This is a genomic window from Glycocaulis alkaliphilus (genome assembly GCF_004000605.1).
Classification (GTDB): Bacteria; Pseudomonadota; Alphaproteobacteria; order Caulobacterales; family Maricaulaceae; genus Glycocaulis; species Glycocaulis alkaliphilus.
Map to the genome: position 1 here is coordinate 2,554,375 of NZ_CP018911.1, position 450,321 is coordinate 3,004,695.

Sequence of the window (450,321 nt, forward strand, 5' to 3'; positions counted from 1 at the left end):
CGCGGCGGGTGATCTCTCCATCAAGGGCATTCCCACCTCGCGCGAGACCGAACAGATCGCGCTTGAGGCGGGTGTGCCCCTCATCCCCATCGAGCAGGCCGACCGCATTGATGTGGCGGTGGACGGAGCTGACGAGGTTGATGGCGGCTTCCGCCTCATCAAGGGCGGGGGCGGATGCCTCCTGCGCGAGAAGATCATCGCCGATGCCGCCGATCTGATGGTGGTGCTGGTGGACGAGACCAAGCTCGTCGAGACGCTCGGCGCCTTCCCGCTGCCAGTCGAGGTCGATCCGTTCGGCTGGACCATCACGGCCAAGAAAGTCTTCGACGCGCTGCGCCGCGCCGGCGTGGAGCGGCCTCTGGTCGATATCCGCCGCCAGGGCGACCGCAGCGAACCCTTCATCACCGATGGCGGCCATTACATTCTCGATTGCGCCTGCGGAGCGATCGAAGACGCTTACAGCGTGGACGCCGAATTGCTCGCCATTCCCGGCGTGGTCGATCACGGCCTCTTCATCGATCAGGCCCGCGTCGTGATCGTCGGCGAGGATGACGATGTGAAGGTGATGGAGCTTTAGGGCCCACCTGCTGACACCGATTGTAAGCCTCGCGGGTCTATCGCCCGCGCGAACGCTCTACTAGGCTATGTCCGGTTCAATGATTGCCGGAAAGGCCCTGCCCATGCGCGCGCTGCTTACCTCGCTTATCATCGTTATCGCCCTGCCGTTTGCAGGCCTCGCCGACGACCGCTCCGAACGGATTGATGCGGCGCGCGACTTCATCCATGCCAGCGGCATGTGGCAGTCGATCCTCTACAATATGCCAGATGTTGGCGCGGCTGTGGTGGAGAGCATACGCGAGATGCGGCCAGAACTTCGCGACGATCAGGCCCGCGATATCGCCTCGCTGCTCAATGCCCGCTATGAGACAGAGCAACCGGCCTTTCTTGATACGGTGTCAGGCGTGCTTGCCAACCACCTTTCCACCGCCGACCTGCGCGAGCTGGCCGCCTATTACCGCTCTGAGGCCGGACAGGTTCAGGCCCGCGCCATTGCCCGCGGCAGCGAAATGACCGACGCGGACATGGCCGCGCTGATCTTGGCGCTCCCGCCCGAAGCGCAGGCCGAGGTAGCGCGTTTCGGCAGTAGCCAGGCGGCACGCAACTGGCTCACCGCCCAGCCGCGCTTCATCGGCGACATTGAACGCGCGTCCGAAAGCTTTGGTGAAAACCTGGTCTCCAGCTCGGTGGCGGAGATACAGGCCATTCTGGCGCGCTGACCCCCACACAGTGAACCCCCGGAACCGCAAAGCGGTATCCGGGGCCTCTCTCAGGATTATCCTGCATAAGGTCCCGGATGGCCCTCAAGGGCCTCCGGAAGTTCAGGAGGCCAGATCAGGCCGCGTCACGATAATCGCGCCGCGGTCCGTCGCCACGACCGTATGCTCAAACTGCACGGTCGGTGCGTGGGGTTCGCTATAGAGCGTCCAGCCATCATCGCCGTCAGCGGCCCAAATTCCGCCTCTGGAGAGGAATGGCTCGACCGTCATCACCATGCCCCTCTCGATCCGGCGCCGGTCGCTGCGTGTGGGCCAGGTGGCGATCTCTTCGGGATATTCATGCAAGGCCCGGCCCGTGCCATGGCTGGCGAGATTGCGGATCAGCGTATAGCCGCGCTTGTCTGCAAACTGGCCGATGGCATTGCCGATCCCGGCCAGCGGCTTGCCTGTGCCCACCTGTGCGATGCCGATATTCATGGCGCGCTTGCCGTCACGGCGCAGGGTTTCGAGTGAGGCAGGCAACGGACCAACCGTAAACGTCGCGCCGGTATCGGCGAAGAAGCCGTTCTTGGAGGCCGACACGTCGATATTCACCATGTCGCCGAGTGCGATCACCCGGTCGCCGGGAATGCCGTGAGCGATCTCCTCGTTGACGCTGATGCAGGTTGCGCCGGGAAAGCCATAGGTGGATTGCGGCGCAGACACCGCGCCGTCGCGCTCGAGCAGCGCAGCGCCTATCGCGTCCAGCTCGCGCGTGGTCATGCCCGGCTCCATAGCCCTTGCCATGGCGTGCATGGTGTTGGCGACGATACGGCCGATCTCCTTTAGCCCGTCCAGCTCGTCTTCGTTGGAAACCGTCATTGGGCTTTCCTCTTTTACGCGCTAGTCCCGCAATAGCGCGTTGATGCCGGTCTTGGAGCGGGTCTGCGCGTCCACGCGCTTGACGATCACCGCGCAGGCGAGCGAGGGCCCGCCCTTCGGGTCCGGCAGCGTGCCCGGCACCACCACGGCATAGGACGGGATTTCCCCGCGCGTGATCTCGCCGGTCGCCCGGTCGACGATCTTGGTGGAGGCGCCAAGGAACACGCCCATGGAGATGACCGCGCCCTCGCGCACGATCACGCCTTCAGCGACTTCAGAGCGCGCGCCGATGAACACATTGTCCTCGATGATGACGGGCGCAGCCTGCAGCGGCTCCAGAACGCCGCCAATGCCCACCCCGCCGGAGATGTGTACATTCGCCCCGATCTGCGCACAGGAGCCGATTGTGGCCCATGTATCGACCATCGTGCCTTCACCCACATAAGCGCCGATATTGACAAAGGACGGCATCAGCACCGCGCCTTTGGCGACAAAGCTGCCCCGGCGCACGACACTGCCCGGCACGGCGCGGAAACCCGCAGCCTCGAACTGGCTGGCTGACCAGCCCTCCCATTTGACCGCGACCTTGTCCCACCACGGCCCCGGCACCGGCGCGCCGGGCAGGCCCAGGCGGCGATTGGGTTCAAGGCGGAAGGAGAGCAGCACGGCTTTCTTCAGCCATTCATGGACCTGCCAGTCACCATTACCGTCTTTGGAAGCCACGCGCAGACGGCCCGCATCCAGTTCGCTGAGCGCGGTGTTCACCGCATCGCGCAGTTCGCCTTGAGTCGCGGTGGAAACGCCATCGCGTGCCTCCCAGCCCGATTCAATGACAGATTTCAGGGCAGCGGTGTCGCTCATGCGGGTGTCTCCTTGAAGCCCTCGACAACTTCGCCAAGGAAGGTGTCGAGGCAGTCTACGGCATAGTCTACAAATTCGGGGTGCTCGCCCGGCCCGGCCGTGTGGCCATTGCCGATATTCTCACGGGCGCGCACCAGCACGGTCGCAAAGCCGATCCCTGCAGCGGTTTCGAGGTTGCGCGCACTGTCTTCAAACATCACCGCGCGCGCCGGATTGACCGCATGACGCTTGATGAAGCGGTCAAAGCTCTCGCGCTGGGGCTTGGGCGTGAAATCTGCGGCGGCAATATCGAATATGCCCTCGAACAGATGGTCCAGCCCAAGGCGCGCGAGCACGTTCTCTGCATGGCGCACCGACCCGTTTGTATAGATGATGCGCGCGCCGTCCAGCGCCGCGATATGGTCCGCCAGCACCGGGTTGGGTTCCAGCACCGAATGGTCGATGTCGTGGACGAATTCGAGAAAGTCTTCCGCCTTGATCTTGTGATTGACCATCAGCCCGTTCAGCGTCGTCCCGTAATCGTGCCAGAGGCCGTGCTGGATCTTGAACGCCTCCTCGCGCTCCAACTCCATCAGCTGCATGACGAACTCCGTCATGCGCGCCTCGACCTGGCTCATCACCGCCGTGTGTGCCGGGTAAAGCGTGTTGTCGAGATCAAAGACCCATACATCGCGCTGGAGAAGGCGTTTCACTGGACGAGATCCTCAAAGTCAGCCTCTTCCAGCGTCACGCGCGCGATACCCTCCACAGGCACCGGGCTGGGGCGGAACAGGACCTGGGTGTAGCCGCGCTCTGCGCAGTTGGCGCGGCCTTCGGAGGTGAACCGTCCCGGCGCAACACAAAACGCCTCTACGCCGCGCCGCAAGGGCTCGGAATTGCCGCCATTAATGGTCTGCGCGAACACAAACACCTCTCCGGGCTGCAGCCGCTCGTCAATAACGCGCATGCAAGACCCGGACTCGATGCGCCACCAGCCCCGGCTCTGCCAGCGTTCATTGCGTTGACGGGCAATCGCGATGCCGACCGGGACCGATGCCTGATTGCAGACATTCAGGCCCACTTCCCGGTTGCGCTCCAGCGCGACCGCGTGCAGCCGCTCAATCAGCCGCTCGTAATTGCTGCCAAACGATGCGCCAGCATCGCGCTCGAAGGCGGCGATCTGGTTGCGCGAGCGGCGGCCCGCAAACCCGTCCACCACCCGCACCTCATAGCCCAGCGTCTGCAACAGGCGCTGCACGCCTGCTTCCAGCGCCCGGCTGCCAAAATCATCGGGCTCGACCAGTACGGCGCGCGCACGTTCGGACGGGGCGAGCTGGCGGAAGTCACGCTGCTCCAGCCCCATCGCCTCGCAGTCTTGCGCGCCCTCGATCTGGAAGTTGGCGCGGTCCACGCAGACCGGCGTGCGGCCCAGCCATTCACGCGCCCCGCCGAGATAGGCCTCGCTGGTGCGCGCATAGAGAAATTGCGGCGCGCCGGAGGGTATGCCTGAAAAGCGCACGCAGGAACCCGGCGCAATGCGCTGCCAGCCTTGCGCGGAGATACCGTTCTCCCCGCCCCAGGCCTTGGCCGCATCCACATAATAGCTGGTCTCGTTGCACACCTCGCCAGCGCGCGCCTGCGGAGCGAAAATCCCCGCCAGGACCAGCACCGCCAGCACCATCACAGCCCGCATCATTTCTCCTGCTCCGGTATTGCGAGATCCGCAATATCGGCGCGCAATGCGTCAAGGCCAAGGCGCTTGGAGGAGGATGTTGCAGCAATGACCGGATAGGCCGCGACCTTCTTGGCCACGGCGGCCTGCGTGGTGGCGATCATCGCCTCGCGCTCGGCCGGTTTCAGCTTGTCGAGCTTGGTCAAAGTCACCTGATAGCCGACCGCCGCCTCGGTCAGCACTTTCATGATCGCCTCGTCCGCCGGCTTGATGCCGTGACGGCCATCGATGAGCAGGATGACGCGTTTCAGATTGACCCGGCCGCGCAAATAGTCGCGCGTCAGCGCCATCCAGCGTGCGGCGACATCTTTCGGCGCCTTGGCAAAGCCATAGCCCGGCAAATCGACAATGCGGATGCGCCCGGCCAGATCAAAGAAATTGAGCTCGCGCGTGCGCCCCGGCTCGCCAGAGGCGCGTGCCAGATCCTTGCGATTGGTCAGCGCATTGATGAGCGAGGACTTGCCCACATTCGACCGGCCGGCAAAGGCAATCTCCGGCATGTCGGCAGGCGGCAGCCCGTCCATGCCGACCGCGCCCTTGATGAAGGTCACATTCTGGGCGAACAGGCGCTTGCCTGCGGCCAGCCGGGCCGCCTCTTCCTCGCTAAGCTCGTCGGGCGCGCTCAGTCCTCTCCCTCCGGCTTGGCCGGCGGGGTGCGCCGGGTACCAGGGCGTTTGGCCGCCGGCTTCTTCGCCGGGGCTTTACGCGCGCCCTTGGGCTTTTTCGCTGCCGGGTTGGACGCAGTACGCCGCCCCGGCGTGGCGGGTTTCGGCGCGGGCGCATCGGCCTCGGGAACGCTGCTCTCCACCTGCTCGGTCACATCGACGGGGGGCGGTGACGCTTTTGCGTCCTTCGCCGTGCCCTTGGCCGGTTTGACGTCATTGGCAGGCTTGGCCGCCGCTGGCGTCAGGCCCGGCGCGGCGCCCGGCAGGGCAAATTCCGGCACCGGCTTTCCTGTGACGCGCGAATGCAGCCGCGCCGCGATCTTGTCCACCTCGGTATAGGTGCCGTGGCGGCGCATGATGACGTATTGCTGCAGGATCGTCAGGAAGTTGTTCCACGTCCAGTAGATCACCAGCGCAGCCGCGAACGGCGACAGGATGAAGGTGAACACGATCGGCAGGAAGGCGAAGATGCGCCGCTGCATGGGATCGGGCGGCGGGGGGTTGAGCGATTGCTGCGCCCACATGGTCAGGCCCATCAGGATTGGCCAGACGCCCAGCTGGTAATCGCCCAGCAGCCACCAGCCATCGACCGAATAGGGCAGAAGGCCGAACAGATTCCACAAGGAGGTGGGATCGGGCGCCGACAGGTCCTGGATCCAGCCGAAGAAGGGCGCATGACGCGCCTCCAGCGAGATGAACACCGTCTTGTAGAGCGCAAAGAAGATGGGGATTTGCGGCAGGATGGGCAGACACCCGGCGAGCGGATTGATCTTCTCGCGCTTGTAGAGCTCCATCATCTCCTGGCTCTGGCGCTGCTTGTCAGCGGCAAAGCGCTCGCGGATCTCGGTCATTTTCGGACCGACCGCGCGCATCTTGGCCATGGAGGCAAAGGCGCGGTTATTGAGCGGGAAGAGCGGGATCTTGATGAGCACGGTCAGTAGCAGGATCGCCACGCCGAAATTGCCCGTCCACTGGTAGAACGTGTTCAGGAGCCAGAAGAAGGGCCGGGTGAAGAACCAGAAATTGCCCCAGTCCACCGCCATGTCGAGGCGCGGAATGCCCTGCTCGTCCTGATAGCGCTGCAGGATCGGCACCGATTTGGACCCCGCATAGACATGCGACACGCTGGTGACCGAGCTGCCCGGCGCGATCGTGTCGGCGGTGCGCACATAGCTCGATTCAAAGATGGTGCGGCCACCCGACTGGCGCGCCTCGAAGCGCGCGCGGATCTCGCCATCATCGCTGGGCGCCACTGCCGTCAGCCAGTATTTGGAGGTAATCCCCATCCAGCCGCCCGCGCCGGTGCGCTCCATGGAGCCGTCGCGCTCGATCCGGTTATATTTGCGGTCCATGAGCGACCCGCCGGCAACGCCGATCGGGCCTTCGTGCAGGATGAAGAAATTGGTGATGTCCTCGGGGATGCCTTCCTGGCGCACCACACCAAAGCGCGACAGCGATACTGCGTCTGCGCCATTATTGGTCACCGTATCGGTGACGGTGAACAGATAGTCCTCATCCACCGTGATCACCCGGCGGAAGGTAAGATCGCCCGCCACATGCTCCAGCGTGACCGGGCTGGCTGGCGTCAGCGTGGTATTGCCTACAGCCTGCCAGGGCGTCGAGGGACCGGGCAGGCCCGGCGGCGCACCGGCAGCGCCCGTCCAGCCATCGACCGCATAATGCCCGCCGCGCGTGCCTTGCGGAGAGAGCAGCGTCACCGGCTCATCCGACCCGACAGCCACATCATAGCGCAAAAGGCGCAGATCATCGAAGCGCGCGCCGGTCAGCGCGATGGAACCTTCCAGCGCGGGCGTGCGGATCGTAATGCGCTCGGAGCGGCCAAGCGCATCCTCCCGGCTGGTGAACCCGCCAAGCGCCGCAGGCGCCTCTTCGCCGCCAAACGCGCTGGGCGTGTCGGTGGCCGCCTCGCCTTCTTCAGCTTCCACCGCCGCTTCCTGCGCGGCACGCTGCTCGGCCATCATCGGTTCGACGATGAAGAGCTGGTAGGGAATGAAGATCGCCAGAACGATCGCCACCACGAGGAGAATATTGCGGGTGTCACCCATGACCGGGTTTGTCCTTCACGCTTTGTCGGTGCCGGGACGGCGCGGCGAGGCTTAGCAATGCGCTTTTCATATCGTCAAGCAAAGCCTCCCATTCACGCGCAGCCGTTCCGGCACGCGCGATGAACACATAGTCGGTGCCGGAGAGGCCATGGAGGGGGAGAATTTGGCGCGCGGCCTCTTTCAGGCGGCGCCGCGCCCGGTTGCGCTGGACGGCATTGCCCACCTTCTTCGAGGCGGTAAAGCCAGCCCTGGCGGGGCCCTCTGCCGGATCACGCGCCACCATCTGCACGACAAGGCCGGGACGGGCGGCAGAGCGGCCATCACGCGCACGCAAAAAATCGCGCCGTACGCGGATGCGCGCGGCGCGATTTGGATATTGCAGCGCTTTCAAAGTGTGGCGATTAGGCCGACAGGCGCTTGCGGCCACGCGCACGGCGGCGGGCGACAATCTGACGGCCAGCCTTGGTGGCCATACGGGCGCGGAAACCGTGACGCCGGGCGCGGACGATTTTGGACGGCTGGAAGGTACGTTTCACGGCACTGGCTCCTGAAAAGGCAAACGCGCCGGTCTCATCACGTCCGCGCTCTACGCGCGAGGGACGGGGCAAAGCCCGGCGAAAATCGAGCCGCGGTAACTACCGGCGCGGGGGGCAGGTGTCAAGCGGGGGCGGGTAATTCGGGCAGCTCAATTCGCAAGGCGACTTTCAGCTGCGCAAGCCTATATTGGCAAGCTGATAGCACCCCCCACCCGCCCAAGGACATCCCATGACCGCTCCCACGCCCCCTGATGCGCCTGCAAAGGCGAAACCGCTCTGGCTGCGGCTATTGCCGGTGCTCATTCTGGCGGCGGCGTTGATCGCGGTGCTGGCAAGCGGGGTGTGGCGGGATCTCAATCTTGAGACATTGCAGGCAAACCAGGCCGCGCTGGAGGCTTATGTCGCGGCGAACCTGATCCTGGCGGTGCTGATCTACACACTGATTTATGCGCTGGCGGTCTCGATCTCGGTGCCGGGCGCGATCTGGTTCACCATCGGGGCGGGCTTTGTGTTCGGGCCGATTGTCGGCACCGGCGTTGCCGTTACCGGCTCCACCATCGGGGCAACGATCATCTTCATCGCCGTGCGCTATGCCTTTGCCGACTGGGCGCGGGCGAAGTTCGGCAACTGGGTGAAACGCCTGCAGGACGGGTTTTCCTCCGATGCCTTCAGCTATGTGCTGATATTGCGCCTGATTCCGGTCCTGCCCTTTTTCGGCATCAATATCGCGACCGCATTGCTGAACGTGCCGCTTCGCGCCTATGTGCTCGGCACGTTTATCGGCGTCATGCCGCTGGCCTATGTCTATGCCACGGTCGGCTCCACCATTGGCCGGGCCGCAGGCGGCGTGCCGAGCCTTCTCGATCTTCTGACCCCCGAACTCATCGCGGCCATCTGTGTATTCGCGCTCGTTGGCTTCCTGCCCTTCATCTACAAGCGCCTGACCGGCAAGAAGCCGCCAGCTTCCAATGGGGGCGAGGCATGAGCCGGGACACCATCAGGGCCGATCTATGCATTATCGGCGCGGGCGCAGCAGGCCTTGTCACATCTGCGGGCGCCGCCATGTTGAACCGCAAGGTGGTGCTGTTTGAAGCGCGCGAGATGGGCGGCGATTGCCTCAATTTCGGCTGCGTGCCGTCCAAAGCGATCCTCTCCGCCGCCCACGCGGCCCACACCGTGCGCGCGGCGGCGAAGCTGGGCGTCAACGCGGGCGAGCCAAAAATCGACTTTGCCGCCGTGATGGACCATGTCCGCAAGGCCATCGCCGATATCGAGCCCAATGACAGCCAGGACCGTTTTGAGGGGCTGGGTGTGCGCGTGATCCGCGAATGGGCGCACTTTACCGCTCCTGACACGGTGGAAAGCGACAGTGTCACCGTAAAGGCGAAACGCTTCGTCATCGCGTCGGGCACCCGCGCGCGCATCCCCTCGATACCGGGTCTCGATACCCTGCCCTACCTCACCAATGAGACGATCTGGCAGCTCGATGCCCTGCCCCGCCATCTGTTCATTCTGGGCGCGGGACCGATTGGCTGCGAGCTGGGACAGGCCTTTGCCCGTCTTGGCTCAGACGTGACCCTCGTGGAGGCCGGCACCGCCCTTGGCGCGTTCGAGCCGGACCATGTGGCGGTCTTGCGTGAGGCGCTGGCCGCCGATGGTGTGCGCCTGATCGAAGGCACCGGCGTTGAACGCTTTTCCGGCGAGGCGGGCGCCATCACCGCGCATCTGGCAGGCGGCGAGACCATTAATGCCAGCCATGTGCTGGTGGCCGCAGGGCGCGAACCCGTCACCGATACTCTGGGGCTGGAGGCGGCGGGCATTGAGGCCGATGCGCGCGGGATTGTCTGCGATGACCGCCTTCGTACCGCCAACAGGCGCGTTTATGCGGCAGGCGACATCGCGGGCAAGGGGGCGCTGACCCATCTGGCTGGCTGGCATGGGTCGGTCATCCTGAGAAACCTCTATTTCGGCGTGCCAACCAGACAATCCTCCAACCCGATACCGGCCTGCGTCTATACCAGCCCGGGCCTTGCCCAGATCGGCCTGACTGAAGCGAAAGCACGCGAACAATACGGCGGCAAGGTATCCGTCACCTCCTGGCCGTTCCACGATAATGACCGCGCGATTGCCGAGGGCGATACCGCAGGCGGGGTGAAGCTGGTGCTTGGCAAGGGCGGCAAGCTGCTGGGCGTGCATGTGGCAGGCGCACGCAGCGATGACATCGCCGCGCTGGCCGCCATCACCATGGCCAAGGGCGGTACGGTACGCGACCTCACCGGCCCCGTCCTTGCCTATCCGACGCGCGGCGAGGCTATAAAACGGGCAGCGGGCAAACATTTCGAGCCTGTGGTATTTGGACCCTTCGCGAAAGCGTGGGCCGGGTTATTGTCCGCGCTGCACTGATTTGCGTTCGCAATCATGGGGGCAGCTTGGCCAGAGGGGCAATCAGGGAAGGACTGGCGCGCACCGGGCGGATCCTGCGCTCCGGCACCGGCTCGCTGGGCGGACGCCTGCTGGCGCTGACCATCGCCTTTGTGCTGACCGCTTCGGTGCTGATCTTCTTCCCGTCGGCGGCCAATTTCCGCAATAGCTGGCTGGGCGAGCGGGCCAATGCCGCCCATCTGGCCGCCATTGCCGCCGAGTTGGCCGAAGACAATCTCTCCGAAGAGGCCGTGCGCGAACTGCTGGACGGGGCCGACGCCATCGCGGTGGCGCGCATAGCAGGCGGCGCGACCGAGCTGGTGCTGGGAGCAGATACGGGCAATGCGCCCCTGCTGGACGAGGACCAGACCCGGCGGCGGCCCTTGCGCGAGATGGCTGCCGTCATCACCACTTTCACCGGCCCGGCTGACCGGCTGATCGTGCTGACCGCCATTCCCCAGACCCGGCCCGATGAGCGCATTCTGGTCATCCTGCCCGAAGCGCCCTTGCGCGAGGCATTGATCGGGTTTTCCGCGCGCCTGTTCTGGTTTGCGCTGTTTGCTTCGCTGGCCACCGGCGCACTGATATATCTGGCGCTGCTGGTCCTGTTTGTCGGGCCGATGCGGCGGCTATCCCTATCCATGACGCGGTTTCAGGAAAACCCGTCCGATGCGCGCCGCGTGCTCTCGCCCGGCAAGCGCCATGACGAGATAGGCGAGGCGGAACGCGCGCTGGCCGCCATGCAGGCCGATATTCTGGCCGCCATCCGCCAGCGTGAGCGGCTGGCAAGCCTCGGCCTCGCCGTCGCGCGCATCAATCACGATCTGCGGAACGTGTTTGCCTCCGCCCAGCTGGTTTCTGACCGGCTGGCCATGAGCGAGGATGCGCGCACCGCCGCCATGGGCCAGCGCCTGGTGCGGGCCATCGGGCGCGGCATCCGCCTGTGCTCCGATGTTCTGGAATATGGACGCAGCGGCGAGGCGCACCCCGAACTGCAACCCGTCATCCTTGCCCCCCTTGTCGAGGAGATCGCCGGTGAGCTGCTCGCCCGCAGTGATGGCGTGATCTGGGAGAATGCCATTGCGCCGGACATTACCGTGATGGCTGACCGCGACATGCTGCACCGCCTGTTCGGCAATCTCATCCGCAATGCGGCCACCGCGATGAAGGATCAGGACGGCGCCCGTCTGACGGCCAGCGCCCATGCCAGCGGCGATGAGGTCCACATCACGCTCGCCGATACCGGGCCGGGCATTCCTGGCCGCGTGCAGGCTCGCCTGTTCGAGCCCTTCTCGTCCGGCGGCGGCGAGGGCAGCACGGGGCTCGGCCTCTCCATCGCGCGCGAGCTTGCAGGACTTATGGCCGGCGCCATCACCCTGCAATCGACCGGGCCGGAGGGGACGGTGTTTGTGGTCAGCCTGAAGGGTGCGGACTGACGCCCTAGTCTCTCAACTACCCGTGATGAAACCCCGGGCGAGTGAAGCGAGGCCCGGGGCCTCTCTCCGCTTCATCCTGCCAGGTCCCGGCTCTGCTGCGCAGGCCGGGATTTCAGGCGATCTCTCAGGCCAGGAAGGCCGGGCGCTCCACGGTGTCAAACCGGTTGCGATGGACAAAGCGCGCGACCGAGCAGTGCGCGAACTCCGCCAGCGTCTCGCCTTCGGGTAAGGTGGGCAGCCCTTCAAACCGCAGGCGCAGGGCCGCGCAGTGATCACCCGGCGCGCCGGCATGACTTTGCCATTGCGACAGCGCCGCCGCGACCGCCGCGCCCTCATCCGCACGCAGATGGCGCACGCACGCATTCACGCTCATATCGCTGACCTGGCGCAGATCGGCGGCGATCTGGATTTTCAGCACATCGCCAAGGCTCCACAGCCGCATCCGCCCGCCATGCGGGCGCACGCCGTGCAGCGGCTTTACAAAGCCCAGCCTCTGCAGCGGACGCAGGAGACTGTCCGCATCGCCTTCCACCGCCGGTTCATACCGCCCCTCACCGAGCAGCTCGGCATCGGTGAGTATCTGGCGCGCACGCCAGTCATAGGAAAGCAGCGCCGACAGAGCCGACGGATCACGAAGCGCAAATTCGGCGCGTGACGATGACAGCATTTTGAAAACCCCCGCCCGGAAGTGGACTCAACTCACGCACTAGCTATTCACTTACTTGAGTAACTGAATGCGTTTAGTGAACTTATATTCTCTGGCGGGTGTTTAAATCAGGTTAACGCGATCTTTCGCACCCGGATGGTGGAGCCTGACCGCCTGTCCGCGCGTTACTGGCGCACTATGTTCTGTCGGAATGACACCGGAGTTTGCCCCATGATCCGTCCAGCCTTGCTCGCTTTTGCCGCCCTTGCACTCGCCGCCTGCCAGCCGCCATCGGGGCGCGAGAGCGATGCCCCGCCCTTGCAGACGGTGGAGAATGTGGAGATCGAGCGCTATCTCGGCCGCTGGTTCGAGATTGCCCGCTATGACCATCGCTTCGAGCGTGGCTGCGCAGGCGTGACGGCCGACTATGCCCTGCGCGATGACGGCCTCATCGATGTCACCAATACCTGCTACCAGGGCGGGCTGGACGGCGTGGCGGAAACCGCCAATGGCCGCGCCCGCATCGCCGACGAGGCAACGAACGCGCAGCTGGAAGTCTCCTTCTTCGGCCCGTTCTGGGGCGATTACTGGATCATTGATCTGGCCGAGGATTATAGCTGGGCCATCGTGTCAGAGCCGGGCGGGCGCTACTTGTGGATCCTCTCACGGACTCCGCAAATGGACGAGGACACCCTCGCCAGGCGCCTGGACTGGCTGGAGGCGCAAGGCTTTGACACCTCCAGGCTGATCCGGGTGGAGCAGTGGGAGAGCGCCGGGGCCGCGCCGGACGCCGGCCAGGCACGCTAGGCACACTAGGCACACGCCTTCCACCAGACCGCTCAGGACATCACAAATACGGCGCCACCCAGGTGCCGGGTCATGCCTGTTTTTCAAACAGAAGCAAAAACGCTAACATGGATCAGTGCAAAGGAAGCACTTTAAGCTCTAAATTCATGCTACTATCTCAATGAAGCAATAGCAATACATGGCAAATGGCCATTGCGCTTCATCTATAAGGAATTTCATCATGACTGATAATCAGAAAACTACTCAAAAAGACCATTCCAAAGACAAGCCCGCCGGGCAGAATCCGGGCAACCAGCCCGGCAACAAGCCCGCGCAGAATCCGGCGAAAGCCGACTCGCAGCGCAAATAGCGCCGGGCAGACGGATGCGGGGGTAACCCCGCATCTGTTCTTTTTGATCCTTCGGGGGAGTACATGCCATGACCATCCGCTTTCAGCATTACAACCTGCTGATCGACAGTGCCTTCCGGCTCGATTCCAGCCGCCGGGCACTTGACCCCGGCCTGTATCGCGTCGAGACCGAAACCGAGCTGATGGAGGGCGCTTCCTTCCAGGCCGAGCGCTGGCTGTTCGCCACCATCCGCCCGATCGATGCGCAGGGGCGCACCCGGCGCGGCGAAATCTACGAGGTCACGCGCGCCGAGCTGACACAGATCCTCACCTGCCATGCCAGCACGCTGCAACCGCCCAACATGGCGCGCGCTACCATTCACAAACCAGCCCTCCTTTCCCGCACCGATGCGCTCGCCATCGAGCGCGCCTGCAATGAAGGCATGGTGCAGACCGGGTGAGGCCTGGGGCGGCCACCCTCGCGTTTCACCAGGACAAGCCGGTGCCCAGAAACGGCGCATGGCGCCGAAAAGCGCGACCGCGCGCCCGAGCCTATGCGAGGAGCGAAGCCCGGATGGGCTGAGCATCAGGAAAAAGAGACTGGATCCCGGCGTTCGCCGGGAAAACGCCAGAGAGAGAGGGATCACCCCTCAATCGGCAATTCGATCTCACCCATGATCCGGTGGGTTTCAAAGAGCACCTTGATGATGCGCTGATAGTGCTGGATGTCAGCAAAGGACAGCGCGCGGCCCTTGCGGTCTTTCAGCCATTTCTGCGCGGGCTGGTAGCCGCCGATATAAAAGTTCCACGCAATCTCCGGCACGCCCTCAAAGCGCTGGGCCTTGTTGATCCAGACAGAGCCCGCATCGAAGCTGGGCTTGTCCACCACGCCGTCGCCCTCGCCCATGAAGGGATAGGGCGTCTCGCCGATGGCGGCAGGCTCCATCAGGTGCAGGCGGCGAAGCTCTCCGCCCTTCTCACTTACATGCCAGAAGATATCGGGCGAAGCCGGATACGGGATGCGCGGAAAATCGATCTTCAGGAACTCGGCAAAAGTCTCGCGGTAATCCGGGCTGTGCAGCACGCCATAGATGTAATCGAAAATGGCGATCTCGTCCGGCTCGCCATGCGCGTCGTCCCTGGCCAGTTCGCGCAGCTTGCGCCAGATTTTCGGATCGAAATTCACCCGGCGCGTCTGATCGAGGGAGCCTTCCTCCGGGTAGAGATAGAGGGGGTTGAAGACATTCACTTCCTTGATGCTCAGGGAGTGGTGCGTAATGGGCTGGTCGAACACCAACACGTCAGCAAAATCACGACCGCCTTCGATGGTTCGCGTGAAGCTGAGCCCAAGATTTTGCTTAAATGCGTGCCGCATCACCTCATCACGCGGACGGCAGATGAAGCCGCGCGATGTGCCGGTGTAATAGGTCCAGCGCGTATCGAAGGGGCGGTAGGCAATCGGCACGACGCGATCTTCGGAGAAATTCTGCTTCACATCGCCCTGCGCCCAGCCGACCTGCCAGTCCTGCACGTCCTTGCCGAGCTGGTATTTGGTGCGCGCCTCTTCCACCGGCAGGGCGGCAAAATCCTGCACCCGCCGCCAGAGTTCGCCTTTGTCCATATCGATGGTCAGCGCATCGCGCGCGGTGACGATGCCCACCGAATTGACCGGCATCAATTCCTGCACGCCAAAGCCTTCCAGATAGGCTTCTTCCAGCGCGTAATCGCGCCGCGTCATCACATATTGCGGGGCCTGAAGGGAAAGCGGCTCGAAATGCGTCGCCTTCACCCCCGCCTCGCGCAGCGAGTCATACTTGCCGCTGCGCGTGCCCCACAGATCACCGTGGAGGACTTTTGCGAGCGGCTTGTCCTTGCCCGCTGCGGCCTTTTTCTTCACCGCAATGATGATCGCCACGCCCTGCTGGATATCGAACACGTTCTTGTCGGGCGAGCCGTCGGGCGAGACTTCCTTCTTCTTGGCATTGCCGTGCAAATCCAGCACGTAGATGGCGTCGAACGTGTTCAGAAGGTGCCAGCGCATACCCCGGAAGGTGGGTTATCCAGATAGCCGTGATTGGTGATGAAGCCGAGAATGCCTTCGCCATTCTTTTCAATCATGTGCTCGCCGAAGCGGATGAATTTCACATAGTCATCATTGATCCATTTCGGATTGCGCTCTTTCAGCTTCTCCTTGCCGCCCGGCTCTTTCTTGTAAGCCTCCATCAGGCCCATGATCCAATCGCCTTTATTGGCGCTTTCGCCCGAATAGGGCGGGTTGCCGATCACGCACATGATGGGCATGTCGCGCTTGATCTTGCTGGCCTCGCGCGCCTCTTCGGCCAGCCAGCGGGCGAACAAGACCTGCTCCACCCGCTCACCCTCTTCCAGCGAGTTGGTGAGATAGACAGAGAGGCGCGGCGGCTCGCCGGAGGGCGTGTAACCCATCTCGGTCAGGATCATGTCCAGCTTCATGTGGCACATGGCGTAGCTGGCCATGAGAAGCTCGAACCCGTGAATGCGCGGGATCAGTTCGGTTTCCACATAGGAAGACCAGTGGCCGGGGGCGGACGCCTTCACCCGGTTGCCGATCTGCTTGATCACTTCGGCCAGGAACGTGCCGGTGCCGGTGGCGGGATCGAGAATCTGGACGCGGTGTACATCGCGCTTCTCGGTTATCGCCTTGCCCTTCTTGTCGGTCTGGCCGGTATCGAAATCGATCCTGATCTTCGAGGTGTCGGCAAGGCCGTCCGCCAGACCGAACTCGCTCTTCAATACCTCATCGACCGCACGCACGATGAAATTGACGACGGGCTCTGGCGTGTACCATACGCCGCGCGCCTTCCTCTTGGCCGGGTTATAGGCGGCCAGGAAGGTTTCGTAGAAATGCAGGAAGGGGTCATTCTGGCCGGTCAGCCTGCCGAAATCGGCCATGATTTCATTGAGATTGCAGGCGAGGAAAATCTTGGTCAGGTCATCGATGATCCACGCCATGCGGTCATCGAGATCCGGCCCCGCGATATAGCCGAACAGGCGGCGCAGGAAGGGATTGGATTTCGGTAAGAGCTCCAGCGCTTCCTGACGGCTGAACGTATCGAGCGTCTGGTCATGCAGACGCGCAGCGAAGAGGCCATAGGCAATCGTCTCGGCATAGATGTCGGCAAAGTCAGCCGCCGTGATGTCGTGGATCAGATGTTCCTGAAAGGCGCGGTATTGCGCCGTCAGGTCTGTATCGCCATTGCGCTCCAGATCGGCGACCAGCGCCCGGCCCATCACATCCTTGATCAGTACGGCTTTCGCCGCCATCAGCTCGGCAAGGCGTTTTGAGGAGGTGATGGTGCGCGGCGTCTGCGCCACGAAATCCTTCAGCTGGGCTTCCAGCTCCGCGAAGGCTTCCGGCTTTGGCTGCAATCCCATCAGCACATCGCCAATGGAGATGGAGCGGATCAGCTCAGCCTCGCGGTAGAACTCGAAATCGAGCCCGTTCGTGTAGAGAAGGTTGGGGAAGCCCTTCAGATAGCGCTGCTTCTGCTCGACGCTGTAACCCTTGAGGGCCTTTAGCTCGACGCCGACATCCTTCGCCTCGCAATGGCCCACCGGCACATCGCCGCGCATGAAGATGAAGTCCGGCGCGCCGATGGCGACGCGCTTTGGCTCATTGGTGACGCTGATCCGCTCATCCAGCGCGCTGAACAGCTCATAAAGCGCCGGGCGATAGCTGTGCTCGGTCGCCTGCCCGCCTTTGAAGGTGGCGGCGATCTTCTCGAAATATCCGGCAATCACACTCATGGCCCGCGCGCGTCTCCCCTGTTGCCACACGCTAGCCGTGTTGGGGCGGGAGGGGCAATCAGGAAGGATCATTTAAACCCCGGAAGCCCGGAGGGCTATCCGGGGCCTCGGGCCGGTTCTGAGGGAGGTCCCGGCTCTGCGCTTCGCTTGGCCGGGATTTAAAGGGAATAACACCCCCTACCCGAAATCGACCTCGTCTTCGGGGCTCATGTTTTCCTTGTCCGTCGCGCGGCGGAACGGCCCGGGATAGCGCGGATCAGTGCGGCGGCGGCGGTCCGGGCCGAAATAGTTGCCCGACTTGATGAAGCGGCGCGGCCGCTCGATCAGCGCCACCATGCGGTTATACAGATCGACCGGGCGCACGGGCTTGGCCAGATACTCGTTCACGCCCGCATTGATGGCTTCCATGATGCGGGTGCGGTCGGTATGGCCGGTGACCATGATGATGGGCAGGTATTTGTTGGGGCTGTCAGAGGCGGTGCGCACCAGCCGGGTGAACTCCAGCCCGTCCACATCGCCCAGCGCATAATCGACCAGCGCCACATCGGGGTTGGACGTGCGCATGGATTCAAACGCATCGGCCGCGTCACGCACCTCCACCACGGTGCGCACGCCAAAACCCTGCAGCACCTTGCGCAATATGGTGGACATATGCGCGTTGTCCTCAACGATAAGGACCCGCACGCGTTCAAAGCTGCCTGACATGCCTCGCCCGATGGATTCGCGACTAATGCCATCATTGTGCATGGCCCGCGTTAACCAAAACTTGCGGGCCCGGTGCAGCGGCGCTCTCGCTTTCAGGGCGGCCGTGTTGCATATATGTTCTCATGGCCAAGCTGACCCGCGACGATACCGCCTATGCCCCGCCCGAAGAGGCCATAAGCCCAGGCGGCGTGTCCGATTTGGGCCAGGCCGGGTTTGTGCGCGATGTAGTCCCCGCCGGCATCCACGATGCGCTGTCTTTGCCTGCCAACTGGACGCCGCACCGCCCGGACCGGCCCGACAAGTCCGAGGGCGGGCGCACCTTCCAGATGGTCAGCGATTTCGAGCCCTCCGGCGACCAGCCCGCGGCCATCGCCGAGCTGGTGGAGGGCTTGAGCCAGCATGAGCGCGATCAGGTGCTGCTGGGCGTGACGGGGTCGGGCAAGACCTTCACCATGGCCAAGGTCATCGAGGCGACGCAGCGCCCGGCTTTGATCCTGGCGCCGAACAAGACGCTCGCCGCGCAGCTTTACGGGGAGTTCAAGAGCTTCTTCCCCCACAATGCGGTGGAGTATTTCGTCTCCTATTATGACTACTACCAGCCGGAAGCCTATGTGCCGCGCACCGACACCTATATCGAGAAGGAATCCTCGATAAACGAGGCCATCGACCGGATGCGCCACGCCGCGACGCGGGCAATCCTGGAGCGCGATGACGTGATCATCGTGGCGTCGGTCTCCTGCATTTACGGCATCGGCTCGGTGGAGACCTACACCGCCATGGTGTTCGACCTCAAAGTGGGCGATGTGAGCGATCCGCGCGAGATCATGCGCCAGCTGACCGCCCTGCAATACACCCGCAACGACGCCGCCTTCACGCGCGGCACCTTCCGGGTGCGCGGCGATGTGCTGGAGATCTTCCCCGCCCACTATGACGCGCGCGCCTGGCGGATCAGCTTCTTTGGCGACGAGATCGAGAGCATTTCCGAGTTCGACACCCTCACCGGCAAGGCGGTGGCGGCGCTGGAGACAGTGCGCGTCTACGCCAACTCCCACTATGTCACCCCGCGCCCGACGCTCAATCAGGCTATTCAACATATCAAGGCGGAGCTGGCCGAGCGGCTGGAATGGATGGAGGCCAATAACAAGCTCTTGGAAGCCCAGCGCCTCGCCCAGCGCGTGCAGTTCGATATCGAGATGCTCGAAGCCACCGGCAGCTGCAACGGCATCGAGAACTATTCGCGTTATCTGACGGGCCGCAAGCCCGGCGAGCCGCCGCCAACCCTCTTTGAATACATTCCCGAAAACGCCCTCGTCTTCACCGATGAGAGCCATGTGACGATCCCGCAGCTCGGCGCCATGTACAAGGGCGACTTCTCGCGCAAGCGCACGCTCGCCGAGCACGGCTTCCGCCTGCCCTCCTGCATGGATAACCGCCCCCTCAAATTCGAGGAATGGGAGGCGATGCGCCCGCAGACCATCCACGTCTCGGCGACGCCCGGCAGCTGGGAGCTGGACAGGACCGGCGGCGTCTTCACCGAGCAGGTGATCCGCCCCACCGGGCTTATCGATCCGCCGGTGGAGGTGCGCCCGGTCGCCAAAGAGGGCTTCAGCCAGGTCGATGACATTATCGAGGAGGCGCGCGCCACGGCCGCTGCCGGGTATCGCACCCTCATCACCACGCTCACCAAGCGCATGGCCGAAGACCTCACCGAATACATGCACGAGCAGGGCCTGAAAGTGCGCTACATGCATTCCGACGTCGATACGGTGGAGCGCATCGAGCTGATCCGGGACTTACGCCTTGGCGTCTATGACGTGCTGGTCGGCATCAATCTGTTGCGCGAGGGGCTCGATATCCCCGAATGCGGCCTCGTGGGCATTCTCGACGCCGACAAGGAAGGCTTTTTGCGCTCCGAGACGAGCCTCGTCCAGACCATTGGCCGCGCGGCGCGTAACGCCGATGCCAAGGTCATCCTCTATGCAGACAGCATTACCGGCTCGATGGCCCGCGCCATGGACGAGACCGCGCGCCGCCGCGCCAAGCAGATCGCCCATAACGAGGCGCACGGCATCACGCCGACCACCATCGTGCGCGGCATTTCCGATGTGCTCGAAGGTGTGATGGAAAAAACCGCGGCCGGCCGCGGCGCCCGCGCCCGCCAGCGCGGCCAGGAGCGCCGGGGTACCGCCGAGGATCAGGCCCGCTTTGAACCCAATAATCTCAAAGCCACCATCGCCGACCTTGAAAAACGCATGCGCGAGGCGGCTGCCAATCTCGAATTCGAGGAAGCGGCACGGCTAAGGGACGAGATCAAGGCACTGGGGGCGTAGGGCTTAATCGTAATCCGCCAATCCAGAAGCCCGCAAAAAATCTTTAAATAGGGACCGTTCGCCACCTGTCCCGGGGAGGTAGTTTCGCGAGTTTATCGCATCTCCATCAATATCTATGTTTTTAATGATTTCATAGAAAGAAGACATTTTCACGAAGTCGCCTTCATGCGACTTCAAAGCATTGTACATAGGTCTCATCAAAGACATTAAGGCGCGAAAACCATTGCTTCGCACAAGAATTTCTCCCGGTTGTGGATCATCCCATTGCCGCTGCCAATGTCTACGTACAGCCTCGAAATAATGCATGATCTGATCAGCGATCAAACCATCCTTTTCTTCAAAAAACCACCGTCTGAAAATCAACAAATCAGGGTCATATGGTCCCGCCGCGCTCCAGTGTCCCGTCGTTTTGCCAATTTCCCTATCTCGAATAATATCCTTCGTTAATAAGGGAAGGAGAGCTTGTACAACAGTAGCTTGAGTTAAAACTTCACCAAAACGCCCATCGGTAGCAACTCCAAGCCTCTTTATACGTTTATAGAACGGACTTTTCTCCGTAGAATCAAGCAGCACTGTTACTGTATGACAACTTTTCTCCGGACTTCTGCTTTTGCTATAAGAAAGCAGGTCGTAAACAAGGCTTTTGTTTACTTTGGTCTGAGCCAAATTAACGGTCGCAAATATTCCAGCCTGATCTGCAATGTCGGCATCAACAAAAATACAAACGTTAACGTCAAATTCCTCTTTGTTTATATCGGACTCCTGAAGCCCCCGAATGCGGTGCTGGCCATCCAAAACTCGGGCAATCCCGCGAAAAAGAACTGTGTTCGCATCCAGATGATCTCCTGGAACGTTCGTTAACGTCATCTTGTAGAACGACCCAGGGGAGTCCGACTTGCAAATCTCGTCGAGAGCAACCGTTCTTCCTTCTACAGCAAGCACTACTGCCGTCGGAAACGTAGCGTCCGGAAGTCGTACATATCGTGCAATTTCTTCCACGCGCTTGGTGTTCACCGTTCGCTGAATACCTAAGTATTCGTCGAGATCGTCATTCCCAATTTTCTTTCGAACGTCGAACCAAGAAATATCAATCAGCTCTTTCGCGCTCATTTTTCCGATGAAAAAGTCGCCAATTGGCTGACTGACCTTCATCACATCGAACGAAACGGATCGCGGACTCTCATTAATCATAACCAACACCCACGACCGCAGCTTCGGCATTCACCTGATCGCGATTAACTTGATCGGGACTCGGAGGTGGCTGCTCTGAAAGAACTTTAACTCTATAATATATAAAAAAGGCACCGATAAATAGCAAAACACTAACTACGCTATGTAAAATAGTAAATGACGTCTCCAAATTCGGTATCAAAGCAATAAATGGCTTTTGTGCTATATACATGGCTAGCATAGCTATGCATGTCAGAACGAACACAAGCGACCATGCCCGCACCCAAGTGAGATTATTATGAGATTTCAGCTGTATTGTAATAAAAACAGATGCAGAAACTGAAGTTGCATAAAAATACAAATCTCCAGATAGAAATACTTCTATAATTAAATATCGCCAACTCTCTAGAATAAGAGATGCCATATAACCTAAGATCAGCGGAACCAACGAAAAAACGGCCAGAATGATAACTTCACGTCGTGCATCTTTTTTGCCAGACCTAGAGGCATGTTCAATTGAAAAACTATCAAACACTGCATCTACCTTTTTTCACGAGCGAGCTCCGATTGAGAACTCGAATTATACGTATAGGTACGCCAGTCCGGAGCGTAAGCGCCATCCGCTTGATTGCCCCAATTGTGCCAGCCTAGGCGAGTCCCTCGCGAAAACAATTCCAATCTCGGCCCCGGTGAGCATGCTTCGATAATGTCGTATTGCTCAACGGGCTTCCGCGAGTGCTCCATTTTTCGCGTCGAGATGATATTCACTTGGCTCCGTGCAGGAGCAAGTGTTCGCGGGTTCGGGCCGCGCACGCCAAATAGAAGCAACTCAGTAACGTTGCGGAAGTAGAAACCTACGCCGCGTCCATCTGGGCCGCCGTCCTTTCGGATCTTCTGCCAGACAAGGTTGCTCTTATATGTGAAGCCCCACGCCTGCATGAGCGTCAGGCCATCTGGAAGAAGAGCATTCGGAACCCAGAGATATAGGTGGGCTGTGTCGGCGGCGTAGTCAGTGACAGGCATTGCGCAGAGTTCTTCCAACGACATCGTTGGATACCGTGTAAGTTTACGATTTTCCGGAGCTATTTTCCCCGTGCGGTTTTTAAAGCGCCAAGGGGGGTCAGCGAGAATGGTTCCAAATCGCTTGTCGGCAAAATCCAGCATCTGAAACGCTCCCGGTGACTTGCACCGAACCGAATCCGTTTCGGTTGCTGGACCGTTAAGATCCCACCCTGCGATAAATCCCGTCAATGCGCACGTCGCCGTCCAGGATTTCCAGATAGGTTCGTATGACCTGTTCGAGCTGGTCAAGCGTTTCTATCGAGCAGAAGCCTTCCGGGTCGCGAATGATGCCGGCGGCGGCGAGCTGTTCGGCCGTCAGGATATGGCAATCGGGCTGGTGATAGGTGGTCATGTCCGCATAGACGAAGAGCACGCCATAGGTGATGGCGTCCTGGCGGGGGACTTGCGCGATATAGATATCGCCCGACAGGCGGCGCAGCCTGGCATTCTGGTGCGGGAAGTTCGGCGCATCCGAGCTATAGCGGCGCGAGAAGAAGCCGTAATCGATACGACCCTGCCACGTGACCCCGCCCCATTCCACGCCCTCTGTATCAAACGGCGTATGGGTGTATTCGCCCGGCGGCATGGCGCGCCTGGCATCGCGCGCGCCGATCAGCTCCTCCTCGCTGGTAAAGCACCCGGCGAGCAGGAGCGCGGGCGCGAGCAGGAGGAGCTGGGCGAGCCTCCTCATACCGGCGCGCAGGCCGCTTTCAGCCAGGCCGCCACGTCAGCCTCCTCCGCCACCAATGGCCCGATCTTGTCCAGCACCGCCGCATGATAGGTATTGAGCCAGTCACGCTCCTCTGCGCTCATCAGGCTCACATCCACCAGGGCGGTATGGATGGGCGCGAAGGTGAGGGTTTCAAAGCCCATCATTGGCCGCTCGCCGCCGGGCAGATCCTCCGGCGGGGTGACGACCTGCAGCGTCTCGATGCGGATGCCCCACTTGCCCGTATTATAAAAGCCCGGCTCGTTACTGAAGATCATCCCCGGTTTGAGCGCGATCGTGTTGGGCGCCTTGGCGATGCGGCCCGGCCCTTCGTGTACGGAGAGATAGCTGCCGACCCCGTGGCCGGTGCCATGGTCATAATCCATGCCCGCCATCCATAAGGGCTGGCGCGCCAGCGCATCGAGCTGGGATCCGGTGGTGCCTTCAGGGAAGCGGATGCGCGCCAGCGCGATATGGCCTTTGAGCACCAGGGTGAAGGCGCGGCGCATGTGGGTGTCCGCCTCGCCGATGGGCACGGTGCGGGTGATGTCGGTGGTACCGTCCGGGTACTGACCACCGGAGTCCACCAGATAAAGCGTGCCGCGTTCAAGCTTTCTGACCGTCTCGGTCGAAACCCGGTAGTGCGGCAGCGCGCCGTTCGGCCCCGCGCCGGAAATCGTCTCAAAGCTGATATCGCGAAATTCAGGCAGCGCCCGGCGGAAACTTTCCAGCTTCACCGCCGCGCTGATCTCGTCTTCATTCCCGGACTGGGCGTCTGTATCCAGCCAGTGGAGGAAGCGCACCATGGCCGCGCCATCGCGGATATGGGCTGCGCGCGCGCCCTCCACCTCGACCGCATTCTTGATCGCGCGCGGCAGGGCCACCGGATCGGCGCCGCGCTTCACAATCGCGCCGGCTTTTTCAAGCTGGTTGAAGACATGGGCGCTGGTGATGGCCGGGTCCACCAGAACGGTTTTTCCGGTGAGCGCGGCGAGCGCGGAATCGAAGCTGTCTTCAGATTCGATGGATATCTTGTTGCCGTCTACAGGATAGAGGTCAGAAACCCCTTTTTCGGGGTCGAAATACCCAGAAATCGACCCGTCCGATAGTATAATTGCCCGTCCCAGACCTATAGGGGCGCAGGCGACGTCTCCGCCGCGCAAATTGAGGATCCAGGCCACCGAAATCGGGTCTGACAGCACGGCCGCATCGGCTCCCGCCTCTTTAAGTGCCTGAGAAACCTCATCAAGTTTCGCCTCCACGCTGCGCCCGGCAAGCGTGACGGGGTGGGGATAGATCTTCGCTTTCGGGGCCGCGGGGCGATTTTCCCAGATTCTATCCACCGGGTTCTCGTCAACTATCCGCATGTGGATACCGGCGCGTGAGGCCGCTGCCTCTATCCGCGCAATGGCATCGGGGCTGTGCAGGCGGGCATCATAGCCGATTATCTCGCCTTTACGGGCGTTTGCGGCGATCCAGCCCGCGATTCCGGGCTCCGGAAAGCCCTCGAATGCGAAGAGTTGTCCATCAACCTGGTCGCGCACCTGCAGGGTATAGCGCCCGTCGGTAAAGATGGCGGCCCTATCCCGCATCACAATCGCCGCCCCGGCACTGCCCGTGAAGCCACTTACCCATGCCAGACGGTCCGCGCTGGCGGGGACATATTCGTTATTATACTCGTCCTCATGGGGCACGAGGAAGCCGTCAAGGCCGAGGCGCTCCAGCTCTTTCCTGAGCAGCGGCAAGGCTTTACGGCCATTGGCGGGGCCGCCCTTGGGGGTGAAGGTCTGGATGGTCTCGAGGGGGATAATTTGGGTCATGGGGGCAAGCTAATCCCCCTGCTGGCGGCGATCAATCGGGGCGTGCTGCGGGCCATCTATCCGGCGGGGCGGGGCCGGACTATCCGGAGGACAGGGCGGGCGATCCGGCAAAAAACTGTCACACACAACAAGGGCTAAACGCTATATAGGGCGGGGATAGTTGACCCGGAGTCCGCCATGATCCGCTTCGCTGTAGCGCTGCTAGCCGCATTTTTCCTCAATATTTCAATAACTTATGCTGATCCGGGCGCGCGCTTTGCTGACGGCCATACCCGCGCCCCCGATACTAGTCCCCATGCGGCGCTGGAGGCACAAGTCTCTGATATACTTGACAGATTCGCCGCCGAACTGGGTCCGGACGCGCTGGTCGCCCTCACGCCCGAAACCGCCCTCGCCTTCCTGACCGGGGAAGAAAGGTCTTATCTTTCAACGGCTTTCGTTCATTTCTCCATTGATCGCCCGGCCCGCATCTATGTCGCCTATGACGGCATGTATGGCGAGCGGCCTTTCTGGCTTGACGATCTCGGCTTTGAACGCCGCGAAGATATTGATTTTATTGTTGATTCTGAAGACCCCTACGAGGTCTGGCAGCGCGAGTACGAGGCTGGAGAGATCCGCCTTGGCATCCCTTCCTTCTCCGGCGAGCTTAAACCCTATGTCGTGTTGGCGGCGCCTCTGGATGGCGGTGAAGCCATTGAAATTACACCGCTTGTTGACGGCACGGATGTGCAGATTGCCGCTGAGGGCGGCGAGCCCTTCATCGACGATAATGACTATTTCAACGCCCTGCCGGCAGAACTCGACGGCCTTCCCGTACTAAGGTCTTATGAAAGCTGGGAGTTTGTCTCCCGCATGGTCGGCTTCTTCCGCACCACGGATTACCCGTCCTCAAGCCAGCCCGATCACATCATCCAGACCTGGCAGGGCGATCCGCGCGAGGAGATCACGATCCAGTGGCGCACAAGCGCGGACGCGGCCAGCGATCCGGTGCTCTGGTATGCCCCTGAGAATGAAACGGAATCCGTCTCTTACGTACGCGCCGGGACGGTGACGTTGCGCAGCCGGCAGATCGTCAATGACCCGGCTGTGGACTTCCACCGCGTGCGCCTGACCGGGCTGGCGCCGGGTACACGATACGCGTTCGGCGTCAGCGCCGATGGGGGCGAAAACTGGAGCGAAGTGAGGCACTTCCACACCGCAGGTGAAACAGGGGCAGAGACCTGGCAGTTCGCCTATCTGGGCGATCCGCAGAACGGGCTGGATGAATGGGGCGATCTCATCCGTCAGGGCTATGAAAGATTTCCCGAAATCCGCTTCTGGATGATTGCCGGAGACCTGATCGACAAGGGCACCGAGCGCGATAACTGGGACCAGTTCTTCGCCGAAGGCTCCACCGTTTTCGACCGTTCAGCCGTGGTCCCGGCCATCGGCAATCATGACAGCCATGGCGGCCACCCCACCCTTTATCTTCAACAGTTTGCCCTGCCCGATAATGGCTCTGAGCACCTTGATCCGGGCCGCACCTATCACCTTACCTATCAGGACATGCTGATCGTGGTGATGGACTCCAATTACGACCTGATCGAGCCGGAAACGCAGACCGAATGGCTGGACCGCGTGCTGGGGACAAGCGATGCCCGCTGGAAAGTGGTGATCTACCACCATCCTTTCTACGCCTCGCGCCCTGGCCGCGATAACGAGCCCTTGCGCGATGCCTGGGGTCCGATCTTCGACCGGCACAATGTCGATATAGCCTTCCAGGGCCACGACCACGCCTATATGCGCACCGTGCCCATGAGGGATCACCGCCCGGCAGAGCCGGGTGAGCACGGCACCATCTATCTGGTCGCGGTTTCCGGCACCAAGATGTACGAGCAGGAATTGCGCGATTTCGTCGCCTTCGGCACCACGAATGAGCGCACCTATCAGATCATCGATATGGACTCAGCCGCCGGCACCCTCTCCTACCGCGCCATCAATGCGGACGGTGTGGAGATCGATGCCTTCGCGCTGGAAAAGGAATAATTCTCAGCCGCGTCCCGTACTCGCGCCCGAGCAGGTTTGGTCCTAGAAAGGCGTTCTTACCGGAATGCCTTTCGGGTCATCTGAGGAATAATCCATGTCCACACTCTGGCGCCTGCTTGCCATCGGTCCGGCCGCGCCCCTGAAGGCCGCAGATGCTGCCCTGAATGGGTGGGAAGACGGCCCGATGCTCTCCTGGTCCTTCTTCGAGGACGGCAGCGAAGAGGTCTGGCGGCTGGACGTGCTTTTCGGTCAACAGATCGATGTGGAAGGGTTCCTCGACGCCATCGGGCTGACGGGCGCGAACATTGATGTGCAGTTCGCCCCACTTCCCGAAGAGGACTGGGTGCGCCTCTCGCTGGCAGGCCTGCCGGCGGTGAAGGCGGGCCGGTTCGTCATCTATGGGGAACATGCCCGCCGCCCGCTGGAGCCCGGCGAGCTTGGCATCGAGATCGAGGCGGGCCCCGCCTTCGGAACCGGCCATCACGGCACCACGATGGGCTGCCTCATCGCTTGCGACAGGCTGGAGCGTGAGGGGCTGAAAGTCGCCCGCGTGCTGGATCTGGGTTGCGGTACGGGGGCGCTTGCCATCGCCGCGGCGCTGGTCTGGCCCAATGCCGATGTGCTGGCGACCGATATCGACCCTGAAGCCGTCACCGAGACCGAGATCAATAATGCCAAGAACGCTGTGGCTGACAGAATTCAGGCCATTACCGCAGACGGGTTTGACCATCCCGCTTTCGAGGGTGCGGTGTTTGACCTGATCTTCGCCAACATCCTCGCCGGACCGCTGCAGGAGCTGGCGCGCGCACTGGCCGAGCGTCTGGCCCCGGACGGCCGCGCCGTGCTCTCAGGCCTGCTGGAAGAGCAGATCGAGGCGGTGGAGGCGGCTTACAGGGACGCCGGACTGGTCACGGCCCATGCCGACATTATCGAAGGATGGGCGATCCTGACGCTGAAAGGCGCTTAGCGGTCCATATCGGATATGCGCCAGCGGGCGGCGGTAACGGCCGCTTCAAGGCTCAGCCGTCCGACGATCTGCTCCAGCGTCTTGTCGGCGCGGGTATCCGAGGTGAGTTCGGCGCTAACCTCCACCCGCTCGCTCTCCTCGATATTCTCGCTGTCGAGAGCTTGCAGATGCAGCCCGCCGGAAGCCACGCCCTGCAGCAGGAGCGCGCGGATATGGGCTTCTTCCTCGCCCCGGCAGACAATGGTGACGGCATAGCCTGCGGGCAGTTCGGCGCTGTCCATGGGCTGACGGTTTATCTTCGCGGCCAGCGGGCGCAGCAGAAGGTTCACCAGCACCACCAGCACTGCGACGATCAGTGCGTAGACCAGCGCACCAGCCCCGGCGAGCACCCCCACCGCGGCAGCGCACCAGAGCGTGGCGGCGGTGTTGAGGCCGCGCACATTGAAGCCTTCACGGAAAATGATCCCGGCCCCGATAAAGCCGACCCCGGAGACGACCTGCGCGGCCACGCGCGTGGGGCTCACCTCATCCCCGCCGAACAGGGTGGAGAATACGACAAAACTGGCTGAGCCCAGCGCCACGAGCGTGTTGGTGCGCAGGCCCGCAAGGCGCTGGCGCCATTGCCGCTCAAACCCGATCAGCGCGCCCAGCAGGACAGCGGCGATCAGATTGATGGTGGACGGGATGATCAGCGGATCAAGCATGACGGGGCACCATACGGGAAAAAGGGCAGGCCAAGCGATAGCACGCCCGGCCTGCCCTTCAACCCTTAAGCCTAGAACTCGACGGCAAAACCCACGGTGAGCCAGTTGGCCCGCTCACCATCGAGATTGCGTCCATAGACGATATCGAGAGCAACATTGCCGTCGAACAGGAAGGGGCGGATGCCCGCCTGCCAGCCGGGGCGATTGCCTTCAGAGCCGAAGACTTCGCCAATCAACTCCAGCCGGTCATGGGCCATCACTTGCGCAGCCATGCCCCATACACCGGCGGTCTCGTTCTCGGTAAGGTCGCGCTCCACGCCTGCATTGAAATGCAGGTTGAGGCGCTCATTGACCGGCAGCGACAGCGGCACCACGGCGTAGATCGTGTCGGCATTGCGGATCACCCCGGCATGACCGCTGCCCACCGACAGGGCGAGGCCAACCCCGTGCTCCTCAATATCGCGAAAGGCGATCTTGGCGGCAGGGGCGAAGGTGGTCGCCCATTCGCCATCAGTCCGGCGGCGCTCCAGCGTCAGCTCGAACTCGACAAACGGGAGGGCCTCGAACACATAGCCCGGCGAGACCAGGTAGAGCACCTGATCGCCATTGCTGGCCCAGCTCGTCCAGCTTTCCAGCTTGAACTTGCCCGGCGTGGCAACCCCTGCATCATCGACAGCATAAGGGCCACCATTTGCAAGTGCAGCAGAAGACATGCTGATGCCGGAAGCCGCAGCAATTAAAGTAAACAGAAAGCTTCTCATCGAGCTCACTCCTGTTGATTGGGGCTGTTTATGCCGCAGCAGATGATACATCTAGCAGAGCAGTTGCTATGGTGAAGTAAATCATCACGCCCGCCGCATCGGCGATGGAAGTAATGAGCGGGGCGGATGCCGCTGCCGGGTCGAGCTTCATCCGCGACAGGATGAAGGGCAGGCTCATCCCGATGATAGAGCCGACCAGCACAATCACCACCATGGAAAGCGACACCACGAGGGCGACTTCCGGCCCGCCACGGAAAATGCCGATGGCAGATACCGCAATGGCCATGGTGATGCCGAGCAGAAGCGCGACAAAGCTCTCACGCCCGATCATCTTGCCCCAGTCAGAGAGCTTCACATCGCCAACTGCCAGACCGCGCACCATCAGCGTGGCAGCCTGTGAGCCGGCATTGCCGCCGGAGTCGATCAGCAAGGGCAGGAAGAAGACCAGCGCCACATAGGCCATGATCGTGTCTTCGAAATAGGCGATGCCTGCGCCGGAGAAGATGTTGCCGAAGACCAGCAGCACCAGCCAGACGATACGCATGCGGTAGAGCACGAAGGTGGAGGCGGTGCGCACATTGGTGATGCGCTTCATGCCGGGCACATAGCCCTTCTGGTCGCTGCCCACGTCCTGAACACCACCGGCGCGGTAAAAGTCCTCGGTGGCTTCGGCCGCCTGCACGTCCATCGCGTCGTCAGCCGTGATGATGCCGACCAGCGCATCGCCGCCATTGATGACGGGAATGGCCAGCAGGTCGTACTGGGCGATCTTGCGGGCGGCCTCCTCCTGGGACTCATTGGCCCGTACGAAGATCACCTCGCGTACCATGATGTCACCGACGAGGGCCTCGTCCGGCTCGGTCAGCAGGTCACGCAAGGAAACCACCCCAATCAGGCGGCGGTCCTCATCGACCACGTAGGAATCGTAGATCGTCTCCTTGTTGGGGGCCTCGCGGCGCAGCCTGGCGATGGCCTCCACGGTGGTGAGGTCTGCTTTCAGCGTGGCGTAGTCCGAGGTCATGATCGCCCCGGCCGTGCCTTCGGCATAGGCCGAGAGCTTGCGGATGTCCTCGCGGTCTGCGCGCGCCAGCACGGGCAGAAGCCGGTCCTGCAACTCTTTGGGCAGGGCGTTGAAAAGGTCGGCCCGCTCATCGGGTGACATCGCGGTAATGAGGGCTGCCAGCGCATCGCGCTCCATGGCGAGCGCCGTTTCCGCCTGCATGGCGGCCGGCAGATAGCCGAAGACTTCACCCGCCCGCTCTACACTGAGTGCGGTCAGCACACGGGCCACTTCTTCCGGGCTCAGCGTACCAATGGCATTGGCAATGTCCGCCGGGTGCAGGCTCGCCAGAGCTGTCTTGATGGATGCTGTATCGTTATTGTTCAGAAAGTCGCGGATCGCAGCCGCGATGTGATTACTCGTCATGTCAGAACCTCCTGACAGGGCGTTGCAACAGGCCCGTCAGAAGACTGTCAGAGGCGCACCGGCCTCCTCGACATGAGAAGGTCAGCGCGCGCCGGACATCCCGCCACGAGCGCAAATCTCGGATTGGTCGCGCAGGCCGCCACGTCCTGTGGAACGCATCACGGCCCGCCTACTCGACGGATCGTCCATGATCGGCCTCCCTGCCTGCCGGCAAGCCCGCATCAGGGGCATGCGCGACGCGCGTGCTGCGGGCCTTTTGCGGCCCGGCACACAGATGATAACGAAGCGAGACGAGATTGGTTCTCACACCCGCGCGAATGTCTGACCCTCAGGCCATCAAACGCGGGTGGATCAGACGGAAACGCGGGTCCTGTAAGGACGAGCCGCTGCCGGATCACCCGGCGTCTAAAGGCCGGAGGGCGTTGTGTTGTGTTCAGCCCGCGTCAGACGCGGGCTACTGGAACTGCCGTCCATCAAAGTGTCCTTGATTGTCGCCTGCCGTCAGCAGGCGCGCAGGGAGTTACCCCGCGCCACTTGGCACGTCAACCGGACGTGTTTTGCACAGTGGGAGTTTAGTGACCGGAATTCAGGATCAGTTCCAGACAGGCATCGATATGCGCCTCGATCTGGCGGGTCTCGATCGAGTTCCTGCCGGTGAGAATCTCATATTCCGGAGCCAGCACGATCGGCAGGGAGAACGCGCCCGACAGCACGAACATGAGATGCGTCGGATCACCCGCCGCGATCAGCCCCTCGCTCTGCGCCGATACAATCAGCGCAATGATCTTGTCGTTCAGCGGCTTCTGGTGCCGGGCAATCAGCCATTCCAGGCGCGGCGTGCGCTCGGCGCCCTCCTGCAGCAGGAGGCGCATGTGTTCAGGATGGGCTGCCAGCGTCGTGATATGGGCGCGGATGGCCGCCTTGTAGAAGGGCAGGCCGGTCAGGCCATCCGTGCTTTCCAGCTCTTCAGCCAGCTGCGCGTTGACGCGCGCATAGAGGCGCTCCACCGCCGCTTCCCACACGCCCTGTTTGGACTTGAAATGATACATGATGAGCGGCACCGGCGCGCCGCAGGCGCGCGCCACATCGCTAACCGACGCGCCGGCAAACCCGCGCTGGGCAAACAGGGTGATGGCCGCGTCCAGGATGCGGCTCTGCGTCGCCTCTCTCTGGGCCTCGCGCTCATTGGTGCGGGCAGGCCGGGATCGTGTTTTCGTATTCATAATCGGAGGATTAAAGCCTTTGGGGCGGCAGGTCGATAGGGCGCACTGGCAGCAATCACTTTGCCCCTCGCCCTTCGAGGCGCCCCTACAGGGGCTCCTCAGGGTGAGGGGGCCGCAGATTTTCCCTCATCCCTCGGCCACGTGGTGCTCGAAGGACAAGGGAAAATCGTTTGCGAGCTGGTCCTCACGCCTTCTCGACAAAGCTCGAAACGACCTTCTTCTCGCCGGCCTTGTCGAAGGCTACCGTCAGCTTGGCGCCATCAGCAACTAGAATCCGGCCATAGCCGAATTTCTGATGGAAGACCCGGTCACCGCGGGCAAACCCGCCAGCGCCAGTGTCCCCACTCTCGATCAGCTTCGCCTTGCCTTCGATCACCCCCGGATCGCGCCGTGCGCCGCTTTCCTGCGCCGCCTTGAAGCGCTTCCACCCCGGACTGTCATAGGCGGAGCGGAAGGGATCGGCAGGCTCTGAAACGCCCGCAAAACCCGGCCCCGCATCATAATAGCCGGTCTCGGATTTCGCCTCGGCATGCTCAGGCGGCAGCTCGTCGATAAAGCGCGAGGGCAGAACAGACTGCCAGCGCCCGAAAATCATCCGGTTGGCGGTAAACGAAATGATCGCCCGCGCTCTTGCCCGCGTGATGCCGACATAGGCCAGGCGGCGTTCTTCCTCCAGGCTCGCCGTACCGCCTTCATCCAGCGAGCGCTGGGAAGGAAACACCGTCTCCTCCCAGCCGGGCAGGAAGACCAGCGGAAACTCCAGCCCCTTGGCGGCGTGAAGCGTCATCAGGGACACTTCATCGCCGGTTCCGCCCTGATCGAGATCGGCCACCAGCGAGACGTGTTCGAGGTAGGCTTCCAGCGTATCGAACTGGCCCATGGAGCGGACGAGTTCTTTCAAATTGTCGAGGCGGCCCGCAGCCTGCGGGCTCTTGTCCTCGCGCCACATCGCCGTATAGCCGCTTTCATCAAGGATGATCTCGGCCAGCTCGTCATGGCGCATCGTGTCGGCCTGCAGCCGCCAGCGCTCGACATCGCGCAAAAAGACCTGAAGCGCGGTGCGCGCCTTGCCGCGTATCTCGTCGGTCTGGACCATCAGGCCCGCCATCTCGCTCATCGAGACACCGGCAGAGCGGGCAGCCGAGGCGATCTTCTGCACGCTGGTCTCACCGATCCCGCGCTTGGGCACGTTCACGATCCGCTCGAACGCCAGATCGTCCTCCGGCGAGCGCACCAGGCGCATATAGGCGTGGGCGTCGCGTATCTCGGCGCGTTCAAAGAAGCGCGGCCCGCCAATAACCTTGTAGGGCAGGCCCAGCATGATGAAGCGGTCTTCAAACGCGCGCATCTGCCAGGAGGCACGCACCAGAATCGCAATATCATTGTGCTGGTTGCCTACGCGGACAAACGCCTCGATCTCGTCGGCAACAAAGCGCGCTTCGGCCTCGCCATCCCACAGCCCGCGCACCTGCACCTTCTCGCCGGGATCATCGTCGGTCCAGAGCGTCTTTCCGAGGCGCGCGCGATTAGTCTTGATGAGCCCGGAGGCGGCACCCAGAATATGGCCCGTAGAGCGGTAATTGCGCTCCAGACGGATCACGGTGGCGCCGGGAAAATCGGTCTCGAAGCGCAGAATATTGTCCACTTCCGCGCCGCGCCAGCCATAGATGGACTGGTCGTCATCACCCACGCAGCACACATTGCCCGACCCGCGCGCCAGCAGGCGCAGCCAGAGATACTGGCAGACATTCGTGTCCTGATACTCGTCCACCAGAAGATAGCGGAAGCGCCTGTGATAGAGCGCCAGCACATCGGCATGCTCGGTGAAGATCGTCAGATTGTGCAGCAGCAGATCGCCAAAATCACAGGCATTGAGGACTTTCAGCCGCTCCTGATAGAGCCGGTAGAGCAGATCGGCCTTGCCGTCAGCGAAGGTCCAGCGATCTTCCTCTCCCAGCTTTTCCGGGCGGATGCCGCGGTTCTTCCAGCCATCGATGAGGCTGGCCAGATGGCGCGGCGTCCAGCGTTTATCGTCAATGCCTTCAGCCTGCAGGATCTGCTTGATCAGGCGCAGCTGGTCATCGGTATCAAGGATGGTGAAGGAGGATTTCAGCCCCACCAGCTCGGCATGACGGCGCAGTATCTGCGCGGCGATGGAGTGGAAGGTCCCAAGCCAGGGCAGACCCTCCACCGCCTCACCGATGATCGCGCCGACGCGCTCCTTCATCTCGCGCGCAGCCTTGTTGGTGAAGGTGACGGAGAGGATTTCCCACGGGTTTGCCCGGCCCGTGGCGAGGATATGCGCCAGCCTGGTGGTCAGCACACGCGTCTTGCCCGTGCCTGCCCCGGCCAGCACCAGAACCGGGCCGTCGGTCGCCTCCACCGCGGCGCGCTGCTCGGCGTTCAAGCCTTTGAGGTAGGCGGGCAGGCCCGGCTCTCCGCCGGACGGCGGACGGGCGGAAGCCTGCTGGGAAAGGGGTATGGAGCTCATGGGCGCGCGGACAAGTCTGATCTCGATTCGGGGCTGGGCACGGAAAGGTAGCACGCGCGCCGCCCATCTGCAGGGCTGAGATCAGATTATCTCAGCGCACCGTTCGGGGCACAGCATTGCCGCTTGCAGTTTTACCCGTTTTTGCACAATGCTGTGTTAAACACGGTTATTGCGGGCAAGCAGCCGATGCGTGACGAAGCTTTCGTGTCGGTGGTGGATGACGGGCTGTTGCGCGGCGTCTGGTACGTGGCTTCCCCCGCCTCCAGGCTGAGACGCCACAAGCCGTTGAACGCCCGAATTTGCGGCAACGCCCTCACGTTTCACCGCCACGCTGCTGACGGAACGGCCAGCGCCGTTGATGAGGCCGGCCATCCTGTCACCGTGTGTGAGCAGGACGGGCTCCTCTGGGCATTCATGGGTGACGCGATTACGCCTGAACCGGCAGGCCCTCCACCGGCCTTTGACGGCCCTGGCAGGGGCCGTGTCCGTTTCGTCGAAGAGGCGTTGCTGCCCTGCCATATCGATGATGCCGCCTATGGGCTGCTGGACCCGGCGCACGGGCCTTATGTGCATGCAAGCCCGATCTGGCGCAGCTCCAAGACGCTGAAAGACAAGGCGAAGGATTATGTGCCGAGCGAGCTGGGCTTCACCATGGTTCCGCACGCGCCCGTCAATTCCAGGCTCTACAACATCATTGGCGGATCAATCCGCGTCACAATCGCCTTCCGCCTGCCGGGCCTGCGCGTTGAGCGCATATGGAACGAGAAGCACACCGTATTGGGCGTCACCGCCCTTACCCCGATTGATGCGGGCCAGACGATCATTCGCCAGATATTCTACTGGGACACCCCCATACTGTCGGCGATCCGCCCCTTCGCCCGGCTCGTTACCCGGCCTTTCCTGCAACAGGACGTCCACATCATGGCGCTACGCCAGAAGGGGCTGGCATTCGGGGCAAAAGGCATGCTGATCCGCGACGCTGACCAGCTCTTCATCTGGTACCAGCGCATCAAGAAGGAAATCGGCGAGGCACGTGCTGAGCGCCGCGATTTCGTGAATCCGGTCAAGCCCGCCACCCTGCGCTGGCGGACGTGACAGGCCAATGCTAAACAATCATAGAATGTAATCAGCTTGCGCCGAAGTGCCGGGAAGAGCGACGATGAACAAATCCTCGACCGAGATTATGCCCAGCGCTCCTCCTTCAGATAAGCCAGCCGCTGCCAACCCCACACCCAATCCACTCTTCCAGCAGATGGAAGAGTGCGAGCTACCCACAGAGGTGCAGTGGGGGTATCCTGCGGGCGATGAGGAGTGGCAACCTACCCCCTGAAGCCTAGCGCCACGAGATAGGTCTCCGAGCTGTCAGACCGGCTGGCCGCCGGCTTGGCGTGCTTCACCTTGTCAAAGCGCGGCTTCAGCCGGGCGAGTATCTCGCTCTCGGTGCCGCCCTGAAACGCTTTGGCGATGAAGGCGCCGCCCGGCTTCAACGTCTCCAGCGCGAAGTCTGCCGCCGCCTCGACCAGGCTGACAATGCGCAGATGGTCGGTGCTCTTGTGGCCGGTGGTCCAGGGAGCAAGGTCAGACATGACAAGGTCGGCAGGTCCGCCGAGCGCCTCTTTCACAGCCTCCGGCGCGCCGGGATCAGTGAAATCCATCGTCATCAGGACCGCCCCCGCAATGTGGTCCATTTCCAGAAGGTCAATGCCGACAACATGGCTGGCCCCGCGCTTGAGCGCCACCTGCACCCAGCCGCCCGGCGCCGCGCCCAGATCGGCAATGCGCATGCCGGGCTTCAAAAGCCCGAATTTCTCATCCAGCTCGATCAGCTTGTAGGCCGCGCGCGAGCGATAGCCTTCGGCCTTGGCCCGCTGCACATAAGGGTCGTTGAGCTGCCGCTCCAGCCAGCGCTGGGAGGACACTTTGCGCTTCTTGGCGGTCTTGACGCGCTCATGAAACTGCTTGTCGGCGCGCTTGCTGCCCCCGGCCGTTACAGGGCCGGAGCGTCTGCGGCGTTTTTCCTCAGGCGGATCATCGTCTTTACCCGAACTCATGCTTCAACTCCTGATGGTCCGGACTTGCGCACCCGTCCCTTGCGGCCACGCCGGCCCCGCTTGCGCCTGGGATAGATGAGGTTGAGCAGCAGGCCTTCGCGAAGCCCCCTGTCACCCACGCGCAGGCGCGGCACCGGCCAGCCATCCATCACCGTTTCCAGGATGGCGCAACCGGCCACCACCAGATCAGCCCGTTCGGTGCCGATACACCCCTCGCCCGCGCGCCCTGCCGCGTCCTTGCTGGACAGCCGGTCACAGGCAGCGCGCGCTTCGTGCGCCTCCATCCATGATCCGTCCACCCGGTTGCGGTCATAGCGCACGAGATTGAGATGAACCCCGGCCACGGATGTTACCGTGCCCGATGTGCCGACCATATGGGCCCTGCCCTGCTCGAACAGGGAGCGCAGGCGGCGCGCACCCTTGGGAATGCGCGTTTCCTTGCGCACTTCCGCCTTCATGGCCTCATACCAGGCCAGGCGCTCTTCAGGTGTGGCATTTTCCGGTTCAGGGCAGCGCTCCGACAGGGTGACAACGCCCAGCGGTATGGTCGTCCAGCCGCGAATGCCCGGACGGCCCGCATCGGGATAGCCGCCACGCTCGCGCCACTCGGCCAGATCCAGCCAGCAAAGCTCGGTCGAGCCGCCGCCAATATCCACCACCACGGCCGCGTCAAAGCTGTCATCAAGCAGGTCCAGACTGCCCTGCACGGCCAGCCGGGCCTCTTCTTCAGGCGAAATGAGATCAAGCTTCAGGCCGGTTTCCCGCTCCACGCGGTCGAGAAATTCCTGACCGTTCGAGGCCATGCGGCAAGCCTGCGTGGCCACCGCGCGCAGCTTTGTGACCTTGCGGCGTTCCAGCTTCTGCGCGCACACAGCCAGCGCCTCGACAGCGCGGTCCATGGCCTCGTCGGACAGGACGCCGCTGGCACCCAGCCCCTCACCCAGCTTCACAATGCGTGAAAAGCTCTCCACCACGCGAAAGCTGCGCCCGGCTCGGCGCGCCATCAGCATGCGGCAATTATTCGTGCCAAGGTCTATCGCGCCGTAAATGACATCGTGCCGGTGCCGGCCTTTGGATGTATTGCGCGAATCGGCCCCCGGCCGTTCGCCGGGGTCATGCGTATCCATGAACTGTCTGGTCCTGCTTCCGGCCTGGCTGGCAAGGCGCGCAACCTTTCGGCGCGCAGCCCGTTGCCGGACAAAGCCGGTCTGGTTCGTGTGTTGAAGACTATGATAACACGATTGTGACAGGATGACAGATGTTTGGTTCGCCAGCGTGTCATGCAACATAGGGCTGGACTTGCTGAAACGACGCCATACCTTAGAGTTAAGGCTCTGTACAAAAAAGAGGTTTTCCGTGCGCAGCGCACAATTTGCGATTGGCGATGTGGTCCGCCACCGGCTCTTCCCGTTCCGGGGCGTCGTCTTCGATGTCGACCCGCAATTTGCCAATACCGAGGAATGGTACCAGTCCATCCCCGAGCGCGTCCGCCCGCACAAGGATCAGCCCTTCTACCATGTGCTGGCAGAGAATGAGCAGAACTACTACACGGCCTATGTATCCGAGCAGAACCTCCTGCCCGACGCGCATAACGGCCCGGTGGGTCACCCTGAAGCGGCCGCCGTATTCGAAGGCTTTGACGGCGCCCGCTACAAGGTAAAGCCGGAGATCGCCTCGAAAGCGAACTAGGGCCGGGCGGGGTGCCCGCACCTTCGTTTGACATGTTCAAGGATGCCCGACCAGGTGGGACGTCCCATTTCAGAAGCCAGCTTCCGCATTCTGGATTTCTGGGTATCGGTTCAGGACCGTTTCGGCGCGTGCAACCAACTCACTGCGCAAGCCTGCTCCGTTCAAGGCATAGTCCAAGCATTCGAGCTGAGCTTTTAGAGTTGCGCTTGCCGCCATTGGGACAGACCCGCGACGATAGTGCTGCGGTTGTTTCTGGAAGCGCCGGTTGAACAGCCTGTCATGGTGGGCACAAATGTTCCGGAGATCGACAAAGCCCGGCACCCAAGAATCAAACACCGGAAGCGCTGCGACTCCGAAATGGGAGGCAATGTTAGCTCGCAGCGAGTTCCCAAGGGTCGTATAAAGCCGAGTTGCTGTCCCGAAGGTCAGAAATTCCTTCAGCATCCAGATCGGAGGCAGCGGGGGGTCAGTATAGGTTGTCCGATAGTGTTTGGCGCGTTCGTCTTTCGACTGAGCGAAAACTGCAAGAATTTTAAGAAGGGCCTCGTTGTGCTCCTTTGCCCCTTTGAATACATCATCCACAAAATAGGGGTGGCTGCCGTATTTGGAGCTGAGCACCTCCGACAGTCTGTTTCGAAATGCCAACTCGAAGCGCCCCACTCCCATGAAGCAAATGTCCCGTAGTTTGGTGTCGCACTCGTACAACCGCAATATATGATTATAGGTCGTCCCCGGGCGAAAAGGCTTGTCGGGCTGCGTGTGGTCGCGTCGGCTTAGAAAGTAGATACGAAGGCGCTCATAGCCAATTTCCTCCACCTTGCGAGCAGCGACGTTTGGACGTTTGACTTGCAGGCCACGCCGTCGGAGGTGAGCAATGCGCTGTGCGGCGGTAGCGTGCTGCTTAGTGTAAGGATTATTTGTCATTCAAAATAAGAAGGGCCACCCTTTTGCACCTCTTTCGAGAGTGTGGCGGCCCATGACGAAGTTCTTATACTAAATTTCCGACCAATTTTCAACGTCAAATATCAATTTGCCGATACGGGGCAGTTAGCAAGCTTAGGCTAGCGCGCATAGCGCACCACGTCCTGCTCGATGGCACCGAAGATCGACTTGCCGGATTTGTCCCGCATGTCGATGCGGATCGTGTCGCCCGGCGTCATGAAGGGCGTTTTCGGCTTGCCGTCATTGATCGTCTCGATCATGCGGATTTCCGCGATGCACGAATAGCCCTTGCCACCTTCGCTGACCGGCTTGCCGGGGCCGCCATCCTGCTTGTTGGAGACGGTGCCCGAACCGACAATCGTGCCTGCCGTCACGGGCCGCGTCTTGGCCAGATGGGCGATCAGCTCAGGGAAACCGAACGTCATGTCGACACCGGCGTCCGGCTCGCCGAAAAGCTGGCCGTTATATTGCGAGCGCAGCGGCAGTGAGAGGCGCGCGCCGTCCCAGGCTTCGCCCAGCTCGTCCGGCGTCACGGCGACAGGTGAGAAGGCCGTCGGCGGCTTGGACTGGAAGAAGCCGAAGCCCTTGGCCAGCTCGCCGGGGATGAGGCCGCGCAGCGACACATCATTGCAGATCATCACAAGGCGGATCGCCTTGGCCGCCTCGTCAGCCGTGCAGCCCATCGGCGCATCGCCGGTAATGACAGCCACTTCACCCTCGAAATCGAGCCCCCAGCTGTCATCGCCGAGCGGAATGGAGTCGCGCGGGGCCAGGAAGGCGTCAGAGCCGCCCTGATACATCAGCGGATCGGTCCAGAAGCTTTCCGGCATCTCGGCGCCGCGTGCTTTGCGCACCAGCTCCACATGGTTCACATAGGCCGAGCCATCGGCCCACTGATAGGCGCGCGGCAGGGGCGAGAGCGCTTCATGCTCATGAAAGCGCGTCCGCGGGATGGTCTCGCGGTGCAGCTCGTCTGAGAGGGTTTCCAGCTTCGGGGCAGCCACGTCCCAGTCATCAAGCGCGGCCTGCAAAGTCGGCGCAATGTGAGATGCGTCGGCGCACCAGGCGAGATCCTTCGAGACCACGACCAGACGGCCATCGCGGCGGCCATTCTTCAGGCTGGCAAGTTTCATCGCTAAAGGCTCCTTTGCGCGTCAGGCGCGTTCAGAATGAGGGGGAAGGGCGGGCGCCACAGCTTCAAACTGGCCATCAGCCATCAGCCATTCAAGCTCACCGTCTGCAATGCCAAAGCGCGCACCATGAAGGACCAGTGTTCCGGCCTGCACCCCTTCAGCGATGAAGGGGAAGGACATCAGGCGCTCACGCGAGCGGCGCACCGAGCGCAGCTCCATATCATCACACAGATCATCGACAGGTGCGTCTGCGCCGAGCTCCCGGCAGGCTTCCGCGTGGACCGGCGTCAGCGGTTCAAGCCATTTGCGCACGAACTGGGTGTCTTCCGCCGCACCCGTGGCGGCCGCAGCCACGCCGCCACACTGGCGATGGCCCAGCACCACGATGTTCTTAACTTTCAGCACCTTCACCGCATATTCCAGCGCGGCCGAAACGCCGTGATGCGCGGAGTCCGGCTCATAAGGCGGGACCAGATTGGCGACATTGCGGATGATGAAAAGCTCGCCCGGCCCGGCATCGAAAATGGCGGCCGGATCGACGCGGCTGTCAGCGCAGCCAATGACGAGCGTTTCAGGGCTCTGCCCCTTGGCGAGGGTCTGCCAGATGCGTTGCTTGCGCTCGAAGCGCTCGGCACGGAAGCGGGCAAAGCCCTCATGCAGTCGGGTGGGTATCATGTCTGGCGGTCTAGCCTTCGATTGGGCGCGCGGCAAGCGCGGCTATGTCAGAAGCGCTCGGCGCGCACCACCTGCACATCGGACACCATCACAATGCCGATCTGGCGCTCCAGCAGCGCATAGACGCGCTCCAGAACCGTGTCGAGAACCGCAGGGTCAATGATCACCAGAACCATCACCATGCGCCCGGCGCTGGTGATCTGGCCCTCGCGTGACCAGCTGCCATTGGCACCGCGCCCGGACTTGGCGGGCAGCACCGTCCATCCCTTCACGCCCGCCTTTTCCAGCACGCCCTCAAGGCGCGGCACGGCGGGCATCTCGATAATGATCTCAAGGCGCTTTTTCAGACTGGTCTGCATCGGTCTAGCCTCCAGTGCCGGTTACAAGCCGGGCGAGCCAGAAATAGAGCGGAATACCCGCCACCAGATTGAACGGGAAAGTAATCCCCAGCGCCAGGGTGAGCGAGATGGCAGGCCGCGCTTCGGGCAGGGCAAGGCGCAAGGCCGCTGGCACGGCGATATAGCTGGCGGATGCGGCGAGCGTCATGAGAAGGCCGAGGCTGCCGCCGTCGAGCCCCACAGCCAGCCCCGTTCCCATGCCTGCCAGCGCCCCGATAAGCGGCATGTAGAGGCCAAAGCCGATAACGCCGGGCTTGAGCACGCGCCAGTTGCGCAATAGCCCCCTGCCCGCCACCAGCCCCATATCGAGCAGGAAGAGGCAGAGCACGCCGCGGAAAATGTCGTTGAAGAAGGGGGAGACGGCCATCATGCCGCGCGGGCCGGTCATCCAGCCGATGAAGAACGCCCCGATCAGAAGCACGATGGAGCCGTTGGCGGCAATCTCTTTCAGGACCGTGAGGCGGCTTTCCGAATGCCCCTCCCCGCCATTGGAAGCGCGCGCCGCAGAGCCCGCCAGTATCAGTGCGGTGACGATGGCCGGGGCTTCCATGGCGGCTGCGACCGCCACCATGAAGCCCTCGCCGGGCGTTTCCAGAAAACGCGCTGCATCACTCGCGGCGATAAACGTGACGATGGAGATGGAGCCGTAATGAGCGGCAATGGCGGCCGCATCAATGCGCCCGACCTTCGTGGTCAGCATGAGAAGGCCAAAGCCCAGAACGGGCAGCAGCGCGGAGAGCACGATACCCGCCAGAATGGCCCCGCCGACAGACCAGTTCAGGTCGCCTGCGGCCATTTCCGCGCCGCCCTTGAAGCCGATCGCCATCACCAGATAGAGCGACAGCGCCTTGGCGATGGCCTCGGGGATGGAAAGGTCTGAGCGGACGAAGGCCGCGATCAACCCCAGCACGAAGAACAGGATGGGCGGGGAGATCAGATTGGCTTCCGCCAGCGTGAGAATGTCCATGCCCCGCCCCGGTCAGATGATCGCTACTCGGCCGCCTGTTTCGGCTTCCATGAGTGAACGTAATCGAGATTCTCGACGCTGGCAGCGCCCTCGCCCACATCCAGCGGATCGCGGGTGTCGATCATCACGGCATATTCGTCCGTGGCGGGCTTTTTCTGCGTGAACATATTGGCGAGCGCCTTGGGGTGCGGGCCGTGGGTGAAGCCTGCCGGGTGGAAGGTCATCATGCCCGCATCAATGCCGTCGCGGCTGAAGAAATCACCCGCGTGGTAGAACAGCACCTCGTCGTAATCGTTATTATTGTGGAAGAACGGCACTTTGAGCGCGCCCGGATCGGTCTCGAAGGGGCGCGGCGCAAACGTGCAGATCACGAAGCGGTCCGACAGGAAGGTCGTGTGGGCGCTCGGCGGCACGTGATAGCGATGGCTCATCAGCGGGCGAATATCACGTACATTCAGGCGCACCGGATAAAGCTCGCCATGCCAGCCCGCGGCATCGAGCGGATTATAGGGGTAGGTGATGCGGCTGACTTGCCCACGCTTCTTCACATGGACCACCCATTCATGGTCCTCATCGGCCTGCTGGGCGAAATACGCCTCATCCATGGCAGGCACATCCAGCACGGCCGGATCAAAGATCGCATGCGGGCCGAGCAGGCCCCGGTCAGGCAGGGTGTAGTGGGTGTTAGTGGCCTCCACGAGCAGCACGGACGTCGCTTCGGTCGGCACCAGCCGCCACATCGTCGCGCGCGGCAGGATGATGTAATCGCCCGCCTCGTAAGGCAGATGGCCGAAATCGCAGAACAGCGAGCCCTTGCCGGTATGGATGAACAGGAGCTGGTCGCCATCGCCATTGCGGGCAAGGCCGCTCATGGGCTTGTCCAGCTTCCACAGGCGTATGTCGCAGCTATTGTTGAAGAGGACGGAGGGGCTCGACCACGGCACGTCGTCCGGGCGGTTCAGCTTGGTCAGATCAAAGGCGCGCGGCTGCAGCGGGCCCTCAAACTTCACCCAGCCGGTCGGCGGGCGCTTGTGATGCAGGAAGGCGGCGGGGCCGAAAAACCCCTCCTTGCTCATCTCGCGCTCATAGGGCGCATGCTCGGGCAGATCGGCATGGGCCTGCCGGGACGCCTCGCCCTCGCTGCGGGAGGTGTAGATCCATTTGCGCGCCATCGTTCAGTCCTCCATTCGGGCCGGAACACCAATTTAGTTACATTTGAAACTAAATGGAAGGGGGTTCCGGCAAAGGGGCTTGTCCGCGCAATCTGCCTGAACGCTGGCAGGCTGGCAAAGGAGACCAGACGCCCTATTGCGCCGTACAGGCCCGGAAAGCCGCTGCCGTATCCTGGCGCTCTTCCAGCGCCTCATAGACGGTCCAGTGCAGGTCGGAAGCGATCATGGCCACGCCCGCATCGGCAAATCCGGCATAGATGGACGTATCGCCGCTCTCCAGCACTGCGCTGTCAATGTGCCACAGCGTGCCGGCAACGGGAGGAATGCCAGCCTCCAGCAAATGAGCCCAGACAGACGGGTCGAGCTCGCGCTGTACGCCAGCCCAGCCGATGAGGCGGGCCGGATCGACACCGGCGGCGGTCAGCGCCCCCAGACGTTCGGGATCGGTCAGCTGGATGGAAATGACCACATCGTCGCTCACGGCTGCGGCGCGCAGCGCGTCCTCCGCCTCATAGGTAATCACCATGGCGTAGGAGAGGGCGTCATTGGCGAGGATCGCCTCCACCAGCTCCTCCACCGGCACGGTGCGCTTCAGGTCCAGCTGGACGAAGGCGCGGCCGCGCGCCCAGCTGAGCACTTCTGACAGGCTGGGGATACGATAAGGGGTCAGCTCACCCTCATTATCGACCAGCTGGAATGCCGACAGCTCGGCGAAGGTCAGTTCGGATATATTCCCGGTTCCGTTCGTGGTCCGGTCCAGGCTCTCATCGTGCATCATGACCAGCACGCCATCGGCAGTACGCCGGACATCCATCTCCAGCAGCATGGGCCCGCCCGAAAGCGTGTTGGCGAAGGTTTCGATCGCGTGTTCCGGATAGCCCGGCTCCACGCCGCCCCGGTGGGCGCTGACCAGCGTCACCTCACGTTCCATCAGGCAACGCAGCACGTCGGGGATGAACTGTCCTTCGGGCGCGACCGCCGCCACCAGGGGTTCGGGCAGGGTCGCCGGCGCAGATTCGGTTTTAGCCAGGCGCCGCTCGGCCTCCGATACCACACCGCTCGGCTCGGGTATCTCGATCTCGCCCACCGGCTCCGGGCAGGCAGCGAGCATGAGGGCAAATACCGGTGAAAGAAGTGCGGTGCGGTAGCGGTGCAGCATGGAAAATCCTCAGGCGCCGTGGAGATGAAATTTGTGCAAGCGTTCTAGACCGGTTGTGTGACAGGCGTCAGTACGCGGCATGATGTGGTGTCATTCCGCAAGGTGATGTCCTCCCCCGTTTACGGGGGAGGTGTCAGCGCAGCTGACGGAGGGGGGAACTTTCTTGCAATCCCCCCTCGGCTCTTCGAGCCACTCCCCCCGTGAACGGGGGGAGACACCCCGCCTGCACTGTATGAAGAGAGGCAACCCTACTCATCACCATAGATGGCGACATAAGGCTCGCGGCGTTCGCCCCAGCTGGCGCGGTACATGCCCGGCGTATTCATCGCCCAGACCGGCTGGCCGACAAACAGCATGACGATGCCGCCATCCCCGCCATCGGCTTCGAGGCGCTCCATCATGCGGTCAGCGGCCATCTGCGCGGCGGCTTCAAACCCGTGTTCGATCATCAGCCGGTCGGCCTCGTGGCAGATCGTGGCGGCGACGTTGAAGCGGATGAAGTATTCACCCGTACCGGTCGCAGAGAGCCCGCAGCGTTCGTCGGCCCAGGTGCCCGCGCCGATGATCGGCGTATCGCCCACCCGCCCCCATCTCTTGGCGGTCGTGCCGCCCGTCGACGTGCCAGCGACGGTGACGCCATGAGTGTCCATCACCACCACGTCGACCGTACCGAAGCGATGCTCGCGCTCCATCAGATCAAGCGCGCCTTCGCGGATCGGTTCCGGGTCCGGCGCGCCTTCAGGACGCGGCGGAACGGGAAGCCCCAGACCCTCCAGCTGACGCTCCAGCCCCTGCCAGCGCCGCTCGGTGAAGAAGAAGGACTGCTCTGCTGTCTCCAGCCCGCGCTCGGCGGCAAAGGCTTCAGCCCCATCCCCGATCAGCATGACGTGCGGGCTGTGCTCCATCACGGCGCGGGCCAGCGAAATGGGATGGCGTACCCCGGTGACGCCAGCGACCGCCCCGGCAGCGCGCGAATTACCCGCCATGATGGAGGCATCCAGCTCCACACGGCCCTCGGCGGTGAACACCGCACCGCGCCCGGCATTGAAGAGCGGATCGTCTTCGAGCGTCCGGATCACCGCCTCGACCACATCCACCCCGTCCGCGCCGCCGGACAGCATGGCGCCGCCCAGTTCCAGCGCGGCCTGCAGCGCGGCCCGGTAGGCGGCCTCGGTTTGAGCGTCCATGGCGCCGCGTTCGATCACGCCCGCCCCGCCATGAATGATGATGGACCATTCCAGCTCGCCCGCGCTTGCGTTCCGCGCCTGCGCGGCAGGGGCGGCAAGGGCAAGGACAAAAAGGGCGATCAGGGCGCGGATCATCGTCAACTCCATGACTGGCTGGCAGGGGTCAGAATAGCCTGAAATCAGAAGGTGAGGATAACTTTCCCTTTCACCCGGCGTTCCATGATGTCGGCAAAGGCCTTGGCAAATTCGTCCAGCGGATAGGCGGCCGAAATGTGCGGCACGATCTTCCCGGCCTCGTAGAGATCAAACAGCTCTTTCATGTTCTGCGCGTTTTCGCGCGGATTGCGGCCCGCCCACGCGCCCCAGAACACGCCCAGAATGTCGCGGCTGTTCAGCAGGGCCAGATTGAGCGGCACTTTGGGGATCGGCCCGGCGGCAAAGCCAATGACTAGATAGCGCCCGCCCCAGCCCGTAGCCCGCAAGGCGGCTTCGGAATAATCCCCGCCCACAGGGTCATAGACAACGTCCACGCCCTTGTTTGCGGTGATCTCGCGCACGCGGGCTTTAAGGTCTTCGCTGGTATAATTGATCAGCTCGTCGGCCCCGCCTTCGCGCGCAATCTCCAGCTTCTCTGCCGAGCTCGCCGCTGCGATCACCTTCGCGCCCATTGCCTTGGCCAGCTGCACGGTGGCAAGGCCAACCCCGCCCGCAGCGCCCAGCACCAGCACGGTCTCGCCGGGTTTCAGCTTCGCGCGCTGTTTCAGCGCATGATAGGACGTGCCGTAAATCGTGGTGAAGGCAGCCGCGTGCTCAAAGCTCATCACATCAGGGATCGGAATTACCTGGGCTGCGGGGGCGACAGCCTGCTCGGCAAATCCGCCCAGCATGGTCGCCACGATCACCCGGTCGCCCGGCTTGAAGCCTGACGCACCCTTGCCAAGCTCGGAGACCACGCCGGCGCACTCCGTGCCCGGAATGAAGGGGAAGGGCGGCTGGGCCTGATACTTGCCCTCGACCAGAAGGATGTCGGGAAAGTTGACGCCTGCTGCCTTCACATCGACCTGCACAAAGCCCTCATTGAGCGGCGGAGCGTCCACTTCCGCCACTTCCAGATTCTCGTAGGGGCCAAATTCCTTGCAGATCAGAGCGCGCATGCGGATTGTCCTTTTCGTACTGGGTCAGGTCAGTTGCGCCAGACCTTAAAGGCTGGTGCCCGCCAAGGGCAATGCGCGAAGCCTGCACCTCCCGGACAAAAATGGCCCTGCGGCGGGCAAGAACCGCAGGGCCACTCGATCCGGCTTGCCGGATATTACTGACAGTCCGGACTAGAAGTAGAAGCGCACGCCCGCTTCCAGAATGTTGGAACGGTTCTCAATATCCAGCGTGGCCGGGAACAGGTTGACACTGAGATCCACATCCTGCGTCGCGCGGTAGCGATACCCGCCAAAGATCTGGACGCGGTCCGACACATCAAAGCTCGCGCCGGCCATCAGCTGGTAGGCGAACACCGTCTCGCGGCTATTGATGATATCGACATCGGACGGGTTAAAGCGGACCTTCACACTCGACGCGCCAATGCCCGCGCCGGCATAAAGCCCCAGCGGGCCTTCAAGATCGAAATCGTAATAGGCGTTGATCATGAAGCTGGTATTGCGGATCACGCCCCGCCCGTCAGCCACCAGATCAGCCACGGTCACGCCCAGCGCGGGCGAGCCGGTAATCAGGACAGCCGCATCAGCCGCCCCGATCGGGTTGCCGCCGACCGTCACATCGGTGTGGGTGTCGACATCGCTGGATGAATAGCCGATCTCGGCCTCAAAGCGCAGCCCACTCGCCAGGCGCCAGCCATAGGCTGCACTGACAAATCCGCCCGTATCGAACTCGGTGTTCCAGCCCAGCGGGGTGCCTGAGGCCAGCACGGTACCAGCCGGCACGGCAACGCCTTCACCGGTTGTGAAATCGCTGGTGAAGCTGCCGGAATTGGAGCTGTCGCTCTGGAAATTGAACCCGGCAGACGCCGAGACATATTGCTGTGCGGATGCACCCGCGGCCAGCGCCATGGCGAGCGCCGATGCGGCAAGACCCGTACGCAGGGCCGAAAGGCGGTTTGAGTAGCTCATCTCTGTCTCCTTCTTGGATGGCCGAAAGGGATATGCAATATCGGATATGCAATAGTAGATAAGAAGGACAAGGGCCCGGCGTGCTTTTGCGCAGACATGCGCCCGGCCGGGCAAGGCGCTGCAATCACAGAGGCGTCCGGCAGATGGCGAACGCCTCACGTGCAATGACAGGAGAAGTGTCGTAATGGACGAAGCAGCACCGGACCGATTCCCTGCGCCCGGAAACGACAACCAGACGGCAGACACGCCGCACGCCCTTCGCCCGGAGACGGCCATGACCGCGTCGCCCGCCCTGCACTCCGACCGTCAGCGCGAATTGCTGGACATGCTCTCCGTCGCGGCCGTCGCTGACCGTTCAGGGCCGGTTTCCTTGCGCCAGTTCGCCATAAGGGCGGGTGTGTCGGAGCCGACGCTGCGCCATTTCTTCAAGGACCGCCAGGGCGTCGTCATCGCCATTTTGCACCATTTCGCGCGGCAGGCCGGCGCATGGCTTGCCCTGTCTGCCTCCCCCGCAGACACGCTGGAAACCGCGGTGAAGGGCTATCTCGATCTGGCCCTGCAGGGCTTTGACAATTCGCTCTTCGTGCAGGCTCACGCGTTTGCACTGGTGGAATCCATTCATGACCCGGTTGTCGGGCGGGCCTATCTCGACATCGTCGTTGAGCCGTCGCTGCAAGCCATTGAGGCACGCCTTGGCCCAAGTCTTGACCCGGAGGGCCACAACCCTGACCGGGTGCGCCATGGCGCACTGGCGCTCTACTCCACCATGCTGTTTGCGATACTGCACCAGCGCCTGCTCCATGGCGACGAGGCGAGGCCTCTGGCCATGAACGCCTTTTTTTCCGATCTCGTGACCCTGTTCGGCGGCGGGCTGGCACCAAAGGCTTGATAATGCGCCGCCAGCCTCCGATAACCGGACCGTCTGTGATGACCGGGAGCCGACTTTTCCATGTTTCTGCGTAATATCTGGTATTATGCCTGCCCGGCCTCGGACCTGAAGCCCGGCAAGATGCTGCACAAGGTTCTCCTGGGCGAGCCGGTCGTGTTTGCGCGCGGCAGTGACGGCGCGGTGTTCGCCTTGCGCGATCTGTGTCCGCATCGCGGCGTACCGCTCTCGGCCGGGCGCCTGTGCGCGGCAGGCAGCACGGTGGATGGAAAGACGCTGGGCGAGCCCCAGATCGAGTGCCCCTATCATGGCTGGCGGTTCGGCCCCGACGGCGCATGCAAGGCCATACCCGCTCTGGTCACCGGCCAGGAAATGGATATTGGCCGGATCCGGGTGCGGCGCTATCCGGTGCGCGAGCTGCAGGGCAATATCTGGATATGGATGCCCATGGCCAGTGACGGTCCGGTGCTGGACGACACGCCAGAGCCTGATCACGAACCCCCGGTCATGCCGGAAGTGGGCGAGCGTTCGCCCACCCTGATCGAACGCATGGTCTTCGACTGCCATGTCGATCACGCCGTTATCGGCCTGATGGATCCCGCGCACGGGCCTTATGTCCACCGCTCGGTCTTCTGGCGCTCGGAAAAATCCATGCACGAGAAGGAAAAAGCGTTCGGGCCAAGCGAGCTGGGCTTCACCATGCTGCCGCACACGCCGTCGAAAAACTCGCGCTTTTACAAAATCCTCGGCGGCAATCTGACCACCGCGATCAGCTTCCGCCTGCCGGGCGTCCGGGTGGAGCACATCACCGCAGGCACGCGCGGCCACGTTGTCGGGCTGACATCAGTGACCCCGCTCACCGAAACATCCACCGAGGTGACACAGAGCTTCTACTGGACACTGCCCGTTCTGGGTGCGCTGAAGCCCGTGCTGCGGCCCTTCGTGCGCTCCTTCCTGAAACAGGATGGCGACATGGTGAACATCCAGAAGGAAGGCCTGAAGTTTGATCCCCGCCTGATGCTCATCAATGACAGCGATGTGCAGGCAAAATGGTATTTCCGGCTGAAGGACGCCTGGGAGAAGGGCGGCGGCGCGCGCACCGGCTTCGAGAACCCGGTACAACCTGCGAGCCTGCGCTGGCGTAGCTGAGGCACGCGCAGGACTGGACCCGGCCAGCCGCGCCGGGCATGGTAGGCGCTTCCCCCCCCCAGCAGTTGACGAGTTTGCCCGGTGACAGAGACGAGCCCTGCAACACGCGCCGAGAAGCGCGGCGCCATGACCCGCTTTCTTGATGGTGTGGAATGGCTGGGCAATCTCCTGCCTCATCCTGTCACCCTTTTTGCGATCCTGGCCGGCCTGATGATCCTGGCCTCTGGCCTGTTTGGCGGCGTGATGGAAGTGGCTGTGGAAGACCCGCGCCCCGAAGGCGCGAGCGGACGCGCAGCCGATGGCATGATCCGCGCCGTCAGCCTGATGAATGAAGATGGCTTCCGGCGCATCTTCACCAGCCTCACCACCAATTTCACCAGCTTTGCGCCGCTAGGCGTCGTGCTGGTGGCGATGCTGGGCGTCGGCGTGGCGGAGAAATCAGGGCTTCTGTCTGCCGCCGTGCGTTCCATCGTGCTCGGCGCGAACCGGCATACCGTCACCGTAGCCGTGGTGTTTGCAGGCGTGCTCTCCAACACCGCATCGGAGATGGGTTATGTGGTTCTGGTGCCGCTGGCGGGCGCGGTGTTCTACGCGCTGGGACGCCATCCGCTCGCCGGCATGGCCGCCGCCTTTGCGGGCACATCGGGCGGCTATAGCGCGAACCTGCTGATCGGCACGATCGACCCCCTGCTGGCGGGCATCACGACCGAGGCCGCGCAGCTGATTGATCCGGGCTATGTCGTCTCGGCGCCCGCCAACTGGTATTTCATGGTGATCTCGACCTTCATGATCACGGTCGTCGGTTCGCTCGTCACCATTTTCATCGTCGAGCCGAAGCTGGGCAAATACGATTCCAGCCGCGCCGACCCGGCCGTCCTCGACAAGAACATGATGCAGCCGGTATCCGGCGCAGAGAAGAAGGGCCTGGTCTGGGCGGGTATCGCCACTTTGGCTGTCTTTGCCGCCATGGCCTGGACGCTGATGGGCGACGAACTCTCGCTAAGCCTCCCCTTTATCGGCTCGCTGTTCTCGTTTGGGGTGCCTGACTGGCTGCCCGGCTGGGGCGCGCTGCGCAATCCCGATACCGGCTCCATCTTCCAGCAGGCGCCCTTCTTCACCGGCTTCGTGACCTGGATATTCCTCTTCTTCCTCATCGTCGGCTTTGCCTATGGCCGCGCCGCCGGGACGATGAAGAATGACCGGGATGTGATTGACGGCATGGCGTCTGCCATCTCCACGCTCGGCCTCTACATCGTGCTGGTCTTCTTCGCCGCCCAGTTCGTTGCTTTCTTTGGCTGGTCGAACCTCGGCGCGATTACCGCCGTCACCGGCGCACAATTCCTCACAGACACCGGCATGACCGGCCCGGCCATTTTCATCGGCTTCATCCTGATGTGCTGCTTTGTGAACCTGATGCTGGGCTCGGCCAGCGCGCAATGGGCGGTGACCGCGCCCATCTTCGTGCCCATGCTGATGCTGGTGGGCTATTCGCCCGAAGTGATCCAGGCCGCCTACCGGATCGGGGATTCATCGACCAATATCATCACGCCCATGATGAGCTATTTCGGCCTGATCCTCGCCTGGATGACGCGCTATGACAAAAACTTGGGTATCGGCACCGTCATCGCGATGATGCTGCCCTACTCGGTTGCCTTCCTGGTCATCTGGGTCGCGCTGTTCTTCCTGTGGACCTTCGGCCTTGGCCTGCCGGTCGGTCCGGGATCGCCGACCTTCTACGAGATGCCCGCGGGGTAGTTACTGTTGGCGCGCGCCGGTGCCTTCAATGGCGCCGGCGGCCGCTGCGGCAGGCGCCAGGATGATCTCGGTTGCCTGGCGGACCACATTGACCGAAAGGCTCAAAGGACCGCGCACGCCGCCCGCCTGGGCCGCTGGCTCCACCCCGAAATCGCGCGTTCCGGCGAACAGGGCAATCAGCTGCGGCGACATGGACACTGTGGAATGGCGCATCGGGTCTGCCGTATCGAAGCTGGACACATCGACCACGGTGAGGCGCAGATCGGCCACTTCCTCGACCGAACGCAGGGAACCCAGCCGGTCGGTCTGGCCGCGCAGCACCGCCGAGGCGCGCAAGGCCCGGTCACGGGTGGAGGTGAAGACAATGAAGTCAATATCGGAGGCTTCACCGATGACGGTGAGCTGACTGCGGAACACGTCCACGCTCAGATCCGGTGACATCAGGGCCACCTGCCCTATCCGGTTCAGGACCTCGGCATCGTTGGCATCAGACAGGTCACGCAAGGTTTCCAGCGTCAGCATCGACCCCATGGAATGGGCAATGATCATGATCCGGTCTGCCTGCGCGCGCGAGGCAAGGCGCAGCGTGTCGGCAAGCCCGTCCCGGCTGATGAACACGCTGTCGAGATCGTAGGCGTAATAGCGCGGATCCCCCGCGCTCGGCCAGGCAAAGTAGAGCGGCACGCCGGGTATCTCGAAATCGTGCATCATCTGGGCGAAGCGGAACAGGCCGCTGCCAAACGTCTCGTTATACCCGTGTACGAAAATGACAAGGATGCGCTCCTCCTCGTCGAGCTGGGAGAGCTTTCGGTTCAGCGTGTCGAGGAAGACATCCTGCCCGCTGAGCGTTTCAGCGAATGCCAGAGTGAAATGGCGCATCGGATCGGGCGTGCCGCGCGGGTAGCGGATGCGGCCCGGCTCGCGGTCTGGCGGAATGGAAACCGTATGCACGCCGTAGCTGAGCGTCTCCGAGCGCTCGCGCCCGAACAGAGTCGCGTCATCGGTTGGTGCGCGGCCCGAAACCGTCAATACCGGCTGACGGGCGACGTCCCGCGGCAACTCCTCGAACTGGGCGACGCTAAGAGTGGGCGCACAGGCGCTGACACATAGCAGGGCCAGCATGGCCGAGACGGCATTGCGCAACGCGGTTACCCCTGACGGGATCGCATTTGCCGCAGCGCAAAAGTTTCCGCCGACATCCATCGGAAAAAGTCACCATTCTCGAGGAAAACCGAGGCGATATTCGCGTCACCCGGCTCGAAGTGGAAGACTTCGCGCAAAGTACGTGAGAACGCAAGTGCAGGCGCTATCCGGACCGAGTGCCCGCGGAACGCATCGCGGATGCGCAAGGCGTGATCATCGCTGAACACCTGATTGGGCACCAGCATGATGCGCGGCTTCACCCCTGACGCCTCCGCCATGCGGCTGGCGGCCTCCTCCAGCTCCGGCAGGTAGGCCTTGGTGGCCATGATATCGGCATCGGACACAGCGACGGGCACGAAAATGGCATCTGGCTGGATCGCCGGAACCATGGTGCTGGCAGGAAAGCCCGCCGGCGTATCCACAAACAGGACATCGCTGGAGGCACGCCGGTTATCCAGCGCAGACCGGACGGCATCGGGCGCAACCCTGTGCCCCTCGCCGTGTTCGTCAGCGAGGTAAAAGGACTGCACGCCCGAGCCGGAGAACCGGCGGACAGCATTGTATGTCGTGCGCAGACGATCGAAATCGATCACGCACACCCGCAGATCGTATGTCGCGGCAAAATGGATGGCGCTGAGAAAGGCAAGCGTGCTCTTTCCCGCACCACCCTTGGCGTTTGCGAACATAACGGTGGTGCAGCTCATGGCCCTGCCGTCCTGGCTTCCTCAACTGACACGGTCAGCGTGCAGATCAGGATTCGCTATCGTCGGAATCTGAGGCCGGCGAGGTATCGGCGGGCTTGGGCGCCGAGCCTGTATCACGTGCCGATTGCGAGATTGCCGAGCGCAGATTGCTGAGCGATGACGTCCCTTCCGTGCGGGTCGCGCGGCCTTGCGTATTGATCTGGCCGACCAGCTGGGCGCCCTCATGGGCTTCCAGCGAACCGTAGGTGATCTGGCCTTCAATGCGCCCGGCTTCGCGGATGGTCAGCTTGCCCGACAGGACCAGCGTGTCTTCCACGCTGCCCATGATGTCGGCCGTCTCGCTGGAGATGTCGCCCGCGACATGCCCCTTCTCGCCAACGATCAGGTGAACAGCGCGCAGCTTGCCGCTGAACTGGCCGTCGATACGCGCGGCACCGTCAACATCGAGGACAGCCCCTTCCACGGAGCATTTTTCGCCCATGAAGAAGGCGAGATCCTCGCCATTGTCGGGAATGCCGTTCTTGGTGGGCTTGGAGGCAGAAGAGGAATTGCTCATGAGGGGACCCCAGCTCTTTTGTGATTTATTGCAGTGCTAGCCGAAAGGCGGGCACTTATCCAGCACCGGACTGAGCGCAAGAGCAAGCCCTTGATACCATTATTCACAAGTGTATGGGCCTTGCCGCTGGCTGCACGCTGCAAACAGTACCCGGACAGGCATGCCGGCGCGCGCGGACGCCCTGAAGAAGAGTGGTGACGGCAGGGTGATTCCCCGCGCGCTAGTTCACGCCGCGCAGGAACTGATTGCCGCTATTGGGAATGCACGCCTGGCCGTTAAAGGCGGAGTTGAAGGTTCCATACACAACGCCATAGCTGCCCGGACGGGTCGTGGAACTATAGCCACGGCCATTATTGGCCCAGGACGGGCACGGATAGCTGGCCGCTCCGTAGACAGGCACAGGGGCATAGCCATATCCCTGATTGCCCTGATTGCCCTGATTGCTGTAGCGGCGGATCGAAGCGCGCTGGCGCTCAAGGCAGGCATTGCTGAAACCGGCGCGGCTGCCATCCGGGCGGTAGACCGTGCAGCGTTCATAATCGCCGCTGGAGAGCGCCTGGGCAAAGGTGGGAGCGGGGACGGCAACAAGCGAAGCAAGGGCCAGAACGGCGATACCAGCACGCGGCATGTGATTCCTCCTACACGGCTAAAACCTCGACCCGCAAGGGCAAGGCAGGCTGTGTGCGCCAGCATGAACGCGCCATGAACGCGCTTGCCGGCAACAACAGGGCTCCAGCATGCGCGCGCCAGCGCGTCTGTGCATCTGAAATTTAAGGAAAGGAAATGGTGCCCAGGGCCGGAATCGAACCAGCGACACGCGGATTTTCAATCCGCTGCTCTACCAACTGAGCTACCTGGGCACACTCCGAAATCGGAGAGCGCGGTTTATAGGGCCGGTTTTTGCCCCTGTCCATGGGGGTTGGCGCATCTGGCGCCCATGCTTTGCACATGAACGCCGCGTGCTATGTAAACGCCTGTCACGCCTTGCCCGGCCTGGTGTGCGCTGCTAACCGGCTCCACCCGACCCGCTTCCTGCCTGATGAGACATCATCCCATGAACGCCATCCTTCGCGGCCTTCTGGCCAGCACGGCCCTGTGCGCCCTCACCCAGACCGCCCTGGCGCACGACACAGACGCGCCGCGCGAAATCATCACCATCACGGGCGGCCGCGCACCGGGCGCGCTGGAAGCAGACCGGCCCGTCTCCGTGATCAGCCGTGATGAGATCGACGCGGCTGGCTTCGCCCGTATCGGCGAGGCGCTGGTCTTCCAGACCTTCGTGACAGGGTCGGAGTTCAACGAGGATCCCGGCACGCAGAACGACACCTCAGGCACGTCCAACGTAAACCTGCGCGGGCTGGGCCTTGGCGCGACGCTGGTACTGGTCAATGGCCAGCGCCAGACAATGGCGAGTGTTGCCGCCGACGATGGCTCCAGCTTTGTCGATTTTAACGCCCTGATGCCCTCGCTGGCTGTAGAGCGGGTGGAAATCCTGCGCGACGGCGCTTCGCCGGTGTACGGCGCAGACGCGGTGGCCGGTGTCATCAATGTCATCACGCGCGACCGGTTTGACGGCGTTGAAACCTTCGCGGAATGGCGCGGGCCGACAGAATTTTCCGGCTCCGGTGCGGGCTATACGGTTGGCGCCATTGCGGGGCGAGCGTTTGATAACTGGCATGTCACCGGCGCTGTCGAGTGGTTTGACCGGCAGGGGCTTGAAGGATTTGAAACCCCGTTCGCGCCCGGCACGGGCCTCTCCTCGCTCGGCCAGCCGGGCTCCTTCTACATCCTCGCGCCCGGCGGCGGATTTGAAGTGACCAATGCCAGCGGCGGCCCGGCTCCCGTGCTTGATCCTGATTGCGTGGCAGCGGGCGGACGGCCCATAGCCACCGGCGCGCAGACAGCCTTCGGCCAGATCGGCTCGTGCGGGCTGGATTTCGGCCAGTTCTTCTCGGTGTTGACCGATGAGGAGCGGCTCTCCGGCTTTGCCGCGATTTCGGGCGATTTCGGCGATACACGTATCGCGCTGCGCTTCGCAGGCGCGGGGCAGAATGTGGAGCGCGGCAACTCGCCCTCGCTGGCAAACTTGCGCTTCCCCACCATCTCCGCCAGCCAACCCGCCAACCCGTTCGGGCGCGATGTGATCTGGCTTGGCCGCCCTCTGGGTGAGCGCGCGGGCGCAGCGCGGCGGGAGTTTGAGCATCGCACCTGGCGCGCCGAGGCGAGCCTTGAGCACGATATTCAGGCCCTGAACCGCGACTGGAGCCTGAGCGCCGATCTGACTTACTCGCGCAATACGCTGCGGGCGACCATCACCGATACGCTGGCCGATAATTTCGATGCCGCGATCCTAGGCTTTGGCGGGGCGGACTGCCCGGTGCGCGCACCGGGGCAAGGCGTGGCGGCGGGCGACCAGTCGCAGGGCTGCTTCTTCTTCAACCCGTTCGGCTCTGGCGGGCTGGTCACCGACCCGTCCGACCCGCGCTATAATGACCCCGCCGTCATCGATTACATGATCGGCGAGAATGTCCGCAACTCGCATGCAGACCTCGTGACGGGCGAATTTACAGCGGCGACCGACGCACTGTTCACCCTGCCTGCAGGCCCGGTCTCGGCCGCCTTTGGTGTCCATCTGCGCCGGGAGAGCTACCGCGTTGACCATGGCGATGATTTCAACGCGGACAATTTCCTCTTTATCGTCGGCGGGCCGGACTATGCGGGCGCACGCAGCGCACAGGCCGTCTTCGCCGACGCGATCCTGCCGCTGACTCACGCCTTGCGCCTGCAGCTTGCTGCCCGCCATGAGCGTCAGGGCGATTTTTCGTCCACCGACCCGCGCGTGGCGGCAGCCTTTGATGTGAACGATGCCCTCACCTTACGCGCCTCCTGGTCGCGCTCCTACCGCGCGCCGTCCTTGCATCAGGAAGTCTCAGCGACGACCACGCTGCAATCGCTGACCATCGGTACGCAGGCCTTGTTCCGCCCGGTGCGCACGGTCGGCAATCCCGATCTTGATCCCGAGCGCGCGCAGACCTTCTCGGCTGGCGTCTCTGCAAGGGTTTCAGGCATCAACGCCACCGTGGATGCGTGGCGGGTACGCTATGAAGACCTGATCGTCCGTGAAAGCGCCAATGCGATCATCGCCGCGGATCTGGCGGATAATGGCCAGTTTGACGATCCGCGTATCGAGCTCTCCCCGGCGGGCGATGTGGTGCTGGTGCGCGCCGCCTTCGTCAATGCGCCGCGCGTCGATGCGTCGGGCATTGATCTGGCTCTGCGTGGTGATCCGGTCGATCTGGCGCGCGGATCATTGGGGTGGGGCGTGGACGCCAGCTGGATTGGCGAGTTCACGATTGTGGACCCTGTGCTGAACCGCGAGATCGACGCGCTCGGAAGCCGCAACTTCACCAATTTCGCCCGCTCTGTACCCGACTGGCGCGCCAGCGCGTATCTGGACTGGACCAGCGGCGCGTTCGGGGTTCGCGCGGGCGTGCGCCATATTTCCGGATACCGCAATGATGAGGGCGCGGGCAGCGATGTGGAAAGCTGGACCGTGCTGGACCTGCAGGGCCGCTATACGCTTGATCTGGCGGGCACTGCCCTGACCCTCACCGCCGGGGCACTGAACATCACTGACGAGGCCGCGCCTTTCGTGCCGACGCCTCTGGGCTATGATACCAAGGTGCATGACCCGCGCGGGCGGGTGGCCTATGTGCGGGTTGGGGCGAGGTTTTAATTGATGCTCAGCCCATCCGGGCTTCGCTCCTCGCATTAGCTCGGGCCCGCGTTCGCGCTTGCGGCGCTGCGCGCCGTCTGGGTTCCGGGTCTGCGCTCCGCTCCGCCCGGAATGACGATTTGTGGTGTCTCCCCCCGCTTGCGGGGGGAGTGGTCCGAAGGACCGAGGGGGGGGGACTCGAAAAAACTCCCCCCTCCGCCTTCTTCGAAGGCACCTCCCCCGTGAACGGGGGAGGAAAACAGCTATCAAGCCGGAATATGGATCGGGTGGCCCAGAGCCGCCAGCGCAGCCTCGGCAAAGCACTCGGTCAGCGTCGGGTGGACATGGATCGTGCCGGCAATGTCCTCAAGGCGGGCGCCCATCTCGATAGCCAGCGCAAACTCGCCTGAGAGCTCGCTGACATGCTTGCCGACGGCGTGGATGCCAAGGATCACATGATCGCTCTCGCGCGCGGTGATGCGGACGAAACCGCCATCAGCCCCGCCCTCCATGGAGAGCGCCCGGCCTGAGGCGGCCAGCGGGAACTTGCCGGTGATGACGTTCTCGCCCTTCTTCTTCGCTTCGTCCGGCGTCACGCCGACGCCGACAATCTCCGGCTCGGTGAAGCACACGGCGGCGATTGAATTGGGATCGAACCGGCGGCGATGCCCGGCGATGACCTCTGCCACGAGTTCGCCCTGAGCGGTCGCCTTGTGGGCCAGCAGCGGCTCGCCCACCAGATCACCAATAGCATAGACGCCGCGCATGGGCGTGCGGCACTGATCATCGATCTTCAGGAACGGCCCGTCCATGTCGAGACCCATATTCTCAAGGCCCCAGCCTTCGGTGACGGGCTTGCGCCCCACCGCCACCAGAATGCGGTCGGCTTCCAGCTTCTCTGCCTTGCCGGAGGAATCCTCGAAGACGAGGAAACTCTTGCCGTCCTTCTCCTCAACACCCTTGGCGCGGGCTTTGAGATGGACATTGATCTTGTGGCGTTTGAGCCATTGCGTGATCGGGCGCGTCATCTCGCTATCGTAAAGCGGCAGGATGGCGTCAGCGGCTTCAACGAAGCTGACCTCGCTGCCCATCTTGGCGAACGCGATGCCCAGCTCCAGCCCGATATAGCCTGCGCCGACGACCACCAGCTTTTTGGGCAGTTCGGTCAGTTCCAGCGCGGCCGTGGAGCCGATCACCTTGTCACCAAAGGGCAGGAAGGGCAGCTCGGTTTCTTTTGAGCCGGTGGCCAGGATCACGTTCTCGGCCTGAATGGTCAGCGTCTTGCCGTCTTCCAGCTCGACCGTGCAGGTCTTCGCATCGGAGAATACCGCCCAGCCGGAAACCGCTTCGACCTTGGCGCTTTTGAGGAGCTGGCCGACGCCCTTGGTCAGCTTGCCAACGATCGTGTCCTTCCAGGCGGTGACGCCTGCCATGTCCAGCACGGGCGCGGCTTTGAGCGATATGCCAAGCGATCCCTCGCCCACATGCCCGGCCATTTCCTCATACTTGGAGGCCGCATGGATGAAGGCCTTGGAGGGGATGCAGCCCCGGTTGAGGCACGTGCCGCCAAGGCCATGCTTGTCCACGATCACCGTATCAAGGCCGAGCTGGCCTGCGCGGATGGCCGCCGGATAACCGCCCGGTCCGCCGCCGACAACGAGAACCTGACATTTGCGAATATCGGCCATGGGGCTTCCTCCGTCTGGATGTTTGGCGGGTGTTTAGCGTGGCAAGGCGCATGCGGGAAGGGCGCGGGTGTGGTGGGGGTGTCCTCCCCCGTTTACGGGGGAGGTGTCTGGCTTGCCAGACGGAGGGGGAGCTTGTTTCGATAATCCCCCCCCCTCGCCGCTTCGCGGCACTCCCCCCGTAAACGGGGGGAGACAACGCATGGCCATGACAGCTTTGAGAGACTACTCCCCCTCCTCCGGGGGCAGGGCCTCGGGCGATACCGGCTCGCCCGGAACCGCGTAGGAATTCGACAGCCATTTTTGCAGATCGAGATCGCTGCAGCGTTTCGAGCAGAAGGGCCGGAACTCATGCACCACCGGCTTGCCGCACATCGGGCATTTGGCCTTGGCGCTCATCATACCCTCCCGGCGGAAAAGCCACGCGGCGGGAGGCGGTCAGAAAGTTTCAGGGTGAAGCGGGCACCCAGACGCGAGGCCATCGCCTTGTTCCAGCCAACAGGATCACGGGTCAGCCAGTCATGCACGTCCGGGCCAGCTTCCAGCACAAGCTGGCTGGCGCGGTTGGCTTTGCCTTCAGCCTCCAGCGCGCGCAAGGCGGCGAGGGAAGCGGTCTCAAGGCTCTCCACGCCGAAGCGCTCCCACATCTGCTCGTGCAGGGCGCGGCCGAGGCGCTGGCGGGCCAGCTCGACAATGGCAAAGCGCGATGAGGGCGCGATGTCCACCTTGGCCGGATCATTCTTGAAGGCCGATTTCAGCGTGGCTTCCAGCGCCGTCTGGTCACCCTTTTTCTTCAGCGGCAGGAAGTCGATGGCCACAACACCGCCAATGCCGCGCAGGCGAATCTGGCGGGCCGCCTCGCGCGCAGCGGTACGGTTCAGATCAAAGGCGAAATTGCCCTTCCCGCCGGTGCGGCCCGCGGCATCCACATCGATGGCGGTCAGCGCCGTCACCGGCTCGATGATGAGGCGTCCTCCGCCATTGAGCGGCACATCGGCGTCCAGCGCGGCCTCGAACTCGGCGTCGAGATCAATGCCGGCCTTGGCGGCCTGTATGATGGGCGCGTCATTCAGCCCGGACAGGCGCTCTGCCAGCGGCGGCGCGGTAAGGAGGGCTTCTGGCGCGTCGCCCGGCTCCACCTCATGGAGGACAAGGGTCGGGCCTTTTTCCTGAAACGCCTCGCGCGCGATCTGCACGCCAATGCCAGCGCCTTCATGGAAGCCGGCAGGGCGGCCAGCTGCGCCGAAGGGCAGAAATCCGTCCGGGCCGCGCCCTATATCCAGAAACGCACCATTGAGCTGCGGCTCGATACGGCGCACGCGGGCACGGTAAATTTCGCCGCGTATGGCGCGGCTCTTGCGCTCGCTCCAGCGCTCCAGATGCAGCTCCACCGCGCGGTCGCCCCCAAAGATCGCGGCGCGGGTCTCGCCGACATGCTCAGCGACGATAATGCGCATCAGGACGCGCTCCCCGGACGGTAGCCAAGGCCAATGAGCAATTGGCGGGTCTCATAGACGGGCAGGCCCATCACGCCGGTATAGCTGCCGGTGATCTGGATGATGTGCGCGCCGAACCGGCCCTGAATGCCATAGCCGCCCGCCTTGCCCTGCCATTCACCGCTGGCGATGTATTCATCGATCTCCTGCGCGCTCAGGCGTTTGACCGCTACGCGCGTCATGGAGAGGCGGCTGGATACCCGGCCATCGGGCGCGCGCACCGCCACGCCGGTAAAGACGCGGTGATTGCGCCCGGAAATCAGCGCCAGGCAGGCGCGCGCTTCCTCTTCAGTTTCGGTCTTGGGCAATATGCGCCGGCCCACGCCGACCACGGTGTCGCTGGCCAGCACGAAATCGCCCGCATGGCCGGCAGCACCGAGCTTTTCCAGCGTCAGGCGCAGGGCCAGATCGCGCGGCAGCTCTCCTGCGCGCTCGGTTTCGTCAATATCGGTGGGGGCTACCAGATCAGGCGCAAAGCCGATCTGCGCAAGAAGATCGCGCCTGCGCGGCGAGGCACTCGCCAGAACAAGGCGCGCATCTGCAGGCATGGCTACTGCCCTACTTGAAGCGGTAGGTGATACGGCCCTTGGTCAGGTCGTAGGGCGTCATCTCGACCAGCACCTTGTCACCGGCCAGCACGCGGATGCGGTTCTTGCGCATCTTGCCGGCGGTGTGGGCAATGATCTCGTGGTCGTTTTCCAGCTTCACCCGGAAAGTGGCATTCGGCAGGAGTTCGGTGACCTCACCGGGAAACTCCAGCAATTCTTCCTTCGCCATGCAGCTCCTCTTGTCTGGCATCAGGCAGGCTGTTCCCTCATCGTGATGGAATCAGCCTTCACCCCGCGCGGCGCGTGGCGGGCTATATAGTCCCTATAGTGGGCTGACGTCGAGCCTTGCGGCAGTATTGGCTCACACGGCCATGGTATCGATGCGTGATTTCAACGCATCGCGGATGGCGCGGTAGGCCTCCAGGCGTGCCTCGCGGCTGCCTTCAATCTCTGCCGGGTCGGCAAAATGCCAGTGCTCGATGCGGGCCTTCGCACGCTGCGCCAGCGCTCTGGCCGCCTCATCGGCTTCCGGCGCGAGGCACACTACCAGCGTGCCGGGTCCGGCGCTGACATCCTCCAGCCCTTGCGGTTCAAAGCTGGAAAGATCAGCACCCTCTTCACGCATCACGGCGATCATGAACCCGTCGGCGCAACTGGCCGGTTCGATACCGCACGATTGCACACGCGCTTCGTCGCCAAAGCGGGCGCGCCACAGCGCCTCGGCCATGGGCGAGCGCACAGAATTGCGGCCGCACACGAATACCAGATCGGGGGCGCTCACGCAGATCTCCGGTGCAGGGCACAGATCAGGGTGAAGAGGCGCCTTGCCGTGTCGAAATCGACATCGATCTTGCCCTCCAGCCGCTCTTTGAGAAGCGTGGAGCCTTCATTGTGGACGCCCCGGCGGCCCATATCCACCGCCTCGATCTGCGCGAGCGAGGCATCGCGCACCGCCTCGTAATAGCTTTCGCAGATGAGGAAATAGTCCTTCAGTATGCGGCGTAGCGGCCCCAGCGAGAACACGAACATGCGCACAGGCGTGCCGTCCTCTGCGCTGACATCAAAGACGAGGCGCTGCTCCTCGATGGCAAGGCGCAGCCGGTAGGGGCCGCCCGGCCCGTCTTCCGGGCGGAAGCGATTGGCTTCAAGCAGGTCGGCAATCGCCACGCGGCGCTCATGCTCGACGTTTTCCTCCGCCTTGCCGATGCTGGCGGCATCCAGCTCGATCGCGATCAGCCGGTCTTCAGGGGCGTGTTCGCTCATGGCGCGCCTTCGCTTTCATGGTCGGGACGTGCCGACGCTTTCCAGGGCGCGGACACATCGGCGAGTACCAGATCAACGCACTCAACCTCGACTTTGAGCGCGCCGCCACCGGCAAAGGTGAAGACCAGCGTGCCGGACGGGTCTTCCGCCCCGCCCGCAGGCTCAAAGGTCAGCGAGAGCAGGGAGACAAAGGCATCCGGCGCGCCCTTGCGCAAGCGCTGGGCCTTTACAGATGTGACCGAACCGATCTGCAGGCCGGAGCGTATGCGCTCCCCCTTGCCAGCCGGCTTTTCCCAGCGGTAACGCGTGAAGACGGCCGTGAAGCGCCGGGCGCGCGCCTCGAATTTGAGGTCAGCAATGCGCGCAATCGCATCCTGCAGCGCAGCCGATACCGGCGCGACATCACCCTCGTCCTGACCGATGAGGCGTAATGGCTTGCTGCTCATGCCTCTTCCTTCTCCCGGCGTATATCGGCCCCGCAGGCCGACAGCTTTTCCTCAAGCCGTTCAAAGCCGCGGTCAAGGTGATAAACGCGCGAGACGATGGTTTCTCCCTCCGCCGCCAGCCCGGCGATGACCAGCGACACCGAAGCGCGCAAGTCCGTGGCCATGACCGGCGCGCCTTTCAGGGGCGCAGGCCCGCGCACAACCGCCTCATTACCGCGCACATCAATGCGCGCGCCCAGCCGGGTCAGCTCTGGCGCGTGCATGAAGCGGTTTTCAAATATCGTCTCACGGATGACAGACGCTCCCTCGGCCAGGCACATCAGCGCCATGAACTGGGCCTGCAGATCGGTCGGGAAGCCCGGATAGGGCGCGGTCTGCATGTCGACGGCCTTTAGCGGCCCGTCGCGCACGATACGTACCGAGGTGTCACCCTCCTCCACCATCACGCCGGCCTCGCGAAGGTCCGCCCACAGCGCCTGATTATGCGCCGGCACCATGCCGGTCAGGGTGACATCCCCGCCCGCCGCCGCCGCCGCCATGGCATAGGTGCCGGTCTCGATCCTGTCGGCCACTACGGGCCATACGGTGGCATTGAGCACCGGGACGCCCTCAATCGTGATCGTGCCGGTTCCAGCCCCGGAGACTTTCGCGCCCATGGCATTGAGGCAGTTGGCGAGATCCTCGATCTCCGGCTCGCGCGCGCAGTTTTCCAGCTTCGATGTGCCCTTCGCCAGCACAGCGGCCAGCATGGCGTGCTCGGTCGCGCCTACGGAAACAAACGGAAAGACGATATGCCCGCCTTTGAGGCCGCCTGCAGGCGCGTCCGCCAGCACATAGCCTTCTTCCAGCGTGATTTTCGCGCCCAACGCCTCCATGGCTTTCAGGTGCAGATCGACAGGGCGCGCGCCGATGGCACAGCCGCCGGGCAGGGAGACCTTCGCCTTGCCCTCGCGCGCCAGCAGCGGACCCAGCACGTTGAAGGTCGCGCGCATCTTGCGCACCAGATCATAAGGGGCGGTGGTGCCGGTAAGATTCGCGGCCGTCAGGCTCAGCCGGTTGCCCGACTGCTCCTCAGCCTTCACGCCCAGATGGGCCAGCAGATGGGCCATGAAGCGCGTATCGGCCAGGCGCGGCATGTTTTCCAGCAGGAGCTCGCCTTCGGTCAGAAGGCTTGCCGCCATCAGCTTCAGGGCCGAATTTTTCGCGCCGGAAACCGGAATGGTGCCGGAAAGCGGCTGTTTCCCGCGAATGACAATGCGATCCATGAAAACGGTCCTGAAAACGGGTGGGGCGAGGCGGCAATACGCCTGCCATGTAGGATGGGGCTTGTCCCTATCCTAGCCCTGACCGGCGGGCTTTGTGCCAGTCGTTTTTTCAGCGCCGCCTTTCGCCGGTCTGGCGGCTGCCTTGCGCCGGCGCAGATTGGCGCGCAAAGCCTCGGCCAGACGCGCCTCGCGGCTGTCTGATCCGGCTGGCTGCTGTGAGCCCTTGTCGGACTTTTTGGTCATGGGTCTGGTGTGACGCCAAGCGGGTGGGCGGTCAAGCGGGGGGATTGGGTTTCGCGAATGTCCGGCTCGTTTCTCCGGTTTCTATCTTGGAACCTCTCAACCGGGTTCCCGGGCTTGACCCGGGATCCATGCTTACAGCCATCGACCGCTCCCATGGATCCCGGCTCGGGGGCCGGGAACCCGGCGGAAACGGCAATGCCCTCTGGGCCAGAGAGCCGCTCCGGCGCGCAGCGCCGCAAGGCCGAACGGCCGCCCGCGCTCGTGCGCGGAACAACGCAGCCCGGCCTGCCCCTGCGGAGACGGGGGATGGGCTGCGGAACTAGAACGCTCCCCCTGCAACAACCGCAAGCGCGCCCTTGGCGCGGCTGCAAACTTGGGCTATACGCCCCGCTCCGGTAGGGCAGGCCTCGCGCCGCCCGGCACCGAAGGCCGCTATAGCTCAGGGGTAGAGCGTTCCCTTGGTAAGGGAGAGGTCGAGTGTTCAATTCACTCTAGCGGCACCATTTTTCCTCAGTTTGGCTGTCTACCGACCTTAAAAATGGCGGTTATCGCAAGCGCCCTCAGCCAGCTTGCGCTTCGGCGATCTTTGATAAATGCTCAGAAATATCTGGACTTGCACCAGAGCCTCAGGTGAAAGCCGTTACCGATGAATGCTGCGTCTGACGCCATAGCTGTTCATAATGAACGCACCAAACTGTTTGCGTGATTTGTAAATGCCATTGCAATCGGTCTTATAGGATTTGCGGTTCTAAGACCTCTGACTGATGATCCCGTTAGCGTTACATGGCTGTCGGTTTGGTGGGGTGCTACCGGGCTGGCATTACACGGGCTTTCGCACTATATTCTGCGGTATCTGATCTCGTCCGCAGAGACGGAAAAGCGCCATGACGCTGTTTGAATTTCTCATTCCTCTTATCGCTTTCGCCGTTGTCGGCGCGGGCATCTGGATGCTGCGCCGCGAAGCGCGCGGGCTTGAGAAGCACCTGGGCCGCTTTCCCGCCGAATAAGCCCCTTCCGGCAGCGCAATCAGAGAAACCGTTCCAGAAGGCGGATTCATCCCCCTTCCGCATTGGGCTTTCGCCATTTCCGGGTTAGATTTGCTGTCAGGTCACCAGCTGACGGAACCCCTCCATGTCCGTGTTGCGATTATCCTCTGCGAAACTCCTGCTGACGCCTGTGCGGCTATTGTGCGCGGGCCTCATCGCGCTCGGCGCAGTGATGCTGGCCGCAGGCGCGCTGGCGCGGCAGGCTGAAAGCGCCAACGGCACCGTCCATCTGGTCAGCCTGCAGGGCGCTATCGGTCCGGCGCGGGCAGGCCATGTGGTGCGTGCGATCGAGCGCGCAGCCAGCGAGGCGGACGCTGTCATCATCGAGATGGATACGCCAGGCGGCCTGGTTGATGCGATGCGCGACATCAATAATGCCATTCTCGCCTCGCCTGTGCCGGTAATCGTCCATGTTGCGCCCACCGGCGCGCGCGCCACCAGCGCCGGAGCCTATATCCTCTATGCGGCCCACGTGGCCGCGATGGCGCCGGGCAGTACGGTCGGCGCAGCAACGCCTGTGACCATGGGCGGCGCGCCGGGAAGCCCGCCGCAAACGCCCGATGAGGGCGAAGAGGAGAGCAATGAGCCCGGCAGTGCGCTGGAAGAGGCCGCGCGCCAGCGCTCCGAACCTGCCACCCGCCAGGCGCCGGGCAATGACGAAGCCATGCGCAACAAGATGGTCAACGATTCGGTGGCCTATATCCGCGCGCTGGCAGAGCTGCGCGGGCGCAATGGCGACTGGGCCGAGCGCGCCGTGCGTGAAGGCGTGAGCCTGACCTATAGCGAGGCGGTGAACGAGAACGTTGCGGACTTCGTTGCCGGATCGACGAGCGAACTTCTGACCCTCGCCAGCGGCCGCACGGTGATGCTGGGCGATGGCAGCGAGATCACGCTGGCGCTCGAAGGCGCGGCGGTGGAGCGGGCCGAGATGAGCCTCCCCACGCAGATTCTCACCGTCATCACCGATCCGAACATCGCCTTTCTGGTGCTCAATCTCGGCTTTATCGGGCTTCTTGTGAGCTTCTATAACGGGCTGGAGCCGATCACCTTCGTGGCGGGCCTCATCTGCATCATAGTCGGGCTTTATGCGCTCAATACCCTGCCCCTGAACTATGCAGGCGCGGCGCTGATCGTACTGGGGCTGGGCCTGCTCATCGCGGAAGTATTCGTTGCCTCTTACGGATTGCTGGCGCTCGGCGGTGTGATCGCCTTTGCCATCGGCGCGCTGATGCTGGTCGATACCGATGTGGAAGGCCTGCGCATTGACTGGCCCATGGTGCTGGTGATGAGCGCGATCATGGGCGTGTCGGTACTGCTGGCTGGCAGTTACGGCCTCGCCGCGCAGGCGCGCAAGGTGGTGACAGGCCGCGAAGGCCTGACGGGCGCTACCGGCACCGTGCTAAGCTGGCTCAATGGCGCTGGCCATGTTCAGGTCGAGGGCGAGCGCTGGCAGGCTGTGTCCTCTGAAGATCTGCAACCCGGAGACACGGTAAAAGTCGTGTCGGTGGACGGGCTGACAGTAAAAGTGAAATCATCTGGCCGGGGCTGACGCACCGGAAAACCAGTCGCAAGGGAGAACGCTGTGGCGGAACTGGGCATGAATATCGGCTTTCTGTTGGGTCTGGCGGCTGTGGTGTTCGCCCTCCTGTCGTCGGCGATCAAGATTTTGCGCGAGTATGAGCGCGGCGTGGTGTTCACGCTCGGACGCTATTCGGGAACCTCAGGTCCGGGCCTGATCATCCTCATTCCCATCCTGCAGCAGATGGTGAAGGTGGATCTGCGCATCGTCGCCGAGGACGTGCCCAGCCAGGATGTCATCAGCCAGGACAATGTCTCGGTGCGCGTCAACGCCGTGCTCTATTACCGCATTGTCGACCCGCAGCGCGCCATCAATCAGGTCAGCGATTTCCGCGAGGCGACCAGCCAGCTCGCCCAGACCACGCTGCGCTCGGTACTCGGCAAGCATGATCTCGATGAAATGCTCTCCCAGCGCGACAAGCTGAACGAGGACATCCAGTCCATTCTGGACTCCCAGACCGAGGCCTGGGGCATCAAGGTCTCCAATGTCGAGATCAAGCATGTCGATCTGGATACATCCATGATCCGCGCCATCGCCCGCCAGGCCGAGGCCGAGCGCGAACGGCGCGCGAAAGTCATCATCGCCGAGGGCGAACAGCAGGCGGCCGCCAAGCTGGCCGAGGCCGCAGAAGTGCTCGCCGGTCAGGATGGCGCGATGCAACTGCGCTATCTCGGCACCTTGCAGGAGATTGGCGGCAAGGGCTCGAATACGATCGTCTTCCCGATGGCCGGCGATCTCATCGCGAACCTCACCGCGCCGCGTGGCGGAGGCCAGAGCTGACCGTCATAACTGCCGGTATGCATAGCGCGCTTTTCCCGGACATTGCGGCCCGTGAGGCCGGGCTCCTGCCTGTGTCTGACGGGCATTCCCTCTATTGGGAACGATCCGGGCTGGAAGGCGGACGCGCGCTTCTTTTCCTGCATGGCGGGCCGGGATCGGGCGCGAGCGCGCGTCACCGCCGCTATGCCGATCCGGCCATCTGGGAGACCATCCAGTTTGACCAGCGCGGGTGCGGGCGCTCCGCCCCGCTATTTGAGCTATACGCCAACACAACCGCGCACCTGATCGAGGATGTTGAGGCCCTGCGCGAGCATCTGGGTCTTGAGCGCTTTGATTGCGTGATGGGGGCAAGCTGGGGCACCACGCTGGCTCTGGCCTATGCGCAGGCACACCCCGAACGCGTGGAAAACGTGCTGGTCGAAGGCGTCTTTCTGGCGACCCGCCGGGAGCTGGACTGGTGGCATGGCAAAAGCGGGGCGGGCGCGGTTTATCCCGATGCCCATGGCTGGCTCATGCACGGCGTGCCGGAGGCGCTGCACGATGATCCGCCCGGCTTTGCCCGCTGGGCGCTGGCCGCCATGCAGACAGAGCTGGCCGCAGGTGCGCCCCTGCTGGCAAAGCTGGACGATCCGGATGCCGAAGCCGCGTTGAAAGACAGCGTGATATTCCGCTGGATCGCCTATGAGGAATTGCTCTCCCATCTGGAGGCAACGCCGCAAAGCGCGCTGGTGAATTTGCGCGCCAAGGGCCGCGACAAGCTGATCTCCACCGCCCTGATCGAGGCGCATTACTTTTCACAGGGCTGCTTCCTTGAGGAGGGCCAGTTGCTGACCGAGGCATACCGCCTCACCATGCCGGTCCATATCGTCCACAGCCGCTATGACATGGTGTGTCCGCTGCAATCGGCCTTCGATCTGAAAGACGCGGCGCCGGACGCCACCCTGACCATCGTGCCGGCCCATGGCCACGCCATGAGCGAACCGGTGTTCAAGGTGGTCAGGAATGTGATTGCCGGGCTTTAGCGCCCACCTCAAAGCTCAACGTGGAAGAACTGGTTGAACGCGGTTTGCGGGTAGTCCGCGAACGCATCACCCGGCAGGAAGCCGCGCCGGGCATAGAGCCTCACCGCCGCCTCGAATGCCGGGCCCCTGCCCGTCTCCAGACTTAGCCGCGTGAGGCCACGATCACGCGCCGTGCCGATGATGTGGTCGAGTATGGCCGCGCCCGCGCCCTGCCCGGCAAAATCGGGATGGACGCGCATTGATTTGATCTCGCCGTGAGTGGTGTTGAGTGCTTTCAGCGCGCCGACACACGCTATTTTGCTCTGCCGCCACGCCGTCCAGACAGTTATCTGCGGCCTTTGCAGGCCAGACAGGTCCAGCGCAAACACTGTCCCCGGCGGAGAGCGGGCATGCATGCCCGCCAGATGCAGCGCCAGAAGGGCGCGCGTGTCCGCACCCGATAGATCATCTTCGCGGATGTCGTACATGCCCGCCCCCTGCTGTGCTCGCCGCGGCGCTAGCGCAAATACCCCTGCCCCCTCAAGGCTGGCTGGCCGTGGATTTCGGCGCTTGCCGCCATTTGCCCACACCGGCAGCACGCCAGCCTGATCGGCGTACAAGACCCGCTTTCCTCGTCCTCTGGATTCTCGCTTGCATACATACCGACTGGTTGGTATGTATGCTGCATGAAGAATGACAACCACCCCGCAGCCGCCTCTCCTGCCCGCATCCCGCGCGGGGAAGCCCGCACACGTCTCCTCGACACGGCGCTGAGACTGATCCGCGAGCAGGGCTTCGCCGCGACCAGCGTGGATGCGTTGTGCAAGGAGGCCGGCGTCACCAAGGGCGCGTTCTTCCATCATTTTGACAGCAAGGAAGCGCTGGGCGCGGCAGCGGCCGATTACTGGTCGGAGACCACTTCGGCCCTGTTTGCGGGCGCGCCCTATCATGCGCCAGCTGACCCGCTGGATCGCGTATTTGCCTATCTCGATTTCCGCGCCGCGCTGATCGATGGCGAGATCGCTGAATTCACCTGTCTCGTCGGCACGATGGTGCAGGAGACCTACGGCTCCAGCGACGCGATACGCGACGCCTGCAACCGCTCGATCACCGGCCATGCCGCGACGCTGGAGGCGGATATTCAGGCGGCGCTGGACGCGCGCGGGATCGGCGAGCCCTACACAGCCTCCAGCCTCGCGCTTCTCACCCAGACGGTCATCCAGGGCGGCTTCATCACCGCCAAGGCGGCGGGACACAAGGGCCCGGTGCTCGACGCCATCGCCCATCTGAAACGCTATTTCGCCTTCATTTTTGATGGCTCGGCCGCTCGGGCGGACACAAGGAGCGCCGCATGAGAACCGTCAGGATCATCGAGCATATATCGCTGGACGGGGTCATTCAGGCGCCCGGAGGCCCGGAAGAGGACACAAACGGCCGCTTCGAACACGGCGGGTGGGCTTTTCCGCATCACGATGAAGCGGTCGGCGAGGCGATAGGCGCCGCACATCCGGGCGGATTTGATCTGCTGCTGGGGCGGCGCACTTACGACATTTTCGCCAGCCACTGGCCACATCAGGAAGGACCGATGGCTGAAGGCCTGAACGGCGCGCGCAAATATGTCGCCACGCACAGACCGGAAAGCCTTGGCTGGGGACCGGCGGAAGGTCTTGGGGCGGACATTGCCGCAAGCCTGCGCAAGATAAAGGCGGGCGAAGGCCCCGATCTGGTCGTATGGGGCAGCTCGACGATCACGCCTGCGCTGATCGAACACGGACTGGCCGACGAGGTCGTTCTGCTGGTCTTTCCCGTCATGCTGGGGCGGGGCAAGCGGATTTTCTCGGACACGGCGGCTGCCACCGAGCTGTCCCTGATTAGCAGCAAGGCGGCTGGCTCCGGCGTCATCATCAACATCTACAAACCCGCCGGGCCTGCGCGAACCGGCAGCTTCGCCGAGTCTGCCGAATGAAGCGGGCCCGTCTGCAAGGAGGAGAGAATCCATGACGGAACTGACGACATCCAGCACCAATCCCGAGACCACGAAAGGGGTGATCCCCTATCTGGATATGGCGGGCCGGTCGCTGGAAGCAGCGAAATTCTACGAGAAGGCGTTCGGCGCGACGATCATCGGGCATGTACCCGGCCAGAGCGCGGGGCGTGTCGCGCACTGCCAGATCGAGATCAATGGCGGCACGCTGATGATGACCGATCACCGCGACACGGCTGTAGAGCGCGAGGGATTTCACCTGCAGATCGTCGCTGAAGACGCGCAGGCGCGCTGGGACCGCGCGGTCGAGGCGGGCTGCGAGATCGTCATGCCGTTTGAAATGCAGTTCTGGGGCGACCGATGGGGGCTGGTTCGCGATCCATTCGGGATCCAGTGGGCGTTCAACGAGGCCGAAGGCTGCGGCGCATAATCACAACACAAGCCATCAGGAAGGACAGGACCAATGAGCTATTACGTACAGGGCTTTGTGCTGGCGGTGCCCACCGCCAACAAGGACGCCTTCATCAAGCACGCCAGGGAAGCCGCCGAGGTGTTCAAGGAATATGGCGTCATCAAATGCGTGGAGTGCTGGGGCGATGACGTGCCCGATGGCGTCCACACCTCCTTCCCGATGGCGGTGAAGGCCGAAGCCGACGAGACGGTGGTGTTCTCCTGGTATATCTGGCCGTCAAAGGAGGCACTGGACGCTGCCATGCCGAAAGTCATGGAAGATCCGCGCCTGGAGCCGGCCAATAATCCCATGCCGTTCGACGGCAAGCGCCTGATCTATGGCGGGTTCGTGCCGGTCGTCGACATATAGCCAAGCGCCGTTGAATCTCTCGGCCCTGAAAGCGGCGTATAAGGGGTGAACGCGCACGGGACTGATTGCCTCACGTATTCATTTTTGATTATATTGAATACGTACAGCAACGGGACCGGAGGTAGCCATGTCCCGCACGACGACGATGACGGTGCGCCTGAGCGGAGTATTGAGCGAGTTCGTTGCCGCCAATGTCGGCGATGACGGTGCCTATGAGAATGTCAGCGAATATGTCCGCGACCTGATCCGCCGGGACAAGGAACGCGCTGAGCAGGCAGCTTTTGATCGGCTGAAGGCGGAGCTGACCCATGCCTTCGCGGCCCCGGACTCCAGTTACAAGCCCCTGACCGCCGCCGATGTAATCCGCCGCAATCAGGGCTGAGCGGATGACCCGAATCCGCATTCAGGAGGCGGCCTCAAGGCGGCTGGACGAAATATTTCTCTACGCCCGCAAGCACTGGGGCGAGGAACAGGCGGAGCGCTACATCACCGGCCTGTTCGACGCGTTCGGGACGATCGCCACGCACGGCGTGCTGTCACGGCCCATCCCTGCCGAGCTGGGCGTCGACGGCTTCGTGTTCCGGTACGAACGCCATTTCGTCTACTGGCGGCATCTCGACAATGGCGATATCGGCATCGTCACCGTACTGCACGAACGCATGCACAGGATCGGACAGCTGCGTGACGCGCTGGATGGCGAGCCGGACGGCTAACCCCTACTCCGCGAGCCCCGCCACCGCGTGAACATAGTCGCTGCGCGCCTTGTTGGCATCGATCTGGGCGGCGATGCGCTCGTCCTCATCCTGCAGGGTCTGCGGATCAAGCTCGGCATAGTGCAGTACGCCCATATCCTCATACGCCTTGCGGATGCGCGGCCCCCACAGGCCTATATCCTTCACGATCGGCACGATGCGCTGGAAGAGCAGCGTCCGGTAGAGCTTCACGATCTCGGAGTTCTCGACGAATTCCTTGCATTCCTTCGCCGGCAGATCGAGCACCTCGTAAAGCTCGTGGCTCTGGGTCATGCGGTCACGCATGAGATAGCAGGCCTCCACGAGGAATTCCTCGCGCTCATCACGCTCTTTCTGGGTCAGCTGGGGATAGTAATCGCGAAGGGACAGGCGGCCGAAAGCGACGTGGCGCGCTTCGTCCTCCATCACATAGGCATTGACCATGCGCGCCAGCGGGTTCTGCGCCAGATCGCGGATCGTGCCGAAGGCGGCGAGCGCCAGCCCCTCGATCACCACCTGCATGGCCAGATATGTGACGTCCCAGCGGGAATCCCTCAGCGCATCATTGACCAGCTCCTGCAGCGGATCGGTCATCGGATAGGCCACGCCGAACTTGCCCTGCAGCAGGCGATAGGCCTCCACATGGCGCGCCTCGTCCATCACCTGCGTGGCGGCGTAGAACTTCGCATCGAGATCAGGCACGGACGACACGATCTTGGAGGCAGAAAGCAACGCCGCCTGCTCTCCTTGCAGGAACTGGCTGATATTCCAGGCCTGCGTATGGCGGCGCAGATTTATGCGCTCTTTCTTGGTCATCCTGTTCCAGACATCCGAGCCATAGATGGCGACGGCCTCGTCGGGCATCTGCATCGGGTTTTCCGGATCGAGCTCCTGCGTCCAGTCGATGCGATTGAGCGCATCCCACTGCATGTCCTTGCCCTTCTGGTAGAGGTGCATGAGCGTGGTGCGGCCCTCGTCAAAGCGCCAGTCAAACACCGCGTCGAACTGCTGGGGGACATGCCAGTGATCGTCAATCCCGGGCATCGGATACAAGTCGCGCAAGGCCGTCATCGCTTCAGCTCTCCTCCGTAGCGGGAAGCCGGTGCAGCGCGTGCAAACCCTGCCGGGCGCTGCCCGGTCCTCGTCTATAGGGGTGAACGGCGTTCACCCGATGGACAGAGCATGACTCCGACTATACCCGCCTGTCTACCCCTGACTGATCAGTCAGTGAAAATTCATGAACACGATTTCACTGGTGCGGGCAGCGGCGCAGAGGCAAACGTGCCTGACCTTCGCACTTATCGGAGTGCCCATGCTGCGCTGTCTGCTTGCTGTACTTGCCTGCGCCCTCACCCTCTCACCTGCTCTTGCCCTGCAGGACGCGCCCGCGCCGGAAGCGGTAGAGACCGAGATCATCACGGTGCGCGCAGAGCGCTCCGGCCCGCAGCTCTGGCGCATCTCTCATCCCGAACAGGCTGGCGAGGTCTATGTCTTCATCACAATCCCCTGGCTGCCCGCGAGCCTTGAATGGAATGAGCGCCCCGTGGCGAGCGTTCTGGAGGAAGCAGGCGAGGTTCTGACCGAGTTGGAGGTCAATGCTGGCGCGGTCAGCACCACCCGCATGGCCGCCATGATGCTGCGCACCGTCACCTTCAACCGCAGCCGCCTGATGATGCCGCGCGGGACCACGCTGGCCGACCGTGTGGGCGATGATCTGGCGGCAGGGTTTTACGAGGCCTCGGCGATCGCCGAGGAGCGCAATGAGCGCCGCCGCGCGCTGCGCCGCGCCGCCCGGCGCGGCGGCGAGGACATGCCGTCAGACGCCGTGCTGGACGAACCGGAGGAGGAAGCGCTGGCAGCGCGCCTTGCCAGTCTGGAACCGGGCAGGATGCACCCCTTCTTTCAGGCCATGAACCTGATCGGCAAGGCCGCAGAAAGCGTGGATCTGCAAGGCTCCTCTGCCATTGAAACCCGCGTGACGCGCCTCGCGCGCCGCAACCGCGTGCCGGTCCGCGCCGTGCAGAGCTATGATCTGGCCGTATCAGATATTTCCGCCCTCATGCGCTCGGTGCAGGATTTCTCGCGCGAGACCAACGAGACCTGTATTTCCGAGGCCGTGACATTCGCCCGCTCCGAACTGCCCACGGCGTGGATGGCGGCGCAGGCCTGGGCACGCGGTGATGTCGACACGCTGCGCGGATTTTCAGGCCGCCGCACCGGGCTCGACTGCCAGCGCGCCATGGAAGGCGAAATGGGCGGGCTTCGCACATTCGGCGGCGCCACCACCGCTGACATCGACTATCCGGGCATATGGGCGCAGGCTATTGGCAGCTCCATAGCCGGTGGCGGGGTCACCCTTGCCATTGTCGGCGCAGCAGGCTGGCTGGCCGAAGACGGCATTCAGGCGCGGCTCGCCGCTGCCGGCTATGTGGTGGAAGGGCCGTAAGGCCTTATTCAGCGGGCGTGGCGGCGGTCTGGGCGGGTGATGCAGCGCGCGCATCGTCTGGAGCGGCTTCACCGCGCTTTGCCGCCTGTTGCTCTTCCCAGCGCGCCTTGATGATTTTCGAGCTTTCCCGGCTGCCATCGGGCGACCAGCCCGGCGGTCCGAGCCAGTAGCCCAGCGCATCGCGGAAGGACTTTGCCGAGGACACATCCTTCACGATGCCCACCCATTCATGCAGGCAGATACGGATCGGGTTGTAAGTGCCAAGGTTCTTCACAATGCCATAGCGGCACTTCTCCTCGTCCAGCTCCGCCTGGAAGGTGCCGAACATCCGGTCCCAGATGATGAACACGCCCGCATAATTACGGTCCAGATAGAGCGGGTTCGTGGCGTGATGGACCCGGTGGTGGGAGGGCGTGTTGAACAGCCACTCAATCGGCGCGGGCAGGCGCTTGACGGCTTCGGTATGGATCCAGAACTGGTAGACGAGGTTCAGCGCGCCCACAAAGGCCACCATCGCGATGGGAAAGCCCAGCAGCACCAGCCATGAGCCGAAGAAGATGAATTTGAAGGTCAGCGGGCTGAGCCAGGGCTGACGCAGGGCGGTAGAGAGATTGTAGTGCTGGGAGGAGTGGTGGATCACATGGTCGGCCCACCACCAGCGCACGGTGTGCGCGAAACGGTGCGCCCAGTAATAGAGAAAATCGTCCAGCACGAAGCAGATCACGAAGGCCCACCACGCCCAGCCAATATCAAACAGGGCGAAGCGCTCGATATACATGAACCAGGTCAGCGCGATGAAACCCAGAACAATGCCCGACACCGTATTGCCAAGCCCCATGGCGAGGCTGGCAGCGGTGTCCTTGGGCTCGAACTCGGCCTTGCCGGTCATGCGCGCATAGATCATCTCGGCAACGATCAGCGCGACGAAGAAGGGAATGGCAATCAGGATTGGATCAGGAAGTTCGGGCATGACCCTCTCCTTGCATCTGCGTATCGCTCTGGCGCACAAACCGGCGCATCCGCTCGCCCCACCCTTGCGCTGAGGCATCATCAAGGTCGATGGTCACGCGCGGCAGGGTGAAATCGTTGAAATGGATGTGAAAACGCGCGCCGTCTGCCTCCAGCCGTGCAATCTCGCCGGGCCGCACCACGCGGGTCACACAGCGGCTTGACCGGGCCAGCACCAGTCCGAGGCGCGCCTCGCCCTCTTCCATCACCAGCGCGGCAAGACCATCCGCCGCTATCACGCCCTCGCCTGCGCGAAACCCGACGACATCCTCTTCCAGCCTCTGGGAGGGCAGACTGGCATCCTCAAAGCGAACATCCTGCCAGCCGCCAATGAGGCGGTTGAACACGATCAGGGCGCCCACCGCGAGGGCGGACACAGCCAGTATGGCGAGAATGGCAAGAGGGCTGTCATCCATGGGCTAATACTTGCTGCCTTTGGCCCCAAAGCGCAAGCCGCTGAGCGCCCACTCAGTCAGTTGCGTCGGCAAAGGCGTAATACTCCCGCGTCCACAGCGCGTACATCACACGCGGCCCAATGCCATAGGTCGCCTGCAGATAGCGCGACTGGCTTTCATGGATACGCCAGGCCCGCTGCTTGTCGCGCGCTGGCGAAGGCACGGCAAAATCCGGCTCAGGCTGTATATCGGCAATGAGCTGGCCGCGTTCGCCGCCAAACCGGCGAAGGCCCGGGCGCGGGGCGAGCACATAGACAAGGCGCGGCGCATCCTCACCCATGGCCAGAACCGCCTGGCGCGCCGCTTCCCCAATGGCCATATGATCGGGGTGCAGCGAGATCGCGCTTTCAGGATGGAAGCTGATGACGGCCGAGGGCCGGGTGCGCTCGATTTCCGCCGCCACACGCTCCACCAGCTGATCGAAGGGGCGTGCGCGCAGCTGGCCATCACCCAGATCGAGCACCGTGTGGGAGGCAACGCCCAGCGCAAAGCCGTGCTTTCGCGCTTCCGCCTCTCGCACTATGCCCAGATGCGGCTGGTCCACTACCGGCGGAAACTGCGTGCCCGCCTCGCCGCGCGTGGCGGTGAAGAGATGTACGGGAACACCTTCAGCCACACCCCGCGCCATCAGCGCATTGGCCGTGATCTCGTCATCAGGATGGGCGAACACGAAGAGCAGCCCCGCCTCGCCCAGCTCCCCGCGCAGATCGGCAAGGCGCGCCACACCGGGTTCGGCAAACAGCGAACGCGCGATCATCAGACCGGCCAGCGCCGCCACCAGAACAATGCCGGCCACAACGCCCGCCGCGATGAGGATGATACGCGCCATAAGCCTTCGTCCTTGTCCCGCTATTGCCCGTCACCTGGCTGACGCGCCTTCATGGCATATCCTAACCCCGTATCGGGGTGGGGAGGATAGATGATGCGCGGCATCGCGGTTCAGGTCTGGACCATCAATGCTCCCGGCGAGATGGATACCTTCATCGCGCGCGGCGTTGACGGCATCATCACCGATCGCGTGGATGTGATGGCAGGCGCGCAGGGGGAGTGAATTTTCTCCCGATACCTGAAACCCCGGGCGAGCGTTAGTGAGACCCGGGGCCTCTATCAGAATTATCCTGCACCCGGTCCCGGATGGCACTGAAGGGCCTCCGGGAGTTCAAAGCTTGAGGCTTGCGGACGGCGAAACGCCGTCCGAAGAGCGCGAACGCGCGCCCGCAGCGATAGCGAGCTTTAGCGAGCGGCAAGCGAGGACCGACCCCACGGATGTGGGGGAGGACAAAGAAGAAGGGCCGGGAGGTTTCCCTCCCGGCCCCTGCCCGATCCCCCGAAGGAGACAGGTTCTAGAAGCGTGCCCGCAGCGTCAGGCCGTAGGTACGCGGATTGCTGGGATAGGAGTTCGTGCTCGGACCGATCGTCCCGACCGAGAAGAACGTACCCCGGTAGTAGGTCTCGTCCGTGAGGTTGCGGCCCCACAGTTGCAGCGACCAGCCGCCATCCTCGGCACCGATACCGATCGAGCCGTTGACCAGCGTGACGGCGTCCTGCTCGAAGCTCGGCATGGCCGCCAGCGCACCGCTCAGATTCTGGCTGGAGGTATAGGACGTCTCGCCGCGCAGACGCAGCTCAAGCCCGTTACCCAGCGGCTGGGTGTACATGGCGCTCAGGAAGCCGGAGAATTCCGGGTTGGCGCGATCAACGCCCGAGAGGTCGTTGAAGCGACCCGAGAAGCCATTCTGGTTGACCCGCGTTGCCAGGCAGTCGGCAAACAGCGGATTACCGGCCATGCCCGGCTCGGTCAGCGACGAGGTGCGCGGGCAAGGCCCGAACTCGTAGCTTTCATAGCGGTTCTGGAACAGCCAGGTGAAGCCGCCCGCAATGACCAGGTTCTGAGTCGGGGCAAGGGTTGCCTCGACCTCGAGGCCGCGCACCGAAATCTCGCCCGCATTGTCGAGATAGAAGCCGCCGCCCACGAAGACTTCCGTCTGGAAATCCTTGTTGGTCTGATCAAACAGCGCCACCGCATAGACAAGGCGGTTCTCGAATGCCGTGCCCTTCACGCCCACCTCGATATTGAGCGTGGTTTCTTCCTCGAACTGGAAGAGACCGGTCGCCGCCGAGTTGGAGTTCAGCGAGAAGCCACCCGGCTTGTAGCCGGTGCCAACGCTCAGATAGGTGTTGAGCGTCGGGCTCCAGTCATACCCGAAAATGATCGAGCCGGAGACGTTCTCGTCAGTGCGCGAGCCCGGTGCGAACGGCGCGTTGACGACGTTGAACTGAAGGCCCGAACCCTCGATCAGGGGCAGCAGGAAGTTGATGGCCGGGTTGGCCGCCTGCTCCGCGGTAAGCGGAACCGCCGGATTAAACGGTGCGCCTTGCGCGGCGAGGATCGCCGGCACGAAGAAGGCGCAAGAATCACCCACCGGGAATGCGGCGCATGTCCCCGCGGTCGGCAGGCGCAGATCCTGACCAAGCTGGACGGCATTCAGCGCCGAGAACGGATCGTTGATCGTGACGTTCGGCGTGTAGTCCTTGGTCTCACGTGAATAGCGCAGACCCGCCGTGATCGTGAAGCGGTCGGTTACACGCCAGTCAACCTGACCGAAGGCAGACCAGGCTTCGGTGTCGTAATTGTAGGTCTCGTTGACGAGGCCCTGACCCGCACCAAGATAGCCATTGGCCGGCACAGTCGGCAGAGCGCCAGCACCCGACGGCAGCGGGAACAGCGTGCCCACCCCGGTCGCGTTATTACCGCCAATGATCGTGTTCATGATCGCCGGGATACCCGAACCGGCCGGAAGGCCGAGACCTGCTGCAAGCGCCTGAACAGACGGGTCAAGCGAGGAAGCCAGGTTGGCGAACGCAGCCAGCTGCGAGCCGTAAGGCGTCTCGTTCTGGAAGGTCAGCTCGTTATTGTAATAGAACAGGCCGGCCATCCAGTCGAAATTCTCGCCGCCATTGGAGGCAATGCGGAATTCCTGCGTGAAGGCGTTATAATCCTGGAACTGCTGGCGCGCACCGGCGGCATCCAGCGTGGTGAAGTCAGCGTCGATGACCTGATCTTCTTCATAGCTCTGATAGGCCGTGATCGAGGTCAGCGTGAAGCCGCCAAAGTCATGGTTGATCTCAGCTGACAGCCCCCAGGTGTCGACCTGCGTGCGCAGCGGGCCGTCAATGGCCGTAGTGCCGTCAAACGGATCGCCCGACGGCAACACTGCACCGAGCTGGGCCAGTGAAAACGCTTCTGACGGCGACACGTAGGAGAACGGCGCAGCACAGCAATTCTCGTCGATATTGCTGATGCTGGCGATGAAGCGGGCGGTCGTGGCGCCACCGCTATCCCAGAGCAGCTGGCCGCGCGCGCTCCAGCGGTCGCGATTGTTGAACTCGCGCCCGTCCTGGTTGGTGATGAAGCCATCGCGCTGGTTGATCGAACCATCGAGGCGGAAGGCCAGCTGATCGGCGACCAGCGGTCCGGTGACGGAAACGGCTGCCACGCGAGCATTGTAATTGCCGACCGTCACTTCGCCTTCGGCGCCGAACTCGAATTCGGGCTGGCGGGTGTGGAAGCTGACAACACCGGCAGGGGTGTTGCGGCCGAACAGGGTCGATTGCGGGCCACGAATGACTTCGACGCGCTCCAGCGACAGGAAGTCATTGATCGAAGCGCCCTGACGCGGCACGTAAACACCGTCGATGAACACGCCAACCGAAGGCTCGACGCCCGGGTTGAACGAGGAAGAACCCAGCGAGCGGATATTGAAGGTCTGGTTGGTGGACGCCGCAAACTCACCCACGCTCAGCGAGGGAACAAGGGTCTGCAGATCGGACGCGTCGCGGATCTGCGCCTCGGCAATCATTTCGCCGGTGACGGCGGTAACGGCGACCGGCGCTTCGAGCAGGGTCTGCTCACGCTTCTGGGCTGTAACGGTGATGATTTCGACTTGTGCCTGCGCGGCAGTGCCGACAAGGCCAGCGGCCAACGCGGTCGCACCGAGCACGGCGGCTCTTGAAAAACGCTTCATTGGGTTCCTCCCCCTTTGGATGTGTTCAGCCTGCAGATTCATACGTCCACATGGCTTCGCCTTTCACTGTAGGCGCGATTTCACAGGTTTGTCATCGGGTCTTTAGTGGTCTGTCAGCCAAGTGAGGCATTCCCGTCACACTGGACAAGCAATTAACCCTGACGGCTGGTCATCCATGCGTAGAACACGCCCGCCAGCGCGCCGCACACCGCTTGTGATATTTCGCCAGCAAGGCTGCGCGCGCCAGCAATCACCGGAACGCCGAAGAACACCTCGCGCATCAGCATCAGCATGACGAACATGCACACCGCCCCGGCCACCGCGTAGACGGCTGTGCGCGGCACCGGCGTGAAACGGACCACCAGCGCCCCGGCAAGAAAGGCGATGAGAAAGCCGATCAGGATGAAAACGAGATAGAGCGGACCCAGGCCCGCCATGTCCGCGAGCGTCATCGATAGCCGGTCTGCGGCGGAAATCTGCGCACCGGCACCCGCCAGCGCCGACAGCACGAACTGCGTCTGCACAATCACGCCGGCCAGCGCCATGAAGATGCTCGCCAGCACCAGACCCAGCGGATACCTGAACCAGCCCATATCGGCACTCCCCCTTTTGGACCCGGCGGATCCGTCCGCCCCTTGCCCGCCCCACGAACCATCTTGGTCGATGAATGATTTGCGGCCATGATGCCCCGCAAACCACCGCCTGGCCAATCTCTGTTTTCGCCGTGGCACGCATTTTTCAAGGTTGGAGATTACGTTCATGACGGTATCAGCACTTCATCACCGCGCACTTCTGGCCTGCGCGCTTGGCCTCATCGCTGCGGCCTGCGCAGACAATCGCGAAGCGGTTGAACTGCCTGAACCGGCCAGTGGCCATTCTGTCTCGGTGGAAACGGTCGTGGACGGGCTGGAGCATCCCTGGGGGCTGGCCTTCCTGCCCGGCGGAGACATGCTGGTGACCGAGCGGACCGGCCAGCTTCGCCTGATCCGCGATGGCGCGCTTGTTGATGCGCCGGTCAGCGGCGTGCCGGAGGTACTGGCACTCTCCCAAGGCGGGCTGTTCGATGTCGTGCTCGCGCCGGACTTCACCGCCTCCTCGCTGGTCTATCTCTCCTTTGCGAGCGGCACCGCCCAGTCCAACAACACCGCCCTCTATCGCGCGCGCTATGAAGATGGCGCGCTGCTTGATGGTGAGGTGATCTGGACCTCGCAGATGGACAAGACCGGCGGCGCGCATTTTGGCGGACGCATCGCCTTCATGGGCGATGGCACGTTGTTGCTCACCCTGGGGGATGGATTTGAATTCCGCGAGGAAGCGCAGAACCTCGCCAACCATTTCGGCACTATCGTGCGCCTCAATCCCGATGGTGCGCCGGCAAGCGGCAATCCGCTGGCAGAGGAAGACGGGGCGCTGGCCGACATCTGGACCTACGGCCATCGCAATGTGCAAGGCATCGCCATCGACCCTCAGACCGGCATTGTCTGGGCGCATGAGCACGGGCCGCGCGGCGGGGACGAGCTGAACATTATCGAAGGCGGCCAGAATTATGGCTGGCCCATCGTCACTTCGGGACTTGATTACTCCGGTGCGCGCATCTCGCCTTTCACCGCACATGGAGATGATTACACTGGCCCGCTGCGTGAATGGCTGCCCAACTCCATCGCGCCGTCAGGTCTGGCCATCTATCGCGGTGAGGCCTTCCCCAACTGGAGCGGCGATCTGCTGATCGGTGCGCTGGCCGGACAGGCCCTGCACCGGGTCCGCATCGAAAACGGTCAGGCGATAGCCGAGGAAGTCCTGCTGGCAGATGAGGGCGCACGCATCCGCGATGTGCGCGTGGGCCCGGACGGGCTGGTCTATGTCATGACGGACCATGCCAATGGCGCGCTGCTGCGCCTTTCGCCAGCGGACTGACACATCGCTCAGCGAAGGGGCTGGCGTTCGAAGCGTGAAAGGTGTTCACTTCTGCCCAAACACAAGGGCCGGGGCGGATTCGTGCGTGACCGGCCACATAATCTGGGGAGGCGCGCATGAAGCGTATTCTGATCGGCCTGGTGGCCGTAATCGTTGTCGCTGGACTGGCATTTGCAGGCTGGTATTACCGGCCCTGGTCGCCCTATTCGCCCGCGAGCATTACCGCGCTCGACAATCCGGACGACTATGTGACCACCTTCCAGCGCATGGACGAGATCCTGCCCAGCGCCACGATTTCGGCAACGGCGCCGCAACCCCTGCCGCGCAATCTCCAGCCGCTTGATGTGAGCTATGAGTGGGACGGTGAGACGCGCACGCTCGACCAATATCTGGAAAGCGGCCAGGTGACCGGCCTGACCGTGCTGCGCGATGGCGAAATGATCCATCAGCGCTTCTTCCATGGCGCCGACGAGACCACCCGCTTCACCTCATGGTCGGTCGGCAAGAGCTATGTCGCGAGCCTGATCGCGATGGCGCTGGATGAAGGCCTGATCGAAAGCCTTGATGATCCGGCAGAGCGTTATGCGCCCGAATATGCCGGGACGTATTATGGCACGGTGTCCTTGCGTCATCTGCTGATGATGTCGGCGGGGATCAATTTCAACGAGGAGTACTCGCCCGACCGCCCCTCTGATGTACGTCCCTTCTTCTTCAACGCCTTCATCATGGGCCGCAGCCCGGACGCGCTGGCCAGCGCCTTTGGCGCCAATGACCAGGTGCCCGGCGAACACCTCCACTACGCCTCCACCAACACGCAGGTTCTCTCCGCTGTCGCGCGCCATGTGTTTGGCGGATCGCTGGCGCAAGTGGTGGAAGAGCGCATCTGGACCCCGCTCGGCATGACATCTGACGCCACATGGCTGCAGCAGGTTCCGGGCAATCGCGGCGTTGCGGTCGGCTATTGCTGCCTGCAGGCGACCAGCGAGGACTATGCCCGCTTCGGCCAGTTCTATCTGCAGGACGGCGTGTGGAACGGCACCCGCCTGCTGCCAGAGGGCTGGGTGCAGGAAGCCACCCGCCCGGTCTCGCCGGCCCATGAGGCGGGCGCGACACCGGCCTATGGCCCGCGCGGCTATGGCCTGCATTTCTGGATCCCCGAAGGCCATGATGGCGAGTATTTCTTCGCTGGCGTCTACGGCCAGTATATCTGGGTCGATGAGCGGCGCGGCGTGGTGATCGCCCAGAATGCCGGTGACCCGGCCTGGGGGCGTCTCGGCGCGGAGGTGTTCACCGTCATGCGCGCGATTGCCGAAACGGTGTCGCCGCTTGAGGTGGAGCCGGAGCCGGTTGAAGACACCGGGGAACCCGCCCTCGATGCCCCGCTGGGTGTCGAAGAAGAGCCGCTCGACGAGGCATCAGAAGAGGACAGCGAATAATGTCCGCCGCGTCCGAGTACGATTATGTGATCGCGGGCGCGGGCAGCGCCGGATCGGTGCTGGCAGCCCGTCTGTCTGAAGACCCGTCTGTCACGGTCTGCGTGATCGAGGCAGGCGGCTCCGACAAGAAGGCGATCATCCAGACGCCCATGCTCCTGCAGTTCGCGATCACCGATCCGTCGATCAACTGGGATTACTGGACAGAGCCGCAGAAAAACCTTCAGGACCGCAAGCTCTACTGGCCGCGCGGCAAGACGCTCGGAGGTTCCTCCTCCATCAACGCCATGCACTATATGCGTGGCGCGTGGGAGAATTACGACGAGTGGGAGAAGGTTTACGGCGCGACAGGCTGGGGCCGCGAGGCGGCGCTGGAAGCCTTCAAGCGGGTCGAAAACAACGAAAACCATGGCGAGCCCTGGCACGGCAAGGGCGGGCCGCTGAATGTCAAATCCATCTCGCCGCTCAATCCACTGACCGAGCTCTATTACGAGGCCTGCCGCCACCGGCAATTGCCGTGGAATGATGATTTCAACGGCGAGAAACAGGAAGGCTTTGGCGTCTATCAGGTGACGCAGAAAGACGGCAAGCGCTGCTCGGCGGCTGACGCCTTCCTGAAACCCGCCATGACGCGGCCAAACCTGACAATCATCACCGGCGCGCTCGCCCGCAAAGTCATCATTGAGGAAGGCCGGGCGACCGGCATCGAGATCCAGACCGAAAGCGAGACCTGTGTGGTTAGCGCCCTTAGGGAAGTGATCCTGTCAGGCGGGGCGATCAACACGCCGCACCTTCTCATGCTGTCGGGCATCGGGCCCGCGGACCATCTCCGCGAGCATGGCATATCCGTCGAAGCCGATCTGCCTGGCGTCGGCGCGAACATGCAGGACCATCTCGACATCATGGCCCGCGCCTCCACCCGATCGGCCAGATCCATCGGCTATTCGCTGAAGAAATTCCCCGCGACCGCGCGTGACGTGCTGCAATGGGCGACGACCGGCACGGGCAATTTCACGGTCAATCCGGTGCAGGGCTGCGGGTTTGTGAAATCCAGCCGCGCGAAGGATTTGCCGGACATCCAGCTTGTCTTCATCCCGGCGCGCGGATCACCCCATGGCCGCGAGACCATGACCGGGCATGGCATGATGATCCATGCCTGCCATCTCTATCCGCAAAGCCGGGGGAGCTTACGCCTGAAAAGCGCCGACCCGCGCGATCCCATCCTCATTGACCCCAATTACATGGCCCATGAGGAGGATGCCGAGGTGATGACCGATTGCCTGGAGGTCGCGCGCGACATTCTCTTGAGCGACGCCTTTGATGGCGAGTTCAGGGAGCTGGAACTGCCCGCGAAAGCCAATGGCACGCGCGCGGAGCTTCTCGATCATGTCCGCGCCAATGCCGAGACGCTCTACCATCCCACCTCCACCTGCGCGATGGGTTCGGGCGAGCTTGCCGTTACCGACCCGCAATGCCGGGTGCGCGGGGTGAAGTCCCTCCGCGTCGTCGATGCCTCGGTGATGCCGCGTGTCGTCGGCGGCAACACCAACGCCCCGACCATGATGATCGCCACCCGCGCCGCCGACATGATTATCGCTGGCGCCTGAAACCCGTTCGAGACCGAAGCCGAGGAGAGACCCGATGAGTGACGCCGCAGCCCGCCAGATCGAGCGCATGAAATCGGTCTTCGACGCGCAGAAATCCGCCTTCAAGGCCAGCAAGATACGCCCCTATGGCGAACGCAAGGCGGACCTTGAGAAGCTCGAAGCCATGGTCAAGGAGAAGGCCGATGCCTTCGCCGCCGCCGTGTCCGCAGACTATGGCCGCCGCTCCGCCGCCGAGACCCAGATCGCCGAGATCGGCTTTACCCTCGCCACCGCCAAGCACACCCGCAAGAAGCTCAAAAGCTGGATGGCGGACCGCTCGGTGCCGGTGCCGATGACGCTGGCGCCGGGCAAAGCCTATATAAGGCGCGAGCCGAAGGGCGTTGTCGGCATTGTCGCGCCGTGGAACTACCCGATCCAGCTGGCGCTGGCCCCGCTGGTTCCGGCCCTTGCTGCCGGGTGCCGGGTGATGATCAAGCCGTCCGAATACACGCCGCGCGTCGCCGACATGCTGAAAGAGACGCTTGGCAGCCTCTATTCGGAGGACCATGTCGCCGTCATCACCGGCGGGCCGGAAGTGGGGCAAGCCTTCTGCGATCTGGCCTTCGACCATCTCTTCTACACTGGCTCCACCCATGTCGGGCGGCTGGTGGCGCAGGCGGCCGCGAAGAACCTCACCCCCGTCACGCTGGAGCTGGGTGGCAAATCGCCCACCGTCATCGCGCCCGATTTCGACATCGAGGAAGCGGCCAAGACCATCGCCTGGGGCAAGTATTTCAATGCCGGCCAGACCTGCGTCGCGCCGGACTATGTGCTGACCCCCAAGGGCTCTGAGCAATCCCTAGCCGATGCGATTGTCGCCAATGCGACGAAGTTCTGGCCCGGCCCGGACAGCAATGACGACTATACCGGCATCGTTTCGGAGCGGCACTACAAGCGCATCTCAGAGATGGTCGAGGAAGCGCGCAAGGGCGGCGCGACCGTGCTGCAGGTGCCCACCGAAAGCGGCACGGGCGGCAATCACCATGCCTTCCCGCCGACGGTGGTGCTGAATGCGCCTGCGGACTCAAAACTGATGACGGAAGAGATTTTCGGCCCCGTATTGCCGGTGCTCGGCCATGACGGTCTTGATGATGCCGCACGCATCATCAATGACCGGGACCGGCCGCTGGCGCTTTATGTCTACACAAAGTCCAAAGCTACCGCGCAGGTCTTTCTCGACAAGACCATGTCGGGCGGGGTGGGCGTGAACGTGCCGATGCTGCACCTGTCGGTCGAGGATTTGCCCTTTGGCGGCACGGGCGCATCGGGCTATGGCGCCTATCACGGTGAAGAGGGTTTCCGTACCTTCTGCCATGAGCGCAGCGTGTTTCATGCGCCGGTCTGGCACCCGATCCGCCTGATGGCGCCGCCTTACGGAAAGCTGTTTGAATTTTTCAAGAAACTGCAGGCCGGGTAAGCGCTCACCGCTTCCCTCGCGCCTTCAGCTTGATAAGCTCGCGCCGCTCACGGGCACGGGGCCTGAGTCGAGGGGGCTATCATGGTGAAATGGATTGTGCGCAGCGTTATCGGCGTTGTGGCCTTGGTGCTGGTTCTTGTTCTGGCCGTAACCGGCTGGGCGGGCTGGCGGTTTGTGGGGTCCCAGCCTCGTCTTGAAGGCGAGGTCCGCCTTGAGGGCGTGACAGCGCCAGTCAATGTGGTGCGCGATCAATATGGCGTGGCGCACATTTTCGGCGAGACCGATGCCGACGTCTATTTCGCCCTTGGCTACACCCACGCCGCCGAACGCTTTTTCCAGATGGACCTCTACCGGCGCACCGCGCAGGGACGTCTGTCGGAGCTGTTCGGCGAGCGCGCCCTGCGCGCCGATATTCGCGCGCGCACTTTTGGATTTCCAGAAGCCACCCGCCACGCGCTGGCAAACCTGTCGGACGAGGCCCGCCTCGCCATCGAGGCCTATGTCAGCGGCGTGAATGCCCGCCTCGAACAAGGCAATCCGGCTCCGGAATACCTGCTCCTGCGCACACGGCCCGAACCCTGGACGCTGGCTGATTCCGCCTCCGTGATGATCGTGCTGGCCGATGATCTGGCCGCTGGTGAGGGCGAGGACCGCGAGCGCGCCCGCGCATCGCAGGTGCTCGAGGGTTCGATGCTGGAACAATTCCTCGCCGCCTTCCCGGACTGGGGCCCAACCACGCTGAAAGACGAAGACATCAACGCCGCCTTCGGTGATATTCGCCGCCAGACGCTTCCCCCGCCTGCCGGCACCCAGCCCGATAACGAGCCCGGCTCCAATGCCTGGGTCGTCTCGGGGGACCGCACCGAGACCGGCGCGCCCCTGTTGGCCAATGATCCGCATCTGGGCCTGTCCGCGCCCTCCATCTGGTATTTCACCCGGCTGAACCTCTCCTTCGGACCGGTACTGGGCGCGTCCCTGCCCGGCACACCCTTCATCACGCTGGGGCGCAACGCCCACGGCGCGTGGGGCTTCACCAATACCGGCTTTAAGGTGATCGACCTTGTCGAACGCGACAGCGACACCACGCAGACCAATACGCGCATCGAGACCATCAACGTACTCGGCCAGCGCGATCCGTTCGAACTCACCATCACCGAGACGAGCGAAGGCCCGGTACTGGACGCCCAATGGTTTGATCTGACCGGCTTTGATTCCGATGCTCTGGTCGTGCGCCGCTCCACCGTGTCTGACCCTGGCAACCGGGTGGCCGATGCAACCCTTGCCATCATGCGCTCTACCGGCTGGGACGATTTCGTGGAGGCCGGACGCGGCTGGACCGCACCGATGCAGAACATGCACTATGCGGGCGTCGACGGTACAATCGGCTACACCACGGCGGGCCTTCTCCCCATGCGCGATGAGGATGGCGAGTGGACAGGCTTTGTCCCGTTCGAGGAACTGCCCCGCATCGCCAACCCGGCTGGCGGCTCGATTGCGTCGGGCAATAATCTGCCAGCAGGCGCGGCCTATCCCTACCCGCTGCCCGGCCGCTATGGGGTGCATCGCGCCGTGCGTATCGAGACCATGCTGGCCGAGCGCCGCCGTCACTCGCTGGAAGGCTTCATCACCATGCAGATGGATGTCACCTCTGCACTGGCTGAAGCCATCCTGCCCGCCCTGCTGGCCGCGCAGCCCGAAAGCGAGCTGGGCCTTGAAGCGCTCGCCCGCCTCGAAGGCTGGAACGCATCACTGGATGCTGATGGCCCGGAAGGGCTTGTTCTGTCAGCCTGGCTGCGGGTGATGACCGAGGCGATCTGGGCCGATGAGCTGGGCCCCATGGCGCGCTATTTCCGCGGGCCGCGCCCTGTCTTCGTGCAGGACGTGCTGACGGGCGATGCATCATCCTGGTGCAACAACGTGACGACCACGCAGGTGGAAACCTGCCCCGTCATTGCCGGGCTGGCACTGGACACCGCCATGGCAGAGCTGGCGCGTACCAATGGCAGCGACATGTCCCGCTGGCGCTGGGGCGACCATGCGCAGGGCTATTTTGCCCACCCCATGGATGGCCTGCCCGTGCTGGGGGATATGTTTAGCGTGCGCGCGCCGGTCGGCGGCGATGGCACCACCGTCAATGTCGCCAGTTTCAGCTATGCCGGTGAAGGGTTTGATATCGTCCACGCCGCCTCGCTGCGTGTGGTCTACGACCTCGCTGACCTCAACAATTCGCGCTTCATCCACGGCCCGGGCCAGTCCGGCCACCCGCTCTCGCCACACTACCGCGATCTGGTCGAGCTGTGGTCGCGCGGCGAGTATTTCCAGATCCGCGATGACTGGACGCCAGACAGCACACCGCAAGGATCGCGCGTTCTGACGTTGAGACCGCGCTAGGAGTGTCATGCAGACCCGTACAATCGAGCTGGACGGCCACGACGTCACCTATCAGGTGCGCCATACCGGGCGGCGAACGATCGGGCTGCGCATCGATGCCGATGGCCTGACCATCACCCTGCCCCGGCGCACACCCGCGATCGAAGCGGACCGGGTGGCGCGCGACCGGGCGGGATGGATACTGCCCCGGCTTGAAAAATGGAGTGCGCGCGCCCGGCCGGACTTTACCGGCATGGGCGGCCAGACAATCGGCTATCTGGGCCGCGAGCTGGAAGTCGTGGTCGAGCCGCACGGGCGCGCACGCACCCTCATCAGCGTTCATGACGATCACCTGCTGGTGAAAACCGATGAACGCCTCGATCCATCCTTGCGCGATGCCACCGTGCTGCGGGCGGTCAAGCGCTGGCGGGCCGATACTGCCCTTGCCGACTATACGCCGCGCATCGCGCACTATGCCGGAGCGCTCGGCCTGCCTGCCCCGCAAGTGAAGGTACGAGCGCAGGAATCACGCTGGGGCAGCTGTTCATCAGACGGCGTGATCCGCATGAATACGCGCCTGATCGCCTTCCCCGAGGACGAGATCGCCTATGTCTGCGCCCACGAGGCCTGCCACCTCATCGAGATGAACCATTCGCCGCGCTTTTATGCCCTGCTGGACCGGATCATGCCCGACCACAAGGCGCGCCGCCGGTCAATGCGCGAGCGTACCCCGCCCGGCCATACATTCTGACAATCACAACGCAAAACGCCGCGCCGGAATATCCGGCGCGGCGTAATGTTTGTGCAGTCCCGTAAAGGGAAGCTGGCCTAGCGGCGGGCCGTTGCCGTACGCGGCAGCAGGCCTTCGCGCTGGGCGCGCTTGCGGGCCAGCTTGCGGGCGCGGCGGATCGCCTCCGCCTTCTGGCGAGCGCGCTTTTCAGACGGCTTTTCGTAATGGTTGCGGCGCTTCATCTCGCGGAAAGTGCCTTCCCGCTGCATTTTCTTTTTCAATGCCTTGAGCGCTTGCTCGACATTGTTATCGCGCACGACGATCTGAACGATGACTTACTCTCCCAGGTCCTGCAACGGGTCCGGTCTGGCCGGTCACCCAGAATTCTAACACGAAAAGGCGTAACAGAGCGGTTCTGGATCGCCTGTTCCGCCGGAAACTTTGCGATGAGGCGCGGGTGTTACCAGAGCAAAGCCCTGCTGTCCATACACATCGCGGCATGCTGACGCGATGACGCGCACACAAATTCACAGTAGATTACCCGCCATGAGCACATCAAACGCCTCTGACCGCCCCAATCGTTCCCACGCGGATGCAGCCCGCGCCCGGCTGCTGGACGCTGCCCTGCCCCATATACCCTTCGAGGGCTGGTCAGGATCGCTCTTGCGCATCGCCGCGCGTGATGCCGGGATGAGCGATGACGAGGTGGCGCTCTATTGCCCGGACGGCGTCATCAGCCTGATCGTGTTCTGGTGGCGGGAAATGGATGACGCCGCACAGGAAGCCATAACGGCGGGAGAATCACCGGCAAAGATCCGCGAGCGCATCCGCCGGGCGGTCGTGCTGCGTCTGGAAGCGGGCAAGGGCCATGAGGATGCGCTGTCGCGCGCCCGGGCCCGCCTGCTGCTGCCCGACGGTATCGCCACCGGCGCGCAGCTCGCCTGGAACACGTCCGACATGATCTGGCGGGCGATTGGCGATACCTCGACCGATGCCAACTGGTATTCCAAGCGGGCGATCCTGACCGGCGTATGGACGTCCAGCCTCGCCATCTGGCTGTCAGAGAGTGACCCGGCAAAGCCCGACACACTCGCCTTCCTCGACCGGCGCATCGCCAATGTGATGGAGTTCGAGAAGGTGAAGGCGAAGGTCAACAAGCAGCTTGCCAGCCTGCCGGACTTTGCCGCCATGGCGGCGAAAATGCGCTACGGGACGCGGTAGGGGTAAAGCCCTCGTCCGGCTTGTCATCCCCCGCTTTATGCGGGGGACCCATGCCTCTTTTAGTTCCGCAACGCATCCGCGTTGCGATGTTCCGCGAAAAGTCGCGGGCGCGCAGTCGCGCTTTTCAGGCCGCTTCGCGGCCTGCTCCCCCCTAGCCCCCAACTCTCAGGCATGGGTGGCCCGGATAAACCGGGCCATGACAACTCTGGCTATTTCTTCTTGCCCCCATCGGGCGTGTATTTATTGACCTTCTCGCGCACTACCACGGCGCCTGCTATGACGATCACCGCCTCGCCGAGCGGCGGTTCGGAATAGCGCGCGGCCAGTTCGATGAGCGTGCCGCGATGGACGCGCTCGAACGCCTTGGTCAGCTCAAACGCCACCGCGCCCTGCCGCTCGCCCAAGACAGCGGCGGCGTCAGCAAGCGTCTCGGAGAGGCGCTGCGCGCTTTCCATGATGATGAGGGTCGCCGGATCGGCCTTGAACGGCTCCAGCCAGCGCTGGCGCTTACCGCTCTTGCGCGGGGCGAACCCCAGAAAAGTGAAGCGGTCGGTCGGCAAGCCCGACACCGCCAGCGCGGTGAGCACCGAGGATGGTCCCGGAACCGCACTGACCTCGAACCCGGCCTCGATGACCGCGCGCACCACCCGGTAGCCGGGATCGGAGATGGCAGGCATACCCGCATCACTGACCAGCGCCACGCTCTCGCCCTGCTCCAGCAATTTGACGATACCGCCTGCGCTGCTCTGCTCGTTATGGTCATGGCAGGCGATCAGGCGCGGCGGGGTGATACCGGCCAGATCCAGCAGGCGGCGCGTCGTGCGGGTATCCTCGCACGCAATGACGCTGACCTCTGACAGGATGCGCGCCGCGCGGGGGGCTAAGTCTTCCAGATTGCCAATAGGCGTACCCACCAGCCAGAGCCGGGGGCCGTCATAGGGCGTTTCAAGATTGGCGCTCGCGCTCATGACGGAGCGTTTTAGACCATCACGCGTTTCTGGCCAGAGCACACTTTCAGGCATGCGCGTTCACCGGTAATCTTTTCTTCGAAGTGGGCTTGGGTATTCGCAGTCACGAGAGGACAGGGCTGATGACGAAGATTTCCAGATTCTTGCTCGCGGGCGCGGGCTGTCTTGCGCTGGCTGGGCTGGCGGCGTGCGAGGATAATGCCGGGACCGCCGGCTGGGTCGATGTCGACGAGGCGGTGACGACACCGGCCGCCGAACCTGATCAGGATGCCGGGGAACGGGTGTCGACCCGCGAGCAGCATTTCGATGCCTTTGGCTATTATCTGCCCTTTGAACCGCTGCAGTTCGGCAATTGGCGGCTGGACAATGTCTTCATCGCCCCCAGTAGCGATTTCGAGGCATGGGAAGCGGGCGGCAGGCGCGACGAGATGCCGTTCGGCCCGGTGTTTGTGGATTTTTCTGATGTGAACAGCCCGACCGGCACAAACGAGCTCGGCGGTGAGTATCACACCGTCACGACGCGCGTGCAGGCCGACTATTACTATCTGGCCGATGGTGCCTTCACCTTTGAAGGCATCGATCCGGAGCTGGGAACCGTCATCATTGACGGCGCGCTGCACGGCGATGTCGTCCGCGCCGGTGACAGCCAGCGCCCTGCCTTTACCGGCGGTGTGGAAGTGGGCGGAGAGCGTATCCGCAATATCTCGCTGCGCTGGTATGGCGGGGACTAGAGCGCAATCCGAAAAGTGGGAACCGGTTTTCGGAAAAAATTGCGCGTTAAAATAAAAATTTGGAGCGCCGGTCAGGACGGGGCAGGCATCCGCACCCGGACACGGGTGCGGGCGCTGCGCCCGTCCGCATCGACCACCGTAAGCTCGTAAAAGCCCGGCCCTTGCGGCTGCCAGAGTGACTGTCCGCCTGCATCAAGCGCCACCGGTACGCCGCGCTGATACCAGCGCAGCGGCCCGATGCCGCGCGCCGACAGGGCAAATCCGCGCCCCGGCTCATCGGCCCACACTTCTGCGCCATCGGGCGGGAAAACGATGTCAGGGCCGGACACACCCCGGTCAAAGCGCGCCAGCGGCCCTGTGGCGTTCCTGGCTACAAGACTGTCTGTGCGCGACGCAACACCAGACGGATCACGCCGCGCGATGACATCAAAAATGTCGAACAGGGCAGGCAGGGCGGCCTGCCGTCCGGTCTCGCCGGGGCGCGGCGCGCCATCGGCCCGGCCTACCCAGACCACAACCGCGTAATTGCCCGAAACGCCCGCCGCCCAGGCATCGCGAAACCCGTAGGACGTCCCGGTCTTGTAGGCGATGGCGGGCGCGCCGCTGGTCAGGCGAGCGGGCATAAGGCCCGGCGGGGCGGGCGAGCGCTGCAGCACATCGACAAGCGTGGCAGCGGCAGAGCGGTCCAGCAGGCGGAAGCCCCGGCTTTCCCTGTTGGCCGCCGCCGCCTCCGGCGTCCAGGCAAGCGGCAATGCCTCGCCGCCTGCGCCGAGCGCCGCAAACATGACCGCGATCTCCTCTGCCGTAATGCCAAGCCCGCCGAGCGCGATGGCCAGCCCGGCATCGCCTTCGGTCGAGCGCGGCACAATGGCCCGCCCGCCGGCAAAGCTCATGGCGGCGAGAAAGCGGTTGGCCCCCACCGCGTCGAGCACCTGCACGGCCGGCACGTTGAGCGAATGCTGCAGCGCCTCGGCAATCGTCACATCGCCCCGGAAGCTGCGGTCGAAGTTTTCGGGGTTATAGTCGGCAAAGCGGCGCGGCAGATCGGCAATGCGCGTGCCGGGTCCTGCCAGCCCGTCCTCGAACGCCAGCCCGTAGATGAAGGGCTTCAAGACCGAGCCAGGCGAGCGCGCGCGCCGCGTCAGATCAATCCAGCCGCCCGGCCTGCCGCGCCCCGCAGACCCCACCGCCGCGCGCACTTCGCGCCCGTCCAGCGAGACGATCAGGGCGGAAGCCTGCACATCGGGTCCGGCCTCGTTTGCCAGCGTCTCCAGACGCGTCTCCAACGCGCTCTGAAGGCGGATGTCGATTGTGGAGAGCACCTCCCCGCCTGCACGGGCCAGATGCTGCGAGGCATGCCAGGCGCGCGCCGGGAAGGCGCGGCGGGAGGGTGCCGGTTCTTCTGCCGCATCCGCCGCCCAGTCCGCACTGATCAGGCCAGCGCGCTCCATGCGCGCCAGCAGCCGCGCACGCGAGGCCATCGCAGCATCGGGGCGCAGATCGGGACGGCGCGCTTCGGGTGCCTGCGGCAGGGCAATCAGGAGCGCGATCTCATCAGGGGTGAGCACGTCCGGCTCATGGCCGAACCACGCCCAGCTGGCCGCGCGCACGCCTTCCAGATTGCCACCATAGGGCGCGAGCGTCAGATAGGCTTGCAGGATTTCATGCTTGGAATAGCGCCGCTCCAGCTGGATAGCGCGCACCATCTCGATCAGTTTGGCTATAATCGTCCGGCGCGGGCGCGGCTCCAGCAGGCGGGCCGTCTGCATGGTGATCGTTGACCCGCCCGACACAATCCGGCCAGAGCTGATGAGGGAGCCAACAGCGCGCGCCATCGCCAGCGGGTCAACGCCGTGATGGGTATAGAAGCGCTGGTCCTCGATCTCGATCAGGGCGGCCAGAAACGCCGGATCGACGGCTTCAGGATCAACCGGCAGACGCCAGCGTCCATCCTCCACCGGGAAGGCGCGCAAGGCCCGCCCCTCCCGGTCTGTGACCAGCGCGGAGACCTCCGGCATGGGCGGGGGCGGCAGGGCGTGATCGAGCCCTGCCAGCAATACGCCAGCAGCGAGGAGCGAGGCGAGCGGCACGCTCGCCCGCCTCAGCCCTATCGTCAGCCAGCCAGCCATTACGGGCGGATCGTGACCTGCCCGGCCTCAGAGCGGGCAAACACGTCCGGCCGGTACATGTCTTCCACCACCGTGCCGGGCTGGACAAACTGCCCCGGCGTGACGGCGCGGACCATATAGGCCACCCGCACCGCATCGCGCCCGCGCGTATTGATGGCCGCGATGAAGCGGTCATCGCGCGCCTCGGCCACTTGCGTGGAAGCCAAGTCACCGAGGAAGGCGTAGGGCCCGGTATTGCCCGCATCGCTCTGGCGCAGAATGCCCTCGATCTCGAAGCCCGCAGGCAGGAGATCGGCGACGATCAGCGGCATGGCGCGGGTCTGCTCCGGCGTGATGGTCAGGCTGACAATGATCTGGTCACCGCGCCTGATGGCTGCTGTGTCGATAGCATTGCCGCGCCGGTCAGTAAGGGAGCGCTCGACACTCACGCCTTCGGACGCCGCATCAGGCGCTTCCACCGGCACCCCGCGCGCAAATGCCGTCACCCAGACCGGCTGCTGGCCCCGATTGGTCAGCTCCCGGCCCTCGCTCAGCTCATCGGCATCAAGGGTGACAGACTGACCTTCCAGCGGCGCACCGCCCCATTCCAGAGACAGGTTTTGCGCATCACCGGCAAAGGCACGCGCGGCCATCAGGACATGGGCCTGTTCCTGCGTGGTCATGCGCGAGGCTTCGGGCAAGTCACGCGCCAGCCGGGCCAGCAGACCCTCGACGCGATCTTCAATGCCTGCCTCGGCCACCAGAGCGGTCACACCGGCCAGATCACGCACCGGGGTCTGATACCAGTCGCCGGCATTATTGTAGCCGAGCACGGAGATGGCGCTGTCAAACGCGCTCACCGCGCGGGCGCGATCACCAATGGCGGCCAGCCCGGCCCCGATATGGGCGCGCGCCAGCGGGCTTTCGATACGGCCAAGCATTTCATCGTGCAGATAGCGAAGCCGCGCCCGGTCTCCCCGGCCCGCACGGGCCAGAAGGTAGGCGGCATAGGCGCTGCTGCGATGATTGATCCGGTCTTGCGTATCGCGGCTCCAGCGCGGATCGGGTGCGCTGGTGTCATAGCCATAGGCCTGCCACAGATCACCGCGCGCCACCGGCACCAGCGCATCAAGCGCGCGGGTCAGCGCCGCACGCGGCACGCTGTAGCCAGCCTCTGCAGCCCGCATCAGGAAATCGGTGGAATACGCACCCAGCCAGGGCGATGCCTGTCCGTCGCCAATGCGCCAGAGGCCGATAGCGCCATCCTCGCTCTGGCGGGCCAGCACCGATTCCACCGCCCGGCGCACGATGTCGTCTGCATCGGCGGGCGCATCCGCCCCCGACAGCCCGGCCATCTGCCCGGCATAGAGCAAGGGCAGGGCCCGGCTCACGGCCTGTTCGGTGCAACCATAGGGATAGCCCGACAGCGCCTCGTAGATCGCGGCCACATCGATGGGCGTTGCGGCGACGGAGAGGCGCAAAGCCCCGCTACCCGGTGCGAATACGCTAAGCGCATCGGCTGGCGGCTGCCAGGTTTCGCCCGGTCGCAGGGTGCGCCGCGTGATGGACGTCATCGGCAGGAAGGCTGAACGCACCTCAATCGGATACTCATGCACCACCGTCTCGCCATCCGGCCCGGTGACAGAGAGCGAGAGCTCTGCAATCCCCGGCGAAGACGCGGCAGAGAGGGCGACGGCGCGGTCGGTGCGCTGACCCGCAGGCAGGCTTTGCGTGAAGGCAGCGTCGGCAAAGCTGACAGGACCGTCCGCTTCCAGAGCCACCGCATAATCACCCGGCGCGCCATCAATATTGTCCAGGGTCAGCGTGGCCGAGGCCGTATCACCCGGTGCCAGGAAGCGCGGCAGGATCAGCTCTGAGGGCACATCATCGCGCACGGTCAGGGGCTGGCTCGCCGAGCCGATACCCCGATCAGACCACGCCACCGCCATCAGGCGCAGCTCACCATTGAAGTCCGGAATATCGAAGCTCACTTGCGCGCGGCCCTGCCCGTCAAAGCGCACCGGGCCGGAGAACAGCGCCACCGTGCGGGTCGGCACTACGGACAGACCCGCAGCCCCGATCTCGTCACCGCCAGAGCGCACCGGCGCTGCCGGTCCCTGATTGGGGTCGAGCAGGCGGCCATAATCATCGAGCAGGTCAACGCCGAGGCGCGCCTTGCCGAAGAACCAGCTTTCCGGGTCCGGCGAGGCAAAGCCGGTCAGCAGCAATATGCCCTCATCGACGGCAGCCACCGTCACATAAGCCTGTTCGCGGGCCGGGCCGTCGCTGGCAGTAATCGTGAAATCAAAACGCTCGCGCGGATTGATCCGCTCGGGCGCATCCAGTGTCAGCTCGAATGTACGGTCCTCGACATTGACCGGCACGTGCAGCACGCCCACCGCGCGGCGCGGGGTGGGGCGTGTCACGGCATCTCGCGGGGTGAAGACAGACACCATCACATAGGCGCCAGCGCCCCAGTCAGCGGTGACGGGCAGCTCCACTTCGGTAGCGCCTTCACCCACTTCCAGCGTGCGCGAGAGAATGACCCGGTCAGTCGCCACCACCAGCTCGGCCTGCCCGGCATAGGGGGCAAAGATGGACACTTGCGCGGTTTCACCGGTTTGCGGCGCCGCAGACGGGCCGGACAGGCGCACACGGTCAGGGGCCGCCTCGCCATCTGCAGGGCGTCCGCCATAGCCGGACCAGAAGCCGAAGCTCGCCAGATCCGCGCCATCAGCCGACACGATGAGGGTGTAATCACCCCAGTCGAGCGAAGGCGTTTCGACGATGGCCGGGTTCTCGCCATCGAGGCGCACTAGGCCGGACTCAATCGGCACGACGCGCTGCGAACGCCGCCAGCGCCAGTCGCCATTATCAGTGCGGTACCAGTCATACTGCCAGTCGGTACGGATCAGGCGCCAGTCCGCTTCCATCGCCAGCGCCGCGCCGTCCGCCCCGACACCGATCACGGACAGGCGCGTGGACTGGCCACGGCGCACGGTATCGTCATCGCCTGCCATGCGGATACCGACATAGCGGTCGCGCGGGCGGTAAGGGATGCGCACATCATCGCTGACAGCGCGCCCGCCGGGTTCTTCCACGGTGATGATCGCGCGCGCCCGCAAGGGCAGCGAGGAATCGCGCCCTGCCCGGCCCGGCGCGACCGGCATGGCCGCATTGCCCTGCCCGTCCGTCATGGTATCGGGCAGATCGATCACCTCCTCGGCGAAGCGCTCGTCATGCCTGCCAAAGCGGAAGCCGGAAAACTCAGGGAAAGGGTTGGGATCAGGCTGGATGCGGGCCGTACCGCGAAGCTGCAGCCCCGCCCCCGGCGCGCCATAAAGGAAGCGCGTGAAGGTTTCCACCATGCGCGTCTGACCGGCGCGGATCGGTGTGTCCGTGTCGGCGGTCAGCGTCAGCGCGACGCGTTGCGGTACAAAATCCTCGACAGACAGGCTATGACTGGCCACTTCGCCCACACCGTCCACGTTGACGCTGAGGCGCCAGCGGCCACGGGCCGCTTCGCGCGGCAGCTCAAAGTCATGGAATATCGCACCGGCCTGCGCGGCGCGCTCAAAACGCACCTCCTCATGGGCGAGGCCATTGGGCGCAAACAGCGTGATCGTGCCGGGGCGGTCAGATAGAGCCCGGCCCTCGCTGTCGCGGATCATGGCCGAGGCGTGAATTGTCTCACCCGGACGGTAAATGCCCCGGTCCAGCCAGATGAACCCGTCCGCGCCCTCGGCGCGGTTACGTCCGCCAACCGGCTGGGCGGAGAGATCAACCGGCGCGCGGGCAAGATCCAGCACCGCAAAATCACCATCAGGGCCGTAGGCCATCAGGAGGCGCGGCGCATCGCCTTCCCGGCCCGACACCAGCGCCTCGCCAAAGCGCACACGTCCGCGCTCATCGCTGCGGGCGGTCGCCAGCACTTCGTTGGAGCGGGCAATCAGCTGCACCTCGACGCCGGCCTGCGGCCGGGCGCTCTGCAGGGAGCGGACAATCGCATCAATCCCGTCACGCCCGCGATAGGCGGTAAAGGCAAGGTCGGTAACGATCAGCCAGCGCGCAGCGCGGGCGTAATCGCCATAGCGGGCCGTATCGATCTCGGCGAGATTTTCCGCGCGCAGGAAGTACGCGCCGGGGCGCAGATTGCCGATGGTTTCGGCCAGCGGAAATACGGTCGTGGTCATGGCGTTGGCATTGCCGGGCGTATCCATCTCGCCCTGCCAGACCGGCGATCCGGCCTCGCCCGGCTGTTCTTCGGAACCCAGCCAGTACCAGTCGCCGGACGCGGCGTTAAAGCCGGAAATGATCTGGCGGAAGGCGAGCGCACGGTCGGTCACGCGCGTCACCGTCACACGTACGGCATCGACATTGACGGTCTCGATGGCCACGCCGTCAGCGTCCACACGCGGCAGAATCACGCCCGTACCGGCAAAGCCGACATAGGCCGGGCGCGAGGCAAAGCTCAGCGTATCTCTCTCTTCGGTTTCAAGGCGGCGCCCATCGGCAGACGGCAGACCTTCGCGCAAGATGAGGGTGCGCGTCTGGCCAAAGCTAAGCCCGCCAATGCACAGGCGCTGGCCATCGACATTGAGAGCAACCGGCTCGTCCACTTCGACATAGGCGCTGTAATCGGTATCAGGATCGAGGGGAGCGGAGAAGGTCAGGCACAGGCGCGGCGCATCACCATCAATATCGGCCGCATAGCGCAGATACTCAAAACGGTCAGAGACGTCCGGCGTGGCGCGCGGCGCGTCGGCAGAGCGTGATTGCAGGGCAGGGCCTTCATCGCGCGAAGCCGGGGAAGGATCATCGCCGCAACCGGCCAGGGCGAGTGCGCCGGCGAGGCCCGCAAGGACCGCCACCCGCCGCAAGGACGCCGCACCGATCCGGCAAATATTTCCCGTACTCATCCCCATGGCCTGTCCTCCCTGCCTGCCCGCTAAGGGCGCCGCACTCTTGCATGGCGGCGGCGGGAATTCACCCCTCAATGGCAAATTTCCAAAGGATGAAAAACTACCTGCTCCAGCCGGTCAGACCGAAAAGCTATCTGCCGGTAGCGGCAGCACATAGCCTTTCAGCCTCTGTGTCTCGATCAGATCTTCGCCGACAACCGCGCGGATCGAACGGCGAAGGCGCGCCACCGCCACATCAATGACATTGATCTGGGGCGGCAGATTGGGAAAATCAGTCCAGACTTCCGCCCAAAGCGTGTCACGGCTGACAGGCTGGCCGGGATTGTCCGCCAGCAGCTTCAATATGTTGAATTCCTGTGGCGAAAGCGGGATGTGAACCCCGTTCCAGTGCGCCGTGCGCGCCTTTGCCCTGACCTCCAGCCCGCCCAGCACAATGACTTCAGGATTGGCCGCAAAGCCTGCCCGCCGCGCCAGCGATTTCAGCCGCGCCCGCAGCTCGGCAGCATCAAACGGCTTGGCAAGATAATCGTCCGCACCGGCCTCCAGCCCTTCAACGCGCTGATGGGTCTGGCCCAGACTGGACAAGACCAGCGCCGGTGCCACCACGCCCATATCCCGCAAACGGGAAAGCAGTTGGAGGCCGTCCGTGCCATCGGTCTCGATCATCCGGTCGATGACCAGCACATCGACGGCGCTGGACGCCGCGCGCGCAAGTGCCTCCCTGCCGGTTGCCACGCGTTCCAGCGTCCAGTCCGGCTCGGCGCTCACCGCCTGCGTGGCCTTGTCAGCCCACACATCTTCATCCTCGACCATCAGGATCTGCATCTGGATTCTCCCCGGATCTGCCTGATCAGCAGGCTGGTTGTCAGAACGGCCCGCCAGACGCATCGGCGAACGCCGCATGGTCAGGCGCATGCGCTGTCGCCCCCTCGTCCAGCGCCAGCGCAATATAGCGGGGCACATCGTCACCGCCACGCAATACCCGCAAGGCGACCTGGCGGCGGGCAAGCATGAGGCGGACCTGAGCCTCACCAGCATCGGTTATGTCCGTCGCGCCAATCGCCAGAACGGCGTCACCCTCGCGAAGGCCCGCCTGCGCGGCCGGGCTGCCGGGCACGACCGAGGCCACCTGCACACCAGCTCCTTCGCTGGCGGCAAAGCTGATCCCGTAGCCACGGCGGCTGACAGGCTCAAAACCCAGATCGCGGCTCGCCGCCAGATCCTGATTATCCGGCCTTCTGTCCAGCCAGACCTCCACCCGGTAGCGCGCCTGACCGTCATGCAGGCTTAGCGCCGCACGTTCGCCCGGACGCGCCAGCAAAAGCGCGCGCGCAAGATCACGCGGCGTCGACAGATCGATCCCGTTGACCGCCAGCAGCGTCTGCCCGGCACGGATACCGGCTCCGGCAGCGGCCGAGTCAGGATCAACAGCCTCTATCAGCACGCCTTCCCCGCTCTGACGTCCCATCGCGCTGGCCAGCGGGCCATGCAGGGCGCGCACCGTCAGGCCCAGATAACCACGTTCCAGCTGTCCGCGCTCCATCAGCGTCTCGGCAACCTCCCGGGCAATGCCTGACGGAATGGCCAGCGATATGCCGACATTGAAAAACGCTTCCTGCGGAATGGCTGTATTGACCCCGACCACGCGTCCGTGACGGTCGAGCAGCGGCCCGCCGGAATTGCCGGGATTGAGCGCGGCATCGTGCTGGATATAGCCAACCGGATCGGCCCCGTCATAAGCGCGCGCAAAACCGCCCACGACGCCGGAACTCACCGACAGGTGAAAGTCCAGGGGCGAACCCACGGCCAGAACCGGCGCACCAAGACGCAACGCGACATCATCGCCCCACTCCAGCGCTGGCAAGTCTGCCTGCACCCGCAACAGGGCCAGATCGGTCAGCGGATCGGCGCCAATCAGTTCAGCGCCCACCCGCCGCCCATTGGCAAGGCGTGCCTCGATCCGGCGCGCGCCGGACACGACATGGAAATTGGTCAGCACATAGCCGCCCTCGGCAACCGCAAATCCGGAGCCGGAACGCCAGGACCAGCCGGTCTGGTCTTCTGCGCTATTGCGCGCGCCCTCTTCCCCGGCCTCGTTCATCACCATGACGGGCTGGCTGACCGAACGCTCGGCATACACGGTGACCACGGAGCGGATGACGGCTTCGCCGCCTTCAAACGGCGCAGAACCCGGTACTTGCGTCTCCGCTGCGGGCGCTGCTGCCTGGCCGGGCCGCCAGCCTGCGTTCAGCTGGGCAACCGCCAGCAGGGCCGCAAGGAGCGCGGAGGCGATCAGGGCGCGCGTGGTGGAATAAGGCATGAGAGGCTCCGGCATGTCTCAGCGCAAATCTTGGCGGCACGGCGCGCACGCAGCTACTTACAAGCCCTGTCAGAAAGCAAAGACGCGGGCAAGCGGCATTCCTGACAAAGACGGACATACTTTTTTTGGCGCTTTTCCAGCCCTGAACAGCGGGCTAGGACTGATCAAGGCAGCAGGAAAAGCGTCCCGGACCGGGCACTGTCGAACACTGAATACCTGTTGGCGAATGCGGATAAAATGTCATTACAGGAGTAAACCAAATGAAACTGTCGTCTTTGCTTGCTGCAACTGCAGCGATCGCCCTGACCGGCTCTGTCATCGCCCAGGATGCTGACGAGACCGGCACCAACTTTGCCGAGGACCAGCGCAGCGAGGAAACCACCGGCGTCGAACTGCTGGCCCTGTCGCAGGAGCTTTATGCCTACGGTGTGGATGCCCGTGACCCGCTCGCCGTCATCGTGGCAGCGCGCATCCGCCAGGGTGTGGATGTCGAGGAGCGTGAATACGAGATCGCCGAGCAGGGCGGTGAGCCTGAAGAGGCCGAGATCGAGTTCGCGTCTGCGGCCGACATGCTCGATGAAGCGCGCGTTCTGGCCCGCGGCGACGAAGCGCTTGCCGGCCTGATTGCCGAAGTGGAAGCCGATGCTGCCCGTGGCCGCGTCGGCGGACCGGGCCGCGCTTCAGGCTGGGTCGGCGCACGCAGCACCACCAGCTACAACATCACCTTCCGCGGGGGCGAACGCGCCGCCGTCTGGGCCAACGGCCCCGGCCGCACGGATCTCGACATGTATGTGTATGACAGCAACGGCAATCTGATCTGCCGCCATATCGACTATTCCGACCGCATGTCCTGCTTCTGGACGCCGCGCTGGACCGGCACCTTCACCGTCCAGGTCCGCAATCTGGGCAATGTCGGCGTCAGCTACAACATGGTGACCAACTAGCGTCCCGGGACCTGTCCGGCCTTCCGGACGCTCCCGCCGGAAGCTGGCAGTACGGACGGCGCGGCGGCCACTTGGCCGCTCGCCGTCCGCTCGCCGTTTTGGGCATTGCGGCTGGCACATGGCTGTCGGCCTTTGTCAGAAAACACATGCTCGCGGCCAGTGCCTGCGCCGCGCTAGGGTCACGGGAACAATGCAGCAGGGGATGCAAGGCTGATGCTTGGCACGGCAATACGCTTCATCACGGTTCTGGCAGGTCTGACGGCCCTTGGAGCGGCAGCTCTGGCTGACACCCCCCAGCGCCACGCCCTGCTGATCGGGGCTTCGGGCTATGACGAGGACCGGATCGGGCCGGGCGTCGAATTGCTGGGGCCGCGCAATGATGTGGCGCTGATGATCCGTGCGCTGCGCGCCTATGACGTACCCGATGCCAACATGCTGGTACTCGCCGACGGGCTGGAGCAGACGGGCATTGATTTTACCGCCCAGGGCGATCCCAACCGCAATGAGATTCTGGCGGCGTTCGAGGCCATGCTGGAGCGCGCCCGGCCCGGCGATGAAGTTCTGGTGTATTTTTCCGGCCATGGTTCGCGCCAGCCCCAGCCAGAAGGCGCAGCTGTGCCGGAGGCCAACGGCTTTGACGAGATATTCCTGCCGCTGGATATCGGTTCCTGGGAGGGCGCTCAGGGCGACCGGCAGGCTGGCGTGCGAAATGCGTTGATCGATGATGAAATCGGCGAATTTCTCGATGCCTTGAGAGCGCGCAATATCTTCGTCTGGCTGGTGGTGGACACCTGCCATTCGGGCGGCGCGAACCGGGGCGCGGGGCCAGGCGGCGAGTTCCGCACCCGCGCCGTCACCGAGGACATGCTGGGCATTCCGCTGGAGGCCCGCACCGCCGCCGAACAGCGCGCGCAGACGACACGCTCCGGCGCAGCCTCGCCGCGCCCTGATGCCTCGATTGCACTGGGAGAAGGCGGTTTCGTGGCCTTCTACGCCGCCCATTCCGGCCAGCTCGCCCTTGAAGGGCTGATGCCCAAGGTTGGCGCAGCAGAAGCGCGTAATAATTTCGGCGTGATGACCTTCCACATCGCCAACGGCCTGCTGGCAGGCAGCGTCGCGAGCTATCGCGACCTCGCCTACCGGGTTCTCTCCGGATACAATGACTGGGGTAGCCGGGCGCCAGCGCCCCTGTTCGAGGGCGACCTCGACCGCGCGCTTCTGGGCCAGGGAGGCACGATGCGCTCGCCGCAATGGCATGCCCGGTTTCTGGCCCGCGACACTGCCGAGATCGAGGCCGGCTTTCTGGAAGGCGTTGGCGAAGGCGCCGTGTTCGAGATCATCGTGCGCGACCCTGACACGCAAGGCCCCCACCCCTCCTTCCCCGGCCTCTATTTCGTCGAGGCAGTGGAGGTGGGACAGACCGCAACCCGCGCCGTCCTGACCGCCTTCGAGAACAACGAGGCGGCCCGCGCCCTGCCCGGACGTACCGCCTATATGACGGCCCGGCTGGCCGACCCCGGCGTGCGCCTGTCGCTTTCCATATCGGTGGAAGAGGTAAGCGGAGATGTGAATGCGCGCGAGCAGACAGCCCTTGAGGCACTCGCCCGGCTGGCACAGGCCAACCCGGAAACGCTGATCGCGCCGATAGATTTCCGTGATCCCGGCGAGCCTGCCGACGTGCGTATCCGCGTGCAGGATGACGCCATCTGGCTATTGCGCGGCGAGCCCGACATCATCGCGACTGGCCGCGAGCGCTCCGCGCATATCGCTATTGACGACACATCAACCGCCGATGCGCTGATGAGCCAGATTGAGGGTGAACTGCGGAAGCTGGCCCGGGTGCGCAACATCCTCAATGCCGCCAGCGCGCTGCAGGGAGCTAACGGGCTGGAAAACCTGCGCCATGAGGCCTTCGTCTGGCGGGCCACCCCGCCGCGCCTGACCGCCAGTGCCCGTGCGGCCGATGACTGGGCCTGCTCCCTGCCCGACCCGTCCGCCATTCCAGCCAGTGCCGTTTCATTTGAAGAGCTCGGCACCAGCGATCTCAACGCGCTGGATCTTGGCCATTGCGACATCATCTATATCCGCCTGACCAATACGGGCAGCCGGGCAATCGACGTCACCCCGCTCTATATCGACAGCCAGGCGGGCATTCACCGCCTGCCCTTTCTCGGCGCCAGCACGTCCACCCGCATCGAGCCGGGAGAGCAGCCGCGCATCGTCTGGGCCGGGCTTCGCACGTTCGACTGGACGAGCGGCTATCCGGCAAGTGCGGGCCTGGAACGGCTTGTCCTGCTGGCGGTGGAGCGCGAGCCGGACGCGGCGATCCCGATGGATTTCAGCTTCCTGACACAAGCCAGCCTCAGCCGGTCCGCCGATGCCGCCATGAACGATGCACAGCGTTCCCCGCTCGGCCAGCTGATGAGCATGGCCGCCTTTGGCGGCGCTGCTACCCGCAGCGCGCGCGCACGCCCGGCTCTCGATGCGCAGGCCGGTACCATACTGTTCCAGTGGCGGCTGATCCCGCCGGGCGGGGGGGAGTAGGGTGATGTGGAGCGTTTTCGTGCTGGCAACAGCTCTCGGCTCACAGACGCCCGACCCGTACGCGGCTCTGGACGGGGACGCTGCTGCCATTTGCGCGAATGCCGAGCGCGCGATGGAGGCGGGCCGTCACAACGAGGCCGCCGCCGGGTTCCAGATGTGTGAACAGGCCACGCGTCGCGGGCTCGATCTGGAGCGCGGCGAACTGTGGGCCTTGCAGGCACATATCAGCCGCCGTCTTGCTGCGGCCCGTCAGGCTGATGGCGATGCAACCGGTGCAGCCAACGCAACCTATATGGCCGACCGGTACGAACAGCTGATGGGCCAGCTGGCCGATCTGACCCGGCAGTCGCAGGCGCGTACCCTGTTCCAGGAAGGCCGTTATGCCGAGGCCGAAGCCATCTCCCTCGTCCTTCTGGCCGAAGCAGAAGCCGGCGAACATCGGGTAGGGGCGGTCCACGACCGGCTTTACTCGCTGGCGAGCGCCCTCCTGCCCCAGGGGCGCGCGGAAGAGGCGATACCGCTGCTTGAACGCGCCGTTGACGAGGCCAGGCGCAGCGGGGAAGGCGGCGAGCCGGAAGTCTATCTGAACATGCTGGCAGAAGCCTATTTCGACACCGCACGTTTTTCGGAAAGCGCGGCCATCCTGCGCGATCTCTATGACAGGTCAGGCGGGGCTGCGCGGTCCACCTATGGCAATAATCTCGCCCGGGCGCTGGATGGGGCGGGCCTGCATGCAGAGGCCGAAGCCCTGCTGCGCAGCGCGGTATCCGATGCCCGTGCCGACGATGGCGGCGTGGCCTCCAACCCGCACAGGCTGGCGCGCGTGCTCTTCAATCTTGCCCGCAATCTCGCCGCTCAAGGCCGGCATGAGGATGCCGCCAGCCTGTTTGCCGAGTCCGCCGCGCTGACCGTGCAGCGCCGCCCGGCGGGTCATACCGACATCATCGCCGCCCATACCTGGCTGGTGGGCCACACACTCGCCAACACGCACGATGCGCAGACCGCCCTGAGCGGCGCACGCATACTCAGCGCCAATCTCGACCGGTATCTCGCCTCAGGCGGGGAGGACGCAGACCGCCAGCGCGCCATCCAGAACGCCGGTGAGCCGCAAGCGCTCTTTACGCTCCACACAGAAGCGGCCTGGGCCGCTGCCCATAATGAAGGGTAACACCATGCACACCCGCAATATTGCGTGCCTTGCGCGCACCCTGCTGGTCTCCACCTGCCTTGCTGGCGCGGCCTTCACGGGCAGCAGCTTCGCGCAAGGCTCGCAAGCCTGCCCGGAAGGCTCGATGGAGTACGCCTGCCTGCGCGCGGAAGGATATTGGGCGGCGCAATGGGCGATCCAGACCTCTGCCGCCCGCGCCCTGTCACAGGTCGGGGCCCGCTTTGCCTCCGGTGACGACGCGCTGGGTCTGCTTGTCGCCGAGCGCCGCCGTATGGCGGACCAGCGCAACGCCGCCGAACGTGCCCTCTATGAAGCCCTTGCCATTACCGACCCGGCTTCGCGTGAGGAGGCCACGGCCACGGCGCGCAGCGCGCTGGATACCGCCTCTGCCCGCCTTGGCGAAATCGACGCCACATTGTCGCGCGACTTTCCCGAGTACGCCCAGCTCACCAGCCCCCAGCCGCTATCGGTCGAGGCGACGCAGGCCCTGCTGCGCGCTGACGAGGCCCTCATCCTGATCCTCGCCGGTGACCGCTCCACCTTCGTCTTTGCGATTGACCGGGACGGCATTGACTGGGCGCGCGTAGAGGTGACGGCGGCCGAGCTTGGCGAGGCGGTGGACCTGTTGCGTCAGGGCGTCGATCTCGATCACGGGCGCGGCCCCTGGAACGCGGTCGCAGTACAGTCCAGCAGCGCGACCGCAGGCCTGCCCGTGTTCGACCGGCAGGCCGCCTTCCAGCTCTACCAGCAGCTTCTGGCGCCAATCGAAGCGCGCCTTGAGGGCAAGGCGCATGTCTATGCCATCCCCTCCGGCGCGCTTTCCAGCCTGCCGCTCGCCTTGCTGGTCACAGAGCCGCCATCAGGCGCAGACAGCGACGTGGACGCGCTGCGCCAGACCGCCTGGCTGGGACGGCGCTATGCCATGACAGTACTGCCCTCACCGGCTTCCCTGCGCTCGCTGACACGGTTTGGCGCAAGCCGCGCCTCTGCGCCCTTCCTTGGCGTCGGTGATCCCTGCATTGGCGCGCGCGCCGGTGCTGGCTGCGAGCGCGCACCGGCAAGTTCCGGCCCGCAGCAGCGCGGCGGCGGCACACGCGGCGTGTTCAATGCCAGCGCGTCCACAGACGGCGTATTTCTGGCTGATGTCGAGGCGGTGCGTGCCTTGAGCGCCCTGCCCAATACACGCCCCGAACTCATCGCGCTGGCAGAAGCCTTTGGCGCGCAACCGAGCCAGGATCTGCTGGTCGGCGATGGAGCAACCGAAGCCAATCTGCGCAGCACGGTCGACCTGTCGAACCGGCAGGTCATCGCCTTTGCCACGCACGGCCTGATCGCTGATGAGCTGCCGGGCCTGACCGAGCCGGCTCTGGTTCTCACCCCGCCTGCACAGGCCAGCGAGGGCGATGACGGTCTGCTGACGGCTTCCGAAATCGCGCGTGACCTGACGCTGGATGCCGACTGGGTGATCCTCTCGGCCTGCAACACGGCAGCACCGGGCGGCGCAGGCGCGGATAGCCTGTCAGGCCTTGCCAGCGCCTTCTTCTATGCCGGCGCGCGGGCCCTGCTGGTCTCGCACTGGGTTGTCGATGACGCCGCCGCGCGGCGCATCACCACCGGCACACTCTCGGCGATGAACGCCGATCCGTCGGCAGGGCGCGCAGAGGCGCTGCGTCAGTCCATGCTATCCATGATGGATGACCCGCAATTTGCCCATCCGGCGATGTGGGCGCCCTTCGTGCTGGTCGGGCAGAACCGCCCCGCGGAGTGATGGGGACCTGGAAAGCGCCTGCTTGTTGTCTCCCCCCGTTTACTGGCGGGGTGAGAAGCGAAGCTTCGAACGCCCGAAGGGCCGAGGGGGGGATTTTGAAAAGAAAAGTTTCCCCCCTCCGTCAGCTGCGCTGCCGTTCGTCGCTCCGCGCCTCACCCCGCCGTGAACGGGGGAGGACATCCCGCCACCAAACCCCTGCCGTCAGCCTCCCGTCAGCCGGGCGATCAGCTGGCGGACATCATCCAGCCGGCCGGCAATCGCCGTTCCTGACAGGGCCGCAGCACTCTGCAGCAACTCCATCGGTTCGCCATCACCGCCGCGGCGCAGGGCGGTGATGGAGTATTTGAACACGTCCGGCTCGCAATGGCCCCCGGTTTGCGGGGCCACCGCGTAGAACTGTCCCAGCTCACCTGTATTGGTGTGCAGGATGCAGCGCTCTTCCGGGCTCAAGGACAGCCATATCAGCGCCCGGAAATCGTCCATGGCAGGGCCGGCATAGTCCGAATGGCCAAGCCCGCGCCCGCCTGCCGCTGTGGTGTCCACCGTGCTGAGGCCCGCAACCACAACCGGGTAGGGCGGGCTGGAATCGCCAGCGCGCGCATTGCCGCCATTGATCCGGCGCGACAGCAGCAGGGCGCGGTCACGGCTGGAGGCATACAGCGTCATGCCGCTGGCCAGATGATCGATGCGCGGCAGCAGGTCCATGAACTCCTCAGCATCCACGTCCGGCGAGGCCCATACGACCTGATCAAAGAGCGGTTCGGGCGGGTTGGGATAGGTCTCGGCCAGCTGATCAAGGGCGCGCGCCAGAAAGCGGTTGCCCATCGAATGCGCGACGATATGGATGCGGTCCGCATTCGCGCCATTCATGAGCAGGTAGAGATAGTCCACAAGATCGCGGATATTGGCGTCATTCACCTCGCGCCCGTCGGCAAGATAGCCCAGCAATGACGCCCGCGACGGCCAGGAATAGAGCGCTGGCACCCCGTCAATCTCCAGATCGACTGCGAGCTGCGCCGCACGCTCCGCCGCGCCGCGAAAGTCTGAATTGAAGCCATGAATGAAGACGAGCAGCTCGCGCCGCTCTGATGCATCCATCGCCGTGCCGAGCGCGCGGGTGAAGGCATAATCGTCAGCAAAGGGCTCCACGCGTTCAAGGATGAAATAGTCTGCCCGGTACTGGTCCAGATCACCGGGATAATCACGCCGGCGCGGGATCGAGCCGACCTCGCGATTGCGCGGCACCGAGACGGTGACCACGCCCAGATCCAGCGGCGCTGCCGTCACACCGTAGAAGGCGTTGGGGTCCTCAGACCCCGTACGCACCCGGTTGGTCCCGTAGAACACCGGCACGATTACATGGTCTGCATCGGCGCCCGCGCCGGGATCGCGCGTCAATGCCTCCTCGTCCTCGCGGGCAATGCGCGCGCGCAGGACGGCGAGTTCAGCCTGCGCGCCTTCAAGGCTGTGCGCTGTGCCCGCCCCGGACGCCGCCGTCTCGACAGACAAGGCTGTCTCCATCAGGTAGAGAAAATCGCGCGCCCGCACGGCGCCGGCCTCCTCCAGCACCGCATAGGCTTCATCGAGAATTTCGCGCGCCCGGTCGAACCGGCCCTGCGCCATCTCCAGCCTTGCCTCGTTGATCAGCCCATGCGCCCACGCGCCTTCAACCCTGTCGGCAGAGGCAATCAGCGTACGCGCCGTTTCGTAGGCACTGCGTGCGCGCGCGGTATCCCCGCACTCCGCCTGCCAGTCCGCAAGGTCAAAATAAAGCGCGACCTGCTCTGAAAGCTCCAGCTCCAGCGCCGCCAGATCGAGCGCCTCGACACGCTCCGGATCGACCTCACAGCCCTGCCCGAGCGCGGCGCCATGCCATGTCAGCATGGCCGCACCGGCACACATCACCGCCAGTATTCTCATCTGCACCGATTACCCCGTTTTCAGAGCAAGCCTTGCCCGTGAGAAAGTCTTAGGCAGGAAATACGGGCTGTCGAGCAACATGCATAAAGCCTGTCTGTCTTTGTCAGGCTGGAGGCAAGGCAAGTATTTGCCAGCTGGCGCGTGCCACGCAATCATGGGCAGGCTGCGGGTGCGCTAGGGGGAGGTACCGGCTTATGGCATGTCATCATTTCATGATCTGGGCACTGGGACTTGTCCTGCTGGCCGCACCCGGCCTTCAGGCACAGGAGACGCCGCCACCGCTTGCCCCATCGATTGTCCAGGCTGATGCGCGCGCCCTGATTGAGGCCGCGGAAGCCATCGACATGGAGGAGGATCCTGCCGGGGCCCGCGCCGCATGGCAAAGCGCCTACGACACGGTTCTCACGCTTGAAGGCGTGGCGCAGACCGACCGTGCCGCCATCCTCAACCAGCTTGGCTCAGCGATCTTCTATGCTGGCGGGCGCGAGGAAGCGCTTGGCCTCTTCCGCGAGGCCGCCAGCGTTTTCGAGGCCGCCGGCCCGGACTATCTCGAGCCTCTGGAGCAGGCGCTTGGCAATGTCGCCTCCATCCTTGGCACGCTGGGCCGGCTGGACGAAGCTGAAGCGGCCACCCGCGACGTGCTCGCCATCCGCCAGCAGCTCTACCCGGAAGATCATGTCCAGATCGCCCGCTCCTATTTTGAACTGGGCTCGATACTGAATGCGCGTGGCGAGCTGAACGATGCCATCGCGCTGGTCGAGCGTTCGCTGCGCATCCGCGAGACAGTGCTGGAGGAGGGCCATCCCCATATTGCGATGACGCAGGTGAGTCTGGCGGCGATCCTGATACGCGCCTACCGCTTTGCCGACGCCGCCGAGCTGTCACGCCGCGCCGCAGAACAGCTCGAGGCCAGCCTGCCGCCCGGCCACCCCTTTATCGGGTTCGCCCGCTCCAGCTATGCCGGCGCGCTCAATGCGTGGGGCCGCTACGAGGCGGCTGAGCCCTTGCTGCGCCGTATTCTGGAAGACCGGCGCGCCAGCCTTGGCGACGCACACCCGCAAGTCGCCGACACGCTCAATAATCTCGGCGTGGCGCTGTTCGGACAGGGCCGTTCGGCGGAAGCCCGGCCATTATTCCTGACGGCGCGCGACATTTACCGCAATGCGGCAGGTGCTGAGTCCGTCGAGGCGGCCCGCATGCAAATGAATGCCGCCGATACGGCGTTTGCGCTGGGCCAGTATGATGATGCCCGCACGGAATGGCTGGACGTGCTGGGCGTGTTCGATGCCACAGGGACGGCAGGCCCGGACCGGATCAGGGTACTGGCCGAGCTGGCGGCCCTTGAGGCGCTGGACGGCAATCCGGCGCAGGGCCGGGACTATATCGCCAATGCGCGGATGCTGGCCGCCGCCTATCTGCCCGAAGGCCATGATCGCCGCCATGAGCTGGCGATCGACGAGGCATGGATTTCGGCCATGGATGGCGGCACCTTGCAGGTTGTGCCACAGGAAGTGCATGCCGCCATGACGGCCCTCTCCGGCAACCTGGATCTGGCAGATGTCGACAGCGCGCGGGACATGGCCCGCACCCGCCAGCGCGCCTTCCGCCGCGCCCTCGACATCGCCTTCGCCGCTGGCGATACTCAAACTGCCTTGCGCTACATGCAGATGGTACACGCCACAGGGCTCGCTCTCGCCGCAGAGGCAACAGCCCTGAGGGTCAGCAGCGGCGGCGCGCAAACAGCAGACCTTGTCCGCGCCCGGCAGGACAGCTGGCGCGCCCTGCGTCTGGCCGAGGAAAACTATGTCCGCGTCCGCTCTGCCAGCGCATCACCCGACCCGCAGACACTCGCCGCCGCCCGCGACGCCTACGAGATGGCGCGGACAGCCATGAGCGGACTGTCACCGGACGGCAATCGCGCCCAAGGGCTGGAGACGCTCACCCTCGAAACCGTGCAACAAATGCTCGGTGCGGGAGAACACATCATCGCCTTCGCCTTCACACCCGCTGGCGGGGTCAGCCTGCGTATCGGGCAATCGGACCTGGTAATGGACCGGCTGGCGATTGACCGCGATGCAGCACAATCAGCACTGGCCATTTTGCGCCCGGCACTGGAGGCTGGCGCCGCAGCCGGGGTGGCCCGGCCATTCCCGGCGGACGAGGCTCACCGTCTCTATGCGGGCGTTTTCACCCCCCGTCTGACACACGGGCTGGAAGAGGAGGCCGCGCTGTTCGTTCTGGCTGATGGCCCCTACCGTTCCATCCCCTTCCCGGTATTGCTGACCGGAGAGCCGTCCCGGCCGTTGGACAGCGAGGCGGCCTATGCCGGCGCGCCCTGGCTGATCGCGCGCCATGCGGTGACCACGCTGGCCACCCTTTCTGTGCTGCGCCAGCGCAATGACGGGCCGGGCAGCGCCGAGCCCTATCTGATCGGCTTCGGGGCTCCGGTCTTCTCCGGTGACACCGGGGCAGAGCCTGTCACGCTGGCGGCGCTGACGCGCAGCGCAAGCGAAGAAAGCGGCCGGGCTCTGTCCTCCCTTGCACCGCTCCCCGGCGCGCGTGCGGAGCTGGAAGAACTCGCCCGGCTCTTTGGCGAAGACCGGGCAGACATAAGGCTGGGCGTCTGGGCCACGGAGACGGCCGTCAAATCCGCCGACCTTAACCGCGCCAGCGTTCTGGTGTTCGCCACTCACGGCCTGTTGCCCGGTGAGCTGGAGACGGTGCTGGAGCCTGCCCTCGCCTTCACGCCGCCCGCACAGCCCGACGCGCTTGATGACGGCCTGCTCACCGCGTCTGAAATTGCCGGCCTGCGGCTGGATGCGGACTGGGTCGTGCTGTCGGCCTGTAACACCTTCACCGCTGACGGCACCGCCACGGCCCCGGACCGGCTCGCGCAAGCCTTCCTCTATGCCGGCGCGCGCAGCCTGCTGGTGTCCCACTGGACGGTGCGCGACGACGCGGCAGCCTACCTTACTGCCCAGACCACCAGGCGGGCACTGGCAGGTGAGGCAAGGCCGCAAGCCTTTCGCGGCGCCATGCTGGAACTGATGCGCAACGAGGCGATACCCGGCAGCGCCCATCCAGGCGTCTGGGGCCCCTTCGCCCTGATAGGCCGGTAACCGGCGATGTCAGTTGGTGATCAGGTAATAGGGGATTTGCGCGCCCGTGAGGTTGACCACCTCAATGGTGAACGGCTCCGACCATACCGGCACCCACTGGCAACTGACCGGAGCGGTGGTGGCAAGCGCCTCGCAGACAGGTTCGCCATCATGACGCCGGATCGACAGGCGCAGCGTGCCGCTTCCACGTGCCTGCAGCGAAACGCGTGCAGCGCGGCCAGAATGAAAACTGTCGCGCAACAGGGCCGTCTCCCCGGCTCCCACAATGCCATTGCGATAGGCAGGGCCGGCAATGCGCCCGCGCGAAGGCGGCACAGTTTCGCCGAGCTCGGCGGCTCTGGCCTGCCAGCGTGCGGCCAGGTCAGCTTCGCCTTCAGCGGGACGCGCGCCGCTGGCCTCCAGCAGGCTCGCCGCCGCCAGCAATGCTGCGCCATCACCTGCCGCTTCGGCGCGCAAGCCAATGTCGAGCGCAGCGAATATCTGGCCATCAGGCTCGGCAACGGCAGGCAGGGCCGATACAGCCTGCTGCGACGCACAGCCCGTCATGACCACCGGAAAAACAACGGCCATCGCAAGGGCACAAAGGCGCTGGTGCATCGGGGAGCCCCTCTTCCATGATCCCGGACCCAACCTTAGACCAATCCCGCGCGGGGCGGAAAGGTTCGCGCTTGCGCATTCTGCGTTCCAGCTTCGCGCGCCTGGCCGCCATGATTGCGGCCCTCGTCAGCTTCGCCGCGACAGCCGTCTTCCTGATTGCCTACTTCGCCTTCGCTTTTGTATCCGACCAGACCCTGCGCCAGCTGGTCGATACCGACGCGGCAGGCCTGGTGGACATATATTCCATCGAGGGCGAGGCCGGTCTGCAGCGCTCCTTGCAGGACCGGCTGGCCTTCCGGCCGCTGGAAGGCGAAGGCCCGGTCTATCTGCTGGCGGACCCGCAAGGCAGTCCGCTCGTGGGCAATCTGACCCACTGGCCGGACGCGTTTTCCCTTGATGCCAGCTGGGTGAACGGCACCTTCACGGTGGACGGCGAGGCCTTGCCGCTGATCGGGCGCGCCTTCCTGATGCCGCAGGACTACCGGCTGTTCGTCGGGCGATCCACCACCAGCCAGGCCGAGGCGCTCGCCCGCCTGCGCACGATCTTTACCGCCGGCTTCTTCATCACCATGACCCTTGGCATTGCCGCTGGCCTGGTCGCGGCCGGCTGGATCATGCAGAGAGTGGAGCAGCTGAACCGCACCTGCCATGCGGTGCGTGACGGGGCCATCGACCAGCGTGCGCCTGGAGCCGAAGGCGCCGATGAGTTCGGCGTGCTTTCGCGCAATATCAACGCCATGCTGGACCGGATTGAGCGCCTTATCAGCGCACAGCGTGACGTGTCTGACCTGACCGCACACGAACTGCGCACCCCTCTGGTGCGCATCGACCGCACACTGGCAGACGCCGCAAGCGATCCTGAGCGTATCGAGCAGGCGCGCGAACAGCTCGCCGAGCTGGGCGAGCTCATCAACTCGCTCATGGATATTTCTGCGATCAGCGCCGAGATCGGCGACACGCGCGGTCTGGAAACGCTCGACCTTGCCGCCCTCGCCCGTTCGGTCACCCCGCTATACAATGACGTTGCCAGCGAAAAGGGCGCCAGCGTGAAGGTGGAAGCCGGCGCGCCTGTGATGATGCGCGGCAGCCCCGCCCAGCTGGGCCGCCTGATCGCCAACCTCGTCGATAATGCGGTGAAATTCCTGCCCGAAGGCGGGGAGGTGAAAGTGATTGTCCGCGCCGGGCCTGTACTGATCGTGGAGGATAACGGCCCCGGCGTGCCGCCAGACTGGCGTGAGCGCGTATTCATGCGTTTCGCCCGTATCAGCCATGGCGGCCCGCGCGGTCATGGTCTAGGCCTGTCCTTCGTCCATGCCGTGGCCCGCCGCCACGGCCTCACCGTCGATGTGGAGGATGCCAGGCCGGGATCGGCCCGGCCCGGCGCCCGCTTCATCGTCCGCAGGGCCGGGGCCACACCTTGATGCAATCCCCATCGCTTGCCAGCCTCGCGCGCGACTTCACCCGTATCGGGTTTTTGAGCTTTGGCGGACCCGCCCCGCAGATTGCCATGCTGCACGATCTCGTCGTGGAGCAGCGCGGCTGGGTGAGCGATGGCGATTTCCTGCGCGCGCTCAATGTCTGCCACCTCCTGCCCGGCCCGGAAGCGATGCAGCTCGCCACCTGGATCGGCTGGAAGCTTGGCGGGATACGCGGGGGGCTGATCACCGGCGGGCTGTTCGTGCTGCCGGGCGCGCTGATCATGCTGGCCCTCTCCATTCTCTACGTGCTCGCCGCTGACCTGACCCTTGTTGAGGGCGCATTCTTCGGGGTGAAAGCCGCCGTGCTGGTAATCCTCCTGAGCGCGGTGATCCGGCTGGGCTCCAAGACGCTCAAAAGCCCCGCCACGCTGGCCATTGCCGCAGCCGCCTTCATCGCGCTGAGCCTTGCCATACCCTTCCCGCTGGTCGTCGCAGGCGCAGGCCTTGCCGGATGGCTGGCCTCACGCTGGATGGCCGCCGGCCATCACGGGGCAGAAGCGCACGAAACACCGACAGGCGAGGGCGCGTCGGTGTCCGCGACCGCTGCATCCCTCCTCATCTGGACTGCCGTCTGGCTCGCGCCGCTGGCGCTGGCTGCGCTCCTGCTTTCGCCCTCCCATAGGCTGGTGGAGGTCGCGGGCTTCTTCTCCTGGCTGGCTCTGGTCAGCTTTGGCGGCGCCTATGCCGTGCTCGCCTGGATGGCGCAGGCAGGGGTTGAGCAATATGGCTGGCTGAGCGCCGGAGAGATGGCGGACGGGCTCGGGCTTGCCGAGTCCACGCCCGGTCCGCTCATTCTGGTGACTCAGTTTACCGGCTTCATCGCGGGCTATCGTCTGCCCGAACCCTTCGGCGCGATGCTGGGCGGGATACTGGGCGCAGCGCTGACCCTATGGGCAGTGTTCCTGCCTTCCTTCATGGCGATCTTCACGCTCGCCCCTTGGATGGAAAAGCTGAACAGCATCAAGGCCCTGCAAAGTGCGCTCGCTGGCATTTCCGCCGCTGTAGTCGGCGTCATCGCCAGCCTTGGTGTGTGGTTTGCCGTGCAGATCCTCTTTGCCGATACCGGCTCTATGAGCCTTGGCCCCTTCCGGATCGTCACCGCCGACCTCACGACCATCGACCCGTGGGTGATCGCCATTGCGGCCCTGTGCGCCATCATCGCCTTCGGGCTCAAGCGGGGCGTGATGACGCTTGTCGCGACAGGGCTGGCCGCTGGCCTCGCCCTGTCGCTTGCAGGCGTTATTTAGGGTCTGTACTCATAACAGACCCTAGGCCACGACCTCGTCTTTCAGCGTCCGCGCGGCGAGGAAGAAGGCGATGGAAGCAATGCCGCCCATGCCGCCAAACACCACCATCGACCAGCGAATGCCTTCAGCTGCACCCATGGTCTGGGCAAAGATGTCGCTGAACGTGCCGACCAGAAGCGGGCCCAGCCCCAGGCCAACCAGATTGATGATGAAGAGCAATACCGCCGCCGCCGTCGCCCGCGTCTGCGGATGGACAAGGCTCTGCGCGCTGGCAAAGATCGGCCCGTACCAGATCGCGCCGGCAAAGACCGGAATGGCAAGGAACAGGAAGGACAGCGCCACATTGTCCACCAGCATGGCCGCAATGAAGGGGATGACCGTGACGAGGCCCGCGATCGCCGGCACGGTCGCGTAGCCCGATACATTCTTGCGCGCCGCCCGGTCAGCCAGCACGCCGCCGAGGAAGGTGCCGGCCGCCCCGCATATCCCGATAATGAGGCCAAGCGCGGTGCCGACAAAGCCTATCGGGCCGAAGCTGACACCGATCATTTCGTTCACGCTCGCGGCCATCGCAGTGAGGCCCTCGCCGTGATTGCGCAGATAGAAGGAGCCATAGAAAGCGATATGGCCGTAGCCGACCATGGCGCTCAACGCCGCGCCGATGGAAATCCACCAGAAGGATTTTTTGGATTTCAGCTCCCTGAGCGCATCGGCAAAGCTCGGCCCCTTGACCGGCACGACCTTCTTCTCAAGGCCCCGGCGCGGTTCCGGCAGGGTGAGGAAGGCCATGATGGACAGAATGATGCCCGGCGCACCGGCAACAAAAAAGGCGACCCGCCAGCCGAACGCGTCAGCAATCAGCCCGCCGAGCGCCATGCCCGCCAGCGATCCCAGCGGGATGCCCATCGAATAGATGGCCAGCGCCGAGGCACGTTCTTCCTTGGGCGTATAGTCCGTGATGAGCGAGTGAGCGGGCGGCGAACACCCGGCCTCGCCCACGCCGACCCCGATACGCGCCAGCAATAGCTGGGTGAAATTGGCCGCCAGTCCGCAGGCAATGGTGAAGAGGCTCCACACCCCGACGGCTACCGAGATGATCTTCACCCGGTCAGCCTTCTCCGCGTAGCGCGCAATCGGAATGCCCAGCACGGTATAGAAAGCGGCGAAGGCAAGGCCGGTCAGCATGCCAAGCTGCCAGTCGGCCAACCCCAGCTCGATCTTGATCGGCTCAGCCAGGATGTTGACGATCTGCCGGTCGAGGAAATTGAAAATGTAGATGACAAGCAGCATGCCGATGGCATAGCGGCGCGCGCTGGGCGCAAGCGGCTGGGTCACCGGGATACCCGGTGGCGGGCTGGCAGTGGCCAAGGCAGTTCCTCCCCTGTGAAAACGCGGGCTTTGCCCGTCATGTGTCAGGAGAGGTTAAAGCGCGTTTCGCCGCTGTGAAGCGTTTTCGCTTCAAAAATCAGCCGCGCGGGCAGATCAGTACATTGGAATCAAACACCGCGCCCACCACGAACTGGTAGCCGAAGGGGGCCGCGACGCTGGATCCGCTCAATTCCTCGCCATGGGTGTAGAGCACGGTCGCCACCTGGCCGGTCTCCGGATCGACCCGGATCACGTGCGACGGGGCAAGCGCATTTTCGTCTTCGGCATGAGCCAGAAAATCGAACACGCGCGGATGCGCCCCGATCCAAAGATCTCCGCTTTCATCAATCTCGATATTGTCTGCCCCGGTGCGTACCGGAATGGACCGGCGGTGGGTCAGCGCGCCGGTTTCAGGATTGCGCTCGAACACATTTACCCGGCGGCCCAGAAACTCGGCTACATAAAGCGTCCTGCCATCAGCTGATACATTGATGCCGTTGGCATAGATCATCCCGCCAGCGGCAGTGCGCCCGGTCTCCCCGTCATAATAGCTCACCCCGGCAAGCGGCAGGCCGAAATAGGCTTCCAGCTGCTGCATGATGCCTGACTGGTAGCGGGAATCGTTGGTGGCGTAGAACTGGTTGGGGCCTACAGCGACCAGATCATTGGGCGATGAAAGCTCGGGATAGGCAATCGTCTCCGCGTGAAAGAGGCGCCAGTCCTGATCGACCTCGAACACTTCAACCGTGTGACCGCCCGCCAGCGGATGGTTGATGACGAAGAGGCGCTGGCGTCCATCGTCCCCGATCCACAGGCTGATTCCGTGCGGCTGGAAATCGTCCGGCCCGTCGACACTCGCATAGCGCAGGGTCTGGAAGGGGTCCGCAATATCGAACGTCCAGATGCCGCCCGCGTCGGGATTTTCCGAGCGGCGGTCTGCCGCCGACACAAAGACGATGCCCGACCCAGGGTGGATGGTTACATCTTCGGTGCCGGGCGCAACCTCAAGGCTCTCACAGCGCTCGGCCAGCCGCGGCTCATGCGGAGTGAGCATGCCCGATGCCGGAACGATCATGTAGGCGATGCGCGCCAGCGCGATCAGAACCACAAGCCCAATGGCGATGAGAATAACGCGGATCATGTGGAGCCCTCCCCGGTCGTGTAGACGGTAAAGTTAACGCAAGGCAGGGGAGCTGTCTTGCGGGGAAATGGGGAACGCCCCCGTGCTTCGATCTCTCCAGTTGTCATCACCCGCTTTATGCGGGTGAACCAGGCCGGTCGAGCGTTTTCCTCCCCCGTTTACGGGGGGTAAGGCGCAGAGCGCCGAACGCCTGAAAGGCCGGAGGGGGGGAACTCTTTTCAGTATACCCCCCCTCGCCGCTTCGCGGCACTCCCCCCGTGAACGGGGGGAGAAAGAGAGAACCGGGCCATGACAATGGAGGGGAAGGCGTGAGTAACTTCTACCCCCGCTCCCCCGGCCGATAAGCCTCCACCGCGCTGTCGCGCACCTCGTCCACCGTCATCGGCACGCGGCGCATCACCTCGTCGGCAAAGTCCTGCATCTGGCTGGTATAGTGGGGGTCACCCGGCCGGTTGGACGAGCCGAAATGGTGAACCGCCCACAGAGAAAACTCCCCCTCCGAATCCCATTCGGCGAGCATGACGAGGCCGTCGCCCGCCACCATGGAGAGCGTGCCATCGCCATTGCGCTGGCCATAGACTGCGCGCAGCGTGTCCGGCCCGCCCTGCAGCGGTACCGCCACATCACCGCGCCGGATGAAGTTGACCTCGCGCCATGGCGGATCGAGCCGCCCATGATGCTCGGCCAGATACACCACCGCGTCGCGGAACGCCTCGTCCAGCGGTGGGCCTGCCCGTCCGGCTGCGCGGGCGGTGCCCACCGGCTGATAGGTCAGCAACGAGAGAGCCGCGTGGGGATTGTCGAAATTGGCCAGCCCGTCCCATGCCTCGATAATGGCCAGCGCATCGGCCATTAGCGGCTCTTCCGACCAGTCCATCGCCAGAAGCTCGGCACGCAATTGCATGGCCTGGCTGTCCGGGTGGAAGGAATGGTCCCACTTGATCGCCAGAAGCTCGTCCCGGCTGATCGTTTCCAGCGCGGCCAGCGCCGTGGTGGCGACGAGGCCGCGATTGGTCATGTGCGTCTCGATGCCGAAAGTGCGCGGGAAGTCTCCCTCCTGCGGGTCTTCATCGCCAAGCGTCACGCGGAAGGGCGTGTGGTTGGCGTCCACCACATAGCCCGCCGCCGGATCAACCATGTGCGGCAGGGCGGAGAAGGACGCGAACTCGCTCCAGACCAGATCGGAGCGGTCACCGGGGAGAATGCCGCGCCAGTCCAGCCCCGGCTCGTCGAGCCGCAGCGGCATGCGAGCATTGTAATAGCGGGCAATGCGCCCGGCGGAATCGCCCACCACCCGGTTGGTATTGCCCATGGCGAGCATCTCCATGGCGGTTTCATATTCGCCAAGAGTACGGGCATGCATCAGGCGGTAGGTTTGCTCCACGCCGCGCAGATCGCCTTGTGTGGCGTGACGGATGGCAAACACGCCGCGCTCGGTACGCAGCACCGTGCCGTGAACAGAGCGCTCAATGGGGCGCGTCACCTGAAAGGCAAACGGCCCCCAGAGATGGACCAGCATGCGCGCGGTAGAGCGTTCAAACGGTACATATTCACCGTCGAGCAGATAGGAGCGGTCATCCAGCCCGACGGTCAGCGCATAGACGTCGATCAGGTCCGGCCGGTTGATGGTCGCGGCATGGGCCATGCCCGGATTGGCACCCAGATGCAGCACGGGTACGCCCGGAAACGTGCCGCCGGCAAAGTTCAGCCCCTCGCCCGACATCATGTGGGTTTCATACCAGGCAACGGGGCCTTCCACCGGCTGGTGGGAGTTGATGACCACGCGCGTTGCGCCATCGTCCGAGCGAGACGGCGCAACCGCAATCGCATTGGAGCCGAGCTCGTATTGCTCGCCCGGCGCGATGAAATGGACCTGAAGCTCCTGCCCGCGCGCGCCGTCGCGCTCCACATCGGGGGCAAAGAGATCGGTGAGCACATCGCTCATCCCGTAGAAGAGCGGGAAGTAGAAGGCCGCGAGCGCCGCCACATCGCGCCCCGTGACCGGGAAGAGATCACGTACGCGCTCATCCGGGTGAAGGGCGGCATAATAGTTCAGCCCCGCCGCATAGCCGCTGAGCAGAGCGCGCGTGTCGAGTGTGAGCTGCGTCTCGTACTCGGCTGCCACCAGCGCGGTGACGCCCAGCGCCTGCACCAGATAGGCGCCTCTGGCCTCGCTCTCGTCGGCGGCCAGCATTTCCGGGCCCAGCGCGGCGCGCAGGGCGTACTGGATGGTGGGAAAATCATCTTCCGCATGGGCGAAAGCCAGCGCGAAGGCCGCGTCGGGGTCGGTGGTGCCCAGTACACGCGGCACACCCCATTCATCGCGGAAAATCTCCGCATCATAGGCCCGCGCTTCGGCCAGCGCAGCATCCGCGTCAAAACTGCGCATTTCCACCGGTACAAGGCGCAAGCCAGCAGCAAACGCGCCCGCGACCGCCAGCGCCAGAACCACCGGCACCGCGATGAGAATGATCCGTCCGACGCGCATGAACGCCCCTCCCCGTTTCGTTTATTGGTGTGTCAGTGTGCACGCCCGCGCGGCGGGCGCAATCGCCCGCTTGCGCCGCCCCTCGCGCCGTCGCACCATCGCGCCATGAGCCATATTGACCCTACCCGCGACGCCTTCACCCTGTTCAAGGGCCTCGACCGGACCCAGCCGGTGGAGATGCTGAACCTTTTGCGCTTCCGCGAGATCGCCGCCTATCCTGATGACCGCAAGATCAGCGGAGAGGACGCCTACAAGGCTTATGGCCGCGAAAGCGCACCTGTCTTCCAGCGCGTCGGCGGCAAAATCATCTGGCGCGGTGAGCCGCAACTGACCCTGATCGGTCCGTTGGAGGAGCGCTGGGACATGGCCTTCATCGCGGCCTATCCCAGCGCGAATGCGTTTCTGGAGATGGTCACAGACCCGCACTACCAGACACATGCCGTGCCGCACCGTCAGGCGGCGGTGGCCGACAGCCGGCTTGTGCGCCATGCTGCCCTGCCGGTTGGGGATATGTTCGGTTAGGGCGGGCGAACTAGACCCCCAACAGCCCCGCAAGCTCGTCCACGCTATTGGCAAAGGCCGGGGCCCTGGCGGCAACCGGCTCACGCCGCACCACGCCGCCAAAGCCGATAAAGGCATCGGCTGCGCCCTCGGCGAAGGCCTCGTAATCGGTCATGCCATCGCCCACCATGACGGCGGTGGAGGCATTGGCGAGGGTTTTCAACGCCCTGACGGCCACCGCCTTGCCGCCCGAGCGCGAGAGCGGGTTTTCCCGGTCAAAGCCGCTGACCAGCCCCGCCTCATCGTATTCAAAGCGGTTGCAGCGCACATCGCCCGGCATGAAGCCGAGCGTGGAGAGCGCCGGGCCCAGCAACTCGATAAATCCGCCAGACACCGCAAACACGCCATGCCCCTTGTCGCGCAAAGCGCGGCTCAGCTCGAACATGCCCGGGGTCAGCATCTCGGCCAGCTGGACCGAGATCATCATGATTTCTTGCTGGCTCAGCGGCGCCATCGCGATGCGCTGTTCCAGCGACTGGCGGAAATCCAGCGCGCCGGCCATCCCGCGGCTGGTAATCTCGGCCAGCTCCGCCGCTTGCGCCTTGCCGCCCGGCTTGCGGCTCAGGGATTGCTCGACCGCGAAATCAAGGCTTTCCACGGCCAGCAGGGTGGAATCCACGTCAAAGATGATGATGCGTGTCATGCGTCCCCGCCCCGTTCAAACACTCAGGCCTGACCCGGCGCGCTGATGCCGATACCGATGGGGCAGGTCACGCCAGTCCCGCCAATCCCGCAATAGCCTTGCGGATTCTTGGCGAGATATTGCTGGTGATAATCCTCGGCATAGTAGAACGGCCCGGCCTCGCGGATCTCGGTCGTGACCGCGCCCTTGCCCGCCTCTTTCAGTGCCGCCTCATAGGCTTTCGCTGATGCCTCGGCAGCCTTCTTCTGGTCCTTGCTGGTCCAGTAGATGGCCGAGCGGTACTGCGTGCCGACATCATTACCCTGACGCATGCCTTGCGTCGGATCGTGGTTCTCCCAGAACACTTTCAGGAGCGTCTCGAAACTGATGCGTTTTGGATCGAAGACCACACGCACCACTTCGGTATGGCCCGTGCGGCCAGAGCACACTTCCTCATAGGTGGGGTTGGGCGTGATCCCGCCCGCATAGCCCGCAGCCGTGTTTACCACGCCCGGCAGCTGCCAGAACACCCGCTCCACGCCCCAGAAACAGCCCATGGCGAAAATCGCCTCTTCATGACCCTCCGGCACGGCAGCCTTCAAGGTCCCGCCCTTGACGAAATGGGTGGCCGCCGTCGGCACGGACTGGATACGGCCCGGCAGGGCTTCACCCGCCGGTACCAGCTCGGTTTTCCAGCGCGCATTTGTATTGAGCACCATGGTCAGCCATCTCCGGATCATTACCTGTCAGCATATAGGCACTCACCGGCACAATGCCATCGCGCATGCGCTCGCCTACGCGCCAGATTGCAGACGCTTATCGCGCTTGACTGGCAGGCGTTCTCAGATAGTTTGCGCCGCCTCGCGGTGAGGTGGCCGAGTGGTCGAAGGCGCACGCCTGGAACGCGTGTAGGCGGGAAACCGTCTCGTGGGTTCGAATCCCACCCTCACCGCCACTGATCAGCCATGCCGCCCTCGCGCAGCATGGCCTTGGTCTCCCAGTATATTGTCCTCAACATTTGTGTAGGTCAGCAGCGCCATTGAGCGCACGGCGCTGCTTATGCTCGCGCGCTTACATTGCATCCTGTTTAGGATTAAGTTTTCTGATCAGGATTGCTTTTTCTGTTTTGGGGTGGTTCCTTTATCGCCATGTCCGGGATTTGCTGGCGGGAGCCCCCCATGAACCGACTGTTTCTGATTGCCGTTTCGGCACTTGCGTTGTGGGTATACACACCTGCCAGCGTTATCGCGCAGGCCGAAGCCCGGCAGACCGCCAGTTCCACCGCTATCAGCGAGCTGGAGACGGCCGTCGACGCCTTTGCCCGCAATGTGCTGGACGAAGCTCAGGCGCCCGGCCTTTCGATCGGCATTGCCCGTGGCGGCGAGACGCTTCTGGTGCGCGGCTATGGCCTTGCCAATCTGGAGCATCAGGTGGAGGTGACCGGCGACACCGTGTTCCGCATCGGCTCTGTCACCAAGCAGTTCACGGCGGCCGCCATTCTTCTGCTGGCAGAAGACGGCCGGCTGAGCCTTGATGATACGCTGGACCAGTATTTCCCCGATTTTCCGCGCAGCGATGAAGTGACGGTGCGCCAGCTTCTCCAGCACACATCCGGCATCCGCAATTACACATCGCTTGATGGCTTCATGGACACCACCGCGCCGCTGGACCATGACGAGGCGCGCATGGTCGCCTATATCGCAAGCGCTGATCCGCTCTACGATTTCGAGCCCGGCACGGGCTGGAGCTACTCCAATTCGGGCTACATGCTGCTGGACTATATCGCCGAACAGGCAGCAGGAGAGCCGCTGGCCGATTTCCTCAAAACGCGCATCTTTGATCCGCTGGGCATGGACAATACCCGCATGGACGATGCAGCAGAGATCGTGCCCCACCGCGCGCAGGGCTATGACGCCGCGCCGGATACGGAAGCCGGTTTTACCAACGCCCCGCACCTCTCCCTTTCGGTCGCAGCCGGTGCCGGTGCCATCCGCTCCACGCCGCATGACATGATCGTGTGGATGCAAGCCCTGCTGAACCGCCAGGTGGTGTCGTCGGATAGCCTTGCCCTGATGCTGGAACCGGCGCGCCTGAATGATGGCAGCCTTGCCAGCGCCTCCCTGTCCTCACCGCCTGCCGCGCTGGCCAACATGGACTACGGTTTTGGCATCATGACCGGCGAGCGCCACGGGCACCGCTTTATCGGCCATGGCGGCTCCATTCCCGGCTTCAATGCATCCCTGATCCATTATCCCGATCAGGACATCACCATCGTACTGCTGGTCAACACGATCGGCCCGGCGGCGCGCGGCGCGCCGGTTCTGGCTGAAGCCGTGTTCGAGGCGCTGGCAGACTGATCACATCAAAAACTACAAGGGGAGATATTCATGACCACAATCCGCACTCTGCTGATGGCCACATCGGCCGCCATTCTCGTCATCACACCGGCGGCGATGGCCCCGGCCATGGCCCAGCCAGCCGGGGCTGCGGCCAGCTTCAACGAGGAAGCGCTGGACACCCTGCCCGCCTTCATCGATGGCGTCATGGCCCAGCAGATTGCCTCTCGCGAGGTATCGGGCGCGCTCGTCACAGTGGTCCATCAGGGCGAAGTGTTGATGAGCCGCGGTTACGGGTTCGTTGATGTCGAGAACCGCATTCCGGTCGATGGCGAGAGCACGCTCTTCCGGCCCGGCTCCATCTCCAAAATGTTCACCTGGATCGCGCTGGCGCAGATGATCGAGCAGGGCCATGTCTCGCTGGACGACGATGTCAACGCGCATATCGATTTCGAGATCGAACCGTTTGACGGCCAGCCGATTACCGTGCGCGACCTGTTCCAGCACACGCCGGGCATGAGCGATGTCAGCGGGTTTACCACCACCAACCTGGAAGACCTGGTCGATCACGCGGAATGGACCCGCAACAATGTCCCGCAGCGTGTCGCCGCGCCGGGTGTTGAGGTGGCCTATTCAAACTGGGGCACGTCGCTGGCGGGCTATATCGTGGAGCAGGTGTCAGGCGAGCATTTCGCCGACTATGTCGAGAACCACATCTTCGCTCCGCTCGGCATGACCTCCTCGACTTTCCGCGAGCCTTTGCCTGATGCTCTGGCAGATCGCATCGCGCTTGGCCACGATCTTGAGAACGGCCGTTATACCGCCCGGTCATTTGATTATTATTCCATGGTGATGCCGGCCGGGTCGGCCACCGTCAGCGGGCCGGACATGGCGCGCTTCATGATCGCCATGCTGAATGATGGCGCGCTGGAGGGGACACGTATCCTCTCTGAAGAGCTGGTGGCATTGCTGGAAACCAATTCGATTGCCAACGCTCCACGCCTGCCGGGCATGGCGCATGGCTATCTGGTCTATCGCGAGGAGGGGCCGCGCCTGATCGGCCATGCCGGCGCAATGCGTGATTTCCGCTCCAACATGATCCTGTCGCCTGAAACCGGCACCGGCGTTTTCCTGTCCATCGTGGCGGCCCCTGCCGGACGCCCGGCGCAAGGTGAGTTGAGCGCTGCAATCACCGGACGGCTCTTCCCGCAAGCGCCTGCGCCGCGCTGGAGCGAGGCGGCAGAGGCGGAACAGTTTGAAGGGCGCTACCTCATCAACCGGCGCGACCATTCGGCCGAGCCGCATCCGCTGATGCATGCGGTGGTGCAAGCCGTTGGCCCCAACGCCATCACGATCACCTCGCTGGGCCAGACCCAGTATTTTGAACAGATTGAATCCGGCCTGTTCGAGCAGGTGACAGGCCTGCGCGAGGGCGGCCCGTTTGACCGGGTGGAATTTTATGGTGAGCCCGGCGCATGGCGGCTTTCTTTCGGCAGCCAGCCCTTCATGAACTGGCACTATGTCGGTGAGCTGGAAGATGACGGCGCCGAAGACGCGGACGGCTAGGCTTGGCGGCCATCGGAACCCGGAAACAAGGGCAGGGCGCAGACGCACCCTGCCCTTGTTCTGTTATGATTGCCGGTCTGCGCCGCTCGCCCCGGCAACGGCCTGCGCATCGAAATCATCGGTCAGCAACACCTCGCGGATCAGCGCGTTGGCGGCCTCGATCTCGCGGTATTCCGCCTTGGTCAGAACACCCTTGGACACCGCCTCATCCAGCTCTGTCTTTGCCTCTTTCAGCTTCTTCAGCAGCGCATCGCGCCGGATGATGGCAGCAAAGGCCCGCTCCAGCACGGCAAGCGGATCATCGCCCTCGCCAATATAGACGCCGCGTGCCAGCCGTTCACGGGGGCCGCCCGGCTCCAGGACACATTGCGCCGCCGCGTTCATCAGACGGTGCGAAGGCGGCTTTCTGTGCTGGCCCAGCGGACACAGGAACAGCCTCAGCAGGATGCGCCAGTGCAGGCCCGGAAATTCCCGGATCACGTCGCGCAGGCGCTGCTGGACACGATAGAGACCGTCTTCAAAGCAAAGGTCCAGCAAGGGCTTGTCAGCCGCCTGGCGTCCTTCTGCCTCGAACCGTTTCAGCACAGCCGACAGAAGGTAGACTTCCGAGAGTATGTCGCCGAGGCGGCCAGACAGCGCCTCCTTGCGTTTCAATGCGCCGCCCAGAACACCCAGAGCCATCTCGGAGATCACGGCAAGGCGCACCGAGGCATGAGTGAGCTGACGGTAATAGGGCGCAAGTTCGCCTGCGCCTTCGGGGGCATGCGCAAACCGGCCAAATGTCAGGCCGTGCGCGAAGGAGCGGGTGAAATTCCTGATGTCGTGCCAGATATGGGCAAACACCGCATGATCGAAGGCTTTCAGGCCCTCTTCCCTGTCAGGGTTACGCACCGCCTCCATCTCGGCGAGCAGATAGGGATGGCAGCGTATCGCGCCCTGCCCGAATATGATCAGGCTGCGCGTGAGGATATTGGCGCCTTCCACGGTAATCGCCACGGGGATGGCGTTATACGCCGTCGCCAGATAATTGCGCGGCCCCTCCATGACCAGCTTGCCGCCATGAACATCCATCGCGTCATTGACCGCCTGACGCAGGCGCTCGGTCGCATGATATTTCATGATCGCTGAGACGACGGCCGGCTTCTCACCCTTGTCAATTCCGGCAGCCGTCAGCTTGCGCGCAGCGTCGATCAGATAGGCAGAGGCGGCTATGCGCGCGAGCGGTTCACGCACGCCCTCGAAATTGCCGATTGAGAGACCGAACTGCTCGCGCACCCGGGCATAGGCGCCGCACGCCTGCGCAGACAGGGCGGCGGCAGCGCAGCTCATCGAGGGCAGGGAAATGCCCCGCCCGGCAGCCAGCGCGCCGGTCAGCATTCTCCAGCCTTTGCCGATATGATCGCGTCCGCCCAGCACCTGGTCCATCGGCACGAATACGTCCTTCCCGCGCACCGGCCCGTTCTGGAAGGCCAGTCCGGACGGGATGTGACGCCGCCCTGTGTCGAGTCCCGGCGTATCGGTCGGCACGAGCGCGACCGTAATGCCAAGCTCCTCCTCGCCGCCCAGCAAACCGTCCGGATCGCGCAGGCGGAAGGCAAGGCCCGCAATCGTCGCGACCGGAGCCAGCGTGATGTAGCGCTTGTCGCATGTGATCTCGATGCCAAGTACGCGTTTCCCGTCGATTTCGCGTTCAACCACCACGCCGGTATCGGTCATGGCACCGGCATCCGACCCGGCCTCGATGCCGGTCAGGGCAAAGCAGGGAATATCCTCTCCGCTGGCAAGGCGTGGCAGATAATGGGCCTTCTGCTCATCCGTCCCGTAGAGCATCAGCAATTCGCCCGGCCCCAGAGAGTTGGGCACCATCACCGTGACAGCCGCCGTGATGGAGCGCGTGGCAATGGTGCGCACCACCTCTGAATGGGCCAGCGCCGAGAAACCCTTGCCGCCATATTCGGTGGGAATGATCATCGCCAGGAAGCCCTCGCGGATCATCATGTCCCAGACAGGGCGGGGCAGGTCGTGCAGCTCGCTCTCGATCTGCCAGTCATCCAGCAGGGCGCATAATCGCTGAACGGGGCCGTCAATGAAGGCCTGCTCGGCCTCGGTGAGCTGTCCGGTCTCCAGCGTGCGCAAATAAGACCAGTCCGGCCTGCCGGACATGATCTGCGCGTCCCACCATACCGTACCGGCCTCGATAGCCTCTGCCTCGGTGGCCGACATTTCGGGCATGACGCCCTCATACCAGCGCATGAGAGGCTTGCTGATCAGGTTCCGGCGCCATTGGGACATGCGCAAACTCCATTTTTCGGGGCGTCTCAGGATTGTCTCATGCGCCTTCACGCCCGTCACCGGAGCGGTGCGCGCAAGGTGACGCCTTATCCTTGCAACGCGTTGAGGTCTCACGCGTTCCCAAGGGATGACGGTCAACCTGCCTCATCCCTCACTGCGGGCTATTGCCTGGATCGCCCTGGCGGCGCTGGCGCTGGCGCTGCCCTTTATCGTGCTGCTGACAGGCGAACGCGCCAGCGGCACCAGCTTCCTGTGGGATTTCTCCATGGGGCTGGGTTTTGGCGCACTGGCTGCGACAGGCCTGCAATTTGTGCTCACCGCCCGCTTCCAGCCAATCACCCGGCCCTATGGCATCGACATCGTCTATCTGTTCCACCGCTATTTCGCGATTGGCGCAGTGGCGCTGATGCTCGGCCATTTCGCCATACTCTATATCTGGTTTGAGGATGCGCTGGGTGATCTGAACCCGCTCACCGCCGAGTGGGAGCTGACCATGGGACGCATCGCGCTGGGCGCGTTCGTGCTGCTGGTCATTACCTCGGAATTCCGCAAGACGCTGCGCATCCCTTACGAGCTCTGGCGCTATGGCCATATCGCGCTGGCGATCATCGCGTTTGGCGCCGCCGTGACCCACATTATCGGCGTTGGCCATTTCACGGCGGAAGCCGACAAGCGCATCCTCTGGCTGGGTGTGGCGGTCAGCTGGACCGGCCTGATGGTGTGGACGCGGGCGATCCGCCCTTTGCGCCTGTTGCGCAATCCGTGGCGCATCGTGGAGAATATTCCGCGCGAGGGCGGGGTGCATTCCCTCGTGCTGGAGCCCATGGGCCGGGGCCTGAAGAACTGGAAGCCGGGCCAGTTTGTCTGGCTGACGCTCGGCGCATCTCCCTTCGCCCTGAAGGAGCACCCTTTCACCATCTCCACGCCGCCAGAGCACGGCCCGAAGGTTACACTCTCCATCAAGCCGCTCGGCGATTTCAGTGAATGGGCAGTTCATACGAAACCCGGAGCCAAAGCCTATCTCGACGGCCCCTATGGTGCGTTTTCTGTCGATAACGATCCCCACGCCAAAGGCTTCGTCATGATTGCCGGCGGGGTCGGCATCACGCCCATGATGAGCAATATCCACGCCCTGCAGGAGCGAGGTGATCCGCGCCCGGTCATCCTCATCTATGGCAACAAGGACTGGGAGAGCGCCCATTTCCGCCATGAGCTGGCGGAGCTGGAGGAGAAGCTGAACCTCAAAGTGGTCCACGTGCTGGAGAACCCGCCAGAGGGCTGGGAGGGTGAAACCGGCTTTATTGACCGCAAGGTGCTGGCAGATCATCTGCCCGAAGAGACGCGCCACTGGCCGCACTTCCTGTGCGGTCCCGGCCCGTTGACCGATGCGGCCAGGTCAGACCTCGTGGCGATGGGTGTGCCGCTGACGGCCATCGATTCTGAAATTTTCGATCTGGTTTAGGAGGCGTGCCATGAGACCCGTACTCGCCCTCACAATCGCCATCGCGCTGATTGCCTTCACACTGGCGCTGGCGGCCGGTTTTGCCTGGCTGGTGAACAGCTAGACGCACGTCTCCAGAACCAGCACTGGCGCGCCCGTCCACAGCGTGGAGATTACGGCCGCTATCGTCACGATCGCCGCCACCCGGCGCATGGTATCAGCAGACGCGCCCTCCCAGCGCCGGGCGATCCGGTTCAGCGGAAACCACAGCATGGCGCCCAGCGCGACATGGCCAAGATAGGCGACAAGCAGGAGGATGCGGTTCGCCGACAGCCCGGCGACTCCTGTCTCCTCCCACCCGGCCCGGCAGCCGGCCGCATGCAGCCCGTAGAGCACCGAAAAGCCTGCGGCCCACACGGTGAAGCCCGCGACCAGCCAGATGAGGTCCGGCCCGCGTACGCGGCGTAGCGCTCCGCTCATCCCATACCTCCCGGCGCCAGAATGATGAGAGCCAGCGCGCCGAGCCCCGTAATGGCGGTATAGAGCTGCCAGATGGCGGCGCCGCGCATATCGGCTGAGCGCATGGCCGAGACGAAGCCGAACCGGCATCGCGCCAGCGCATAGGCCGCGAACAATATCCCCAAAAGCGCGTGCAGCATGACGTAGCCGATGACCGCCATGGTCACCGCCGCATAGGCATGGCTCTCCGGTGCGGGAGCCTCGAAAACCGCCAGCGCGCTGAGGGCTACAAGCGCGACAAGGCTCGCGATGAGCGACCCGGCCAGATGGATCAGACGCGCACCCGCCCTGCCCGCCTGATTGGCCCGTCTGGCAGTGAAAGCAAACCCCGAGGCGGCTGTGAGCCCGATAGCGATGGCGGCTACCAGTGCCGGGCTTGCGCCCAGAAATTCCGGCGGCGGCCAGTCCGGCGCGGTCGTCCACAAGAAGAGATAGCCAAACACCAGCGAGCCGAAGAAGGCGCCATTGGCGGCAAGGAAATATTTCAGGCCCAGCAGGGTCGGCACCGAGCTGACGACATAATGCACGGGCAGGCTGAGGCCATGCCCGGCATCGATGGGTTCAGGATCAGACTTCGCGCCCAGCGACCACAGCCAGCGCCATCCAAACACGGCGGCAAGCACCACACCCACCAGCGAGAACCAGTAGGCGCTGAACAGGAAAGACACGAAGAACACGGCCAGACCTGAAGCCATGAAGAAGGGCGTGTAGTCATTTTTTGGCAGGACGAGCACATGCTCCGGTTCACCGGTCGCCATATCGACGCACAGCGTCTCCATCTCGCCTCGGGGTGCGCCGGGCAGATAGCCTTTCCCGGCGGCAATATCGGCGCCCAATCGCGCATTGTCTTCCAGCGGGTCACGGCCCGTCACCAGCGGCAGGGAGGCGAAATTATAGCTTGGCGCAGGCGTGGGCATCGCCCAGTCCAGCCCCGTCCCGCCCCACGGGTTGCGGCGGAAACGCCGCCCGAAGCGGGTCTGCAGCACGATGTCGACCACAAAGAGCGCAAAGCCCGCCGTCATCACGAACCCGCCAATGGAGGAGATGAGATTGGGCAGATCCCAGCCCAGCCCCCCTTCATAGGTGAAGACGCGGCGCGGCATGCCCATCAGCCCGGTAAAGTGCATGATGAGGAAGGTGCCGTGGAAGCCGAGGAAGATCAGCCAGAAGGCGGCTTTCGACACCTGGAAGACAGGCAGACGCCCGGTCATCAGCGGCAGCCAGTAATAGGCGGCCGCCAGCATCGGGAACACGAACCCGCCAATCAAAACGTAATGCAGATGGGCAACCACGAAATGCGTGTCATGGGCCTGCCAGTTGAACGGTACGAGAGCCAGCATCACGCCGGTCAGCCCGCCGAGGATGAAGACCGAAAAGAACCCCATCAGATAGAGCATGGGCAGGGTCATTTGCGGGCGGCCGCGCATCAGGGTCGCGATCCACGCAAAGACCTGCACCGCCGTCGGCACCGCCACCAGCATGGAGGCTGCCGAGAAGAAGGCGAGTGCCAGATGGGGTATCCCCACGGTGAACATGTGGTGGACCCATAGCCCGAAGCTTAAGAATGCCAGCGCGATGATGGCCGCCACGATCCACGCATAGCCGACGATTTTCGTACGCGCGAAAACGGGAATGAGGGTGGAGACTGCCCCGGCGGCCGGCAGGAAGATGATATAGACCTCAGGGTGACCGAACAGCCAGAAAAGGTGCTGCCACAGAAGGGGCGCGCCGCCCCGCTCTGCATCGAAGAAGGGCCAGTTGAAGGCGCGCTCTATCTCCAGAAGCACGCTGCCGAGGATGAGCGGCGGGAAGGCGATGAGCATCATCGCCGCCGTCACCAGCAGATACCAGGCCATGAGCGGCATGCGCGAGAGCGCCATGCCTGCGGTACGTACCTTCAGGATCGTGACCACGATTTCCACCGCCGCGCAGATCGCCGAAATCTCGACGAAGGTCACGCCCAATAGCCAGACATCGGCATTGATACCCGGCGTGTAGGTAGCAGAGGCCAGCGGGGTGTACATGAACCAGCCGCTATCAGGCGCAACGCCCATGACCATGGCGACAAGAATGATCGTTCCGCCAAACAGATAGCACCAGTATCCGAAGGCCGAGAGGCGTGGATAGGCGAGATCGCGCGCGCCAAGGATTTTCGGCAGGAGATAGAGCGCCACCCCCTCGATGAGGGGAATGGCGAACAGGAACATCATCACCGTGCCGTGCATGGTGAAAATCTGGTTGTAGGCATCAGCCCCCAGGAAGGGGTTTTCGGGCCGGGCGAGCTGGGCGCGGATCAGCATGGCCAGAAGCCCGCCAATAGCGAAATAGATGAAGGCCGTGATGATGAAGCGACGGCCTACGACGGTGTGATTGACCGCCGACAGCGCGGCGATCCCCTTCGGTGCGCGCCATATGGCATCAAGGGCCCGGTGCAGGCCGACAGGTGTGTTTGCGCTCATGGCTGGCCCTGCCCCGCGAGTTCTGCCGTCAGTGCTGCCTCAAACTCGTCAGCCGCATGCGCGACGATCTGGAAGCGCATGGTGGCATGCTCCAGCCCGCAGAACTCCGCGCACATGCCCTCATAGACACCCGGCTCGGAGGCGAGAATCCGCAGTGTATTGGTCGTGCCGGGTATCGCGTCGATCTTGCCGGCAAGGCGCGGCACCCAGAAGGCGTGAATGACATCGAGCGAGGTGATGGCGACATCGACCGGCTCACCGGCCGGTATGTGCAGCACTTCTGCCGTCATACCCTCCCGGTCCGGGTAGCGGAAATTCCAGCCCCACTGGAAGGCTTCGGCCTCCACCGTGTAGACTTGCGCCCCGCGCCCTGCCAGCATGGACTGGCCGGCAGGCAGTCCCCAGGCCAGAAGCGCAGCCAGCACCACCAGCGGAAAACCGAGCCCCCCGGCCCACAGCCACAGCTTTTCGGGAACCTCGCGCGGCTGATGCCGTTTGAAGAAGGGCCACAGTATCAGGCCCATCATAAGGGCAAGGATCAGCAATGATCCTGCCATCATCACCCACCACACGCCTGCAATGGACTGCGCGGCGGGCCCGGCGGGATCGAGCGTAGACAGAGCGCCTTCGCACCCGATGAGCGCAGGGGCCAGCAAGAGGGGAAATACGCCATGGCGAGCACGGACACACGCAAGGACGAGGTGTTTCACAATCCCTCTGCCGCCGATCCGGCCTATCACGACCTCGACAGCCGTATCGCGCTGGCCGGCCATCCCATCCACGCCATGCTGGTCGCCTTCCCTATTGCCGGCAGTTTCGCGCTCGCCTTCTGCGATGTCGCATTCTGGTGGACAGGTGATCTGTTCTGGGCGCGTGCCGCCCTCTGGGCCAGCGGGGGCGGCTTTGCCATGGGCTGCCTCGCCGCGCTGGCCGGAGCCGCCGAGCTGCTGCTGGTGCCGGGCGTGCGCCGACGCGCCGCGGCCTGGAGCCATGCCGTTGCCGCCATGGTGCTGCTGGGCGTGATGGCCGCCAGCTGGTCGCTGCGCCTGCAACAGGGCGCAGACGCCATCCTGCCCTGGGGGCTGATGCTCAGCTGGCTGGCTCTGGGTCTGGTCGCGATTGCCGGATGGCATGGCGGCAAGCTGGTGTTTGAGCATCAGGTCGGTGTCTCCCTGCCAGAGGAAGAGGATCCGGCGCTGGGTCCCTCGGACACGAGCGGTAACTCCTCGCCCTGACCCTCCAGCAGCCAGCCGGGCATCCAGCTTTCAGGGATGGAGGGACGGCCGAGCACCAGCGTCAGTACCGCCAGAATGGTCACGACCGCGCCGGCCACAAGCGCAGCGCGCTTCCAGCGCGTAGGGCGGGCATCGGGCGATTCCAGCTGGTCGAGCACGCGGCCGATCAGCATGTGGACACCGACCATGCCGGCGACGGCAACCAGTTTGAGAAACAGCCAGTCATCAGCGACAACGAAAAAGATCAGACCCGTTCCCGTCGCAATGGCCAGAACCGCCGCTGGCGACACCAGCGCATCATAGGCAAAGCGGGAGAAATGATGCAGGCGCACGACCGCAGCCCGGCTGGCCATCTCGTCATCGCGGCGCAGAAGCGCTGGCAGCGCCACCAGTCCGCCAGCCCATATGGCGATGGCGATGATGTGGACGGACTTGAGCGCTATCAGCATCACCGCGCCGCCGTCTCCCCGCTACGCGAGAGCGCCGCCGCCACCGCCAGCCCCAGCGCGATCAGATAGGGCAATACGCCCGGCACCCACATGATGAGGCCGGCCAGTTGCTGGTCTTCGAGCGCAGTGATGCCCCACGCCGCCGTTGTCACGGCGTGCGGCGCGTAAAGCGGATCAGGAGCAAAGGCGATCAGCGCGCCGAGCAGCCCCATCTGGGCGGCAAACCCGGCCAGCGTACCGGCTGTCGCGACAATATCGTTCCAGCGCGCCATGAGTGCGCTCCAGAACCAGACGGCGCTGCCCAGCAGGCTCAGCTGCATCAGCCAGTATATGCCGTCATGGCCAAGCGCCGCCGCATAGGGCGCAGGCGCGTGCCAGAACCAGAAGAGCACTGCGTGTACGATGGCGGCGGGGCCGAGCCATCCCGAAAACCGCCGGGCACCCAGGCCATAAGCCAGCAGCGGCGCCAGCACCGCAACCAGAATGAGATGGTTCACCGCCCGCATGGAAAACAACGCCACGCTCATCGCGCAGAGCGGGGTCACGAACAGGGCGAAGGCTATGAGCCACGCGCCAGGAAGCGCCGGATTGCGCTTTCCGGCCTGTGCCCCGCGCCGCACGGCCAGCGCGCCGCCTGCGACAGCCAGGACAATCAGGGCCGCAATCAACCACGGATCAGTATTCCATGCCGACCAGAGGCCGTCCGGCCGGGCGGGCGGACCGCAATAGGCTGCTGACTGACCGCTCACCATGAGGGTCATACTGGCGTCTTTACTGAACGTGGGGATAGGAGCATCCCGCCCTCCTGCCCGGTTTGCGTACACTCAGATCAACCCGCGCCGCGCCCGATGGTTCCGCCAGGCATACGTGTTTCACGGAACGAATACCGTCCAGACCTGTTTTCCCGGTATTCGCCCAGTTCTGACGCACGCTGACAGGAGGGATGACCCATGCCCGCAAAATCCAAGGCTCAGCAGAAAGCCGCTGGCGCCGCTCTGGCTGCCCGGCGCGGTGAGACGAGCAAGAGCAAGCTGAAAGGCGCCTCAAAGGAAATGGCCGAGACGATGAGCGAGGAGGCGCTGGAAGAACTGGCCTCAACGCCGCGCAAGGGCAAGCCTGAAAAGGTGGAGCAATCCTGACGGGATCGCGCCCCCGCTTTGATCGTACCGGCATGCCTGACAAGGCGACGGAGTTAAAATGTCCATTTTTATCAAGATACTCGGCGTTCTGGCTGTTATTGTTGGCCTCGCCCTGTCCTGGTCGCCAATCCCGCTGGGCATTTTCCTTATCCCCATCGGGCTGGCGATGATCGTGGCCACATCGCAGACCGCGCGCGACTGGCTGCAGCGCCGCCGGGAAAACAACCCAAAATTTGATCGCTGGATGAAGAAGATGGAGGACAAGGTGCCTGAACGCTTTTCCAAACCCCTCCGTCGTACGGATGCAGATAGTGACACCGGCAATGACAAGGGCTGAGCGCTTTACCTCCCGCACTCTACCGCGCATAAGGTCGGGCAGGATTTTGCGGGAGACCTGCCCTCACCATGAAGCGCGTTCTCATCACCGGTACAGCGGGCTTTATCGGCTTTCATCTAGCGCGCCTGCTGCTGGACGAAGGCCATCAGGTTCACGGCTATGACGCTCTGACCGATTATTACGATGTCACCCTGAAACAGGCCCGCCACCGTATTCTGGAAGGCATGCCGGGCTTCAGCAAAACCGAAGCCCTGCTGGAGGATGCCGAAACACTGTTTCAGGCCGCGCGCGGCTTTGCCCCGGACGTGATCGTCCACCTCGCCGCGCAGGCGGGCGTTCGCTACAGCCTTGAAAATCCGCGTGCCTATATCGAGGCCAATATTGTCGGCACGTTCAACGTGATGGAGATCGCGCGCGAGCTGAAAGTCTCCCACCTTCTCATGGCCTCCACCTCCTCGGCCTATGGCGCGAACGAGGCAATGCCATTCAAGGAAACCGACAAGGCCGACACGCCGCTGACCATGTATGCGGCAACGAAAAAGGCCAATGAGGTGATGGGCCATTCCTACGCCCATCTGTGGGATCTGCCGACCACCATGTTCCGCTTCTTCACGGTCTATGGCCCGTGGATGCGTCCTGACCTGGCCCCGTTCAAGTTTGCCGATGCCATCCTCGCGGGCCGGCCAATCGACATCTATAATCATGGCGAGATGTACCGGGATTTCACCTATGTGGAGGATCTGGTGCGCGGCATACGCCTGCTTATGGACGCGGTGCCGGTGCGCCCGGCCAGCAGTGCAGACATCGCACCGGGCGACTCTCTAAGCCCCGCCGCACCTTTCCGCATCGTCAATATCGGCAACTCCACCAAGGTGAAGCTGGCGGACTTTGTTGATATTATCGAGGCAGAGCTCGGGGTGAAGGCGATCCGCAATTACATGGATATGCAGCCCGGCGATGTACCGGCCACCTGGGCTGATGCCAGCCTGTTGCAGAGCCTGACCGGCTATCGCCCGCAGACCGAGTTCCGCGACGGCATAGCCAAATTCGTCAGCTGGTTCCGCGAGTACTACCAGCGTTAGAGCGCAATCCGAAAAGTGGGAACCGGTTTTCTGAAAAATTGCGCGTAAAAACAAAATTTGGAGTGTCTATCTGATCCGCTCAGTTCGAATAGCCTGCCAGAGCGAACAAATCCTCTTCCACCGCCCAGAGCCGGTCCTGACCCCAATGGGCGGGAAGATTGTTCACGCGGAAGCTGGGCACGCCCCACAGGCCCGCCTCCAGCATGGCGGCGCGATTGGCTTCAGCCTTCTCCCGCCAGCTTTCATCGGCAAGAGCTGCATGCATGGCCGCAGCCGGGATGCCTGCGCGCCGGGAAAGCATTTCAAGCCCCTGATCGCTGCCGGCATCAATGCCTTCTGCAAACACGCCGCGCAGGAAGGAATAGAGGAAGTCTGCCCCCTTGCCCTGATCCATGGCGGCAAACAGCACGGCAAGCCCGCGCTCGACCGGCGCACCCACCGGGTCTGACACCTTGCCGAAAGGCAGGCCGAGGCGCTCCGCCTCCCGCTTGGTATCGCGCATGATGTAGAGACGCTTTGCCAGTGGCACGGGCAGACCGCGCATCACCATGGGCAGGACCGGGCGCAGGCGCAGCTCTGCGCCGCTCGCCTCGCTCAGCGCTCTCAGGCGCGGTATCGCAATATAGGTGTAGGGACTGCGCAGGGACACGAACGCCTCGATCACCGTCCCGGCAGGCGCTTTTCGGGCCTCCAGATCCACCTCGCGCCGCTCGGAGAAACGCACCCCGCCGGGACGGATGCGCACAAGCCGGTCTTCGAGATAGGCCAAGCGGTCGAGCCCCCAATACCACTCACCCTCAAACTGGAACATGCCGCCGAGATAATGCCCGCGCCGCGCCCTTGCCCCGCGCGCCAATGCCGCGCGCGCATCGCTATCAGACAGTGGAATGGCGGACGCCTTTCCCGTTTTGAAGGCACGCTCAATGGCGCTGGAAATGGCGGAGAATACGGTCGCGTCACGGATCCCCGCCAGCGCCGCCTGCGCGCGCGTCATCAGCTCTGGCGATGGCGCCGAGGTGAAACTTGTCTCCATCCCCAGCCCGTCTGCAAGGGTCGCCGCATCGCGCAGCGACCAGAGCCTCAGACGTTGCGCATCGGGCGCAGCAGCCGCGTCTGGCGGCGGCACGATATAGGGGATCACTCTTGCGCCCCAGACGGCCTCCAGATGTGGCAGGGCGCGCGCGGCCAGCGCCGAGTAGGGATCGTCCACCTGATGGAAATAACGCACGACAGGCCGCGAGAGATTGAGCCGCCGCCGCACCGCGGCCAGGCCGCGCCGGGCTGAGCGCAGTGTGGAGCTGGTCACGATCTGCGGGACGAGTGTCTTCACGGGCGCACCAGCTCCTGCCCGGCCTTTTGCAGCTTGGAGAGGTCTGGCAAAGGCGGGATGGAAAGGCCTTTCAGAACCGCCGGGCGCTGTTCCAGCCGCGCCTTCCAGTCCAGCAGATGGTCAAACCCGTCCAGTGGCACACCGGCCCAGAAATGCCCAAACACCCAAGGGAAGCAGGCAATGTCGGCGATGGAGTATTCATCGCCCGCCAGATAGGGCGCCTCACCAAGGCGCGTATTCATCACCTCGTAATGGCGGCGCGTCTCGCCCTGATAGCGTTCAATGGCGAGCGGAATTTTCTCCGGCAGATAGCGGAAGAAGACATTGGCCTGACCCTGCATCGGCCCCAGCCCGCCCACCTGCCAGAACAGCCACTGGATGGCACGCGAGCGGCCTTCGGCGTCCTGAGGCAGGAGTTTGCCGGTCTTTTCGGCCAGATGCATCAGGATCGCCCCGGACTCGAATATCGCCCGCCCGCCCTCGTCGTGGTCGACCAGCGCAGGGATGCGGCCATTGGGATTGATCTTGAGGTACTCCGGCGCTTTCTGCTCGCCCTTTAGAAGCTGGAGGACATGCAGCTGATAGGGCAGGCCCAGCTCCTCCAGCGCTATGGATATCTTCCAGCCATTGGGCGTCGGCGCGGTGAAGAGCTCCAGCATGGCCTAATCCTCATACGCGGCCAGAAGGCCATGATCGCCCAGCAGTTCACGCACGTGTCCGCGATCCGTTTCGGGAAGGGCATCAATCGCGGCTTTGGTGGCAAGGCGGGTGTCTTCCACGGGTTTGCGGGTCATCATCCGCACCTCCTGCCCGCTGGAGATCGTGAAGTACGAGGACTTCTCACCGGCCTTCAGCGCCGCCCGGTTAGCGATCATGTAGGGCACGAAACCGCCCGCCATCAGCGTGAAGAGACCGGACATGCCATCTGGCAGCGCATCACCGGCCAGCCAGTCCTCCCCCTCATCACGCCGCTCCCAAGCACGGTCTGTCCAGTCCAGCATGGCAGGAGCCGCGTTAGCCACGAAATTGCGCGCGTAATCATCAGCGGCAAAGTGCGCCTTCATCGCGCCCAGCAGGCCCAGATCAGCCATGGAGAGGCGCTGGCCAAACAGGCCGCCATCCTTGCCAAGAAGCCCTGCACATTGCTGCAGGAAGCTCGCAAACTCGGCGCGCAGATCCTCCTGATATTCCGGCCCTGCCCCCATGACCGTCATCGCCTTGCGCCCCCAGGGCTGGATGAAGGCGGCGGTCGCGGCGACCTGCTCTTCCTCCTGCGCCGTCAGCGGGCGCTCATGCGTGCCGCCGCCCATATCCATGGCGATCTTGCGCGCGCAGATGGCGCCATCCTCATCATCGATCCAGCGCAAATGCAGCGCGGCACGCGTGAACCATTCATCGATCCAGTCATCCATCAGGCGGCAGGCGATATGCTGCACCGGGCTTGCCGGGATGACCGGATGGGCGGGAAAGCGCGCCTGCAGCAGCTCGATAATGTAGGTGGAATCGTGGATCACCCACCCTTCAGGCGTTTCCACCACCGGGATCAGATGCGTGCCTGAACGCGCTTCCAGCCGGGCACTCACATCCGGCGATTTCGGCCGCGCTGCATGCGGGATGCGCATATAGCGCAGCGCCGCTTCCACCTTGCGGGTGAAGTAGGACGGGTCGGCTCCGTAGACGATATACTCACCCGGCATCATGGCATGTCTCTCCCTGAATATTTTTATGCGCGGCGCAGCGCGCCGTGTTTGAGTACGGCAATCAGCGTGTCCGCATAGCGCTCTGCCGTGTCCGGATCCGACAATTCCATGCCTGCCAGCGCGCGGGCATTCGCGCTCTGCGCAAACGGGCCAATGGCCGCATTGGTCGACAGCATGAAGAGGAAATGCGGATCAAAGGCGTGCGCGCGTCCTGCCTCCCTCAGCTGGAAGAACGGCTCCAGCGTGAAGGCATAAGCCGGGCGCAAATGCTGCTCCACCAGCCTCTCATAGCGCTCCCCGCCCGCCAGACCCGCCTGCATGACAAACGCCGCCAGCCAGGGGATACGCGAGGCCGTCAGCACGGTGGCGCGCACCTGTGCCTCCATGCGGGCGCGGGGATTATTCATGTCGACCTTCCCCAGCGCCTGCAGCATGGCATCATTCATCTGGCCAAACAGGTCTGCCGCCGCCGCATCCCACAAATCATCCTTGCTGCCGAACACGTGGCGGATCACGGCGTGGGCGAGCCCGGCATCGGCGGCAATGTCGCGCAAGGACGCGCCCTCGAACCCGTGGCGGGCAAAGCGGGCCGCTGCCGCATCGAGAATCCGGCGGCGCTGCTCGTCCGGCGCGATCTTGGCCGGACGGCCGGGACGCGCAGGGGTTGCGGACGGATTTGCAGGCAGGTCAGGCATCGCGTTTCAGATTCCGTTGGACAGGAGCGGCTAATATTTTTACAAGTGTATATTAATGAGCTTGCCGCCTGAGGCAAGCCGGTAAAAACGGGGAGGCGGCACCGGTGTTCAACAGCACTCCTGGCCGGGTCATACTGGCCGCAGGCGCGGCGCTTGTCATACTGGCTGCGGCAGGCTTCTGGGCGTTTGACCGCTATTTCATCTATCTGCCAGGTCTGGTGCAGGACATCCGCAACCCGATAGGCCCAAATCGGGCAGTGGACTGGCAGCGCGGACCGGATACGGCTCCTGAGGGGGAGCGCCCGCCCAATATCATCCTCATCGTCGCCGATGATCTGGGATGGAATGACATCACCCTGCATGGCGGGGTAGCGGGCGGGAGCGTACCCACACCCAATATCGACCGCATAGCCCGTGAAGGCGTACAACTGACCAATGCCTATGCCGCCAGCGGCACATGCGCGCCGTCACGCGCAGCGCTGATGACCGGACGCTATCCCGCCCGCACCGGCTTTGAGTTCACCCCCACCCCGCCCGGCATGACGCAAGTGATCCGCCATGTTGAGCGCGGCCAGACAGAGCGCCGCCCCTTCCTTATCCGTGAGACGGATGGTGACGTCCCGGACTTTGCCGATATGGGCCTGCCCACTGACGAGATAACGCTGGCCGAGATGCTGTCCGGCGCGGGCTATCACACCATGCATATCGGCAAATGGCATCTGGGCAATACCCACGGGTCAGACCCGCTGGGTCAGGGCTTTGATGAAAGCCTGGAGCTGGCCGGCCTGCTCTACGCGCCAGCCGGAGCGCCGGACGTTGTCGAGGCCCGGCAGGATTTCGATCCCATAGATCAGGTTTACTGGGCGATCGGCCGGGCCGCCGTGACGCACAACAATTCGGCGCGCTTCACGCCCGACGGCTATCTGACCGACTATTTCACCCGGGAGGCGGTGGAAGCCATCGAGGCCAACCGCAACCGGCCCTTCTTCCTCTATCTGGCGCACTGGGCGCCCCATTCGCCCCTGCAGGCCACGCGTGAGGATTATGACGCCCTCGCCCATATCGAGGACCACCCGCTTCGTGTCTACGCGGCGATGATCCGCGCGCTGGACCGGGGCATTGGCGAGGTGATGGACGCGCTGGAAGCCAATGGTATCGCCGATAACACCATCATCGCCTTCACCTCCGATAATGGCGGCGCGCACTATATCGGCCTTGAGGACATCAACGCGCCCTATAGGGGCTGGAAGGCGACCTTCTTCGGTGGCGGTATCCGCGTGCCCACCTTCGTCAGCTGGCCGGGCAGGATCGAACCGGGCACCGAAATGCCGGGCCTTGCCCAGCATATCGATTTTGCGCCGACGCTGGCCGCCATCGCCGGAGCATCACTGCCCGCAGACCGCCTGATCGACGGGGTGGACCTGACGCCCTTCCTGACCGGCGAGGCAGAAGGCGAGCCGCGCGAGACGCTGTTCTGGCGCAGCGGGCACTATGAGGCGGTGATCCACCAGGGCTGGAAGCTGCAACGCACACAGCGCCCTGACCGCGTCTGGCTGTTTGACCTTTCCAGTGATCCGGAAGAGCGCAACGACCTCTCCGCCGCCGAGCCGCAGCGCGTGGCCGCGCTGGCCGCGTTGCTGGATGAGCACGCACAAGGCCTCGCCGAGCCGTTATGGCCTTCGATTGCAGAAATGCCTGTCAGTATCGACCAGCCTCTGGGCTGGCCGGAAAGCGAGGATGACGAGTATGTTTACTGGCCCAATTAAACGCGTCCTTACTGCGCTTTGCCTGGCGGGCGCACTGGCTGCTCCGGCATCTGGCGAAGAGCGGCCCAACATATTGCTCGTCATTCTCGATGATATCGGGTTCACCGATCTGGGTGCCTATGGCAGCGAGATATCAACGCCCCACATGGACGCGCTGGCGGCGCGCGGCGCGCAGTTCACCAATTTTCACGTCGCGCCCACCTGTGCGCCGACGCGTGCCATGCTGTTGACCGGCGCAGACAGTCACCGTACCGGCATCCCCACCCTCGAACACATGGTCATCCCCGAATATCAGGGCCAGTTCGGCCATGAGGGCGAGCTCAATACCGCTGTGGCCACCATTGCCGAGCATTTGCAGGCGGCGGGCTATCAGGCCTTCATCACCGGCAAATGGCATCTGGGACGTTCACCCACCGCCCTGCCCGCCGCACGTGGCTTTGACCGCAGCTTCATTCTGGACTCGTCTGGCGCCGATAACTGGGAGCACCGCACCTATCTGCCTCACTACACTCACGCCGAATGGTGGGAGGATTTCGAACCCGTCCACGAACTGCCCGACAATTTCTATTCGTCCGAGTTTCTGACCGACCGGCTGATCGCCTATATTGATGACCGGGACGTGAACCGCCCCTTCCTGGCCGTGCTGTCGCTACAGGCCAACCACATCCCCCTGCAGGCCCCACGCGAATTCACCGAGCGCTATGCGGGCCGCTATGACGAGGGCTGGGACGTGCTGCGCGAGGAACGCCGCAGCGCCGCCATCGCGCGCGGGCTGGTGCCTGAAAGTACGCAGCTGGCAGAGCAGCCGCCGGGATTACGCGACTGGGAGGGGCTGTCCCGGCGCGAGCGCGAGTTTGCCATTGCCAGCCGCGAAGTGGCCGCCGGCATGCTGGAAGCGGCAGACCATCATGTCGGACGGCTTCTGGACTGGCTGGAGGCGCAAGGCCAGCTGGAGAACACGCTGGTCATCGTGCTGTCTGACAATGGCCCGGAATATAACCACCCCACCGATAACCGCGCCTTTGCCATGTGGCTCGCCGTGCAGGGCTATTCACGCAATCCGGAAAATCTCGGCGAACAGGGCACCTACGCCTTTATCGGCCCGGAATGGGCAACCGCCTCCGCCTCGCCGCTCTCTTTGTTCAAGTTCCATGCAGGCGAAGGCGGCGTACGCGTGCCCCTTATCGTCGCAGGGCCGGGGGTTGAGACCCTTGGCCTTGTCTCCGGCTTCAGCTTTGTCACCGACATCGCCCCGACCCTGCTGGACATGGCAGGCGCCCGTCCGCTTGTCGGGCGTGAACCCATAACGGGCCGCTCGCTCATGCCGGTGCTGAGCGGGCAGTCGGACACGGTCTATGGTCCGGACGACGCGGTGGGCCTTGAAATGTCGGGCATGTCGGCCCTCTGGCGCGGCGACTGGAAGCTGGCACGCAGCATGCCGCCTTTCGGCGATGAGCAATGGCGGCTCTTCAACCTGGCCACTGATCCGGGTGAGGCTCACGATCTTGCAGGCTCGGAGCCTGAAATCCTGGCGTCGATGATGGAGGCCTATGCCGCCTATGAGGCGCGTGTGGGCGTGATCCCGGTGCCAGAGGGCTTCAATGCCGCCGAACGCATTGCGGCGCTGGGCTGGAAAGCCTTCCTTGACCAGCACGGGCTGATGCTCGCCGGTATCGGCCTTCTTTTCGTGATGCTGCTGGGGGGCGGCCTCATTCTGCTGACCCGCCAGCGCTGAACGGGAAAATGGCCCCGGATACGCATTTCATGCGTTCCGGGGTTTCACCCTTAAAATACATCTGCCTTGAACTCCCGGCCTGCGCAGCAGAGCCGGGACCTGGCGCAAAGAATCTAGTCCGGCGCTGGTCCGCGCCAGATCGTGCGGAAGCCCAGATGCTCGGTGGAAAAGCGCTCATCGCCCGGCTGGCGCGCCGCCGGGCGGTAGCGGTGGCAATAGCTGTCCGAGCACAGGAATGACCCGCCCTTGATGACGCGGAAGCCCGGCTGCTCCCATTCGTCCTGCGTCCATTCCCAGACATTGCCCGCCATGTCGTAGAGCCCGTACCCGTTGGGCGCATAGCAGCCGACCGGCGCAAGCCCGGCATGACCGTCCGCGCCGCTATCCTGCACCGGAAACGCGCCCTGCCAGTGATTGGCCATATAGGCCCCGTCCGGGCGCATCTCGTCGCCCCAGACATAAAGCGCACCATCAATGCCGCCGCGCGCGGCATGTTCCCATTCAGCCTCGCGGGGCAGATCGTGGCCGCGCCAGCGCGCATAGGCCAGCGCATCCTCATAGGCGATCTGTACGACCGGCCAGCTATCCCGGCCCTCAATCGTGCTGGAGCGCCCTTGCGGATGACGCCAGCTCGCGCGCGGATCAAACCGCCACCAGGTGCGTATGTCCGACCAGTCGCGCACCTGCACGCCGGGGCCGAACACCCCGCCCCCGCCCGCATCCGGGCCTTCGCGCTCAGCCAGCGTCACATAGCCCGTCGCCTCCACGAAGGCGGCGAACTCGCCATTGGTGACCTCGTGAATGCCGATCCAGAACCCATCCACGTCGGCGCTACGCACCGGGCGCTCCTCGGGGAAAAAATCCTCCGATCCCAGCTGGACGGTGCCAGCCGGCACCCAGATCATGCCCGATGCCGGCGCGGCGGGGTCTGGAAGCGTCACAGGCAGGCAGGCCTCGATAGCCGGTTCGTCGCTGCAAGCGGCAAGGCCCGCCATCCCGGACAGCAGCGCTGCCAGTGCCAACCGATTGTTTGCCATCATGAAATCCCCTCAACGCCCGTCAGTGCGAATTGCGAGCCAATCGCAATCTATAAAGAAATTCTCTACTTCGCGCGTGCAGCATAAACCCGGACTATACCGCCAATCAGGATAATCGATTTAATTTCGCACGCCCCGCTTGATAGAGATAGCCTACCGGGCGCTGGGCACGCCCTCATGCACGTTGCGCGTCTGCCCCTCAAGACACGCCACCACGATGGGAGATTCACATGGACGGAAATGATGCGAAGATGACGGGCAAATGCCCGGTCATGCATGGCGGCAATACCAGCTTCAACACGCACCCTACCCGCTGGTGGCCGAACGCGCTCAATCTCGACATCCTGCACCAGCACGGTGCGCGCGCGAACCCGATGGACGTCGATTATGATCACCGCAAGGCGGTCAAATCGCTCGACTTCAAGGGCGTCTGGAATGATGTCGATGCGCTCCTGACCGATAGCCAGGAATGGTGGCCGGCTGACTGGGGCCATTATGGTGGCCTCTTCATCCGCTTGTCCTGGCACGCCGCCGGTTCCTACCGTCTGGGCGATGGCCGCGGCGGCGCAGGCAGCGGCAATATCCGCTTTGAACCGCTCAATTCCTGGCCGGACAATGCCAGCCTTGAAAAGGCACGCCGCCTGCTCTGGCCGGTGAAGAAGAAGTACGGCAACGCCTTGTCCTGGGCCGACCTTCTGGCGCTCGCCGGTACGGTCGCCTACGCGAATATGGGCCTGAAAGTCTTCGGCTTCGCCTTTGGCCGCGAGGACATCTGGGGTCCGGAGATCGACATCAACTGGGGCAGCGACAGCGAAATCCTGGCGCCGTCCGACGAGCGCGTAACGGCCATTGACGACCCCAACACGATGTATAATCCGCTGGCCGCCTCCCACATGGGTCTCATCTACGTGAACCCGGAAGGGGTGAACGGCAATCCGGACCCGGCCAAGACGGCCAAGTTCGTACGCTCTACCTTTGCCCGCATGGCGATGGACGATGAGGAAACCGCCGCCCTGACCGTGGGTGGCCACACCGTCGGCAAATGCCATGGCGGCACGATGGCCGACCGCGTCGGTGCCGATCCGGCCTCCAGCGACCTGCAGTTTGCTGGTTTCGGCTGGGACAATCCCGGCTTTGACGGCAAGGCGAACACTGCCCACACTTCGGGCCTTGAAGGCGCATGGACGTCCAACCCCACCAAATGGGACATGGGCTATCTCGACCTGCTGTTCAAATACGAGTGGGCGGTAACGAAATCGCGCGCCGGTGCCTGGCAGTGGGAGCCGGTGAACATTGCCGAGGAAGACAAGGTGCCAGACGCGTCCGATCCTTCCATCAAGCACAACCCGATCATGACGGATGCGGACATGGCGATGAAGGTCGATCCGACCTACCGCGCCATCTGCGAGCGCTTCCACAAGGATCCCGAATACTTCGCCGACACGTTTGCCCGCGCCTGGTTCAAGCTGACCCACCGCGATATGGGCCCGAAAGCGAATTATTACGGCCCGTTCGTGCCGGACGAGGAGCTGATCTGGCAGGATCCCATCCCGGCCGGCCCGACCGGCTATGATGTCGAGAAGGTCAAGGCGAAGATCGCCGCCAGCGGCCTCAGCGTCACCGACATGGTCAACACCGCCTGGGACAGCGCGCGCACCTATCGCGGCTCTGACAAGCGTGGCGGTGCCAATGGCGCGCGCATCCGCCTTGCCCCCCAGAAGGACTGGGAAGGCAATGAGCCGGCCCGCCTCGCCAAGGTGCTTTCGGTTCTCGAACCGATTGCCAAAGAAGCCGGTGCCAGCCTTGCCGACGTGATCGTACTGGCCGGCAATGTCGGTATCGAGAAAGCGGCCAAGGCCGGTGGATACGATGTGAAAGTGCCGTTTGCGCCGGGCCGCGGCGATGCGACCGCCGAGCAGACCGATGGCGACAGCTTTGAATCGCTCGAACCCTTCGCGGACGGTTTCCGCAACTGGATCCGCAGCGATTACGATACAAAGCCGGAAGAGGTTCTGCTCGACCGCGCCCAGCTCATGGGCCTGACCGGACCGGAAATGACCGTGCTGCTGGGTGGCCTGCGGGTCATCGGCGCCAATCATGGCGGCTCCAAGCACGGCGTCTTCACCGACAAGGAAGGCGCCCTGTCGACCGACTTCTTCGTGAACCTGACCGACATGGCCTACAAGTGGGAACCGAAAGGCAAGAATCTGTACGAGATCATCGACCGCAAGACCGGCAAGACCCGCTGGACCGCAACGCGCGCCGATCTCGTCTTCGGTTCTAACGCGATCCTGCGCGCCTATGCGGAAGTCTACGCCCAGGACGACAACAAGGCAAAGTTCGTCAAGGACTTCGTGGCCGCCTGGACCAAGGTCATGAACGCCGACAGGTTTGATCTGGCCGCTTAAGAGAGCCAGGTCTGACCAAATGCCAGCGCCCGGATGCTCACCCGCATCCGGGCGTTTCTTTTTACGGTCGAAGGCTTGATCCATGCCAAGGCTCCGATAGCGTCACGGCAAGGGCGCGGTTTAAAAAGCGCCCATCCATCAGGGAGCCGGTATCCATGACATTTCCGAAAAAGGGCCGCGCCGCAGACGCGCTTCTGGCCGAGCTGGAAGCGCGCAAGGCCAATGATGTGCGCTGGCAGGAGGGGCGCGTCTTTGCCTATATCTACGATGCCGGCGCCGAGGCCATGGATGTCGTGAAGAAAGCCTATTCGGCCTTCCTGACCGAGAACGGTATCGACCCCACCTCCTTCCCCTCCGCGCTGGAGCTGGAACGCGATGTCATCGCCATGGCGCTGGACCTGCAGAACGCGCCGCCCGGCGCCAAGGGCAGCTTCACCACGGGCGGCACTGAAAGCATATTGCTGTCGGTAAAAACCGCGCGCGATCATGCCCGCGCCACGAAACCCCACATCACCGCGCCAGAGCTTGTCCTGCCGGAAACCGCCCACCCCGCCTTCTTCAAGGCGTGTGCCTATTTCGACGTGAAGCCGGTCATCACCCCGGTCGATCCGGAGAGCTTCACCGCCCTGCCGGGTGCCATGGCGAAGGCGATAACAGACCAGACAATAATGCTGGTCGGATCAGCCCCCTCCTATGCGCACGGTGTTATCGATCCGATTGCCGCCATCGGCCAAATGGCGCTGAAAGCGGGCGTGCTCTTCCATGTCGATTGCTGTGTCGGCGGCATGTATCTGCCCTTCATCCGCAAGCTGGGCGCGGATGTAGAGGCCTTCGATCTCTCCACGCCCGGGGTCACCCAGATGTCGCTGGACTTCCATAAATGGGGCTATGCCGCCAAGGGCGCATCCAGCGTGCTCTATGCAAATGGCGAGCTTCGCAAATACCAGATTTTCGCCTGGTCGGGCTGGACCGGATATACAATCGTCAACCCCACCATCCAGTCAGGCCGCTCTGCCGGACCCATTGCGGGTGCTTGGGCCGCGCTCAACTTCATCGGCGAGGATGGCTATCTGCGTCTTGCCAGGATCACGCAGGACGCCTCGGCAAAAATGTGCGCGGCCATCCGGGAGATCGAGGGTCTGAAACTGCTGGGTAATCCACCGGGTAATCTTCTGGCGTTTGCGGCTGAAGGCTTTGACATATTTGCGCTGGCCGACGCGATGAAGGCCAAGGGCTGGTTCCTGCAGGCCCAGTTCGCGCATGGCCCCTCCCCGGCCAATCTGCACGTCTCCGTCGGCCCCGCCAACGCGCCCCATATCGATGCCATGCTGGACGATCTGCGCGCCGAGACCGCACGGCTGCGTGCCGATCCGCAATATCGCGTCGCCACGCCTTCTGAAGACGAGATCGCCGCCATCACGGCGATGGAACCTGCTGACCTTCTGGACGCCATGGAGAGCATGTTCACCGGCGGCACGGGCGGCATGCCGGACGAGATGCGGCCCATCAACACGCTGATGGATGCCATGCCGTTCGAGGCGCGCGACCGGATATTGAAGGAGTATATCAACCGGCTTTACGCCAAGCCTGCCGGCGCCGCAGCGGACACATGACGCAGCGCAGCATCTCCGCTAGCCTGCCTTCCTGATCACCGCAGCAGAAGACGCCCCCATGACCAGCAGCCCGGACTACCCTGACATGCGCCTGCCCGGCACACCCGGCGCGCTTGCCGCCTACTGCCTAGACGCGCTCAAAGGCGGCTGGGGTGAGGACTGGGATACACCTCTGAAGAACGCGGTGGGCGACCTCGCCAACGAGATATTCTCCGGCCTGCATCGCGGCGCGGTGTCGGTCGAAGGGCTGGGCGCGCTCGTCCGCGAACTGGCAGACCAGGGCCTGACAGGCCGTGCAGACGCCTTGCGGGCACTGCATGCTGACGGGCTTTCCGGCGCGGCGCTGGAAGCACTCAAGGCGCGTCTGGACACGCTGGCAGCCCAGGGCTTTGATGCCTTTGCGGACGCCGTGACCCGGCGTAAGGCCGGTATCGTATTTACCGCCCACCCGACCTTTGCGCTGTCAAAAGCCATGCGGCTGGCCCTCGCCAACGCGGCGGTTGATGGCGCGCCGGCCAATGGAGAGCGGCTGGAGCACGGTCCGGACAGTGACATCTCGCTTGTCAGCGAACATGGCGAGGTGAAAGAGGCAATCTCCCGCGCACGCGGCGCGCTGGCGCAGCTCGATGCGCTGATCCTGGGCACCGCCCGCCGCCACTTCCCTGATCGCTGGCACACGCTAAAGCCCGGCCTCATCTCGCTGGCGAGCTGGGTCGGCTATGATCTTGATGGCCGCACCGATATTCACTGGGGCCGCTCGATCGCCTTCCGGCTGGAGGAGAAGGCCATCCAGCTGGAGCGTTACGCCGCCCTGGCCGCCGAGGCCGGTGCGGGTGACATGGCCACACGTCTGGAGCGGGCTGGCGCGCTGACGCGCGAGCATGCGGCGCTTTTCGAGGGCAATCTGGATAATCCCGCCACAGTCGTCCACGCAGCCAACGCGCTGACAGCGCCGCATACCGGCAGGCTGGTATCACTCACTGCGCTGATTGCAGAGCTTGGCGAGGCCATTGAAGGCGCATCAGACGAGAACAAGCCAGCCCTCGCGGCCCTGCGCGCCGAAATGGCATCAGCCGGGCTTGGCGCTGCTCATATCCATCTGCGCATCAATGCAGCCCAGCTGAAAAGCGCGGTAAGGGCCGATCTGGGCCTTGAGCAGGACGAGGAGGATTTCGGCCGCCTCGCCCTCGCCCGCGCCGCCGAGCGCGCCCAGAGCGCGGAGTTGCACGCGGTCAGCTTTGCCTCCGTATTCCTTGAGCAGATGACCGCACGCCGCCAGTTCATGATGTGCGCGCAATTCCTCAAGCATATCGACGCCGACACGCCGATCCGCTTCCTGCTGGCCGAATGCGAGACACCCGCCACCGTTATGGGCGCGGTCTATCTGGCGCGGCTCTACGGCGTCGCAGACAAGGTGGACATCTCACCCCTGTTCGAGACACCCGACGCGCTGGAGCGCGGCGGACGCCTGATGGACCGGCTTATCAGCGAGCCGGCCTATCGTGACTATGTTCAGACGCGCGGGCGGCTATCCATACAGCTCGGCTTTTCCGATGCAGGCCGGTTCATGGGACAGGCGGGCGCAGAGCTGGCCATTGAACGCCTGCACATACTCGTCGCGCGCGCACTGGCGCGCCACGGCGTGAAGAATATCGAGATCGTCGTCTTCAACACGCACGGCGAGTCCATGGGACGCGGCGCCCATCCGGGCAGCCTGATCCAGCGGCTGGACCATTTGCTGACGCCATGGGCCCGCTCACGCTTCAAAGCCGCAGGCGTGCCGCTGGTCCATGAGACCAGCTATCAGGGCGGGGACGGGTTTCTCCATTTCGCCCGGCAGGAACTGGCAGACTCGGTTGTCCTGCAGACGGCCCTCCACGCGCTGGATATTCCCGACGGCAACAAGGCCGACCCGTTCTATGCCGAGATCGACTACACTTGGGACATCTACCGGGCGCTGAAAAGCTGGCAGGAAGACCTGTTCGCCAATACCGATTACCGCAATGCGATCACGGCGTTTGCACCGAACATGCTGGTCAAGTCCGGCTCGCGAAAGGCCAAGCGGCCCGGCGCGCCTGGGCAGGCGCTCGACCTCTCCATGCTGCGCGCCATTCCCCACAATGCCGCCCTGCAGCAGCTCGCCATCCCTGTGAATGTGTCTGGCGGGATCGGGGCATCCACCCAGTCCGAACCCGAACGCATGGCTGATCTCATCACGCGCTCACCGCGCATGGCCAACCTGATCGCCATGGTGATGCGCGCGCGCACCCTGACCAGCCTCAGCGCGCTGCGCGGCTATGCGCGCCTGTTTGATGCCAGCGAATGGACCGGGCGCGCCGCCTGGGCGCGCTCGCCCGCCATGCAACGTGCGTTTCTGGATCTTGCCGGCAGGCTCTCGGACCAGTCCCGTCATACCGCTCTGGTGCGGCTGGCCAATCATCTCTCTGCCGATCTGATGAAGTTTGACCAGCTGATCGCCGGACATGACTGGCGCGAGGATCCCGACCGTTATGCGGTCGAGGCGCTGCACGCCGTGCGGCAGGCGCTGATCATGCAGGCTTTTCTCATCATATCGCGCCTTCCGGGCTTCTCGCCGCGCCACGACCTCACGCGCGCAGACCTGATCGATCTGGTGCTGGCCTTGCGCATTCCCGAAGCCGTGGCCGCACTGGACGAGATATTCCCCGAGGCCAGCGAGGCACTCAGCGCGCTCGACGCCATTGAGGAGCCGAGCACGACTGATTCACCGGCTTTGCGGGGCTATCCCGAGATTCAGGCGCGTATCATTCGTCCGCTGGAGCAGCTCTACCCCCTGATGACGCAAGTGAGCGTGGCCATCAGCCATTATCACCGCGCCATCGGGTAGAGCGGCTGGAACTCCTACCGCCCCTCGGTTTCGATACGCAGGGTCTCGTCGCCGATATTGATTTCCATCGTGTTGGTCCGGCTATCGCGCCACATCGCATAGCCGACCGCGCCGATGACAATCAGCAAAACCGCTACGCCTGCATAAACCAGCTTCTGGTTGGAACGCATGAGCTTACTCCTTTTCATACCCCGCCTTGGGGAGTGTGAAAGGAGAAACGCTCCGAGAGACAGCCGGTTCCAGGGGCTGCAGACAAGCGAAGGGCCGGAGTGGTGGCTCCGGCCCTTCCCTCCTCAACGCAAGACCGGAAGCCCTACCAGCCCCAGCTCACGCCCGCCCGGCCAGAAACCTGGCCTGTGCGGAAGCCGGTCCCGACACCGACATTGAGGAAGACATTCTCCCGGTAGCGGCCGATCGCGCCGAAGCCGACAGCGCCCGAGCTGCTGTAGTGACCGTAATTGGCCGAGAAGGCGAAGGTCTGGCCCGGCTGTAATACGGTCGCGCCGCTGAGCGCCATCGCCATGGCGATACCGTCAGAATGCTGACGCAGCTGATCACTTTGCGCCATGACGCTGCTCTCCAGCCCGTCGACCCGGTCGAACCAGGGCTGGAAGTCCATCGTCGCCAGATTACCGGCCGCATCCGAGGTGACCATATAGGTCTGGCCCGACTGCGCGGCGCGGCTGGCCGCCGAGTTGATGCCGGCAAAGGTATAGGTGTTGCTGGACGTCCCGATCACCACCTGATTGTCGCGTGTGGTCTCCGCGCCCGATCCGATGGCAATGGCATTCGCATTCGTTGCCTGCGCATTGACGCCGATGGCAATCGAGCCTGAGCCGGTCTGTGCCGGGCTCATATCCCCCGCAGATGCCAGCCCCGCGCCGCCCGCATCCTGGGAGCCAGCCTGCGCGCCCGAACCGATGGCAATATCATTGCCGGAACTCGTCTGGCCGCCCTGCACGCCGCCGGTCTGCAGCTCGGCAAGCTGCGTCGAGGCTTGCTGAAGCGCCTCCATCTGCGCCTGCATCTGGGCCTGAAGGGCCTCGATCTGGGCCTGCAGTGCTGCCACTTGAGCCGACGTGTCGCCCGATGGCGGTGCAGCGTCCTTGATCGCCTGTATCTCGGTCGCGTTCTCCGTGACCTTGCCGTCCAGCGCCGCGAACGCGCTGCCGACATCACCAAAACTGGTGCCCTGAATAATATAGGTTGGGTGAGTGAACGCACCGGCAGCATAGGCCGCCCCGCCCCCGAAGAAGCTGGCGATATCGCTTCCGAAGACCGACATGTCAAAGCCCGCTCCACCAGTTGCAGCGTTGAGCTGGGCCACGGTCACGGCGTCGGTGTCAGCAATGCCGTCGGCAACGTTCACCAGACGGCGCTCATTGGTGATGGAGCCGAACGAGACGGTGTACTCTTCATCCGCTTCGGAAAAGGCACCGATGGCAACGGCATTGTCCGCCGTCGCCGATGCGCTCCGGCCAAAGGCGATTGAATTGAAGTTGTGCGCGTCCGCACCCTGCCCGAACGCCAGGCCGTAAAGCCCACTTGCAGAAGCGGACGCACCAATGGCAACCGCTTCGCTCCCGCTCGCAACGGCGCTGCGGCCCAGCGCCAGCGTGTTGAGCGCACTCGCATTGGCCTGGAAGCCGAGCGCGACACCAGACGTGCCACTCGCCTGCGCAAGGGCACCAAAGGCCATCGCGCCCGTCGCCGAGGCATTGGAGGATGCGCCCAGCGCAATAGTGTTGAAGCCGGAGGACGTGGCACCCTGACCGAAGGCCATCGAAAACAGGCCGCTGGCGGTGGATTCATGGCCCAATGCGATAGCGTCATTGGCCGAGGCGTCAGCCTCATGCCCCACCGCGATAGCGCGCTCGCCAGTTGCATCGGCGCCCGACCCCAGAGCGGTGGATCCAATGGCTTCTGCCACCGCGCCAGAACCGACAGCCGTCGAGAAATCGGCCTCCGCGTCACTGTCAGCACCGATTGATGTCGCGCCCTGCCCCGTGGCGTGCGCGAACATGCCGAAGGCGGATGCACCGAATCCGTTGGCAACCGCAACGGCGCCAAAACTGCTGGCCCCGTCACCGATGGCCTGTGCCTGGGTGCCGACAACCGTGCCACCTTCATTCTGGGAGAAGGCCGAATGGCCGATGGCGATGCCGCCCTCTTCCTGCACCTGCGACAGACGGCCAACCGCGATTGAGCGAAAGCCCAGCGCGTAGGATTCCGGCCCGACCGCCAGAGCATCTTCTTCCATCGCCCAGGCACCATGACCGAGGGCATGGGCATGGTTAGCCTGCGCGCGCGCCTCCGCACCAAACGCGATGGTGTTGGCGTGGGACGCTATGGATGCACCGCCAAGAGCGATACTGCTCAGTCCGCTGGCATTGGCGGCAGTGCCGATAGCAGTAGAAGACACGCCCGTTGCGCTAGCACTTGACCCCAGAGCGATTGCGGCATCGGCGTCGGCCACGGCGCCAAGGCCCTGGGCAATGGACCCATCCCCATTCGCCTGGCTCATTGCGCCGAGAGCCAGAGAGCCCGCGCCTTGCGCCGATGACATCGCTCCGAGAGCTGTCGAACTTTCGCCAGACGCCGAGGCCATATTGCCTACGGCAACAGCACTCTCCGCGCTGGCATCGGCTTGAGCGCCCACAGATACCGCGCCTTCACCGCTTACCTGAGCTTCATATCCCAGCGCTACACCTCTGTCAGCCATGGCGAGACTTAGGGCGCCGATCGCCAAAGCGCCCTCATTCTGCGACACGGCAAACGCACCGACGGCCAAGCCACCTAACGCTTCCGCACGAGCGGAATTGCCAATGGCGGTAGAGCCAATGCCGAACGCCCGCGCGTTCATGCCAATGGCGGAGCTCTGCATTTCACTGGCGACGGCCGCATAGCCGAAGGCCACCGCACCTTCGCCACTGGCTTCCGATGAGGCACCGCACGCTGTTGCGTAGTCGCCCGTTGCGCTCGCACCGGCATCGGTACCTGTATTCACGTCGATGCATATCACACTCTGAACCTGGGCAGACGCCGCAGACGTGCCCGCCAGCGTCACCGCCGACGCGCTCGCCGCAATCAGGGCGAGGGCGGAGACGCCCGCGAACGCGCGTGTCCCGCGCACACGGGTATCAATCCCTGCCAGAGGGTTTGTTGAAATTGTCATGATGATCTCCCCACCAAGAGCCTGTTGGCCCGCACCGCCTTGAACGGCGTAATTTCTGATAGAAAGAAATTAACCGTGACCTCGCCCCGCCGTTAGGACAGGCGTCTCAAAATTGCGGCAATCACTTGACCATGCGTCTCAAATCGCACCGCGTGCGAGCACGGCTCAGCCTTGGCCCGGCTGGGGCGTTTTCGGCTTGAAACGGCAATAATCCGCAATCGCGCAGCGCCAGCATTCAGGCTTTCGCGCCTTGCAGACATAGCGCCCGTGCAGGATCAGCCAGTGATGCGCGCCCTTGAGGTATTCGCTCGGCGTGATGCGCTCCAGCCCGGCCTCCACCGCGTCAGGCGTCTTGCCGGGTGCCAGTTTCGTGCGGTTGGAGACCCGGAAGATATGCGTATCGACGGCAATCGTATGCTGACCGAACGCCTCGTTGAGCACCACATTGGCCGTCTTGCGGCCGACGCCCGGAAGACGGACCAGCTCCTCGCGGGTCTGCGGCACCTCGCCGCCAAACTCCTCGATAATCATGCGCGAAAGCGCGATGACATTCTTCGCCTTGTTGCGGAACAGCCCGATCGTCTTGATGTGCTCGCGTACTGCGTCCTCGCCGAGCGCCAGCATTTTTTCCGGCGTATCTGCTACCGCAAACAGGCGGCGGGTCGCCTTGTTCACCCCGACATCGGTTGCCTGCGCGGACAGGGCGACGGCGACGACCAGCGTGAACGGATTAGTGTATTCCAGCTCCGTCTTCGGTTCGGGCATGATGCGCGACAGCGTCTCGAAGATCGCCGCCGCCTCGGCGCGCGGGATCGCACGCGGGACGGGCTTCTTGCGGGGGCGGGGTTTTACCGGCGTTGTCATGGAAGGGGAGCTAGCCGGAGGCGGCGGTTAGGGCAAGGGCGGGGTGGGGTTGGTTGCGGCAAGGTGATGTCCTCCCCCGTTTACGGGGGAGGTGGTCCGAAGGACCGGAGGGGGAGTTTGTTTCGATTATCCCCCCCTCGCCCCTTTCAGGGGCACTCCCCCCGTAAACGGGGGAGACATCAGGGTGTACAGCCTTACCTGCTTAAACCCGCTCCCGCTCCGGGAGGTAGATCTCGCGTTTTCCCGAATGGTCGGCAGGGCCGATCATGCCCTCATCTTCCATGCGCTCGATGAGCGAGGCGGCGCGGTTATAGCCGATCTGCAGGCGGCGCTGGATATAGCTGGTCGAGGCCTTGCGGTCGCGCGCCACCACTGCGACAGCCTGGTCGAAGAGATCATCGCCCGAGCCGCTCTCCCCGCCATCGAGACCGGGAATACCGCCCTCTTCATCGAGATCCTCGGTGACGGCATCGAGATATTCCGGCGCGCGCTGCTTTTTGAGGAAGCTGGCGACCTCTTCCACCTCGCGGTCGGAGACAAACGGCCCGTGCAGGCGGCGTATCCGCCCGCCGCCAGCCATCAGCAGCAGATCGCCCTGACCGAGGAGCTGTTCGGCCCCCTGCTCGCCCAGAATGGTGCGTGAATCGATCTTGGAAGTGACCTGATAGCTGATCCGGGTCGGGAAGTTGGCCTTGATCGTGCCGGTGATGACGTCGACCGACGGGCGCTGGGTGGCCATGATGACATGGATACCGGCCGCACGCGCCATCTGTGCCAGACGCTGCACCGCGCCCTCGATCTCCTTGCCCGCGACCATCATCAGATCGGCCATCTCGTCGATCACCACGACGATATAGGGCATGTGATCGGGCTCGATGGTCTCGGTCTCGTAGACCGGCTCGCCGGTCTCGCGGTCAAAACCCGTCTGCACGGTGCGGCTGAGCATCTCGCCAGCTTCGCGCGCTTCGGCGGCTTTCTCGTTGAAGCCGGCCATATTGCGCACGCCGACCTTGGACATGCGCAGATAGCGGCTTTCCATCTCGCGCACGGTCCATTTCAGCGCGGCGACGGCCTTTTTCGGATCAGTCACGACCGGAGAGAGCAGGTGCGGGATGCCGTCATAGACAGACAATTCCAGCATTTTGGGATCGATCATGATCATACGGCACTCTTCCGGCGGCAGCCGGTAGAGCAGCGACAGGATCATGGCATTGATACCCACCGATTTACCTGAACCGGTGGTACCCGCGATCAGCAGGTGCGGCATGCGCGACAGGTCAGCGGTGAACGGCTCCCCGCCAATGGTCTCGCCCAGCGCCAGCGGCAGTTCGGCCCGGTTCTTCTCAAAGCCGGAGGAGGAGAGCAGCGTGCGCAGGAAGACGGTTTCCCGGCTGGTATTGGGCAGTTCGATACCGATGGCATTGCGTCCCGGCACCACCGCCACGCGGCAGGCGACAGCCGCCATGGATCGGGCAATGTCATCGGCGAGATTGATGACGCGGCTGGTTTTCACGCCCGGAGCCGGTTCCAGCTCATAGAGCGTCACCACCGGGCCGGGACGGACCTCGACAATCTCGCCCTTGACTCCGAAATCGCCCAGCACGGCAGCCAGCAATTCGGCGTTCTGGCGCAGCCCGTCGGCGTCCACCTCGTCCTTGCGCGGCGTTGCCTTCGCCAGAAGATCAAGGCGCGGCATTTCAAAGTCAGAGCCGGAATTGAACGGCAAAGCGGCCTGTGCCTCGCGCGCTTCGCGGTCAGAGGGCTTCGGCTTGCCTTTCGGCGCAATCTTCACATCCGGCGCGGTGCGCGCATCCGGTTGCCCTGCACGGCGCGGCGTGGCCATCCCGGCCGCCGGCGCACGTCCGCCACGCAAAATGGCCGGCGCGTTCTCGGCGCGTGCCTCACCGGATATCTCCAGCGGACGGTCATCGGCGCTGCGCCAGCTGGCCGGCAATTCATCCATCAGACGCCGCGTCCAGCCACGCACCGTCTCCCATACCCGCACGGCAGCCGCACTGGCTGCAGCCAGATCATGTGTGTTCAGGCCGAAGCAGAAAAACGTGCCAAGAATGGCCGCCAGAAGGCCGAGCACGGCGGCGATTGCATTGGCCCCGGCAATCTCGGCCTGCACCGCAAGCCCGGATACGCCCGATAACAGACTGTCCCCGAGAAGACCGCCCAGACCCGATGCGAACGGCCAGCTCAATGGCACCGGCAGGGCCGACACCGCTGCGGCAAAGCCGCAAAGCGCAAACGCGCCGCACACGAAACGGAACAGCACAACCGGCAAGGGGCGACGGATGGGCCCCTGCAGCGTGAGAATAAGGCCCCAGCCCAGCACCATCAACGCCAGGCATGCCCCGGCCCAGCCCATTGTCTGCAGGAGCAGATCGGCGGCGACGGCGCCAGAGGGTCCAGCCAGATTGCTGACATTCTGGCCGGTGGCGGCATTGAGGCTCGGATCAAACGGATTGTAGCTGAACAGGGCGATGAGGGTCAGTGCGCCCAGAAAACTCATCGCGCCGCCGATCAGCACGGCACGCATGCGCGCAAACAGCCCGGCACGGGCTGGCAAGGGCGCATCGCTGCTGGCGGCGCGGGAAGAGCTTGGTCGTCTGGCCATGTCGCGGGCCAGTGTGAGGGGCAAATCTTCCCGGCTGGTAAATGCCGGTTAATCAAAAGCCGGAATTTCAGGGCACCGGCATGTGCAGGACAACCGGATCGCGCCGCTCACGCTGCGGCTGCGAGCCATCTTCGGGAAACAGCTCCCACTGCGCATTCGCCAGAACGAATAGCCGGCCATCGGACACACGCGCGGTAGTAGGCTCGTCAAAATCCCTGTGGCCGGTCAGGACCGGACGCACGCGCGCGCCGCCGCCCCATGGCTCCAGCGCGATATGAAAGACGCCGTGCGGCTGCACGCCGTTGCGCACCCCGTAAAGCTCGCCATAGCTGTCGGTCGTCAGCCCGTCAAAGCCGATCAGGCTGCCTTCGAGCACCTCCACACGGCTGGCTTCCCGGCTGACCGGATCGATGCGCCAGAGCCCCGTGGCATAGTCGACCACCCACAGCGCGCCTTGCGCCAGAGCCAGCCCCTGCAGGGAGGCGAACCGGCTATCTTCAGCATAGATTTCAAGCGTGTTGCGCGGCGCGGTCAGCGTGTAGATCCGCCCCTCCACACTGTCACTGGCATAGACGATCCCGTCCTGTACCACGACATCGGAGAAACGCCCGGCACCCGGCATTGTATGGCGCGCAGAAATCTCGCCTGTGAAGAGGTCAAAGGCGATAAGAGCCGTCTCACGCTCGCCCGGCAGGCCTTCTGGTGTCAGCGCGGTACGCGCGGTGGCGGCATAGAGAAGGCGGTTGCGGCCATCGAGCGCCATGCCGAACACCGAGCCCATGCCGTCTTCCGGCCCAGCCAGGCGCTCAGGGTTACGCGGGTCATCCAGACGCACCGCATAGATGGACGCATCAGCGACCGTGCCGAGGTAAAGCCGCTCTGCATCAACATCGACAGCGAAGGTTTCGACCAGCGCATCGGGCAGAGGCACCGACAGATAGCGCTCCGCCCGGCCGACAGGCTGAAGGTTCTGCGCCATCCGTTCACGCAAGGCCGCGAGCCGGGAGGGTGCATGTTCTTCCAGCGCCGCTTCCAGCCCGCGCGCGGCTGCCAGATCAAGGCTGAACCCCGCCTGGATGAGCGCCTCGAGCGCATCCAGCGCCCCGTCCAGATCGCCGCCATTGGCCGCCAGCGCCACGGCATTTGTCAAAAGTCCGAAATGGCCCGGCTGCAGCGCCAGCGCCCCGGCATTGGCCTCAGCCGCGCCCGCCCAGTCGCCTTCAGCAGCGAGCAGGCGCGTTTCAGCCCGCAGGGCCTGTGACTGATCGAGAAGCGAGCCACTGCCAGCGGCGGGCACGTCAGACAGGGCGAGCGAGGCCGCAAGGGCAAGAGCAAGTGTGATCATGCGCGGAACGTTTGCCGCCATAGCCCGTCAAGGCAAGCATGAATGGCGGCTGGGGCGGGCGGTGGCCAGACTTCACCAGCCCCTTGCGAAAAACATGATGTTGGTAATCCCTCGTCCTTCGAGACGGCCTTCGGCCTCCTCAGGATGAGGGATTACCGCACTGCCCCTCACCCTGAGGGTGAGCGCAGCGAACGTCTCGAAGGGCGAGGGGCACCCTAATCATTCTCCCCCAGTACGCGCTTGCGCCGGGCCATCAGCTTCAGGCGCAGGGCGTTCAGGCGGATAAAGCCTTCCGCGTCCTTCTGGTCGTAAACCATGTCTTCCTCGAAGGTGACGTGGGCCAGCGAGTAGAGCGTGGCGGGCGAGGACCGGCCCACCACCGTAACGCTGCCCTTGTAGAGTTTCAGCCGCACCTCGCCGGTCACATGGCGCTGGGAGTGGTCGATTGCCGCCTGCAGCATTTCGCGCTCAGGGGAGAACCAGAAGCCCTCATAGAGCAGCTTGGCATAGCGGGGCATCAGCTCGTCTTTCAGGTGCATCGCGCCGCGATCCAGCGTGATCTGTTCGATACCCCGGTGGGCCATCATCAGGATCGTGCCGCCCGGCGTCTCGTAAATGCCGCGTGATTTCATGCCGACAAAGCGGTTCTCAACCAGATCCAGCCTGCCAATGCCATGGATGCGGCCATATTCGTTGAGCTTCGTCAGCACGGTCGCCGGTGAGAGGGGCTTGCCGTTGATCGAGACAGCGTCGCCGCGCTCAAACCCGATGGTGATATATTCGGGCGTATCGGGCGCGTCCTCGGGCGCATTGGTGCGCTGATAGACAATGTCGGAGGCTTCTTCCGCCGGGTCTTCGAGAATCTTGCCCTCAGAGGAGGTGTGCCAGAGATTGGCATCGACGGAGAACGGCGCTTCCCCGCGCTTGTCCTTGGCCACTTCAATACCGTTCGCTTCGGCATATTCGATCAGCTTGGTACGCGAGTTGAGATCCCATTCGCGCCAGGGCGCGATGCATTTGAGGTCCGGATCGAGGGCGGCCACGCCCAGCTCGAAGCGCACCTGATCATTGCCCTTGCCGGTCGCGCCGTGCGCCACGGCGTCCGCGCCGGTCTCGTGGGCGATTTCGACAAGGCGCTTGGCGATAAGGGGGCGCGCGATCGACGTGCCGAGCAGGTACTGGCCCTCATAGACGGCATTGGCCCGCACCATGGGGAAGCAGTAATCGCGCACGAACTCCTCGCGCAGATCGTCGATATAAATCTCTTTCACGCCGGCCTTCTCGGCCTTGCGGCGGGCCGGTGCCAGCTCTTCGCCCTGCCCCAGATCGGCAGTGAAGGTGACCACTTCGGCGTCGTAATGGTCCTGCAGCCATTTCAGGATCACCGAGGTATCGAGACCACCCGAATAGGCCAGCACGATTTTCTTGACGGATTTGGACATGGGGCGGTGATCCTTGGCGCGAGAGGGCATGTTGCAGCGCGGCAACCTAGCGCCGCACACGCCGCTCATAAAGCCCTCTTGCCACTGGCGCGCAAGCCCTGCCGCGCCTTACTGCGGATCGTCGCCTCCGGACCGCGGCGCGTTATAGGTTTCCCGGTCAGGATCGCCACGCCAGACAAAGTAAGAGAGAACCGCCGGAACAAGGGCGGCGCCCAGCGTCGCCGCCAGCAGGACGATGAAGCCTGCCGTCAGCGGCAGAACCAGCATGGCGCCGATACTCACCATGCCCGCCAGCACGAACAGCCGCCCGCCCCATCTATGGGCCACATCCCATGAACGGTCCGAAGACAGCGTCCACGGTGTACGGATACCGACAAACCAGTTGGGCCGTGCCTTGCCGAGCACATTGCCAATGCCGACAAACAGCACACCCACCGCCACGCCCACAAGACGCGGTATCCAGCTCGCATCGGCCAGTATGCCAGTCACCGTCAGGGTGATGACACCCTGAACCAGCGCCAGAAGCCATAGCGCTCCAGCCCAGCTGACCAGCACAACAGGGCGTGACCGGCGCAGATTGCCGCCGCGCGGATCGAGCACCGGCAGCAGCGCAAAGAGCGCGCACAGGCCAAGTGCCATGAGCGGCATCACACCGAACGCCTCCAGCCGGGAGCCATAGCGGTTTACACTGCCATCAACAGCAAAATGCACAGGCACCTGCGCGCCCTCCGGCGTCGCCACCCAGCCCCACACGGCCAGCGCCAGCATGATCAGAAAGGGCGGCAGGCTCAGCATCAGTCCCCGGAGAATCATTCTTCTGCACTCCCTTTCCTGTTGCGCGGCCCCAGAAGCCCCATGACCAGCGCCACCGCTTCGTCAGCAACGCTGGTGTTCAGCCTGTAGCGAATGGTCTGGCCGGTCTTCTCCGCCTGGATGAGGCCTGCCTCCTTCAGTGTCGCGAAATGGCGCGACATGGTCGGCTTGGATACGTCAAAATGACCGGCCAGATCGCCAGCGCTCATCGGCCCGCCGCGCAGGAGGCGGAGCACGTCCCGGCGGACGGGGTGAGCAAGAGCATCAAATACATCCATGACAGGCTTTTAATTAGCCTATGCGCTAATTAGCTGCAATGCTAATTATAGGATCATACAGGGAGGAACACACATGGTGCGGACAATTCTGGCGGTGCTGGCCGTCATCGCCATCACGGCCGGCGCGCAAGCGCGTGATGAGCGCTTTTCAGGCGTGTGGAATGGGGTGCTTGATGTAGGCGCGGCGCAGCTGCGCCTGGAGCTGCGCATCGAGGAAAACGAGGACGGTTATAGCGCCGTCATGGTCTCGGTCGATCAGGGTGGCGCGGCCATCCCGGTCTCGAACTTGGACGTTGAGTATCCGCAAATCGATCTTCAGATGGCGGCGATGGGCGCGCGCTATACCGCCACCCTGACTGAGGGGCGGCTTGCCGGCACATTCTCGCAGGGCGGCGCAGAATTCCCGCTGGAAATGGCGCGCGGCGGCGTGGAAGCCACCGGGCCGGAACTGGCTCCGGGAGAAAGCGAAGTCTTCGTCGATGCCGGAGTACGCCTTGCCGGTACGCTGCGCCTGCCGGAGGGCGATGGCCCGCACCCGGCCGTGCTGATGCTGAACGGGTCGGGCAGCCAGGACCGCGATGTCACCATCGGCAATCACCGGATTTTTGCCGTGCTCTCCGAGGCATTGGCTGAGGCCGGAATTGCCAGCCTGCGCCTTGATGACCGGGGCATGGGCGGCTCGGACAACACCCCGGCCACAGGCCCGCACGAACTGGGCTCGGACGCAGGCGCGGCACTGGCCTTCCTGCGCGCGGCAGACGGCGTGGACGTGCGCTGCACCGGCATTCTGGGCCATTCTGAGGGCGGCATTATCGCCTTCCTGCTGCCAGATGCCAGCCAGCCCGATTTCATCATCGCGCTGGCCCCGCAGGCCGGAACGCTGGAGGAGACCCTGCTGGAGCAGGGCGAAGCGATGAACCGCGTAATGGGCGCCAGCGAGGAGGTTATCGAGGCAACGCGCGCCCGCCAGCTGGCCATGCTGGAAGCGTTGCGCGCCTCCCCGCCGGGTGAAGCTGAAGCCGCCGTCGAGGCCGCTTTCCTCGCCCATGGCATCCCGGCAGAGGCCGCGCCCCAGCAGGCCGCCTTCTGGGGCCAGCAATACGTACAGGAAGCCGCTGCGCTTGATCCTGCCGCCGCCCTCGGCGGCTATGACGGGCCAGTGCTCGGCATGTTCGCCGGAAATGACCTTCAGGTTCTGGCCGAGGTGAATGCGCAGCGCATGCGCGAGGCGCGCGCCGGACTGCCCACCACCCTCGCCACCGTGCCGGGCGTGAACCATCTCTTTCAGGCCAGCGAAACCGGCTCTCCGGCTGAGTATGTCAGCGCACCGCACGCCATGTCGCCCGATGCATTGGCCCTCATCGCCGAAGGGGCGGGAGAGATCATTGCCGAGGCCTGCAGTGCAGGCCGCTAACACCTGATCTGGACAAGGCGGCCGGGCATCGCCACTTTCCGCGCAATGCGGACAGTACAAGGAGCGATGCCATGGCCCGCCGTCTGGTGGTTGTAACTGGAGCCTCGTCAGGAATCGGGGCGGCCTTCGCGCGGCAGTTTGCCAGCAAGGGCTGGGATCTGGCCCTTGTCGCCCGCCGCGAGGACCGGCTGAAAGAGCTCGCCGAGGAGATGAAGGCCCGCTTTGGCGTGGACAGCCTCATCATACCGGCAGACCTCTCCAAGGCAAACGCGCCCAAGGAGATCGTCAAGGCGGTTGAGGACGCAGGCCGCCAGATTGATGGCCTGGTCAATAATGCGGGCGCCGGTCAGCCGGGCCATTTCACAGAGACGAAATGGACCGACCAGGCCCGCTTCCTGCAGCTCATGGTCACCAACTATCTTGCGCTCGCCCATCTGGTGGCGCCGGGCATGGCGGAGCGCGGCTTTGGCCGGATCATCAACGTGTCGTCGGTCTCGGCCCTTCTGCCGAGCGCGAACGCGCATACCCGCTTTTCCGGCACGCTCTATCCGGGCGCCAAGAGCCTGCTGATCAAATTCTCCGAAGCGCTCCATCTGGAGCTGGCGGGCAAGAACGTGCATGTGAGCGCGGTCGCGCCGGGCTACACCTGGTCTGAGTTTCACGATGTGAACGGCGCGCGGGCGACCGTCTCGCAAATGCCGAAATTCTGGATGCTGACCGCCGAGGAAGTGGCCACCGCAGGGTATGACGCGGTGGAGCGCGGCATCGTGCTGCGCGTGCCGGGTGCTTGGTACAAATTCCTCACTGCGATGTCGAAAGTGCTGCCTGACCCGTTGGGCCGGGCGGTCATGCGCGCGCAGGAAAGGCGGATGACCGCGCGTGCCGGAGCGAACTCGTGAGCGCCGATGCCCGTCTGATCACCGCGCTGGACCTGCCAACGATTGAAGAGGCGAAGAACCTCGTCGCCGCGATTGGCGATGCGGGCTGCTTCTACAAGATCGGCCTGCAGCTTTTCCCGCTCGGGGGGATGGAGCTGTGCCGGGAGCTTAAAAGTGCCGGGCACGGCGTCTTCCTTGATTTCAAGCTGCACGACATCTCCGCCACGGTGGAAAAGGCCACGCGCTCCATCGCGCCCTCAGGGGCCGATTATCTCACCATCCATGCCGAACCGCCGGTGATGCGCGCCGCGCACAAGGGCCGCGAGGGCACAGGGCTAAAGCTCCTCGCCGTCACCGTGATGACCTCCTATGACGACGCCATGCTCAAAGAGATGGGCTTTGCCTATGGCGCGCGCGATCTGGTGCTGATGCGCACCGAGCAGGCGCTGGAAGCGGGCTGCGATGGCGTCATCGCCTCCGCCCACGAGGCCGAAGAACTGCGCGCCCGCTTCGGGCCGGGCTTTGATATCGTCACCCCCGGCATCCGCCCGGCAGGCAGCGCCGCAGACGATCAGGCGCGTATCGCGACGCCGGCAGAGGCCATCTCCATGGGTGCCACCCGCATCGTGGTGGGCCGGCCTGTCAATGCCGCCCCCGACCCGCGCAAAGCCGCGCTGGCGATCAATGCGGAGATGGCGGGGGTTTAAAAGAGTCCCTGACTGTCATAGCCCACGCGATGTCTCCCCCCGCTTGCGGGGGGAGTGGTCCGAAGGACCGAGGGGGGGGGGAGAATTGCTGATACAAGTGCCCCCCTCCGTCAGCTACGCTGACACCTCCCCCGTAAACGGGGGAGGACACCACATTCATCGAATAACCAAACAAAAACCCCGGACGTCACCGTCCGGGGTTTTTCAAATCGCAGATAAGCGAGAGCGCTAGATCGTCGCGTTGATCCATTCCTCGATCTTGCCTTTGGCCATGGCGCCCACCTTGGTGGATACCAGCTCGCCATTATTGAAGATCATCAGGGTCGGGATACCGCGCACGCCATACTTGCCCGGCGTCATCGGATTCTCGTCGATATTCACCTTGGCGACCGTGATCTTGCCGGAGTGCTCGGAAGCGATCTGGTCGAGTGCAGGCGAGATCTGCTTGCACGGCCCGCACCACTCGGCCCAGAAATCCACAAGCACGGGGCCACCCGCCTTGAGAACATCGGCTTCGAAAGAATCGTCAGACACCGCTTTGGTCGACATGGGCTTTCTCCCTTGGAAGGTTATCAGCCAGCGCCCGGACATCGGCACGCTGGCCAGCCTTGATGCCCGTACACCTAGGAAGCCGCTCCCCCACGGTCAAGCGCGCCGGGCTGCGCGGCCAGCTCCAGCGCCGCGTCCATGGCTGCATCGGGCAGCTCCATAAGCCGGCCTGCGTCCGTCCAGACCAGCGCGCAGCGCACGGCCCGGCCCGGGTAGAGCACGCGCAACAATGCCCGGTAGGCTGCCATCTGCGCCAGATACGCCGATGCCACATCGTCTACCTTGTCGGGCGGCGGGCGGTTGGTCTTGAAATCGACGACAAGGACACGGTCCGGCGTGACCAGCAGCCGGTCCACCTGGCCGTTGACGCGCACACCCGGCGGCAGGCCCGGCGCAGTGCCACTCAGCGACACCTCGGCGCGCGAGCCAGGACCGAACAGGGGGGCAAACTGGGGGTCCGCCAGAACCGCCAGCGCTTCGCGTGCAATCGCGGCGCGCTCCGCCTCATCCAGCTCCTGATGACGTGCCAGCAGGCGGGCCGCTGCATCGGCGCGCCCGGCGGGTGGCAGATCAGGCAAGGTCTGCAAAAGCTTGTGAATGAGTGTGCCGCGCACGAAGCGGTCCCGTCCGCCTGCTGCAAGTGGAGAAAGGCCAGCAGGCTCTCCCCCGGCCTCCAGCCCGGCCAGAAGGCGTGAGGGGGCAATGGCGCGCGCGGCAATGGTTTCCGGCGCGGCTGGCGTGCGCAGCCAGATGGGATCGGCGACACGCCTGTCCTTCTCGTCCGCCTTCTTCAGGGCCGGGTGGACGTCCACGCCATAGCGCCGGGCCTGCTCGGGATTTTCCCATTCATAATGGGCCGCAATGGCGTCAATCGCCGTCTCTGCGCTGCGCCAGCCTTCGCCCTGCCAGGCGGCGGCGAGACGGCCGTACCAGCTCTCCGGCTTTGGCTCTTTGGCGTTTCCATGGGCATGGCCACAGACGATCAGACGGTCACGCGCGCGCGTCATCGCCACATAGAGCAGGCGGGCGGATTCGTTCTCCTGATCCTTCTTCCAGGCCTCGCGTAGCGCGGTGATGATGTCAGGCGCAAAGCTGTCATTCTCAGACCAGAGCAAACCGCTTTCCTCGTGATCCTCGATCAGCGGATGACGGCCAAAAGCCGGGCTGGTCGTATCGGGCAGGAAGACGATGGGCGCTTCCAGCCCCTTGGCGGCATGCACGGTCATCACGCGCACCTCGTTACGTCCGCCTTCGGGGTCACGCTTCAGCTCGCTATCGGAGCGGGTAATGGCATCGATGAAGAGGGCAAGCGAAGGCGCGCCTTCGCGCTCATGGGCAAGCGCGCGGGAGAGGAACTCCTCCAGCGGATCGCGCGCCTCCTCGCGCAGGCGGGCATAAACGCGCGCTGCGCGGCTTTCGCCGGTATCGCAGGCCTCGCTCAGGAAGCGCGCGAAGAAGGCATAAGGGGTCAGCGTATCGACGCGCCCGCGCACAGCCTTTAACGCCGTTTTCGCGTCACTGAGCGCAGGGTCATCGCTGCGCTGGAGCGCCTCCCAGAGCGAGCCTTTTCGCTTATGGGCGAGGCGGAACAGCACATCGTCGTCAATCGGCGGCGCCTCTGCGCCTACCGGATGGAAGGCCGGGCCTTTGAGCACTTCGGCCAGCGCCAGGTCATCGCCCGGCTGCAGGGCGAAGCGGGCCAGTGAGAGCATGTCCTGCACGACGAGCTGATCGGGCAGGACCATACGGTCCGCGCCCGCCACCGCCACATTCCGGATTTTCAGCTGACGGATGATCTCCATGAACAGCCCGCCGCGCTTGCGCACCAGTATGACGATATCGCCCGGCGTTGCCGCCCGCTGGTGCCAGTCCGGCTTCTCCTCCCACACCGCATCACCACGCTCGATAATGCTGGCGATCTCCTGCGCCACGGCTTCAGCGAGCTGGTTGCGCGGGGAGTTGTAACGGGCCTTGTCGACCGGGCCGTCCGGTTCGTCGTCCAGGCTGTCATCCTCGCCCTTGGGCAGTCTGGGCGTGACCGGCCATATCTCCACGCAGCCCGGCGTGCCGCGCCGTGCCGCCTCGTGCCCGCGATAAGCCATGAAAGGGTGGTTGCCGGCAGCTGGCGCGGCCTCCACCGTCTGTTCGCGGTCATCCTGCAGCTTGGTTTCCGGCGCGCCGGACAGGAATTTGGTTTCCAGACCTTCGCGAATATCGGCAAAGGCCATATCGACCGCTTCCAGCACTTCCGGCGCGGAGCGGAAGGAGGTTTTCAGTTCCGGCTTCACAAACGCCAGCTGCGCGCCTTCGGCTAGACCGGCAAGCTTGGTGCCTTGCGCGATGAAGCGGGCCGGATCAGCGTTCTGGAAGGAATAGATGGACTGCTTCTCATCGCCCACGCAGAACACGGTGCGGGCCAGCGCACCCGTCCGTTCCCGGCCCTCTCCGGCAAAAAACTCCGCCGACAGAGCATCGATGACATCCCATTGTTCCGGCGCGGTGTCCTGCGCCTCGTCCACAAGGATATGCTCCAGCCCGCCATCGAGCTTGTAGCGTACCCAGGCCGCCATCTCGGCGGTGCCAAGCAGCCGCGAGGCCCGCACCACCAGATCGGCAAAATCCACCGCGCGTTCGCGCGTCAGCAAGCGCTGATACTCAGCTATAAAGGCCCGCGCGAGGGTGAGGCTTGCCGATGTCAGAGCGTGCAGGCGTGCAGCCGTCAGTTGGCGCAGCACCGTCTCCATGCGCGCCCGTTCGCTGCCCTCCGGACCGAAAAGACCAATCAGCTCCGGGCAGGCCTCGCCCGCACTCTTCACAAAGAGCGAGGCGCGCAACGTGCCGGTTCCCGTCAGCATGAAACCGCAATAGGCATCGAAGGCGCGGTCCACCTCCCCCGCCCGCGCAAGACGCAAGGGCGCGTAGAGTTTGTCCGCGTCCGCTTCGGCATGTTTGGCCGTGGATGCCGCTATCGCATCAGCGCATCTTTGCACGGCATCCAGATCCAGCCCTCCAATGAAACCGGCCTTGAGGCGCACTTCATCCGCATCCGGATCAATGCCCAGCATGCGTGCAGCCTCGGCGATCAGCGGGCCTTCGCCCTGCGCCCGTTCAAACAGCTCCGACAGGCGATGGCGCTGGTGTGCGGCCTTTTTGAATATCTCCTCAAAGCCAGTGGGTCCGGCGCGCACGGTGATGGCCTCGATGGCCATGGCAAGCGCGCCTCCCCGGTCGCGCCGGGCGGTCTCATAGACGCGCAGTTCTGCTTCGCGGCGCACCCGCGCGCTCTGGGCGTCTTCCTGTGTGGCAAAGCCCGGCGGCAGCCCGGCCTCCAGCGGAAACTGGCGCAGCAGCGAGTCGCAGAACGCATGCAAGGTCTGCACTTTCAGACCGCCCGGCGTTTCCAACGCGCGCGCAAACAGCTTTCTCGCCTCGGCAAGACGCCCCGCGTCCGGCTCAGCCTCCTCGCCGGTCAGCTTTTGCAGTTCGGCGCGAAGCTTTTCGTCGGCCATGACAGACCAATCGCCCAGCTTGAGGAAGAGCCGGGTCTGCATCTCGCCCGCCGCCGCCTTGGTGAAGGTCACGCACAAGATGCGGTCCGGCGGCACGCCTTCCAGCAGCAGGCGCGCCACCCGGTCGACCAGCACGCGCGTCTTGCCAGAGCCCGCATTGGCTTCCACGAACACGCTGGCGCGCGGATCGGCCGCCGCACGCTGCGCGGTGGTGGCGGAAGCCGCGACGGCAGGATCAAAGCCGGGCGCACTCATGACCTATCCTCCGCATCCGGATTGTCGGCATCCGGGGCGGTCGACCATTCAGCCCGCCGGGCGAGATGATCGTAATCGCCATAGCGATTGACCCATTTGCTTCGGGGCTGGCTTTCATAAGGGTGCCCGGAGTCAGCGAACTTCGCCGCATAGCGCTGCAGGCGTTCCAGCGCCTGATCGGCCAGCGCATCGGCGTCGAGCCCCTCCTTCGACTGGATGCGCCGTTCCTCGCCGGGCTTTTTCGTGCCCTTCACATTGAGATAGACAAACCCGCCCAGCGCCTTGGGCGGCACATCCTTGAAGCCGCCTGCGCGCACAATCGCGCCCAGCAAGGGCATTTGCGGCGCAAAGCCGGCCAGCACTTCATCCACGCCGGGCATGCTGCCCGTCTTGTAGTCAATCACCTCGTACTGCCCGGCCTTCAGATCGATACGGTCCGGCTTTCCAGACAGGACAAAATCGCGTCCGCCTGCAGGAAAGCTAAGTGTGCCGCGCTCCTCGATAGTGGCTGCCACAGGCAAGCTGCCTTCGCTTCGGCGGCGGGACTCCGCCTCCACCATCCAGCGGGCGCCATGGGCAAAGCGAGCCAGCTCCACGGCCATTTCGCTTTCGGTAAAGCCTGCCTCCAGCAAGGCCGTTTCGCCCAGCGAGACAAGCCGTTCAAGCGCGTCATCAGGCAGTTTGGGGCGGTCACCGAGTTCCTTTACCCAGTGCTCCAGCGCGCTGTGCCAGGCCGTGCCGCGCTCGGCATGGCCGGGTTCACGGTCCAGCGGATCGAGCACATCCAGTTCCAGTATGCGCTGGGCATAGATGTAATACGGATCACGCACCCATTTCTCGATCGCCGTGACGGACAGGGAGGCGGGCCGGGCGGCGACGGGCGGGCGGGGCATTGGCTCGGCGATCTGTGTCGGCGCGTCCGGCTGGTCCAGACGCGCGCCAAGCGCCAGATAATCATATGCCGGTTTGAGGGCGGCTTCCGCCTCCTCCTTCCCCATCGCGCCGCGCGTAAGCGTCTGCAGCCGCCACAGCCAGCGCGAGGCGACCGTGGGAGCGCCATCTGCGCTGGTTGAGCGGGTCAGGATGACATCCGGCAGGCAGGCAAGCTCGGCAAAATCGTGCGCAGCAAGGCCGAGGCGCCGTTCGGGCGGCGGCAGGCCTGCCGACTTCCTCATCGGCCGGGAGAGGAACGGATCGCTGCCAAGCTTTTGTGGCCAGACGCCTTCATTGAGGCCCGCCAGGATCACGCGGTCAGCATGCAGAAGGCGCGCTTCCAGCGGCCCCAGAAGGGCGAGGCGCGGATGCGCGCCGGAACGCGGCCGCACCCGCCGCCCGCGCGCGGTTTCCAGAAACACGCGCGTAAAGGCCCGCAAGGACAGCGGCGGCAGCGCCTCTGCCTTATCGAGAAATTCGCGCATCAGCCCGGCTGCGCTGTCGCCTGCCTCGCCTGCCCATAGCCGGTCTGCGCCGAGGGTATCGCTAGCGGCAAGGTTCTCTGCGGCTTGCGCCAGTGCCTGCGCGAACGAGCGGGCAGGCTGGTCTCCCTCCAGTGCCAGCAAGGGTGCCAGCGCCCCTTCGATACGGGCAATGATCTCCAGCCAGCGTGGCGTCTTGCCTGTCTCCACGCGCGCCATGACATCGGCAAAGCTTTTGCCGGGCCTGCGTCCCCGCAAGGTCTGGCGTTCCATGTCCGCAATATCGGCCATCAGGGCGGGGCGTTTCTCGCCCAGCGCGAAGAGCGGCGAAGCCCACAGAGCCGCCAGCGCCAATGCAGAGCCGGGATCGCCCGCGCACTCCAGAACCCGCATCAGGAAGGCCCCCGGCGCGGTATCGCTCAAGGCTTCGCCCGCGCTGTCGTCCAGCTCCACGCCGAAGCGGCTCATTTCCGTGGTGATGCGCCGGGCGAGCGCCCGGTCGGGCGTCACCACCATGGCCGTCCTGCCCGGCGTCTCCAGCGTCTCTCTCAAGGCCAATGCGATAGCGCGCGCCTCGCTGGCCGGATCGCGCGCTTCAATGGTTGAAAGGCCATGTATGCCCAGCCCGACGACATCACCGCCCCAGGCCTCGCTCAGCACGCCGATGCGCTTGAGCCAGTCGGCTGTCTCGTCTGCAGGGCGCAGCGCCTCCGTAATCAGTCGCGCACGCGCCTGCGCGCGTGCCTCATGCCTGTCCGGGCTGGAGGTTTCCTGTGCCACCCTTACCGGCGCCAGAGGCCATTCCTTCACATCGTTGCGGCCAATCGCGATACTCCCGATCAGCGCCTTCATGGCCCGCTGCGGGTGGCCTTCATCAATCGCCTTCCAGCTCGCCTCATCCATGAAACCGGCAAAGCCGGGCAGCACGACCGCGCCGCGGTGCAGGCCGGCTACGACGCGCAAGAGATGCGCCGATGCGGGGATGGAGCCTGTGGAGCCAGCTGCGATGACCGGCCCCGGCGGCGGGCTTTCCTGCCACCGGTCCGCCAGCGCATTCAGCAGCGTCGAACGCCGCGCAGCCGGGTCCGTCAGGCCGAGTGCCTTGAGGTGCAGCGGCCATTGCTCCAGCACGATGTCCAGAAACAGCGCCGCCTCCTGCCGGTCGGCGGGCAAGGCTGCACGCACCGCCGGATCCTCCAGCGCGCCAAGGCCGGTAATTTCTTCTGATGCCAGCTCGTCCAGCAGGCCCGCCAGCGCATCAGCCAGCACCAGCGCGCCATCGGGCGTCATCTCCCGGCGCGCCGCTTCCTCGCGGGCAAGGATCAGGCTGGCCAGCTCGAAGCGGCGGCGCGCAGCACTGATTGCCGGCAGGGCCAGATGCTCAAGCTCGCCCGGTTCAAACGGCGGCTCATCCGCATCGACATCGCCCAGCGGGCGGATCAGCGGCAATATGGCGGCGCTGATGCCATTTTCGGCCTGTATGGCGCTGAACGCCTCGCCAAGCGCCCGGCCCGCCCGTCGCGTCGGCAATAATACGGTGACACCCGCCAGCGCTTCGGGGTCAGGGAATTCGGCCACCAGCGTGCGCGCGAGGCTTTTCAGGAAATCCGCCGCGGGCGCCAGCGTGAAGACACGCGGGGAAGGTGTATCGAATATGCCGGGCGGCTCGCTCATGCCTGCGAGCGTAACCGATTCTCGACCTCGCGGTGCGTTTGCGGATCGCCGACATGCATCCAGAACGCGTCCATGACCTGCCCGGTCACACGCCCCTGCGCCAGCGCCACGTCCCAAATCCGGTTGGTGGAGAACGGCTCGCACGGCCAGCCCTCCAGCACGCGCGGATGCATCACCTGCACGCCTGCATAAAAGAGCGGTTCGGCGCCGGCGGGCGCATCGCGGAAACGTTGCAGGCGGCCTTGCGCGTCCATGGCGAAATCGCCTGGTCCCTCGAGCCCGAGAAGATTGCCCTTGCGTGCCAGCAGCAGGCGGAAATCCATCGTGCCTGCGTCAAAACCGTCTGCCAGCCGGGCCAGCTCTGCGCCCTTCTCATCGACCCAGAAGGCATCGATATTGGCGACAAACACCGGATCACCACCCAGCAGCGGCGCAGCCTTCACCAGCCCGCCTCCGGTTTCGAGCAACTGGTCTGTCTCATCCGAAACGTGAATACGTGGCGCGCCTTCGCGGGCGGCCAGATGGGCGCGCATGCGCTCGGCGAAATGGTGGATATTGACCACGGCATCGGACACACCCGCCCGCGCCAGCGCATCGAGCGTCCAGTCCAGCAGGGCGCGGCCATTGACCTCCACCAGCGCCTTGGGCCGGTCATCGGTCAGGGGCCGCATGCGCGTGCCCAGCCCTGCCGCCATGACCATGGCGCGCGACGGCCTCACCGCGCACCCTCCGGCATGGCCTTGCGAACCAGCGCGGCCACATCGCGCAAGGCAGGGTGAGCGAGATCACGGTCGAAATGGGCTTTCACGCGGGGGATGAGATCGAGATAGCGCGCCTTGCCGTCGCGCTCTGCCAGACGCACGAAAATGCCCAGGATTTTCGCGTTGCGCTGCGCGCCGAGCACCGCATAGGCCGCGTCAAAGCTCGCGCGGTCATTAAGCTTTGCCGCCTTGAAGAAGCGGTCCTTCAAAGGCTCTGCCAGATCGGGGGATACGTCGCGGCGCGCATCTTCGATCAACGAAACCAGATCATAGGCCGGGTGGGCAAAGAGCGCGTCCTGAAAGTCCAGCAATCCGGTACGCCCCTCCACCTCACGATCGGGCAGCCAGAGCAGGTTCTCGGCATGATAGTCACGCAGTGCCAGCCCCGGCGCATGCGCCTCCAGGCTGGCAAAAGCCGCCTGCCAGACGCCCTCCCATTCGGCGCGCAAATCATCGGAAGGCCGGACCGCAAAGCGGGGCAGATACCAGTCGAGATAAAGCCCGGTCTCGGCGAGCAGTGCCGTCTGGTCATAATCATGCACACGCCATGACTGGCCTTGTGCCTCGAAAACCGGCGCAAAGCTGGAGCGGTAGATTGCCGCCAGCGTATCGACCGCGCTGGCATAAAGCTTTCCCTCATGAGCGCCTGCCGGAATGGCGCGCGCATAGAGCCCCTCGCCCAGATCCTCGATCAGCAGAAGGCCTTGCTCCATGTTGGCGGCGAGAATACGCGGCGCGGAAAACCCGCGCTCGATAAGCGCCTGCGCAATACCGGCAAAGGCCGCGACATTATTGCCCGCCAGCCGGGCGACAGCGTTATAGCCGAGCGCATGGCGCTCTTGCGGGCTGGCATTATCCGGTGCCAGAGGTGTTTCGGCAGCAGCGGGTGCGTCCATCAATATGGCGCGCTCACTGCCCTTGCTGGCACGGAAATACCGCCGCGTGGACGCATCACCCGGAAACGCGGTGACAGCCGCATCGCCCCAGCCTGCTCCTTGCAGAAACGCGGCGCGCTCACCGGCGCGGACATCCTCAGACACTGATACGGGCAAGGCGCTCCCCCCAGCTGCCATGCGCGGCGAGGCGCGCTATCCGCCTGTGCTCTTGCCCGGCAACGCCGTCAAAATCCAGTGTGATTTCCAGCCGGTTCTCGCTCAATGCGTCATCCAGCCGGTCCGGCCATTCGATGATGACAACACCGTTTGCAGCAGCATCCTCAAGGCCCAGCTCGATCAGCTCTGACGGGTCCTCCACCCGGTAGAGATCGGCATGGAGCACATCAAACCCGGCGCGCGACACATAAGCCTGCACCAGCGTGTAGGTCGGGCTTGGTACCTCCTCCACGCCTGCAATATCACCCACAAAAGCACGCGCCAGCGTGGTCTTGCCCGCGCCTAGCCCGCCGGTCAGCAGGATGACATCGCCCGGCACGGCCAGCCCGGCCAGCACCGCGCCAAGAGCAGTGGTCGCCTCGATACTGTCCAGATGAATCGTCTTTTCTTTCATGACGCGCAGTAAGGCGCGCATTCACGCCCGCAGCAAGAGCCGCCGCATCCATACAGGCAGCCACCTCCCCTTGCAGGCCAGCCGCAAACCGGCCAAGAAAGCAGGCATGAGCACGAATGCTGGAACGGTAATTATCGGAGCGGGTCAGGCGGGCCTGTCCTGCGCGGCAGAACTGCGCCGGCGCAAGTATGACGGCCCGGTCACCCTGATCGGTGCCGAGCCGCACCTGCCGTATCAGCGCCCGCCTCTATCCAAAGCCTATCTGTCAGGCGAGATGCCGGTGGAGCGGCTGTGGCTGAAGCCTGAGGCCTTTTATCCGGCATCGGACATAGCCTGCCTGACCAATATCCGCGTCACAGCAATTGACCGCGAGACACGCGAAGCCGTGCTGGCTGATGGCCAGCGCATCGGGTTTGAGCATTGCGTCATCGCCACCGGCGGCGAGGCACGTATCCCGCCCATTCCCGGCGCGAACCTGCCCGGCGTTGAAGTGCTGCGCAATCTGGGCGAGGCCGACCATCTTTCCGCAGCGCTGAAAAGCGCACAATCGCTCGCCGTCATCGGCGCTGGCTATATCGGGCTGGAAGTGGCGGCATCGGCGCGCAAGCGCGGCCTGGCCGTGACCGTGCTGGAAGCGGCTGAACGGCCCATGGCCCGCACGGCAAGCCCCATTCTGGGCGGCTGGTTCGGCGCGATCCATCGCGGCTACGGCGTCGATCTGCGCGTCAGCACGCCGGTGTCGTCCATAATCGAGAAGGACGGCAGGGCTGCCGGGGTGTTGCTGGCCAATGGCGAAACGGTCCAAGCGGACTGCATCCTCCTTGCCGCAGGGCTCGCTATCAATACGGGTCTTGCCGAGGCGGCGGGGCTGGAGTGCGGCGACGGCATTCTGGTCGATGCGGCCTGCCGCACCAGTGATCCGTCGATTTTCGCCTGCGGCGATGTCGCCCGTTTCCACTCTGCGCTCTATGGCCGTTCGATCCGGCTGGAGTCGGTCCAGAACGCTATCGAGCAGGGCAAGGCCGTAGCCGCTGCCATTACTGGCGCGGAGGTGAACTATGATCCCGTGCCGTGGTTCTGGTCAGACCAGTACGCGCTCAAACTGCAGATTGCGGGCCTGATCGAAGGCGCAGACTCAATCGTCCGGCGGGGCGATCCTGAAATGGGCAGTTTTGCCGTCTTCCACATCAAGGAGGGCCGCATCATTGCGTGCGAGGCCGTCAATTCGGCACCCGAGTACATGGCAGCGCAAAAGCTGATTGGCAGTGGCAAGACGGTAGACCCGGAAGCGTTGCGCAATCTCGATGTGGCGATGCGCGATCTTCTCGCCTAAATACCACGCAAACATTCAGTTACCGATCAGGGCATCTTATGACGAAAATCACCTTCATCGAGCATGACGGCACCGAGCATACTGTCGAAGCCGTCAACGGGCTGACCGTGATGGAAACCGCCATCCGCAACATGGTGCCCGGCATCGATGCCGATTGCGGCGGCGCGTGCGCGTGCGCGACCTGCCATGTCTATGTCGATCCGGCCTGGGAAGACAAAACCGGCGAGCGCTCCTCCATGGAGCAATCCATGCTGGACTTCGCCTCCGACGTGGAAGCGACCTCACGCCTCTCCTGCCAGATCAAGGTGAGCGACGCGCTGGACGGCCTCGTCGTGCGCCTGCCTGAACAGCAGGGTTAAACCCGCTCAACCTCACGCCTCACAATAGCCTGCACCAGCCCTGCTGGCGCCAGCTTGGTGAGCACATATACCGCGCGCATTTTCGCGCCCGACACCACAAAGCGCTTGCGCCCGTCCAGCCCGCGTATCACGTCGCGCGCCACCTCGTCTGCGGTGGTGGAGGTGAAGCTGTCAAAGGTGCGAAGCCCATCCATGCCGGCGGCGCCCTTGAAGGGTGTGTCCTTCACCGCCGCCGGGCAGACCGTCATCACCCGGACACGGGAACCCGCCTCTTTCAGCTCGCGGTCCAGCGCCAGCGAATAATGGCGCACGAAGGCCTTCGTCGCGGCATAGACCGCCATGAAGGGCACGGGCTGGAACGCCGAGTTGGAGGCGATATTGGCAATCGTCCCGCCCTTCTTCTCCATCAGCGGGATGAAGGCGCGCGTCATGGCGTGCAGGGCGGAGATGTTGAGCGCAATCATGGCCTGTTCGCGCGCCGGGTCCAGCTGCGCCGATGCGCCAAAGAAGCCGATCCCGGCATTATTGACCAGAATGTCCGGCGCTTCAGTCTTCTTCACCCATTGGATGATCCGGCCGATCGCATCGGCTTCGGTCAGGTCCGCGCACAGCGCATCAATCTCCGCTTCAGGAAACTCGACTTTTAGCGCGCCCTGAGCGGCATTGATCTCTGCCGGGTCAAGACTGATCCACGATACCTGCCAGCCGCGCGCCAGCGCGCGCCGGGTAAGCGCCAGCCCGATCCCGCTCGATCCGCCGGTGATGAGGATGCGCGTCATTCGGCATGTGTCCCGTCAAGGCGCGGCGGCACCGGAAAGGCGTCAACCGTGGGCCGGTCAAGGCCGCCCGTCCAGATCTGACCCTGCCAGGGCACCACGGTGGTCGCGCCCAGCTCGCCCTCTCGCGTCGGCCCGTAGAGCACACGCACCGGCTCTCCGAGGCGATTGACCGCCAGCCCCATGACCGGACGCGCGGGCAGTTCCGGCTCGCCAAACACATCGGCAAAGCGGCGCATGAGACGCTTGAGCAGCGGGCGCGGATGGAAAAACTCCATCAGCTCGCTATGCCGCGACGGCATGGCGATCCACAGAAGATTCTCCTCCGGATCCCAGTGAATATTGTCGGGATAACCCGGCAGGCCATCGATCAGGATGCGCAGATTGCCGGTGACCGGATCAAGCACATGGACCTGACGTGCCCATGTTTCATTGATGAAGACATCGCCCGATTCCGGATCATGGGCGACACCATTGGCAAAGGCGAGATCATCGGCAAGCACGCGCCGCGTGCCGTCCGGCGTATAGGCGAGTATCCGCGCAGTCTGTTCGCCTTCCCAGAAGCTTTCCATGTACTCGCCATAGCCATAGCGCCCCGACGCATCGGTGAGGATGATGGTACCGTCTTCGAGAATGGTCAGGTCATCGGTGAAGACGAGTGCCGGGAACTCGCCCGGTTCATCGATCACCGTCCATTCGCCGTCATCCAGCCGGATCAGGCCGGCCAGCGCATCGGCCACGTGCAGCACGCCATCAGGTGAGAAGGCCAGGCCCAGCGGGCGCCCGCCCGTATGCGCCACTTCTTCCCAGCCCCCTTCGGGCGCGCGCGCCATGATGCGGCCATCGGCAAGCCCGGTATAGAGCCGCCCGTCCGGACCCGGTTCGAGGTCTTCGGCCCCCTGCAAGCCCTCTTCCGTCAGGACAGGCTCGACCGGATCGGCAAACAGCGCCTCCAGAGCCGGATCGGGCGGAGCCGGGTTGAAATAGCGCGCGTCAAGCGAGCCCGGCCCGAACAGCAGCAATATGGCGACGCCAAACAGCCCGAACAGAACCGCCACAAGCCGGATAATCCACGCCATCATTGCCCCCTTAAGCGTCCTGAACCGTCCTGCCAGCTTCCCTTGAAAGGCACGGGCTTGGCAAGGGCTGAGCCATGCCGGTCCGCCTCACGTCACCGCGTTGCGCTTGCCAAAGCGCGGCTCGGAGAAGCGCCCTGACTGGATGATCTCCACCATGATCTGCCCCGCGTTGAATACCTGCGCGTGGGTCAGATAGAGCGGCGCGAAGCCGAAGCGCATCACGTCCGGCTCCCGGAAATCGCCGATCACGCCTTCGGCAATCATCGCCTGCACAACCGCATAGCCGTCCTCATGGACGAGGCTGACATGGCCAGCGCGCTGCGCTGAAGGCGGCGAGATCGTCTCAAGACCGAGCGGCGCGATGGCCGCCAGGAAGGTGTCGCCGAGCGCGCGGGCCTTGGCCTCCACCTGCGCCATATCCAGGCCCTCAAAGGCGCTCAGCGCCCCGTGGAGCGCGCTCATGGAGAGGATGGCAGGTGTGCCCGCAGCAAAGCGGGAAACGCCTGTAGCGGGCTTGTAGCCATCCTTGAAGGCAAAGGGCGTGGCATGGCCCATCCAGCCCGATAGCGGCTGGGCGAAGCTCTCCACTACATCGCGGTGGCAGTAGACGAAGGCAGGCGCGCCCGGCCCCCCATTGAGATATTTGTAGCCGCAACCCACGGCGTATTTCGCGCCATCGCGCTCCAGCTGCAGGCCCACAAGACCCGCCGCATGCGACAGATCCCAGATGATCGTCCTGCCGAGCCGGGCGGCCTCGCGCTCTTCTGCCGCGATGTCGACCTTGGCGGCTGTCTTGTAATGCACAGCGCTCCTGACCAGCACGTCATGTCCGTCGGGCAAGCCCGCCACGCCCGCACCCGGCTCGATCAGGGTGAAGGGTGTGCCCGACAGGCGTGCCAGCCCCTCCATCACATAGCCATCGGTCGGGAAGTCCCCGCGCTCCACCGCCACGCCCTTCGCCCCGCCCATGACGAGACCGGCGGCCAGCTTGAAGAGATTGACCGAGACGGAATCGCCCGCGATCACGCTTGTCTCGTCGACGCCGATCAAGCGGGCAATGCGCGCGCCGGTGCGCAGCGGCAGCCCCATCCAGTCAGCGCTGTTCCACGAGGCGATGAGGTCATGGCCCCACTCTGCTTGCGCCGCTTTTGTCAGCGCGTCGAGCGCCGGACGCGGGGGCGGGCCCAGCGAATTGCCATCGAGATAGATCACGCCCTGCGGCAGATCGAACAGCCTGGCCGTATCGGCAAACGGGTCATTCCGGTCCAGCGCGCGCGCATCATCGAGTTGCATCAGCTCAATTCCCTCAAGACCGCCCTCACCGGCGCAGCATCCAGCCCGGCGAGCTTCAGCGGCAGGGCTATCAGCTCGTAGCGTCCCTCGGCCACATCATCCAGCACCAGCCCTTCAAGAATGCGCATGTCATGCGCGGCCACGCGCTTGTGCGCATCCATGGTCTTGGAGGTTTCGGGATCGACCGAGGGTGTATCCACCCCGATGAGCACCACGCCGACAGAGGCAAGATAATCGATGGCGTCAGGAGAGATGGCCGTGAACTCGCTCTCCCATGTCTCTTGCGGGGCCTGCCGCCAGGTGCGGATCAGCACGCGCTCCGGCACCGCCTCCCCGCAGACCCGGCTGAGCTGCAGCTCGACGGCAAAGCGCGTCACGACCGGCCATTCGCCCAGACAGTGGATCACCGCGCATTCACCCAGATACGGCTGCAGCGCGACACCGGCCATGTCCGTCCCGTCCGCCTGATAGTGCAGCGGGGCATCGGCATGTGCGCCGGTGTGAGTGGAGATGGTCAGCTTCGAGACATTGACCGGCGAGCCCTGCCCCATGTCCCAGGTCCGCTCGAACTGAACCGGCGTATCACCCGGCCAGACCGGCAGGCCGGGACGGATGGCAGGGGAGATGTCGATGATGCGGGTCATGAAAGCTCACCATATGTGAACTCCCGGCCGAACGTCAGTGAGAGCCGGGACCTCGGGCAGGAGAAGCGGGACCAGACCCCGGATAGCCCTCCGGGCTTCCGGGGTTTCAGCGTAACACGCCCCTATAACGGCCCCCGCGCCATGATGCCGCCATCGATGACAAGGCACTGGCCGGTCATGTAGCTGGAGGCGTCGCTGGCGAGGAAATGGATGGCGGCGGCCATGTCTTCGGGCTGACCGACACGCTGGAGCGAGAAATTGCGCTTCATCATGTCATCAAGGCCGGGATTGGAGGTCAGCGCGCTGGCAAGCTTGGTCTCGGTCAGGCCCGGGCAGAGCGCGTTGACGCGCACCTTGTGGCCGCCTGCTTCCTGCGCCAGCACCTGCGTCATCGAGATCACCGACGCCTTGGTGATGGAATACACGCCCTGAAAGAAGCCGGGGCGCAGACCATTGACCGAGGCGACATTGACGATGGAGCCGCCGCCTGTCTCCTTCATCATGTGGATCGCGCCGGTCGAGAGGAAGAACGGCCCCTTCACATTGACGTCGAACGTCTTGTCGAACGCGTCTTCGGGCGTGTCTTCGACGGGTCCGAAATAAGGGCTGGTCGCGCCGTTATTGACCAGAATATCGAGCCGGCCCTCTTCCTTGCGGATGGCTTCCAGCGCCGCGTCACGGTCCTGCGCGCTGCCCAGATGCAGGGTCATGGCGCGCGCCTTGCCACCCGCTTCACGGATTTCAGAGGCCACGCGCTCGCAGTCTTCAATCTTGCGGCTGGCCGCGATCACAATGGCGCCATTGCGCGCCAGACGCTTGGCCGCTGCCTCGCCAATACCCCGGCTGGCACCCGCAATCAGCGCCACCTTGCCGTCCACGCGCAAATCCGTCTCGGTCATGTTCCGGTCCCCTTATGATTTTGAAAATGCCTGCCACCGCCCGTTCGGAGACGCGCGGCGGCAGGAAATATTGGCGGCTCTGGCTAGTCAGCACCCAGAAGCGCGTCGTAGTCGAGCTCCGAAGACGGGATTTCCCCGCCCGGCCCTTGCAGATAGTGGCGCATCCAGCCCATCAGGCGGTGGGCATAGTCAAACTGCGCCGCCGCATTGCGCAGGCCATGGCCCTCGCCCGGATAGGTGACAAGGCGCACCGGCGCCTCACCGGCCAGCTTGAGATAACGGTAGAGGATATAGCCCTGCGACGGGGCCACGCGCGTATCCACCTCGCCATGCATGACCAGGGTCGGCGTGGTCGAGCCGTGCGCATGCATGATCGGGGAATGCTCGAAATACCACTCCCAGTTCTCCCACGGATAATGGATGAAGTGGACATCGACCATTTCGACCGGGATGTCGGTATTGCCCATGAAGGAAACGAGATCGGTCAGCGCCACGAACGGCACGGAAGCGGCGAAATGCTCGCTGGCGACGGTTGCGCCCCAGGCGGACGCAAACCCGCCATAGGAGCCACCGGTAATCCCGACGCGCGCAGGATCGATCACGCCCTGATTGGCGAGATAGCCGACGCCATCAACAATATCCTCGAACTCCTCGCCGGGAGGGTTGAGGTGATCAAGCTCGATAAAGGCAAAGCCGCGCCCGGTGGAGCCACGATAATTGGGATAGAAGACGGCAAAGCCTTCGCCCGCCCCGATCTGGCCGGGCCGTGAATAGCCGGTCAGCCAGCCATTATGGTCGTGCGCTTCCGGCCCGCCATGAACGACCGCGATCATCGGCCAGCCATTTTCAGGGGCCTCGCCTTGCGGGGTGATGAGCACGCCTTCCACCTCGACGCCGTCACGCGCCGTCCAGCGCACCACGCGCTGCTCGCCGAGTGTGCGGTTTGCCAGCCAGGGATTGAGGTCGGCCCAGCGCGCCGGGGCTTCACCCGGGCGGGCCACATACACGTCACGCGGATGGGAGGGGCTATCGGCCACGAAGGCGATTTGTCCGCTATCACCATCAAGGCTCAGCGAGTGGGCGACATAGCCGCCATGGGCTTCGCGTGACACTTCCTCACCTTCGGGCGTGTACACAACCCAGGCACTGTCCTGACGTACATGGGCCAGGGCGAGGATCTGCCCGTCATGCCATTCAAAGGTGCGGATATGCTGTTCGGCGTCAGGGGCGATCTGGATGTATTCGCCGCTCTGCACGTCCGCGACATGGATGGTGCCGGCCGTTGAGTCAGAGCGGTTGATCGCCGCCAGGAAGGCAAACTGCGATCCGTCCGGCGAGAAACGGCCGGTATCGATCTTGCCCGGTGTTTCGACCGTGCTGATCACATCGCCGCTTTGCGTGTCCACGAATGACCAGCGCTGTTCCATCATGGAATCGTCAACTGATGGCGTCGGGGCGAGCGTCACCGCAAGGGTTGATCCGTCCGCGCTCAGCTGAATGGCCGAAGCATGGCCGGCCAGAGCCAGCGGCTCGGCCGCGCGCTCATTATCGCCCAGCCCTGCCCGCCAGACATAGGAGACCGGCTGGTTTTCCTCGTAGACATTCGCCCGGAAGCCGCGCTCGCGCAGCGCGCTGGTGTCCGGCAGGTTCGGGTCGCGGCCAATGAAATAGATCGAGCTTGCGTCCGCCGACAGAAGATAGCCCTGCACGCCCGTATCCGGGTGATAGAGCCGTTCCGGTTCACCACCTGACAACGCGACCCGGTAGAGCGCAGGGCGCTCATCGCCCTCACGGCGGGCCATGAAGGTGACGCTCTCGCCATCGGGATGCAGCGCAACAGCGCTGATCGTATTGTCTCCGGCGACCAGCGCGCGCAGTGCGCCGGGTGCATCGGCGGCATAAAGATGCAGGGACGGGGCGCCATCACTGTCGCCGGCGCGAATATCGCGCGGCACCGACACGGTGAAGGCAAGCTGTCCGGTGGCGGGGGCGATCAGCACCTGCCCCGCCTGACGCAGCTCGAACAGATCGTTGATGGAAACGCTTCTGGCCTCGGCCTGTTCCTGCGCCAGCGCTGGCGTCATGGCGGCCGGTACGGCGATAAACGCGCTGGCGATCATGGCCGCCGCCAGCCGGTGTCTGAGACGCAAAGTCATCGGGTTAGCCTCCCTGCAATCTTGTCGTTGCTGGAAAGCTAAAGCGGCAAAGCGCCCGCGTCGAGCTTCAGGCCGCAGAAGGCATCAGGCGATAATGTCGGGATTGAGCTGATCTTCGAGCGCAAAGATCATGTCCTTGAGCATCAGCTTGCGGCGCTTCAGCCGGACCAGCTTGAGCTGGTCCACCACGCCGCATTCCTGTGCAGCACGCACTTCAGCGTCCAGCGCGCGGTGTTCACGGCGCAGCTCGGCCAGCTTGGCAACCAGCGCATCTTCGTCCAGATCACCGAACATTCTCAGCCAGACACCTGTCATTGGTTGCAACCGGCCAGCCCGGCCGGGCTGGCTGTGATTGCCAATACTTGGACATGACCCACGCCCCTCCGGCATGGCCACCGGGACACGGGGCGCGGACATTACCCTTTTTCGCGCGCGGAGAAAATGGCTTCTTTGAAGCGCGTGACCGGCGCGTCCGGCGCATAGCGCGCGCGATACCCGTCCAGCGCAGCCGCCGCCACATCCGGCCAGTCCGCAGCGCCGGAAAGGGCGGGCGTATCAACCGCCTGCAGCATGGTCTGGGCGATATGTTCTGCGGCCAGCTCGGCGCCGAGAACCGATTGACGCAAAGCCTGCGCAGCCTCTGCCGGGACCGGCGGACGCGGCGCCTTGAGCCCATCACGTACGCGGCGCAAGGGCCCGACCGCCAGCGCGTGCCAGTCACCGGCAATACGCACGGCCTTCTCAAGTGCGGGCAGCGGATCACGCCCCTGCCCGGTGCTCCAGACAATCCAGAAAGCGATATTCACGTCCAGCCCGGCATCCTGCAGCGCCAACGCGGAGCGCTTCACAGGCTCGTGCGCGTAGAGCGCTACGGAGAAATCCCACAGGCTTTGCCCATGCGTGCCGTGCATCAGTTCTTGCCCTTGCGGGCTGCGCCGGGCCGCTTGCCCTCCTTGAGGTCCTCGCCCCAGCGCCGGGTCGGTGTCCAGTCGAGCCCGAACAGGTCCAGCGCCCGGCCCACTGACTGGTCCACCATGTCGTCCAGCGTCTCAGGTTTTGCGTAGAAGGCCGGCAAGGGTGGCATGATGATCGCGCCCATTTCGGTCAGCTGCGTCATGGTGCGCAGATGGCCCAGATGAAAAGGCGTCTCACGCACCATCAGCACCAGGCGGCGGCGCTCTTTCAGGACCACATCAGCGGCACGCGTCAGCAGGCTGGACGTCACGCCGGTGGCGATCTCGCTCATCGTCCTGACAGAACAGGGCGCGATCAGCATGCCAAGCGTCTGGAACGAGCCTGAAGCGATCGGTGCGCCAATATCGGGAAACGCGTAGGTGTGGTCTGCCCGCGCTTTGATGTCGGCAGCCTTCAGGCCCATCTCATAGCCCAGCGTCATCTCGGCGGCCTTGCTGGCCACGACGTGGGATTCCACGCCCAGATCACGCAGCGCTTCGAGCGCGCGCATGCCGTAGATAACACCCGACGCACCCGACAGTCCGACAATCATCCGCTGCGGCAAGGACTTGGGTTCAGACATGGGAAACCCTTCCGCAACACGGACAGTTTTCACCATTGCTAGAGGGGGGTGTTTGATGTTTCACTTGTCATCCTTGATCCAGCGAAGGAGGCTAAACATGCCAGCTGAAGCGCGTATCCGTGAGCTTGACCAACGTCACACGCAACTGGAAAATCGCATTGAGCAGGAGCTCAAACATGCTTCCGCAGATACGCTGCAACTCGCAGACCTCAAGAAACAGAAATTGCGCCTGAAAGAGGAAATTGAAAGCCTCCGGCGCCGACATTGACGCATTTTGCGGCAATTCACCACATGACCGAAGGGCGGACCATGCATGGTCCGCCCTTTTTCGTGATGCTGGCAGAAGCGTATCGGCTGACGGCACATCCCTGCCCGCGCGCATGGACCCGGCCAGCCTGCCATGCGTATCATGCAAGGCACAGACACAGAATTTGCCCGGATGCACCGCCATGCTGAACCTATGCCGCGCATTTTGCCTGACCGCCCTTATGGCTCTGGCCGGCCACGCCCATGGCCAGCCCGCGCCTGCCGGCCAGCAAGGCTCCAACCCCTGCCCTGACGCCAACGAGGCGATGGCCTCCGGCGATGCTGAAGCCGCTGTCGCGGCGCTGCGCGCATGCCTGTCAGCCCGGCTTCATCCCTGGCAGACCGAGGCCGAGCTGCGTGTGCGTCTGGGAGCAAGCCAGCTGGCGCTTGGCGAGAGTGAGGCTGCGCTCTTCACCTATAATCAGGTGATCGCGCTTCTGCGCGACAATGGCGGCAATACCGATATTCCCATCGTACGGCGCAATCGCGCCGTCGCCCTGCTGCAGCTCGACCGCGCGCAGGAGGCATTGGAAGACCTGCTGATCGCGGAGCGCGGCATGCCGCAGGACGATTTCGTCCACATCCTCCTGGGTGGCACCTATATGGAGCTGGACCGCGGCACCGAAGCGATAGCCGCCTATGACAATGCGATACGGCTGGCGCCAGACGCGCCAGGTGGCTGGATTGGCCGCTCTGCCGCCTTTATCGAGCTGGAGCTCATGGACCGGGCGGTGGAAGACGGACGCGAAGCGGTAGCGATTGCGCCCGATGAAGGGTCGGCCCTCAATGCGCTGTGCTGGGCGCTGGTAAAGGCCGAACGGGCAAGCGAAGGCATGGATATATGCTATGCCGCCGTCGAGGCTGAACCGGACTCTGGTGCCATCATCCACTCCCTCGCCGCAGCCCTTGAGCAGATCGGTGAGGATGAGGAGGCCTATCCCCTGTTTGCCCGCGCCTACGAGCTGGAGCCGGACAACACCACGATTGCCGGCGATTATGCCCGCGTGAGCGCCGCGCGCGGCGAGTAGCACACCTCACCTATCCTGATACGGGGAGTACACCGCATGGCCGGTTCGGAACGCGTTGCCATCATTACCGGGGGAGCCACCGGCATTGGCGCTGCCTGCGCACGCCGGCTGGCCGACGAAGGCGTAAGGGTGGTTATCGCCGACACCGACAAGGCCTCGGGCGAGGCGCTCGCCAATGATCTTGCCGCTGCCAAGGGCCGCGCCCTGTTTGTGAGCTGTGACGTTTCCGACAAGCTGTCCGTCGCCAACCTGATGGCCGAGACCCTGTCGGCCTTCGGCCAGCTGGACATCCTCGTCAACAATGCCGCCATACTCGCCAGAGGAGACATACTCTCGCTGGAGCTGGCCGATTTCGACAAGGTGCTGGGTGTCAATCTGCGCGGCGCCTTCCTGGTGGCGCGCTCTGCTGCACGCCAGATGACCCGGCAGATCGAGGAGGAGGACACGCGCGCCGAGGATGCCCGGCGCCGCTATGCGATCGTGAATATGAGTTCGATCAACGCCGTCGTCTCGATTGCCGACCAGCTTGCCTATTCCACCTCGAAAGGCGCGCTCAGCCAGATGACCAAGGCGATGGCGCTGTCGCTGGCTCCCTACGGCATCCGCGTGAACGCCATCGGCCCCGGCTCGGTGAACACCGATATGCTCCGAGGCGTCAATGAGGACAAGGCTGCCATGGACGCGATGCTGTCGCGCACCCCTCTTGCCCGGATCGCGGACCCGGACGAGATCGCCGCCATTGCCTGGTTCCTGGCGTCAAAGGAATCCAGCTATATCACAGGCACCTGCATCTATGCCGACGGCGGCCGCCTCGCGCTCAACTATGTGATGAAGCGCGAGGACTACGAGGACTAGCGGACGAGGAGCCAGCCCATGGACCCCCTCCTGATAGCAGCACTCGCCACCCTTCATCTCGCGGGGCAGCCCCTGGGTGTGCAACCCCTCGACGACGAAGCATGCCTTGCAACCGCCCCGCAGGGAGAGACCGTGGCGAGCCATCCCGACCTGTCCCGCCGGGGTAATGTCGTCATCTTTCGCGCCTCAGCGCCGTCCAGCGGCGACGAGGAGCCAGTGCTGGTCATCAACGGCGCCGGATCTTTTCCTGGCCTTCACACCGCGCAGGGACATATCGCGTGCATCGTCCTTCCTGATTTTGACCGTGCCACCTTCGAGTACACCTTTGCACCGCGCTCCGCTCCGCTTGACGGGGAATATGTCGGCCCGGACCGCTATGACGACATTCGGCTGTACACATCCCGCACCGCCCCTCACCGGTATGAGGAGCATGTGCTGGACAGCATGAACCTGAATGCTGAGCGTCGGGTATTCGTCTATATACCGACTGACGGGCAATGCGCTGCGAGAGGCGGCTGCCCGGTGGTGTTTACGGGCGATGCAATGGCCGCCGACAGGTATGGCGCCACTATCGACGCGCTGGTCAGCCGCGGCATCATTGAGCCTGTAATCATGGCTTCGACCATGCTTGATCCAATGCATCGCCGTACGGAATATGCGCGGTTGAACGAAAGAAGCCCGGCCAATCAGGTACGTTTTGACGCCCACGCCCGGTTTTTCGCCGAGGAATTCATTCCATGGGTGGAAGACAATTTCCAGGTGTCGGACGATCCAGCACATCGTGTATTGTTTGGCTTCTCAGCCTCAGCCGACTTCGCGCTGGCCATGGCAGAAGCTATGCCAGAAAGCTTCGGCAGCGTGCTGGCGGCGTCTCCGCCCATGAACATGCCGGTAAACGTCCGGCCGGATGATCAGGGCGCATGCCCAGACGTCATTATCCGATACGGCTCCTGGGAGGGCGGAATAGCCACCGGCATACGCGCTCACGCCGACGCGTCAAACGCATGCATCCACTTGGAAGAGACGCCGGCGGGCCACGCCCGCCAGCTCGCTACAGAGATGCTTGTCCGCTTTCTGACCGCGCGATACGGCGTACAAGATTACGAGGACTAGTAACTAGTCCTCGTCGCCGTCCTGCGGGGCGCTCTTGCCGAACAGCTCGTCGAGCGTGGTCGGGCCGCTGGAAGCGGGCGCCGTCTCTTCGGCGGGCCGGAGCACGTCTTCCTCAACCTTCACCGTACCGGCTTCTTCCATTTCCTTGCGGCGCTTGGACGCCTTGCGCACCTGCTCGTCGAGATCGATCTGGCTGCAAAGGCCCAGCGAAACCGGGTCGGTCGGCTTGATATTGGCCGAGTTCCAGTGCGTGCGCTCGCGCACGGCCTCGATCGTCGTCTTGGTCGTGCCGACCAGCTTGGAGATCTGGCCATCGGTCAGTTCCGGGTGATTGCGCACCAGCCAGGCGATGGCGTCAGGGCGGTTCTGACGGCGGGAGAGCGGCGTATAGCGCGGACCCTTCTTGCGCGCGGTCTCCTGAAGCTCGGCGTATTTCGGACGCGTCGCCTGCATGCGGTAGGCGGGGTCGCTTTCAGCCTTGGCAATCTCTTCCGAGGTCAGCTGGCCACCCGCAATCGGGTCCGAACCGCGCACACCAGCGGCCACGTCACCATCGGCGATACCCTTCACCTCCAGACGGTGCAGGCCACAGAAATCAGCAATCTGCTCAAAGGACAGGCTGGTATTGTCGACGAGCCAGACGGCGGTCGCCTTGGGCATGAGAATGTCGGACATGGCAATAGGCTCCTTGTCGAGGGGGATGCGCCGGAGACAAAAGAAAACCCGGCGCGGTCCGCCGGGTTTCGGTCGATCCGACCCGCCAAGGCTGGTGTCGGTGACACCTGATATCAATGACGGGATTTGACCCGCTTATAACGCGTGTGCGCCCGCCTTGAAAGAGGGTTTTCCTGACAGCTGCGCGCCTTATGGCACGAGCAGTATCTTGCCCGCATGCGCCATGGAATCCATGCGTTCATGAGCCTTCACCGCGTCGGCCAGCGCAAAAGTGGAATCGATCAGCGGGCGTACCTTGCCCGCCTCCACCCACGGCCAGACATGGGCGCGTACAGCCTGTGCCAGTGCAGCCTTCTCGTCATCGGAGCGCGCCCGCAGCGTCGACCCGGTAAGGGTCTGGCGTTTCAGCATCAGCCCCATCAGATCCACCTCCACCCGTGAACCTTTCAGGAAGGCGATCTGCACCAGCCGGCCAAAGCGGTTCAGCACGGCCAGATTCTTCGCCACATAATCCCCGCCCACCATGTCCAGGATCACGTCCGCGCCACCGGACGCCTTCACGCCCTCCACCCAGTCGTCTTCGCGGTAGTTGAAGACATGGTCCGCGCCGAGCCTGCGGCAGGCCGCGCACTTGTCCGGCGTTCCCGCCGTCGCCATGACGACAGCACCATGGGCCTTGGCCATCTGGATCGCCGTGGTGCCGATACCGCTCGAGCCGCCATGCACCAGAAAGCGCTCGCCGGGTTTGAGTGCGCCAGCCTCGAACACATTGGTCCACACGGTGAAGACGGTTTCCGGCAGGCCCGCAGCGGTGATGAGATCAACACCCTCAGGCACCGGTAGCACCGAACCTGCGGGCGCACGCGCAATGTCGGCATAGCCGCCGCCCGCCACCAGCGCACATACGCTCTGGCCGGTATCAAACCCGCTCACCCCTTCGCCAATCGCCAGCACCGTGCCGGACACCTCCAGCCCCAGCCCTTTCGGTGCGCCCGGCGGTGGCGGGTAGAACCCCATCCGCTCGATCACGTCGGGCCGGTTCACGCCCGCAGCCGCCACACGGATCAGGATTTCACCGCGTGCCGGCGGGGCCAGCGTGATCTCCTCCACCCTCAAGGCCTCCGGCCCTCCGGGCTGCGGCGCGGTAACGATGCGGGTCGTGAAAGCTTCATTCATGGCCGATTATCCGTATCCGCACACAATCGGGGGCGCATGCTGTCCCGGTTTGCGCTATTGTGCTGTCCATAGTGACGGTAAGACGCTGCGTTGTGCAGCCCCGGACGACAGGGAGGTGATCGCCCATGTTTGACGAAGAACTGCCACGTGCCAAGCGCCCGGCCATTACACCCGGCGAAGATATTTCAGCCCTCTCGGTTGCCGACCTGCACGCGCGCATCGAGACGCTGAAAAGCGAGATCACCCGCGCTGAAGCCATGATTGGCCACAAGCAGGACAAGCTGGGGGCCGCCGAAGCCTTCTTCAAAAAGGCCTGATTATTTCGGCAACTGGCCCCGGCCTTGCTAGTATCGGGGACAAACAGGCATGCTGCGTCCCGATATGGGCAAGGCATAAGCTGCACAGATTAACGCCGCGCCGGGTATGGGCGGGGCATTTGCGTGAGGGACAATGGGCGTGATGGACATGGACACCGGCAAGTCCGGCTCGAACGGCGCGGCCAGCGAAGCGGCCATCCGGGTCGCCGATTTCGCGGCCTCCGAGCATTTCAGCCGCCTGTTCCGCGAGGGCATGGACCTTGTCGAGGAAACCGCCAGCTATCTGGACGGGCCGGGCCGGGATGACGCCAAGCGGCTGGGCCGCGCCGGCGCGCTGGCCTATGCGGCTGAATCCATGACGCTGACGACCCAGCTCATGCAGTCGGCTTCCTGGCTTCTCACCCAGCGCGCGGTGAGCGAAGGGGAGATGACGCCCTTTGAAGCTGCTGGCGAGAAATACCGCCTCGGCGGCAAGACCCATACGCGCGAAGGCATGTGGCCGGCGGGCGATGATCCTTGCCCGCCCCGCCTTGGCGATCTCGTCGCCCGCTCGCAGAGCCTGCACGAGCGTTTGAAGCGCCTTGATGACAATCTCTTCCGCGAAGCACCCGGCGGAGCGCCGGGCCGTAACCCGCTCGCCGGACAATGGTCGGCGCTGGAAAGCGCGTTTGCAGGACGGGGTTAAGCAGGGCGGTATTTTCTTAAGCCTCAAGCGCCGGCGGCGGCATCCGCCGCCTTGGCTATCCTCGCTTCGCTGCGGGCGCGCGGTCGCGCTTGCGGCGCTACGCGCCGGGGTGACAACAAGCCCCAAATCCTCCCCCTTCGTCATTCCAGAAAGCCCGTCAGGGCTTATCTGGAACCCAGTCATTCATAAAAATCTGGGTTCCGGGTGTCGCTGCGCTCCCCCGGAATGACGAAATTGGGAGATATTTTTTCACATCGTCATTCCGGCGCAAGCCAGTGCTCAGTCTTCTATTTGTGCTCCGCACATCCGTGCGTCGCTGCGGGTAAAAGTGCCCGGCGCGCAGGCGGGGTTCGCGGAACATCGCAACGTGGCCTGCCCCCGGCTACGACCGGGGGATGCGTTGCGGAACCAAAAAAGGAAACGCCCGCAGCTGAGGGGAGCTACGGGCGTTCTTCTAAAGGCCCCGGCCGTGTCGAGGGGACACGCGCCCTGGTGAGGGGGGTGGGCGGTTAGACACCGAAGCCTTTGAACTTGTCCTTGAAGCGCGAAACGCGGCCCGCACGGTCAACAAGCGTCTGCGTGCCACCGGTCCAGGCCGGGTGCGTGCGCGGATCGATATCCAGCGAGATCTGGTCGCCTTCCTTGCCGTAGGTCGACCGCGTCTTGAATTTGCTGCCGTCCGTCATCACCACTTCGATGAAGTGATAGTCGGGGTGGATATCCTGTTTCATCTGACGGCTCCCGCCTTCAACGTCCGCTGCTCCCAGACCGGCCTTGGCCTGCGGTTTAGCGGAACAAGTCTGCTAGAAATGAGCCGCGGTGTATATACGTGCAAAGCCTGCGGCGCAAGACCATGCAGGCCGCCAAGAGTCAGTGCGTTTTTCCACAAGGACTTAGCGCAGGCTGACTGAACCAGAATCCTGTGGATATCGTCATGGTAGCGTGACGTTAGCTACCTCATCCGCCCTCGTCCTTCGAGACGCTCACTTGCGTTCGCCCTCAGGATGAGGGCGATTGCACTTTTCCCTCATGCTGAGGAGCGCAAAGCGCGTCTCGAAGCATGCCTGCTAACGCGCTTCCAGCTTCAGCTCGATGCGCCGGTTGCGGGCATGGTCGGCCTCGGTGCGCCCGCGCGATATGGGATAGTGTTCGCCCAGCCCCGCCGCCATCAGCCGATTGGCCGGCACGCCTTCGGCCACCAGCCAGTTGATGACCGATAGAGAGCGCGCGGTGGAGAGCTCCCAGTTGGAGGAGAACTGCGCGGAGGGTCCGAGCGGGCGCACATCGGTGTGCCCGTCCACCCGGATCACCCATTCAATATCGTCCGGGATTTCGCGGGTGAGCTGCTGGATGGCGGCGGCGATAGGGCGCAAACCCTCCTGCCCTTCGGGCGATAGCTCGGCAGAGGCGCTATCGAACAGCACATCGGTCTCGAAGACAAAGCGGTCGCCCACCACGCGCACGCCGGAGCGATTGCCGAGTATCTCCACCAGACGCCCGAAGAATTCCGAACGATACTGCGACAGGCGCGCGACCTCGCTGGCCAGCGCCGCATTGAGCCGCGTGCCGAGATTGATGACTTGCGTCTCCAGCTCGGCTTCGCGCGCTTCGGAGGCGTCCAGCGCGGCGTTCAGGCGCGCCAGTTCCATGCGCAATATCTCCATCTGTTCAGACAGCATGGCGATGGTGAGCTGCGCCTCCTCGGACAGCTCTTCGGCCTCGTCGAGTTGTTCGCCAAGCGCGGATATGCGCGCGGTTGTCGCCTCCAGCTGTTCGGTTAGGCTTTCATTCTCCGCCGTCAGCGTGCTGACCCGCAAGGTGAGCGCCGCGTTCTCGGCCTCGGCCATGTTCAGCTCGTTGGCGATCTGGGCGAGGCGCGCATTGAGATCGGCCAGCTGTTCATCACGGCCCGTCAGCGCCGTGGAAAGCGCGTACTGCCCGGTCACGAACACGGCGAGCAGGAAGACGATGACCAGCAGCAGGGTTGCCAGCGCATCGACAAAGCCCGGCCAGTAATCGCCGCTATCGGTCTCGCGTAATTGCTGCAGGCGGGAAAGCGCCATGGCCTATGGGTCCCGGCGGTTGAGCCGGGCCTGCGCTTCCAGCGCACGCACCAGCACCTTGATCTCGTCACGCAGGAGGCGCGCGGCCTCCCGGTTGGCCTCTGCCGCGTCATCGGCAAAGCGCGAGAGCGTCACTTCCAGCTGGCGCGAATGGCGCTCCATGGTGGAGGCAAGCCGGTCCACCGTGTCTGCGGTCTGTTCCAGCAATGCGCCGACATAGGCGCTGGAGCTGTCGCCCTCGCCTGCGCCCACCGGGCCGGCGGCAGACAGGCGCGAGATGGAGGACAGCCATTCCTCGATCTCGTTATAGAAACGGTTCTGCGCCCGGCTCGCCTGCAATTCCAGAAAGCCGATGATGAGAGAACCCGCCAGACCGAAGAGCGAGGAGGCAAAGGCTGTGCCCATGCCCTGTATCGGGTCTTCAATGGCCGCCATCAGGCGCGCCGCTTCCACCTCGCCCGCACCGGATGAGGTGGCAGACACAGCCCGCACCGCCTCGCCCACATCGGAGACGACAAGCAGCAGGCCGTAGAACGTGCCAAGCAGGCCCAGAAAGATCAGAAGCCGGCCGAAATAGCGGGTAAACGCGCCGCTTTCGGCCATGCGCGCGGCCACCGAATCCAGCACCACGCGGGCCGAGGCTGCCGACAGGCGCGCACGCCCGTCCGCCGCATCAGTGATGAGGGCGGCCATGGGCGCAATGAGGGCGGGCGGATTACCGAGCTGGTCGGGGTGGGCGCTGTCGCGCAATTTCACCAGCCAGCGTGCGCTGGGACCAATCGCGAGCGCCTGCTGGAAGGTGTAGAGAATGCCGATCAGCAAAACGCCAAGGATCACGCCATTAATGGCGGCATTGGCCTGGAAGGCGGTGATCAGCGGTTCGTGCAGGACGACTGCCAGCGCCGCCACCACGGCGAGGAACACCATCATCCAGACGATGTACTGGCCGGGGCCGGTAAAGCGCACCTTGCGCGGCTGCGGGGTTTCGGGCGGCAAAGGCAGATCGCGTGAAGGCATGTATGAGCTGTCCCTCTGTTCCGGCAGGGGTCAAGGCATGACCCGTTTGACCATCAGAGACAAGCTTCTTGGCTGTTTTTGGGCGAACGCCGCCTATTTGCCGACTTGGGCCAGCCGCTTTTTCAGCTCGCCGAAGACGAACTCGTTACCGGCCACGATATGCCCGGTCTCCAGCACATCGCCAGAGCCGTCCAGCGAGCCGGCATAGCCGCCCGCCTCGCGCACCAGCACGATGCCGGCTGCAATGTCCCAGGCTTTCAGGCCGCGCTCGAAGAAACCATCAAACCGGCCCGCCGCCACCCACGCCAGATCGAGCGAAGCCGCGCCATAGCGCCGGATTCCAGCCGTATGGGGCATGATGGCGTGCAGCTCGGTGAGGAATTTGGCATGGCCGGACTTGCCAGCGAACGGCATGCCGGTGGCGATCACGCACTCATCGAAATGTTCGCGGCCAGACACGCGCAGGCGGCGGTCATTCATATAGGCGCCGCGGCCCTTTTCGGCGTGGAAGAAATCGTCGGTGGCGGGATTGTAGACAATGCCCGCAATCAGCTCGCCCTCGCGCTCCAGCGCCACCGAGACCGCAAAATGCGGCTGGCCGTGCAGGAAATTGGTGGTGCCGTCCAGCGGATCGACGATCCAGCGGTGGGACTTGTCAGTCCCCTCCACCAGCCCGCGCTCTTCCATCAGGAAGCTGTAGCCGGGCCGGGCTTTTGAGAGCTCCTCAAAGAGGATTTCCTCGGCCTTTGCGTCCGCCGTGGACACAAAATCGGCCGGGCCCTTCTTGGAGACCTGCAGATGCTCCACCTCGCCGAAATCGCGCGCGAGCTTGCGGCCCGCCTTGCGCACGGCGCCGGTCATCACCTGCATGAGGGCAGAAACTTGAGCCAAATCAGAAGCTTCCCATTTCGGCGCGGCGCACGTAAGAGCCGTCCTCAGTGGCGACGATTACGCGCTCTCCCACGCCCACGAAGGGCGGCACGGCAGAGCGGATATTCCCGCTGAGAATGGCCGGCTTGTAGGAATTGGCCGCCGTCTGGCCCTTGACCACCGGCTCGGTGTCTATCACCTCCAGCTCGACATGCTGGGGCAGCTCAACGCCGATCGGCTTGTCTTCATAGAGCTCGACCACCACCATCATGCCATCGGTCAGATAGGCTGCGCGCTCCTCACCGACGAAATCGATGTGCAGCGAGATCTGCTCATAGCTTTCGGTATTCATGAACACCAGCATCTCGCCCTCGGCGTAGAGATACTGATAATCGCGCTGGTCGAGGCGCACGCGCTCCACCTTGTCTGCAGAGCGGAAGCGCTCGTTGAGCTTGCGGCCATCAAGGATGTTTTTCAGCTCGACCTGGGCGAACGCGCCGCCCTTGCCGGGCTTCACATGGTCGGCTTTCACAGCCGTCCACAGTGTCTCCTGGTGCTTGATCACCATGCCCGGCTTGATTTCGTTACCGTTGATTTTCATCGCAAAGCGCCCTGCTGACCCCTCAAATGCGCGCGCCTGCGCGCCAAGGGGCGTGACCTCATCAAATCGGGCGCGGGTGTATCAGCGCCAGCGTCATGCGGCAAGGCTGGTGGGGAGTGGGGTCAGGGTGGCAATCTAGCCTTCCAAGAGCTCCAAGCGGGGACGGTACCCGCCACTACCCGCAAAAGAACACGAAACACGCGTCCAACTCTGCCGGCCTGAGTTCTCAAAACCAACGTAGGCTTCAATATAATTCTCTCTCTCCAGACTAAACCGGAGGAGGCTATCCCGATAATGTGAACTCGTGGCGAAACGATCCCTTACCGCGTTTCGGCAAGCCGTTCGCTGACGACTGGACCGCTCAACGCCCTCAAGAACATTTCGTGTGTTCGCCACAGCATCGCCGTCTCGGAAACCATGCTCGATTATCCAAGCGTTTTCCAGCGCGCGCGTCGATCCAGACCCTCGCAGTCGCCCACGCACAGTTACGCGCGTACCATACCAGACCGGCAGAGTGTGGCGATCAAGGGCCGGCAGACCGCCGGTTGCAAGGCGGTGGTCTGAAAACCTCACCTGCAGACCATTTCGCCTCCCGTAGTCCGATAGCGTTCCGACTTCATCCTGAGAGGTTATTTCAGCCCGCGCGGGGTATCTGTTGTCCCAGATGATATAGTGGTTTGAATTTGCAATTACGATGGTGCCGGTGACGTGAACAAACTTGCCGCCACACCTTTCCCTGCACGAAAAGTAATCAGATGAATCGACGCTTCTGACGTGTATCGTTCCGTCATCATCGATCTTTGTAACATGCTGGGGGCTTCCGCAGGCCGTCACCGTGAGAGCGCAAACGGCCACTTTGACGAAGTTGCACAGAACTCGCTTTTGCACCGCATTTATCCATAAAATCATAATGTTGACGTGTAGCTATACGACACAGAAAGCGTCCCCATCAAGCGACGTGACCAGCCAAGGCCGAAGGTGCGGAAATGGGCCAGACTGGCGTAGAGCACCATGCGCCGGGCGGCGATCTCGGTGACAAGGGCTGCGGGCCGGGCTGATGCCACGGCGGCAATCGTCACCGGGCCGATCCGGCCATCTGACGCAACGCCCACCGCCTCCTGCAGCAGGCGCACAGCCCGGCCGACCCCGTGATTGACGGCCGCATCAAACACGATGAAGGCCACCGGCCCCGGCAGCTCATCGCACCGGCAGCTATCCCAGTAGCGCGCCTTGTAGATCTCGCCCGCCTCACCCTTCGTCAGCGCGCGCACATCGGCCTTCGTCACGCTGCGCCCGCGCCAGCTTTGCAGCGTGGCCAGCGTGATGCCAAAATTGGTCGCGCCGCCGGGGTCTTCGGGATGGTCGACATAGCCGCCCTCATGGAGCAGCACATGGGCGAGGGCTTGGGCGAAAGCGTCAGACATGGGGAGAGCTCCGGCGGGACAGGATCATCAGGCCCGCCAGTATGCGCCCCTTTAATCCCCAGCCGGATTGAGCCGGTATCTGTCCGCCATTCCGGAGATCGCCTCGGCTTCCAGCCGGGTCAGCGTGTCATGGGTAAAGAGCTCTTCCAGCTGGGCTTCCAGACGGTCGCGCTGGGGGTCGTCTTCCAGCGAGTTATCCCGCGGATAGCCCGCCCGCCTGACCCACACATAGGCCTGTTCCATATTGCGCAGCACGCCCCGGCCCGTGGCCAGCGCGCCCGCATAGAGGAACTGGGCCTGCGCATCGCCCGCTTCGGCGCCGCGCCGCGCCCAGGCGGCGGCATTCTGATAGTCCCCGTTCGTGCTTTCAGCGTCCTGCATCAGAATGAGGGCATAATCGCCCATCGCGGCTGGCAGGCCCATCTCGGCAGCATGGCGCAGCAGGGTGCGGCCTGCCGCATCGTCGGCTGGCCCGCCCTCGCCGGTAATCAGCATCACGCCGGCAATGGCCGCAGACGGCGCATCACCGGCCTCGGCGGCGCGCACATACCATATCCGGGCCAGCGCAGGGTCATTCGGCCCGTGTACCCAGTCATCAAGCGCCGCCGCATAGGCGGCCATGGCGCGCGGCAGGCCTGCCTCTGCCGCCAGCCTGAGCCAGTCCATGGCCAGCGCCGCCTGTCCCGGATCGCCGGTTTCACGCAGGAAGCTGCCAAATTCATAAGCCGCGCGCGCATCACCGGTTTCAGCTGCCTGGCTGAGGAATTCGCGCGCCTGAAACGGCTCCAGCCCGCCCCGGCGTTCAGCCGCGAGCGACGCCAGAATGATGAGCGCGTCAATATCGTCCTGCTCGCCCGCCCGGCGCAGCCAGCGCACAGCGCCCCTTTCATCGGCCGTGCCCGAAAGCCCGTGCAGAAGGATATGACCGGCCAGCGTGGCGCCGCGCGGCTCGCCGGCGGCGGCAGCACGCTCGGCATGCACGCGCGCGCTCAGATAATCGCCGGTGATATAGGCCGCCGATGCCCGCGCCATGGCCTGATCGGACGGGCTGCGCTCTTCAATCGCTTCACCAGAGCGGTCGCGCTCGGCCTCTTCAGCCAGCCCCGGCGGCAAGGCCGGTTCCTGGCCCACGGCCAGCGGGGCGCTCACGCACAGCAGTGCTAGCGCGCCGAGAGCAGCGCTCCAAAGGCCCGCACCGCCTCCACCGGACCGGCCGGATGGTTCCACACCCCGCCTGATACCGCGATGAAATCCGCACCCGCCTCGATCACCGGACTGGCATTCTCCGGCGTTATCCCGCCAATCGCTACGCATGGCACCTCAAAGACTTCACTCCACCACTCGATGAGCTCCACAGAAGCCGACGCCTTGGGCGATTTCGTGGCAGTGGGGAACATCGCGCCGAACGCGACATAGTCTGCGCCTTTTTCCGCCGCTGTCATCGCCAGATGGCGGCTGTCATGGCAGGTCACGCCGACAATGCCGGTCTTGCCCAGCGCAGCGCGCGCCTCAGCATACGGCGCGTCCTCCTGACCGATATGCACCCCGTCCATGGCGTAATGGACAGCGAGGTCCGGCCGGTCATTCATCAGAACCGATACGCCATGACGCTTTGCAGCCTTCACCAGCGGCGGGATCAGGCCCGGCAACTGGTTTTCGGGCTGATCCTTGAGGCGTATCTGCAGGACGCTTGCCACGCCCTCGGCCAGAACACTGTCCAGCAGCTCGGCGAAACCGGCATCGATGCGCGGCGGGGTGAGAAGATAAAGCTGGCAGTTCGACATAAGATTGCCCGATACACGGTTTGCGGGAAAACGAAAATCTAACAGGCATTTAGAAAATTGCGCCCGTTCATAATTTTCTTTTTCCCTGCCACAAAAATGCCTGCTACCACACTGAGCATCCTGTTTGCCAGTCGTGGCGGCTGGATATCGGGGGGGATGAATCCCCATTACCTTTTGGAGACTTTCATGATTGCCAGAACTGTTGCTTGCGCTGCCTTTGCCGCGCTGGCCATGGGCGCTGCTGCGTCCGCCCAGAACTACTCGCTGAACCCCAATTTCGGCACGTTTTCGCTCAATGCAGGCTTCCTGCCTGATCCCTACACCGTCAACGTCGTCGCTGGCGGCAGTATCAACGCCAACCGCCTGGGCTCGGACTGCGTTGGCTCGATCTCTGACGCGCCGGACGTTCGCCTGAACTTCAATGGCGGCCGCATCTCCATCGGTGCTGAATCGAACTCCGACACCACCATCGTCGTCAACGGCCCGGATGGCCGCTGGTACTGCAATGACGATTTCGACGGTCTGAACCCGCGCGTCACCCTGTCCGGCTCCGGCCAGTACGATATCTGGGTCGGCACCTATTCGGGCGGCACGGCCAATGCGGTGGTCTACTTCACCGAGTACTAGGTTCGGGTTTTACCCAAACCTGAAACGCGAAAGGCCCGGCATTGCCGGGCCTTTTTAGTCTGCCTCTGTCTTTTTCATGATGCCGATGGTTCTTACGTAAATAAGAAAAGCAACTAAAGCTGAAATAAAAGCGCCTAACAGCGTAAAACCCAAATTTTCCAACCTTCTTTCTAAGGCCGCTCTTTCATTCTCTAGCCTAAATATTTCTATCACAATTTGGGCATCCGATTCAGATAATGACGCAATTCTTTGCAGTCTTTCATTTTCTGCTGTAATTCTTTCCAGCTCAAGCTGTTCACGCGTTAACTGAGAGCGGGTCTGCCGTACCGCTTCTTGGAGGCTGTTTAAACCTTCGACAATATATGAAAATTCATCGTCAACCGACCGAGGTGCATTTCGTTCTGATATCTGCTCAGACGCTATTCTCTGCTCGAGAATCTGTTGCTCCCTAGCAGACAGGATCAGGTTGACTGTTGAAACAGTTAGCCAAGTGGCGATGCTACAAGCAATGAGCAGAGCACCCACCTGCATCTCAGTGGTGACAGCGAAGTATCGAACCGTTCCGTCAGATTTGTGGTAAATCTGACGATCAGGGAAGCGCTCTTTTACTATTCTGCCGATACCGAACATGCATTCTCCACTCAGGGGATGCCGTGTCTTGACCTCTACCCTCAAGCCCCTCATCCCATTCACCGAGCGCGGCAAGGCCGTTCATCTTGGCGCGGTGATTGAAGGCTTTTTGCCCGGCGGCTTCATCCTTGCCGCCCCAGGCGGCCAGCGGCGCGGCCTGCAGCGCGCGGCCATAGGAGAAGGTCAGCGGCCAGGGCAGGTCAAAGCCCGCATTCATGATGTTGAGGTGGGCAGTCGCATCCACATCGGACTGCCCGCCCGACAGGAAGGCGATGCCCGGCACGGAGGCCGGCACGCAGTTGGTCAGGCACTGCACGGTCATCTCGGCGACTTCCTCGCGGCTCGCCTGCGTGGCGCAATTCGTGCCAGAGATCACCATGTTGGGTTTCAGGATCGTGCCTTCCAGCACCACGCCCTGCTCGAACAGCTCGGCATAGAGGCGCTTCAGGCCAAATTCAGTCACCTCGTAGCAGCGATCAATATCATGATCGCCATCCATGATGACTTCCGGCTCGACGATGGGAACGATACCCGCTTCCTGGCACAGCATCGCATAGCGCGCGAGCGCGTGCATATTCGTGTTGATGCAGTACTGGGACGGCACGCTCTCATCGCCGCCCGCACCGATATTGATGACGGCGCGCCATTTGGCAAAGCGCGCGCCCAGCGCGTGATACTCGGCCAGGCGCTCGCGCAGGCCATCAAGGCCTTCGGTGATCATCTCGCCCGGCGCACCGGCCAGCGGTTTCGCGCCCGTATCCACCTTGATGCCCGGCACCGCGCCGGTATTCGCGATCAGCTCGGCCAGCGGCGTGCCGTCCTTGGCTTTCTGGCGCAGCGTCTCGTCATAGAGGATGACGCCGGAGATATGCTCGCTCATCGCCGGTTCGGTGCGGAACAGCATTTCGCGCCAGTCGCGGCGGCTGTCTGCAGTCGATTCCAGCTTGATCGTGTCGAAGCGCTTTTTAATCGTGCCGGTGGATTCGTCGGCCGCCAGAATGCCCTTGCCCGGCGCGACCATGCGCATCGCGGTTTCGTAGAGCGCATCAATATCCATGTTTCAAACTCCCCCGTATTGCCTGCTGATCGCTTGAGTATGCGGCACTATTGCTAGGACGCAGCGTCCATATCCGTTTGTGGCATTTGCCGCAAAACCTCGATGCCCGGAAGCGGTTTGCCTTCCAGCCATTCCAGGAATGCGCCGCCAGCGGTCGAGACGAAGGTGAAATCGCCTGCAACGCCGGCATGGTTCAGTGCAGACACCGTATCACCGCCGCCGGCAACCGCCACCAGCTTGCGCTCGCGCACGCGCTGGGCGGCAAAGCGGGCCGCCTCTACCGTGCCAGTATCAAACGGCGCCATCTCGAACGCGCCCAGCGGCCCGTTCCAGACCAGCGTCTTCGCGCTCTCGATGGAATCGGCCAGCGCGTCGATTGTGGCCGGGCCGCAATCAAGGATCATCTCGTCGCGGGCGATCTCATCAAGACCCGCCACACGCCGCGCCGCCTTGGCTTTCAGCTCGCGCGCCACCACCACGTCTTCAGGCAGGAGGAGCTGGCAGCCGGACTTTTCCGCTGCCGCGATGATCTCGCGCGCAGTGCCCAGCAGGTCCGGCTCGTAAAGGCTCTTGCCTACATCGGCGCCCTTCGCGGCAAGGAAGGTATTGGCCATGGCCCCGCCGACGAACAGCCGGTTCACCTTGGTCACCAGATTCATCAGAAGATCGATCTTGGTCGACACTTTCGCGCCGCCGACAATCGCCAGCAGCGGACGCTCAGGATTTTCCAGCGCCGCCGTCACATGATCCAGCTCACGCTGCAGGGCGAGACCAGCATAGGCGGGTAAAAGGCGCGCTACACCTTCGGTGGAGGCATGGGCGCGGTGGGCCGCCGAAAAGGCGTCATTCACATAGATTTCGCCAAGCGCGGCCAGCTGCGCGGCAAACTCCGCATCATTGGCCTCCTCGCCCGCGTGAAAGCGCGTGTTTTCCAGCAGGAGTACGTCGCCATCCTTCAGTTCGCCCACCGCCTTCTCGGCCTGCTTGCCAATGCAGTCGCCGGCAAACCGGACCGGCGCGCCAAGCCGTTCAGACAGCGGCGCCATGACGGGTTTGAGGCTCTGGCTGGCATCGACCTTGCCCTTGGGGCGGCCGAAATGGGCGAGCAGGATGATGCGTGCGCCCTTGTCTTTAAGCCATTCAATCGTCGGCAGGGCCGATTGCAGGCGCGTATCATCGCTGACCTTGCCATCCGCCATGGGGACGTTGAAATCCACGCGCACCAGCACGCGTTTGCCGGAAACCTGCGCGTCTTCCAGACGGGCAATCTTGCCTTCGCTCATGGGTCTGTTCAGTTCCTAGATCAGCCGGCCCATCGCCACCGCCGTATCGATCATACGGCAGGCAAAGCCCCATTCATTATCATACCAGGTCATCACGCGGGCCAGCTTGCCACCAATCACATTGGTCTTGTCGATGGCGACGATGGACGAGCGCGGATCGTGATTATAGTCGATGGAGACGAGCGGCAGGCTGTCATAGCCCAGCACGCCCTTCATCGGGCCGTCTGCGGCCTCGCGGATCGCCGCGTTGATTTCCTCGATGCTGGTCTCGCGCCCCGGCGTGAACACCAGATCGATGACCGAAACATTCGGCGTCGGCACGCGGATGGCCGAACCATCAAGACGGCCTTTCAGCTCAGGCAGAACCTCGCCCACAGCTTTCGCCGCGCCGGTCGTCGTCGGCACCATCGACATGGCGGCCGCACGCGCGCGGTGCAGATCCTTGTGATTGCGGTCCAGCGTCGGCTGGTCGCCGGTATAGGCGTGGATCGTGGTCATGTGGCCCTGCTCGATGCCGATGGCATCGTTGAGCACCTTGGCCACCGGCGCGAGACCGTTCGTGGTGCAGGACGCGTTGGAGACAATCACGTCGTCTGCGGTGAGGCTGGCATGATTGACGCCGTAGACGATGGTCTTGTCGGCATTCTTGGCCGGCGCCGAGCAGAGCACGCGTTTCGCGCCAGAGGAGAGGTGCGCGGAGGCCGTCGCCTTGTCATTGAACTTGCCGGTGCATTCCAGCACGAGGTCAATGCCGAGATCCTTCCAGGGCAGCTGGGACGGGTCGCGATTGGAGACCTTGGTGATCTTGCCAAAGCCGGCATCAAACCCGTCTTCATAAAGCTTGATCTCGCGCGGATAACGGCCATGCACGCTGTCATAGGTCAGCAGGTGCGCGTTCACCTCCGGCGTGGCGCTGTCATTGATCGCAACGACCTCCACCTCATGCCAGCGCTGATGTTCCAGCACCGCCCGCAGGGCCAGACGCCCGATACGGCCAAACCCGTTGATCGCCACCCGAAGAGCCATGACGCGCTCCTTCAAAAATCCGCTAGAAACTTTTGGGAACCCTGCAGCGGCAGCTCCGCGCCGGGCAATTGCGCACGGGGTTTAGACGCTTCCCCGCGCCGCGTCCATACACGAGCGGCGATGCTTTGCGGCTGGGGCGGGAACAGTGTAGAATTGCCGCGCATTTGAGGATGATCAATGAGCACACAATTGCTGGACCGGATCACGACAGACCCGCAGGTCATGGGCGGCCAGCCTTGTCTGCGCGGCTTACGCATGAGGGTGGGGGACATACTCGACCTCCTCGCCTCGGGCATGAGCAATGATCAGATACTCGCAGATTACCCGTATCTGGAACATGATGACATTCTGGCCGCGCTGGCCTATGCGGCGCGTCTCGCCAATCATCGCGTTATAGCGGCAGAGTGACCACGCTATCCTTTCTGGTGGATGTTCAGCTGCCGAAGACACTGGCCCGCTGGATCACGGAACAAGGGGCTGAGGCGGTACACGTCCATGATGTTGGCCTCGGACGGGCAACCGATCGCGAAATTTGCGAACTGGCACAGTCTCAAGGCCGCATCATCGTAACGAAGGACGCTGATTTCCTTGATCTGTCGTTGCGCTTTGATCCGGCCATCCGGCTGGTTTGGGTGCGCATGGGCAATGTGTCTACCAACGCCTTGCTGGACCGCTTTTCCACGGCATGGCTGCAGATCAAAGCCGCTTTGCTTACAGGTGAAACAGTGGTGGAGCTCCTTTAGGCGCGCAGGCGCTGCTCCAGCTTTTTCAGGAAGACCATGCAGGCTTCCAGCTGGCTGATCTCGACGAACTCGTCGGGCTGGTGGGCCTGATCGATATGGCCGGGCCCGCAGATCACGGCCGACATGCCGCCATCCTGAAACTGCCCGCCCTCGGTGCCGTAGGAGACGACGCGCGGCGCATTATCGCCGGTCAGGGCGCGGGCAATGCCCTCGGCCTCGCCGTCGGTTTCAGGGCGCAAGGGCGGGACGTTGGAAACCTCGGTAATGCGGATGGAGGCGGCAGGCGCGGTGCGGCGCATATCGGCTTCCACCTGCGCTGCCAGCTCACGCAGGCGCCGGCCAACGCCGGGGCCATCATCCCAGGGCGCCGGGCGCATCAGGGCTTCAAACCAGGCGTCTTTCGCGAGGATATTCATCGCCGACCCGCCGCCCATCCGGCCAATGGTCAGCGTGCCAAAAGGCGGATCAAACGGGCTGTCGTCTGGAGCTGCCGCACGCAGGGCCTCGCCCTCGCGGCGCAGGAAATCCATCAGGATCACAGCGTTCGTCACCGCGCAGGCACCAGCATTGACCAGGCTGGAATGGGCTTCGTGGCCCGTGATCTCCACGCGCACCGAATAAAGTCCCTTATGCCCCGTCACCACCTTCATGCCGGTGGGTTCGCCCACCAGCACGGCGGAAGGTTTGGGATGCCCGGCGGCAATCGCTTCGATCATGGAGGGCGCGCCCTGACAGCCCACCTCCTCATCATAGGAGAAAGCAAAATGGACCGGGCGCTTGAGGGACGCCGCCGCCAGATCAGGCGCGGCGGCCAGCGCGCAGGCGACAAAGCCCTTCATGTCGCACGTGCCGCGCCCGTAGAGCTTGCCATCTTTCTCGGTCAGCGCGAACGGATCGGTCGACCAGTTCTGGCCATCCACGGGGACCACATCGGTATGACCGGAGAGCACGACCCCGCCATCCACCTCCGGCCCGATATAGGCGTGCAGATTGGATTTCAGCCCGTCCGGGCTCGGCACGCGCTCGCAGCGCGCACCCAGCCCGGTCAGATAGTCCTCCATCCAGTCAATGAGGGCGAGATTGGAATTGCGCGAAGTGGTGTCGAACGCGATCAGGCGTTCAAGCAGCGCAATGGCTTGCGGGCTCCGGCTCATTCGCGGTCCGGCAGGCCAAGCAGTTCCAGCTGGAAGACCAGCGCCGCGTTCGGCGGAATGGGTCCGCCCGGTGTGCCGCGCAAGCCATAGCCCAACTCCGGGCCGATATAGAGCGTCCACTTCTCGCCGACGCGCATCAGCGGCAGGGCCTCGACCCAGCCTGCGATCAGCCGGTCGGAGGGAAACTCTGCCGGTTCGCCGCGCGCATAGGAGCTGTCGAACTCGCTGCCATCCAGCAGCTGGCCGGCATAATGCACGCGCACATATTCGCCGCGCACCGGGGAAGGATTATCCGGCCCGGCCGCCCGCTCGATGCGGTATTGCAGCCCGCTGCGCGTGTTGAAGACGCAAGGCTGTTCGACATTGCGGTGAAGGAACTCGGCAGCCATCGCGCCATTGTAATAGGCGCTGGATTCGTCCTCGCCCCGCTCGCGCGGCGTGAAATCGTGCAGCGGCGCATCGCCCGGCTCACAGCCACGCGCCATGCGCAGTTCGCGCTGGAACACGGCCGCCGCCTGATCCTCTTCGCTCATCCCTTCGACGCGGGCGCGGAAGGTTTCCGCGTCTTCTTCCGGCTCCAGAGGAGAAAGCGTGATGGCATCGTCCTGGCTTGGCTGCGAGGCAGGCCCGGCCACCCCTTCTTGCACGGCAGGGCTTTCATCGGCCGGTGCGCGCTCATCCGGTGCAGGGCTCTCCCCGCACGCGGCGAGCAGCAAGGTGGCGAGGGAGGCGGTCAGGGCAAGGCGGGTGTGCATGGCAGGTCATCCCAGATCCGGTGAATTTTACCGCACCATAGAAAACCGCCCGGCAAGCGTCGAGCCTGCCGGGCGGAGATAGCTGCACCTTGGGTAAACCCGGTCAGTCCAGCCCCAGAACATCCCTCAGGAACAGGGTCTCGGCCTCGCGCTGGAAATCCCGGTTGGACTGCCGGGCAAAGCCGTGGCCTTCATCCATGGCCACCAGATACCAGGGATCACCGCCCGCTTCGCGCACGGCGGCAAGGATCTGCTCGGCCTCCGACAGCGGCACGCGCGGGTCATTGGCGCCCTGAATGATGAAGAGCGGCGCGGTGATGCGGTGGGCGTGATTGGCAGGCGAGATGCTCTCCAGAAACTCGCGCACTTCCGGATCACGCTCATCGCCATATTCGGCGCGGCGCAGATCCTGCCGGTAGCCGGCCGTGTTTTCCAGGAAGGTCACGAAATTGGAGATGCCGACAATATTGATGCCGCCGGCCAGCCGGTCCGAATAATGCACCAGCGAGGCCAGCACCATATACCCGCCATAGGAGCCGCCATAGACGACAACGCGGTTCTCATCGAGATCGGGTTGTGTAGCGATCCAGTCGAGCAGCGCGCCGATGTCGCGCACCGAGTTCTCGCGCAGGAACACATTGTCCAGATTGACATATTCATTCCCGTACCCGGCCGAGCCACGCACATTGGGCACGACAACCGCCGCGCCCAGCTCGTGCTGCCAGTACTGGAAATTGGCGTTGAAGCCCGGGCGGGACTGGCTTTCCGGCCCGCCATGGATAGAGACGATCACCGGATAGGGACCATCACCGGACGGGCGATGCACGAAGGCGGGGACTTCCAGCCCGTCAAAGCTCTCATAGCTGATAAGTTCAGGGGTCTGGAAACGGCTGGTGTCGAGCCCGCCCACTTCAGACTGGGTCCACCGGACCAGCTCCTGCCAGGACAGATCATAGACCCACGCATCGCCCGGCGAGGCGGCCGAGCTGTGGGTGAAGCCGATCCGGTTGCCGTCCGGGCTGAAGGTTATGCCGCCGATCAGGCCGACCGGCAGGTCTGGCCCCGGCAGGCGTTCGCCGCTGGCCGCGTTGATGATGTAAATCTCCGAAATGCCGCCTTCATTCGTCGTATAGGCGATGGTCGACCCGTCCGGTGACAGGGCCATGGCCTGCACGTCCCAGTCATGCTCGGCGACGATACGCTTGTCTCCGCCTTCGAGGGGAATTTCCATGATGCGGCGGAACTCGGCGCCTTCATCAGTGACCACAAAAATGCTCTCGCCACTGGCCGTGAAGCGGGCCGCGCCATAGGCATTGGTCTCGTCCGGATTGATCTGGGTGAGCGAACCCTCCTCGATGTCCAGCACATAGAGCCGGGACTCGTTGATCGAGAAATAGCGCCCGATCAGGAGTTTTGAGCCATCGGGCGACCAGTCCACCGGGCTCATCGCGCCCTCACCTTGCAGGATTTCCTGCGCGGTTGTGGGATCCGCCGGATCAGCCATGTAGACCGTGTAGTCTGCATCGCCCCAGCCCGCCGCCGCCCAGGCGATCATCCGGCCATCACGCGACCAGGAGAAACCCTGATTGCGGATCTGGTCGGTGGTAAACTGCACCGAGCGCGAGCGCTCCGGATCGAAAAGGAAGCCTTGAAAGAACTCATCCCCGCCGACATCGCGGGTAAAGAGGAACTGGCCGGACCCGTCAGGGCGCACGCTCGCACCGCTGGTGCGCTCATCATAGAAGGTGATCTGACGGCGCGCGCCCATGGGCTGCGCGACATGGTGGATCTGGTTGGTCTCGCCAAAACGCGTGGTGATGTAGATACCGCCATCGGGCGCGAAATCGGAAAAGCCTGCGCCGCGCACATTCTGATACTGGCGCAGACGTTCGCGTACCTCGCCTGGAATTTCGGGGATGTTTTCCATCACCAGATTGCCGCGCGTCACCCGTTCAGGTGCCTCCTGCGAAAACACGGGCGCAGACAGCACCAGTGCCGTGCTGATGCCAATAGCGAGATATTTCATCATGTCAGTCTCCGTAAAGCCGATGGCCCCGCACCACCCATGGCAGTGCGGGGCCGGTTTGCACGCCTTGCGCGCTATTCGCTCGCCGGTGCAGCGGCACGCGGCAGGATCGACACCCGGTAGGCGCGTTCCGGCAGCAGCAACTCCCCTGCGAGCGCTGTGATCTCGTCCACCGTGACGGCGTTATAATCCTCAACCGCTGTCCGCAGCCGGTCGAGGCGTTCAGGATAGGCTTGCGACCGGCTGATCTGGCCCAGCCACATCGGATTGCTTTCCATGCCCTGGCTCAGACGCTCCAGAACAGGCTGGCGGGCGCGTTGAAGCTCGTCCTCGCTGATATCGCCAGACGCCATGGCTGCTGCCAGCTCGTCAGCGATCCCATACATGCGCTCAACCTCGCTGCGGTCCACGTCCAGCCCCACCCAGAGGAAGCCGAAATCCGGGAAGATGATGGAGGCCTGACTGGAGACGATGGGCGAATAGGTCGCCCCCTCCTGCTCGCGGAAGCGCTCCGTAGCCTTGAGACTGTACACTTCAGCCATCAGATCAAGCGCACGGGCCCGGCGCGCATCAAACGCATCGCCCAGCGGCCAGTAGATGTTCGCCATGCCGCTATCGGGCTGACCGTTGAACTCCACAATGGCCGGGTCACGGCGCGGATCGGGGAAGCGCAGCTGGCGGGCATCGTCATAGTCCGGCCAGCTTTCGGCACGCGCCGGCAGGGCGCCGAATGTGCTGGCCGTCATCGCGATGGCGTCATCGGGCGTGATGTCGCCCACAATGGTGATCTCCAGCGGCGCGGAACTCAGCGCCTCGGCGACCAGCGCGCGGGCATGATCCATGGTGAACGCCTCGATCTCGGCGCGCTCAGGGAAGCCCCAGCGCGGATCGCCGCTGCGCAGCATCCGGCTGACCCGGTTCACGGCCACCTGCACGGCCTGCGCGTTCTGGCCCCGGCGGAGTTCCTCCGCGATGGAGCGGAACTGGCTCAGCCCGTCATCACGCCAGCCAGGTGCCACCATGAAGGCGGTCAGCACCTGCATCTGCAGCTCGAAATCCTCCGGCGTGGTCGACGACGTGAAGGAGAAGCTTTCCGCGCCTACCCCGAGGCCATAGCCGACCGAACGCCCGGCAAACAGGCGCTGCAGCTCGTCACGGTCATGGGCTTCCAGCCCGCCACCGCCAAACACGGCGCCCAGAATGGTGCCCGCCGCCGGCGTCGGCTGCGGTGTCAGGTCTCCTGCACCAAACTCGGCGCGGATGCGGATGATATTGTCCTCAAAATCGGTCTGCTTGACGTTGAGCCGCACGCCATTGGCAAAAACAACCTGATGGAAGTCGAGATCCTCGACATGCCCGCGCGACACAACCTCGCCTGCCGGTCCGAAATCGGTATAGGCAAATTCGGTAGCCCCCGCGTCATCAAGCGGATCGACCGGGGTGGATTGCGATTCCTGCCAGGCCTGACGCACTGCCGCTTCGCCGTCTTCAAGAGGCTCGTTGACGGCGACATAGATTTGCGGCGGTGCCGCTGCCCAGATGGCGCGGAAAGCCGCTTCGACATTTTCCAGCGTCAACTGCTCTTCACTGGCCTCCAGCCACTCGGCCTGCCAGGACGGATGGTTCAGGGTCCTTTCACCCAGCCAGCCCTGCCAGATGCCATCTGCCAGCTGCGGCGTGCGGCGCGTGCGCGCGGCATTGACCGAATTGCGGACGCTGGTGCGCAGATTGGACATCTGCTCGTCGAGCTCGGCCTGGCTGAAGCCATGCTCCATGGCGCGGCGCACTTCCTGCTCGATGACGGCAAGGCCTTCGCGCCAGCGTTCCGGTGAGGATACGGCGAACACGCCCGCGCGATGCGCCAGGTCAAAATCGTTGGAATAGGAGAAGCTGGCCTGCACCAGCGGCGACAGGCCCGAATTGATCTGCGATTGCAGGCGGCGCTGCACGATCGCATTACCCAGCTGGCGCAGGGTGGAATCGACCCGCGCCTGCGCGCTGTCGGCCCGTGAAGCACCCGGAACCACGACATCGTAATTGATCAGGGTGAACACTTCCGGATCATGGAAATAGCCAAAGCGCGGCGCATCCACGGCCGAGACCGTCCCGATATCGGGGTGAGCGGGCGCATCGGCGGGTGCTTCCCAGGTGGAGAACCCGTCAACCGCGCTCACCTCAAGCCCCGGCAGTTCGATCTCGAACCCGTCACGGATCATCGCTTCGACCGTGCCGGCGTCTACATCGCCGGTCACGACCAGCAATGCGCGCTGCGGCACATAGAAATCCTCATAATACTCGATGAAGGCCTCGCGCGGGGCGTTGTTGATGACGTCCAGCGTGCCGATCGGGCTGCGTTCGGACACCAGCGTGTCGGGATAGAGAAAGCCGTAATAGCTCATCAGGAAGCGCTGGATCGGGGTGTCCCGGAAACGCATTTCCCCGCGGATCACGCCGCGCTCCGCCTCGATGGCCTCCGGATCCATCACCATTTCGGTGGCGGTTTCACGCATCAGGAACAGGCCGGTCTTGAGGATCTGTTCCTCCACCGACGGCAGGTCGAGCTGATAACCCACCACCTGCTGACCGGTGAATGCATTGGTGTCAGGGCCGAAGGCCAGGCCATAGCGCTCCAGCAGCGGGATCATTTCGCCTTCGGGCACATTGGTCGTGCCATTGAACGCCATATGCTCGATGAAGTGGGCAAGGCCGCGCTGATGTTCGGCCTCTGCGAGCGAGCCGACATTGAAGACCAGGCGCAGGGCCGCCGTACCGCTGGGCGTGGAGTTCGGCATGATCACATAGCGCATGCCGTTATCGAGCTGGCCAAAGCGCATGCCGGGATCAGCGGGAATGCCGCTGGTGAGGTGGGCGAACTCCGTCTCGACACCGGAGCGCGCAGTCTCGTCTGCCGGCCGCTGGCCGGTTTGCGCCGGATCATCGGCGCATGCTGCAAGAGCCAGAAATAATAGGCTGGCGAGCAGGCCTTTGCCTGCATGGACGATGTTCATGGAGTTCCCCCGGATCATTGCGGCGTTCATCATTCGGGCGAAACTAAGGCAGGACGAGCGAGCTTCAAATGAAAAAGGCTTCACACTCGCGGCGCATCGCAGCCACGCAGCTTACCTGACCGCGATTATCAGGCGTCAGACAGGGTCGTGTTCAGCGACCCAGTGACCCGGCGTGACCTCGATCAGTTCGGGACGGTACTGCTCCACATCGTCATCATCGACGAGGCGTGATTTCAGGAAGCGCAGCTGGGCGCGGCTGTCGAGCGGGCTGGGAAGATCGCCGGACAGCTTGATCCGCTCGCGCTGGCGTTCGACCTGCGGGTCCGGGATGGGCACCGCAGAGATCAGCGCGCGCGTATAGGGGTGGCGGGCATCGTCATAGATCGCATCGCGCGTGGCGAACTCCACGATCCGGCCCAGATACAGCACCATCACCCGGTGAGAGACCTCACGCACGACAGACAGGTCATGCGAGATGAACAGCATGGACAGGCCCAGATCGCGCTGCAGGTCTGCCAGCAGATCGATGATCTGCGCCTGGATGGACACATCCAGGGCCGACACCGCTTCGTCACAGATCACCAGTTTCGGGTTGAGGATCATTGCGCGCGCAATGCCCACACGCTGGTTCTGCCCGCCGGACAGCTCGTGGGGGTAACGGTTGATCATGTCGGGGTCGAGCCCGACACGTTTCATCATCGCGCGCACCAGCCCTTCACGCTCCTTGCCACGGACTTCGGGGCGGAAGGTGATGAGCGGTTCGGCGATGGACGCGCCGATCGTCATGCGCGGATTGAGCGAGGCCAGCGGATCCTGAAACACGATCTGCATGTCCTTGCGCGCCTGACGCATGTCGCGCGCATTCTTTTCCAGCAGGTTTGTCCCGATCCAGCTGACGGCACCGTCGGTGGATTCCACAAGCCGGAGTATGGCGCGCGCAAGCGTGGACTTGCCGCAGCCAGATTCTCCTACAACGCCGATTGTCTCGCCAGGCAGCAAGTCAAAGCTGACACCGTCCACGGCTTTCAGCGGAATGGTTTTGGGAAACAGGCCAGTCCCGACCGGCACCGGGAACCAGACCTTCAGGTCCTTGACCTCGAGAACCGGCTTTTCGCCTTCCACGCTCTGACGCGTCTGGGTAATCGGGCCCGTCACCCGGTCCGGCTTGTCCAGCCGCGGCATGGCATCAAGCAGCATGCGCGTATAGGCATGAGCCGGCTCGGCAAATACCTGATCCACACCGCCTGTCTCGACATAGGCACCGTTCTGCATCACCTGCACCCGGTCGGCCATGCGCGCCACCACGCCCATATCGTGGGTAATCAGGGCGATGGCCGCGCCGGTTTCGGCCTTGAGTTCGTCCATGATGTCGAGCACCTGGGCCTGAACGGTCACATCGAGCGCCGTCGTCGGCTCGTCGGCAATCAGCAGATCCGGCCCGCACAGCATCGACATCGCGATCATCACGCGCTGGCGCATGCCGCCTGACAGCTCGTGAGGATACTGGCGCAGACGGCGGGCCGCCTCGGGTATGCGCACCCGGTCCAGCCACTCCACGCAGCGCTTCTCGGCTGCCTCGCCCTTCAAAGAGAGATGGGCCGCCAGAACCTCCTTCATCTGATCACCCACACGCATGTGGGGGGTCAGCGAAGTCAGCGGATCCTGGAAGATCATCGTCATCGACTTGCCGCGCACCGTGTTCAGGCGCTTCGGCGGCAGGCCGAGAATTTCCTGCCCGCGATAACGGATCGAGCCTTCAGCCTTGCCGTTGGAAGCCAGAAGCCCCATTGCGGCCAGAAAGGTCTGGCTTTTGCCGGACCCTGACTCACCCACCACCGCCAGGCATTCGCCGGAGCGTATTTCAAGGTCGATGCCGCGCACGGCGTGCACTTCGCCATCAGGCGTATCAAAGCGCACGTTCAGGCCGCGAACTTCAAGGATCGGCGCAGATGCGTCGGTCAATCCGTCCTCACTTAAATTCTCTGCCGGGCACAGGCCCAAATCGCTGGATAGGCCGGGACGATAGCCCCTGCTTAATATTCCTTCCAATACTATGCGCACAAAGGGCTGATTCGCATGGAGTCCGCCGAACCGGAACAAGGCAGTTAATGACCAGCGCGCACATGTTTGAACACGCGTTCAACGCGCTGCCAGGCGCATGCGCCCTGCTGGACGATGAAGGCCGGATCATCGCCGTCAATGCGCGTTTCAAAGCCGGTTTTTCCGAACACGCCCGGCCGGGGACAAGCCTTGCCCAGCTTTACTGCGATCCGCTGGACGGGCTGACGGCGAAATGGAAGCGCCCGCGCTCGGCCAGCTCTGACCAGCTCTCGGACACGGCGCTGCTTCGCGGCCATGACGGCGAGCCGGTCGCCGTACGTCTGCATTTGCGCCGCACAGAGCCCGGCGTACGGCTGGTCACTATCGAGCCTGCCATGGACCTGTCGCAGCGCGACTTGCAGATGCGCGCCGCACGCAAGCGCGTCGCCATGGCATTCGAGGAGCATAGCGAAGGCGCCTACAGCGCTGACTTCCGTTCCCGGCAGGTTGTCGTCTCAGGCCTGCTTGAACGCTTCGTCGGCCCCGGGGGTGCAGATGCGCCCGTCCGTCTGGCCCGCTGGCTGTCACTATTCCACCCGGCAGATCTGGCGCGCGCGCGCGGCGTGCTGAGGGGCAATCCGTCCGGCGCCGATACCGTCATCAGCTTTTTCTGCCGCATGCGCACACGTGAAGGCGGCTGGGTGCCGATGCGCCATGATGTACGCGTGGTGGAACGCGACGAGGCTGGCAATCCGTTACGGATCACCGGGCTGGTCCATGATGTGGCCGCTGACGACCGGGCCGAAGCGCTCGCAGGGATTGAACGCAGCAAGACGCAGCTGATCGTCAATGCCCTGGCCCTGAGCACCTGGACCTTCGATTTCGAGACGATAAACGGCACGATTTCCGGCCCGGTCAATCTAGCGCTGGGTGCCAGCCCTGACCCGCAAGTGATCGGAGAGACGGTTGTTCGCAGCCGGCTGCATCCTGACGATTCCGAACGCGTCTACGCTGCCTTCATGGGATTGCAGTTCGGCGGCCGCTTTGACGAGACCTTTCGCCTGCGGGCCGAAAGCGGGCACTGGATCTGGTTTCGCAGCTGGGGAGAGCTTGAGCCCTCGGCAGGTGACGAGCGGCGCTCCCTGAAGGCTTTCGGCTTCTGGCATGAGCTGCGCCATCATCGCGACGACATCGTGGAAGCACTCGACAGCGATCTTGCAGACGTGCTCGACCGGGCAGGCCTTGGCAGCTGGTCCTATGACTATGTGGCCCGCGAAGTAACCCTGACCAGCCCGGCCCTGACCGCTATCGGGCTGCCGGGGGAACAGCTCACCCTGCCTGCTGACGAGTTCAAGGCACGTATTCACCGGGAGGACCAGCCAAGGGTTCGCGATGCGCTCTTGGCCATTGCAAACGTAGGCAATACCCATGTCGAGTTCCGGGTGCGCACCGAAGGGGGACACTGGATCTGGCTGAGCCTGCGCGGCGGCATCAGCGCCCAGACCAGCAGCGGCGAACCTCTGCGCGCGTCGGGGGTGTTTGCCGAAACGACAGTGCGCAAGGAACACGAGCGCCGTCTTGTCGACAGCGAGCGGCTGCTGTCTCTTGCCGTTTCTGCAGCCACGCTTGGCGCCTGGGAAGTCGATTACAAGGCAGGCGAGATTATGCCCCGCGGCGAGATCCGCGCCATTATTGGCCTTGAGAACGAGACGGGCTGGATCCCCATTTCGCGCTGGCGCGCCTGTGTGCATCCCAGCGACCGCGAAGCCCTCGAGCAAACGGCTCGCGACATCATGGGGAGCGCACCAGGGGAAAGCCGGACGATCGAGTACCGCATCCAGGATGCCAGAAGCGGGGAGTATATCTGGGTTGAGGGACGCGCCAGCCGTCTCGGTCCCGAGAGCCACCGGGCCGACTGTGCCGGCATCATACTCGACATCACTGACCGCAAGGCACTGGAGCAGGATCTCGCCCATAGCGAGGAGCGGCTTGCCCGCGCACTGGAGAGCGCGCATCAGGGCACGTGGCGGCTGAAGATCGAGACCGAACAGGTCGAACTGTCCGAATTTGCCCGCCTCATCATGGGGCTGCCTGCCGGTCACGACGGCAAGCTGAACCTTGATGAATGGCGCGATCTGATATGCCGCGAGGACCGCCATCTGTGCGAAGCAGGTGTAAGCGCCATGCTCGCGGGCGAACCGCTGAACACGGTCTACCGGGTCGCGGACGGTCAAGGCGGTTGGCGCTGGATCGAGGACCGTGGCGGCGTCAGCGCATACGGCGAGAGAGGCGAGCCCCTTGAGGCCATCGGAACCCTCGTCGACATCACCTCGCGCCGCGTGCTTGAGCTGGAACTGGAAGAGCGCGAACAGCGCCTGAACGAATCCATGGATGCTGGCCTGTCCGCCATCTGGAGTATCGATCTTAAGACCGGCGCCCAGTCCGTGCGCGGCCGCCTCCTGGAATGGATGGGCCGCAAGATCGGTGAGGACACGCTGGAAGCGGCCGACTGGCAGCCCATCATCCACCCTGACGACAGCCGGCTGGCCCGCAAGGCGCTGGCCGAGATCATGGCCGGCAGGGCCGCCGGTCCCATTGATTACCGGCTGCGTGACGGGGAGAACTGGCGCTGGGTGCGCTCCAAGGGCCAGCCAACCGCCTGGGACGAAACCGGCAAGCCCATACGCTCCGGCGGTGTCGTTATCGACATCACGGCGGAAAGGCAGTTTGCCGAAGCACTGGATATCGAACGCGACCGCCTGCGCCAGATATACACAACAACCCCGGTGATGCTGGCCTCGACAGACCCGGACGGCATACTCCTGGGGGTCAGTGACTACTGGCTTTCCACAACCGGCTATGAGCGCGACGCGGTAATCGGCCAGCCGTATAACGACTTCCTTACCCCCGCCTCGCAGGCTGCCCTGGAGCGGCTCGGCGGGATGAAGGCACTGATCGCCGCCGGTGGCATGGAGGATGTCTACGCACAGCTGAGGAAAGCCGACGGCAGCATCATTGACATCATATCATCTGCGACTGTTGAGCGCAGCCCCTACGGCTCTCCTGTTGCGGTCCATGGCATCAGCATCGATGTCACCGAAAAGCTGGCTCAGGACCGGGAGCTCAAGCGCTATGCGGCAGAGCTGGAGCGCACCAATCGCGAGCTGGACAGGTTTGCCGCCGTCGCCTCGCATGACCTGCAGGAACCCCTGCGCAAGATTTCCGCCTTCGCGAGCCTGATCAAGCGCCGCCATCAGGGCACACTCGACACGGAAACCGACCGGAGCCTTGAGTTTCTGGTTGATGCTGCCGGGCGCATGCGCCGGCTGATTGATGACCTTCTGAGCTATTCACGCGCCTCCAAGCGTCCGCTCGCTGTCAATGCGGTCGATATGGATGCCATGATGAAGGACATATTGGCCGAGCTGGAACTGATGGCCGATGACGCCGCGGCGAACATAGAAATCTCAAGCCTGCCGGTGGTCGACGGCGATCCGACCCTGCTGCGGCTCCTGATGCAGAACCTCTTCTCCAACGCACTGAAATACCGCAAGGGCGAAGGCGTATCGGTGTCCATATCGGCGGCACGCGAGAAAAATGGCTGGAAGTTCACCGTCGCCGATGACGGGATAGGCTTCGACCCGCGCTTTTCCGAAAAAGTCTTCGCGCCGTTCCAGCGCCTGCATGGACGCGAGGAATATGAGGGGACGGGCATTGGCCTTGCCATATGCCAGCAGGCGGTGGAGCGCCATGGCGGGCAGATCTGGGTGGAAACGGCGCCGGGCGAGGGCTCACGCTTCCACTTCACCCTGCCGCTGACCTTGCCCGCAGACGGCTCGCGCGCAGCCTGAGGCCGCGCTGGCTTACGCGCCGTCCTGTGCAGGCGCCATTTCCAGTGCGATCTCGAAACGCTCATCGGGTGAACGCGAAATACGCGCGTCGGAGGGAGCAAGCCCCATGCGTATTTCCAGCGCATTGGTGACGGCCTTGAGATCCTCCGTCACCGGACCGATCAGGCCGGCAATGTCACCATCAGCATCGCTGACGACCGTCAGAACCTGAACCGGCGCCTTCATCGAGACCTGAAGCTCGCTCTTCACCTTGCGCACACCGGCAAGGATCGACACGAATGCATCGCCCTCGGCGCGGAAGCTGTCCTTGTCCGCCTGCTCGTCCAGCTTCGGCCAGTGACCGCGGGCGTGGAGGGTTTGCGTGTCAGCCCCCTCACCGCCAGCCAGCACGTCGTGCAGCGTGTCGGTGACATAAGGGATGAAGGGCGCAAACAGTTTGAGCTGAATGATGCTGGCGTGCCAGAGCGTGTGCAGCGCGGAAATCTGACCCGCATCGGGCTTGCCTTCAAACCGGGTGCGGCTTTTCACGATCTCCAGATAATTGTCGCAATAGGTGCGCCAGAAGAAATCATCCGTCACGCGCAAGGCCTGCGCGTACTCGTAGGATTCAAAGGCCTTGGTGGCTTTCTCAACCGTTTCGGAAAGCTCGCCCAACAGCCATTTGTCCATCGGATGGGTGATGTGGCCTGCCTCGATATCGGCTTTGGGCGAGACAGGCGAAATCTCTGCCTGCTCCAGCGCCATGTGCGCGAGCTTCACCGCGTTCCACAGCTTGGTGACGAGGCGCTTGCCCTGATTGAGAACGTTGGGCGCCAGCGCCGTGTCATGGCCGAGGCGGGAGGTGCCGGTCCAGTAGCGCACGGCGTCCGCGCCATACTCGTCCAGCAACTTGATCGGATCGATGACGTTGCCCTTGGACTTGCTCATCTTCGAGCCGTCACTCGCCAGACACCAACCCGAGATCGCGATCGTGTTCCACGGCACCGTGTTCTGGTGATGGAGCGCCTTCACGATGGTGTAAAAGGCCCAGGTGCGGATGATTTCGTGGGCCTGCGGACGCACGCTCATCGGGAAGAGGCGCTTGTGGACATCAATGTCCAGCGCCAGATCCTCATTGATCGAGCGCGTGACAAGCTGCGGGCTGACCGAGGAGGTCGCCCACGTGTCCATCACATCGCGCTCGCCCTCCACCTCGTCACGGCTATAGCCGCGCGGCAGATCGACCATGGGATCGACGGGCAGGTCTGCGGCTTCGGGCACGATGACCTTGCCCTCTTCACCCGGACGGCGCGAATACCAGACGGGAAGCGGCACGCCGAAATGGCGCTGGCGCGAGATCGCCCAGTCCCATTTCAGGCCTTCCACCCAGCTTTCAAAGCGCTGGCGCATATATTCCGGCTTCCAGACGATCTCCCGGCCCTTGGCGAGGATCTGCTCCTTGAAATCCAGCGTGCGGATGAACCATTGCGGCGTGACGATGATCTCCAGCGGCGCGCCTGAACGCTCGGCGACCGGGATCACCTGATGGGTCGCCTCCTGTTTCAGGAGCACGCCCTTTTCACGCAACATCTCGATAATGGCGGCCTTGGCCGCTTCCGCCTTCTGCCCGGCCAGCGCGGTGATGGTCGCTTTCGCGCCCTCCACATCCACGCTCGGCCACTCGTCAGAGCCAATATCGAGGTGCTCGATCATCTTGCCGTCCGGCCCGATGACGATGCGAAGCGGCAGCTTGTGCGTGCGGTACCACTGGATGTCGGTGACATCGCCGAACGTGCAGCACATCACCATGCCGGTACCCTTTTCAGGGTCCACGGTCTCATCGGCGACAATCGGCACCGGCACGCCGTAAAGCGGCGTGATGGCGCGTTTGCCGATCAGCTCTTTTGCACGCGGATGCTCCGGATGGATGATCAGCGCGCCGCAGGCCGCGATCAGCTCCGGGCGCGTGGTGGCGATAACAGCCGGTTCCCCGCCGCCTTCAATCTCGAACGCGACATAGTTCAGCTTGCCTTCGCGCTCGGTCTCTTCCACCTCGGCCTGCGCAATGGCGGTACGGTCCGCAGGATCCCAAAGAGTGGGCTCAAGGCGGCGCTCCAGAAGGCCCTTGCGGTAAAGGTCCAGGAAGGACATTTGCGAGACGGTGCGGCTTTCATCCGAAATCGTCTGGTATTCCCGGCTCCAGTCGACCGACAAAGCCAGCCGGGTGAACAGATCGCGGAATTGCTGCTCGTATTCGGGGATCACCTCACGGCACAGCGCGACAAATTCTTCGCGCGCCATCGTGCCGCCGCGTACCTTCTTCTTCTTTTCCACCAGCCGCTCGGTCGGCAGGCCGTTATCGTCCCAGCCGATAGGATAGAGCACGTTCCTGCCCGCCATGCGGAAATAGCGCGCCATGATGTCGGCCTGGGTATAGCTGTAGACATGGCCGACATGCAGCGTGCCGGAGACGGTCGGCGGCGGCGTGTCGATCACGTAATCGCTGTCCGCGGGCAGTGACGGATCCCACTTGAAGGCCTCGTCCTTCAGCCAGCGCGCATTGCATGTCTCTTCAGCGTCTTGCGGCTTGTAGCGATCAGGAAACGGCTTCATGGGGCGGCCTTCATCTCTGGCGGTGCGGTCTTGCGGAGAGCCGCTTCTCCTAGACGATTTTCGTGTCCCGTCAAACCACGCGGGGGCAGGAGAAAGCCTTGCGCTGACCTCTCGTACCAGCCATGTCTGTGCTCACAGGACTGACGAAGGACAATAAGCCATGAGCGAAGAGCGCGCCTTTCCCGGCTGGCGGGGTACCACCATTATCTGCGTGAGGAAGGGCAAGGCCGTCGCCATGGCGGGCGATGGGCAGGTCTCCATCGGCAATACTGTGGTGAAATCCTCAGCGAGGAAAGTCCGGCGCATTGGCGGCGGCAAGGTGATTGCTGGCTTTGCCGGGGCCACCGCCGACGCCTTTGCCCTCTTTGAGCGCCTCGAAGGCAAGCTGGAAGCCCATTCCGGCCAGCTGGCGCGGGCGTGTGTGGAGCTCGCCAAGGACTGGCGCACGGACCGCTATTTGCGCCGCCTTGAGGCCATGCTGATCGTGGCCGACGCCAACGAGACCTTCCTCATCACCGGGGCGGGCGATGTGCTCGAGCCCGAGCACGGCATTGCGGCTATCGGGTCAGGGGGCAATTTCGCGCTGTCGGCCGCCCGCGCCATCCTATCTTACGAAGAAGACCCGGAAGTGATCGCCCGCAAGGCGATGGAGATCGCCGCCGAAATCTGCGTGTTCTCCAATGGCAATCTGACCGTGGAGCGGCTGGGGTAGGAGTTGTCATCCTCCGGCCGCGTAGCGGTCCGGGGGACCCATGCCTGAGCGGGTAGCTTCCCCTCGCGCTTCGAGACGTTCGCTACGCTCACCCTCAGCATGAGGGAAAAGCTCCCCGCGCCCTCATCCTGAGGAGCACGAAGTGCGTCTCGAAGGACGAGGGCGACACTGCAACTCTCAGGCATGGGTGGCCCGGATAAACCGGGCCATGACAATGGTTGAGCGACTTCGCCGCTACCCCCCTACCCCCGCGCCTGCGCATACGCCCAGTCGAGCCAGGGGCAGAGGGCGGCGAGGTCGTCGGCATCGATGGTCGGGCCGCACCAGATGCGCAGGCCCGGCGGGGCCTTGGGATAAGGCAGAATGTCCAGCGCCGCGCCCTCGCGCTCCAGACGCTGCGTCATACGCTTTGTGAGCGCGCGCAGGGCCTCGTCATCAAAGTCCGCCGTGCCGGGCCCGGCAAATTTCAGCGTGACGGAAGTGTTCGAGCGCAGGGCCGTGTCCTGCGCGACGAAATCGATCCAGGGCGTCTTCTCCACCCATGCCTCCAGCACGGCGAGATTGGCCTGTGAGCGCGCGATGAGGCCGGAAAGCCCGCCCTCCCTTGCCGCCCAGCGAAGCGCATCGAGAAAGTCTTCCGTTGCCAGCAATGAGGGCGTGTTGATGGTCGAGCCCTCGAACATGGCCGATTGCTCATTGGCGGCATCAAAGAGCGAGAAAATCCCCGGCACCGGCCATGCGGGCCGCCAGTCCCGCAAGCGCGCCCGCGCGCGCGGCGAGAGCACGATCATGCCGTGCTGCGCCTCTCCGCCAAGGCATTTCTGCCAGGAGAACGTCGTCACATCGAGCTTGTCCCACGGCAAATCCATCGCAAACGCCGCAGACGTGGCATCGCAGAAGGTAAGGCCTTCGCGCTTATCCGAAATCCAGTCCGCATGCGGCACTTTCAGGCCTGCAGCCGTGGCATTCCAGGTAAAGAGAATATCGCGCGCCGGATCAGCCTGTGAGAGGTCTGGCAGTGTCCCATAGGGCGCATGAAACACACGCAAATCCGGCAGTTTCAGCTCGTTTTGCGCATCTGTCAGCCAGCGATCACCGAACGCATCCCAGCTGAACACATCCGCGCCCCGCGCGCCCAGCATGCACCACATCGCCGCTTCGAACGCGCCCGTGTCCGAAGCCGGCGTGATGATGACGCGGTAATCGGCCGGGATTTCCAGGATCGCGCCTGCCCGCTCTATCGCTTCGCCCAGACGCTGCTTGGGAAGGCTCGCCCGGTGGCTGCGTCCCAGCGAGCCGGTGCCCAGCGCCGGCAATTCCCAGCCCGGACGCTTCCGTGTGGGGCCGCAGGAGAAACGCGGATCGGACGGGCGGATAGAGGGCTGGCTCGGCATGGGGCAAGTCCGTGCTGAAGGCATTGATCAATGGGCGCTGGCGTAGGACGCACATCCGCCCACGTCAAATGCTCAGTTTGCGGACGCGGCCAGATTCCGGTTGAAACCACTGCACAGCGAATCCACGCTGGGGTTAATGAACGGCCCGGCTTCACCCTGCAAACGACTGACCGCCGGTATTCTGACCGGCGCTGCCATGCTGTGTCTTGCCGCCTGCACGACCCTCACCGCTCCGCTGACGCCCGGTCTGGAGCCACGCCTTGCCCTGGCGGACGAGACCCGGCTGCAGGCCCGCATCCTCGCGCTGGCCGCGCCGCTCATCATCGCCAATGCACGCCATTGTCCCCAGAACCACCCCTATAGCGGCCTCATCACCACCCATATCGCCGACTGGCAGGCAGGCGAGCGCGATCATGTCCGGGCGGCGTATGGCGCAGATCCGCGGGCGGCGGTCTGGATCGTCGCCGAAGGCAGCCCGGCCGCCGGGGCAGGCCTGATGCCAGGCGATGTTCTGCTCAGCCTGAACGGTCGCTGGAGCGAGCCCAATGCCCGCTGGCATGATGATTTGCGCGCCCGCACCTTGCCCGACGCCCTGCGCCGGGGCGAAACGCATCTGCGCGTGCAGCGCGGGGATGAGGGCATCGAGCTGGTATTGATCCCGCAGCCCGCTTGCGCCGCGCAAGTCCGGCTTGTCAGCATTGATCTGGCAGGCGGGCGCCGGCAGGCCGTCTGGATGGCCGGCGATACGCTGTTCGTCGACCGGGCTTTCGCGGCGGTAACACCGGATGACAGGCTGCGCCAATACATGGCGCTGGTCCTCGCCCGGCATATTACCCGCCACCAGCCCCTGCCCGCGGTTCTGGAGCGCGCCCTGCAAGGCCCGGATATTGTCCGCTTTGCGCTTGGTGTTGATGCGATGGACCAGCTGACCAGGCGCGGGCCGGAGCATGCCGCGCCGCGCTGGCGCACCCCTTCAGAGGCGGAGATCGCTCTGGCCGGGCACCTGCTCGTGCAGGCGGAAACTCATGTCTCCCTGGTCAGTCCCGCCAGTCCGGCCAGCCCGGCCAGCCCGGCCGCCAGCGGGCCGGAGGGCGCCTCTGACACCGGCTCGCCGTCCAGTGGCCAGCCATGATGGACCGGCCCCGCGCCTGAGCCAAAGCCGGGCGCGCGCCGTATCGCCTCGTGCAGGTAATCGCCCGCCTGCTCCACGGCCTTGTCCAGCGGCGCGCCTTGCGCGACGAACGCCGCGATGCCGCTCGCCAGCGTACAGCCCGTGCCATGGGTATGGCGGGTCTTGATGCGCGGGCGAGAGAAAATGCGCATGCCATTACGCGTCACCAGCACATCGATCACCTGGGCCCCTTCCAGATGCCCGCCCTTGATGAGGGCCGCGCGCGCGCCAAGCTTCAAGAGCGCCTCGCCCGCCTCGCGCTGGCCATCCACATCTTCAACCTTGATGCCGGTAAGCGCCTCGGCTTCCGGCACGTTGGGCGTGATAAGCGTGGCCCGGCGGATCAACTTTGTTTTCAGGGCTTCAACTGCATCCTCGCCGATCAGGCGTGCGCCGGAGCTGGCCACCATCACCGGATCGACGATGAGCGGGATCAGCTCGGCGCCCGCCTCGTCCAGCGCGGCGATCACGGTCTCGATCACCTCTTTGCTGGCCAGCATGCCGGTCTTGATCGCGTCCGCGCCAATATCATCCAGCACCGCCGCGATCTGGCCTGAAATGATCTCCAGCGGCGCGCCGTGGACGGCGCTCACGCCCCTGGTGTTCTGCACGGTCAGCGCGGTAATCGCCGTCGCCGCATAGCCGCCAAGCGCCGTCACCGCCTTGATATCGGCCTGTATGCCCGCCCCGCCCGAACTGTCCGATCCGGCAATGATCAGCACGCGGCCCTTAGGCTCTGGCGGCAGGTCTGTCTCGGTGGTGCTCATGGCGGTCTCCTGAGGGCTGTGCCCTTCTTCTAGGAAAACGCGCCCGCCCCGTCACCTTTCCCTCGCAACAGCTTTCGATTGTGGCAGACTGCACACCTCGAACGAGGGGAGGTATTCATGCTCGCCATCATCGCGGCCCTGTCACTCATGCAGGCAGGGGAGGACATGATCACCCGCGACGAGCTGGCCGCCATCGCGGATTGCGCCTCACCAGCTGAGTGTCTGGAGCTGATCGAGAACAGCAGGCGCGGGTATGTCGATCCACCTGCCTTGTATCTCACTGCCCGGACGGCGCTTCGCCATTTCGGTATGGATGCGGTCACCGAACTGGATGCGTGGGCAGGCGAGGTCTACCGGAAGAGACGGATGGTCGACAACATCCTGTCTGGCTGGCCGAATACCGATACTGCCGAACTCGCACGCGTTGCGGAGCTCCTGTCGACTGACACCCTCCCGCAACTGCCGGCGCTGCCGCCAGCCGATGTGCCAGACGCATTGCTCCCCTATCTCGAGCGCCTGCCGACGAACACCCTCGCCCGGCGTTTTGGTTATGCTGCGCGAGAGCGCCTGTTGATGAGTTACGTGCCCGAGCCTGAAGGTAGCGTTAGCCCGTCACCGGAACATGACGTCTATGAGCACCTGTCCCCAAGACTATATCCGTTCCTGGAGAACCCTTATTCCATTGGTGATGCCTACCTGCTGGCCGATGACTGGACCCGGATCGCGCAGGACACAGATGAGCCGATTGAACGCCGTGCTGCCGCGCTACGGGGCATCAGGGATCTCGGCCCCGACGCGCTGGCTTTCGTTCACCGGATTCGGGACTTGGAACCGGACCTGCTCACCGGGCTTGCGCGCTCAACTCGGAGGACTGTTCTCGACCCGGAGATGGCAGATGATATGGCAGGTGACTGCGCGCGGCTGGGACAGAGCCTCGCCGCCACACGTCCTTGGCGAGAACTGGAACAGGACGAGGCGCTATACAGATCAATGAATCTGGAAGCGCGCTTCCACGACTGCATTCGCGATCTTGCCTATTTCGGGCGCGATGCGCGCGCCAGCGCACATCTGTTGCGCGAGTTTGCGGCGAGTGACGATTTTCGGCTTCAGATACCGTCCGTACAAGTGCTCGGCCTGATGGGCGATGCAGACTCCCTCCCGCTTCTTCGTGACATGCTGCAGGCTGAAGACTGGCAGAGTGTCTATGCCGTCAGCCTCGCATTCCGCCATGTGTCGGAGCCGGAGGATGTGGAACAGCTCAGAAGCCTCGCCGCAACCCACTGGCTTGGCGCTGTCCGTGAGGGGGCACTTGAAACTACTCACACCATGCACCTGCGCCGCGATGGTGCCGTCCACATCATCTTTGACCCGGCATACCAGATGGAGAGAGGGCGGCATTATGGCGGCGAAATCGGTACAGACCGCATCTGGCGTCCGGGAAGCTACATCCAGACCGTATTGGCGGCACCAATCATCAGGACGGCGTCAGAGTGCAGGTCAGAGGCCTTCGGCTATGAAGGCGTTGTGGTCCACCGTCGCGATGCCGAACCCTTCCCGCCTCGCCCCCATCGCGGCGCGCTGGAAATTCCGTTCGCAGACGGCATACTCGACGCCCACAATGACGGCGAATGGGGCGGGGAGCTCGGCTGGACAGCCGGCGACGGCCCTGAGCGCGCCATCGTTATCCGCGACAATATCGTGGGGGTAGCAACCGCAGACCCGCAGACATTGGTTGTGGCGACGGGCCTCGCCCACATAGTAAATTCCCAAGGCAATCTCTACCGCGTGGACTGGCGCGGTGAAGAAGACTGGACCGTCACGCGCATTTCCACCCTGCCCAGCACCCCGCGCTGGCTCGCCCGGCTGGACGAGGAGCGCTTCGCGGTGGCAACGGCTCATGGCCTGATCGTGTTTGACCGGGAGCGCATTATAGGGCTCGGCCATTGCGAGCCCGGCCCGCCTGCGGCGCGCAACTGAGACGGCCCTGCCCGCTTGGCGTTTCATCAGCCGCGTTCTAGCCTTCCAGGCGAACAATGAGAACCGCCGGGGAGGGCCAGGCCATGAAACTCAACATCGCAGCCATTGCGGGCGCGGGCCTGCTGCTCTTAAGCGCCTGTGCGCAGCCGCCCGCCACGCCGGACGCCATTGAGCCAAACCCCTCCACCCGATCCGCAGAGGCGCTGGCCCTGAGCTTAAGCGAGGCGATCCGGTTTGAGACCATTTCCGAGATGGGTAACCCCGATGCCAGCCGGGCCGAGTTCGACGCTTTCCGTGACTGGCTCGCGGCCAGCTTCCCGCTGGTGCATGCGCGCATGGCCCCGGAAGACATTTTGCACGGTTCGCTCTGGTACACGCTGGAAGGGACGAACCCCGCGCTCGATCCGATTGTCATTCTCGCCCACCAGGACGTGGTGCCGGTGGAGCCGGGCACCGAAGACCAGTGGGTGTATCCACCCTTCTCCGGCACGATAGCGGACGGCTATGTCTGGGGGCGCGGCACGCTCGACATGAAGGGCTTCCTCGTCATGGCTGTAGCGGCGATGGAGACCCTGCTGGAAGAGGGCTTCACGCCTGAACGCACCATCCATATCGGGTTTGGCCATGATGAGGAGGTGGGCGGCACCGGCGCCGTGGCGATGGCAGAGCGGCTGGAGGCGCAAGGCCGCCGGGCCTGGTTCGTGCTCGATGAAGGCGGCACCTCAATCGAGACCTTCCCGATGACGGGCGGGCCGGTGGGCCTCATAGGCGTGGGCGAGAAGGGCTTTCTCTCGGTGGAGATCACCGCGCGGGCGCGCGGCGGGCATTCCTCCTCCCCTCCGCCGGAAACGGCCATCGGGCTGCTTTCCCGCGCCATCAACGCCATTGTCGACAATCCGTTCGAGCACCGCATCGACCATCCGGTGCCGGACATGATGCGCGCGCTCGCCCCGGAAATGGACGGGATGGCGGGCTTCGTGATGGCGCGCCCTGTCCTCTTCGGCTCGGTCCTGCGCGGTCAGATGATGGAGGATGACGCGACAAGAGCCACGATCGGCACCACCATCGCGCCAACCATCATCACCGGCGGTACGGTCGCCAATGTGCTGCCGCAGGAAGCCCGCGCAATCATCAATCTGCGCCTGCACCCGCGCGACAGTGCTGAGAGCGCGCTCGCCCATATGCGCGGCGCGGTCAGCCATCTGGACGGCGTAACGATTGAGCCGGTGGGCCGCATCTCCGACGCGCCGCCGATCAGCGCCACTTCGGGCCGGGCATGGGAGATCATTGCAGGCGCAGCCGTCAGCCATCTGCCCGATGGCGCGCCCGTCGTGCCTAACCTCCTCACCGCCGCCACGGACTCGCGCGCCTTCAAGGATGTGGCCGACCATATCTACCGCTATGCGCCCATGCGGATGGAGATGGACGATCTCTCGCGCATTCACGGCGATAACGAACGCATCCGCATCGACGCCTTGCCCGGCATGGTCAGCTATTTCCGCACGGTGATCCATGAGGCCGGGATGGAGGGGTGAGGGTCCTTACGCTCCTCGTCGTTCCCGCGCAGGCGGGAACCCAGAGCCGCATTCAGTGTCTTTGTCCTACTATCTCTGGATGCCCGCCTCCGCGGGCATGACGAGATGGAAAGAACGGTGAAGCCCCCTTCCACACCCGTCCCCTTGCCCTCCGGCGCGCCAGCGACTTAGCTGGCACCAAGAGATTCACAAGGGGACACCTTCCATGCTGCGTACACTCATCACCGCCGCCGCCATCGCGCCCTTCATCGCCGGAGCGGGGCTCGCCCAGGAGCTCTCCGAGCTGGAGGTGCGTGAGATTCACGACCGCATCCTGACCATCGACACCCATGTCGACATCCCCACCGGCTATGCCACGCATTTGATCGATCCCAATACCTGGACGCGCCTGCAGGTGGACCTGCCCAAGATGCGCGCAGGCGGGCTCGATGCGGCTTTCTTCATCGTCTATGTGCAGCAGCGCGATCTCGACGAAGAGGGCTATGCCACCGCCCGCGCGCGCGCCGAGGAGACCTATCAGGCGATCATGCGCATGGTGCGCGCCAATCCGGAGCGCATCGCACTGGCCACTACCGCCGACGAGGTGGAAGAGATTTACGCCTCTGGCCGTCTGATCGCCCTTATCGGCATCGAGAACAGCTATTTCATGGGCGAGAATATCGAGGAGGAGGTGCCGCTCTGGGCCGCCAGAGGCGCGCGCTATGCCGCCCTCACCCATTTTAGAAATAACCAGTTTGGCGGCAGCTCCAACCCGGACCTCTCCGCCGGTGATCCGATGGAGGATCCGGGCCTGACTGATCTTGGCCGCCGGCTGGTGGAGCTCCTGAATGATCACGGCATCATGGTCGACATCTCCCATGTCGGCCCGCGCACCTCGCTGGAAGCCATCCGGATGTCGCGCGCGCCGATCATCGCCAGTCACTCGGGCGCCCGCGCGGTCTATGACCATCCGCGCAACCTCACCGATGAGCTGCTGGAGGCGATCCGCGATAATGGCGGCGTGGCGCAGATGGTCGCCTTCCGCTCATACCTGCGCGCGATTGATCCGGGCCTCACCGCCGCCATCGCAGAGCTGCGCACCGAGTTCGGGCTTGACCAGCCGGGCGGCTGGGAGCGCTCCACGCCGGAAAGCCGGGCACAGTATCAGGAACGCGTCGCCGCCCTGCGCGCAGAGTATCCTGACGCAACCGTGGCCGACATGGCTGACCATATCGACCACGCGGTCGCCGTAGCCGGGATCGACCATGTCGGCATCGTGTCGGACTTTGATGGCGGCGGCGGGGTGCGCGGCTGGGACGATGCGTCCGAAACCCCGAACGTGACCGCAGAACTCTTGCGCCGGGGCTATTCCGAAGAGGACATCGCCAAGCTGTGGGGCGGCAATGTGCTGCGCGTCATGCGCGGTGTCGAGGCGGCGGCGAGGTAGGGGGGCCGCCTTCCCGGCCTCACTTTTCCTCCCCCGTTCACGGGGGAGGTGCTGAGCGAAGCGAGGCGGAGGGGGGAGTTGTTTCGTGCAATCCCCCCCTCGGCCTTTCAGGCCACTCCCCCCGTAAACGGGGGGAGAAACGAGGCTGCTCTCCCCACTCATCCCTTGCACCCCCTCCCCTCCGGGCGTAGCGTTTCACCGCTGGGGGCGGCGCTGTGATGGAGATGCCATCATGGCTGAATTGACAGTGATCCTCGCCCAGATACTGGGCGGATACATGCTGGTGATGGGCGTGGCGATGCTGATCGACCGCACGCTGATTACCCGCCTGCTGGCCCGGCTGGACGAGGATATCGGCCTGACCGTCACCATGGGCCTGATCGCGCTCGTCATCGGGCTTGTTATCGCGGCCACGCACACGCGCTGGGACAATCCGCTGGCCATTATCGTCACCCTGGTGGGCTGGGCCGCGATTGTTGAAGGCGCACTGATCCTGTGGCTGCAGAACCGCTTCATGGGCTTCTTCGCGCCGTGGTTCGCCCGCCCCGTTGTGCCGCTCATCTGGGGCGTTGCCGCTCTGGTGTTCGGCGCGGCCCTGATGGCTGGCAGTTTCGGCGTCTGGTGACCGCTGGCGCGCCCTTGCGTGGCGTGCCGCTTTCCACCATGGTGGAAATCACAAGTTCCAAGGGGCGTCCCGTGTTTGTACGGGGCTGAGACAGCACCCTCAGGACCGGATCCGGGTCATGCCGGCGTCGGGATGGAGCGCAAGACGGGCAGTCAAAGTCCGTTCCGGCAAACCATATCCGCCAAAGGCATCCTCCTTTTCCTCCCCCGTTCACGGGGGAGGTGGCCTGAAAGGCCGGAGGGGGGAATGCTCCAGAAAAGGTCCCCCCTCCGTCAGCTGCGCTGACACCTCCCCCGCAAGCGGGGGAGGAAATCGATGCCAGGAGACCGCCATGAACAAGCCCGTCAGCCAGTCCGAATTTCCCACCCCAACCGTCACCACAGGGCCGCTGGCCGGTTCGCGCCGCGTGTATTCGCACCCTGAGGCCGCGCCGCATCTGGCCGTGCCGCACCGCGAAGTGGAACTGCACCCGACGGCCATGGAGCCGCCGGTGCGCGTCTATGACTGCTCCGGCCCCTATACCGATCCGGCGGCGACCATCGATGTGGAAAAGGGCCTGCCCCGCACCCGTATCGACTGGGTAAAGGCAAGGGGGCATGTGGAAGAGTATGAGGGCCGCCCGCTCTCCCCGCTCGATAATGGCGGGGCTACGGGCAAGTATCTCGCGCGCGCCTTCCCGGTGCGTCACACGCCCCTTCGCGGCACCGGCACCGGCCCCGTCACGCAGATGGAGTTTGCGAAGGCCGGCATCATCACCGAGGAGATGATCTACGCCGCCGAGCGCGAAAATCTCGGCCGTGCGCGGGCGCTCTCCGGCGCCGCCGAACGCCATGCCGATGGGGAAAGCTTTGGCGCAGAAGTGCCCCAGTTTGTGACGCCGGAATTTGTGCGCTCAGAGATTGCGCGCGGCCGGGCGATCATCCCGGCGAACATCAACCATGGCGAGCTGGAGCCCATGGTGATCGGGCGGAACTTCCTGGTGAAGATCAACGCCAATATCGGCAATTCCGCCGTCGCTTCTTCCGTGGAGGAAGAGGTGGACAAGATGGTCTGGGCCATCCGCTGGGGCGGGGACACGGTGATGGACCTCTCTACGGGCAAGAACATCCACAACACGCGCGAATGGATATTGCGCAATTCGCCCGTCCCCATCGGCACGGTGCCGATCTATCAGGCCCTCGAAAAGGTGGGCGGCATCGCCGAAGACCTCACCTTCGACATCTTCGCCGACACGCTCATCGAGCAGGCCGAGCAGGGGGTGGACTATTTCACCATCCATGCCGGGGTGCGGCTTCCTTATGTGCCGCTGACGGCCAACCGGGTGACGGGTATCGTCTCTCGCGGCGGCTCGATCATGGCCAAGTGGTGCCTTGCCCACCACAAGGAGAGCTTCCTCTATGAGCGCTTTGAGGAAATCTGCGAGATCATGCGCGCCTATGACGTGTCCTTCTCGCTGGGCGATGGGCTGCGCCCCGGTTCCATCGCCGATGCCAATGACCGCGCCCAGTTTGCCGAGCTGGAAACGCTGGGCGAGCTGACCAAGATCGCCTGGGAGCGCGGCTGTCAGGTGATGATCGAGGGGCCGGGCCATGTGCCCATGCACAAGATCAAGGTGAATATGGAAAAGCAGCTCGCCGTATGCGGCGAGGCGCCCTTCTACACGCTCGGGCCGCTCACCACCGATATTGCGCCCGGCTATGACCATATCACCAGCGGTATTGGCGCGGCGATGATCGGCTGGTTCGGCACCGCCATGCTCTGCTATGTCACGCCGAAGGAGCACTTAGGCCTGCCAGACCGCGATGACGTGAAAACCGGCGTCATCACCTACAAGATCGCCGCCCACGCGGCCGATCTCGCCAAGGGCCACCCTGCGGCGAAGCTGCGCGATGATGCGCTAAGCCGCGCCCGCTTCGAGTTCCGCTGGGAGGATCAGTTCAACCTCAGCCTCGATCCCGATACCGCGCGCGACTTCCACGACCAGACCCTGCCGAAAGATGCCCATAAGGTGGCCCATTTCTGCTCCATGTGCGGGCCGAAATTCTGCTCGATGAAGATCACGCAGGACATTCGCGACCAGTTCGGCACGGCGCGCGCGCCCAACGCCCCTCACCCTGAGGAGGGGGCCTCAGCCCCCGTCTCGAAGGACGAGGCCGAACAGGGCATGGCGGAGATGAGCGAGAAGTTCAAGGAGCTGGGCGGGGAGATTTATCTGGAGAAGGAGTGAGGGGTTGCCAGAAGGCCTTGTCACAACCAGAACGGACTGCGACAGTAATGTTGAAATGGGGGCCGTCGCATGCCGATTGAATCTATACACACGTATCTCGTGCATCCTCGTGCGCAGGGTGACGAGCACAGGAACATCGGCGGCATCGACGTGCCCCTTAACGGCAAACTGTTTGATACTCTAAACAGCGTCTATGAGAAGTCTGATGATGAATGTGACATCGACATTGCCTTCGTCCCTAATGGCGGGCGTCAGCAAAACGACTGTCGTGATCTAATTCTCAGCTACATTCGAGATCGGTCGCTTGATACTGGGAGGTTAATTGCAAACCGCTTGCGAGAGCATACAACCAATCGCTCCAAGCAGGGACTCCTAGTTCTCATGTATGGCCGGGAGGGTTCAGACCATCGGCTAGTCATCTCGCGGTATCCCACCAACACCGGAATTTTAGCTGAAGAAAATGCTAGGGGCTTAGACGTGCAGTTTCTTGAGCGTGTCTTTATGAGAAGCGCTTATTCATACAAGGCTGCCGTATATCAGCATGCGTCGCTCGAGCGGTTTTGGGACGGTCGCGCCGTCGACAAGCAAATTTCTAGCCGATCCCTTCCCACACCGGAATACTGGATACACGGCTTCCTGCATTCCGACTTCAGAACAACTTCTGCGCAAGGCACTCGTCGCCTCGCGGTGGCACTGAAAAAAGCGATTGGCTCGGTCGACAACTTGGAGCTTAAACAGGAGCTTGTTGCAGCCGCGACGCTCGCACGGGGAATGGCTGGCCAAGCGACAAGCGTGAGTGGTTTTTGCGATAGATTTAACCTCTCGGTTCTCGCACGAGAGGCGATTATGTCAAATTTGCCCAATACCGCCGTTGCAGCTGAACAGTTTTCGCTAGATGTGGCAGTCTTCGATCAAGAGGTTGCGTATCGAACCATTCAATTGGATTCTGGAGTATTCATCGCCGCTTCTGCTAGAGAATTCGAGGGATTGGTCAACCGTGAAGAACTCGATGACGGCCAAGAGCGCTTCAGTGTCACGGGCCACATTATCAATGAGCGGCTAAGGCGCGGGAGCTTATCGTGATTGATCTTAGGGCTACATACGAGCAACGTTATAATGACGTCCTACTCCCTCTTGCGACAAATCTGGAACTCTATATTCGTGATATATTTGCAGGAATAGAAAGAATTGATAGAATTTCCGTAAGGCCAAAATCAATAGATAGATTTATTTCAAAATCTCTGGCGAAGAATGAAGCTGGCACAAATAAGTATAGCGATCCTCTAGAACAGATTCAGGATCAGATCGGCGCGCGGATTATAGTTTTATTCAAACAAGATGTCGAAAAGATATCTAATATAGCTGAAGAAAGCTTCAGGTATGTGGAAAATAAGGACGTAGAGCCAGAGGCCGTTTATGAGTTCAGTTATTTTGGAAAACATTTTATCTCATTGATACCGCATGATGTTTTGGATGACACTTGGCCTAGGGCCATAATCCCAGGGTTTTTTGAATTGCAAATTAAAACCGTATTTCAGCACGCGTGGTCAGAAGCCAGCCATGATGTTGGGTACAAACCGATGTTGGGTGAACTATCACGTGAAGATAAGCGAGCGCTTGCTTTCGCATCTGCCCAAGCGTGGGGAGCAGACAAAGCTTTTGCTGATATTTTTGACCAGCTCTCTGTGCGTGCTGCAATGCAAAAAGCCTAACGGCTCCTCTCGATCGCTATCTACTCGTCATTCCCGCGCAGGCGGGAATCCAGAGATCGTAGAGCTCAGGCGGTGGATATGGCTCTGGGTTCCAGCTTGCGCCGGAATGATCAGGGAGTGGAAGTGCGATCGCCCCTACCCTTCCCGCTCCCCGAACAGGGCCGAGCCGACGCGCACCGAGGTCGCGCCGAGGCGGGCGGCAAGGGCATAGTCCGCGCTCATGCCCATGGAGAGTTTTTCAACGCCCGCCGCGCGCGCGAGCTTGGCCAGCAGCGCAAAATGCAGGCTCGCCGGTTCTTCCACCGGCGGAATGCACATCAGCCCTTCAATGCCCTGCGGCATCAGGGCCCGCATCTGCGCCACGAAGGCGGGCACATCCTTTGGCGCAATGCCGGCCTTTTGCGGTTCCTCGCCGGTATTGACCTGCACATAGAGGCGCGGGGCACGGCCCGTCTTCTCCATGGCTTTCAGGATTGCGCGGGCGAGCTTTTCCCGGTCCAGCGTCTCGATCACGTCAAAAAGGGCGACGGCCTCATCGGCCTTGTTGGTCTGCAAGGGGCCGACAAGGCGCAGTTCCAGATCCGGATAGGCCGCGCGCCGGGCGCTCCAGCGCGTCATCGCTTCCTGCACCCGGTTTTCACCGAACACACGCTGGCCGCTTGCAAGGGCTTCCTCGATGCGCGCCTCGGACTGCATTTTGGAAACGGCAACGAGCGTCACATCTGCGGGTGAGCGCCCGCCCGCCTTGGCAGCGCCGGCCAATTCCTCAAGGATGGCGGCGCGGCGCATCGAAATCGTGTGTGTATCGGCTGGAGTGTGTGTCATGGCGGGCCTCACCTATGCGCGAACAGGCGCGCTGGCAAGGGAGCGGGCGCTCGCCCTACCACGCCTGTTCGCCTTCACCGACCCGGCGCGCACGCCCGATCCGCTGGGCCTGGCGCAGCATTTGCCCGGCGGAACCGGCCTGATCCTTCGCCATTTCGGACGCGATGATCTTAAAAGCCTAGCCGCACCTCTGGCTCAGTCTGCCCGCAGGCAGGGCTTCGCGCTTTTCATCGCCGCTGATCCGGTGCTGGCGCTGAAGGTGGAAGCGGACGGCGTCCACTGGCCGGAGCGGTGCCTCGCAGAACTGCGCCGCTGGCGGCACAAGGCCCCGCATCTTCTGGTCACCGCCTCCGCGCACACGCCTGCAGCCCTTCGCCGCGCGGCGAAGCTGGCCGACGCGGTGTTCCTCTCGCCTGTCTTTCCCTCAAACAGTGCCAGCGCGGGCGCGCCTCTGGGGCTCATCCGGGCCGCCAGCATGGCAAGACAGGTATCCACGCCCGTACTGGCGCTCGGCGGCGTGGCGCTGCATGATCTGGCAGCTTTGCAGGCGCGCGGGTTTTACGGCGCGGGCGCGGTCGACGCCTTTTCGGCGGCATAAATCGCCGCCAGCCCCTCCCGGTAGGACGGGAAAGCGGGCCGCCAGCCAAGCACCTGCTTGGCGCGCGCATTCGATACCCTCCGGTTTGCCGAATAGAAGCTCGCCTGCATCGGGCTCATCGCGCCCTTGTCAAAAGCTTCCTCCATGGGCGGCTCAACGCCCAGCAGGCGTGCCGCCTCTTCCACGACAGTGGGCTGCGGGCAAGGACAGTCATCGGCAAGGTTGAACACGCCGTCGGCCTCCGGCCGGGCCATGGCCAGCAGCAGCGCCTCGACAATGTCATCCACGTGAATCCGGCTGAAGACCTGGCCGGGCTTGATGATGCGGCGCGCACGGCCCTCGCGCAGCTTGTCGAACGTGCTGTATCCGGGCCCGTATATGCCCGCCAGCCGGAAGATGCGCGCACCCGCCGCCTGCCAGCCTGCTTCGGCTTCAGCCCGCCAGACAGAGCGGGGCTCAACCGGGTCCAGCCTGTCCCATTCAAACGCCCAGCCGCCGCGCCGGTCGCCATAGACGCCTGTGGTGGAGAGATAGCCCACCCAGCGGGATTTCAGCATTCGAGCGTCGAGCAAGGGCAGGAAGGGGTCGCCCGCCTCGCCCGGCGGCGCGCTGACGAGAACATGGCTCGCCTCCCGCACAGCCTCCTCGATGACGCCCGGCCCTGTGCCGGTCAGGAGCGGGGTGATGCCTTGCGCACGCAGACCTTCGGCCTTGCCTCCATCACGCGTCGTGGCGGTCATTCTCGCGGTTGCGGCCAGACGCCGCGCTGTTGCATTCGCGACATAGCCAAAGCCGAGGAAAAGCATTCTCATGGTATCACCCATAGACCGTGGCTGCGTTAACGCGTTAGCGTGCATCGGGTTCAAGTGACAGGATATAGGCCGATGCGCGGGATTTGCGGGATTTTAAGCGCTGCGGCGCTGCTGGCGGGTCATGCCACGCCAGCGCTGGCGCAGGAGGCCGGGACCAGTTTTGAACAGGCCCAGTATGAGGCCTGCCTGAACCTCATCAACGAAAATCCTGAAGCCGCCTACGAGGAAGGCCTTGCCTGGCGCGCGCAAGGCGGCAGCTGGCCGGCCATGCATTGCATCGCGCTGTCACAGGTGGCGCTCGGCCAGTACGGCATTGCCGCCCGCCGCCTTGAAAGCACGGCAGAAGGCGCGGTTGTCGCCACCGACGAGACCCGCGCCATCATGTTCGGACAGGCCGGCGATGCCTGGCTCGCCGCCAATGAGCCGGCCAATGCAGAGCGCGCTTTCCGGCGGGGCCGCGATTTCGGACCCGGCGATGCAGGCCTCGCTCTGGGCGTGGCCGAGGCCGCAATCCTGCAGGAAAACTGGGCGAACGCGCAGACGGCGGCAGGCGATGCCATCGGGCTTGATGCCGGTCTGGCCCGCGGCTGGCAGATACGCGCACAGGCACATCTTGAACAGGGCAATCTGGATGCCGCTTCCGCCGACCTCAACGAGGCACTGGCCCGCGATGGCGAGAATATCGAGGCGCTTGTCCTGCGCGGCCGCATCGCAGAGGCACGCCGCACGGGCGGATAGCTGTTAGCACACGGACGATCCGGCTGCCAACAACATACAGAAATCATTCATGAATTTGCGTGCAGGCTCTTGCCTGACAGGGTGGCTTTCGTCAAGCTCTCCCTCGTCGGTTATGGAGAGGGCCATGAGCGAATCTGACTTTGCCGCGCAGTTGAGGGGCGCACGCCTGACCACGGCGGAAATCCTCTATTACCGCCCCGATTTTCCCAGCCTTCTGCAGAGCTTCAGCTGGCAGACGCAGGACATCGCGCCGGAATTTCCCCGCCTGCAACAGTTTCTCGATCACTGGCGGCGCGAGATCGAGGCGGTGATCCATTCAGTACGCATCGCCCATGCGGGCCTGATAAAGCCCGCTGAATGGCGCGGAGCGGTGCTGATGGAACGGCTTCATTAGGCCCGCGGCCAGTAAAGGCGCTGAGACCAGCGGCTTGCCGCGCCGCAGTGCGCCGCTATCCTTGCGTGCATGATCGCGCTTCTCGCTTCTCTGGTTCTGGCACTCGCTGCCATACCGCCCGGCATTACCCTGACCCCTGAGGGGCAGGAAGAAGCGCGCGCGAGCCTGACGCTGGAAGAGCGGCTGGATGAACGCCTTGCTGCGCTGGCTGCCGCGTCATCGGAAAGTCAGGGTGAGACCATTGCCGACGAGGTGCGCTCCATCTGGCGCCAGTCAGGCGGGGCAACCGCCTCGCTCCTGCTTGACCGGGCCGAGCAGGCGATAGCCGAGCGTGATCTGGAGACGGCCCAGCGCGCCTATGCGCATCTGCGTATTCTGGAACCTGATTTTGCTGAAGGCTGGATGGCCGCCGGACAGCTCGCCATGGCGCGCGGGGACTGGAGCTTTGCCCTTGATGCACTGACCGAAGCGGTCAATCTGGAACCGCGCCGGTTTGATGCCTATGCGCTTCTGGGGCGCACGCTGGAACGGGCGAGTGAACCGGCAGCCGCCCTCGCCGCGTATGAAGAGGCATTGCGTGTCCATCCCTGGCACCCGCAAGCCCGTCAGGCTCGCGCGCGCCTCGAAAACCAGCTGGCAGGCCGTGCGCTTTAATCTGACCGTTCTCACCGCGTGTTTCCTCATCCTCACCGCCTGCGCCGGAGGCCGTGCCATGCCCGTTGGCGATGATCCGCTTTCACCCATCGGCCAGTTCATCGAGATCGATGGCACACGCCTGCATTATCACGTAACCGGACCGGAAGGTGCATCGCCGGTGCTCGTATTGCACGGCGCATCGGCAAATCTGCGCGAACCGCTGATGGGGCTGGGAGAGGCTCTCAGAGACGAGCGCGTGATCTGGCTGGACCGGCCGGGCCTTGGCCATTCGCAGCGCCCCTCCGGACGGTGGAACCCGCAAGCCGAGGCCGCACTGATCGCGCAATTTCTTGAGGCGGTCGACGCAGGCCCCATCATTGTCACCGGACATTCCTGGGGCGGAGCGATTTCCTTGCGCCTCGCCATGGATCACCCGCAAGCCGTGTCTGGCATTGTCCTCGTGGCACCTGCCGTCCGGGCCAATGTGGGCGAGGCCGCGCTCTATAACCGCGCCACGCACTGGCCCGTCATCGGCCCGGTCATCACGCGGCTGGTCGTGCCGACCTATGGCCGCGCCCAGCTGGAATCCGGCGCCGCCAGCGCCTTCGCGCCCGACCCCGTGCCTGAAGGTTATGTGGAAGAGACCGCCCTCGCCCTCCTGCTGGAGGCGCGCGTGTGGACGGCCAATGCCGCCGACATGGCCAATGTGAACGCGCATCTGGAAGCCCAGGAAGGGCGTTACGGCGAGATCAGGCAGCCCACGATCATTCTGGCGGGTACTGAGGACAGCGTGGTTGCCACCCGCCGCCATTCCGTGCCCGTGGCTGAAACCATGCGCAATGCCGAGCTAGTCCTGATCGAAGGCGCTGGACATGCACCCCATTTTGCCCACGCAGACCGGGTGGCAGAGGCCATCATGACGGTACGCGGGCGCGCGGCAGGTGTGGATTAGGCACATACCGGCATTGCCGGGCCCGCGTTCGCGTCCTAAGCCATCAGGCCAGATACAAGCCCCTTTGCCAGATGAGGACGCCCCATGGCCGAACCCTTCAACCACTCATCCGCCGATGCCGTCAGCGCGCCCGTTCAGGGTGGCACGCCCAAGGCCGATGAACAGCTTCGCGCCATTGTCGCCCGCATCGAGCGTCTGGAAGAAGAAAAGAAGGCGCTCATGGCCGACATCAAGGAGGTCTATGACGAAGCCAAGGGCAATGGCTTTGACGTCAAAGTGCTCCGCCAGGTCATCCGCATCCGCAAGCAGGACCGCCAGGAACGCATGGAAATGGAAGCGGTGCTCGAAACCTATCTCGGCGCGCTCGGCGATCTCTGATACTTTGCGAGGCCATGGCCCGCGAGATTGACGACCGCAAGAAGAAAAAAGCCCTGCGCCGCCTCGACCGCGTGCGCCGGGCGCTGGCCGAGGCGGAAGCCGATGGCGATACCGAGGCCGCCCAAGAGGCGCGCGCCCTGCTGACCGAATGGGAAGATGAATTTCTCGGCAGCGTGGAAGAGCGGCTCAACACGTTCGGTTCTGCCTTTACCGACCCTGAGAAGGGCTCGCTGGACGAGCCGCTATCCCAGCTGCAGGCCGCCAAGCTCAAAGAGCTGGAAGCCAAGGCCAAGGGCAAGGAAACCCGGCCCTGGAAGCGCTCCAGCTTCAAGCCGAAGGAGAGGGCCCAACGCTCCAGCTTTTCTGCCAGACGCCCCGCCCGCGCGCGAACACCCGCGACATCAATGAGGATATGCCGGCAGACAGGCCGGAGGCCGGGCCGGCAACACCCCGCCCGTCTGACATCAAACCCGCCCCTGCACCAGCGCCGTCACCGGCTCCCTCGCCAGCCCCGTCACCGGCAAAACCCCGCCCCCGCTTCACCGTCATCAAGGGCGGGAAGGGGGAATAGGCTTCGCTGAGCCGGATTCCCATGCCGCCCTACTGGCATAGCCTTGCCGCCACCGCGCCTGCCCGCCTCCGCCAGTGGCGAACGGGCAGCCGCGATGATCTGTCACGCCCGCTATATTATGCAAATGCGAATGACTCGCATTGACGGCGCGTGCCGTCCCGCTATGAGAGTGCTTCGCATTTTTAATGGAGGGGTGAGCATGACTCGTTATCAGACTTTTCTGGCCGTTCTGGCCGCAACCACCGCGCTGAGTGCGCCTGCCCTCGGTCAGGCCACGCAGGAGACGCTGCCTGAGCAAGAGGAGATTGAGACGATACTCGTCATCGGGCAGGCCAGCCCGGTCTCTACCATCGACCGGGCCATGCAGTTTCAGGCGCGTCAGGTGCGGGACGTTTTCAGCACGGAACCGTCGATCGACATCGCTGGCGGCACACGCAACGGGCAGCGCATCTTCCTGCGCGGCGTTGAAGGATCGAACTTGAACATCACGGTGGACGGTGCCCGGCAGGGGCGCAATCTCTACAATCACCGGGGCGGCTTCTCCAATATCGATCCGGAATTCCTGCGCCGGGTGGACATCCAGGCGGGTCCGGCTGCAGCCGATCAGGGATTTGGCGCGCTCGGCGGCGCGATCCGGTTTGAAACCATCGACGCCCAGGACCGGCTGGCGCCGGGGCAGGATTTCGGCGCCTTCGGGCGGGTGAGTTTTGCCAGCGCCGCCGAGGCGCAGCGCGTGGCGGCCGGAGCATACGGGCGGCTGGGCGACGATGTGGGCGTACTCGCGTACGTCTCCGCTACCGATTTCCGGGACCTGCGCATTGGCGGCGGGTCGCGCGTGCCCGTTTCGGGCGGCGAGGACCGCAACCTGCTCATCAAGCTGAGCGCGCTGTCCCTTGGCGATCACACCTTGCGGGTATCCTACGAGCGCAATGACGCCTCCGGCCTGAACTTCATGCAGCGCGGTGACTATCCCTACCAGCTGCAGCCGGTCGACTTCCGGACCCGTCCTCCGCAGGACCAGTCCCTTGTCCGCGACACCTATGCGCTGCGTTATGGCTACAACCCGTCAAGCGATCTCATCGACATCCGGATTGACGCCTATACCAGCCGGAACGACTTCTTCGCACCGCAAAGCAATGCCGAACGCTTCATCAGCGACATTACCGGCGGTGATCTGCGCAACACATTCCGCTTTGCGCTGGGCACCGGCCGGCTGGAGACCACGATTGGTGCTGACTATTTCGAAGATGAAGGCACTGCGAGCCGTTCAGACGCCGGAACGTACTACTCAACCAACCGGAATACGGGCCTCTTCGTCCAAAACCGCTACTTCTCGGGGCCTCTGGCGCTCTATGCCGGGGTGCGTCACGACGATTACGCGTCAGACTACGGGCCGCGCAAGGCCCAGGGCAACGCAACATCGCTCAACCTTGGCGGTGAGTTCACTGTGATGCCGCAACTGACAGTCTTTGCCGGGTACGGTCAGGCTGCGCGTGGCTCTGGCACATTGCCCCTCCACTTTGCCCGTAACGTCCAGCCCGGCCTGATGTTCAATGGCTCGGCCACGGGAGGGCTGGATCCCGAAACCTCCGCCCAGTGGGAGGCCGGATTGCGCGGCCGGTTCGCCGATGGCCTGCCCGCAGGCGGCACGCTGAGCTATCAGCTCACAGCCTTCCGCACCGAAATCGAGGACGCCATCCTTTACTTCCAGCCCGGATCCGGCGGGCTGGGTGGCAGGCCGATCACCAATATCTTCAACTTCGATGATACGGTCCGCTTTGAAGGCTATGAGGCATCCCTCGAGTATGACAGCAGGCTGTGGAGCACGGCTCTGCGCTACAGCCACACCGACATTGCGAACATGCCTGCCGAACCGCAATTCATTGCCCGCACTGGCGCGCCGCGCGGGGACCAGTGGGTATGGGACAGCCGGATCATGGTTCGTGCCAACATCACGGCAGGTTACACCTTGCGCCACACCTCTGCCCTGACCAGCGTTCCGGCCGGGCAGATCGTCTACATCCCCAAGCCCGGCTTCACCCTGCATGACATACAGCTGAGCTGGGAGCCTGCAGCGCTGCGGGGCGCGGCACTGGACATCGCCGTCACCAACCTCACCGACGAACGCTACGTAGCGCATTCCACGCTCACGCAGGACGGGTTCGCCACCGAGGAAGCCGGCCGCGATATCCGCCTCTCGCTGAGCTATCGCTATTAGGTAAATAGGCCCTGTCAGCGCCTGCGCTGACAGGGCTACTCCTCCTCGCCCAGCGGGGTGAGTTTCACCTTGGTGATCTGGTTGCGGCGGCGTTCGAGTATGTCGAACTGCACGTCATGGAAGCGGAAGCGCTGGCCCGGCTCCGGTATGGTCTGGGCTTCGTGGATCACCAGACCCGCGATCGTCACCGCCTCGTCATCGGGCAGTTCCCAGTCGAGCGCGCGGTTGATCTCGCGGATGCCCGTTGCGCCATCCACGATGACCGAGCCATCCGCTTCCCGCTTGAACTCACCTGGCGGGGCCAGATCGTGCTCGTCCTCGATCTCGCCAACGATCTCCTCGAGGATGTCTTCCAGCGTCACCACGCCCATCAGCGCGCCATATTCATCGACCACGAGGGCGAAATGCTCGCGCTTGGTCCTGAAGGTGTTGAGCTGATCGAACAGCTCGGTGGTCTCCGGCACGAACCAGGGCTCGCGCTTCAGGCTGGCGATATCGAGTTTCGAACTGTCTCCGCCCATGCCGTGCAGGGCACGCGCCAGATCCCGTACATGCAGAATGCCGACAATATTCTCCGGCTCGCCCTGCCAGAGCGGCAGGCGGGTATGCGGGCTGGTCAGCGCGGTTTCCACCAACTGCTCAACCGGCTGGTCAATATCCAGCATGACGAGGTTCTTGCGGTGAACCATCACGTCATCGACCGTCAGCTCACGCAGATCGAGCACGCCGCCCAGCATGTCGCGGTCATGCTTGACCACGCCGCCTTCCTGCAGGTGCATGTCGATCTGCCCGCGTATCTCTTCATGCGCCGACAGGACAGGCCCGGTCACATTCGCGCCGATCAGGCGCAGCGTGCCGCGCACCACCACCTGTACACCCGCCACTACGGGGCCGAACACCGCCGTCACGATACGGATCGGCAGGGAGACAAACATGGCCAGCCTGTCCGGATTGGAGAGCGCATAGGTCTTGGGCATGACCTCGGCAAACACCAGCACCAGCGCCGTCATCACCAGCGTGGCGATCGGCACGCCGGCATCACCGAACATGGCCAGAAATACCGCCGCCGCGATGGAGGAGGCGAGGATGTTGACCAGATTATTGCCCAGCAATATGCCGCCGATCAGGCTCTCGCGATCCTCGATCAGCAGGCTGACGCGCGCCGCAGCCCCGTTCTTTTCCTTCTCCAGTGCCAGCATGCGCGCCTTCGACGTGGCCGTCAGCGCGGTCTCCGACCCGGAAAAGAAGGCCGATAGCAAAAGCAGCAGCAAGATGGCCGCAAACGCCCATCCCATCCACGCCTCGAACACGAATTCCATCTAGACCTCTCCTGCGAGGAAAGCACTGATCTGCGCCGGTTCATGGCCGGGAGAAATGAAGGCCTCGCCAATGCCGCGCGCCAGAATGAGGGTGATGCCCGAACCGGCATTTTTCTTGTCCTGCCCCATGCGCGCGGTCAGGGCGGAGGGATCATAGGGGCCACCGGGCAGTTCACGGATCGACACCGGCAAACCGGCCCCGCCCAGCACAGCCGCCGCCCGCCGGGCGGCATCCGGCCCGCACAGGCCCAGTGACGCGGAAAACTTCAGCGCCATGACGATACCACACGAGACCGCCTCGCCATGAATGAGCGCGCCTTTTTCCGCTTCGGCCTCGAAGGCATGGGCGAAGGTATGCCCCAGATTAAGCAGGGCCCGCACCCCCGCCTCGCGCTCATCCTCTGCTACAATGCGTGCCTTGAAGCGCACCGCATCGGCAATGACGGGGACAAGCGCGTCCAGAGCGAGCGGATCAGTTTCTGCCGCCTCGAGGCGTTCAAACAGCGCACGGTCCGCAATCAGCCCGGCCTTGACGATCTCGGCATAGCCTGCCGCCAGCTCGCGCCGCGGCAGGCTTTCCAGAAAGCCGCTATCGGCCACTACCAGGTCTGGCTGATGGAAACTGCCAATAAGGTTCTTGCCGTGGCGCGTATTGATGCCGGTCTTGCCGCCCACAGAGGAATCCACCTGAGCCAGCAGGGTCGTCGGCATCTGGATGAAGCCGCACCCGCGCTTCATGATCGACGCGGCAAAGCCGGCCAGATCGCCCACCGTGCCGCCGCCAAACGCAATGAGAGCCTCATTGCGCGCCATCTCGCGGTCCAGCAGCGCATCCGTCACGATACGCAGCCCCTCCCAGGTTTTCACCCCTTCACCGCCTTCCAGCAGGATGAAATCAGGCTTCAGTCCCACACCCGTCAGAACGCTTTCCAGCCGCGTGCGGTGGGCGCTCAGCGCATCGCGGTCAGCCACAATGATGGCGCGCCCCTGCGGGCAAAGCTGGCGCATTTCGCCAGCGGCGGCCTCCAGCGCGCCAGCCCCTGCGAGTACCTCATAGGCGCGCGAGGCAGCCCGGACAGGAATACGGAACAGCTCGCTCACCCTTGCGCCTCCACACGCTCTGCCATGGCGTCCAGTATGGCCTGCACCGCACCATCATGGGTGGTATCAGGTGACCGGACATGAATATCGGCCTCGGCATAGACCGGCGCGCGCTCTGCCAGCAGTCTTTCCATGACGGCACGCGGATCTTCGGTCTGCAGAAGCGGGCGCGTGTCGCGCCTTGATACCCGCTCCATGAGCGTATCGATATCCGCCTGCAGCCAGACCGACAGCGACCGCCCTTTAAGCAGGGCGCGCGTCTGTGTGTTGATGAAAGCACCGCCACCCAGCGCAATGACGGCCTGGCCGGTCTCGTCCATCAGCCGGGCGATGACCCGCCGTTCCCCATCGCGGAAGGCCGCCTCGCCAAAATCGGCAAATATTTCAGACACGCTGCGGCCGGCAGCTTCCTCCACCTCGTGGTCGGAATCGCGAAAGGCCCACCCCAGCCGGTCCGCCAGACGGCGCCCGATTGTGGTCTTTCCCACCCCCATCAGACCGACCAGAACCACCGGACAGCCAAGTCTTCTTGCGATTTGCACACGATCCATGATGCTTCACGCTATAAGCGTGTGAGAGATAATGAGCAATTCCCGCGTACGATGTCTGGAAAACGCCGCATTGTCCGCGCTAGTGTAGAGTATCGTGAACCGCATACCAGCCACGAGGGGCGCCTATCATGCGCGGAATGCTGATTGGAGTGGGCATCGGCGTCATTTGCGTCGGTGTCATTTTTGCCATCCTGCTCATCATGGCCGACACCATGGCCCCTGAGCAGAGCGAAATCCGTGTCGAGGTGACCGATGCGCTGGGCGGTTAGCACGCTGGGTCTGTGCGCGGTTCTGCTCGCCGCACCCGCAATCGCGCAGCAACCCTCCCGCGCCATTGAAGTACAGGAGCTGGGAGCGGTCGACCCCTTTCAGGTCGGATCGCGCAATGTCCTGCCCCAGACCATCTGGTCGTCCAGCGATGCAGACGCCCTGCGCGTGGTCCTCGAAGCCCTGCCTGCCAGCAATGGGCAGGGATGGCGCCATGGCGGCGCGGCCCGTCTGGCCGAACGTGTCCTCCTGGCCTCCGGCGAGCCCCCCCGTGGCGGGCGCGACAATTTCGCCCTCGCGGCGCTCCGGGCAGACCGCGCTCTTGCAGCCGGCAGGGTGGAACAGGTCTACCAGCTTCTCGAGCGCACACCGCGCCTGAACCAGTCCAGCGCGCTCTCCCGCCTGCATGCCGAAACCGCCTTTGCCCTCGGTGAGACAGGACCGGCCTGCAATACCGCCGAAAGCCTGCTGCGCGGGCGTGACGAACCCTACTGGCTGCGGGCGAGGGCTGTCTGCCTTGCGCTGGCCGGCAATATGCCTGCTGCCGAACTGACCGCAGATCTGGCCCGCTCCTCTGAGGGTGGCCGCAGTTTCGGCTCCTGGTTCGATGCGCTGGTGCTCGATCGGGGGCTGCCATCAGCGCAGCCTGTATCGACAGGGCTGGAGCTGGCCATTGCCATCACGCTCGCGCCCGAAGAACGCATTCACGTCGCTGAAAACGCTCCGGCCTGGCTGAAACGCGCCGCCGCGCGCACGGGCCCGGCCATCACATTGCCCGAACAGCTCGACGAGGCACTGGAAGCCGCCATGGCGATGGAAGGCGCTGACAGGGCGGCAGCCCTCGCCGCCATCGCCCAGCAGGATATTGACCGTCTGATTGCGGCCGAGGCACTGGCCGCACGGCTGGACGACGCCGTCAACGAAGGGCGGTTTGCCGAAGTGGCCCGCGCTTACGCGATGGAAATCGAGACATTCCCGATCAATGAGCAGACGCTCGCCCACGGCCCGCGCTTCATCCTGGCTCTGGCCCTTGAGGGCGAGCTGGAGCGGGCATGGCGCTGGCGCGAAGCCCTGCTGTCTGGCCCTGAGCGCGACCGGCCCATGCAGGAAATGAACGGACAGCCCGGCATGCTCACGCCGCCGCCGGCCTCATTCGGTTTTACCGATGAAGACCCATGGGAGCCGCCTTCACCTGCCGTCATGGTCGCGCTCGACATGGCGATAGGCATTGCCGCGGACGATATAGGCTCCGGCCCGTTTGGTGCCATTCTGGCCGCGCGGGCAGAGGATGCGCGTCCTGAACGTCTCGCCCAGCTTGCCGGTCTGGCAGCGCTCGGCGCGTCTGTTCCCGAGGCCGTGCGCGTTCAGCTCCTTGAGACGGGCTCTGAAGAGGGCTCCACCGGGCGGGAAGCGCATTTTGCCTCGATGGCTGCGCTTTCACTGGTCAACAGCTCGCGCGCTGAAGTCCTGCTGCTGGCCGCCGGCCTGATCGAGACCAGCAATGGCAGCGCGCAGGCCTATGCCCTGGCCAGCTACCTGCTGGAGCGGGCGGGCCACCGGGCCGAAGCGCTGCAGCTCATTCTGGAGGCGCTGGCCGAGGAGAGCGCGTGAGCGCAACGCATATAGCGCTTTTCCTCGACATGCTGAGCGCGGAGCGCGGCGCTGCCGCCAACACGCTCGCCGCCTATGGCCACGATCTGGATGATGCCGGAACGCGCCTTGCGCGTTTCGGCGTGGCTCTCAATGACGCATCGCCTGCTGATCTTGAACGGCTGATGCAGACACTGGCCACTGACGGGCTCAGCCCTGCCACGGCCGCGCGGCGCCTTTCCGCGCTGAAGCGCTATTACCGCTTTCTGCTCAAAGAGGGCGTGCGCAGCGATGATCCGACGGCCGGTCACAAAGGCCCCAAACAGGCTCGCGCCCTGCCCAAAATCCTCTCCGAGGCCGAGGTGGGCCGTCTGTTTGACGCAGCTGACACGATAGAAGGCCCGGCGGGCCTGCGCCTGCGTGCCGCGCTGGAACTGCTCTATGCGGGCGGGCTTCGCGTCAGTGAGCTGGTCACCCTCCCCCTTGCCGCCTTTTCCCGCGCCGAGCGCTATCTGGTTGTCACCGGCAAGGGCAATAAGGACCGTATCGTACCGCTCACACCCTCCGCGCTGGAGGCTGTCGACGCCTATAGGGGCGTGCGGGAGGACTTCCTGCCCGGCAAGGCGTCACCCTTGCGGGCCCGCGCCGAGCGTTATCTCTTCTGCTCATCCAGCGCCAAGGCAGGCCACCTTACCCGCGAGCGATTCGCCCAGATGCTCTCAGGACTTGCGGTGCAAGCGGGCCTCGACCCGGCGCGCGTCTCGCCGCACGTGCTGCGCCATGCCTTTGCCACGCATCTTCTGGCCAATGGAGCAGACTTGCGCAGCCTGCAGACCCTGCTCGGCCACGCCGATGTCTCCACCACGGAGATTTACACCCATGTGCTCGAAGCGCGGCTGCGCTCGCTGATGGAAGACGCCCATCCCTTGAGCCGCAAATAGCCTTGCTGACAGCCAGCTTGTGACAACACGATGTCGCGGCTAGTTTGCCCGTTCGGCCAGCGACCCTTGGCCGGGTAGCCTTATTTCAGGGGATCCATGTCCAACCCGACGCGCACCTATCTTGATTTCGAACGTCCGATTGCCGAGCTCGATGCGAAGATCGAGGAATTGCAATCGGTCTCCGAACGCAATGGCGAGGATGCGCCGGATGTGGCCGAAGAGGTCGCCAAGCTGCGCCAGAAATCGGCAACCCAGCTGAAAAACCTCTACGCCAAGCTGGACCCCTGGCAGAAAACCATGGTGGCGCGCCATCCTGAGCGCCCGCATCTGAAAGACTTTCTGGCCGGCCTCATCACCGATTTCGAGGAGCTGTCCGGCGACCGGCGCTTCTCCGAGGATCACGCCATTGTGGGTGGTCTGGGCCGTTTCCGCGGCCGCGCCGTGGTCGTCATGGGCCATGAGAAGGGTCACGATACGCAGACCCGCCTGAAGCACAATTTCGGCATGGCGCGCCCTGAAGGCTACCGCAAGGCCGCGCGCCTGATGGATTTGGCTGACAAGTTCTCCCTGCCGGTTCTCACTTTCGTGGACACGGCGGGCGCGTATCCGGGCGTTGGCGCGGAAGAGCGCGGCCAGTCCGAAGCCATTGCCCGCTCCACCGAGCGCTGCCTGACACTCGGCACGCCGCTGATCTCGGTCATCACCGGCGAAGGCGGGTCGGGCGGCGCGGTTGCGCTGGCCTCTGCCAACACGGTGATGATGCTGGAGCATTCCATATATTCGGTGATCTCGCCGGAGGGCTGCGCCTCCATTTTGTGGCGCGACGGTGCCAAGGCGCGCGATGCGGCCATTGCCATGAAGATCACTGCTCAGGACCTGATCGCGCTGAAGATCATCGACAAGATCATCACCGAACCTGTCGGCGGCGCGCATCGCGACCGGGACGCTGCCATAAAGGCGGTGGGCGACGCGATGGAAGAAAACCTCTCCAGCCTTGAAGGGCTCGACCCGGCCACCCTGCGCAAGAAGCGCCGTGAGCGTTTCCTCGCCATTGGCCGCTCGCTGATGGAACCGGCGGCGTAGGCTTTTCCCCGTCCCCCCTTGATTTTTTGGCTGGAAAGGCGTCTCTGAGGCTCACGAAATACTCATTATGAGCAAAAGGGGCGTCATGCCGGCCTTTCATAATCTTTATCGCCATGGCTTTGTGCGCGTGGCGGCCTTTGCGCCCCATGTTGCGCCCGGCGACCCGATGGAGAATGCGCAGCGCCTGATCGCGCTGGCCAAAGAGGCCGATAAGAGCCGCGCGGCGCTGGTCCTGTTTCCCGAACTCTCCCTGACCGGCTATGCGCTGGATGATCTGCACCATCAGGCTTTGATACTGCAGTCCGCAGAGCAGGCGGCGGCGGCCCTCATCGAGGCTTCGCGCGATCTCATGCCGGTACTGGTCGCCGGTGCGCCGGTAGCGGTCGATGGCCAGCTTTATAACTGCGCCCTCATCATCCATCGCGGGCGGCTTCTGGGCGTGGTGCCGAAGAGCTATCTTCCCAATTACCGCGAATTCTACGAAAAGCGCTGGTTTGCCGAAGGCCCCTCGGCCATCGCGGACAGCGTGCGCTATGCGGGGCAGGATGCAGCCTTTGGCACCAAGCTCCTCTTCGCCGCCGACGACCTGCCCGGCTTCAGCTTCATGGCGGAGATCTGCGAGGATCTCTGGGCGGTCCACCCGCCAAGCCTTGATGGCGCGCTGGCGGGCGCGAACATCATCGTCAACCTGTCGGCTTCCAACGCCCTCATCGGCAAGGCGCGCGAGCGCGAGGCGCTGGTGCGCGTGCAGTCACAGCGCACGTTGTCAGCCTATATTTTCGCCGCTTCCGGCTCAGGCGAGAGCACGACAGACCTCACCTGGGACGGGCAGACCCTTGCCTGCGAGCTGGGCGAGACCATCGCGCAGGGCCCGCGCTTTGAGGACAATGCGGGCCTCGTCACCGAGATCGATGGGGAGCGCATCGTGCAGGACCGGCTGCGCTTTTCCACCTTCCGGGACGGCGCCCGCAATGCGCGCGAGCACCTGACCGGCTGGCGAAAAGTAAGCTTCACCCTTGCCCCGCCGCTGGATGAAACACTGCCATTGGAACGTACGATCCGGCGCTTCCCCTTCGTCCCATCAGACCGCGAACGTCTGGACGAGGATTGCTTCGAGGCCTGGTCGATACAGGTCGAGGCGCTGGTCCAGCGCCTGCGCTCCAGCGGTATCAGCCGCGCCGTTATAGGCATTTCGGGCGGGCTGGATTCCACACAGGCCCTCATCGTCACCGCGCGCGCCTTTGATCGTCTGGCCCTGCCACGCGAGAGCATCCTCGCCTACACCCTGCCCGGCTTTGCCACCAGCGAGGCGACACGCGGTCAGGCCATTGCCCTGGCCGGGGCGATGGGCGTCACCCATCGCGAGATCGATATTCGCCCGGCGGCGGAGCGTATGCTGGCCGATCTCGGCCACCCTTACGCTGAAGGCCGGGCCGAATACGATGTGACCTTCGAGAATGTGCAGGCGGGCCTGCGCACCGATTATCTCTTCCGCGCCGCCAACCATGAGGGCGCGCTGGTGATCGGCACCGGCGACCTCTCCGAGGCCGCGCTTGGCTGGTGTACCTATGGCGTTGGCGATCACATGTCGCACTACAACGTCAATGCCGGCCTGCCCAAAACCCTGATCCAGCACCTCATCGCATGGGCTGCACGGACAGGGCGGGCGGGCGAGGCGGCTGGCCCGGTGCTGGAGCGTATTCTCGCAACCGAAATCTCCCCTGAGCTGGTGCCAGCCGGAGAGAACGGGCAAATCCAGAGCACGCAAGGCGTGATCGGCCCCTACCCCTTGCAGGATTTCACCCTGCATTATGTGGCCCGCTACGGGTTCGGGCCGGAGAAGATAGCCTTCCTGCAGGAGACCGCCTGGGGCGAAAGCTCGCGCAGTGACTGGCCAGACCATGTGGCAGAGGCCGACCGCCATCACTACGCCATGGCCGACATCCTCAAATGGCTGGACGTGTTCCACACCCGCTTTTTCGGCCAGAGCCAGTTCAAGCGCTCGGCCGTGCCCAACGGGCCGAAACTCACCTCCGCTGGCGCGCTCTCTCCGCGCGGGGACTGGCGCATGCCCTCTGACATGAGCGCAAAGCTCTGGCGCGAGGCGATTGCGCGGCTGAAGGACGAGCTGGGGGACTAAGCCCCCTTGGCTGAAACCCCGGACGCGCAGCGATCCGGGGCCTCCCTTGCGCTTCTCCTGCACAAGGTCCCGGATCGCACTGCGTGCGTCCGGGAGTTCATATCTGGGGGAAAAATAAAAACGCCCGCGTGCCAGGGGAAAGCACGCGGGCGTCTTCATGTCAGTCTGCTGGCGGGTCGATCAGAGCGGGTCTGCGGCAGGGGAAAAACCGCATCGCCCTGAGATCAGTTGGCCAGCCTTCGCTCCGTTCCGGCGGAGCGGTATGCGCGGCTTTAAGCGGCCTTGGTCTTCGAGCCGCTGATCAGCTTGGCGCCGGACTTGCCATTAATGGCGATCTGGCGCGGTTTCTTCGCTTCGGGTATCTCGCGCTCCAGGCGCAGCACCAGAAGGCCGTTTTCAAGGCGCGCATCGCGCACCTGGATATGGTCGGCCAGATGGAAGCGGCGCTCGAAAGAGCGCTCGGCAATGCCGCGATGGATGAACTGGCGCGGTTCGCTGTCATCGCTTTCGCGCTTGCCGGAGACCGTCAGCACATTTTCCTGCACCTGAACGTCGAGATCATTGTCGCCGAACCCGGCCACGGCCAGTTCGATGACATACTCATGTTCGCTCAGTTGTTCGATATTGTAGGGCGGGTAGCCATTACCCGTTTCCTGCTTGGCCGCCGAGTCGATCATGTTGGCCAGACGGTCAAAGCCGACAATCGTGCGGTAAAGCGGTGTGTAGTCGATGGTACGCATGAAGATCCTCCTTCAGAAGCGATCAGTTCGATGCCTTCCGGCAGGTGTTCCGCGCCTCGATTGAGCGCACGGAGCCAAAGTCAGGCATCAAGGTTTCCATTACTCGCCGGAGCCCGTCAGGCACCCCGGTGATACTGACATGGGTGGAGCTTTCCGGGTGCGCAAGAGGGCCGTTTTGATGTTTTGCGATTTTGCCGTCTGCGATTGCAGCGCTAGTCTGGCAAGCGAAACGCCCAGATCATGCCAAGGGGATTTGCCGCATGCGCCTTCTCGTCACCGTCTCTGCTCTTGCCCTGTGCCTGCCTCTCATGGCGTGCGGGGACAATTCGGACACCGAAGCACCGGCACCAGCCGCCATCGACACTGAGAACGCTGTCGACGCATCGCTGGCATCAGCCATTGATGACGAGGCGTACGTTGAAGATGGCGAGACGGCCACCCCTGAAGCCAGTGTCCCGGCCAGCGGCACGCCAGACGAAACCGCAAGCCTGTCCACCGAGCCGGAAACCGGCTCTCTGGCATGGGCCGTTGCGGGTGAATGGCGGGCTGATGCCGTGGCACGCGATGTCTGGCGCAATCCGCGCGAGACACTGGAATTCTTTGGCATCAATCCCTCCGGCACCGTAATCGAGATATGGCCGGCCGGCGGCTGGTACACGCAAGTGCTGGCGCCCTGGATTGCTGCCAATGGCGGCACCTATGTCGCGGCGCATTTCGACCCCGCAGGCAGCGAGCAGACCCAGGCCTTTATCGATGCCTATGCCGAACGCTTTTCCGCGCCGCTGTTTGGCGAGATCGAGATCGCGGCTTTCGGCCCCGAAACAGGCCCGATCGTGCCAGAAGGCAGCGCCGACGCCGTTCTGACCTTCCGCAATGTACACAACTGGATGGCCCGCGGGTTTGAGGAAAAGGCGTTTGCCGATTTCTATGCAGCCTTGCGCCCGGGCGGCATTCTGGGCGTGGTTGAACACCGCCTGCCTGCCAGCCAGCCGCAGGACCCGCGTGCCGCCACCGGCTATGTGCAGGAAGACTATGTCATCGCGCTGGCCACGGAGGCCGGGTTCGAGCTGGTGGGTTCCTCTGAAGTCAACGCCAACCCCGCCGACACGGCCGACCATCCGTTCGGCGTATGGACCCTGCCCCCGGTTCTGAGGTCATCTCCGCGCGGAGATGAGCCTGATCCGGACTTTGATCGCGCGCCCTATGAATCCATTGGCGAGTCTGACCGGATGACTTTGCTCTTCCGCAAGCCGGGGAATGCGGGGGCTGAGTGATCGGCTCTGCGCTTCGCCTGCTGCTGGCGAGCGTCCTGCTGGTCTGGAGCGCACCGGCAAGCGCAGGTCCGCCGCCTGCATCGGCGCTAAACCCCTACCCGGCTGACCGGCTATTACCGTTCTGGCGCCAATACACGGCCCGGTACGAGGAGAGTGAGGCCCTGTTCATTCCGGCCTACCGGCTGGACCCGCCCCCTGCTGAGGCTGCGGATATGACAGGCTTCTGGCTGGAGGCCGCAGACGCCCGGCTGCTGGCGGTCGGTGTCGATGCGGACGGGTATCTGGTCCTGCCAGCTGAGGCCCATAATGCGGGCTTCGTGACACGCAGCACCCGCCTTCTGCACGATGGCGGCGGCCTGCTGCCCGCCATACGCCTGGAACTGCACGTCCGGGCAGAACCGGCAGCGCGCTACGCCATAGCCGACCTTGCCACTGTCACACGCGAGCTGGACCAGTTCCAGCGCGCCAGCATGGGCCTGGCGGCCCTGATGGCTCCGCGCTTTGATGTCATCGTATTCCGCTTTGACGGGCCTGCACCGGATGGCTGGCATGTGACAGCGCGCGGCGAGCGCAGCGCGCTCAGCGCGTTGCACGATACGCTCTATCTGCGCATGACGGGGCGGATTGCCCGCGCGGGCGGTGAAATAGTGCTCGAAGAAACACCGCGCCGGATCGTGGTGGAAACCCGCTAGCGCGCTGCCGGGGCCAGCAGGGCCAGCAGCTCGCCATGCAGGTCCGCATTGGCCGCCGCCACGACCTGCCCGCCCTCATGGGCCGGACGCCCCTGCCAGTCGGTGAGAATGCCGCCTGCACCCTCCACCACCGGCACCAGGGCGGCCACGTCCCAGGTTTTAAGGCCGGACTCGATGACGAAATCCACCCCGCCTTGCGCCACCATCGCATAGCCATAGGCATCGAGCCCGTAGCGCATCAGGCGCGCGCGGCTGCGCACCGTCTCGAACACCGGCGCCTCGTCACCCTCGAACAGATAGGGGTCGGTCGTCTCGCCTATCGCCTCGCCAAGAGCGCGGCCCGTTCGGACTTTCAGGGGCAGGCGTACACCGCCGCGTTCAATATGGGCGCTACGCCCCGCCGCGCCGGTCGAGCCAAAAAACCGTTCGCCGATATGGGGTTGGTCGATGACCGAAAGGACCGGGCCGGCCTCTTCCACCAGCGCGATCAGGATGCACCAGCTGGGCAAGCCCGCAAGAAACGCCCGCGTGCCATCGATGGGATCGACAATCCACGTCCGGCCAGAGCGTGACGGCTTGGCATCTTCCTCCTCGCCGAGAATACCGTCCTCGGGGCGGTGTTCGCCCAACAGGGCGCGTATGGCCGCCTCAGCGGCCTTGTCGGCGGCGGTCACCGGATCAAACCCGCTTGCCGCCTTGTTGTCAGCGGCGACCCCGTTTCGGAAATGGGGCAGGCTGGCTGCGCGCGCGGCATCTGCCAGCACGCCCATTAAGGCCGCATCGCTCTGGTATCGATCCAAGGCCGGTCCCCCGTTTCAGGCCTGCCCGGTATCGCTATTGCGCAAGGACGGGTCAAGCGCGCCTATGGCGCAACAACAGCCTGTGATTACTCGGCGGCCAGTGCCTGCGTCCTGTAGGCATCAAGCAGGCCGGCAGCGAAGCTCTCCAGCTGCGCCTTGAGGCGGGCAAAACCCTGATGGGGTTCGAGCGTACGCTCATCCATGTAGAGCGCCCGGCTGATCTCGATCTGCAAGGCATGACGGCCTTCGGCAGGCTGGCCATGAAGCTCTGTGGTAAATCCGCCTGCATAGGGACGGTTGCGCACCACCTTGAAACCCAGAGAGCGGAAAATCCGTTCGGCATGCCCGGTCAGCTCCGGCGAGCAGGACGAACCGAACCTGTCGCCCAGAACAATGTCCGCGCCTCTTGCGCTCGCCGCCGGCATGGAATGACAGTCAATCAGCACCGAGCTGCCAAACAGCTCGCGTGCCGCCGCCAGCTCAGCCGCCAGCGCGGCGTGATAGGGCCGGTAGCACGATGCCAGGCGGTTAAACGCTTCATCCAGGGGCAGCATGCTATCATAGATCGCGCTGCCCTCTCCGGCGAGGCGCGGAATAACGCCCAGCCCGGCAGAGGCCCTCTGGCTTACCTGGCCTGACAGGGCATGGACCCGCGGCCCGAACAGGGCCGGATCGAGCTCATACTCAGCGCGATTGGGATCTACATAGGAGCGAGGGAACAATGCCTTCACCAGCGGCGCACCCAGATCCGGCACGGCGCCGAACAATATGTCGATATGCGCATCTTCAGAGCGGCGCAGCACTTTCACAGGCAGTGAAGAGCGTTCCAGAAACCCGGCCGGGTAATCGGACCCGGAATGGGGCGAGGCAAAGACAACAGGCGTTGCCCGCGAGGCAGGCTGCAGCACCTCGACAGCGCGATGCCCGTCAGCGGGCGCACAAGGGGATGGATCAGGGCTCATCAGCCCATCATCGCCCCCACGCCCGCAGCGTCAATCGCGAAGCGTCATCGCAGCCGCAAAAATCACTGCAGCAGATGGCGCGGCGTTCAACGGAATTTTACCTCCTTGCCCTAAAGTGCCTTTGCGGTGGATAAAAATGCTCCGGAGGGGATGGCGATGGCCAAGATACTGCTCGCAGAAGACGACGATTCGATGCGTGACTTCCTCGCCAAGGCGCTGACGCGCGCCGGGCATGAGGTGGAGACCGTTGCCGACGGTGAAGAAGGCCTTGATGCACTGGGCAGTGAGGCCGGTGCGTTCGAGCTTCTGCTTACCGATATCGTGATGCCCGGTGTCGACGGGATCGAGCTGGCGCGCCGCGCCGCAGAGATCGATCCGGGCCTGAAAATCATGTTCATCACCGGCTTTGCTGCCGTGGCACTCAATGCAGGCCTGTCGGCCAAGCGCGAGGCAAAGGTGCTGTCAAAGCCCTTCCATCTGCGCGATCTGGTCGATGAAGTCGCCCGCGCCATGGAAGCGGCCTAGTACCCAGCCAGGCCGTTGCGCAAAAAAACACCCGGCTGAAAAGCCGGGTGTTTTTTTATTGAAAAAAGGGGGCAGCTGCGAGCCCTTTCAGGAAGATCAGAAAAAAGCCGGTGGTGATTGGGCGATCCGGCTTTTTCATATGCGGGTAATCATTCCTGCGGCCCAGGTATCACCGCCGGACAAAAAAGAAAACGGCGGGGTTTCCCCCGCCGTTTCCCACTACGCATAACGTGAACGCACTACCAGCTGCGAACGATGTTCACAAAGGCACGGCGTCCCAGGATGTCGTACTGCGAGGTCCGCGGCACGTTACCCCAACCCGTTACCCGGCCACCGCCAGAAGCAGAGGTGATGTTCGGGTATTCGTCAAAGATATTCTGGAGACCGGCCTGCAGCGTCCACTGGTCCATCGCATAACGGACAGAAGCGCTGTGGGTCATGTACAGATCAACTTCACGTTGGAAGTAGACCGTCTCACCGAAATAGGTTCCGGTGTCGGTGGCGTACAAATGGTTATTGTCCACGGGAGCAACGATGTCAGTGCTCCAGAAGAACGTCCAGTCATTACGGTCCAGACGAGCGTTCAGACGAGCAACCCAGCGCGGGTTGCCGATGCGGTCATGCAGTTGCGTGACAGCTGCTCCAGGGAAGAGTTGCTCTTCCCAGTTCAGGATATAGCTCATCCGGCCGTTCAGCGTGAGATCACCAAAGCTGAACTCATGGCCATATCGCATCGTCAGGTCCAGACCCTCGCTGGTCTGGTTGGCGATGTTCACGTAGCTGTCATTAATCGTGAGAATTTCATAAGCGCGCGTCGGATGGCTGGCCGGCGCACGGGTGAACAGGCTGCAGAATGCATCGTTCGGGAAATTCTCTGACGTGTAGCAGGCGTTCACGATCCCCTGCGGGCTGAAGCGGCCCACCTGGTTCTCAATTTCGACCTGATAGTAGTCAAGAGCAGCACTAAAGTCGATGAAGGACGGGGTCCAGATAAGGCCGAGCGAGAACGTCTCTGCCGTCTCCGCCTCAAGTACGCCCAGACCACCGCCAACGGTCACCGTAGCAGAGGACGTCGGCTGGACCGGGAAAGCGTCCGGGAGCGGACCTTCACCGGGGCGGCCGATCGCGCAGTTCTGCTGGATGATCGGATTGGTCGAAAGACCCCAGTTGCGGCACGGGTCAGAGGCCTGACCGAAGCCGAAATTGGTCTGATCGCCCAGATAGAGCTCGTACAGAGCCGGAGCGCGGAATGACGTACCGAACGACGAGCGGACGCGGAAGGCAGAATTCAACGCCCAGTTTGCACCGATCTTGTAAGTGCCGTTCGAGCCATAGCTGTCATAGTCCGAATACCGGCCAGACACGTTAAAGGTGAGCTCTTCAATGAGGAACACGCCGCGAATGGCAGGAATTTCAAACTCGGCGAAGACCTCTTGGATAGTGTCGCTGCCGACCGTCTGAACGGCAGACGACGAACCCCAGTAGTTGCCCGAGCGCTCTTGTTCGCCCGGTTGATCGTTGATCGACTCGTAGCGAATCTGGAAGCCGAACGCGGCACCGACCGGACCAGCGGGCAGGTCGAAAAGTTCGCCAGCCAGGAGGCCTTCGATATACTGGTGCTCATAGACCGTGTTGCCGGTCTCATAACCCAGCAGGAAAGCCTCGTCTTCAGCACGGAGCTGGCCATTGCCAACAACCGCCGGCGAGAAGAAGTCCACACCACCGGCCGGGCAGGCTGTCGCGGTGGTCAGCAGAGCCGTGTTACAGCCGGAGGCAAAGTGAGCCCCGGTGAACAGCTCTGTCGCAGCCGCGATGCGGTCGGCATAGATGAAGTTGCCGCCGTATTCAGCCTCCGACCGGCTCATTTGATAGACCAGTTCCCAGTCCCAGCCGCGAGCAAAGTCAAGTTGGCCGCGGAAGCCACCGACAAACCGCACATAGTCAACCGTCTGCTCGGCCCGGCTATTGAGCAGCAGGGTCGGTTCGACATCCCACACATCATAGACAAGGCCGGTCTGCGGATCGGTCACGGTCGTGAATTGCGTGTTCCGGGGGTGACGGGAATCGATGACACCCCACCACTGGCGCCAGGAATTCTGGGACGACTCACGGCGGTTGAACATAAACTCGCCGAACACCTCGGTGTTCGGAGTCAGGTCATAGCCGGCGAAAAGGTTAACCGTCGTACGGGTGACCGGTGAAACCGCGGTGCGGGAATCATAGCGGTCAGAGTGACGGGCTGAACGTCCGAAATAGGTGCGCAGAACGTCGTTCCACTCCGACTGTGAACCTGTGAACCATGCCGGGGCAGCGCCGGGCAGGGCACAGCCTGCAAAGCCGGTGAAGAAGGTCCGGTTCTGACGCCAGCCGTCAATGTCACAGCCGATTGGGCCGCCACCGGCAATGGCACCGGCATCCGGCGAGAAGTCAATCGCGCCAGCATAGCCCGTACCCGCCTGGTTAGCGATGTAAAGGCTGACCATTTCGGCACCGTAGCTGGTACACTTGAACAGGCCGGTATCGGGATCGATGACGTCCGCGCGGTTCGTCCGGCCTTCGTCAGAGAACACCACATCGTTCGGGCAAGCGAACGCATCGCGGTCCCCGAACAGCAGCGGGCGGCGCTCGTAATAGTCCACACTTGCGGAGACATAACCACGATTGAAGCGCCAGCCATGGCTGAGCGAAACGTTGTATTCCTCGCCGCCAGACTCGAACGGCTGGTTCGCGTAAGCGCTGAACTGGCCACCTTCAAGATTTTCGCGGGTGATGATGTTCACCACGCCGGCAACCGCGTCCGAACCATAGACTGACGAGGCACCGTCGGTCAGAATCTCGACGCGCTCGATAAGGCTTGACGGAATAACGTTAAGGTCCGTCGGCCCCACTTGGCCACGCGCGCCCGCCGGGCCAGCGCGGCGCCCGTTCAGCAGAACCAGCGTACGCTCGGCACCCAGACCGCGCAGAGACAGGGTGTTGACACCCGGACCGCCGGTCAGCACCGAGCCGGTGAAGTAGTTGTTGATCTGGCCAGCGGTGTTCGCGACCGTCGAACCCTGAAGAATTTCACTGGTGTCGACAAGGCCTTCCAGCGTCACTTCTTCAGAAGTGATGATCTGGACAGGCTGAGTGCTCGTGAATTCCGAACGGCGGATACGTGAACCCGTAACAACCACACGGTCTTGAACAGCAACAGAAGCCTCTTCAGACGTTGCTTCATCATTATCTGTGGTCTCAGGTTCGGACTGAGCGAATGCCGGCGCAGTAAGAGCCAGCCCCGCAATCACCGTCGTGGTGAGAAGGCGTCCCCGGTTAAAAAACATCTTTCCATTTCTCCTTGGTATAACCTGAAATCAGCGGCACCCAAAGGAACCGCCAACTCATCGTCCCCTCGTCATACGAGATGCGGATAGTCGGCAAGAAACCCGCCACTTGCCAATCTATTATCGCCTGTCGGCCATGCGTTTTGACGAGGAGCGCAACATTTTTGCCACATTGCTGTCACATGCTGGCCATGTTGCAGCATCCTTGGCTTGCAGGTTTTTGCTAATTGGGGCTGGATAACCTCGATATTTGCTTGCTGTATAAAGCCGAGGGGACGAGAATGATCAGAGCAATTGGATGTCTGTTTCTGTGTTTTCTGGTAGGAGGCGCTCCGGCGGCTCTGGCCAGCGAGCCGCCTCCAGCTGAAGCGTTCGCCCGCATCGCGGCCATATCGTCGGTGACAATCTCCCCGGACGGCCGCCACGTTGCCGCTGTCGTATCGTTGGACGGAGAGATCTCAGCCGTCGCAATCTGGGAGACTGACGCGTTGGGCTCTGCCCCGGTATTGGTGGGTACCGAAGCGCGCTCGCAAATCCAGTCGGTGGGCTTTGCGGCCAATGACCGGCTCTTTGTCACCACCCAACAGCTTGTCGAACACAACCCGTTTTCCGGGCGCGCCGAGCGGAGTTTCGGGTACCGCCGTCAGGTCCTTGATCTCGACGGCAATGTGGTTCGTACAAGCCTGCGTTTCGACGGCCTTTCCCCAGCTCAGCAAGCTTTCATCGGCATTGGATCGCTTGTAAGCATGCTGCCCGCTGACCCAGAGAACATACTTGTAGCGGCGCCCATAAGCCGGGATATTTATCGGCTGAACCTGTACACAGGACGCGCAGGACGCGTCGAACGCGGATCGACCCGATTCAGCGCACCGCAGGCGGATCTTTATGGCGATATTCGCGCCATGCAAAACTTCGATTTCGACAGTGGCGCGGCCTATATTGGGGTCTGGTTGAAGCATCCCGACACCGGGCAGATGGAAGAACATTTCCGCTGGTACGCGCGTGACCGCGAGCCGGTCTCTATCGCGGCCTTCACCACTGATCCCAATATCGTGCTCATCAACACGACGGACGGGCGCGATCATGCGGCCATCGTGGAATACCATATCCGCGAGCGTGAATTGGGTGAAATCGCGTTCGCCCATCCATTTTTTGATGCATCTGGCGTTGTCCTTTCACGGGCTGAAGCCGACTACGGCGAAATACTAGGCTTCAGTTATCAGGGTGAGCGCGGCCGCGTATTCTGGGTCGATCCGGTGATGGAGGAGGTCGAGCGCCAGATGCGGGTCGCACTGGGCGTTCAGATGACAGAAGTGCACTGGACCGACATCGCGTCGGGCCAGACTATGAGCTTTGACGTGCCAGACGGGGCCGATATCACGATCACTGACTGGTCAGACAACCGTGACCGTTTCGTCGTGCGCCGCTCCGGCGGATCAACGCCGCCGGAATTTTATGTCGTCGCCAACAACCGCGTTCAACTGCTAGGCCGGGCCTATCCGGAGCTGCAGGGCGCACCGCTCGGCCGCGTCCAGCTTGTCCAGTACGCGGCCCGCGACGGGCTGCAGATTCCGGCCATCCTGACCACACCGGACCCTGAAATCTTCGGCCCCGGCCCGTGGCCGTCCATCGTGACCCCGCACGGCGGGCCCTGGGCTCGGGACAATCTTGATTGGGACAGCTCCGGCTGGACCCAGTATTTCGCGGCACGTGGCTATGCAGTGCTCCAACCGCAATTCCGCGGCTCGCAGGGCTGGGGCCAACGCCTGTGGCGCGCCGGTGACCGCGAGTGGGGCCGGGCCATGCAGGACGACAAGGATGACGGCGCGCTCTGGATGATCGCTCAGGGCATTGCTGTCGAAGGCCAAATCGCCATGCACGGCTATTCCTATGGCGGTTATGCCGCAATGATGGCGGCTGCGCGGTCTGACGGGCTTTACAGATGTGCCGCAGCTGGAGCCGGCTTGGCCACGATCGACCTGTTCCGCCGCTCGACATACAACAGCCGCTTCCTGCGGGAGTTCCAGCACCCTACGGCAGATGGTGAAGATCCGTTGAGCTATGTCAGCAATGTATCTATTCCAGTTCTGCTCTACACAGGGGATCGCGACACGGTAGTGCCGCCATCGGAGTCACAGGCTTTCGCTTCGGCGTTACGGCGTGCCGGAAAAGATGCCGACATCGTGATCCTTCCTGATATGGAGCACTCCATCAACACATGGAATCCAACAAATTTCGCAGCAATTCTTACAACGGTGGAGAGTTTCCTGCATACAAGCTGCCAGATGCCGCCGCGTTAGGCTTCTGCCAGTGCGGTCCGGCAAGTCCTTGTTCCACGGGCTTGGCCGGACCGTGTACGCGGCGGTGCCGCTCGTTGCTTAAGTCACGGAAATGAGCACACCACCCGCTTGCACAGCCGGAAGGGGCGGGCTATATCGCCCGCTCGTTTCGCGAGCAGGCTTGCGGACCGGGCGCGTAGCTCAGTTGGTTAGAGCGCTACGTTGACATCGTAGAGGTCACAAGTTCGACTCTTGTCGCGCCCACCATTTTTCTCTTTGGAATGCTCTGCACGTCCGTGCGTCGCTCCTCGCATAGGCTCGGGCGGCCGGTCGGCCTTGCGGCCCCTGACGGGGCCGAACTGGCACCTCGGCGCGCAGCGCCGCAAGCGCGAACGCGCGCCCGCGACTTTTCGCGGAACATCGCAACGCGGATGCGTTGCGGAACTAAAGAAGAGCTGCACCCGTCAAAAAGCCCGCAGCTTCTCGATCAGGACTGCCGGTGGCGGACAGGGCGTACGCGGCAAGGATGTCGTAGCCCAGGCATAGATCATCCGCCCGCCGGTCAGCGCCTCATCGCCCCGGAAAATCCCGAGGCGGAACGTCGCCGAGCTATTGCCCACACGCTCCAGCGTCGCGCCGATCTCGATCAGCTCGTCAAACACGGCCGGCGCGTAGAAATCCGCATGCGCGCTGACGGCGAAGGATTCGCTGCCATCGGCAGTGAGATCTTCAGGGATGCGGATGCCGGCCGCGCGCCAGTATTCCGTCAGCGCGACATCGAAATAGAGAAAATAATTGCCGTTAAAGACGATGCCTTGCGGATCGGCCTCGGCCCAGCGTACGCGCAAGGTGTGAAACCATGAGAAATCGCGGCGCGATGGCCGCTCCGGCTTGATCGTCATGAGAATTACCCCCGCCTGCTGCTGCTATCCCGCATAGCGGGTTTCACAAGACAAGCGAGTATTGGCTTATCGATCAAGTGCGCGGGTCAGGCGCCGAGCCTCGCAGAGAAAGATTTTTCAAACGCGCGCAGCTTCGCCCGCGCCCGGCGCCACTCCCACCATATCAGCAGGACTTGCGGGCCATCGACCAGATAGCGCCGCCACATGCGCTTTGGCTCTTCCATCAGGCGGTGCAGCCATTCCAGCCGCGCATTCTGCATCCATTGCGGCGCACGCTGCGTCTTGCCCGACAGAAAGTCGAGCGATGCGCCGACGCACAGGCCGACGCCTGTGCAGTCGCCGCGCTCGATACAGGCCGCAGCGATCATCTCCTGCTGGGGCGAGCCAACACACAGGAAAATAAAGCGCGCCGGATTGGCCGCTACGAAAGCCGCGCACTCGGCAACGGCCTCAGGGTTGGTCCGCAGCCCCATGGGCGGCTGGTGCCAGCGCACATCTTTCAGGCCGAAGCGCGCGGTCACGCCCTCGATGACATCCCCGTCCCCGCCAATCACCACGACAGGCTCGGCCGGATCAATAGCGTGTTTAAAGAGGGCCGCCGTCAGGTCAGAGCCCGGCGTCACCTCCACCTCTTCGCCGGAAAAGGCGGCAATCAGCTCCAGCACGCGGCTATCGCATACGGTCAGCCATGCCTGCGCATAGAGCGGAGCCAGCTCGCCCCCGCGCGACAGGCGCACGAGGTGATCGACATTGGGTGTGACCACAAAAGCGAAGGGCCGTTCAGGGTCGCGACGGACAATGCGCTCCAGCGCGGTGTCAAACCCGATCCGGTCGAAGGCGGAGTTCAAAAACCATATATGCCGCGCACGCACGCGCCGGTCCGCACCCCTTACGGGGCGGGCCTGAAGCGTTGATGTGTCCAGTGGCAGTGTCATCGAACGTCCCGTTACGGGCCAGCTTGGCGGCCCTCGGGAACGTGATTTGCAAGCTTCAGACCGGATCAGGCTTCGCTAGAGCGCCGATTTCCCCTGTCTGCGCAGCGCTCTCAGGGCGAAACGGGCCGGGTCAAGACTGGCCGCGCCGGAGCGCTCCAGCGGAGACGGCTCGCCGCATACCAGGCTTACCATGTGCTCGGCCAGCAACGGCGCATGGGCAAAGCCGCGCGCGCCAAAGCCAGTCAGCACATAAAGCCCGGCTATCGCACTGCCGTCAGCGCGCACCGCCTGACCCGCCGCAGGCAGACGGTCCGGCAGCACGCAGCGCACCGCCCCCCAGTGTTCCAGTACCGGGCCCAGCCCTGCCCCCATTTGCGGATCAAATGCGTTCACCGCTGCGCGTATATCCTCTGCCGCCTGCTCCGGTGTAAGGCGTTCAACCCGCTCATGGGTGGCGCCCGCCAGCACGGATCCGCCGGGCAGCGGCGCGAGATAATGTCCCCACGCCATGGGCAGAGAGATGGGCGGACCATCATAGGCAAAGCGGGCTGTCTGCCCCGGCAGCCCCTCCATCGGCAGGCAGATGTCCAGGCCTTCCGGCAGGGCCTCTGCGCCGGATGCGAGGATGAGCTGGTCTGCCTCGGCCAGGACGCGGCCCTGCCCGTCCAGCACCCGCCAGCCACCGCTTCCCGCCTGTTCGGCCCTCGCCGCCCGCGCATCCACCACCGGCACATCACCAGCAAGCGTTTTGAGTATCCGTGCAGGCTCAATCCAGCCCGCACATTCCAGCAGCAGGCCATCATCCTTCGCCGTGATACCCGCGCCTTCCATCATCGCGGCAATGCGCGCCAGCCGCCCCGCGCCATCATTGCCGGACGGCGCACGCACGACGCCGGATGCATGAAACCCGTCTACCCCCTCATAAAGTGCGCGGGCATAATCGAATGCGCTCAAGGTAGCGCGCACATGGGGCCGGTCTGCGGCCTCAAGACGGGGCGTGAACAGGGCGGCCAGCCCGCCGGATGCGCCTGCGCCCCACCCGCCCTGCGCAATGACCACAGGCGTGACGCCGCGAAGCCCGAGAGCATGGACGAGGCTCACCGCCGCTATGCCGCCGCCAATGATGGCCACGCGGCCCGGAAGCGCTGGCAAGGGCGCCGCCGATGCACCTTCAAACACGCCCTCCAGCCGTTCGCGCTTGCGCCCGAAACCGGGGACTTTCTCTACTGCGAAGCCCGCCTCGGCGAGCCCGCGCCTCACCGCCCCGGCCACCGTGAACGTGCCAAGCCGCGCGCCCGGCTTTGACAGGCGGGCGATATGAGCGAACACATCGGCAGACCACATCTCGCCATTCAGCGAGGGGGCAAATCCGTCAAGGAACCAGGCATCGGCTGCAAAATCCATTTGCCCCAGCGCCGCCTCCACCGTGTCGTGAAAGACGGTCAGCGCCACCCGCCCGCCTGCAAACACCCGCCTGTGCGGGCCTTTCAGCGGTGAAGGCCACTGGTCTGCCAGCGCATCCGCCTTCCCGCCCAGAGCCGGAAAGGCCGACAGGGCGCGGCGCGCATCGTTTTGGCTTAAGGGAAAACCTTCCAGCGAGATGAAATGCAGGCGGGCACTGGCGGGCGCCACCTCATCGAAAAGCTGCCACGCGGCGAGAAAATTGAGCCCCGTGCCAAAGCCCAGCTCGCCAATGATGATGGTGCCGCCAGCAGCAAAGCGCGTCTCAAGACGGCACCCCTCCAGAAACACGGCGCGCGTCTCGGCCAGCCCGTCCTCGGCAGAGAAATAGACATCGCCGCCCGCCGCGCGCGGGGTGCCCGGCTCGCTCCAGTCTACACTGGCAAAGGGTCTGACGAGGCTGTCGCTCATGGCCAACCGGCTACACGCGATGAAGCAGGCGGGCAATGGGTGGAGATCAGGCCAATAAAAAGGGCCGGAGCTGATGCTCCGGCCCGTTCAAGGTGCTTCCCCCGATTATTCTTGTTGCAGGCTTATTCCGTGCCGACATTCGACAGCGCTTCTTCCAGCTCCAGGAAGGTGGGTTGCATGGCGCTTGGCACATTGCCCCGGCCGATCTCGACAGAGATCTGGGCCGCATTGCCGTGCAGGTGCGCAACCAGCACGCTCTGGATGATTTTGTAGAAGATCGCTTCCTCGTCATAGACTTCCTTCATGCGCGTGGCGAAGGGGCCGACAAAGCCATAGGCCAGGAACACGCCAAGGAAGGTACCCACCAGCGCCGAGCCGATCATGGCGCCCAGATATTCGGGCGGCTGGGTGATCGCACCCATCGTCTTGATGATACCGAGAACCGCCGCCACGATCCCGAGCGCGGGCAACGCGTCAGCCATGCTCTGCAGGGCGTGGGCGGGGCCGGAGGCTTCGTGATGGTGCTTTTCCAGCTGCTTTTCCATCGCATCCTCGACCTGGTGAGGGTCTTCCAGATTCATCGTCATCATGCGCAGCGTGTCGCAGATGAAATCGATCGCGAAATGGTCCTTCATGATGCGCGGATACTTGGAAAAGAGCGCGCTTTCATGCGGCTTCTCGATATGGGCTTCCAGCGCGATGACACCCTTGGTCTTCATCGTCTTGGTCAGCGCAAACAGGAGGGCGAGCAGATCGCGGTAATCCTGCGGCTTCCATTTCGGCCCGGCGAACAGCTTGGAAAGATCGCCCGCGGTCTTGCCGACCGTCTTGCCCGAATTGCCGATGAAAAAGGCGCCCATCGCCGCCCCGCCAATCATCATCAGCTCAAAGGGCAGCGCCTTTAGAATAACGTCGAAATGGCCGCCTGCCAGCATGAAGCCGCCAAACACCATCGCGAACACGCAGACAATGCCGATTATCTGAAACATATACCCACCATCCCGCACTTCTCCGGGGCCGTTCTGGCCGGACCGGGTGAAAGGGCGGATTTTTCCGCTTCTCTTCCCCCGGCCCATGTCCGGTTTCGAGACGGTTCTACGCGAAGATGCTTAAAGCCCGGTTTTCATGCTGTTAGCGGAGCGTTTACGACGCGGGCGGCGCGGACTATGCCTCCCCCTATGCCCCTGAACGCCAACCAGCAGACACGGGCGGACCGGCGCGGCGCCTTCCGCCTGCTCTTCATCTGCCTGATGGCGGTGGGGGTCGGCAATTCCATGCTGTTTGCCATCCTGCCGCCGCTGGCGCGCGATATTGGTATTGCCGAGATATATGTCGGCGCGATCTACACCCTCTCTGCCCTCATGTATCTGACGATGAGCCCGGTCTGGGGCGGATTGTCAGACCAGTATGGCCGCCGCCCGCTGGTCATTTTCGGGCTGGCGACCTATGCCGCCTCCACCCTGATCCTCGCTGCTGGCGCCTGGGCGGGCCAGAGCGGCTTCCTGCCGCCTCTCATCGCCGTGCTGGCCATGGCGCTGGCACGCGCCCTCTTTGGCGCGTTCGGCTCGGCGACCGGCCCTGCAGCCCAGGCCTATGTGGCAGACCGCACAGCGCCGTCAGAGCGCACACAGGCGCTGGCCAGCATGACGGCGGCCTTCGCGCTTGGCGGGATGATCGGACCGGCACTGGCGGCCGCCTTCTCCGAACGCATCGGCATGGTGCCCTTCATGGTGATGATTGCGGTGCTGGTCGGCGCGTGCGCGCTGATTGTCCGCCTGACCCTGCCGGAAAACACGCCGCCCAGAGAGAGTGGCCGCCGCCCGCTCAGCCCGCTCGCCCAGTTTGCCTTTGCCGCCGACGGTCGGGTGCGAGCCTTCGTGCTCTATGGCTGCGCGGCCTGGCTGGTACAGGCAGCCAGCCTGCAGGCTATCGGCTTTTTCGTCATGGACCGGCTGGAGCTGGATACGACCGCCGGCCTGCAGTTGGCCGGTGTCGCCCTGACCGCAGGCGCAGCGGCGCTGATCTTTGCCCAGCTGGTGGCGATACCGGCGCTGAAAGTGTCTCCGCGCATGCTGATGCTGATCGGGGCGGGGCTGACGCTGGCAGGCCAGATCGAGCTGATCTTTTCAGGCGGCTATGCCTCCATCGTGCTGGGCTTTTTGCTGAACTCGCTGGGCTTTGGCTTTGCCCGCTCCGGCTTTACCGGAGGAGCGAGCCTTGCTGTCACACCGGGCGAGCAGGGCCGCGCGGCCGGCGTGACGGCGGCGACCGCGGGCCTCGGCTTCCTCATCGCGCCCCTGTCAGGCCTCTGGCTCTATCAGGCGGTAGGCCCCACAGCGCCCTTCATGCTCAATATCGTACTGTCTGTGGTGGCGCTCGGCGTCGCCTTCTTCCACCCGCGCGTGCGCGTGGCCGTCCAGCCTGTCGAGCAGGACGAGGATAGCAGCGGGGTGGTGTGAGGTTTTTTCTCCTCGTCACCCCCACGCAGGTGTTTCATCTCGTTTGATTGTTTGGATACCGCTTCGGTGTCTGCGGGTGTAGAGTATGTGCGGTCCAGACTGGGAGGCCGGTGATGGAGTTGCGTCTTCATGCCAATGCCCGCACGACGCCGGCGACACGGCGTTACATCCAGACCTGTGGCAAGCCAGTTGCTGTGCTGTCGGCCGAGCTGGGGGTGTCAGAGACTACGATAAGACGCTGGCGGGCGCGCAGCGAAGTGGCTGACCGCCCGCATGTGCCCCATACGCTGAAGACCTCTATGAGCGGCGTGGAGGAAGCGCTGGCTGTCGAGCTGCGCTGTCATGTGGGCCTGTCGCTGGATGATGCGCTGGAGGTGATGCGGCGCTGTGTGAAGCCGGACCTGTCACGCGCGGCCCTGCACCGCTGCTGGCGCCGTCATGGCATCTCGGCCCGGCCCGTGCAGGCGCGTGCGCGCACCGGCGTGTTCGAGACCGGCCAGCCCGCCGGGTTCATCCATGTCGATGTGAAGCACCTGACACGCCTGAACCGGCAGCCCGCCTATGCCTTCATCGCCATCGACCGGGCCACGCGCTTCGTCCATCTGGACATCTTCAACACGCGCAGCGCAGCCAACGCCGCCGCCTTCTTCGAGCGCTTCCTGGAAAGCTTCCCGCTGAAGGTCCACACCGTCCTGTCCGATAACGGATCAGAGTTCACAGACCGGTTCGCCGTCGACAAGAAGGGCAAGCCCGAAGACCGTCCCAGCGGTACCCATGCCTTCGACCGGGTCTGCGCCGCCCACGGTGTCAAACACCGGCTCACACGCCCCTTCCGTCCGCAGACCAACGGTATGGCAGAACGCTTCAACCGCCGCCTGCAGGAACATCTCGACGCCCACCCGCCAAACGGACGCAATCAGGGCCGCAACTGCTTCGACACGCACGAGCAGCGCAACGCCTATATCCGAAACTTCGTCCAAAACTATAACCGCACACGCCTGCGATGCCTCGGCTATCAAAGCCCGCTCGAAATCCTCAACAATCTCACGGAACACAACACGCAGGTGGGGGTCCAGAGATCATAACGCTCAGTCGGTCGCCAGCGGCTCTGGGTTCCCGCCTGCGCGGGAACGACGACAACTGTTATTTACCGCGCCGCGTCCGCCGCCATCACCGCATTATAGAGAGCGAGCCCCGCATAGCCGTCCGGTTCAAACCCGTTGGCGCTCTGGAAGGCGCGGATGGCGCGGCGCGTATTGGGGCCGACCACCCCGTCCAGCCCGCCCGGATCATAACCCAGCCGGGCGAGGGCTTCCTGCAGCTCGCGAGACTGGGTGCGGTTGATCGGGGGATTATCCACCGGCCAGCCCGTCGCCATGCCCGCGTCCCCATGCTCGAACGCGCGGGCGAGATAGGCCACACCCAGCGCATAGGCGGTGGAATTATTGTAGCGTAAGAGCGCCTCGAAATTGCGGTAGACCAGGAAGGCGGGCGCATTGGCTCCGGCCGGGATAACGAGCCGTGCCGGGCGGTTGAGATCATCGGCCTCCCAGCCGCCCGATACAGGCTCGATGCCCAGCCCGGCCCACTGCGAGACCTGGCGGCGCTGGCTTTCGTTCCAGTCCGCAAAACTGAAGCCCTCCGGCAGGCGCACCTCGGTAAATACCGGCTGGCGGTATTCCCAGCCCGCACGCGCCAGCAGGTTGGCGGCGCTGCCCAGAGCATCACCCTCATTGCGCCATATATCGCGGCGTCCGTCGCCATTGAAATCGACCGCGCGCTCCATATAGGTCGCCGGAATGAACTGGGTCTGGCCCATGCCACCCGCCCACGAGCCGATCAGCTCGGCACGCGTCGCATAGCCGCGATCAAGCATCTGGGCGATGGCGCGCAGCTGGGCCTCGGCAAAGCCGCGGCGGCGGCCTTCCCAGGCCAGCGTGGCCAGCGAACGGACAATGTCGAAATTGCCCTGAATCTCGCCATAGGCGCTTTCCAGCCCCCATATGCCGGTGAGGATATGCTGATCGACCTCGAAACGCTCTTCCACCGCCTGCAGCGTCTCGGCAATGCGTGCGGAGGCGCGGCGTCCGTTGGCGACACGGGTCTCCGAGACCGCCCCTTCCAGATACTGCCAGATCGGGCGGACAAATTCCGGCTGGGTCTGATCGCGCTCGATCACGGTGGGATCAGGCTCAAGCCCGTCCAGCATTGAGGCGACGATGTCGGCGCGCACGCCCTCAGAGCGCAGGTCAGAGGCAAACCCGTCGCGCCAGGCGGTGAAGGGAATGTCCTGGGCCAGGGTTGCTCCCGCATGGCTGACGGCGAGCACAAGCCCGGCGAGCCACGCGCCGGTCAGGCTCGCAGCACGACGCGAAAAACGATGGATAGTCAGCATGTAAGGGTCCTCACCGCGTATCTGGCCCATCCCCGCAGGACGGCAAGTCTTCCTGTTAGCACACAGAAGATCAATGCGCGATGAACGCCAGCCCAGCCATGGTTAGCGTGAAGTTTACGCTAACGCACTAAATTAATTATATTTTCTTACGCGTCATTAAGCCTTGCCTGCTAGATTCTGCTCCAGATTCAGGCATGGAACCTGCATGCCCGATCGGGGTGGACCGGCATCAGGGCCGGTCCGGACAAGGGCGGATGGATATGAAACGGCTATCAGGCTTCCTGAAGGACCGCGCCGGCAATATCGCGGTGATATTTGCCTTGTCGCTGGTGCCGGTAATCGGCATGGCCGGTGTATCGGTAGATACGGCGCGCCTCATCAATGTACGTACCTCGCTACAGGCCGAAGCCGACGCCACCGCGCTGAATGCGGCGGTCGGCGGGCCAGACAGCAATTTCGCAGTCCAGATCAACGCCATGAATGACCGGGTGATGGCATCGTTTGGTAATTCAGGCCTGTCAGATCTGGACGTCAATGGCGCATGGAACGGGCTGGATTTCCGCGTCAATGCCAGCGCACGCGTATCGACCGTCCTCATTCACGCCCTTCCAGGCCTTGATGACAGCGTACGCGTCTCGGTGCGTTCCACCGCGCGCCTGCACCAGCCCATGCTGCAATACGAGCCGCCGGAAGTGAGCTGGCTGGACCCGGAAGCGGGGGATTACAACCGCATCTATGTCTATTGCTATGACCCGGATCCGGACGCCGACAAGACGCCCGAACAGCGCCGGACCCAGCGCACGCCTGTGCAGGACAATAATGGCATCAACTTCCTCACCCGCTGGCCGAACCAGTATCAATGGCCGCGTTGCGAGGAGGGCGAAACAATCAGCTTCGAGCTCTATAACCTTCGCTTCTCGCGCACCAATCCGGAACGGATCGACCACAATCCGAGCAATGACCGTAACTGGTGCCAGCACACGGCGACAGCGGACTTCCCCTATCCGTGCCGCCACCGCTATTTCACCGATACCGCGCATGTGAACGGTCAGGAGCACCATAACGGCCTGCAATACGACATCCTGGAAACCGTGTTGTGCGAAAGCCTGGATGAGTGCAAACCCGTCACCCAGGGTGGTATCATTCCCACTGGCGGCAATCGCAATCCCCAGCGCGCCGCGCAAGGCTGCAGCCCCGGCCGCTATATGTACTATGGCTGGGAAGACCGCCCGCCCGGCCTGCCCGGCGGCACCGGCAGCTGGACGCAGATGGGCTGGACCGACCGTGACTATGACGATATCCGCATCATCATGCAGTGCCCGCAACTGGACACGACCCGCGAGCGTTACGTCCGCCTGATCGAGTAGCCCCATATCACCAGTGCAAGTGGCCAGGCGCCCCGGTTGACTTCAGCCGGGGCGTTCTGTAACACCTGCGCTCCCTTGAAGACGAGGGCGCGTCCCGCCCCGCTCAACCGACGAGACAAGACCATGAAAGTGCGCAGCTCCATCCGCTCTCTGAAAGCCCGGCACCGCGATTGCCAGGTGGTGCGCCGCCGTGGCCGTGTCTACGTGATCAACAAGACCGATCCGCGCTTCAAGGCCCGCGCCGGCTAGCACGGACGGGCCGGCCTGTGGCTGTGCGTGCCATCCTGTGGGATCTGGGACGTACGCTGGCCGACTGGGACCCAGATTATCTCTATCGCCGATTAATCCCGGATGCTGCAGAGCGCCGGGATTTTCTCACATCTGTATGCACCATGGAGTGGCATGAGGCGCATGACCGCGGTGTCTCCATGGCCGCCAACTGCGAAGCGCTGATCGCAAATCACCCGGACAAGGCCGCACTCATCCACGCCTGGGACACCGGCTGGAATGCCATGTTCAACGGGTATGTGGAAGGCATGGAAGGGGTCGTAGACGCGCTCCACACACGCAGCGTCCCGCAATATGCCCTGTCCAACATGCCCGCCGAGAAATGGCCGGATGTTCTGGCGCTCTACCCGGCTTTCAGCCTCTTTGAGACCGCCATCATTTCCGGACAGGAAGGGCTGGTAAAACCCGATCCGGCCATCTACGCCCTCGCCGCATCACGCATAGGCACGCCGCCGCACGAAACACTCTTCATCGATGACCGGCTGGACAATATCGAGGCGGGCGCAAGGGCAGGCTTTGCCGTGCATCATTTCACCAGCGCGCCCCGCCTGAAGGGCGAGCTGGACCGGCTGGGCCTCCTGCCGCTTGAAGGTGCGTCCCCCGCGCAGATGTGATTTGCTGCGGAACGATTGCGCCCCATACTGGTTGACAGGTTGGGACGAAATCCATCTGGGAGGTATGAGCCATGAAGCGCCTTATCGCCGGACTTGCCGCCAGCGCCGCCATTCTGGCAGCTTGCGCCGAATCCACACCCTACCAGCGCGCCACTTCAGGCGGGTTTGGTTATTCCGAACAGCAGATCGAGCAGAACCGTTTCATGGTCGGGTTTTCCGGCAATTCGCTGACCGAGCGTCAGTCGGTTGAAACCTTCCTGCTTTACCGCGCCGCCGAGCTGACCCGCGAGCAGGGCTATGACTATTTCCGCCTGATCCGCCGCGATACCGAAGCCGAACGCCGCATTACGGGTTCGGCTGGCCCGGCCTATCGCAGCCGGTTTGACGTGTTCTACCGCTACTATCACCCGCGCCATGGCTGGTATGGCTGGCGCGATCCGTTCTGGGACGACATCAATCTGCGTGAAGTCACCCGGTACGAGGCCATGGCCGAGATCCAGCTGGGCCGCGGCGCAACACCCGACAGCCCCGACGCGTTCGACGCGGCTGACGTGATCCGCAATCTGGGTCCGCTGGTGCGCCCGCCTGCTCAGTAATGATTGATCTGCAAAACAAAAACCCCGGACAGGAATGTCCGGGGTTTTTCCTGTATCAGTTTTGCCTGTGAAGCCTAGAAGTTTGCCGATAGGCCGAACAGCACCGCACGCGGCGCGCCGGGGCGCAGGCCCGCCGGGCTGCGCGAGGCGGCATAGACCTCGTCGGTGAGGTTCCTGACTTGCACGCGCGCCCGCAGCGCTTCGGTAAGATCATACCAGACCGCCAGATCGGCCACTGCATAGGAGTCGAGGAACTGGGCGGCCGGAATGGCCCCCTGTCCGGCAACCGTGCGGCGCTCGCCATTCCACGTCACAGCCAGCTGGCTGCCGAACCGGCCCTGTTCAAGGCCAATGGAAGCGAACCATTGATGCTCCGGCAGATAGGGCAGCTGGTCACCTGCCTGCACATTTCCCCAGGGGCCATAGCCCGACTGGAAGGCGGTCTGGAATTCGGCATCGGTCCAGGTGTAGGCGCCGCGCACCGGCACCGATACGCCGCTCCAGCCGCCAAGCGCCGCCAGATCGATACCGGCTGACAGCTCCAGCCCCATCACATCGACTTCGCCGCCATCAAACTGCTCGCCGATCGTGCAGCCGCCGCCGGTGGAGGCCGTGCAGGTGCCGATCAGGTTGGAATAGTCATTGAAGAAGCCGACGGCCTCGACAAAGGCGGACCCGCTCGACCAGCGCACACCAGCCTCCCAGTTCACAGCATCTTCCGGATCACTGCTGGAGGACGGTGAGGATGGTGAGAAGCCGCGATGCACACCACCGAACAGGGAGACGCTGTCACTCAGCTGGTAGCGTACGCCAAGCCCGGGAATGAACACATCCGTTGTGCTGCTCGTGACCGTTGTAGCGCCGGTGCGGGTCTGGTCGGTGCCAGCCCAGCGGGTCTGCGTGCCTTCGATACGCTCATAGCGCAGCCCCGGCACGAGAGTGAGCGCGCCAAAGCTGATCTCGTCTTGCACGAAGATGGCCAGCGCTTCGGCCTCGCTGATGCGGTTATCGTGCTGACCGGGCGCCTGTGCGCCGGTCTGCACCAGCTGCGAATTATCCATGCGGTAGAAGACCTCGTTCTGGAAACGGTCTTCGCTATCGCGGTGCGCACGCACGCCCACCCGCCAGCGATGGCTTGCACCGAACAGGGCGGCATCGCCTACAAGCTCGGCCTGCACGCCTTCGGCCAAATAGGAGCGGTTATTATTGCGGCTGATGACAGCGCCATCGGCGGAGACGAGGCCCGGCTGGCCGGTCAGGATGGCGTACTCCGCCGAATAGGTGACCGGATCAGAAAGCACCGCGCCCAGCGAGCGGCGGCCTGCACCGGCATTGACGCCTTCAACCTTGAACCAGTTGCGGGCCACTTCGTTGCGGTAGCCGAGCACCGTGAAATTGAGGCCATTGTCAAACGCGGCATCATAGCGCAGCACCCAGCGCGACTGATCGACATTGATCTGGTCGTTGGCGCTGGCGGCATAGCGGCGGTAGGGATCAGCGGCAAAGTCCGCATCCGTGAGGCCCATATAGGTCTCGTCAGAGGTTTCATCGGACGTCTGGTAGCGCAGCTCCACAGCATGGGTCACACCCGCGCCATCGAACTCGGCGCGCAGGCGGGCGCCGAAATCGGTCAGATCAAACCCGGTGGACTGCCCGGCATTGAAATCAATCGTCTTGAAGCCGTCCGCGCTATCGGTATAGGCCTCGACAAGGCCGCCAAGGCGCACACCTTGCGAGACTTCCGCCATGCCACCGGCATAGGCATGGATGCGGCGCGCCTCTTCTTCACCTGCCGCGATAGCAAGACGCCCGGACCAGCTTTCCGGCACTGGCGTGGAGAGGAAGTTGATCGAGCCGCCTTGCGTGCGCGGACCATAACGCACCCCGGACGAACCTTTGACGATCTCAACGCCCGCCATCCGGCCGACATAAGGCGAGTAATAAGCCGCGGCCGCCGAGTAGGGCGCGGGCGCGGCCAGAATACCGTCTTCCATCAGGACGATGTTGGCCGAGCGGTCGAGGCCGGTGCCGCGCAGGCCGATATTCGGCCGCAGGCCGTAGCCATCCTCTTCCTGGATATTCACACCCGGCACCTGGCGCAACACGCGGCTGATGTCCGTATAGTCCTGCACCTGCAACACTTCGCTCGGCAGCAAGGTGGCCGAACCGGCGACCTCACGGGCATCGCCCTTCAGCCCGATAATGGTGATGGTCTCGACATTGACGTCAGCCTCGCTGGAATTTTCGGCGGCGGCATTGGCGGCAAGAGCCAGCACGGCGGTGCTGGCAAGAAGAAGCGTGCGCATGGTTGGCGTCGTCCCTGACGTCTGATGAAACTGCGAATAAGTCTCACCTACAGGATGCGCGGAGCGCTGCCAACAGCTTTTGAGAATGAATTGCAGTTATTGGTGGGAAAGCAGGCGGCGGCGCTCCACTTAACCCTCGTCATTCCGGCGAAAGCCAGCGAGCTATATTGGCCGCCCATGAACGGCGAGATGCCCACCACTGAACAGAATATCCGATGTGATCTCAGTCGCTACCGGCATAGCGGGCTGAAAGCTCTGCAAGTGCTCGTCGCTCATCGCTTCGACCTCGAGCACGCAGAGCCCGCGAAGCGCTCCGTCAAAAATGTCTACGCAGAGCATCCGGTCGTTCTCTTCCGCCCAGCGCCAGCGCGTCTTTCGAAGTTCCGCGCCGTCGAGCCGGGACCGCAGCAAGCGGGCTTCACCTGCATCAATCGAAAAGCTGTTGATCCAGTGCTGATCGCTGGAAAGCTGATGCTTGAAGGTCAGCTTGAATGCCGCCTCGCCGCCCGGCGTGCGGGTTTCCCTCAGGCGCAGGCGGGTATTCTGGAAATATGTATCCACAATGTAGATTTCTTCGGCGCCGGACGGCAAATCCGGCACTCCGGCCAACAGAAATTTCCGCTCCCGTTCCAGCCGGCCATACTTCACGGCAATCACGCCCTTTCTGACATCAGGGCCGCCACCTGTGGCAACGGCCCTGTCGTCCTTGTTGCCCCTTATTTCGGGGGCATGCGCGCGCCGGCATCAAGGCGCACGCATTCGGCGTTGATATAGTCATTGCCGACCATGAAGGCGACGAGATCGGCGTATTCCGCCGGTGTGCCAAAGCGCTGCGGGAACTGCAGGTGGCTGGCGAGGTTCACTTTCACTTCCGGCGGCATTTGCTGGTAGATCGGCGTCTCGAAGAAGCCCGGCAGGATGGTGTTCACCCGCACGCCTTCGCGGGCCAGATCACGCGCCATGGGCAGCGTCATACCGTAAATCCCGCCCTTGGAGGCCGAATAGGCCACCTGGCCGATCTGGCCGTCCTGCGCCGCCACAGACGCGGTATTGATGATGACACCGCGGCCCGAAGCGTCCGGATCAAGCGTGAGCATGCCTTCAGCAGCAAGAACTGCGCAGTTGAAGGAGCCGATCAGGTTGATGTTCACAACGAGGGCAAACTTGTCGAGCTGGTGGCCGACAATATCGCCCGCGGACGAGCGGCGGGCGGTCTTCTCTGCCCAGCCAATCCCGGCGCAGTTCACAAGGATGCGCTCCTGGCCATTGGCCGCGCGGGCCTTGGCAAAGCCAGCCTTGACGCTCTCGACATCGGCGACATTCACTTTCGCGAACACACCGCCCAGCTCCTTGGCCAGTGCTTCGCCGCGCTCTTCATTGAGATCGAAGATGGCTACCTTGCACCCTTCAGCGGCCAGACGCCGGGCCGTGCCCTCGCCCAGACCCGATGCTCCGCCCGTGACAACCGCGCTTGCGCCTTTGAACTGCATGATCTCTCTCCCCGTTGAAATGGTTTTGTTGCTGCACCAGCGATGTGCAGATGCACCACGCTTCCCCTGAGGAAATAGCGCCTTGGCGCTTCAGAGGGAAGCGCGGGAATGTTATGAGCCTCAGCTCACAACGCCCTGACCAATGGAGACCCGCCCATGACCCGTCCGACCGCCCTCGTCCTGCATGGCGGAGCCGGCGTGCTTGCCGAGCGCTCCTATGAGCGTGAAGTCGCGCACCTGCGTGCTCTGGCTGAAGAGGGCAAGGCGCTGCTGGCACAGGGCGGACATGCTGTCGACATCGCCGTGAAGCAGGTGCGCGCCATGGAAGAAAGCGCCCTCTACGTGGCCGGGCGCGGCGCCTCACCCAATACCGCCGGACGCTATGAGCTGGACGCCTCCATCATGGAAGGCCCCTCGCGCAAGGCAGGCGCTGTCGCGGCGCTGGAAGGCTTCATTTCCCCCATTACCGCGGCGCGCGTGGTCATGGAGGCGACGCCCCATGTACTGATCGCTGGCGCTGGCGCAGCCGACATAGCCCGTGCGCACGCCATTGAGGAAGTCACCGATCCGGACAGCTATTACCAACCCGCCGCAGTCCCCGATGGCCGCGAGATCGCAACCGGAACGGTGGGCTGCGTGGTGCTGGACGCGCACGGTATCCTGTGCGGGGCAACCTCCACCGGCGGCACGCTTCGCAAACGCTGGGGCCGGGTCGGCGATACGCCCATTATCGGGTCCGGCACTTGGGCGGATGCGCGCGTAGCCGTTTCCTGCACCGGCCAGGGCGAGTTCTTCATGCGCGCCAACGCCGCCGCCGACGTGTCTGCGCGCATGCGTTATCTCGGCTCAAATCTGGATGAGGCGGTCAAGGGCGTGCTGGACGACATTGCGGAGCTGGGCGGTGATGGCGGCATCATCGCGGTCGATTCAAAAGGCCATGTCAGCGCGCAGTACAACTCGCAAGGCATGAAGCACGCGGTTGTCCACGCCGATGGCCGGATCGAAGCGGGTATGACGCGCTAGCGCACTTATGCCGCGTCGGTATGGGCCATGCCTGACAGAATGGCGTTCACGGCCGCTGAATCCGGCGCGGCACGCAGCGCGGTGCGGACATCCTCACGCCGGAACATGCGCGCCACACGGGCAAGGGCTTTGAGGTGCTCAGCCCCGGAATCCTCCGGCGCCAGCAGCAGGAAGACCAGATCGGCATGACGCCCGTCCATGGCATCAAAGTCGACCGGCGTCTTCAGACGGGCGAACACGCCGCAGACCCGGTCCACATCGCCGGTGCGGGCATGGGGAATGGCCACGCCATCGCCCACACCCGTTGATCCCAGCTTTTCGCGCTCCATGACGGCGTCCAGCACCTTGCGCGCTGGCACATGCAGCGTGCGCTGCGCCAGATCACACAATGACTGGAGTACCTGCTTGCGGCTTGTACCGGGCAGGTCTGCCACCGCCCCTCCGGGCGGAATCAGGTCTGACAATGCCATGTCACGCCTTTGCTTATCGGCCGGACCGGAAGATGGCCCCGTCAGCGAACGGCGCCGTCTTTAGCCTCTCGGGCAGGATCAATCCACCCCACATGGCCATCAGGACGCCTGTAGACCACATTGAGCGATCCGCTTGCTGCATTCCGGAACAGCATGAACGGCGTATCGAGCACGTCCATCTCGTGGACCGCCATGGAGACGGTCAGCGTGCGCAGCTCACCAACCGTTTCGGCCACAATGACCGGCTCGCTGCCGCCGGTAGCGCCGCCATCGTCCAGATCGGCATCGTCCTCGTCGAGCGTTACAGCCCGGCCATTGCCCCTGAAGACCACGATCGGCGTCTCCTCGGCAGGCAACTCCACCTTGTTTTCGGCGTGGTGGTCCTTCAGGCGGCGCTTGTAACGGCGCAGACGTTTTTCCAGATGTTCGACCGCAACTTCGGCAGCGGCATAGGCATCGGCCCCTTCGCCTGTGGCCTGAAGGAAAGCGCCCGACGGCAGGTGCAGTGCGCACTCCACCCGGAAGCCAAAGCCTTCCTTGGCGGCGGTGACAAACGCCTCGCCAGGACGGCTGAAATATTTCGCCGTGCCTTCCTCAACCTTGCCCTCGATACGTTCACGAAGGGCTGGAGAAACGTCGATACCTTTGGAAACAAACTGGATGTGCATGTCAGCTCCATCTGCTGCTGGCGCGTTGCGCTGGCTGCAGGAGCCTTTTTTCAAAAAGGCCCCTGGCGCTTGAAACAACGCGTGGCCGGTTATCCGGTTCTGTGCCGGATGCAGTGACGGTAGCAAGCCGGGCGGGGGCGTCAATGCAGATAACTGGTTAATGACGCAGCGGACAGGTTCGCGCCGTGGGCGGCACCTATCGCTTCATCATCCGGCGGCGCTGCACCGATGAGGGAATGTTCATCGCCTCGCGGTATTTTGCCACGGTGCGCCGGGCAATCTCGATCCCGTCAGATAGCAGACGGTCAACAATGGCGTCATCGCTCATCACATCGTCCACCGTTTCGGACTGGATCATGGTCTTGATGCGGTAGCGTACAGCCTCGGCCGAATAGGCCTCGCCGCCATCGGCAGACGCGATGGAGGAGGTGAAGAAATATTTCAGCTCGAACAGGCCGCGCGGCGTCGACACATATTTATTGGAGGTGACCCGGCTGACCGTGCTCTCGTGCATGCCGACCGCATCGGCGACCGTCTTCAGGTTCAGCGGACGCAGCCAGGCCACGCCCTTGGCCAGAAACAGGTCCTGCTGGCGGACAATCTCGCTGGCGACTTTCAGGATGGTGCGCGCACGCTGATCGAGGCTTTTGACCAGCCATGACGCGTTCTGTGTGCATTCGGTGATGAAGGTCTTTTCCTCCGCCGAGCGCGCACTGCCGGCAATCTGCGCGGCATATCGGTTATTCATCAGCACGCGCGGCAGGGTGTCGGTATTGAGCTCGACCGCCCAGCTGCCGTCCGGCCGCTCACGCACATAGACGTCCGGCTCGACCGCCCGGGTGCTGTCAGAACCAAAAGCGAGGCCCGGCTTGGGGGTGAGCCGTTTCAGCTCGGCGATCATGTCTTCAAGGTCTTCCTGATCGACCTCGCAAAGGCCCCGCAGGCCCGCATAATCATGCTTGGCCAGCAAGGGCAGGTTATCCACCAGCGCCGCCATGGCCGGGTCCAGCCGGTTGCGTTCGGCCAGCTGTATCGCCAGGCATTCCTGCAGGCCGCGCGCCATGACACCCGCCGGTTCAAACTCCTGCAGACGCGCCAGCAGGGCCTCAACCTCGGACACGGTGACGCCGAGACGCTCTGCCGTCTCCGCAAGGTCTGCGCGCATATAGCCATCATCATCGGCCAGATCGATCAGGTGGGCCGCGATCATGCGGTCAGCGCTCGTCAGCGCCAGATCGGCCAGCTGGTCATGCAGATGCTCACGCAGGGTCTTTTCCCGGCTGGCATGGGCCGCAGCATCATAATCCTCGCCATCGAAACCGCCCCCGCCCTTTCCGGCACGCGACCAGTCCACCGCTCCGCCGGTATCGCGCGCGCCTGCCATGTCGGGCGCGCTGTCGGCATACATCGCCTCGCGATCAGCATCGAAGGCATCGTCGGCGGCAGAGGACGGGGCGTCAAAGCTGAGCTCGCCATGCGGATCTGCGGCCTCCCCGGCAGGGGTGCGCTCCTCTTCACCGCCGGGCTCCGGGCGCTCGTCACGCTCCAGCAGCGGGTTGCGCTCCAGCTCTTCCTCGACGAACTCGGCAAGTTCCATATTGTTCAGCTGCAGCAGCTTGATGGCCTGCTGGAGCTGCGGGGTCATTACCAGACCCTGCCCCTGCCTTGCCTCCAGCCTTTGTCCGAGCTTTGCCATCCGTTCGCGCCCTACTGAAAACTGTCGCCGAGATAGACCCGGCGCACGGACGGATCGGCACGTACCGCTTCGGGCTTGCCCTCGAACAATACCTCTCCGTCATGGATGATGGCGGCGCGGTCCGTGATCTGCAGCGTCTCGCGCACATTGTGGTCTGTAATGAGTATTCCGATCCCGCGCTGTTTGAGGAAGAGGATCAGGTCGCGAATATCCGCAATGGCCAGCGGATCAATACCGGCAAACGGCTCGTCCAGCAGGATGAAGCCCGGACGGGTCGCCAGCGCGCGGGCAATCTCCACCCGGCGGCGTTCCCCGCCCGAAAGGGCCATGGCCGGACTGTCGCGCAAATGGTCGACGCCCAGCTCCTCGAGCAGGTCCTCGACCAGCTTCTTGCGCGCCGTCTTGTCCTTCTCGGCGATTTCGGCGGTGGCGGTGACGTTCTCAAACACTGTCATACCACGGAAAATGGAGGCTTCCTGAGGCAGATAGCCAATACCGAGGCGTGCCCGCTGGAACATCGGAAAGGCCGTGATGTCCTGCCCATCCAGCATGATCCGCCCGTGATCGGCCGGAATGAGCCCGGTTATCATGTAAAAGCAGGTTGTCTTGCCGGCACCGTTCGGCCCCAGCAGTCCGACAACCTCGCCCCGGCACAGCTTGAGCGAGACGGATTTGACCACGACGCGCCGGCCAAACGCCTTGCCGATTGACTCGACATGGAGGCCGTCAGCACTGCTGTCTGGCATGGTCATTCCCGGCACCACCCTTAATTCCCGCTAACAGGGTTACTGGCGCAGGCCTAATATTTGGTGAAGCGTGCGCAACTGGCCCCATCCTTGCAAGGGACCGCCCCCTCGTGACAAGGCCAACGGCTGCAAAACACAGCCCGGCGCACAAATGCGCGCCCGTTCAATGAGGTCAGAAGCGGCTAGTTCGCCGCAGGGAACTCGGCGCTATAGCCGCGCGGCGCCGGTCCGGGAACGGGCGGCGCCGGACAATCCCCGCTTGCCGCAGGGCGCTCGCCATCCTGCGAAAAGAACAGGCTGCGCACACGGCCATTGCCGCCCGTCAGGCGTGACACGCCGGTTTGCAGATTTATACGCAGCTCCTGACCGGTAGACACATTGCAGCCTTGCGTCAGAACCACCGCGCCAGTCAGCACTATGACCTCATCCGACAGGGTATAGACGGCACGGTCACCGCGCGCGGTCTCGGTTGCCGTCACATAGAACACATCGCCCTGCGCCGTAATGCGCTCGATACGGCGCTGTCCGGTCTCGGGATTACGCGCGAGCTGGGCTTCGGCCTCGTCCGCCCGCAGGCGCGTATCGCCGCGAATGGCGTTGACATTGCCCATGAAGCGGACGCGATCCTGCTGGTCGAGAATTTCCTGATCATCCGAGCTGATATCAAGGAAATCTGGTCCATCCTGCCGGGCCAGGGCCTCAGGGGTCAGGATGCTGGCAGCGGCCATGGCGGACGCCAGCGCGGTAACGGCAAAGATCAGCCTCATCGGTCCTCCTCGGGCGCAGACGCGCCGTCACCGACATAGAAGCGCGTCACCACACCGCCGGTAAAGCGCAAACGCCGGCCTTCCTCATGCAACTCGAAACCATATGCCTGCACGCCGCCCCATGGCGCGCGCCCCTGCACCGGCTCTTCGCCGTATACCACACCTTCGTCCAAGTCTATCGACGCGCCTTCAGTGCGGAACTCATAGCCCGACCGGGTGGTGAAACGGACCGTGTCGGACATGCGCAAGGTGCGCGTGGCATCATCATAGACACCCATGCGCGACAACACCTCGGATGCATCGGGCTGACGCGACCCGCCAAACAGCAGGGCATAGTCGATGCGCGGACTTTCCAGATCAGTCAGATTGCCCAGCCCCACCATCCGGCGCACAGCCGAATCCGCCGTGACCACATAGGCGCGCCCGTGCGCGTCGCGGCCAGTAAAACGCGGGTTTACGATCCGCTCCCCGTCGCCCAGCATCGCCGGCCGGGCCGCCGGTTCGTGGTTGCCGGCCAGGAATGACTGCACCAGCAGATTGGCCACAAGCGCGCCGATCAGGACGATCAGGACAATGCGTGCATTGCGCACGACTCGCGCCCGCAGACGGGCGGCAGCAACCGCCCGGCTTGCCGATGGCTCGGCGGCTGCGAATGTCAGCGTGTTCATCCCGAATGCCTGAAAAACTTTGCCCGCAAGGCCTTTGTGGACCCTGGCCGCGGCCTTTTCAAGGCAGGCGCGCCGTCTGCTGGCAATGGCGCCCTAGCTGTGAGCGAAAATGTCGGCGTCCGCCCAGCCGGCCAGATCCAGCGCCGCCCGGGTTGGCAGGAAGCTGAAGCACGCCTTTGCCATCTCCATCCGCCCCTCGCGGATCAGCATGGCTTCCAGCCCGTCGCGGATCTGATGCAGATAGAGAACGTCATCAGCGGCGTATTTAAGCTGCGCTTCGCTGATTTCGCCTGCGCCCCAGTCAGAGCTTTGCTGCTGTTTGGAAAGCTCCACCCCCGCGATCTCGCGTGCCACGTCCTTCAGACCGTGCCGGTCGGTATAGGTCCGCGCCAGCTTGGAAGCGATCTTGGTGCAGAATACAGGCCGCAGCGTAACACCCAGATCACGCGCAATCATCGCCACATCAAAGCGCGCAAAATGGAGAATTTTCTCTACGCCTTCATCGGCCAGCAGCGCTTTCAGATTCGGGCAGTCATAGGAGGAACGGTCCAGCTGGACGATATGTGCGTCCCCGTCGCCTGCCGACAACTGGACCAGGCATAGCGGATCGCGCACCAGCGACAGGCCAAGCGTCTCGGTATCGATTGCAACGCGTTTTCCAAGATCCAGCCCGGCGGGCAGGTCGGCCTTGTGGAAATGGATGGTCATGGACGTGCAACCCCTTCTCGGCTCAGCGCGTGTAGCCCTTCCTATGGGCCGCGCACGCACCCGGCGTCAATCAACGGCCTGCTGCGGGGGAACCAATTTGACACCGGCAGGTTGAATCAGCGCTACGCCGCCACTAGCCTGGGGTCATCATGTCCATATCCGCTACATTCGCCGCCGCGTTTGGCGCGGCAAGCATGCAGGGCGATCCTGCGTTCGCTGGCTCGGGAGCCTTCACCGCATCCACAGATGCTGACCGGCGCGCCTTTGTCGGCTTGCGAGCGGGAACACTGGGAGTGGGCGTCGAGGGCGGCTATCGCATCAACGATTACCTGCAGGTACGCACACATGCAGCCGGGCTCGTTTATTCCGACGACCAGACCGTGGCCGACATCGCCAGCGACTTCTCGCTTCGGCTGGCGAGCGTGGGTGTCGGGGTGGATGTTTTCCCCTTTCGGCGCGTCTTCTTTCTGACGGCAGGTGCCCGCTACAACTTCAACAGGGCCGTCTATAACGCCCAGCCCGCCAGCGACTACCAGATCGGTGACAACATCTATCCGGCTGCTGAAGTTGGCCTGCTGTCCGGCGAAGCCCGGTTTGCGCCCAATGCCTGGTTCGCCGGCGCCGGCGTGGCCGGGCGGCCATGGAATGGACCGATTGAGGTATCGCTGGAGGCTGGCGTGTACCGGCAAGGCGCCCCCAGCATCAGCTATGACGTAACCGGCCTTCTGGCGAACGACCCTGCGTTTCTCGCCGATCTTGAATTGCAGGTGGAGCGCGCACAGCGCGATCTGGACAAGTACGATTCCTTTCCTTTGATCGCGTTCAATCTGCGCTATCGCTTCTGATTTTTCCGTCAGCGCCCGGAACGGTGCCTGCCCTTGCAGATCTGCCAGGGCGCCTTGCGCACGGACTGCCACGATTTCGCAATAATCAGCAGCTAGATATGGTTATCCCGACATAACCGACCTGCCACCAAGAGCCATAAAGGCCCTTTCCGCATGCCTCTCGACCAAAAGACGCCCGATGTGGAGCCAATCCGCATCGAGACCGATATGGACGGAATTCTCACACTGCGCCTGCGGGGCGAATTGACCGGCGCAGTACTGCGCGAAGCGGCCGCACGCCTTGTTGCTGCCGGCCAAGGCGCACGGGTGAGTAGCGTACTGTTCGAGACGTCAGACACCAGCATCGCCTATGAAATCGCCGATTTGGTAAGCGCGGTAGAGCTTATCATGGACGAGCTGTCGCCGCGCCGCTGCGCCCATGTTTCCCATGGCGAGCGCACACGGCCCTACATGGTCATGGAAAGCACCGCGCGCGCCTTTGCCGTGAAGCTGCAGCCCTTTGCGTGCGAGGATGAAGCCCGCGCCTGGCTTTTGCAGCGCTAGGCGCGCAGCCTCCCGCGTGCCAGCCCGGCGTTCACGACACCCGGCCGTCAGGCCTTCTGACCGAGTTTCCGCCATCAATGATGGCATGGATCAGGGCGGCAACAGCCGCGTGCGCGTCAGAACCGTCATGCTCTGCAGCCGACTCGTGGGCCGCCGCCGCATCCTCGAGAATGCCTACGATCTCTTTCTCGGGCAGGACCTTGTGATCGTTCAGCGCCAGCAGCAGCGCTTCACAGATGGACAGCGCAGCGGTTCCGGCGATTTCGTTCGGGGGCGTCATGGATCACTTCACTTTCAGGTCACAGCCTTGCAGGGGAGAAGCCATCACCGGGACGGAATGTGTCGCGATAATAGGCGCATCATGCTAGGTTGTGCTGATCCAGAGCAGCGCGAAGCGCTCCTCTAACGGCTATTTGACAGGGTGACAATGCGTCACCCGTTCTTGCTGAAAGCCGCCCTATTGATCCTGCAAAGCGCCCTGACAAGGAAGCTCTCGGCCTTCGTCTCGCTAGTGGATGACGATCTGGAGACCCTTGCGCGCTTTCATCAGCGCCGCCGGACGTTCATGCCTGGCCACGAGCTGGTGCACGAAGGCGAAAAGCGCCAGTCCGCCTTTGTTCTGGCAGAAGGCTGGGCGTGTTCGTTCAAGATACTGCCCGACGGCGAACGCCAGATCGTGGATTTCCAGATCCCTGGAGACTTTCTGGGACTGCGCAGCATACTCTTCCGGACATCAGATCACAGCGTCCAGGCGATAACGCGCATTGAAGCCTCCGAGGTTCTGTCCTCAGACCTTCTGAACGCCTTTGCGGACGCCCCCAGACTCGCCACGGCCGTTTTGTGGGCAGCATCACGCGACGAGGCGATGGTGGTGGAGCGCCTGTGCAGTCTGGGCCGCCGGTCAGCCGAGGAGCGCATGGCGCACTTCCTGCTGGAGCTGGGCGCGCGGCTGAACATTCTGGGTATCGGCGATTTGACCGACTTTGCGTGTCCACTGACGCAATACCATCTCGGCGACGCGCTGGGTCTTACCGCCGTACATGTAAACCGCGTGCTTCGCCGGTTGCGCGAGGACAATCTGCTGACGATGCGCAATGGCCAGGTGACCATTCTCGATCTTGAGCGCCTTAAGGGTCTGGCCGGCTTCGATGCGAACTATCTCGATCAGGACGGGCCGCTGCTTCGTTAAAAAGAACGTGCCTCTCCGGCAGGATCTGCCAGAGAGGCATCGTCATTCACAACGAAGCTAGCGCCTAAACGAGTGCTTTGGTCGCTTCGTCGAGCTCGCGGTTTGTCTCTTTGTCATTCTTGTCTTTATGGGCTTTCTCAGCCGCCTGGTAATGCTTCAGCGACTTGTCTTTCTTGGCGCCGGCGGGAGCCTTGTCCCAGGCCGCCTTGACGGTTTTCATTTTTTCCTGGGTCTGGATACTTTGCGTTTGCATAGGGTTTGTCCTTGCTGGACCTGCTCGTAAGGGCAAGTCCCGCTGACGATGCATTGCGGGGCTTGAGTGCACCATCAGCGGGAAGTTGTTGCCAGTTTCGAGGCAGGCAACCGACGGCGAGGGCGGCCGTCATACCAACCCTAACGGAGGACTTTTTCGTCCGGGCTGATCGACATCAGGGCCATCGGGATTTTCGCCCGGCCTGCAGGGTGTGCACTCCGGAAGCCAGCCGCACCGTCACACACCCCAAACGCAAAACGGCCCCGCAAGCGGGGCCGTTTTGCGTCTGGCCGAGGCCAGATTGACGCTTGGCATCTATGTCGTGCCGATTTTCCTGCTACAGCCTCCCGCAACAGTGTATCGAACGCGTTGATTCCTGATAAATGGCGTACACACGACGGAGGCTCAAAAAATGGGTACTGTTTACATTCATATCGGTTTGCCCAAGACAGCGACGACCTTCCTTCAGGGCAAGATATTTCCGGAAATCGAGAATATTACTTTTTTTGACCGGGACAGGCTGCATGAGTTCTTTTCAGCGCGTGGCGGTGAAGGTTTTCGCAGCAACTTCCTTAAATCACCTATCGTCTGGAATCAGGCCGCCGGGACCACGCTGCGAAAGCTGGCCAGCAAGGCCATCCACGACAACGTCCTGATTTCCGAAGAGAACATCTCTGCAAACGCGCGGTTCTTCGATTTCAAGGCCCGCCGTCAGCAGGATCCGGTTGTGCTGGCCCATCACCTGGCCCGCATGCGGGCGGCACTGCTCAGGGAGCAGCGATTTGACAGGGTCAAGGTACTAGTAACGATCCGGCGTCAGGACACGTGGATAGCGTCACGCTATGCGCAGTCCGGCCTGAAAATGGAAAAGCCTAGTCAGGAAAATTTCGAAAGGCTTGCAAAGGCGCTTATCAACACCAAAGCCGAATTCCATCGTTCAGCCATGGTGATAAACTACCGGTATATGGATGATTGCCTTCGTGAAGCGCTGGGCAAGAATGATGTTTGCTTCTTGCCAATGGAATCCATTCAGTCTGATTCAGCCCTGTTTTACCGCCGTCTCGTGGAATTTTTCGACGGAAACGATTCCTTTATGGCCGCCGCCGAACGCGAAAAAGCCATACACGCGAGCAATGCCGAGGGTGAAAATCGCTGGAAGGTTCGACAGGAAGACGGTCAGGAGAATTCGGTGCGCATCGAGATGCCTGAACAACTGGCAGCCAAGATCATGCGCAAATTTGCAAAATCCAACGAGGTGATTTCCAAGAGGTATGATCTGGGTTTGGACCGCTACGGCTATTTCTAGCGCAACAGACCAAACCAGATGGTGCCCAGGAGAAGACTCGAACTTCCACTCCCTTGCGGGAACTGGCACCTGAAGCCAGCGCGTCTACCAATTCCGCCACCTGGGCATATCTCTGAAGGCGTCGGAGGCGCGGTGATAAATGCGGGCGCGGGCGCTGTCAACGCGCCTTGTGCGGCGTTGCCAACGGGCCGCAAATTTGGTCTATCCGCTAAAGACACAGACAGTGTTCGCGAGATGCCCCCGCGAACCGGCCAGGCTCAAGGGAGAGGCCCACATGCTGCGCGATGAAATGATCACGGTGTTTGGCGGTTCGGGTTTCATCGGACGCTATGCGGTGCGCGCACTGGTCAGGGCCGGTTACCGGGTGCGCGTCGCCACGCGCCTGCCCCACACCGCTATTGATCTCAAACCCATGGGTTCAGTCGGCCAGATACAGCTGGTCCAGGCCAATGTGCGCCACAAGGCCTCGATCGAGCGGGCTATTGAAGGCGCCAGCGCCGTCATCAACCTGACCGGCATTCTGGCGCAGTCCGGCCGCCAGACTTTCCGGTCTGTGCAGGCGCAAGGCGCGCAGAGCATCGCGCAGGCCGCAAAGGCTGCGGGCATTACCCGCTTTGTGCAGATTTCGGCCATCGGAGCGGACGCAGACAGCAAGTCCGCCTACGCGCAGACCAAGGCCGCAGGCGAAAAGGCGGTGATGGATGCCATCCCTACCGCCACCATTCTGCGCCCGTCCATTGTGTTCGGGGACGAGGACAGCTTCTTCAACCGGTTTGCCCAGATGGCGCTCTACACGCCCGCCCTGCCGCTGATTGGCGGCGGCAAGACGGTGTTCCAGCCAGTCTGGGCAGGCGATGTCGGCGCGGCAGTTCTGGCCGCGCTGGAAAACCCGGCCGCACAGGGCAAGGCCTACGAGCTTGGCGGGCCGGCCCGCTACAGCTTCAAGGACTTGCTCCAGTACATCACGGCCACCATCCGGCGTCCGCGCCTTCTGGTGCCAGTGCCATGGCTTGCTGCCTACGGGATCGGGTTTGCCGGCGAGATCGCAGGCGCCCTGCCCTTCGTGCCAACCGTGCTGACGCGCGACCAGGTGACCTTGCTGAAAACCGATAATGTCGTGGCCGAAGGTGCGCCGGGGCTCGCGGATCTCGGTATCAGCCCGGCCTCCGTGGAGGCAATCGTGCCGTCCTATCTCTACCGTTTCCGGCAAGGCGGTCAGTTCGCACCGGCGGAGTAGGGTTTACACCGTTCCAACCTGCTGAAATCCCGGCCGAACGTCAGTGAGAGCCGGGACCTCGTGCAGGAGAAGCGGGACAAGGCCCCGGATCGCTGCGCGTCCGGGGTTTCAGTGCGTGTGGATTCACACCACGAAGACAATCACCGCCAGAATCGCGAGAGCCAGCGCGATGCGGTAGATGACGAAGGGCAGAAAGCCGAAGCGATCGACCAGCTTCAAAAGAAGGTGGATGGCGACAAGGCTCGCCGCAAAGGAAAGGCCAACCGCAATCAGCCCGTCCGTGAGGCTCGCGCCCGGATCTTCACCGCGCGCCAGATCAATACCCGATTGCAGGCCGAAAGCGGCGATGACGGGAATGCTGGTCAGCATGGCAAAGCGGGCGGCTGCCGAGCGTTCCGCCCCCAGCATGCGCGCCGCCGTCATCATCAGGCCGGACCGGCTGGAGCCGGGAATCATCGCCACCGCCTGGGCAAGGCCAATCACGGCAGCATCCTTGTAGGTCAGCGTCTCCACCGTCTTCACGCGCGGACCGTATCTGTCGGCCAGCCAGAGCGGCAGCGCGAAGACCAGCGTGGCGGCCGCGATTACGGCGGGCGAGCGCACCAGATCCATCCAGCCGGTAAAGTAGAGAATGGCCGCCACGATCATCACCGGCGGCGTCGCGATCACCACCAGCAGGGCGAGGCGCCCGCCCGGCGTCATCTTTCCGGTAAACCAGGCCAGCACGCCCACGATCACCTGGGCGATTTCCTTGCGGAAATAGACCATAACGGCCAGCAGCGAACCCAGATGCGCCATCACGTCGATGAGCACGCTCTGCGGCTCTACCCCGAAGGCCAGCGGGGCAAGGATCAGGTGCGCGGAGGAGGAGACCGGCAGAAACTCGGTCAGGCCCTGCACAATCGCGATCAGGACCAGCAGCATCAGGCTCATGGCGTTATATCTCCCCGCATCGGCACAACTCGCCGCCAGCTATGCACCGCTTTTATTGCGCGAGCGTGAAGACCGGCTATTGCCGCAGGGTAAAGATCAGCGCGGTGCGAGCGCTGCCTTGACCGCCCCGGACAGCTTGGCCGCTTCTTCTGCGCGCGCAGAGCCGCGCCGCCACGCCATGCCGATCTCACGCCCTGCAACCGGCGGATCAAACGGCTTGATGACAAGGCCCAGCCCCTCAGCGACCCCGCCATCAACCGCCAGGCGCGGCAGGAGGGTGGCGCCGAGTCCGCTCCTGACCATCTGCACCAGCGTGTGCAGGCTGGTGGCGGCAAAGTCTGACCGCGCAGCATCGGCGCGGGCCGAGCCGGGCCCTGACGCGCTATGGCTGGTTGAACACACGCTGAGCGCGTGATCGCGCAGGCAATGGCCGTCTTCCAGCAGGAGAAGGGATTCATCAGCCAGCATGACCGGGCTGAGCGGGTTCGCATCCGCCAGCTTGTGGCCCGGCGCGCAGGCAAACAGGAACTCGTCCATGGCGATGGAGCGCGTCTCGATCCCCGCCGCCTCATAGGGCAGCGCGATCAGCGCAGCATCAAGCCGGCGTTCTTTGAGGGCATCGACAAGGCGCGGGGTCAGATCCTCGCGCAGGAACAGCTCCAGCTGTGCAAATTCGCTGCGCAAGGCGGGAAGGACACGCGGCAGGAGGAAGGGCGCAATGGTGGGGATCACGCCCAGGCGGAACTGCCCGGCCAGCGGCTCGCCAGCCGCACGCGCGGCATGCACAAGGTCTTCCGCCTCGGTGAGGATGGTGCGCGCTCTTGCCGCAGCCGCTTCACCCGCCGGGGTGAGACTGGCACCACGTGCCCCGCGCTCTACCAGCGTGGTGCCAAGGCTCAGCTCCAGCTCCTTGATACCCGCCGACAGGGTAGGCTGGGTAACGTGGGCGGCCTCGGCTGCGCGGCTGAAATTGCCATGCTCGGCCAGCACAATAAGAAATTGCAACTGCCGCAATGTGGGAAGATTTGCACTCATGGCTATCGAGATAGCCTATCGCTGATCCAGAGACAATCGATTTGCTTTCGCAACTGCAACATAGCACATGCTGCAGCAGCACATGGCGCCCGCGCGTCGTGGCCATCATTCAAGTCAGACAGGAGACGAACATGCTGGGTATCGGCCAGAAACTTCCCGAATTTGAAATCACGGGCGTAAAGCCGGGCTTCAACCATCACGAGGAAAACGGCGAGTCTGCGTTCGAGACGCTGACTGAAGCCAGCTTCCCCGGCAAGTGGAAGGTCATCGTCTTCTACCCGAAGGACTTCACCTTCGTGTGCCCGACCGAGATCGTCGCCTTTGCCAAGCTCAACGACGAATTTGCCGACCGTGACGCCGTGGTTCTGACCGGCTCGACCGACAATGAGTTCTGCAAGCTGGCCTGGCGCCGCGAGCATGCCGACCTCAACAAGCTGGACCAGTGGCAGTTTGCCGACACGACCGGCTCGCTGGTCGATCAGCTCGGCATCCGTTCGCCCGAAGGCGTCGCCTACCGCTACACCTTCATCGTGGACGATGAGAACACGATCCAGCACGTCTACGCGACCAACCTCAATGTCGGTCGCAACCCGGAAGACACGCTGCGCGTGCTCGACGCGCTGCAGACCGACGAGCTGTGCCCGTGCAACCGCGCGGTCGGCGGCGAGACGCTGAAAGCGGCTTAAGGGCTTTACCCCTTCAAGTCCCTGCAAAGCGGGCCGCGTCACTCCTCCCGGCGCGGCCCGTTTTCATATCTGCTACATACCGACACGGAGCCTCCCCATGAGCCTTGAGAGCCTCAAAGAGCACATCCCCGATTACGCCAAGGACATCCGGCTGAACCTGTCCTCGCTGGCGCGCGAGACCGGACTGGACGACCAGAAGAAATATGGCTGCTTCCTCGCCTCGGCCTGGGCCACGGGCAATGCGGCGCTGATCCGCGCCATTGCCGGTGAAGTCGACGGCAAGCTTTCACCCGAGGCCGTGAACGCCGCCAAGGCCGCCGCCGCCGTGATGGGCATGAATAATGTCTATTACCGCTTCGTGCATCTGGCCTCGGCCAAGGACTACAAGACCCTGCCCGCGCGCCTGCGCATGAACGTCATCGCCAATCCGGGCGTGGACAAGGCCGATTTCGAGCTGTGGTCGCTCGCCGTCTCCGCCATTAATGGCTGCGGCATGTGCATCGACGCGCATGAGGCCGAGCTGAAAAAGCATGGCATCAGTGCCGACCAGATCCAGACCGCCGTGCGCATCGCCTCGGTGGTCAATGCCGCCGCCAGCGTGATCGAGGCCGAAACCGCCGCTGCGGCGTAATTTCGGCGCCCCAGGCACCTGGAAAGCCCCGCTGCGGAGCGTCCGCGGCGGGGTTTTTGTTTGGCGATTATACCGTTTGCAAACCTGACTCCACGCAGAAGCCGACTCACCGTAAGGTGGTGACGGTTATGGATGGAGGCGGGAATGGCCAAATATGGCACGATAGAGTTTGCTGGAGCATCGGGCGCAAGTTACATGTTCACAGCCTATTCGCGCGACACTAACTTTAACGCGGTCGGAGCGGTTTATTTTGTGACGAAGCGCAGCCCGAACGGTCCGGGCCGATTTAGTCATGCAGAAATTTACGTAGGAGAAACAGGCGACCTGTCAGATCGCCCGCTTAACCACCACCGCAAAGACTGCTTTGATCGCAACGGCGCAAATTGCGTCTGCGTGCTTACTGAGTCGGATCGAAACCGGCGGCTGTATATTGAGGCTGACATTCGGCAGAAACACGAGCCGCCGTGCAATCGTCAGTAAGCTCTTCTGCCAGCGCTCCTGACTCGATAAACCTTATTGCATCACTCGCTAGCGCCAAAGTTTCGCGCAGAGGGCGGTTTTCTTGAGCGCACACTATGCGCCACACTTCGAAACGACGATCGGGTGACACTGCCACCTCCATTAAAGACAGAGAGTGGTATTATAATACCACACGGTAGCCCGTTACCGCAAGCTAGTCGTCACTGTCCGGCGTCTCGCGCTCATCCCGCTTGCTTTGCGGTTGCTTCGCCACGCGCTTTAGCTTCTCATCAAAGGCCGCTTCATCCTCATCGCATTCCAGTTCGCGGGCGAGGGCTTTGAACTTGTCGGATTGCGTTTTTTCTCTCATTACAATCTCATGGACTATGATTACGTTTTGTATGTTGACGAGGCAGGTGACCCCGGACTGCGAACAGTTCGGCCCATAGACACCAATGGCGCAAGCGAGTGGATGGTGCTTTCGGGAGTGCTCGTGGCCAAACAAAACGAAGCAGACATTCTTCAGCGCATTTCCACATTACCATCAATGATAGGTGCGCGAAACCAGCATGACTTTCATTTCAAAAACCTTGCTCCACATCGAAAACTGGCTGTGTGCTCGCAGCTTGCTACGTGGCCGGTCCGTTGTTTCGCGGTGTGCTCAAACAAGCGCAATATGCGTGGTATGCACGATGCAAAGCCCCATGCGGAGATAGTTTCTGTCAAGAGCTGGTTTTACGCTTGGCTCTTTCGCCTACTCGTTGAGCGGGTGTCGAACTGGGTTGCGGTAAGGAGCGCCCGCGAGCTTGGCCGCCCAGGTATCTTGAAGATCGAAATAAGTCAGCGTGGCGGGGTGCGCTATGTCGGAATGCGCGCCTATATGGAATGGCTCAAACAAACGTTTGATGCCAATGTCGGCGCGCTATCCCAGCACGGGTCGGTGGACTTTCGGGTGATTTCGATCCCCCTGATCCAAGACTTCAGCCACCGATCTCGCTTAGGGCTACGCATGGCGGACTGGACCGCCAGCGCGTTTTTCAAGGCAATAGATATACATCAGACAGGGGCATGCGATGCCTCGTTTGCAAAGGCGTTAGGGCCTCGGATTGCCCGCGCATCAGGGCAATCCTTGCCCGCCGGTTACGGGGTCAAGCTCATGCCCGGATGGAACTCTGGACATCTCAAAAATGTGGATCCGATTCAGTTGGATATATTCCGCTACTACGGCTATCCGCGGGAATGGCGAAGCAACTGGTGAGGCCCGGCTTCGTTGGCCCCAGAAGCGGCTCCTAGCCCAACATTCAGCGTCAGGCCTCGCTCCCGGTGACGGGTCGCCAAAGCAACCCATCGCGAAGTTACTCCGGCAACCTCACCAACTACGATTCTAGCATTTTGGACGATGAAAAGCAATTTGATTCAATGGCTTGCTAAGCTATTGATCGGAATCGTCTTTATGCAATGCCGTCAGCCCGCCGATACGTCAGCCGCTTACCCACGATACCCGTGAGGGCGGCATCCGTCCGTTCCTTATCGTCTACACCGAGCTTTTCGCGGTGGTTATAGCGGAAGTCATATTCCGCCAGATAGCGGTGCAGGTGGTGTTTTCCGCAATGCTGATACACGCCCTTCATGCCGCGTTTGAAGACGCTGAAATAGCCCTCAATCGTGTTCGTGTGGACCTCGCCGCGACCGTATTCGCCCTTGTTGTGGCGAACGAAGTCATGCTCCGCGAAGTGACGGCCTAGCGTGTGATACTGGCCAGCCTCATCGGTAAAGACGCGCGCTTCCTTCGCCACGTTCGCTTGAACGAGCGGGATCAACGTTGCGGCTTTCAGGTCATCAACCACCATGGAGCGGGCCTGTCCGGTTTCACGGTCGATCAGGGACAGAACCTTGAACTTGTGGTGATAGCCACGGCCCTTTTTCTCGCCGCGCGGCTTCATGGCCTTGTCATGGCCGATGAAAGTCTCATCGACCTCGACAGTGCCGCCATTGCCGCCAAACGGTGCCAGATCGCCAGAGCGCATGGCTTCGCGGATACGGTGCGCCATGAACCATGCGGTCTTGTAGGTGACCTCTAGCGTGCGCTCCAGTTGCTTGCTGGAAACGCCCTTCTTGCTGGAGCACATCAGGTAGACCGCTTGCAGGAACTTATTGAGCGGCACACGGCCATGCTCAAACACCGTGCCAACCTTGACGGTGAACTGCTTGCGGCAAGCGCCACACTTTTTCAGGCCGATGCGCACGCGCTTATCGACGTTCGGCTTGATCGCGTAGACCTTATGCGTCTCGCCACAGTGCGGGCAGACAGGACCATTCGGCCAGATCACGCTTTCCAGCTTCTCGAAAGCAGCGGCTTCATCGTGGAAATACGGGGCGCTCAGGACAGACATGGCTCTCTTCTCCGAATCTGCCTAGAAGCTACCTCATTTCAGATGGGTTTGCAAGGTATATAATCGCCTTTTGTTTGCCGGTTGCATTCTTGCGGATTACCGTCGCTGCTATGAAGTGGGTCGGGCGGATTGTCCTCATTCTTTTCGCGCTGCTGGCGGGGTTTGTCGCCGTGTCGGCAGGGCTGGCCTATGTGGCCGGGCAATACTGGCGGGAGGCGGCGCTGGCCGAGCGGGTCGAGCGGCTGGACGCACGCTTCGAGGCCGCCGTCATGGCCCGGATCGAAGCCAGCGCGTTCGACGATGAGGATTGCCTCTGGATCGGCGACGCCCGCGACATCGCCGCTGGCCTTTATCTTATTGCCTCAGCTCGCCGGATTGAACTCACTCTGGCGGAGCGCGAAGCCTGCGGCGTGCGCCTTGACGCGGATGAACTACGCAGGCGCCGCCTCCAGATCGAGCAACTCCCCTGGACCTTCGAATATATGCCGGTGCCGCTGGCCTTCCTTGAGGATACCGCCAAGGCAGCGGCGAGCCTTGTAACTGCCGATGCGGACGGGGTGCTGCGGTATCAATATGCGCAAAAGCGAGCCGGTCTTCTAAGTTCGACCAGCGTGTTCAGCGACGTTCCGTTCCAGCAGCTTGAGACACTTGTGGATGGCTTTTTATACGGAGCTGTTACCGCTCAGCAGATCGGGGTCATTTCCTACCGCAACCGTATGGAATCTTATGAAGCACGGCGGCAACTGGCACTGGAGCACGCCTACGCCCCCAGCTCTCGCGTTCAGGACATGGCGTGGTTCGACCTTTACCGCTCCGCCTCGAGGATGAATGCCGATGCCATTTGGCAATTACACCTGATGTCGGAGGGACGCTGGCCGGAGCAGCGAGACGGCGTCGCGCCTTTTGCCCTCGCCGAGGGCCCACTGCTGATTGATTGGCCCTCCGATTGGCTCCGCTATGCCGTCGCCCGCGGCCACGCGGAGGCCACGCGCGCCTTTCTGGAAAATGGCTGGAACCGTCAGGGCGCGGACGGCAATGGCGATGGCATTGTCTGGAGCGATCCTTTCTCCACGCCCTACTGGTGGGTGGTGCATGCGGTGCGGCTGGATAACCCCGCTTTCGCCGATGATCTGGACATCGCTTTGGCGCATCTGGAGGGCCGAGGCTGCGCCGATCACGCCCGCGCCGTCGGCGAAGCGTGGCGCGGTGTACTGGCTGATTTCTGGAGCGATCATACGCCCGTCAACGCGCTGATCCGCGAGCGCCCTGACTGCACCGGGCCGCAAGACAGCGAACCGGCAGAGTTTGAGCACAGCGACACCCGTTTCGACGATCCGCTGTACGATCTGCCCGAGCTCATGATCGCGCTCGATCTGTCGCTGTGACTGCGCTCGCACCCGAACCTACTCACACTTTCTTAAAAACCATGACGGTCACTAAATTGTCGTAAAAGATTTTATCTGTGAAAAATCAGTAAGTTGATTGACCTTGACGAACGCCGTTAAGTTCCGTATCCTGATCTTATGGCTGATACGCTTCACCATATCGCGCAAAGCGCCACCGACCGCGACCGGCATGATGCCGGGCAGGCGGGCAGCGCATGGCGCTGGTTTTCGGCGCGCACCATGCGCCGGGCCTCGCGCTATCGCGACCTGACATGGCGCCATGTCGGCCGGCACATGATCTTTGCGCTGGCGATCGTTTTCGTCTCGCGCATCTGGGCGAGCGAGGCCCATGGCGTACTGCTGCTGGTAATCGGGTCGATCTGGGCCATGCTGATGGCGCGCATCGCCTTCATCAAGGGCTTTGATGCCCTGACCCGCCGGCGCCAGGCCCGCTCCTGATCCGCGTCTCCCTTCTGCTTGCCGCATCGCCTGATTGACGCTGCGCGCGCGGCGCTTAGGCTGTGGCGTTCATGCTTTGCTGCGGGGAGCGCCTCTCATGAAATGGTGGTTTGGAACGGCGCTGTGGAAGCGCGTGCTGGCGGCCCTCGTGCTGGGCATCGGCTTTGGCGCGCTGATGTCCCAAATGATGGGCGCAGAGGAAGCCACCAATCTCATCGAGAGCTATGTCCGCCCGGTCGGCGACCTTTTCATCCGCCTTATCCGCATGCTCATCGTGCCCCTGATCCTGACCACGCTGGTGGCGGGCGTCTACGCGCTGGGTGATCCCAAACGGCTGGGCCCGATCGGCGGCAAGACGCTGGCTCTCTATTTCGCCACCACCTTCTTTGCCAACATTATCGGTATCATCTTTGGCCTGCTCTTCCGCCCCGGCGCGGGCGCAGACCTGGGCGGGACGGATGCCGTGCCGGTTTCCATGGAAGCTGAAGGGCTGGGCAGCCGGCTTCTCTCCATCGTGCCTGACAATCCGGTTGCCGCGCTGGCCGATGGCGACGTGCTGGCCGTGATCTTCTTTGCGGTCCTGCTGGGTATCGGCATTCTGATGGCCGGCAAGGCCGGCAAGCCGGTGGGCGAGCTGTTCAATTCCGCCTCTGATGTCGTGCTGAAAGTCACCCATATGGTGATGGAAGTGGCCCCGTTCGGCGTGTTCGCACTCGTCGCCTATACCACGGTCAGCCAGGGTCTGGAGGCGTTTGCCTCCATCGGGCTTCTCGTTCTCACCGTCTATCTGGGCCTCTTCACCCATGCGGTGCTGGTCTATGGCGGGCTGATCAAGTTCGTGCTGCGCCTGCCTCTGCTGGACTTTGCCCGCGGCATTGTCGATGCGCAGGCCGTCGCCTACTCCACCGCCTCCTCTGCGGCCACACTGCCGGTGACCATCTCCAATGTCGTGGACAATCTCGGCGTGAAGCGCTCTGTGGCCGGCTCTGTCCTGCCGCTGGGCGCGACGATCAACATGGATGGCACTGCGCTCTATCTCGGCATCCTCGCCCTCTTCACCGCGCAGGCCTTCGGCTATGACCTGACGCTGACGCACTATTTCATGATCGCCTTTACCGCCGCCATTGCCTCCATTGGGGCGGCTGGCATCCCCAGCGCAGGGCTTTTCCTGCTGGCCATCGTGCTGAGCACGTTCAACGTGCCGCCAGAGCAGATCGCCATCATTGTCGGCTTCATCCTGCCGGTTGACCGGATCATGGACATGGCCCGTACCGCGCTCAATGTGACCGGCGATGCCGCCGTCTCCGTGGCCGTGGCCAAGTGGGAGGGTGAGCTGGACGAGGAGCGCTTCCGCGCCCCGGCCGACAAGCCCATGCCCGGCGAGGACAACGCGAAAGCCTGAACCGGAAACGCTCCCGCTTCGTATCGGCGAGGGACAACCTCACCGGTAACGGAGCCAGCCATGACCCTTCTTCGCATTCTTCTCGGCTTGGGCGGGATAGCCCTGCTCGCCAGCATTCTCTGGGCCGCCCAGGCCGCCAATATCGGGGCGAGCTTCTCGGCCATGATCGAGGATCCGTGGGGCGTGGTCGCCCTGATCGACCTCTATCTCGGCTTTGTCTTTCTGGCCGTCATCATCTGGCTGTTTGAGCGTAACAGGCTGATCGCGCTGGCCTTCATCCTGCCCCTGCCCTTTCTGGGCAATATCTGGGCTGCGGTGTGGATCGTCTGGCGGGTAAGCGCGCTCAGCGCCCGCCTGCAACCGGCGGCTAACCAGCCCGGCTGAGCGCCCGGTCGCGTTCTGCCGCCAGCCCGGCATCGCTCACCGTCTCGGCCACGAACCTGTCCACCGGCGTTTCAAGGCCGAGGCGGGCGATGGCCAGCTCCTGCGCGGTCCACTGATTGCCCTGCGGCAGGTTGGAGTTCACCGCGCTGAACGCGCTGACGCGCACGCCCATATGCCCGGTCATGCAGCGATAAGCCTCGAACGGTCCATGGACCGCCTCAGGCGCGCCCTCCACCGTCACCGGCACGGCCTCATAGACGACGCCAAGGTCTTCGGTGGCATTCATCAGCGCGTAGTCGCGGGGGCTGAGCAGTGTCGCCCAGGCAGATACGCTGGCGCCCGGCTCTGAAGCGAGCGTGGCCGGCACCGAGCCATAGACGGCGATGCGGTTGGCCCAAGCGATGACATGGCCCGGCAGGCGAACCGCGATCACCGGGATCACCACATCGTCGATGTGAGCCGCGAACTTGCGCTGAAGCTGCACGGGCGCAGCGTTGGAGCCGACCGCCACCACCGGGTGATACGCGCCCTCATCGAGCCGTGCCGCCCTCTCCGCCCCCACCACATCGGCGAGGGAGCGGACATGGCCGCCCTCCGCCACCTGCCAGCCGCTGATCTTGCCCTTGGTGGACCGGATATCGAGCGTGCGGCCATCGACGAACAGGAAATCGCCCTCCGGCCGCGTGAACGGATAGGAGAGCGCCCATTGCATCTTGAGGTGCAGGGGATCGATCACGCGGACTGGCCCCGTTTGGCCTCCACCCAGTCGATCAGCATCTTGCTGACATCAATGCCGGAGAAGCGGCGCAGCTCCTGCACGCCGGTGGGCGAGGTGACATTGATCTCGGTCAGATAATCCCCGATCACATCGATACCGACAAAGACGAGCCCGCGGGCTTTGAGTTCCGGGCCGATAATCCGGCAGATTTCGAGGTCTCGCGCCGTCAGATCGGATTTCACCGCCTTGCCGCCGACATGCATGTTGGCGCGCACCTCGCCCTCGGCCGGCACGCGGTTGATCGCGCCCGCCGGCTCGCCATCCACCAGGATCACGCGCTTGTCGCCATTCTTCACATCCGGCACGAAGGCCTGCGCCATCAACGGCTCGCGGCTGACCTGCGCAAACAACTCCAGGAGGGAGGCAAGGTTCTCGGCAGACTCGCGGATGCGGAACACGCCCGCCCCGCCATTGCCGAACAGGGGTTTCACCACGATGTCGCGCCCGTGCGCCTCGAAGAAGGCGCGGATATCGGCGAGCGACGAGGAAATGAGCGTCGGCGGCATCAGCCCTTCAAAGCGCGTGACGAACAGCTTCTCCGGCGCATTCCTCACCTCGGCCGGATCATTGACCACCAGCACGCCGGGCTGCAGCGCTTCGAGCATATGGGTGGAGGTGATATAGGCCATGTCAAAGGGCGGGTCCTGGCGCAGGAAGATCACGTCCAGCGTGGAAAGGTCCATGACCACCGAAGGCTCCAGCACCGCATGCTCGCCCTGCACACGCTGCATGGCGCTCACCCGGCTCGCCCGCGCGCGCACCTTGCCATCCTCCATGGCCATATCCTTGGGCTCATAGACCCAGATCTCATGGCCGCGGGTGAACGCCTCCAGCGCAATGTCGAAGGTGGAATCTCCGTTCACATTGACGGCCGCGATCGGGTCCATCTGGAAGGCAATTTTCAGCATGGCGTAGCGCTTTCAGCTTTGGCGGGCGGATCAGGCGCTAGAGGTAGGGGATGAGGGGCGAAATGGGAAGGTGGGGGGTTACGGCAACAGCGTGAACTCAGTAATTTGGTCAGATGAAAAAGCGACTCTCCAATGACAGCGAATTCCGTGTCGATGCACGACTAACTACTGCATTAGATCAATTCGAGGCGACAATTTTTCGGAAGCCCCGCGTTGCTGATGTTATCGACATAAATGGACTTAGTAGTTCCGATCTTCGCAGATACGCGTTGATGGCCCATTTTGATTTTGTAATCGGTGATGCAGAGCATCGCCCATTGTTTGCGATAGAATATGATGGCGCGGGCCATGGAACCCAAAACGACGAGAAAAAGAATACAATTGCGACAACCGCAAACCTTGCACTTTTCAGAATAAGTCCGCCGCTCGAAAATTCCAGAACGCAAACGATGGGGTTTTTGGAATACCTCATAAATATATGGTTTTTTGGAACCAAGTTTTTAGAAATGCAAAGCAGCGGACAGATTCCGAGGGACGAACCTTTCACGATGTGGAGCTTCGTTTCAGCGGATGCGAAACACATATTTGATTCGGAGTTCAACTTCCTAACCGTTCCTTTCGATAGAATAGGAAAATTTTACAAACGAAATGGATTAGAAAATTGGCGGATGGCTCAGGCCGACGTAACTCACATATCGCTAAAACGTGGAAATGAACGCGCTGTATTTTGTAGCATTCCATTTGGCGACTCATTCATACACGGATCACACAGGCTAACGTTTGACAATGTTTGCATGGGTGAACTTGACGAGCTATATTTTAGCGAAGCCGCAATAATGGACTACTGCGAAGGGCTCGCGTGGCAGAACCTTGCTGACAATCTAGAAATCGCTGAAAGCGGCGGGCGACATACCTTGGTTGCGCGCGACCAATTCTTGTCAGACGTCATGGCGATGCGCGAAGCCTGTGGCAGCGTATTTGGTGGCGGGGGCGGACGGGATCCTAAACTCCTATCAATCCTGACCTAGCCATATGGGCTTTCAAAGCGTACTTCGCGCGCCCATCCTTGCCCGCCTCTCCCTTGATGCGTAGATAAGGCCCTTACGCCTTACCCTCACGCCTTACCCCTTACGCCACCGGAGAGATCGCCATGGACGGACACACCACATCATCCAGCACGCTGGACGCGGTTCTGGCCCGTCAGGAGGCCGATTTCGAGGCGGCGCTGGCGCGCTATGACCAGCTCCTGCGCATCCAGTCCATCTCCACCGATCCGGCCTACAAGGCCGAGTGCCTTAAAGCGGCCCAGAGCCTTGCCGATGAGCTGACCTCGCTGGGGTTTGCGGCGCGCGTGGCACCGTCGACCGGCCATCCCATGGTGGTCGCCCACCATGAGGGGGCAAGCGCCGATGCGCCCCACGTATTGTTCTACGGCCATTACGATGTGCAGCCGGTTGATCCGCTGGAGCTGTGGGAGGCGGACCCGTTCGAGCCGGAGATCAAGACCAGAGCCGATGGATCGAAATACATCCGTGCGCGCGGCGCCGCCGATGACAAGGGCCAGCTGCGCACCTTCATTGAGGCCTGCCGCGCCTGGAAGGAAGAGACCGGATCGCTGCCCTGCAAGGTGACGATCTTCTTTGAGGGCGAGGAGGAAAGCGGCTCCCCGAGCCTTGAAGCCTGGCTGAACGAGCATGGCGACGAGATCAAGGCCGACTTCGCGCTCGTGTGCGACACCAATATGTGGGACCGCAAGACCCCCGCCATTACCGCGAGCCTTCGCGGCATGACCGCAGGCGAAGTGACGTTGAAAGCGGCGAGCCGCGATCTGCATTCCGGGCTCTATGGCGGCGCGGCGCGTAACCCGATCACGCTGCTGACGCAGATACTCGGCCAGCTCCATGACGAGACCGGCCGGGTGACCTTGCCCGGCTTCTATGATGGCGTGGAAGACGTGCCTGCGCCCGTGCTGGAACAATGGAAGGCGCTGAACTTCTCGGAAAACCGCTTCCTGGGCGATATCGGCCTCTCCGTGCCTGCAGGCGAACAGGGCCGGATGGTGCTCGAACAGATCTGGACGCGCCCCACGGCCGAGATCAACGGCATTATTGGCGGCTATACGGGAGAGGGCTTCAAGACCGTGATCCCGGCGCAGGCCAGCGCGAAAATCTCCTTCCGCCTGGTGCCTGGGCAGGACCCGGAGAAGGTGTGGAAGGCGTTCGAAGCGCATGTGACCAGCCGCCTGCCCGCAGACTGTGAAGCCGTGTTCCTGCGCCGCGATACCGGCGCGCCCGCGCTCAGCGTGGACGTGACCAATCCGGCCCTGCAGGCCTGCGTGGAGGCGCTGCGCGATGAGTGGGAGACCGAGCCCGCCCTGATGGGCTGCGGCGGCTCCATACCCATTGTGGGCGATTTCAAGCGGCATCTGGGCATGGATACCATCCTCGCCGGCTTCGGCCTTGAGGACGACAATATCCACAGCCCGAACGAGAAGTACGAGCTGGAGAGCTTCCGCAAGGGCATACGCTCCTGGGCGCGGATACTGGACCGTCTGGCGGCATAACCCCCTCTTTCCTTGACTCTTGGCTGTCCCGCGCGTAATGCCACGCGCTCATAAGCAAGCGTAACTACCGCTTGCCTTGCCAGCACACGGAGCCGCATCCCGCATCGACGGGGCGGAACAACTCCCGGAGGCTGGGAAGGTGCCCTGCCCGGCGAAGGCTCGCCCGGCGGGGTGGTTTTGCGTTTGCGCGGTATGCAGACCAAGGGTTTGGACAGCGATATGTTCGACGCGCTGAGCGAAAGACTGTCAGGCGTATTCGACCGGATCACCGGCCGGGGCGCGCTGTCTGAAAAGGACGTGGACGCGGCGCTGCGCGAGATACGCGTTGCCCTGCTGGAAGCCGATGTCGCTTTGCCTGCGGTGAAGGATTTCGTCTCCAAGGTCCGCGAGAAGGCGGTGGGCGAAACGGTCATCCGCTCGGTCGCGCCGGGCCAGCAGGTCATCAAGATCGTCCATGACGGGCTTGTGGAGCTGCTGGGCGGTGAAGGTGAGCCAGAGCGTCTGTCGCTTGAAGGCGAGCCACCGGTCGCCATCCTCATGGCCGGCCTGCAGGGCTCAGGCAAGACCACCACCACCGCCAAGATCGCCAAGCGCATCGCGGAGCGCGAGAAGAAGAAGGTGCTCGTCGCCTCGCTCGACACGCGCCGCCCGGCCGCCATGGAACAGCTGGCCCAGATGGCCGAGAAGGCCGGTGTGCCGAGCCTGCCCATCGTTGCCGGCCAGACTGCGGTAGAGATCGCGCGCCGGGCGATGAGTGCTGCCCGCCTGCAGGGCTTTGACGTCGTCATCCTCGATACGGCAGGGCGCACCACGCTGGATGAGGAAATGATGGGCGAGGCGGCGAAAATCGCCTCCGAGACCCGCCCACGCGAGATCCTGCTGGTCGCCGATGCGCTGACCGGTCAGGACGCGGTGGAAACCGCCAAGCGCTTCAACGAGCGGCTGAAACTGACCGGGCTTGTCCTCACCCGCATGGATGGTGACGGGCGTGGCGGCGCGGCCCTCTCCATGCGCTGGGTCACGGGCCTGCCGATCAAATTCCTCGGCACGTCGGAAAAGATCGATGGCCTCGATGCGTTTGACGCCAAGCGCCTTGCGGGCCGAATCCTCGGGCGCGGCGACATCGTCTCGCTGGTGGAAAAGGCCGCTGCCGAAATCGACCACGACAAGGCCGAAGCCCTCGCCAAGAAGATGGCCAAGGGCAAGTTCGACCTCAATGATCTGCGCGACCAGCTGGTCCAGCTGCAGAAAATGGGCGGTCTTGGCGGCATCATGGGCCTGCTGCCCGGCATGAACAAGCAGATGAAGGCGCAGGCCGCCGCGAGCGGCTTTGACGACAAGGCGCTCAAACGCCAGGAAGCCATCATCCTCTCCATGACGCCGCAGGAACGCGCCAAGCCGGACCTCCTCAAAGCCAGCCGGAAAAAGCGTATCGCCGCAGGCGCTGGCGTCGGCGTGCCGGAGGTGAACCGGCTTCTCAAAATGCACATCCAGATGGCCGACATGATGAAGCGCGCCGGCAAGGGCAAGGGTCTTCCCGGTATGCCGGGCGGGCGCATGCCGCCGGGAATGGGCGCTGGCATGGGCGGCCTGGGAGGGCTTGGTGGCGGCCTCGGGGGCGCTGCCGATGACCTCCTGAAAGGAAAATCCCCAGCGGGATTAAGTGGTTTGCCGGGCCTGCCGGGCACTGGCGCACCTTTGGGGCCTGATGGCCTGCCGCCCGGCTTCCCGAAGAAGAAATAATCGTTTCAACACCAAAAGGACTATCGAAAATGGCCGTTAAAATCCGTCTTGCCCGCGCGGGCGCCAAGAAACGCCCTTACTATCGCATCGTCGTGGCTGACAGCCGCGATCCCCGCGATGGCCGCTTCATCGAGCGTATCGGTTCCTACAACCCGATGCTGCCGAAAGACCACGCCGAGCGCGTGACCTTCGACGCCGAGAAAGCCGCCGCCTGGATCAAGAAAGGCGCCAAGCCGACCGACCGCGTCGCGCGCTTCCTCGCCGCTGAAGGGCTCTATGAGTGGAAAGCGGGCAACAACCCGAAAAAGGCCGAGCCGGGCCAGGCCGCCAAGGAGCGTGCTGCCGAGCGCGCCGAGAAGGAAGAAGCCAAGAAGGCTGCCGAAGCCGAAGCCAAGGCCGCGCCTGCTGAGGAAGTAGCAGAAGAAGCACCTGCCGAAGAGCCGGCTGCTGAAGAAGCTGCCGCCGAGGCCCCGGCCGAAGAGGCCGCTGCCGAGGAAGCCCCGGCTGAAGAAGAAAAGGCTTAATCAGCCTCAACGTCGTCATTCCCGCGCAGGCGGGAATCCAGCAGCTGCTGGCATCTGCCGGCACAAGCAGATCGACTGGATTCCGGACAGCCCTTCATCCGAAGGGCTTCCGGAATGACGAGATGAGATGATGATCCCATGACCAACCCCCTCATCGTCATTGCCGCCATTGTGGGCGCCCATGGGGTGAGGGGCGAGGCGAAGCTGCGCGCCTTCGGCGATGCGGCCAATGTCGCCTCCTACGGCCCTTTCCTGGATAAGGACGGCAAGGCGATCCTCACGCCGAAAACCGCCCGCTCATCGGGGGGTGAGGCCGTGATCGTCTCCTTTAAAGAGCCCGTCACCCGCGAGCAGATCATGGCGATGAAGGGCACGCTCCTGCATGTTCCCCGCTCCGCCCTGCCCGAGCCGGACGAGGACGAGTTCTACTATACCGACCTTATCGGCATGCACGCCGAGCATATGGATGGCTCACCCGCAGGCCGGGTGAAGGCCGTGCATGATTTCGGCGCGGGCGACATACTGGAGCTGACCGGGCCAGATGGCGCGCTCTTCATCCCCTTCACCCGCGAGGCCGTGCCGGTGGTGGAGATTGCCAAGTCCCGCCTCGTCATCAACCCGCCCGAAGCGATCAATGCGGACGATGAAGGGGTTGAGGGGTAGCCATGCGCAGCAAAGATGAAATCATTTCCGAGATAAGGCGCGTGGCGGCGAAGTTGGGGCGCGCTCCAGGTCGGGATGCTTTCGAGGGCCAAACCGGCATCCGCAAACCCGAGTGGCATGGTGTTCATTGGCGAAGCTGGGGAGACGCTCTTAAGGACGCGGGTTTCGAGCCCAACAAGAAAACCGAAAGGCTGCCGTCCGAGGACGTATTATCTCATTATATCGATGCTATCAGACGTTTCGGACGCGTACCGGCGCACATCGACCTTCGGATGTATGCGAAAGAGAAGCCGGGCTTTCCCGGCCACACCACCTTCAACGGGCACTTCGGGTCGAAAGCCGGGCTTCTTGACGCTCTAGAACGCTGGATAGCGGACAAGCCGGAGTTTGATGACATCCGTGAACTGTTGCCGAATGAGCCAACAAGCTCTGGTGAGAAGCCAGCCCCGGCTGACGGCTATGTATACCTGCTAAAGTCCGGCACCCACTTTAAGATCGGACGGTCGGACAATCTGGAACGCCGGATCAAAGAGGTCAGCGTCAGCCTTCCAGAAGCAACGACACTCGAACACGCTATTAAAACCGATGATCCGGTCGGCATTGAAGCATACTGGCACAGCAGGTTTGCTGACCGGCGCGCCGGTGGCGAATGGTTCAAGCTGACGCCTGCTGATCTGCGCGCTTTCAAGCGCCGCAAGTTTCAATAGCAGGCTAACCCCATGACCTTCACCGCCACCGTTCTCACCCTCTATCCGGAAGCCTTTCCCGGCGCGCTGGGCGTGTCGCTGATCGGCACTGCGCTCAAAGAGGGCAAATGGGCGCTAGAGACTGTGGACATCCGCGCATTTTCCCGTCATAAGCACGCCTCCGTTGATGACACCCCCGCTGGCGGCGGCCCTGGAATGGTGCTGCGCCCGGATGTGATTGCGGAAGCGGTAGACAGTGTGGAGCGCAAGGCGCGCCCGCTGATCTGCCTCACACCGCGCGGCAAACCGCTCACCCAGACGATGGTCCGGGAGTGGGCGGAAGGGCCGGGCGTGATTTTGGTATGCGGGCGCTTTGAAGGCTTCGACCAGAGGGTCATCGAGGCGCGCGGCATGGAAGAGGTAAGCGTCGGCGATGCCGTCCTTGCCGGTGGAGAGATACCCGCGCAATACCTCATCGAGGCGTGCGTGCGGCTGATCCCCGGCGTACTGGGCAAAATGGCATCAACCGAGGACGAGAGTTTCGAGGGTGATCTCCTCGAATATCCCCAATACACCCGCCCGCGGGTGTGGGAGGGACGGGAGATCCCCGAAGTGCTGCTGGGCGGCGACCATGGAAAGGTCGCCAAATGGCGGCGCGAGCAGGCAGAACAGGCAACGAAGGACCGCCGTCCGGATCTCTGGGCGAGACATCAGCGGCGGGATGGAGAGACGAGATGAACCTCATTCAGAAGCTCGAGCAGGAAGAAGCCACGCGCGTTCTTGGCGAGAAGGTGCTCCCGGAATTTTCCGCCGGTGACACGCTGATCGTCGGCGTGCGCATCCGCGAAGGCGAGCGCGAGCGCGTCCAGCGCTTTGAAGGCGTCTGTATCGCGCGCTCAGGCGGCGGGCTCAATGAGAGCTTCACCGTGCGCAAGATCTCGTTTGGCGAAGGCGTCGAGCGCGTATTCCCGCTCTACTCGCCGCTGATCGACAGCATCGAGGTGAAGCGCAAGGGCCATGTGCGCCGCGCCAAGCTCTACTATCTGCGCGACCGCCGCGGCAAATCTGCCCGTATCGCCGAGCGCACCTCGGGCCACGGCATCGAGAGCCGCGACTAATTTTTTCGGCTTTGCTGGAATGCAAAGACGCCCATCGGCAACGGTGGGCGTTTTTCGTGTTTACATTCCGCCCGGCCGTCATGGATTTGTCACTGCCACTGACACGTCAGACCGGCTAACCTCCCGGCCGAAACGAATCCAGCCTTGGGGGCCATCATGTCATTCCTGCGCACCAGTCTTCTCCTGCCTGCCCTGCTCGTAGCGCTGGCCGCCTGCAATCCGGCAGACGAGCCGCCCGCCGGGGACGTGGCCCCGCCCCAAGGCGCGCCTGATGCAATTTCCGGCCAGCTGGCCGAGGATGCCGGTGAAATCGGCACCTTCCCCACGCTGACGGGCGAGCTGCCCGCCATCATCGCCCACCGGGGCGCCAGCGGATATTTCCCCGAGCATACCCTGCCCGCCTTCCAGCTCGCCAATGAGCAGGGCGCGGACATTCTCGAACCCGATCTGATGGTCTCGCGCGACGGCGTGCTGATCGTGCGTCACGACCCCTACCTCTCCACTTCCACCGATGTGGAAGCCCGCGAGGAGTTTGCCGACCGCCGCCGCGAACTGATGGGCCGCAATGACTGGTGGGTGATGGACTTCACCGCCGAGGAGCTGCAATCGCTCAACGCGCGCCAGGTCTTCCCCGACCGCTCGCAAGAGCATAATGACCGCTTCCCGCTTATGAGCTTTGGGGACTTCCTCGACATGGTGGACGGGATGCAGGCGCGCTGCCGCTGCGAAATCCCGGTCGAGCCTGAAATCAAGCTGCCGGCAGAGCACACCGCCATGGGGCTTGATCCGGCTCCCATCCTCATTGCAGAGCTGGAGGCGCGCGGCCTCAATACAGAAGACTCCCTCGTTATCATCCAGTCCTTTGACGCGCCCTTCCTGGAACGCCTGCGCCCGATGACGCCGCTGCCGCTGGCCATGCTGCACTATGGTGACGAGGACGGCGGGAACATGAATGGCTACAGCCTCGAGCAGGTGGCAGAGTTCGCCGATGCCATCGGCGCCTACAAGGGCCTGCTGCTGAACCCTGACGGCTCCAGCACCGGCTATCTCGAACGCGCCCATGCGCTGGGTCTGGTGGTCCACACCTGGACCCACCGCGATGACCGCCCCTCCTTGCTCACAGACGGCGATACCGATGACGAGCTTCGCGCCCTGTTCGCGCTGGGCGTGGACGGCGTGTTCACGGATTTTCCTGATACGGCGGTGCGCATCCGCGAGGAGATGCTGAACGCGGAATAGATTTTTTGCTGGGCTAAGGGCAGGCTTGGTGTCTTCGACATCCTCGTGAGGCCTGCCCATGGACCGCCGTTCCGCCCTGAAACTCCTGTCTGGCGCGGGGCTTGGCCTTGCCGCCGCGCCTCTGGTCTCTGCGGGCCGCGCAGGGGCACGCACGCCGTCACTGGACCAACCGCCCAACTTCGTGCCCGCCGACATCTCGCCCCGCCGGATCATCCGTCAGGTGGTGGGGCTGAGACCCTTTCGCGAGACGGGCTATGTGGTGCGCGCCGAGCGCTTTGACCGGCGCAAGACGCTGGTTCATCACTATGGCCATGGCGGCGCGGGCGTGACGATGAGCTGGGGCACCGCCGCCGAGGCCGAACGCGCGCTGCTGGCCGCCACATCCGAGCGCTCCGTCGCCGTGCTGGGCTGCGGCGTGATCGGGCTGACGACGGCGTTGCTCCTGCGCCGCCGGGGCATGGATGTGACCATCTATGCAGACGCGCTGCCGCCCCATACCACGTCGAACATTGCCGGCGCGGTCTGGGGACCGTCCAGCCTCTATCGCCGCCATGCGGTGGACGAGGCCTTTGTGGCGCGCTTCGTGACGGCGGCACGCGTCAGTCAGCGCGCCTTCCAGCACTACGCACAAGACCCTCGCTACGGGGTGTACTGGCTGCGCCAGTATGATTTTTCCTTGCGCACACCCGATGCCCCGCGCGAGCCGCAACCGCTCGACCATCTATATCCGGGCCTGATCCGTCATACCGACCCGGAGCGCTGGTTCGGCTATCCAAGCGTAGTTGAAAACCACGTGCTGATGATCGATCCGGACATATACTTACGCGCCCTGATGGGTGACTTCGAAAACGCGGGCGGGCGCATCGTCACGGCGCGCTTCGAGGATGTAGGCGATGTCTCGCGCCTCTCCGAGCGGGTGATCGTCAACTGCACGGGGCTCGGCGCGCGCGATCTCTTCGGCGATGACGAGCTGCGGCCCATGGCGGGCCAGCTGACCATGCTGCTGCCCCAGCCGGAGCTCGACTATGCCTATAGCGCCTCGGAGGGCGGGATACTCTACATGTTCCCGCGCCGCAGCTCGGTCGTGCTCGGCGGCACGACCGATCTGGATGTCGCAGACACCATGCCTTCAACGGAGGAAACTGCCCGCCAGCTCGACGGTCATGCCCGTATTGCAAGGCGGGTGGCAGGGATTGAGAGGGTGGGGGAGTAGAGGCAGCATCGTTTTCTCCCCCCGTTTACGGGGGGAGTGGCCCGAAGGGCCGAGGGGGGGATTTTGAAAAGAAAAGTGTCCCCCCTCCGTCAGCTGCGCTGACACCTCCCCCGTAAACGGGGGAGGAAACCGTTCATCCCGCGGACCGGCGCTCACCCCCTAAACGGATCCTGCATCAGGATCACGTCCTCGCGCTCCGGGCTGGTGGAGACCATGGCGACCGGCGTTTCGATCAGCTCCTCGATCCGGCGCACATATTTGACGGCCTCGGCGGGGAGATCGGCCCAGGAGCGCGCGCCCCTGGTGGAGCCGCTCCACCCTTCCATCTCCTCGTAGACGGGCTTTACGCGCGCCTGCTCGGCGGTGGAGGCGGGCAGGCGGTCAATGGTCTTACCGTCGAGCTCGTAGGCGACGCAGACTTTGAGCGTCTCAAAGCCGTCGAGCACATCGAGCTTCGTCAGCACGATGCCATTGAGCCCGTTGATCTTGGCAGACTGGCGCACCAGCACGGCATCGAACCAGCCGCAGCGGCGCTGGCGGGCGGTGACGGTGCCAAACTCGTGGCCCTTCTCCCCGATCAGGCGGCCGGTCTCGTCGGTCAGCTCGGTCGGGAACGGGCCTTCGCCGACGCGCGTGGTGTAGGCCTTCACGATGCCGAGCACATAGCCCGTCTTGCCGGGGCCAACACCGGTACCGGCAGCGGCCTGCCCTGAAACCGTGTTGGAGCTGGTCACGAAGGGATAAGTGCCATGATCGACATCGAGGAAGGCGCCTTGCGCGCCCTCGAAGAGCACTTTCTTGTCTTCGGCAATCGCTTCATCCAGCAGCCGCCAGACCGGCGCGGCATAGGGCAGGATTTTCGGCGCAATCTCCAGAAGCGCAGCGACCAGCTCGTCAGCAGAATACTCCGCCTCGCCATAGCCACGGCGCATGGCGTTGTGATGGTGTAAAAGGTCTGCCACGCGGGCGCGCAGGCCTTGCTCGTCGGCCAGATCGATCACGCGCACCGCCCTGCGGCCCACCTTGTCCTCATAGGCAGGGCCAATGCCCCGGCGGGTGGTGCCGATCTTCATGCCGTCATCGCGATTCTCGCGGAAGCCATCAAGGTCGCGGTGGACGGGCAGGATGAGAGCGGCGGTCTCGGCAATCTTTACAAGGTCCGGCGTGATGGCAACGCCCTGGGCCTGCACCTTCTCCACCTCGGCGAGGAAAGCCCAGGGATCGATGACAACGCCATTTCCCAGAAGCGAGAGCTTGCCCCGTACGACCCCGGAGGGCATCAGCGACAGCTTGTAGACCACCCCGTCCACCACAAGGGTGTGACCGGCATTATGCCCGCCCTGAAATCGTGCCACCACATCGGCCCTGAGGGAGAGCCAGTCGACAATCTTTCCCTTGCCCTCGTCACCCCACTGGGCGCCGACGACGACTACATTGGCCATGAGAGAAACTCCGCTTGATACGCGGAATGACGGCTTATAGGGCGCAGGCGCACCCCGCAAGGGCGCGTACTCAGATCAATGTGGATTGTCCCTGCCCGGAGCGCTGCATCCAGCCAGATGGGCGTCTAGCGCCCGAACCGCCAGCTGATACGCGCGCCAACCTCGTCCAGCCCCTGATTGCGGCCCTGGCCGAGAATCTGACCGTTGGAGAAGTGCTCGTAATACACGCCCACAGCGACGTTCGGCGTCACGGCATAATCCAGCCCCAGCTGGGTATGAAAGAGGAAACGCGAGCCCAGAAGGGCACGTGAATTGGCCAGCCGGATACGGTCCGGGTCGCCGGGTGGCAACTGGGATATGTCGCGTACGCCGTCATGATAGGCGATGCCGAACCCGCCATCGACCGACCAGCGCTCGGAGAAATTGCCGGTCCACAGGAAACCCGCTGCCCCCAGATTGGTGTTACCCGCCGAGTTGAACGAGCCATACAGATACGGGCGCGGCGACCATACCGGCGAGAGGAAATCCGGGCTGTCGAACACGATCTGCCCGCTTATCTGCACCCCGTCCTCGATATTGCGTGCCAGATCATGGGCGACGACGCCCAGACGGAACTCGCTGATCTGGGCCTGGGCCGCACCGGCCGTCAGCGCCGCAAGAGCAAGGCCGGAGACAATAAAATTGCGCATGGGATTCCCCTCGATGAGTCGGGCGCAGCATATGTCGCAAAGCGGGGAAATAAAAGCGCTACGAAAGGCGAAAAGTGGGACCCGCCACGGCGCCGCGCTGGCGCTCCATCGCCCCCCTCAGTGCGATTTGTGTGCCGCGCTGGGACATCCGGGCGGATCCCGGCACACGCTTCGCAAGAATGGTGCTTGTCCGCGTACGCCACCGGAGTCGGCATCTCCGGCTCATCATGGCTAGCGGTCAAGAATGGCGGTTTAGGCCCGTTAATGGGGCAATCACGCGGCGGCGTTTCGTTCGGTTACGGACGATAGGGCGTGATCGAATCCAGCTCCAGCGTGTAGGCCACGCTGGCAAGATCGGTGTCCTGGCGCTGGATGCGCAGCACGCCTTCAGCGAAAACCGGATCCCACAAGCCATCGACCTGCACCGGCTCGGAGGTCTCGACATAGACCAGCTGGTTGGGCGGAGGCGGCGGCACGTGGATGCACGCACCCACATAGGGCACCAGCAGGAAGCGGGTCACACGCCCGCCGGAGAAATAGTCAAACGGCAGGATATAGCCGCCGAGACGCACGCGCTGGCCGTCCAGCGCCTCGACCGCGGCAAAACTCATGATCTGGGGAAACTGCTCGGTTCCGAAATGATCAAAGCCAAGCTCCACTGCCTGCATCTGCTGCAGGCGGGCAAGACGCTCCCCTCGCCTTCGGGAAGAAGGTCTGCCCAGACGATGGAGCGCACACTGTCACCATCGCCCGCATGGGCGCTCCCCGCCAGCAGGCTGACGGTCACAAAGAGGCTGATTAGAAGAGCGCGCAACACCATGGGCGGAATGTGTGCATACACTCCGCCCCCGGCAAGCACGGCTTACACGTTATAATATAACAGCTTTAGCGGATCGAGAGCGTTGACGACGATGGCGTCAGCGTCTCTGCCGCACTGCGCGTGCCATCAAAAAACTGAATGTTTACGCGCTCCAGACGGTCAAAACCGGCGAACAGGCTGCCCGCATCAATGCGGGTAAGCCGCTCCGGCGATGTGCAGGTAAATGTCCAGGTCACAAAGCCGTCAGAATAGCGCCGTGCGCCGTCCCCATGGCTGTGACCGTGGCTGTGGCCATGCCCGTGGTCATGGGCGTGATCGCCGGGAGGTGTTTCGGCCTCGCTGTGATCGCCGTAATGATCATGCGTGTGATCGTGGTCATGATCGGCTTCATCATGACCGTGCCCGTGATCATCATGGTCATGGCCGTGTGGCTCCTCGCCATCATGGTCCATGTGCTCATGTTCATGATCATCGTCGTGGTGGCCGTGCGCGCTGGCCGGCGGGAAACCCTCAAGCTGAGTTTCGCTCAGGCTGCAGCCGGCCTCTGCGTTGAAGGCCGGGCGGGCATCGCTTTCGAGGGCGGCAATAGCCTGCCCACCAGCGCATACTCGCCCTCATCGCGCGGCGCGCGTTCAAAACCGATCAGATTGTAGAGCGGGCTTTCAATTTCGGCGACCAGCGTGCCATCGGGATTGAGCGCCACGGCCAGCTCGGCAAGGCCGTGAACATGGGTGCCCGCGTGACGATGCTCATGCTCCTGCGCGAGGGCAGGCGCGATGGCGGTTCCGGCAAGAAGCGTGGCGAGGACGAAACGTTTCATGGCTGCTCTCCTGATTGGCTCACACGATGAACGTTTGTGTGCCCATCACCGTTCCTCGGTGAGGCTGGACCGCCCACGGGGCCAAAATGCGGCGCGGCAGAAATCACCAGCGCATCGTCATGGGCGTGATCATGATCATGGTCGTGGGCATGATGGTGATAGTCGTGCCCGGCCCGGTGGGCCGCCGTCAGGCCGGTTGCTGCCACAATACCAAGCATCACCATCGGCACGGCGCGGCGAAGCCCGCCCGTGCGCGCGTGAACCAGAAGGTGCGCGGCAGACACATGGATGAGCACGCCGGCAGCCAGACCCAGCAATCCCGCCACCAGCGCAGGCGACAGCGCGCCAGCAAACGGCGCGGTAATGCCTGCAAACACGAGGGTGGAGGCGCCAGCGGCGAGGAAAGACCAGAGCGCGGCGCGGCCATCGCTGACCCCTGCGCGCTGCAACAGGATGAAGCAGACGGCGGCGTCTGCGGGCTTGTGCAGCAGCAGGCCCGCACCGGCAGCGAGGCCGGAGAAGGAATCAGAGGCGAAGGCGATCGTGTAGGTCAGCCCGTCAAAGGCGGCGTGCAGCGCAATCGCCAGCACGGGCGCGAGCGCGGCGGCAGAATCGCGGTCCGGCGCGAACAGGCCCGCAGCCCGGCGCAGGACGAGGCCCAGCACCAGCCCGCCCCCGATCATCCACACCGCGATGGGAGACCCCGCCAGCGATTCCGGGATCAGGTGAAGGACCGCAATCGTCAGGAGGAGGCCAGCGGAAAACGCGGCGAGCAGGGGCGAATGCGCGCGCGTATAGCGCGCGGCAAAACGCATGCCGGCGAGCGTGAGCAGCACCACACCCGCAGCCAGCAGGGCAAATACAAGCGTGAGCGTCACCGAATCCAAGAGGGCTCCAGACCGGCAGCATCAGCGCCATCCGGCGCGCTGCCGTAACGTTATTCTGTAACAAGGTCTGGATTTAGCGGTTCAGGGCCGCGCTGACAAGGCGGAGCGGGTGAGAAAAGTGTGGGGGGTCTCGCAGGGCAGGGTCAGGTTTCCGAGTTTGAGGGAGAGAAATAGAATAGCAAGACGAGTGACGGCCAATAAATGATCTTATAGAAGATAATATATATGAGCGGCAATGCACATTATAAAAGAAAATCGTGCCTACCAAATGTCAGAGTTAAAAATGAAATCAAAAATATAATGATAAAAACAAAAACTCTGGCCAATAAACCACTGTCAGGTATAATGTTATTTGCAGAAATATAGGCTACAATCGCTGATGCCACAAAAGAAAGCAGTATGTTTAAGTGCCCAAATGAAAGAAGGGCGCCAAAAAGCAAACAGGACAGAATCGCCATGCCGACCAATTTTAAAATGTATTTCATGGAATAATTGATAAATTTACCCATCCCTCACTTCATTCTATATATCTAAATTCATAGCCTCTACTACCAAATAGTACCCCGAGGTTGCGGAGGTTTCAAGCCAAACTGTCGCCGCCGCAATGCGCGGCGTTGGACATCAAAGCCAAATTCACCTGCGCCCGGGTAGGCGGGTGTCCGGGCCAGCCATGGTGTCTCCACCCGTTTACGGGGGGAGTGGCCCGAAGGGCCGAGGGGGGGGGGGATTACTTAATAAGGTTCCCCCCTCCGTCTGGCAAGCTAGTCACCCCATCCCCCCCCCCCGTAAACGGGGGAGGACATCCCTGTTGCAGGCATGGACCCGCTGAGCCTGCTAGCCCGGCTCGGCAGCGTTGACCCAATTCGCCAAATAGCCGCAATCCGGTGTGTGGAATCTGAGCACATCCGGTGAGTCCGGGGGCACTTCATCTGTGAGCTCATGTCCAGTGAACTCGGCATAGATCAGTCCGCACGCGGTCGACATCTGGAACAGCGTATCTGGCCGGCCACCTCCCGAGCGCCTGATTGTGTAGACCATGGCCGATTCCCGGAACATAGTTACAGCTTCATGGAGTACGTTGTAGGTATAACGCCCTGTATTCCAACTTTCGTAACGGCCGAAAATCAGATCAGGCACCTGCGGAGATTTCGGGAAGGCAATCTCATAGCCCGTCTGATCCTGAAGGCAGAAAAGCTCTTCGCTGGAGCAATCCGTCATTGCAAAATGCAGGTCCCTGGCTCGAAGACGTACCAGTTCCACTTCGCCCTGCTGATGAAGGCTGTCCCGGTAGACAAAGGATACAGTTCCGGCGTCCACGCTATAAAAATGAAACGCCGATTGCATAATCAGAAGAAGCTTGATGCCAAACATTACGGCTCTTCCTTAGATGTGACGCATCGGCGCTAGCCCCCTACTCCTGCTCGCCCATCATCGATTGCATATAGCGGTCCTCGCCTATGCGGCCGATGAGTTCGAGCTGGGTTTCCAGAAAATCGATATGCTCTTCTTCCGATTTCAGGATCACTTCGAGCAGATCGCGTGAGCCATAATCACGCACTTCCTCGCAATGGGCGATGGCGTCCTTGTAGATCGGGTGCGCCTTCAGCTCGGCCTTGAGATCAAGCTCCAGACACTCTTTGAGCGTCTCGCCGATCATCACCTTTCCGAGATCCTGCACATTGGGCAAGCCTTCCAGGAAGAGGACGCGGTCGATGAGCATGTCGGCATGCTTCATCTCGTCGATGGATTCCTCGTACTCGATCTTGGCGATCTTGTTGAAGCCCCAGTTCTTGAACATGCGGGCATGCAGGAAATACTGGTTGACCGTGGTCAGCTCCAGTTTGAGCGCCTTGTTGAGATGCTCGATAACGCCGTTATCGCCTTTCATGGCTCTCGCCTCCTGCCGGTTTGCCTGATTTGCGCACAGGCTACAGGATAGAGCGCGGAGACGAAAGCCCAAGCCCCTGATTTTGTTTGCTTTTGTTTCTAAGAGGCGTTTGCAGCGCGCGCCTACTCGGCGGCGATGGCGTGCGGCATCGCGTCCATGGGTGCCATCGATTGCTCAATCAGGCTGGCCGCCTCCTCAAAGCAGCGCCCGCAGCGCGGCTTGGCACCACACGCCTTGAACGCGCTCGTCACGTCCTGCGCGCCACCTTTGGCGGCATCGCGAAATTGCGAGCATTTCAGGGCATTGCAGATGCACACATACATGGGCGGGACCGCTTCTGGCTGCCGGGAAATGCGCCTTATCGCGACGCATTCGCATTTGCATCTCTCACGCCTGCGAATGATTGTCAATTACGCCTGGCAGGAAGAGGCGTAGAGCCGCTTGCGGAAGTGTCATCTTCATGTTGCAATGCAGCAGTTGTACGGACAAAGCGCGAGGATGTTTGACGCGCGCCGTGCAGCCGACTTCACTAGTTTCTCGCCGAGAAGGAGAGCGCCATGCTCCGTTTCACAGAGCTGGACCAGAGCTACCCTGCCAAACGCCCCGCCAAAGAGCGGCGCGGGGATTTCGGCGAGATTTATGCGCCCTTCAATCCCAAGGCCGGAGCCGATCAGGCCGCCCGCTGCTCCCAGTGCGGCGTGCCCTTCTGCCAGTCGGGCTGCCCCCTGCACAACGATATTCCAGACTGGCTGATGCTGGCCGCCGAAGGGCGCATGGAAGAGGCCTGGGAGCGCTCCAGCGCCACCTCCACCATGCCGGAAATCTGTGGACGCATCTGCCCGCAGGATCGTCTGTGCGAGGGTTCGTGCGTGATCGAGCAGTCCGGCCATGGCGCGGTCACGATTGGCGCGGTGGAAACCCATATCACCGAGACAGCGTGGAAAGAGGGCTGGATAAAGCCCATCCGGGTGAAGCGCGAAACCGGCTTCAGCGTGGGCGTGGTCGGGGCTGGCCCGGCGGGCCTCGCGGCGGCTGAGCGCCTTCGTGAACAGGGCCATTCGGTCACAATCTATGACCGCCATGACCGCGCGGGCGGGCTGCTGGTCTATGGCATTCCCAATTTCAAGCTCGACAAATCGGTCGTGGAGCGGCGCACGCAGCGTCTCGAACAGAGCGGCGTGGCGTTTCAGCTCAATACCGAACTCGGCAAGGATGTGAGCCTTGATGAGCTGCGAAGCCGCCATGACGCGGTGTTTCTTGCCATCGGCACCTACAAGGCGCGCGCCCTCACCTGCCCCGGTGCTGGCAGTGAAGGCCTGATCCCGGCGCTGGATTATCTCATCGCCTCCAACCGGCGCGGATTTGGTGAGACGATTGCCGACGAAGCCCGCCTGCAGGCCAAAGGCCGCAAGGTGATCGTCATTGGCGGCGGCGATACGGCGATGGACTGCGTGCGCACGGCCATCCGTCAGGGCGCAGCCGCTGTCACCTGTCTCTACAGGCGTGACCGGGAGAACATGCCAGGCTCCATCCGCGAAGTGGCCCATGCCGAGGAAGAGGGCGTGGTGTTTGAATGGCTGTCGGCCCCGCTGGCGCTGAAAGGCGATGCCACGACGCTGTCGGGCGTGCGCGTGCAGCGCATGGGGCTTGGCGCACCTGACGCTGATGGCCGCCGCCAGCCGGTCGTGCTGGACGGCGCGGAGGCCGATCTGGACGGCGATCTGGTCATCGCGGCGCTCGGCTATGAAGCCGAGGATGTGGATACGGCCTGCGGCGGGGGCGGTCCTGTGCTGACCCCGCGCGGCACGGTGCGCGTGACCGAGCGCTGCCGCACCAGCATTCCTGGCGTCTATGCGGGCGGCGACATTGTGCGCGGCGCGTCTCTGGTGGTCTGGGCCATCAAGGACGGACAGGACGCCGCCGCCACCATCCATGCCGATCTGATGGCCCGCGTTGCAGAAGAGCAGACGCGCGAGCTGGAGCCTGCCGAATGAACGAGATCACGCAATACCTGCAAAGCCGCCAGCGTCTCATCGAGGCGGGCAGCTACGACCCGGCTTCTGAACGCGATGCGTGCGGCGTCGGCCTTATCGCCGCGATAGACGGCCAGCCACGCCGGGAAGTGGTGGAGCTGGCGATCAAATCGCTCAAAGCCGTCTGGCACCGCGGCGCGGTCGATGCCGATGGCAAGACCGGCGACGGGGCGGGCGTGCGCGTCGGCGTGCCGCAGGACTTCTTTAAAGAGCAGGTGGCGCGCACCGGCCATGTGCCAGGTGAAGGCCCGGTCGCCGTGGGCATGATTTTCCTGCCGCGCACCGACTTTGCCGCGCAGGAGCGCGGGCGCACGATTGTCGAAACTGAAATCCTGCGTGCAGGCTTCCGCCTCTATGGCTGGCGCCAGACCCCGGTTGACCCGTCCTGCCTCGGCGAAAAGGCCAATGCGACCCGGCCCGCCATCGAACAGATCCTGTTTGACGATCCGCGCGGCAAGAAAGCCCATATCCTCGACCGCCAGCTCTATATCGTGCGCCGGCGCATCGAGAAGCGCGCGCGCGAGGAAAACCTGCCCGGCTTCTATATCGCCTCGCTCTCCACGCGCGACATCATCTACAAGGGCATGTTCCTGGCCGAAGCCATCGACCAGTTCTATCCCGATCTGAAAGATGAGCGCTTCGTCTCCTCCTTCGCGATCTTCCACCAGCGTTATTCGACCAACACCTTCCCTGAATGGAAGCTCGCCCAGCCTTTCCGCATGCTCGCCCATAATGGCGAGATCAACACGCTCAAAGGCAATGTTAACTGGATGAAGAGCCATGAGATTCTCATGGCCTCCCGGGCCTTTGCCGATGCCGAAGATGTGGTCAAACCCGTCATCCAGGCAGGCTCGTCAGATTCCGCCGCCCTTGATCAGGTGTTCGAGGTGCTGGTGCGCGCCGGGCGCACCGCGCCCATGGCCAAGGCCCTCCTCATCCCCGAAGCCTGGTCGAAAAAGGCCGACATCATGCCAGCCCGCTGGCGCGGCCTCTACGAGCACTGCAACTCGGTGATGGAGCCGTGGGACGGGCCGGCCGCACTCGCCGCCTGCGACGGGCGCTGGGCGGTGGCGGGGCTGGACCGCAATGGCCTGCGGCCCCTGCGCTGGCTGCGCACCCAAGATGATCTGCTGGTTGTCGGCTCTGAAACTGGCATGACGCCTTTGCCCCAGTCGCGCGTGGCGCGGCGCGGCTCTATCGAGCCTGGGCGCATGGTGGCGGTCGATCTCGATGCCGGGCGCTTCTACGACGCCAATGAGATACTCGACCATCTGGCCGCCAAGCACCCATACGATGAATGGCTGTCCAATATCCGCGACATTGAGGCGGAAGTTGGCCCCGGCCCTGAGCCTGTCCTGTGGGACGAGGCAATGCGTGCGCGCCGTCAGGCAGCCGCCGGGCTCACCCTGGAAGAGATTGAGATCATCCTCGCGCCGATGGCCGAGGACGGCAAGGAAGCCATAGGCAGTATGGGTGATGACAGCCCGCTGGCTGTGCTCTCCACGCGCTACCGGCCTGTCTATCACTATTTCCGGCAGAACTTCTCGCAGGTGACCAACCCGCCCATCGACCCGCTTCGTGAAGGCCGGGTGATGAGCCTGAAAACGAGGTTCAAGAACCTCGGAAACATCCTCGCCAGCGACGAGACGCAGACCGACGTGTTCGTGCTGGACAGCCCCATCCTCACCAATGGCATGTATCAGCGCCTGCGCGGCGTGCTGGGCGAGGGCGTGGCAGAGATTGACTGCACCTTCGCGCTTGAAGACGCATCAGGCGACGGCACAGGGCTTCGTGACGCACTCGACCGTATCCGCGCCGATGCAGCCGCCGCAGTACGCGACGGCAAGGCCCAGCACCTCGTCCTCACCGATGAGGCTCTGGGGCCGGACCGCTGCGCGGTGCCGATGGCGCTGGCCGTGGGCGCGGCCCACACGCACCTGACGCGCGAGGGGCTGCGCACCCATGTCTCGCTGAACGTGCGCGCCGCCGATGCGATGGACGCCCATGCCTGCGCAGTGTTGATCGGCCTCGGCGCAACAACCGTGAACCCCTATGTCGCCTTTGAAACCGTGGTGACGCGCACCCTGCGCGGCCTCGGCCAGCTCAGCCCGGAAAAGCGCGCCTTCCAGATGAAGAAGGCGCTCGATGCCGGGCTGATGAAAATCCTCTCCAAGATGGGGATTGCGGTCATCTCCTCCTATCGCGGCGGATGTAATTTCGAGGTGCTGGGCCTCTCGCGCGCCGTGGCCTCGGAATATCTGGGCGGCGTCACCAGCCGCATTTCCGGCGTCGGTCTTTCCGGTCTGGAACAGAAACTCGCCGAGCTGCATCGCTGGGCGTGGGGACAAGAAGGCGCGGTGCGCCTGCCCGTCGGCGGCTTCTACCGCCAGCGCGCCTCTGGCGAGGTGCATGCAGTGGAGGCCGAAAGCGTCACCGCCCTGCAAAAGGCCGTGCGTAATGAGGATTACGCCTCCTTCCGCCAGTTCGTGGAGCTGCAGGCGGCCAAGCCGCCCATCCAGCTGCGTGATCTTCTGGATATGCGCGCGCTTGGTCCGTCGATAGACATTTCGGCCTGCGAGAGCGTCAACGAGATACGCCAGCGCTTTGTCACGCCCGGCATGAGCCTTGGCGCGCTCTCGCCTGAAGCCCATGGCGCGCTGAACGTCGCCATGAACCGGATCGGGGCCAAATCCGTCTCCGGCGAAGGCGGGGAAGACCCGGCCCGCTACAAGCCCCTGCCCAATGGCGACAACATGAATTCCGCCGTGAAGCAGATCGCGTCAGGGCGGTTTGGTGTCACCGCGCAATACCTCAATGAATGCCGTGAGATAGAGATCAAGGTCGCGCAAGGGGCAAAGCCCGGCGAGGGCGGCCAGCTGCCAGGCTTCAAGGTGACCGAATTTATCGCGAAAATGCGCCATGCCGTTCCCGGCACGACGCTGATCTCGCCCCCGCCGCACCATGACATCTACTCCATCGAGGATCTCGCCCAGCTCATCTATGATTTGAAGCAGATCAATCCCGATGCCCGCGTGGCGGTGAAACTCGTCAGCGCGGCTGGTGTTGGCGCGGTGGCGGCTGGCGTCGCAAAAGCGCATGCCGATGTGATCCTGATTTCGGGCAATGTTGGCGGCACGGGCGCAAGCCCGCAAACCTCGATCAAGTTTGCCGGCGCGCCGCTGGAGCTGGGCCTCTCTGAAGCCCATCAGGTGCTCTCGCTCAACGGTCTGCGCGAGCGCGTCACCCTGCGCGCCGATGGCGGCATCCGCACGGGGCGCGATGTGGTGATTGCCGCCATGCTGGGCGCGGAAGAGTTCGGCATCGGCACCACGAGCCTTGTAGCGCTCGGCTGTCTGATGGTGCGCCAGTGCCACTCCAATACCTGCCCTGTCGGCGTGTGTACGCAGGATGATGAGCTGAGGAAGCGCTTTACGGGCCTCGCTGATCACGTGGTCAATCTGATGACGTTTATTGCGCGCGATGCCCGCGAGATTCTCGCAAGGCTCGGCGCGAACTCCATTGAAGACGTGATCGGGCGCGCGGACCTGCTCGATCAGGTCAGCCGGGGCGCGGAGCATCTCGACGATCTCGACCTCAATCCGCTGCTGGTGCGCGTGGACCCCCATGCCCGCCCGCCGCGCTCAACGCGCACCCAGCGCAATGCCGTTGCGCCGAGCCTGGATGAGCAGATCCTCAAAGACGCCAGCGCCGTTTTCTCTCGGGCTGAGAAGATGCAGCTTGTCTATGATGTCAGGAACACGGACCGCGCTGTCGGCACGCGCGTCTCTTCGGCCATCGTGCGCAAGTTCGGCCCCGATGGCCTCAGCGATGGCCAGCTTACCCTGCATCTGAACGGCTCTGCCGGGCAGTCGCTCGGCGCCTTTGCCGCCAAGGGTCTGCGTATTGAGCTGGAAGGCGATGCCAATGACTATGTCGGCAAGGGTCTTTCCGGCGCGGTCATCGCCATCCGGCCCTTTGGCGGCTGTACGCGCGAGGCACCGGGCGATGCGATCATCGGCAATACCGTGCTCTACGGGGCAAGCTCCGGCGCGCTCTACGCCGCAGGCGGGGCCGGCCAGCGCTTTGCGGTGAGAAATTCCGGGGCCACGGTCGTGGTCGAGGGCTGCGGGGCCAATGGCTGCGAATATATGACCGGCGGCGTAGCCGTGATCCTCGGCAAGGTGGGCGATAATTTCGCCGCTGGTATGACCGGCGGGGAAGCCTTCGTGCTGGATGAGGATGACCGGCTGGAGCCGCGCCTGAACGCCGAAACCGTGTTCGTCAGCGATCTCGACGGCGAGGCGGAGACCCGTTGCCGGGCGCTGATCGAAACCCATGTCGCCGCCACCGGCTCACGCCACGGCGCGGCGATACTGGCCGATTGGGAGCGGCGCAAACGCGCCATCCGCCATGTCCGCCCCTTCGAGGCAGGCTATGCGGAGAGCGGCGGGGTGGCGAAAGCGAAGGCTTGACGCATTACGTAATGCGTAACACGGTCATCGTATGACCAGTTTGGCCAGCGGCGTTCTGCCGTCTCTCGATATTCACCCCGGTGAAGTCCTGAAAGAGGACTTCATGGTGCCTCTCGGCCTGTCGGCAGTGGCGCTGGCCGCGCGGCTTCACACGACGCCGGCCAATGTGTCCCGGATCGTGAACGGCAAGCAGGCGGTGTCCGCAGAGATGGCGCTGCGGCTCGCACGCGCCTTTGGCACAACGCCGGGCTTCTGGCTCAACCTACAATCCCAATACGATATCGCCGCTCTGGGCGACCGGCTGATCGAGATTGAGCGCGAAGTCGAGCCGCTCTAGCTCGGCTTGCGGGCCTTGGAGCGGTCCTGCGACTCCTTCATCCGGTCGACAGCCGTGCGTGGCGGCGCGGCGGCCGTAACTTTCGGCTTTTCCTTCTTCGGCTTTTTCGCTTCCTTGTTGCCCCGCATCTGACCTTTGGCCATGGGCATCACTCCGCCGGCTAACCCGCAAAGCTCCGGCCCATGCCGGTGCGGGCAGGGCGCGCCGGTCTGCCATCCGTCCTGCTGGCGGATGGCGCGCTGATCCCTGATACACGAATCATGCGCCTGAACGGGCGGCCTGTCGATGGGGATTATTCCGCCGCCATCGCCATTTGCTGCCCGGCGCGGATCAGGCGTCCGGGGCGGGCATCCGTCACACTGCCATCGCGCACCACCACCTCGCCGGATACGATGGTCGCCTTATAGCCGCTTGCGCCCTGCAAAAGGCGCTGACCGCCCGCAGGCAGGTCGGCGACCATGTGCGGGGCTTCAAGTTTCAGATTATCGAGATCAATCACATTGATGTCGGCCTTGAGGCCGGGCTTGATCCGGCCCCGGTCATTGAGCCCCAGGAAGTCTGCAATATCGCTGGTGAGCATCTGCACGGCGCGGGGAAGCGCGATGCGTTCGCCGCGGGTGCGCTCCTGCGTCCAGTATTTGAGCAGATAGCTCGGGAAGCTCGCATCGCAGACCGTGCCGACATGCGCCCCGCCATCGGAGAGCCCGATGAGCGCCTGCGGGTGGCGCATCATGGTCAGCACATTCTCATAGCTCATCTCGGTATAGTTATAGATCGGCAGGTAGATCAGCTCCTTGCCATCACGCGCGATGACCGTGTCATAGAGTTCCTCCCACACGGAAACGCCGCGCGCCCGCGCCCGGCCCGCAATCGACTGCTCGCCGGACTGCTCGTAATCGGGATCATCACTCAGCATGAAGAGCTTCTCGGCGACGAACTCCATCGCTTCCAGCATCACATCGGCGATTGGCGGCACGGACGAGCCTTCAACCGCTACCTTGTCGGGCTTCTCGGAGAGGATCTGCGCCTTTACGCCTGCATCCTTCATCCGTGCCACCCGTTCTTCCAGCGGCAGATGCGCGATGGCCTTGTAGGAGGGATGACCCATGAAGGGGTGGAAGGTGCATTGCAGCCCCAGAAACACGCCAATCGCGCGCGGGGCGACCTGAACGCGCATGTCGACGCCCTCCGCGTTGAGTTTCTCAACGCCTTTGAGAATGTCGCGCCACTGATTGGGGGCGAGATCGCGCTGCATGAGGGAGATGGAGGCCGGGCGTCCGCCGCCCGCCTTCACATATTTCTCTACCACTTCCCACTCTTTCGGGAAGGCTTCCTCGGAACGCTGCAGGTCGAAGTCCGAAACTGCCTGCAGCACGCCATGGGTGAGGCCGTGGAAGGCTTCGGCAATGCCGGTCAGCTCCTTTGCGGTGGCCTCCGAGGCCGGCGTCCACTCGCCATCTGCGGTACGGTGCAGATCAGAACGCCCCGTTGAAAAGCCGATAGCGCCCGCCTCCAGCGCCTCGCGCACCAGCTTGCGCATTCTGGCTATGTCCTCGTCAGAGGCCTGCGCATCAAAGCTCGCCCGCTCATCCATCACATACACGCGCAAGGGATCGTGCGTAATCATGGCGGCGATATCGAGCGTGCGCGGCATGGCGTCCAGCGCATCAAGATAATCGGGGAAGCTCTCCCAGTTCCATTTCAGCCCCTCATGGAGCGCGGTGCCGGGAATATCCTCCACCCCCTCCATCAGGCGCACCAGCCGGTCATGGTCGGACGGGCGCACCGGCGCAAAGCCGACCCCGCAATTACCGACAATGGCTGTCGTGATGCCATGGTTGATGGACGGCTCCATGCGCTCATCCCAGGTCGCCTGCCCGTCATAATGGGTGTGGATGTCGATAAAGCCCGGCGTCACGATGCACCCTTGCGCATCGATCATTTCTTTCGCCTCGCCAAGACCTGAGCCGACCGCGCTGATGCGGCCATTATCGATGGCAATATCAGCCTTTACCGGCTCGGACCCCGAGCCGTCATAAACAAGGCCGTTCACGATTTTCAGCTGATGGATCATATCTGTCTCCTCCCCGGGAACATTGTCCCCCGGCCTGCTGGGCGCTGTCATACGCCTCCTGAAGCAGGCACGGCTGTTTTCTTCTTGCGCCAATGGTCCGTCAGGCGGAAGCCATAGGCAAGCCCTACGCCCGAAATCAGATGCCACACCCCCCAGACGGCAATGACCGCCGCCGCGCCGCCCAGCCCGCCAAGCGCGCCCAGCAGTATGACAAGGCCAAGCCCTGAATTCTGGATACCGACCTCTATCGTCATGGCGCGCCGCCCGCGCGCATCAAAGCGCAACGCCCATCCGGCCGCATAGCCCAGCATCAGCGCCATGGCATTGTGCCCGATGACGGTCGGCAGGATGGCGATAGCCCCCATGAGCAGCAGATCGGCATTGCCCGCAAGACTGCCGGCGATGATGAGCACAAGGATCACCATGGCGAGACCCGACATGAAGGGCCGCAGCCGCCGGGCGAGCGCTGCATGCCGGGACGCCAGATACATGCCCGCAGCCAGCGGCACGGCCAGGATCACCATGGTCTGCAGGACAAACGGCACGGCATCGACCTCCAGCGCATCCATCAACTCGCGCGTGGGACCGTAAAGCCCGCTCCAGAACAATATGGAGACCGGCGTGGCCAGCGCCGCCAGAAGGCTCGACGTTGCCGTCAGCGACACCGAAAGCGCGGTATCGCCCCGCCCCAGATGGGTAAAGAAGTTCGACATATTCCCGCCCGGACAGCACGCCACCACGATCATGCCAAGCGCTATCGAGGGCTGGGGTTGCAGCACCATGACCAGAGCCAGCGTCGCCATGGGCAGCAGCAGGATCTGCGTCACGGCAGCCCCGCCAAAACGCACCGGACGGCGCATCACCTGAACGAAATCATCCACCCGCAGCGACAGCGCCACGGTGAACATGATGACAGCAAGGCTGACCGGAAGAGCGCTCTGGAAGACAGGGCCGAGGCTGAGCTGGACCGCATCAAGGCTGGCGGGATCGGTCATCGGGCGCTCCCGGAAGCAGGACAAGAATAGGCTGCGCACCTTGGACGGTCCGACGCCGTTCTGTCGAGTACCGGCAATGCGGGCTTTGACCTTTGCACGGGACAGGGCATTCTGGACGAAAACAAGCTAAACCCTTGGGAGGGCGTTATAATGTTACGTTTTTTAACCGTGACGGCGGCCGCTGCGCTGCTCACTGCGTGCGGTGATCCGGCCGGCGGCCAGCCCGCCGCTCCGGCAGACGCGCCCGTCGACGCGGCCGCGCCGGAAACATCCGCTGATCAGACCGCCAGTGCCGACGGCTGGCCACCCGTTGGCGAGACCAGCGCGGAGATCACGCAGGATGATCTGCATTTTCGTATTTCGGTCCTGGCCGATGACCGCTTCGAGGGACGCGCACCAGCGGCAGAGGCGGGCGAACGGGCGGCGCAATGGATTGCCGATGAGCTGGCGCGTGTGGGTGTCCAGCCCGCCGGCACGCAAGGCTGGTTTCAGCCCGTCCCTCTGATCGAGGCCACGCTCGTCGAGGAGCGCTCGCGTCTCGACATCACGATCAATGACGGGCCGATGGGTCTGACCATGGGCCAGAACGTGGTTTACTGGAGCCAGAACCCCGAAGAACACGTGGCAATCGCCGATACCGAGCTGGTGTTCGTGGGTTATGGCGTCGTGGCGCCCGAATATGGCTGGAACGACTATGAAGGCCTCGATGTCGAGGGCAAGACGGTCGTGATCCTTGTCAATGATCCCGGCTATGCCCACCCCGATGCAGGCCGCTTCAACGGCGAGTCCATGACCTATTACGGCCGCTGGACCTACAAGTTCGAGGAAGCGGGCCGTCAGGGCGCAGCCGGCGCCCTCATCGTCCACCAGACCGCACCGGCGAGCTATGGCTGGGACACGGTGGTTGCCTCGTGGACGGGGCCGCAATTCACGCTCGACATGCCGCCTTCCGATCTGGTGCCCGTGCAGGGCTGGATCCATTTGAACGCCGCGCGCGAGCTGTTTGCGGCAACAGGCCATGATTTCGATTCGCTGGCCGAAGCGGCTGCGGAGCCGGGTTTCGCCCCCGTGGCTCTGGACGGAGCAAGCATGAGCGCCGAGCTGCACACCAGCCTCCGCCGCCTGACATCGAACAATGTCGTGGGTGTGATCGAGGGATCGGAGGCACCGGACGAATATGTGCTCCTGATGGCGCACTGGGATCATCTGGGCGTGCGGCTCAACTTCGCCGCCGACAACAATATCTATAATGGCGCGGTGGACAACGCGACCGGCACCGCCGCCATCATGGAAATGGCCGAGGCTTTCGCGCGTGGCGAGCAGCCGCGCCGCTCGGTTCTGTTCGTAGCCGTGACTGCCGAAGAGTCCGGGCTTCTGGGCTCGGCCTGGTTCGGCGCCAACCCGACCGTGCCGCTTAATTCCATCGTGGCCGGCCTCAATATCGATGGCGAGCTGCCTGTTGGCCGCACCGAGGATGTCGTGGTCGTGGGCTATGGCGCGTCCGAGATCGAGGACATATTGCGCGAGGAGGCCGAGGCGCAGGGTGGCCGCTATCTCACACCCGACCCCAACCCGGAAGCGGGCTATTTCTACCGCTCTGACCATGTGAGCCTGGCGCGCGTCGGCGTACCCATGCTCTATGCTGGCGGCGGCACGGTGCATGTCGAACATGGCCGGGAGTTCGTGGAGCGCGCCGCTCTGGCTTACCGGATGAACCGCTATCACCAGCCTGCCGACGAGTATAACCCTGACTGGGACCTCTCCGGCCTGGAAGAGGATACCCGTCTGCTCTACGCCGTCGCGCGCCGCATCGCCGACAGCGATGAATGGCCAAACTGGTATGAAGGCAATGAATTCCGCGGCCTTCGCGATGCCATGATGGCAGACCGCTAAGGTCTCCACACCGCGTCTGGTGCATCCGGCCGCGCCCCTCCGGGCGGGACCTTTGCATGGCGTACTGCATCTGGCGCAAGAAACAGAATGACTTCGCTGCAGCGGCAGGAGTAAGAGCGCGGCCATGGCCACTCCCGCTGACCCGTCTGCCGCGCCTGTTGCACCGCCGCCGCCAGATAGCGGCAGGCTGGACGCAGGCCGCGCAGGTGCCGCCGCGCTGTCAGCCTATGTGATCTGGGGCCTGTCAGCGGCCTTTTACAAATTCCTCGGCTTTGCCAGCGCCACCGAAATCGTTCTGCACCGGGCGATATGGTCTGTGCCCCTGCTCGCGCTGCTCGTGTGGATGGCGGGCCGCGCGCCTTCTGCCTGGCGGCTGATGCTCGACCGGCGCGCCATGGCGACCCTACTCCTCAGCGCCATCCTCATCGCCTCCAACTGGTGGGTGTTTGTCTGGGCGATCAATGCCGACCGGGTGCTGGACGTATCGCTGGGCTATTTCATAAACCCGCTGATGAATGTGGCGGTCGGCGTATTCATTGCGGGCGAACGCTTCGGACGGCTGCGGATGATCGCCGTGGGCCTCGCGGTCATCGGCGTCATCAACCAGGTTGTGGCCGTCGGCGAAATCCCCTGGATCGGGCTGTTTCTCGCCGCCTCCTTCACCGCCTATGGCTATATCCGGAAAACCATCGCAACCGATGGCCGGGTGGGCCTGTTCTGGGAAACGCTGATTATCTCACTGCCCTCTGTGGTGGCCCTGTTCTTCCTTGAGGTATCAGGCAGTGGCGGCAGCTTCCTTGGCAGTCCGTCGCAGGCCCTCCTCCTGATCCTCACCGGCCCGATGACGGTTGCGCCCCTGCTGCTCTTCATCATCGGCGCACGCGGTCTGCACTTCGCGACCATCGGCCTGTTGCAGTTTGTCGCCCCCACCCTGCAGTTCGCAGTGGGGATCATCTGGGGCGAGATTTTCACGCTTGCCCACGCCATCACCTTCGCCTTTATCTGGGCGGGGCTGGCCGTCTTCACCTTCGATCTTCTAAGCTCGCGAAAACGCGCCCTCAAACAATCGCAGAGCTGATCCATGTCCCATCCGCCCATGCCACCTGCCCGCCATATCAATGTGGGCGAGGTCACGCTGTCTGTTCACGAGGCCGGGCCAGAAGATGGCCTGCCCGTCCTGCTCCTGCATGGCTGGCCGGAGCTGGCCCTGTCATGGGCGGCGCAGATCGCGGCGCTGGCGAACGCCGGCTACCGCGTCATCGCGCCGGATAATCGCGGCTTTGGTGCCTCCGACGCGCCCCATGAGACAAGCGCCTACCATGTCGACCGGCTGACCGGCGATATTGCGGGCCTGCTGGATGCGCTGGGCATCGAAAAAGCCGTCATCGCCGGCCATGACTGGGGCGGCATCCTCATGTGGCACGCGGCCTGCCTGATACCGGAGCGGTTTCTGGGCGCGGTGGGCGTGAACACGCCGCACCTGCCGCGGGGCTCCAAACCGCCCACCGAAGTGTTCCGCGAGATGGGCGGGGAGGAGCACTATATCGTGCGCTTCCAGGACGAGGCGGCCGACGGAATTTTCAAAGGCCGGGAAGCTGATTTCTTCGACTTCGTGTTCGGCGCCTCTTTTCCCTCCGCTGACATCGAGAAGCTGCCCCCCTCTGTCACGCACCTGCCCAAGCGGTTCGAGCGCTTCATCGAACGCGGCGGGCTGAAATCAGAGGACGATGTGGTGGTGCCAGACGATGCTCGCGCCGAATTTGCCCGCGTCTATGCAAAGACCGGATTCCGGGGCGGCCTCAACTGGTACCGCAATTTCGATACTAACTGGGAGCGCATGGGCGGTGTCGACCACCGCCTCGCCATGCCCTGCCTGATGATCTCGGCAGAGTGCGACTACATGCTGCCGCCCAAGCTGACCGCCTGGATGCCGGCCCTGTGCAAGGATCTGGAGATGCATGTCATCCCCGGGATCGGCCACTGGACGCAGTACGAGGCCCCGGATGAACTCAATGCCTATCTCATCGACTGGCTGAGGCGGCGGTTTTAGGCGAAACCGAGAAACACCACCAAAGACCTGTTCACGCTCAATAGCGTGTCGGAATCGGCCTTGCCGATGACTTTGCCGACGCGCTCGCGGCGGACGCTCATCACCTTGTCGACCATGATCTGCGAGCGGGCACGCAGCCCGTTCTCCTCTGATGGTTCCAGCGTAATCCGCAACAAGGGCGCATCCACCAGGGTGGAAGAGATGAGGGCGAGGGTTACGGTGGAGGTCTGCGCGAAATAATCGGCCTGCAATACCAGCGCCGGGCGCGGCTTGCCGAAATCGCCCGGCATGGCGACGGTGACAATATCGCCGCGCTTCACGGGCTCTACCGCTCGTCCAGATCGGCGAGCGCCGCGTCAGCGAAGGCGTTCAGCGCGGCATCGGCGCGGTCTGCCTCTGCGGTGAGCGCGGCTTGATCACGGCAGGCATCTTCAAAGCCCGGCTGGCGGGTATCGGGCACCCAAATCTGCAAGGGGCGCAGGCCCGCTGCCCGCAGGGCTTCACGATGTTTGCTGACCCGTTCATTGACGCCCATGACACTCTCCTCGCGTTACATGTAACATGTCGCAAGCAGGATGTCGAAGCCCGCCTAGCCCTCGTCGGCGATGTCCGGTACGCCAACGGCGTGGAAGCCGGCATCGACGTGCAGCACTTCACCAGTGCAGGAATGGCCGAGGTCAGACAGCAGGTAGAGCGCTGAACCGGCGACGCCCTCCATGCGGGTGTCTTCCTTGAGCATCGACCAGTCCTTGCCGGTCTTCATCAGCGTGCGGCCACCGGAAATACCGGCCATGGCGAGGGTGCGCATCGGACCCGCCGAGATGGCGTTCACGCGGATGCCGTGCGGACCGAGATCGCGCGCAATATAGCGGGTGGAGGCTTCGAGCGCCGCCTTGGCAACGCCCATCACATTGTAGTTCGGCACTACGCGCTCCGAGCCCAGATAGGTCAGGCACACCATGGCCCCGCCATCGGGCATGAGCGCGCTGGCGCGTTTTGCCGCGTCAACGAAGGAGAAGGCCGACACGTCCATGGCGCGCTTGAAGCCTTCGCGCGTGGTATTGTGGGTGAAGGAGCCCTGCAGCTCGTCCTTGCCGGCAAAGGCGATGGCGTGGACGAGGAAGTCCATCTTGCCCCATTTCTTCTCCAGCGCGTCAAAGCAGGCGTCCATGGAGGCGTCATCGGTCACGTCGGCTGTAACCATGAACGGGTTGCCGGGCAGGCTTTCCACCAGCGGGCGTACGCGCTTTTCCAGCTCCTCGCCCTGATAGGAGAAGGCCAGTTCCGCGCCCTGTGCTGCGAGTTGCTGGGCGATACCCCAGGCAATCGAGTTCTTGTTGGCTACACCCATGACAAGCCCGCGCTTGCCCTTCATCAGATTACCGGCCGGATACACGCTATCGCTCATGGGGTTAGTCCCTCCCGAATTGATGGCTGCGCCGTGCTGTGATTCTGCTTCGGCGCAAGACTGTTTCCCGTCGAATAGCGGATAGGGGCTGCGGCGTCGAGCCGCGCACGTATGAACGCCCCGGTCATAATGACGTCAATTTGATCGGGCCATAATGGGCGAACTATCTGGTCAGAGCTGTCATATCATGTCAGCGTCTGTCATCGGATCGCACCTTTGGCGCGGCCGGTTGTCCCTGAAATCTGAGGATCGAGTTTGACGAAAATTGTTGCCCGCCCCCGCTCCGAGGCGATCGAGAAAAGTTGGGGCAATCTGGACTGGACCAGCGTGTTTGCCGCGCTGATCTACCCAGCCATCGGCGTCATCGGCATGATCGGCGCCATTGTACTCGGCCTTGCGCTGGAGAGCCTTGCATTTCAATGGTGGTATGTGCCGCTGGCCATGGCCGTTGGCGCGGTCACCCTGGTGATCTGCAATTTTGGCATCGGCGTCCTGCACCGCGTCTGGCAGCACCGTTCCGGCGAGCTGAAATGGCCCGCCCAGATACTGACCGCGCTTAACTGCGTGATCGCGATGCAGGGCCGGTTCAAGGACTGGATCAACTACCATTCCCAGCACCACCGCCTGTCAGACAAGCCGGGCGACCCGCACAACCCGCACGAAAGCAAGGTGTGGGCCTGGTTTGGCTGGATCATCTTCCGCGATCCCAACGATCTTCAGCGCCCGCTGGCCATGTGGCTGCGCGACATGCCGGGCGTGAAATGGGTGGATCATCACTATAACTGGCTGTCGCTGGTGGTGCATCTGGTCATCCCGGCCCTGATCTATCTGGCCGTCTTCCTGTCGGGCGGCTCTCTCCTTCTGACCTTCCTTCTCCACGCCGCAGCCGTCACGGCGCGCGGTGTGCAGTTTCACGCGACCACGCTGGGCGTGAACGTGTTCGGCCATTTGAAGACACCGGCCTGGCTGGACTGGACGCTCGCCCTGCTGACCGGCGGCGAGGCCATTCACGACCATCACCACGAGCATCCCCAAAGCGCGCTGCACCTGCCGCGCAAAGGGCTCATCAACCGTGTGGTCGACTATAACGGCACGCTGCTTTTGCTGTTTGAAAAGCTCAAATGGGCCAGTGATCTGAAGATCGCGCCGCAATTTGCTGCTCAACCGGCCATAGCACGCCGCTAGGCCGTACCGGGCGATCCCGGCCTGCCGATATGCGGGCCGGGATTTGACCGGGTCATTCCTTGCTCTACACCTGATGGCCGGTAAAGTTCGCCATCAGCGAGGGAAGACAAAGCCGTGCACGACCATTTCCGCCGTTTTGCCGCCTACAATGCCTGGGCCAATGCCCGGCTTTATGACGCGGCGACCGCGCTGAAAGACACCGAACGCAAAAAGGATGTGAAGGCTTACTTTCGCAGCCTGCACGGCACCCTCAATCATCTGCTGGTGGCGGACCGTATATGGCTCTACCGGCTGACCGGCGAAGGCGAGGCCCCGACCCGCCTCGACGCCGTTCTTTACGAGAATTTTGGCGAGCTGCGCACCGCGCGCGAAGCCGAGGACCAGCGCCTGATCGCCTATGTTGCGGGGCTGGACCCGGCCAACTTCGCAACCGTGATCAGCTATGGCAATACGCGCGGTGAAGCCAAGGAATTGCCGCTGGGCGTGATCCTGGCCCATCTGTTCAATCACCAGACCCATCACCGCGGTCAGGCAAGCCACATTCTGCGCCAGCTGGGTGTCACCGAGCCGCCATCTCTGGACCTGCTCTATTTCGCCCTGCCTGCAGCGTAGAACGCATCCAGCCAGCGCGTGACGCGTTTGCGGTTAACACCAAAATCGTAATACCCGACCAGTGCGCGCGAATAGACCGCCAGCACGGCCTTGTCCGGTCCCGCCACCATCGCTTCGGCTGTGATCTTGTCGGTAAAGCCGAAGACTGCGCTTTTCTGCTCCAGCTCCACCTGCAGGCCGGCCTCGCTGACAAGGCGCGTTCGCGGCGCATCAAGGGCGATTGCCTTGAAACACGCCAGCGCATGAGCTGGCGTCATGGCAACCGGCGCCGTACGCTGATGGGGCTCGGCCCGGCTGTCAAAACCCTCTGGCAAGGCGAGGAACCAGCACGGCTCACGCGGCGGCGTCAGAGATGAAAAATCCAGCGGAAAGCTACCGGCCCGGCTCATGTCGTGCGCTCCTGTCACATTAAATCCCAGTCAGGTGTCCGAATTATTGCCAGGCCGGGATGACAGGCCGGGGCGGGCATCCTAAACACGGCTCCAACATAGTGTGATTTCCCGCCAGACAACCGGATTTTCGACGATGACAACGCCTGCACTGGACGTAACCGGCCTGACCAAGACGTTTTCCGGCTTTCCGGCGGTCCGGGATGTCAGTTTCACCGTTCCCGCAGGGTCCATCACCGGCTTTCTCGGTCCCAATGGCGCCGGCAAGACCACAACGCTGCGCATGGCGCTGGGCATCATCCGCCCTGATGCCGGCAGCGCGACACTTTTCGGTCAGCCGCCGACATTGCGCGCGCTCGACCGGGTGGGCTTCCTGCCGGAGGAGCGCGGCGTGTACCGCAAGATGACGGCCGAGCAGGTCATTGCCCTGTTTGCCCGCCTCAAAGGCGTCCCGGCAGTGGAAGCGCGCAAACGGGCCGCTGCAGCGCTGGAGCGCTTCGGGCTGGCCGCCAGCGCCGGCAAGAAGGTCAAGGAACTGTCCAAGGGCATGGCCCAGAAGGTCCAGATCATCGCGGCGATTATTCACGAACCCGATTTCATCATTCTCGACGAACCGTTCTCGGGGCTTGATCCGGTCAATCAGGCCATGCTGGAGGATGTGATCCTCGAGCAGGCTGCCGCCGGGCGCACCATTCTCTTCTCCACCCACGTCATGGCCCAGGCTGAACGCATCTGCGACCGCATCGTGCTGATGGCGCGCGGGCAGAAGATTTTCGACGGCAAGGTGGATGAGGCGCTGGCCGTTGTTCCGCGTCTCGTCACCATTGGCGTTGATTCCGACGATGACATCAGCGCCCTGCTCTCAGGGTTCGGCGAGGTTACGCGCGCGGAGAAAGATGCCGATGGTGTGACGCTCTGGCAGATTGCCCTGAAGCCGGGCGTCGACCCCCAGCACGTCCTGCGGGCCTGCGTGGAAGCGGGCGTGCGCCTTACCCGGTTCGAGCCGGTACGCCCCCATCTGCACGACGCCTTTGTCCGGCTGGTATCGGCCGGTGACCCCCTTCAGCCTGTGGAAGGCCATTAAGCCATGCGCGCCATCTATCTCATCGCCCGCCGCGAATACCTGTCCTATGTCGCGACCTGGGGCTTCTGGCTGTCGCTGGCCTCGGTGCCGCTCTTCATGCTGATCGGCGCGTCCATTCCCGCACTCGTGCAGTCGGCCCAGCCGGTCCGGCATTACGTCGTAATCGACGAAACCGATCGCGGTCTCGATACCGTGATACAGGCCTCCATCGAACGCGAACGCCGCGAACAGACGCGCGCCGCCCTGGAAGCGGCCGCTGCCGTCTCCGCTGACACGGCAACGCGCGAACGCGCACTGGCGGCTTTCGACGCAGATCCGCTGGGTCTCGGCGGCCTTGATGACGCGCTGGACATCCTCGGCATGCAGGGCAGCGCCGACATGATCGCGGCAGGAACAGGACGCATGATCCGGCTGGAAGCCCCTGCGCGCACGCTGGATGAATTGCGTCCCTATCTGCTCGGCGAGCGGCAGGTGGCAACACCGGACGGACCGCGCAGTCTCTTCGCCGCCATATTCATCAGCCAGGAGGCCGGCTCCGACCTGCCGCTGATCAATTACTACTCCACCAGCGTCACCGAGCAGAGCCTGTCAGGCGCCGCCCGCCGCGCGCTTCGCGACCATGTACGCGAGCAGGCTCTGGCGGCACGCGGGCTGGACCCGGCAGAGATCCGCGAGCTGTCCTCGCTGGAGCCGGAAATGCGCAATTTCAACCCGGCTACGGTCGATGACAGTGAGGTCGGCGCTGCCGACTGGGCCCCGTTTATCGTCGCTGTGGTGCTGGCCATCATGTTATGGACGGCCATCTTCTCGGTGGCCAACATGCTGCTGACCAGCCTTATCGAGGAAAAGGGCGGCAAGATTATCGAACTGCTGCTATCGACCGTGCGCGTGCGTGATCTGCTGATCGGCAAGCTCCTGGGTGTCGCGGCTGTCTCCTTCACCCTCTTCGCCGTCTGGGGGCTTATCGGCACCACGCTGATGCTGATTGCCGGCACCTTCCTGCAGGGCATCGACCCGGAGATTGCCGGCTTTATTGCCGAAGCCGTGCAGCCGGGCCTCTTCCTGGCGGCGCTTGGCTATTTCCTCGTCGGTTATCTGATGTATGGCGCGATCTTCCTGGCGCTGGGTTCGTTGTGCGAGACGTTGCACGATGCGCAGACCCTGATGAGCCCGCTCATCCTGGTGCTGATGCTGCCCTTGATGATCCTCGTCTTCGCCATGCGCTCGATTGATTCCGTCGCTGTCCAGATCGTGTCATGGGTGCCTATCTGGACACCCTTCATCATGATTGCGCGCCTGCCATCCGATCCGCCTTTGTGGGAGATTGCCGGCACGACCGCCATGATGCTTCTGACACTGATTGTGGTGCTGTGGGGCGCGGCGTCCGTGTTCCAGCAGGGTGCGCTGGGCCACGCCAATGCCGACTCCGTCAAGCGCGTCTTCTCACGTAAAAAACCTGTCAGGGACGAGGAATAGGTGGCTATGGGCCAGTCAGGCAACGACACTTTCTACCGCGAACGCCGCCTGCCGCCTTACGTTTTCGCCGAAGTGAACCGGATGAAGGCGGCGTGGCGCAAGGAAGGGCGCGACATCATCGATTTCGGCATGGGCAATCCCGATCTCGCGCCCGCGCCGCATATCGTGGAGAAGCTCAAAGAAGTCGCCGCCGACCCGCGCGCGCACCGCTATTCAGCCAGCCAGGGCGTGCCGTCCCTGCGCCGCGCCTTCACCCGCTATTACGAGCGCCGGTTTGATGTGGGCCTGAACCCGGAAACCGAAGTGTGCGTCACGCTTGGCTCCAAGGAAGGCCTCGCCAATCTGGCGCAGGCGATCACCGCGCCGGGCGATGTCATCATCGTGCCCGACCCGTCCTACCCCATTCATATGTTCGGCTTCATCATTGCCGGGGCTGCCGTTCGCGCGGTCAGCTTCAACTCGCCCGAACAATTCCTCGCCGACGCGGTGACCGCCTGCAAGCGCTCGGTCCCGGCTCCGTCGGCCATGGTGCTGAATTTCCCGTCCAACCCGACGGCGCAGGTGGTCGATCTCGATTTTTACCGCGAGGCGGTGAAGGTCGCCAAAGCCAACGACATCGTTCTCATCTCCGATCTCGCCTATTCGGAGATCTATTTCGACGGCAACCCGCCCCCCTCCATCCTGCAGGTCGAAGGCGCGCGCGATGTAGCGGTGGAGTTCACCTCCATGTCGAAAACCTATTCCATGCCGGGTTGGCGGATCGGCTTCGCTGCCGGGTCAGCGCGCCTGATCGCGGCGCTCAAACGGGTGAAATCCTATCTCGATTACGGTGCCTTCACGCCGGTACAGATCGCGGCTGTGGCCGCGCTTGACGGCCCGCAGGAGCATGTCGCCATCGCCCGCGAGACCTACAAGAAGCGCCGCGATGTGCTGGTGGAAAGCTTCTCGCGCGCCGGGTTCGACATCCCCTCACCGCCCGCCACCATGTTCGCCTGGGCGCCCATCCCGGAGCGCTTTGCCCATATGGGCTCGGTGGAGTTTGCCAAGGACCTGATGGAGAAGACCGGCGTGGCGGTGGCCCCCGGCCTTGGCTTTGGCGAGCGCGGCGACACGCATATCCGCCTCGCGCTGGTCGAGAACGAACAGCGCATCCGCCAGGCGGCCCGCAATCTGAAGGGCTATTTCCAGCCCTGACCGGTGTGCCCGGTCAGTTGGCCGCCCCCGCCTCCCACACATCGGTGCGGAAGCGGGCAGGCGGCCGTTCCCCGCGCACCTCGAACACAATCGTATCGCTATAGCTGCGCCCGTGCCGGTCCGTGCTGGTGACTGTCAGGCGGTGAACACCTTCGGCCAGATCGGCAGGCAGGCGCGCTGTCCACAGATGCATGTTGCGGTCAGCCAGCGAGCTTTGCGGCTGGGGTGTTCCACGGAAGCTGCGCCCCTGAAAGGCTTCAAAGCCCTGATTGCGTTCCTCGCCCGACCGGCTCTCGACCGCATAGCGCCCGACACTCGCCTGGCGCTGCACGGCGAACGGGTCGGCAAACATCGCGCCGATACGCACCGCCTCGCCCGCGCCTTCCTGCGTGCGCTCCAGCGCGAAGGCCGGACCGTTATGAATGCGCGCCTCGACAAGGGTTTCCGCCGCACCATTCCACACATTGGCGGTGAGATACGTGCCTTCGGCCAGATCCTGGCGGGTGAGGATGCGCGTATCCGGCAAATCATTGATGGAAACGGGCGGGACCGGGTCGCGCTCCTGCCAGGGTTCGCCGCGCCAGGCATTGAGCACATCAAACCAGCTGCGGAAGGCGGGCGTGTTGAAATCGACCCATTGGCCACGCTCTTCACCGAGCCGGGAGCCCACATAGCGCTCCTGATAGCTGGTGCCCGCAAAGTCGATCATCAGCACGCCCTTGGGCGCGCCCATGCGCTGCAAGGCCTGCGCATCACCATCGAGATTGAAATCACCCTGCCACCAGTTTCCTGATGCCGCCCCGGCAATGATATGGCGGAAGGGCAGCGGGCCGACGCCCACGCTTTCCTGCCAGCCTTCAAAATACTGGCCGGGAGAATGGTTCTCGGTGGTATGGGTATGACCCGACAGGGACAGCGCCTCACGGCCCTCCAGCAGCGCGTATATGGCCGCAGCATTGTCTGTCTGGTGAACGGGGCTCGCTGCGTCCACAAAGCTCACAAATGGCGCGTGGTGGGCGATCACGATCAGCCGGTCTTCATCGATATGCTCAAGAAGGTTTGCCAGCCATTCCATCTGCACATTGTCAACACGCGCATTATAGCGGGCGCGCTCGCTCTCGGTGCAGAACTCGCGGCCCGGCACGTCCGCATCCTCAATCCCGCAAGGGAAGTAGATATTGTTGAGGACGATGAAGCTGACCTCGCCAATCTCGAAGGCATAATAGGCAGGGCCATAAAGCCTGCGCCATGTGTCGACCGAGTTGGCATGAGACCGGGCGTCCAGATCGAGATCGTGATTGCCCGGCAGCGCCCATTGCGGCACGCCAACGGCTGATCCGACCTCAAAGACCCGCGTCAGCAGATCAAGATCGTCGCCCACCACATCGCCCAGATAAAGCATGCAGTCATTGCCGGAGAGGCCGCTGGCAACAAGGTCGGCAATCGCGCTGTCACGCAGCTGGCTGATCTCGAAATTGGAATAGGTCTGGCTGTCGCCAATAATCGCACACGTGAAAGCATCATCACCTTCCACCCGGCGCAGCGGGAAATTGACCGCCCGGGGGGCAGCGCCCGTGTCCGGCAGGCCGCCATAGCGAAGAGCCTCGGGCGTACCGCCCGGCTTGTGGGTATGGGAAAACTGCGGGACCTGGCGCTCATTGACCGGCACGCGGAAGCCCGAAGGCTGGATGACGAAGAGGTCCATATCCTCTCGCACCGGCAGGGTGTAGGCCCCCACCCGGTTCGTCACCGTCACATCCCGCCCGTTGGACACCAGGACGTGCTGCACGCCCGGCTCAGTGCGCTGATAGACGCCGTCGCCATTGAGGTCCTCGAACACGACACCGCGCACAAAGCCGTCAGACGCGCCCTCAATCACTTCAGGAGACGCAATCCAGGGCGCGTCGGCCAGCGCGGTTGCCGGCAGGGCGGCAAGGGCGAAGAGGGCAAGACCGAAACGGGCATGGCGGAACATGGAGCAGATCCTTCCTGAGCAGACGAGCGACGTAACTATCTAGGCGGGGCGTTTGTCAGTTGTGTGAAAACGGGTGGAAAAGAAAAGGGCGCGCTCCGGCATGAAGCGCGCCCTTCTCATTCACTACGCAGTCGCGGGTCTAGCCCTCGACTTCGGTCAGCAGGCCCCGGTTGCGGAGCAGCGGCTCCACCGAAGGCTCACGCCCGCGGAAACCGGTATACATCTCCATGGCCGGACGCGTATTGCCGCCGGAGAAGACCTCGTAGAGGCGCTGCGCGGTTTCCGGATCGAAGATGTCACCGGCCTCTTCAAAGGCGGCAAAGCCGTCATTATCGAGCACGCCCGCCCACAGATAGCTGTAATAACCCGCCGCATAGCCCTCGCCGGAGAAGCTGTGCAGGAAGTGGGCCGAGCGGTGGCGCATCGGGATCTGGCGCAGATTCTGACGGCTTTCCAGCACCTCGGCTTCAAAAGCCTCCACATCGATCTCCGACGGGTTTTCTTCCAGGTGGAAGGCCATGTCGACAAACCCGGAATTGAGGAATTCGACATTCTCGAACCCGGCATTGAAGGTCTGGGCTTCGAGTACCCGCTCCAGCAGTTCGCGCGGCATCGGCTCGCCGGTCTCATGGTGGGTTGCGTAGGTCTCGAGGATTTCCGGCTGGGCCAGCCAGTGCTCGAGGATCTGCGCAGGGAATTCCACGAAATCGCGGTCCACGGAGGTGCCCGCCAGCGACGGATAGTCCGTGTTCGAGAGAATGCCATGCAGGCCATGACCCAGCTCGTGGAAGAGCGTGGACGCATCGATGAAGCTGATCAGGGCTGGCTCGCCCTCATCGGGCTTGTTGTAATTGCAGTTATTGAGGATGAGCGGGATATCGCCCGTAACCCCGTTCTGGGCCCGGAAGCTGCTCATCCATGCGCCGGAGCGCTTGCCCGGTCGGGCGAAATAATCGCCGTAGAACAGGGCGATGGTCTCGCCGCCTGCATTGTGGACTTCCCACACCCGCACATCGGGGTGATAGACGGGGATGTCGTGACGTTCATGGAAGGTCACGCCGAACAGGCGCTCGGAGGTGTAGAACATCGCGTCGATCATCCGGTCCAGCTCAAGATACTGGGCCACTTCAGACGGATCGATGCTGTAGCGCTCCTCACGCACGCGCTGGGTGTAATAGCGCCAGTCCCAGCCCTCGGCTTCATAATCGCCGCCTGCGGCATCGATCATGGCCTGGATGTCAGCCAGCTCTTCCAGCGCGCGCTGGCGGGCCGGCCACCAGACCTGTTCCATCAGGTCAATCGCCGCTTCAGGCGTTTCGGCCATCGTGCCGCCGGTGCGGTAGTGGGCCCAGCTTTCAAAGCCGAGCATTTGCGCCTGCTCCTGACGCAGAGCCAGAATATCGCGGATCAGCTGGTTGTTGTTGAACTCATTGTCGTTATTGCCGCGATTATAGAAACCGCGCCAGGCACGTTCGCGAAGCTCGCGATCCGGCGAGGTCTCCAGGAAAGGCTCCACGCTGGAGCGGTCCAGCGTGATGATATGGCCGTCCATGTCCCGCGCGCGGGCGGCAGCGCGGGCAGCGCTGACCATGGACGAAGGCAGGTTTTCCAGCGCGCTTTCCGGCAGTTCCATATACCAGGCTTCCCGGTCGCCGAGCTCGTTCTGGGAGAACTGGGTGTAGAGCGTCGCGAGCTCGGAACGGATCTCTGCAAAGCGCTCACGCTCCTCCTCGGTCAGCTGGGCGCCGGCGCGGACGAAATTGTCGTGATAGACTTCCAGAAGCCGGGCCTGCTGGCCGGTCAGATCCAGATCGGCGCGGTTCTGGTAGAGCGTGTCGATGCGGGCAAACAGGTCTGCATTGAGCGTGATCGATGCGCTGTGGCGGGCCAGCATCGGGCTGACCTCCCGCTGAATGGCGCGCAGCTCATCATTCGAGGCCGAGCTGGTCAGATTGCCGAACACCGCCCCGACGCGGCTCAGGCCGCTGCCCGCCATCTCCATGGCCAGAAGCGTGTTTTCAAACGTCGGCGCTTCAGGATTATTGGCAATCGCCGCAACTTCAGCCGAATGGTCAGCCATCGCCGCCTCGAAAGCCGGCATGAAATGCGCTTCGGTGATGCGGTCGAGCGGTGGCGCGCCGAAATTCTCCGTCCACTCTTCGCCGAACGGGTTGTTGTCGAGTGCGGCCAGTGCGCCGCCCTGTGCCGCCAGCATGTCAGCCGAACCGGCCGCCGTCTCTTGCTCAGCGGCCGTTTCGGTTTCGCTTGTGCCAGTCTCTTCCGGTGCGGGCGCGGCAGGCTGCTCTTCGCAGGCAGCCAGCACCAGGGCCGCAGCAGCTGCACCGTACATCAGACGATCAATCATATCCTCACCTTTGGTATTGTTAGTGGGCTTGAGTTCAGAAAATCGGGTGGCATCCTAGCGTTGCGCGCCGACATTTAAAGCCATCGGCGCTGTTCGCGCACGAAGGTGTGATTCCGTAATACTATTACATGCCCGCGCGGGATACAAAAAGGCGCGGAAGGGATCCCTTCCGCGCCTTCTGTGTATCCATGGCGCGCTTCTGATCAGGAAGCGAACCGCAAAGGGCTAGTCGGCCAGTTGCAGGTCAACCGCCTTGGGGCCTTTGCCGCGGGTGTCCGGCTCGGTCTCGAAAGACACGCGCTGGCCATCGTTGAGACCCGTCAGGCCGGCAGCCTGGACAGCGGTGATGTGTACGAACACATCCTTGCCGCCATCATCCGGGGTGATGAAGCCGAAGCCTTTGGTGGTGTTGAAGAATTTGACAGTTCCGGTCGTCATTTCGGGGTAACCTTTCCCGTAGTATTGCGCCGCGTCCGGCGCAAGAGTTCAGTCGCGTCCGGCGTCCCGGTCGCGGCGAACGGACTTGCAATGCGGGGAAGGCTGAAGGGGTAGGCGTTGTATCACGCGGGGTCTTCCAGTATTCCGCCGGGCCGAAACGGCCGCCCGTGCCGCTCTGTTATGCCGTAAAATCGCCCGCCCGGCAAGACAAGGCGAAAAGCGCTTCCGCGTTGAACCGGGCTGCAGGGATGCTAGCTTGGGGGCATGAGCCGCCGCCCTTTCCTCTCCCGCACCCATCGCGCCCGCGCGGAGCGTGCCCGCCAGAATGCCTCCGGCGATCCGGGCGGCACCATGCGGCTGGCCGTTCTGGTGGCCCTGGTTCTGGTGGCGCTGGCCGTTGCAGCGGGCTTTCGCGGTGAAGAGACCGCGCGCGGCGTGGGCGGGCTTGTCGCGCGGCTGGGTCCGCTGGCAGAGCCGCGCCTGTTTGGCGCATCCATTCTGGAGCTTCTCGCCATTATCGCCGTGATCGGCGTATGCGCCCTCATCCTCTGGCGAAAGCGCTAGGACGAGCCTTCAAGATCTGATGTCAGCTGGCTCATGCACACGGTCGCCTTTGGATAGACGCGGCGGCGTTGCGCCAAAGCCATACCCGCCCCTCGGCGCCGTTCGCGCAGAGGGGTTTTCATTGCTCTGCATGCGCCGGGCATTATGATCGGCGCCAATGGGGGGATGGATGCGCGATCAACGCACCACACGATTTGTGAGCCTTTATGCCGATACCGCTGGCGAAGCAGCGGGGCCGGGCGCTCATCTCATGGATTCATGGTGTCCGCCCTGCCCGCCCCCGCGCCGGCATGGCAGCACGCCCATTGATGCGATTGTCGGCCTTGCGGTCCGCCTAGGGCTGGCGGCAGCCTTGTGGAGCTGGGCGAGGGCCAACGCCTTGCCCGTGCGGGACTGGGGGGAATGGCGGGGCTGGTTCCAGCCCGACCCCGGCCTTGTAACCGCCGCCTCGGTCTGGTTTACGGGCCTGGCCGATGCACAGGCCATCGCATTTCAGCTGGTCTTGTGGGGCACGCTTCTGCCGGTAATCCTGCTGGCCGGGTTTCTCACCCGGTTTGCCGGACTTGGCATATTGCTGTGTGCGGTCTTCTTCGCCATCGCCATCGAACCGCAAGGGTGGAGCTTTGCCCTGATCGCTGGCGCGCTCGGCCTCTATCTTGCCTTGCGCGGAGCCGGACCGCTCTCGATTGACTGGGGCGCTGCGCGTCTGACCCGGATGGGGTAGGCCTCGTCCAGTCTGTACTGCATTTAACTTTCCAAACCACCAGAAGCACTCCACGGTCTCTATAAGGACAGGAGAGACTGGGATGGTTCAGGAGCTTATCAATGCTGGCGTCCAGATTGCGTTGGCAATGCTGCTTGTCTTTCTGGTCTGGCTGATATTTGCGCGCAAGCGCTCAGGGTTTCTAAAGTTTTCCGGTCTTTACGGCGCGCCTGTCCAGGCAATGGGGCTGGCACTGGTTGCCGCGCTGATATTTGCCCCGCTTACCATTGCCATGTTCATGCTGCCGGGCCTGGCGGATGCTGCCACCGGCCCTGATACGGTTACCGGGCGGGTTCAGGCGCTGGGCATGACACCCGAAACCATCGCCATCATCCTCATCATCGCCTTCCTCAAGACATCAGGTTCGGAGGAGATCCTGTTCCGGGGCCTGATCGCCAAGCGGCTGATCGCATGGCTGGGCTTTGGTGCGGGCAACACAATCCACGCCCTGATCTTCGCCTCGATCCACCTTCTGATCTTTGTGGCACCAGGCGGACCTGCTTTTGATCCGGTCCTCGCGGCGGCCCTGACGGGCGTCGGCTTCACGGGCGGCTGGGTGATGGCGTGGATCAACGAAAAGCGGGCTGGTGGCTCAATTGCGCCGGGCTGGCTGATGCATGGCCTCTCGAACGCGATTGCCTATCCCGCACTGGCGTTTCTCTAGCCTGCAAGGGGCCACCCTGCGTGCCCAGCCTTGAACCGGACGGGCGGGCATGATGAGTTGGCAACTGGCCAATCTTTCGCTTCATACGCCCCCGGACTGCTACAACCATGCTGATTTACAGAAATGTCGGTGCTGTGCTCGGCGGCGCCATGCTGCTCCAGATTTCTGTCGGGGTGCTGGGCGTGTCGCTGCCGCTGGCGATGGCGGCGGCCGGGTGGTCAGGATCGACCATCGGCCTGGTGGCCGCCGCTTACGGGGCAGGCTTCATGGCCGGGGCATGGATCGCGCCCGGCTCGATCCGCCGCATCGGCCACATTCGCGCCTATGCCGCTTTTGCGGGGCTGTCGGCTGCGCTGATACTGCTTCTGGCGCTGGAATCCCATGTCATCTGGTGGCTGGCAGCCCGGTTCGGATTTGGTGTGTGTACCGCAGGCCTGTTTGCCGTCGCGGAGAGCTGGATCGCCGATGCAACCCCGTCCCAGCGGCGCGGCGCAGTCATTTCCGCTTATCAGATCGTGGGCCGGGCCGGATTGATCCTCGGCCCGTTCATCATCGCCCTGTCAGGCCTTGAACTGACCCAGAGCTTCATCGTGGCCGGGATATTCCTGGCGCTGGCGCTGGTGCCTATGACTGTCACAAGGCGCGCCCAGCCCTCGATTCCCGACGGCGAGCGGGCCCCGCCCTGGCGCGTGTTCGCCATAGCGCCAACCGCCGCAGTGGCCGCCTTTGCCGCCGGGCTGGTCAATTCCGGCCTTCTGGCGTTTGTACCCATCTGGGCCGACAGCCTTGATCCCGCCCGCGCCACAGGCGCAGCCGCCTTGGTCATGGCCGTGATCTATGGCGCCTCCATGGTGGTCCAGTGGCCGGTAGGGCGCATCTCCGACAAGCTCGACCGCCGCCTCGTCATCGCCGTCAGCGCAGGCCTGGCATCCCTCATGGCGGGCGCTCTTGCGCTTTTCACGGCCCCGGGTCTCCTCTGGGGCGCGGTTCTGGCAGGCGCCTGGGGCGCGGCAAGCCTGTGCTATTACGGCGTTGCCGTCGCCCACGCCGCCGACCGTGCCAAGGCGGACGAACTGCCAGCCATCGCCTCCGGTGTCCTGCTGCTATGGGCCGCCGGATCCATGGTGGGGCCGCTGATTGCCGGTTTCGCCTATGAGAGCCCGCTGGCAAGCCGCGGCCTCTTCCTGGTCGGGGTGGCCGGCAATCTGGCCTTGTGCGTGTTTGCGCTTCTGCGCTCGCGGGCTCGCGTGGCCGTACCCGAGGAGGAACGCGAGCCCTTCATCAACCTGATGGCGACATCAGCCGAGCTGGCCGAGATCGACGCGCCCGAAACCGAGGGCGCACCCCGGCGTGCGGAGGACATCTAGTGCTGATCGCGATTTTTCTGGGCACGGTGGTGGGGGTGGCGGCCGCATTCAGCCTGCGGCAGCGCCTGAACGCCCTGGCATTTTTGACCTGGATTGGCTGGCTTCTGGTGGGCACGGGCATCCCCCTGCTCACCGGCCAGATCGTATTCCTCATGCTGGCACAGGGCCCGGGCGAGGTCTCTCCGCTGGCTATCCCGCTTCTGGTGGCGGGGCTGGGCGCCGGCATTGCCTGGGCTGCCTGCGTGACGGGATTGCGCCTGACTGGGCGGTAACCGCGATAGCCTACATGCCTCGCGTTGCACTGCGGCAAGGCAATGGTATAAGCCGACGCGACTCTTCTCCTGCGACGTGCCGCTTCGCCGGTGCGTTCCTCCCGGTAACAAGGTGAGTGCTGCCCCATGAACATCCACGAGCATCAGGCCAAGGCCGTCCTGAAAGCCTTTGGCGCCCCCGTCGCCGACGGCGTTGCCATTTTTTCCGCTGACGAGGCAGGCGCTGCCGCCGACAAGCTGCCCGGGCCGCTCTGGGTGGTGAAATCGCAGATCCATGCCGGTGGCCGGGGCAAGGGCAAGTTCAAGGAACTCCCCAGCGATGCCAAGGGCGGCGTGCGCCTCGCCTTCAGCCGTGACGAAGTGATCGCCCACGCCAAAGACATGCTCGGCAACACGCTCGTCACCCACCAGACCGGCCCGGCCGGCAAGCAGGTCAACCGGCTCTATATCGAGGACGGGGCCGATATCGAGACCGAGCTTTACCTCTCGCTTCTGGTCAACCGCGATACCGGCCGTGTGGCCTTCGTGGTCTCCACAGAAGGCGGCATGGATATTGAAGCGGTTGCCGAAGAGACACCGGAAAAAATCCTCACCATCAATATCGACCCGGAAACGGGCGTGACCTCTGGCGATGCCGGCAAAATCGCCGATGCGCTGGAGCTCAAAGGCGCTGCGCGCGAGGACATGCTGTCGCTTGCCCCCATCCTCTACCGGGCCTTTACCGAGAAGGATATGAGCCTTCTGGAAGTGAACCCGCTCATCGTGATGAAGGACGGGCATCTGCGTGTTCTCGACGCCAAGGTGTCGTTCGACGGCAATGCGCTTTTCCGCCACGACGATATTCGCGCGCTTCGCGACCTCACCGAAGAGGACGAGAAGGAAATCGAGGCGTCCAAATACGACCTCGCCTATGTCGCGCTCGACGGCAATATCGGCTGCATGGTCAACGGCGCAGGCCTTGCCATGGCGACGATGGACATCATCAAGCTCTATGGCGCCGAGCCGGCAAACTTCCTCGATGTGGGCGGCGGCGCATCAAAGGAAAAAGTCACCCACGCCTTCAAGATCATCACCGCCGACAAGAACGTCAAAGGCATTCTGGTGAACATCTTTGGCGGCATCATGCGCTGCGACGTGATCGCGGAAGGCGTGGTCGCCGCCGTGAAGGAAGTGGGCCTGAAAGTGCCGCTGGTGGTGCGCCTTGAAGGCACCAATGTCGACCTTGGCAAGAAAATCCTCAATGAGAGCGGGCTGGACATCACCTCCGCCGACGATCTCGACGATGCCGCGCAGAAAATCGTCAAGGCGGTGCAGGGGTAACGCCCCCTTCTTGAACTGAGCACCATTTCCACGTATTCTGTGTAGCACAGGATACGTGGAGCGCCGTCGCTGTGACCAAGAATCTCACACTGGCCATCGAGGATGAGCTTCTCGACCGGGCGCGGATTATCGCCGCGATACGGCGCACCAGCGTCAACGCGATGGTGCGCGAGTTTCTGGAGCGCGAGGTGAAGCGCGAAGCCTCGCAAGCCGCCCGCATGGAAAAGTGGAACGGCCGGTTCAAGGCATCTGACCAGAATTCCCAGCGGCGCGCGCGGCAGGTGAGCGGCGAAAAGCCCGTTTTCAACCGTGAGGACTTCTACGAGGAGGTCATGCGTGAGCGCGGCCTTCTTTGACACCAATCTTATCGTCTACGCCGCTGACACAGATTGCGAAGCTCCCGAGCGGCGCGATATGGCGCGTAGCCTGCTCCTCAACCGGGACGTGACCGTCTCCACACAGGTGTTGATGGAGGTATATTCCGTCTTGCGCCGGAAACTCGGCTATGCGCCCCAGGAGGCTGCAGACTGGGTACACACGCTAAGGGACGAAACAGTTGTCGTGCCCGGCCCCGAAGACGTCATCTCTGCCATAGACACCGCCCACCGCTTCGATATTTCCCATTGGGACGGTCTGATCCTGCAAGCGGCCGGGAAGGCCGGACTGTCTCTGGTGTATTCCGAAGACCTCAATCACGGGCAGGCGTATGGCCCCGTGACGGTCTGCAATCCCTTCATCGAAGACTTCCTCGCTTAGACAAAAGGTTCTCCCCATGTCCGTACTGGTAAACAAAGACACGAAGGTTCTCGTCCAGGGCCTGACCGGCAAGACCGGCACATTCCACACCGAACAGGCTCTGGCCTATTTCGGCACCAAAATGGTCGGCGGTATCCACCCCAATAAGGGCGGTGAAAGCTGGACCAGCGGCATGGATGGCGCAGCCTCGCTGCCGATCTTTGCCTCTGTCGCCGAAGGCAAGGAGCGCACCGGCGCAACCGCCTCTGTGGTCTATGTCCCGCCTGCGGGCGCTGGCGCTGCCATCATCGAAGCCATTGATGCCGGCATCGAGCTGATCGTGTGCATCACCGAAGGCATTCCGGTCATGGACATGGTCAAGGTGAAAGCCCGCCTCGAAAAATCGAACTCCCGCCTTCTCGGGCCGAATTGCCCCGGCGTGCTGACGCCGGAAGAGTGCAAGATCGGCATCATGCCGGGCTCCATCTTCAAGAAGGGCTCTGTGGGCGTGGTCTCGCGTTCCGGCACGCTCACCTATGAAGCCGTGTTCCAGACGACCGCTGAAGGTCTCGGCCAGACGACAGCGGTCGGCATTGGCGGCGATCCGGTGAAGGGCACCGAGTTCATCGACGTGCTGGAGATGTTCCTGGCCGATGACGAGACCAAATCGATCATCATGATCGGCGAGATTGGCGGCTCGGCCGAAGAAGAAGCGGCCCAGTTCCTGCGCGATGAAGCGAAGAAGGGCCGTAAAAAGCCGATGGCAGGCTTCATTGCCGGACGCACCGCTCCCAAGGGCCGGACCATGGGCCATGCCGGCGCGATCGTCGCTGGCGGCAAGGGCGATGCAGAAAGCAAGATCGAGGCGATGAAATCGGCCGGGATCGTCGTCTCCGACAGCCCGGCGCGCCTCGGCAAGACGCTGGTCGAAGCGCTTAAGGGTTAAGCGGGCGTTTTCCGCCAGACAGCCAGCGGCAATCGCATCACGGAAAGCTCATCACGTGCCTGTAAGAGGCGCGCGATGAGCATTTCCTGGCTGATGTCCTGCCAGTCGCTTGCTGCGTCATCACGCAATGGCGCGTCGCCGGCGTTCAGGAACGCCATTGACCAGTCCGCCACCAGCCGCTCGAGGCATGGTTCACGCAGCAACACGGCCACACGGGTGTGCCGGCTATCGCTGCGGATTCGCGCAAACAGGCAGTCTACCGCATCTTCCGGCCCTTCCAGCAGCTGGATGAACCGGCCCCGGTCATGAACGAGAACGCCGGTTATGCTGGACGGCGTGTTATTGCGTTCGCACGCATAGATAATATCGGCCATCTCTGCGCGGAAATGCCCCTTGCCGCGGGGATTGCGCATACAGACAGATAAACGAGGCGTATCAGCGGCGTGCCGCTTGCAGGTTTGCGGCCTCGGCCCAGATTCAGTGTCCGCGTCATCATGCCAGCCTTTCCAGCACGGGTTTGGTCGGATTCCCGGCCGGGTTCAGCCGGTAGGGCGCGGGCACGTCCTCGACATCAGGGCCGATGGCCATGCCGGTCACATAGTTTGGCCGGAGCGGCAAGCTGGCGGCGAACTGTCCGGGCCGGTCGCACCCCTCGATTGCCAGCATCCGGCCACCGCGCGCCAGGCGCCCGGCCAGTGTCACGATCTGCCCGTTCTGGCACTGCAAGGCCGCGACAGGCGGCGACGGCATCGAGAAAATGCTCACTTGCGCATCATCAAACCTGTCAACACGTACTGAGCGCGGGTCAATCTGAACCATGACGCGGCGGGTCAGTGTTCCGGCGATGCGGCAAATCTCTGTGATGATCCCCGATGGGGCGTCCATGGGCAGGCCGGTAATATTCAGTATCAGGCCTGTGCGCGTGCGATCGCCCAGTGCGTTGAAGCTGGCCATGTAAGGCAGGCGATACTTCACCGCCGACAGCGTTTCAAAATGCACCGGAACAGCCAGAACACCGGCAGCGTAACGCCCGGTCGCTGCCTCCCAGTGCTCGGCAGCCTGAACGATCACCTCCCTGTCAAACTCCATGCGCAGGGCGTGACCGCCCGATGCGGGGCAGAGCAGATAGCCGCGCACCAGCGGGCCGGTTTCATCCATGCGTCCCACCGGCTGGGCGCGGTGCATGGCGACATAGCCGCTGGCAACCGCCAGGAACGGCTCGAACCTCAGGGTGAAGCGTGAGAAGTTTAGCGGGGCCGCATTATTGCCTGCGCTGGCGGCGGCGTCCTCGTGAGCGGACGCAGCCTTGTCGAGCTGGGGCGATTGCAACGCCCCGAACAGTTCGGCAACAGCAATCTGGACCGTATCGGTCTCTACACCCAGCTCCTTGAGATAGTCCGTTCCGAGGAAAAACGCTTTCAGCTCAAGCTCGATGCGGGCGGTGAAGGCTTCAGCAGACTCCGCGCGCGACCGGCCGGGCAAAACCACAAACCCGTTATTGGCACGCAGCACTACATCATCCGGCCCCACACGCTTCTGGATGAATTGTTCGCACGTATCGAAAATGCGCGAGCGCACCTTGGGCCATCGTTCCTGATAGCGGGCCTTGAGCAGGTCGAGATTGATCAGCTGGAGCTGGGTGGTCTCCAGATGGGTCGCCCCTTTGAGCGAGTCCCGGTACTGCGCGAGCAGCGACAGTGTACTCATGGTACGAAATGGGCGGGCTGCTGATTATATTCCGCCCGGACCATCAGCTGACGCGAACGGCCGCCTCAGATCAATGGCGCGATGAATTCCTGGTTAAGGTTCGCTTTCGATTAAGGACCGGGCGCGGTGTTGCAGGCGGCTGGCCGCCGCAAATTTGCGTTATCCGGCCTGTTCGCACCCAAATAGCACGCCCGTTCGTGCGGGTTACCGTTCAGGGAGCCGTTTTGCACCCATTTGGGCTTCTCTTTTGCGCCGGAGAGGCATAAGTGTCGAATATGCAACCCGGCGCCACCCTGGCGCTCACGATAACCTGCCCTGAAGGGCCAAGATGACCGACCCTCGCTCCTCCGAAAACCAGACCTTCCTCGACACCTCCTTCCTGTTCGGCACCAACGCCATCTATCTAGAAGACATGGCGGCGCGCTACGCGAACGATCCGGCTTCCGTGCCGGCCTCGTGGCGCAAGTTCTTTGACGCCGTCGGCGACGAAGCCGCCAGCGCGAAACGCGCCGCAAAAGGACCGGGCTGGAAACGCGAAGGCTGGCCACGCAAAACCAATGGAGAGATGGTCCAGGCGCTCGGCGATATCGAGAGCGTGGTGCCCAGCCTGCCGGAAAAAGTGGCAGCGCGGATGGGCGAGGCGGCCTCGCCAGCCGATGTGCATTCCGCCGTCAAGGACAGCATTTCAGCGATCATGCTGATCCGCGCCTATCGCATGCGCGGCCATCTGGCAGCCGATCTCGACCCGCTAAAGCTCGGCGAACGCGAGCCGCAACCCGAGCTGGACCCGGAAAGCTACGGATTTGGCGCGGGCGATCTCGACCGCGAGATATTCATCAACGGCTATCTGGGCCTTGAAACCGCAACCGTGCGGCAGATCCTCGACATTCTCAAGCGCACCTATTGCGGCACGCTCGGCATCGAGTTCATGCACATCTCCAACCCGGAAGAGAAAGCCTGGCTGCAGGAGCGCATTGAAGGGCCGGACAAGGAGATTGCGTTCTCGAAGAACGGCAAGCAGGCGATCCTGCGCAAGCTGGTCGAGACCGAGGCCTTTGAGCGCTTCCTGCACAAACGCTATCCCGGTACCAAGCGTTTCGGCATTGATGGCGGCGAAGCGATGGTCCCGGCGCTTGAACAGATCATCAAGCGCGGCGGCGCCATGGGGGTAAGCGACATCATTGTCGGCATGCCGCACCGCGGACGCCTGAACGTGCTGGCCGCCGTGATGGGCAAGCCCTACCACGTCATCTTCCACGAGTTTCAGGGCGGCTCCACGATCGGCGAGGACGAGTTTTCCTCCGGCGACGTGAAATACCATCTGGGTTCCTCGTCGACGCGCGAATTTGACGGCAACAATGTTCATCTGTCGCTGACGGCCAACCCCTCCCACCTGGAAGCCGTCGATCCGGTCGTGCTGGGCAAGGCGCGCGCCAAGATGACCAAATACCAGGTCCAGTCCGGAGAGCCGTCCGCTCACAAGGTCCTGCCGCTTCTCCTGCATGGCGATGCGGCCTTTGCCGGCCAGGGTATTGTGGCTGAATGCCTCGGGCTGTCCGGCCTGCGCGGTCACCGCACGGGCGGCGCGGTCCATTTCATCGTCAACAACCAGATCGGCTTCACCACCGATCCGCGCGACAGCCGCTCCTCACCCTATCCGTCCGACGTGGCGCTGATGGTGCAGGCGCCGATCTTCCACGCCAATGGCGATGATCCGGAGGCGGTCGTATTTGCCGCCAAGGTGGCAACCGAATACCGCCAGACATTCGGCAAGGATGTCGTCATCGACATGTTCTGCTACCGGCGCTTCGGCCACAACGAGGGCGACGACCCCTCCTTTACCCAGCCGCTCATGTACAAGGCGATCAGCGGCCACCCGACAACGCGCGAGCTCTATACCAGCCGCCTGGTTGAAGAGGGTGTCGTCACGCGCGACGAGGTTGATGGCTGGGTCAACGAGCTGGAAGCCTTCCTCGACGACGAGTTCGAGCTCGGCAAATCCTACAAGACCAACAAGGCAGACTGGCTGGACGGTGTCTGGTCGGGTCTCGGCCTGCCGGACGAGGATGACCGGCGCGGCCAGACCGCCGTGGATTTAGACGCCCTGAAGGCCGTCGGGGAGGCGATGACGCGCATTCCCGAAAACTATAACATCCACAAAACCCTCAACCGCGTCATCAATGGCCGGCGCGAGGCGATTGACAAGGGCGAAAGCCTGGACTGGGCGACGGCCGAGCATCTGGCCTTCGGCACGCTTCTGACCGAAGGCTTCCCCGTGCGGCTTTCAGGCCAGGATTGCGGGCGCGGCACCTTCTCCCAGCGTCACTCCCATCTGATCGATCAGGAAACCCAGGAGCGCCACACCTTCCTCAATCATTTGAGCGAGGACCAGGCGCGCTATGAAGTGATCGATTCCATGCTGTCGGAAGAGGCCGTGCTCGGCTTTGAGTATGGCTACTCGCTCTCCGCGCCGAACACGCTCGTCATGTGGGAAGCCCAGTTTGGCGACTTCACCAATGGCGCACAGGTCATCATCGACCAGTTCATTTCGTCCTCGGAGCGCAAATGGCTGCGCATGTCCGGCCTCGTCATGCTGCTCCCCCATGGCTATGAGGGGCAGGGTCCGGAGCACTCCTCCGCCCGCCTTGAGCGCTTCCTGCAGCAATGCGCCGAAGACAATATGCAGGTCGCCAACTGCTCCACCCCGGCGAACTATTTCCACATCCTGCGCCGGCAGATCCATCGCGGCTTCAGAAAGCCGCTGGTCATCATGACCCCCAAATCGCTGCTGCGGCACAAGCGCTGCGTGTCCGATCTCTCCGAGTTTGGCCCCGGCTCCTCCTTCCACCGCGTGCTGTGGGATGATGGTGATACCAGCGTACGCACCGATCGCGGCGAGTTCGCGCAGCTACGCGCCGAGCCTGTCGCCGCCGACAAGGACATCCGCCGCGTCGCGCTGTGCTCGGGCAAGGTCTATTACGATCTGCTTGAAGCGCGCGAGAACAAGGGGTTGAACGATGTCTACCTCTTGCGCGTCGAGCAGTTCTACCCCTTCCCGGCCAAGTCCATCATCGACGAGCTGAAACGCTTCCCCGATGCCGACATTGTCTGGTGCCAGGAAGAGCCCAAGAACATGGGCGCCTGGACCTTTGTGGAACCCTATCTGGAGTTCTGCCTTGAAAAGGTAGGCGGCAAGTCGAAACGCCCGCGCTATGTGGGCCGCTCTGCCTCTGCCTCCACCGCTACCGGACTGCTATCGCGCCACCAGGCCCAGCAGCAGGCCCTGGTGGATGAAGCCCTCGCCAAAGACTGACCCCTCTCACACCCGATCTGGATGACCGTATCATGAGCGCAATTACCGTCCCCACACTTGGCGAATCCGTATCCGAAGCAACGGTTGGAAGCTGGCTGGTCTCGGAAGGTCAGTCCGTGAAGAAGGACGATGTCCTGGTCGAGCTGGAAACCGACAAGGTGTCGGTAGAGGTTCGCGCGGAAGAAGACGGCGTCATCACCGCCATCAAGGCCAAGGAAGGCGAGACGGTGGAGATCGGCGCCACACTCGCCGAGTTCGAGGCGGGCGCGTCCGGCGGGAAATCTGCCGAGCCGAAAAAGGCTGACAAGAAGGACGAAGCACCGAAGTCCGACGCCCCCAAGGCAGAAAGCAAGGGCGGCGATCTGACCGACGCCAAGGTGCCGGTCATGGGCGAGAGCGTTGCTGAAGGCACGGTTGGCAACTGGCTGGTGAAAGTCGGCGATAGCGTCAGCGTCGACCAGCCGCTCATGGAAATCGAGACCGACAAGGTGGCGGTTGAAGTGCCCTCGCCGGTGGCCGGCGTACTGGAAGAAGCGCTGGTGAATGAAGGCGATAGCGTGGAGCCGGGCCAGGTCGTGGCAAAAATCCGCGAAGGCGCCTCTGGCGGCGCCGCGAAGTCTGAAAGCAAGTCCGAAGCCCCGAAAGCCGAGAGCAAGGCCTCAGACGATGTGAAGGCAATGCCCTCTGCCCAGCGCGTGGCCTCCGAGAACAAGGTTGATCTGTCCAAAGTCGAAGGCACAGGCCGTGATGGCCGCGTGACCAAGGGCGATGCGCTGAAAGCCGTGGAACAGGGCGCACGCGCCCCGGAGCCTGCCGCCGTGTCGCAAGCCTCGGCCCCGCGCGAAACCGGCGAGCGCGAAGAGCGCGTGAAAATGACCCGCCTGCGCCAGACCATCGCGCGCCGCCTGAAGGAAGCGCAGAACTCCGCCGCCATGCTGACCACGTATAACGAGGCCGACATGAGCGCGATCATGGCGCTGCGCAAGGAAATCCAGGACGATTTCGTGGCCAAACACGGCATCAAGCTCGGCTTTATGAGCTTCTTCGTGAAAGCGTGTGTCGCCGCGCTGCAGGACATCCCGGCGGTCAATGCCGAGATCGACGGCACCGACATCATCTACAAGAATTACTACGATATTGGCGTGGCGGTCGGCACCGATCGCGGTCTTGTCGTGCCGGTGGTGCGCGATTGCGACCAGAAATCCCTCGCCGGCATCGAGAAGGGCATCATGGACCTTGGCAAGCGCGCCCGCGACGGCCAGCTCGGCCTTGAGGACATGCAAGGCGCGACCTTCACCATCTCCAATGGCGGCGTCTATGGCTCGCTGATGAGCTCGCCCATCCTCAACGCGCCGCAATCGGGCATTCTGGGCATGCACAAGATCCAGGACCGCCCCGTGGCCGTGAACGGTCAGGTCGTGATCCGCCCGATGATGTATCTGGCGCTCTCCTATGACCACCGCATCGTGGACGGCAAGGAAGCCGTGACCTTCCTGGTGCGCGTGAAGGAGAGCCTTGAGAAGCCCGAACGCCTGCTGCTGGATATTTAGGGGCTAGCGCAGGGGCGCTACCAGCCCCAGCGCCCGCCATACGAACGCAATGGACAGCCCTGTCACCATCAGGGCTGTCACCATGGCGTCTCCGCTGAAGCGCAGGATGAGGGCTGCAAGGCCGATACCCGCAGCGGCACTGATGACGCCCCTTATGGCAAGGCCTTGAGCACGCGTGGCATTGGCGATGAAGAGGGCGGTGATGACCGCAAGGCCGATCAGCGCGCCTGCCGGCAGGTCAGCGCCATTGGCCCCCAGCACCACCATGAGATCGAGGCCGTATAGGCCCGCCAGCCCGGCGCCCAGTGCCACCAGCGTCCAGCGGATAGCGGCCATTCCCCACAGGGCGGCACGGTGGCGCGGACGGTTGTGATCGGAGACAAAGAGCCGCCCCGACAGCCGGGCATTGGCCGTGCCGCGCTTGCGGTCTTCAGGGTGGTGAAGCACCTCGAACAGGGCCGCAGCCAGAAGGCCGGACACCAGCGATACCAGAAACGTTTCCAAGACTGCTGTCCCTTTGCCCGTGTGAGGAGCCCCCGCCCATGGATCAAAAGCCAGACCGGCGCGCGGATCAAGCCCTGATGCTGGGCGTGAAGGCATGCAAGGCGGCATGACAGACTTGCGGGCAGATGCGATTGACGCGCCGCGCTGCTTGGCTAGGTTGCAGTTAAGCGCGCCCGGACCCCCTCCCCCTTCCTGTTTGCCGGGCCGGAGGACATCTCATGGCTGACACGTATGACGTTGTAATCATTGGTGGCGGGCCGGGTGGCTATAACTGCGCCATCCGCGCCGGACAGCTTGGCCTGAAGGCCGCCATTATCGAGATGCGCAAGACGCTGGGCGGCACCTGCCTGAATGTCGGCTGCATCCCCTCCAAGGCGCTGCTGCACGCCTCCGAGCTTTATGAAATGGCCAATACCGAATTTGCCGGCATGGGTATCGGCACCGGCAAGGTCACGCTCAATCTGGACAAGATGATGGGCCAGAAGGCCGATGCGGTGGAGGGCCTCACCAAGGGCGTCGCCGGCCTGATGAAGAAGAACAAGGTCGAGCATTTCCACGGCAAGGGCCGCATTGCCGGCAAGGGCAAGGTCGTGATCGCGCTGGAAGACGGCTCGGAAATGACGCTGGAGACGAAAAACATCGTCATCGCCACCGGCTCCGAAGTAACCCCGCTGCCGGGCGTGGAAATCGACGAAAAGCAGATCGTCTCGTCCACCGGCGCGCTGGAGCTGGAAAGTGTTCCGGGCAAGCTGGTGCTCATTGGCGCGGGCGTGATCGGTCTGGAGCTGGGCTCGGTCTGGCGGCGTCTCGGCTCGCAAGTGACCGTGGTGGAATATCTCGACCGGGTGCTGCCCACCATGGATGGCGAGATTTCCAAGCAGGCCAAGCGCCTGTTTGAAAAGCAGGGCATGATCTTCAAGCTGTCGCGCAAGGTCACCGGCGTGGAGAAAGACGGCAAGGCCCTGAAAGTGAAGACCGAAGCGGCCAAGGGCGGCGAGGAAGAGGTGCTGGACGCCGATGTCGTGCTGGTCTGCATCGGCCGGCGTCCCTACACGGACGGTCTGGGACTGGAAACCGTCGGCATCGAGGCCGACAAGCGCGGCTTCATCCCCAATGATCACTTCAAAACCACGGCAGATGGCGTCTGGGTAATCGGCGACACCACGCACGGGCCGATGCTGGCCCACAAGGCCGAAGATGACGGCACGGCCTGCGCCGAGCTGATCGCGGGCAAGGCGGGCCACGTCAACTATCTGGCCACGCCCAGCGTCGTCTATACGCGCCCGGAAATCGCCAGCGTCGGCTATACCGAGGAGCAGCTCAAAGAGATGGGCCGCGAATACAAGGTGGGTAAATTCCCCTTCATGGCCAATAGCCGCGCGCGCACCAATCACGATACGGACGGTTTTGTGAAAATCCTGGCTGACGCCAAGACCGACGAAATCCTCGGCGGCCACATCATGGGTCCGCATGCAGGCGAGATGATCGGCGAGATCGCACTGGCCATGGAGTTCCGCGCAGCCTCCGAAGACATTGCCCGCACCAGCCACGCCCACCCCACATTGTCGGAAGCCATCCGGCAGGCAGCCATGGGGGTGGAAGGCTGGACCATGCAGATGTAGTCTGACCGGCATCCGCAGTTTCCCGGCAGGCGGCAGCATGACAGCGCATGAAACGGTTTCAGCAGGCCCGATGTGGGCAACCTCCCGCCTGCGCCTCGTGGCGCTGGACGCGGGCCTGGCACGCTTGCAGCTGGATGATCGCCGCGAGTTCTTCCGGGCACTGAATGTTTCGCCGGAGGCCACCTGGCCACCCGAGCTGAACAATACCGAGAGCATGACGCAGATACGCGACCGTCTGACCGAAAACCCCGGCCAGACCGGCTGGCATGGCTGGGTTTTCATCATGCGCTGGGCGGATGATGCGCCAGGCCGGCTGGTCGGCAATGGCGGGTTTTACGGCCCGCCGGACAGCGAGGGTGTCGTGGAGATCGGCTATTCCATGCTGCCAAGCTTTCGCGAGCAGGGGCTGGCAACAGAGGCCGTGGAAGGGCTCTCAGGCTGGGCGTTCAGCCAGCCGGGTGTCAGCCGCATACGCGCCCATACCCGAGTGTCCGCTACCGCCTCGCGCCGCGTTCTGGAGAAGAGCGGGTTTGTACTGGCCGGTGAAGTGAACGCCCCCGAAGCGGGCCAGCTCGCCGTTTACACCCTCCAGCGCCCGGCCGGATGAGCGCGCGCCAGATCCGCAACATTGTTATCCTGACCGGGGCGGGTATCAGCGCCGAATCCGGTCTCGGCACGTTTCGCGACAGAGGCGGCATCTGGGAAAAGTTTGACTGGCAGAAGCTGGCAACGCCGGAAGCCTTCACCGCTGACCCTGAGAGCGTCCACGCCTTCTACAATGCGCGCCGGGAAAACCTCCTCGCCGCCCAGCCAAACGATGCCCACCGGGCGCTGGCCGCGCTGGAGCTGCTCTGGCAGGCAGAAGAGCGCGGGCAATTCCTGCTCGTCACCCAGAATATTGATGATTTGCATGCGCGCGGCGGCTCGAACGAAGTGCTGCACATGCATGGCGAGCTTCTCAAAAGCCGCTGCAACCATTGCGGCCATCTGTTTGAGCATGAGCACGCCATTACGCCCAATACGCCCTGCCCGGCCTGTGGACGGTCCGGCGGTCTGCGCCCGCATGTCGTCTGGTTCGGGGAAATGCCGCTGGGGCTCGATACGATCTATGAGGCGCTTGGGGCGTGTGATCTTTTTGTGGCCATCGGCACGTCCGGCACGGTCTATCCGGCCGCCGGCTTTGTGACCGAAGCCAAAGCCGCCGGCGCCTGGACGGTGGAGCTGTCGCTGCAGCCGGGGGAGGTCAGCACGCTCTTTGACGAGCGCCATTACGGCCCGGCGACGAAGCTCGTGCCGGAGTGGGCGGAGAGGGTTTAGCCGCCCCAACGCCGTCATTCCAGAAAGCCCGTCGGAGGTTGATCAGGACCAAAGCGGTGAAGTCGCGGGAAAACAATCTGGGTCTCCCGTCGGGGCGGGAGACCCCGGTGGAGAGGCCATCAATCAATCTTGCAGGACTTATTGAAAAGCCAACGTTCCCGGGGTCCCCCGCCCCGACGGGGGACCCATGCCTGAGAGCGATGAAAGCCCTCGTCCTTCGAGACGGCCTTCGGCCTCCTCAGGATGAGGGCTAATGGTGATTTTCCCTCATCCTTTCGGACGCCGTGGCGCTCGAAGGACGAGGGAAAAGCCTAGTCCACACTGTCCTCAATGGCATGCATGTCATCATCCGACAGGCCGAAATGATGGCCGATCTCGTGGACGAGCACATGGGCGATGAGATCGTCCAGAGCGACGTCCCCGCGCTCGCACCATTCCAGCAGAATGGGCAGGCGGTAGAGGAAGACATGGTCGGGCATGCCCGGATCCATGACCGATTTCTCCGTCAGATCGACACCGTGATAGAGCCCGGTCAGCTCATACGGGTTCTCCATCTCCAGCGCTTTGAGCGTTTCCTCGTCGGCAAAATCGGCAATCTGGATCACCACATTGCCGCAGAGCTGGCGAAACGCGTCCGGCAGGGCGGCAAACGCCGCCTCGGCCATGTCGAGAAAGTCGGCTTCGGACGGGGCCGGCTGGTCTTTGAAAATCGATGTCATATCTCTTCCTAGCCCGGCAGCGCGCGCCAGCCTAGATGCAGGATGAGCCGGACTTGCAAACGGAACAAAGTTTGAACATTATTGCCCCATGAAGCCAGACCTCGCCTCCATCGCCTCCCTTACCAATCCGGCCATTGACGATGCGCAGGGCCTGATGCGCGGCGCGGCGCGCGTACTGGCGAGCTTTGGCCTGGCCGCGATACCGGAATTTTCCCTGCCCTGCGGGCGCCGGGCAGACCTGATGGCGCTGGGGCCGAAGGGCGAGCTGGTCATTGTCGAGGTGAAATCCGGCGCGGCAGATTTCCGCGCTGACGGCAAATGGCCGGAATATTTCGACTGGTGCGACCGCTATTTCTTCGCCGTGTCGGAACGCTTCCCGCGTGCCCTGCTGCCCGAGCATACCGGCCTTATCATCGCGGACGGGTTTGGCGGCGCGATCGTGCGTGAAAGCCCGGTCAACCCGCTGGCCCCCGCCCGGCGCAAATCCATCACCCTGCGCTTTGCCCGCACGGCAGCCGAACGCGCCTTACGGCTCGACCGTCTGCCCTGAGATTTGCAGATTCAGGTTGTAGCCCCGCCAATACCCGACAATACTCGCCCTCAAGGGGAAGCTTGCTTGAGGGGGTAGGCAATGATAGTGAGGCGGACGCTCGCCTTTTGCGGGCTGGGTTTTGGCGTGATGATGGCGCTTGTCTACGCGGCCACTCACTATCCTGATCATCTCGCCGCAGAACGGCCCGGCCTTCCCCCCTCCGCTGACCTGCCCGCACCGCCCGCGCTGGAACTGGCCCCGGCTTCGTCGTCCGACAGGACGATGGAATTCGGACCGGCGCCCGTTTTTGTGCAGGCCGTGGCCATGCCGGACCCGGCCACGGCCACCGTGGAGCCCACGGGCGGGGCACGCCTTCTGCTAGCCGACTTCCAGCACGATGCGCGATACACGGAGGCCGGGCTATACACACGCTACGTGATCGAGGCGGTTACCGGGGCCGGGCTTTCGGCGATCTCGCGCTTCCAGATCAGTCTCGACCCCCGCTACCAGTCCATCCTCATCCATGAGGCGGCCATTATCCGTGACGGCGAACGCGAGAGCCGTGAGGGGCGGATTGCTGCCGAGTTCCTGCGCCGCGAGCCGGAACTGGATTTTGGTATCATTACCGGCATGGAAGTCGCCGTCCTGCGTATCGAAGATGTCCGGCAGGGTGATATTCTGGACCTCGCCTACTCGGTAACAGGCGCAAATCCGCTACTCGCCCCGCACGAAACCCGCACCTTTCCGCTGGCTTCCCTGACCGATGTCGAGCAGCTGTCGATCCGCTCCAGCTGGCCGCGCAATGCGTCTCACCGCATTATCGGGCCTACGGGCGCGGACGTGACGGCCGAGAACCGCTTCGGGCGGACCATCTACACGTTCGGCCCCGCCCGTACCGAGGCGGTCCAGCTGGAAGATGGCGCCCCGGCAGATCATCCACAGCTCCCGGTCCTGATGGTCTCCTCCTGGCCGGACTGGGCCAGCGTGGCCAGCTGGGGGCAGGCATTCTACCGGCGCCCGGCCCAGCCCGATGCAGAGATTGCGGCGCTGGCAGCGCAATTTCGCGAGGCCCATGGCGCGCCGGCCCGTCAGCTGACGGCCGCCCTTGAATTCGTGCAGGATGAGATCCGCTATCAGGCGGTGCTGCTGGGCGACGGCACGTATGTCCCTGCCTCCACCAGCGAAACCTTGCGTACCCGCACGGGCGACTGCAAGGCCAAGACCCTGCTTTTGCTGTCCCTGCTCGATGCCCTGGAGATCGAGGCCTACCCGGTGCTGGCCAACGCCGCGGCGGGGCGTGGCCTCGGCGGCTATCCGCCAAGCCCTCAGCTCTTTGACCATGTCTTCGTCCAGGCCCGGCTTGATGGCCATGTATTCTGGCTGGAACCGGCCATGGCGGGTCAGCGCGGCTCACTTTTCAACCGCAGCCAGCCTGATTACGGGCAAGTCCTGGTGCTGGATGGCGCCGCCACAGGGCTGACCAGCATGTCCCCTGAGCAAAGGCCGCTCGCCTCGACAGTGTATCTGGAGAGCTTTGAGCTGCTGGACCAGGACGTTACCGAGCCTCTGGTCTGGTCGCTGGAGATCACCCATCGCGGCATAGCCGCCGATGAGTGGCGCGCCCTGATCCAGCAGACGGGCATCAGCCAGATCGAACAGGCGTTTACCAACTTCTATGAAAGCTACCGGCAGTCTGCGGAACTGGTCAGCCCCCTGCAGCTTGATGACAATGAAGAAGCCAATACGCTGGTGATCAGCGCCAGCTGGCGGGTCGCGCCGCTGATAGGTCCCGCCGACACCACGGGACGGCGGGAAATCCGCCTGCGCCCACATAGCCTCGGCGATATGCTGGCAAGCACAGATCCGGAGCGGAATTCTCCGGTGGTAGCGGCCTACCCCTATCACCGCCGTCATATCATTGAAGGCGGAATTGATGGACCCGGCGGCAATTTCTGGGATCTGGAGAATACGAGCGTAACGCTCGCTAACGAGGCTTTTGAGTTCAGCTACCAGACAAGCTACGAAAACGGGCTATTGACCCTGATCTACGATCAGGTCGCGCTCACGCCTTCAGTCATGATCGACCAGTCCATGGCGGACGACCATCGCAGCATGCGGCAGCATTTGCGGCCTTACATCCTCTGGCTGAACCTGCCGGTTCTGGACGCGCAGGAGGCCGAAGCGGCAGCCAGCAAATCCTAGCGCGGCGCGCGCTTGGCGAGGATGCGCTGCAGCGTGCGCCGGTGCATGTTCAGCCGGCGGGCCGTTTCCGACACATTGTGATCGCACAGCTCGAACACGCGCTGGATATGCTCCCAGCGGACCCGGTCCGCGCTCATCGGGTTCTCCGGCGGCTCCGGCTTGGTGCCAGGTGCTGCCAGCAGGGCTTTGACCACATCATCGGCGTCAGCCGGCTTGGAGAGATAGTCGATCGCGCCCGATTTCACCGCGGCCACAGCCGTTGCGATATTGCCATAGCCGGTCAGCATGACCGCGCGGCAGTCCGGGCGGTGCCGGTGCAGGGCGCGCACCACGTCCAGCCCGTCGCCATCCTCCAGCCGCAGATCCACCACCGCAAAGGCGGGCGGGTTATCGCGCGCCACGTCCAGCGCCTCGGCCACGCTGCCTACCGCCGTCACCTCGAATCCGCGCTGGCTCATCGCCCGGTCGAGCCGGTTACGGAAAGGCGCGTCATCATCCAGGATGAGAAGCGTACGGTCAGCGGGCAGGTCCAGCAATTCTGTCATGGCGAGGCCCGGTTCCTTTCAGGTTCAGGCGGGTCAGCAACAATCTGTCCCCTGATCTAGGACAGGCAGGCGGCCAGGGAAAGAGCTGTGCCGCTTTGGCCGGTCAGGCCGGCAGCTCCAGCCCCTTGCGCGGAAGGGTCATGACCACGTGTGCGCCGCTGCGCCCGGCCCGGTTTTCAAACCGGACAACACCGCCCAGCCGCTCGATCAGCGTGGTGGCAATGAACACGCCCAGCCCCAGCCCGCCAGGCCCCGGCTCGTGGCGGCGCGTGGTGATATACGGCTCGCCCAGCTTGGAGAGAATGTCAGCGGGAAAGCCCGGCCCGTCATCGCTCACCGTGATGGTAAAGCGGTCCGCGCTCCAGCTTGCAGTCAGATGCACCTCGGCACGGGCGAAATCGACAGCGTTCTCGACAAAATTGCCCAGCGCATAGATGAGCTCAGGCCTGCGGCGCACAAGCGGCGCACCATCTTCGCCCTCCATATCAATCAGAATCGCCGCGCCGAGCCCCTTCAGTGGCGCTGAAGCCTCCTCCAGCACATCGCCCAGCGCCATGCGGTCATGCATCTGGTCGGTATCGCTGGGGGTCTGGGACAGGCGCCTGAGAATATCGCGGCAGCGCTCTGCCTGCGACACCAGAAGGGCGGCGTCCTCCTGCAACTCCGGGTCTTTCAGCGCGCGGGCCATCTCTTTGGCCGTCAACTGGATGGTGGCGAGCGGCGTGCCCAGCTCGTGGGCCGCTGCCGCCGACAGGGCGCCAAGGGCCGACAGGCGCTGTTCGCGTGCCAGCACGCTCTGTGTCGCCGCCAGCGCCGCGCCCATGCGCCTTGCCTCGCTTCCGACCCGCCAGGCATAAACCGCCGTGAAGGCGATGGTGATGACCAGCGCCAGCCACAGGCCCGCCTGATAAAGCGGCGGCAGGCTTATCTCCCCGGCCCAGTCGCTCCAGGGCAGGACCATGTGCCAGACACTCATCGCCAGCGATCCGGCAATGGTCAGCGCGGCCAGCGTCATCCACCAGCGCACCGGCAGGGCCGCCACGCCGATCAGCACGGGCGCTGCCACCACAAAGGCAAACGGGTTGGATGTGCCCCCGGTCAGTGCCACCAGCACAATCACCTGCATCACGTCAAAGGCGAGCTGGGCAAAGCTCTCGCGCTCGGTGGCAAAGCGCTGGACCGGCTGGGTCCACGCGATCACAAGGTTGAGAGCGGCGCTGGCACCGATCGCGGCCAGGCACAAGGCCAGCGGCAGGTCGAAGCCGAGGATGAAATGCACGCCGAAAACGGTGATGGTCTGGCCTGTAACCGCCAGCCATCTCAATACGATAAGGGTGCGCAGCCTGACCCGCCCGAAGAGCGGGGTCAGGGAGGGATCGGCACTGCTTTCGTCGGCATCAGTGTGAAAAAGGGCCAAATCTGGTCTCCAAGCTTGTGCTGCGACGCAGCGTAGCGCCTCGACAGGACGGTGTTTTGCGCCCTATCTATTCGGTCAGAAGCATACCGAGGAGCGGGCATCCGTGAACTGGTCAAACCGTCCTGCCTGGCTTTTTCCCGTCATCGCCAGCGCCGTCTGTGTAGTTATTGCTGTTGCCGCCCTTGTCTATGCCAGCGGACAGCGCCCGAACGCCGCCCCCGGCGTGCGTGAAAGCGGACAGGCCCTGATTGGCGGCGATTTCGAACTGGTGGCCCATACCGGCGAAACGGTGACGAACGCCGATTTCGAGGGCCGGCCCATGCTGATCTATTTCGGCTTCACCTATTGCCCCGATGTGTGCCCGATGTCGCTGCAGCTGATGGCGCAGGCGCTCGAAGAGCTGGACGAGGCGCAACGCGCCCAGTTCCAGCCTCTCCTCATCAGCCTTGATCCTGAGCGCGACACGCCCGAGGCGCTGGCACAATATGTCGAGACGCCGGTCTTCCCCGAAGGCCTGATCGGCCTGACCGGCTCGGCAGAGCAGATCCAGACAGCCGCGCGCGCCTACCGCGTCTACTATGCCCGCTCCGATGCGGATGCATCCATGGCCGAATATCTGATCGACCATTCCTCGCTTATCTATCTGATGGACCGGCAGGGCCGTTTTGTGGAGGTTTTCCCCCACGCCACCGCGCCCGAGCGCATTGCGCAATCCCTGCAACGATTTTTACAGGAAGAAGGCGCATGATCGCCGTCGTGAAATACTGCGGGCATTAAGGCCTGCTAGGCCGGAGGCCTGATTTTCAATGCTTTACACCTTCATGGAAATGACCCGCGCTGCCATGCTGCCCTGGCGCACTGCGGCCAATGTGGCCCGCTCCTCGCTGCGTTCGCCGCTAAACCCGATGGGCGACACGCTGGCCGGGCGCACCGCTGCTGCTGCCGCGGACGTGTTTGAAAGCCTGACGCGCTATTACGGCAAGCCGGAATGGGGCATTGAGCAAACCGAAGTCAACGGCGCGCCGGTTGGCATCGAGGTGGAAACCGTCTGGCGCAAGCCGTTCTGCAATCTGGTGCATTTTGCCCGCGACCGGGCCGCGCTCGCCGCCGCGCGCAAGGTCAAAGAGTCCGCGCTCAACGATCCCAGGCTTCTGCTGGTCGCGCCCATGTCCGGCCATTACGCCACCCTGCTGCGCGGTACGGTAGAGGCCTTCCTGCCGACCCATGAAGTCTACATCACCGACTGGGCCGATGCGCGCATGGTACCGATGATGGAAGGCCGGTTCGGGCTGGGCGACTACGCCGACTATGTCCGCGAGATGATTACCGTGATCGGCCCCGGTGCTCACGTGGCGGCCGTCTGCCAGCCCGGCCCGCCCGTACTGGCGGCCCTGTCACTGATGGCGCAGGACAAGGATCCGGCGCGTCCCGCCACGATGACCTTCATGGGCTCACCCATTGATGCGCGCAAAAGCCCCACCGTGCCCAACAAGCTGGCTGAAGAACGCCCGTTTGAATGGTTCCGTGACAATCTGATCCACACCGTGCCGACCGTGTATCCGGGCGCGCTGCGCCGGGTCTATCCGGGCTTTTTGCAGCTTACCGGCTTCATCAACATGAACTATGAGCGCCATGTCGACGCCCATTACGACTATTTCGCCAATCTGGTGAAAGGCGATGGCGACAGCACCGACAAGCACCGCCAGTTCTATGATGAATATCTCTCGGTCATGGACCTGACCGAGGAATTCTACCTCGAAACCATCGCCGACGTGTTCCAGGCCCACGCCTTGCCGCAAGGCAATTTCGAGGTGAAGGGCCGGCGGGTCGACCCGTCAGCCATAACCGACATCGCGCTTCTCACCGTCGAGGGTGAGAATGACGATATTTCCGGTATCGGCCAGACGCAGGCGGCTCACACACTCTGTTCGGGCCTGCCCAAAACCCTGCGCGAGGACTATATCCAGCCCGATGTCGGCCATTACGGCGTGTTCAACGGGCGGCGCTTCCGCGAGGAGATCGTCCCGCGCATGAACGCCTTCATGGAGCGCCACGCCCGCCGGGGCAAAGCCAAGGCGTCCTGACGCCGCCCTAGCGGCACAGCTCGCTGGCCTGCCTGAGCGCAGCCGTCACGCCTGACAGCGAGAAGGTGTAGGCCGTGTTGGTGCCGCGCGCGGACACCGCCTCGATCCGCATGGTGGCGCCGCGCCGCATGGCATCGACCAGCCGGGCCTCTTCGCGGGGTTCTTCGACAAAGCCTTCACGCTCATCGACATACATGCTCACCCGGTCAGAGCCGACAGTGGCGCGCGGCGGATTGTCGGCGCGCAGCTCATAGCCGGCCAGAAAGCTTGGCTGCTCGCGCGCGGCCCCGTTCGCCCAGCTGGACACGAAGAAATACACATCGCCATGATCGACCGTGCCAGGCCGCGAATCGGTGGGGCGGGTGACCGCATAGCAGATGCGTTCTGCCCCGCTTCCGCGGGTGAAGACGCGCCAGTCATTGTGCTGGCCCTGAAAGTCAGGTGCCTGGGCAAGGGACGGCGCACAAAGGGCAAAGGCACAAAAGGCGGCGGAGGCAAGGGCGAGGCGCATGGCGCGGGTTCCTGTAATGGCGGCTGGCTGCAGGCCGGTTATGTTTCTGCTCTCGTAACGGCGATTTCAAGGCGCGTAGCTCTTTAAACCGCGTTAAGGTGCATGTCTGTTTGGTGCAATCCGGAGCGCGAGAGCGATTATCCTCCTTGGCGGACTTCAAGATCAGGACTGACGTCCCGCAAGGGCGCGAGACGCTTGACGCGCTTGTGGAGGAAACCGCCCGGCAGAACCGCGCGGCGTTCGCAACCCTGTTCAATTTCTTTGCGCCACGCGTGAAATCCTATCTTTTGCGGCTGAATGCCGACGATGCGCTCGCCGAGGAAATTGCCCAGGAGGTCATGCTGACCGTCTGGCGCAAGGCCCATCAGTTTGACCGGACGCAGGCTTCGGCCTCCACCTGGATATTCCGCATAGCGCGCAACAAGCGCATCGACATAGCCCGCCGCGCGTCAAAACCGGCGCTCGACCCGGACGAGCCCTCTCTGCTGCCGGAGCCTGAAATCGCCCCTGATGAGGCGACCCATGCCAGCGCACGCGATCTGCGCGTGCAGGCGGCGCTGAAAGATTTGCCGGCCGAGCAGCTATCGCTTTTGCAGCTCGCCTTTTTTGACGGTCTTTCCCATAGCGAGATTGCCGAACGGCTGGCCCTGCCGCTGGGAACCGTGAAGTCGCGGCTGCGCCTCGCGTTCGACAAGTTGCGAAAACATCTCGACCCCGACGATCTCTAGCTGGCAAGAACTGCAATAACCATCGGCCAACCCTTGAAGTGTTATAGGCACGATCAATATCCCCGAACTCGCATCCAGATGAGACCAGACTGACGCCATGACCCTCCAGAGCCTCGGTGACGAAATTTTCTCCGCCTACGCTTCAGGCGCCCTGTCCGGTCCGATGCGCCTGCTGCTTGATACGCAAGCCGCGCTGGACCCGCAGGTCCTTGAACTGTGCAACGATGCCGAGCGGATTGCAGGCGTGCTTCTGACCGCGATGGCGCCTGCTCCGCTGCGCCCGGGCGCCATGGACGATCTCTTTGCCATCCTCGACACCGAAGCGGCCGCTGCCGGTGAGGCCGGTCCGTCGCAAATGGTCAATCACGATTCCGCCCGCAAGGCGGCGAAACTCGCCAGCCAGTCGCTTGATGAGCTTCTGGCCCTGCCTGAGCCAGTGCGCGATCTGGCGCTGGAAGCGGCTGGCAACTGGCAGTTTGCGGGCCCCGGCGTGCGCATCATGGAGCTGATGCGCGAGGACGGTGGCAAGGCCGAGCTGATCCGGCTGGAGCCAGGCCATGGCGTGCCGCGCCACACCCATGACTGCAAGGAGTTTACCCTGGTGCTGTGCGGCGCCTTCCATGACGGGCTTGCCCGCTATGGCAAGGGCGATCTGAGCGTTGCTGACCCGGACATCGAGCACAAGCCGGTAGCAGAAGCAGGCGAGGTCTGCATTGCGCTGGCCGTCACTGATGGCCCGCTGGCCTTCACCGGCCCTCTGGGCTGGGTGCAGCGCGTGCTCGGCGGGATGAATTAGTCCCTACCCTGCGGCATTTGCCCCGCTTCCCTTGGCCGCCTGATCGGCTAGTCTCACCGCCATGACAGGCAAACTCCTCTTTGACGGCGATGTAGTGGTGTCCGGCGGCGGGCTGGCCGGGCTGACCCTCGCGCTCGCCCTGCACCGCGCGGGCGTGAAAGTGGCGGTAATCGACGCGCTTCCCCTGGATACACAGGCCGATATCGCCTTTGACGGGCGCGCGTCTGCGCTCGCCTATACCTCCTGGCGCATGCTGGAACAGATTGGCGTGGCCAAGCATCTCAAAGGCCAGGCCCAGCGCATCGAGGATATTCTGGTCGTGGACGGGCGTCCGCTCGACGGGCTGAAGCCCGGCGGCCCCGGCGTCGACAACCTGCATTTCGACCGGCGTGAAATCCATCCGCGCGAAGAGGGCGAACCGCTGGGATACATGGTGGAGAACCGCCATACCCGCATCGCGGCGGCAAAATGCGCCCATGAGACGGGCCTGCCGGTCTTCGCGCCGCGCCGCGCCCTCTCCATGCAGGCACATTCCGGTCATGGCGTGCTGGAGCTTGATGGCGGCGACACGCTCCAGGCGAGCCTGATCGTGGCCTGCGATGGCAAGATGTCACGCCTGCGCGAGGGGGCCGGTATCCGCTCCCTCGGACGCCGGTACGGCCAGTCGGCCATCGTGCTGACCGTAGAGCATGAACTGCCCCATGAGGGTGTGGCGTATGAATATTTCATGCCGGGCGGGCCGTTCGCCATCCTGCCCCTGACCGGCAACCGTTCCAGCCTTGTCTGGACCGAGAAGGACGCGCCCGCGCGCGCCATTGCCGCGCTTGACCCGCAAGGCTTTCAGGAAGCGCTCGAAGCGCGCTTCGGTGATTTTCTGGGCGAAGTGAAGCCGGTGAGCCAGGTGCATGTCTATCCGCTGGGCCTGATGCTGGCCGAACGCTTCACAGCAGAGCGTCTGGCGCTGGCGGGCGATGCGGCGCGCACCATCCACCCCATTGCCGGGCAGGGCTTCAATCTGGGCATTCGCGACGCGGCAGCCCTGTGCGAAGTGATCGTCGATGCCCTGCGCGCCGGGCTCGATCCGGGATCGCAGGCTGCGCTGACCCGCTATGAGCGCTGGCGCAAGACGGATTCAGCCGCCCTTGCGCTCGGCACTGATGCTTTCAACCTGCTCTTTTCCAACGACAATACGGCGCTGCGTCATGCGCGCGGGCTGGGGCTGTCCCTGACCAATGCCATTCCCGTGGCGCGCCGCTTCTTCATGCGCACGGCCGGCGGGGAGACCGGCGATCTGCCGCGCCTGCTCAAGGGTGAAGCGCTCTCGCTCTGACCACCCCCTTGAAACGCAGAACGCCCCCCGGCGGGGGACCGGGAGGCGTTCCAGTGAAGCGTGCCGTCCGGGGGGAGGGACTGACTGACACGCTTTCCGTTGCGCGTGCTAATGCACGCTTACGGGAGCCGCACCATGCCAGCGCGCAGCGGCAAAAGCCGCATCGCGATCGGCAAACAGGCCGACACGGCGCCCGTCTTCATCATGTATAGCGTATAACTGCTGATCGGGTTCCAGCGTCACGCCATCAATTTCAATCGCATTGCCAGGCTGGACCTGCTCGAACACGTCTGCGGCCGCGATTTCGCGTACATAGACGGTGGCAGGCACACCCGACTCGCCTTGTTCAAACTCTTCAGGAGCCATGTTTGGGCCTCCTCTTCAATGCCCTCGGATATAGAGGTGGGGACCACATCCCGCCTCTTCAAGAGGCTGCTTGCAGGAAGCATCCGGCCACGAAAAAGCCCCGCCAGCCGAGGCTGACGGGGCGTCTTCAATAGTCGGGCAGACGCGCTAGCCCGCGACGCGGCCCAGAAGCTCGCCCAGCGCCGTCAGGCGTGCGCCATCACGGCCCTCGGTCTCAGCGGCGGCAGATGCCAGATCACGCGACAGCCGGCGCAGATTGCCCCGGTTCATGCGGCCATCAGCCCAGCGGGAAACCTCGGTGCCTGCGCGCTCCAGAAGGCCTGCCTCAACGGCCTCGCCGCGCGCGAGCTGATCCAGATAGGCCTGCGCCACCACTGCGCTGTCTTCCCACACGATGCGGGTCTGGGTCTGCGGGTTGACCTCAGCCTCGATCACCGCCTCGGCGGCGGCGAGTTCCGCTCCGGAGAGATGCTCGCCCGCCTCTAGGCGCAGCACATCAAGCCCGCGCGCGATCTCGCTGGCGTAGATGCGGCCATTATACCAGTAGGACGACCAGTAACCGGCGACGACCAGATTGTCCGGATCCACCGGCCCGCGGTCAAAATAGGCGATCTCGAAAGGATTGCGCGGATCGGTGAAGTCCATCACCGAGATGCCGCCCTGATACCAGGACTGCACCATGATATCGCGGCCCGGCACCGGCACCAGAGAGCCATTATGCGCCACGCAGTTCTCGCTGGAGCCTTGCGTGGAGGGCAGCTTGTAGAAGGTCTGGCCGCGCAGCACATTGCCCTCGATCGTGGCAATCAGGTTGGCACCCCAGTTGGCCGGGTCTTCTGCCCGGCAGCGCGGCGCCGTGCCGCCGCCCCACTCATCGGTGAAGACGACCACATCACCTTCATTGTTGAAGGTGGCCGAGTGCCAGTAGGCCATGTCCGGGTCAAAGAGCTCGGAAATGCGCGACGGATTGGCGGGGTCGGTGATGTCCAGCAATATGCCGTTACCGCTGCACGCGCCGCCGGCAATGCCAAGCTCCGGGTAGACCGTGATGTCGTGGCAGTGATTGGTCTGGGAGGTGCGCTGGCTGGCAATGCCCAGCTGGCCGCCCTGCCAGAGGCCGGCAATCTCGCCGGTTTCGCGGTCGGCAAAGATGCGCGGACTGTCGATCAGCTCTGCCGTTTCCGGCGCATCAAGCGGCACGCGGATAATGTCGATCGAGTAGAGGGAGGTCTCCGGGTTTTCGCCGGGCTGCCCGTCAGAGCAGAATTCCAGCTCATCGCCTGAACGCACCGGCTGCGTGCCCGAATTGTAGACATAAAGAATATTCTCATCGTTCGGATCGGGCAGCAGGGTGTGCGTGTGCGAACCCCGGCAGGTCTGCACGGCAGCGATCTGGCGCGGGGCGGTGATGTCGGAAATGTCAAAAATGCGGATGCCGCGGAAACGGTCCGGATTGACCTCGCCTTCAGCGGCCTCAGAGCCGCAATCAAGCCGGGCCCGGTTATGCTCCACCGACAGGAAAAGCAGATCGCCATAGACCGACACATCGCCCTGTCCGCCCGGACACACGACCGCCGTCACCAGCTCAGGCGCGTCCCCGGCCACGTTGTAGATCAGGAAGCCGTGATAATTGCCCATGATGACGTGATCGCCCTGGAAGGCAAAATCGGTATTGGCCAGAGCCAGCGGCGTGAAGGCGGGCGGGGCGGCGTCCTCACCGCGTTCCTCGGCCTCGCGCGCAGCGCGCATGGCGGCCATGAACTGGGCCGGCGCAAACAGGGCGCGCTCGTCAAAGAAGGCGTCGATGGGCGGAACATTATGCTCCAGCACCATGTTCCAGCTGGCGCTTTCCGCATCGAAAAGCCCGCCCGCCAGATGGGAGCGCTCATCCTCGCCCACCGTGTTCACCTGGGCCTGCGCCGTACCGATAGCGAGCGACAGGACGCCAAGCGCGGCAGTGCATTTGAGCAAATGTTTCATCGTGAACTTTCCCCGGTTTGCGCAAGCTTTCCTTGCGTCTAGTGATGGTGATGATGGTGGTGGCTGTGCGGCTCTGCCTCGCGCTCTTCGGCGGGTGGCAAATCGCGCAGCAGGTTCTGCATGCGCAAGATCTCGGCCATCTGGTCGGCCACGATATGGCCGGTGAAGTCCGACATGATGATGTCCTCGGCGGCGCCTGGATGTTCCAGCAGCTCGTCGACCATGATGAGCGCGCCCTCGTGGTGATGGATCATGCCCTCCAGGAAGAGCCGGTCGAACTCACCCCCTTCGGCAGCAGCCAGCGCGCGCATCTGGTTGACTGACAGCATGCCGGTCATCAGCGGGACATCATCGGGATCATCAGAGGCATGGTGGCCGTGATGCGCGTGATGGTGGTCATGCCCGCCAGCCCCGTGATGTTCGTGCAGGTCATCGGCTTCCTGCGCCTCGCCGCGCCGGATAAGCCAGTCGCGCATCAGGGCAATCTCATCGTCCTGCGAACGGGCAATGCGTCCGCCAATGGCGATGATGGAGGGATTGGACGTACGCCCTTCAATGAGCGCGACCATGTCCACCGCCTGCTGGTGATGGACGATCATGTGCTGCATGAAGCGCGTATCGGCGGCCGTATGACGCGTCTGGCTGAGCGCGCGCGACCGCTCCGCGCTGATCTCACGCGTCGGCTCGCCCGGTGCGCCGGGCTGCAATATGGGCGGACCATCTGCCGTAACGGCCATCGCCAGTGCCAGTAAGGTGCTGACAGCTATCAATTATATTCCCCGGGCTCTTGTGACTATTGGTCTGAACCCTAGCCGCAGACAGGCCGGGGGCAAGTCGCAAACGCGTGATCAGGTGCGTTCCCGCCCCGCAAGAAAGCGCCTAGCGCAACTCTGGCGCCGCGCGGCACACGACCCGGCCCCGCCCGTCACGTACAACCAGCGCGGCCTGGACAGGGGCGGCGCCGGGGCGGGTTACGGGTCCGTAGAGGCCCGCCGCGCTGTGGTCCGCGACCGGACGATATTGCCCGTCAAGCGTGATGCGGGTCAGCTCCTGCACACGTGATCCGCCCTGCAGAGGGCCGGACTGGTCGGACTGGAGCCCGTCACTGCGCACGCTCAAGGACCAGTGCCCCGAAATGCCGGGCGCGGCGCGGGCGATCAGCTGCCGCGTGCCACGGCCCTGCACCAGCACCAGTGAGCACGCCTCGCCGGGCCGTATGTCCGGTGCGCGCGGCGGTGGCGGGTTGAACCAGGGCTGCTGGGCCATTGCCGCGCCCGGCAGCACAACTGCAAAGGCCAGAACGGCCGCACTGATGGCGGCCCTCGCGGCGCAGCGGCCCGGGCGCCGTACAGAGGCGTCGTACTCAGGGCGTGACATGGCAAACCTCCCGTTCAGGGCCGGACCTTGGCCGGCTGCTGGACAGGACATTGCCACCTGCCAGCTGAACGCAGGCAGAGCGCAGCGTTTAGCGCAGGTTCAGGTTTCCGCCGTCAGTCGCTCAGCGCTCCAGCACATCCCTCACCCACGGCCCGTAGGGCGAACCGCCCAGCATGGCCAGCTGGGTCTCGCGGCTGGCCTCGTTGATGCCGAGCTGGGGCCGGGCAACGGGATGCACGGCCACGCGCAAGGGCCGCGTTCCGCCGGGGCTGGCAATCAGCTGCGCGATGGCGTCGGGTATATCCATCGGATCGGTGCTGCCGCCCCCGCCGCCCGCGCCCATGCCCGCTATCAGTTCCGGGTAGGCCGCCAGCCGCTCCGCCGGCGTACGCTCCAGCAGGGCAGCTGTCAGGACGCTGGCACTGTTCCAGATCTGCGTGGGGTAGCCGCCCGGCTGGATGATGGTCACATCGATGCCCTGCGGCACCAGCTCATAGGCCATCGCCTCGCTCATGGCTTCCAGCGCAAACTTGACCGGCGAGTAGTGCCCCAGGCCCGGCACGATCACCCGGCCGAGCTGGGAGGAAATCTGCACGATCAGACCGCTGCCCGCCGCGCGCATGGCCGGCAGGACGGCCCGCGCCATGCGGTGAGGGCCAAACGTATTGGTCTCGAAAATGAGGCGCGTGGCCTCCATGTCCTGCAGCTCTATCGGACCGGCCAGCGCGATCCCGGCATTGTTTACCAGCACATCGAGCGTACCGCCGGTCGCTTCGAGCACTTCGGCCACGCCGCTCGCCACGCTGTCATCAGAAGTGACATCAATCTCCACCACCTCGATGGCGAGCCCTTCAGCCTCCGCCAGAGCGGTCAGCTCATCAGCTTCGGCGCGGGGCAGATTGCGCATCGAGGCGAACACCCGCGCGCCGAGCCGCGCATAATGCTCCGCGCCAGCCCGCCCGAAGCCAGACGATGATCCCGTGATGAGGATGGTCTTGCCCTCAAGGGATGGTTCAGAGCGCAGCGCCTTGCCGAGTGCCGCTGAACTGGCGCCAGCCGCGCTCACCGCCGCTGCTGCCACTGCCGTACCGCCCAGCAAACCCCGGCGGCTGATACCCTGACTGGCCATGCTCCGCTCCCTTCATTGATCGCTCTGGCAGCGAGGATAGGCAAAACGGGGGTGAAGACAAACAGACCGGGAAAAGCCGGAAAACAAAAACCCCGCCAGCGTGTCGCGGGCGGGGTTTTCGGTGTGATGGTGGAGCCAGGCGGAATCGAACCGCCGACCTCTTGAATGCCATTCAAGCGCTCTCCCAACTGAGCTATGGCCCCGGTATCTCGTTAGGTGGCGGGTTGGGGCCCGCCGGATTTGGAGCGCGGAAACTAGTCAGCTTGCGCGCGCCGATCAAGTGGCAAACGCAATCGCCATGCGCCTGCCGTGCAGCACCCGTCTACGGGGTATCGTCATCATCGTCTTCGACGCCGATATCTGCATCGAAATCGTCTTCATCATCATCAAGCAGGATGCCGTCATCATCGTCTTCGTCGTCCAGATCGGCCTCTTCGTCGGAGAACCCGTCCAGATCATCGTCGACCGGGGCCTTCTTGCCTTTCACCGGAGCGACATCGTCGTCCTCGTCCTCGTCATCACCCAGATCGATGGGCTCTTCGTCGAGTTCGGGCGCGTCATCGTCCGCGTCGTCATCATCATCGTCGCTGTCGGCTGCATCATCTGCCGCGTCCAGCTCTTCATCGTCCTCCAGCCCTTCTTCTTCCTTGTCGTCCTCCACCTTGGGCTTGGGCGACTTGCGGGCCGGTTTCATCACGACCTCTGCAAAGTAGGAGACCGGGTATTCCTTGCCGGTGAAAGGCGAAACAATCGGGTCTTTGCCAAGGTCATAGAATTTCTTGCCGGTTTCCGGGCAGATTCGCTTGACGCCAAGATCGGGTTTGGGCACGGGACTTGATCCTTCAGCGCTGGATTGGTCTTTGAGGCGGCGCGCCTGTTGCCACGTCTGCGCCGCGCTGTCAAAACCCGATTTTCAGCCCGTTACAAGCACGAAAGTCAAACCCATGGTTTCCAACGGTAAAGCAGCCGCCCGCCCGGCTGCATCAGGTGCGCGCACCGCACGCAAAGCCGTCCGGATCGAGGGCGTCCGGGCCGCCTCGCCAGACAAGTCCATCTCGCACCGGGCGATCATGCTGGCGGGCATGGCGCAAGGCACCAGCCAGATCGAGGGCCTTCTGGAAAGCGCAGACGTACTGGCGACCGCCGGTGCGGTGCGCGCGCTGGGGGCCAGTGTCGAACGCACCGGGGATGGACATTGGCAGGTAACAGGCGCGCCGCAATGGCGCTCCCCTGAAGGCGATCTCGACCTTGGCAATTCCGGCACCGGCGTGCGCCTGCTGATGGGCGCGGCGGCACGCTTTGACCTGACCGCCCGCTTTACCGGCGATGTCTCTCTGTCCTCCCGGCCGATGGAACGCGTGCTGGCACCCTTGCGCCTGATGGGCGTGACCACCAGCGCAGCGGACGGCGGACGCCTGCCGGTCACGCTCAACGGCTCTGCCCGGCTGAACGCGATTCGCTACACCCCGCCTGTCGCATCTGCGCAGGTGAAAAGCGCCATATTGCTGGCAGGTCTCGGCGCGGAGGGCGAAACAGTCGTCATCGAGCCGGAGGCCACGCGCGCCCATACCGAGACACTGGCGCCCCTGTTTGGCGCAGATATGTCCATGGAGCGTGATGGTGCGGGCCTGATTGCGCGCGTGCGCGGCGGCAAGGCGCTGCACAGCGCCGATATGCATGTGCCGGGCGATCCCTCCTCTGCCGCCTTCCCGCTGGCAGCAGGGCTGGTGGCCGGCACTGGCCCTGTCAGTGTGACGGGCGTGATGACCAATCCGGCCCGCTTCGGGCTCTACGAGGTGCTAAAAACAATGGGCGCGGACATGACCATAACCCCCGCCGGCACCCGCGCGGGCGAGGCACTCGCCGATATTACCGTGCGGCCAGGCGCTCTGAAGGGCGTCGAGGTGCCGCCCGAAATCGCGCCCTCCATGATCGATGAATACCCGATCCTCGCTGTCATCGCGGCATTCGCACAAGGCGTGACACATATGACGGGCCTCGCGGAACTCAGGGCCAAGGAAAGCGACCGGCTGGCAGCCTCTGCCGCGCTGCTGGCCGCCAATGGCGTGAAGGTGGAGCTGGGCGAGGACAGCCTGACGGTTCATGGCATGGGACCGGGCGGGGTGCCGGGCGGCGGGCTCGTCAAGACGCTGCACGATCACCGCCTCGCCATGGCCGGGCTGGTGCTGGGCCTTGGCGCAAAAGAGCCGGTGACGGTCGATGACGTAGCAATGATCGCGACCTCCTATCCCGGCTTTTTTGATGACATGGCCGCGCTCGGCGCGGACATCGGATAAGCGGAGCCGCACATTCACCGCTTCCCTCCCCTGTCCTGACGCTCTAGATCAGGCTCCTCACCTTTCCAGCGCGCGAATGAGCCCATGACCCAGCCCAACGCCTTTTCCCACTATCCCGATGCCAACGGCCTCTTTGGCGAGTATGGCGGGCGCTTTGTCGCCGAGACGCTGATGCCGAACGTGCTGGCGCTGGAAAAGGCCTATGCGAAATGGAAGGACGATCCGGCCTTCGTGAAGGAGCTGGAGGAATTCGCGCGCGATTTCGTCGGCCGCCCGAGCCCGCTCTATTTCGCCGAACGTCTGACCGAAGAGTTTGGCGGAGCGCAGATCTGGTTCAAGCGCGACGAGCTCAATCATACCGGCGCACACAAGATCAATAATTGCCTCGGCCAGGTGCTGCTCGCCCGCCTGATGGGCAAGACGCGCATCATCGCAGAGACCGGCGCAGGCCAGCATGGCGTCGCGACCGCCACCGTGGCGGCCCGCTTTGGCCTGCCGTGCGAGGTTTATATGGGCGCCACGGACGTGGAGCGGCAGAAACCCAACGTCTTCCGCATGAAGCTCCTCGGCGCGAAGGTCCACGCCGTCACATCGGGGCGCGGCACCCTGAAAGACGCGATGAACGAGGCCTTGCGTGACTGGGTGACCAACCCGGATGACACGTTTTACGTGATCGGCACGGTCGCTGGCCCGCACCCCTATCCGATGATGGTACGCGATTTTCAAAGCGTGATCGGCCGCGAGGCGCGCGCCCAGATGCTCGAGCGCATTGGCCGCCTGCCCGACGCCGCTGTTGCCTGTATTGGCGGCGGATCGAACGCGATGGGGCTGTTTTACCCCTTCCTGGAAGACGAGACCGTACGCCTGATCGGTGTCGAGGCCGCCGGCAAGGGCGTCGATACGCCCGACCACGCGGCCAGCCTCAATGGCGGCAAGCCCGGCATTCTCCATGGCAATCGCACCTACCTCTTGCAGGACGAGGACGGCCAGATCGTGGAGGGCCACTCCATCTCGGCCGGTCTCGACTATCCCGGTATCGGGCCGGAGCACGCCTTCCTGCACGATGTGGGGCGCGCCGAATACCGCCACGCCACCGACGCCGAGGCGCTGGACATGTTCCAGCTCTGCTCAAAGCTTGAAGGCATCATCCCGGCGCTGGAACCCGCCCACGCGCTCGCCCGCGTGCGTGACCTCGCCAAGGAACTGGGGCCCGATGGCGTGATCCTGATGAATATGTGCGGACGCGGCGACAAGGACGTGTTCTCTGTCGCGGGGGCCTTGGGGGTGGAGCTGTAACGATGACCCTTGAATGTAACGACATTTGTAGTTACATTTGATGGAGTTCGAATGGGACGAGGCGAAGAACCGCGCCAATCTGGAAAAGCACGGCATCAGCTTTGACCGGGCGGTGCTAGTGTTTGAAGGCGACTACGTCACCACGCAGGCCCGTCTTATGCCTGATGGTGAAGTGCGCCAGAAAACAATCGGCATGTTGGATGACCTGCTGATGGTTAGCGTCATCCACACCGACCGGGAAGGCGTCACACGCCTTATCTCCGCCCGTCCGGCAAAGCGTAACGAGAGGGCATTTTACCATGGGACGCACCGTCCGCGTGAAACTTGAAGACCTGCCACCGCTGACGCAAGCGGATCGCGAGCGGCTACGTCGTCTTGCCGAACTCCCCGACGACGAGATCGATACCTCTGACATTCCCGAATGGACCGAGGAGGAGTTCGCCAACGCAGTCTGGCATACCGGCCATGGCAAGCAGCAGGTGACGGTGCGGCTGGACAAGGATGTGCTCGCCTTCTTCAAAAAGGGCGGGCGCGGCTATCAGACACGCATCAATGCCGTCCTGCGCGCCTTCATGGAGGCTAAGCGCAAGACTCCGGCGGAATAGTTTTCTGGCTTTCGTGCAATTTTGGAGAAACCGGTTTGTTGATCAGCTTGCTGGCCGCGCTCGGCCTCATCACAGCCCAGCCGGTCATCATGCCGGACAGTCTCGCCCTGCCAGCACCTCAAGGACTGAGCGTCCCCGACAGTTGCGAGTCCCCTGTGCTTGAGCAGATGGCGCCTGGGGCCGTTTTCGACCCTTCGGGAGGATACTGTTTCGCCGTGGATATGGAGCGCTACCATCTCGCGTTGGAAGAGCTTGATGCGGCCCTGGACGAGGCCGGTTTTGACCTTTCAAATCGTCAGGCGCAGATGGTCAGCGCCTATACCCGGCGCAATCCGCCTTCCGGGTGCCGGCAGAATCTTCTGGTGTTCGTTGCGCCTCCAGCTAGCGGGGCGGTACGCGCTTCTTCACAGCCTGACCTGCGGCCGTTTGATGGTGAGGGCGTAGTTCTTTTCGCGCCGATCTTCTCCGAGGGCTGCGAATTATCGCGCGGCTAGCAGGCTGACGCCCCTTGCCGATCAGGCACAAAACGTTATTCAGACCCCGGACCGCTCTGCCAGAGCGTCCGGGTTTCATCTGGGAAGCTTAAAGCAGCCATGACACGTCTTTCCGACACGTTTGCGCGCCTGAAATCTGACGGGCAAGCCGGGTTCGTCGCCTATGTGATGGCGGGTGATCCCGATGCCGCCACAACGCTGAAAGTCATGCACGGGCTTGCCGAAGCCGGAGCCGATGTGATCGAGCTCGGCGCCCCCTTCACCGATCCGATGGCCGATGGCCCGCCCATCCAGCGCGCGGCGCTGCGGGCGCTCGATAGCGGCATGACGCTTCGCGGCGTGCTGCAGCTGATCGCGGACTTCCGCAAGACCAATGCGGCGACGCCTGTCGTGATCATGGGTTATGCGAACCCCTTCCACGCCTTTGGCTATCAGGCGTTTGTCGATGCGGCTTCGGCGGCGGGCGCGGACGGCGTGATCTGCGTGGACCTGCCGCCCGAAGAAGACGCGCCGCTTCGCGAGCCGATGGAGCGCGCTGGCCTCTCCCTTATCCGCCTCGCTACCCCCACCACCGACGATGACCGCCTGCCGCAAGTGGTGAAAAATACCTCCGGCTTTGTCTATTACGTCTCCACCACAGGCGTAACCGGGGCCGGTATCGGCCAGACGGCTGTGGTCTCAGGGGCGGTGGACCGGGTGCGCAAGGCGTCCGGACTGCCGGTCGCGGTGGGCTTTGGCGTAAAGACGCCAGAGCGCGCCGCAGAGATCGCGAAAGTGGCCGATGCGGTAGTCGTCGGCTCGGCGATTGTGGACGCGCTGGCGGATGGCGGCGTCGCAGGCGCGGTCAAACTGGCCAAAGAACTGGCGCAAGCAACGCATAATGCGCGATAATCGCGACAACAGGCAGCCTGGGACAACTCAATGAACTGGCTTTCCAAGCTTACCCCTCCGGGTGTTTCGCGCATGTTCGACAAGCGCGACACGCCGGAAAATCTCTGGATGAAATGCCCGGTCTCGGGCGAGATGGTGTTCCACAAGGACCTTGAAGCAGCCCTGCATGTCACGCCGGCGGGCCATCATGTGCGCATCGGGCCGGACGTGCGCCTGCGCTACACGTTCGACGCCACCTGGGAGGAGATCGCCCTTCCCGAAGTTCCCAAGGACCCGCTGAAATTCCGCGACGACAAGCCCTATGCCTCGCGCCTTGCCGCCGCCCGCAAGAAGACGGGCCGCGAGGACGCCATGGTAATCTCGGTGGGCCGTATTCAGGGCATCGAGACGACCGTGCTGGTGCAGGACTTCTCCTTCATGGGCGGGTCGCTGGGCATGGCCGCTGGCGAATCCTTCCTCAAAGCCGCCGAGACCGCAGTGGAGCGCCGCACGCCTCTGGTCGTGTTCACGGCTGCTGGCGGCGCACGCATGCAGGAGGGCTGCCTCTCCCTGATGCAGATGCCGCGCACGACCATTGGCGTGGAAATGCTGCGTGAAGCCAAGCTGCCTTACGTGGTGGTACTGACCGACCCCACGACAGGCGGCGTCACCGCCTCCTACGCCATGCTGGGCGATGTGCATCTGGCCGAGCCCGGCGCATTGATCGGCTTTGCCGGTCAGCGCGTGATCGAGCAGACGATCCGTGAAAAACTGCCCGAAGGCTTCCAGCGCGCCGAATACCTGCTGGAAAAGGGCATGGTGGACCGCGTCGTCCACCGGCGTGATCTGCCGCGCGTGCTGGGCAATGTGCTGCGCACGCTGATGAAGCGGCCCGCAGCCACCGCCAACGTGCCTGCGCCCGCCGCCTGATCCGATGAGCATCGCTGACGCGCTGGCCCGGCTTGCCAATCTGCACCCGGCCAGCATGGATCTGTCGCTGGAGCGGCTAGCGCGCCTGCTGGACGCTCTGGGCAAGCCGCAAGACTGCCTCCCCTCCACCATCCATATCGCCGGTACGAACGGCAAAGGCTCCAGCGCGGCCTTCCTGAAAGCCATCTGCGAGGCCGCGGGCGAGCGCGTGCATGTCTACACATCGCCGCATCTGGTGCGCTTCAACGAACGCATCGTGCTGGCAGGCGCAGAGGTGGACGACGCCCCCCTTCTGGCAGCGCTGGAGCGGGTTGAAGTAGCCAATGCCGGTCAGCCGCTCACCTTCTTTGAGGCAACCACGGCCGCCGCCTTTATTCTCTTCAGCGAGACGCAGGCCGACCGGCTGATACTGGAAGTAGGCCTTGGCGGGCGGCTGGACGCCACCAATGTCATCACCAGTCCCGCCATCACCCTCATCACCCCGGTCAGTTTCGATCATCAGACGTATCTGGGTGATACTCTGGAGAAGATCGCGGGCGAGAAGGCCGGTATCCTGAAACGCGGCGTGCCGTGCGTGGTCGGGCCGCAGGCCGATGAGGCATTGATGGCCATCGAACGGGCCGCCATGCGCCTGAGCGCGCCGCTGACCCTGCATGAGCGCGATTACCGCGCCTATGTGGAGCACGACCGGCTTGTCTATGAGGAAGAGAACCTCGTCTGGGATTTGCCGCTGCCCGGCCTTTTCGGATCACACCAGACGGCCAATGCTGCAGGCGCCATCGCGATTGCCCGCAAGCTCGGCCTGTCTGAGGAGGCCGTACGCGAAGGCCTGTCAAAGGCGCGCTGGCGCGCGCGCATGCAGCGCCTCACCAGCGGGCCGCTCGCCGATATAGCCAGAGCCGGCGAGGCCGAGTTGTGGCTGGATGGCGGACATAATCCGGCCGCCGGCGAGGTGCTGGCTCAAGCCATGGGCGAGCTGGAATCGCGCGAGGAGCGTCCGCTTGTACTGATCTGCGGCTTCTCCGCCGGGCGGGATGCATCAGCCTTCCTCAAACCGTTTGCGGGGCTCGCCGGGCTTGTCATCACCGTGTCTGGCTTTGCCGCGCGTGAAGGTGCGATGAGCGCGCAGGAGGCCGCCGAAGCCGCGCGCAAGGCGGGCCATATGGTGCAGACCAGTGCGGGCCTGATCGAAGCGCTGACCGATGCCTGTCACATCGTGGAGCGCCCGCGCGTGGTTATTTGCGGTTCGCTTTATCTGGCGGGCCACGCCTTGAGTCTGGGCGGGGACGCGCCCCTCGTCACACCGGGATGACAGAATTTCTGAGGTCAATAGAAACAATCCATTGTGCGGAGCGTTATTAAAGCCATATCCTTATAGCGATCCTGCAAGGAAACCGCGCCATGGCCGAATTTTTCAGAATGCTCCTGCACCGGCACGACCGGCTGGAGAATGGCCGTCCGTCTGCGCCCGGCTTCCTCGCCCTGTTCCGCCCGTCGCGCAACACGGCCAAGGCCGTCACCTACGCCATCATGCACCTTGTCGTGGCGATGTCTGTTGCGTTCCTTCTGACCTGGAACTGGCGCGCCGCGCTGGCTATCGGCCTGATTGAACCGGCCGTGCAGACGGTCGCCTATTACTTCCATGAGAAGGCCTGGGCGAAGGCGGAAAAGCGCCGTCAGGAACGGCTCGCCGAAGCCTCCTGAGCGCTCTCAAGCGTTGATTCCAGAGAGGGGCACCAGCCGCCGCGCGCATTGTAGGGCGTGGCAAGACCTGCCTCTAGCAGCACAGACCCGAGATCACGCCCGTCGGGCAGGTCCATCGCGGCAATCACACGCCCCGCAAAACTGCCCAGCTGCACATTGCGGATGGCAACACGCCCCCCCGGCTGGCCTTCGGGCGTCAGCAAATTTTCGACAAACGCCTTGGCCCTGTGTCCGGCCTCGCGCTCTGCCTCACATTGTACCCGGCGGATTTCCGGCGCATCCACATCGGCCAGCCGCACCCGCGTCTCCACGCTATGACCCGGCCAGATAAAGGCACGCACCTCGATCGTATCGCCGTCGATCACGCGCAGTATCTCGGCCTCCAGCGGACCGGGAATGACTTGCTGGGCCGCCGCCATGGGCGCGGCAAGAATGCTTAACAAAGTGATAATAATCCGCATCATGTCACAATAGCGGAATATATTCCTGCCGCCAAGCGTGAGGCGCTATTCGAGCTGCTTCAGCCCCTTCAAGTCGTCATTCCCGCGCAGGCGGGAATCCAGCTTTTCTGTCCAGACCTTAGCCCCGCAGCTCTGGATGCCCGCCTGCGCGGGCAGGACGACGACGAAGGCAGGTGGACAACAGGAGAGAACGGCCCGGTTTACGCCAGGAAAACCCGACAGAACTTCCCCACTTATCCCACCCCTTCGACAGCGCGCTTATACTGCGTGTCCCGGTTCGAGGGATGGCTGAGGTTCGCGACGCGGCTGAAAAACGATCCGGGAGCAGGCTGAAACGGCCTGCCGCTCCAGGTGTCCGGCGCGAGGAACTGACGAGATCTTCGCAAAAGCCGGTTCACTGTGCCGCATGGCGCTTAATGGGGTTACGGCAATGGCATTCATGCCCTGCAAGCAGCGGATGGCCCTTGAAACCGGGCATGAGACTTCCGCCTTGAGAGTAAAACCCTTCCGCCCGGCATCCGGGCTATCCGCTGCGCCATCCCGCCCCTTGCCGGAAAGTCCGGTGAGGCGAAAGCCGCGCGCCCAAACCGTCTAAAAATCGTGGGCGATGCCGCCTTTTTCCCAGTCGCCATAGCGGGTGGGTTCAGGCCCTTTGCGCCCGCCCAGCTCTTCAGGCAAAGCCTCTTGCGCGTCAGCCGCCTTGCGGCGCGCCTCGGCCTCGGCCAGGGCGCGCTGTGCAGCAGCGCTCAAGGGGCGCTTGGCATCTTGTGAAGTGTCATCGCTCATACCAGATATTTAGGCGCAGCAGGCGGCAAGTGCCAGCCTGCAACCATCCATCCCGCAGTTGAAGACAAGGGAACTCCCATGACAGCCAATACGCTGCGCACTTTCATCCTGCTCGCCGCCCTGACCGGGCTGTTCGGCGCGGTCGGCTATCTGATTGGCGGGCCGGGCGGGGCGGCAATAGCGCTGGTGATTGCAGGCGCGCTGAACGTGATGGCCTGGTGGAATTCCGACAAGATGGTGCTGCGCATGCATGGCGCGCGCGAGATCACGCCCGATGAGCGCGACCCGGGCCTTCGCCGCTATGCACAGGACACGATCACACTGGCCGACAGGGCGGGCATGCCACGCCCGCGCGTCTATGTGATCGATACCCCCCAGCCCAATGCCTTTGCCACCGGGCGCGACCCCAACAATGCCGCTGTTGCCGCCACGACGGGGCTTCTCTCCCGCCTCACGCGCGAGGAAGTCGCCGGGGTAATGGCCCATGAGCTCGCCCATGTGAAAAACCGCGACACGCTGACCATGACAGTCACCGCAACGCTGGCCGGGGCGATCGGCTTTCTGGCCAACTTTGCGCTCTTCTTTGGCGGCGGGCGTGACCGGGGCGGGTTGATCGGCGCGATTGCACTGGCGATCTTTGCGCCCATGGCGGCCGGACTTGTTCAGATGGCCATATCGCGCTCGCGCGAATACGAGGCCGACCGGGTCGGCGCCGAGATCGCCGGCAACCCGATGTCTCTCGCCGCAGCGCTGGAAAAGATCGAGCGCGGCGCACGCACCACGCTGAACCCGGCTGCCGAGCGCAATCCGGCGACCGCGCATATGTTCATCATCAATCCGCTGAACGGCCAGGGCGCCGACAATCTGTTCTCCACCCATCCCTCAACGGCCAACCGTATTGCCCGCCTGCGCCAGATGGCCGGTGCCGGACGCTATCCCGGCGGGCCTTGGGGCGAGGAAGGACCGTGGTCGCGCGGACCGTCGCAACCTCCATCCGGCGGCCATGGCGGTCCGTGGGGCTAGGGCAAACGAAAAGAGCCGCTCTGATGAGCGGCTCTTCGGGCAGAAATAGCGGCGGGACTCGCCGTCCCTGCCCTGGTGTGCCGGACCCCCCGCCAGTCCGCCTCCGGGGATTGGGCGGGGAGGAGGCGGGTGGCGGAGGGCCAGGCCGGTGTCAGGAACTAGGCCCTATTTCCAGGGTTCGTTCTCGTCACCGTCTTCTTCAAGCGCGTCGGCTTGCTCTTCATTGAGCTCGTCGGTGATGTCGTCAGCATCGGCATCGCTGTCATAGTCGACATCATCGCGGTCAAAGGCCGCATCCGGCACGCTGTACTCGTCGGCAGCGCTCTCATCGCGCTCTTCATCGCCGTACTCGTCCTTGTCGTCATCGTCGTCGAGCGACTTTTCGAGGGACGGCTCGTACGGGTCAGCCGGGACTTCTTCCAGATCGACCGGGTCTTCACTGGCCATCGGATCGTCCTGCAGCGGATCGTCCGTCATCGGGTCAGAGAACGGGTCGGGCTGGGTGTCGCCCTGGGTGGCAACGCGCCACGCGGCATACTCGTCCTCGTCCAGACCACCATCGAGATCCACGTCATAGAGCGTAAACTCGGCTTCGGTCGTTGCCGGATCAATGGCCTGAATTTCTTCAAGGCTCACGCGGCCATCACCATCGGTATCAGCGTCCTCAAACGGAACCGCGAGAGCCATGCCGGCCAGCGCGAGAGCCGAAACGCCAGAAATCAGAAACGTCTTCATGTCTGTCATTCCTCTGTTGCGCCGGTCCGTCGAAGCGGGGGAAGCGGGGGCAGACCGGCCAGACATGGGATCAATGCGGTGGCCATCTGAATCGTTCCCCGGCCCGATGCATAAAAAATGCAGCAAAAAGCCCCGGCCAAGGCTGGCCGAGGATTTTTATTTTAATTTCAGCCTGTTAGAAAAAGCGCGTTAGTTGGCTCAACCCACCGGGGCCGGCGTCTGGAATGTAGACGTACAGGCGTCCGTGAGGCGCCACTGCCCGTCAATCAGCCGGAAATGGCAGCGCGCATGATCGCGGGCGGGGCTGCCGAGCCTCGCCTCGGTCACACCTTCCGGATTGAGGGTCTGGAAGCGTCCGTTCGGGAAGACATAGGAAATCCGCTCGCTCGACGACACGCTCTGCTCGTATACGCAAAGCGGCGGCTGCATCAGCACGGTGCGCACTGAGTAATCGCCCATGCGCTGGCCGAAAATCTGGTGGCGCAGGGCCGGGTCCTCACCGCGCAGCCGTTCGGCAAGCGCGGCGCTTTCGGGCGGCAGGCTGTCGGCAAGTCCACCCGCATGACCGGCAACGATCTGGCCGAATGCCATGCGCTCAGCGGCGTCCGCCTCACGGCAGGTGGGCGAGGTCGTGGCGCAAGCGCTGATGGCTAGGCCGGAAATGGTTGCAGCAAGGGCGAGGCGTTTCATGAGACTGCTATGGCTCCGTTCGCGGGTGGCGCTGACAATGCCTCAGCCAGCGGCCTTCGCCAAGCGCGCCTTGGCACTGCTGCGATAATTTAGCATTCCCCCGCCATCGCATCGATCCAGGCAGCAACGAGGGCCAGACCTTCACGATGCGCCACGCTGCGGCCCAGCTCCGGCATCATGGCGTCGGGCCGCGTCGTTTCCATGCGGAAAGTGAAGATGGAGGCGTGGCTGTCGCCCGGCACGATGGAATAGAGCCGGTTGCCGGTTCCGCGCCCGGCCGCAATCGGCGGTTTGCATACGCCAAAGGCCGGCCCCACCGGGTCAGACGGCTCCAGGTAAAGCCCGGAGGTGCGCGCATGTCCCGTGCGCGAATGGCAGTGTGCGCAATTAATGTCGATATAGGCGCGTGCAGCGCTTTCCAGCGCCATGCCCGCCAATATTGTCTCGCCATGCCAGACAGTGCTGCGCGGTGCAGCATGGCTTTCGGGTCCGCCAGTCAGCAGCCCTGCCTCGCGCCAGTGGTCAAGCTGGTTCTGGCTCCCGTGAGCGTAAGGGTAATCGCCATTGAGATGACGGGCGCGCGGACCGATAGGGCGCACCTGACCGTCATTGGCATTGGTGATATGGCACTGCGCGCACTGGTTCACATCGGGTATCTGGTAGGTAAGGGCAGTCGAGCGCCCGCCAGCTTCCAGCAGCGTCAGATCGACAAAGGCACCGGCACGCGCAAGGCGCGTGGAGCGCTGATCCTCGTTCCAGGCATAGGGAATGGCCGCCCAGCCCTCCTCGCGCCGCACCAGAATGCGCGTCTCGATCACCCGTATGGCAGAAAGGTCCAGCGCCACCCCGTCAAAATGGGCGTTGGGGTCCAGCTCCAGCGCCACCGCGTCAAATGCCCCGCCGCCACGCGGATAGTAGAAGGTCTTGGTGATGACCGTGCCGACCGGAAACGCGAACGTATCGGTATCATGCCAGGCGGCAGGCTCTGCCCCTTCGGGGAGCCAGACCGTGCGCAGCTTCAGCGCATAGTCGGAGAACAGCGCCGTATTCATGCCATAGGGCACGACGCCTTCGGCGAGCACCAGACGCTCACCCTCGATGCGGAACTGGCCCCAGTCCTCCAGCCGCGCCGGATTGCCGCTGGTATGGAAGGCCGTATCAGCCTCCCACGCCGCCAGATCCACCGGCGCGCCCGCAGGCGGATCAGCGGCGTCGTTTCCGCACGCGGCCAGCAGGAACGCCGCCGCGAGAAGGGTGAGCGTGCGCGTCATGGAAACCGGCCTAGAAGGGCAGTTCCACCGCCGCGCGCGGCGGATGCGAGCAGGCATGCTCTGCCGTCACGATGCGCGGATTGCCATAGCCGCCGGGACCGTCGGCATTGAGCACTTCGGCGCCAGAGACGCACAGCCGCAGATCATCCGGCAATGACCCGTCCACCATCTTGGCCTCGTCCACATACCCGTCCCACAGCACATCCGGGATGCGGCCCGTAGGCCCGAACAGGGCGATGCGCAGAGCCTGCAGATCCATCCCGTCAGGATTATTGCCGCCGCCCTCGAACGTATTCCCATGGATGTGGATGCGCTCAGGATAGGGATCAAAATCGCTCTCTACGCCGAGCTCTGAAAACCCGGCCGAATGGAGCGAAGAGATAATCACATTGGCCGTGCGGTTGCGTGCCACGCGGTTGTTGAAAATCTCCACATCATCGTTGGAGTTGACCAGAATGCCTGTGCCGGCTGGCACATTGGCGACCGGCGTGCCGGCATGGCCGAAATTGCGCGTATTATTCTCATGGACATCATTGTCGAACACGCGCGTGCCATGGCCGGGCCGCGGCAGGTTGGGCATGTTGAAGACGAGAATCCCGCCCGTATTGTTGGTGGCCACATTGCCGTACACGTCAGCATCCATCGAGTTTTCGATCTCGATGCCCGCCACATTGTACTCGGCGCGGTTATTGCGCACGACGATATTGTCCGACTGGCCGACATAAATGCCCGCATCCGACGCGCCGATGGCCACCGATTCCTCGATCAGCACATTCGTGGTCAGAACCGGATAGATGCCGTAGGCGCCATTATCGGTGGAGACGCCCCGGGTCCATTCGGTGCGTACCCGGCGGATAATGACATTTTCAGAGCCGGTGATTTTCAGCGCATCGCCGATGGAGTCCTCAATGGCGAGGTCTTCAATGGTGAAATTGTTGGCGCTGGTGACAAGAAGGCCTTCCGCGCCCGCGCGCTGCTCGGCAAAGGAGAGGATCGTTTCGTCCATGCCCGCACCACGGATCGTTACGCCGTCCACATTCGCCAGTGAAAGCCCTCGCTCGATAACGAATACACCGGCCGGTATCTCGATCACGCTGCCGGGCGCGGCATCCAGCAGCGCCTCCATCAGCACATGCTGGTATTCACGGTCTGCGTCTGAAACATCGCGTGTCTGGCCGGTCTGCTGGCCACAGGCCTGCAGCACGATCAGCGCGGAAAAAGCCGCCAGCCCGGCGCGCCAGATAGCTGTCATGAAAATAGTCCTCCCCAGACTGTCATCGATACGCGTGTATCCGCGTTTCACTGAGTGATCAGTTTGCGAGTTTATTCCGGCAAAGGGAAGGGGGTCGTTGCCAGTTTGCGTGAAACCTAGTTCCACCAGCCAAAAACCAGCCCGCGAATGCTGTCAAAGCTCCACAGGCCGGCCAGCATGCCGGCAAGCGCGATCAGGAATATCCAGATGCGGTAGCGCCGTGTCAGCCGCCAGACACCGCGCACCGCGATGACGCTGGCGCGCCAGCCAGCGATGCGCACCGGCAGGCCGATGACCAGGCTGGTGACTAGCGCGACGGCAAATATCTGCACTTCGTAAGGAATGGCCGCCATGGCCCTGTTCCCGCAAGAAAGGCAGGCGGCGCTGGCTAGTTGCGGCCGCCTGACGGGTTGATCCGGTCGTCACGCATGATGCCGCCCCCGCCACCGGGGTCAGACGGTGCGCAATAGGGCCAGCTGCCAGTATTCTGCCCGCGCTCCGGGCAGACGGTCTCACCCGGCACGTTGGCGCACGCCGCCAGCAGGGCGAGTGTCGTGCAAAAGCCCGCAAGCAGGGCTGAGCGCCGTAAGCGTGGCGTCAAGGACATGATGAGCGGGCTCCCTCTGGCTGAGCGGATGATCACCCCTGCCCGGCGGGCTGGCAAGGTTTTTTGCACACCCTGTTACGGTTCACGGCACCTTAACGCTGTTGGCGTTAGCTGATGGCCGCCCAGTCATCAAGGCAGTGAGAGACCGTGACCCGCACCTCCATCCGCGTTCGCGTCGGCACCGGCCCGCGCCGCCCGAAGGGCTGGCTTGTGCTGGCACGCGCGCTCACCGCACTCGCGACAGTCGCGATCCTGCTGTCGGCCATGTATCTGGTGGCCCTTGCGCGCGACCTGCCCGACACCTCCTCGCTGGCCACGGCGCCGGCGGGCACCGCCATGACATTTCTCGACCGGCATGGCCGCGTCATCGCCCGGCGCGGGGACAGCGCTGGCACAACGATCAGCGCAGACAACCTGCCCGAACATCTCGTCGACGCCGTACTGGCCGTCGAGGACCGGCGCTTCTATCACCATTTCGGCATTGATCTGATCGGCACCACCCGCGCCGCGCTGGCAAATATGCGCGCCGGGCGCGTGGTGCAGGGCGGCTCGACCATTACCCAGCAGCTGGCGAAGAACCTGTTTCTGACACCCGACCGCACCTTCCGGCGCAAGGCGCAGGAAATGCTGCTCGCCTTCTGGCTGGAAACGCGTTTCACCAAGGACGAGATACTCGCCCTCTATCTGAACCGTGTCTATTTCGGCGCCGGGGCATGGGGCGCGGAAAACGCTTCGCGGCGCTATTTCGGACGCGGCCCGCATGAGCTGGATATTGGCGAGGCAGCGCTTCTGGCCGGACTCCTGAAAGCCCCCTCACGCTATTCCCCGGCGAGCGACACCACGCGCGCTGCCGTGCGGGCGACCGTTGTGCTTGATCTGATGCTGGCTACGGGCCGGATCACCGAGGAGGAACGGCTCGCCGCCGCCTCTGCGCCGATCCGTGTCTCGCGCGGCTCGTCCAGCCCCGGCGCGGGCTGGTTTGCCGATTTTGCCGCCAGCGAGGCGCGCACCCTGCTCGCCTTGCACGCCCCCTCATGGGAGGGCGATGTGGTGGTGCGCACCACGCTTGATGTGGATGCCCAGCGCGCCGCCGACAGCGCCCTGACGCGCGGTCTCGCCGATCCTGACATTGCGCGCGGCGCCGCCAATGGCGCCATTATCACGCTGGATGGCGCAGGCGGTGTCGCCGCCATGAGCGGCGGTACCGACTATGCCCGCTCACCCTTCAACCGCGCCACGTCGGCCCGCCGCCAGCCGGGTTCCGCCTTCAAGCCCTTCATCTACGCCTCCGCCTTCGAGGCCGGCTGGTCTCCCCTCGACCACATGATGGACGAGCCGGTCAGCTATGGCAGCTGGTCCCCGGCGAACTGGGAAAACCGCTATGAGGGCGAGATGACGCTGGAGCGCGCCTTTGCCCGCTCATCCAACTCCATCGCGGTCCAGCTGGCCGAAGCCACCGGGCGGGCCTATACGCTGCGCCTTGCGCGGCGCCTCGGCATTGAAAGCCCGATGGAGAACACGCACTCCCTGTCGCTCGGCGCCTATGAGGTGACGCCGCTGGAGCTGGCCCGCGCCTATGTGCCGTTCATGAATGGCGGGCGTGCGGTCGAGGCCCACGCCATCACCCGGCTTGAAACACCCTCCGGGGATGTCCTCTGGACGCGTGATACATCGCCCGGGCCGGTTGTTCTGGCAGACCGGGTCGTGCGCGAGATGGACCAGATATTTGCCGCTACCGTGCGCTATGGCACGGGCCGCTCGGCAGCTGTTCAGGGCCGCGAGGTGCGCGGCAAGACCGGCACCACCAACGGTTTCCGCGATGCCTGGTTTGCCGGCTGGACCGACGGCCTCGTGACGGTAGTCTGGACCGGCAATGACGATAACCGCTCCACCGAGGCAGGGTCAGGGGGCACAGGCCCGGCGCGCATTTTCGCCGCCATGATGACGGCTGCGCCTGTTATCGCCCTGCCGGAGGGCATGCCCCCGGCACCCGCTACAGATCCGGACCGGCTGGCCCGCCTTCTCAGTGCGCTTGAGGATGAAAACCTCGTCAGCACGGCCTATGAGGAAAGCGCCCCGCCTGCGCCGCCCGCCAGCGAGCCAGCTGATGATCCCATTGCCGGATTGCTCTCGCGCCTGCCACGGGACTGAGCGGCTAGCTCTGGCGCCATTGAGGCACTAGGCTGCAGCCCCTGCCCCGCTGCCAGCCTGAAAGCTCTTGCCATGTCCGTATTGCGTCTCCTGCCTTTGCTTTGTGTGCCTGTCCTGCTGCTCGCCGCCTGTGGCGACCGGCGTGATGACCGGGAGCCGCCCGCCACGCGCGTCACCTCTGGCGATGCTGCCGAGGCAGCCCGCATACTGGGGCTGGAAGAGCCGGGCCGGGCGGACTGGGAAAGCCGCGAATTTGCCAATGGCATCTTCCGCTTCGAGAACTTCACCCTGCTGCTGGCGCAAGTGGAGACAGAAGGCGGGGAAGACGCAGAAGACACGCTGGTAGAGAGCAGGCTGAACGCGGAGATCATGGAGATTGCCGCGCCGCGCCTTGAAGAGGATGTGGTCCGCTTTGACCGGCTGACGCTGGAAAATGCCGTGCTGACAGACCTGGAAGGCGGCGAAACCCGCTTTGAGCGCCTTGTCATTGACCGGCCCGGCCCGGCCCTGTCGCGCTCCATTGCGGCCTCGTTCACCGGCGACACGGAGGATCTGCCTGATCTGACCGGGAACCTCGCCGCCTACAGCTTCCGGGAAATGTCCCTGGCAGGCCTGTCTGTGTCCCTGCCGGAGGGAGACGGCACACTGCAGGCCGCTGATGTCACGCTGCGGGGGCTGGACGAGGCCGGGCTGGAACTGGCGCGCATTGAAAGCATCAGCTTTGACGGTCCCGCCACGCGCTTCGAGATTGAAAGCGCGCAGATGGACGCGGTTGGCGCGCGCTTCCTCGCCTCCCTGTTTGATGACGAGGCCGCGTCGCTGCTCCAGACGGCCATTTCCGGCAATCCGGCCGATTACTATCGCAGCCTCTCCGTGACAGGCCTGTCGGGCGTGGCGAGCGGCGTGGTCTATGAGATGGACAGCTTCAGCGCTGAAGTAACCCCCGAAGGCGAACGCCTGCGTACGCTGGCAAGCATGCCGGCTTTACGTCTCTCGGCTGAGCGCGGCAGCGATCCGGGCGAGCATGTGCGTAACGTGCTCGGCTTTCTCGGCTATGAGGAGGTGGTGCTGCGTTTCGAGACCGATACGATCTACGATCCGGTAACTGACACGCTTCAGACCCAGAACAATAACCGCTTTGTCTGGGAGGACGGGCTGACGCTCTCGGCGCAGCAGCAGATTTCCGGCGTGCAGGCCTATGGCGATGCTGTCGCCGCTGCCCGCGATAGCGGGGTCTCCGACCCTGAAGCACTGGCCGCGATGGAACGCCTCCTGCGCCTGCACCAGCTCGAAATCCGTCTGGAAGACCAGTCCCTGCTGGACCGCAGCTTTTCCGCCTATGCACTGATGAACGGCGTCACCCCGGCGCAGATGCGCGTACAGGCCTCCGCCCTCATTGGGCTGGGTCTCTCGGCCCTGCCAGCGGAGATCCCCCGCCCCTTCATCAATGCCATCGCACGGCCTCTGTCCGACTTTGTGCGCGATGGCGGCACGCTGGTCATCAGGCTTGACCCGCCAGAGCCGGTGCCGCTGACTGCGCTGGTCAGCCCGTCGGGCGAGTTTGACATTGACCGGCTCGGCCTTGCCGTCGACGTGGAACGGCCCGGACAGGACTAAGACACCCCCTTGGATCGCAGTGTCATCATTTTAAGCTCGCTGGTAGCGGGCAGCCGTGTTGGCGGCGGCGTCAGCGCCGCCGTGCTGACGCGCGCACGCTTCACACCCGAACACGTGCCGACCGTCATTTTCGGCCGCCATCCGGGCCTTGGCGCGCCCGGCGGCGGTGCCGTGCCGGATGCGGTCTTTGCGGGCGCGCTCGACGGCCTGCTGGCCCATGGCGCCCACATCCGCAGCAGCGCCATACTGACCGGCTATTTTGCCAGCGCAGAGCAGGTGCGCGCGGCCGCCCTCTTCATTGAGGCCGCCAAAGCGGCAAACCCCGGCATTTTCGTGCTGATCGACCCGATCTGCGGCGATGGCGTCGCCGATGGGACGGCAGACGGGCTTTATGTGAAGCGCGAAACGGCAGAGGCCATCGCCGCGCGGCTGGTCCCGCTGGCTGACCTCATCACCCCCAATGCGTTCGAGCTGGCCTTCCTGACAGGACGGCCGGTAACCGATACAGCTTCTGCCAGAACCGCCGCACACACGCTTGCAAAACCCGTCCTCGTCACCTCCGTGCCGGAGGGGACAGACCGGCTCGCGGTTCTGCTGACAGACGGCCAGACAAGCTGCTCTGCCAGCGTGGACCGGCTGGAGGGCGTGCCGCACGGTACAGGCGATCTGCTGGCCGCTCTGGCACTGGTGGCAAGGCTGGATGGCGATACCGGCAACGAACTCTGCCAGCACGTCACGCGGACCTGCGAACGGGTGATCCGCGCCAGCCTTGATGCCCGCAGCCATGATCTGCTGCTGGGCGCGCTTGAACACGCGAAGCCCGCCGGGCCGGTGCAGTCCTCCCGTCCAGTACTTGGCCTTGATGGCTGCAAGGCGGGCTGGGTCGGTGTTCTCCTGCGCGAAGGCGCACCGCCTGAACTGCACCTGTTCGCGACACTCACCGATGCGCTGGAAATGGCGGAACGCCCTGCCATCATCGCGATCGATATTCCGATCGGTTTTGAAGGCACGCCCAGCGGGCCGGGGCGCGAGTGCGAGCGTCTGGTGCGCAAGCTGCTGAAAGGCCGGGCTTCCAGCGTGTTCTCCTCGCCGCTCCGCGCTGCCCTCGCCGCCACCAGTCATGCAGAGGCCATCGCCCTGAACCGCTCCGCTGGCGGGCCGGGCCTGTCCGCGCAGAGCTTTGCGCTGTTTAAGAAACTCCGCGAAGTGGATGCCGCCCTCACCCCTGATATGAGCGCGCGCGTCTTCGAGACGCACCCGGAAGCCGGCTTTGCCCTGCTGAAGGGCGCGCCAATGGCGCACAACAAGAAGACGCCGGAGGGACGCGAAGAGCGCCTGGCCCTGCTCGCGCGTCATGGCATCGGGCCGCATCTGCTCGACCCGCACCCTTTCCCAAAAACCCGCTGTGCGCCCGATGATGTGCTGGACGCCGCCATGTGCGCGCTCACCGCCCGGCGCATCGCGAACGGTGAGGCGATGAGCCTGCCACCCGATCCGCCGCTGGACGCGTGCGGCCTGCCCATGCGCATTGTTCTGTGATCTGCTTGATCACGCCGCAAAGCCGCGCTACGGCCCTTCTTCATGAGCATCACGATACACGGACACGTCGCGCCCGGCTTTGAAGCCGTCGCCGACGCCATGCGCGCCAATTTCGAGACCGGTGACGAGATCGGCGCAGCCTTCGCCCTCTACGAGAAGGGTAAGAAGCGCGTCGATATATGGGCCGGTCATGCCGACCGCGCACGCAGCAAGGACTGGCAGGAGGATACCCTCATCCCGGTCTTCTCCACCGGCAAGGCGATCAGCGCGATTGTGGCCGCCTACGCCGTTGATCAGGGCTGGCTTACCTATGATACGAAACTGGCTGAGCTCTGGCCGGAATTTGCCGCGAACGGCAAAGAGGCCGTCAGTTTCGGCGATGCGCTCTCCCATCAGGCGGGCCTGCCGGGCTTCACTGAAGCCATCGAGCCGTCCGACTGGTTTAACCGCGAGTTGATCGAGGCGCGCCTTGCCGCCATGGCGCCGATGTGGCCGCTGGGAGAGGGCAGCGGCTATCACCCGATCACATTCGGCTTTCTGGCCGATGCCGCCATCCGCCGGGCTGACCGACAAGGCCGCACGATTGGCGGGCTGCTGCGCGAGGTCATCGCAGGCCCGCGCGGCATTGATGTCCATATCGGCCTGCCCGAAGCAGAACACGCACGCGCGGGCGAGCACGTGCTGCCACCCCGCCCGCCGCATCTGGGCAAGATGAACGCCGAGAAGCAGGCCGCCTTCCTGAAAGCCTGGTCTTCGCCCGGACGGCGCGGCGCAGCCGAGTGGCGCACAGCCGAATTTCCCGCCGCCAACGCCCACGCCACCGCCAGAGGGCTTGCCGAGCTGATGGGCGTGTTCGCAACCGGCGGGCTTTTGCGCGGTGAACGCCTGTTGAGCGAAGCGGTCGTGAACGAGGCGATGGAAATCCGCGTGGCGGGCGAAGACCGCGTCCTGCCCTTCGACATCGCGTTCGGGGCTGGCGTGAATGTGAACCGGGATCTGGGCTGGTTCGGGCCTGAGCCCCGCGCGGTCGGCCATTACGGGTTTGGCGGCTCATGCGCCTTTGCAGACCCGGTAACGGGTCTCTCTGGTGCCTATGTGATGAACCGGCAGATGGATGTGCTGGCGGGTGATCCGCGCGCGATAAGGCTCATTGAAGCGGCTTACTAGTTTTCTCCCCCCGTTCACGGGCGGGGTGAGAAGCGAAGCTTCGAACGCCCGAAGGACCGAGGGGGGATTTTGAAAAGAAAAGTTTCCCCCCTCCGTCTGGCAAGCCAGACACCTCCCCCGTAAACGGGGGAGGAAACCAAATTGCACCCTAATACGGCGTAATCCCCTTGGCCTGTGTACGCATTTCCGGCGCGACGCCGCTCTTGCCCTGCCGGGCGAGATAGTCATCGACCGCCCAGCGCACCGACGGGAATGCAAACTCGGCCTCCGGCAGATCATCGAGCGCGAAGAAGCGCACCTCCAGACTCTCCGGGCCAGGCCTGATCTCAGGCTCGACAAGCTGCGCGCGGAAGAAAATCTGCACCTGTGAAATCCGCGGAACGGAATAGACCCCGATCAGATCCTCAATGGCGATAACGGCAAACGCCTCCTCATACGCCTCGCGTTTTGCGGCCTCCTCCACGCTCTCGCCCTGCTCCATGAAGCCGGCGGGCAACGTCCAGAAGCCGGAGCGCGGTTCAATCGCCCGGCGGCACATCAATATCTCTCCCGCCGCGTTGAAGACCACCGATCCAGCGACGATTTTCGGATTCACATAATCGATGAATCCGCAGGTGGAGCAGACATTGCGGGTGCGGTTATCGCCTTCCGGGACAGTGCGTTCAAACTTGACGGGCTGGTCTGGCATGATGCTGCGCGGGCCTCCTGTTGGACTGCCTGACACCGCCCCTTTTCCGTATCAGGACGGAATTGACATTGAACCGTGACATTTCGCGTGTACTCTACCCGAAGCTCAGTCATCGGATGAAGAGGGCATTATGGGTGACAAGGCAGAATTCGATCTGGCCGCCTCGCCGGGCCAGCTCCTCCACCGCGCACAGCAGTTTGCCGCCGAGCGCTTCTCCGGGGCGACGGGCGGGGTGGAAATCACCCAGCGCCAGTTCGCGGTTTTAAGCGCGCTGAAAGAAGCTGACGGCCAGACCCAGACCCAGCTGGTCCAGCGCACGGGGATTGACCGCTCCACGCTGGCAGAGCTGGTTAGCCGCATGGCCACGCGCGGCCTTGTGGCACGCGAGAAAGCCCCCGGCGATGCACGCGCCAATGCGGTGAAACTGACCGATGAGGGCCGCGCCCTGCATCAGACCGCCGTTGATGGCGCCAAGGCTGCCGATGAGGCGATCCTGTCGGTGCTTGCCAAGAACAAGCGTGCCAATTTTGTTGATGCGCTGGTGCGCATTTCCCGCGCGCTCGACCCGGATGCCGGTCCAGACGCCAAGGACAAGGCGGCCAAGAAGGACGGCAAGGACAAAGACAAGAAGAAAAAGAAGAAAAAGAAGAAGTAGGCCTACCCGCTACGAAGCGCGCTAGCTGCCTGCCTCCGCCTCTCTCACCGCCGCATTCCAGACCGGCGCCAGACGTCTTTCCCAGATTTGCGGCGTGATCGCCCCGCGCCAGCGCGCGCGGATAATACCCTCTCCATCAATGATGAAGGTTTCCGGCGCTCCGGTGACGCCCAGCTCCAGCGCGGCGCGGCGCTCATGGTCCGCCGCCAGAGTCGTGAACGGATTACCCAGCCGGGCCAGGAAGGCGAGGCTGTTTTCCGGCCGGTCGGCATAGGTGATGCCGTGAATGGGAATGCCGCTCGCCGCCAGCTCTTCCAGCAGCGGGTGTTCCACAATGCAGGGCGCGCACCAGCTCGCCCAGAAATTCAGCAAGTAAGGCCCCTCGATTGTTTCGGGATCGAAATGGGCAAAGCCTGCACCAAATTCCGTGACGGGAAGCGCCGGCAGGGCCCGGCCCGTCATCGCATCGCCCGGCGTGCCTTCACGCCCGGTCAGCGCGATGGCAAAGACGGCCAGCAGCAGGGCTATGGCACCGAGTGGCGCCCAGAAGACGATGCGGCTCATGGCTGGCCGTCTCCGGACAGTTTCTGCCATTCACGCGCCATGGCCCGCTGAAGAAAGCTGAGCCAGATCAGGAACCCGATGCCGCCAGCGGTAAGGGCATAGCAGCTCCACACCCAGACCGCGTGGCCGCCCATGGAGAGAAATTCCGCCATTAGCTGTCCCCGCCTTCGATTTTGCGCCTTGCGCGCGCCTCGGCGCGCTTTGCCAGGCTCATATTGCGCACATTCATGAAGACGAGCGCGGTCATCAGCGCGGTAAACGCCAGCGCCATGACCAATAGCGGCCAGAGCTGGCTGGCATGAATGGTCGGGCCATCGAGCCGGATGACGCTGGCCGGCTGATGCAGCGTATTCCACCAGTCCACGGAGAATTTGATGACGGGCAGATTGATGAGCCCCGCCATGGCAAGGATCGCGCCTGCACGCGCGGCAAGGCGCTCATCCTCGATGGCGGCGCGCAGCGCCATATATCCAAGATACAGGAGGAACAGGACCAGCATGGAGGTGAGGCGCGCATCCCACTCCCACCACGTGCCCCACATGGGCCGGCCCCAGAGCGATCCGGTCGCGAGCGTCAGGAAGGCAAACACCGCCCCGATGGGCGCCAGCGCCTGCGCAGCGAGGTCTGCAATATTATGGCGCCAGATGAAGTAGACAAAGCTGGCGCCGCCAAGCCCCGCATAGGCCGCCATGGAGAGCCAGGCCGATGGCACGTGGACATACATGATGCGCACCGTATCGCCCTGCTGATAGTCCGGCGGGGAGAAGATCAGCGCCCAGGGCAGGCCGATGGCAAACAGGATCACCGCGCCCCAGCCGAACCACGGCACAAGGCGCGCCGCAAGACGCTCAAAACGCTCCGGATTGGCAAAGGCGCTCCACATGGGACTTCACCTAGTCTGAGGATCAATCATCTGCAAGCGGACGCTGCGCCGCACCTTTTGGTTTGTCCTCCCCCACTTCCGTGGGGGTTGGCCTTACAGGCCGCGCAGCGGCCTGAAAAGCGCGAACGCGCGCCCGCGACTTTTCGCGGAACATCGCAACGCGGATGCGTTGCGGAACTGAAAGAGGCATGGATCCCCCGGGATCGCTTCGCGACCGGAGGATGACACGAAACACCCTACTCCAGCCGCCCTCTCAAGGCCGCAGCCATCCCGAACGGAGCGAGCGCCAGCGCGGCGAGAGAAAACGCGCCCGCGAGCATCAGGTTCGCGCCTGCCAGCCCTGTCCCTTCCAGCGCGGCGCGGCCAGCACCGGCTACGAACACCAGCAGCGGCACCTGCAAGGGTGCGGCGATGAGCGCGATGAGAAGCCCGGAGCGCTTTACGCCTGCGGCCAGCGCGCCGGCAAAGCCGGACACCAGCGCAAGACCCGGCAAGGCGAGCACGAGACCGATGCTGAGCGCCGCTGCGCTGGATGCGTCCATGCCATAGGCCATGGCGGCGACAAACCCGATCAGGGGCGCAGGCCAGAGCACGGCGCTGACATAGGCCGCTGCCTTGATGGCCGAGAGGGCCGTCAGCGAGACTGGAGAGAGCGCGTAAAGCTCCAGCGTGCCATCGGAGAGATCATCGCCGAACAGGCGCTCTGCGCCCTGCAGGCTCGCCAGCAGGGCCGCAAAGGCGATAACGCCGGGGGCCGCCGCGCGCAAAATATCCGCGTCCGGGCCTATGGCCAGCGGCACCAGCGCCAGCGCGGCCAGCATGAAAGCGGCAGGCCCGGCCGGTCCGCCCCCGCCCGCAGCGGCCAGACGCCATTCGCGCACGAAGACAGCCAGAAGCGCACTCATGCCCCCATCTCCAGCATGCGCACATCGCTCCAGCCCAGATCAGCATGCGTGGCGGCAATGACCATCCCGCCCCTGGCCCGGAAATCGGCCACCAAAGTAGCGAGCAGCGCCTTGCCGTCATGGTCCAGCGGTGCCGCCGGCTCATCCATCAGCCAGAGCCGGGCTTTTGCATCCAGCGTCAGCCGCGCGATGGCAAGGCGGCGCTTCTGCCCGGCAGAAAGCTGGCCGCAGGCGCGAAAGACCAGTTTTGAAAGACCCATCGCGGCAAGCGCGCCCTCATGAGTGTCACGGCCATGCAGGCGGGCAGCAAAGCGCATGGCTTCACGCACCGTCTCGGCAGGTTTCAGCGCATCGCCATGCCCCAGATAGGCCAGAGGCGGGGCAGTGATGATACCCGCATCAGGCCGGACAAGGCCCGCAAGGGCGCGCAATAGCGTCGTCTTGCCGGTGCCATTCGGGCCTGTCAGCACCAGCGCCTCACCGGGTGCGAGCGTTAAGGTCAGATCACGCACCAGCACACGCCCGCCCCGCGACAGGGTGAGGTTCTGAACGCCAGGACTGGCGGTGATGTCGGGGGCGGGGACGCTCATCGCCAAGCCACTAGCGCAATATGGCCGGACACGCCAATGGGACATTGTGGCCTCAGGGCCGGTGAAATAGCGCCTTGATGCATTGCAGCGCACGGGAAGCAGGGCTAAAAGGCGCGCCAAGGACGGCTTTCGCGCCGGGTTGCCGACGATATGCGCAACCAGCGGGAAACCGTCTTCTCTTAAGCCTGACGAGCCGGATCGCGGGGCATCCCTCTCCCCGCACCATCGGCAGGGCAGACCCGCGACAAGGATATGACATGGCTTCTCTGGACAGCTTCAAGTGCCGCCGCGAAATGATCGTAGACGGCAAATCCTATCAGTATTTCGACCTGAAAGAGGCGGAAAAGAACGGCCTTACCGGCGCGTCGAAACTGCCCTACACGCTCAAAGTGCTGCTGGAGAACCTGCTGCGCTTTGAAGACGGCTCCACCGTTACCAAGGCCGATATTCAGGCCGTGGCCGAATGGGTGAAGACCGGCAAGTCCTCCCACGAGATCCAGTACCGCCCGGCGCGCGTGCTGATGCAGGATTTCACCGGCGTTCCGGCCGTTGTGGACCTGGCTGCCATGCGCGACGCCACCAAGGCGCTGGGTGGTGACCCGAAAAGCGTCAACCCGCTGGTGCCGGTTGATCTGGTCATCGACCACTCCGTCATGGTCGATGTGTTCGGCACCGCTGACAGCTTCAAGCTCAACGTGGAGCGCGAGTACGAGCGCAATGGCGAGCGCTACAAATTCCTCAAATGGGGCGCGAGCGCGTTTGACAATTTCCGCGTCGTCCCGCCCGGCACCGGCATCTGCCACCAGGTCAACCTCGAATACCTCGCCCAGACCGTCTGGACCAAGGATGAAGACGGCGTCACCTACGCCTTCCCGGACACGCTGGTGGGTACTGACAGCCACACCACCATGGTCAACGGCATGGCCGTTCTCGGCTGGGGCGTGGGCGGCATTGAGGCGGAAGCCGCCATGCTCGGCCAGCCTGTTTCCATGCTGATCCCCGAAGTCATCGGTTTCAAACTGACCGGCAAGCTGCCTGAAGGCGCGACCGCCACCGATCTGGTGCTCACCGTCGTGCAGATGCTGCGCAAGAAGGGCGTGGTCGGCAAATTCGTGGAATTCTACGGCGCGGGCATCGACAATCTGTCGCTGGAAGACGCCGCCACCATCGCCAACATGGCGCCTGAATACGGCGCGACCTGCGGCTTCTTCCCCGTTGATAACGAGACGATCGAGTATCTGGCCTCCACGGGCCGGGATGCCTCGCGCGTGAAGCTGGTCAAGGAATACTCGCGCGCTCAGGGCATGTTCCGCCCGGAACGCACTGACGAGCCGGTCTATACCGACACGCTGCATCTTGATCTGGCCTCTGTTGAGCCGTCGCTTGCCGGGCCGAAGCGCCCGCAGGACCGCGTGGCACTGAAAGACGCCGCTGACGAGTTCGCGCAAGTGCTCGACAGCGAATTTAAAAAGCTGGAAGACGGTGGCCGTCAGGTGCGCGTCGAGGGCGAGCAATACTCCGTCGGCCATGGCAGCGTCGTGATCGCGGCCATCACCTCCTGCACCAACACCTCCAACCCGTCCGTCATGCTGGGCGCAGGGCTTGTTGCCCGCAATGCGGTCAAGCGCGGGCTGAAAGTCCAGCCCTGGGTGAAAACCTCGCTGGCGCCGGGTTCACAGGTCGTCACCGACTACCTCGCCCGTGCCGGTCTGCAGGATGATCTCGATGCGCTCGGCTTCAATCTCGTCGGCTATGGCTGCACGACCTGTATCGGCAATTCCGGCCCGCTGCCTGAAAAGATCTCCAAGGCGATTGCCGAAGGCGATCTGGTGGCCTGCTCGGTCCTGTCGGGCAACCGCAACTTTGAAGGCCGGGTCAATCCGGACGTGCGCGCCAACTATCTGGCAAGCCCGCCTCTGGTCGTCGCCTATGCGCTCGCCGGCACGATGAATATCAACCTCACCGAAGACCCGATCGGCTATGACGACAATAACGAGCCGGTTTATCTGAAAGACATCTGGCCCAGCTCTGCCGAGATCGCCGAAGTGGTCCGCTCGGCCGTCACGCCGGATATGTTCGCCAGCCGCTATGCCGACGTCTTCAAGGGCGATGAGTACTGGCAGGGCATTGAGAGCGGTTCGGGCCTCACTTACGATTGGCCGGATTCCACCTATGTCGCCAACCCGCCCTTCTTTGAAGGCATGACGACGGATGTCACCCCGCCGTCAGACGTGAAGGATGCGCGCATTCTCGGCCTGTTTGGCGATTCCATCACCACCGACCACATCTCGCCGGCCGGCTCCATCAAGGCGGCAAGCCCGGCGGGCAAATGGCTGCAGACCAATGGCGTCGAACCGCTGGAGTTCAACTCCTACGGCGCTCGCCGGGGCCATCATGACGTGATGATGCGCGGCACGTTTGCCAATATCCGCATCAAGAACCAGATGGTGCCGGGCGTCGAAGGCGGTGTGACCATTCACCACCCGTCGGGTGAACAGATGCCCATCTATGACGCGGCCATGAAATACGCCGAGGAAAGCCGTCCGCTGGTCGTCTTTGGCGGCAAGGAATACGGCACCGGCTCCTCGCGTGACTGGGCGGCCAAAGGCACGCGCCTTCTGGGCGTGCGCGCCGTCATCACCGAGAGCTTTGAGCGTATCCACCGCTCCAACCTTATCGGCATGGGCGTGCTGCCGCTGGTCTTCAAGGACGGGCAGAGCTGGTCTTCGCTGGGACTGAAAGGCGATGAGACGGTAACGCTCGATGGCGTGTCGGCCATCACGCCGCGCGCCGATGTGAAGGCCGTCATCACCCATGCTGACGGTACCTCCAAGACGGTGACGCTGCGCGCCGCCATCGATACCGAGAACGAGCTCGACTACTTCAAAAACGGCGGCATATTGCACTACGTCCTGCGCCAGCGCGCCGCGGCGTAGGGAAGGGAACGCGCCCTTCCTTCGTCATTCCGGAAAGCCCGTCAGGGCTTATCCGGAACCCAGAGCTTGTATGTCGCTGGGTTCCGGGTCTGCGCTTCGCTCCGCCCGGAATGACGAGAAGAATGATACGGCCAACAACAAAAAAACCCCGGACGTTTCCGTCCGGGGTTTTTCTTTACTCAGGTCTGAAGTGCGGCCTTAGTCGGCCTCGCCCTCAGCGGCGATTTCCTCGCCGGTTTCCTGGTTCACGACCTTCATGGAAAGTTTCACCTTACCCCGGTCGTCAAAGCCCATCAGCTTCACCCATACAAGGTCGCCTTCCTTGACGACGTCGTTCGGGTGATTGACGCGCTCGGCTTTCAGTTGCGAGACGTGAACGAGGCCGTCACGCGCGCCGAAGAAGTTCACAAAGGCGCCAAAGTCCATGACCTTGACCACCTTGCCCTGATAGACCGCGCCCTGCTCCGGCTCGGCCGTCAGGGAGTGGATCCAGTCACGGGCCGCCTTGATCGATGCGGCATCAGACGAGGCGATCTTGATCGTGCCATCGTCTTCCACATTCACCTTGGCGCCGGTCTTCTCCACGATCTCGCGGATCACCTTGCCGCCTGTGCCGATGACGTCCCGGATCTTGTCGACCGGGATTTTCATCTGCTCGATGCGCGGCGCGGTGTCGGCCAGCTCGCCGCGGGCACCGGTAAGCGCCTTGTTCATCTCGGCAAGGATATGGGCGCGCCCGGCATGAGCCTGACTAAGGGCGGTTTCCATGATCTCCTTGGTGATGCCGGCGATCTTGATGTCCATCTGCAGCGAGGTGATGCCAACTTCGGTACCGGCCACCTTGAAGTCCATGTCGCCGAGATGATCCTCATCACCGAGAATATCGGAGAGAACGGCGATGCCTTCCGGGTCCTTGATAAGGCCCATGGCGATACCCGAAACCGGACGCTTGATCGGCACACCGGCATCCATCAGCGCGAGGGATGAACCACACACCGTCGCCATCGAGGACGAACCATTGGACTCGGTGATCTCCGAGACCAGACGGATCGTGTAGGGGAAGTCTTCCGCGCTCGGCAGAACCGCGCGCATGGCCCGCCAGGCCAGCTTGCCGTGGCCGATTTCGCGGCGGCCCGGAGCCAGGCGGAACGAGGTTTCACCGACCGAATAGGGCGGGAAGTTATAGTGGAGCATGAAGCGCTCCTTATACATCCCCGTCAGATCGTCGATCATCTGCTCGTCTTCACCGGTGCCGAGCGTGGCAACGCACAGCGCCTGCGTTTCACCGCGGGTGAAGAGGGCCGACCCGTGCGTGCGCGGCAGTATGCCCGCTTCCGACACGATGGCGCGCACATCATCCAGCTTGCGGCCATCAATGCGCTTGCCGGTCTTGATGATGCCGCCACGCACAACAGACGCTTCCACGTCTTTGAGCACGCCTTTGAGCACCGCCGGATCAACACCGTCCGGATTGGCTTCCGACAGGGCGAGCTCAGCAACGGCCTTTTCCTTCGCGGCGCCAAGCGCAGCATAGCGCTCGGTCTTGTCCTTGATGGTGTAGGCCTTGGCGATGTCCTTGCCGACGAGCTTCTGGACCTTGGCTTCCAGCGCGGAATGGTCTTCCGGCACGAAGTCCCACGGCTCCTTGGCGGCTTTTTCAGCCAGGCGGATGATCATGTCGATCACGGGCTGGAAAGCCTCGTGGCCGGCCATCACCGCGCCGAGCATGACCTCTTCGGTCAGTTCTTTCGCTTCGGACTCGACCATCATCACGGCGTCGCCCGTACCGGCGACAACCAGATCGAGATCGGACTCTTTCATCTCGTCAATGGTCGGGTTGATGACATAGCCGCCATCCTTGTAACCCACGCGCGCAGCGCCGATGGGGCCAAGGAAAGGCAGGCCGGACAGCACCAGCGCCGCCGACGCGCCGACCATGGCCACGATATCGGGATCGTTTTCCATGTCGTGCGACAGGACGGTCAGCATGACCTGCGTGTCGTTCTTGAAGCCTTTGGGGAAGAGCGGGCGGATCGGCCGGTCGATGAGGCGCGAGGTCAGCGTCTCCTTGTCGGTCGGGCGGCCTTCGCGCTTGAAGAAGCCACCGGGGATTTTCCCGGCTGCGAAGTATTTTTCCTGGTAGTTCACGGTCAGCGGGAAGAAGTCGATCCCGTCCTTGACCTGTTTCATCGCCACGGCGGTCGCGAGCACACTTGTCTCGCCGTAAGTGACCAGAACCGATCCGGTTGCCTGGCGGGCCATACGGCCGGTTTCAATGGTGAGCTGGCGTCCAGCCCAGTCGATCGTCTCTTTTTGAATATTGAACATGTTCTCTCGTACGTACGGACAGGGCCGTGACCATCACGGCCCCTAAGGAAACGCCGGTCACCAGAGGTGACCGGCGTTGAAGGGAAGCAGAGCCTAGCGGCGCAGGCCCAGCTTTGCGATCAGGATCCGGTAACGCGGTTCGTCAATCCGGGCCAGATAGTCAAGAAGGCGGCGGCGCTGGGAGACGAGCTTGAGCAGGCCCCGGCGCGAGTGGTTGTCCTTCTTGTGAGTCTTGAAATGCTCGGTGAGGTTGGCGATGCGCTCGGAGAGCACGGCCACCTGAACCTCCGGCGAGCCGGTGTCGTTGGCCTCACGGGCATATTCCTTGATGAGCGCAGCTTTGCGCTCTGCAGTGATCGACATATCTGTCATCTCCTCAGTGCCGGTCATTTCCGGCCTTGCCAGGGCACCGTCCAGCAAGGTCGGCAGTCATGCGCGCAGCTTATGGACGCAAAGTGTGCCGATAGCAAGGCATGTAAGGCGAATACACGCTCACATGCGCGCGAGGATCAGGCGCCGGACGGCACAAATACGCGCCACGGTGACAGCTTGCCCGCCTGCAGGTCGCCAATGGCAACCGGCTCATCGCCGTCCATGGCCAGCACCGAGCGCGAACAGTCCCGGTCACCGATCATCCGCTCACAGCGCAAGGCCCGCAGCGCCTCCACCCGGCGGGGCGGCACCACAATGGCCCGGCCCTGCCTCAAATAGGCCACCTGATCGGGGGTTATATCCAGTACCGGCAAATCGCTGGCCGCGGCGTGGACCGGCTCCAGTGCTTGCGCCTCGCGGCCCTCAGCTTTTAGCGCATCGAGATCAGCCAGCGTGATGGCGTCCGCAATATCAAACGGCCCGACCGCCACCCGGCGCAGCGCGGCGACATGGCCCTCCACGCCCAGCGCCGCCGCAATGTCGCGCACCAGAGAGCGCACATAGGTGCCTTTGCCGCAATGCATTTCCAGAACGGCAAGGTCTGCAGTCGGTGTATCGAGCAGGGATACCTCATCAATGCGCACCGTGCGCGCTTCCAGCTCCACAATCTCGCCGGCACGCGCCAGATCATAGGCGCGCGCGCCATCGACGCGAATAGCCGAGAAGGCGGGCGGTATCTGGTCTATCTGGCCGACAAAGCGCGGCAGGACAGCCTCGATGGCCGCGCGCGCAGGGCGTACATCGCTTTTCGCTGTCTCTTCGCCTTCGGCGTCCAGCGTGTCGGTGGAGACACCCCAGCGGATTGTGAAGCGGTAGGTTTTCATCCCGTCCTGCGCGAACGGCACCGTCTTGGTGGCCTCACCCAGCGCAATCGGCAAAAGGCCCGTCGCCAGCGGATCGAGCGTGCCGGCATGCCCGGCCTTGCGGGCATCGAAAATACGCCGCACCGCAGACACGGCCTGCGTCGAGGTCATCTCGGCGGGCTTGTCCAGCAAGACCCAGCCATCGACCGGATCACCCTTTTTCCTGCGTGCCATTTGCGAACGTTCCAGATTTTGAGTGAAGTGCCCAGCGGGTTTCTCCCCCCGTTCACGGGGGGAGTGCCGCGAAGCGGCGAGGGGGGGGTATATTGAAAAGAGTTCCCCCCTCCGGCCTTTCGGCCGTTCGGCGCTCTGCGCCTTACCCCCCGTAAACGGGGGAGGAAAACGGAGGATGATGTCAGCCTGAATTCCTAATCCAGATCGCGTTTCACATGAGGGCGTGAGAGCACCTCGTCCACATGGGCGGCCTCCTCGAAGCGGTCATCGGCTTCAAAGCGCAGCTTGGGCGTAAAGCGCAGATCGATACGGCGGGCCAGCTCGCGCTGGAGATAGCCAGATGCGTGATCGAGCGCCTTTGCCAGCTTCACCCGGTCAGCCTGGCCCATGGCCGCGACGAACACGGTCGCATGGCGCAGATCGGGGCTCATGCGCGCCTCTGTGACAGTCACCGGCACACCGGCCACGGCCGGATCATGGATCGCGCCCTCGGCGATAATGTCGGCCAGCGCACGGCGGACAAGCTCACCGGCACGCAGCTGCCTCTGGGATTGGGCTTTCATGGAAATGTCCTTTCATGCCTGAGCAGGCGGGCGGCACGGCCGGGATTGAACCGGCCGCGCCAGATTGCCAGCTGGCGTCAGAAAAGCGCTGTAGCAGAGTGGCAGATCAGAGCTTGCGCTCGATCTCCTCCACCGTGAAGCACTCGATCTGGTCACCCTTTTGCAGGTCCTGATAGCCGACAAAGCCCATGCCGCACTCGGTACCGGCACGCACTTCATTGACCTCGTCCTTGAAGCGCTTGAGCGTGGAGAGCTCGCCTTCATGGATGACGGTGTCATTGCGCAGCAGGCGCACACCGCAGCCGCGGCGCACCACGCCCTCGGTCACGCGGCAACCGGCCACCTTGCCAAGCTTGGTGATGTTGAAGACTTCCAGAATCTCGGCGTAACCGATGAAGGTTTCGCGTTTCTCCGGTGCCAGAAGGCCTTCCAGCGTCTTCCTCACATCGTCGATCACGTCGTAGATGATCGAGTAATAACGGATCTCGACCTTTTCCTGCTCGGCCAGATCGCGCGCCTGCTTGTTGGCGCGCACATTGAAGGCAAAGATCGGGGCGCCGGAGGCTTTCGCCAGCTGCACATCGGCCTCTGACACACCGCCCGGAGCCGCATGGATGACGCGGGCGCGTACTTCCTCATTGCCCACCTTCTCCAGCGCGCCGGTCAGCGCCTCGGCAGAACCTTGCACATCCGCCTTGATGAGGACGGGCAGTTCCTGCACCTCGTTCTGCTGCAGGCGGGCCATCATCTGTTCCAGCGATGTGCCACCGCCGCCCGTACCGCCCGATTTGTCGCGGCGCTGACGCATGCGGTAATCGACGATCTCGCGGGCACGCGCTTCGCTTTCCACTACCGAGAAGGCTTCGCCCGGCTCCGGCGCGCCATCAAGGCCGAGAATCTCGGCTGGCAATGACGGACCGGCTTCGCTCATCTGCGCGCCGCGCTCATTGGTCAGCGCGCGCACCTTGCCCCATTGAACACCGGCGACAACGATGTCGGCGCGTTTCAGCGTGCCGCGCTTGACCAGAACAGTGGCGACCGGGCCGCGGCCCTTATCGATCTGGCTCTCGATCACGATGCCTTCGGCAGAGCGGTCCGGATTGGCTTTGAGCTCCAGCATTTCTGCCTGCAGCGAAATCGCGTCGGTCAGCTCATCAAGACCGATCTTCTTCAGCGCCGAGACCGGCACGAACTGGACGTCACCGCCCATGGATTCGGTCACGATCTCGTGCTGCAGCAGCTCGTTGAGCACCTTGTCCGGCGTCGCATCGGGCTTGTCGATCTTGTTGACCGCCACAATCATCGGCACGCCGGCCGCCTTGGCGTGATTGATGGCTTCCGCCGTCTGCGGCATCACGCCGTCATCAGCGGCCACCACCAGGATCACAATATCGGTGGCTTGTGCGCCGCGGGCGCGCATCGCCGAGAAGGCGGCGTGGCCAGGCGTATCCAGGAAGGTGATCTTCTCGCCGGATTTCAGCTGCACCTGATAGGCGCCGATATGCTGGGTAATGCCGCCCGCTTCCCCGCCTGCCACGTCGGTAGAGCGCAGGGCATCGAGAAGCGAGGTCTTGCCGTGGTCAACGTGGCCCATAATGGTCACAACCGGCGGGCGCGGCTGCTTTGTCTCTTCAGCATCTTCTGCAGAGATGAAGCCTTCCTCCACGTCCGCGTCCGACACGCGCTTCACGCGGTGGCCAAACTCTTCAACGATCAGCTCGGCATCATCGGCGTCAAGGAAGTCCACAGCGCGGACCATCTGGCCCTGCTTCATCAGGAATTTCACCACATCGGCGGCGCGTTCCGCCATCCGGTTGGCCAGTTCCTGCACGGTGATGCTTTCCGGCACGACAACGTCGCGCGCAACTTTCTCGCGCTCGGTGCCGCCTTGCGTGCGGCGCTGCTTCTCGCGTTCACGGGCGCGGCGCATCGAGGCGAGTGAGCGCTGGCGCCCCTCATCGTCCTCGACGAGATTCTGGATGGTCAGGCGGCCCTTGTGGCGGCGCTCACCAGCATCCTTGGACCGTGACGGCGCAGCCTTGGCAGCCGGAGCCAGCTTCTTCTTGGCGCGGCCCTCATCATCCTCAACGTCACCGCCGCGTGCCTCGTCCTTGGCGCGGGCGTCCTTGTCGACGACCTTGCGCTGGGGCTTGGCCGTGTCGGGATCGACGGGAACAGGAATGTCAGCGGGATCAGGCGCTGCGGCCCGTTCGGCCTCGGCCTTCTTGCGGGCTTCGGCCTCCTTGCGGGCCTCTTCCTCGCGCCGGCGCTGGTCTTCGAGAGCCTTGCGGTCCTCTTCGGCCTTGCGGGCGTGCTCGGCCTCTTCAGCCTTCTTCTTCGCGTCGCGCTCTTCGGCCTCGGCCCGCGCACGCGCAATCGCCCGCTGGCGGCGGATCAGCTCTTCCTCGGAAAGCCCGAGCTGCTTGGCCTTGGCGGCCAGCGCTGCACGCGCCTTGTCAGCGTCGCTGGCAGCAGGCTTGCCAGCCGATGTACCGGCATCCTTGCCCGCAGGCGCACCTGAAGCGCCTGGAGCAATCCGCTTGCGTTTCTTCTCGACCACAACCGCCTTGGAGCGGCCGCGCGCAAAGCTCTGCTGCACGGTACCCGATCCGGTACGGGCGCCGAGGGTGAGGGGCTTGCGGCCCGAAGGATTGCGTTCGTCAGCGTCGCTCATAAACGTCTTTCATCGCGGCTCTGCATAAAAGGCCTGTCGAAGCACTGCGCCGCAGCAATGCTTACTGCCCTGTCCATCCGGCTCTGGCCAAAGGTCCGCTAAACTAGCGGTCCTGCCTGCCGTTTCAACTCTCTCGTGCCGGGCCGTCCGGCGTTTGCGGGCCTGTGGCCCTGAAACCGGCCAGCTTGCCCATCAACACTCCGAACGCCGCAGCCTCCGGTCCCGGTGACAGCACAAGATGCACCACACCGGAGCGCCCAAGCGCCGCGCCAAGTTCCCCGGCGCTGAAACACATCGCCACAGGAACACCCGGCGCTGCGCCATGCGCCAGCTGGTCCAGCTTGCGCCGCCCGTCCGCCGCGCCGTCACTGGCCTCGATGCGCCAGGCCGGCGGCAGCGATGCGGTGATGGCACCTCTGGAGCCATCATACCCCATTGCGAGCCGTCCTGCTCGCCTTGCGAGACCTAAAATTGACAGTGCCCGTGCGGCAAGCTGTCTTTCGATCTCGTCAGCAAGCCCCTCAGGCACCGTTACCGGCCCCTCGAAAGCCCGCTGAAAGGCCTTGCGCCTTATGGCGGTGGCAACCGCCTCCCGGCTGGCGCTGATCCAGGCCCCGCGTCCGGGCAGCTTGGCCGCAATATCCGGCACCACCATCCCGTCAGGACTGGCCGCCACACGGATCAGGCTGGCCTCGTGAGCGGTCTCACCGCTCGCGATGCAGCGCCGTGTCCGGGGCGTCTTCACGCGGGTTTCCCGTGCGCCGCGGCTCACTTGTCTTCGTCTTCCTCCGCCGTCTCAGCTTCCTCACCCGCATTGATGAGGGTTTCAAGATCCACGCCGAGGCGCTCGGCTTCCGCTTCCAGGGCGGCAAGGTCGAACTCGCCATCCTCGGCGAGCGCTTCCTCGACGGCCTCCTCAACGGCGTCCGCCTCTGCGTCCGCTTCGGCTTCTTCCGGTTCTTCGGCCGGCAGATCCTCTTCGGAAATCCACCCCGCCGCCACACGGGCCTTCATGATGAGGCGTTCAGCGTCGGCGGCCTCGATGTCAAAGCCATCAAGAATGCCCGGCTCACGCACGCGCTCGCCATCGCGGGTCTCGTACCAGCCACGCAGATCGTCCGGTGTCATGCCAGCCAGATCGTCGACCGTGAACACCTCGTTCTCGCCGAACTTCACCGCCATCGGCAGGGTGACGCCGTCAATCTCCAGAAGCGCGTCGTCCACGCCCAGCTCCTTGCGGCGCGCATCCTGCTCGGTAGCCCGCTTGTCGAGGAATTCGCGCGCGCGGGTCTGGATCTCTTCGGCCGTTTCGTCATCAAAGCCTTCAATGACGGCGATTTCGTCCAGCTCGACAAAGGCGAGGTCTTCCACATCGGTGAAGCCCTCTGTTGCCAGAAGCTGGGCAATGACCTCGTCCACATCAAGGGCTTCGATGAAGAGGGCCGTGCGCTCGGTGAACTCTTTCTGGCGGCGCTCGCTCTCTTCAACCTCGGTCAGAATGTCGATCGACCAGCCGGTCAGCTGGCTGGCAAGGCGCACATTCTGGCCCCGGCGGCCAATGGCCAGCGACAGCTGGTCATCAGGCACCACCACCTCGATGCGCTGGCTTTCCTCGTCCAGCACCACCTTGGCGACTTCCGCCGGCTGCAGCGCGTTGACGATGAAGGTCGCGGGATCCGGATTCCACGGAATGATGTCGATCTTCTCGCCCGCCAGCTCGTTGACGACCGCCTGCACGCGGCTGCCGCGCATGCCGACGCACGCGCCCACAGGGTCGATGGAGCTGTCATTGGAAATGACGGCGATCTTGGCGCGGCTGCCCGGATCACGCGCCACGCGGGGAATTTCGATAATGCCTTCATAGACTTCTGGCACTTCCTGCGCGAACAGGGCGGCCATGAAGTCCGGGTGTGCGCGCGACAGGAATATCTGCGGCCCGCGCACTTCGGTGCGCACATCGTAGATATAGGCGCGCACGCGGTCATTGGGCTGCAGCGCCTCGCGCGGGATCGCGTCATTGCGGCGGATAATGCCTTCGGCCTTGCCCAGATCGATAATCGCATTGCCGTATTCGACGCGCTTGACGATGCCGTTGATGATCTCGCCGATGCGGTCCTTGTACTCTTCGTACTGACGCTCGCGTTCGGCCTCGCGCACTTTCTGCGTGATCACCTGCTTGGCGGTCTGCGAAGCGACGCGGCCAAACTCGATCGGCGGCAGCTCTTCCTCGAACACGGTGCCAATCTCGGCATTCGGGTCCATTTTCTTAGCTTCTTCCAGGCTGATTTCCTGGGAGTCGTTCTCGACTTCCTCAACCACTGTGGTGTGGCGGGTCAGCTTCATCTCGCCGGTCTTGGGATGGATCGAGCAGCGTATGTCCAGCTCGCTGCCATAGCGCGAGCGGGCGGCTTTCTGGATCGCCTCCTCGATGGCGGCGAGCACCAGCGGCTCGTCAATCATCTTTTCCTGCGCAACCGCGCGGGCAATCTGCAGAAGTTCCAGCCTGTTGGCGCTGACCCCGATGGCCATGATGAGTATCCTGTTATCTGTTGGTCTTTGAGGTTTTGTCGGTTTGGGTATCGTCAGTCACGGTTTCGGCCCCGTCCGTCCAGACCGGGGCTTCCCCGCCGCGCCCTTTCAGGGACTCGGCAATCAGCGCATCGGTCAGCACAAGGCGGGCCTCGGCAATCCATTCAAACGGCAGCATGGCCGTCTCTTCCTCGCCCTCGAGGTCGATCAGCACGTTTTCGCCCTCGATCCCGGCCAGAAGCCCGCGGAACCGCTTGCGGTTCTCCACGAGCCGGTCGAGCTCGATCTTGGCTTCAAACCCGTCCCAGCGTTCAAAATGGGCGAGCATGGTCAGCGGGCGGTCAATGCCGGGCGAGGAGACTTCCAGCACATATTCGCCGGAAATCGGATCGTTCGTTTCAAACACTTCGGACAGGGCGCGCGACAGCTTCGCGCAATCTTCCACATCCATCGTGCCATCGGCCTTTTCCGCCATGATCTGCACGGTCTGGCGCTTGCCCGACAACACGCGGATGCGCACGATCTCATAGCCCATCGCGTCAGCGACCGGGTCCGCGAGCGCGGCAATGATCTCGTCCTGGCGGTTGCGTGTTCTCAAAGAGGGCTCCGAAGCGGCAAACTGGCCAAAAAAGGCAATGAAAAAGGCGGCCCCCGATGAGAGCCGCCCGATAGTGCCATCCGGCACATCGAACCTGATGAGCGCGCTTATACGCCTGTGGCGCGTCAAATGCAATGGGGATGGGCGGCTCCCCTTGACCCCTGCCCCGGCGTATGGCGCATTTGCCGCCATGGCCCTTCGTGTCTTTGCCGCCCTTCCCATACCTGACGAGATCGCCGAGCGGGTAAGCCCGCTTCTCAAAGGCGTGCCCGGCGCCAAATGGCGCCCGGAGGAGAACTTCCACATCACCCTCGCCTTCTATGGCGAGTGGCCAGAGGACAGAATCGCAGAGCTGGATCACGAGCTGTCCCTCATACGCATCGCGCCCTTTGACTTGCGCCTGAAAGGCACCGGCCATTTCGGCAAAGCCAGCCCCACCCAGCTCTGGCTGGGTGTGGAGGGCGGCGAACCGCTCGAACGCCTTGCCCGTCAGTGTCACCGCGCCGGGGTGAAGGCCGGGATGGACATGGAAAAGCGCAATTACACGCCGCACCTGACGGTCGCCTATCTCAACATGGCCGAGATTGTGAGGGTGCAGAGATTTGAAGAGCGGCTGAATCTGTGGGCGTCCGAACCCTTCCTGGCCGACCGCTTCCACCTCTATTCCAGCCATCAACGCGGGCGCGGCCCCAATGCCTACGAAATCGAGGCGGAATACCCGCTGGAGTCGTGAGGCTGGCAACACGCTGATCGTTTCGCCATGATGGCGCCTCAAGGAGGCGGGCATGAGTCTGACGGACAAGGAACGGGCAGTCTTGGCCAAAGCAGGTTTCAGCGCTGGTGTGATCCGGGCAGCGGACGATGAGGCCGGCAGATTTGTTTCCCTTCACATACGGCGGCTGTTCGCCAGCTTCTGGTTTCAAACCGGGGCCAGCATGGTTGTCGTGCTTGCAACCGCGCTGTTCGGCGCGCGTGCTTCAAACGGGTTCTTCGGTGCAGTCACAACCGGGCTGATAGTCGTCTTCCCCCTGCTGCTGGTTGTGACCATGTCGTGGCTGTCCGCCCGCCAGCTGCATCATGAGAGTCCGGAACGATGGGCGGCGCGCCAACTGGTCTTGCGCGTAGCCGGAGGCGGGGAAGGGGCACTCGAGAAACTGAAGCGCATGACCGCGCGGGCAGAAATGGCCAGCAGCACGCATGGCGCGCTGCGCCTGATCGCTGAAGGCGAGAAAAAGCCCCGTCAATCTGGCAAGCCGGACTGGACGGCACGCGCCATCATTGCCGGGCTGATCGTGGTGCCGATCCTGCTTGTCGTTGCTGTTCCGGCTATCCTCTCGCGTTTCGGCTCCTAACCCGCCAGCCTCTCCAGCGCCTTGCGCCAGCTATCGGGCAGGGAAACCGGGCGGCGGGTTTTACGGTCGACATAGACATGGGTGAAATGGCCCTCGGCGATGGCCTCCTCCCCGCCCTCGTGGAAAATCGCGATCTCGTAGCGCACCGAGGAATTGCCCAGCCGCCCCACGCGTATCCCCGCCTCCAGCCGGTCGGGGAAGGCCGCCGGCGCGTGATAGCGGCAGCCGGTTTCGACCACGAGGCCGATGGGATCGCCAGCGGCAATGTCCAGCAATCCTGCCTTCACCAGCCAGCGGTTCACCGCCGTATCGAAATAGGCGTAATAGGTGACATTGTTGATGTGGCCGTAGACATCATTATCCGCCCAGCGCGTCTCGATGCGCTCAAACGCCGCGTAATCGGGCCGCCGCGCAGGCGGTTCCCGCCCGCTCACAGGATTTCCTCATACATGGCAACGATGTCGCCATAGGCCATGGGCCGGGGATTATTGGGCAATAGCCGGTCATTGGCCGCCACATCCTCGGCCATGGCCGGAATATCATTATGGCTGATGCCCAGCTGTGACAGGCGGCGTTCAATTCCCACCGCATCGGCGATCCGCTCCATCTCCGAGATCAGCCCGGCAGAGCTGGCCTGCAAGCCGATATGGCCGGCAATCTCAGCATAGAGATTCTCCGCGGCGCTGGCATTGAAGCGCAAGACCGGTGGCAGCACGACCGAGTTGGAAAGCCCGTGCGGCACGTGGAACATGCCGCCCAGCGGATAGGCCATGGCATGCACCCCGCCGACGGGCGAGTTGGAGAATGCCTGCCCCGCCAGCATGGCGCCGAGCAGCATGCCGGCCCTTGCCTCGCGGTCTGATCCGTCCTTGCACACCCGCTCCAGATTGGCGTGGAGCATTTTCAGGGCCGCCAGCGCCAGCGCATCGGAAACCGGGTTCTTGAAACGCTTGCCGGTAAAGGCCTCGATGGCGTGGACCATGGCATCAATGCCGGTCGCCGCCGTGATATGCTTGGGAAGGCCTAGCGTCAGATCCGCGTCGAGCACCGCCATGTCGCCATAAAGCGGCGCAGCGGCAATACCGCGCTTGGATGTGGCGCCCGTCGTGATGACGGCGACGCTGGTCACCTCCGAGCCGGTACCGGCCGTGGTGGGGATGAGGATAAGCGGCAGGCGCGGCCCCTTCACACGGTCCATGCCATACATGTCGGAAAGCGGCTGGTCGGAGCCGAGCAGCAGGGCGACCACCTTGGCAGTGTCCATCGGACTGCCGCCGCCAAAGCCGATCACAGCCTCGGCCCCGAATTCGCGCCCCTCGGCCACGGCCTCTTCGATCACGCTCTCAGGCGGGTCGGCCACCACCTTGTCATACACATGGACCTGAAAACCGTCCGCTTTCAGCCCTTCCAGAGCGCCCTTGAGAAGGCCCAGCCCCATCACACCCTTGTCGGTGACGACCAGCAGGCGTCTGGCGCCTTTCAAGGCGGGAGCCGCATGGCGCGCCAGCTCGGATGCCGCGCCGGGCGCGGACACGATGTGGGGAACAGTTCTGAACTGGAATGGAGTCATGGCGCGGCCTTGATGCTGAACGGTGCGAGTTCAGCAAGGCTGGCCGCTTGAGCCGTCCAGTTCAAGCAGAACGTGAAGTACGCCTGACTGGCTTAAGCCACACCGATCCGCGGCGGACCGCCATGAGCGGCTTCCGACGGGCCGAAGGCACGGTCCAGAAGATGGGTGGAGTCCTGCGCCAGCTCGATCGCTGCCGACAAATGCTCCAGTATCTTCATGTTATTGCCCATCACGTGCAGGGCTTCGGGCCGCGTGTCCTCGGAGATTTTCGTCGAACGCGTCAGCACTTCGGCGCGAAGCTGGATGAGAATATCCTCCAGCTTGCGTCCGCCAGGATTGGTTTCGGATACGAGAAAGCGGGTCATGTCTGCCGCCTCCTTTCTTGTTTCAACGGAACCGACTATGCCATCGAGGAGTCTTTTTTGTGTAAACGGCGAAGGAGCTGAAAAATGGCCCCGCAAAAAATTGGTGCTGATGCCGCCCTGAAGCAGGTGGACGGCTGGACGAAGGCACAAGGATCGCGCGACGCCATCACACGCACGGTGAAATTCGATGATTTCAACGCGGCGTTCGGCTTCATGACGCGCGTCGCCCTGAAAGCCGACAAAATGGACCATCACCCCGAATGGTTCAATGTTTACAACAAGGTGGAAATCGTTCTGACGACGCATGATTGCGACGGGGTCAGCGCGCTGGACGTCGAGATGGCCAGATTCATCAATGAAGCCGCTTCCGCCTGAGCCGGGCTTTGGTTAAACTCCCGTTAACCATGCCGGGACGGGGCCAGACGGCCCCGTTGTCACAACAGGGCATGGGCAATCGAAGGGAGATGTATTCATGCTGACCATGCTTGCTGCCAGCCTTGCGCTCTTTGGCGCGGACGATCATGGCGCGTCTGTTGATGCGCTGCTTGAACATGCGCTTCAGGTCCAGTCCGACAGCGTCACCTACACGGTGATGCTGAACGAGGACGGCACCTATTCCAGCGATGTCGGCATTTCCGGCACCTGGGAGGTTCAGGGCGGCGAACTGTGTACCAGCCGCGCGAGCGGCGAGACCAACTGCCAGCCCATTCAGGAGGGCTTGAGCCTCGGTGATAGCTGGGAAGGCGAGAATACCGCCGGTGAGACGGTCACCTTCACCATCGTGCCACGCGGCTGACAGGCGCCACAGGGCACGGGCCTATGGCTCGTGCAGCGCCATCGAACGGATAAGGACCTCGGCGCCACGTGCGCCGAGCGTCCTGTCGGTCGATTGCTGCAACAGGCGTGTGATACGGACGAAGTCGGGCACATCGCCTGCCCGGTAGCCAAGCCCGCCATAGCTGGTCAGCGCCGTGACATAGCCATCGCGCAGGCGGAGCGTGCTGGCACGCGCGTGTTCGCGCAGGGCCTCGTCGGGAATATTCAGCGAGAACTGGACCTCCAGCACACCGCCCATATAGGCACCGGCCCGCACCGAGGCCGAAACCGGCTCCATGCGCACATAGCTTGACGATGTGGACAGCACCCGGTCTGAGGCAGACGGGGCAGCGTCCTCAGCCGGTGGCGGCGGACCGGCGAGCGCAAGGGCGGCAGCTGCCAGAAGGGTCGTGAACAGGGTTTCCATGACAGGCATACTAGCCCGTCATGCGTAAACAAGCGGTTGGCGAGGCGTCGCTAGAAATCGGCGCTGAGGCGAGACAGTTCCGGATCAAGGCTGACCGCCTGGCGGTAATAATCGCGCGCGGAGGCGGTTTCACCGCTGGCCCGGCTGGCATAGGCCAGCGAGACAAGGATATTGGCATTATCCGGCGCACCCTCATGGGCCAGCACCAACGCATGGGCCGCTGAACGGTGCATGCCCAGCGCCGTCATCACCATGCCCTGCTCATAACGCCGCCATGGCGTGTCTTCTGCGGCGATCGCCTGGTCTATATGCGACAGGGCTTCACGGTTACGCCCGGCCAGGCGCGCATGGGATAATTGTCCGCCCGCAGCGCTGGCGCTGACCGGCTGAGCCCATAGATCAGGAATAGTCCGGGAAATGGTGGAGCCGAGCGGGATCGAACCGCTGACCTCGTCATTGCGAACGACGCGCTCTCCCAACTGAGCTACGGCCCCACTTCTCGAAGAGGTCAGGGAGGTAGTGCCCGGCCCCGTATCTTGTCAAGCACATGATGGAGCCGCATCGAAATTCGCTGGCCGTCCGCTTGACGCCCGTCCCCGCGCATAGATAGTGCCCTGAAAACAGGGGGAGGCTTGGCGCGCATGGGCTCCATGACGCATTCGCTATCGACGCACGGCTTCATGCCCCACGGCATGTGCTATCTGTGGGAGCCGTCCATTCTGTGGACCCATGTGCTCTCCGACGCGCTTATCGCACTGGCCTATTTCTCCATTCCCGCCGCGCTGGCCATATTCTCGATACGCCGCCCGGACCTTGTATACCGGCCCGTCATGTGGCTGTTCGTGGCCTTCATCCTGCTGTGCGGCATGACACACCTGTTCTCGATCTGGACGGTGTGGAACCCGCATTATCAGGTTCAAGGCCTGCTAAAGGCCGCCACAGCGGCGGTCTCGCTGGCGACCGCCATAGCACTATGGCCGCTATTGCCGCGGGCGCTCGCCTTGCCATCAACCAAGCAGCTGCAGCGCTCCAATCAGGCGCTGCAGGCCGAGATCGGCCGGCGCGACGAGGCTGAAGCCCGTCTGATGGCGATAACCGGCCAGCTGGAGCATCGCGTCCGCCAGCGCACGCGCGACCTTGAACGGGCCAATACGGCGCTGCGCCAGTTTGCCGCCGCCGCTGCCCACGACCTGCAGGCACCCTTGCGGCACATCCAGATATTCTCACAACTCCTAGAGAACGAGGAAGCTGACACGATGAGCGCAGACGGCCAGAAATATCTGGCCAAGGTGCGCGAAGGCGCACTGCGCGCGCAGACGCTGATTGGTGTCCTGCAGGAATATGCCCAGCTGGTGAACCGCCCCCCCCAGTCCCAGACACTGGAACTGTCGCGCGTCTTCACGGGCGTGATGTCGGCGCTGGAGGATGAGATCGAGGCAAGCGGCGCAACGCTGGATATTGCGGACCTGCCAGAAATCGAGGGCGACCCAGTGCTTCTGACCCAGCTTTTTCAGAACCTCGTTTCCAACGCGATTAAATACCGTTCCGCCCTGGCGCCGGTGATCACTGTGCGCGCATCGCAGGGCGAAGACGGCATGGTCGCGATTTCCATAGCAGACAACGGAATCGGCATTGATCCGGCCCATGCCGAGACGATTTTCCAGATGATGAGGCGGCTGCATGACGATACCCGCTATCCGGGCATGGGGGTGGGTCTGGCCTTCTGCCGGGAGATTGTTGAAAGCCATGGCGGCGAGATTTGGCTGGACGAAACCCACCTTGACGGCGCACGCTTCTGCCTGACCCTGCCATCACCCGGCGCAACGCCCGCCAGCGGGGTCACCCAGTAAGCCAGGGAGCCCACAGGGCCCGGGGAGGAAAAAATGGCGAAAACAATCCGCCTCCTGCTTGTCGAGGATGATGAAAGCGACGCCTTTCTGACCAAGCGCGCCTTTGCCGAGATGAAAGGCGCCAATCTCATGCATGTGCCCGGCGGGCAGGCTGCGCTGGATGCGCTGCGCTCCAGCCGGTTTGACGCCTTGCTTCTCGACCTCAACATGCCCGGCCTGTCCGGCCATGAGGTGATCGAGGCCCTGCGCGAGCGCGAGGACCCTGAGCTGGTCCCGATCATCGTATTCTCGTCCTCAAGCCAGCCGGGCGATATTGACAGGGCCTACGAAGCCGGGGCGAACGCCTATGTCCGCAAGCCCGACAGCCTGGGAGGCTATCAGCAGGTAGCCGACGCGGTGTGCCGCTTCTGGCGCGACCATGCAGAGATGCCCGGCCGGCACTGACGGCGCTCTTGCGCGGCACGCTTGCGTGAAAGGGGGGTGCGCGTCTAGACAGGCGCCACCCTTTGCACGGCTGCGGCGTGCGTCCAGACGGAGACAGCGATGACCTTCGGTCAGGCCCTGATTATCTATTTCATCATTCCGGTACTGAATATTCTCGTACTGCTCATCTTCGTGAACGTGGTGCTGAGCTGGCTGGTTGCGTTCAACGTCGTCAATCCGCGCAACCAGTTCGTCAACACGATCTGGCGCGCCACCAACGCCCTGACCGAGCCGGTCCTGTCTCCCATCCGCCGTATCCTGCCGCCGCTGGGCGGTATTGACCTGTCGCCGCTAGTCCTGCTGCTGATCATCTTCTTCGTGCGTGAATGGGTGATCATGGGGCAGATTTTCCCTCTTCTGGGCTAGCATCCGTGACCACACCTGATTTCATCCGGCATCGCGAAGGGCTTGCCAGCCTGATTGATGGCAAGCTGGCCTCGGCAGCGCTCGACAGCGCGGTGGCCGCCCAGAGCGCAGCACTTGCTGCGCGCATCGGACGCAAGCCTTGCCTCGCCGTGGTGCTGGTCGGCGATGATCCGGCCAGCCATGTCTATGTCCGCAACAAGGTGCGCCGCACCGAAGCGGCGGGCATGATCTCGCAGGAATTCCGCCGCCCCGATGACCTGGGCGAGGCAGAGCTGATCGCGCTGGTTGAAACGCTCAATGCCGACCCGGCAGTGGACGGCATTCTGGTGCAGATGCCCCTGCCCGCCCACATGGATGCCCGCCGCGTCGTGGAAGCCATCGACCCGGCCAAGGATGTGGACGGGCTGACCGCCACGAGCGCAGGCCGGCTGGTGCTGGGAGCCGACGGCTTGCGCCCCTGCACACCGTCGGGCTGCGTGTGGCTCGCCCGGCAGGCGCTGGGCGATCTGTCAGGCCTCCACACCGTTGTGATCGGGCGCTCCATCCTGGTCGGCAAGCCCGCCGCCCTGCTCTTCCTGGAGCAGGACTGCACCGTCACGCTGGCCCATTCGCGCACCCGCGATCTGCCCGAAGTCTGCCGCTCGGCAGACATTCTGGTCGCTGCCGTCGGCAGGCCGGAAATGGTGAAGGCCGACTGGATAAAGCCGGGTGCATGCGTGCTCGATGTCGGCATTAACCGCACCGATGCGGGGCTGGTCGGCGATGTCGCCTTTGGACCGAGTGAAAAGATCGCTGGCCATATAACGCCCGTTCCCGGTGGAATCGGCCCCATGACCATCGCCGTCCTGCTGGCCAATACGCTCAAAGCGGCAGCCGCACGCACAGGCGAAAAAATCACCGATCCGCTCCGCGGATAGGGCAGAAATTTACGCTTTGCTAAGCGCGGGCCAATAGCGTGAAAAACATGAACGCTGTTGCACAAACCACCCAGACCTTGCGCGTCCTCCACGTCGAGGATGACTTCGCCGACGCCATGCTGCTGCAGCAGGCATTGTGCGATGCGGGCGGCTATGAATTTGAACTGGAAGTTGTGCGCACGCTGAACGATGCCAAGCGCAAGCTGGCCCGGCGCCAGTTTGATCTGATCATCGTCGATCTGCGCCTGCCTGACTCCATAGACCCCACCGACACCGTACGCACCGCCGAAAAGATCGCCAAAGGCACGCCGGTTCTCGTCCTGACCGGATCAGCGCGGGTCGATGCCGAGGCATTGGGAGCGCACCTGACCATTCTGGACAAGAACGAGTTCTTCAACGGCAAGGACCGCACGGCAAGCTTCCGCCTGATGCGTAAAGTCCAGGACGCCGCCGACGACGCGCTGCACCTCTAGGCCGCCGGTCAGCCCTTTCCGTAAAGCATCGCCGCTCTAGCTCATCTCGTCATGAGCAACACTCTTGAATCCCTGCCTGAGCACTACCGCGCGATTGTAGTCGGCGCATCCGGCGGCATTGGCGGCGCGTTCGTACGCCAGCTTGCAGACGATCCACGCTGCGGCGAGGTGATCGCCCTGTCGCGGTCAGGCAGCGCGCCACAAGGGCCGAAGATCACCTCCGGCACCATCAACTTGGACGACCCGGCCAGCATCAAGGCGGCGCTGGAGCCGATTGCCGCTGACGGCCCCGTACATCTGGTGATCGTTGCCAGCGGCGTCCTGCATGGCGAGGGTTTCGGCCCGGAGAAGACATGGCGCCATCTGGATGCGTCCAGCATGGCCAGGCTGTTCGCTATCAACACGACCGGCCCGGCTCTGGTCGCAGCCGCCCTGCTGGACGCCCTGCCGCGCGAGGGCAAAGCGGTCTTTGCCGCCCTCTCGGCGCGCGTCGGTTCCATCTCCGACAACCGGCTGGGTGGCTGGCACGCCTATCGCGCGTCCAAGGCGGCGCTGAACCAGATCATCCGCACCTGCTCCATCGAGCTGGCAAGGAAGCGCCCGGAGGCGCTGATTGTCGGCCTGCACCCCGGCACGGTGGAAACGGCCCTCTCCGAGCCCTTCCGGCGCAATGTGCCCGACGCCAAGCTGTTCACGCCGGAACACAGCGCCGGACGCCTCCTCAAGGTCATCGACACGCTGACCCCTGACCACTCCGGACGTTGCTTTGATTTTGCCGGAGAGGAAGTGGCCCCCTAAAGAGACTTCAATACAGAAACCGACTCATGGTTAATGATTATTGATATTATTTGATCAAATGGGGCACACAATGTACGGTGTGTGTATTGAACACTCCGCGACGTTGTGAGGCGGAATTTGCGTAATACACCATTATCCGCGGCAGTTACTGCTGCATCTTTGAGCCTTCTGCTGGCAAGTTTTGCTGTTCTGACGTGGCTGTCATACACGCCTGCTGCCTTGCACAATCCGCCAGAGTCCGGTCTTGAGCGTTATGCGCTCGTCATAGGCGCCGCCCAGTATCGCAGACTGCCATCGCGGCCGGACTATGCGCAGCAGGCGCGCGCCATGGCACGCCATGCCGAGGATTCAGGCTATGCCCTGATCGGCGGCGGGCCGTTGATCAATCCCACCGAATACGAGCTGCGCCGTGCGATCGATATTCTGGGCCGGCTGACGGAAGGCGGAGCCGAGGCCTTCATCTATTTTGCCGGCCACGCCATCCCGGGACAGGACACGATCTTCCTGCTGTCGACCGATTCCGAACCGCCGCCGCTGGTACTGTACGCCGAAGGCGGCATGCGCCTTGAGGAGGCCTGGAGCCACCCTATTGGCAGCGGGCCGTCCAGCACCGTCATCGTCATCGAAACAGAAGGCGTGGGCGGGTTGCTCGGCGGCGGACTCTCCGCTGTTGGCACCGGGTTTGACACGCTTGAAGTTCCAGACAGCGTCACGGTAGCCGTCAGTGACCGGGGCGGGCCGGTCACGGTGGAAGGCAATGCGTTTCATCGTATTGGCCCGGACCGGCCGCGCCTCATCTTCGAGAGCCGCGAGCACACGCATGTCCGGCCGGCCTTCTTCACCCTCTCGCTGGTAGAGCTTCATCTGCTGGAGGCAGCCGACCTGACGGCCGCCCTCGAACTGGCGAGCCTGCATGTGCATGAACGCACATCCGGCCAACTCAGCCCGGTAATCTTCGACCGCGCCCTGTCCGACGCGGTCCCGCCGGTACGCAGCGAACCGCCAGCGATCGTGCTGGCCGAAACCGAACTCGTCATTGACGAGGCTCCGCCCCCCGAACTGGCCGGCAGCGCGAGCGTGATCGCCGATCTCGCCTTGCATGACACCACCGGCATCGTTCTGCCGGCCGTCCGCGCGGATAGCCGGGCAGGCCAGTCCGTCATCGAGCTGATCCAGATGTTCGAGGCGTTTCGCGGCGAGACCTATCTGGACGCTGCGGGGATTCCCACCATTGGCTACGGCCATACTGGCCGCGAGGCCCGGCCAGGCAATGTGATAACCCATGAACGCGCGGTTGAGCTTCTCATGGAGGATATCGACATCGCGGCGGCTGCGGTTGACGCAGCCGTGACCCGGCCCCTGACCGACAATCAGCGCAATGCCCTGATATCGCTTGTGTTCAACATTGGAGGCCAGGCCTTCCGCAATTCCACGCTTCTTCGGTTGATCAATAGCGACATCCGGTCGGTCAGCGCCGCCCAGTTCCTGCGCTGGGTACATGCGCGCGTGCCCGGCAGCGGGATGCGGGCCTTGCGAGGCCTGGAAAGCCGCCGCCAGCTGGAAGCCTTCCTGTTCCTCGTCGAGGAGGACAGCGTAACCGCGCGCGAGCTGATCATCTCCTTCGAGCCCTTCCGCGCCAGTGCCACACGGGTACGCAACTGTTCCTTCATCGGATATGGCCGCGCGCTCCAGCCCTGTGACGAGGAGTTCGACACCCAGATCAGCCAGGTAGAAGCGCTGCAGTATCTGCGCCGCGAGCTGGTCCAGATCGAGAGCGAACTGCGTTCCCTCGTCGGCGTTCCCGTCTCGCAGGCGCAGATGGTGGCACTGGTTTCATTCGTACACCAGAACGGGCTGGAGGCATTCGCGCACTCGCGCATCCTCGCGCGGCTCAATCAGGGCGAATATACCGGCGCGGCCAATGCGCTGCGCCTGCATAACGCCTTTACCGGCGCACCGGCCATGCAGGTAGGCCAGAGCCAGATCGAGCGGCGCGCGGCCGAATCCGCCCTCTTCTTCGCCCATGGCGGAGATTATGTGGTTGTTCCAAGGGAAGCAGCATCGTGACCCGTACATTGATGATAATTCTGTCGCTTGGCCTGATCGGTCTGATCTTCCTGACCGAAAGCTGGACCCCTCTCGGCTTTGCCCACGGGCTTCTCTATCTCATGCCGCTAATCCTGCTGCGCCATGAGCATCTGGCATTCCAGGCGGGGATGGCCGTGCTGATCACCCTGATGATCGCGATGGGGTATCTGGGCTCCCCGCCCGGCTTCCGCGAGGATTATGTCCTGCTTAACCGGGCGCTCTCGGCACTTGCGGTCTGGGCCATCGTGATCATACAGGCTGACGGGCGGGCGGCGGCGCTCGCTAGCTCACCGCCCGGTCGCGCCCCTTCCAGTACGGTTCCCGAAGAACGCGCTTGAGGATCTTGCCGGTCGGATTGCGCGGCAAAGCGTCAATGAAATCCACGCTTTTGGGCACCTTGTAGGCGGCGATGCGCTCCCTCGCATGCGCGATCAGGGCTTCCGGCGTCACATCTGATCCGGGCGCCTTCACGACAATCGCCTTCACCGCCTCGCCCCAGCGCTCGTCCGGCACACCGATCACGGCCACATCGGCCACGCCCGGATGGGAGAAGAGCGCATTTTCCACTTCCGCCGGGTAGATATTCTCGCCGCCGGAAATGATCATGTCCTTCACCCGGTCATGGATGAAGAGATAGCCATCCTTGTCGAGATAGCCCGCATCGCCGGACTTGAACCAGCCATCGGAATTGATCGCCTCTGCCGTGGCATCGGGCCGTTTCCAATAGCCTGTCATCAGGCTGGTGCCGCGTATCCACACCTCGCCCACCTCGCCTTGCGGGGCCGGCTTGCCATCCTCGCCCGCGACACGGATCTCGATACCGGCATTGGGTTTGCCCGCTGCGCGCAGCTTGCCGCGCGCCGGATCATGATCAGCCGGCGGCAAATGCACCGCCGCGCCATTGGTCTCGGTAAGGCCGTAGAACTGCAGAAAACCGCAATCGAAAACCTTGGCCGCTTTGAGCAGCAATTCTTCCGCAATCGGCGAGGCGCCATAGGCAACAAGCCTGAGCGAAGAAAAATCGCGCGGTTTCGCCGCGCTGGCCTGCACCAGAAACAGGATCACGGCTGGCACGAAGAAGCTGGTCTGGACCTTGTGCTGTTCGATGAGATCAAGGATCGCGACCGGATCAACTTCCTTGACGATGATATTCGTCGCCGCCTGATAGAAGCCCAGGAGCGCCCAGTTCGTGCCCGCCACGTGGAAATAGGGCATGGCGATGAGGTTCGGATCGCCCGGCTCCCACCGCACAAACCCGTCCTTCAGACCCTGCTCGAAGAGCGAGAGATACGCGCCGTGCGAGAGCACCACGCCCTTCGGGTTGCCCGTCGTGCCGGATGTGTAGAGCTGGAGCACATCCTCTTTCGGGTCCGTCTTCAGCATCGGATCGGTGCCGGACTGGCTGTCCCGCCAGCCGGTATAGCCCTTCCACTTGCCATGCCCGCCATCGAGCGCGATGACCGTGCGAAGCGAAGGCAGAGCAGGCAGAAGGCTCTCTACCAGAGGGTAGTATTCGGCATCAACAAACAGCGTGGTGACGCCCGCATCCTTCAGGATGAAGAGGATTTCCGGCCCGGCGAGGCGCCAGTTCACGCCCGTCAGCACGCATCGCGCCTTGGCCGCGCCAAAAAGAAGCTCGGCGAAATAATCGCTATTCTTGCCCAGATGGCCGATGCGCATGCCCGGCTCGCACCCCAGCGCGACCAGCCCATTGGCCACCCGGCTGGCGTGGCCATCCAACGCCGCATAGCTGGTCGTGCGATCCTGGAATATCTGCGCCGCTACTGTGCCGTTCACGCGCGCCTGCTGGCGCACGACATCGGCCATGGATACGAGCTTGCCCGCATCAATCATTCGCGTCTCCTCCCTCATTCGGGGTGGAGAACTTCGCCCCACCCCGGCCACTGACGGGCCTTTTAAGCGCGCGATGATAGGCAAAGCGGGGCGAAGGGGAAGGGGGTGGGTTTGCTAGGAAATTAGCTCAAGCCGAAGTAAGCTAGCGGCAGCTAATTGGTTATGGGATGAGGCGAGAATAAATTGAAACTCACAAAGTCTAATAGAATTAAAATGATTAAGAACATTGCCAGTCGAATGGAAGACGAAGACTGGACCTCTATCGATCTAACGTTGGGTCAGTTTTCGCTCCCGACGATCGATCAGTGGTCAGGCAATACAAACAGCTACATTGTGACCATGATACAAGACGCTGCCGATGAAACTCTGTGTGAATTAGCAGAACATTTTGGAATGGAGGTGCCACAGAAAAACGATGTAGAAAAGCAGGTTGAAGAACCAACTTGCTGGGAAGAAGGGAAACTACGTTTATTTATATCACATTTAACAGAGCACCGCGGAATGGCCGCGCAGTTGCAGGAGGATCTAAAACGATTAGGAATATCGGCTTTCGTGGCCCACAACGACATTACTCCTACCCATGAATGGGAGATGGAAATTCAAGCTGCGCTATCCTCCTGCCACCTTCTACTCGCAATCATACATCCCGGGTTCAAAGAAAGCGCTTGGTGCGATCAAGAAATTGGTTACGCCCTAGGACGCGGCGTCCCGGTCTTCACTGTTCGCTGCGGCGCTGATCCTCATGGCTTTGTAAGTAGATTCCAAGGATTTAACGGTAATGGTAAAAAATCTGCTCAGATTGCCGTTGAGATTTTTGAAGCAACAATAGAACATAAAAAACTTCAGTCTATTATGGCTAAAATACTAGTTGATCTTTTTGTAAAAAGCGGAAGCTTTCACACTGCAAAAATCAGAATTGAGTATTTAGAAAAATTAAAAGTATGGGAAGACAGTTTTAATTCCAGAATCGAACAGGCCCTAGAAGAGAACGATCAAATTTCCTACTCATGGGGTGTCCCTGATCGCGTTAGAGCGTTGCTAAAAAAATGGAGTTGAGCGCAACTCGCCCACTAGCTACGGGAAATGGTGCCGCTTGCGTGACTCGAACACGCGACCTACGCATTACGAATGCGTTGCTCTACCAGCTGAGCTAAAGCGGCCTTGCCACGTCATGGAACGGGCGTGTGCGGGGCGTGAGCCGGACGGCCCTCCCGCAACAGCGCGCAAACTATCCGCGAACGCGTGTCTTCGCAAGCGCGCTTGTGCGTGAGGTGGCGGCGGCGCGGTTTCGCACCTGACTGCCTCAGGTGATGACGTGTCATCCTCCGGTCGCGAAGCGATCCGGGGGACCCATGCCTCTTTTAGTTCCGCAACGCATCCCCCGGTCGTAGCCGGGGGCAGGCCGCGTTGCGATGTTCCGCGAATACCCGCCTGCGCGGGCACAGGCAGTCGCGGGCGCGCAGTCGCGCTTTTCAGGCCGCTTCGCGGCCTGCCCCCTAGCCCCCAACTCTCAGGCATGGGTGGCCCGGACACCCGCCTGCGCGGGCGCAGGCAAGCCGGGCCATGACAACTTGAGAGACTATTGGTGATGCCCCGTTTCCCCGACGAAAGTCGGGGCCCAGAAAGACTGGGCACCGGCGTGCGCCGGTGAAACGAAATCTGGGTTCCGGGTGTCGCTACGCTCCCCCGGAATGACGAGGGTAGGAGGGCGTATCTCGTAACCCCTACCCCGCCTTCGCTCTTATCGCCTCCACGACCGGCTTTGCCAGCGCATCGAAGAAGGCTTCGAGATGGTCGGCCGGGCGGGCGGCGGCAGCGTCATTGCCGATCACAATATGGGCGCAATCGGCATTGGGGTGCGTCCATTCATGGTGCATGGGGCGGACCGTCCCCAGATACTGGCCAACGACGGACTGGGCGGTGCGCCCGCGCTCATTCACATCACGCAGCAGGCGGCGGGCGAGGCGAATATCGTCGGGCGCATCGACATAGACGCGGATATCAAACAGCTCTTTGAGCCGCGCATCGCAGAACAGGTGAATACCCTCCACCAGCACGACATCCGCCGGCGCGATGCGGCGCGTATCGGCGCGGCGGCGGTGAATGGTGAAATCATAGATCGGCGCGTCCACGCTATCGCCGCGCCTGAGCGCGTCCAGATGCTCGGCCAGCAAAGCGTGATCGCGCGAGGCGGGATGATCGAAATTGAAGCGGGCGGCGTCAAAATCGGGCGAGGCACCGTGATCGCCGTAATAATCATCTTCGGCCATGACGAGCGCGCTCAGCGGCGCAATCGCGCGGGCGGCGGCGCGCGCAATCTCCGTCTTGCCGGAGGCTGATCCCCCGCTTACCCCCACGATCAGCCGTGCCATCCGCTAGTCCCTTAGCCCTTGTCGTCGTCATCAACGCCCGGATCATCGGGCGCAAAGCGCGGACCCGCAGCCGGGGTCTCCTCGCGCTGTCTCGTTTCCCGGTCTGGTAAAGGGGCCGGCGCGATGATGACAGGAGCCGTGTCAGTGGCAGGCGGTTCTTTTGCAGCCGGTTTGGGCGCCTCCAGCAGCACCCGGTCCGGGATGGCCTCGGCGATCATCTCGAAGCGCTCATGGCGCGGATGGATCAGCCGTTCTTCATCGCCCCAGGCATAGACAAGGCGCTGCCAGTCGCTTTCGGCAAAATTGAAGGCTTCGCCGTCGCCATCAATGTCCGACCAGTCCGGTTCGCCGGGCGCATGGGCGGCGCGGGCGAGATAGCGCTGGGCAGCGTCCTCATCGCCCTCAAGACGCGTCAGGCGGGCTGCCAGCGTACACACGCGCGCCGAGAGGGGCGTTTCAGCCAGTAGCGGCGTAATGGCGCTGCGCGCGGCCTCGATATTGCGCTGCTGCAGGGCAATACCGGTCAGCAGCAGGCGCGATTCCCGGTTGTCGGGATTGAACTCGGCGAGCGTACGCAGGCGCGCCGCCTTCTTGGCCGCCGTATCGGATTTGCGAAGCTCACCATAGGCCCGTGCAATCGCCGGGTGGGGCCGCAGCCGCCAGGCGGTTTCGAGGATGTCTGCCGCCTTGCGGTGGCGGCGGCGCGCGGGCAGCAGATCGCCTGCCAGCACGGCGGCGGGCGCAAAGCCGGGCGAGGCAGTCGCTGCCTTCTCGGCGAGCTCTGCGGCCTTCTCAGCATCGCTCTGGCGGGTCTGGCGTGCCTTGACAGTGAGGATCACCGCCCGGCGGCGCGCGGCGCTGTCCGGCGCGATATGGCGGCGCTTCTCGCCTTCGGAGAGGGTTTCCAGCGCCTCGTCCCAGCGCGCGGCGGCAATTTGCGCATTGAACAGGCTATCAAACGCCCAGCGGGCGGTGCGGGCCTCGGCAAACGCCTTGCCCGCATGGGTTATGACATTGCCGGTCTCGCCTTGTGTTTCGGCCAGCACGGAGAGGCCACGATGGGCGACGAGACGCGTTTTCGGGTCTTCCAGCAGGGCTTCGTAATGTCCGCGTGCGGCCAGAAGATTGCCTGCGGCCTCTGCGGCTCTGGCAGCCAGCAGACGCGACAGGGCAGGCCGCTCCAGCAGGGCATCAGCGCGTGCCGCCTGACGCACGGCCAGCTCGCCTTCACCTGCCGCAGCGGCAATCAGCGCGCGTTCCAGCGCATCAACGCCCTGTTCGCGGCGGCGGCGCTGGCGCAGCTTGCGCCAGGCATCGGGCGCGCCCCACATCTTCGCGATCAGCCACCACAGCACGGTCAGAACGAAGGCCGCAACGATCAGCACGCCCATGAAGAGCGCAAAGCTGGTCTCGGCCTGCCAGCCAAGGAACTCAAAACTGGCCGTGCCGGGGTTCAAGGTCAGCCAGACGGCGAGGATCGCCGTGACGACGCACAAGGCAACAGTGAGGATAAGGCGGATCATGGCGTGCTCCTGCCCGGAGTGGCATCGCTGCTGAGCGCATTGCGCAGTGTGATGAGGGCGGCCTCGATTTCAAGGCGGGCGCGGGCGCGAACCAGCCAGTCAGACGCCGCTTCGGCTGCCGGGCCGTCGAGGCGCCCTGCCGCCTCCGCCGCGCCAGACAGATCGCCGCGCGCAAGGCGGTTTTCAGCCTGCGCTACCAGAGCCAGCGCGCTATCAGGGCTGGTATCGGCAGGGCGGATTTCAAACAGACCCAGAAAGCGCCGCGTCTCGCCGGAGGCGGAGCGGATCGCCGCTGCGGGGAAGCTGTCTGCCAACTCATCAGACGATGGCACGCCCCGGCGCGCATGAGGCTGCAGGGCGGCAAGGCCCGGCGCGTTTGGCCAGAGCCGGGCCATATTGGCGCGCTCGGCCTCAAAACTCTCTGAGCCTTGCGCCGCTTCGCGTAAAGCGGTGAACGCCAGAATGCGCGCCGCCGACCGCTCGACAGCCTCTGCCTCACCGCCCGCGCTGGCTTCAGCCTCGCTCAGCCGGGCTTCAAGGGCATCAAGCCGGGCCTGCATGCTCTCATCACGCGAGGCCAGGGCATCGCGCATCTGCTCTGACAACGCCCCGGACGCTTCATCCTGCCGCGCCGACAGGGCCGCCAGGCCTGCCTCAGCCTGTTGTGCAGTTTCGTTCAGACGCCTCTCAAGGGCCGCAACCGCGTCTTCCAGCGGGGCAAGATCAACCTCCCCGTCACCAGCCACAGGCCGGTTTTCAATGGCACTGCGCAGACCATCGATCTCGGCGCGAAGCCCCGCTTCGCGCTCATCCAGCAATGCCTCCAGCGCGGCCTCATCAAGCCCGGCGCCCGTCTCTCCCGCCGGGCGTGCCTCCACCGCCTCCACACGCTCTTCCAGCGCGCGTATTTCGCTGTCGAATGTGCGCAAGGCTTCGGTCGGCACCATTTCGGTCAGCGGCCGGTCTTCTGCCGCGTTCAGGCGCGCGTCCAGCCCTGCCAGCTGGCTTTCCAGCCGGGCGATCTCTGCGCTGGCTTCTGCCGGAGCGCCCTCCCGGTTGAGGCCCGCTGCAAACCAGCCCGCAGCCCCGCCAACACCGCCTGCCAGCACCAGCGCCAGTACAAAACCGGCAAGACGCATCGCCGCCTTGCCGCCGCCGGAGCGCTTTTCAGGCTTTGCCGGTTCAAATTCGGCATCGATCGGCTCAGCCTCGCCGGGCGGAGGGGTGTCTTCAGGGGAGTCCGCGTGCATGATCGGGTCTTCGCGCCTTTGGTTCTGCGTCTTGCTCACTCTAGGGTGCGCCGCGCCGCTTCGCCAGTTCATCAAGCGCGGCCAGAAGACTGCCTTCAGCAGGTTGTGCCGCGATACGCACGTTCAGACCGCGCGTGTGCAACGGAACAGCGGCGCGCTCCGATATGGCGATGAACTCCAGACGCGCGAGGGCAGCAGTGAGTTCCGCCGCATTCACAAGCGCCAGAAAACGCTCCGCTCCCCGCGCAGAGTGGATGAGCACGATGGCCGGACCATCTGCAAGCGCCTCTCTGGCACGCGCTGTCAGGCCCCGCGCCAGCCGGGTTCGGTAAACGGTGCGGGTCGTGGCGCGGAGGCCGGAAACCTCCAGCATGCCCGCCAGATCACCTGCCCGGTCCTCCCCGCTCAAATGCAGGACATGACGGCCTACGGGCAGGTCTCGCGCGATGGTCCGCGCCAGCGCTTCGGCATCGCCGTCTGCGCTGGTGACGGACGCAAAACCAGCCTCGCGCGCGGCCTTTGCCGTGCCTTCACCAACGGCGAACACCGGCAGATGAAGCAGCGGTCTGACATCACGCACGGCCCGCAGCGCATTGGCGCTGGTCAGGGCCAGCGCATCCACGCCATCAGCGCCAATCACTGCACGCGAGCGCACGACTTGCGAAACCGGGCAGGCTATCGCGATGAAGCCCATTGCCCGGACGGCCCGGGCGGTGCGGGCATTGCCCGGCTGGGTGCGCGTGATGATGACCGGCAGGCCGGGTTTCATGACCCTGTGCCGGTAAGGATGGCCTCCACCGCCGCGCCTCCATCCTTGCGCAGGGCCTCTCCCAGAGACAGGCCGAAGGCGCGCGCCGCTTCAACCGTGTCGATTCCGGTTCGCGTATCATTCATGCGCCAGCGCTGCGATCCGTCAGGTTTCAGCACTTCGGCTGTCAGATGGAGCGTATCGCCCTCAAACACGCCATGCGCCGCCAAAGGCGTGCGGCAGGACCCGTCCAGCGCTTCCAGCACGCCGCGCTCGGCTGCGATGGCAAGGGCGGTGGGGGCATGGTTCAGCGGGGCGAGGGCCACGCGGGCCGCATCATCATCGCTGCGGATCGTCACACCGATAGCGCCCTGCGCCGGGGCAGGCAGGCTGTGTGCGAAATCAAGGCCCGGCCAGTCCCCTTCCGGGCGGCCCAGCCGTTTCAGTCCCGCCTTGGCGAGGAAGGTCGCAGCGATCGGCCCGTCTTTGAGCCTCTGCAGGCGTGTGCCGACATTACCGCGTAGAAGCGTGATCTGAAGGTCTGGCCGGGCATGAAGCGCCTGTGCCTGACGCCGCAAGGAGGCTGTGCCGATTAGCGCCCCTTGGGGCAGGCTCTTCAGCGTGCCGGGTCCCGAAGCGGTCAGCAATATGTCTGACGGGTCTTCGCGTTCGAGCACACAAGCCAGCTCCAGCCCGTCCGGCAGATGGGTGGGCACATCCTTCATCGAATGGACCGCAAAGGCCGCCTCGCCGTCCAGCTGCGCGCGGTCCAGCTCGCGGGTAAAGAGCCCCTTGCCGCCAGCATCCAGCAGCGCCCGGTCGGTAATCTGGTCGCCCGTGGTGACAAGGCCAAGGATCGGAAAACCTGCTTCGGCGTCGCTAACACCGTGCGCAGCGGCGAGGCGTGCCTGCACCATCAGCGCCTGCGCCATGGCCAGCGGAGAGGTGCGGGTGGCGAGCGCCATGACGGGCAGGGAAGCGGTCAAGATGATCTCCGTGAGTTGTCAGCCTGCCGGAGCGGCGCTAACGGATGGGTATGGCGTTATCCCATACCCACCCCGGCGCGCAAGAAGCCCAGCCCGTTACCGTGCTGGGCCTTGAATCGAGCTGTGATGACAGCGCGGCGGCGATTCTGCGCCTGAACCCTGACGGAAGCACGCAAGTTCTGGCCGAGCGCGTCGTCAACCAGAATAGCGATCATGCCCCCTTTGGCGGCGTGGTGCCGGAGATTGCCGCGCGCAGCCATGCCGAACGCATGGACCATTTGGCCCGCGAGGTGATGGAGGAGGCAGGGCTGGGCTTTGACGCGCTGGACGCCATCGCGGCCACCGCCGGTCCCGGCCTGATTGGCGGGGTGATGGCCGCACTTATGACCGCAAAAGGACTGGCGCTCGGTTCGGGGAAGCCGCTGATCGCCGTCAATCATCTCGAAGGCCATGCGCTTTCCCCGCGCCTTGTCGAACCGCTTCCCTTTCCCTGGCTGCTTTTGCTGGTCTCCGGCGGGCATACCCAGCTTTTGAGCGTGGACGGTGTGGGGCAGATGACCCGGCTCGGCTCCACCATTGATGACGCGGCCGGTGAAGCCTTCGACAAGTCCGCCAAGGTGCTGGGCCTTGGGTTTCCGGGCGGACCTGCGCTGGAAAAGCTCGCGGCGAAAGTAACCGACCCGTCACGCTTCCCCCTGCCGCGCATGCTGGCCCACGACAAGTCCTGCAATTTCTCGTTCGCGGGCCTGAAAACAGCCGTGAAGCGCAGCTTTGACGCGCTGGAAAGCCCTGACGACACAGACAAGGCCGACCTTGCCGCCGCTGCGCAGTCTGCCATCGCCGCGCATCTGGCCGAGCGCACAGGCCGGGCGCTGGATATGTATGCAGAGCAAAACCCTCAAGGCCGGGTGCTGGTCGCGGCGGGCGGTGTAGCCGCCAACCGGGCCGTGCGCGACACACTGGTGAAAGAGGCCGAGGCACGAGGCTTCCGTACACTCTTCCCGCCTCTGAAATACTGTACCGATAATGCCGCGATGATTGCGCTGGCGGGCGCGGAGCGTTTGCGCCTCGGCATCACTGATGATCTTACCGTACCGGCACGCGCGCGCTGGCCGCTGGATTACGGTGCCGCCAGCGATGATCCGCTGCTAGGGTCTGGCAAGAAGGGGCCAAAGGCATGAGCGCAAGACTGGGCATTATCGGGGCAGGCGCCTGGGGTACGGCGCTGGCGCAGGCGGCAGCGCGCGCCGGCACGCCCTCTATCCTCTGGGCGTTCGAGCCGGAAGTGGCAAAAGCCATCAACGAAACCCGTGAAAACCCGGCCTTCCTCAAAGGCGTGACGCTCGACGCGTCCATCCACGCCACCAATGATGCCGCAGACCTCTCGGCCTGCGATGCCTGGCTGGTCGTCACCCCTGCCCAGCACATGCGCGCCAGCCTTGAGGCGTTCGGCGGGCATCTCAAACCCGGCACGCCCGTCGCGCTGTGCTCCAAGGGCATTGAGCGTGGCACATTGAAACTAATGAGCGATGTGCTGGCCGAAACCCTCCCCTCAGCCATTCCCGCCGTCCTCTCCGGCCCGTCCTTTGCCGCCGATGTGGCGCGCGGCCTGCCGACGGCCGTGACGCTCGCCTGCACCGATGCGGGCGCAGGCGAAAAGCTCATCAAGATGATCGGTTCGGCAAGCTTCCGCCCCTATCTGGCGGATGATCTGATCGGCGCGGAGATTGGCGGCTCGGTGAAGAATGTGCTCGCCATCGCCGCCGGGATCGTCGAAGGGCGCGGGCTTGGCAAATCAGCCCACGCTGCCCTCATCGCGCGCGGATTTGCCGAGATGACGCGCCTCGCCGTAGCGCTGGGCGCGCAGCGTGAAACCCTCACCGGGCTTTGCGGGCTGGGCGATCTGGTGCTCACCTGCTCCTCGCCGCAATCGCGCAATATGTCGTGCGGGCTGGCGCTGGGCCGGGGCGAGGCGCTGGCAGACATCATGGCCGCGCGCAATTCCGTGACAGAGGGGGTGGCAACGGCGCCGGCGGTGATGGAGCTGGCTGCACGCCATGGCATCGACATGCCGATCTGCGAGGCCGTGGCCGCGATTGTAGGCGGCAGGGCGAGCGTCGATGACGCCATCAACGCCTTGCTCTCACGTCCCTTCACCAGCGAGGGCGCGTGAGCATGAGCGATATGCCCCCACCCGGCACGGTGCTGGGCCGCCTGGATGCGCTTGGCGATCCGGGCGCCTTCCCGTCAGACTATGAGCCTCTGCCGGTCCTGTTGGTGCGCAAGGGCGATGAGGCCTTTGCCTATGTGAATGTCTGCCCGCATCAGGGCCGTCCGCTCTGCCTGCCTTCGGGACGCACACTGGTCAGCGAAGGCCAGTTCATCGTCTGCCCGTTTCACGGGGCAAGCTTTGCCATTGAGAGCGGCGCCTGCACGGGCGGGCCTGCCGGGAAGGCAGGCCTCAAACCTGTGCCGGTAGAGGTGAAGGACGGCGAGATCGTCGCGGCTTAGCCTTTCCCCCTATTCCGCCGAAGCGTTCTGCGCCAGTTCACGCAGCTCGGTAGAAGCAATGGCGATCTTGGAGAGCGTCCACCCGCCAGAGGCCGATAACTGCTCGATCAGATGATCGGTGCGGTCCACCTCCTGGGCGTGGGTGACTTCCCAGGACGAGACCAGCTCCCCCGCCCACTCCCCGGATGGCTCTTCCACGCCCGCCTTCAGCTTGCCGCCTGCCTCATCCGCATAGCGGGCAATGGCGGTGGAGATGGCCAGCTGGCTGGCAAACAGATCCTCCACCAGACGGCGCGTCGCCAGCCTGTCCCAATGCTCGTCAGAGGTCAGATAGCTGGCCGCAGAGCGCAACGGATCGAACCCGAAACGCTCCCCGATAGCATGATAGGCGCGCGCAGCCGCCGCCAGCGGCCAGCCCGCCCTGGCTGCCAGATCGATAATGTCCGTGGCGGGAATGAGTGGCTGTAACAGCGCCGCTGCGCCCGCCAGCTTCGCCGGCGCGCCCTCCTCGGTCAGACGTAACCGGCGGCCGGCCACACCGGCACGCTCATGGCTGGACAGGATGCTCTCACCCCATTCGCGCAGCTGGTCAGCGCCTTGCTGGTAGCGCTCAATCATATCACCCACAGGTGCCGCCTTGCCCGCGTCCTCGGTGCGCGCGCGCCGGGCAAGCCACACTGTCTGCTTGAAAAGCAGGCGGCGCACTTCAGCATGCAGGCTGGTCTGGGCGCTCGCAGGCACCTTGTTATCGAGCGCATTGATCTGCGCCATGAGGTCGTCGATACGGAAAATCTCGCGCGCGGCAGCGAAGGCCCGCGCGATGGCAGGCGTATCAGCCCCGCTCAGCTCCAGCGCCCGCTGCAGGAAGTCCGGCCCGCCCATATTCACCAGATCATTGGCGATCCGCGTCGCGATGATCTCCCTTTTCAGCCGGTGGCCGTCCATGGCGTCGGCAAATTTGTGCAGGGCTTTCGGGAAATAGGTGACGAGCGTATCGGTGAAGTGCGGATCATCCGGCACGTCACAGGCCACGATCTTGTCGAACAGGGCGATCTTCACATAGCTGGTGATGATCGCGATTTCCGGCCGCGAAAGCCCGTCATTCTGCTCCTTGAGACCCCTTATGATCTCGCTGCCGGGCAGCCCTTCGACAGCGCGGTCCAGACGCCCCTCAGCTTCGAGGCTCTCCATGACGCGCTCATGCACATCAAGGTCTTTGGCTGCCCGCTCGCGCGCCAGCGTCAGGGTGAGCGTCTGGTCGTAATTATGGCGGAGCACATGCTCGGCCACGTCGTCGGTCATGGATTCCAGCAGCTTGTTGCGGTCCTCCCGGCTCATATCGCCCGAACGCATCATCGGGTTGAGCAGGATCTTGATATTCACCTCATGGTCAGAGCTGTCCACCCCGGCCGAATTGTCGATGAAGTCGCCATTCACGCGGCCGCCCTTGCGCGCAAAGGCAATGCGGGCGGCCTGCGTCATGGCCAGGTTTGCGCCCTCGCCAACCACACACGCCTTCATCTCTTCGGCATCGACCCGGATGGCATCATTATTCTTGTCGCCGACCTGGTAGTTCTGCTCGGAAGCGGCCTTCACATAGGTGCCGATACCGCCAAACCAGAGGAGCTCGGTCTCAGCCTTGAGAAGGGCGTGCATGACCTCGTTTGGCGTCGCGCTCTTGCCTTCAAGGCCGGTCAAGGCGCGTATCTGGTCATTGAGCTGGATCGCTTTGGCAGAGCGCGAGAACACGCCCCCGCCCTTTGAGATCAGCTTGGAATCGTAATCCTGCCAGCTGGAACGGTCCATCTCGAACAGGCGCTTGCGTTCCTTCCAGCTGCCTTCGGTATCCTGCGGATCGGGATCAATGAAGATGTCGCGATGATCGAACGCCGCCAGAAGGCGGATCTGCTTCGACAAGAGCATGCCATTGCCGAACACATCCCCGGACATATCGCCCACGCCAATCACCGTGAAGGGCTCGCTCTGGATGTCCTTGCCGCGCTCGCGGAAGTGGCGCTTGACCGATTCCCACCCGCCACGCGCGGTGATCGCCATTTTCTTGTGGTCATAGCCGGCAGACCCGCCAGAGGCGAAGGCATCGCCCAGCCAGAAATCATACTCGTCCGTGGCGACACCATTGGCGATGTCGGAGAAACTCGCCGTACCCTTGTCGGCCGCGACAACGAGATAGGGATCTTCCCCGTCCCAGCGCACGACATTGTCCGGCGCCACGACATTACCGTCCGCGTCAAGATTATCGGTGATGTCGAGAAGACCGCGCAGGAAGGTGCGGTAGCTCTCCTTGCCTTCGGCCATGAAGGCTTCCCGGTCCGAAGGTTTGGGTAATTGCTTGGGATAGAACCCGCCCTTGGAGCCGACCGGCACAATGACGGCGTTCTTCACCTGCTGGGCCTTCACAAGGCCCAGAACCTCGGTGCGGAAATCTTCACGCCGGTCCGACCAGCGAAGCCCGCCGCGCGCCACAGGCCCGAAACGCAGATGCACACCCTCCACGCGCGGGCTCCACACGAAAATCTCGCGATAGGGCTTGGGCGCAGGAAGGTCTCGTATCTTGCGGCTGGCAATCTTCAGCGAGATCCAGGGCTTGGGCTGCCCGTCCTCATTGGTCTGGTAGAAATTGGTCCGCAGCGTGTATTTGATCAGCTTGACCAGCCGGCGCAGGGCCTTGTCGTGGTCCAGGCTGGAAACCGCATCGAGCTTGCCGCGCAGCTCCTTCTCCAGCGCCGCCGACTTTTCCTCGCGGGCCTTGTGGTCAAGATCGAGCGAAGGATCAAAGCGCAGGCGGGCAAATTCCAGAAGGCAGCGCGCAATTTCAGGGTGCCCGCCAAGTGCCTCTTCCTGGATGGATTGCGACGGATCCATGCCCGATTGCTGGCGGTAGCGCGCGCACGTGCGCAGGAAAGCCGCCTCGCGCCAGCTGACACCGATCGCGGGCACCAGCGTGTTGAAGCCGTCATCCTCGGTCCGCCCGTCCAGGACGGCCAGAACCGCGTCCTCAAACAGCGGCGCCAGGGTTTCCAGCTCTGCAAACTCACCCGAACGCGCGCCCACCTCGAACTCATGCACCCACAGCGTCTCGCGCTCCTCGCCATCACGCTGGCGCTGGACCGGATAGCCAGCCTCCGCCTCGACATGCAGGCCGAGATTTTCAAGAACCGGCAGCACATCCGATAGCGCCAGCATCCGGCCATGGCTGTAGAGCTTCACACGCAGATGCGCGTCATCATCCTCGGATTCGCGATATACGCGCGCGCCGCGCGGATTGTCCGCCGACAGGGTCTCCAGCCGTGCGATGTCAGCCAGTGCCGACAGGGGCTGGTAGCGCTCGCGGTAGCCGGCCGTATAGCCATCCAGATAGGTGCGCACCGCGCGCAAGGAATCAGCATCGCCATCACGGCGCGCTTCAGCTTCCAGCTCGTCCTCCCAGGTGCGCGCCAGAAGCGCGATCTCGCGCTCCAGCTCGGCCGGGTCGGGCTCGGGATGGTTGAACGGGTCCAGCCCGATAATGAAGTGGACGCGCGCCAGAGCGCCATCGCCAAACATGGGGTAGAAGGCCGACAGGCGGCCATTGAAGGCCTTGCGGATCAGCTCGCCCGCCTCGATGCGCACGCGCGTATTGTAGCGGTCACGCGGCACGTAGAGCAGCACCGAGACAAAGCGGTCAAACTGGTCGCGGCGCAGGAAGAGGCGCGTGCGGGGCCGGTCGAACAGGTGCAAAATGCCCTGGCTGATCTTCAGCAGATCCTCTTCGGAGGTCTGGAACAGCTCGTCGCGGGGATAGTTCTCGACAATGTGCTGGAGCTTTTTGGCAGAGTGGGAGCCTGGCGCCTTGCCGGCCTTGTCCAGCACGCGGCGCACTTTTCGCCGGATCAGCGGCACATCGCGCGCCATCTGGTCATAGGCCTCTGCCGTGAACAGGCCGACAAAGCGCGTCTCGCCCACCACCGCGCCATCATCGCGGTAACGCTTGACCCCGATATAATCCATGTAGACGCGCCGGTGGACACGGCTTTTCATATTGGCCTTGGCCACGATGACAGGGCTCGGCGCGCGCAGGAAAGCCTCAATGGCCGGCACAATGACCAGCGGTTCGGAGGTGCGGCGCAGCACGGTGCGGTCAGGATCGCGCAGAATGCCCTTGCCGCTGTCCTTGAGGATTTCCGGCTCGCGCGAGCGCAGATTGCCCTCCTCGTCGACGTCGAACGCGTAAGCACGGCAGCCGATGAACGCGAAATGGTCGTCACGCAGCCAGCTCAGGAAGGCGAGTGATTCCTCCACCTCCTCGCGCGGCGCGCGGGTATTGGCAGCCTTGAGATGCTCCAGGCACTCATCCATGCGCGCGCGCATGTCGCGCCAGTCCTCGACCGCCTCGCGCACATCGCTCAGCGTCGCGCGCACCTCTGATTCCAGCGCCTCGCGTGCGGACGGATCAAGCAGATCGACATGCACCTGGATCATGGACTCGGCGGCAACGCGCCCATCCTTGCCGCTGCGCTTGCCATCCTCGTTCCGGCGCACCTGCACAATCGGGTGAACCATGGCGAGCACATCAAGACCCTGCGAGGCGATCTCGCCCATCACCGAATCGACCAGGAATGGCCGGTCCTGCCCGATGACCTCGACGATGTCGCGCCCCAGCGGCTTGCCGTCGCTGCCCTTGCCTTCACGCACACGCACCTTGATCTTGTCGCTGGCACGTTCGGCCGCGAACTCCCAGAAATCGCCAAAGACGGTCAGCGCATCATCCTGCGTGATGCCTTGCAGATCATCAGACAGGGAATCTTCCCAGACCTGTTCGGCAAAGCTGGCAGCGGCATCATCCAGTCCGCCAAAGCGGGCCTTCCAGTGCTTGCGGGCTGCTTTGAGAAACTCATCGCGGTCAAAGGCATGGGCGGAACTGACGACAGCGGTCATGCTCGGGGGCGCTCCGTTTCGGACTTGCGGGTACGCGCCGGGGGCGGCGCGCCGCTATTGATGACGCCAGCCTAGCTGCACTGCTGCGCCGTTCAAGCGATGAACGCCACTGCGGCATGATGAACACCGAGACTGGACCAATTGGCGCGCGGTGTGGTTCGTTGCGTGACTGAAAACAAGTCCTTTTTCTGCGGAGACTGTCGAACCATGCCCCACATGCTCATTACCGGCGCCAACCGTGGCATTGGCCTGGAACACACGCGTGTTCTTTTGTCGCGCGGCTGGCATGTCAGTGCAGCCTGCCGCGATCCCGGCAAGGCCAGTGAGCTAAAAGCGCTCGATCCCGGTGACGGACGCCTGACCCTGCTGGAATATGACGCCGCCCGGCCCGGTGCCGGCAAGGCTCTGGCCAGTGCGGTGAAGGGCCCGATCGATATTCTGTTCGCCAATGCCGGCATGTTTGGCCCGCGCGAGCAGGGCTTCGGCCAGACTGACTATGCCGGCATGGCTGAAATCGCGCAGGTCAACGCCTTTGCAGCGCTGGAGCTGGCGGAAACCTTCGCCGGTCAGGTCGCGCAGTCCCAGCTAAAGGTGATTGCCCTTCAATCGAGCCGTATGGGCTCCATCGCCGACAATACCAGCGGCGGATATTACGCCTACCGCATGTCCAAGGCAGCGCTGAACGCGATTGGCAAGTCACTGAGCATCGACCTCAAGCCCAAAGGAATCATCACCCTCATCTTCCACCCTGGCTGGGTGAAGACCGATATGGGCGGCGCAGGCGGCACCCTGACCGTCAATGAATGCGTGGAAGGCCAGCTCGATCTCATTGCGCGCGCCAACCCGGCCATGAATGGCCGCTTCTTCCATGTCAGCGGCGAAGATCTCGACTGGTAAAAAGGAAAGGCGGGCGCTGCCAGACGGGGACAGGACAGTCCGGCAGCGCCCTTCGGGTCTCACGATGGCAGGCTGGGGACACGCAAACGGAGACCCGTCTTTCTAATACGCCGGCAACGCACGAGCGGATCAGCGGCGGAATGAGCGGATAATTACCCCACAATATTTACTTTCGTGGGGCAAACTGCTATTGCCCCACAGAATAATCTTTTGTGGGGCAATATGGACACCTTTCCCCTTTCCGTTCAGACAACCTACCAAGACCTCCTGGAGGCACACCGGCAGCAGGCCGTCAGCAATCTGGGTGGAACACCGGTCCTGAAGGAGAAAAGCGGACGCAAATACTGGTATGTCCGCAAACGCCTCGGCAACCGGATTGTGGAGCGCTATCTCGGCCCGCAAAGCGCCGAACTGGACCAAAGGATTGAAGCGGGCCGTGACGCGGCCACGGATCATGCCGTTTTTGAAAAGCGGTGCGCGTCCATGGTGGCACAGTTGCGCGCCGCCGGACTGCCAGCCCTCGACCGGCAAACGGGCAAGGTGCTGCGGGCCATGGCCGTGGCCGGAGCGTTCCGGCTTGGCGGCACATTAATCGGCACCCACGCCTTCCGGCTCTACAGCGCCGAGCTGGGGGTGCGTTTCCCGCCCGAACTGGGACTTACCGCAGATGTTGATGTTGCGGCGTTCGAGAACCTCAAACTCGCCATCGACGACAAGCCCGACCCTTCTCTGGCAAGAACCTTCGCCGATCTGGGCCTGCATCCGGTCTCCGAAGCAGGTGATAGCCGCAAGCACACACGCTGGAGGATGCCCGGCGACGGGTTGATGGTCGAGTTTCTTGTTCCAAGGATGCAGTCACACCAGGACGTCGTGTCTCTCGCACCGCTGGGCGTTGATGCGCGGGCGCTGTCATATCTGAACTATCTGATCGCTGAACCGGTTCAGGCCGTCGGCCTGTATCGCAGCGGGGTCCTCATTCAGGTGCCGCGTGTGGAGCGCTACGCCATCCACAAGCTCATCGTTGCCAGCCAGCGCCGGAAGGAAAGCGCAGCCAAGGCAAGAAAGGACCTTGCCCAGGCAGATCTGCTTATACGCATACTGGAAGAGGACCGGCCCGAGGAGTTGGGGCTTGCCTATGAAGATGCCTGCGCGCGCGGTGCCAAATGGCGCTCAGCCATGGACGCGTCGCTGGACCGCCTGCCAGAGGCCAGAGCGCGGCTCACTTTCTGCTGAGTTGCAAGGTCCGGCTGGCGACGTATGCCCAGCGGGAAAGGGAACAGACTGGCAGACCGACGGGTTAGCTCTTGCACAACAGCAAGGGAGGCTAGAATGGCCCGCAAACATCCGGTTCCGCCCAAACCCGTTACGCCCTCGCAAGAGCGTCCGCACAACTCCGCTCGTGAAGAGGCGCTCGACGAAGCGCTGGAAGAAAGCTTTCCAGCCTCCGACCCGCCCGCTCCGGTAGCGCCGCGCAAAAGCCGCTAGACGTGTAACTGCCTACGAAACGCCGGGGCGCCGGGCAGCCAGTCCAATCACGAATTATCGGGATCTGGTCCGGAAAATGGAGCGGGCGATGAGATTCGAACTCACGACCCTCACCTTGGCAAGGTGATGCTCTACCCCTGAGCTACGCCCGCTCATATGCGTTACCGGGGCTGGTCACATGGACCAGAGGGCGCGGTATATCGCGCATCGCGAATGGTTTGGCAAGCCTTCACTGCGGCGCTCATTTCATCTCTTGCATCCGGGCGCTTGCACGGGGCAGGAAGGAAGCCATGACAGTTTCAGACCCGGCCCCGCCATTGCCCGCCCCGCCCGTCACCCGCGAGAGCCTGCTGGGCTTTCTCGATGCGCTGGGCATTGCCCACACCACGCACGATCACGCGCCGGTCTTCACCGTTGCCGAGAGCGACCAGATCAAGGCTCACATGCCCGGCGGGCACACCAAGAACCTGTTTCTGAAAGACAAAAAGGGCAATCTCGTCCTGATCTCGGCCGAGCACTCGACGACGATCGAGCTGAAGCGCCTGCACGAGCGTCTGGGCTGCGGGCGGCTCTCCTTCGGGTCGGCAGAGCGGCTGGAAGAGGCACTGGGTGTAACCCCCGGCTCGGTAACCGCCTTTGCGCTCGTCAATGATCCTCAGCGCCGGGTGCGCTTCATCCTCGACGCCGCGCTGATGACGCACGAGACCGTGAACTTCCATCCGCTGAAGAATGACGCCACCACCGCCATATCGCGCGATGGACTGCTGGCCTTTCTGGCAGCGCTTGGGCGTGAACCGGAAATCATGGATTTCACGGCCGTGGCGTGACCGCCTACTTGCAGTCTGGCCTCTGCCAGTCCACCTAAGGCGCAACATATTAGACATTCCGGGATGCCCCTCCTGCGCCCCGGACAGGAACTCCAGGGATCAGACGTCATGCAGATTTTCGGCAATCAGCCCGCCAGCACACCGGCCAGCAATCCCGGCGGTGGCCATGTGAAGGACTCCACCGACCAGAATTTCATGACCGACGTGGTGGAGGTCTCAAAGCAGGTGCCTGTCCTGGTCGATTTCTGGGCGCCCTGGTGCGGTCCGTGCCGCCAGCTCGGCCCCGTCATCGAGAAGGCCGTGAATGCGGCTGGCGGCAAGGTGAAGCTGGTCAAGATCAATATCGACGAGAACCCGCAAGTGGCCGGCCAGCTGCGCATCCAGTCCATCCCAGCCGTGCTGGCCTTCGTGAACGGGCAGCCTGTTGACGGTTTCATGGGCGCGCTGCCCGAAAGCCAGATCAACGACTTCATCAAGCGCATTAGCGGAGACGTCGACGAAGCCGCGCTGGACGATGTGCTCGAACAGGCAGAACAGGCGCTTGCAAGAGGCGATGCGGGCGGCGCAGCGCAGGATTTTGCCGCCGTCCTGCAGGCGGCCCCGGACAATACCCGCGCCCTGGCGGGCATGGCACGGGTATTCCTCTCCCAGGGCGACCGGGAGGGCGCTGAAGGCGTGCTGGCACAGGTGCCGCCAGCCAAGGCAGGCGATCCGGCCATAGCGGGCGTGCGCGCCGCCATGGAGCTGGCCAGCGAAGGCGAGGATGCCGGTGATCCTGCCGATGCGAGGGCTGCCCTTGAGAAAGCCGGCGGCAAGGGCGCAGCCCTGCACTACCAACTTGCCCGCGCCCTGATCGGTGCAGGCGATCTGGAAGGCGCCGCGAGCGCGCTTCTCGACAGTATCGCGCAAGACCGCGAATGGAACGAAGGCGCGGCGCGCCAGTTATTGCTGCGCGTGTTCGAGGCCGCCGGGCAGACATCCGAGCTGACAAAGGCCGGGCGCAAGCGTCTCTCCTCCATCCTGTTCAGCTAGAAGCTGGCTGCGGGGCGGCTGAGGCCTATCTCTTTGGAGTGGACACGCCACGACTATCAGGAGGCCCGCGAAGACAGATGACCGTTCACCCCGCCTTGCCGGACACGCTGCCGCTCTTCCCGATCCGCGGCTGCATATTGCTGCCGGGTGAGGCCCTGCCTCTGAACGTGTTTGAACCGCGCTATCTGAACATGGTCGATGACGCGATGAGCGGGAACGGATTTATCGGCATGATCCAGCCACGCGAGACCGGCCCGCGTGACCATCCAGACCTCGAACGGGTCGGCACGGCAGGGCGCATCGCCAAACATTCGGAAACCACTGACGGACGCTATCTGATCGTGCTGGTGGGCGTTTCCCGCTTCACCCTGACCGCCCAGCCGCACATGAAGACCCCCTATCGCGTCGGGCGCGCCGATTATACCGGGTTCGAGCGTGATATTGACGGACCCGAAGCCGACGATCCGGGCGCAGACCGGGCCGGCTTCCTCGCACTCCTGAAACGCTTTTTCCAACATGCCGGGATTGATGCCGACTGGGCATCGATGGACCACGCACCCCTGTCGGCGATCACCGGCAAGGTCGCCATGGCAGCGCCCTTTGACGCGGCCTGCAAGCAGGCACTCCTGCAGGCCTCGAGGCCCTGCGTGCGCCGCGAGCTTCTGGCCACCTTGATGGAAGGCGCGCTGGAGCACGCCTTGCGCGGCCCGTCATCGGGTCCGGCCGGCCGGCTGCACTAGGCTTGCCTGACCCGCAGGCAATGCCGTAAAGACGCTAGCCATGAGCACCGAGACACCCACCGACACGCCCAATCCGCGCCGGTCCGCCCATGTGGACCCGAAGCTGCTGGAAATCCTTGTCTGCCCGGTCACACGCCAGACGCTGGAATATGACCGCGAGGCAGGCGAGCTGATCTCGCGCGCGGCGGGGCTCGCCTATCCGGTGCGCGAAGGCGTGCCGGTCATGCTGCCCGAAGAAGCCCGCCAGCTAGATGGCTGAGCCCAGGCAGACGCCCTGGCCCGTCCGCCTCGCCTTTCAGGCATCGCACAGGCGTTTGCGGGCGAGCTTTGATGATGGCGCGGTGTTCGACATCCCCTATGGCCTCCTGCGGCGCGAGAGCCCGTCTGCCGAGGTGCAGGGCCATGGCCCCGGCCAGAAGCGCGCCGTCCCCCATGCTGACAGCGTGATGGTTACAGCTGCAGAGCCTGTCGGACGCTATGCCGTGCGCCTGGTGTTTGATGACGGCCATGATAGCGGCATCTATGCTTGGACCCTCCTGCGCGCGCTTGGCGAGGCGGCAGGGCGAGCGCCGCACCGCTGATTTGCCAGCAATGCCATGACGCGCCACACTCCGGGCCAAACTGGTGTTCTTCTGAAGGATATTAACATGAAAATGGTTCTGCACGCCGGTATGGCGCTCGCATCGGTCTGCCTGCTCGCAGCGCCTGCTGGCGCTCAGGCCACCGGGCCAGTGATCGAGCGCATTGATGCGCAGGGCTTGCGCGCACTGGTGACGGGGCTTGGCCACGAGATCACCAATGAGGCCGTATCCGAGGAAGGCCAGCCTATTGTGACGGCCACGACCGGCACCATGAACTATCTGGTGGCCGGTACGGTGTGTGAGAACGGGCAATGCCAGGGCCTGCTGACCGAGCTGGTCTTCACCAACACGCCGGCCACTCTGGACATCGCCAATCAGGTCAACCAGAGCTATGCGGCCATCAAGCTGGTGGTTCTGGAAGACGATAACGTCGTGTTCTCGCGCTATGACGTGCTCAATGGCGGTACGACGCTGGGGGCGCTTTCAACCTCGGTCAGCACATTGCTCGAAGTCGCGGGCGCAATCGTTCAGTCTGGCGGCGAATAGCGGGCGGCATTCTCGTCAAGCATGGTCCCCGGCGGGTACCGGCTCGGCCGGCTCCGCTGCTTTGGGCGCGGCAGGCCGGGGGGCGGGCTGTATCCGCGCCAGCAGGCCCTGCAATTCCTGCAGCTTGGCAGGGCCGTTCTCGGCGCGCGCTTCGGCCCGGCCCATCTCTGACGACAAAAGCCGCATGGCACGTGCCTGCGCATCCTGCTGGCAGCGTCCCAGTGGCAGAATGTCCTGCGCGGCCAGCCGCAATAGTCCCGCAGCCCGGTCAAGGGCGGGCAGGTTTGATGCGCTGATACGTTCAAAGAGCTTGTTATCGTGAATAATCGCCGCGCCCAGCTGGTCAAATGCATCACTCATTTCCAGCTTCGCCGCCTCGGGGAATGTCCCTTTCAGGGCCCGCTTCTGCAGTGATGACAGCGTGGCCAGGCGTTCAAACGGCTGGCCGGGGCCCTTCACGAACCAGCTCACAGATTTCTGTGATGACAGCTTGGCGCGGACGTAAGCAGCCAGCTTCACCTTGTTCTGCTCACCCACCAGATTGTCTTCCATCGACAGGAGGCGGGTAATTTCCTCGGCGGGTGTCACAGCGTCCTTCAGCGCCTCCTCCACCGATTCAGGTGATAACAGGCGCGCCGAGCGCACCGTGAACGCCTCCACCAGGGCCTGCGGGTTGAGATGGTCGCCAGATGCCGCGATGAGGCGCTGGGCGAGCGAGCGGGCCAGCGCGATCTCTTCGAGCACATTGTCCGGCTTGAAACGCTTGGGCTGACGCAAGGCCTCCAGCACGCGCCGCGCGATCTCGCCCTTGCTGTCGGGCAGCTGACTTGCCGCAAATTTTGACGCGAGACGGCGCGCATTGCCGGGTGCGGAAGTCATGCTGGGATGGGTCTGGGTGCCGGCAAACACGCTGGTCAGACGCTCGACATGACTGCCCAGATCCCGGCTCTGGCCGAGTATCTGGTTCAGCGCACGGTCAAAGGAGAGCATTTCGGCCAGAAAGGCATCCGCCTCCTTTGCCGCAAAGGCGCGCGCGTCCGGATCTTCAGGCAGATCATCATGGAAATCGAGCAGCATTTCGGCCTTGCGCGCCATGCCGGACGCATTGGCCAGCCGGTCGGCAATGGCGCGGCGCAGGCGCGTTTCGGCGCTGCCTTCAGCATGAATTTTTTCTGTCAGCTCCCGGAAGCTGGCATTCTTCGGATCCAGC

424 protein-coding genes, 9 tRNA genes and 1 riboswitch (2 of these 434 cut by a window edge) are annotated in these 450,321 nt (G+C 63.6%); of the genes, 204 read left to right on the forward strand and 229 right to left on the reverse strand.

Features of this window, described 5'->3' with window-relative positions; all coding sequences use genetic code 11:
* Window positions 1-577, forward strand: partial view of a ribose-5-phosphate isomerase RpiA gene (gene rpiA / locus X907_RS12190; protein WP_127568391.1) — the 3' portion only. It extends 128 nt beyond the left edge of the window; the window shows 577 of its 705 coding nt (coding positions 129-705); the start codon falls outside the window, past its left edge; it ends in the stop codon at window positions 575-577.
* A gap of 103 nt (window positions 578-680) precedes the next feature.
* On the forward strand, window positions 681-1,277 hold the full coding sequence (locus X907_RS12195) for a DUF2059 domain-containing protein (protein WP_170175551.1): 597 nt from the start codon (window positions 681-683) through the stop codon (window positions 1,275-1,277).
* 102 nt (window positions 1,278-1,379) lie between these two features.
* Here X907_RS12195 and map read toward each other — a convergent pair whose 3' ends face one another.
* From map to rpmH, 8 genes are read right to left on the reverse strand one after another with little or no spacing between them, the layout of a single operon-like run.
* Window positions 1,380-2,138 carry a type I methionyl aminopeptidase gene (gene map / locus X907_RS12200; RefSeq protein WP_127568395.1) on the reverse strand — a complete coding sequence of 253 codons (759 nt, stop codon included), beginning with the start codon at window positions 2,136-2,138 and terminating at the stop codon, window positions 1,380-1,382.
* A 21-nt stretch (window positions 2,139-2,159) separates the two neighbouring features.
* Window positions 2,160-2,999 carry a 2,3,4,5-tetrahydropyridine-2,6-dicarboxylate N-succinyltransferase gene (gene dapD, locus X907_RS12205; RefSeq protein ID WP_127568397.1) on the reverse strand — a complete coding sequence of 280 codons (840 nt, stop codon included), beginning with the start codon at window positions 2,997-2,999 and terminating at the stop codon, window positions 2,160-2,162.
* Window positions 2,996-3,691, reverse strand: a complete 696-nt coding sequence (locus X907_RS12210) for a pyrimidine 5'-nucleotidase (RefSeq protein WP_127568399.1) — start codon at window positions 3,689-3,691, stop codon at window positions 2,996-2,998. The genes dapD and X907_RS12210 overlap by 4 nt, the downstream gene beginning before the upstream one ends.
* Complete coding sequence (locus X907_RS12215; RefSeq protein WP_127568401.1) at window positions 3,688-4,674, reverse strand: DUF1036 domain-containing protein; 987 nt, start codon at window positions 4,672-4,674, stop codon at window positions 3,688-3,690. The genes X907_RS12210 and X907_RS12215 overlap by 4 nt, the downstream gene beginning before the upstream one ends.
* On the reverse strand, window positions 4,671-5,276 hold the full coding sequence (gene yihA / locus X907_RS12220) for a ribosome biogenesis GTP-binding protein YihA/YsxC (protein WP_373870242.1): 606 nt from the start codon (window positions 5,274-5,276) through the stop codon (window positions 4,671-4,673). Before yihA ends, X907_RS12215 begins: the two co-directional genes overlap by 4 nt.
* Before the next feature lie 56 nt (window positions 5,277-5,332).
* A complete protein-coding gene (gene yidC, locus X907_RS12225; protein WP_127568405.1) occupies window positions 5,333-7,441 on the reverse strand; it encodes a membrane protein insertase YidC in 2,109 nt (702 codons plus the stop codon).
* Entirely contained in the window at window positions 7,434-7,823 is a 390-nt protein-coding gene (gene rnpA / locus X907_RS12230; RefSeq protein WP_373870241.1) for a ribonuclease P protein component, read from the reverse strand. The genes yidC and rnpA overlap by 8 nt, the downstream gene beginning before the upstream one ends.
* Window positions 7,824-7,842: 19 nt before the next feature.
* On the reverse strand, window positions 7,843-7,977 hold the full coding sequence (gene rpmH, locus X907_RS12235; protein ID WP_127568409.1) for a 50S ribosomal protein L34: 135 nt from the start codon (window positions 7,975-7,977) through the stop codon (window positions 7,843-7,845).
* Window positions 7,978-8,206: 229 nt separating this feature from the next.
* Between rpmH and X907_RS12240 the strand changes: the two genes are divergently transcribed.
* From X907_RS12240 to X907_RS12250, 3 genes are read left to right on the forward strand one after another with little or no spacing between them, the layout of a single operon-like run.
* Entirely contained in the window at window positions 8,207-8,962 is a 756-nt protein-coding gene (locus X907_RS12240) for a TVP38/TMEM64 family protein (protein WP_127568411.1), read from the forward strand.
* Window positions 8,959-10,380: a dihydrolipoyl dehydrogenase family protein gene (locus X907_RS12245; RefSeq protein ID WP_127568413.1), complete on the forward strand. Its 1,422-nt coding sequence runs from the start codon at window positions 8,959-8,961 to the stop codon at window positions 10,378-10,380. Before X907_RS12240 ends, X907_RS12245 begins: the two co-directional genes overlap by 4 nt.
* Window positions 10,381-10,406: 26 nt before the next feature.
* Window positions 10,407-11,834, forward strand: coding sequence for a sensor histidine kinase (locus X907_RS12250; protein ID WP_127568415.1), 1,428 nt, complete (start codon window positions 10,407-10,409; stop codon window positions 11,832-11,834).
* Between the two features lie 124 nt (window positions 11,835-11,958).
* On the opposite strand, the gene X907_RS12255 is transcribed toward X907_RS12250, so the two are convergent.
* Window positions 11,959-12,501: a hypothetical protein gene (locus X907_RS12255; RefSeq protein WP_127568417.1), complete on the reverse strand. Its 543-nt coding sequence runs from the start codon at window positions 12,499-12,501 to the stop codon at window positions 11,959-11,961.
* A gap of 210 nt (window positions 12,502-12,711) precedes the next feature.
* Between X907_RS12255 and X907_RS12260 the strand changes: the two genes are divergently transcribed.
* The 3 genes from X907_RS12260 to X907_RS12265 all read left to right on the forward strand — a co-directional run bounded on the left by X907_RS12260 (window position 12,712) and on the right by X907_RS12265 (window position 14,076).
* Window positions 12,712-13,287 carry a lipocalin family protein gene (locus X907_RS12260; protein ID WP_127568419.1) on the forward strand — a complete coding sequence of 192 codons (576 nt, stop codon included), beginning with the start codon at window positions 12,712-12,714 and terminating at the stop codon, window positions 13,285-13,287.
* 220 nt (window positions 13,288-13,507) lie between these two features.
* Window positions 13,508-13,636, forward strand: a complete 129-nt coding sequence (locus tag X907_RS14680; protein ID WP_257791241.1) for a hypothetical protein — start codon at window positions 13,508-13,510, stop codon at window positions 13,634-13,636.
* 68 nt (window positions 13,637-13,704) lie between these two features.
* Window positions 13,705-14,076, forward strand: coding sequence for a hypothetical protein (locus X907_RS12265; RefSeq protein ID WP_127568421.1), 372 nt, complete (start codon window positions 13,705-13,707; stop codon window positions 14,074-14,076).
* A 182-nt stretch (window positions 14,077-14,258) separates the two neighbouring features.
* On the opposite strand, the gene X907_RS14625 is transcribed toward X907_RS12265, so the two are convergent.
* The 3 genes from X907_RS14625 to X907_RS12275 form a co-directional block, all read right to left on the reverse strand.
* The gene (locus X907_RS14625; RefSeq protein WP_233352356.1) at window positions 14,259-15,656 is read right to left on the reverse strand and encodes a type ISP restriction/modification enzyme; all 1,398 of its coding nucleotides are present in this window, start codon (window positions 15,654-15,656) and stop codon (window positions 14,259-14,261) included.
* On the reverse strand, window positions 15,638-17,401 hold the full coding sequence (locus tag X907_RS14630) for an N-6 DNA methylase (protein ID WP_233352358.1): 1,764 nt from the start codon (window positions 17,399-17,401) through the stop codon (window positions 15,638-15,640). The genes X907_RS14625 and X907_RS14630 overlap by 19 nt, the downstream gene beginning before the upstream one ends.
* 177 nt (window positions 17,402-17,578) lie before the next feature.
* Window positions 17,579-18,148 carry a response regulator gene (locus X907_RS12275; RefSeq protein WP_257791242.1) on the reverse strand — a complete coding sequence of 190 codons (570 nt, stop codon included), beginning with the start codon at window positions 18,146-18,148 and terminating at the stop codon, window positions 17,579-17,581.
* A gap of 80 nt (window positions 18,149-18,228) precedes the next feature.
* Between X907_RS12275 and uvrB the strand changes: the two genes are divergently transcribed.
* Window positions 18,229-20,436 (forward strand): excinuclease ABC subunit UvrB, encoded by a 2,208-nt coding sequence (uvrB, locus tag X907_RS12280; protein WP_127568425.1) that lies wholly within the window; start codon window positions 18,229-18,231, stop codon window positions 20,434-20,436.
* Window positions 20,437-20,439: 3 nt separating this feature from the next.
* On the opposite strand, the gene X907_RS12285 is transcribed toward uvrB, so the two are convergent.
* The 5 genes from X907_RS12285 to X907_RS12305 are packed head-to-tail and all read right to left on the reverse strand — an operon-like array spanning window position 20,440 to window position 25,197.
* Entirely contained in the window at window positions 20,440-21,657 is a 1,218-nt protein-coding gene (locus X907_RS12285; RefSeq protein ID WP_127568427.1) for a DGQHR domain-containing protein, read from the reverse strand.
* Complete coding sequence (locus X907_RS12290; protein WP_127568429.1) at window positions 21,620-22,141, reverse strand: hypothetical protein; 522 nt, start codon at window positions 22,139-22,141, stop codon at window positions 21,620-21,622. Before X907_RS12290 ends, X907_RS12285 begins: the two co-directional genes overlap by 38 nt.
* 5 nt (window positions 22,142-22,146) lie before the next feature.
* A complete protein-coding gene (locus X907_RS12295; protein ID WP_127568431.1) occupies window positions 22,147-22,770 on the reverse strand; it encodes an MT-A70 family methyltransferase in 624 nt (207 codons plus the stop codon).
* 55 nt (window positions 22,771-22,825) lie between these two features.
* Window positions 22,826-23,359, reverse strand: coding sequence for a hypothetical protein (locus X907_RS12300; RefSeq protein WP_127568433.1), 534 nt, complete (start codon window positions 23,357-23,359; stop codon window positions 22,826-22,828).
* Window positions 23,356-25,197 (reverse strand): aminopeptidase P family protein, encoded by a 1,842-nt coding sequence (locus X907_RS12305; RefSeq protein WP_127568435.1) that lies wholly within the window; start codon window positions 25,195-25,197, stop codon window positions 23,356-23,358. The genes X907_RS12300 and X907_RS12305 overlap by 4 nt, the downstream gene beginning before the upstream one ends.
* A gap of 177 nt (window positions 25,198-25,374) precedes the next feature.
* Here X907_RS12305 and X907_RS12310 point away from each other — a divergent pair, with 177 nt between their 5' ends.
* On the forward strand, window positions 25,375-27,222 hold the full coding sequence (locus X907_RS12310) for a purple acid phosphatase family protein (protein ID WP_127568437.1): 1,848 nt from the start codon (window positions 25,375-25,377) through the stop codon (window positions 27,220-27,222).
* Between the two features lie 94 nt (window positions 27,223-27,316).
* Entirely contained in the window at window positions 27,317-28,189 is an 873-nt protein-coding gene (locus X907_RS12315) for a 50S ribosomal protein L11 methyltransferase (RefSeq protein ID WP_127568439.1), read from the forward strand.
* Here X907_RS12315 and X907_RS12320 read toward each other — a convergent pair.
* From X907_RS12320 to X907_RS12340, 5 genes are all read right to left on the reverse strand, one after another.
* Entirely contained in the window at window positions 28,186-28,893 is a 708-nt protein-coding gene (locus X907_RS12320; RefSeq protein WP_127568441.1) for an MgtC/SapB family protein, read from the reverse strand. The two genes, X907_RS12315 and X907_RS12320, sit on opposite strands and share 4 nt — an antisense overlap.
* A 71-nt stretch (window positions 28,894-28,964) precedes the next feature.
* Window positions 28,965-29,606 carry a hypothetical protein gene (locus X907_RS12325; RefSeq protein ID WP_127568443.1) on the reverse strand — a complete coding sequence of 214 codons (642 nt, stop codon included), beginning with the start codon at window positions 29,604-29,606 and terminating at the stop codon, window positions 28,965-28,967.
* 76 nt (window positions 29,607-29,682) lie between these two features.
* Window positions 29,683-31,080, reverse strand: a complete 1,398-nt coding sequence (gene mgtE, locus X907_RS12330) for a magnesium transporter (protein ID WP_127568445.1) — start codon at window positions 31,078-31,080, stop codon at window positions 29,683-29,685.
* A gap of 572 nt (window positions 31,081-31,652) precedes the next feature.
* Window positions 31,653-32,303 carry a TetR/AcrR family transcriptional regulator gene (locus tag X907_RS12335; protein WP_127568447.1) on the reverse strand — a complete coding sequence of 217 codons (651 nt, stop codon included), beginning with the start codon at window positions 32,301-32,303 and terminating at the stop codon, window positions 31,653-31,655.
* 184 nt (window positions 32,304-32,487) lie between these two features.
* Window positions 32,488-34,794: an ATP-dependent helicase gene (locus tag X907_RS12340; RefSeq protein WP_127568449.1), complete on the reverse strand. Its 2,307-nt coding sequence runs from the start codon at window positions 34,792-34,794 to the stop codon at window positions 32,488-32,490.
* Window positions 34,795-34,980: 186 nt separating this feature from the next.
* On the opposite strand from X907_RS12340, the gene X907_RS12345 reads away from it, so the two are divergent.
* Window positions 34,981-35,889: an SRPBCC family protein gene (locus tag X907_RS12345; RefSeq protein ID WP_127568451.1), complete on the forward strand. Its 909-nt coding sequence runs from the start codon at window positions 34,981-34,983 to the stop codon at window positions 35,887-35,889.
* A gap of 224 nt (window positions 35,890-36,113) precedes the next feature.
* Here the strand turns inward: X907_RS12345 and X907_RS12350 are convergent, their stop codons facing one another.
* Window positions 36,114-36,845, reverse strand: a complete 732-nt coding sequence (locus X907_RS12350; protein WP_127568453.1) for an RlmE family RNA methyltransferase — start codon at window positions 36,843-36,845, stop codon at window positions 36,114-36,116.
* Window positions 36,842-37,972, reverse strand: coding sequence for a Ppx/GppA phosphatase family protein (locus X907_RS12355; RefSeq protein WP_127568455.1), 1,131 nt, complete (start codon window positions 37,970-37,972; stop codon window positions 36,842-36,844). The genes X907_RS12350 and X907_RS12355 overlap by 4 nt, the downstream gene beginning before the upstream one ends.
* A 229-nt stretch (window positions 37,973-38,201) precedes the next feature.
* On the opposite strand from X907_RS12355, the gene hspQ reads away from it, so the two are divergent.
* Window positions 38,202-38,534, forward strand: coding sequence for a heat shock protein HspQ (gene hspQ / locus X907_RS12360; RefSeq protein WP_233352363.1), 333 nt, complete (start codon window positions 38,202-38,204; stop codon window positions 38,532-38,534).
* A gap of 69 nt (window positions 38,535-38,603) precedes the next feature.
* Here the strand turns inward: hspQ and X907_RS12365 are convergent, their stop codons facing one another.
* From X907_RS12365 to X907_RS12410, 10 genes are all read right to left on the reverse strand, one after another.
* The gene (locus X907_RS12365) at window positions 38,604-39,458 is read right to left on the reverse strand and encodes an Abi family protein (RefSeq protein ID WP_127568459.1); all 855 of its coding nucleotides are present in this window, start codon (window positions 39,456-39,458) and stop codon (window positions 38,604-38,606) included.
* A gap of 137 nt (window positions 39,459-39,595) precedes the next feature.
* Entirely contained in the window at window positions 39,596-40,609 is a 1,014-nt protein-coding gene (locus X907_RS12370; RefSeq protein ID WP_127568461.1) for a fumarylacetoacetate hydrolase family protein, read from the reverse strand.
* Window positions 40,610-40,630: 21 nt separating this feature from the next.
* Complete coding sequence (locus tag X907_RS12375) at window positions 40,631-41,284, reverse strand: carbonic anhydrase (protein WP_127568463.1); 654 nt, start codon at window positions 41,282-41,284, stop codon at window positions 40,631-40,633.
* Between the two features lie 47 nt (window positions 41,285-41,331).
* Window positions 41,332-41,643, reverse strand: coding sequence for a P-II family nitrogen regulator (locus tag X907_RS12380; protein WP_127568465.1), 312 nt, complete (start codon window positions 41,641-41,643; stop codon window positions 41,332-41,334).
* Between the two features lie 4 nt (window positions 41,644-41,647).
* On the reverse strand, window positions 41,648-42,649 hold the full coding sequence (locus X907_RS12385; RefSeq protein WP_127568467.1) for a sodium-dependent bicarbonate transport family permease: 1,002 nt from the start codon (window positions 42,647-42,649) through the stop codon (window positions 41,648-41,650).
* A gap of 23 nt (window positions 42,650-42,672) precedes the next feature.
* The gene (locus X907_RS12390; RefSeq protein ID WP_127568469.1) at window positions 42,673-43,821 is read right to left on the reverse strand and encodes a homogentisate 1,2-dioxygenase; all 1,149 of its coding nucleotides are present in this window, start codon (window positions 43,819-43,821) and stop codon (window positions 42,673-42,675) included.
* Window positions 43,822-43,954: 133 nt separating this feature from the next.
* Window positions 43,955-44,980, reverse strand: a complete 1,026-nt coding sequence (locus X907_RS12395; RefSeq protein WP_127568471.1) for a glycerophosphodiester phosphodiesterase family protein — start codon at window positions 44,978-44,980, stop codon at window positions 43,955-43,957.
* 248 nt (window positions 44,981-45,228) lie between these two features.
* Complete coding sequence (locus X907_RS12400) at window positions 45,229-46,302, reverse strand: isoaspartyl peptidase/L-asparaginase family protein (RefSeq protein ID WP_127568473.1); 1,074 nt, start codon at window positions 46,300-46,302, stop codon at window positions 45,229-45,231.
* A 44-nt stretch (window positions 46,303-46,346) separates the two neighbouring features.
* Entirely contained in the window at window positions 46,347-47,321 is a 975-nt protein-coding gene (locus X907_RS12405; RefSeq protein WP_127568475.1) for an NADPH:quinone oxidoreductase family protein, read from the reverse strand.
* Between the two features lie 171 nt (window positions 47,322-47,492).
* Complete coding sequence (locus tag X907_RS12410) at window positions 47,493-48,287, reverse strand: outer membrane protein (protein WP_170175552.1); 795 nt, start codon at window positions 48,285-48,287, stop codon at window positions 47,493-47,495.
* 184 nt (window positions 48,288-48,471) lie between these two features.
* Here X907_RS12410 and X907_RS12415 point away from each other — a divergent pair, with 184 nt between their 5' ends.
* From X907_RS12415 to X907_RS12425, 3 genes are all read left to right on the forward strand, one after another.
* Window positions 48,472-49,176 carry a TetR/AcrR family transcriptional regulator gene (locus tag X907_RS12415; RefSeq protein ID WP_170175553.1) on the forward strand — a complete coding sequence of 235 codons (705 nt, stop codon included), beginning with the start codon at window positions 48,472-48,474 and terminating at the stop codon, window positions 49,174-49,176.
* Between the two features lie 60 nt (window positions 49,177-49,236).
* Window positions 49,237-50,322, forward strand: coding sequence for an aromatic ring-hydroxylating oxygenase subunit alpha (locus tag X907_RS12420; RefSeq protein WP_127568481.1), 1,086 nt, complete (start codon window positions 49,237-49,239; stop codon window positions 50,320-50,322).
* 126 nt (window positions 50,323-50,448) lie between these two features.
* Window positions 50,449-52,077, forward strand: coding sequence for an AbgT family transporter (locus X907_RS12425; RefSeq protein ID WP_127568483.1), 1,629 nt, complete (start codon window positions 50,449-50,451; stop codon window positions 52,075-52,077).
* Here the strand turns inward: X907_RS12425 and X907_RS12430 are convergent, their stop codons facing one another.
* The 5 genes from X907_RS12430 to X907_RS12450 all read right to left on the reverse strand — a co-directional run bounded on the left by X907_RS12430 (window position 52,078) and on the right by X907_RS12450 (window position 55,340).
* A complete protein-coding gene (locus X907_RS12430; protein WP_170175554.1) occupies window positions 52,078-53,220 on the reverse strand; it encodes an alpha/beta hydrolase in 1,143 nt (380 codons plus the stop codon).
* 5 nt (window positions 53,221-53,225) lie between these two features.
* Entirely contained in the window at window positions 53,226-53,924 is a 699-nt protein-coding gene (locus X907_RS12435) for a ParA family protein (RefSeq protein WP_127568487.1), read from the reverse strand.
* Between the two features lie 46 nt (window positions 53,925-53,970).
* Complete coding sequence (locus X907_RS12440; protein ID WP_127568489.1) at window positions 53,971-54,480, reverse strand: bactofilin family protein; 510 nt, start codon at window positions 54,478-54,480, stop codon at window positions 53,971-53,973.
* 220 nt (window positions 54,481-54,700) lie between these two features.
* Window positions 54,701-55,108, reverse strand: coding sequence for a hypothetical protein (locus X907_RS12445; protein WP_127568491.1), 408 nt, complete (start codon window positions 55,106-55,108; stop codon window positions 54,701-54,703).
* Window positions 55,109-55,264: 156 nt separating this feature from the next.
* A tRNA-Phe gene (locus tag X907_RS12450) sits at window positions 55,265-55,340 on the reverse strand.
* A 194-nt stretch (window positions 55,341-55,534) separates the two neighbouring features.
* Between X907_RS12450 and X907_RS12455 the strand changes: the two genes are divergently transcribed.
* Window positions 55,535-58,216 carry a TonB-dependent receptor gene (locus X907_RS12455; RefSeq protein WP_127568493.1) on the forward strand — a complete coding sequence of 894 codons (2,682 nt, stop codon included), beginning with the start codon at window positions 55,535-55,537 and terminating at the stop codon, window positions 58,214-58,216.
* Window positions 58,217-58,461: 245 nt separating this feature from the next.
* Here the strand turns inward: X907_RS12455 and lpdA (X907_RS12460) are convergent, their stop codons facing one another.
* The 10 genes from lpdA (X907_RS12460) to X907_RS14465 all read right to left on the reverse strand — a co-directional run bounded on the left by lpdA (X907_RS12460) (window position 58,462) and on the right by X907_RS14465 (window position 65,141).
* Window positions 58,462-59,883: a dihydrolipoyl dehydrogenase gene (gene lpdA, locus X907_RS12460; RefSeq protein ID WP_127568495.1), complete on the reverse strand. Its 1,422-nt coding sequence runs from the start codon at window positions 59,881-59,883 to the stop codon at window positions 58,462-58,464.
* Between the two features lie 222 nt (window positions 59,884-60,105).
* Window positions 60,106-60,282, reverse strand: coding sequence for a DNA gyrase inhibitor YacG (locus tag X907_RS12465; RefSeq protein WP_127568497.1), 177 nt, complete (start codon window positions 60,280-60,282; stop codon window positions 60,106-60,108).
* Window positions 60,279-61,337 carry a ribonuclease E/G gene (locus X907_RS12470; RefSeq protein WP_127568499.1) on the reverse strand — a complete coding sequence of 353 codons (1,059 nt, stop codon included), beginning with the start codon at window positions 61,335-61,337 and terminating at the stop codon, window positions 60,279-60,281. The genes X907_RS12465 and X907_RS12470 overlap by 4 nt, the downstream gene beginning before the upstream one ends.
* Window positions 61,337-61,924 (reverse strand): Maf family protein, encoded by a 588-nt coding sequence (locus X907_RS12475; RefSeq protein WP_127568501.1) that lies wholly within the window; start codon window positions 61,922-61,924, stop codon window positions 61,337-61,339. Before X907_RS12475 ends, X907_RS12470 begins: the two co-directional genes overlap by 1 nt.
* A 10-nt stretch (window positions 61,925-61,934) precedes the next feature.
* A complete protein-coding gene (gene infA, locus X907_RS12480) occupies window positions 61,935-62,153 on the reverse strand; it encodes a translation initiation factor IF-1 (RefSeq protein WP_019961978.1) in 219 nt (72 codons plus the stop codon).
* 132 nt (window positions 62,154-62,285) lie between these two features.
* A complete protein-coding gene (locus X907_RS12485) occupies window positions 62,286-62,705 on the reverse strand; it encodes an arsenate-mycothiol transferase ArsC (protein ID WP_127568503.1) in 420 nt (139 codons plus the stop codon).
* Window positions 62,702-63,187: a UPF0262 family protein gene (locus X907_RS12490; RefSeq protein WP_127568505.1), complete on the reverse strand. Its 486-nt coding sequence runs from the start codon at window positions 63,185-63,187 to the stop codon at window positions 62,702-62,704. The genes X907_RS12485 and X907_RS12490 overlap by 4 nt, the downstream gene beginning before the upstream one ends.
* Window positions 63,184-63,633, reverse strand: coding sequence for a DUF2948 family protein (locus tag X907_RS12495; protein WP_127568507.1), 450 nt, complete (start codon window positions 63,631-63,633; stop codon window positions 63,184-63,186). Before X907_RS12495 ends, X907_RS12490 begins: the two co-directional genes overlap by 4 nt.
* On the reverse strand, window positions 63,630-64,898 hold the full coding sequence (murA, locus tag X907_RS12500) for a UDP-N-acetylglucosamine 1-carboxyvinyltransferase (protein WP_127568509.1): 1,269 nt from the start codon (window positions 64,896-64,898) through the stop codon (window positions 63,630-63,632). Before murA ends, X907_RS12495 begins: the two co-directional genes overlap by 4 nt.
* Window positions 64,899-64,970: 72 nt before the next feature.
* Window positions 64,971-65,141: a hypothetical protein gene (locus X907_RS14465; RefSeq protein ID WP_170175555.1), complete on the reverse strand. Its 171-nt coding sequence runs from the start codon at window positions 65,139-65,141 to the stop codon at window positions 64,971-64,973.
* A 428-nt stretch (window positions 65,142-65,569) separates the two neighbouring features.
* On the opposite strand from X907_RS14465, the gene X907_RS12505 reads away from it, so the two are divergent.
* The 5 genes from X907_RS12505 to X907_RS12525 all read left to right on the forward strand — a co-directional run bounded on the left by X907_RS12505 (window position 65,570) and on the right by X907_RS12525 (window position 69,568).
* Window positions 65,570-65,644, forward strand: a tRNA-Thr gene (locus X907_RS12505).
* 381 nt (window positions 65,645-66,025) lie between these two features.
* Entirely contained in the window at window positions 66,026-66,148 is a 123-nt protein-coding gene (locus X907_RS14685) for a hypothetical protein (protein ID WP_257791243.1), read from the forward strand.
* A gap of 124 nt (window positions 66,149-66,272) precedes the next feature.
* On the forward strand, window positions 66,273-67,736 hold the full coding sequence (locus X907_RS12515; RefSeq protein ID WP_127568511.1) for an NfeD family protein: 1,464 nt from the start codon (window positions 66,273-66,275) through the stop codon (window positions 67,734-67,736).
* Window positions 67,737-67,778: 42 nt separating this feature from the next.
* On the forward strand, window positions 67,779-68,546 hold the full coding sequence (locus tag X907_RS12520; protein WP_170175598.1) for a slipin family protein: 768 nt from the start codon (window positions 67,779-67,781) through the stop codon (window positions 68,544-68,546).
* A gap of 17 nt (window positions 68,547-68,563) precedes the next feature.
* Window positions 68,564-69,568: an alpha/beta fold hydrolase gene (locus tag X907_RS12525; protein WP_127568515.1), complete on the forward strand. Its 1,005-nt coding sequence runs from the start codon at window positions 68,564-68,566 to the stop codon at window positions 69,566-69,568.
* Between the two features lie 8 nt (window positions 69,569-69,576).
* Here X907_RS12525 and X907_RS12530 read toward each other — a convergent pair whose 3' ends face one another.
* Window positions 69,577-70,035 carry a GNAT family N-acetyltransferase gene (locus X907_RS12530; RefSeq protein ID WP_127568517.1) on the reverse strand — a complete coding sequence of 153 codons (459 nt, stop codon included), beginning with the start codon at window positions 70,033-70,035 and terminating at the stop codon, window positions 69,577-69,579.
* A gap of 198 nt (window positions 70,036-70,233) precedes the next feature.
* On the opposite strand from X907_RS12530, the gene X907_RS12535 reads away from it, so the two are divergent.
* The 6 genes from X907_RS12535 (at window position 70,234) to X907_RS12560 (ending at window position 73,064) form a co-directional block, all read left to right on the forward strand.
* A complete protein-coding gene (locus X907_RS12535; protein ID WP_127568519.1) occupies window positions 70,234-70,902 on the forward strand; it encodes a TetR/AcrR family transcriptional regulator in 669 nt (222 codons plus the stop codon).
* Entirely contained in the window at window positions 70,899-71,513 is a 615-nt protein-coding gene (locus tag X907_RS12540; RefSeq protein ID WP_127568521.1) for a dihydrofolate reductase family protein, read from the forward strand. Before X907_RS12535 ends, X907_RS12540 begins: the two co-directional genes overlap by 4 nt.
* 31 nt (window positions 71,514-71,544) lie before the next feature.
* Complete coding sequence (locus X907_RS12545) at window positions 71,545-71,961, forward strand: VOC family protein (protein ID WP_127568523.1); 417 nt, start codon at window positions 71,545-71,547, stop codon at window positions 71,959-71,961.
* Window positions 71,962-71,994: 33 nt separating this feature from the next.
* Window positions 71,995-72,351, forward strand: coding sequence for a DUF1428 domain-containing protein (locus tag X907_RS12550; RefSeq protein ID WP_127568525.1), 357 nt, complete (start codon window positions 71,995-71,997; stop codon window positions 72,349-72,351).
* Between the two features lie 127 nt (window positions 72,352-72,478).
* Window positions 72,479-72,733: a ribbon-helix-helix domain-containing protein gene (locus X907_RS12555; RefSeq protein ID WP_127568527.1), complete on the forward strand. Its 255-nt coding sequence runs from the start codon at window positions 72,479-72,481 to the stop codon at window positions 72,731-72,733.
* A gap of 4 nt (window positions 72,734-72,737) precedes the next feature.
* Window positions 72,738-73,064: a type II toxin-antitoxin system RelE/ParE family toxin gene (locus X907_RS12560; RefSeq protein ID WP_127568529.1), complete on the forward strand. Its 327-nt coding sequence runs from the start codon at window positions 72,738-72,740 to the stop codon at window positions 73,062-73,064.
* Window positions 73,065-73,067: 3 nt separating this feature from the next.
* Here the strand turns inward: X907_RS12560 and X907_RS12565 are convergent, their stop codons facing one another.
* A complete protein-coding gene (locus tag X907_RS12565) occupies window positions 73,068-74,153 on the reverse strand; it encodes a ferritin-like domain-containing protein (RefSeq protein ID WP_127568531.1) in 1,086 nt (361 codons plus the stop codon).
* A 241-nt stretch (window positions 74,154-74,394) separates the two neighbouring features.
* On the opposite strand from X907_RS12565, the gene X907_RS12570 reads away from it, so the two are divergent.
* Window positions 74,395-75,528, forward strand: coding sequence for a TraB/GumN family protein (locus X907_RS12570; RefSeq protein ID WP_170175556.1), 1,134 nt, complete (start codon window positions 74,395-74,397; stop codon window positions 75,526-75,528).
* Window positions 75,529-75,532: 4 nt separating this feature from the next.
* Here X907_RS12570 and X907_RS12575 read toward each other — a convergent pair whose 3' ends face one another.
* The 3 genes from X907_RS12575 to X907_RS12585 are packed head-to-tail and all read right to left on the reverse strand — an operon-like array spanning window position 75,533 to window position 77,820.
* Window positions 75,533-76,498, reverse strand: a complete 966-nt coding sequence (locus tag X907_RS12575) for a sterol desaturase family protein (RefSeq protein WP_127568535.1) — start codon at window positions 76,496-76,498, stop codon at window positions 75,533-75,535.
* On the reverse strand, window positions 76,482-76,952 hold the full coding sequence (locus X907_RS12580; protein ID WP_127568537.1) for a hypothetical protein: 471 nt from the start codon (window positions 76,950-76,952) through the stop codon (window positions 76,482-76,484). The genes X907_RS12575 and X907_RS12580 overlap by 17 nt, the downstream gene beginning before the upstream one ends.
* Window positions 76,953-77,004: 52 nt before the next feature.
* Window positions 77,005-77,820 (reverse strand): PIG-L deacetylase family protein, encoded by an 816-nt coding sequence (locus X907_RS12585; RefSeq protein ID WP_127568539.1) that lies wholly within the window; start codon window positions 77,818-77,820, stop codon window positions 77,005-77,007.
* A 90-nt stretch (window positions 77,821-77,910) separates the two neighbouring features.
* Here X907_RS12585 and X907_RS12590 point away from each other — a divergent pair, with 90 nt between their 5' ends.
* The gene (locus X907_RS12590; protein WP_127568541.1) at window positions 77,911-78,042 is read left to right on the forward strand and encodes a glycerophosphodiester phosphodiesterase family protein; all 132 of its coding nucleotides are present in this window, start codon (window positions 77,911-77,913) and stop codon (window positions 78,040-78,042) included.
* A 292-nt stretch (window positions 78,043-78,334) separates the two neighbouring features.
* Here X907_RS12590 and X907_RS12595 read toward each other — a convergent pair whose 3' ends face one another.
* Both X907_RS12595 and X907_RS12600 read right to left on the reverse strand, forming a co-directional pair.
* Complete coding sequence (locus X907_RS12595) at window positions 78,335-81,016, reverse strand: TonB-dependent receptor (protein ID WP_127568543.1); 2,682 nt, start codon at window positions 81,014-81,016, stop codon at window positions 78,335-78,337.
* Between the two features lie 152 nt (window positions 81,017-81,168).
* On the reverse strand, window positions 81,169-81,609 hold the full coding sequence (locus X907_RS12600) for a hypothetical protein (protein WP_127568545.1): 441 nt from the start codon (window positions 81,607-81,609) through the stop codon (window positions 81,169-81,171).
* A 166-nt stretch (window positions 81,610-81,775) separates the two neighbouring features.
* Between X907_RS12600 and X907_RS12605 the strand changes: the two genes are divergently transcribed.
* The 6 genes from X907_RS12605 (at window position 81,776) to X907_RS12630 (ending at window position 90,547) form a co-directional block, all read left to right on the forward strand.
* Window positions 81,776-82,930, forward strand: a complete 1,155-nt coding sequence (locus X907_RS12605; protein ID WP_127568547.1) for a PQQ-dependent sugar dehydrogenase — start codon at window positions 81,776-81,778, stop codon at window positions 82,928-82,930.
* 116 nt (window positions 82,931-83,046) lie between these two features.
* A complete protein-coding gene (locus tag X907_RS12610; RefSeq protein WP_127568550.1) occupies window positions 83,047-84,366 on the forward strand; it encodes a serine hydrolase domain-containing protein in 1,320 nt (439 codons plus the stop codon).
* Window positions 84,366-85,970, forward strand: a complete 1,605-nt coding sequence (locus tag X907_RS12615) for a GMC family oxidoreductase (protein WP_127568551.1) — start codon at window positions 84,366-84,368, stop codon at window positions 85,968-85,970. The genes X907_RS12610 and X907_RS12615 overlap by 1 nt, the downstream gene beginning before the upstream one ends.
* 34 nt (window positions 85,971-86,004) lie before the next feature.
* The gene (locus X907_RS12620; RefSeq protein ID WP_127568552.1) at window positions 86,005-87,426 is read left to right on the forward strand and encodes a coniferyl aldehyde dehydrogenase; all 1,422 of its coding nucleotides are present in this window, start codon (window positions 86,005-86,007) and stop codon (window positions 87,424-87,426) included.
* Between the two features lie 81 nt (window positions 87,427-87,507).
* Window positions 87,508-89,817 (forward strand): penicillin acylase family protein, encoded by a 2,310-nt coding sequence (locus tag X907_RS12625; RefSeq protein WP_127568553.1) that lies wholly within the window; start codon window positions 87,508-87,510, stop codon window positions 89,815-89,817.
* A 7-nt stretch (window positions 89,818-89,824) separates the two neighbouring features.
* Window positions 89,825-90,547 (forward strand): M48 family metallopeptidase, encoded by a 723-nt coding sequence (locus X907_RS12630; RefSeq protein WP_127568554.1) that lies wholly within the window; start codon window positions 89,825-89,827, stop codon window positions 90,545-90,547.
* Window positions 90,548-90,624: 77 nt separating this feature from the next.
* On the opposite strand, the gene rpsU is transcribed toward X907_RS12630, so the two are convergent.
* A complete protein-coding gene (gene rpsU, locus X907_RS12635; RefSeq protein ID WP_036514953.1) occupies window positions 90,625-90,858 on the reverse strand; it encodes a 30S ribosomal protein S21 in 234 nt (77 codons plus the stop codon).
* 214 nt (window positions 90,859-91,072) lie between these two features.
* Here rpsU and X907_RS12640 point away from each other — a divergent pair, with 214 nt between their 5' ends.
* Window positions 91,073-91,747 carry a COQ9 family protein gene (locus X907_RS12640; protein WP_127568555.1) on the forward strand — a complete coding sequence of 225 codons (675 nt, stop codon included), beginning with the start codon at window positions 91,073-91,075 and terminating at the stop codon, window positions 91,745-91,747.
* Between the two features lie 209 nt (window positions 91,748-91,956).
* Here X907_RS12640 and rsmI read toward each other — a convergent pair whose 3' ends face one another.
* Entirely contained in the window at window positions 91,957-92,715 is a 759-nt protein-coding gene (gene rsmI, locus X907_RS12645) for a 16S rRNA (cytidine(1402)-2'-O)-methyltransferase (protein WP_170175557.1), read from the reverse strand.
* A gap of 122 nt (window positions 92,716-92,837) precedes the next feature.
* Here rsmI and X907_RS12650 point away from each other — a divergent pair, with 122 nt between their 5' ends.
* The gene (locus X907_RS12650; protein WP_127568557.1) at window positions 92,838-93,446 is read left to right on the forward strand and encodes a hypothetical protein; all 609 of its coding nucleotides are present in this window, start codon (window positions 92,838-92,840) and stop codon (window positions 93,444-93,446) included.
* Window positions 93,447-93,517: 71 nt separating this feature from the next.
* Here X907_RS12650 and pbpC read toward each other — a convergent pair whose 3' ends face one another.
* The 4 genes from pbpC to X907_RS12670 all read right to left on the reverse strand — a co-directional run bounded on the left by pbpC (window position 93,518) and on the right by X907_RS12670 (window position 102,796).
* Entirely contained in the window at window positions 93,518-95,575 is a 2,058-nt protein-coding gene (pbpC, locus tag X907_RS12655; protein ID WP_127568559.1) for a penicillin-binding protein 1C, read from the reverse strand.
* Window positions 95,575-100,473, reverse strand: a complete 4,899-nt coding sequence (locus X907_RS12660; RefSeq protein WP_233352370.1) for an alpha-2-macroglobulin family protein — start codon at window positions 100,471-100,473, stop codon at window positions 95,575-95,577. Before X907_RS12660 ends, pbpC begins: the two co-directional genes overlap by 1 nt.
* 120 nt (window positions 100,474-100,593) lie before the next feature.
* Window positions 100,594-101,391 (reverse strand): response regulator transcription factor, encoded by a 798-nt coding sequence (locus X907_RS12665; RefSeq protein ID WP_233352371.1) that lies wholly within the window; start codon window positions 101,389-101,391, stop codon window positions 100,594-100,596.
* Window positions 101,342-102,796 (reverse strand): trypsin-like peptidase domain-containing protein, encoded by a 1,455-nt coding sequence (locus tag X907_RS12670; protein WP_170175559.1) that lies wholly within the window; start codon window positions 102,794-102,796, stop codon window positions 101,342-101,344. The genes X907_RS12665 and X907_RS12670 overlap by 50 nt, the downstream gene beginning before the upstream one ends.
* 260 nt (window positions 102,797-103,056) lie before the next feature.
* Here X907_RS12670 and X907_RS12675 point away from each other — a divergent pair, with 260 nt between their 5' ends.
* The 4 genes from X907_RS12675 (at window position 103,057) to X907_RS12690 (ending at window position 109,220) form a co-directional block, all read left to right on the forward strand.
* The gene (locus tag X907_RS12675; protein ID WP_127568566.1) at window positions 103,057-103,740 is read left to right on the forward strand and encodes a hypothetical protein; all 684 of its coding nucleotides are present in this window, start codon (window positions 103,057-103,059) and stop codon (window positions 103,738-103,740) included.
* A 213-nt stretch (window positions 103,741-103,953) separates the two neighbouring features.
* Window positions 103,954-106,284 carry a caspase family protein gene (locus X907_RS12680; protein WP_127568568.1) on the forward strand — a complete coding sequence of 777 codons (2,331 nt, stop codon included), beginning with the start codon at window positions 103,954-103,956 and terminating at the stop codon, window positions 106,282-106,284.
* Window positions 106,285-106,288: 4 nt separating this feature from the next.
* Window positions 106,289-107,452 carry a tetratricopeptide repeat protein gene (locus X907_RS12685; protein ID WP_127568570.1) on the forward strand — a complete coding sequence of 388 codons (1,164 nt, stop codon included), beginning with the start codon at window positions 106,289-106,291 and terminating at the stop codon, window positions 107,450-107,452.
* Between the two features lie 4 nt (window positions 107,453-107,456).
* Entirely contained in the window at window positions 107,457-109,220 is a 1,764-nt protein-coding gene (locus tag X907_RS12690) for a CHAT domain-containing protein (RefSeq protein WP_170175560.1), read from the forward strand.
* A gap of 201 nt (window positions 109,221-109,421) precedes the next feature.
* Here the strand turns inward: X907_RS12690 and X907_RS12695 are convergent, their stop codons facing one another.
* The gene (locus X907_RS12695) at window positions 109,422-111,140 is read right to left on the reverse strand and encodes an alpha/beta hydrolase (RefSeq protein ID WP_127568575.1); all 1,719 of its coding nucleotides are present in this window, start codon (window positions 111,138-111,140) and stop codon (window positions 109,422-109,424) included.
* Window positions 111,141-111,352: 212 nt separating this feature from the next.
* Between X907_RS12695 and X907_RS12700 the strand changes: the two genes are divergently transcribed.
* Window positions 111,353-114,259 carry a CHAT domain-containing protein gene (locus tag X907_RS12700; RefSeq protein WP_170175561.1) on the forward strand — a complete coding sequence of 969 codons (2,907 nt, stop codon included), beginning with the start codon at window positions 111,353-111,355 and terminating at the stop codon, window positions 114,257-114,259.
* Window positions 114,260-114,268: 9 nt separating this feature from the next.
* Here X907_RS12700 and X907_RS12705 read toward each other — a convergent pair whose 3' ends face one another.
* Window positions 114,269-114,856, reverse strand: coding sequence for a hypothetical protein (locus X907_RS12705; protein WP_127568578.1), 588 nt, complete (start codon window positions 114,854-114,856; stop codon window positions 114,269-114,271).
* Between the two features lie 71 nt (window positions 114,857-114,927).
* Here X907_RS12705 and X907_RS12710 point away from each other — a divergent pair, with 71 nt between their 5' ends.
* Together X907_RS12710 and chrA are read left to right on the forward strand one after the other, a co-directional pair.
* Complete coding sequence (locus X907_RS12710; protein WP_170175562.1) at window positions 114,928-116,277, forward strand: sensor histidine kinase; 1,350 nt, start codon at window positions 114,928-114,930, stop codon at window positions 116,275-116,277.
* Window positions 116,277-117,581 (forward strand): chromate efflux transporter, encoded by a 1,305-nt coding sequence (gene chrA / locus X907_RS12715; protein WP_127568582.1) that lies wholly within the window; start codon window positions 116,277-116,279, stop codon window positions 117,579-117,581. Before X907_RS12710 ends, chrA begins: the two co-directional genes overlap by 1 nt.
* A 21-nt stretch (window positions 117,582-117,602) precedes the next feature.
* Here the strand turns inward: chrA and X907_RS12720 are convergent, their stop codons facing one another.
* The 3 genes from X907_RS12720 to X907_RS12730 form a co-directional block, all read right to left on the reverse strand.
* Complete coding sequence (locus tag X907_RS12720; protein ID WP_233352373.1) at window positions 117,603-118,949, reverse strand: spinster family MFS transporter; 1,347 nt, start codon at window positions 118,947-118,949, stop codon at window positions 117,603-117,605.
* 97 nt (window positions 118,950-119,046) lie between these two features.
* Window positions 119,047-120,090 (reverse strand): strictosidine synthase family protein, encoded by a 1,044-nt coding sequence (locus tag X907_RS12725; protein ID WP_127568584.1) that lies wholly within the window; start codon window positions 120,088-120,090, stop codon window positions 119,047-119,049.
* A gap of 319 nt (window positions 120,091-120,409) precedes the next feature.
* Window positions 120,410-122,578, reverse strand: coding sequence for a penicillin acylase family protein (locus X907_RS12730; protein WP_127568586.1), 2,169 nt, complete (start codon window positions 122,576-122,578; stop codon window positions 120,410-120,412).
* Between the two features lie 105 nt (window positions 122,579-122,683).
* Between X907_RS12730 and X907_RS12735 the strand changes: the two genes are divergently transcribed.
* Complete coding sequence (locus tag X907_RS12735; RefSeq protein WP_127568588.1) at window positions 122,684-123,100, forward strand: DUF1330 domain-containing protein; 417 nt, start codon at window positions 122,684-122,686, stop codon at window positions 123,098-123,100.
* Between the two features lie 10 nt (window positions 123,101-123,110).
* On the opposite strand, the gene X907_RS12740 is transcribed toward X907_RS12735, so the two are convergent.
* Together X907_RS12740 and msrA are read right to left on the reverse strand one after the other, a co-directional pair.
* Window positions 123,111-123,782 carry an HAD-IB family phosphatase gene (locus tag X907_RS12740; RefSeq protein WP_127568590.1) on the reverse strand — a complete coding sequence of 224 codons (672 nt, stop codon included), beginning with the start codon at window positions 123,780-123,782 and terminating at the stop codon, window positions 123,111-123,113.
* Between the two features lie 23 nt (window positions 123,783-123,805).
* Window positions 123,806-124,480: a peptide-methionine (S)-S-oxide reductase MsrA gene (msrA, locus tag X907_RS12745; RefSeq protein ID WP_127568592.1), complete on the reverse strand. Its 675-nt coding sequence runs from the start codon at window positions 124,478-124,480 to the stop codon at window positions 123,806-123,808.
* A 146-nt stretch (window positions 124,481-124,626) separates the two neighbouring features.
* On the opposite strand from msrA, the gene X907_RS12750 reads away from it, so the two are divergent.
* The 3 genes from X907_RS12750 to X907_RS12760 all read left to right on the forward strand — a co-directional run bounded on the left by X907_RS12750 (window position 124,627) and on the right by X907_RS12760 (window position 127,663).
* Window positions 124,627-124,716, forward strand: a tRNA-Ser gene (locus X907_RS12750).
* A 223-nt stretch (window positions 124,717-124,939) separates the two neighbouring features.
* Complete coding sequence (locus X907_RS12755) at window positions 124,940-126,118, forward strand: serine hydrolase domain-containing protein (protein ID WP_170175563.1); 1,179 nt, start codon at window positions 124,940-124,942, stop codon at window positions 126,116-126,118.
* 30 nt (window positions 126,119-126,148) lie between these two features.
* Window positions 126,149-127,663 carry a serine hydrolase domain-containing protein gene (locus X907_RS12760; RefSeq protein WP_127568596.1) on the forward strand — a complete coding sequence of 505 codons (1,515 nt, stop codon included), beginning with the start codon at window positions 126,149-126,151 and terminating at the stop codon, window positions 127,661-127,663.
* A gap of 63 nt (window positions 127,664-127,726) precedes the next feature.
* Here the strand turns inward: X907_RS12760 and X907_RS12765 are convergent, their stop codons facing one another.
* Window positions 127,727-129,955: an acyl-CoA dehydrogenase gene (locus X907_RS12765; protein ID WP_127568598.1), complete on the reverse strand. Its 2,229-nt coding sequence runs from the start codon at window positions 129,953-129,955 to the stop codon at window positions 127,727-127,729.
* 127 nt (window positions 129,956-130,082) lie between these two features.
* Between X907_RS12765 and X907_RS12770 the strand changes: the two genes are divergently transcribed.
* Window positions 130,083-131,417 carry a ferredoxin reductase family protein gene (locus tag X907_RS12770; protein ID WP_127568600.1) on the forward strand — a complete coding sequence of 445 codons (1,335 nt, stop codon included), beginning with the start codon at window positions 130,083-130,085 and terminating at the stop codon, window positions 131,415-131,417.
* A 99-nt stretch (window positions 131,418-131,516) separates the two neighbouring features.
* On the opposite strand, the gene X907_RS12775 is transcribed toward X907_RS12770, so the two are convergent.
* From X907_RS12775 to coxB, 3 genes are read right to left on the reverse strand one after another with little or no spacing between them, the layout of a single operon-like run.
* Window positions 131,517-131,876: a hypothetical protein gene (locus tag X907_RS12775; protein WP_127568602.1), complete on the reverse strand. Its 360-nt coding sequence runs from the start codon at window positions 131,874-131,876 to the stop codon at window positions 131,517-131,519.
* Window positions 131,873-134,374: a cytochrome c oxidase subunit I gene (gene ctaD / locus X907_RS12780; protein WP_127568604.1), complete on the reverse strand. Its 2,502-nt coding sequence runs from the start codon at window positions 134,372-134,374 to the stop codon at window positions 131,873-131,875. Before ctaD ends, X907_RS12775 begins: the two co-directional genes overlap by 4 nt.
* A complete protein-coding gene (gene coxB, locus X907_RS12785; protein ID WP_233352375.1) occupies window positions 134,371-135,030 on the reverse strand; it encodes a cytochrome c oxidase subunit II in 660 nt (219 codons plus the stop codon). The genes ctaD and coxB overlap by 4 nt, the downstream gene beginning before the upstream one ends.
* A gap of 15 nt (window positions 135,031-135,045) precedes the next feature.
* Between coxB and X907_RS12790 the strand changes: the two genes are divergently transcribed.
* Window positions 135,046-135,609, forward strand: coding sequence for a DUF2231 domain-containing protein (locus tag X907_RS12790; RefSeq protein WP_127568608.1), 564 nt, complete (start codon window positions 135,046-135,048; stop codon window positions 135,607-135,609).
* Here X907_RS12790 and X907_RS12795 read toward each other — a convergent pair.
* Both X907_RS12795 and X907_RS12800 read right to left on the reverse strand, forming a co-directional pair.
* Window positions 135,531-136,058, reverse strand: coding sequence for a CopD family protein (locus X907_RS12795; protein ID WP_127568610.1), 528 nt, complete (start codon window positions 136,056-136,058; stop codon window positions 135,531-135,533). The two genes, X907_RS12790 and X907_RS12795, sit on opposite strands and share 79 nt — an antisense overlap.
* Window positions 136,058-136,819: a cytochrome c oxidase assembly protein gene (locus tag X907_RS12800; RefSeq protein ID WP_233352377.1), complete on the reverse strand. Its 762-nt coding sequence runs from the start codon at window positions 136,817-136,819 to the stop codon at window positions 136,058-136,060. Before X907_RS12800 ends, X907_RS12795 begins: the two co-directional genes overlap by 1 nt.
* A gap of 189 nt (window positions 136,820-137,008) precedes the next feature.
* Here X907_RS12800 and X907_RS12805 point away from each other — a divergent pair, with 189 nt between their 5' ends.
* The 3 genes from X907_RS12805 to X907_RS12815 all read left to right on the forward strand — a co-directional run bounded on the left by X907_RS12805 (window position 137,009) and on the right by X907_RS12815 (window position 138,616).
* On the forward strand, window positions 137,009-137,197 hold the full coding sequence (locus X907_RS12805) for a DUF3008 family protein (RefSeq protein ID WP_127568612.1): 189 nt from the start codon (window positions 137,009-137,011) through the stop codon (window positions 137,195-137,197).
* A 58-nt stretch (window positions 137,198-137,255) separates the two neighbouring features.
* Window positions 137,256-137,534, forward strand: coding sequence for a hypothetical protein (locus tag X907_RS12810; RefSeq protein ID WP_127568614.1), 279 nt, complete (start codon window positions 137,256-137,258; stop codon window positions 137,532-137,534).
* 68 nt (window positions 137,535-137,602) lie between these two features.
* Entirely contained in the window at window positions 137,603-138,616 is a 1,014-nt protein-coding gene (locus X907_RS12815) for a GDP-mannose 4,6-dehydratase (RefSeq protein ID WP_127568616.1), read from the forward strand.
* Between the two features lie 79 nt (window positions 138,617-138,695).
* Here the strand turns inward: X907_RS12815 and X907_RS12820 are convergent, their stop codons facing one another.
* Genes X907_RS12820 through X907_RS12835 form a run of 4 tightly spaced genes read right to left on the reverse strand, consistent with a single transcriptional unit; the run spans window position 138,696 to window position 142,341 of the window.
* Window positions 138,696-139,946 (reverse strand): DsbA family protein, encoded by a 1,251-nt coding sequence (locus X907_RS12820; RefSeq protein ID WP_127568618.1) that lies wholly within the window; start codon window positions 139,944-139,946, stop codon window positions 138,696-138,698.
* On the reverse strand, window positions 139,943-140,605 hold the full coding sequence (locus X907_RS12825; protein WP_127568620.1) for a glutathione S-transferase family protein: 663 nt from the start codon (window positions 140,603-140,605) through the stop codon (window positions 139,943-139,945). The genes X907_RS12820 and X907_RS12825 overlap by 4 nt, the downstream gene beginning before the upstream one ends.
* Window positions 140,606-140,608: 3 nt before the next feature.
* Window positions 140,609-141,646 (reverse strand): glutathione S-transferase N-terminal domain-containing protein, encoded by a 1,038-nt coding sequence (locus tag X907_RS12830; RefSeq protein WP_127568622.1) that lies wholly within the window; start codon window positions 141,644-141,646, stop codon window positions 140,609-140,611.
* A gap of 23 nt (window positions 141,647-141,669) precedes the next feature.
* Complete coding sequence (locus X907_RS12835) at window positions 141,670-142,341, reverse strand: TetR/AcrR family transcriptional regulator (RefSeq protein ID WP_127568625.1); 672 nt, start codon at window positions 142,339-142,341, stop codon at window positions 141,670-141,672.
* A 104-nt stretch (window positions 142,342-142,445) separates the two neighbouring features.
* On the opposite strand from X907_RS12835, the gene X907_RS12840 reads away from it, so the two are divergent.
* Together X907_RS12840 and X907_RS12845 are read left to right on the forward strand one after the other, a co-directional pair.
* Window positions 142,446-144,107 carry a sulfatase gene (locus X907_RS12840; protein ID WP_233352379.1) on the forward strand — a complete coding sequence of 554 codons (1,662 nt, stop codon included), beginning with the start codon at window positions 142,446-142,448 and terminating at the stop codon, window positions 144,105-144,107.
* Entirely contained in the window at window positions 144,088-145,842 is a 1,755-nt protein-coding gene (locus X907_RS12845; RefSeq protein ID WP_170175565.1) for a sulfatase-like hydrolase/transferase, read from the forward strand. Before X907_RS12840 ends, X907_RS12845 begins: the two co-directional genes overlap by 20 nt.
* 113 nt (window positions 145,843-145,955) lie before the next feature.
* Here X907_RS12845 and X907_RS12850 read toward each other — a convergent pair whose 3' ends face one another.
* Entirely contained in the window at window positions 145,956-146,747 is a 792-nt protein-coding gene (locus X907_RS12850) for a formylglycine-generating enzyme family protein (RefSeq protein ID WP_127569519.1), read from the reverse strand.
* 362 nt (window positions 146,748-147,109) lie between these two features.
* On the opposite strand from X907_RS12850, the gene katG reads away from it, so the two are divergent.
* From katG to X907_RS12865, 3 genes are all read left to right on the forward strand, one after another.
* Window positions 147,110-149,287: a catalase/peroxidase HPI gene (gene katG / locus X907_RS12855; protein ID WP_127568629.1), complete on the forward strand. Its 2,178-nt coding sequence runs from the start codon at window positions 147,110-147,112 to the stop codon at window positions 149,285-149,287.
* Between the two features lie 155 nt (window positions 149,288-149,442).
* Window positions 149,443-150,900 carry a pyridoxal phosphate-dependent decarboxylase family protein gene (locus X907_RS12860; protein ID WP_127568631.1) on the forward strand — a complete coding sequence of 486 codons (1,458 nt, stop codon included), beginning with the start codon at window positions 149,443-149,445 and terminating at the stop codon, window positions 150,898-150,900.
* Between the two features lie 58 nt (window positions 150,901-150,958).
* A complete protein-coding gene (locus X907_RS12865; RefSeq protein ID WP_127568633.1) occupies window positions 150,959-153,766 on the forward strand; it encodes a phosphoenolpyruvate carboxylase in 2,808 nt (935 codons plus the stop codon).
* 14 nt (window positions 153,767-153,780) lie between these two features.
* On the opposite strand, the gene X907_RS14470 is transcribed toward X907_RS12865, so the two are convergent.
* The 8 genes from X907_RS14470 to X907_RS12900 form a co-directional block, all read right to left on the reverse strand.
* The gene (locus tag X907_RS14470) at window positions 153,781-153,936 is read right to left on the reverse strand and encodes a hypothetical protein (protein ID WP_170175566.1); all 156 of its coding nucleotides are present in this window, start codon (window positions 153,934-153,936) and stop codon (window positions 153,781-153,783) included.
* Between the two features lie 143 nt (window positions 153,937-154,079).
* Entirely contained in the window at window positions 154,080-156,941 is a 2,862-nt protein-coding gene (locus X907_RS12870; protein WP_127568635.1) for a YadA-like family protein, read from the reverse strand.
* Window positions 156,942-157,106: 165 nt separating this feature from the next.
* A complete protein-coding gene (gene nth / locus X907_RS12875) occupies window positions 157,107-157,805 on the reverse strand; it encodes an endonuclease III (RefSeq protein ID WP_127568637.1) in 699 nt (232 codons plus the stop codon).
* Between the two features lie 202 nt (window positions 157,806-158,007).
* Window positions 158,008-160,428, reverse strand: coding sequence for an FtsK/SpoIIIE family DNA translocase (locus X907_RS12880; protein WP_127568639.1), 2,421 nt, complete (start codon window positions 160,426-160,428; stop codon window positions 158,008-158,010).
* 67 nt (window positions 160,429-160,495) lie between these two features.
* On the reverse strand, window positions 160,496-161,773 hold the full coding sequence (locus X907_RS12885) for an NHL repeat-containing protein (protein ID WP_127568641.1): 1,278 nt from the start codon (window positions 161,771-161,773) through the stop codon (window positions 160,496-160,498).
* 215 nt (window positions 161,774-161,988) lie between these two features.
* A complete protein-coding gene (locus tag X907_RS12890) occupies window positions 161,989-163,215 on the reverse strand; it encodes an argininosuccinate synthase (protein WP_127568643.1) in 1,227 nt (408 codons plus the stop codon).
* Window positions 163,216-163,323: 108 nt separating this feature from the next.
* A complete protein-coding gene (locus tag X907_RS12895; protein WP_127568645.1) occupies window positions 163,324-164,028 on the reverse strand; it encodes an SdpI family protein in 705 nt (234 codons plus the stop codon).
* On the reverse strand, window positions 164,025-164,306 hold the full coding sequence (locus tag X907_RS12900; protein ID WP_127568647.1) for an autorepressor SdpR family transcription factor: 282 nt from the start codon (window positions 164,304-164,306) through the stop codon (window positions 164,025-164,027). Before X907_RS12900 ends, X907_RS12895 begins: the two co-directional genes overlap by 4 nt.
* A 73-nt stretch (window positions 164,307-164,379) precedes the next feature.
* Between X907_RS12900 and X907_RS12905 the strand changes: the two genes are divergently transcribed.
* The 3 genes from X907_RS12905 to pyrF all read left to right on the forward strand — a co-directional run bounded on the left by X907_RS12905 (window position 164,380) and on the right by pyrF (window position 167,305).
* Window positions 164,380-165,720, forward strand: coding sequence for an alpha/beta hydrolase family protein (locus tag X907_RS12905; protein WP_127568649.1), 1,341 nt, complete (start codon window positions 164,380-164,382; stop codon window positions 165,718-165,720).
* Window positions 165,721-165,791: 71 nt separating this feature from the next.
* On the forward strand, window positions 165,792-166,619 hold the full coding sequence (locus tag X907_RS12910; RefSeq protein WP_127568651.1) for an SDR family NAD(P)-dependent oxidoreductase: 828 nt from the start codon (window positions 165,792-165,794) through the stop codon (window positions 166,617-166,619).
* Window positions 166,616-167,305 (forward strand): orotidine-5'-phosphate decarboxylase, encoded by a 690-nt coding sequence (gene pyrF / locus X907_RS12915; RefSeq protein WP_127568653.1) that lies wholly within the window; start codon window positions 166,616-166,618, stop codon window positions 167,303-167,305. The genes X907_RS12910 and pyrF overlap by 4 nt, the downstream gene beginning before the upstream one ends.
* Before the next feature lie 228 nt (window positions 167,306-167,533).
* On the opposite strand, the gene trxA (X907_RS12920) is transcribed toward pyrF, so the two are convergent.
* From trxA (X907_RS12920) to tsaE, 6 genes are all read right to left on the reverse strand, one after another.
* Window positions 167,534-167,854 (reverse strand): thioredoxin TrxA, encoded by a 321-nt coding sequence (gene trxA / locus X907_RS12920; protein ID WP_127568655.1) that lies wholly within the window; start codon window positions 167,852-167,854, stop codon window positions 167,534-167,536.
* Between the two features lie 74 nt (window positions 167,855-167,928).
* Entirely contained in the window at window positions 167,929-171,618 is a 3,690-nt protein-coding gene (addA, locus tag X907_RS12925; RefSeq protein WP_127568657.1) for a double-strand break repair helicase AddA, read from the reverse strand.
* Entirely contained in the window at window positions 171,615-174,707 is a 3,093-nt protein-coding gene (gene addB, locus X907_RS12930; protein ID WP_127568659.1) for a double-strand break repair protein AddB, read from the reverse strand. Before addB ends, addA begins: the two co-directional genes overlap by 4 nt.
* Window positions 174,704-175,426: a nucleotidyltransferase family protein gene (locus X907_RS12935; protein WP_233352383.1), complete on the reverse strand. Its 723-nt coding sequence runs from the start codon at window positions 175,424-175,426 to the stop codon at window positions 174,704-174,706. The genes addB and X907_RS12935 overlap by 4 nt, the downstream gene beginning before the upstream one ends.
* Window positions 175,423-176,520, reverse strand: a complete 1,098-nt coding sequence (locus tag X907_RS12940) for an aminoglycoside phosphotransferase family protein (RefSeq protein WP_233352385.1) — start codon at window positions 176,518-176,520, stop codon at window positions 175,423-175,425. The genes X907_RS12935 and X907_RS12940 overlap by 4 nt, the downstream gene beginning before the upstream one ends.
* Window positions 176,501-176,974 carry a tRNA (adenosine(37)-N6)-threonylcarbamoyltransferase complex ATPase subunit type 1 TsaE gene (gene tsaE, locus X907_RS12945; RefSeq protein ID WP_127568663.1) on the reverse strand — a complete coding sequence of 158 codons (474 nt, stop codon included), beginning with the start codon at window positions 176,972-176,974 and terminating at the stop codon, window positions 176,501-176,503. The genes X907_RS12940 and tsaE overlap by 20 nt, the downstream gene beginning before the upstream one ends.
* Before the next feature lie 106 nt (window positions 176,975-177,080).
* On the opposite strand from tsaE, the gene X907_RS12950 reads away from it, so the two are divergent.
* Together X907_RS12950 and X907_RS12955 are read left to right on the forward strand one after the other, a co-directional pair.
* Window positions 177,081-178,307 (forward strand): NAD(P)/FAD-dependent oxidoreductase, encoded by a 1,227-nt coding sequence (locus tag X907_RS12950; RefSeq protein ID WP_127568665.1) that lies wholly within the window; start codon window positions 177,081-177,083, stop codon window positions 178,305-178,307.
* A gap of 38 nt (window positions 178,308-178,345) precedes the next feature.
* Window positions 178,346-178,666 carry a 2Fe-2S iron-sulfur cluster-binding protein gene (locus X907_RS12955; protein ID WP_127568667.1) on the forward strand — a complete coding sequence of 107 codons (321 nt, stop codon included), beginning with the start codon at window positions 178,346-178,348 and terminating at the stop codon, window positions 178,664-178,666.
* Here X907_RS12955 and X907_RS12960 read toward each other — a convergent pair.
* From X907_RS12960 to X907_RS13000, 9 genes are all read right to left on the reverse strand, one after another.
* On the reverse strand, window positions 178,663-179,445 hold the full coding sequence (locus X907_RS12960) for an SDR family NAD(P)-dependent oxidoreductase (RefSeq protein ID WP_127568669.1): 783 nt from the start codon (window positions 179,443-179,445) through the stop codon (window positions 178,663-178,665). The genes X907_RS12955 and X907_RS12960 overlap by 4 nt on opposite strands.
* Entirely contained in the window at window positions 179,442-180,521 is a 1,080-nt protein-coding gene (locus tag X907_RS12965) for an SMP-30/gluconolactonase/LRE family protein (protein WP_233352386.1), read from the reverse strand. Before X907_RS12965 ends, X907_RS12960 begins: the two co-directional genes overlap by 4 nt.
* A gap of 87 nt (window positions 180,522-180,608) precedes the next feature.
* Entirely contained in the window at window positions 180,609-181,814 is a 1,206-nt protein-coding gene (locus X907_RS12970) for an aminotransferase class V-fold PLP-dependent enzyme (RefSeq protein WP_127568673.1), read from the reverse strand.
* A complete protein-coding gene (kynB, locus tag X907_RS12975) occupies window positions 181,814-182,458 on the reverse strand; it encodes an arylformamidase (protein ID WP_127568675.1) in 645 nt (214 codons plus the stop codon). Before kynB ends, X907_RS12970 begins: the two co-directional genes overlap by 1 nt.
* Window positions 182,459-182,580: 122 nt before the next feature.
* A complete protein-coding gene (locus X907_RS12980; protein ID WP_127568677.1) occupies window positions 182,581-183,357 on the reverse strand; it encodes a glucose 1-dehydrogenase in 777 nt (258 codons plus the stop codon).
* 83 nt (window positions 183,358-183,440) lie between these two features.
* Window positions 183,441-185,513, reverse strand: a complete 2,073-nt coding sequence (locus X907_RS12985) for an alpha/beta hydrolase family protein (protein ID WP_127568679.1) — start codon at window positions 185,511-185,513, stop codon at window positions 183,441-183,443.
* A gap of 84 nt (window positions 185,514-185,597) precedes the next feature.
* Window positions 185,598-185,828: a YdcH family protein gene (locus tag X907_RS12990; RefSeq protein WP_233352388.1), complete on the reverse strand. Its 231-nt coding sequence runs from the start codon at window positions 185,826-185,828 to the stop codon at window positions 185,598-185,600.
* A 101-nt stretch (window positions 185,829-185,929) separates the two neighbouring features.
* Window positions 185,930-186,424 carry a TIGR02444 family protein gene (locus tag X907_RS12995; RefSeq protein WP_127568681.1) on the reverse strand — a complete coding sequence of 165 codons (495 nt, stop codon included), beginning with the start codon at window positions 186,422-186,424 and terminating at the stop codon, window positions 185,930-185,932.
* A complete protein-coding gene (locus X907_RS13000; protein WP_127568684.1) occupies window positions 186,424-187,050 on the reverse strand; it encodes a UbiX family flavin prenyltransferase in 627 nt (208 codons plus the stop codon). The genes X907_RS12995 and X907_RS13000 overlap by 1 nt, the downstream gene beginning before the upstream one ends.
* Window positions 187,051-187,147: 97 nt before the next feature.
* On the opposite strand from X907_RS13000, the gene X907_RS13005 reads away from it, so the two are divergent.
* From X907_RS13005 to X907_RS13020, 4 genes are all read left to right on the forward strand, one after another.
* Entirely contained in the window at window positions 187,148-187,318 is a 171-nt protein-coding gene (locus tag X907_RS13005) for a YdcH family protein (protein ID WP_127568686.1), read from the forward strand.
* 181 nt (window positions 187,319-187,499) lie between these two features.
* Window positions 187,500-188,384 carry a tetratricopeptide repeat protein gene (locus X907_RS13010; RefSeq protein ID WP_233352391.1) on the forward strand — a complete coding sequence of 295 codons (885 nt, stop codon included), beginning with the start codon at window positions 187,500-187,502 and terminating at the stop codon, window positions 188,382-188,384.
* Window positions 188,385-188,420: 36 nt separating this feature from the next.
* Window positions 188,421-189,239, forward strand: coding sequence for an SDR family NAD(P)-dependent oxidoreductase (locus tag X907_RS13015; RefSeq protein WP_127568688.1), 819 nt, complete (start codon window positions 188,421-188,423; stop codon window positions 189,237-189,239).
* An 18-nt stretch (window positions 189,240-189,257) separates the two neighbouring features.
* Window positions 189,258-190,352 carry an alpha/beta hydrolase gene (locus tag X907_RS13020; RefSeq protein ID WP_127568690.1) on the forward strand — a complete coding sequence of 365 codons (1,095 nt, stop codon included), beginning with the start codon at window positions 189,258-189,260 and terminating at the stop codon, window positions 190,350-190,352.
* 3 nt (window positions 190,353-190,355) lie between these two features.
* On the opposite strand, the gene X907_RS13025 is transcribed toward X907_RS13020, so the two are convergent.
* Together X907_RS13025 and X907_RS13030 are read right to left on the reverse strand one after the other, a co-directional pair.
* Complete coding sequence (locus X907_RS13025) at window positions 190,356-191,027, reverse strand: DUF1013 domain-containing protein (RefSeq protein ID WP_127568692.1); 672 nt, start codon at window positions 191,025-191,027, stop codon at window positions 190,356-190,358.
* A 189-nt stretch (window positions 191,028-191,216) separates the two neighbouring features.
* Window positions 191,217-192,203 (reverse strand): NAD(P)H-quinone oxidoreductase, encoded by a 987-nt coding sequence (locus X907_RS13030; protein ID WP_127568694.1) that lies wholly within the window; start codon window positions 192,201-192,203, stop codon window positions 191,217-191,219.
* 125 nt (window positions 192,204-192,328) lie between these two features.
* Between X907_RS13030 and X907_RS13035 the strand changes: the two genes are divergently transcribed.
* Window positions 192,329-192,520 (forward strand): DUF1192 domain-containing protein, encoded by a 192-nt coding sequence (locus X907_RS13035; protein WP_127568696.1) that lies wholly within the window; start codon window positions 192,329-192,331, stop codon window positions 192,518-192,520.
* 148 nt (window positions 192,521-192,668) lie between these two features.
* On the forward strand, window positions 192,669-193,205 hold the full coding sequence (gene rcdA, locus X907_RS13040) for a protease adaptor protein RcdA (RefSeq protein WP_127569528.1): 537 nt from the start codon (window positions 192,669-192,671) through the stop codon (window positions 193,203-193,205).
* Between the two features lie 509 nt (window positions 193,206-193,714).
* Here the strand turns inward: rcdA and rpmE are convergent.
* The 8 genes from rpmE to thiE form a co-directional block, all read right to left on the reverse strand.
* Window positions 193,715-193,936, reverse strand: a complete 222-nt coding sequence (rpmE, locus tag X907_RS13045; RefSeq protein WP_036510101.1) for a 50S ribosomal protein L31 — start codon at window positions 193,934-193,936, stop codon at window positions 193,715-193,717.
* Window positions 193,937-194,272: 336 nt separating this feature from the next.
* Window positions 194,273-195,268, reverse strand: a complete 996-nt coding sequence (locus X907_RS13050) for a peptidoglycan -binding protein (protein WP_127568698.1) — start codon at window positions 195,266-195,268, stop codon at window positions 194,273-194,275.
* A gap of 3 nt (window positions 195,269-195,271) precedes the next feature.
* On the reverse strand, window positions 195,272-196,285 hold the full coding sequence (locus X907_RS13055; RefSeq protein WP_127568700.1) for a hypothetical protein: 1,014 nt from the start codon (window positions 196,283-196,285) through the stop codon (window positions 195,272-195,274).
* A 93-nt stretch (window positions 196,286-196,378) separates the two neighbouring features.
* Window positions 196,379-197,155, reverse strand: a complete 777-nt coding sequence (locus X907_RS13060) for an inositol monophosphatase family protein (RefSeq protein ID WP_127569530.1) — start codon at window positions 197,153-197,155, stop codon at window positions 196,379-196,381.
* Between the two features lie 22 nt (window positions 197,156-197,177).
* On the reverse strand, window positions 197,178-197,756 hold the full coding sequence (gene efp, locus X907_RS13065; RefSeq protein ID WP_127568702.1) for an elongation factor P: 579 nt from the start codon (window positions 197,754-197,756) through the stop codon (window positions 197,178-197,180).
* A gap of 905 nt (window positions 197,757-198,661) precedes the next feature.
* Window positions 198,662-199,180: a glycoside hydrolase family 108 protein gene (locus X907_RS13070; protein ID WP_127568704.1), complete on the reverse strand. Its 519-nt coding sequence runs from the start codon at window positions 199,178-199,180 to the stop codon at window positions 198,662-198,664.
* A gap of 51 nt (window positions 199,181-199,231) precedes the next feature.
* The gene (locus X907_RS13075; RefSeq protein ID WP_127568706.1) at window positions 199,232-200,329 is read right to left on the reverse strand and encodes a tetratricopeptide repeat protein; all 1,098 of its coding nucleotides are present in this window, start codon (window positions 200,327-200,329) and stop codon (window positions 199,232-199,234) included.
* 11 nt (window positions 200,330-200,340) lie between these two features.
* The gene (thiE, locus tag X907_RS13080) at window positions 200,341-200,964 is read right to left on the reverse strand and encodes a thiamine phosphate synthase (protein ID WP_127568708.1); all 624 of its coding nucleotides are present in this window, start codon (window positions 200,962-200,964) and stop codon (window positions 200,341-200,343) included.
* A gap of 186 nt (window positions 200,965-201,150) precedes the next feature.
* Between thiE and X907_RS13085 the strand changes: the two genes are divergently transcribed.
* Complete coding sequence (locus tag X907_RS13085) at window positions 201,151-201,591, forward strand: peptidase S1 (protein WP_127568710.1); 441 nt, start codon at window positions 201,151-201,153, stop codon at window positions 201,589-201,591.
* A gap of 54 nt (window positions 201,592-201,645) precedes the next feature.
* Here the strand turns inward: X907_RS13085 and X907_RS13090 are convergent, their stop codons facing one another.
* From X907_RS13090 to gap, 4 genes are read right to left on the reverse strand one after another with little or no spacing between them, the layout of a single operon-like run.
* Window positions 201,646-202,221 carry a hypothetical protein gene (locus tag X907_RS13090; RefSeq protein WP_127568712.1) on the reverse strand — a complete coding sequence of 192 codons (576 nt, stop codon included), beginning with the start codon at window positions 202,219-202,221 and terminating at the stop codon, window positions 201,646-201,648.
* Window positions 202,181-203,278 carry a class I fructose-bisphosphate aldolase gene (locus tag X907_RS13095; protein ID WP_127568714.1) on the reverse strand — a complete coding sequence of 366 codons (1,098 nt, stop codon included), beginning with the start codon at window positions 203,276-203,278 and terminating at the stop codon, window positions 202,181-202,183. Before X907_RS13095 ends, X907_RS13090 begins: the two co-directional genes overlap by 41 nt.
* A gap of 53 nt (window positions 203,279-203,331) precedes the next feature.
* Entirely contained in the window at window positions 203,332-204,561 is a 1,230-nt protein-coding gene (locus X907_RS13100) for a phosphoglycerate kinase (RefSeq protein WP_127568716.1), read from the reverse strand.
* Window positions 204,562-204,576: 15 nt separating this feature from the next.
* Window positions 204,577-205,587: a type I glyceraldehyde-3-phosphate dehydrogenase gene (gap, locus tag X907_RS13105; protein ID WP_127568718.1), complete on the reverse strand. Its 1,011-nt coding sequence runs from the start codon at window positions 205,585-205,587 to the stop codon at window positions 204,577-204,579.
* 177 nt (window positions 205,588-205,764) lie between these two features.
* Here gap and X907_RS13110 point away from each other — a divergent pair, with 177 nt between their 5' ends.
* Window positions 205,765-205,995, forward strand: a complete 231-nt coding sequence (locus X907_RS13110; protein ID WP_127568720.1) for a DUF433 domain-containing protein — start codon at window positions 205,765-205,767, stop codon at window positions 205,993-205,995.
* On the forward strand, window positions 205,992-206,330 hold the full coding sequence (locus X907_RS13115) for a DUF5615 family PIN-like protein (RefSeq protein WP_127568722.1): 339 nt from the start codon (window positions 205,992-205,994) through the stop codon (window positions 206,328-206,330). The genes X907_RS13110 and X907_RS13115 overlap by 4 nt, the downstream gene beginning before the upstream one ends.
* On the opposite strand, the gene argE is transcribed toward X907_RS13115, so the two are convergent.
* The 5 genes from argE to X907_RS13140 all read right to left on the reverse strand — a co-directional run bounded on the left by argE (window position 206,327) and on the right by X907_RS13140 (window position 215,235).
* A complete protein-coding gene (gene argE, locus X907_RS13120) occupies window positions 206,327-207,484 on the reverse strand; it encodes an acetylornithine deacetylase (RefSeq protein WP_127568724.1) in 1,158 nt (385 codons plus the stop codon). The genes X907_RS13115 and argE overlap by 4 nt on opposite strands.
* Window positions 207,481-208,239: an FKBP-type peptidyl-prolyl cis-trans isomerase gene (locus X907_RS13125; protein ID WP_233352393.1), complete on the reverse strand. Its 759-nt coding sequence runs from the start codon at window positions 208,237-208,239 to the stop codon at window positions 207,481-207,483. Before X907_RS13125 ends, argE begins: the two co-directional genes overlap by 4 nt.
* A gap of 103 nt (window positions 208,240-208,342) precedes the next feature.
* Window positions 208,343-210,268, reverse strand: coding sequence for a S9 family peptidase (locus X907_RS13130; RefSeq protein ID WP_127568726.1), 1,926 nt, complete (start codon window positions 210,266-210,268; stop codon window positions 208,343-208,345).
* Window positions 210,269-210,339: 71 nt separating this feature from the next.
* Window positions 210,340-213,273 carry a M16 family metallopeptidase gene (locus tag X907_RS13135; RefSeq protein ID WP_127568728.1) on the reverse strand — a complete coding sequence of 978 codons (2,934 nt, stop codon included), beginning with the start codon at window positions 213,271-213,273 and terminating at the stop codon, window positions 210,340-210,342.
* A gap of 135 nt (window positions 213,274-213,408) precedes the next feature.
* Window positions 213,409-215,235 carry an ABC transporter ATP-binding protein gene (locus X907_RS13140; RefSeq protein WP_127568730.1) on the reverse strand — a complete coding sequence of 609 codons (1,827 nt, stop codon included), beginning with the start codon at window positions 215,233-215,235 and terminating at the stop codon, window positions 213,409-213,411.
* A gap of 146 nt (window positions 215,236-215,381) precedes the next feature.
* Between X907_RS13140 and X907_RS13145 the strand changes: the two genes are divergently transcribed.
* A complete protein-coding gene (locus tag X907_RS13145; protein WP_170175568.1) occupies window positions 215,382-219,164 on the forward strand; it encodes a PAS domain-containing protein in 3,783 nt (1,260 codons plus the stop codon).
* 12 nt (window positions 219,165-219,176) lie between these two features.
* Here X907_RS13145 and X907_RS13150 read toward each other — a convergent pair whose 3' ends face one another.
* The gene (locus X907_RS13150; RefSeq protein WP_127568734.1) at window positions 219,177-221,756 is read right to left on the reverse strand and encodes a valine--tRNA ligase; all 2,580 of its coding nucleotides are present in this window, start codon (window positions 221,754-221,756) and stop codon (window positions 219,177-219,179) included.
* Window positions 221,757-221,916: 160 nt separating this feature from the next.
* Between X907_RS13150 and hslV the strand changes: the two genes are divergently transcribed.
* Complete coding sequence (hslV, locus tag X907_RS13155) at window positions 221,917-222,468, forward strand: ATP-dependent protease subunit HslV (protein WP_127568736.1); 552 nt, start codon at window positions 221,917-221,919, stop codon at window positions 222,466-222,468.
* Between the two features lie 242 nt (window positions 222,469-222,710).
* Here the strand turns inward: hslV and X907_RS13160 are convergent, their stop codons facing one another.
* Window positions 222,711-223,862 carry a phosphoserine transaminase gene (locus tag X907_RS13160; protein WP_127568738.1) on the reverse strand — a complete coding sequence of 384 codons (1,152 nt, stop codon included), beginning with the start codon at window positions 223,860-223,862 and terminating at the stop codon, window positions 222,711-222,713.
* 136 nt (window positions 223,863-223,998) lie between these two features.
* Here X907_RS13160 and X907_RS13165 point away from each other — a divergent pair, with 136 nt between their 5' ends.
* Window positions 223,999-224,994, forward strand: coding sequence for a PDZ domain-containing protein (locus X907_RS13165; RefSeq protein ID WP_127568740.1), 996 nt, complete (start codon window positions 223,999-224,001; stop codon window positions 224,992-224,994).
* Here X907_RS13165 and thiD read toward each other — a convergent pair.
* Window positions 224,886-225,800 (reverse strand): bifunctional hydroxymethylpyrimidine kinase/phosphomethylpyrimidine kinase, encoded by a 915-nt coding sequence (gene thiD, locus X907_RS13170; RefSeq protein WP_127568742.1) that lies wholly within the window; start codon window positions 225,798-225,800, stop codon window positions 224,886-224,888. The two genes, X907_RS13165 and thiD, sit on opposite strands and share 109 nt — an antisense overlap.
* Window positions 225,801-225,917: 117 nt before the next feature.
* On the opposite strand from thiD, the gene X907_RS13175 reads away from it, so the two are divergent.
* The 7 genes from X907_RS13175 to X907_RS13205 all read left to right on the forward strand — a co-directional run bounded on the left by X907_RS13175 (window position 225,918) and on the right by X907_RS13205 (window position 235,302).
* On the forward strand, window positions 225,918-227,777 hold the full coding sequence (locus X907_RS13175) for a HEAT repeat domain-containing protein (protein WP_127568744.1): 1,860 nt from the start codon (window positions 225,918-225,920) through the stop codon (window positions 227,775-227,777).
* 83 nt (window positions 227,778-227,860) lie between these two features.
* Window positions 227,861-229,312 carry a M20/M25/M40 family metallo-hydrolase gene (locus X907_RS13180; RefSeq protein ID WP_170175569.1) on the forward strand — a complete coding sequence of 484 codons (1,452 nt, stop codon included), beginning with the start codon at window positions 227,861-227,863 and terminating at the stop codon, window positions 229,310-229,312.
* A 205-nt stretch (window positions 229,313-229,517) separates the two neighbouring features.
* Window positions 229,518-230,738 carry a dipeptidase gene (locus X907_RS13185; RefSeq protein ID WP_127568748.1) on the forward strand — a complete coding sequence of 407 codons (1,221 nt, stop codon included), beginning with the start codon at window positions 229,518-229,520 and terminating at the stop codon, window positions 230,736-230,738.
* A 232-nt stretch (window positions 230,739-230,970) separates the two neighbouring features.
* Window positions 230,971-231,363: a hypothetical protein gene (locus X907_RS13190; protein WP_127568750.1), complete on the forward strand. Its 393-nt coding sequence runs from the start codon at window positions 230,971-230,973 to the stop codon at window positions 231,361-231,363.
* Window positions 231,364-231,413: 50 nt separating this feature from the next.
* Window positions 231,414-231,513: riboswitch (TPP riboswitch) on the forward strand.
* A 181-nt stretch (window positions 231,514-231,694) separates the two neighbouring features.
* Window positions 231,695-233,590, forward strand: coding sequence for a phosphomethylpyrimidine synthase ThiC (gene thiC, locus X907_RS13195; protein WP_127568752.1), 1,896 nt, complete (start codon window positions 231,695-231,697; stop codon window positions 233,588-233,590).
* 69 nt (window positions 233,591-233,659) lie between these two features.
* A complete protein-coding gene (locus tag X907_RS13200) occupies window positions 233,660-234,673 on the forward strand; it encodes a hypothetical protein (protein WP_127568754.1) in 1,014 nt (337 codons plus the stop codon).
* Complete coding sequence (locus X907_RS13205; protein WP_170175570.1) at window positions 234,670-235,302, forward strand: GTP pyrophosphokinase; 633 nt, start codon at window positions 234,670-234,672, stop codon at window positions 235,300-235,302. The genes X907_RS13200 and X907_RS13205 overlap by 4 nt, the downstream gene beginning before the upstream one ends.
* A 135-nt stretch (window positions 235,303-235,437) precedes the next feature.
* On the opposite strand, the gene X907_RS13210 is transcribed toward X907_RS13205, so the two are convergent.
* Window positions 235,438-236,127 carry a YggS family pyridoxal phosphate-dependent enzyme gene (locus X907_RS13210; RefSeq protein WP_127568758.1) on the reverse strand — a complete coding sequence of 230 codons (690 nt, stop codon included), beginning with the start codon at window positions 236,125-236,127 and terminating at the stop codon, window positions 235,438-235,440.
* On the opposite strand from X907_RS13210, the gene X907_RS13215 reads away from it, so the two are divergent.
* Entirely contained in the window at window positions 236,126-236,725 is a 600-nt protein-coding gene (locus tag X907_RS13215; RefSeq protein ID WP_170175571.1) for a thiamine phosphate synthase, read from the forward strand. The two genes, X907_RS13210 and X907_RS13215, sit on opposite strands and share 2 nt — an antisense overlap.
* On the opposite strand, the gene X907_RS13220 is transcribed toward X907_RS13215, so the two are convergent.
* Window positions 236,686-237,537 carry a Rossmann-fold NAD(P)-binding domain-containing protein gene (locus X907_RS13220; RefSeq protein ID WP_127568762.1) on the reverse strand — a complete coding sequence of 284 codons (852 nt, stop codon included), beginning with the start codon at window positions 237,535-237,537 and terminating at the stop codon, window positions 236,686-236,688. The two genes, X907_RS13215 and X907_RS13220, sit on opposite strands and share 40 nt — an antisense overlap.
* Window positions 237,538-237,609: 72 nt before the next feature.
* On the opposite strand from X907_RS13220, the gene X907_RS13225 reads away from it, so the two are divergent.
* The 7 genes from X907_RS13225 (at window position 237,610) to X907_RS13255 (ending at window position 243,424) form a co-directional block, all read left to right on the forward strand.
* Entirely contained in the window at window positions 237,610-238,275 is a 666-nt protein-coding gene (locus X907_RS13225; RefSeq protein WP_127568764.1) for a tetratricopeptide repeat protein, read from the forward strand.
* Between the two features lie 124 nt (window positions 238,276-238,399).
* Complete coding sequence (locus tag X907_RS13230; RefSeq protein WP_127568766.1) at window positions 238,400-238,669, forward strand: usg protein; 270 nt, start codon at window positions 238,400-238,402, stop codon at window positions 238,667-238,669.
* Between the two features lie 69 nt (window positions 238,670-238,738).
* Window positions 238,739-239,323 carry a tetratricopeptide repeat protein gene (locus X907_RS13235; protein WP_127568768.1) on the forward strand — a complete coding sequence of 195 codons (585 nt, stop codon included), beginning with the start codon at window positions 238,739-238,741 and terminating at the stop codon, window positions 239,321-239,323.
* Window positions 239,247-240,257 (forward strand): alpha/beta fold hydrolase, encoded by a 1,011-nt coding sequence (locus tag X907_RS13240; RefSeq protein WP_233352395.1) that lies wholly within the window; start codon window positions 239,247-239,249, stop codon window positions 240,255-240,257. The genes X907_RS13235 and X907_RS13240 overlap by 77 nt, the downstream gene beginning before the upstream one ends.
* 84 nt (window positions 240,258-240,341) lie before the next feature.
* Window positions 240,342-240,635: a DUF2312 domain-containing protein gene (locus X907_RS13245; protein ID WP_127568770.1), complete on the forward strand. Its 294-nt coding sequence runs from the start codon at window positions 240,342-240,344 to the stop codon at window positions 240,633-240,635.
* A gap of 14 nt (window positions 240,636-240,649) precedes the next feature.
* Window positions 240,650-241,216 (forward strand): hypothetical protein, encoded by a 567-nt coding sequence (locus tag X907_RS14505; protein ID WP_179951430.1) that lies wholly within the window; start codon window positions 240,650-240,652, stop codon window positions 241,214-241,216.
* Between the two features lie 189 nt (window positions 241,217-241,405).
* Window positions 241,406-243,424 carry a TonB-dependent receptor plug domain-containing protein gene (locus X907_RS13255; RefSeq protein WP_170175572.1) on the forward strand — a complete coding sequence of 673 codons (2,019 nt, stop codon included), beginning with the start codon at window positions 241,406-241,408 and terminating at the stop codon, window positions 243,422-243,424.
* Window positions 243,425-243,459: 35 nt separating this feature from the next.
* Here X907_RS13255 and X907_RS13260 read toward each other — a convergent pair whose 3' ends face one another.
* The 3 genes from X907_RS13260 to X907_RS13270 are packed head-to-tail and all read right to left on the reverse strand — an operon-like array spanning window position 243,460 to window position 246,395.
* Window positions 243,460-244,743: an HlyC/CorC family transporter gene (locus X907_RS13260; RefSeq protein ID WP_233352397.1), complete on the reverse strand. Its 1,284-nt coding sequence runs from the start codon at window positions 244,741-244,743 to the stop codon at window positions 243,460-243,462.
* Complete coding sequence (aroB, locus tag X907_RS13265) at window positions 244,744-245,844, reverse strand: 3-dehydroquinate synthase (RefSeq protein WP_127568774.1); 1,101 nt, start codon at window positions 245,842-245,844, stop codon at window positions 244,744-244,746. It abuts the gene before it with no gap.
* On the reverse strand, window positions 245,841-246,395 hold the full coding sequence (locus tag X907_RS13270) for a shikimate kinase (protein ID WP_127568776.1): 555 nt from the start codon (window positions 246,393-246,395) through the stop codon (window positions 245,841-245,843). Before X907_RS13270 ends, aroB begins: the two co-directional genes overlap by 4 nt.
* Window positions 246,396-246,523: 128 nt before the next feature.
* Between X907_RS13270 and X907_RS14475 the strand changes: the two genes are divergently transcribed.
* The 5 genes from X907_RS14475 to X907_RS13290 all read left to right on the forward strand — a co-directional run bounded on the left by X907_RS14475 (window position 246,524) and on the right by X907_RS13290 (window position 252,416).
* Window positions 246,524-246,664 (forward strand): hypothetical protein, encoded by a 141-nt coding sequence (locus X907_RS14475; protein WP_170175573.1) that lies wholly within the window; start codon window positions 246,524-246,526, stop codon window positions 246,662-246,664.
* The gene (locus X907_RS13275) at window positions 246,648-248,273 is read left to right on the forward strand and encodes a hypothetical protein (protein ID WP_127568778.1); all 1,626 of its coding nucleotides are present in this window, start codon (window positions 246,648-246,650) and stop codon (window positions 248,271-248,273) included. The genes X907_RS14475 and X907_RS13275 overlap by 17 nt, the downstream gene beginning before the upstream one ends.
* Window positions 248,270-249,193 (forward strand): tyrosine recombinase, encoded by a 924-nt coding sequence (locus tag X907_RS13280; protein ID WP_127568780.1) that lies wholly within the window; start codon window positions 248,270-248,272, stop codon window positions 249,191-249,193. The genes X907_RS13275 and X907_RS13280 overlap by 4 nt, the downstream gene beginning before the upstream one ends.
* A 96-nt stretch (window positions 249,194-249,289) precedes the next feature.
* A complete protein-coding gene (locus tag X907_RS13285) occupies window positions 249,290-250,276 on the forward strand; it encodes an acetyl-CoA carboxylase carboxyltransferase subunit alpha (RefSeq protein ID WP_127568782.1) in 987 nt (328 codons plus the stop codon).
* An 85-nt stretch (window positions 250,277-250,361) separates the two neighbouring features.
* A complete protein-coding gene (locus X907_RS13290) occupies window positions 250,362-252,416 on the forward strand; it encodes an NAD(+) synthase (protein WP_127568784.1) in 2,055 nt (684 codons plus the stop codon).
* A 272-nt stretch (window positions 252,417-252,688) separates the two neighbouring features.
* Here X907_RS13290 and X907_RS13295 read toward each other — a convergent pair whose 3' ends face one another.
* Window positions 252,689-253,156 (reverse strand): Hsp20 family protein, encoded by a 468-nt coding sequence (locus tag X907_RS13295; protein WP_127568786.1) that lies wholly within the window; start codon window positions 253,154-253,156, stop codon window positions 252,689-252,691.
* A 260-nt stretch (window positions 253,157-253,416) separates the two neighbouring features.
* Here X907_RS13295 and X907_RS13300 point away from each other — a divergent pair, with 260 nt between their 5' ends.
* Together X907_RS13300 and X907_RS13305 are read left to right on the forward strand one after the other, a co-directional pair.
* On the forward strand, window positions 253,417-254,430 hold the full coding sequence (locus X907_RS13300; protein WP_127568788.1) for a class I SAM-dependent methyltransferase: 1,014 nt from the start codon (window positions 253,417-253,419) through the stop codon (window positions 254,428-254,430).
* A complete protein-coding gene (locus X907_RS13305; RefSeq protein WP_127568790.1) occupies window positions 254,427-255,122 on the forward strand; it encodes a hypothetical protein in 696 nt (231 codons plus the stop codon). Before X907_RS13300 ends, X907_RS13305 begins: the two co-directional genes overlap by 4 nt.
* On the opposite strand, the gene X907_RS13310 is transcribed toward X907_RS13305, so the two are convergent.
* Together X907_RS13310 and X907_RS13315 are read right to left on the reverse strand one after the other, a co-directional pair.
* Window positions 255,119-255,922 (reverse strand): inositol monophosphatase family protein, encoded by an 804-nt coding sequence (locus X907_RS13310; RefSeq protein ID WP_233352399.1) that lies wholly within the window; start codon window positions 255,920-255,922, stop codon window positions 255,119-255,121. The two genes, X907_RS13305 and X907_RS13310, sit on opposite strands and share 4 nt — an antisense overlap.
* Window positions 255,923-256,008: 86 nt before the next feature.
* The gene (locus tag X907_RS13315; protein WP_127568792.1) at window positions 256,009-256,884 is read right to left on the reverse strand and encodes an N-formylglutamate amidohydrolase; all 876 of its coding nucleotides are present in this window, start codon (window positions 256,882-256,884) and stop codon (window positions 256,009-256,011) included.
* Between the two features lie 156 nt (window positions 256,885-257,040).
* Here X907_RS13315 and cpdR point away from each other — a divergent pair, with 156 nt between their 5' ends.
* Entirely contained in the window at window positions 257,041-257,409 is a 369-nt protein-coding gene (gene cpdR, locus X907_RS13320) for a cell cycle two-component system response regulator CpdR (RefSeq protein WP_127568794.1), read from the forward strand.
* Between the two features lie 239 nt (window positions 257,410-257,648).
* Here the strand turns inward: cpdR and X907_RS13325 are convergent, their stop codons facing one another.
* Window positions 257,649-260,732: a TonB-dependent receptor plug domain-containing protein gene (locus tag X907_RS13325; protein WP_127568796.1), complete on the reverse strand. Its 3,084-nt coding sequence runs from the start codon at window positions 260,730-260,732 to the stop codon at window positions 257,649-257,651.
* 227 nt (window positions 260,733-260,959) lie between these two features.
* On the opposite strand from X907_RS13325, the gene X907_RS13330 reads away from it, so the two are divergent.
* Window positions 260,960-263,032 carry an alpha/beta hydrolase family protein gene (locus X907_RS13330; protein ID WP_145962657.1) on the forward strand — a complete coding sequence of 691 codons (2,073 nt, stop codon included), beginning with the start codon at window positions 260,960-260,962 and terminating at the stop codon, window positions 263,030-263,032.
* Between the two features lie 169 nt (window positions 263,033-263,201).
* Window positions 263,202-263,278 (forward strand) — tRNA-Val (locus X907_RS13335).
* A gap of 197 nt (window positions 263,279-263,475) precedes the next feature.
* Here the strand turns inward: X907_RS13335 and X907_RS13340 are convergent.
* The 4 genes from X907_RS13340 to motA all read right to left on the reverse strand — a co-directional run bounded on the left by X907_RS13340 (window position 263,476) and on the right by motA (window position 267,709).
* Complete coding sequence (locus tag X907_RS13340) at window positions 263,476-263,913, reverse strand: acyl-CoA thioesterase (protein WP_127568801.1); 438 nt, start codon at window positions 263,911-263,913, stop codon at window positions 263,476-263,478.
* An 86-nt stretch (window positions 263,914-263,999) separates the two neighbouring features.
* Window positions 264,000-264,848, reverse strand: coding sequence for a WecB/TagA/CpsF family glycosyltransferase (locus tag X907_RS13345; RefSeq protein ID WP_127568804.1), 849 nt, complete (start codon window positions 264,846-264,848; stop codon window positions 264,000-264,002).
* A gap of 75 nt (window positions 264,849-264,923) precedes the next feature.
* The gene (gene mnmC2 / locus X907_RS13350) at window positions 264,924-266,720 is read right to left on the reverse strand and encodes a tRNA (5-methylaminomethyl-2-thiouridine)(34)-methyltransferase MnmC2 (RefSeq protein WP_127568806.1); all 1,797 of its coding nucleotides are present in this window, start codon (window positions 266,718-266,720) and stop codon (window positions 264,924-264,926) included.
* Between the two features lie 122 nt (window positions 266,721-266,842).
* Window positions 266,843-267,709: a flagellar motor stator protein MotA gene (motA, locus tag X907_RS13355; RefSeq protein WP_127568808.1), complete on the reverse strand. Its 867-nt coding sequence runs from the start codon at window positions 267,707-267,709 to the stop codon at window positions 266,843-266,845.
* A gap of 189 nt (window positions 267,710-267,898) precedes the next feature.
* Here motA and X907_RS13360 point away from each other — a divergent pair, with 189 nt between their 5' ends.
* Entirely contained in the window at window positions 267,899-269,179 is a 1,281-nt protein-coding gene (locus X907_RS13360; RefSeq protein ID WP_127568810.1) for an MFS transporter, read from the forward strand.
* A 113-nt stretch (window positions 269,180-269,292) separates the two neighbouring features.
* On the forward strand, window positions 269,293-270,264 hold the full coding sequence (locus X907_RS13365) for a DDE-type integrase/transposase/recombinase (protein WP_127568812.1): 972 nt from the start codon (window positions 269,293-269,295) through the stop codon (window positions 270,262-270,264).
* A gap of 62 nt (window positions 270,265-270,326) precedes the next feature.
* Here the strand turns inward: X907_RS13365 and X907_RS13370 are convergent, their stop codons facing one another.
* Entirely contained in the window at window positions 270,327-271,574 is a 1,248-nt protein-coding gene (locus X907_RS13370) for a lytic murein transglycosylase (protein WP_127568814.1), read from the reverse strand.
* 260 nt (window positions 271,575-271,834) lie between these two features.
* On the opposite strand from X907_RS13370, the gene X907_RS13375 reads away from it, so the two are divergent.
* The 4 genes from X907_RS13375 (at window position 271,835) to X907_RS13390 (ending at window position 274,439) form a co-directional block, all read left to right on the forward strand.
* Window positions 271,835-272,941 (forward strand): TadE/TadG family type IV pilus assembly protein, encoded by a 1,107-nt coding sequence (locus tag X907_RS13375; protein ID WP_170175574.1) that lies wholly within the window; start codon window positions 271,835-271,837, stop codon window positions 272,939-272,941.
* Between the two features lie 123 nt (window positions 272,942-273,064).
* Window positions 273,065-273,190, forward strand: a complete 126-nt coding sequence (ykgO, locus tag X907_RS13380) for a type B 50S ribosomal protein L36 (RefSeq protein ID WP_036511313.1) — start codon at window positions 273,065-273,067, stop codon at window positions 273,188-273,190.
* Between the two features lie 17 nt (window positions 273,191-273,207).
* Window positions 273,208-273,843, forward strand: coding sequence for an HAD family hydrolase (locus tag X907_RS13385; RefSeq protein ID WP_127568819.1), 636 nt, complete (start codon window positions 273,208-273,210; stop codon window positions 273,841-273,843).
* Window positions 273,844-273,914: 71 nt separating this feature from the next.
* On the forward strand, window positions 273,915-274,439 hold the full coding sequence (locus tag X907_RS13390; RefSeq protein ID WP_127568821.1) for a CC0125/CC1285 family lipoprotein: 525 nt from the start codon (window positions 273,915-273,917) through the stop codon (window positions 274,437-274,439).
* A 74-nt stretch (window positions 274,440-274,513) separates the two neighbouring features.
* Here X907_RS13390 and X907_RS13395 read toward each other — a convergent pair whose 3' ends face one another.
* From X907_RS13395 to X907_RS13405, 3 genes are all read right to left on the reverse strand, one after another.
* A complete protein-coding gene (locus X907_RS13395; RefSeq protein ID WP_127568824.1) occupies window positions 274,514-276,745 on the reverse strand; it encodes a TonB-dependent receptor family protein in 2,232 nt (743 codons plus the stop codon).
* 162 nt (window positions 276,746-276,907) lie between these two features.
* Window positions 276,908-277,393, reverse strand: coding sequence for a CYTH domain-containing protein (locus X907_RS13400; RefSeq protein WP_170175575.1), 486 nt, complete (start codon window positions 277,391-277,393; stop codon window positions 276,908-276,910).
* 68 nt (window positions 277,394-277,461) lie between these two features.
* Complete coding sequence (locus X907_RS13405) at window positions 277,462-278,235, reverse strand: SDR family NAD(P)-dependent oxidoreductase (RefSeq protein ID WP_127568828.1); 774 nt, start codon at window positions 278,233-278,235, stop codon at window positions 277,462-277,464.
* Between the two features lie 156 nt (window positions 278,236-278,391).
* Between X907_RS13405 and X907_RS13410 the strand changes: the two genes are divergently transcribed.
* On the forward strand, window positions 278,392-279,258 hold the full coding sequence (locus X907_RS13410; RefSeq protein WP_127568830.1) for an isoaspartyl peptidase/L-asparaginase family protein: 867 nt from the start codon (window positions 278,392-278,394) through the stop codon (window positions 279,256-279,258).
* Between the two features lie 5 nt (window positions 279,259-279,263).
* Here X907_RS13410 and ptsN read toward each other — a convergent pair whose 3' ends face one another.
* The 7 genes from ptsN to X907_RS13445 form a co-directional block, all read right to left on the reverse strand.
* Window positions 279,264-279,728 (reverse strand): PTS IIA-like nitrogen regulatory protein PtsN, encoded by a 465-nt coding sequence (gene ptsN, locus X907_RS13415; protein WP_127568832.1) that lies wholly within the window; start codon window positions 279,726-279,728, stop codon window positions 279,264-279,266.
* A gap of 41 nt (window positions 279,729-279,769) precedes the next feature.
* On the reverse strand, window positions 279,770-280,396 hold the full coding sequence (gene hpf / locus X907_RS13420; protein ID WP_127568834.1) for a ribosome hibernation-promoting factor, HPF/YfiA family: 627 nt from the start codon (window positions 280,394-280,396) through the stop codon (window positions 279,770-279,772).
* Window positions 280,397-280,592: 196 nt separating this feature from the next.
* Window positions 280,593-282,092, reverse strand: coding sequence for an RNA polymerase factor sigma-54 (rpoN, locus tag X907_RS13425; RefSeq protein ID WP_127568836.1), 1,500 nt, complete (start codon window positions 282,090-282,092; stop codon window positions 280,593-280,595).
* An 11-nt stretch (window positions 282,093-282,103) separates the two neighbouring features.
* Window positions 282,104-282,844 carry an LPS export ABC transporter ATP-binding protein gene (lptB, locus tag X907_RS13430; protein WP_127568838.1) on the reverse strand — a complete coding sequence of 247 codons (741 nt, stop codon included), beginning with the start codon at window positions 282,842-282,844 and terminating at the stop codon, window positions 282,104-282,106.
* A gap of 176 nt (window positions 282,845-283,020) precedes the next feature.
* The gene (locus tag X907_RS13435) at window positions 283,021-283,605 is read right to left on the reverse strand and encodes an LptA/OstA family protein (protein ID WP_127568840.1); all 585 of its coding nucleotides are present in this window, start codon (window positions 283,603-283,605) and stop codon (window positions 283,021-283,023) included.
* Window positions 283,602-284,273: an LPS export ABC transporter periplasmic protein LptC gene (lptC, locus tag X907_RS13440; RefSeq protein WP_127568842.1), complete on the reverse strand. Its 672-nt coding sequence runs from the start codon at window positions 284,271-284,273 to the stop codon at window positions 283,602-283,604. The genes X907_RS13435 and lptC overlap by 4 nt, the downstream gene beginning before the upstream one ends.
* A 93-nt stretch (window positions 284,274-284,366) precedes the next feature.
* Window positions 284,367-284,981: a ribonuclease D gene (locus X907_RS13445; protein WP_127568844.1), complete on the reverse strand. Its 615-nt coding sequence runs from the start codon at window positions 284,979-284,981 to the stop codon at window positions 284,367-284,369.
* Window positions 284,982-285,130: 149 nt separating this feature from the next.
* Here X907_RS13445 and X907_RS13450 point away from each other — a divergent pair, with 149 nt between their 5' ends.
* Together X907_RS13450 and X907_RS13455 are read left to right on the forward strand one after the other, a co-directional pair.
* Window positions 285,131-285,826 (forward strand): hypothetical protein, encoded by a 696-nt coding sequence (locus tag X907_RS13450; protein ID WP_127568846.1) that lies wholly within the window; start codon window positions 285,131-285,133, stop codon window positions 285,824-285,826.
* A gap of 153 nt (window positions 285,827-285,979) precedes the next feature.
* Window positions 285,980-286,369, forward strand: a complete 390-nt coding sequence (locus tag X907_RS13455) for a hypothetical protein (RefSeq protein WP_127568848.1) — start codon at window positions 285,980-285,982, stop codon at window positions 286,367-286,369.
* A gap of 31 nt (window positions 286,370-286,400) precedes the next feature.
* Here the strand turns inward: X907_RS13455 and X907_RS13460 are convergent, their stop codons facing one another.
* Window positions 286,401-286,649, reverse strand: coding sequence for a hypothetical protein (locus X907_RS13460; RefSeq protein WP_127568850.1), 249 nt, complete (start codon window positions 286,647-286,649; stop codon window positions 286,401-286,403).
* Window positions 286,650-286,796: 147 nt separating this feature from the next.
* Here X907_RS13460 and X907_RS13465 point away from each other — a divergent pair, with 147 nt between their 5' ends.
* Window positions 286,797-287,558, forward strand: coding sequence for a Crp/Fnr family transcriptional regulator (locus X907_RS13465; protein ID WP_127568852.1), 762 nt, complete (start codon window positions 286,797-286,799; stop codon window positions 287,556-287,558).
* A gap of 64 nt (window positions 287,559-287,622) precedes the next feature.
* On the opposite strand, the gene X907_RS13470 is transcribed toward X907_RS13465, so the two are convergent.
* Window positions 287,623-287,811 (reverse strand): hypothetical protein, encoded by a 189-nt coding sequence (locus X907_RS13470; protein WP_127568854.1) that lies wholly within the window; start codon window positions 287,809-287,811, stop codon window positions 287,623-287,625.
* A 412-nt stretch (window positions 287,812-288,223) separates the two neighbouring features.
* Here X907_RS13470 and X907_RS13475 point away from each other — a divergent pair, with 412 nt between their 5' ends.
* Window positions 288,224-289,117, forward strand: coding sequence for a hypothetical protein (locus X907_RS13475; protein ID WP_127568856.1), 894 nt, complete (start codon window positions 288,224-288,226; stop codon window positions 289,115-289,117).
* A 19-nt stretch (window positions 289,118-289,136) separates the two neighbouring features.
* On the opposite strand, the gene X907_RS13480 is transcribed toward X907_RS13475, so the two are convergent.
* Window positions 289,137-289,223 (reverse strand) — tRNA-Leu (locus tag X907_RS13480).
* A gap of 168 nt (window positions 289,224-289,391) precedes the next feature.
* Here X907_RS13480 and X907_RS13485 point away from each other — a divergent pair.
* A complete protein-coding gene (locus tag X907_RS13485) occupies window positions 289,392-290,354 on the forward strand; it encodes a complex I NDUFA9 subunit family protein (RefSeq protein WP_127568858.1) in 963 nt (320 codons plus the stop codon).
* 123 nt (window positions 290,355-290,477) lie between these two features.
* On the opposite strand, the gene X907_RS13490 is transcribed toward X907_RS13485, so the two are convergent.
* Together X907_RS13490 and X907_RS13495 are read right to left on the reverse strand one after the other, a co-directional pair.
* Window positions 290,478-291,287 (reverse strand): undecaprenyl-diphosphate phosphatase, encoded by an 810-nt coding sequence (locus tag X907_RS13490; protein ID WP_127568860.1) that lies wholly within the window; start codon window positions 291,285-291,287, stop codon window positions 290,478-290,480.
* Between the two features lie 96 nt (window positions 291,288-291,383).
* Window positions 291,384-292,322 carry a hydrogen peroxide-inducible genes activator gene (locus X907_RS13495; protein ID WP_127568862.1) on the reverse strand — a complete coding sequence of 313 codons (939 nt, stop codon included), beginning with the start codon at window positions 292,320-292,322 and terminating at the stop codon, window positions 291,384-291,386.
* 131 nt (window positions 292,323-292,453) lie between these two features.
* Between X907_RS13495 and X907_RS13500 the strand changes: the two genes are divergently transcribed.
* The 3 genes from X907_RS13500 (at window position 292,454) to X907_RS13510 (ending at window position 294,119) form a co-directional block, all read left to right on the forward strand.
* Window positions 292,454-293,008 (forward strand): peroxiredoxin, encoded by a 555-nt coding sequence (locus X907_RS13500; RefSeq protein WP_127568864.1) that lies wholly within the window; start codon window positions 292,454-292,456, stop codon window positions 293,006-293,008.
* Between the two features lie 97 nt (window positions 293,009-293,105).
* Window positions 293,106-293,639: an alkylhydroperoxidase, AhpD family gene (gene ahpD, locus X907_RS13505; RefSeq protein ID WP_127568865.1), complete on the forward strand. Its 534-nt coding sequence runs from the start codon at window positions 293,106-293,108 to the stop codon at window positions 293,637-293,639.
* Between the two features lie 144 nt (window positions 293,640-293,783).
* Window positions 293,784-294,119, forward strand: a complete 336-nt coding sequence (locus X907_RS13510) for a hypothetical protein (RefSeq protein WP_127568867.1) — start codon at window positions 293,784-293,786, stop codon at window positions 294,117-294,119.
* 193 nt (window positions 294,120-294,312) lie between these two features.
* Here X907_RS13510 and X907_RS14480 read toward each other — a convergent pair whose 3' ends face one another.
* On the reverse strand, window positions 294,313-294,468 hold the full coding sequence (locus tag X907_RS14480) for a hypothetical protein (protein ID WP_170175576.1): 156 nt from the start codon (window positions 294,466-294,468) through the stop codon (window positions 294,313-294,315).
* A gap of 9 nt (window positions 294,469-294,477) precedes the next feature.
* On the opposite strand from X907_RS14480, the gene X907_RS13515 reads away from it, so the two are divergent.
* Window positions 294,478-295,356 carry a DUF3800 domain-containing protein gene (locus X907_RS13515; RefSeq protein ID WP_127568869.1) on the forward strand — a complete coding sequence of 293 codons (879 nt, stop codon included), beginning with the start codon at window positions 294,478-294,480 and terminating at the stop codon, window positions 295,354-295,356.
* Between the two features lie 193 nt (window positions 295,357-295,549).
* On the opposite strand, the gene X907_RS13520 is transcribed toward X907_RS13515, so the two are convergent.
* Window positions 295,550-296,491, reverse strand: a complete 942-nt coding sequence (locus tag X907_RS13520) for an IS1595 family transposase (RefSeq protein ID WP_127568871.1) — start codon at window positions 296,489-296,491, stop codon at window positions 295,550-295,552.
* Window positions 296,492-296,601: 110 nt separating this feature from the next.
* On the opposite strand from X907_RS13520, the gene X907_RS13525 reads away from it, so the two are divergent.
* The 4 genes from X907_RS13525 (at window position 296,602) to X907_RS13540 (ending at window position 300,121) form a co-directional block, all read left to right on the forward strand.
* Window positions 296,602-297,876: a hypothetical protein gene (locus X907_RS13525; RefSeq protein WP_145962658.1), complete on the forward strand. Its 1,275-nt coding sequence runs from the start codon at window positions 296,602-296,604 to the stop codon at window positions 297,874-297,876.
* A gap of 138 nt (window positions 297,877-298,014) precedes the next feature.
* Window positions 298,015-298,335, forward strand: coding sequence for a hypothetical protein (locus tag X907_RS13530; RefSeq protein WP_127568875.1), 321 nt, complete (start codon window positions 298,015-298,017; stop codon window positions 298,333-298,335).
* 97 nt (window positions 298,336-298,432) lie between these two features.
* The gene (locus tag X907_RS13535; RefSeq protein ID WP_127568877.1) at window positions 298,433-299,737 is read left to right on the forward strand and encodes a dicarboxylate/amino acid:cation symporter; all 1,305 of its coding nucleotides are present in this window, start codon (window positions 298,433-298,435) and stop codon (window positions 299,735-299,737) included.
* A 60-nt stretch (window positions 299,738-299,797) separates the two neighbouring features.
* A complete protein-coding gene (locus X907_RS13540; RefSeq protein WP_127568879.1) occupies window positions 299,798-300,121 on the forward strand; it encodes a hypothetical protein in 324 nt (107 codons plus the stop codon).
* On the opposite strand, the gene X907_RS13545 is transcribed toward X907_RS13540, so the two are convergent.
* Together X907_RS13545 and gshB are read right to left on the reverse strand one after the other, a co-directional pair.
* Entirely contained in the window at window positions 300,105-300,857 is a 753-nt protein-coding gene (locus X907_RS13545; protein ID WP_127568881.1) for a hypothetical protein, read from the reverse strand. The two genes, X907_RS13540 and X907_RS13545, sit on opposite strands and share 17 nt — an antisense overlap.
* On the reverse strand, window positions 300,854-301,807 hold the full coding sequence (gene gshB / locus X907_RS13550) for a glutathione synthase (RefSeq protein ID WP_127568883.1): 954 nt from the start codon (window positions 301,805-301,807) through the stop codon (window positions 300,854-300,856). The genes X907_RS13545 and gshB overlap by 4 nt, the downstream gene beginning before the upstream one ends.
* Window positions 301,808-301,920: 113 nt before the next feature.
* Here gshB and X907_RS13555 point away from each other — a divergent pair, with 113 nt between their 5' ends.
* From X907_RS13555 to X907_RS13600, 10 genes are all read left to right on the forward strand, one after another.
* Window positions 301,921-302,835 (forward strand): DUF2726 domain-containing protein, encoded by a 915-nt coding sequence (locus X907_RS13555; RefSeq protein WP_127568885.1) that lies wholly within the window; start codon window positions 301,921-301,923, stop codon window positions 302,833-302,835.
* 122 nt (window positions 302,836-302,957) lie between these two features.
* Window positions 302,958-304,370: a dipeptidase gene (locus X907_RS13560; protein ID WP_127568887.1), complete on the forward strand. Its 1,413-nt coding sequence runs from the start codon at window positions 302,958-302,960 to the stop codon at window positions 304,368-304,370.
* Window positions 304,371-304,589: 219 nt separating this feature from the next.
* Window positions 304,590-306,113 carry a signal recognition particle protein gene (gene ffh, locus X907_RS13565; RefSeq protein WP_127568889.1) on the forward strand — a complete coding sequence of 508 codons (1,524 nt, stop codon included), beginning with the start codon at window positions 304,590-304,592 and terminating at the stop codon, window positions 306,111-306,113.
* A 29-nt stretch (window positions 306,114-306,142) separates the two neighbouring features.
* Window positions 306,143-306,637, forward strand: a complete 495-nt coding sequence (gene rpsP / locus X907_RS14795) for a 30S ribosomal protein S16 (RefSeq protein WP_127568891.1) — start codon at window positions 306,143-306,145, stop codon at window positions 306,635-306,637.
* Window positions 306,638-306,775: 138 nt separating this feature from the next.
* Entirely contained in the window at window positions 306,776-307,300 is a 525-nt protein-coding gene (gene rimM, locus X907_RS13575; RefSeq protein ID WP_127568893.1) for a ribosome maturation factor RimM, read from the forward strand.
* 2 nt (window positions 307,301-307,302) lie between these two features.
* The gene (locus tag X907_RS13580) at window positions 307,303-308,007 is read left to right on the forward strand and encodes a GIY-YIG nuclease family protein (protein WP_127568895.1); all 705 of its coding nucleotides are present in this window, start codon (window positions 307,303-307,305) and stop codon (window positions 308,005-308,007) included.
* A 12-nt stretch (window positions 308,008-308,019) separates the two neighbouring features.
* Window positions 308,020-308,724 (forward strand): tRNA (guanosine(37)-N1)-methyltransferase TrmD, encoded by a 705-nt coding sequence (gene trmD / locus X907_RS13585; protein WP_127568897.1) that lies wholly within the window; start codon window positions 308,020-308,022, stop codon window positions 308,722-308,724.
* The gene (gene rplS, locus X907_RS13590; RefSeq protein WP_127568899.1) at window positions 308,721-309,104 is read left to right on the forward strand and encodes a 50S ribosomal protein L19; all 384 of its coding nucleotides are present in this window, start codon (window positions 308,721-308,723) and stop codon (window positions 309,102-309,104) included. Before trmD ends, rplS begins: the two co-directional genes overlap by 4 nt.
* Window positions 309,105-309,260: 156 nt before the next feature.
* Window positions 309,261-310,343 carry a glycerophosphodiester phosphodiesterase family protein gene (locus X907_RS13595; RefSeq protein ID WP_127568901.1) on the forward strand — a complete coding sequence of 361 codons (1,083 nt, stop codon included), beginning with the start codon at window positions 309,261-309,263 and terminating at the stop codon, window positions 310,341-310,343.
* Window positions 310,344-310,401: 58 nt separating this feature from the next.
* Window positions 310,402-311,556: an FAD-dependent oxidoreductase gene (locus X907_RS13600; RefSeq protein WP_127568903.1), complete on the forward strand. Its 1,155-nt coding sequence runs from the start codon at window positions 310,402-310,404 to the stop codon at window positions 311,554-311,556.
* 152 nt (window positions 311,557-311,708) lie between these two features.
* Here the strand turns inward: X907_RS13600 and X907_RS13605 are convergent, their stop codons facing one another.
* The 9 genes from X907_RS13605 to X907_RS13645 all read right to left on the reverse strand — a co-directional run bounded on the left by X907_RS13605 (window position 311,709) and on the right by X907_RS13645 (window position 318,425).
* On the reverse strand, window positions 311,709-312,998 hold the full coding sequence (locus X907_RS13605) for an adenylosuccinate synthase (protein WP_127568905.1): 1,290 nt from the start codon (window positions 312,996-312,998) through the stop codon (window positions 311,709-311,711).
* A gap of 125 nt (window positions 312,999-313,123) precedes the next feature.
* Complete coding sequence (locus X907_RS13610) at window positions 313,124-313,687, reverse strand: acyloxyacyl hydrolase (RefSeq protein WP_127568906.1); 564 nt, start codon at window positions 313,685-313,687, stop codon at window positions 313,124-313,126.
* Window positions 313,688-313,983: 296 nt separating this feature from the next.
* Window positions 313,984-314,298, reverse strand: a complete 315-nt coding sequence (locus X907_RS14640; RefSeq protein WP_233352403.1) for a DUF3299 domain-containing protein — start codon at window positions 314,296-314,298, stop codon at window positions 313,984-313,986.
* Window positions 314,299-314,572: 274 nt separating this feature from the next.
* Window positions 314,573-314,959: a ZrgA family zinc uptake protein gene (locus X907_RS13620; protein WP_233352595.1), complete on the reverse strand. Its 387-nt coding sequence runs from the start codon at window positions 314,957-314,959 to the stop codon at window positions 314,573-314,575.
* Between the two features lie 74 nt (window positions 314,960-315,033).
* Window positions 315,034-315,327 (reverse strand): ZrgA family zinc uptake protein, encoded by a 294-nt coding sequence (locus X907_RS13625; RefSeq protein WP_127568910.1) that lies wholly within the window; start codon window positions 315,325-315,327, stop codon window positions 315,034-315,036.
* A complete protein-coding gene (locus tag X907_RS13630) occupies window positions 315,324-316,205 on the reverse strand; it encodes a ZIP family metal transporter (RefSeq protein WP_127568912.1) in 882 nt (293 codons plus the stop codon). Before X907_RS13630 ends, X907_RS13625 begins: the two co-directional genes overlap by 4 nt.
* An 843-nt stretch (window positions 316,206-317,048) precedes the next feature.
* Complete coding sequence (locus X907_RS13635) at window positions 317,049-317,585, reverse strand: hypothetical protein (RefSeq protein ID WP_127568914.1); 537 nt, start codon at window positions 317,583-317,585, stop codon at window positions 317,049-317,051.
* A gap of 40 nt (window positions 317,586-317,625) precedes the next feature.
* Entirely contained in the window at window positions 317,626-318,102 is a 477-nt protein-coding gene (bfr, locus tag X907_RS13640) for a bacterioferritin (protein WP_127568916.1), read from the reverse strand.
* A 122-nt stretch (window positions 318,103-318,224) separates the two neighbouring features.
* Window positions 318,225-318,425 carry a (2Fe-2S)-binding protein gene (locus X907_RS13645; RefSeq protein ID WP_127568918.1) on the reverse strand — a complete coding sequence of 67 codons (201 nt, stop codon included), beginning with the start codon at window positions 318,423-318,425 and terminating at the stop codon, window positions 318,225-318,227.
* A 234-nt stretch (window positions 318,426-318,659) separates the two neighbouring features.
* Here X907_RS13645 and X907_RS13650 point away from each other — a divergent pair, with 234 nt between their 5' ends.
* From X907_RS13650 to X907_RS13660, 3 genes are read left to right on the forward strand one after another with little or no spacing between them, the layout of a single operon-like run.
* Entirely contained in the window at window positions 318,660-320,096 is a 1,437-nt protein-coding gene (locus tag X907_RS13650) for an NAD(P)-dependent oxidoreductase (protein WP_127568920.1), read from the forward strand.
* Window positions 320,093-324,607, forward strand: coding sequence for a glutamate synthase large subunit (gltB, locus tag X907_RS13655; protein WP_127568922.1), 4,515 nt, complete (start codon window positions 320,093-320,095; stop codon window positions 324,605-324,607). The genes X907_RS13650 and gltB overlap by 4 nt, the downstream gene beginning before the upstream one ends.
* 31 nt (window positions 324,608-324,638) lie before the next feature.
* The gene (locus X907_RS13660; protein WP_127568924.1) at window positions 324,639-324,944 is read left to right on the forward strand and encodes a HigA family addiction module antitoxin; all 306 of its coding nucleotides are present in this window, start codon (window positions 324,639-324,641) and stop codon (window positions 324,942-324,944) included.
* Here X907_RS13660 and X907_RS14485 read toward each other — a convergent pair.
* From X907_RS14485 to X907_RS13670, 3 genes are all read right to left on the reverse strand, one after another.
* Entirely contained in the window at window positions 324,941-325,087 is a 147-nt protein-coding gene (locus tag X907_RS14485; RefSeq protein ID WP_170175577.1) for a hypothetical protein, read from the reverse strand. The two genes, X907_RS13660 and X907_RS14485, sit on opposite strands and share 4 nt — an antisense overlap.
* A gap of 149 nt (window positions 325,088-325,236) precedes the next feature.
* A complete protein-coding gene (locus X907_RS13665) occupies window positions 325,237-327,018 on the reverse strand; it encodes an N-acyl-D-amino-acid deacylase family protein (RefSeq protein WP_127568926.1) in 1,782 nt (593 codons plus the stop codon).
* 47 nt (window positions 327,019-327,065) lie between these two features.
* On the reverse strand, window positions 327,066-328,013 hold the full coding sequence (locus tag X907_RS13670) for a bile acid:sodium symporter family protein (protein WP_127568928.1): 948 nt from the start codon (window positions 328,011-328,013) through the stop codon (window positions 327,066-327,068).
* A gap of 150 nt (window positions 328,014-328,163) precedes the next feature.
* Between X907_RS13670 and X907_RS13675 the strand changes: the two genes are divergently transcribed.
* The 3 genes from X907_RS13675 to X907_RS13685 all read left to right on the forward strand — a co-directional run bounded on the left by X907_RS13675 (window position 328,164) and on the right by X907_RS13685 (window position 331,956).
* Window positions 328,164-329,906 carry a M28 family metallopeptidase gene (locus X907_RS13675; RefSeq protein ID WP_127568930.1) on the forward strand — a complete coding sequence of 581 codons (1,743 nt, stop codon included), beginning with the start codon at window positions 328,164-328,166 and terminating at the stop codon, window positions 329,904-329,906.
* A 124-nt stretch (window positions 329,907-330,030) separates the two neighbouring features.
* Window positions 330,031-330,984 (forward strand): EamA family transporter RarD, encoded by a 954-nt coding sequence (gene rarD, locus X907_RS13680; RefSeq protein ID WP_127568932.1) that lies wholly within the window; start codon window positions 330,031-330,033, stop codon window positions 330,982-330,984.
* Window positions 330,985-330,987: 3 nt separating this feature from the next.
* Window positions 330,988-331,956: an alpha/beta fold hydrolase gene (locus tag X907_RS13685; RefSeq protein ID WP_233352404.1), complete on the forward strand. Its 969-nt coding sequence runs from the start codon at window positions 330,988-330,990 to the stop codon at window positions 331,954-331,956.
* Here X907_RS13685 and X907_RS13690 read toward each other — a convergent pair.
* The 3 genes from X907_RS13690 to X907_RS13700 are packed head-to-tail and all read right to left on the reverse strand — an operon-like array spanning window position 331,953 to window position 333,364.
* Window positions 331,953-332,276, reverse strand: a complete 324-nt coding sequence (locus tag X907_RS13690) for a type II toxin-antitoxin system PemK/MazF family toxin (protein ID WP_127568934.1) — start codon at window positions 332,274-332,276, stop codon at window positions 331,953-331,955. The two genes, X907_RS13685 and X907_RS13690, sit on opposite strands and share 4 nt — an antisense overlap.
* Before the next feature lie 5 nt (window positions 332,277-332,281).
* Window positions 332,282-332,491, reverse strand: coding sequence for an antitoxin MazE family protein (locus X907_RS13695; protein WP_127568936.1), 210 nt, complete (start codon window positions 332,489-332,491; stop codon window positions 332,282-332,284).
* Window positions 332,492-332,545: 54 nt separating this feature from the next.
* On the reverse strand, window positions 332,546-333,364 hold the full coding sequence (locus tag X907_RS13700; protein ID WP_127568938.1) for an enoyl-ACP reductase FabI: 819 nt from the start codon (window positions 333,362-333,364) through the stop codon (window positions 332,546-332,548).
* Window positions 333,365-333,619: 255 nt separating this feature from the next.
* On the opposite strand from X907_RS13700, the gene X907_RS13705 reads away from it, so the two are divergent.
* Both X907_RS13705 and X907_RS13710 read left to right on the forward strand, forming a co-directional pair.
* Complete coding sequence (locus X907_RS13705) at window positions 333,620-334,549, forward strand: acyl-CoA desaturase (protein ID WP_233352405.1); 930 nt, start codon at window positions 333,620-333,622, stop codon at window positions 334,547-334,549.
* A gap of 114 nt (window positions 334,550-334,663) precedes the next feature.
* Window positions 334,664-335,161, forward strand: coding sequence for a DinB family protein (locus X907_RS13710; RefSeq protein ID WP_127568940.1), 498 nt, complete (start codon window positions 334,664-334,666; stop codon window positions 335,159-335,161).
* Here the strand turns inward: X907_RS13710 and X907_RS13715 are convergent.
* A complete protein-coding gene (locus tag X907_RS13715) occupies window positions 335,137-335,550 on the reverse strand; it encodes a DUF1499 domain-containing protein (RefSeq protein ID WP_127568942.1) in 414 nt (137 codons plus the stop codon). The two genes, X907_RS13710 and X907_RS13715, sit on opposite strands and share 25 nt — an antisense overlap.
* A 136-nt stretch (window positions 335,551-335,686) precedes the next feature.
* Between X907_RS13715 and X907_RS13720 the strand changes: the two genes are divergently transcribed.
* From X907_RS13720 to X907_RS13730, 3 genes are read left to right on the forward strand one after another with little or no spacing between them, the layout of a single operon-like run.
* Window positions 335,687-336,634, forward strand: coding sequence for an ABC transporter ATP-binding protein (locus X907_RS13720; RefSeq protein ID WP_127568944.1), 948 nt, complete (start codon window positions 335,687-335,689; stop codon window positions 336,632-336,634).
* 3 nt (window positions 336,635-336,637) lie between these two features.
* Entirely contained in the window at window positions 336,638-338,110 is a 1,473-nt protein-coding gene (locus X907_RS13725; RefSeq protein WP_127568946.1) for an ABC transporter permease, read from the forward strand.
* Between the two features lie 6 nt (window positions 338,111-338,116).
* Window positions 338,117-339,304, forward strand: coding sequence for an LL-diaminopimelate aminotransferase (locus X907_RS13730; protein ID WP_127568948.1), 1,188 nt, complete (start codon window positions 338,117-338,119; stop codon window positions 339,302-339,304).
* A 13-nt stretch (window positions 339,305-339,317) separates the two neighbouring features.
* Here the strand turns inward: X907_RS13730 and X907_RS13735 are convergent, their stop codons facing one another.
* The 3 genes from X907_RS13735 to X907_RS13745 form a co-directional block, all read right to left on the reverse strand.
* Window positions 339,318-341,279 (reverse strand): calcineurin-like phosphoesterase C-terminal domain-containing protein, encoded by a 1,962-nt coding sequence (locus X907_RS13735; protein ID WP_127568950.1) that lies wholly within the window; start codon window positions 341,277-341,279, stop codon window positions 339,318-339,320.
* A 139-nt stretch (window positions 341,280-341,418) separates the two neighbouring features.
* Window positions 341,419-343,644, reverse strand: coding sequence for a M3 family metallopeptidase (locus X907_RS13740; protein ID WP_127568952.1), 2,226 nt, complete (start codon window positions 343,642-343,644; stop codon window positions 341,419-341,421).
* A 225-nt stretch (window positions 343,645-343,869) separates the two neighbouring features.
* A complete protein-coding gene (locus X907_RS13745; RefSeq protein WP_127568954.1) occupies window positions 343,870-344,082 on the reverse strand; it encodes a cold-shock protein in 213 nt (70 codons plus the stop codon).
* A gap of 264 nt (window positions 344,083-344,346) precedes the next feature.
* Between X907_RS13745 and X907_RS13750 the strand changes: the two genes are divergently transcribed.
* From X907_RS13750 to sucD, 9 genes are all read left to right on the forward strand, one after another.
* Window positions 344,347-344,646 carry a hypothetical protein gene (locus X907_RS13750; RefSeq protein ID WP_127568956.1) on the forward strand — a complete coding sequence of 100 codons (300 nt, stop codon included), beginning with the start codon at window positions 344,347-344,349 and terminating at the stop codon, window positions 344,644-344,646.
* A gap of 169 nt (window positions 344,647-344,815) precedes the next feature.
* On the forward strand, window positions 344,816-345,370 hold the full coding sequence (locus tag X907_RS13755; protein WP_127568958.1) for a hypothetical protein: 555 nt from the start codon (window positions 344,816-344,818) through the stop codon (window positions 345,368-345,370).
* Window positions 345,371-345,452: 82 nt separating this feature from the next.
* Complete coding sequence (locus X907_RS13760) at window positions 345,453-346,073, forward strand: CPBP family intramembrane glutamic endopeptidase (protein WP_127568960.1); 621 nt, start codon at window positions 345,453-345,455, stop codon at window positions 346,071-346,073.
* A 107-nt stretch (window positions 346,074-346,180) separates the two neighbouring features.
* On the forward strand, window positions 346,181-347,440 hold the full coding sequence (locus X907_RS13765) for an MFS transporter (protein WP_127568962.1): 1,260 nt from the start codon (window positions 346,181-346,183) through the stop codon (window positions 347,438-347,440).
* Window positions 347,440-347,712, forward strand: a complete 273-nt coding sequence (locus X907_RS13770) for a hypothetical protein (RefSeq protein WP_127568964.1) — start codon at window positions 347,440-347,442, stop codon at window positions 347,710-347,712. The genes X907_RS13765 and X907_RS13770 overlap by 1 nt, the downstream gene beginning before the upstream one ends.
* Window positions 347,713-347,838: 126 nt before the next feature.
* Window positions 347,839-349,032 carry an ADP-forming succinate--CoA ligase subunit beta gene (gene sucC / locus X907_RS13775; RefSeq protein WP_127568966.1) on the forward strand — a complete coding sequence of 398 codons (1,194 nt, stop codon included), beginning with the start codon at window positions 347,839-347,841 and terminating at the stop codon, window positions 349,030-349,032.
* A 71-nt stretch (window positions 349,033-349,103) separates the two neighbouring features.
* A complete protein-coding gene (locus X907_RS13780) occupies window positions 349,104-349,388 on the forward strand; it encodes a DUF6364 family protein (RefSeq protein ID WP_127568968.1) in 285 nt (94 codons plus the stop codon).
* A complete protein-coding gene (locus tag X907_RS13785) occupies window positions 349,369-349,788 on the forward strand; it encodes a PIN domain-containing protein (RefSeq protein ID WP_170175578.1) in 420 nt (139 codons plus the stop codon). The genes X907_RS13780 and X907_RS13785 overlap by 20 nt, the downstream gene beginning before the upstream one ends.
* Before the next feature lie 16 nt (window positions 349,789-349,804).
* Complete coding sequence (gene sucD, locus X907_RS13790) at window positions 349,805-350,713, forward strand: succinate--CoA ligase subunit alpha (RefSeq protein ID WP_127568972.1); 909 nt, start codon at window positions 349,805-349,807, stop codon at window positions 350,711-350,713.
* Here the strand turns inward: sucD and X907_RS13795 are convergent.
* Together X907_RS13795 and X907_RS13800 are read right to left on the reverse strand one after the other, a co-directional pair.
* Window positions 350,710-351,087, reverse strand: coding sequence for a BLUF domain-containing protein (locus X907_RS13795; protein WP_170175579.1), 378 nt, complete (start codon window positions 351,085-351,087; stop codon window positions 350,710-350,712). The genes sucD and X907_RS13795 overlap by 4 nt on opposite strands.
* 118 nt (window positions 351,088-351,205) lie before the next feature.
* On the reverse strand, window positions 351,206-352,420 hold the full coding sequence (locus X907_RS13800; RefSeq protein WP_127568976.1) for a hypothetical protein: 1,215 nt from the start codon (window positions 352,418-352,420) through the stop codon (window positions 351,206-351,208).
* Between the two features lie 328 nt (window positions 352,421-352,748).
* Here X907_RS13800 and X907_RS13805 point away from each other — a divergent pair, with 328 nt between their 5' ends.
* Both X907_RS13805 and odhB read left to right on the forward strand, forming a co-directional pair.
* The gene (locus X907_RS13805; protein ID WP_127568978.1) at window positions 352,749-355,733 is read left to right on the forward strand and encodes a 2-oxoglutarate dehydrogenase E1 component; all 2,985 of its coding nucleotides are present in this window, start codon (window positions 352,749-352,751) and stop codon (window positions 355,731-355,733) included.
* 32 nt (window positions 355,734-355,765) lie between these two features.
* Window positions 355,766-357,283 carry a 2-oxoglutarate dehydrogenase complex dihydrolipoyllysine-residue succinyltransferase gene (odhB, locus tag X907_RS13810; RefSeq protein ID WP_127568980.1) on the forward strand — a complete coding sequence of 506 codons (1,518 nt, stop codon included), beginning with the start codon at window positions 355,766-355,768 and terminating at the stop codon, window positions 357,281-357,283.
* 3 nt (window positions 357,284-357,286) lie between these two features.
* On the opposite strand, the gene X907_RS13815 is transcribed toward odhB, so the two are convergent.
* Window positions 357,287-357,787 (reverse strand): hypothetical protein, encoded by a 501-nt coding sequence (locus tag X907_RS13815; protein WP_127568982.1) that lies wholly within the window; start codon window positions 357,785-357,787, stop codon window positions 357,287-357,289.
* 218 nt (window positions 357,788-358,005) lie between these two features.
* On the opposite strand from X907_RS13815, the gene lpdA (X907_RS13820) reads away from it, so the two are divergent.
* From lpdA (X907_RS13820) to X907_RS13830, 3 genes are read left to right on the forward strand one after another with little or no spacing between them, the layout of a single operon-like run.
* On the forward strand, window positions 358,006-359,409 hold the full coding sequence (gene lpdA, locus X907_RS13820; RefSeq protein WP_127568984.1) for a dihydrolipoyl dehydrogenase: 1,404 nt from the start codon (window positions 358,006-358,008) through the stop codon (window positions 359,407-359,409).
* A 37-nt stretch (window positions 359,410-359,446) separates the two neighbouring features.
* The gene (locus X907_RS13825; RefSeq protein ID WP_127568986.1) at window positions 359,447-360,016 is read left to right on the forward strand and encodes a GNAT family N-acetyltransferase; all 570 of its coding nucleotides are present in this window, start codon (window positions 359,447-359,449) and stop codon (window positions 360,014-360,016) included.
* Window positions 360,013-360,726, forward strand: coding sequence for an NAD-dependent deacylase (locus X907_RS13830; protein WP_127568988.1), 714 nt, complete (start codon window positions 360,013-360,015; stop codon window positions 360,724-360,726). The genes X907_RS13825 and X907_RS13830 overlap by 4 nt, the downstream gene beginning before the upstream one ends.
* A 311-nt stretch (window positions 360,727-361,037) precedes the next feature.
* On the opposite strand, the gene X907_RS13835 is transcribed toward X907_RS13830, so the two are convergent.
* The gene (locus X907_RS13835; RefSeq protein ID WP_127568990.1) at window positions 361,038-361,445 is read right to left on the reverse strand and encodes a metallopeptidase family protein; all 408 of its coding nucleotides are present in this window, start codon (window positions 361,443-361,445) and stop codon (window positions 361,038-361,040) included.
* Between the two features lie 88 nt (window positions 361,446-361,533).
* Here X907_RS13835 and mmcB point away from each other — a divergent pair, with 88 nt between their 5' ends.
* A complete protein-coding gene (gene mmcB, locus X907_RS13840) occupies window positions 361,534-361,995 on the forward strand; it encodes a DNA repair putative endonuclease MmcB (protein WP_127568992.1) in 462 nt (153 codons plus the stop codon).
* Between the two features lie 81 nt (window positions 361,996-362,076).
* Entirely contained in the window at window positions 362,077-364,179 is a 2,103-nt protein-coding gene (locus X907_RS13845) for a DUF3857 domain-containing protein (protein ID WP_127568994.1), read from the forward strand.
* Here the strand turns inward: X907_RS13845 and X907_RS13850 are convergent.
* Window positions 364,176-364,724, reverse strand: a complete 549-nt coding sequence (locus X907_RS13850) for an ActR/PrrA/RegA family redox response regulator transcription factor (RefSeq protein WP_127568996.1) — start codon at window positions 364,722-364,724, stop codon at window positions 364,176-364,178. The two genes, X907_RS13845 and X907_RS13850, sit on opposite strands and share 4 nt — an antisense overlap.
* A 103-nt stretch (window positions 364,725-364,827) precedes the next feature.
* A complete protein-coding gene (locus X907_RS13855) occupies window positions 364,828-366,141 on the reverse strand; it encodes an ActS/PrrB/RegB family redox-sensitive histidine kinase (RefSeq protein ID WP_127568998.1) in 1,314 nt (437 codons plus the stop codon).
* 103 nt (window positions 366,142-366,244) lie between these two features.
* Here X907_RS13855 and X907_RS13860 point away from each other — a divergent pair, with 103 nt between their 5' ends.
* Both X907_RS13860 and X907_RS13865 read left to right on the forward strand, forming a co-directional pair.
* Window positions 366,245-366,889: an SCO family protein gene (locus X907_RS13860; protein WP_127569000.1), complete on the forward strand. Its 645-nt coding sequence runs from the start codon at window positions 366,245-366,247 to the stop codon at window positions 366,887-366,889.
* A gap of 58 nt (window positions 366,890-366,947) precedes the next feature.
* Window positions 366,948-368,225 (forward strand): polyhydroxyalkanoate depolymerase, encoded by a 1,278-nt coding sequence (locus X907_RS13865; RefSeq protein WP_127569002.1) that lies wholly within the window; start codon window positions 366,948-366,950, stop codon window positions 368,223-368,225.
* Window positions 368,226-368,232: 7 nt separating this feature from the next.
* Here X907_RS13865 and X907_RS13870 read toward each other — a convergent pair whose 3' ends face one another.
* Window positions 368,233-368,736: an invasion associated locus B family protein gene (locus tag X907_RS13870; RefSeq protein WP_127569004.1), complete on the reverse strand. Its 504-nt coding sequence runs from the start codon at window positions 368,734-368,736 to the stop codon at window positions 368,233-368,235.
* A gap of 146 nt (window positions 368,737-368,882) precedes the next feature.
* Between X907_RS13870 and X907_RS13875 the strand changes: the two genes are divergently transcribed.
* From X907_RS13875 to X907_RS13885, 3 genes are all read left to right on the forward strand, one after another.
* Window positions 368,883-369,464, forward strand: coding sequence for a sigma-70 family RNA polymerase sigma factor (locus tag X907_RS13875; RefSeq protein WP_127569006.1), 582 nt, complete (start codon window positions 368,883-368,885; stop codon window positions 369,462-369,464).
* 97 nt (window positions 369,465-369,561) lie between these two features.
* Window positions 369,562-370,260 (forward strand): ChrR family anti-sigma-E factor, encoded by a 699-nt coding sequence (locus X907_RS13880; RefSeq protein ID WP_127569008.1) that lies wholly within the window; start codon window positions 369,562-369,564, stop codon window positions 370,258-370,260.
* A 61-nt stretch (window positions 370,261-370,321) separates the two neighbouring features.
* Window positions 370,322-371,590 carry an FAD-dependent monooxygenase gene (locus tag X907_RS13885; RefSeq protein ID WP_127569010.1) on the forward strand — a complete coding sequence of 423 codons (1,269 nt, stop codon included), beginning with the start codon at window positions 370,322-370,324 and terminating at the stop codon, window positions 371,588-371,590.
* Between the two features lie 108 nt (window positions 371,591-371,698).
* Here X907_RS13885 and X907_RS13890 read toward each other — a convergent pair whose 3' ends face one another.
* The 7 genes from X907_RS13890 to X907_RS13920 all read right to left on the reverse strand — a co-directional run bounded on the left by X907_RS13890 (window position 371,699) and on the right by X907_RS13920 (window position 377,271).
* Entirely contained in the window at window positions 371,699-371,956 is a 258-nt protein-coding gene (locus tag X907_RS13890) for a DUF1150 family protein (RefSeq protein WP_127569012.1), read from the reverse strand.
* 147 nt (window positions 371,957-372,103) lie between these two features.
* Window positions 372,104-373,936 (reverse strand): LVIVD repeat-containing protein, encoded by a 1,833-nt coding sequence (locus tag X907_RS13895; protein WP_127569014.1) that lies wholly within the window; start codon window positions 373,934-373,936, stop codon window positions 372,104-372,106.
* 38 nt (window positions 373,937-373,974) lie between these two features.
* Window positions 373,975-374,706: a DUF305 domain-containing protein gene (locus X907_RS13900; protein WP_127569016.1), complete on the reverse strand. Its 732-nt coding sequence runs from the start codon at window positions 374,704-374,706 to the stop codon at window positions 373,975-373,977.
* Window positions 374,707-374,815: 109 nt separating this feature from the next.
* Entirely contained in the window at window positions 374,816-375,313 is a 498-nt protein-coding gene (locus tag X907_RS13905) for a hypothetical protein (protein WP_127569018.1), read from the reverse strand.
* 121 nt (window positions 375,314-375,434) lie between these two features.
* Window positions 375,435-376,442, reverse strand: coding sequence for an SDR family oxidoreductase (locus tag X907_RS13910; protein WP_127569020.1), 1,008 nt, complete (start codon window positions 376,440-376,442; stop codon window positions 375,435-375,437).
* Between the two features lie 127 nt (window positions 376,443-376,569).
* Window positions 376,570-376,645: transfer RNA gene (locus tag X907_RS13915), tRNA-Ala, on the reverse strand.
* Window positions 376,646-376,764: 119 nt separating this feature from the next.
* Window positions 376,765-377,271, reverse strand: coding sequence for a TIGR02300 family protein (locus tag X907_RS13920; RefSeq protein ID WP_127569022.1), 507 nt, complete (start codon window positions 377,269-377,271; stop codon window positions 376,765-376,767).
* 115 nt (window positions 377,272-377,386) lie between these two features.
* Here X907_RS13920 and aroA point away from each other — a divergent pair, with 115 nt between their 5' ends.
* From aroA to X907_RS13965, 9 genes are all read left to right on the forward strand, one after another.
* On the forward strand, window positions 377,387-378,739 hold the full coding sequence (aroA, locus tag X907_RS13925; RefSeq protein WP_127569024.1) for a 3-phosphoshikimate 1-carboxyvinyltransferase: 1,353 nt from the start codon (window positions 377,387-377,389) through the stop codon (window positions 378,737-378,739).
* A gap of 84 nt (window positions 378,740-378,823) precedes the next feature.
* Window positions 378,824-380,035 carry a tryptophan synthase subunit beta gene (gene trpB, locus X907_RS13930; protein WP_127569026.1) on the forward strand — a complete coding sequence of 404 codons (1,212 nt, stop codon included), beginning with the start codon at window positions 378,824-378,826 and terminating at the stop codon, window positions 380,033-380,035.
* A gap of 40 nt (window positions 380,036-380,075) precedes the next feature.
* Window positions 380,076-380,363: a BrnT family toxin gene (locus X907_RS13935; protein ID WP_127569028.1), complete on the forward strand. Its 288-nt coding sequence runs from the start codon at window positions 380,076-380,078 to the stop codon at window positions 380,361-380,363.
* Window positions 380,335-380,640, forward strand: a complete 306-nt coding sequence (locus X907_RS13940) for a BrnA antitoxin family protein (protein WP_127569030.1) — start codon at window positions 380,335-380,337, stop codon at window positions 380,638-380,640. The genes X907_RS13935 and X907_RS13940 overlap by 29 nt, the downstream gene beginning before the upstream one ends.
* A gap of 35 nt (window positions 380,641-380,675) precedes the next feature.
* Complete coding sequence (locus tag X907_RS13945) at window positions 380,676-381,134, forward strand: hypothetical protein (RefSeq protein ID WP_127569031.1); 459 nt, start codon at window positions 380,676-380,678, stop codon at window positions 381,132-381,134.
* Window positions 381,135-381,233: 99 nt separating this feature from the next.
* The gene (gene trpA / locus X907_RS13950; protein ID WP_127569033.1) at window positions 381,234-382,025 is read left to right on the forward strand and encodes a tryptophan synthase subunit alpha; all 792 of its coding nucleotides are present in this window, start codon (window positions 381,234-381,236) and stop codon (window positions 382,023-382,025) included.
* 30 nt (window positions 382,026-382,055) lie between these two features.
* Window positions 382,056-382,934 carry an acetyl-CoA carboxylase, carboxyltransferase subunit beta gene (accD, locus tag X907_RS13955; protein WP_127569035.1) on the forward strand — a complete coding sequence of 293 codons (879 nt, stop codon included), beginning with the start codon at window positions 382,056-382,058 and terminating at the stop codon, window positions 382,932-382,934.
* Between the two features lie 4 nt (window positions 382,935-382,938).
* Window positions 382,939-384,246 carry a bifunctional folylpolyglutamate synthase/dihydrofolate synthase gene (locus X907_RS13960; protein ID WP_127569037.1) on the forward strand — a complete coding sequence of 436 codons (1,308 nt, stop codon included), beginning with the start codon at window positions 382,939-382,941 and terminating at the stop codon, window positions 384,244-384,246.
* Window positions 384,247-384,335: 89 nt separating this feature from the next.
* The gene (locus X907_RS13965; protein ID WP_233352406.1) at window positions 384,336-384,638 is read left to right on the forward strand and encodes a DUF2061 domain-containing protein; all 303 of its coding nucleotides are present in this window, start codon (window positions 384,336-384,338) and stop codon (window positions 384,636-384,638) included.
* On the opposite strand, the gene X907_RS13970 is transcribed toward X907_RS13965, so the two are convergent.
* Window positions 384,611-385,081 (reverse strand): thermonuclease family protein, encoded by a 471-nt coding sequence (locus X907_RS13970; RefSeq protein WP_170175580.1) that lies wholly within the window; start codon window positions 385,079-385,081, stop codon window positions 384,611-384,613. The genes X907_RS13965 and X907_RS13970 overlap by 28 nt on opposite strands.
* A gap of 609 nt (window positions 385,082-385,690) precedes the next feature.
* Window positions 385,691-385,885 (reverse strand): DUF1674 domain-containing protein, encoded by a 195-nt coding sequence (locus X907_RS13975; RefSeq protein WP_127569041.1) that lies wholly within the window; start codon window positions 385,883-385,885, stop codon window positions 385,691-385,693.
* Between the two features lie 78 nt (window positions 385,886-385,963).
* Here X907_RS13975 and htpX point away from each other — a divergent pair, with 78 nt between their 5' ends.
* On the forward strand, window positions 385,964-386,908 hold the full coding sequence (gene htpX / locus X907_RS13980; protein ID WP_127569043.1) for a zinc metalloprotease HtpX: 945 nt from the start codon (window positions 385,964-385,966) through the stop codon (window positions 386,906-386,908).
* 165 nt (window positions 386,909-387,073) lie between these two features.
* On the opposite strand, the gene X907_RS13985 is transcribed toward htpX, so the two are convergent.
* From X907_RS13985 to X907_RS14010, 6 genes are all read right to left on the reverse strand, one after another.
* Window positions 387,074-387,643: an EF-hand domain-containing protein gene (locus tag X907_RS13985; protein ID WP_127569045.1), complete on the reverse strand. Its 570-nt coding sequence runs from the start codon at window positions 387,641-387,643 to the stop codon at window positions 387,074-387,076.
* A gap of 198 nt (window positions 387,644-387,841) precedes the next feature.
* Complete coding sequence (locus X907_RS13990) at window positions 387,842-388,333, reverse strand: hypothetical protein (RefSeq protein ID WP_127569047.1); 492 nt, start codon at window positions 388,331-388,333, stop codon at window positions 387,842-387,844.
* An 89-nt stretch (window positions 388,334-388,422) separates the two neighbouring features.
* The gene (locus tag X907_RS13995; RefSeq protein ID WP_233352410.1) at window positions 388,423-389,604 is read right to left on the reverse strand and encodes an SO2930 family diheme c-type cytochrome; all 1,182 of its coding nucleotides are present in this window, start codon (window positions 389,602-389,604) and stop codon (window positions 388,423-388,425) included.
* A 10-nt stretch (window positions 389,605-389,614) separates the two neighbouring features.
* On the reverse strand, window positions 389,615-390,856 hold the full coding sequence (locus X907_RS14000; RefSeq protein WP_127569051.1) for a parallel beta-helix domain-containing protein: 1,242 nt from the start codon (window positions 390,854-390,856) through the stop codon (window positions 389,615-389,617).
* Between the two features lie 116 nt (window positions 390,857-390,972).
* On the reverse strand, window positions 390,973-391,209 hold the full coding sequence (locus X907_RS14005; protein WP_127569053.1) for a hypothetical protein: 237 nt from the start codon (window positions 391,207-391,209) through the stop codon (window positions 390,973-390,975).
* Window positions 391,210-391,244: 35 nt separating this feature from the next.
* Window positions 391,245-391,463, reverse strand: a complete 219-nt coding sequence (locus X907_RS14010) for a hypothetical protein (protein WP_127569055.1) — start codon at window positions 391,461-391,463, stop codon at window positions 391,245-391,247.
* Window positions 391,464-391,610: 147 nt separating this feature from the next.
* Here X907_RS14010 and X907_RS14015 point away from each other — a divergent pair, with 147 nt between their 5' ends.
* From X907_RS14015 to X907_RS14030, 4 genes are all read left to right on the forward strand, one after another.
* A complete protein-coding gene (locus X907_RS14015) occupies window positions 391,611-393,614 on the forward strand; it encodes a transglycosylase domain-containing protein (protein ID WP_233352411.1) in 2,004 nt (667 codons plus the stop codon).
* 72 nt (window positions 393,615-393,686) lie between these two features.
* On the forward strand, window positions 393,687-395,231 hold the full coding sequence (locus X907_RS14020) for a hypothetical protein (RefSeq protein WP_127569057.1): 1,545 nt from the start codon (window positions 393,687-393,689) through the stop codon (window positions 395,229-395,231).
* A gap of 9 nt (window positions 395,232-395,240) precedes the next feature.
* A complete protein-coding gene (locus X907_RS14025; protein ID WP_127569059.1) occupies window positions 395,241-396,770 on the forward strand; it encodes a PfkB family carbohydrate kinase in 1,530 nt (509 codons plus the stop codon).
* Between the two features lie 42 nt (window positions 396,771-396,812).
* Window positions 396,813-397,937 carry a serine hydrolase domain-containing protein gene (locus X907_RS14030; protein WP_127569061.1) on the forward strand — a complete coding sequence of 375 codons (1,125 nt, stop codon included), beginning with the start codon at window positions 396,813-396,815 and terminating at the stop codon, window positions 397,935-397,937.
* Between the two features lie 148 nt (window positions 397,938-398,085).
* Here X907_RS14030 and X907_RS14035 read toward each other — a convergent pair whose 3' ends face one another.
* Window positions 398,086-398,625 carry an NUDIX hydrolase gene (locus X907_RS14035; RefSeq protein WP_127569063.1) on the reverse strand — a complete coding sequence of 180 codons (540 nt, stop codon included), beginning with the start codon at window positions 398,623-398,625 and terminating at the stop codon, window positions 398,086-398,088.
* Between the two features lie 130 nt (window positions 398,626-398,755).
* On the opposite strand from X907_RS14035, the gene X907_RS14040 reads away from it, so the two are divergent.
* Window positions 398,756-399,280 (forward strand): MarR family winged helix-turn-helix transcriptional regulator, encoded by a 525-nt coding sequence (locus tag X907_RS14040; RefSeq protein ID WP_127569065.1) that lies wholly within the window; start codon window positions 398,756-398,758, stop codon window positions 399,278-399,280.
* 21 nt (window positions 399,281-399,301) lie between these two features.
* Here the strand turns inward: X907_RS14040 and X907_RS14045 are convergent, their stop codons facing one another.
* The 5 genes from X907_RS14045 to ccmA all read right to left on the reverse strand — a co-directional run bounded on the left by X907_RS14045 (window position 399,302) and on the right by ccmA (window position 402,222).
* Window positions 399,302-399,844, reverse strand: coding sequence for a DsbE family thiol:disulfide interchange protein (locus tag X907_RS14045; RefSeq protein ID WP_127569067.1), 543 nt, complete (start codon window positions 399,842-399,844; stop codon window positions 399,302-399,304).
* Window positions 399,841-399,996 carry a heme exporter protein CcmD gene (gene ccmD, locus X907_RS14050; RefSeq protein ID WP_127569069.1) on the reverse strand — a complete coding sequence of 52 codons (156 nt, stop codon included), beginning with the start codon at window positions 399,994-399,996 and terminating at the stop codon, window positions 399,841-399,843. The genes X907_RS14045 and ccmD overlap by 4 nt, the downstream gene beginning before the upstream one ends.
* On the reverse strand, window positions 399,996-400,727 hold the full coding sequence (locus X907_RS14055) for a heme ABC transporter permease (RefSeq protein WP_127569071.1): 732 nt from the start codon (window positions 400,725-400,727) through the stop codon (window positions 399,996-399,998). The genes ccmD and X907_RS14055 overlap by 1 nt, the downstream gene beginning before the upstream one ends.
* A gap of 236 nt (window positions 400,728-400,963) precedes the next feature.
* A complete protein-coding gene (locus X907_RS14060) occupies window positions 400,964-401,632 on the reverse strand; it encodes a heme exporter protein CcmB (RefSeq protein WP_127569073.1) in 669 nt (222 codons plus the stop codon).
* A complete protein-coding gene (ccmA, locus tag X907_RS14065) occupies window positions 401,629-402,222 on the reverse strand; it encodes a heme ABC exporter ATP-binding protein CcmA (RefSeq protein ID WP_127569075.1) in 594 nt (197 codons plus the stop codon). Before ccmA ends, X907_RS14060 begins: the two co-directional genes overlap by 4 nt.
* Before the next feature lie 257 nt (window positions 402,223-402,479).
* On the opposite strand from ccmA, the gene acnA reads away from it, so the two are divergent.
* Window positions 402,480-405,158 carry an aconitate hydratase AcnA gene (acnA, locus tag X907_RS14070; protein WP_127569077.1) on the forward strand — a complete coding sequence of 893 codons (2,679 nt, stop codon included), beginning with the start codon at window positions 402,480-402,482 and terminating at the stop codon, window positions 405,156-405,158.
* A 198-nt stretch (window positions 405,159-405,356) separates the two neighbouring features.
* Here the strand turns inward: acnA and pnp are convergent, their stop codons facing one another.
* The 8 genes from pnp to rimP form a co-directional block, all read right to left on the reverse strand.
* Window positions 405,357-407,486, reverse strand: coding sequence for a polyribonucleotide nucleotidyltransferase (gene pnp / locus X907_RS14075; RefSeq protein WP_127569079.1), 2,130 nt, complete (start codon window positions 407,484-407,486; stop codon window positions 405,357-405,359).
* 93 nt (window positions 407,487-407,579) lie between these two features.
* Window positions 407,580-407,849, reverse strand: coding sequence for a 30S ribosomal protein S15 (gene rpsO, locus X907_RS14080; protein ID WP_127569081.1), 270 nt, complete (start codon window positions 407,847-407,849; stop codon window positions 407,580-407,582).
* 146 nt (window positions 407,850-407,995) lie between these two features.
* Window positions 407,996-408,955, reverse strand: coding sequence for a tRNA pseudouridine(55) synthase TruB (gene truB, locus X907_RS14085; RefSeq protein ID WP_127569083.1), 960 nt, complete (start codon window positions 408,953-408,955; stop codon window positions 407,996-407,998).
* A gap of 194 nt (window positions 408,956-409,149) precedes the next feature.
* Window positions 409,150-409,518 carry a 30S ribosome-binding factor RbfA gene (gene rbfA / locus X907_RS14090; protein ID WP_127569085.1) on the reverse strand — a complete coding sequence of 123 codons (369 nt, stop codon included), beginning with the start codon at window positions 409,516-409,518 and terminating at the stop codon, window positions 409,150-409,152.
* A gap of 106 nt (window positions 409,519-409,624) precedes the next feature.
* On the reverse strand, window positions 409,625-412,192 hold the full coding sequence (gene infB / locus X907_RS14095) for a translation initiation factor IF-2 (RefSeq protein WP_127569087.1): 2,568 nt from the start codon (window positions 412,190-412,192) through the stop codon (window positions 409,625-409,627).
* Between the two features lie 124 nt (window positions 412,193-412,316).
* Window positions 412,317-412,937, reverse strand: a complete 621-nt coding sequence (locus tag X907_RS14100; protein WP_233352413.1) for an RNA-binding protein — start codon at window positions 412,935-412,937, stop codon at window positions 412,317-412,319.
* Window positions 412,938-412,960: 23 nt separating this feature from the next.
* Window positions 412,961-414,721, reverse strand: coding sequence for a transcription termination factor NusA (gene nusA / locus X907_RS14105; protein WP_127569091.1), 1,761 nt, complete (start codon window positions 414,719-414,721; stop codon window positions 412,961-412,963).
* Window positions 414,722-414,734: 13 nt separating this feature from the next.
* A complete protein-coding gene (gene rimP / locus X907_RS14110; RefSeq protein ID WP_373870271.1) occupies window positions 414,735-415,358 on the reverse strand; it encodes a ribosome maturation factor RimP in 624 nt (207 codons plus the stop codon).
* Between the two features lie 151 nt (window positions 415,359-415,509).
* On the opposite strand from rimP, the gene thpR reads away from it, so the two are divergent.
* Both thpR and X907_RS14120 read left to right on the forward strand, forming a co-directional pair.
* On the forward strand, window positions 415,510-416,052 hold the full coding sequence (gene thpR, locus X907_RS14115; RefSeq protein ID WP_170175581.1) for an RNA 2',3'-cyclic phosphodiesterase: 543 nt from the start codon (window positions 415,510-415,512) through the stop codon (window positions 416,050-416,052).
* A gap of 52 nt (window positions 416,053-416,104) precedes the next feature.
* Window positions 416,105-416,671, forward strand: coding sequence for a hypothetical protein (locus X907_RS14120; protein ID WP_127569097.1), 567 nt, complete (start codon window positions 416,105-416,107; stop codon window positions 416,669-416,671).
* Here X907_RS14120 and X907_RS14125 read toward each other — a convergent pair.
* From X907_RS14125 to X907_RS14135, 3 genes are all read right to left on the reverse strand, one after another.
* The gene (locus X907_RS14125; RefSeq protein WP_127569099.1) at window positions 416,668-417,105 is read right to left on the reverse strand and encodes an acyl-CoA thioesterase; all 438 of its coding nucleotides are present in this window, start codon (window positions 417,103-417,105) and stop codon (window positions 416,668-416,670) included. The two genes, X907_RS14120 and X907_RS14125, sit on opposite strands and share 4 nt — an antisense overlap.
* Window positions 417,102-418,241 carry an iron-containing alcohol dehydrogenase gene (locus X907_RS14130; RefSeq protein WP_127569102.1) on the reverse strand — a complete coding sequence of 380 codons (1,140 nt, stop codon included), beginning with the start codon at window positions 418,239-418,241 and terminating at the stop codon, window positions 417,102-417,104. The genes X907_RS14125 and X907_RS14130 overlap by 4 nt, the downstream gene beginning before the upstream one ends.
* 92 nt (window positions 418,242-418,333) lie before the next feature.
* Window positions 418,334-418,606 (reverse strand): histidine kinase, encoded by a 273-nt coding sequence (locus X907_RS14135; RefSeq protein ID WP_127569104.1) that lies wholly within the window; start codon window positions 418,604-418,606, stop codon window positions 418,334-418,336.
* An 84-nt stretch (window positions 418,607-418,690) separates the two neighbouring features.
* On the opposite strand from X907_RS14135, the gene X907_RS14140 reads away from it, so the two are divergent.
* Both X907_RS14140 and X907_RS14145 read left to right on the forward strand, forming a co-directional pair.
* Window positions 418,691-418,981, forward strand: coding sequence for a 4a-hydroxytetrahydrobiopterin dehydratase (locus X907_RS14140; RefSeq protein ID WP_127569106.1), 291 nt, complete (start codon window positions 418,691-418,693; stop codon window positions 418,979-418,981).
* Between the two features lie 97 nt (window positions 418,982-419,078).
* Window positions 419,079-419,402, forward strand: a complete 324-nt coding sequence (locus X907_RS14145) for a hypothetical protein (RefSeq protein WP_127569108.1) — start codon at window positions 419,079-419,081, stop codon at window positions 419,400-419,402.
* A 21-nt stretch (window positions 419,403-419,423) separates the two neighbouring features.
* Here the strand turns inward: X907_RS14145 and X907_RS14150 are convergent, their stop codons facing one another.
* From X907_RS14150 to X907_RS14160, 3 genes are all read right to left on the reverse strand, one after another.
* Complete coding sequence (locus X907_RS14150; protein ID WP_127569110.1) at window positions 419,424-419,858, reverse strand: hypothetical protein; 435 nt, start codon at window positions 419,856-419,858, stop codon at window positions 419,424-419,426.
* A gap of 41 nt (window positions 419,859-419,899) precedes the next feature.
* A complete protein-coding gene (locus X907_RS14155) occupies window positions 419,900-420,097 on the reverse strand; it encodes a tetratricopeptide repeat protein (RefSeq protein WP_127569112.1) in 198 nt (65 codons plus the stop codon).
* Window positions 420,098-420,267: 170 nt separating this feature from the next.
* Window positions 420,268-420,343: transfer RNA gene (locus tag X907_RS14160), tRNA-Ala, on the reverse strand.
* Between the two features lie 147 nt (window positions 420,344-420,490).
* On the opposite strand from X907_RS14160, the gene X907_RS14165 reads away from it, so the two are divergent.
* From X907_RS14165 to X907_RS14200, 8 genes are all read left to right on the forward strand, one after another.
* Window positions 420,491-421,699, forward strand: a complete 1,209-nt coding sequence (locus X907_RS14165; protein WP_127569114.1) for a sensor histidine kinase — start codon at window positions 420,491-420,493, stop codon at window positions 421,697-421,699.
* A 33-nt stretch (window positions 421,700-421,732) separates the two neighbouring features.
* On the forward strand, window positions 421,733-422,143 hold the full coding sequence (locus X907_RS14170) for a response regulator (RefSeq protein ID WP_127569116.1): 411 nt from the start codon (window positions 421,733-421,735) through the stop codon (window positions 422,141-422,143).
* Between the two features lie 99 nt (window positions 422,144-422,242).
* Window positions 422,243-422,548 carry a YggT family protein gene (locus X907_RS14175; protein ID WP_127569118.1) on the forward strand — a complete coding sequence of 102 codons (306 nt, stop codon included), beginning with the start codon at window positions 422,243-422,245 and terminating at the stop codon, window positions 422,546-422,548.
* 5 nt (window positions 422,549-422,553) lie between these two features.
* Window positions 422,554-423,465: a bifunctional 5,10-methylenetetrahydrofolate dehydrogenase/5,10-methenyltetrahydrofolate cyclohydrolase gene (locus X907_RS14180; protein ID WP_233352417.1), complete on the forward strand. Its 912-nt coding sequence runs from the start codon at window positions 422,554-422,556 to the stop codon at window positions 423,463-423,465.
* A 47-nt stretch (window positions 423,466-423,512) separates the two neighbouring features.
* Window positions 423,513-423,938, forward strand: coding sequence for a response regulator (locus X907_RS14185; RefSeq protein ID WP_127569122.1), 426 nt, complete (start codon window positions 423,513-423,515; stop codon window positions 423,936-423,938).
* A 51-nt stretch (window positions 423,939-423,989) separates the two neighbouring features.
* Window positions 423,990-424,736, forward strand: a complete 747-nt coding sequence (locus tag X907_RS14190) for an SDR family NAD(P)-dependent oxidoreductase (RefSeq protein WP_127569124.1) — start codon at window positions 423,990-423,992, stop codon at window positions 424,734-424,736.
* Between the two features lie 159 nt (window positions 424,737-424,895).
* On the forward strand, window positions 424,896-426,803 hold the full coding sequence (locus tag X907_RS14645) for a lysozyme (RefSeq protein ID WP_233352419.1): 1,908 nt from the start codon (window positions 424,896-424,898) through the stop codon (window positions 426,801-426,803).
* Window positions 426,800-427,162, forward strand: a complete 363-nt coding sequence (locus X907_RS14200) for a hypothetical protein (RefSeq protein ID WP_127569126.1) — start codon at window positions 426,800-426,802, stop codon at window positions 427,160-427,162. The genes X907_RS14645 and X907_RS14200 overlap by 4 nt, the downstream gene beginning before the upstream one ends.
* On the opposite strand, the gene X907_RS14205 is transcribed toward X907_RS14200, so the two are convergent.
* A complete protein-coding gene (locus X907_RS14205) occupies window positions 427,107-428,678 on the reverse strand; it encodes a long-chain-fatty-acid--CoA ligase (RefSeq protein ID WP_127569128.1) in 1,572 nt (523 codons plus the stop codon). The genes X907_RS14200 and X907_RS14205 overlap by 56 nt on opposite strands.
* A 183-nt stretch (window positions 428,679-428,861) precedes the next feature.
* Here X907_RS14205 and X907_RS14210 point away from each other — a divergent pair, with 183 nt between their 5' ends.
* Window positions 428,862-429,734 (forward strand): toll/interleukin-1 receptor domain-containing protein, encoded by an 873-nt coding sequence (locus X907_RS14210; protein ID WP_127569130.1) that lies wholly within the window; start codon window positions 428,862-428,864, stop codon window positions 429,732-429,734.
* Between the two features lie 28 nt (window positions 429,735-429,762).
* Here the strand turns inward: X907_RS14210 and X907_RS14215 are convergent.
* From X907_RS14215 to hemC, 6 genes are all read right to left on the reverse strand, one after another.
* Window positions 429,763-429,838 (reverse strand) — tRNA-Thr (locus X907_RS14215).
* Between the two features lie 564 nt (window positions 429,839-430,402).
* The gene (gene udk, locus X907_RS14220) at window positions 430,403-431,050 is read right to left on the reverse strand and encodes a uridine kinase (protein ID WP_127569132.1); all 648 of its coding nucleotides are present in this window, start codon (window positions 431,048-431,050) and stop codon (window positions 430,403-430,405) included.
* A gap of 11 nt (window positions 431,051-431,061) precedes the next feature.
* Window positions 431,062-432,573, reverse strand: coding sequence for a heme biosynthesis protein HemY (locus X907_RS14225; RefSeq protein WP_127569134.1), 1,512 nt, complete (start codon window positions 432,571-432,573; stop codon window positions 431,062-431,064).
* Entirely contained in the window at window positions 432,570-433,823 is a 1,254-nt protein-coding gene (locus X907_RS14230) for a COG4223 family protein (RefSeq protein WP_170175582.1), read from the reverse strand. The genes X907_RS14225 and X907_RS14230 overlap by 4 nt, the downstream gene beginning before the upstream one ends.
* Before the next feature lie 40 nt (window positions 433,824-433,863).
* Window positions 433,864-434,592, reverse strand: coding sequence for a uroporphyrinogen-III synthase (locus tag X907_RS14235; protein WP_127569138.1), 729 nt, complete (start codon window positions 434,590-434,592; stop codon window positions 433,864-433,866).
* Complete coding sequence (gene hemC / locus X907_RS14240) at window positions 434,589-435,557, reverse strand: hydroxymethylbilane synthase (protein WP_233352421.1); 969 nt, start codon at window positions 435,555-435,557, stop codon at window positions 434,589-434,591. The genes X907_RS14235 and hemC overlap by 4 nt, the downstream gene beginning before the upstream one ends.
* Window positions 435,558-435,607: 50 nt before the next feature.
* On the opposite strand from hemC, the gene tsaD reads away from it, so the two are divergent.
* The 3 genes from tsaD to X907_RS14255 are packed head-to-tail and all read left to right on the forward strand — an operon-like array spanning window position 435,608 to window position 438,068.
* Window positions 435,608-436,738 (forward strand): tRNA (adenosine(37)-N6)-threonylcarbamoyltransferase complex transferase subunit TsaD, encoded by a 1,131-nt coding sequence (gene tsaD / locus X907_RS14245; protein WP_127569140.1) that lies wholly within the window; start codon window positions 435,608-435,610, stop codon window positions 436,736-436,738.
* A complete protein-coding gene (locus tag X907_RS14250; protein ID WP_127569142.1) occupies window positions 436,735-437,730 on the forward strand; it encodes an NAD(P)H-dependent glycerol-3-phosphate dehydrogenase in 996 nt (331 codons plus the stop codon). The genes tsaD and X907_RS14250 overlap by 4 nt, the downstream gene beginning before the upstream one ends.
* 2 nt (window positions 437,731-437,732) lie before the next feature.
* Complete coding sequence (locus X907_RS14255) at window positions 437,733-438,068, forward strand: Rieske (2Fe-2S) protein (RefSeq protein WP_127569144.1); 336 nt, start codon at window positions 437,733-437,735, stop codon at window positions 438,066-438,068.
* A gap of 9 nt (window positions 438,069-438,077) precedes the next feature.
* Here X907_RS14255 and X907_RS14260 read toward each other — a convergent pair whose 3' ends face one another.
* Window positions 438,078-443,003 carry an NAD-glutamate dehydrogenase gene (locus X907_RS14260; protein WP_127569146.1) on the reverse strand — a complete coding sequence of 1,642 codons (4,926 nt, stop codon included), beginning with the start codon at window positions 443,001-443,003 and terminating at the stop codon, window positions 438,078-438,080.
* A 207-nt stretch (window positions 443,004-443,210) separates the two neighbouring features.
* Between X907_RS14260 and X907_RS14265 the strand changes: the two genes are divergently transcribed.
* The 3 genes from X907_RS14265 (at window position 443,211) to X907_RS14490 (ending at window position 445,385) form a co-directional block, all read left to right on the forward strand.
* The gene (locus tag X907_RS14265) at window positions 443,211-443,900 is read left to right on the forward strand and encodes an SDR family oxidoreductase (protein ID WP_127569148.1); all 690 of its coding nucleotides are present in this window, start codon (window positions 443,211-443,213) and stop codon (window positions 443,898-443,900) included.
* A gap of 222 nt (window positions 443,901-444,122) precedes the next feature.
* Window positions 444,123-445,133, forward strand: a complete 1,011-nt coding sequence (locus tag X907_RS14270; protein WP_127569150.1) for a nucleotidyltransferase family protein — start codon at window positions 444,123-444,125, stop codon at window positions 445,131-445,133.
* A 96-nt stretch (window positions 445,134-445,229) separates the two neighbouring features.
* Complete coding sequence (locus X907_RS14490; protein ID WP_170175583.1) at window positions 445,230-445,385, forward strand: hypothetical protein; 156 nt, start codon at window positions 445,230-445,232, stop codon at window positions 445,383-445,385.
* A 77-nt stretch (window positions 445,386-445,462) separates the two neighbouring features.
* Here the strand turns inward: X907_RS14490 and X907_RS14275 are convergent.
* Window positions 445,463-445,537 (reverse strand) — tRNA-Gly (locus X907_RS14275).
* Between the two features lie 138 nt (window positions 445,538-445,675).
* Here X907_RS14275 and X907_RS14280 point away from each other — a divergent pair.
* The 6 genes from X907_RS14280 (at window position 445,676) to X907_RS14305 (ending at window position 449,111) form a co-directional block, all read left to right on the forward strand.
* Window positions 445,676-446,212: a prolyl-tRNA synthetase associated domain-containing protein gene (locus tag X907_RS14280; RefSeq protein ID WP_127569152.1), complete on the forward strand. Its 537-nt coding sequence runs from the start codon at window positions 445,676-445,678 to the stop codon at window positions 446,210-446,212.
* Between the two features lie 108 nt (window positions 446,213-446,320).
* A complete protein-coding gene (trxA, locus tag X907_RS14285) occupies window positions 446,321-447,244 on the forward strand; it encodes a thioredoxin (protein ID WP_127569154.1) in 924 nt (307 codons plus the stop codon).
* Window positions 447,245-447,321: 77 nt separating this feature from the next.
* Complete coding sequence (locus X907_RS14290; protein ID WP_170175584.1) at window positions 447,322-447,984, forward strand: LON peptidase substrate-binding domain-containing protein; 663 nt, start codon at window positions 447,322-447,324, stop codon at window positions 447,982-447,984.
* 40 nt (window positions 447,985-448,024) lie between these two features.
* Window positions 448,025-448,243 (forward strand): Trm112 family protein, encoded by a 219-nt coding sequence (locus X907_RS14295; protein WP_127569158.1) that lies wholly within the window; start codon window positions 448,025-448,027, stop codon window positions 448,241-448,243.
* On the forward strand, window positions 448,236-448,565 hold the full coding sequence (locus X907_RS14300) for a gamma-butyrobetaine hydroxylase family protein (protein WP_127569160.1): 330 nt from the start codon (window positions 448,236-448,238) through the stop codon (window positions 448,563-448,565). The genes X907_RS14295 and X907_RS14300 overlap by 8 nt, the downstream gene beginning before the upstream one ends.
* Before the next feature lie 66 nt (window positions 448,566-448,631).
* A complete protein-coding gene (locus tag X907_RS14305) occupies window positions 448,632-449,111 on the forward strand; it encodes a YbjN domain-containing protein (protein ID WP_170175585.1) in 480 nt (159 codons plus the stop codon).
* 15 nt (window positions 449,112-449,126) lie between these two features.
* Here the strand turns inward: X907_RS14305 and X907_RS14310 are convergent, their stop codons facing one another.
* Window positions 449,127-450,321, reverse strand: partial view of a hypothetical protein gene (locus tag X907_RS14310; RefSeq protein ID WP_127569164.1) — the 3' portion only. Its footprint extends 551 nt past the window's final position; 1,195 of the gene's 1,746 nt are visible here — the last part of the coding sequence; the start codon falls outside the window, past its right edge; its stop codon occupies window positions 449,127-449,129.

What these genes read in the sequence shown, in the direction of transcription:
- X907_RS12515 (WP_127568511.1), top strand. Translation starts at nt 66,273, where the DNA reads ATGTCCGTGTTGCGATTATCCTCTGCGAAACTCCTGCTGACGCCTGTG.
- X907_RS12325 (WP_127568443.1), bottom strand. Translation starts at nt 29,606, where the DNA reads ATGTCTTCTGCTGCACTTGCAAATGGTGGCCCTTATGCTGTCGATGAT.
- X907_RS12570 (WP_170175556.1), top strand. Translation starts at nt 74,395, where the DNA reads ATGCTGCGCTGTCTGCTTGCTGTACTTGCCTGCGCCCTCACCCTCTCA.
- X907_RS12725 (WP_127568584.1), bottom strand. Translation starts at nt 120,090, where the DNA reads ATGATCCGCGTTATTCTCATCGCCATTGGGCTTGTGGTTCTGATCGCG.
- X907_RS12535 (WP_127568519.1), top strand. Translation starts at nt 70,234, where the DNA reads ATGAAGAATGACAACCACCCCGCAGCCGCCTCTCCTGCCCGCATCCCG.
- X907_RS13035 (WP_127568696.1), top strand. Translation starts at nt 192,329, where the DNA reads ATGTTTGACGAAGAACTGCCACGTGCCAAGCGCCCGGCCATTACACCC.
- X907_RS14005 (WP_127569053.1), bottom strand. Translation starts at nt 391,209, where the DNA reads ATGGCGGCCATTCCTTACGAAGTGCAGATATTTGCCGTCGCGCTAGTC.
- X907_RS13610 (WP_127568906.1), bottom strand. Translation starts at nt 313,687, where the DNA reads ATGCGCAATTTTATTGTCTCCGGCCTTGCTCTTGCGGCGCTGACGGCC.
- X907_RS12640 (WP_127568555.1), top strand. Translation starts at nt 91,073, where the DNA reads ATGAGCACATCAAACGCCTCTGACCGCCCCAATCGTTCCCACGCGGAT.
- X907_RS12825 (WP_127568620.1), bottom strand. Translation starts at nt 140,605, where the DNA reads ATGCTGGAGCTCTTCACCGCGCCGACGCCCAATGGCTGGAAGATATCC.
- X907_RS14130 (WP_127569102.1), bottom strand. Translation starts at nt 418,241, where the DNA reads ATGACTCCATTCCAGTTCAGAACTGTTCCCCACATCGTGTCCGCGCCC.
- X907_RS13740 (WP_127568952.1), bottom strand. Translation starts at nt 343,644, where the DNA reads ATGATTGATCGTCTGATGTACGGTGCAGCTGCTGCGGCCCTGGTGCTG.
- X907_RS13905 (WP_127569018.1), bottom strand. Translation starts at nt 375,313, where the DNA reads ATGTCACGCCCTGAGTACGACGCCTCTGTACGGCGCCCGGGCCGCTGC.
- X907_RS13750 (WP_127568956.1), top strand. Translation starts at nt 344,347, where the DNA reads ATGAGCCGCCGCCCTTTCCTCTCCCGCACCCATCGCGCCCGCGCGGAG.
- trxA (WP_127568655.1), bottom strand. Translation starts at nt 167,854, where the DNA reads ATGTCGACCAAAGCGGTGTCTGACGATTCTTTCGAAGCCGATGTTCTC.
- X907_RS13695 (WP_127568936.1), bottom strand. Translation starts at nt 332,491, where the DNA reads ATGGGCGTCAATGAACGGGTCAGCAAACATCGTGAAGCCCTGCGGGCA.
- X907_RS12380 (WP_127568465.1), bottom strand. Translation starts at nt 41,643, where the DNA reads ATGCAGACCAGTCTGAAAAAGCGCCTTGAGATCATTATCGAGATGCCC.
- tsaE (WP_127568663.1), bottom strand. Translation starts at nt 176,974, where the DNA reads ATGAAAGAAAAGACGATTCATCTGGACAGTATCGAGGCGACCACTGCT.
- X907_RS13515 (WP_127568869.1), top strand. Translation starts at nt 294,478, where the DNA reads ATGGACTATGATTACGTTTTGTATGTTGACGAGGCAGGTGACCCCGGA.
- X907_RS14485 (WP_170175577.1), bottom strand. Translation starts at nt 325,087, where the DNA reads ATGGCCAAAGGTCAGATGCGGGGCAACAAGGAAGCGAAAAAGCCGAAG.
- map (WP_127568395.1), bottom strand. Translation starts at nt 2,138, where the DNA reads ATGACGGTTTCCAACGAAGACGAGCTGGACGGGCTAAAGGAGATCGGC.
- X907_RS12465 (WP_127568497.1), bottom strand. Translation starts at nt 60,282, where the DNA reads ATGATGAGCGCCAAGGCCAAATGCCCGATGTGCGGCAAGCCGGTGGTG.
- X907_RS12265 (WP_127568421.1), top strand. Translation starts at nt 13,705, where the DNA reads ATGACCATCCGCTTTCAGCATTACAACCTGCTGATCGACAGTGCCTTC.
- X907_RS12305 (WP_127568435.1), bottom strand. Translation starts at nt 25,197, where the DNA reads ATGACCCAAATTATCCCCCTCGAGACCATCCAGACCTTCACCCCCAAG.
- argE (WP_127568724.1), bottom strand. Translation starts at nt 207,484, where the DNA reads ATGAGCCGGAGCCCGCAAGCCATTGCGCTGCTTGAACGCCTGATCGCG.
- X907_RS12375 (WP_127568463.1), bottom strand. Translation starts at nt 41,284, where the DNA reads ATGATACCCACCCGACTGCATGAGGGCTTTGCCCGCTTCCGTGCCGAG.
- acnA (WP_127569077.1), top strand. Translation starts at nt 402,480, where the DNA reads ATGGCTTCTCTGGACAGCTTCAAGTGCCGCCGCGAAATGATCGTAGAC.
- lpdA (WP_127568495.1), bottom strand. Translation starts at nt 59,883, where the DNA reads ATGGCCGATATTCGCAAATGTCAGGTTCTCGTTGTCGGCGGCGGACCG.
- efp (WP_127568702.1), bottom strand. Translation starts at nt 197,756, where the DNA reads ATGAAAATCAACGGTAACGAAATCAAGCCGGGCATGGTGATCAAGCAC.
- X907_RS13735 (WP_127568950.1), bottom strand. Translation starts at nt 341,279, where the DNA reads ATGTTCCGCCATGCCCGTTTCGGTCTTGCCCTCTTCGCCCTTGCCGCC.
- X907_RS13410 (WP_127568830.1), top strand. Translation starts at nt 278,392, where the DNA reads ATGACCCGTCCGACCGCCCTCGTCCTGCATGGCGGAGCCGGCGTGCTT.
- X907_RS14040 (WP_127569065.1), top strand. Translation starts at nt 398,756, where the DNA reads ATGGGTGACAAGGCAGAATTCGATCTGGCCGCCTCGCCGGGCCAGCTC.
- X907_RS12620 (WP_127568552.1), top strand. Translation starts at nt 86,005, where the DNA reads ATGAGTGACGCCGCAGCCCGCCAGATCGAGCGCATGAAATCGGTCTTC.
- X907_RS13470 (WP_127568854.1), bottom strand. Translation starts at nt 287,811, where the DNA reads ATGCAAACGCAAAGTATCCAGACCCAGGAAAAAATGAAAACCGTCAAG.
- addA (WP_127568657.1), bottom strand. Translation starts at nt 171,618, where the DNA reads ATGAGTGCGCCCGGCTTTGATCCTGCCGTCGCGGCTTCCGCCACCACC.
- X907_RS14625 (WP_233352356.1), bottom strand. Translation starts at nt 15,656, where the DNA reads ATGCGCTGGCACCTTCTGAACACGTTCGACGCCATCTACGTGCTGGAT.
- X907_RS13445 (WP_127568844.1), bottom strand. Translation starts at nt 284,981, where the DNA reads ATGACCATCCATTTCCACAAGGCCGACCTGCCCGCCGGGCTGGATCTT.
- X907_RS14225 (WP_127569134.1), bottom strand. Translation starts at nt 432,573, where the DNA reads ATGATCCGCCTTATCCTCACTGTTGCCTTGTGCGTCGTCACGGCGATC.
- mgtE (WP_127568445.1), bottom strand. Translation starts at nt 31,080, where the DNA reads ATGACGAGTAATCACATCGCGGCTGCGATCCGCGACTTTCTGAACAAT.
- X907_RS12795 (WP_127568610.1), bottom strand. Translation starts at nt 136,058, where the DNA reads ATGCTGATAGCGCTCAAGTCCGTCCACATCATCGCCATCGCCATATGG.
- X907_RS13450 (WP_127568846.1), top strand. Translation starts at nt 285,131, where the DNA reads ATGTCCATATCCGCTACATTCGCCGCCGCGTTTGGCGCGGCAAGCATG.
- X907_RS14235 (WP_127569138.1), bottom strand. Translation starts at nt 434,592, where the DNA reads ATGAAACCCGGCCTGCCGGTCATCATCACGCGCACCCAGCCGGGCAAT.
- X907_RS12685 (WP_127568570.1), top strand. Translation starts at nt 106,289, where the DNA reads ATGTGGAGCGTTTTCGTGCTGGCAACAGCTCTCGGCTCACAGACGCCC.
- X907_RS14465 (WP_170175555.1), bottom strand. Translation starts at nt 65,141, where the DNA reads ATGACCAAAAAGTCCGACAAGGGCTCACAGCAGCCAGCCGGATCAGAC.
- X907_RS12405 (WP_127568475.1), bottom strand. Translation starts at nt 47,321, where the DNA reads ATGCGCGCTCTGATCTGCAAGGAATTTGGCCCCTACGAGAATCTGGAA.
- X907_RS12530 (WP_127568517.1), bottom strand. Translation starts at nt 70,035, where the DNA reads ATGTACGACATCCGCGAAGATGATCTATCGGGTGCGGACACGCGCGCC.
- X907_RS13365 (WP_127568812.1), top strand. Translation starts at nt 269,293, where the DNA reads ATGGAGTTGCGTCTTCATGCCAATGCCCGCACGACGCCGGCGACACGG.
- X907_RS12390 (WP_127568469.1), bottom strand. Translation starts at nt 43,821, where the DNA reads ATGGCGCGCAAATGGATCTACACCTCCCGCAGCGAGGGCGAGGCGTCC.
- X907_RS13285 (WP_127568782.1), top strand. Translation starts at nt 249,290, where the DNA reads ATGTCCAACCCGACGCGCACCTATCTTGATTTCGAACGTCCGATTGCC.
- X907_RS13490 (WP_127568860.1), bottom strand. Translation starts at nt 291,287, where the DNA reads ATGAGCCTGATGCTGCTGGTCCTGATCGCGATTGTGCAGGGCCTGACC.
- X907_RS13510 (WP_127568867.1), top strand. Translation starts at nt 293,784, where the DNA reads ATGGCCAAATATGGCACGATAGAGTTTGCTGGAGCATCGGGCGCAAGT.
- X907_RS14480 (WP_170175576.1), bottom strand. Translation starts at nt 294,468, where the DNA reads ATGAGAGAAAAAACGCAATCCGACAAGTTCAAAGCCCTCGCCCGCGAA.
- X907_RS14010 (WP_127569055.1), bottom strand. Translation starts at nt 391,463, where the DNA reads ATGTCCTTGACGCCACGCTTACGGCGCTCAGCCCTGCTTGCGGGCTTT.
- X907_RS12770 (WP_127568600.1), top strand. Translation starts at nt 130,083, where the DNA reads ATGACGGTCAACCTGCCTCATCCCTCACTGCGGGCTATTGCCTGGATC.
- X907_RS13645 (WP_127568918.1), bottom strand. Translation starts at nt 318,425, where the DNA reads ATGTATGTGTGCATCTGCAATGCCCTGAAATGCTCGCAATTTCGCGAT.
- X907_RS13000 (WP_127568684.1), bottom strand. Translation starts at nt 187,050, where the DNA reads ATGTCTGAACCCAAGTCCTTGCCGCAGCGGATGATTGTCGGACTGTCG.
- X907_RS13180 (WP_170175569.1), top strand. Translation starts at nt 227,861, where the DNA reads ATGAAACTCAACATCGCAGCCATTGCGGGCGCGGGCCTGCTGCTCTTA.
- X907_RS13055 (WP_127568700.1), bottom strand. Translation starts at nt 196,285, where the DNA reads ATGCCTTCACGCGATCTGCCTTTGCCGCCCGAAACCCCGCAGCCGCGC.
- X907_RS13525 (WP_145962658.1), top strand. Translation starts at nt 296,602, where the DNA reads ATGAAGTGGGTCGGGCGGATTGTCCTCATTCTTTTCGCGCTGCTGGCG.
- X907_RS14640 (WP_233352403.1), bottom strand. Translation starts at nt 314,298, where the DNA reads ATGAGTTTTGCCGCGGTCGAGGCGCTGGACGGCCAGCGCGTGCGTCTC.
- X907_RS14260 (WP_127569146.1), bottom strand. Translation starts at nt 443,003, where the DNA reads ATGACCGCTGTCGTCAGTTCCGCCCATGCCTTTGACCGCGATGAGTTT.
- mnmC2 (WP_127568806.1), bottom strand. Translation starts at nt 266,720, where the DNA reads ATGAGCGACAGCCTCGTCAGACCCTTTGCCAGTGTAGACTGGAGCGAG.
- X907_RS13210 (WP_127568758.1), bottom strand. Translation starts at nt 236,127, where the DNA reads ATGACACACACTCCAGCCGATACACACACGATTTCGATGCGCCGCGCC.
- X907_RS12760 (WP_127568596.1), top strand. Translation starts at nt 126,149, where the DNA reads ATGACCACAATCCGCACTCTGCTGATGGCCACATCGGCCGCCATTCTC.
- X907_RS13500 (WP_127568864.1), top strand. Translation starts at nt 292,454, where the DNA reads ATGCTGGGTATCGGCCAGAAACTTCCCGAATTTGAAATCACGGGCGTA.
- udk (WP_127569132.1), bottom strand. Translation starts at nt 431,050, where the DNA reads ATGGCACGGCTGATCGTGGGGGTAAGCGGGGGATCAGCCTCCGGCAAG.
- htpX (WP_127569043.1), top strand. Translation starts at nt 385,964, where the DNA reads ATGACAGCCAATACGCTGCGCACTTTCATCCTGCTCGCCGCCCTGACC.
- X907_RS13800 (WP_127568976.1), bottom strand. Translation starts at nt 352,420, where the DNA reads ATGAGTACACTGTCGCTGCTCGCGCAGTACCGGGACTCGCTCAAAGGG.
- rsmI (WP_170175557.1), bottom strand. Translation starts at nt 92,715, where the DNA reads ATGAGCGCGAGCGCCAATCTTGAAACGCCCTATGACGGCCCCCGGCTC.
- X907_RS13435 (WP_127568840.1), bottom strand. Translation starts at nt 283,605, where the DNA reads ATGAGGCTGATCTTTGCCGTTACCGCGCTGGCGTCCGCCATGGCCGCT.
- sucC (WP_127568966.1), top strand. Translation starts at nt 347,839, where the DNA reads ATGAACATCCACGAGCATCAGGCCAAGGCCGTCCTGAAAGCCTTTGGC.
- X907_RS13215 (WP_170175571.1), top strand. Translation starts at nt 236,126, where the DNA reads ATGGCGGGCCTCACCTATGCGCGAACAGGCGCGCTGGCAAGGGAGCGG.
- ahpD (WP_127568865.1), top strand. Translation starts at nt 293,106, where the DNA reads ATGAGCCTTGAGAGCCTCAAAGAGCACATCCCCGATTACGCCAAGGAC.
- X907_RS13260 (WP_233352397.1), bottom strand. Translation starts at nt 244,743, where the DNA reads ATGGAATTCGTGTTCGAGGCGTGGATGGGATGGGCGTTTGCGGCCATC.
- accD (WP_127569035.1), top strand. Translation starts at nt 382,056, where the DNA reads ATGAACTGGCTTTCCAAGCTTACCCCTCCGGGTGTTTCGCGCATGTTC.
- X907_RS12675 (WP_127568566.1), top strand. Translation starts at nt 103,057, where the DNA reads ATGAAACTGTCGTCTTTGCTTGCTGCAACTGCAGCGATCGCCCTGACC.
- kynB (WP_127568675.1), bottom strand. Translation starts at nt 182,458, where the DNA reads ATGACCCGCATCATCGACATCTCCCCTGCCATCCGTCCCGGCCTGCCG.
- aroA (WP_127569024.1), top strand. Translation starts at nt 377,387, where the DNA reads ATGGTTTCCAACGGTAAAGCAGCCGCCCGCCCGGCTGCATCAGGTGCG.
- X907_RS13375 (WP_170175574.1), top strand. Translation starts at nt 271,835, where the DNA reads ATGAAACGGCTATCAGGCTTCCTGAAGGACCGCGCCGGCAATATCGCG.
- X907_RS13540 (WP_127568879.1), top strand. Translation starts at nt 299,798, where the DNA reads ATGACCCTTCTTCGCATTCTTCTCGGCTTGGGCGGGATAGCCCTGCTC.
- X907_RS13405 (WP_127568828.1), bottom strand. Translation starts at nt 278,235, where the DNA reads ATGCAGTTCAAAGGCGCAAGCGCGGTTGTCACGGGCGGAGCATCGGGT.
- X907_RS13125 (WP_233352393.1), bottom strand. Translation starts at nt 208,239, where the DNA reads ATGCACACCCGCCTTGCCCTGACCGCCTCCCTCGCCACCTTGCTGCTC.
- bfr (WP_127568916.1), bottom strand. Translation starts at nt 318,102, where the DNA reads ATGAAAGGCGATAACGGCGTTATCGAGCATCTCAACAAGGCGCTCAAA.
- X907_RS13940 (WP_127569030.1), top strand. Translation starts at nt 380,335, where the DNA reads ATGGGACGCACCGTCCGCGTGAAACTTGAAGACCTGCCACCGCTGACG.
- X907_RS12660 (WP_233352370.1), bottom strand. Translation starts at nt 100,473, where the DNA reads ATGAGTACGGGAAATATTTGCCGGATCGGTGCGGCGTCCTTGCGGCGG.
- X907_RS12950 (WP_127568665.1), top strand. Translation starts at nt 177,081, where the DNA reads ATGAGCACGAATGCTGGAACGGTAATTATCGGAGCGGGTCAGGCGGGC.
- X907_RS13200 (WP_127568754.1), top strand. Translation starts at nt 233,660, where the DNA reads ATGCCGATTGAATCTATACACACGTATCTCGTGCATCCTCGTGCGCAG.
- hpf (WP_127568834.1), bottom strand. Translation starts at nt 280,396, where the DNA reads ATGCACATCCAGTTTGTTTCCAAAGGTATCGACGTTTCTCCAGCCCTT.
- X907_RS12790 (WP_127568608.1), top strand. Translation starts at nt 135,046, where the DNA reads ATGGCGAGCACGGACACACGCAAGGACGAGGTGTTTCACAATCCCTCT.
- nusA (WP_127569091.1), bottom strand. Translation starts at nt 414,721, where the DNA reads ATGGCCATCGGGGTCAGCGCCAACAGGCTGGAACTTCTGCAGATTGCC.
- X907_RS13865 (WP_127569002.1), top strand. Translation starts at nt 366,948, where the DNA reads ATGCTTTACACCTTCATGGAAATGACCCGCGCTGCCATGCTGCCCTGG.
- X907_RS12625 (WP_127568553.1), top strand. Translation starts at nt 87,508, where the DNA reads ATGGTGAAATGGATTGTGCGCAGCGTTATCGGCGTTGTGGCCTTGGTG.
- X907_RS13890 (WP_127569012.1), bottom strand. Translation starts at nt 371,956, where the DNA reads ATGGCTCCTGAAGAGTTTGAACAAGGCGAGTCGGGTGTGCCTGCCACC.
- X907_RS12285 (WP_127568427.1), bottom strand. Translation starts at nt 21,657, where the DNA reads ATGCCGAAGCTGCGGTCGTGGGTGTTGGTTATGATTAATGAGAGTCCG.
- X907_RS14280 (WP_127569152.1), top strand. Translation starts at nt 445,676, where the DNA reads ATGACAGTTTCAGACCCGGCCCCGCCATTGCCCGCCCCGCCCGTCACC.
- X907_RS12730 (WP_127568586.1), bottom strand. Translation starts at nt 122,578, where the DNA reads ATGCGCGTCGGACGGATCATTCTCATCGCGGTGCCGGTGGTTCTGGCG.
- X907_RS14140 (WP_127569106.1), top strand. Translation starts at nt 418,691, where the DNA reads ATGGCCCCGCAAAAAATTGGTGCTGATGCCGCCCTGAAGCAGGTGGAC.
- infB (WP_127569087.1), bottom strand. Translation starts at nt 412,192, where the DNA reads ATGAGCGACGCTGACGAACGCAATCCTTCGGGCCGCAAGCCCCTCACC.
- trxA (WP_127569154.1), top strand. Translation starts at nt 446,321, where the DNA reads ATGCAGATTTTCGGCAATCAGCCCGCCAGCACACCGGCCAGCAATCCC.
- murA (WP_127568509.1), bottom strand. Translation starts at nt 64,898, where the DNA reads ATGGATCGCATTGTCATTCGCGGGAAACAGCCGCTTTCCGGCACCATT.
- cpdR (WP_127568794.1), top strand. Translation starts at nt 257,041, where the DNA reads ATGGCCAAGATACTGCTCGCAGAAGACGACGATTCGATGCGTGACTTC.
- X907_RS13370 (WP_127568814.1), bottom strand. Translation starts at nt 271,574, where the DNA reads ATGCTGACTATCCATCGTTTTTCGCGTCGTGCTGCGAGCCTGACCGGC.
- X907_RS13390 (WP_127568821.1), top strand. Translation starts at nt 273,915, where the DNA reads ATGAAGCGCCTTATCGCCGGACTTGCCGCCAGCGCCGCCATTCTGGCA.
- X907_RS12605 (WP_127568547.1), top strand. Translation starts at nt 81,776, where the DNA reads ATGACGGTATCAGCACTTCATCACCGCGCACTTCTGGCCTGCGCGCTT.
- X907_RS12440 (WP_127568489.1), bottom strand. Translation starts at nt 54,480, where the DNA reads ATGAGCAATTCCTCTTCTGCCTCCAAGCCCACCAAGAACGGCATTCCC.
- rplS (WP_127568899.1), top strand. Translation starts at nt 308,721, where the DNA reads ATGAACCTCATTCAGAAGCTCGAGCAGGAAGAAGCCACGCGCGTTCTT.
- X907_RS13460 (WP_127568850.1), bottom strand. Translation starts at nt 286,649, where the DNA reads ATGACGCCCCCGAACGAAATCGCCGGAACCGCTGCGCTGTCCATCTGT.
- X907_RS13605 (WP_127568905.1), bottom strand. Translation starts at nt 312,998, where the DNA reads ATGGCCAATGTAGTCGTCGTCGGCGCCCAGTGGGGTGACGAGGGCAAG.
- X907_RS12755 (WP_170175563.1), top strand. Translation starts at nt 124,940, where the DNA reads ATGAACCGACTGTTTCTGATTGCCGTTTCGGCACTTGCGTTGTGGGTA.
- X907_RS12555 (WP_127568527.1), top strand. Translation starts at nt 72,479, where the DNA reads ATGTCCCGCACGACGACGATGACGGTGCGCCTGAGCGGAGTATTGAGC.
- lptC (WP_127568842.1), bottom strand. Translation starts at nt 284,273, where the DNA reads ATGAACACGCTGACATTCGCAGCCGCCGAGCCATCGGCAAGCCGGGCG.
- X907_RS13560 (WP_127568887.1), top strand. Translation starts at nt 302,958, where the DNA reads ATGGACGGACACACCACATCATCCAGCACGCTGGACGCGGTTCTGGCC.
- X907_RS14150 (WP_127569110.1), bottom strand. Translation starts at nt 419,858, where the DNA reads ATGCCTGTCATGGAAACCCTGTTCACGACCCTTCTGGCAGCTGCCGCC.
- ykgO (WP_036511313.1), top strand. Translation starts at nt 273,065, where the DNA reads ATGAAAGTGCGCAGCTCCATCCGCTCTCTGAAAGCCCGGCACCGCGAT.
- X907_RS13975 (WP_127569041.1), bottom strand. Translation starts at nt 385,885, where the DNA reads ATGAGCGATGACACTTCACAAGATGCCAAGCGCCCCTTGAGCGCTGCT.
- X907_RS13910 (WP_127569020.1), bottom strand. Translation starts at nt 376,442, where the DNA reads ATGGCCAGTCAGGGTATCAGCCGCCGGGGTTTGCTGGGCGGTACGGCA.
- X907_RS13485 (WP_127568858.1), top strand. Translation starts at nt 289,392, where the DNA reads ATGCTGCGCGATGAAATGATCACGGTGTTTGGCGGTTCGGGTTTCATC.
- X907_RS13085 (WP_127568710.1), top strand. Translation starts at nt 201,151, where the DNA reads ATGATTGCCAGAACTGTTGCTTGCGCTGCCTTTGCCGCGCTGGCCATG.
- X907_RS13620 (WP_233352595.1), bottom strand. Translation starts at nt 314,959, where the DNA reads ATGGACCATGATGGCGAGGAGCCACACGGCCATGACCATGATGATCAC.
- X907_RS12575 (WP_127568535.1), bottom strand. Translation starts at nt 76,498, where the DNA reads ATGCCCGAACTTCCTGATCCAATCCTGATTGCCATTCCCTTCTTCGTC.
- X907_RS13090 (WP_127568712.1), bottom strand. Translation starts at nt 202,221, where the DNA reads ATGTTCGGTATCGGCAGAATAGTAAAAGAGCGCTTCCCTGATCGTCAG.
- X907_RS13685 (WP_233352404.1), top strand. Translation starts at nt 330,988, where the DNA reads ATGTCCCATCCGCCCATGCCACCTGCCCGCCATATCAATGTGGGCGAG.
- X907_RS13755 (WP_127568958.1), top strand. Translation starts at nt 344,816, where the DNA reads ATGCGCGATCAACGCACCACACGATTTGTGAGCCTTTATGCCGATACC.
- X907_RS12525 (WP_127568515.1), top strand. Translation starts at nt 68,564, where the DNA reads ATGCATAGCGCGCTTTTCCCGGACATTGCGGCCCGTGAGGCCGGGCTC.
- X907_RS14490 (WP_170175583.1), top strand. Translation starts at nt 445,230, where the DNA reads ATGGCCCGCAAACATCCGGTTCCGCCCAAACCCGTTACGCCCTCGCAA.
- X907_RS12370 (WP_127568461.1), bottom strand. Translation starts at nt 40,609, where the DNA reads ATGAAACTTGCCAGCCTGAAGAATGGCCGCCGCGATGGCCGTCTGGTC.
- X907_RS13295 (WP_127568786.1), bottom strand. Translation starts at nt 253,156, where the DNA reads ATGCGTACCATCGACTACACACCGCTTTACCGCACGATTGTCGGCTTT.
- X907_RS12455 (WP_127568493.1), top strand. Translation starts at nt 55,535, where the DNA reads ATGAACGCCATCCTTCGCGGCCTTCTGGCCAGCACGGCCCTGTGCGCC.
- X907_RS12295 (WP_127568431.1), bottom strand. Translation starts at nt 22,770, where the DNA reads ATGCTGGATTTTGCCGACAAGCGATTTGGAACCATTCTCGCTGACCCC.
- X907_RS14230 (WP_170175582.1), bottom strand. Translation starts at nt 433,823, where the DNA reads ATGCACGCGGACTCCCCTGAAGACACCCCTCCGCCCGGCGAGGCTGAG.
- katG (WP_127568629.1), top strand. Translation starts at nt 147,110, where the DNA reads ATGGACGGAAATGATGCGAAGATGACGGGCAAATGCCCGGTCATGCAT.
- X907_RS14205 (WP_127569128.1), bottom strand. Translation starts at nt 428,678, where the DNA reads ATGATTGATGCGGGCAAGCTCGTATCCATGGCCGATGTCGTGCGCCAG.
- X907_RS12765 (WP_127568598.1), bottom strand. Translation starts at nt 129,955, where the DNA reads ATGTCCCAATGGCGCCGGAACCTGATCAGCAAGCCTCTCATGCGCTGG.
- X907_RS12355 (WP_127568455.1), bottom strand. Translation starts at nt 37,972, where the DNA reads ATGGATACGCATGACCCCGGCGAACGGCCGGGGGCCGATTCGCGCAAT.
- X907_RS12400 (WP_127568473.1), bottom strand. Translation starts at nt 46,302, where the DNA reads ATGATCCGCGCCCTGATCGCCCTTTTTGTCCTTGCCCTTGCCGCCCCT.
- motA (WP_127568808.1), bottom strand. Translation starts at nt 267,709, where the DNA reads ATGTTTCAGATAATCGGCATTGTCTGCGTGTTCGCGATGGTGTTTGGC.
- X907_RS13095 (WP_127568714.1), bottom strand. Translation starts at nt 203,278, where the DNA reads ATGGATATTGATGCGCTCTACGAAACCGCGATGCGCATGGTCGCGCCG.
- addB (WP_127568659.1), bottom strand. Translation starts at nt 174,707, where the DNA reads ATGAGCGAGCCGCCCGGCATATTCGATACACCTTCCCCGCGTGTCTTC.
- rpsP (WP_127568891.1), top strand. Translation starts at nt 306,143, where the DNA reads ATGGCCGTTAAAATCCGTCTTGCCCGCGCGGGCGCCAAGAAACGCCCT.
- X907_RS12340 (WP_127568449.1), bottom strand. Translation starts at nt 34,794, where the DNA reads ATGAGCTCCATACCCCTTTCCCAGCAGGCTTCCGCCCGTCCGCCGTCC.
- X907_RS13850 (WP_127568996.1), bottom strand. Translation starts at nt 364,724, where the DNA reads ATGACAGAATTGCTGGACCTGCCCGCTGACCGTACGCTTCTCATCCTG.
- X907_RS13315 (WP_127568792.1), bottom strand. Translation starts at nt 256,884, where the DNA reads ATGAGCCCTGATCCATCCCCTTGTGCGCCCGCTGACGGGCATCGCGCT.
- X907_RS14170 (WP_127569116.1), top strand. Translation starts at nt 421,733, where the DNA reads ATGGCGAAAACAATCCGCCTCCTGCTTGTCGAGGATGATGAAAGCGAC.
- X907_RS13325 (WP_127568796.1), bottom strand. Translation starts at nt 260,732, where the DNA reads ATGTTTTTTAACCGGGGACGCCTTCTCACCACGACGGTGATTGCGGGG.
- X907_RS13895 (WP_127569014.1), bottom strand. Translation starts at nt 373,936, where the DNA reads ATGAAACATTTGCTCAAATGCACTGCCGCGCTTGGCGTCCTGTCGCTC.
- X907_RS12215 (WP_127568401.1), bottom strand. Translation starts at nt 4,674, where the DNA reads ATGATGCGGGCTGTGATGGTGCTGGCGGTGCTGGTCCTGGCGGGGATT.
- X907_RS13070 (WP_127568704.1), bottom strand. Translation starts at nt 199,180, where the DNA reads ATGTCTGACGCTTTCGCCCAAGCCCTCGCCCATGTGCTGCTCCATGAG.
- X907_RS12600 (WP_127568545.1), bottom strand. Translation starts at nt 81,609, where the DNA reads ATGGGCTGGTTCAGGTATCCGCTGGGTCTGGTGCTGGCGAGCATCTTC.
- X907_RS13795 (WP_170175579.1), bottom strand. Translation starts at nt 351,087, where the DNA reads ATGGCCGATATTATCTATGCGTGCGAACGCAATAACACGCCGTCCAGC.
- X907_RS13130 (WP_127568726.1), bottom strand. Translation starts at nt 210,268, where the DNA reads ATGATGAAATATCTCGCTATTGGCATCAGCACGGCACTGGTGCTGTCT.
- X907_RS12610 (WP_127568550.1), top strand. Translation starts at nt 83,047, where the DNA reads ATGAAGCGTATTCTGATCGGCCTGGTGGCCGTAATCGTTGTCGCTGGA.
- X907_RS13845 (WP_127568994.1), top strand. Translation starts at nt 362,077, where the DNA reads ATGATAGTGAGGCGGACGCTCGCCTTTTGCGGGCTGGGTTTTGGCGTG.
- X907_RS12805 (WP_127568612.1), top strand. Translation starts at nt 137,009, where the DNA reads ATGCCCGCAAAATCCAAGGCTCAGCAGAAAGCCGCTGGCGCCGCTCTG.
- mmcB (WP_127568992.1), top strand. Translation starts at nt 361,534, where the DNA reads ATGAAGCCAGACCTCGCCTCCATCGCCTCCCTTACCAATCCGGCCATT.
- X907_RS14020 (WP_127569057.1), top strand. Translation starts at nt 393,687, where the DNA reads ATGTCCGTATTGCGTCTCCTGCCTTTGCTTTGTGTGCCTGTCCTGCTG.
- rpmE (WP_036510101.1), bottom strand. Translation starts at nt 193,936, where the DNA reads ATGAAACAGGATATCCACCCCGACTATCACTTCATCGAAGTGGTGATG.
- X907_RS14290 (WP_170175584.1), top strand. Translation starts at nt 447,322, where the DNA reads ATGACCGTTCACCCCGCCTTGCCGGACACGCTGCCGCTCTTCCCGATC.
- ffh (WP_127568889.1), top strand. Translation starts at nt 304,590, where the DNA reads ATGTTCGACGCGCTGAGCGAAAGACTGTCAGGCGTATTCGACCGGATC.
- X907_RS12980 (WP_127568677.1), bottom strand. Translation starts at nt 183,357, where the DNA reads ATGACCGAGACGGATTTGCGCGTGGACGGCAAGGTGGCGCTGATTGCG.
- X907_RS12415 (WP_170175553.1), top strand. Translation starts at nt 48,472, where the DNA reads ATGGACGAAGCAGCACCGGACCGATTCCCTGCGCCCGGAAACGACAAC.
- X907_RS14000 (WP_127569051.1), bottom strand. Translation starts at nt 390,856, where the DNA reads ATGACAGCTATCTGGCGCGCCGGGCTGGCGGCTTTTTCCGCGCTGATC.
- X907_RS12580 (WP_127568537.1), bottom strand. Translation starts at nt 76,952, where the DNA reads ATGGATGACAGCCCTCTTGCCATTCTCGCCATACTGGCTGTGTCCGCC.
- ccmA (WP_127569075.1), bottom strand. Translation starts at nt 402,222, where the DNA reads ATGAGCGTCCCCGCCCCCGACATCACCGCCAGTCCTGGCGTTCAGAAC.
- X907_RS12970 (WP_127568673.1), bottom strand. Translation starts at nt 181,814, where the DNA reads ATGCAACTCGATGATGCGCGCGCGCTGGACCGGAATGACCCGTTTGCC.
- X907_RS13050 (WP_127568698.1), bottom strand. Translation starts at nt 195,268, where the DNA reads ATGGCGCTTTCCCGCCTGCAGCAATTACGCGAGACCGATAGCGGCGAT.
- X907_RS14630 (WP_233352358.1), bottom strand. Translation starts at nt 17,401, where the DNA reads ATGAGTGTGATTGCCGGATATTTCGAGAAGATCGCCGCCACCTTCAAA.
- X907_RS13395 (WP_127568824.1), bottom strand. Translation starts at nt 276,745, where the DNA reads ATGCGCACGCTTCTTCTTGCCAGCACCGCCGTGCTGGCTCTTGCCGCC.
- X907_RS12880 (WP_127568639.1), bottom strand. Translation starts at nt 160,428, where the DNA reads ATGGCCAGACGACCAAGCTCTTCCCGCGCCGCCAGCAGCGATGCGCCC.
- X907_RS12195 (WP_170175551.1), top strand. Translation starts at nt 681, where the DNA reads ATGCGCGCGCTGCTTACCTCGCTTATCATCGTTATCGCCCTGCCGTTT.
- yidC (WP_127568405.1), bottom strand. Translation starts at nt 7,441, where the DNA reads ATGGGTGACACCCGCAATATTCTCCTCGTGGTGGCGATCGTTCTGGCG.
- X907_RS13235 (WP_127568768.1), top strand. Translation starts at nt 238,739, where the DNA reads ATGATCGCGCTTCTCGCTTCTCTGGTTCTGGCACTCGCTGCCATACCG.
- msrA (WP_127568592.1), bottom strand. Translation starts at nt 124,480, where the DNA reads ATGGTGCTCAATACAAATGCGCGCTGGAAAACCGAGCTGGTACCGGCG.
- X907_RS12365 (WP_127568459.1), bottom strand. Translation starts at nt 39,458, where the DNA reads ATGACAAATAATCCTTACACTAAGCAGCACGCTACCGCCGCACAGCGC.
- X907_RS13475 (WP_127568856.1), top strand. Translation starts at nt 288,224, where the DNA reads ATGGGTACTGTTTACATTCATATCGGTTTGCCCAAGACAGCGACGACC.
- X907_RS13185 (WP_127568748.1), top strand. Translation starts at nt 229,518, where the DNA reads ATGCTGCGTACACTCATCACCGCCGCCGCCATCGCGCCCTTCATCGCC.
- nth (WP_127568637.1), bottom strand. Translation starts at nt 157,805, where the DNA reads ATGACAACGCCGGTAAAACCCCGCCCCCGCAAGAAGCCCGTCCCGCGT.
- X907_RS12995 (WP_127568681.1), bottom strand. Translation starts at nt 186,424, where the DNA reads ATGCACGGCACGCATGGGCAAAGCCTGTGGGATTTCTCCGTAGCGCTC.
- thpR (WP_170175581.1), top strand. Translation starts at nt 415,510, where the DNA reads ATGGCCCTTCGTGTCTTTGCCGCCCTTCCCATACCTGACGAGATCGCC.
- gltB (WP_127568922.1), top strand. Translation starts at nt 320,093, where the DNA reads ATGAACGAGATCACGCAATACCTGCAAAGCCGCCAGCGTCTCATCGAG.
- X907_RS12665 (WP_233352371.1), bottom strand. Translation starts at nt 101,391, where the DNA reads ATGCGCCTGACCATGCGGCGTTCGCCGATGCGTCTGGCGGGCCGTTCT.
- X907_RS13805 (WP_127568978.1), top strand. Translation starts at nt 352,749, where the DNA reads ATGACCGACCCTCGCTCCTCCGAAAACCAGACCTTCCTCGACACCTCC.
- X907_RS13225 (WP_127568764.1), top strand. Translation starts at nt 237,610, where the DNA reads ATGCGCGGGATTTGCGGGATTTTAAGCGCTGCGGCGCTGCTGGCGGGT.
- X907_RS12835 (WP_127568625.1), bottom strand. Translation starts at nt 142,341, where the DNA reads ATGCCTGACCTGCCTGCAAATCCGTCCGCAACCCCTGCGCGTCCCGGC.
- sucD (WP_127568972.1), top strand. Translation starts at nt 349,805, where the DNA reads ATGTCCGTACTGGTAAACAAAGACACGAAGGTTCTCGTCCAGGGCCTG.
- X907_RS13160 (WP_127568738.1), bottom strand. Translation starts at nt 223,862, where the DNA reads ATGCCGAGCCAGCCCTCTATCCGCCCGTCCGATCCGCGTTTCTCCTGC.
- X907_RS14155 (WP_127569112.1), bottom strand. Translation starts at nt 420,097, where the DNA reads ATGACGGCGCTGGGCATGCACCGTTCAGCGGCCCATGCGTTGGTGCTG.
- X907_RS12900 (WP_127568647.1), bottom strand. Translation starts at nt 164,306, where the DNA reads ATGGATGTATTTGATGCTCTTGCTCACCCCGTCCGCCGGGACGTGCTC.
- trpB (WP_127569026.1), top strand. Translation starts at nt 378,824, where the DNA reads ATGACCCAGCCCAACGCCTTTTCCCACTATCCCGATGCCAACGGCCTC.
- X907_RS12735 (WP_127568588.1), top strand. Translation starts at nt 122,684, where the DNA reads ATGAGCCATATTGACCCTACCCGCGACGCCTTCACCCTGTTCAAGGGC.
- X907_RS12245 (WP_127568413.1), top strand. Translation starts at nt 8,959, where the DNA reads ATGAGCCGGGACACCATCAGGGCCGATCTATGCATTATCGGCGCGGGC.
- X907_RS13455 (WP_127568848.1), top strand. Translation starts at nt 285,980, where the DNA reads ATGCCTCTCGACCAAAAGACGCCCGATGTGGAGCCAATCCGCATCGAG.
- X907_RS12740 (WP_127568590.1), bottom strand. Translation starts at nt 123,782, where the DNA reads ATGACACGCATCATCATCTTTGACGTGGATTCCACCCTGCTGGCCGTG.
- X907_RS12650 (WP_127568557.1), top strand. Translation starts at nt 92,838, where the DNA reads ATGACGAAGATTTCCAGATTCTTGCTCGCGGGCGCGGGCTGTCTTGCG.
- gap (WP_127568718.1), bottom strand. Translation starts at nt 205,587, where the DNA reads ATGGCTCTTCGGGTGGCGATCAACGGGTTTGGCCGTATCGGGCGTCTG.
- X907_RS13835 (WP_127568990.1), bottom strand. Translation starts at nt 361,445, where the DNA reads ATGACATCGATTTTCAAAGACCAGCCGGCCCCGTCCGAAGCCGACTTT.
- X907_RS14295 (WP_127569158.1), top strand. Translation starts at nt 448,025, where the DNA reads ATGAGCACCGAGACACCCACCGACACGCCCAATCCGCGCCGGTCCGCC.
- X907_RS13275 (WP_127568778.1), top strand. Translation starts at nt 246,648, where the DNA reads ATGCGCTGGGCGGTTAGCACGCTGGGTCTGTGCGCGGTTCTGCTCGCC.
- X907_RS13880 (WP_127569008.1), top strand. Translation starts at nt 369,562, where the DNA reads ATGACCCTCCAGAGCCTCGGTGACGAAATTTTCTCCGCCTACGCTTCA.
- X907_RS12550 (WP_127568525.1), top strand. Translation starts at nt 71,995, where the DNA reads ATGAGCTATTACGTACAGGGCTTTGTGCTGGCGGTGCCCACCGCCAAC.
- X907_RS14470 (WP_170175566.1), bottom strand. Translation starts at nt 153,936, where the DNA reads ATGCGTTCCAACCAGAAGCTGGTTTATGCAGGCGTAGCGGTTTTGCTG.
- X907_RS14680 (WP_257791241.1), top strand. Translation starts at nt 13,508, where the DNA reads ATGACTGATAATCAGAAAACTACTCAAAAAGACCATTCCAAAGACAAG.
- rarD (WP_127568932.1), top strand. Translation starts at nt 330,031, where the DNA reads ATGGCCACTCCCGCTGACCCGTCTGCCGCGCCTGTTGCACCGCCGCCG.
- X907_RS14685 (WP_257791243.1), top strand. Translation starts at nt 66,026, where the DNA reads ATGACGCTGTTTGAATTTCTCATTCCTCTTATCGCTTTCGCCGTTGTC.
- X907_RS12990 (WP_233352388.1), bottom strand. Translation starts at nt 185,828, where the DNA reads ATGACAGGTGTCTGGCTGAGAATGTTCGGTGATCTGGACGAAGATGCG.
- X907_RS12275 (WP_257791242.1), bottom strand. Translation starts at nt 18,148, where the DNA reads ATGCACAATGATGGCATTAGTCGCGAATCCATCGGGCGAGGCATGTCA.
- rpoN (WP_127568836.1), bottom strand. Translation starts at nt 282,092, where the DNA reads ATGGCAAAGCTCGGACAAAGGCTGGAGGCAAGGCAGGGGCAGGGTCTG.
- X907_RS13020 (WP_127568690.1), top strand. Translation starts at nt 189,258, where the DNA reads ATGGACCCCCTCCTGATAGCAGCACTCGCCACCCTTCATCTCGCGGGG.
- X907_RS13985 (WP_127569045.1), bottom strand. Translation starts at nt 387,643, where the DNA reads ATGAAGACGTTTCTGATTTCTGGCGTTTCGGCTCTCGCGCTGGCCGGC.
- X907_RS13715 (WP_127568942.1), bottom strand. Translation starts at nt 335,550, where the DNA reads ATGAGCCGGGCCGGTAGCTTTCCGCTGGATTTTTCATCTCTGACGCCG.
- X907_RS13345 (WP_127568804.1), bottom strand. Translation starts at nt 264,848, where the DNA reads ATGACACTGCCACTGGACACATCAACGCTTCAGGCCCGCCCCGTAAGG.
- rpsO (WP_127569081.1), bottom strand. Translation starts at nt 407,849, where the DNA reads ATGTCGATCACTGCAGAGCGCAAAGCTGCGCTCATCAAGGAATATGCC.
- X907_RS12300 (WP_127568433.1), bottom strand. Translation starts at nt 23,359, where the DNA reads ATGAGGAGGCTCGCCCAGCTCCTCCTGCTCGCGCCCGCGCTCCTGCTC.
- X907_RS13135 (WP_127568728.1), bottom strand. Translation starts at nt 213,273, where the DNA reads ATGAACATCGTCCATGCAGGCAAAGGCCTGCTCGCCAGCCTATTATTT.
- lpdA (WP_127568984.1), top strand. Translation starts at nt 358,006, where the DNA reads ATGGCTGACACGTATGACGTTGTAATCATTGGTGGCGGGCCGGGTGGC.
- X907_RS12985 (WP_127568679.1), bottom strand. Translation starts at nt 185,513, where the DNA reads ATGACTTTGCGTCTCAGACACCGGCTGGCGGCGGCCATGATCGCCAGC.
- pbpC (WP_127568559.1), bottom strand. Translation starts at nt 95,575, where the DNA reads ATGGCTGGCTGGCTGACGATAGGGCTGAGGCGGGCGAGCGTGCCGCTC.
- X907_RS12630 (WP_127568554.1), top strand. Translation starts at nt 89,825, where the DNA reads ATGCAGACCCGTACAATCGAGCTGGACGGCCACGACGTCACCTATCAG.
- X907_RS12860 (WP_127568631.1), top strand. Translation starts at nt 149,443, where the DNA reads ATGACATTTCCGAAAAAGGGCCGCGCCGCAGACGCGCTTCTGGCCGAG.
- X907_RS13725 (WP_127568946.1), top strand. Translation starts at nt 336,638, where the DNA reads ATGCGCGCCATCTATCTCATCGCCCGCCGCGAATACCTGTCCTATGTC.
- rbfA (WP_127569085.1), bottom strand. Translation starts at nt 409,518, where the DNA reads ATGAAAGCCCAATCCCAGAGGCAGCTGCGTGCCGGTGAGCTTGTCCGC.
- dapD (WP_127568397.1), bottom strand. Translation starts at nt 2,999, where the DNA reads ATGAGCGACACCGCTGCCCTGAAATCTGTCATTGAATCGGGCTGGGAG.
- X907_RS13625 (WP_127568910.1), bottom strand. Translation starts at nt 315,327, where the DNA reads ATGAAACGTTTCGTCCTCGCCACGCTTCTTGCCGGAACCGCCATCGCG.
- X907_RS14255 (WP_127569144.1), top strand. Translation starts at nt 437,733, where the DNA reads ATGAGCGATATGCCCCCACCCGGCACGGTGCTGGGCCGCCTGGATGCG.
- X907_RS14165 (WP_127569114.1), top strand. Translation starts at nt 420,491, where the DNA reads ATGGGCTCCATGACGCATTCGCTATCGACGCACGGCTTCATGCCCCAC.
- X907_RS13230 (WP_127568766.1), top strand. Translation starts at nt 238,400, where the DNA reads ATGAGCGAATCTGACTTTGCCGCGCAGTTGAGGGGCGCACGCCTGACC.
- rcdA (WP_127569528.1), top strand. Translation starts at nt 192,669, where the DNA reads ATGGACACCGGCAAGTCCGGCTCGAACGGCGCGGCCAGCGAAGCGGCC.
- X907_RS13015 (WP_127568688.1), top strand. Translation starts at nt 188,421, where the DNA reads ATGGCCGGTTCGGAACGCGTTGCCATCATTACCGGGGGAGCCACCGGC.
- chrA (WP_127568582.1), top strand. Translation starts at nt 116,277, where the DNA reads ATGCAATCCCCATCGCTTGCCAGCCTCGCGCGCGACTTCACCCGTATC.
- X907_RS12705 (WP_127568578.1), bottom strand. Translation starts at nt 114,856, where the DNA reads ATGCACCAGCGCCTTTGTGCCCTTGCGATGGCCGTTGTTTTTCCGGTG.
- X907_RS13360 (WP_127568810.1), top strand. Translation starts at nt 267,899, where the DNA reads ATGCCCCTGAACGCCAACCAGCAGACACGGGCGGACCGGCGCGGCGCC.
- X907_RS12960 (WP_127568669.1), bottom strand. Translation starts at nt 179,445, where the DNA reads ATGACGCGCATCCTCATCACCGGCGGATCGAGCGGGATCGGGCTGGCG.
- X907_RS12865 (WP_127568633.1), top strand. Translation starts at nt 150,959, where the DNA reads ATGACCAGCAGCCCGGACTACCCTGACATGCGCCTGCCCGGCACACCC.
- X907_RS13670 (WP_127568928.1), bottom strand. Translation starts at nt 328,013, where the DNA reads ATGACCGATCCCGCCAGCCTTGATGCGGTCCAGCTCAGCCTCGGCCCT.
- X907_RS13580 (WP_127568895.1), top strand. Translation starts at nt 307,303, where the DNA reads ATGCGCAGCAAAGATGAAATCATTTCCGAGATAAGGCGCGTGGCGGCG.
- X907_RS14060 (WP_127569073.1), bottom strand. Translation starts at nt 401,632, where the DNA reads ATGAGTGCGCTTCTGGCTGTCTTCGTGCGCGAATGGCGTCTGGCCGCT.
- X907_RS13145 (WP_170175568.1), top strand. Translation starts at nt 215,382, where the DNA reads ATGACCAGCGCGCACATGTTTGAACACGCGTTCAACGCGCTGCCAGGC.
- X907_RS13495 (WP_127568862.1), bottom strand. Translation starts at nt 292,322, where the DNA reads ATGAGTGCAAATCTTCCCACATTGCGGCAGTTGCAATTTCTTATTGTG.
- X907_RS12260 (WP_127568419.1), top strand. Translation starts at nt 12,712, where the DNA reads ATGATCCGTCCAGCCTTGCTCGCTTTTGCCGCCCTTGCACTCGCCGCC.
- X907_RS12680 (WP_127568568.1), top strand. Translation starts at nt 103,954, where the DNA reads ATGCTTGGCACGGCAATACGCTTCATCACGGTTCTGGCAGGTCTGACG.
- X907_RS13030 (WP_127568694.1), bottom strand. Translation starts at nt 192,203, where the DNA reads ATGAATGAAGCTTTCACGACCCGCATCGTTACCGCGCCGCAGCCCGGA.
- X907_RS13165 (WP_127568740.1), top strand. Translation starts at nt 223,999, where the DNA reads ATGAACGGCCCGGCTTCACCCTGCAAACGACTGACCGCCGGTATTCTG.
- X907_RS14305 (WP_170175585.1), top strand. Translation starts at nt 448,632, where the DNA reads ATGAAAATGGTTCTGCACGCCGGTATGGCGCTCGCATCGGTCTGCCTG.
- X907_RS12590 (WP_127568541.1), top strand. Translation starts at nt 77,911, where the DNA reads ATGATGCGCGGCATCGCGGTTCAGGTCTGGACCATCAATGCTCCCGGC.
- X907_RS12895 (WP_127568645.1), bottom strand. Translation starts at nt 164,028, where the DNA reads ATGATTCTCCGGGGACTGATGCTGAGCCTGCCGCCCTTTCTGATCATG.
- X907_RS13255 (WP_170175572.1), top strand. Translation starts at nt 241,406, where the DNA reads ATGACTCGTTATCAGACTTTTCTGGCCGTTCTGGCCGCAACCACCGCG.
- X907_RS12595 (WP_127568543.1), bottom strand. Translation starts at nt 81,016, where the DNA reads ATGAAGCGTTTTTCAAGAGCCGCCGTGCTCGGTGCGACCGCGTTGGCC.
- X907_RS14035 (WP_127569063.1), bottom strand. Translation starts at nt 398,625, where the DNA reads ATGCCAGACCAGCCCGTCAAGTTTGAACGCACTGTCCCGGAAGGCGAT.
- X907_RS12615 (WP_127568551.1), top strand. Translation starts at nt 84,366, where the DNA reads ATGTCCGCCGCGTCCGAGTACGATTATGTGATCGCGGGCGCGGGCAGC.
- X907_RS12585 (WP_127568539.1), bottom strand. Translation starts at nt 77,820, where the DNA reads ATGGCGCGTATCATCCTCATCGCGGCGGGCGTTGTGGCCGGCATTGTT.
- X907_RS12850 (WP_127569519.1), bottom strand. Translation starts at nt 146,747, where the DNA reads ATGATCTGGGTGCCGGCTGGCACCGTCCAGCTGGGATCGGAGGATTTT.
- X907_RS12885 (WP_127568641.1), bottom strand. Translation starts at nt 161,773, where the DNA reads ATGATCACACTTGCTCTTGCCCTTGCGGCCTCGCTCGCCCTGTCTGAC.
- X907_RS13555 (WP_127568885.1), top strand. Translation starts at nt 301,921, where the DNA reads ATGAAAAAGCGACTCTCCAATGACAGCGAATTCCGTGTCGATGCACGA.
- X907_RS13830 (WP_127568988.1), top strand. Translation starts at nt 360,013, where the DNA reads ATGAGCGCGCGCCAGATCCGCAACATTGTTATCCTGACCGGGGCGGGT.
- X907_RS14270 (WP_127569150.1), top strand. Translation starts at nt 444,123, where the DNA reads ATGGACACCTTTCCCCTTTCCGTTCAGACAACCTACCAAGACCTCCTG.
- odhB (WP_127568980.1), top strand. Translation starts at nt 355,766, where the DNA reads ATGAGCGCAATTACCGTCCCCACACTTGGCGAATCCGTATCCGAAGCA.
- X907_RS12315 (WP_127568439.1), top strand. Translation starts at nt 27,317, where the DNA reads ATGTCCACACTCTGGCGCCTGCTTGCCATCGGTCCGGCCGCGCCCCTG.
- X907_RS13245 (WP_127568770.1), top strand. Translation starts at nt 240,342, where the DNA reads ATGGCCGAACCCTTCAACCACTCATCCGCCGATGCCGTCAGCGCGCCC.
- X907_RS13465 (WP_127568852.1), top strand. Translation starts at nt 286,797, where the DNA reads ATGCGTCACCCGTTCTTGCTGAAAGCCGCCCTATTGATCCTGCAAAGC.
- X907_RS12565 (WP_127568531.1), bottom strand. Translation starts at nt 74,153, where the DNA reads ATGACGGCCTTGCGCGACTTGTATCCGATGCCCGGGATTGACGATCAC.
- X907_RS12810 (WP_127568614.1), top strand. Translation starts at nt 137,256, where the DNA reads ATGTCCATTTTTATCAAGATACTCGGCGTTCTGGCTGTTATTGTTGGC.
- X907_RS13290 (WP_127568784.1), top strand. Translation starts at nt 250,362, where the DNA reads ATGCCGGCCTTTCATAATCTTTATCGCCATGGCTTTGTGCGCGTGGCG.
- X907_RS12830 (WP_127568622.1), bottom strand. Translation starts at nt 141,646, where the DNA reads ATGATGCCGGGTGAGTATATCGTCTACGGAGCCGACCCGTCCTACTTC.
- gshB (WP_127568883.1), bottom strand. Translation starts at nt 301,807, where the DNA reads ATGCTGAAAATTGCCTTCCAGATGGACCCGATCGCGGCCGTCAATGTG.
- X907_RS14250 (WP_127569142.1), top strand. Translation starts at nt 436,735, where the DNA reads ATGAGCGCAAGACTGGGCATTATCGGGGCAGGCGCCTGGGGTACGGCG.
- X907_RS13720 (WP_127568944.1), top strand. Translation starts at nt 335,687, where the DNA reads ATGACAACGCCTGCACTGGACGTAACCGGCCTGACCAAGACGTTTTCC.
- ccmD (WP_127569069.1), bottom strand. Translation starts at nt 399,996, where the DNA reads ATGGCGGAATTTCTCTCCATGGGCGGCCACGCGGTCTGGGTGTGGAGC.
- ptsN (WP_127568832.1), bottom strand. Translation starts at nt 279,728, where the DNA reads ATGGCATTGTCAGACCTGATTCCGCCCGGAGGGGCGGTGGCAGACCTG.
- X907_RS12345 (WP_127568451.1), top strand. Translation starts at nt 34,981, where the DNA reads ATGCGTGACGAAGCTTTCGTGTCGGTGGTGGATGACGGGCTGTTGCGC.
- X907_RS13100 (WP_127568716.1), bottom strand. Translation starts at nt 204,561, where the DNA reads ATGAGCGAAGGCAAGATTGCCCGTCTGGAAGACGCGCAGGTTTCCGGC.
- X907_RS12445 (WP_127568491.1), bottom strand. Translation starts at nt 55,108, where the DNA reads ATGCCGCGTGCTGGTATCGCCGTTCTGGCCCTTGCTTCGCTTGTTGCC.
- X907_RS12870 (WP_127568635.1), bottom strand. Translation starts at nt 156,941, where the DNA reads ATGACAATTTCAACAAACCCTCTGGCAGGGATTGATACCCGTGTGCGC.
- X907_RS12890 (WP_127568643.1), bottom strand. Translation starts at nt 163,215, where the DNA reads ATGTCCAAATCCGTCAAGAAAATCGTGCTGGCCTATTCGGGTGGTCTC.
- thiC (WP_127568752.1), top strand. Translation starts at nt 231,695, where the DNA reads ATGAACAAGCCCGTCAGCCAGTCCGAATTTCCCACCCCAACCGTCACC.
- X907_RS13060 (WP_127569530.1), bottom strand. Translation starts at nt 197,155, where the DNA reads ATGCAGGTGATGACCGGCGCCGTGCGCAAGGCGGGCCGCAAGCTCGCG.
- X907_RS12335 (WP_127568447.1), bottom strand. Translation starts at nt 32,303, where the DNA reads ATGAATACGAAAACACGATCCCGGCCTGCCCGCACCAATGAGCGCGAG.
- X907_RS12910 (WP_127568651.1), top strand. Translation starts at nt 165,792, where the DNA reads ATGGCCCGCCGTCTGGTGGTTGTAACTGGAGCCTCGTCAGGAATCGGG.
- X907_RS12700 (WP_170175561.1), top strand. Translation starts at nt 111,353, where the DNA reads ATGATCTGGGCACTGGGACTTGTCCTGCTGGCCGCACCCGGCCTTCAG.
- X907_RS14185 (WP_127569122.1), top strand. Translation starts at nt 423,513, where the DNA reads ATGAACGCTGTTGCACAAACCACCCAGACCTTGCGCGTCCTCCACGTC.
- X907_RS13025 (WP_127568692.1), bottom strand. Translation starts at nt 191,027, where the DNA reads ATGTCCGACATTCTCATGCCCAAGGCGACCGCCGTCTGGCTCGTCGAC.
- pnp (WP_127569079.1), bottom strand. Translation starts at nt 407,486, where the DNA reads ATGTTCAATATTCAAAAAGAGACGATCGACTGGGCTGGACGCCAGCTC.
- X907_RS12410 (WP_170175552.1), bottom strand. Translation starts at nt 48,287, where the DNA reads ATGAGCTACTCAAACCGCCTTTCGGCCCTGCGTACGGGTCTTGCCGCA.
- rimM (WP_127568893.1), top strand. Translation starts at nt 306,776, where the DNA reads ATGACCAACCCCCTCATCGTCATTGCCGCCATTGTGGGCGCCCATGGG.
- X907_RS12495 (WP_127568507.1), bottom strand. Translation starts at nt 63,633, where the DNA reads ATGAGCAGCAAGCCATTACGCCTCATCGGTCAGGACGAGGGTGATGTC.
- X907_RS13990 (WP_127569047.1), bottom strand. Translation starts at nt 388,333, where the DNA reads ATGAAACGCCTCGCCCTTGCTGCAACCATTTCCGGCCTAGCCATCAGC.
- X907_RS12310 (WP_127568437.1), top strand. Translation starts at nt 25,375, where the DNA reads ATGATCCGCTTCGCTGTAGCGCTGCTAGCCGCATTTTTCCTCAATATT.
- X907_RS13885 (WP_127569010.1), top strand. Translation starts at nt 370,322, where the DNA reads ATGACAGGCAAACTCCTCTTTGACGGCGATGTAGTGGTGTCCGGCGGC.
- X907_RS13270 (WP_127568776.1), bottom strand. Translation starts at nt 246,395, where the DNA reads ATGGATCGTGTGCAAATCGCAAGAAGACTTGGCTGTCCGGTGGTTCTG.
- X907_RS14055 (WP_127569071.1), bottom strand. Translation starts at nt 400,727, where the DNA reads ATGTGGAGCGCCTTTGCCAATCCGGAGCGTTTTGAGCGTCTTGCGGCG.
- hslV (WP_127568736.1), top strand. Translation starts at nt 221,917, where the DNA reads ATGAGCGAAGAGCGCGCCTTTCCCGGCTGGCGGGGTACCACCATTATC.
- lptB (WP_127568838.1), bottom strand. Translation starts at nt 282,844, where the DNA reads ATGACCATGCCAGACAGCAGTGCTGACGGCCTCCATGTCGAGTCAATC.
- X907_RS13665 (WP_127568926.1), bottom strand. Translation starts at nt 327,018, where the DNA reads ATGATCCATCAGCTGAAAATCGTGAACGGCCTTGTTTATGACGGCTCG.
- X907_RS14475 (WP_170175573.1), top strand. Translation starts at nt 246,524, where the DNA reads ATGCGCGGAATGCTGATTGGAGTGGGCATCGGCGTCATTTGCGTCGGT.
- X907_RS13340 (WP_127568801.1), bottom strand. Translation starts at nt 263,913, where the DNA reads ATGACGATCAAGCCGGAGCGGCCATCGCGCCGCGATTTCTCATGGTTT.
- X907_RS13745 (WP_127568954.1), bottom strand. Translation starts at nt 344,082, where the DNA reads ATGACGACCGGAACTGTCAAATTCTTCAACACCACCAAAGGCTTCGGC.
- X907_RS12320 (WP_127568441.1), bottom strand. Translation starts at nt 28,893, where the DNA reads ATGCTTGATCCGCTGATCATCCCGTCCACCATCAATCTGATCGCCGCT.
- X907_RS13730 (WP_127568948.1), top strand. Translation starts at nt 338,117, where the DNA reads ATGGGCCAGTCAGGCAACGACACTTTCTACCGCGAACGCCGCCTGCCG.
- X907_RS12815 (WP_127568616.1), top strand. Translation starts at nt 137,603, where the DNA reads ATGAAGCGCGTTCTCATCACCGGTACAGCGGGCTTTATCGGCTTTCAT.
- tsaD (WP_127569140.1), top strand. Translation starts at nt 435,608, where the DNA reads ATGGCGTTATCCCATACCCACCCCGGCGCGCAAGAAGCCCAGCCCGTT.
- X907_RS13220 (WP_127568762.1), bottom strand. Translation starts at nt 237,537, where the DNA reads ATGAGAATGCTTTTCCTCGGCTTTGGCTATGTCGCGAATGCAACAGCG.
- X907_RS12255 (WP_127568417.1), bottom strand. Translation starts at nt 12,501, where the DNA reads ATGCTGTCATCGTCACGCGCCGAATTTGCGCTTCGTGATCCGTCGGCT.
- X907_RS12560 (WP_127568529.1), top strand. Translation starts at nt 72,738, where the DNA reads ATGACCCGAATCCGCATTCAGGAGGCGGCCTCAAGGCGGCTGGACGAA.
- X907_RS12955 (WP_127568667.1), top strand. Translation starts at nt 178,346, where the DNA reads ATGACGAAAATCACCTTCATCGAGCATGACGGCACCGAGCATACTGTC.
- uvrB (WP_127568425.1), top strand. Translation starts at nt 18,229, where the DNA reads ATGGCCAAGCTGACCCGCGACGATACCGCCTATGCCCCGCCCGAAGAG.
- X907_RS13535 (WP_127568877.1), top strand. Translation starts at nt 298,433, where the DNA reads ATGAAATGGTGGTTTGGAACGGCGCTGTGGAAGCGCGTGCTGGCGGCC.
- X907_RS13935 (WP_127569028.1), top strand. Translation starts at nt 380,076, where the DNA reads ATGGAGTTCGAATGGGACGAGGCGAAGAACCGCGCCAATCTGGAAAAG.
- X907_RS12965 (WP_233352386.1), bottom strand. Translation starts at nt 180,521, where the DNA reads ATGGCGTGGATTATCCGGCTTGTGGCGGTTCTGTTCGGGCTGTTTGGC.
- X907_RS13150 (WP_127568734.1), bottom strand. Translation starts at nt 221,756, where the DNA reads ATGAAGCCGTTTCCTGATCGCTACAAGCCGCAAGACGCTGAAGAGACA.
- X907_RS12395 (WP_127568471.1), bottom strand. Translation starts at nt 44,980, where the DNA reads ATGCTGCACCGCTACCGCACCGCACTTCTTTCACCGGTATTTGCCCTC.
- X907_RS13005 (WP_127568686.1), top strand. Translation starts at nt 187,148, where the DNA reads ATGCCAGCTGAAGCGCGTATCCGTGAGCTTGACCAACGTCACACGCAA.
- X907_RS14175 (WP_127569118.1), top strand. Translation starts at nt 422,243, where the DNA reads ATGACCTTCGGTCAGGCCCTGATTATCTATTTCATCATTCCGGTACTG.
- X907_RS12905 (WP_127568649.1), top strand. Translation starts at nt 164,380, where the DNA reads ATGGTGCGGACAATTCTGGCGGTGCTGGCCGTCATCGCCATCACGGCC.
- X907_RS14135 (WP_127569104.1), bottom strand. Translation starts at nt 418,606, where the DNA reads ATGACCCGCTTTCTCGTATCCGAAACCAATCCTGGCGGACGCAAGCTG.
- X907_RS13600 (WP_127568903.1), top strand. Translation starts at nt 310,402, where the DNA reads ATGGACCGCCGTTCCGCCCTGAAACTCCTGTCTGGCGCGGGGCTTGGC.
- X907_RS13300 (WP_127568788.1), top strand. Translation starts at nt 253,417, where the DNA reads ATGCGCCTTCTCGTCACCGTCTCTGCTCTTGCCCTGTGCCTGCCTCTC.
- trmD (WP_127568897.1), top strand. Translation starts at nt 308,020, where the DNA reads ATGACCTTCACCGCCACCGTTCTCACCCTCTATCCGGAAGCCTTTCCC.
- X907_RS13530 (WP_127568875.1), top strand. Translation starts at nt 298,015, where the DNA reads ATGGCTGATACGCTTCACCATATCGCGCAAAGCGCCACCGACCGCGAC.
- infA (WP_019961978.1), bottom strand. Translation starts at nt 62,153, where the DNA reads ATGGCGAAGGAAGAATTGCTGGAGTTTCCCGGTGAGGTCACCGAACTC.
- X907_RS13960 (WP_127569037.1), top strand. Translation starts at nt 382,939, where the DNA reads ATGAGCATCGCTGACGCGCTGGCCCGGCTTGCCAATCTGCACCCGGCC.
- X907_RS13760 (WP_127568960.1), top strand. Translation starts at nt 345,453, where the DNA reads ATGGTTCAGGAGCTTATCAATGCTGGCGTCCAGATTGCGTTGGCAATG.
- X907_RS13520 (WP_127568871.1), bottom strand. Translation starts at nt 296,491, where the DNA reads ATGTCTGTCCTGAGCGCCCCGTATTTCCACGATGAAGCCGCTGCTTTC.
- X907_RS14045 (WP_127569067.1), bottom strand. Translation starts at nt 399,844, where the DNA reads ATGAGCCGCATCGTCTTCTGGGCGCCACTCGGTGCCATAGCCCTGCTG.
- X907_RS12545 (WP_127568523.1), top strand. Translation starts at nt 71,545, where the DNA reads ATGACGGAACTGACGACATCCAGCACCAATCCCGAGACCACGAAAGGG.
- X907_RS12775 (WP_127568602.1), bottom strand. Translation starts at nt 131,876, where the DNA reads ATGAGCGGAGCGCTACGCCGCGTACGCGGGCCGGACCTCATCTGGCTG.
- X907_RS13660 (WP_127568924.1), top strand. Translation starts at nt 324,639, where the DNA reads ATGACCAGTTTGGCCAGCGGCGTTCTGCCGTCTCTCGATATTCACCCC.
- ctaD (WP_127568604.1), bottom strand. Translation starts at nt 134,374, where the DNA reads ATGAGCGCAAACACACCTGTCGGCCTGCACCGGGCCCTTGATGCCATA.
- truB (WP_127569083.1), bottom strand. Translation starts at nt 408,955, where the DNA reads ATGGCACGCAGGAAAAAGGGTGATCCGGTCGATGGCTGGGTCTTGCTG.
- X907_RS12670 (WP_170175559.1), bottom strand. Translation starts at nt 102,796, where the DNA reads ATGCCTTATTCCACCACGCGCGCCCTGATCGCCTCCGCGCTCCTTGCG.
- X907_RS13765 (WP_127568962.1), top strand. Translation starts at nt 346,181, where the DNA reads ATGCTGATTTACAGAAATGTCGGTGCTGTGCTCGGCGGCGCCATGCTG.
- X907_RS14505 (WP_179951430.1), top strand. Translation starts at nt 240,650, where the DNA reads ATGGCCCGCGAGATTGACGACCGCAAGAAGAAAAAAGCCCTGCGCCGC.
- X907_RS13010 (WP_233352391.1), top strand. Translation starts at nt 187,500, where the DNA reads ATGCTGAACCTATGCCGCGCATTTTGCCTGACCGCCCTTATGGCTCTG.
- X907_RS12420 (WP_127568481.1), top strand. Translation starts at nt 49,237, where the DNA reads ATGTTTCTGCGTAATATCTGGTATTATGCCTGCCCGGCCTCGGACCTG.
- X907_RS13650 (WP_127568920.1), top strand. Translation starts at nt 318,660, where the DNA reads ATGCTCCGTTTCACAGAGCTGGACCAGAGCTACCCTGCCAAACGCCCC.
- X907_RS12470 (WP_127568499.1), bottom strand. Translation starts at nt 61,337, where the DNA reads ATGCGCATTATCGTCGCTGAGCATGTCGGCGAGACCCGCGCCGCGATC.
- X907_RS12425 (WP_127568483.1), top strand. Translation starts at nt 50,449, where the DNA reads ATGACCCGCTTTCTTGATGGTGTGGAATGGCTGGGCAATCTCCTGCCT.
- X907_RS13110 (WP_127568720.1), top strand. Translation starts at nt 205,765, where the DNA reads ATGAGCACACAATTGCTGGACCGGATCACGACAGACCCGCAGGTCATG.
- X907_RS12435 (WP_127568487.1), bottom strand. Translation starts at nt 53,924, where the DNA reads ATGAGCTGCACCACCGTTATGTTCGCAAACGCCAAGGGTGGTGCGGGA.
- trpA (WP_127569033.1), top strand. Translation starts at nt 381,234, where the DNA reads ATGACACGTCTTTCCGACACGTTTGCGCGCCTGAAATCTGACGGGCAA.
- X907_RS13635 (WP_127568914.1), bottom strand. Translation starts at nt 317,585, where the DNA reads ATGTTTGGCATCAAGCTTCTTCTGATTATGCAATCGGCGTTTCATTTT.
- X907_RS12240 (WP_127568411.1), top strand. Translation starts at nt 8,207, where the DNA reads ATGACCGCTCCCACGCCCCCTGATGCGCCTGCAAAGGCGAAACCGCTC.
- X907_RS13965 (WP_233352406.1), top strand. Translation starts at nt 384,336, where the DNA reads ATGGCCGAATTTTTCAGAATGCTCCTGCACCGGCACGACCGGCTGGAG.
- X907_RS13675 (WP_127568930.1), top strand. Translation starts at nt 328,164, where the DNA reads ATGTTACGTTTTTTAACCGTGACGGCGGCCGCTGCGCTGCTCACTGCG.
- thiE (WP_127568708.1), bottom strand. Translation starts at nt 200,964, where the DNA reads ATGTCGAACTGCCAGCTTTATCTTCTCACCCCGCCGCGCATCGATGCC.
- X907_RS12690 (WP_170175560.1), top strand. Translation starts at nt 107,457, where the DNA reads ATGCACACCCGCAATATTGCGTGCCTTGCGCGCACCCTGCTGGTCTCC.
- X907_RS12540 (WP_127568521.1), top strand. Translation starts at nt 70,899, where the DNA reads ATGAGAACCGTCAGGATCATCGAGCATATATCGCTGGACGGGGTCATT.
- X907_RS14145 (WP_127569108.1), top strand. Translation starts at nt 419,079, where the DNA reads ATGCTGACCATGCTTGCTGCCAGCCTTGCGCTCTTTGGCGCGGACGAT.
- X907_RS14030 (WP_127569061.1), top strand. Translation starts at nt 396,813, where the DNA reads ATGAGCATCACGATACACGGACACGTCGCGCCCGGCTTTGAAGCCGTC.
- X907_RS12845 (WP_170175565.1), top strand. Translation starts at nt 144,088, where the DNA reads ATGTTTACTGGCCCAATTAAACGCGTCCTTACTGCGCTTTGCCTGGCG.
- X907_RS12800 (WP_233352377.1), bottom strand. Translation starts at nt 136,819, where the DNA reads ATGACCCTCATGGTGAGCGGTCAGTCAGCAGCCTATTGCGGTCCGCCC.
- X907_RS12475 (WP_127568501.1), bottom strand. Translation starts at nt 61,924, where the DNA reads ATGCCTGCAGATGCGCGCCTTGTTCTGGCGAGTGCCTCGCCGCGCAGG.
- X907_RS13595 (WP_127568901.1), top strand. Translation starts at nt 309,261, where the DNA reads ATGTCATTCCTGCGCACCAGTCTTCTCCTGCCTGCCCTGCTCGTAGCG.
- X907_RS14265 (WP_127569148.1), top strand. Translation starts at nt 443,211, where the DNA reads ATGCCCCACATGCTCATTACCGGCGCCAACCGTGGCATTGGCCTGGAA.
- X907_RS13190 (WP_127568750.1), top strand. Translation starts at nt 230,971, where the DNA reads ATGGCTGAATTGACAGTGATCCTCGCCCAGATACTGGGCGGATACATG.
- X907_RS13870 (WP_127569004.1), bottom strand. Translation starts at nt 368,736, where the DNA reads ATGCGCCTCGCCCTTGCCTCCGCCGCCTTTTGTGCCTTTGCCCTTTGT.
- X907_RS12490 (WP_127568505.1), bottom strand. Translation starts at nt 63,187, where the DNA reads ATGAGCGAACACGCCCCTGAAGACCGGCTGATCGCGATCGAGCTGGAT.
- X907_RS12350 (WP_127568453.1), bottom strand. Translation starts at nt 36,845, where the DNA reads ATGAGTTCGGGTAAAGACGATGATCCGCCTGAGGAAAAACGCCGCAGA.
- X907_RS14120 (WP_127569097.1), top strand. Translation starts at nt 416,105, where the DNA reads ATGAGTCTGACGGACAAGGAACGGGCAGTCTTGGCCAAAGCAGGTTTC.
- X907_RS14190 (WP_127569124.1), top strand. Translation starts at nt 423,990, where the DNA reads ATGAGCAACACTCTTGAATCCCTGCCTGAGCACTACCGCGCGATTGTA.
- X907_RS13700 (WP_127568938.1), bottom strand. Translation starts at nt 333,364, where the DNA reads ATGAGCGATAGCGTGTATCCGGCCGGTAATCTGATGAAGGGCAAGCGC.
- X907_RS12695 (WP_127568575.1), bottom strand. Translation starts at nt 111,140, where the DNA reads ATGAGAATACTGGCGGTGATGTGTGCCGGTGCGGCCATGCTGACATGG.
- thiD (WP_127568742.1), bottom strand. Translation starts at nt 225,800, where the DNA reads ATGAGCACCACCGAGACAGACCTGCCGCCAGAGCCTAAGGGCCGCGTG.
- X907_RS13995 (WP_233352410.1), bottom strand. Translation starts at nt 389,604, where the DNA reads ATGACGCGCACGCTCACCCTTCTCGCGGCGGCGTTCCTGCTGGCCGCG.
- X907_RS14300 (WP_127569160.1), top strand. Translation starts at nt 448,236, where the DNA reads ATGGCTGAGCCCAGGCAGACGCCCTGGCCCGTCCGCCTCGCCTTTCAG.
- X907_RS13175 (WP_127568744.1), top strand. Translation starts at nt 225,918, where the DNA reads ATGCTCGCCATCATCGCGGCCCTGTCACTCATGCAGGCAGGGGAGGAC.
- X907_RS13825 (WP_127568986.1), top strand. Translation starts at nt 359,447, where the DNA reads ATGACAGCGCATGAAACGGTTTCAGCAGGCCCGATGTGGGCAACCTCC.
- X907_RS12385 (WP_127568467.1), bottom strand. Translation starts at nt 42,649, where the DNA reads ATGGACATTCTCACGCTGGCGGAAGCCAATCTGATCTCCCCGCCCATC.